This is a genomic window from Halomonas sp. KG2, from assembly GCA_030440445.1.
Lineage (GTDB): Bacteria > Pseudomonadota > Gammaproteobacteria > Pseudomonadales > Halomonadaceae > Vreelandella.
This window is the reverse complement of record CP098528.1, coordinates 3,675,314-4,136,686: the sequence shown is the minus strand read 5'-3', so window position 1 is coordinate 4,136,686 and position 461,373 is coordinate 3,675,314. Positions and strand designations below refer to the sequence as shown.

The following is a 461,373-nucleotide window of genomic DNA, read 5'->3' as shown; positions in this document are numbered from 1 at the left end:
TACTCGGTCATAGCGTTGGCGCATGGAAGGAGAGAGCCTTTCAGGGAGTACGGTGATCGCGATGTGGCCATTAGTGCGCGCTAGCTCCGGTATGCTCAGGGATACCGCGATGCAAAGGAAATAAGCGACAAGGGAGCTTGACCATAGTGTCGGGGCATTAAAAAAGTAACGAGCGACCACTTCGATCCAGAAGCATAAGACGATGCCACATAAAGTGGCACCGCCAAGGTAGAACCCGAATCGCGTGATACGGTCATGGAGTCTAGCTATCGGGTGGGACATAGTGATACCTACTCGACCGTCGCAGTCATGTTGTTCTGCTCAGCGATTGCACGCATGTTGCTGACCGCCTCTGGAGACTTGTCGATCCCTAACTGCCAGATTCCTTCATTGACCAGGACATCAAGCCGCTCGGCATCAGATTGTTGAAAGTATGTTTCCTCCATTCCCTTTTCTTTCAATGATGCCCACTCTTGCTGTGCTAGCTCATCAAGAATGGCGGCTGTTTCGTTTTCTAGCGCGTTGCCTTGCTCGAGAAGTAACGTTTGACTGTCCTCATCGAGCGCGTTGAAGGAAGCTAGATTCATGAATAAGTAGGTATAGGTTTGACCGAAGGTAGGTTTGGTAAAGTACCCTGCGACTTCGTTCCACCCAAAATCTTCGACGCCGTTGAGTCCCCAAGCGGCTCCATCGATCACACCACGGTCAAGCGAAGAGTAAACATCCCCACCTGACATTAGCACTGGAGTTCCCCCTAATCCTTGAGTGATGCTGGTATAAGTCGCGCTACCGCGAATCCGGCGACCCTCTAGGCCAGGAGTGCTCTCGATGGGTTCCTTGAGTACATATTGAAAGCCGCTGCTACCTAAAGGCGGAATTGCAATTAATTTGAGACCGAGCTCGTTATAGTGTTCATCGATAAAGTCCCAGAGGCCTGATTCGTGGGTAGCGTCAGGATCGACAAAGACCGCATCCATAGCAGCACCGACACCGGTAGTATTGGTATGGTAGGCTCCATGAGTGTAAAGCAGATCGAAAACACCAGATGATACAGGCTCAAGTTGCTCGAAGGGTGATACAACATCTGGTCCGTTCAAGCCGATTTTTAGAGCACCTTGGCTAGCTTCCTCGACTTTTGTTATATATCGCTGGGCAACTTCGCGTGTATAAGCACTCGTTTGGTCGTAGCTGGTGAGCATTCTCAACTCAGTAGCCATAGCATGTGATGCGCTCAATGTAAGAATGACTAATGCAAGGGAACGTTTCATTGTCTGCCTCTTTGTGTTTGTACTGACGAATTAAATGTTTTGCATGGGGCTATTGAATCTAGTCATGACAATGACTAACGGTCAATAGAATATAAAAAACTAGAGTTTTTTATTTTTTATGGATAAGATTAATAGAATTTATACAAAAGATTTTTATTTGGTATGTTATCAATTTTTCACTAAATAATTTTTGGTTGTTAATTGACTTTTTCTTTAGCACTTGATTAGTACAAAAAAACCATAAAAAAAGTGCTAGGGGCACTGTTTTGGTGCAATATTTTTCTATGCTGTATGTGATAAAATCAATTTTAAATAAGTTCAGTGGGCCACTTTTAGTATAAAAATTAGCTCTATTGTTAGAGGTTAAGAAGAGGCTTTATGAGACCCGTTCACGATACATTGGATTGGAATCTTCTTAGAACTTTTATTGTTATTGTTCAAGAAGAGAGTGTCAGTAAGGCTGCCAATAGGCTTTACCTTTCACAGCCAGCAGTCAGCCTCTCATTGAAACGATTGGAAGAGAGGTTAGGTCAGCGGCTAATCGAGCGCGATAGTCACAGCTTTAATGTGACAAAAGCTGGGCATCTCGTCTATCGAGAAGCCATCGATATCTACGCTAACGTAGCACGGCTGGCTGCTTCAGTAGGAGACTTTGACCCTGAAGTAGTCGGTCATGTTTCGCTACTTTTCATAACGGGAATTCAATGCCGATTCCTTGACAGTGTGTTCGAACGCTTTCATAAAAAGTTTCCCCAGATCACATTTAGTATTGAGGATATGTCTAGTCAGGAGGTGCAGAATGCGTTGGCCCAAAGGCAGGGAGCCATGGGTATCTGTCTCGCATTGCAATGTCCGAGTAATCTGAATAGCCAGACATTAGCGAGACAACGGTATCGGCTCTACTGCGGAAAAAGCCATGCACTCTTTGGCCGCCATAACTTGCCGATGGATAGCCTAATGAGTGAGAACTATGTCTCGTTTGGCAGCGAGCAACTTGATGGTGTGCTCTCTTCACTTGCAGTGTTTCGTGCCCACCATGGTCTTAAGGGCAATGTGGTCGGCCAATCGAGTAGCCTCCAAGAAATTCAACGAATGGTAATTGCCGGATGGGGTATTGGTTGTTTACCCGAGCATTTAGTGCTGAGAGATGTTGCGGAAGGTCGGCTCTGGCCCCTTCCGCCCTATGATGGCGTCGCTGAAATCGATCTTCACGTGATGTGGCACCAAGATGCCCGTTTCAGTGATGCTGAGACCATCTTTATGGAGTTTTTCCTTAATGCTATGGGTAAGGTGCCGCTCGAGGAGCGGCTCACCACTGGACTTGAAGTGTTCGACGAAACGCCTGATGTCGAAATGGCTAAATAATAGCTAATGGTATTATTTTTTGTAGGTCAAATTGAACCAGGTCGTCTTCAGATCTGAATACTTGTCCAGTGCATGAAGTGATTTATCACGACCAAAACCGGACTGCTTCATTCCACCAAAGGGGACACTAATATCACCATCGGCATAGCAGTTGACCCAGACCAAGCCAGCCTGAAGGCGCTTTGATACGCGATGCGCACGGCCAAGGTCACCGGTCCAGAGTCCAGCTCCAAGTCCATAGATCGAGTCGTTAGCCAAGGCGATGGCCTCGGCTTCGTCGGCGAAGCGACTTAGACTTAACACTGGTCCGAAGATCTCCTCACGCATCACCGTGGTGGTTTGGGCTCCTTCCAGGATTGTTGGTTCAACGTACCATCCTCCCTCTACAGGCGTCGCATGCTTTCCTCCGTGGTGGAGAGTCATGCCCTCGCTGAGTCCTTGTTCGATAAAGTTTAATACCTTGGCATGATGGTCGGCGCTGACTAACGCTCCCATACGCGTAGAGGGATCCAGCGGATCGCCAGCTGGCATGTTTTTTGCGGCAGAAACCAGTCGTGGCAAGAAATCATCAAAAATAGACGCTTCCACATACAGCCTAGAGCCTGCAATACACACCTCCCCCTGGTTGGTAAAGATACCTGCGGCAGCGGCATGTGCGGCGGCATCTAGGTCTGGGCAGTCAGCAAAGACTATGTGCGGAGATTTGCCTCCGCATTCGAGCCACACCCGCTTTAGATTGGACTCGCTGGAGTAGCGCATAAATCGCTTGCCTGTGGCGGTGGATCCTGTGAAAGCGAGTGCATCGACCTGTGGATGCATTCCCAGCGCTTCGCCAGCGGTAGCACCGTGGCCAGGGGTGACATTGAATACGCCATCCGGCAGGCCCGCTTCCTTGGCTAGTGCAGCTAACCTGAGAGCACTAAGGCTAGAAGCCTCGGCGGGCTTGAGTATGACGCTATTACCGACTGCCAGTGCTGGGGCGAATTTCCAGGCGGCGATCATCAGTGGAAAATTCCATGGCACCACAGCAGCGACCACACCGAGAGGCTGGCGGGTGATGGTGGCATGAACGTCTTCGCTAGTGGGAGCTATCTCATCGTACTGTTTATCGATCGCCTCGGCATACCAAGCCACACAGCGTGCTGTTTCGGGCAAGTCAAAGGCCAAGCTATCAGCGATTGGCTTTCCCATTTCGAGTGTTTGTAGAAGCGCTAGCTCTTCTGCGTGCGTTTCGATAAGCGAGGCGAAGCGGAGCAAAACCCGTTTGCGCTCTAGTGGAGGACAGCGAGACCAGTCACCCGATTCGAAGACTCGACGTGCGGCAAGTACAGCACGATCGATATCCACACCACAGCAGGCAGTCACGTTGGCTATCATCTGGCCTGTCGCTGGGTTGTAAGCCTTTAGAGTTGAGCCGTCATGGCTGTTGACAAATTCACCGTCGATGAAGGCTTGAGTGGTCAGCTGTAGTCGGCTGGCTAGCGTTTGCCAGTAAGCTTTATCGTGCATTGTCATATCCTTATTTTAAGATGCTGCGATACCGGCCTTGCGCAGCATGGTGTGCAGCAGCACGTTGGCGCCAGCCTCAAGATCCTCCGGTGTAGCATTTTCGCTTTCGTTGTGACTGATACCATCTTCGCAGGGAACGAAAATCATAGCCGTAGGTGCAACACGACTTACGAAGACAGCATCGTGACCGGCCCCGGTCTCGATATCGCGGTAGGGTATGCCAAGTCCATCGCTGCTAGCGCGAATGAGATCTACTAGGTCGCTGTTGAATGGTGTCGGTGGCACCCGCTGAACGTCCTGGAGTTCTACGGTTACTTTTCCAGGCTCATGGTGCTTTGAGCAGATATCTCGGAGAGCATGCTCCATCTGTTCAAGCGTCTCGTTCTCCAAATGGCGAATATCAACGCTGAAGGTTACTCGCCCAGGAATGACATTGCGTGAGTTTGGATAAAGGTCGAACTCCCCGCAGGTGACGCGACCATGCGGCTGATGCGGATCGGCTAGCGCTAGGATATCGCCGATGAGCTCGGCGGCCCGTTTAAGCGCATCACGACGATAGGGCATGGGTGTCGGCCCAGCATGGGCTTCTTGACCGGTAACCACAACATCGAACCAGCGCAAGCCTAGAGAGCCGGTTACCGCGCCAACCGCTATTCCTTCCGCTTCAAGTACTGGACCTTGCTCGATATGGGATTCGATATAGGCACCGAAGGTTTTGCTACCCATAGGAATGTCACCGCTGTAACCGATACGTTCCAACGAAGCAGCTACAGTGTCTCCATTGCGATCTTTGGCAGCTAGCGCGGTCTCAAGCGGGATTACGCCAGCATGCACCCCAGATCCCATCATGACGGGAACGAAGCGGCAGCCCTCTTCGTTAGTCCATATCACTACCTCTAGTGGTGCTTCAGTAGTAATAGAGTGATCATTGAGAACCCGCATAACTTCTAGTCCGGCTAGTACACCGTAACAGCCATCGAAACGGCCGCCGGTGGGCTGGGTGTCGAGGTGACTTCCGGTGGCCACTGGGGGTAGGTCATTACGGTTTCCGGCACGACGAGCAAAGATGTTGCCCATTTGATCGACACCTATAGTCAAGCCAGCGTCTCGCAACCAGCTAGATACAAGCTCACGACCAAGTCGATCCTCTTCCGTCAACGCCAAGCGACAATTGCCCCCCTTCGGTGTGGCACCAATGTCAGCAAGGTTCATTAATGAGTGCCATAGGCGCTGTCCATCAATGCGAAGTGTCGAGAAAGTAGACTCAGTCATCAGAGCTCTCCTGTGTCATTACTATATGTTGGCTTTCAAGAGCTGCAGCACGGATTGCACTTAGACGCTCTCCTGGTGCAATACCATCAGCGTCATAACGCAGCTCAATCAAAGCGGGCAAGTGTTCTTGCTCAGTAAAGGCTAGGGCACGATTAAAGGCTGCTTCGAACGAAGCATCGTCCTCGACGATCTCTCCATGTCCGCCATAGGCCTTGATCAGGGAGTCAAACTTAGGGTTGGTGAATGTCAGCGCAATCTCGCGGCCAGGAAAGTCATGTTCCTGATGGGCGCGGATGGTGCCCCACATTCCATTGTTGAAGACGAGTATGACGATGCCAAGTCGGTACTGCAGGGCCACGCCGAGCTCCTGCAAGTTCATCTGGAAGCAGCCGTCACCGGCAAAACAGATGGCTGGCCGTTGAGGGTGCTCGAGCTTACTGCTGATGGCTGCGGGAAGGCCATAACCCATTGCACCAACCGTGGGAGCTAACGAGCTGCCAAGTCCACTAAACTGGATATAACGATGAGCATAAAGTGCGTAATTGCCAGCGCCGACAGTGATACAGCCTTTGCCGTTCAGTAGCCGATCTACCGTTCGGGTGACTTTATCTAGGCTAAGCCGCCCAGGCGCCTCTAAAGGTATGAGAGTATCAAGATAGGCTCGTCGAGCAGTGGCCGTCGCCTGTTTCCATGCTGGTGTTACCTCAGGAGTTAGCTCTCCTAGGCTTGCCGAAAAACCAACTACGTCGGCATTAATAGCGAGGTCAGGACGATAAACATGCCCCAGTTCTTCGGGGTCGGGATAGATATGGACTAATGTCTGGCTTGGCACGGGCGACTCGATCCAGCTGTAGCCCTCTGTTGTAGGTTCGCCCAGTCGCGCCCCAAGCGTAATAATCAGATCGCAAGACTTTAGCTGCTCACGCAAAGCTTGATGCATGCCGCTACCAACGTGACCAACGAAATTCTCATGGTGTTGGTTAAAACACTCTAGGCGTCGCCAAGCAACGCCAACGGGAAGAGCGTAGCGCTCGGCAAACGCAGCAATATCTATTTGGGCCTGCTCGGTCCACCCGCTACCACCCAGTAATAGGAATGGCTTTTTGGCCCGCTCTAGATGCTGTTGCAACTCGCGCAATTGCTGTTGGCTAGGGTAACTGTGTAGGCGCTGCCGAGGCTCCACATCAGCAACGCAGGCCTCGCCCCACAACGTATCTTCTGGCAAGGCCAAAACTACTGGGCCAGGGCGGCCACTGGTTGCGACAGAGTAGGCTCTGGCGATGAGCTCAGGTATCCGTGCAGTGTCGTCAATCTGGGCTACCCATTTGGCCATTGGTCCGAACATGCGGCGATAGTCGATCTCCTGAAAGGCCTCGCGTTCGATGAAATCGTTGCCGACTTGTCCGATGAAAAGGATCATCGGCGTCGAGTCTTGATAAGCCGTATGGACGGCAATTGATGCATTGGTGGCGCCAGGGCCACGGGTGACAAAACAGATTCCAGGCTCGTTGGTTAGCTTGCCATAGGCCTCGGCCATGTAGCCAGCACCGCTCTCTTGGCGGCAGACAATAGGCTCGATAGCATCACGATGCTCATTAAGTGCATCAATACAGGGCAGATAGCTCTCGCCGGGGACCAGAAAAACGCGCCGAGCACCATGCTGGCGTAATTGTTGAATCAGGATTTGGCCCCCGTTACGAGTAGGGGTGACGGCGTTGCTCATGGGAAAGATCTCTTTGAACGAATGGTTAGGTAGACGGGACAGATAACAGCTGATGCAAGGGCTTGATCTGACGAGAATCGACAACACAACGAGCTCTAAAGCCGCACTGATAAGACCAAGACTGGTCTGCTTCGAACCCTTGTTTTTCTGGCCACGGGCCGTCAATTGCCAACATGTCGGCATCATCGCAAGCCCTGAGAAATAACTGTCGGAAGGGGGCTAGTGAGGCGCTACGCTCTTCTGGAGACAGCTTTAGGTCACGTGCTAAATCACCAGTGCCGAGCAGAGCGGCTAAAACGCGGGGGCTAGAATGTAGTAATTCGCTGATCCGCTTGATCCCCAAGCGACTCTCTATAGTCGGTATAATGGCGGTAGTTTCTGGTGCTATACCCCAGTGTTTTTCTTCGCGACCAAGTGCTGACGAAAGTGCCGTCAGTTGTGTTACTTCCTCGACTTTGGGCAGGAAGACGGCATCCGGAGAGGCATCCATTAGTAGCTTCAGTTCTTCTCGGCCTCCCCAATCTAAGGCGTTGATGCGCACCATGGGAGAGATGCCTCTTTGCCGACAGCTTTCGGCCATACTGGCGAACGCTTGGCAGGCAGTATGGCGTGATGCTGCCGGGGTGAATTCCTCCAGATCAATAACGATGGCATCGGCCTCGGAATGCAACGCGTCAGCCAAACAATCGGCGTCATGCCCTGGTACGAAAAGCCAGCTTCGACAGCCTGTTAGTTTGCTATGAAGCATGAAAGTCACTCCATTAGGTTGGGTAAGAACAGCACGATGTCAGGCACGAATGTGATGAGCATTAGGACAGCAAGCATGGACATCAGCATTAGCGAAAGTGGGCGTAACGTTTCCATAACGCTGATGCCCGAGATACGACAGGCCGCCATTAGATCTATACCCAGAGGGGGAGTATTGGCGCCGATAGCGAGGTTGACGGTGAGCAGCACGCCGAAATGCACTGGATCAATACCGTACTGGGAAAGCAGAGGCATAACGATTGGCGTGATGATGATAATGATGGCAATGCTCTCCATGAAGGTTCCGAGCACCAGTAGTACCGCCGTCAGTAAAAGCAAAACGCTGTGCGTGCTATCAGTCCAGTTGCCAATTGTTCCAGCGATGGCTTGTGGTACCTGCTCATAAGTCAGCCCCCAGGCGAAGAGACCAGCAGCGCCGATAATTACTAAGATGGCGGCGCTCGTTTCTGCTGTGGCGATGACGCAGTTGAGAATGTCTCGTAGTGAGAGGCATCGATAGAGCACCACACCAAGTACAAGGGCATAGAGAATGGCCGAGGCGGCTGCTTCGGTCGGTGTGAATACGCCGAAGCGAATTCCACCAATGATTAGCACCGGCACCATGAGTGCAGGCAGTGCATCGATGACCGCTCGGCGACGTTCGGCGGGGTCGGAAGACTTGACCCCGGCCCAGCCATGTTTCCGCGAAATATAAAGTGCTACACCTATTAATGAGAGGGTCAACAACAGACCAGGAATTACGCCGCCCATGAAGAGCTTACCCACCGATGTATTAGAAGTGGTGCCATAGACAATCATGACGATACTAGGGGGGATCACTGTTCCGAAGGAGCTTGCACACCCAACGAGTGCGCTGCTAAAACCCTTGTGGTAGCCATTCTTATGCATTGCAGGTAACAACATGCTGCCGATCGCAATAACATCGGCTACTCCCGATCCCGACAAGGCGCCAAATAACATACAGGCCATGACCGCTACGACGGCTAAACCACCCCGAATATCTCCGACTAGGGACATGCAAAGATGTACGATACGTTTGGTGAGACCGGCGCTGTTCATCAATTGCGCCGCCAGTATGAAAAGGGGAATCGCTAGGAGAGTGAAACTGTCCATCCCACCAACGAACTGTTGCGCGGAAACCATCATCGGGGCTGCGCCGAACACGAGCAGATAAACAAGTGCGGCGAGGATTAGGCTGAAAGCAATTGGAATATTAATTAAAATAGCGAGACCAAAAACACCCAGCAAAGTAAGTGCACCAGCGGTCATAGCGAATCTCCTGAAGACAACACGTGCTGCACTTGCATTAGTGCCATTCCTACGCAGCCCACTGGTACCGAGAGATAAATGATTCCAACAGGCATTTTTAACGCTGTGGTGGTCATGCTCATGGTCAGTATTGTTAGATCCCAGCCAGCCTTGGCCAGTACCAACAGCATTATCAGGAGCACAATGTCTGTTGCCTTTCCGATGATTCGGCGAGCGCCGATAGAGCGCACAATTAGCGGCAGTAGTCCGGCATTAAGATGAGAGCGTTGATAGGTACAAGTAACTGAGCCCAATAGGGCTGTCCAAATCAGCACTAGTCGCGGCAACTCTTCTGCCCAATTAGGCGTTTGTCCCACGACCCAGCGCATAAAAACCGTATAGATAACCAGGGCCGCCAACGCGGCGGCTCCGCAGGCGGCTACGGCCAAGCTTAGATGGGATACACGCATTACAAGTCTGGAAAAGGTCATATCATTCAGCCGTTCGGTACTGTCTGACGGTCTCCATCAATTCCTCACCGAACACATCGGAATAATCGTTCCATACTCCTTGAACCAGCTCGTTGAAGGCCGTCGTGTCGACTTCATTTATCTGCATACCTTCTGCAGCCAGCATTTCGAGCATGTTTTTGTCATCCTCCTGGGTCATAGCACGTTGCTTATCGCGCCACTCGTCTGCTAGCGATTGGATAACTGCCTGATCATCCGCATTGATCTTGTTCCAAGTAAGGTCAGCAATTGTTAAGCAAGCAGGAGCCCAAACATGGCCCGTTAAAGAGATGTAATCTTGAACTTCGTAAAAAGAAGAGGAGTGAATAATGGAAAGGGGGTTTTCCTGAGCGTCGAAGACACCTTGCTGTAATGCCGAGTAGAGTTCACCAAAGGAAAGTGGGGCGGGGTTTGCACCGAGTGCTTCAAAAGTATTTAGACGCATCCTGTCAGGAGTGACCCTGATTTTTAGACCTTCTAGATCATTCGGAGACTCAACTGGCCCGCGGTTGTTAGTAACGTGACGGAAACCATTCTCCCACCAACTGAGAATTTTAATATTCTTATTTTCCGCTAGTTCTTCGAGGATACTGCCTAGCTCACCATCATAAGCTGCGTAGGCTGCTTCTCGGTTCTCCCAAGAGTAAGGCAGCTCAACAATTCCAAACTTGGGTTCTAAGGATTGAAAGGATCCGCATCCAATAACGCCGGCATCCATACTGCCAATTTGCATGCCCTCTAACATCCGGGTTTCATTGCCAAGCTGGCCGCTAGGAAAAACCTGAAAATTTACACGCTGATCGGTAGCTTCTCGTACGTCATGAGCAAAACCTTCCGCAGAGACATGCCAGTTATGAGTTGGTGCCAAGACATGACCAAGCTTGATATCCAATGCATGAACATTGCTGCAAAAAGCACTTATTCCGATAAGGCTGAAGAGCGCAAGAGGGGTTGGTTTCATTGTGATACCTGTTGTCATTAATTTTGGTGTTTTGAAATCAATCGCACAGGTAATAGACTCGTCGGATAAAAACGTTGTAGCAATTTTATAATTCTTATTTTTAATATTTACGTGCTTTATATGACGTTTTTTATTGGAAGGTTTTTTTATTGATAATAGAGGGGCGAAGATTTTTAATGATTTATAGAAAGGTAGTTTTCAGGGTGTCAGCATAAAATATTTAATTTTTGGTTAAGGTTTTAGATATCCCGAAAACTAAATAACGCTACACTTTAGAGTCCGATTTTAGGAGTAAGGGGGGGCATGAAGGGGCATTTCAGCGAAACACAGGTTATTGGTTTCCTGGGCGATGTAAGGCTGAACTACTATTAAGCAGCTATGCCGTCAGCATGGTTTCCCGAGTGCTATTGATAGTGCAGTAAGTTTGGCGGACTGAGCGTGTTAGGTGCCAAGCAACTGCCCTACAGTCACTTCTGACGCTAAACACAGCTGCATGCTGGGTGTGAGTTTAACCTCTATATTGCTATCGATAAGCCCTGAAAAGCCCTGTTGGGCTCCCCCCATGAGATAGACCCCATTCCATCAGCCTCGCCATTTTTGAGCAGCGAGTCACATTTTTGGGCGTGGTATAAACTAAAGTCGGGGTTTCTGGCATGAGTTCGATGGCAGTAACCTATGGGTATAAAAATGCGAATAGTTGTTCGTCTTGCGAACTTAAAATATAAGTACTCTAACCCATGAAGAGTCCACTATGAAAAAAATTCTAAACGCTCTTTGCACTGCCACTTGCGGTGGTGCCGTTGCTCTATCTCTCTCTGTGTCCACTGCTCAAGCACAGGATTGGCCTACTGATGATGTGCGCTTGGTGGTTCCCTATGCACCCGGTGGCACTACGGATGTGTTGTCGCGTCGTGTGGCCGACTTGCTACAGGAAGAACTCGATACCAATGTGGTGGTAGAAAACCGCCCAGGGGCTGGCTCTACTGTTGCTACTGGCCGTTTGGCTCGCGGTGGCCGTGATATCGATCACACCATATTAATGGCGTCACCTGGGCATACCATTGGCGCTGCTATTTATCCTGGTCTCACCTACGATCCGGTCGAGGACTTCGTATTCATTCAGAATATGATTGATATTCCTAACGTGATGGTGGTGCCTGCTGACAGTCCTTACAACAGCGTGCTTGAGTTTATTGAGGCAGCGAAAGAACAGAATATGACCTTTAGCCACAGTGGTGTGGGTAGTTCTATCCACATGTCTGGTGAGCTGTTTAAGACGCTGACTGAAACCAATATGACAGCGGTACCTTTTGCTGGCAGTGGTGCAGCCCTACCAGCCTTACTGGGAGGTGATGTCGATGTCTCTTTCGAGAACATGCCGACTGTGTTCTCGCATATTCAATCCGGCGATTTGAGAGCGTTGGCGGTTACTTCAGCTGAGCGTTCTGAATTCCTACCAGATGTACCAACCCTCAATGAGATTGGCGAGCATAACCTCGACCAGTTTGTCACCACCGCTTGGTTTGGCCTGATTGCCCATCACTCTTTCCCCGAAGAAGCGACAGCTGCCATGCAAAAAGCGTTGCAAGAGGTGATGGAGCGCGAGGAGTTCACTAGCTTTGTCGAGCAGCTGGGTGCAGAGAAAGGCACTATCGCTGGTGATGATTTCAAAGCCTTCATCGCTGATGAAGTTGCTCGCTGGGACGAAGTAGCGACTGAAGCCGGTATTCGTCAAGAGTAAGTAATTGGCTACTACCTAGCATGGCGAGGCGAGGGTTACGACCCTCGCCTCAATTGGTTTCCTTGTAGAGCTTTTTTACGTCTTTACGTCGAGAGAGTACCCCGATGACGAAGTTTCACTCTACCGGTGGCACGCTGATCAAGGATCCGTGGGATGTAGTCGCCGGGGTTATGCTGCTGGGCTTCTCCCTGCTGCTGCTTTTCTATCTGGTTCCCAATTACATTGGTCAACCTCCCATCATGCAGAATCCGATGATGTCGCCGCGCTGGTTGCCGAACATTGTGGGCTGGTTGCTGCTGGTGTTCTCGGTACTGATGATTATTCAAGGTGTGCTAATTGCTGACGATGCCGAAGATAGCGGACGTCGTTTTGAGCGTGGTCCGTTATTGCGCTTTTCGCTGATGGCATTATCTCTGGTTGTCTACGCTGGCCTGTTTGAGATGTTAGGTGCGGTAATCAGTGGCATCCTCGCCACTTTGATACTTTTCATCGCCCACCCAGTGCGTACTTGGTGGGTTTATGGTCTAGCTATCGTTTTCCCGGCGGGCGTGACGCTACTGTTTACGGGGGTTATGAACGTGCCGCTGCCGATGTGGCCGTTCTGAGCTCACTGGCACCTTTGAGATCTGGTGATTTATGGAAAACATTACAGAAGTACTGCAGCTGTTTCTAGCCACAGAGAACTTTGTGGCAATAGCTGTAGGGGTGGTGGTTGGCGTTACTGTCGGCTCTATCCCAGGTCTTACTGCCACTATGGCGGTGGCCTTGGCGCTACCGTTTACTTTTTCTATGGAGCCGGTCGCGGCCATACTGTTGTTGGTAGGTATTTATAAGGGTGGTATGTATGGTGGCTCAATCACCGCTATTTTGATTCGTACGCCGGGCTCGCCAGCTTCGGCCTGTACGTTACTAGATGGCTATCCAATGGCGCAGCAAGGAGAAGCAAAAAAGGCGCTCAAGATGGCGCTCTATGCGTCGGTGATTGCGGATTTCATTTCTAATATTGCATTGATCTTTTTTGCTGCTTATTTAGCCAAGATTGCACTGAACTTCGGCGCGCCGGAATTCTTTTGGCTGATCTGTTTTTCTTTGACTATTATCATCTCGCTTGCCAGTGGCTCAATGATCAAAGGGTTGATTGCGGCTCTTTTGGGTATCCTGCTCTCGCTGGTAGGGCTCGATTCAGTGTTTGGCTCGCAGCGCCTGACCTTTGGCAACTACAACCTGATGGACAGTATCTCGTTTATTCCGCTATTGATCGGTCTGTTTGCGATACCTGAAATTATCGAGTTTTATCGCAAGAAGGTGATACCTCACCTCCGTGCCAAGGCGAGTGGTGCTGGTGTGTCTTTCAGCGAGCTCAAGGGCAGCCTCAAAAGCATCGTTCGAGGTAGTTTGATCGGTGTCATTATCGGCGCTATCCCAGGCACTGGGGCAACTGCAGCGGCTTTCATCTCGTACAGTGATGCCAAGCGTCGTTCACCCCACCCAGAGCGTTTTGGAAAGGGAGAAGTAGAAGGGGTCGCTGCTTCCGAAGCAGGTAACAACGGCGTCGCTGGAGCCACGCTGATCCCACTGCTGTCATTAGGAATTCCCGGTGATGTGATCACCGCTATTATCCTGGGAGCCTTCATGGTCCATGGGTTGACCCCGGGCCCACTGCTGTTTCAGGAAAACCTGCCGCTCATCTATGCACTTTTCCTCGGTATCATGCTCAGTTCCGTGATCTTGTTATTTGTGGGGAATGCAGCAATCCGTTACTTCTCCCTGATCGCAGATATTCCTAAATCGATTCTTTTTCCGATTGTGTTGATGTTCTGCGTATATGGGGCTTATGCGGTCAATAATGATACTTTCGATGTGTGGTTGATGTTGGCTTTTGGGGTTCTGGGTTATGTGTTTAATCGTACCGGTATCCCGGCTGCCCCCTTCCTAATAGGCTTCATTTTGGGGCCTATGTTCGAGGATAACCTGCGTCGCTCGCTGTTAATCGGTTCCAACGATCTGTCGATTTTCGTACGTGGTCCGATCACCTGGTTCTTCATCGCTCTAACCTTAGGCTCCATATTGCTGGCCCTTTATCGTTTTATTACCTCGCGGCAAAAAGCGAAACAGAGTGCGAGTGAGCCTGGGGCGGGAGCGTGATGCTGTCGACCTTACGCTAAGTGGTGTTTTGCCTTAAGCCCGCGAAGTGGGCTTAAGGCGCAAGGAAATCGAGCCGGCCACCGTAGGGTGCCGGCTTTTTTTTACTAGTGAGGTGGAGCCAACCATGAGTTCCAGCATAAAGATGCCAGTTACAAACGTATGGTCTAGCCGTTTGCTAGCGGGTGTGGCAGTGCTAACTGTGGTGCATTTATTGAGTGGTGCAACGTGGGCCGCAAGCGTGGCTCAACTACTACTGGCAGGTTTTCTAGTGCTAGGTTGGACCCGTTTTAGCTCGATGGCTCGTATGCTTGCGTTGGCCTGTGTTGCAGTGTCATTTTTTGCACTGTGGCGACTTCCTTCTCCTTGGATAGTGCTTTATGAGGCGGCTAATGGCTTTGTCTTTCTGGCAGCGTTCATGGCGGCACTTGCAGTGCTGCGCTTGCCAGCTTATCGGTCGAGACTCATTCGTCGCTGTGGACAGAGCCTACTGTTGCAGCCTCCCACATGGCGTTATCCGATGCTCTCGTTGGGTTCTACCCTATTCGGTATTGTGCTCAACTTTGGCGTGTTGAACTTGTTCATGTCGATGATCGATAAGGCTAATACGCTCGGCTCGGCACAGGGACGAGTGTGGCTGCAGGAGGTGCGTCGCCGACGCATGCTCTTGGCGACCTTGCGCGGCTTTACCCTGGCACCTCTGGTTTCCCCGTTAGGTATCGGCGTTGCGGTGGTTTTGGGTAATTTGGAACCGCTGACTTGGGGGCAGCTCTTTCCTTATGTGCTGGCATCAGCAGTCGTGCTATTTCTGATGGGGTGGGCTTGCGATCAGGTTGCTGGTCCTCGTCCGAGCGCCAGCGCAGCGGGGAGCGAGAGGCCCTCATTGATGCCGCTAGTAGCTTTTAGCCTGCTGCTGCTGGCTCTGGTCCTGCTTGTTTTTGCACTTGCCACCATACTATCGCTGCGATTGCCTCAGGCTGTTGTGATCGGTGTACCACTGGGAGCCTGGGTATGGTTGGCTTGGCAGTGCCGTGATATTGGGCATGCTGGCGTGTGGTCAGCCACTGCCTTGCTCACCCGTCGTCTGCCTGATGTGCTGGGTGGGATTGGTAATGAGGTCGTCGCGCTGGGTTCAGGTGCTTATCTTGGATATCTCAGCGTGGCGCTGCTTAATCCGGCCCAGCTCGATGGGATGGCATCACTCCTTATCGCTGCTGGCAACTGGTTGCCAGCACTAGCGCTCTTACTGATCGTGGTGCTTGCCCAGATAGGCGTCAATCCCATTATCAGCGTGACCTTCTTGACCAGCATGGTCGCCCAGGTCGGGCTAGAGGGTGTGTCATTGCCGTTGTTGGCGGCGGCGATGCTGGTGGGGTGGTCATTGACGATGGTGTCGTCGCCGTTCACGGCGGCAATGATGATTATGTCGCGCTTCACAGGTATAACGGCGGGTCAAATTGGCCTGCGCTGGAACGGAGCATTTCTGGCGGCCTCGTTGATGATGGCCGCCGTACTTTTTCGATTAGCAAGCTGAGTTATTGCCTCACCCTACCGTGACACCACCACAAACGAATAATGTTTGTCCCGTGATGAAACTGCTGCGTGGGTCGCAGAAGAAACTAACTGCTTGAGCAACATCATCAGGTTGCCCCATACGCTGGACAGGGATGTTCTCAATGATACGGCGCGCACGCTCTGAGTCGGGTGGGTTGTTCTCCCAGAACGCTGTCGTGGCAATAGGTCCTGGTGCCACACAGTTAACCGTAATGCCATCAGCAGCTAGTTCTAGCGCCCAAGTGCGGGCCATCGACTGTAATGCTCCTTTCGTCGCGCTATAAAGGGTACGAGCCTCTTTGCCGAGCACCACGCGGCTGGCATTCATGACAATACGTCCCTGGCCATGCTGCCGCATATAGGGAAGAAGAGACTGGGTACATACCAACGCGGAGCGCACGTTGAGGTGCATCAAAGAATCGAAGTCCTCAATACGGGTGTCGTCGAGAAGCGCAGGGCGCACTATGCCAACATTATTGACAAGACACGTCACCGGGTGGGCGTCAGCGATTTTTTCGAGCACTTGGCGGGTCGCATCGATATCACTCAGGTCGACTAGGTGTGCATCGGCCTTTAATGATTCTGCCTCTGGCGCCTCAATGTCGAGGACAATGGTGCGATAGCCATCTTGTTGCAAGCGCAACGCAATGGCTTGGCCGATGTTGCGGGCGCCGCCGGTGACGATAGCAAAGGGTTGTGACATGGGTTACATCCTTCTAGTTAAAGGCGCGTAGGGCAGAATAGCGGACGAGGGGGATGAATGACCCGACGGCAACGGGGAGGCCTACGGTCATCAGGAAACACCCGCTATTGAGCGTCGCGAATCATGTTGCGCGAGATGATTACCTGTTGGATTTGGGTGGTGCCTTCATAGAGCCTGAATAGGCGTACATCGCGATAGAATCGCTCAACGGCGTATTCGCTTATATAGCCAGCGCCGCCATGAATTTGCACACCGCGATCGGCGACCCTGCTGCACATTTCGGTAGCGAACATCTTTGCGCAGGAGGCCTCGGTGCTAACGTTCTGGCCCTCATCACGCTTGCGTGCGGCATCTAGAACCATGCAGCGAGCGGCATAAATCTCGGCCTTGGAGTCGGCCAGCATGCCCTGGATAAGCTGGAATTCGGCAATAGGCTTGCCAAATTGTTGGCGTTCCATTGCAAAGCGTAGAGAGTCATCTAAAACGCGCTCAGCGGCCCCCACGGCAATGGCGGCAATATGCAGGCGTCCCTTATCCAAAACCTTCATGGCGGTTTTAAACCCGACGCCTTCTTGTTCGCCAATCAGTGCACTGACCGGTACGCGTACATTATCGAAGATTACATCAGCGGTGTGAGCGCCTTTTTGGCCCATTTTCTTATCGCGTTTACCAATGGTAATGCCGGGGGTGTCGGCTTCAACGATAAAGGCGCTAATGCTCTTGGCGCCTTTGACCTCTAGGTTAGTGCGTGCCATTACGGTGAAAATACCGGCATGCGGGGCGTTGGTGATGTAGCGTTTGGTACCGTTAATCAAGTAGTCGTCGCCATCTTTTATAGCGGTAGTGCGCAGCGAAGCGGCGTCAGAACCGGAGTCGGGCTCCGTTAAGCAGAATGCACTCAGAATCTCGCCGCTGGCCAATCGGGGCAAGTAGTTAGCTTTCTGCTCGTTGGTGCCGTCTAGCAGGATGCCGATTGAACCGATGCCGTTGTTAGTACCGATGAAGGAGCGGAAGGCGGGAGATGTCCTACCCAGCTCGAAAGCAATATTGACTTCTTCCTCCATGGTCACACCAAGACCACCATATTCTTCGGGAATAGTGAGCCCAAAGAGACCCATATCACGCATCTGTGAGGCAATGTCATCGGGGATTTCATCGCTTTCAGCTATTTCTTCCTCACGCGGAATTAACGCTTCTTTAACAAAGCTACGTATGGAGTCGAGCAGGAGCTGCATGGTTTCCTGGTCACGAATCATGTGTGCCTCTTAATGTAAGGTAAGTAGATCGTTGGAGTAGTGGGTTTTACGAGATCTGGGTCTTTATATCGTTGACCAACTGGACTAACTGAGGCCCGATTGACTCTTCCAGCTTTTCCCGTGATATCTGGAACTCAGGGCCACCACAGTTGAACGACAGAATTCCCAACTGCGGGTGATGGAGGGGCACCGCAACGGCATTCACTTTTCGTTGCCATTCTCCAATCGACAAACAGTAGCCGTAATCGGCGTAGTCTCGAAAAGCACGTTCTAATGCTTTGCGAATAACAGGCCAGTCGGAGGGATAAGACTCCCGTAGGTGGTCCATTAGCGTGTCTGCCTCTTGTGGAGGTAGAGCAGCCAAATAGGCGCGTCCCGCCGAGCTTTGGTGAAGGGGAAGACGCGTACCGGTTTGGCGACGGATGGTGGAACGTAGAGAACTCTGAACCACATCTAGATAAACCATGTCTAGGCGGTCTCGGGCAGACATGGCCACTGTCGCACCGACTTCGTCGGCGAGATTTACCATCAAAGGTTGGGCAATCGCGCGAATCGGCAGGTTGGATAGCATGGAATAGCCAAAGGCCATAACGCCCACATCCAATTGATACTTCCCTCGTGATAGAGGGCGCAGATAGCCCAGCCGGGCGAGAGTATGCGTGAGCCGACTAACGGTGGGGCGTGGCAGCCCCGACTTCCTAGCCAGATCGAGGTTGCTTAGGGCACTCTCGCTTGGAGTGAAGCAGCGTAGTAGTTCAAGCCCTCTCGCCAACGCGGTTACGAACTGCCGGTCTTTCTCCTGCTCGCCCGCCGCATTCATCGGGTCTATTACGATCTGAAAATCGCCCTGATTGTCTGTTGTCTTCACCGATTTCTGCCTCGTTCGAGGTTTTTGGACAGGTTGATTTTGCAGCTTGCTATCAATAAATGTCAATCATGCAGTCTTAATGACCGCATTGCGGACATTTTGATATTGCAATATGGAGCGTTTTAGAAATTGCGTATTGATTATAATTATTTGATAAATATGTATTATTTTTGTTGTTGTTTTTTGACGGATTGACAGTCATTCGAATAACTGTGTAAGTTTTATCTTTAAGCAAAACATTTGTCCGCATTGCGGACATTATTGGTGGCGAAATCTTGCATGATAAACAAACAGCGGTCTTCCGAGGTCTATCTTGCCTCGCTTGATAATGGGGTGGCGGTGATTCGTATTGATCGGCCGCATGCCAAGAATGCTCTCAATGGAACGGTGAGGTGCCAGTTAGCCGAGCTTTTTTCGTCTCTAACTCGGCAGGATGAGGTGAGAGTCATTGTACTGACCGGGGGCGAGCAGGTGTTTGTTGCAGGTGCTGATGTAAAGGAGTTTGCTGAGGCTTCTCCGACTGAAATGCATCTACGCCACAATGAGCGTTTCTGGGAGCCGGTGGCACGCTGCCCTAAGCCAGTGATCGCCGCAGTTAATGGGTTTGCTCTGGGAGGTGGCTGTGAGCTTGCCATGCACTGCGACATCATCATCGCGGGGGAGTCGGCACGGTTTGGGCAGCCAGAGGTCAAGCTGGGTCTAATGCCTGGTGCGGGTGGGACGCAACGGCTAGTACGAGCAGTAGGGAAATTTCAGGCCATGCGCATGCTGATGACCGGCTGCATAGTGCCAGCGGCAGAGGCGTTGGCCATGGGACTGGTTAGCGAAGTGGTGAGTGATGATCGGACACTAGAACGCGCCACGGTGCTGGCACAAGAAATCGCGCATTTGCCTGCTCTAGCGCTAGAGCACATCAAAGAAACGGTGCTCATGGGGGCTGATCTGCCCCTCGAAAGCGCTTTGGTTCTTGAACGTAAAGCTTTCCAGTTGCTTTTTGACACTGTGGATCAGAAAGAGGGGGCTGCTGCCTTTATCGAGAAGCGCAAACCGAGCTACCGAGGAGAACCCTAATGGCGAGAAAAGTGAACCGGCTGGGGATTGTCGGCACAGGAGTGATGGGGGCTGGAATAGCCCAGATCGCTGCGCAGGCAGGGCTGGAGGTCGTGCTGTTTGATAGCCGCGATGGGGCAGCCCGTGCTGCACGTGACGGTCTGCAAGTAACGTTCGATAAATTGGTTAGTAAGGGCAAGGTATCTCGGGAGTCTGCTGGAGCCGCTTTGTCGCTTCTTTCCATCGCCGAATCGATGACGGCTTTTGCGGATTGCGATGTGGTTATTGAGGCAATCATCGAGGATCTGGGAATCAAGCAACGCTTATTTGGCGACCTCGAAGCGGTCGTTTCGCGAGATTGTATCCTCGCGACCAATACCTCTTCACTCTCGGTCACCGCTATTGCTGCGGAGCTAACTTATCCTGGTCGAATGGCCGGTTTTCACTTCTTCAATCCTGTTCCGCTGATGAAGGTCGTTGAGGTGATCGGGGGAGTCAATACCGATGAAGCTGTCGTTAATACACTGCTAGAGCTGGCAAGCCAACTTGGACATGCTGGTGTGCGTGCCCAGGACTCCCCTGGCTTTATTGTCAATCATGCTGGACGTGCCTACAGCACGGAAGGCCTGAAGATTTTAGAAGAGCAGGTGGCGCCGCCTGACGATATCGACCGGATTCTTCGCGAGGAGGCTGGTTTCCGAATGGGGCCACTCGAACTTTTTGATTTGACTGGCCTCGATGTTTCGCATCCTGCAATGGAGTCGATTTTCACGCAGTTCTATCACGACCCGCGTTATAGGCCTTCTTATATATCCCGGCAAATGCTGAAAGGGAATCGCCTGGGCCGCAAGACGGGGGTGGGCTTTTATCGCTATGAAGGTGGACAAAAAATCGCCGCGCTGACGCCACAGCCTGTGCCCACGATCAGTGATTTTCCGCCGTTCTGGGTGGGATGTGAGGATATCGACCTACGTGAGCAGGTCGTGTCACTGCTGGTGTCGCTTGGCGGGCGAGTGGAAAGGACAGATTCACCATCGGAAGAAGCGCTCTGTTTACTACTGCCCTTTGGTGATGATGCGGTGAGTGCGAGTGCGTATTTCGGTGTCGACCCTGAACGCACACTCTGCCTCGACGCATTGATGGGGCTGGAGCGGCATCGCACACTGATGAGGACACCCGTCACGCGACAGCAGATGTGCGACGCTGCTCATGCATTATTGGCCTCTGATGGAACCGGAGTGACCGTGATTCGTGACAGCGTGGGGTTTGTCTCTCAACGTGTGCTGGCCGCAGTGGTTAATCTAGCCTGTGATATTGCTCAGCGTGGGATTGCCACGCCTACCGATATCGATAATGCCGTTAGATTGGGACTTAATTATCCCTATGGACCGTTGGCATGGGGAGATGCGTTAGGCCCGAAGAGGTTGCTTGCCATTCTTGAGCGCATCACTGCCTTAACGGGAGATCCTCGCTATAGGCCAAGCCCGTGGCTGCGGCGTCGCGCAACGCTTGGCGTATCACTGTTACATGAAGCACCGAGTGTTCGGTGATGTTGAGGTTGATTATGTTAGTTGAAACGAGGTGGGTGTCATGGGAGCACTGACGGGAATTCGTGTGCTTGACCTAAGCCGAGTACTGGCTGGCCCCTGGTGTAGCCAAGTATTGGCCGATCTTGGCGCGGATGTCGTCAAGGTAGAGCGCGTAGGGCGGGGCGATGACACGCGTGCTTGGGGCCCGCCATACATGAAAGATGCTCAGGGTAACGAGACTCCAGAAACCTCGTATTACCAATCCTCCAATCGCAATAAGCGCTCGGTGGCTGTCGATATTACCACCGCAAAAGGGCAGGAAGTTGTTCGTGCACTGGCGGCTGAGAGTGACGTGCTGGTCGAGAACTTCAAAGCGGGCTCCCTAAAGAAGTATGGGTTGGATTATGAATCACTCTCCAATCTCAATCCGAGATTAATCTACTGCTCCATTACGGGGTTTGGCCAGACAGGGCCTCGCGCGCAGGAACCTGGCTATGATTTCATTATCCAGGGAATGGGTGGGCTCATGAGCATCACCGGGGAGCGTGATGGCGTTCAGGGTGGCGGTGCGCAGAAAGTGGGGGTGGCTGTCACCGATGTGATGACAGGGCTTTACTCGGTTATTGCCATTCAGGCTGCGCTACTGGCACGTGAAAAATCTGGTCGCGGCCAGCATTGCGACATGGCGCTGCTGGATGTTCAAGTGGCGGCATTAGGCAACCAGAGCCAGAACTATCTAAGCACAGGCGTTTCACCTGGGCGCTATGGTAATGCGCATGCCAACATTGTGCCTTACAACTCCTTTCGTGCCAGTGATAAGGACTTCATTATTGCGTGTGGCAACGATTCTCAGTTTGCCGCGCTGTCCAGCGCTATTGGGTTGCCAGAGCTTTCTGCTGATCCTCGGTTTTCAAAGAATGAAAGTCGGGTCAGAAATAGAGATGCAATCACCCAGATTCTCTCAGAGCATTTTAAACGCGATACAGCGGAAGCGTGGGTAAAAAAAATCAGCAACGTCAGGGTACCTGTAGGGCTAATTAACGATATTGCCGACGCACTAGCAGAGCCCCAGGTGGATGCCCGTGGCATGCTGGTTAATATTCCCCATTCTCTGAATCCTGACTTCAAGATGGTGGGGAGCCCAATTCATCTTTCCGACACGCCCGTAGAGTACCGAAGACCAGCACCACTGCTGGGGCAAGATACTAACGATGTACTCACCGAGTATCTTGGTCTTTCGCCAGAACAGTTATCGCAGCTGAAGAATGACGGCGTACTGGGGTAACCCATGCTTCCAAGTTGCCGGCTACAGCTTGGGGGGTGACCTTTGCGAGGTTCTGCCAGTGCTCTAGGGTAGGCTGTAATGTTGAACACCAATTAAATATTATTATATGGGCGTGCATAATGAACGACACGATTAAACTATTGAAATCTCATCGCTCAATTAGAAAGTTTGAAGAGCGGGAAATTCCGCCGGCGTTATTGATCGAACTGATTCGTACCGGGCAAGCAGCAGCAACCTCCAGCCATATACAGGCATATAGCATAATACATGTCACCGATAAGCATTTACGCGACCAGTTAGTCGAGCTGACAGGTGGGCAAAAATACGTAGCGAGCAGCAGTGATTTCCTAGTCTTTTGTGCCGATATGAAGCGTCCACTTGAAGCGGCGAGAAGCACAGGAGAAAACGTCGTTAGTGGTATGACCGAGCAGCTTTTGGTTGCTACGGTAGACGTTTCATTGGTAGCACAAAACATCGCGATTGCGGCGGAGTCAGAAGGGCTAGGAATTTGCTACATAGGAGGTATACGCAATAATCCACAAGCCGTGAGCGAACTGCTAAGTTTGCCACACCATGTATACCCTGTCTTTGGTATGTGTATTGGTTATCCTGCACAAGATCCGGATATTAAGCCGCGGTTACCCGTTGAAGCTATCGTTAAAAAGAACAGATACAGTGATGATTCAGAGCATGTGAATGCTTTTAATCTCACCATGCATCACTATTACCAGACCCGCAAAGGGGGAAATAAAGTTTCAGACTGGTCTCAGAGTTTAGCCCCACTTTTTAATCAAAAGCTACGTTCGCATATGCAAGAGTTTCTTATTGATAAAGGTTTTGAGATGAAGTGAGGAATAGTTTTCAGATCTAATAGACCAGCTGTCGTCACTCTTTTGAGTGGCTGACTGGTTGATACAAGCTTATATCCAGCTGTTTATGGTGAGCCGTCTAGTTGAAGTATTTGATACAGGCGGCTTGCTTGGCTGGTTTGACGGATGCTCGCCGTTACGAAGCCTCGGTCATCAGGTTTTAACCTTTCATTTTAGCCTTTTTCCTCCATCAGTGCCCCTCGTTGAAATAACCTTACTAGCACATAGCCAATATAGTATGTTGTTCGAATAGCGTTCAATTAAGCGATTTTTAGACATTATGAAGACAGATTAAGCACTCAATGACACGTTATTATAGACATAACGACTTCAGACGATGACGTAATGCCATGAAAGGAGATAAGCAGTGGGACAACCAAAAGTAACGGTCCTTCACGGACCTAATTTAAATCTTTTAGGCGTTCGCCAACCAGACGTTTACGGCCATGAGACGCTGGACGATGTTAATAACGCTTTGGCTGAAACAGCTGGGAGACAGGGCTGGGATATAAGCTGTTTTCAAAGCAATCACGAGGGCGAATTAATTGATGCCATTCATGCGGCGCGTCTCGATGGCACGCTCGCTATCATCATCAACCCGGCCGCCTATACCCATACGTCTGTCGCTATCCTGGATGCGCTCAATGCCTTTGAAGGTAGGGTCATTGAGGTGCATATCTCAAATGTCCATAAACGCGAAAGCTTCCGTCACCACTCCTATGTCTCGCAGCGGGCAGATGGGGTCATTGCGGGGCTTGGGACAGAGGGGTACCAGGCTGCTTTAAACGCCATCATAAAATCCTGCGTTTAAACGGTACGCGAAGCCTTACGAGGGCAAAAAGCAGTACAAAGACCTAAAGATACCTCCTTCATGAAGAGCTGCGTAACGCCTGTGATCCGACGCTATACCTTGGTAGTAGCTTACGCCAAGTAGTGCGTGCACCTGCCTGGCTGAAGAATGAATAATTAACTGAAATTATAGAGTTTTTACCGATACATACAAAAGGGGAGGCTTAGCCTCCCCTTTTGTATGCGTGCTTGGTGGGGTTTGACGAGTGAATATGACGGGAGTAAATTGTTCGCACTACAAATCAAAGTTCGTTATTCGAACTTGTCGAGAGTCACTGCCAGGAGGAGACCTATGGCTGAGTTCTTGAGCTTGCATGACGCGGTAGCGCGCTACGTCGAAGACGGCGCCACCGTTGCCATGGAAGGCTTTACCCACCTGATTCCGTTTGCCGCGGGTCACGAAGTGATCCGTCAGAAAAAACGCGACCTGACGCTGATCCGCATGACCCCCGACATCATCTACGACCAGATGATTGGCGCGGGATGCGCAAAAAAAGTGATCTTCTCCTGGGGCGGTAACCCCGGTGTTGGCTCGCTGCACCGCCTGCGCGATGCGGTTGAGAAAGGCTGGCCGCGCAAGATCGAGATTCTTGAACATAGCCACGCGGCCATGGCCTGCGCCTTTGAAGCGGGCGCCGCGGGGTTGCCGCTGGCGGTTTTTCGCGGCTATATCGGCAGCGAATTGCCCAGTGTTAACGATCAAATCAAATTCATTGAGTGCCCCTTTACTGGGGAGCGCTTAGCCGCTGTGCCCTCAGTGCGCCCAGATGTCTCGATCATTCACGCCCAGCGGGCGGATCGCCAGGGCAATGTATTGGTAGAAGGCATTGTTGGCGTACAGAAGGAAGCCGTACTCGCCGCCAAGCACAGCATCGTCACGGTGGAAGAGATTGTTGATGACCTGGGGGCTACCCCCAACGCCTGCGTGATTCCCAGCTGGGCAATTAGTGCCGTTGCCGTGGCAGAAAAGGGCGCGCTGCCTTCGTATACCCATGGCTACTACGGCCGCAGCAACCGCTTCTATAAAGAGTGGGATGCCATCGCTCGTGACCGCGATACCTTTACGCAATGGATCGACAAGAATATCTACGGTGCAGAGGAGCAAGCCAAATGAGTCAGGAATACACCTCTTCTGAAATGATGACTGTGACCGCTGCCCGTGCGTTAGAAAATGGCATGACCTGCTTTGTGGGTATTGGTCTACCTTCTGAAGCCGCCAACCTGGCACGGCTAACCCATGCGCCTGAGGTAGTGCTGATTTATGAGTCCGGTACTCTGCAAACCAAGCCTGAGATTCTGCCGCTCTCTATTGGTGACGGTGAGCTGTGCGAATCAGCGCTGACCACGGTGGCCGTGCCAGAGATGTTCCGCTATTGGCTGCAGGGTGGAAAAGTGAACGTGGGCTTTTTGGGCACTGCGCAAATCGACCGTTTTGCTAACCTTAACACCACGCTTATTGGTGATTACAAAGCACCCAAGGTTCGTTTGCCGGGCGGCGGCGGTGCGCCGGAAATAGCCACCAACGCGGGTGAAGTCTTTATCACTCTGAAGCACTCCAAGCGCGCCTTTGTGAAAGATGTCGATTTCGTCACCACGCTAGGCTTTGGCCGCGACGGCAAAGGCCGCGACAACGTACCCAATATCGGCAAGGGCCCCACCCGGGTAATCACCGACCTGTGCGTGATGAAGCCCGATCCTGAGACCAAAGAGCTGGTGGTCGTCTCGCTGCACCCTGGCGTTAGCCGTGAAGACGTCATTGATGCCACCGGCTGGGAAATCCGCTTTGCCGAGCAGCTTGAGAGCACCCCTGAGCCCAGCGAAAACGAGCTAACGATTTTGCGTGAACTCAAAGCGCGCACTGAGCGGGCCCACGCGGACGCATAAAGGAGCTATTTATGAGCGATGTTGTTATGCAAGACGTCTTTCTATGTCATCCCCGCCGCACCGCCGTGGGACGTTTTGGTGGCACCCTGGCCAGCGTACGCCCCGATGATTTCGCCGCGACGATCTTTAAAGCCGTGTTGGCAGAAGCGCCGGATCTCGATCCTGCCGCCATTGATGAAGTGTTTATGGGCTGTGCCAATCAGGCGGGGGAAGACAACCGCAACGTGGCGCGCATGTCGTCGCTGCTGGCGGGCGTCCCGACCTCGGTACCCGGCACAACCATGAACCGCCTGTGTGGCTCGGGAATGGACGCAGTGGGCACGGCATTTCGTGCGATTAAAGCAGGCGAAATGGAGTTGGCACTAGCCGGTGGCGTGGAGTCCATGTCGCGAGCGCCCTACGTGATGGGCAAGGCCGATAGCGCCTTTGCCCGCACTCAAAAAATCGAAGACACCACCATTGGCTGGCGCTTGGTCAACCCGCTGATGAAGAAAACCTACGGCATTGATTCGATGCCGGAAACGGCAGAAAACGTCGCCGAGCAGTTCGCTATCTCTCGTGAAGACCAGGACGCTTTTGCCTTGCGCTCCCAGCAGAAAGCCGCTGCCGCTCAAAAAGCGGGGCGCTTTGCCCAAGAGATCACCGCCATCGAGATTCCCCGCCGCAAGCAGGCGCCGCTGATCTTTGATCAGGATGAGCACCTGCGCGAAACCTCCCTGGAAAAACTGGCCGGTTTGCCTACGCCGTTTCGTGAAGGCGGTAGCGTTACCGCAGGTAATGCGTCGGGCGTTAACGATGGCGCCGCAGCCATGCTGGTAGCCAGTGGGGCGGCAGTTAAGCAGCACGGTCTTAAACCGATGGCGAAAATTATCGGCATGGCCACCGCTGGCGTTGAGCCACGTATTATGGGCTATGGTCCGGTACCGGCGGTGCAGAAACTGCTCAAGCGCACCGGCATCTCGATGGATGAGATTGATGTATTTGAGTTCAACGAAGCGTTTGCCGCCCAGGCGCTGGCCTGTATGCGCGACTTGGGCCTTAAAGACGACGACCCCCGCGTGAACCCCAACGGCGGCGCGATTGCTCTGGGCCACCCGCTGGGTATGTCCGGTGCGCGTCTGTTAATGACCGCTGCCCATGAGCTGCAAAACAGCGGCAAGCGCTACGCGCTATGTACCATGTGCGTGGGTGTGGGCCAGGGCATTGCCACGCTGATTGAACGCGTTTAACGGAGACCGTCATGGCATTTCATACCATTAACGGCCGCAGTGTGGCTTATCGGCTGCTCGGCGCAGAAGTGAACCCGCTGGTCGTACTGGCGCATCCTTTGGGCATGAGCCAGGCAGTATGGGATGACGTGATTCCCGCACTGCTGGCTCGCTATCGGGTGCTGACCTGGGATCTCCCCGGCCACGGTGCCAGCCAAGCGGTCAGCGGTGCACAAATCACCCCTGCTGACCTAGCGGCGGAGGCATTGGCGCTGGTAGAACTTGCGGGCGCGCAGCGCTTTCACTTTGCCGGTACGTCCATTGGGGGTGTGGTTGGCCAGCAGTTGATTGCTGAGCATAGCGATCGGCTGCTCTCTGCCACGTTGACCAATACCGGCGCAGTGATCGGCAATCCTGATCTCTGGAGCACCCGCGCAGGCCGAGTGCGCCAGGAAGGCCTGGCAGCGATGTCTGAAGAGATCGTGCCGCGCTGGTTTGCACCAAAGGCCTTTGAGGAAAGTCCAGCGCTGAAAGCAGGATGGTGCGTACAAATGGGCCGTGGCGACGATGAGTCCTACGCCCAGCTATGCGAAATGCTTGGTCGTGATACGTTCACTGGAAAGCTTTCAGGTAAGAACGTTTCTCATAAGGTCAGGGTACAGCTGTTTGGTGGCAGTGAAGATATGGCCACGCCGCCCGCAACGTTGGAAGCCTTGGCTGCGGAACTCGACGGCGCGCCGTTGGAGATATTTGACGGTGTGGGTCATGTGCCGTCGGTAGAGGCTCCGGTGCTGTTTGCGCAAAAGCTTATTGCTGTGCTTTCAACCGGTTCGAACAACGGTGTGGCGTAAGCCTCCGGACTGGAGGCTCGCAAATAGGTATAGGCAGAGAGAAGCACTCCTATAACCGCATACCCGTCATGCCCACTAAGCGCTAGAGACACACTACGATACTCTAGCGTTTGGTGGGCATGACGTTAGCGCTTCTATAGATTCGACGATCTGCCGCGCTCGTTAGCTATTAAGAGCCTGCGAGAAAACGCGGCGGAGTCGATAGAGCAGAGCTGTTATGCGTCACCTTGGTGTATAGAGGAAGGATGGCCGCATAATGGCTTCACATGGATATCCATATAAGGAAACAGCGGCAAACCGCTAATAAGATCGTGGAGTTCAGCATTGTCACTGACGTCGAAGATGCTGACGTTGGCGTAGCTGCCAACGATCCGCCATAGGTGGCGCCATTTGCCTTGCCGTTGTAGCTCCTGAGAGTAGGCTTTCTCCTTTGCTTTGATGTCAGCTACTTGCTCGGCGGGCATATCCGACGGCAGTTTTACGACCATTTCTACATGAAACAGCATTGCACTTCTCCATGGGTAGTTGTGCTGCAGGTATTCGCGCTACAGAGTGTTTTTTCGATTTAAATAGGCTTGTCGCCAGCGCACGATTTTAACCTCGGCGAATAGCCCCGCCTGGTGGAATGGGTCGGACTCGATGAAGTGCTCGGCCTCCTCACGGCTATCCAAGTCGACTAGGTAGATACCGCCAGACGCCGTTTCGCCATCATCGGAAAGCTTGGCGCCACAGGCCAGCAAGGTCACTACGTTGGCATCCAGATACTCCAGGTGGGCTTGGCGTACCTCCAGGCGTAGGGCCTGACAGTCGGGCTTGTCGAAGGTTTCGATCAAAAAAGGCATGGGGCAGTCCCGTAAGTCAAGAGTCGTTAAGAGTGGATAAGAATGGTTAGGCGCCGAGGTAGCCCCAGATCAGCATCGCGCTGGCATAGATGACCCCGAGGTAGATTAGGATCAGCACCATGTAGCCCATCACATCACGTAACTTCAAGCCGGAGATGGCTAACACTGGGAGGATCCAGAACGGCTGAACCATGTTGCTCCACTGGTCACCAATTTGGACGGCCAGCGCCGTGGCTGTCTGGGAAGCACCAAGTTCTGTGGCGGCTTGAACCATAACGGGACCTTGGACAGCCCATTGGCCGCCACCGGATGGTGCCAGCAGGTTGATGATGGCGCCGCTGATGAATGACCAAATAGGCAAGGTTTGCGCACTGGATATATCAACGAAGGTATTGGCGAACGAAACCACCAGCCCTGACCCCACGAGAATTCCCATGATCCCAGCGTAGAAAGGGTACTGCACGATGATGCCAGAGACGATACGAATCCCATCCGCCAAGGCGGCTAGGTAGTTGGCAGGCGAGGCAAATAGCAATATACCCAAGAACAGGAAGGCGAAATTGATGGTATTAAGGTTCAGCGAACCGCCATCGAATGCATACAGTGCAATATACAGCATGCCTAGCGCGCCGATGCCAATGCCCACCACTTTGCTGCGATTCAAACGTTCGGCGATGGTGGTTTTTGTGTCGTCGGGCAGCGGGGCTGCTGAGGGCTTGGCTACCGTGGCTGGATCGATTTCGACGATATCTTCGGCTTGCTTGGGATGCAGCCAGGCATTGAAGAAAGGAAGAGTGAGAAGAATGAGGGCGCTGGTGATCAAAAGAATGGGCGAGAAAATTGTTTCGCTCAGCGGGATTAATCCAATCGTATCCTGAAGAAAGTGCCCTTCGGTGGCGATCAGTAGCGGCACGCTGCCAGACAGGCCGATACCATAAAGAGCAAAGCCAGAATACGCCGCAGCGATCACTAGAGGGTAATGTAAGCCTTTCACGTTAAGCGCCAACTTCTGGGCGACTATACCGCCGATGACCAAGCCGAAACCCCAGTTTAGCCAGCTACCGATACCTCCCACCAGAGTGGCAACAATAATCGCGACGAAGGGCGTTGTGACGCGTGCCGCGACGCGGTTGAGTATGCCGTCAACCAAGGGCGTTTTGGCCAGGATATAGCCCGCTAGGAGGATGACCGTCATTTGCATGCTGAAGGCCAGCAAGTCCCAGAAACCATCGCCCCAATAACGCACTGCATTCAAGGGGCTGGTGCCCTGCATTAGCACTGCCAGGAGCATTGTGAGCATGGTTAGAAGGATAGCGATGACGAGAGGATCGGGCATGTAGCGGTTAACGAGCCGGGTGAAGAAATTTGCCAGCGCATTCATAGGAAGCCCTCTTATTGTCGGCGTGTCTGTCATTGGCTATTATGTACGCATAGCGCACATAAGTTCGTTTTTCGTGGGTGATCTTTGACCTACGACCAACTTTATTCAATGCGACATTTGTCTAGCACTTGAATGGTCTCAAGCTAGGCGAAGGAGGAAATACTGATGCAGGACGGTTCATTGCAAGCTGCTGTGGTAGGTGCGGGAACCATGGGCACTACGCTGGCCAAGTTAATGGCGGCGCATGGAGTCAAGGTTACTGTGGTTGATACCAACCCGAAGGTATTGGAAGCCAGTCGCTTGAATGTGGGGGAGAGTGCCGAGATCATTCGCTTTACCACGAATTTGGAGGTGGCGAAGAGTGCTGATTTTGTCATCGAGAGCGTGACAGAAAACGTCGCGATTAAGCGGAAGGTCGTGGCGCAAATCGAGTCTGAAGTGGCCGATACTTGTATCATCGTGACCAATACATCGGGTATTCCGATTGATGACATCGGAAGTGCCATGCGGGTGCCGCAACGGTTCCTGGGGACGCACTTCTTTAACCCGGCGGATATCATACCCGCCGTGGAAGTGGTGCCAGGCAGCCATACCGAGGCGGCAGTAGTGGAAAAGGTGTGCGGTTGGCTAAAACGTTGGGGGAAACGCCCTGCGGTACTGAATACCTGTGTACCTGGCTTCGTCGCTAACCGGATCCAGCATGCGGTGATGCGTGAATGCCTTTCCTTGTTGGAAAAAGGGGTAGTGGAGGCCGAAGCGCTGGATGATATCGTGCAGTACTCCATTGGCGTGCGTATGGCGTTGAATGGCCCCTTATGTCAGCGCGACCTTAACGGGTTGGACACCCATCTGAATATCGCCCATTACCTCTATGCGGATCTCGAAGCACGTCAGCAACCTGCCGCTCTGCTTGAAGAGTATGTGGCTCAAGGTCGCCTAGGTGCCAAGGCTGGACGAGGTTTCTACCAGTGGAGTGATGAGACGCGGGCCCAGCACCAGGCCCGGGAGCGGGAAAACCTGCAACGTATCATTGAAATCGCTACCCAACATGCCGGTGGAGACAAGCCATGAATCAGCCTCGCTGGAAGAAACGTCCTGAAGGTAGCAACTGGGGCGAGTTTGGCCCTGACGATCAACTGGGGCGAGTCAACCTGATCGGTACCGAGCAGGTGCTCAAAGGTGTTAAGGAAGTCCACGAAGGGGTGACATTCTGTTTGTCGCTACCTCTGGATATCCCCGGTGGAAAGGTATTGAACCCCCGTCGTTCGCCTCCGAAGCTAACCCCGACAGCCTTGGGTGATGACCAGTACATCAACTTTCCCCTGGCGACTCATAGCCCCGCGCTGCATGACGTTATCAGTGATGATCAAGTTCAGCTATCGTTGCAGTACTCTACGCAGTGGGACTCCCTGGCTCATGTGGGCGCTCTGTTCGATGGCGATGGCGATGGCACGCCGGAACGCCGCTACTACAACGGCTACCTGGCCGAGCAGGATGTGCTCGATCTGAGCGGAGAATCGGCCCAATGGCACGACTCCTATGCTAGACGCCTGGGGATCGAGACACTGGCGACACATGGCATGCAGGGCCGGGCCGTATTGGTCGATCTGGTGAGAGTTTTCGGTGCAGGAAGAACGCTGGTAGGGCACCTGGAGTTGATGGATGCGCTGAAACAGCTAAACGTGGTGGTGGAGCGCGGCGATATGCTGGTATTGCGCACCGGGTTCGCCGAGGCGTTGTTGGATATGCAGGGTACGCCGCAGCCAGAGGTGCTGAAAAACACCGGGGCAGTGCTTGATGGCAGTGATTCAGCCTTGCTGGAGTGGATCACTGACAGCGGCATTGCGGCGATCTGTGCGGATAATTATGCGGTGGAAAACTTAGACCGTGAGTTGGCGCAGAGCTGTTGCTCTAAACTTCCATTGCACCACCACTGCCTGTTCAAACTCGGATTGCCGCTGGCGGAGTTATGGTATCTGAAAGATTTAGCGGAATGGTTGCATAGCCGCCAGCGCAACCGGTTCTTGCTGACGGCGCCACCGCTTCGGCTGCCAGGCGCCATTGGCTCGCCGGTGACGCCTGTGGCAACCGTATAGTGATGAGTTTGCCGCGGCGCTAGAGAGCGTTAGAGGCACCTTCGACAATGGGAGTGCTTACGCCTGGGTGATAAGCTCGTAGGTCTGATCAACTCGACCGTTAAGGCAAACTCACAGTGAGCAGAAAGATTTGGCTGTATGCGCTGGTTCTGGCCTCTTTAATCGTGCTGAGCCTTTTAGGGTTATGGTGGTTATGGCATTGGCAATACAGCCACGCTGAAGCGGATGCCCAGCGTCACGCGAATACGCGTCTAGCGCTCTACACCAGCAGCCTGCAAGGTGCGCTTGAGCGCTTTACCTACCTGCCTGACTTACTGGCCCAGCAGCCTTTAGTCCAGGCTGCCCTGCGCGAACCTAGTGAGCTATTGCTGTCGCCTGTTAATCAGCATTTGGCAGAGGTCGCTGAGCGTTCGGGCGCTGACGCCATCTTTCTGATGAATGAGCAAGGCGTCACCCTGGCCAGCAGCAACTATGCACTCGAGCAAAGTTTCATTGGCCATGATTATCACTTTCGCCCCTATTTTTACGATGCCATGCAGAGCGGTAGCGGTGAATTCTTTGCGATAGGTGATACAACCGGACAGCCGGGTTATTTCACCTCTTATGTCGTTACGCTTGGCGACGACACTGCCTCTGCGGGTGTCTTGGTGGTTAAGGTCTCACTGGAAGCGCTTCAAGAGGATTGGCGTCGAGCACAAGAGCACGTCATTTTGTCGGACGCTAATGGCGTTGTGATACTTTCTAGCCGCGAGCAGTGGCGGTTTCAGCACATAGATGGGCTTTCTGATGATGCTTTGGCGCAGATTAGCGCCCAACGTCAATTTCTCGATAAACCGCTTTCCCCACTCGGTCAGCGCCTGCATGACGATACGCTGGTAATAGGCAACCAAGCACAAGGAGGAGGCGAGCGTTTTCTGGTCGCTTCCCTGCCGCTTGCGACACTGGGTTGGTCGATGCATTATCTCAGCCCGGTGCGCCCACTTTATATCAGTGCTCGCAATGTACTCCTGGCGGGCTTAGTCACGCTTTCCGCTCTTTTGTTGTTTGGCTTGTGGTTGCGTGAACGCCAAAAACGCCAACACATGCGCGATGCTCAGGCGAAAATCATCCAGCAAACCAATATTCGCTTGGAAGAACGTGTCCAGGAACGCACCCAGGCCTTAGAGGATGCGCAAGCTGAACTGGTCCAAGCGGGTAAATTGGCCGCTTTGGGGACCATGGCGGCAGGCATTGCCCATGAGCTTAATCAACCTCTTTCAGGCATCCGCACTTATGCTGCCAACGGTGAGCGATTGCTGGCGCTTGGCCGTCAGGAAATGGCAGCCGACAACTTCCAACGTATACAGGTATTGAGCAAACGTCTCGCTCGGTTAATCGAGCAGCTAAAACTGTTTGCTCGCAAGGGCGAGAGCCGGGAGAGTGTGGACCTTCCCACCAGCCTGAACTTCGTACTAGAGCTACTCGAGGAGCGTTTCCAGCAGCAAAAAGTGCGTTTGGAGCGTGACGGCGATTGGCCGCAGTCACTCTGGGTACGCGGCGATGACGTTCGCCTTGAGCAGTTGCTCACCAACCTGCTGCGTAATGCGCTGGATGCGTTGAACGACATACCCAATGGCGTCATTCGTCTGCATGTTGAGGTAACTACGGAGCAAGTGCGGTTGACGATCCATGACAATGGCCCTGGCTTGCCTCAAGAAGTGATCGAGCAGATGTTCGACCCATTCTTTACAACTAAACCGGTTGGGGAAGGCTTAGGATTGGGGCTGTTTATTAGTTACGGCATTGCTCAGGATCTTGGCGGTAAACTCAGCGCTGGTAATCACCCCGCTGGGGGCGCTTGGTTTCGTCTGACATTACCGCATGGTGAGGAGACACCTTCATGACGCAAGCATCTTCTAGCACCTTAGCTCGACTATCGGCTGCTTCTCTGCCCGTCTGGCTAGTGGACGATGAAGCTGATGTCCGTGACTCTCTTAGCCAATGGTTGGAGGTGTCGGGATTAGAGGTTCGCACGTTTTCACGTGCCGGTAAGGCGCTGAATGCACTTCAAAACGGTCAGCCGTGTGGTGTCGTCGTCAGTGATATCAAGATGCCCGAGATGGATGGCTTGGCCTTGTTTGCCGCCGTGCAAGCACTCGATACGCCGCCCCCGGTGATTCTTATCACGGGCCACGGCGATGTCCCCATGGCGGTTGCGGCGATTCAGCAGGGGGCCTGGGATTTTGTGCAAAAGCCCTTCGACCCTGAACGCCTTGAAGAGTGTGTACGACGAGCACTAGAGCATCGGGCCCTGGCGCTGGAAAACCTGCAGTTACAGCAGGCATTACGGCATAACTATTTAAGCACGCGCCTGCTCGGCGATTCTGCGCTGATGCAACTACTACGGCGCCAAGTGGAAAACTTAGCTGCTAGCCGCGCCAACGTGGTTATCAATGGTGAAACGGGCAGCGGCAAGGAAGTTGTGGCTCGCGCCTTGCACGACTTTGGCAGCGGTAGCCAAGGCGCTTTTGTGGCGTTGAACTGTGGCGCCATGAACAGTGAATTAATTGAATCAGAGCTGTTCGGGCATGAAAAAGGCGCCTTTACCGGGGCGGGAGAGCGGCGTATAGGCCTGCTGGAAACCGCTAGCCACGGCACCCTCTTTTTGGATGAAATAGAATCACTGCCACTGTCTGCTCAGGTTAAGCTGTTGCGCGCACTGCAGGAAGGTGAAATTACTCGGCTAGGCAGCAATCAAGTTATCCACCTCCATCTTCGGGTCGTGGCGGCCAGTAAAGAGAACTTGCTGGAAATGGTCTCGCAAGGAGATTTTCGCGAGGATCTTTATTATCGCTTGGCGATTGCTGAGCTGGCGATTCCCCCCTTGCGTGAGCGCCGCGAAGATATTCCCTTGCTGTTTCGTCACTTCTGCCATCAAGCTGCTGATGTTCACGAAAGGCCGCTACGCGAACCCACCACAGAACTGCTGACTGCCCTCGGTAATCATCGGTGGCCTGGAAACCTCCGCGAACTGCGTAATATTGCCACGCGCTTTATTCTTGGGCTGGATCTGCCCTGGCAGCGCTCGTCTATGCCGTCACACCAAGCGTCTGCACTCTCTGTGCGTATGGAAGTATTTGAGGCTACCGTCTTGAAAGAAGCGCTACAGCGCCATCATGGCAATATTCAAGCGGTACTCGACGAACTCGATCTGCCTCGCCGTACACTCAATCAGAAAATGCAGCGTCACCAGTTACGCCGCGAAGACTTTCTCGCGACCTAAACGATTGATTCAAGCGTCAATGTGCCAGGACTGATTCATCGGCCATTTTTTGCCGATGAGGGCAAAAGTCATCGGCAAAAAATGGCCGATGTTTGTTCAGGCGTCTTCGCCTTTTGTCGTAGAAGTAAAATTATAATATATTGATTTTTATATCTTTGTTTAAAGTTGGCTAGCTTCTCGCTCTATTGGGGAAGGAGTAGTGATTACTCCAACAATTCCAATAAGCTGGGAGCAACACCATGCTGAAACGCCAATTTCTTAAAACCGCTCTTTGTCTCGCTACCGCCGCTGCATTCGGCGTCAGTGCCTCCGCTGTTACCGCTCAGGAACCTACCGAGGGCGGACAATACATCATGGGCACTGCCACCACCGGTGGCACGTTCTATCCAGTAGGCGTCGCGCTTTCTACACTGATACGTGTCAAGCTCGAGCCTACCCACGGCATCTCCGTTTCTGCCATCAGCTCGGCGGGTTCAGCGGAAAACTTGCGCTTGATGGATGATGACCAGGCTCAATTCGGCATTCTGCAAGCGCTCTACGGCGCCTGGGCATGGTCCGGTGAGGGGCCAGTGCCCAAAGCCTATGACAACGTACGCTCAGTTTCTATGCTGTGGCAGAACGTCGAACACTTTGTGATGCGTGACGCACTGGTCGATACTGGCACCATCGATGACTTGGCCCAGCTATACGGGCGCGGTTTCTCTATTGGTGCGCGCAATTCCGGTACCGAAGGCTCTGGTCGGCAAATTCTTGCCGGTCTGGAGATTGATCCAGAGCAGATGGATATTGCCTACCTGGGCTACAGTGCCAGCGCCGATTCCATGCAGAACGGCAATATAGACGGTATGAACATACCGGCAGGCGTTCCGGCCTCTGCCGTGACCAGCGCCTATGCCAATATGGGCGATGACATTACCACGCTGAACGTGACCGCTGAGCAACTTGAGCGCATTAACAGCCAGTACCCAGTGTGGAGCGCTTTCGAAATTCCCGCCGACACTTACCCTGGTCAGGATGCCCCGATCAATACCATTTCCCAGCCCAATATTTTGGTGGTTAACGCCGATGTTCCTGAAGAGCATGTGTACCAGATCACCAAAGCCATGTTCGAGAACCTGCCGTTTCTAAACAACATTCACCCGGCAACGCGTGATATGGCTCTGGAAAAAGCGCTCGACGGCCTGCCGATACCACTGCATGCCGGTGCCGCGCGCTATTTCCGTGAACAAGGAATTGAAATTCCCGAGCATCTTCTCGAAGGCTGAAGGCCTATCGCCCTGCATCTGCCTGGCATAAGCCGGGCGGATGGCCTCCCTATGCCTTACTTAGTGTTATGAGGTACACCATGAGTCATTCGACACCTGATACGGTGCGCGATGAATCCGCAAGCAGCGCTTCAGAGCGCCTTGAGCACCCCTGGCTTGGGCGGATTCTAAGCTTGCTCGCCATCGTCGTTGCTTTCTCACATATCTATTTCAATACCCTGGGCACTGTCTCAGAAATTTGGGTTAGTGCATTACACTTCGGTATGTTCGGCCTGTTGTGCGCGCTTTCCGTGCCGATGTTCAAAGCGCGCTCGGCTAGCGGTCAGCGCCTATTACTCGCCGTTGATGTGTGTCTTGGTCTAGCCGCCCTAGGGTGTGCGTTCTATTTAATCGGCTTTGAGGATGCGCTTTATGCCCGTGGGGTACGCTTTTCCCTGGCTGACTGGATCGTGTCGATTACCGCTTTGGCGTTGGTACTAGAATTTGCCCGCCGGACTACCGGCTGGTTTATTCCGCTGCTATGTATCATTGCACTGACGTACGTTGCCTGGTGGGGGCGCTATGTAGGTGGGGTGTTCAATTTCCCTGGGCTGAATTGGGAAACCGTTCTGTTTCGCAGCTTCCTCGGCGGTGACGGCATGCTGGGCTCGATTGCCCGGATTTCCTGGTCTTACGTTTTCATGTTCATTCTCTTTGGTGCCTTCCTGGTACGTTCGGGCGCTGGAGAGTTCATCATCGAGCTAGCACGTTGTGCCGCGGGTCGCTTTGTTGGTGGCCCGGGATTTGTAGCGGTATTCGCTTCAGGGCTTATGGGGTCGGTGTCTGGCTCCAGCGTAGCCAATACGGTCTCTACCGGTGTGATCACTATTCCCTTAATGCGTAAGGCAGGCTTTCCACCGCGTTTTGCGGCCGGCGTTGAAGCCGCTGCTTCAACCGGAGGCCAGCTTATGCCTCCCGTTATGGGGGCAGGGGCTTTTATCATGGCCTCTTACACCCAGGTGTCATATCTCACCATCATTGGGGTCGCTGCGCTTCCTGCTCTGCTGTACTTCCTCTCGGTGGCCATGTTCGTGCGCATCGAAGCCAAGCGTAGCGGTACTCATCAGGTAGAAACGGAGCAAGCTCCAAAACTGATTGATGTATTGAAGGGCGGTTGGCACTACCTGCTGCCACTCGTGGTGCTGGTCGTCGCCCTTATCAATGGCTTCACCCCCACCTATGCTGCCGGTATCGCTATCGTGTCGGTGGTCGTTGCTTCCTGGTTATCACGTTCACCCATGAAGCTTCAGGCAATTATCGACGCTTTGGTACTGGGCACCCGCAACATGGTTTCCACTGCCATTCTACTGCTGACAGTTGGCTTGATCGTCAATGTGGTGTCGACGACCGGCATTGGTAACATCTTTTCGTTGATGATCTCAGACTGGGCGGGCGGCAGCCTGTTAATCACCATTGTGTTGATCGCGCTGGCCTCTCTGGTACTGGGGATGGGGTTGCCGGTGACGGCCGCTTACATCGTATTGGGCACGCTATCGGCACCGGCGTTGTATGGTCTGATGGCACACAGTCAGCTGTTAGAACTGATTATGGCCGGTGATTTGCCCGAGCAGGCACGGGCGATCTTTATGCTTGCCGCGCCAGATGCTTTAGAAGCGCTGAATGCTCCGATGGACGCTGCCAGTGCTCAACAGCTACTGGCCTTGGTACCGGACGATTTCCGTTCACAACTTTACGAACAAGCGCTTTCGCCGCACACGATATCAATGATGTTAGTGGCAGCGCACATGGTGATTTTCTGGCTATCTCAGGACTCCAACGTGACTCCGCCAGTATGCCTTACCGCCTTCGCTGCGGCGGCGATCGCCAAAACGCCACCTATGCGTACCGGTTTTACCGCTTGGAAAATCGCCAAGGGCCTCTACATCATTCCCTTGCTGTTTGTGTGGTCGCCAATGATCACCGGGACGCCGACCGAAATGTTGGTGGTGTTTGCCTTCGCGTTGTTCGGCATTTACGCCATTATCGCCGGGCTGGAAGGCTATCTGGAAAGCGAGTTGCCCTGGTGGCTGCGCCTAGCCATGTTCCCCGTTGGTGCTTTAATGCTGTGGCCTCACGGAAACTTGCTGCTGGATTTCTTGGGATTGGCACTGTTTCTGATGACGCTGGTGTGGAGTGCCAGACGTGACCGCCAGGTGGTACATACAATGGCCTGACACTAGACGAGCATAAAGGGGGCAGCCCTCTTATAAATAGCGCTCAAATAAATGCCGCCATCAAAAGATGGCGGCATTTCAATGTAACGTCTTAATCAAGGTGGGTGATGGGCTGTCGGTCAGGGTCAATATGCCAAGGTAGGCCGAGGCGCGTGTTGCGCTCTAACTCAGCAATGACCTGCGCGCCCAGCAGTAAAATGATGGCACCGACTTCTAGGCTGAGCAGCACAATGATCAGCGTTGCTAGGGATCCGTAAACGGCGTTGACGAACGAGAGGTGGGTGAAATAGTAGACCAGTAGCAGCCGCACGCCTTCCCACAGCAGTGCCGCGACAAAGCCGCCGATTACCGCTCGGCGTAACGCGATACGCACCACCGGTAGCACCTTGTAGATAGCGCTAAACAATAAGAAAACCCCAACAAAGCTGAATAAGTTAAGGACTGGTTCGGAGAAGCCCGCAAACGGCAGTTGCCGCTCAAAGAGCGCCATCATCAGCGTATTGAGCGAGCTAGCCAGGGTGACGACCAGTGTTAAGGCCAGCAACCCCGCCCCTAGCACCAACATGAAAGCGTAAGGCAGCATCACCGACACCCACACACTACGCTTGATGTGGGGGCTTTCTGGCGCATGGAAGATAATCGCCAAGGCATCTTCGAGCATGCGAAAGGCGAAGGAGCTGAAGAGCAGCAGAATGGGTAAGCTAAGAATGCCGATGACGCCGCGAGACTCCAGTAGACTGCGGACGGCATCCATCAACACTTCGGCATGGGCCGGTGCTAGGTGGCGCGCTTGTACAGCAAGAACGCTGAGTAAATGCTGTTGATCCACCACTTTGGTCAACAGTACAACCAATACTGCAAAGAGCGGCACGATGGAGAGCAAAATATTGTAGCCCACCCCACCGGCAAGCAGGATGCCGCGGTTCTTCAAGAAGTGACACACGACACGCCAGGCAAAATGAGCCAGCCGTGGCAGCAGTAGAAGTAAGGCATTGAGTGCTGTTTGGTTGCGCCCCATCGTTTGCCATTCTCCTTGTGTGCCAACACTATGCCTTGGCGGTGTGACTGTTCAGCGACAACAAGCGTCAGTGGATAGACTGACGCACTGACCGGCAAAATGATAGGCAATGATTGGCGTTGCCCGGCGGAACCCATTGCCCCACACCCGCTTTATCGCGTGAAAATGGTTGTGTCTCATTTAGTGAGATGAACTCGTGAATTTGTCTTGCTATGTTCTAGCTCACCTAGACAGATAACGATAAACATAATGCCGGTAAATGAAAACATCACCTCATCAGGCCCCACCACGCTCGTTCACGCCATGCAGATACTGCAAGTTACCGCACGTGGTGGCCACCGCGGTGCGAGTGTCGACGATTATCTGAATGAGTTGAGCTTCAGCCGTCCTACGCTCTATCGGTTGTTAAAAGGTCTCAAGCAGCAAGGGTTTTTACGCTCTTCTCCCATCCGTGGGCGTTACTTGCTGGGCTATGAGTTGCTAGTGCTTGGTGCTCAGGCGGGCAATGGCGCTGGATTGCGAGATTTGGCCCGGCCGAGATTGCTGGCGTTGGCACAACGCTGGGGAGACAGTTTCTATCTGTTCGCCCGCGATGGTATCTACGCGGTCTGCCTGGAAGTACAGAACGGTGCTTATCCGGTGGGCAGTTTCGTTAGGGCGACGGGAGGGCGCTTGCCGCTGGGTGTCGGCCAAGCGTCGATTGCCTTGCTCGCGTATCTCGGTGCGGATGAACGAGGCGAGATTCTCGACCACAACGCGACACGACTGCGGGATGATTACGCGATCGCCACCGCCGATGTCGAAGCCGAAATTAACCATCTACTAACACATGGCTACGCCCGTGGCGTTGAAGGCTCTCTGCTCCCGGAATACTGCGGCTTAGCCATTCCCATTCTCGACCATAGTGGTCACCCCTTGGGGGCCATGAGCTGCTCAATGCTCAAGTCTCGCATGACACCGGCCCATAAACAGGAGGTGCTCCAAGGCATGCAAGACGAAGTCGCCGCTATGGTTAACCAGGCCCACGGCCTACTGTATCTGGATTAAATCGTCATGCCACAACCCACGCATCCATCCCACCAGCGCCTGTGCGGCTGGAACGCCTGGCTCCCAGAGCGCCAGCCGAGCCCCGCCTTGCGTGGCCAAACTGAGGCGGATGTCGTCATCATCGGGGCTGGTTACACCGGCTTCGCGGCAGCTACGGCCTGGCAGCAGGCGCGGCCGGAAGCCCGCATCAAAATTCTTGAAGCCGACCAAGTAGGTGAAGGTAGCCCAGGGCGTAACTCTGGTTTCATGCTGGAAATCGCTTTAGCCAATGATGCTCGTCCCGAAGAACTTGAGCGCATGGAGACACTGAACGCGTTAAGCCGACAAACCATGGCGCTACTGCGCGAGCGGGTCGAACGGCTGGGAATTGACTGCCAACTTGAACGTAGCGGCACTTACCGCGCTGCCCGTAGTGCGATAGGTCAGCGCGCCTTGGTCCAGTATGAAGCTTTTCTTAACGCTGCAGGCCTTTCTTACCAGACCTTGAGCGCTAGCCAACTGGCTGAGCGAATTGGCACGCGCTACTACACACAGGGTATTTATTCACCGGACTGTTATCTGGTGCAGCCTGCAGCATTGATTGTTGGTTTAGCGGATTCATTAGAAGCCGGAATCGAACTGCATGAGCACTCGCCCGCGACTCAAATCAAGCCTGATGGCAAAAAGTGGCGTGTCACTACACCCGAAGGCGAAGTAACGGCTGGGCAGGTAATCCTAGCCAATAACGCGTTTTCTAGAGCCTTGGGTGCAGACCCTTCGCGGCTAACCGCTATTTATACCTACGCCGCGATTACCGAGCCGTTGCCGGAGCTGGAACGACAACGCATTGCTGCGACGACCTGGGGGCTGTTACCCGCGCATCGTTTGGGTTGCACGCTGCGCACCACCGCCGATGGGCGCTTGATGATTCGTTCGCGTTACAGCTATGAGCGCGAAGCCGATAACGCCCGTATTGAGGCTGAACTGAAAGCGAGCCTTGAGGCGCGCTATCCCGAACTCACCCCAGTGCGCTTCGATAAGGTCTGGGGAGGGACCACCGGGCTGACCTATAACGGCGCGCCACTCTGGGGGGAGATCCAGCCCGGTTTGTATGTGTCAGCGGGGTGCAATGGCGGCGGTATCGTCAAGGGTACCTTCCTTGGCGATGCCTTGGCGCGCCATGCCATGGGTCAGCCGGTCGAAAATATTGCGTCGTTATTCGGCAAGGCGAGTTGGATGCCGCCCGATCCCGTGCGTCGGTTGGGTTTCTACCTGACCAGTGAAATGGAGCGCCGTAAGGCAAAACAAGAAACTTGATCCCCACTCACCATTATAAAAAAGAGAGATGACAATGGATCCTCAAGATCATATTGGGCTGCTTTCCATCATGCCGGCGGCGTTAGCCATTGTGCTGGCATTTATTACCCGCAACACCGTTTTCTCGCTGGCAGTCGCCTGTTTCGTTGGAGTGATTACCCTAGGCAATGGCTTGATGGGCTTTCCCACGCTATTAAAGGAAACCCTGGGCACCACCAGTTTCTCCTGGATACTGCTGTTGGAGCTTTTCATTGGCACAGTGATCGCGTTCTTCCAACGCACAGGGGCGATTCAGAACTTTACCGCCTGGGTGGAACGCCGTGCTTTATCGCGAGTGCGGGTTCAGTTGATCGCCTGGGTGATGGGCATGTTCGTTTTCTTCAGCGACTATTTCAGCCCCTTGTTTGTCGGTAGCACCATGCGCGGCCTGACGGATCGCTATCGGGTATCGCGGGAAAAGCTGGCGTATATCGCGGACTCCACTTCCGCCCCGGTGAGTGTGATGGTTCCGATCACTGGCTGGGCAGTGTTTATTTCTGGTTTACTGATTGGCATGGGACCCATCGAAAATGCTGCACAGGCGATGGGCGTGTTTCTACATGCGGTTCCCTTTAACCTCTATGCATGGCTCTCGGTGCTGGTCGTGGGGCTGGTCATTGTCGGTGTTATTCCACTTTTTGGACCGATGCGAGAAGCCGAGCGTCGCGCTCAGGAAGAGGGCAAAGTGCTGCGTGATGGGGCTGAACCGCTGGTGGGCGAGGAGCTGACAGAAATTCCGCCTTATGATGGTGCGCGTACCAACCTATTCTGGAATTTTTTCGCCCCGGTGCTGGTGGTGATCGGCGTTGCTGTCGGCACCTTTATCGTGATGGATTCGGCCAAAACCATGGAAGCGTTTCTGGCGGCTTCTGTGTTTCTCGGTATCGTTATGCGCCTTCAGGGCATTCCCTTCAACGACATTATGAAAACCTCGATGGCCGGGATGAAGGGAGTAATGCCAGCCATTATTATTCTGGCGTTAGCCTATTCGTTGAATCAGCTTTCCAAAGACATGGGCACGGCGAGCTATATTGTTGAAGCCACCGGTGGATGGCTGACACCGGCATTACTACCAGCGATGACATTTCTGATCGCTGCCGTTATCGCCTTTTCAACCGGTACCTCTTGGGGCACCTTCGCTATCATGATGCCGCTGGCTGTGCCGCTCGCATTCAACTTCAGCAGCGATATGCTGACACCGCTGGTATATGCCACGGTGGCAGCCGTAGCGGGTGGCGGTGTGTTCGGGGACCACTGTTCGCCGTTGTCGGATACCTCAGTGCTTGCCTCAACAGGGGCTGCTTCTGACCATATCGACCATATCAAGACGCAAATTCCCTTTGCGCTTACCGTTGCCACACTCTCCTTGGCTGCTTACCTTTTGCTCGGTCTCACGCTATAAGCGATAAGCCCTGCGGTAGGCCGCCTGAGGCCATTATCGCAGGGCTTAATCTAGCATCAGCCAATGCATACATTTCTTTCTTGGTCTTCAAACACCGGTATTGCGTCAAGTTTATCGAAGGAGCCCGTTAAACAGTTGCCTGTTTTAATATCAAACGCTGCGCCATGGGCACTGCATAGCAAACGGCTTCTATCTGACGAAATAACACTGTCCGACCGGTAATTTAAAGGTAAGTATTGATGGGGGCAGGCATTGACGTAGCAATAAATTGCACCCTCTATGCGCGTTACAATGACGGGGAAAGAACCATCGTTACTAATAACTTCCATGCAGTGTGCATTGCCTTCTTCTATAAGGTTAGAAGGGCAAACAATCGCCCCCTCTTGGGGGGCATTTGCATAGTTACGCCACGCGTCGTACACAGTGCTTCCTTTTACCATTTAGCAGCACTAGTCATAAGTACTAGTCAGCAGTGCTTTGCAACACTCCGCGGTTAATTTGATCTTCTTCGATGGATTCGAACAGTGCTTTAAAATTGCCCTCTCCAAAACCATCATCGCCTTTACGCTGGATAAACTCGAAGAAGATCGGGCCAATCACCGTTTTTGAGAAAATCTGTAGCAAAATTCTGGTTTCGCCACCGCCTACAACGCCTTCACCATCAATCAAAATGCCACGGTTACGGAGTTTATCGAGGGGCTCTTGGTGATCTTTTACGCGCTCAAGCGATTTTTCATAATAGATGTTCGGTGGGCCAGGCATAAACTCAAGCCCCGCATCAGCAATTAAGTCAGTGCCGGTATAGATATCGTTCGTTGCAATGGCAATGTGCTGAATACCTTCGCCATTATACTCGCGCAAGTACTCTTCAATTTGGCTGTGATCGTCGGCACTCTCGTTAATCGGGATACGAATTTTGCCATCGGGAGAAGTTAAAGCGCGGCTAGTAAGGCCGGTGACTTTACCGGTGATATCGAAGTAGCGTATTTCACGGAAGTTAAAGGTGTCGTGATAAAACTTATACCACGTGTCCATATTGCCGCGAATAACGTTATGAGTGAGGTGGTCAAGATAGTAAAAGCCAAACCCTTTAGGCTTAGGGTTTACCTCATCTAACCAGTCAAACTCATTTGAATAACAGCTGCCTTTTTCGCCATACGTATCAATAAAGTAAAGCAGCGAGCCGCCAATACCAACAACGGCAGGCGCGTCGATGGATTTATTGCCAGTGAACTCTTCAGCCCCTAACTCAACGGCACGTTTTAGGGCGTGCTGAGCATCAACAACGCGCCAAGCCATGGCCGGTGCACAAGGGCCGTGCGCCTCAATAAACGCTGACGCGTGGGAGTTAGGCTCGCTGTTAAGCAGATAGTTAATATCACCCTGACGATAAACGGTGATTGACTTATCACGGTGCTTGGCAACGGGGACGAAACCCATTTGCCGAAACAGGCTGTCTAACTTTTCCGGCTCAGGATGGGCAAATTCAACAAATTCAAAACCATCGGTGCCCGCTGGGTTTGCATCGCTTATGGTTACGTTTGGCGCGTCATGAGGAAAAGGTCCCATCGCTGTCTCTCCTATTATTGTCTTGTAAGTGAACAAGCTCAGTATAGGGAAGAGGCGGTGCAATTAGGTTGCAAACTAACCTAAGATATCGCCAAATAGCGCACAGCTTGTGCGCAACTGGAGTGTTCTATGCACGGGATTTCTTTGGATCGATATGATCTTGCAATTTTATCAGTATTGCAGAAGAACTCAGCCCTCACCAATTCAGAGTTGGGAGAACGTGTCAGCCTGTCTCCCTCTCAGTGCTCCCGGCGTAAAGCGCGGCTAGAAGCCGAAGGAGTGATTAAGGGATATTCGGCGAGGCTTGATGCCTCCAGTCTGGGGTTTGGCTTGCGTGCGATCACCCGCGTTAATCTCAAAGCGCATGGTGAGAGCATGGATGATGATTTTGTAACGTTACTGACGAAGCACGCCATGGTGCGTGAGGCTTATTCTGTGTCGGGGGATGCGGACTATGTACTGCACGTTATCGCCAAGGACCTCACCGAGTTTTCAGACTTTATTCATCATCATCTACTCCCTCATCCTAATGTCACCCAGGTTCGCTCTGAAATCATACTGCGGAGTATGAAAGAGGAGCAGGGGCTGCCGGTGAGTGGTGGCTAGGCGATGTTCTAAATCACTGACTTTTCAGGCAAAGCCTAAGTAGCTACGTTAGTTTTGTGCCGTGAGGGTTCTATGCGTCTTAAATTTAACTGTCAGAATCGTATCGGTATTCTTCGCGATATAGTGGCCCAGTTTGCTGACTACCGAGTTAATGTCGCGCGGGGCGAAGTTGGCGGCGAGCAGGGCAATACCATCTATTTGCATGTCCCGAAGTTGCTTAATGCTCAATTGAGCACGCTTAAACCGGCACTGGAAGCTATTCCAGGGGTGTTTGGCGTCAAGCGCGCGAGCTTGATGCCCAGCGAGCGTCGTCATTTGGAGTTGGATGCATTGCTGTCTTCGCTGTCTGACCCCGTTATGTCGATAGATATGCAGGGGCGCATTGTAGCGGCCAACCGTATCGCCGTTCAGGTATTGGGGGTACGCGTTCAAGAAGTACCAGGGCTATCGCTGGATCGCTACCTTGACGAAGTCGACCTTCCCGAGGTGATTCGCCGCAACAACTCACGTATCAATGGGCTGCGGATCAAACTGAAAGGTGATACCTATCTCGCCGATATTGCGCCACTGCACACCGAAGACACCAAGGTGGATTCATTAGCCGGGGCGGTGGTGACATTGCACCGTGCCGACCGTATCGGGGCACGGATTTATCAGGTGCAGCGCCAGGAGCTGCGTGGCTTTGAGGCTATCTTTCAGTCGAGTTCTCGATTGGCTGCCGTGATCAATGAGGCGCGGCGCATGGCGCCACTGGATGCCCCGTTGCTGATTGTAGGGGAAACGGGGACTGGGAAAGAACTGGTCGCCAGAGCCTGCCATTTGGCAAGCCATCGCGGGCAAGCGCCGTTTGTGGTGCTCAACTGTGCCGGGCTGCCAGAATCAATGGCCGAGACAGAGCTTTTCGGTTACGCGCCGGGGGCTTTTGAAGGCGCCCGGCCAGAAGGAAAGCTTGGCCTTCTGGAGCTTAACGAAGGCGGCACCGTGTTTCTCGATGAAGTCGGTGAAATGAGCCCACGGCTGCAGACAAAACTGTTGCGTTTTCTTCAGGATGGCGGCTTCCGGCGTGTGGGTAGCGACGAGGAAACCTTCCTGGATGTCCGGGTGATCTGTGCCACTCAACAGAACCTGCCGCAGCTGTGTAGTGAAGGGCTGTTTCGGCTGGATCTTTATCACCGGCTTAATGTGCTGTTGCTACAGGTCCCTCCCTTACGTGAATGTTTGGACGGCATCGAAGAGCTGGCGACCTATGTGCTTGATCGTGCGGCGCGCCAGATAGGTTGCCCTTTGCCTGAACTTTCACCTGCTGCGTTGGAAAAAATCACCCGCTACGACTGGCCGGGCAATGTGCGTCAGTTGGAAAATGTGTTGTTCCAGGCGGTGTCGCTATGTGAAGAGAAAGCCATTCAGCCGGTGCATTTGCGTCTTCCTCACAGTGAAGTATCGCCTGAGCTTGCTGGTATTCCATTAGAGGGAAGCTTGAGCGACATGTTAGGCGAGGTGGAAAGAAATATCTTAAGTACGCTGTACCAGCAGTACCCCTCCAGCCGCCAGTTAGGCAAGCGGTTGGGTGTTTCCCACACAACCATTGCCAATAAACTCAAGCGTTACGGTATTGGTGCTCAAGACGGCACTTGAAACCGTACTCAAGACACTACTTAAGCAAAATCATAAAAAAGTTCGTATAGCAGGTGAATTAACTGTCACGATTTATTTACAGTTTGTCAGAAAAATACAACAGCAGGACACCAAGCTTCGGCATTTTTTTCTGAGTGTAACGATTGCTTTACAGTTTCATGCCGCTTATACGGGCAGCGCCTCGCCGAATGTGATTTAACCCCATTCCTGCCCTATGGCTATCTCCATAGACTCTTTATAGATTGCTCTTTATGACTGATTGACCGCAGTTGGTTGGCTTTTATAGGCAGTTAATCGCTCTTAAGTAGCTGTTCTAGCTGCTCATAATAAATAGCCTAAAAACAATATAAATTTATAAGGTTTCCCAATGACAACGACAAATACGCCCCCCAAAACATTGTGGCTGGGCCGCTGGGGGTTTGTGCTAGCAGCCACTGGTTCGGCAGTGGGCCTGGGTAATATCTGGAAGTTTCCTTACATCACTGGCGAGTTCGGAGGTGGCGCTTTTGTGCTGGTCTATTTGGCCTGCATATTGGCGGTAGGTGTGCCTATCATGATGGCTGAAATCAGCTTCGGGCGTCGTGGCAGGGGCAGCCCGATTGATGCTATCCGTCGAGTGGTGCATGAATCGGGGCGCGGCAGTTTCTGGTCGATCTTTGGCTGGATGGCCATGCTGTGTGGTTTCATGATTCTGTCGTTCTACGTGGTGGTCGCTGGCTGGTCATTTTCCTATCTGTGGAAACTGCTGAGCGGCGGGCTAGCCGGTAATAGTGTTGATGATATGGCGGCAATTTTTGCCGCTAATAATGCCAACCCTTTCACGTTAGGTGCCTGGAGCACGCTAGTGACGGTGCTGACCATGTTCATCGTCGGTAAGGGCGTACAAGCAGGTATTGAAAAGAGTGTCAGTTGGATGATGCCAGGCATGGTGATCATGCTGGGCATACTGATTGGCTACGGTGCTTTTTCTGGTGGCTTTGCCGAAGCTTGGTCTTTTCTGTTTTCTTTCAATGCCGAAGGGTTAAGCAGTGAAGGGCTCTTAGCAGCACTGGGGCATGCCTTCTTTACCTTGTCGCTCGCGTCTGGTGCCATTCTTACCTACGGCTCTTACCTGCCAGAAGGGCACTCCATTGCACGCACGACATTCAGTGTGGCCATTGCTGATACCGTTGTCGCGCTGATGGCTGGCTTGGCTATTTTCCCGATTATTTTCGCTAACGGAATGAATCCCGGCCAAGGGCCAGGGTTGATTTTCATGAGCTTACCGCTGGCCTTCCAAGCAATGCCGTTTGGTACCTTGTTTGGTGTGCTGTTCTTCGTGATGCTATCAATGGCCGCGCTTACGTCGTCGATCTCAATGATCGAAGCGACAGTGGCTTGGCTCGTTGCCAGCAAAGGGCTGACGCGCAAGCAAGCATCCTGGGGTGTGGGTATCGTACTGTGGTTGGTAAGCACCTTGGCAATGCTGTCGTTCAATGTGGGCGCGGATTGGACGGTGGCAGGCCGTACTTTCTTCGATTGGCTGGATTACCTGACCTCCCGCTGGATGATGCCGCTAGGCGGTTTAGGTACGGCACTGATGGCAGGCTTCCTGCTGCGTACTGAACTATTCAGGGAAGAGCTAGGGCTCTCCCGTACCCAGCACACGCTGTGGCTGTTTATGGTGCGTTACGTCAGCCCGTTAGGCATCGTGTTAATTTTCATCGATGCGCTTGGCCTTGCCACCCTTCAAGTAGGCACTCAGTGGCCGTGGCTGCTAGCCCTGCTGGTGGTTATTACCGTGGTGGGAGAGTTAGCTAGCCCGCGGCTGCGGCATCAGGCTTCCTGAAGCAACTCATTCGAATAAGACATTAAGAAGAGTCATCAAAGCGCTCTCATCGATAGTCGATGGGAGCGCTTTGCGATAGAGGGATACGTTGCTGGGATGTTAATCAACACGCTTCACTGTGCCGCTAAGGCATCAAAGGCATTGGCGTTAGGGCATAAGCGACGGCACTCATCAAGCTCGGCATTGGCCCGCATCGCTTTCCAACAATCGCCAACGGCTGCACAAGCGTTGCAGGTGTCACACAGTGCACGATAGTCGGCATGATTTATCAGAACATTTCTACGAAGCTCATTCTCTTTAAGACCAAAGCGCTGCAGCATAACTGGCATTAAGGTTTTGGCTGGGCTGAAATGAGCGGGGTGGCCTGCTGCTAGCTGCCTTGCCACTGCCTGCTCAAAGCGTGGTTCTAGCGGTCTTTCCAGGTCATTGATCAGTGCATCATAGCTAGCCCCTGCTTGCTGCTTTATGTTGCGGGCTAACGTCGCGGTTGATGCTGTATAGCAGCGCTCAGTGAGGCGTCCCCACCAAGAGGTGGTATCGGTGTGCTGAGCAGTATCCATGGTCAATCTCCCTCGGCGGTTCTTGATGATGACATCAGTATCAACCGACGAGAGATAAACTATCTTGACGCGGATCAAGTTGGTTTCAAGTGAAACAGAAGGTGAGTAGAGGTGAAAGTGGGGGGATATGATAGAAAAGTAGCTGCTTATAGGGCGTCATCAGCATGTGAGTGCTGCTCTCGCCGCCTATTATACGGCAGCGGCGAGAGCACCTAATCTAGCGGCTCAGTGACTAACAACACTCGCTTCAATACGCTCTTCGGCCGCTGCATTGACTAACTGTTCATGAAAGAAGGCAAGTGCGGCAGGTGCGTCAACACCGCGACTCTTTATCGACTCACTCCAGGCATCCTGTAAGTTGCTCGCAACGCCCCTCAGGTAATCAATGTCTTGTTCCGATGCTTGGGTAAAGGTTGCGCCATTCTCTTCACCAAATTCAACGCCGCGCTGGTCGGAAACATCCATCATGTAGCCAAACAAGCGTGAAAGCCGCTCACCCGATACGCTTTCAATCGCCGCGCGGTCTTCGTCCGACACTTGGTCCCAGAACATCGGGTTCATAACAATCGCAAAGCTGCCGCGGTAGAAACCGCCGTCTACGGTAAGGGTGTGCGGGGCCACTTCAGCCACGCGGAAGCTGCGCAAGCTCTCAAGCGTTAGCATTGCGCCGTCGACAACGCCCTGGGAGGCCGCTTCGTAGGTGCCTGTGGGCGGAATGGAGACACCGGTTACCGACATTGCCTCGGCTAAGCCACTCATCACCCCGCCGCCCACGCGCAGCCGTTTGCCAGCAAGCTCATCAATTGAACTTATTTGATCACGGGTAAATATTTGCCCTGGCCCGTGCACGCCCATCGCAACGACATCAACACCACGGTGCTCATTGGCCTGCTGCAAATACTCTTGGTGGGTATGCCAATAGGCCGCAGAAGCATCTTCTGAAGAGAATTCCTCAAAGGTGGGGAACTCAGGTAGCTGCGTGGCTAGAAAACGGCCCGCCATATGGGCGTGAAAAATCCAACTGGCGTCCGCAATACCATCAGCAACGATCTCCATTTGTGCGGGAGGAGGCCCCATGTCATGCACCACTTCTACCGTGACACGGTCATCCGTGGCTTCCTCTATCCACGCCTTCCAAGTCGGCCAAACAATGGTATTAATACCGTGATTCGGCCCACCCCACGTGCTCACGGTGATCGTTGCCTGGGCAAATGAAGACATGCTGAACGCCATGCTTGAAAGCGCGATAGCACCCACGAGTAAGCGAGCTGGTTGTTTCATGCGGAAACTCCAAAACGACGTTATTAACGTCGGTGTTGTTATTGGTAACGCCTAACACCGAGCAAGTGGCGCCTTCTCAGGTGGCGTAAGTCACAACGCTTACCTTGCCTTTGGATAGTTTCAATAGCAACTAATTTAAGCTTGGTTTGATTAATACTTAAGTCTATTTCTCAGATGCTATGTTTGGTTCTCGAAATCTCAGCAGCTCTTCGCAGTTAATGGTGTGACAGTCATCGGCGGCGATTATGCTTAGGGCATCTACTATGCAAGCCGACCCAAGCCAGTTCCATGATTCCTAGGAAGACTCATGAACTGCCTAACCAGCGACATACAAGCATTTGAAGCCCACGCAACTGACGCGGACCGACGCATCATCGGCCCTCATTTACTTAGAGGCTCCCGAGTATTTCATCAAGGACCTGCAAGAAGGTCTCGCGGCAGTGTTGGGCGCTAATTGGTGATGCCGTCAGCCTTGAGAGCCTAGGCTTTGTGCTGGCTCTTATCATTGCTCCCTGTGCTCCCTGTCAATCACGATCAAGACGATTCTCGGACAAGAAGAAGGGGCGAGAGAAGTCGGATGCGTCGCTCAGGCGGTGGGCGAGCTCATCAAACAGTTGAATACGTACTCCACCATGGTACAGCGCGTAGTAACCGATCGTAGGCAGAGGAGGGGTGGTCTCGAGGATCTCCAGCCCCTGCTCGCGGGCAAAACGCTGGACACAGAGTTTGGGTAATACGCTAATGCCACACCCTGCTGCCACTAGGCCAACCAGCGCCAGTAAATTATCGGCAGTCAGGTTGGCGGCGGCCACACCCTGGTGGGAGAGCCAACGGTTTACGTCCTGTGCGAATCCGGAGCGCTTGCCCTGGCTGATCAGGGTGTAGCGTTCGAGCGCTCCTATGGTAATGGGGCGGGGGGAGCCGTCCACCAGGCTCTCTTTGGCCATGAAGGCCATCTCCACTTCCTCCAACAGCCGGGCTTCCACACCCGGCTGGGCGAAGGCCTCAGGGACCTGGGGAATCACCACCAGATCCAACTCGCCATCCTGAAACTGCTGGTAAAGGGTACGGCTCATATCGATGGTGACATCTAACCGTATATCGGGTCGCTCGATCGTGTAATCCCGAATAAAGCCTGGGAGCCAAGTAAGGGCGGCCAGATCGGTGAAGCCGATACGCACACGATGCAGCGTGCGCTCGGGTTGCTCATTGAGCTCGAGGATGTGCTTTGCACCGTCGAGCGTCGTGTAGGCCAGTTCCAGCAGCCGTTCACCCTCCTCGGTCAGCCGTGCGTTGCGGCGGGACCGGTCGAAGAGACGCAGGCCGGTGGCCTGCTCTAGCTCGGATATGCGCTTGGATACGGTGGACTGCGTCGCGTTGAGTCGCAGAGAGGCGCGCTCGAACGTGCCGAGCTCGACCACTTGGACGAAAGTTTCGAGCTGCTTGAGGGTCAACATGGCATCACCGAATAATGAAAATTACGACTCTTAATATATGCAATTTATTCGCTTTTTTGAAAGTGTGGAGTGCTTTTAATGTAGTGGGTGAGTGCTCAGCAGCATCAGGCTGGGGGTAGTACCAGGGTGAACAACCTGCATGGCTCTCAAAACATAATACTAACAAGGAGTAAGACGATGAAGACTCATCCTATGTCGGTACGGAAGGCGGTTCTAGGCTCGATGGCGACACTGCTAGTGAGTGGTCTGAGTACGTCGGCCTTGGCGGCGGACTATCCCAGCAAGCCGATCCAAATGATTGTTGCGTTCGGTGCTGGAGGTAGCACCGATACCATGGCGCGCATCTTCGCCAAGTACGCCGAGGAGGAGATTGGCGAGCGTCTGGTAGTAGTCAACCGTCCCGGTGCTGGAGGCGAGCTGGGCTGGGTGCACTTAGCAAATGCTGCCCCGGATGGCTATACGATCGGTCTGATCAATTCACCGGTGGTGGAAGTCTACCCGTTCACGCGTGGGGAGACCGTTGGCTACTCCCTCGAAGATATCCGCCCGTTGGCCAACGTGGTCACTGATCCAGGCATGCTAGTGGTCGCCACAAACAGCCCCTACCAAACCCTGGATGACTTCGTCGCAGCGGTGAAGGACGATCCTAAGTCAATTATTGTCTCCCACGAGGGTGTCGGTGGTGACGATCACCTTGCGGCCCTCAATTTCGCCGCCGAAGCGGATATCGACCTCAACTTCGTCGCCTACAGCGGCAATGCCGAGGCAACCGCCTCGCTGTTGGGGGGCCATATCACAGCCTTCGCAGGAAATATGTCGGAAGCAGTTACCCAGATTCAGGAAGGCAAGGCGCGCGGCCTGGCGATATGGTCTGAAGAGCGGGGCGAGCCGATTCCTGATGTGCCCACTGGGCATGAGCAGGGATATGACGTTTTGGCCGCGGCATCACGCGGATTTGCTGTTCCGGCGGACGTGCCTCAGGAGATCTATGACACCTTGCTGGACGTGACTCGCAAAGTCGTTGAGAACCCCGAGTTCCGCGCTGAGATGAACCGCCTCAACATGTCGGTCAATCCCATCTACGGGCAGGAGTACGTCGACTTTATCCACGACAGCCATGACCGACTGAAGATGCTCTGGGAACAAGATCCCTGGAGCGAGCAGTAAACGGACGCCTGGAGGGCTAGCCCCATGACTCTCGACACTATCGATCGTGCTGTAGCTTTGCTGATGGGGGCGGTCTGTGCCGCTGCGGTGATCACGGGTCTGGGTATGCGCGGCGACGCAGGAGTCTTTCCCGTGATCGCTGGTACGCTGGGATGGGTGGTCTGTATAGGGATTGCTCTTTGCACCCTTTGCCGTCGAGCTCCTGACGAGCTGCCTCCGCCGCTGGCATGGCCGCGCTTCGCCGTGTTGTGCCTGTGCCTGCTGGGACTGCTTGGCCTGATGGTGACCGCCGGTACCTTCGCCGCGCTGCCACTGTTCTTGCTGGCCAGCCTGCGGTTATTGGGCCACTTGCGTTGGCTGACGGCCTTGATAATCGCTATGACATTCTCAGCCGTGATCTTCGTGGTCTTCATGTACCTACTGTCCGTGCCTCTGCCCGTTGGCTGGCTGGCAAGCTAGCGACGGTCAGCGAATTTACTCAAGAGACTCTCTATGGATGTATTGCTTCCTGCCCTTGGTAATGTGCTGACGCCAATGGCCCTGCTGACGCTGTTTCTCGGCACCCTAGCCGGCATGACGATCGGCTCGCTGCCGGGGCTCTCCTCGACGATGGGCGTGGCGCTATGTATCCCCATCACTTTCGGCATGCCGCCGGACCTAGCGCTGATTCTACTCGGTGCAGTCTACGTTAGCTCTGTCTATGGTGGGTCGGTGACGGCAATCCTGTTGCGCACTCCAGGCACGGATGCCTCCATCGCCACCGCGCTCGACGGCTACCCATTGGCAGAGGCTGGACGAGGCGGCGAGGCGCTGGGCATGGCGACGCTCGCCTCTCTGTTCGGCGGGCTGTTCAGTGTGGTCGTACTGATCGCCATCGCCCCGCCGCTGTCTACGGTCGCACTGGCCTTCGGCCCCCAGGAATACACCGTGCTGGCGATCTTCGGGTTGGTGACTATCGTTGGCGTGGCGTCAGACCGCCCTCTCAAGGGCGTTCTCTCGGCGGCGGTGGGACTGGTTCTGGCCTGCGTGGGGTTAGACGCCTTCACCGGAATGCAGCGTTTCACCTTCGGCTACAGCGAACTATTCGATGGGGTGCCGCTGCTGCCGGTATTGATCGGGTTGTTCTCTGTCTCTCAGGCTTTCAACCTCTGTGTACCTGAAGGCGGTGGCGTGCTGACGGGTAAGGGACAGCAACTCAAAGGGCGCCGCCTCCCTCTGTGGCTCGACATTCGGCGCTGTCTGCGTACCTTATTGCGCTCCTCGGTGATCGGCTCGGTAGTGGGTATTCTTCCCGGTGCCGGTACCAGCATCGCTTCCTTTATCTCCTACAACGAGGCGCGTCGTCATTCCCCGACGCCCGAACGTTTCGGTAAGGGGGAGCTGGAAGGGGTAGCGGCCTCAGAGTCGGCCAATAACGCCGTGACCGGTGGCACGCTGATTCCCACCCTGACGCTGGGCATTCCCGGCAATGCGGTGACAGCCGTCTTTGTCGGCGGGCTGACCATCCACGGCATGATCCCGGGGCCAAGCCTATTTACCGACCACGCCGAGACGACCTACACCCTAATCCTCTCACTGCTGCTGGCTAATGTGCTGTTCGCGGTGCTGGGACTATGGCTATGCCGCTACCTAGTGGTAGTGACCAAGGTGCCGGGCTCAGTTTTGGGGCCGATGATCCTGGTATTCAGCGTGATCGGTACCTATGCGCTGCGCAATGAGATCTTTGATGTCTGGCTCGCGGTGACCTTCGGTGTGGTGGGCTTCTTTATGGAACGCTGGCGCTACCCCGCTGCTCCTCTGGTGATAGCCCTGATCCTCGGGCCCATCCTAGAGGTCAACTTTAGGCGCTCAATGCAGATTTCTCACTGGGATTTGACCACCTTCTTCACCCGACCACTGTCGTTGACGCTATGCCTACTCGTGGTTCTGGCGCTGGCGTATCCGGTCTGGAGTCAGTGGCGTCGACGTCGCGGCATCCAGCACTAATTCCCACAGCCTTTTTTATGAAGGTCAGACTTGTGCCTGACCGATGGAGATATCAACCATGACGACAACGCCAACTCCCACTGTGACTTTGCGCCAGCCCCTCGCGGCGGATGGTACCTTCCTTCCTGATGAGCTGCTAAACCAGGTGCGGGAGCGCTTCCTGCACGTCGATACTTGTCCTTTTAGCGGCAAGCGGGTCTTTTTTGAGAATGCAGGTGGGTCATTAACGCTCGAATCGGTGGTAACGCGAAGCGCCGAAGTTGCCGGCATTCCCGACAACGAACATCGCGACAATCCAGCCTCCCATGCCGTGTCCCAAATCGTTTCTTCTGGGCGCGACGACCTAGCCACCTTCTTTGGCGCCAGCGGTGGAGTCATCTTTGGCGGTGAGACCGGTACCGAATGCCTGTTTCGTGTGATCCGCGCAGCAGCGCTAGCTGCTGAGGCGGGCGGCAGTATCCTCGCGAGCTCGGTGGAACATCCTGCGACCTATGACGCTACTGCACAGTGGGCACGCCGCACCGGCCGAGACTGGATTGAGGTACCCTTCGATGTCGCTACAGGCCGTGTGACGGCGGCGCTCTACGCCGACTGCGTGCGTCCGGACACCCGCATCGCGACCATCCTGCATACCAGCCCGGTCACTGGTATGAGCATGGACGTTGCCGAGATTGCGCGCACAATCCGCGCCGTGGCCCCGGAATGTATGATCATCGTCGATGGTATTCAGCATGCGCCGCACGGGTTCTTGGCCGTCGATGACTACGGTGTCGATGCCTATGTCGTCTCGCCCTACAAGGCGTACTGCCGTTTCAATAACGGTTACACTTGGCTCTCCGATCGCATGAGCGTGGTTGATCATGACCGGCTCTCGGGCAAGCCTGCCGATGCCTGGGAGTTGGGCAGTCGTGACCCCTCGGCGCTTGCCGGGGTTAGCGAGATGGTCAACTACCTCGCCTGGCTGGGCGGCCACTTCACCGATGATTCGTCGCGCCGCGCTTGCCTGGTCGCCGCTGGCCAGGCGATGCGCGCCCATGAGCGTGCCCTGGTGCATCGGCTGCTGTTCGGCGATGCGGACCTGCCGGGGTTGTGTAGCTATCCCAGACTGCATTTGATTGGCCCCGAGGATTCTCCGTACCGTGAGGGGGTGGTGTCGTTCGCCGTCGAGGAAATCGAAGCCAAGCATGTGGTCGCCGAACTTGGGGCTCGGGGAATACGCGTCCATGCGCGAAGCGACGACGTATTTTCCGGCAATATCCTGCGCCCGCTCGGGCTGAGGGCGGTCACCCGAGTCTCACTGGCGCACTATAACAGTGCCGTCGAGGTCGACGCCTGCCTGGCGGCGCTGGCCGAGGTGCTGCCACGGGCGTAAAGCCCCGAGCCGCCCACCACCACCTTGCTTTGCCACCTTGGCCTTCCGCAAGCCTGGAACTGAATGCCCAGGGGGCTGGACTCCGAACAGGTTTTGGTGGAACTCATGAAGGGTTAGCATCTCCAACAAGGCTTTCTTACTCTCAACTCCGCCGCTAAGGTTCCCGCGCTGATCAATGAAAGCCGCGCGATAATCGAATCACTGGCGATCCAGCTCTATCTGGCCGAAAAATATCCACAGGCGAGTTGCAATCTCGGAGGTCGGTGGAGAAGAGAGCCCAGGTGTACCGCTGGAGGTACCCGAGAGTTTCGTCAAGGACCTGCAAGCAGGTTTTCCGACAGTGTTGGTCGTTAATCTGTGAAGGTGGCTTAAGAACGCACCGGCACCCTCAACGGTGAAGAGCCATGTTAAGCGGTGGGTCTTCAGAGTTGCGGCAGTCGGCTGATTCAACGAATCGGGATAGCGGTCTCTTCTTTGATATTACGCAGCACGAAATTGGAGCTGACCTGGGAAATGCCCTCCAAGGTGAAGAGTTTTTCATTCAGAAATCGGTCATAAGCCGCCATGTCCTCGATCACTACCCGCAATACGAAATCGGCGTTGCCGGTGGTGGCATAGCACTGCAGCACTTCTGGATATTGCAGAATGCGATTTTCGAACTCGACGGTATTGTCGATGTGGTGGCGAACCAACGTCACCATGACCAGTGCTGATAGTGGTTGGCCCACTAGGCTGGGTTCCACCAACGCCGCAAAGCGGCGGATAACGCCACTCTCTTCCAGGGCTTTTACGCGTCGCCAGCAGGCAGCAGGGGAGAGCCCGATCTGTTCGGCGAGCTCATTGTTGGTAATACGCCCCTGTTGCTGAAGCAGGGTAAGAATGCGCTGATCATGCCTGTCTAAAGTGATTTCTTTAGTTGCTTCTTTCATGGTGTCATTTCATTTATTTGTGGTTTGTTGAATATCATTGCGTCAAAGCTAAAAAAATGAAAGTAATGATTAATAACCAGACGTTTGAAGAGCTAATTAGCAAGCACCTTTAGTGCGCTCTTGGCTAGACTCAGATGTATTACAACCATAATTTTTCAACCGTACTGGTGAACTCTCATGACAACCCCCTCAATTGCTGAGCAGGCGGGTTCTATTACCCAGCCTCTCGAGATCGCACTCGATAATTATCAGTTGGCCGACCGCTATAGCCGCGGCGAAGGCCGTATTTTTCTTACTGGCACCCAGGCATTGGTACGCATCGCCTTACGCCAAGCCGAGCTTGATCGCCACAATGGCCGCCAAACGGCAGGGCTTATCAGTGGCTATCGTGGCTCGCCCTTGGGCGGTGTAGACCAAGAAATTTGGCGGGCGAAAGCCGCTATGGAAGCGCATCACATCGATTTTGTCCCTGCGATCAACGAAGACCTGGCCGCTACCATGATGCTTGGTTGCCAACAGGTAGAGACAGATCCTGAGCGGCAAGTCGAAGGCGTCTTCGGCATGTGGTACGGCAAAGGGCCAGGCGTTGACCGTGCGGGCGATGCGTTAAAGCACGGTAATGCCTATGGTAGCTCACCGACTGGCGGTGTGCTGGTGGTCGCGGGCGATGACCATGGGTGTGTGTCGTCCTCCATGCCACACCAGTCGGATGTCGCCTTTATGGCCTGGTTTATGCCGGTCGTAAGCCCTGCCTCATTGGCGGAATATGAGCGCTTTGGGTTATGGGGCTATGCACTTTCACGCTTCTCGGGTTGCTGGGTGGGGTTCAAAGCCGTTTCCGAAACCGTAGAGAGTGGCGCATCGGTGGACGTGCCGCCCTTGCCGGAATATGTCACGCCGGATTTCGAAATGCCGGAAGGCGGGCTGCACTATCGCTGGCCGGACCTACCGGGGCCGCAGCTTGAGACTCGCCTTGAGCACAAGCTGGCCGCCGTTCAGGCGTTTGCCACCGCTAACCCGATTGATCAGTATTTATTTCGCCAAGAACAGGCGACGTTTGGGCTGGTTACCACAGGCAAGGGCCACCTGGATTTACTTGAGGCGCTGCGTTTGTTGGGGCTGGATGAGGCGAAGCTGCGTGAATTGGGGGTGGAAATATACAAAGTCGGGATGGTGTGGCCGCTCCATCGCCCCGGCATTCTTGAGTTTATTCATGGCAAGCGCGAAGTGCTGGTCATTGAAGAGAAGCGCGGCATTATTGAAAGTCAGCTTAAAGAGTACATGTCCGAACCCGACCATCCTGGCGAGGTCATCGTGACCGGCAAGCAGGATGAAACTGGCAAACCGCTGATTCCCTTTGTTGGAGAGCTGGGCCCGCGCCTCTTAGCAGGCTTTGTCGCCGAGCGTTTAGCGCGCTTTTTCGACATTGATTTTAGCGACAAGCTGGCAACCGTTGATGCTTGCCAAGCCGGTGTTAAGGAGCTTGGTGGTGTGCGCCGCATGCCGTATTTCTGCTCCGGTTGCCCACACAATAGCTCGACCAAGGTGCCAGAGGGCAGTAAAGCCTTAGCGGGCATCGGCTGTCATTTTATGGCGTCGTGGATGGGCCGCAACACCGAATCGTTAATTCAGATGGGCGGCGAAGGCGTTAACTGGGTGGGCAAGAGCCGCTTTACCGGCAATGGGCATATTTTCCAGAACTTAGGCGAAGGCACCTGGTTTCACTCGGGCTCGATGGCGGTGCGTCAGGCAGTGGCTGCCAACGTCAATATTACCTATAAAATCCTGTTCAACGATGCGGTTGCCATGACGGGCGGTCAACCCGTGGATGGGCAAATTAACGTGCCGATGATCGCCCAGCAGTCGCTGGATGAAGGTGTTCGTCGGGTAGTGGTGGTCAGTGATGAGCCCGAAAAATACCGCGGGCATGAAAAGGAGTTTCCTAAGCAGGTAACCTTCCACGGGCGTGAAGAGATGGATACGCTGCAACGTGAACTGCGCGAAATTCCTGGCTGCACCGTGTTGATTTATGACCAAGCATGCGCGGCTGAAAAGCGCCGTCGGCGCAAGCGTGGTTTGATGGAAGACCCCGCCCGCCGGGTGTTCATTAACCATCATGTTTGCGAAGGTTGTGGTGATTGTTCTGTACAGTCCAACTGTTTATCGGTGGTGCCTCGCGAGACCGAACTAGGCCGCAAGCGCAAAATCGATCAGTCGTCCTGCAATAAAGATATGTCCTGCGTCAGTGGCTTTTGCCCCAGTTTTGTCACGGTTGAAGGTGGCGGGCTGCGTAAAGGCCAGGGCGTCACCGCAGATAATGCCTTTTGGCAACGCATAGCGCATTTGCCAACCCCTGCGATTGCCACTTTAACGGCCCCTTATGACTTGCTGGTGGGAGGCGTTGGTGGCACGGGCGTGGTGACCGTTGGGCAACTGATTACCATGGCCGCACACCTGGAAGGTAAGGGCAGCAGCGTGCTCGACTTTATGGGGTTTGCGCAAAAAGGCGGGGCAGTCCTTAGCTATGTGCGTCTGGCATCACAGCCCAGTGAGCTGAATCAGGTACGTATCGAAGCTGGCCAGGCCGATGCGATGATCGCTTGCGATATGGTCGTGGCGAGTTCGCAGAAAGCGCTAAATGTGCTGCAGCCGACCACGCGTATCGTGGCGAATCTGGCGGAGCTAGCCACGGCGGATTATGTCCTTTATCGCGATGCGGATATGCAGCCCAGTAAGCACCTTAACATGCTGTGTGAAGCGGTTGGCGAGGAACGCTTTGCTTCCCTGGATGCCAATCGCCTAGCCGAACAGCTGCTGGGCGATACGGTGTTTTCCAATATGATGATGCTCGGGTTTGCCTGGCAGCAGGGGCTGGTGCCGCTTTCTGAACCTGCGCTGCAGCGTGCTCTGGAGCTTAACGGCGTCGCTGTGGAGAAGAACCGTCAGGCATTTGCCTGGGGTCGCTTGGCTGCGGTGGAACCCGACTATCTTCAGCAGCATCTGGACACGCTTCCCCTATCCGCGAATGCCACACTGGACGATGTAGTGGCGCGTAACAGTCGCCACCTGGAGCGCTATCAGAACCGTGCCTGGGCTGAGCGTTACGTTACTCAAGTAACGAAAGTGCGTGAGGCCGAAGCAGCGCTAAACGGTGGCCAATCGTTGAGTGAAGCCGTCGCCCATCAGCTCTATCGCTTGATGGCGTATAAAGATGAGTATGAAGTGGCGCGCCTTTACACCCAGAGCGATTTTCTGGATGAGGTCAAAGCCACGTTCTCGGGTGATTACCAGCTAACCTTCCATTTGGCACCGCCACTGTTGGGTGGCCGTAAAGATGCGCAAGGGCGTCCGGTGAAGCGCCGCTTCGGCCCTTGGGTGCTGAAGGCAATGGGCACGTTGGCCAAGCTGCGCGGTTTGCGCAACACCGCGCTTGACCCTTTCCGCTTCAGCGCTGATCGTAAACTCGACCGCGCTTTATTGGCTGACTATGAGCAGTTGATTGATGAGTTAGTGGCCCGTCTTGATGGCACGAATCACGCCACGGCCTTAACGCTTGCTAAGTTGCCAGAAGAAATTCGTGGTTTTGGACCCGTCCGCGAAGCTGCCGCTGAGAAAGCCAACGAGCGCCGTGAGACGTTGCTGAAGGAGCTACGTGAAGGTCGCTCGAAGACCATCGCTGTCGAAGCTGCTTAAGGCAACTCAATATAGGTAAAAAAGGCCACGCAATGCGTGGCCTTTTGCTAGGTAGCGATACAGTTGATTCAACTATGCCTCTTTGTGGCGGCGTACCAGCAGCCAGTGGCTTAGCAAGGCGAGTAGCCCCATCAGCCCAATCGTTAAGGCCATGGTGCGCGAGCTGCCGTCGTGGAATTGCCCGACTAACCCACCTACCACAGCGGCAATCGTCATTTGCAGGAAACCAAACAAAGAAGACGCTGCGCCCGCACATTGAGGGTTGGGCGCCAGTGCCCCGGCCATTGTTTGTGGCATCAAAATGCCGACCCCCAGCATAAACACCATATGCGGCCCCACCACCGCCCACGGATGATGAACGCCAACGGTGGCCAAGCCCGCCATGACGACGCCCCCAGTTGCGCAGATTACGCTGCCCAGGGTAACGAGGCGATCACGACCTAGGCGGTGGCTGTAGCGACCGCTGACCAGAGTGCCGAAGAAGAAGCCCGCGACGATCAGTGTGAACAGCACGCCATACAACGTAGGTGCGACGCCCAGGTACTCGATGAGTACAAAAGATGAGCCCGAAAGGTACGCGAATAGCCCGGAGAACGCGGCCGCATTCACCAAGGTGTAGCCGATAAAGGCACGCTGAGTCAGTAGTAAGCGGAAATTAGCCAGTACTGTTTTCGGGTGAATCGATTGCCGTCGCTCCTTCGCCAACGGCTCGGGCAGCATAAATATCAGTACCGCCAGCATCACTGCCGCGTAGAGCGCCAGCAATACGAACACCGATTCCCAGCCAAAAAACAGCAGTAACCCCGCGCCCACCACAGGGGCCAGAGCAGGGGCGAGGGCCATCGTGCTTGCCATATAGGAGAGAATGCGCCCAGCCTCGATCGGACCATGAATATCACGCACCGATGCCCGTGCTAATACCGGTCCAGCAGCACCGCCGAAGGCCTGTAGAAAGCGACCTACCAGCAACCACTCGACGCTAGGCGCCCAGGCACACAGTAGGCTCGCCGCGAGAAACAGCGATAACCCTGCGATCATCACCGGGCGGCGGCCAAAGCGATCAGAGATTGGCCCGCACAGTAGTTGGGCCAGCGCGAATCCAGCCATATAGAGGCTAAGGGTCAGCTGTATTCGGTCTGGGCCAGTATTCAGCGCTTCTGCCATCGCGGGCATGGCTGGCAAGTACATATCTGTGGCCAGTGGGCCAAGTGCAGTCACCGCGGCCAGTGCCACGACGGTGGCGGTAGAGGGCAGCTTTAGCACCCCTTAACTCCTTTTGGTTGGATGTGATGCCCCTTCGGACACGAGACGGGCGCCTTCCCGAGTGGAAAGACGCCCGCTTATGTTAGCCTGCTTAGTATAACTTAATCGTATCGCTTTATTTGGCTTGGCTTCAGCTTAGTTGGCGTCAGTCTGTGCCTCGGGTGCGGCTTTTTCGAAGGCTGGCAGCGCACGACAATTGGCAGCGATGCGCTGGATCGTCGGGTAGGCTGACAAATCGCACTCGAAGCGCTCTGCGTTATACACCTGGGGAATCAGGCAGATATCCGCAAGCGTTGGGGTGTCGCCATGGCAAAAGTCGCCGCTGTTGGAATCAGACGCTAGCGTTGCTTCCAGGGCTGCAAAGCCCTCGGTAATCCAGTGGCGATACCAGGCTAACTTGGCCGCCTCATCCACCCCTAGTTCACCGACGAGATACTTGAGCACCCGCAGGTTATTGAGCGGATGAATCTCGCAAGCCACCGACTGGGCAAGCGCACGAACTCTTGCGCGCGCTAAGGCATCAGCCGGTAGCAGCGCGGGCTTGGGGTGTACCTCATCGAGATACTCACAGATCGCCAGTGACTGGTTGACCACTGAGTTATCATCCAGCACTAAGCTAGGCACCATCCCCTGAGGGTTGCGCGCCAGATGGTCGCCACCCCGCTGCTCGCCTTTCACCAAGTTGATCGGAACCTGATCGTAGTCCAGGCCTTTCAGGTTTAAGGCGATCCGCACCCGGTAAGCAGCCGACGAGCGGAAATAGCCGTAAAGCGTCGTCATGTTACCTTCCTTGTGTTGGCTTTATTTTGGTTGGTACTTCACGACTTGCTGATCGATGGTGCCAAATATGTTGTTGCCATCGCGGTCAAACATCTCGATGCGCACCCGGTCGCCAAAGCGCATAAAGGGGGTTTTCACCTGGCCGTACAGTATCTGCTCGACCATGCGTACTTCGGCCAAGCAGCTATAGCCTACGCCGCCGTCAGCTACCGGCTTTCCAGGGCCGCCATCGGGATCTGGGTTGGAAACAGTACCCGAACCAATCACAGCACCCGCGCCGAGGTAGCGGGTCTTGGCCGCATGGGCAACCAGCTGTGGAAAGCTGAAAATCATATCGGGACCCGCTTCTGGCTCGCCAAACTTCTCGTCATTCAGGTGCACGGTCAGCGGCAGGTGCACTTTGCCTTCTTGCCAAGCATCGCCGAGTTCATCTGGGGTCACCGCGATGGGCGAGAAAGAAGAGGCGGGCTTGGCTTGGAAAAAGCCAAAGCCTTTAGCGAGTTCGCCTGGAATGAGGCCGCGCAGGCTGACATCGTTAACCAGCATTACTAGTTTAATGTGCTTGGCGGCTTCTTCGGGGGTGACGGCCATCGGCACGTCATCGGTAATGACCGCAACCTCACCTTCAAAGTCGATGCCATGCTCTTCACTCACCGCTTCGATATCTTCGGTGGGCGCCAGGAAGCAGTCGCTACCGCCCTGGTACATAAGCGGATCGGTCCAGAAGGTTTCGGGCATCTCAGCATTACGCGCCTGACGTACCAGTTGGACATGGTTTAGGTAGGCAGAGCCGTCGGCCCACTGATAGGCACGCGGTAACGGAGAGTGCAGCGCACGCTGATCAAGCTCAAAAGCACCGTCGGCATTGCCATTGTTTAGCTGCGCATAGCGTTCTTCAAGCTGAGGGCTAACGGCTTCCCAGCTTTCAAGGGCCGCTTGAAGCGTGGGAGTAATATCAACAGCGCTTACGGCACGGGCGAGGTCGCGAGAGACGATGATAAGTTCGCCGTCGCGGCCTTTGTTAAGTGTTGCAAGTTTCATGGGCATTCAATCCTTGTCGTCAGGGGGCGATAAGTTTTACGGCTGGTTTGGGTTGAAGTGCGAACGCAGCGTTGACCAAACATCCACATAGTCACGTTGGCGGAAGTCAGCCTCCAGAGCCGCAGGGGTTGGGTGGAAGAAGTAGCGGCTTTCAAACATGAAGGCCAGGGTATCCCCCAAGAACTGTGGCTTCAGCTCAGCGTTGGAAGCTTTCTCAAATGTTTCAGCATCGGGGCCATGGGGCGACATTGAATTGTGCAGGCTGGCACCGCCTGGAGTGAAGCCTTCTGCTTTCGCATCGTACTCGCCATGAATAAGCCCCATAAACTCGCTCATCAGGTTGCGATGGAACCAGGGCGGTCTGAAAGTGTTCTCGGCAACCATCCAGCGCGGCGGGAAGATCACAAAATCAAGATTGGCCATTCCCGGCGTATCGGAGGGGGACGTTAATACGGTGAAGATTGACGGATCCGGGTGGTCGAAGCTCACCGTATTGATGGTGTTGAAGTTGGCGAGATTATATTTATACGGCGCGCAGTTGCCGTGCCACGCCACCACATCTAACGGCGAATGGTTGAGCTTTGTTTCCCAGAAACGACCAGAGAACTTAGCGACTAAGCGGTAATCACCTTCCAGATCTTCATAGGCTGCCACCGGGCTTTGGAAGTCACGCGGGTTGGCTAAGCCGTTGGCGCCGATGGGGCCGAGACCGGGTAGTTCTAGAGGGCTGCCGTAGTTCTCACAAATATACCCCCGCGCAGCGTCAACACCCTGTGCTTTACGCACTTGGAACTTCACACCGCGAGGAATAACGGCAATCTCGCCGTTATCAATCTCGAGTTCACCAAATTCGGTGCGTAGACGAATAGCCCCCATCTGCGGAACGAAGAGCAGTTCGCCATCTGCGTTGTAGAAAAAACGTTCGGTCATGTCTTCATTGAACGTATAAACATGCACACCCACACCGGCCTGGGTGGCCGCATCCCCGTTCACTGCAATGGTAAACAGGCCATCGATAAAGTCAGTCGGTGCATCCGGTATCGCAACCGGGTCCCAGCGCATTTGGTTGGGGTCCGCGGCGGGCTTCTCTAACGGGGCCGTGTGTACGTTGTTATTTTCCAGTGGCTGATACGCGCTCTGAACAACTGAAGGGCGAATGCGATAAAGCCAGCTACGAAAGTTTTGATGCCGAGGCGCAGTGAAGGCGGAACCAGTGAGTTGTTCAGCATATAAGCCGTAAGCACACTTTTGCGGTGAGTTTTGCCCAATTGGCAGTGCACCCGGCAGCGCTTCGCTTGAAAAGTGATTATGGAAACCGTTCTGATATTGCAATTGTTCAGTCATTGTTAAGACCTGCTGTGTTTGGACGTTACTTAAATAAATCTATCTTTTAGAGATCTAAGACGCGGCGATTAATCGCCATCACCAACCGCATGGGAAATGGCTGCTTCGAGCACGGTTTGGTCGCCGATATGATTAGCCAGTAACAGGATCAGGCGCGCATTGATGCGCTCGCTCTCTGCCTCGCTGCGGTCGCGATGTAGCGCGGTGAGTGCCGCGTAAAAAGCATCCGGGTCAGTAAAGTTGGGATTTAATTCAAGCCTTGGCATGGCAACGCTCCTGAAAGGTCGTGTCAGCGGTACCCGCAAGATAAACGCCCAGCGCGCGGTCTAATGCGTCTTCAACCTGGTGGGCAGTGACGGTGTGCCAGCGAGCAGTAACGTGCTGATCAGGACGGATAAGGTATCCGCCACCCGCTTTCAGGCCGTAGCGTTGTGTCACTAGCCCTTCGGTATCGTCTATCACGGTGGTGCGCGGTAGAGCGCCAAACTCATCCGGAGCTGGGCCAACCACCACAAGGCGTAAGTCAGTGTGGCGATCTAACAGCTCGCTCAGCTCTCTTAACGGCGCAGTGGCGTGACCGTCATCAATACGGCCATCGAGTAGCAGTACAAAACCATTACCCAACTGATTGAGTAGCCAAGCGTTCTGCTCACCCAGGCGAATGGGGGCGTCCTTAGCCGAGCTACCAGGACGCAGTTCGCTTGGGCCACCATCAACATCAGGCGTATTGAGCGGTGAGCTATCGTAGCGACACGGCATGGAAAGACGGCCGCTGTTGACTAGGCTACGTGCGAAGGCATGTTTCTCCGCCAGCTCCAGCGTCACATCGCGAAATACCTGGCTGATATGGCTCTTCGGGGTAATAAAGTCAGTGGCGCGGGTAGAGTTAAGCAGGTTTTCTGTCGCACCGTGCTGGCGCTCGGTGTTATACGTGGACAGCAGTGTTTTTGGCGCCTGGGCTTTGAGAACACGCGCCAGTTTCCAGGCTAAGTTCTCCACACCCTGAAGGGCGCCATTGGCACCTCTGGCACCAAAGGGGGATACCTGATGAGCTGCGTCGCCCATAAATATCACGCTGTGATGAATGAAGTTATCCATCTTGCGGCAGCGGAAGGTGTAGACACTGGCCCACTCAAGCTCAAACTCCACGTCCGGGCCAAGCATCGCCTGCACGCGCGGGCGAATGTTCTCTTCTTTCTTTTCTTCTTCCGGATCAGCGTCCCAGCCTAGCTGGAAGTCGATACGCCACACATTGTCGGGTTCTTTGTGCAGCAGCACCGATTGATTGGGATGGAAGGGCGGATCAAACCAAAACCAGCGCTCTGTCGGGAAATCAGCCTTCATCACCACATCCGCAATCAGGAAGCGGTCTTGAAATACCTGGCCTTTGCAGTCAAGGCCTAGCATGTCGCGGATGCGGCTGTTGGCACCATCCGAAACAAGCAAATAGTCACAGGTCAGTGAGTAGTCACCATCCTGGGTCGACACCTGAATGGCGGTGCTATCAGGCTGAGCATCAACATCAATGACCTTATGTTTCCAGCGCAGATCAATTTGCTCAGCAAAGTCGTGAGCGCGATTGACCAGAAACTCTTCAAAGTAATACTGCTGCAAGTTAATAAAAGCGGGAATGCGGTGGCCATCTTCTGGCAGCAGGTTGAAGTCATAGACTTCGCGGTCTTGGAAAAAGACGCGGCCATGTTGCCAAGTGACGCCTTTTTCAAGCATCGGCTCGACGCAGCCTAAACGGTCAATAATTTCCAGTGAACGCTTGGCAAAGCACAATGCCCGCGACCCCACGCTAACGGTGTTGTTGTCGTCCAGGACAATCGAATGAATGCCTTGCTGAGCCAAATCGATAGCGGCGGCGAGGCCGCTAGGTCCGGCACCGACAATCACCACCGGATAATGGCGAACATCTTGAACATCAAGCTCAGGCGGGCGTCGGTAAGGATAGACAGGATTTTTATAGGTTGTTGGCATCTATTGCTCCCCTGCAGCTGTCGGGTGAATGACACCCGACAGCTGGGCATGATCAGTGGGTGTCTCTAGTTAGCACTTACTGATTTTCGACGGCGTCCTGCAGGGAGTGCCACATGGCGGTATCGCGCTCTGCCGTCCAGATACGTGGATCTGGATATTCGCCGCCTGCTTCGTCGTAGCAGCGAGTGATATCGAAAGGCACGCAGTGATCAAAGATGACCCAGTGGCCATACTTAGGCTTCAGAACCGCGTAGGTCTCGGCGTAGCACTCGGAGAGTGATTTACCCGCTGCTTTGCCTGCTTTGACGCTGCCATACATATCGCTCAAGAAGTCACGGGTGCCCTGAATGGCTTCCTGGCACTGTTCGGCAGTTTGCAACGCATCGCCACGGCCGGGTACCAGCTTCTGGGGCTGCATGGCCTGTAGGCGATCAAGCGTAGCAGGCCAGTCCTCGTGGTAAGCATCACCGGTATAAGGGGTGGCGCCATACTCAACTAGGTCACCGGAAAACATGATTTTTTCTTTCGGTAACCAGACGACGGTGTCGCCCTTGGTGTGTCCGCGGCCAAGGTGAATGATCTGCACCTCACGCTCACCCATAAACACCGTCAGCTTTTCCTGGAAGACGATGGTTGGCCAAGTCAGGCCAGGCACAGAATCGACTCCTTTGAACAGACGCGGGAAGCGGCCAACCTCGGATTCATAATCTTGCTGACCACGCTCAACAATCAGGTCATAGGTGCTCTGGCTCGCGTAGATATTCTCGGCATCGTATGCGGATGCGCCGAGAACACGCACGGCATGGTAATGGGTCATGACCACATGCTTAATCGGTAGGTCAGTCACCTCGCGGATACGGCGGATAACATCCTGGGCCATGATCGGCGTTGCCTGGGTGTCGATGACCATCACGCTGTCATCGCCAATCACTATGCCCGTATTGGGGTCACCTTCAGCCGTGTAAGCATAGAGCCCCTCTGCCAGCTTAGTGAAACTGATCTGTTTCTCTTCGGTATCGGCATGGGACGCGAATTTCTTACTCATGGTATCTCCGGTGCTAACAGGGTGGTTCAGCTGTTTATTGGATTGTTGTATGTCAGGAGGATAGTTTCTAATGAAACTAAATGTCCAGCGCTCCATAGGCGAGCCAGCCGTCCTTATGCATGAAATCGACAATAAATCCCAATAAATCAGATGATTATTGCAAACTAATACCTAAGTATAATAATTAAAATCGGCAAATTAGTTGCATGAGAGAGTATCTGTCGGCACTGTTCTGGCTAATGCTGGCAGGGCTTGCCCTGAGCATTGGCAACCTAACGCTGATGACATTTTTGTTTGATAAAGGCCAGTAAACGGTGAGTCGTTTTATTTGAAATAGCGTTATTGGATGGAGCCAAGAGGACTCTCTTCCTCAAGGTGGTCAGTATGATGGGCGCGTTGCTGGTGTCTATATTCCCAGCTATGGTGCTGATTTTTATCATCACCACCCCTGACAAACGGTGGCTCTAGGAGAAACACAATGACGATGGATAAAGCAGCAAGCGATGCTCCTCTGGAGTCTTCAGCCAGGGCAGAGCTAGATCTCAACCAGTTTTTACCCTATCAGCTTAACCGTTTAGCTGACCGCATCAGCCAGGCGTTAGAGAAGCTATATGCCGAGTCTTATGATCTCAACATCGCCCAGTGGCGCGTGCTTGCGTGGTTAAGCCACTGTGATGACTTAACCGCTAAGAAGGTGTGTGCCTACACCAATATGGATAAGGCGCGCGTGTCTCGGGCTATTCAGTCGCTGGAAGAGCGTGGGCTGATAAGTCGCACGCCATCCCAGCAAGATCAGCGACTGCATGATTTACATCTGACAGAGGTAGGGCAAGCGCTACTTAATAAACTAGTGCCCGAAGCTCAGGCGTGGGAAGCCGACCTAGTGTCTACCCTCAGCGTTGGCGAATATCGTGACTTGCTCAATACCATGCGCAAGCTTGAGCGGCAGTTGGAGAGAATTGGTTAACAGCGAGACATCCTACAGACAAGCCAAGATGGCAGAAGGTACCTTTATGTCGATATCCCTATGTCGATATCCCTATGTCGTCACTGGTGTGTCATTGATATCAAAGAAAATGTGATTTGTGTAACAAAAGCTGGATTCTAAATTATTCCCCAAGAGCCATTGATAGTGACTCGGAGAGGTGGCTTTTTTCCATATAAATATTTGTAAATTAAACCCTATTTTGGGATTCATACTTAAGTATTAGTATCTATTGGTCGATGGGTTGTTGCATGGCCCAGGTATCTGTAGGCATTGTGATAAATAACGTGATTCGCTAGATTTTAAAAAGATAAAAATAAAGTATCATGTTTTGCGCTTCGACTTCGTGACGACCAGAGGAAAGAAAAGTGAATAAAACAACAAACCTGATGATTGGCGCTATCGCCGCCGCAACGCTGAGCACCACCGCCTTAGCGCAAACGACCATCACCGTGAGTACCTGGGCAGGCCCCAATCACGGCATTAACACCATCGTCTGGCCAACCTGGAAAGCGTGGATTGAAGAAGCCACAGAAGGCCGCGTAACAGTCGACGTGATACATGATATGGGACCCCCGGCGTCACAAATGGAAATGGTCGCTGATGGTATCGCTGATGCTACCTGGGTTTTTCATGGCTATAACACTGGTCGCTTCCAGTTAACTAAATTGCCGGAGTTTCCCACCTTTCAAGAGTTCTCATCAGAAAATGCCTCAAGTGCCTATTGGCACACACACCAAGAGTACCTGGCAGCCGCGGGTGAACATCGTGGCGTAGATGTTGTGGCTGCTGGTGTCCACGGGCCTGGCTGGATCTTCAGCAGCGAGCAGTATGAAACCTTAGAAGACCTTAAAGGTAAGCGTATTCGCGTTGGCGGTGGCGTGATGGGGGATCTCTCCAATGCCCTGGAGCTGACCGGTGTCGCCTTGCCGCCCACAGGCGTTTATGAAGCGGGTTCTCAGGGCGTCATCGATGGGGCCATGCTTGTTCCAGAAGGTCTGCGCAGCTTCCGTGTCGCAGAGATTTTCCCCTATACCCTCACGGTAGACGGCGGTTTCTACCGCGGTAGCTTCACCATCGTCGTCAACCCGATGATCTGGGATGAAATGTCGCCCGAAGATCGTGAAGCTGTTGAATCTGTCTCTGGTGAGCGCCTGTCTCGTTTGTTTGGTTACATGATGGATGTTGTGGATGTCCGAGGCGTCGACTTTGCCGAAGAGCTTGGCCATACCTTTACCGAACTCGGTGACGAAGATCTCAATACGCTGAAAAGCATGAGTGACAGCATGATTGCCGAGTGGGCTGAATCTGTTTCAGAAAACCGCAACGTTGATGCGATGGCCGCTATCGAGTTCTATCGCGAGCAGCTTATCGCTGCAGCGGAAGAAGAGAGCGTCAGTAGCCTAGTACCAGATGAATTAGTGTCTGGCGAATCAGTACCAGACGACACACAGTAACCCCCACTGGCGCTAGATGGAGAGTGACCATGCAAACCCAAATGGCACGTGCTACGCGCGTTAGTCGGGTGCTGCAGTTGATGTTAGAGGGGGTGGCTGGCGCTACCCTCTTTGGCATGATGCTGTTGACCACTGCTGACGTAGGCGGCCGCTACTTTTTTAATTCCCCCATTCTAGGTGCTATTGAATTAACCCAACTGATGTTGGCGGCATTGGTATTCCTGTCGCTGCCAGTCGTTTGTTGGCGTCAAGAGCATGTCAGCGTTGATCTGCTCGATGCGGTGTTTCCTGCAAAACTTATCTGGCTACGTGAGGTGATCGTCAATCTGATCGTAACGGCGGCTCTCTGGGTGATGGCGCAGCGTGTATGGGCACTGGCAGAACGCGCTTTTTCATGGGGAGATGTGACGGAATTTTTGCGTATTCCCTATGGCTATCTGATCGGTCTGATCGCCATCATGCTCGCGCTTTCAGCACTACTGACCCTTATACGAGCCGGTTTCTACCTGCTTGAGGGGCTTAAGGTAATCGAAAAAGGTGGCCCATTAAGTATAGGAGAGCCCCATGACTGAAGCGTTGTACGGTTTCGCAGTATTGTTGATACTCGTATTCCTGCGTGTGCCACTGGCGTTCGCGATGGGAATCGTTGGTTTCGCTGGGTTCTATCTATTAACGGGTAACTGGAATGCTGCCGAAGCAATGGCGGCGCGCCGAGTAGTCGATACCGCCATGGATTATGGCCTGTCGGTGATTCCATTGTTCATTCTAATGGGTAACTTTGTTTCTCATGCAGGCCTATCCGATGCCTTGTTTCGAGCCTCAAATGGTTTTCTAGGTCACCGCAAGGGTGGTCAGGCAATGGCGACCATCGTCGCTTGCGGTGGTTTTAGCGCGATATGCGGATCGAGCTTAGCGACGTGTGCCACCATGGGTCGAGTCGCCATGCCGCAAATGCGTAAATATGGCTATAAGGATTCACTGGCTGCCGCTTCCATCGCGGCGGGTGGCACCTTGGGTATCTTGATACCGCCCAGCGTCATGCTGGTGATTTATGGGATCCTGACCGAAACCAGTATCCGCGAGCTTTTTGCCGCTGGCTTTATCCCCGGCATTCTTGGCATCTTTCTTTATATTGGTGCCATCAAGTGGGTGCTTTGGCGTGATCCCTCCGCTGGCCCTGCGGCAGAGAAAGTGCCATGGCCAGAACGGATCAAAGCACTAAAAAGCGTCGGCAGTACGTTAGCACTGTTTGTACTCGTGATTGGCGGTATTTACCTCGGGGTGTTTACGCCTACGGAAGCAGCCGGTATCGGTGCAATGGGCGCTTTCTTAATCGCGCTAATGCGTCGGGCGCTGACCCCACAAGTGTTAATGAACGTGTTAATGGACACCGTGCGCACCACCGCGATGCTGTTTGCTGTGGTGCTAACGGCGCTGATTTTCGCCAACTTCATCAACCGTGCGGGGCTGCCTGGCGACCTGCTGGCACTGGTGAATGGCCTGAATGTTGCGCCTTTTGTGGTCATTCTGGTGATTATCGCGATCTATGTCGTACTGGGCTGTGTGTTCGAAAGTATGTCGATGCTGCTGCTCACCGTGCCGGTATTTTTCCCGGTTGTGGCGGGGCTGGGTTACGACTTGGTGTGGTTTGGCATTCTGGTCGTTATCGTCATTGAGATTAGCCTGATAACACCTCCCGTTGGGATGAACGTGTTCGTACTTAGGGCCGTCTTACCGGACGTATCTACTGGCACGATCTTCCGCGGTGTCACCCCGTTCTGGGTCGCGGGTACCCTACGCGCACTGTTGGTGCTTATCTTCCCTGCGATCGTGCTTTTCCTACCGCGACTGATGTATTAAAACGGCACGGTTCTCTTAACTTTCTCGCTAAACCAACGGATGACAGAGCGTATGCCCTGTCATCCGTTTTTGTTGCTTACTTCTTTATCAGGCTCTGTCGGCTGAGCCGTTACTGCCGCTTGGCGACCAAAGTTAGGATGTCGTAGCTGGCGACTAGTTCATCATGTTGATTGGTCACCGCCACGTCCCACATCACCACGCCTTGCGGGTGGCCGTCGGGAGATGCCCGACCCTGGTCAATCTTACGCTTACAGGTGAGGCGGGCGCGGATGGTGTCGCCAACCAGCACAGGCGTAATAAAGCGCAGCGTATCCAGGCCGTAGTTCGCCAGTACGGGACCTTCGCCTGGGTAAACGAACAAACCAGCAGCTGCCGACAGCACAAAGTAGCCGTGGGCAATGCGTTGGCCAAATTGGGTCTCTTTAGCGGCAATGTCGTCGAAGTGCATGTAGAAGTGGTCGCCGGACAGGCAGCCAAAATTGACGATGTCGGCTTCAGTGACGGTGCGGCGGTGGGTTAGCAGCGACTCGCCAACCTGCAGGTCATCGAAATGGCGGCGGAACGGATGGATATCGTTCTCGATCACCTTCGCGCCACGCACATATTCCCCTGTGACTGCCGCGAGCATGGTCGGAGAGCCCTGGATCGCGGTGCGTTGTAGATAGTGGTGAACAGCACGAATGCCACCAAGCTCCTCGCCACCGCCTGCGCGGCCGGGCCCGCCATGCTTGAGCATCGGTAGCGGAGAGCCGTGACCCGTGGACTCCTTGGCTGCCTGGGCATCCAAAATCTGCAGGCGGCCATGCTGGGCGGCCAGCACAGGGATCATTTCAGCAGCAATAGCGGGGTCTTTGGTGGTCAGCGTGGTTACCAAGCTGCCCTTGCCCTTGGCGGCGATGGTCAAGGCTTCGTCAATGCCGCGATAAGGCATTAGCGTGGCGACGGGGCCAAAGGCTTCGATGTCGTGGGCGCCGCCGTCGTTCAGTGGCTGGCGGTTGATCAGTAAGTGGGGAGAGATGAATGCGCCGTTTTCCACCTCCTGGCCAACAGGCTTGAAGCTGCCGTCTCTGCCAAAGACGCACTCACTGGTTTCTAGCAGCTGTTCGATTGCATGATTAACGTCTCTCAACTGGTCACGGGAAGAGAGTGCGCCCATGCGCACGCCTTCTTGATGAGGATCGCCGACGACGATGTTGGCAAGGCGCGCTGTGATTGTGTCTGCCAATGCATCGAGATGCTCGGCGGGCACTAAAATTCGGCGGATCGCGGTGCATTTCTGGCCTGACTTAGCGGTCATCTCTTTGACTACTTCTTTAGCAAAGATCTCGAACTCTTCGTCTTGCGGGCTAATATCTGGCGCCATAATCGCGCTGTTGAGCGAGTCTGCTTCGGCGTTGAACGGAATGCTCTTGGCCATGATATTCGGGTGGCTTTTCAGCATTAGGGCAGTGCTTGCCGAGCCGGTAAAGGTGACAAAGTCCTGCTCATCCAGGTGGTCTAGCAGGTCACCGGCTCCACCAATCACCAGTTGCAGCGCACCTTCCGGTAGCAGGCCAGAATCATTGATGACGCGTACGGCTGCTTCGGTCAGGTAGCTCGTCGCAGTGGCCGGTTTAAAGATACACGGCATGCCTGCCAGAAAGGCGGGCGCGAACTTCTCCAGCATACCCCAGATAGGGAAGTTGAACGCATTGATATGCACCGAGACGCCGCGACGGGGTACCAGAATATGGGTGCCGTTGAAGTGGTTCTCTTTGCCTAATTGCGTCACTGGGCCTTCATGGGCCACATTGCCGGAGGGCAGTTCCTTACGACCAGTGGAAGCGTAAGTGAATAGGGTGCCAAAACCACCGTCGATGTCGATCCAGGAGTCGGCCTTGGTGCAACCGGTATGGTGAGAGATGGCATAGAGCTCACGCTTACGCTCTTGGATATAGGCGGCCAGCGCCTTAAGAATGGCGGCACGCTGCTGGAAATCCAGTGCCAGAATGTTCTTCACACCGGTGTTTCGGGCGTACGCCACTGCTTCGCGGAAATTGATCTCTTCTTGATGGGTATGCGCAACGGTGGTGCCGTTAATAGCGCTGACAAGGGCTTTGGACTCGGTTTGTCCGAACCACTGGCCTGCGATGTAACTTTGCAAAACTGGCATTGTGTGTTCTCCCGCCTGTCTTGTGGGTATAAGGATAAACAAAGCCGACGCAGTCGCCGGCTTGGAAGTAGGTGGGCTAAGGGTTATACCTCGTCAAAATCGAGCACGACCTTGCTGCTGATCGGGTAGCACTGGCAGGACAGTACGTAGCCGGCATCTATTTCGTAATCTTCCAGGGCGTAGTTGGCGTCCATTTCCACCTCACCTTCAATCACTTTTGACTTACAGGTGGAGCACACGCCCGCCTTGCATGAGAACGGCAGGTCGGCGCCGTGTTCGTTACCCGCATCCAGAATATTCTGGGTATTGCGTGGCAGGTTATATTCGATAGTGCGGCCGTCGATAATTACCTTGATATGTGAAGTTTCAGCCTCAAGCTGATCGGCTCTGGCCGCCTGGCGGCGTTTGGCACCTGCTGTTGGCAAGCCAGTAGTGAACAGCTCAAAGTGCACCTTCTCCTTTGGCATTCCATGTTGGCTCAGGACGTCGCGCACGATCTCGGTCATCTCGTGCGGGCCACAAATAAACGCGGCGTCGAGCTTGGGCACGTCTACCCAGCGGTCAAACAGAGCGTTGCACTTATCGGCGTCGATACGACCGTTGTAAAGATCGATTTCATGCTGCTCGCGGCTAAATACATAGATGATATTGAGGCTTTCGAGATAGCGATCTTTGAGATCCTGCAAGCGTTCGCGAAACAGTGTGCCCGTGGTGGAGCGGTTGCCATAAATCACCGTAAAACGGCTTTTTGGCTCGCTTTCCAACGTAGTGGAAACAATCGACATGATGGGGGTGACGCCACTGCCTGCGGTCACCGCCAGATAGTGCCCTTCACGACTGGGGTCGAGAGGCACGAAGAACTTGCCCTGAGGCGGCATTACTTCCAACTGCTCCCCAGGCTGCAGTTGCTGGTTGGCAAAGGTTGAGAAGCTACCGCCTGGGACCAGCTTGACGGCGACTCTTAGCTCATGTTCGTGAACGCCAGTGCAGATTGAATAAGAGCGGCGGACATCCTCACCTTCGATGTCGCGGCGCAGTGTCAGGTACTGCCCTTGGGTAAAGCGGAAGGCGTCCAACAGATCGTCGGGAATATCGAAAGCAATGGAAACGGCATCATGGGTTTCCTTGCGTACATCCTTGACGGTCAGGGCGTGAAATCGGCTCATGGGAAATGGTCTCGTCGTTTTACAGACACTTGAAATAATCAAAAGGCTCCAGGCAATCGCGGCAGCGGTAGAGCGCCTTGCAAGCCGTAGAGCCGAATTCGCTGACGCGTTCGGTTGTGTTGCTGCCACATAACGGGCAGGGCACTACCGGGTCAGACTGGCCCGTCAGGCTGCGCTTGCTGGCGCTCCCTACCGGCGGCGCGATGCCGTAAGCGCGCAATTTTTCGCGCCCGGCGTTGGTCAGCCAATCGGTGGTCCAGGCAGGTGAAAGGCGGCGCTGAATCAGCGGGTCTGAGTAGCCAGCGGCCACCAGCGCTTCATGAATATGCTGTTCGATAACTTCCGTCGCCGGACAGCCGGAGTAAGTTGGCGTCACGTTGACCGCCAACCGACCGTCCACCCAATCGATATCGCGCACAATTCCCAGCTCAACCACGCTGACGACCGGCACTTCTGGGTCTAGCACTTGCTGTAAAACCGCCAGTACGGCGTCGACATCGCCTTTTTCACCGGCGGGTGGCAGTCCGCGTCGGTCGCTGCCAATCAAGTCACTTGAAGGCCAGTCATCAGGCCTGTTATCGATAGGCCCATCACTGATAGGAGCCGGCGGTGGGTTACCAGACGGTTGCATCGGGATATGCCCTCGGCAGGTATTGCATTTCCGCCAATAGAAAGCCCAGGTGCTCGGTGTGATGGCCGACTTTGCCGCCGGTATACATCCAGGCGTCGTAGGAAGGCCGCTCAAGCGTGGCTTCCTCAAGCACCTCTTCCACCGTCGCTTTCCAGCGAGCGGCAATGGTGTCAGGGTCAGGCGCGATACCAGCCTCAATCATGGCCTGATCAATCTCGTCGACCTGCAATAGCTCGCCGGTGAACTGCCAGAGGTTGTCGAGTGCGCGCTGCATACGGGTGTGGCTTTCTTCGGTGCCATCGCCTAGGCGAATCACCCATTCAGAGGAGCGGCGTAGGTGGTACGTTGCTTCTTTGAGTGATTTGGCAGCCACTTCGGCAATTCGCGGGTCGCTGGACTCGGCCAAGCCATCCAGTAGATGAACGTGCCAAGCATCGAACAAAAACTGACGTCCCATGATATCGGCGAAGTCACCGTTGGGCTGCTCGGTGATCAACAGATTACGAAAGTCCTGGGCATCGCGGCGAAAGGCCAGATGATCGGCATCGATCTTGTCGGCCGCCATCAGTTCAGAAGCATAGTCAAGCCAGTTGCGTGCTTGCCCGAAGAGGTCGAGCCCTACATTCATTAAGGCCAGCTCTTCTTCCAACGCAGGCGCCTTGCCGCATAGCTGTGCGTGGCGCTGGCCAAGCACCAAGGCGTTGTCGCCAAGGCGTAGCAGGTAATCGGTCAACGGGGTTTGTGTTTTTTGAGCAGTGTTCTTTTGAGCCATGTTTTGCATCACAGCCTCCCTTACATGTGGCCGACTTCTTTCGGCAGTTTGTAGAAGGATGCGTGGCGATAGACCTTGTCGTTAGACGGGTCAAACAGCGGTTCTTTCTCATCGGGAGAAGACGCGGTGATTTCGCTGGCCGGAACCACCCAGATGCTCACCCCTTCATTACGACGGGTGTAAAGCTCACGGGCATTTTCGATTGCCATGCTGCGATCAGCGGCGTGTACGCTGCCGACGTGCTTGTGGTTAAGGCCGTGCTTGCTGCGTATAAAAACTTCGAAGAGGGGCCAGTCAGCCATGAGAGATGCCTCAGTGGTCAGAGGAGCCCCGTAATGCGGGGCTTCCGATTGTTTTAAAAGTCAGGCGGCTTTGCGTTGACGTTTGGCGGCATAAGCCACGGCGGCTTCACGCACCCAGGCACCGTTATCGATGGCACTGCGACGTGCTTCGATGCGCTCGCGGTTGCAGGGGCCGTTGCCTTTCACGACGTCGAAAAATTCCTGCCAGTCGATTTCACCGAACTCGTAGTGACCGGTCTCTTGGTTATATTTGAGATCCGGGTCTGGGGCGGTGCAGCCCAGCAGCTCTAGCTGCGGTACGGTTTGGTCGAGGAAGCGCTGGCGCAGCTCATCGTTGCTGTGGCGCTTGATCTTCCAGGCCATCGATTGGGCGCTGTTGGGTGAGTTCTCGTCAGATGGCCCGAACATCATTAGCGATGGCCACCAGAAGCGATTGATGGAGTCCTGCACCATGGCTTTCTGGTCGTCAGTGCCCTCTTGCATCATGGTCAACAGAATTTGATAACCCTGGCGCTGATGGAAGCTCTCTTCCTTGCACACGCGAACCATGGCGCGCGCGTAGGGGCCGTAAGAGGTGCGCTGTAGCGGTACCTGATTGACGATGGCTGCGCCGTCGACCAGCCAGCCGATGGTGCCCATGTCCGCCCAGTTGAGCGTTGGGTAGTTGAAGATACTGGAGTACTTGGCGCGGCCATCGTGAAGCTTGTCGATCTCTTCGTCGCGGTCGGCACCCAGAGTTTCCATGGCGCTATAGAGGTACAGGCCATGACCCGCCTCATCCTGAATCTTGGCCATTAGCTGCAGCTTGCGCTTAAGGGTCGGCGCACGTGTCAGCCAGTTACCTTCCGGAAGCATACCGACGATCTCGGAGTGCGCGTGTTGAGAGATCTGACGGATCAACGTCTTGCGATAGTCGTCCGGCATCCAATTCTTGGGTTCTATTTTAATTTCATCATTGATGCGCTCCTGGAACTGGCGTTCCTCAGGGCCCATCTCATCAAGCGTTTTGAGTTTGTTAGAACCGGTTTCAACGAGCTGCGCGTACATAAGACCTCCGCGGCATCGGACTATCAGGGAGTGTGATTTATCTTGCTTGAAGTATAGTGACACAAAATATTTTATCAATAACTATTTTTGTGTGTCACTTTAAGACTTTGTGATTACGGATAAATTTAATATTGTTGATTTGTAAATAAAAAATGATTCTTGATAAGTGATTCTTAATGTTCTGTGTTTTTTAATAAAAGCTGGTTATTTAAAATGAAAAAGCCCTTGCAGGGGAGCTGCAAGGGCGTGGCTCTAGTACCTCTTTCTATGACAATACTAGCGAAGATCCTTGACGCGTCTGGCCTTGCCCAGCGAACGCATCACGGTCTCTACCTGGCACACTTCAACCTGGGTGCTAATGCCGATGTACGTCTTGATAGCATGCTGAAGCTGTTTCGCTGCTTGTTCACAAGCTACTGGATCGCGGGCGATGTCATGATGAGTTGCCTCTACCCGCACAAGCACCATATCCATATTGCCTTGGCGACTAACTTCGATCTCATAGTGGGGTGAAAGCGACGCAATCTTGAGCAGTTGCTCTTCGATCTGGGTGGGGAACACGTTTACACCGCGAATGATCAGCATGTCGTCGCTACGGCCAGTGATTTTGTCGATACGGCGCATGGGGCGCGCGGTGCCCGGCAGCAGACGAGTCAGGTCGCGGGTGCGGTAACGAATCACCGGCAGGCCTTCTTTGGTCAAGGTGGTGAACACCAGCTCGCCGTATTCGCCGTCTGGCAGCACATCACCACTGACCGGATCGATGATCTCGGGGTAGAAATGATCTTCCCAGATGGTCGGGCCATCTTTGGTCTCCAGGCACTCCATGCCCACGCCCGGGCCCATTACTTCAGAGAGGCCGTAAATATCGAGGGCGTCGATGCCCAAGCGCTGCTCCAAGGCCGTGCGCATGCTATCGGTCCAGGGTTCGGCACCGAAAATGCCGGTGCGCAAGGGTAGCGTGCGTGGATCGAGGCCTTGGCGCTCCATCTCGTCAGCGATGTTGAGCATATAAGACGGCGTGACCATGATGATGTCCGGCTGGAAATCACGAATTAACTGAACCTGTTTCTCAGTTTGGCCCCCCGACATGGGGATGACCGCGCAGCCCAGCCGCTCGGCACCGTAATGGGCACCCAGCCCGCCGGTAAACAGCCCGTAGCCATAGGCCACATGTACCTTGTCATTACGGCTGCCACCAGCAGCGCGGATCGAACGCGCCACCACATCGGACCACACATCAATATCCTTCTGGGTGTAGCCCACCACCGTGGGTTGCCCGGTGGTGCCGCTGGAAGCGTGAATGCGAATGATCTCACTCATCGGCGTGGCCAACATGCCAAACGGATAGTTGTCGCGCAAATCGGCCTTGGTGGTGAACGGCAGTTTGGCGAGATCGTCAAGCGACTGAATATCGTCAGGATGTACGCCGGCCTTGTCGAAAGACTGGCGGTAGAACGGCACATTGTCGTAAGCGTGCTGCAAACTCCACTTCAGGCGCTTGACCTGAGTGGCGCGCAGCTCGTCGACGCTGGCGGTTTCCAAAGGGTCGAGAGTAGCAGTGTCGATACGCGTAGCGGGCTGATTCATCAGGGTCTCCGGTCAAGCAAGTTGTTATTGGGCTACGTTTTATGAACTTTGCTCAGGGTGAGGGGCTTATAAGCGCTCAATGATCAGAGCAATGCCCTGTCCGACACCAATACACATGGTGCATAGCGCAAAGCGCCCTTGCCGACGTTCGAGTTCATGCAGGGCGGTGGTCACCAATCGAGCGCCGCTCATGCCCAGCGGGTGGCCGAGTGCAATGGCTCCTCCGTTGGGGTTGACGTGTTCGGCATCGTCGCTCAGTCCCAAGTCACGCATGACCGCCAAGGCTTGAGCAGCAAAGGCTTCATTAAGTTCGATAACGTCCATTTGGTCGAGGGTAAGCCCGGTCTGGGCGAGTACCTTACGGGTAGCGGGAGAGGGCCCGAACCCCATAATGCGTGGCTCCACGCCAGCAGTGGCCATACCTACCACTCGAGCGCGAGGCGTGAGGCTGAAACGTTCAGCCTGCTCGGCAGATGCCATCAGCAGCGCACAGGCGCCATCGTTAACCCCTGAGGCATTTCCCGCTGTCACACTACCGCCGTCGCGGAAGGGAGTGGGAAGCTTGGCAAGCTGCTCGGCGGTCGTAGTGGCGCGCGGGTGCTCATCGGTATCCACGATCAGCGGGTCTTGTTTGCGGCGGGGTATTGCGACGGGAACGATCTCTTCAGCAAGGCGGCCAGCCTCTATGGCGGCGGCAGTGCGTTGCTGGCTGCGCAGGGCGAAGGCGTCCTGGTCTTGCCGGGAAATGCCAAACTGCTCCGCCACGTTTTCAGCGGTTTCGGGCATGGAGTCCACGCCGAATTGGGCTTTCATGGCGCGATTGATAAAACGCCAGCCGATGGTGGTGTCGAAAATATCAGCTTGGCGTGAGAAGGCTTGCTCGGCCTTGCCCATCACAAAGGGCGCCCGCGACATCGACTCTACCCCACCAGCGATCATCAATCCCGCTTCGCCGGTTTTAATGGTGCGGGCGGCATTGCCTATCGCATCCATGCCTGAGCCGCACAGCCGGTTAATGGTGGTGCCGGGCACCTCGACCGGCAGCCCTGCCAGCAGCGCGGACATGCGCGCCACGTTGCGGTTATCTTCACCCGCCTGGTTGGCGCAGCCATAAAAGATATCGTCAATCAATGACCAGTCGACGCTTGGGTTGCGTTCCATCAGGGTGCGCATCGGAATGGCGCCCAGGTCATCGGCACGCATGCTGGAAAGTGCGCCGCCGTAGCGGCCTATCGGGGTGCGAATGGCATCAATGATCAGCGCGTCTTTCATAGGTTATCTCCAGCAGCGGTATTTTCTGCGTCAGTATCTTCCAGGCGGCGTACGCTGCCGCGAATTTTGTAGGAACGCCCGCGGAACAGGGCAACGGTATCGCCGTGCTGATTGCGCAACGTAATGTCGTAAATGCCGGTGCGCCCACGGCGGCTGCGCTCTTCGGCGGTGGCGGTAATCTCGTCGCCTAGCTGGCCAGGGCCGAGGTAGTCGATACTGCAGCCAGCGGCGACGGTGGCTTCATCGTAGCTGTTGCAGGCAAACGCAAAGGCGGAATCGGCCAGGGTAAATAGAAATCCGCCATGGCAGTTACCGTGCCCCTGCACCATGTCTTGACGCACGGTCATGGTCAGTTCGGCGAAGCCGGGGGCCACGTGGGTAATCCGCATGCCCAGCCCTTGGCTGGCATGGTCACGGGAAAACATTGCGTCGGCACAGGCTTCCGCCAGCTGTTGCGGGGTCAGTTGGGAATCACTCATGAAAGCTTTCCTCGCTCAAGGCGTTGCGCCGCAGCAGAAACGAGCTGCGATAGCGCTGTTCGCCATAGCTCTGCTGTAGATGCGTAAGGGTGCGGTGAACGAAGGGCAGACCCAGAGAATCAGCCCAGGCCAAGGGGCCGCGGGGGTAGTTGACGCCAGCCTGCATGGCCAAGTCGCCATCCTGGGCGCTGCAGACACCCTGCAGTACGGCGTCGGCAGCTTCATTGGCGAGCATGGTCACGCTGCGCAGTACCACCAGCCCAGGGGTGTCGGTTAGCCAAGCCACGTCTATCCCCAAGCGTTGGAAGAACGCCGTTGCCAGTTGGCGAGCTTCGGAGGATGTGGTGTGGTTGGCAGCAAGTGCGATGGCGCTGGCGTTGCGGTAGTCCAGGCAGAGGTCGAACAGTATCAGGGCGTCGAGCCCTTCATTGACCGCGCGCTCGGCGGCGCACCGCCCATCGCTAAGGGCCAGCGCCAGATCGCCCAGATATAAGCGAGGCGCGCCGTCTGGCTGGAGCGATTCGCGACGAATTACGTCGAGCCCAGCTTCCTGGGCGCGCTCCAGCAGTGGAGCGATCACGCCAGGGTCGCCCTGTACGACAAGTGCGGGTAGTTCCGCGTTTGCTGGTGCCGCAAACTTAGGTTGTGGCTTCGCAGCGTTTTCACCCGCATAGTCAAAAAAGCCTTGGCCGGACTTACGCCCCAGGCGTCCGGCTTCCACCAGCGCTTGCTGTACTAAGGAAGGCTCGAAACGGGTATCGCCGTAGTAGGCATCGAACACCGAGCGGGTCACGGCGTAGTTAACGTCATGACCGATTAGGTCCATCAGCTCGAAAGGCCCCATGCGAAACCCGCCCGCCTGGCGCAGCAGCGCATCGATGGTAGCGGCATCGCTGGCACCTTCCTGCAGCAGGCGCAGCCCTTCGGCATAGAACGGCCGTGCCACGCGGTTAACGATAAACCCTGGGGTGGAGCTGGCGTGCACCGCGACCTTGCCCCAGGCAACGGCAGTGGCGTACAGGGTTTCAGCAACCTCGCTGGTGGTCGCCAAGCCCGACACCACTTCCACCAGCTTCATGATGGGGGCGGGATTGAAGAAGTGCATTCCCGCCATGCGCTCTGGGTGTTCAAGGTTCGCGGCAATGGAGGTAATCGATAACGACGAGGTATTGCTAGCGAGCAGGGTATCCGCTGAGCATAGCGCTTCCAATTGGGCGAATACCTGACGCTTGATCTCAAGATTTTCGACGATAGCTTCGATAACCAAACGGCTGTCGGCTAAGGCATCGATAGCATCGGCGGGCTGCAGGCGAGCAATAATGTTACCCACATCCCCTTGGCTCATCTTGCCCTTGGCAACACGCTTTTCCAACTGACGACGAATGTTATCAATGCCCGCTTTGGCAGCGCCGGGTTGTTTGTCATGCAGAATGACCGGGTGGCCAGCCTGGGCGGCAACCTGAGCGATACCGGCACCCATGGCGCCTGCGCCGATCACGCCAATAACGGCGGACGTGGGGAGGGCTGACATCTCACTCTCCCTTGAAGGTCGGACGACGTTTCTCGATAAAGGCGCTGACGCCTTCGCGGTAATCTTCCGTGCGTCCGGCTAGGCGCTGCAGATCACGTTCCAGGTCGAGCTGTTCGTTGAAGCTGTTATCGCTGCTGGCGTGCAGGGCGCGCTTGATCAGTGCCAAGCCGCGCGTCGGTTGAGTGGCCAAATGGCGAGCCATGTTCATGGCTTCTTCCTGTAGCGCCTCATCCTCGACGCAGCGCCAGATCATGCCCCACTGCTCGGCGGTCTCGGCGGGGAGTTTGTCACCCAGCATTGCCAGCCCCTTGGCGCGCGCCATGCCGACCAAGTTAGGCAGTGTCCAAGTACCGCCGGAGTCTGGAATCAAGCCGATCTTACAGAAGGCCTGAATAAAGCTTGCTGAACGCGCGGCCAATACGATATCGCAAGCCAGGGCGATGTTAGCACCGGCTCCGGCGGCCACGCCGTTTACCGCACAAATAGTCGGGAACGGCATATCTTTAAGGGCGCGCAGCATAGGGTTGTAGCGCTTCTCAAGCGACTCACCGAGGTCAGGCGCTTGCTCGCCGGGCGCGACGCTGCGGTCGGAAAGGTCCTGACCGGCGCAGAAGCCTCGGCCGTTGCCGGTCAGTAACAAAGCGCGAACGCTGGCGTCCTGACGCACGGCTTTTAACGCCTTACGCATTTCGGCATGCATGTCAGTATTGAAGCTGTTCAGACTGTCGGGGCGGTTCAGCGTGATACGGGCGACGCCGTCTTCCACGCTGTAAAGCAGGGGCGCTTGGCTCATGGGGAGTATCCTTGTGTCAGTGCCCTTGAAAAGTGGCAGGTCGTTTTTCTTGGAAGGCGCGAATGCCCTCTTCGCGGTCAGCGGTGCCCGCCAGCAAGGTGAACGCATGGCGTTCAAAGCGCAGGCCGGTGGCTAGGTCAGTATCCATCGCCTTGTGTAACGATTCCCGCGCCAAGCGCACTGCCAGCGGAGCCTTGGAAGCAATGCGTGTTGCAATGGCCATGGCGCGCTCTAGGGTTAATTCGGGCTGGGTAATTTCGCTAATCAGGCCAGCTTCGAGGGCGCGGCGAGCGGAAATGGGCTCGCCAGTCAGCACCATCTGGGTCGCCAGTGATTTGCCCACCGCCCTAAGCAGGAGCTGTGTGCCACCAGCGCCGGGCATGATGCCCAGGTTGATTTCTGGCTGGCCGAACAGGGCGTTTTCGCCGGCAATGATGATGTCGGCATGCATGGCTAGTTCGCAGCCGCCGCCCAAGGCATAGCCGTTGACCGCGGCAATAATCGGTTTGCGAAAACGCGTAATGGTGGCCCAGTGGTGCTGGCGAGGATCTTCCAGCATGCCCACCAAGTCACGTTCAGCCATTTCGTTAATATCCGCACCGGCGGCAAATGCTTTTGCATTGCCGGTAATCACCACGGCGCGCACGTTGTTGTTACTATCCGCGTCGCTCAAGGTGTTGGCGAGCTCGCCGAGCAGTTGCGTATTAAGCGCATTCAGTGCTTCAGGGCGATTCAGCGTGATGCATAGAACGCCTTCCAGGGGTGGGGTTATTTTGAGCGTAGTGGGCATTGTTACCTCAGTTCGGCCTGTGGCGCACAGGATGAATATCTGCCGAGTATAGATTTATTTTGATACGCATCAATGCTGATTATTCTTTAATAACGTGTCGCTTATTGGCGGTTTTGATGATTTGTGTATTTTTAACAATGGTTTGTGTTTGTTTTTGCGAATAAAAAATCAATGCTAGACCATGGTATTAAATGCCTGGAAGTAACTAATGAAAGTCACTATAAGCCAGTTTTTATCGCGTTTTTTGATAGTGGCAAGCTACTTCTTAAGTAAGCAGTGACAGGCAAAGCGTTTGATGTTTTGTTACGGTAAAGATAGCCTTCGTTGATATAGCGTATCAAAAAAATGAGTGCAGGAGCGCCCCATGACGCAATCAGCGCAGCAGATGTTTGACCTTCACCGTGAGACTCTTAACCAGGCTGTCGGCGCCATCTCTAGGCGTGATTTTTGGACACCCTACCCAGAAAGCATGCGCAAATACCCGGAAGATGCCGTTAAAGCGGCACCATCGAGATTTGAGTCACTGCTCAATCAACCATTCACGCTTAATAGTGTGGGCAGCACCCAGCAGGTGGGGGGCGAAGTGTCACCCTATGGGTTTGAACTTGGCATTACTTATGACCAGCCAAACCCCGACGAGCTGATAGCGGCCATGCAAGTCGCAATGCGTGACTGGCGGGATGCCGGGGCTGAGGCGCGTGTAGGGGTATGTCTGGAAATCCTGTCACGGCTAAATACCATGAGCCCGGAGATCGCCCAGGCGGTGATGCATACTAGCGGCCAGGGGCCGTTAATGGCGTTTCAGGCGGGTGGGCCGCATGCCCAAGATCGCGGACTTGAAGCCGTGGCCCATGCCTGGCAGGCGATGGCGCAGATTCCCGCTACCGCAAAATGGGTTAAGCCTCAGGGCAAGCATGAACCTATCGTGATGGATAAGCGTTTTCACATCGTGCCGCGCGGTATCTCGCTGGTAGTGGCTTGTTCTACTTTCCCCACCTGGAACACTTATCCCGGCTTGTTTGCCAGTCTGGCGACAGGCAACCCGGTCATTGTTAAACCGCATCCTGGCGCTATTCTGCCAGTGGCGATAACCACACGGGTTGCTCAGCAGGTGCTTGAAGAAGCGGGCTTTGATCCCTGTCTAGTGAGTTTAGCTCCCGACACTGTGGATGCACCGCTGACGAAAACGCTGGCGCTTGATCCTGCGGTCAAGTTGATCGATTTCACCGGCTCCAATGCTTTTGGCGATTGGCTGATAGAGAACGCCACTCAGGCTCAGGTGTTCGCTGAGAAAGCCGGTGTCAACACGGTCATTATCGACAGCGTGGAAAACCTCAAAGCGGTCACAGCGAACCTAGCTTTCTCGCTGAGCCTCTATTCCGGACAGATGTGTACGACCCCTCAGGCTATTTATGTACCCAGAAACGGTATTGCAACAGCAGATGGCCCGTTAAGTTTTGACGACGTGGCGGCAGCACTTGCCAAAGCTGTCCAAGCGTTTCTGAGCGACAACGACCGCGCCTGCACGGTGCTGGGTGCCCTCCAGTCGCGGGAGACGCAAGCACGCATTGATGCGTGCCGTGACTTGGGCGACATAGCGTTGGATAGCGAGCCGCGAGCGCACGCTCAGTTCCCTGACGCCCGCATTCATACGCCGCTTATCCTCAAGGTAGATGCAGAACAGAAGGCTACTTATAGTGAGGAACGCTTCGGCCCCATCAGCTTTGTTATCGCGACTGAGAATACCGCGCATAGCATTAAGCTGGCGCGTGAGGTGATTCGAGAAAAAGGCGCGATAACCCTCGGTGCCTATACCACCGATGAGACAGTGGCCAACCAGCTCGAAGAGCTGGCGATGGAAGTGGCAACCCCGCTCTCGTTGAACCTGGATGGGGGGATATTCGTCAATCAGTCGGCTGCTTTCAGTGACTTTCACGCCACCGGCGGTAATCCGGCGGCTAATGCCTCGCTATGTAATCAAGCCTTTGTCGCCAACCGCTTTGTGGTGGTGCAAAGCCGTCGCCACGGCCAACAGAACTAACGGAGAACGTGATGCCTTTCTATCGACTTGAAGGGGTGACGCCAGTCGTGCACCCGACAGCTTATGTCCACCCGACCGCAGTGCTCATCGGGGATGTGATTGTTGGCCCCAATTGTTACGTTGGCCCCGGCGCGGTGATGCGCGGTGACTTCGGCCGTTTGGTGCTGGAAGAGGGGGCGAACCTGCAGGATACCTGCGTCATGCACGGCTTTCCTGGCTGCGTCACTAAGGTTGAGAAAGATGGCCATATTGGCCACGGCGCAGTTTTGCATGGCTGCGTGATTGGGCGTGATGCCATGGTCGGCATGAACGCTGTAGTGATGGACGGTGCCCACATAGCGGAGCGCTCTATTGTCGCGGCGGCCGCGTTTGTTAAGGCGGGCTTTGAGTGTGAGCCGCAGTCGTTAGTGATGGGAGCGCCAGCAAAGGTGAAGCGCGCGCTGAGCGACGAAGAGTTTGCTTGGAAGCAGCAGGGCACTCAAGAGTACCAGCGCTTAGTGACCCGCTGCCGAGACAGCTTGGAGCCGTGTGAACCGCTGACAGAGCTTGATGCTGACCGGCCAACCTTGCTGGCTGGTGATACACAGCCCAAGCAGCAGAGTTGTAGAGCTTAGATAAGGAATAGAGCTTAGATAAGCAGCAAGTCTTGGATCAGTCGTCACAATCATTAACTTTATACGATGTGACGACTGATAGAGCGCTCTCACTAGCGTTCATTCCAACCCGCCGAAGCGTTGGTAGAAGCTGGGGCCAGGGGCTGGTAATGGGCCCTCGGCGGTTTCTAGGTGCCGGTCTAGCCAGCGTTCTGCGCGTTCGTAGAGCAACCGATAGAGGTTGCGGCAGAGCTGATGGGCGTAGCGACCTTCCCACGCGGTGGGGAGTAGTTCATCAGGCAGAAGAGGGTCGCGTAGTTGAACCTTACGATACTCATGAATCAGTAAGGTACGGGCAATGAAACACTCTTCCTGTCCTAAATGGTTCTCTGCGTTGAGTGCATTCCATAGTGGGCGAAACTTAACCAGAAAACGCTGATACAGCTCGGCGAGTTCGTCGAGGTTCCAGCTATCTCTGACCTGCAGGCGCAGCGGCTTACTGGTCATGGGCTCCATGGCCTGTGTCTGCATCACGATCGTGTCGTCTGCCGCATCAAGCTCCTGCAAGGCCACCATGGTTTCCGCGCATGACAGCGTGGGATGTGCCAGCACGCCCTGAGCAAAACTACCAAAACCGAGCCATTCAAGTTCATCACGAATCTGCTGGCGTCGATCTGCAGGTAGCTGTGTCAGAAGCGCCAGTGTCCACTGGCCCGACCAGGGGGGCTGGGCACCGTGATAGACGCGCTTAAAGGCTTGTTCAAAGCGGCGTCGCCCGGGGCCGCTCAGGCGGTAGTAGCTGCGACGACCGACCTTCTCGCCACGTAGCCAGGTTTCATGGGTCAGCCGATAAACCGATGTGCGCACCAGCCGCTCGTTGATACCGATGGGCTCCACTAGTTTCGAGAGACTGCCGAGCCATACAGTACCACCCCGTGGAACGATAGAGTCGCCATAGACGGTAATAATTAGCGAGCCGGCGCGAATAGGCCGACGCTTCTGGAAGTCATCAATAAGCGTAGCGACGCAGTCTGTAGCTGACGACATGGTGAGTATTGATTCCCTTGACGATGAAGTTGCCGCAAAACGACAGAAAATATAGCTTTTATAGAAGATTATCGTATCACGTTTTTTTGTGACTTGGCCTGTGTCGCTGTCAGTGATTTATGAATAGTTCTTTGGTGTCGTGAAGGTTGTTGGATTAAATGTCTTGATAGAGCGCTGCATGCTTTTTTTGCAAAGATAAAAAATAGTTTAAATAGTTCACTAAGATTTAAAAAGATAAGGTGACTGTCTTGTTGTTTTTAAAGTGAGCGGCAGGGCGGTTTTAATATATTTTAATTATTAGTTTTTTATTTTTCTTAAGTGTTGGTTTGTTGTGTGGCTTTTGGCGATTGATTGATTCGAGGGTTTAGTTTGGCGTGATCGTTAGTGTCTGTTTTTATTGATAAATTTAACTTTTTTTAATAATTATAAAGTGTATGATTCCATCGCTTGTCTCGAAGCAGGAAAGGTATGTGATCAGTGTGGCTAATTAGAATCACTATTTAACATTTCTCTGATTCTGTTTGGTGCACCAACATATCACCTCTTTCCTAGAGAGGTTTTTTGTTTTCTGGCGGGTATTGTTTTTGTTTCTTATATGGCTTTTCAGCTATTGATGAGTAAAAAAACATTAACGCATGAGTAAAATTGTAAACACTCAACACTTGTTTGGCGGCGGCGTGGATATGGATGATCTAGCGGGGAAAAAAATTCTGGTAGTTGACGATGCCGAGGCAGATCGTATGCTTATTTCTTCGTATCTTTTGCACCAGGGTTGTCGAGTCTTTCATGCGCAAGACGGCATCGATGGTATTCACAAAGCGCGTCTTGTATTGCCGGATTTAATCCTGATGGACGTAGAAATGCCAGAGTGTGATGGTTATGCGGCATGTAAAGTACTAGCAAATGATCCTTTCACCGAAAACGTTCCGGTTATTTTCCTTTCAGCCTACTCAGAACCCGAGAAGCGTGTTCAAGGGTTGCTAGTAGGTGCTGTAGATTACATTCATAAACCTTATTTATTTGATGAGGTTAAATTGCGCATGGCGATTCATCTACGTAATCGGGTGCCGCAAAAAGCGTCTGCTTATAATGATCTTGATGAAGTGCGTCTAGATAGCGAACAGGCTAACCCTATTAACAATATTCTTTATCACAGTGCTCGGATTCATTTGCTGAATTCTCTATCTGATGCTCCGAGCCTACAGGAGCTGGCGCGCTTAGTGGGTACTAATGCAAAACGTCTTAATGCCGCTTTTAAAGATATGGTAGGTATGACTGTATATGAGTACCTTCGCGAAATACGTATGAATGAAGCGCGTGAACTTTTGTCTAATACCCATCTTTCTGTTAGTGCTATAGCTGCTCACGTAGGGTTTAGTAGCAGTGCGAACTTTTCAACGGCATTTAAAGAAAGGTTTGGAACATCGCCTATGAAGTTTAAGAATCAGTATCCTTCGCCAGTTAAGAGGCCAATTAAAGAGTGCCGGTGAGAAGTGAATGGCTTTATTTATAGCTTAATATTTTCAGATTTTTACTTCCTCTAAAATGAATGATAAGGAACAAAGTTAATTGTTCTAAAACCTCCGCATTAAGCAAATGCCACGTATTTTTAGTTCGGTCTGCTTGACGGCCGCAGGCAATATAAATGTCAATTAAATCAGTGATTTGTTCAAGCGATAGCTGGGCGTTAATTTCGGGGAAAGGTCGCGGGTCAATCAGCCATGCATCTGTTGTGCTTGAATGCCTCTCTAGCCACCTTACCATTGAGTGGCTGTCGGTATTGCTCAACGTTGTATGTAGCCAAAGGGTTGAGTGTTGACAGGGTGCTTCAAGTAGATGTTGGTTTTCTTTACTGTTCCTCCATTGCCCCGTTTCTAGCGTTGTGTAAGTCGGTAGCGGCGGCTAAGTGATTTTTTCATTAATAGAATTTCATGCTTTATCTGTGTTCATCGTTGATAGAGTTTAACTTGAAAAAAAACTGGCTCTGTGAGTTTGGGTGCTTCAGTAACTTAAAGCCTTGTTTTTTAATTTTTATTTTATTTAAATGGGTTTAATTTATTGTCAGTGTTAACAGTTTTTTATATTTTAAATTAATGATAATTCATTCCTGCAAATGTTATTGCCTTCCATCAAAAAAATTATTGATTAGTTAGTGATAAGGTTCGCTGAATTTAAATTAGCGAATACTTTATTTGCATTGGCTATATTACTGATTTCTCACTAATTTTTGCAGGAGTAAGGGAATGTTTCAGCGTGCGTCAACCTTCAAGCTCAAGCCCATGTCGCTTATCTTAGCAAAACAGGGGCTGGTAACCATTGCGCTTTCACTCATGGTGAGCGGTGTATGTGCGCAAGAATTACCAGCCTCTTCACGGCAATCTGCTATTGCAGGCAATGTAGCTGACGTTGTCAAAACTGCTATTGAGTACAACCCCCAGGTCAAAGCAGCATGGAATGAGCTGCAGGCGGCTGAGCATGATGTTGATGTAGCACGTGGAAACTACCTGCCCTCTATTGATGCGACCGCTGGTGTGGGGCGGGCTGACCGTGAAGTAGATGGAGTCGGTAGCTATTCAACCAGTTTTGCTGAATTAACGCTTAACCAGATGATTTGGGACGGATTTGCGACTCGTAATGAAGTTGAACGGCTAGATCGCGCAAAGCTGGTTAGTTATTACGAATTGTTAGGTGCCAGTGAGAACGTCGCATTAGAGGCAGTGCAAGCCTATCTAGATGTGGAACGTTATCGCGAACTGGTTCGCTTGGCTCAGGAAAACTACCGTCAGCATCAGCGTGTTTATCAGCAAATCGAAGAGAGGGTTCAGAATGGAGCAGGCAGAGGCGTTGATTTAGAGCAAATTACAGGTCGCTTAGCATTGGCTGAGTCGAACCTAATGACGGAAGCATCTAATTTGCATGATGTTTCTGCACGGTATTTGCGAGTTGTCGGCCAATTACCAACAGACAGTTTAGCGCCTATGCCAGGGTTTGAGGATGACTTGCCTCCATCGGTGACTGAGGCAGTTAATTTGGCTTTTGAAGGTAATCCTGAATTCCACGCTGCCATTGAAAATATTGAAGCCAGCCGAGCGCAACAAGAGGCTACTCGCGCTGCCTTCCAGCCTCGCCTAGATCTGCAAGGACGCACAGGCACTTACGATAATACTGACAATACTCCTAATCCTCGCGGTAGTCAGGATCGCCACAGTATAGAACTAGTAGCCAGCATGAATTTATATCGTGGTGGAAGCGATATGGCGTCATTCCGCGCTGCAGGTGATCGAATTGAGCAGGCGGTTAATCAGCGTGAGAATGTTTGCCATAATATTCGTCAAACAACGCAAATCGCTTTTAATGATTCTCGCCAATTGCGTGAACAGCTGAATTATATTAATCAGCATCGGTTATCCAGTGACCGTGTTCGAGGTGCTTACCAGCAGCAGTTCGATATTGGTGAACGTACGCTGTTAGATGTTCTTGACAGTGAAAATGAGTACTTTGAAGCAAGTCGTGCCTACGTAAATGCTAAGCAGAATGTGCTAGAGGCGGATGCCCGCACGCTGGCGTCTATGGGGCAACTGATGTTGACCCTCGACGTTGTACGTGAAGGAACCCCTACGCTTAACGAACTTGATAGTGATGGTGTCAGTATCAACCCAGATGCCATCTGCCCTGTCACTCATCCTGCTACTCCCTCATTAGCAGAGCTAACTAATAGCTACGGGAACACACAAGCCCCGGTAGCTACACCCGATATGGTGCTGTCAGCCGATGCACTGTTTACAACGGGTAGTGCCGAACTTAACTCAGGGGCGCATGCTGAGTTGTCCTCATTTGCTCAAAAAATTCGTCAAATGTCTTCAGTAAATCATGTGGTTGTTACTGGCCATACTGATAGCAGCGGTACTAATGCATTAAATGCCTCCCTCTCTGAGCAGCGTGCTCGTAACGTCGCTGACTACCTCATCGAACAGGGGATTGATCCAAATATTGTGCAAGTGCGTGGTTATGGCTCCCGCCAACCGGTTGCTTCGAATGCGACTGTTGATGGCCGCCGAGAAAATCGGCGCGTTGAGATAACGCTAGATATTTCAAACAGCTAAGCACTTGTTCAAAAGGCTCCTTCGAATGTTGGAGCCTTCATAGGATCTTTGGGGGGAAACGATGGAAACCGTCATCATTGAAGCAATCTCAGGCAACGCGTGGGTTCGTGATAGCAATGGAAATATAAGAGAGTTACGTGAAGGTGATACCGTTCAACCCGGCGAGACAATCATTACGGATGCCAATGCAAGCGTAATTGTCTCTACGCCTCAAGGTATGACACTTCAGTTACCATCTGGTAGTGAGCTTTCTCATTCAAACATTGTTCTGCGTAGCGCAGAGCCTGATGAAGACATGCGTTTTTCTGAAGCAGAGAAGGCATTAAAAGCCGAAGAACAGCTCATTGCACAGTTTGATAACGATCCCCCATCGCAGGGCTCGTCTTCCGCGCCCATTATTAGTAAAGACGGGTTAACGTTTGTAATGCTTGAGCGCATTGAGCTGCCGTTACCACCTCTTGCGTACGCTTATAACTACGAGCGGGGTGACGAACCTCTTTATCGCCTTAACGGTTGGGAAGGGACTAGCGAAAGTTTTGAACCTAGAGCCTCAGCTTTGGCGGTGAGTGTTGAGTTAGAAGGCGCTAATGATGACGGCATCTATAGTCAGGATGAGATTGGTAGTGATGGCACTGTGCTTGCCAATATTACTCTGGGTGGCGGAACTCAGGTAGGCGACACTCTGGTTGTCACCGACAAAGACGGTAATGAACTGCTGAATCGTCCGGTCACCCAGGACGACCTGGATAATGGCGTTAGCGTCGAAGTTCCGGTATCGCCGGGCGACACTGACGTTAGCGTGACCGCCACAGTGACTGATCCTGCAGGTAACTCGTCTAGCGATAGTGACACAAAACCAGTGGCTAACGATGAGCCGCCACAGGACAACGAAGCCCCAGCGGTATCTGTTGAGCTAATTGGTAGCGGCGACGACGGCACCTACAGCCAGGATGAGATTGGTGAAGACGGCACCGTTACCGCCCAGATCACTCTGGAAGACGGCACCCAGGTAGGCGATACCTTGGTGGTTACCGACAAAGACGGCAATGAACTGCTGAATCGTCCGATTACACAAGACGACTTGGACAACGGCGTTACGGTGGAAGTACCGGTTGCCGAAGGCGACACCGACGTCAGCGTGACCGCCACGGTCACCGACCCGGCCGGTAATTCCAGCAGCGACGACGACAGCAAACCAATCGAGCCGGTTGATAACACATCGCCCGCAGTCTCGGTGGAGCTGACCGGCAGCGGCGGTGACGGCACCTACAGCCAGGACGAGATTGGTGACGATGGCACCGTTACCGCCCAGGTCACTCTGGATGACGGCACCGAAGTGGGCGACACCCTGACGATCACCGACAAGGACGGCAATGTCCTCTTTGACGGAGAAGTAACTCAAGACGATTTGGACAACGGCGTTACGGTGGAAGTCCCGGTATCGCCGGGCGACACTGACGTTAGCGTGACCGCCACAGTGACTGATCCTGCAGGTAATTCGTCTAGCGATAGTGACACAAAACCGGTGGCTAACGATGAGCCGCCAGAGGACAATGAAGCCCCTGCGGTATCTGTCGAGCTGATAGGCAGCGGCGATGACGGCACCTACAGCCAGGACGAGATTGGTGAAGATGGCACCGTTACCGCTGAAGTTACCCTGGAAGACGGCACCCAGGTAGGCGATACCTTGGTGGTTACCGACAAAGGCGGTAATGAACTGCTGAATCGTCCGATTACACAAGACGACTTGGACAACGGCGTTACGGTGGAAGTACCGGTTGCCGAAGGCGACACCGACGTCAGCGTGACCGCCACAGTCACCGACCCGGCCGGTAATTCCAGCAGCGATGACGATAGCAAACCAATCGAGCCGATCGATGATGTACCGCCGACTGTCTCGGTCGAGCTGACCGGCAGCGGTGACGACGGCACCTACAGCCAGGATGAGATCGGCGACGACGGCACCGTTACCGCCCAGGTCACTCTGGAAGACGGTACCGAAGTGGGCGACACCCTGACGGTGACCGACAAGGATGGCAACGTCCTCTTTGACGGAGAAGTCACCCAGGACGATCTGGACAACGGCGTCACGGTGGAAGTACCGGTTGCCGAAGGCGACACCGACGTCAGCGTGACCGCCACAGTCACCGATCCGGCCGGTAATTCCAGCAGCGATGACGATAGCAAACCAATCGAGCCGATCGATGATGTACCGCCGACTGTCTCGGTCGAGCTGACCGGCAGCGGTGACGACGGCACCTACAGTCAGGATGAGATCGGCGACGACGGCACGGTCACCGCTGACGTCACCTTGAAAGAGGGCACCCAGGTAGGCGATACCTTGGTGGTCACCGACAAGGACGGCAACGTCCTCGACGAGCGCACGGTGACCCAGGACGATCTGGACAACGGCGTTACGGTGGAAGTACCGGTTGCCGAAGGCGACACCGATGTCAGCGTCACCGCCACGGTTACCGATCCGGTCGGCAATACCAGCAGCGATGACGACAGCAAGCCAATCGAGCCGATCGATGATGTACCGCCGACTGTCTCGGTCGAGCTGACCGGCAGCGGTGACGACGGCATCTATAGTCAGGACGAGATCGGCGACGACGGCACCGTTACCGCCCAGGTCACCCTGGAAGACGGCACCGAAATAGGTGACACCTTGGTGGTCACCGACAAGGATGGCAACGTCCTCGACGAGCGCACGGTGACCCAGGGTGACCTGGACAACGGCGTTACGGTGGAAGTACCGGTTGCCGAAGGCGACACCGATGTCAGCGTCACCGCCACGGTTACCGATCCGGTCGGCAATACCAGCAGCGATGACGATAGCAAACCAATCGAGCCGATCGATGATGTACCGCCGACTGTCTCGGTCGAGCTGACCGGCAGCGGTGACGACGGCACCTACAGCCAGGATGAGATCGGCGACGACGGCACCGTTACCGCCCAGGTCACTCTGGAAGACGGCACCGAAGTGGGCGACACCCTGACGGTGACCGACAAGGATGGCAACGTCCTCTTTGACGGAGAAGTCACCCAGGACGATCTAGACAACGGCGTCACGGTGGAAGTACCGGTTGCCGAAGGCGACACCGACGTCAGCGTGACCGCCACAGTCACCGATCCGGCCGGTAATTCCAGCAGCGATGACGATAGCAAACCAATCGAGCCGATCGATGATGTACCGCCGACTGTCTCGGTCGAGCTGACCGGCAGCGGTGACGACGGCACTTACAGCCAGGATGAGATCGGCAACGATGGCACCGTCACCGCTCAGGTTACCCTGGAAGACGGCACCGAGGTCGGCGACACTCTGGTCGTGACCGACAAGGACGGCAGCGTCCTCGACGAGCGCACGGTGACCCAGGATGACCTGAACAACGGCGTTACGGTGGAAGTACCGGTTGCCGAAGGTGACACCGACGTCAGCGTGACCGCCACGGTCACCGACCCGACGGGCAATACCGCCAGCGATGACGATAGCAAGCCAATCGAGCCGACCGATGATGTACCGCCGACTGTCTCGGTCGAGCTGACCGGCAGCGGCGACGACGGCACCTACAGTCAGGATGAGATTGGTGACGATGGCACGGTCACCGCCCAAGTCACTCTGCAAGACGGCACCGAAGTCGGCGATACCTTGGTGGTCACCGACAAGGACGGTAATGAACTGCTGAATCGTCCGGTCACCCAGGACGATTTGGACAACGGCGTAACCGTCGAAGTCCCAGTCTCGCCTGGCGACACCGATGTCAGCGTCACCGCCACGGTCACCGACCCGACCGGTAATACCGCCAGCGACGATGATAAGAAGCCGGTAGACAACGTACCGCCCGCGGTCACGGTTGAACTGACCGGCAGCGGCGACGACGGTACCTACAGCCAGGATGAGATCGGCGATGACGGCACGGTCACCGCCCAGGTCACCCTGCAAGACGGCACCGAAGTAGGCGACACCCTGGTCGTGACCGACAAGGATGGCAACGTCCTCGACGAGCGCACGGTGACCCAGGACGATTTGGACAGCGGCGTTACGGTGGAAGTGCCGGTTGCCGAAGGCGACACCGATGTGAGCGTGACCGCCACGGTCACCGACCCGACGGGCAATACCGCCAGCGACGATGACAGCAAGCCGATCGAGCCGATCGATGACGTACCGCCCGCAGTCTCGGTCGAGTTGACCGGCAGCGGTGGCGACGGCACTTACAGCCAGGATGAGATCGGCGACGACGGTACCGTTACCGCCCAGATCACCCTGGAAGACGGCACCGAGGTCGGCGACACCCTGACGGTGACCGACAAGGATGGCAACGTCCTCGACGAGCGCGAAGTCACCCAGGACGATCTGGACAACGGCGTTACGGTGGAAGTACCGGTTGCCGAGGGCGACACCGATGTCAGCGTCACCGCCACGGTCACCGACCCAGCGGGTAATACCGCCAGCGACGACGATCAGAAGCCGGTAGACAACGTGCCGCCTGCGGTCACGGTTGAGCTGACCGGCAGCGGCGATGACGGCACCTACAGCCAGGACGAGATCGGCGACGACGGCACCGTCACCGCCCAGGTCACCCTGCAAGACGGCACCGAGGTAGGTGATACCCTGATTGTTACCGACAAAGACGGTAATGAACTGCTGAATCGTCCGGTCACCCAAGACGACCTGGACAACGGCGTTACGGTGGAAGTGCCGGTTGCCGATGGCGACACCGACGTCAGCGTCACCGCCACGGTCACCGATCCAGCGGGCAATACCGCCAGCGACGACGATAAGAAGCCGGTAGACAACGTACCGCCCGCGGTCACGGTTGAGCTGACCGGCAGCGGCGACGACGGCACCTACAGCCAGGACGAGATCGGCGACGACGGCACGGTCACCGCCCAGGTCACCCTGCAAGACGGCACCGAAGTTGGCGATACCTTGGTGGTCACCGACAAGGACGGTAATGAACTGCTGAATCGTCCGATTACACAAGACGACTTGGACAACGGCGTTACGGTGGAAGTGCCTGTTGCCGAAGGCGACACCGACGTCAGCGTCACCGCCACGGTCACCGACCCGGCGGGCAATACCGCCAGCGACGACGATAAGAAGCCAGTAGACAACGTACCGCCCGCAGTCACGGTTGAGCTGACCGGCAGCGGCGACGACGGCACCTACAGCCAGGATGAGATCGGCGACGACGGCACCGTTACCGCCCAGGTCACCCTGGAAGACGGCACCGAGGTCGGCGATACCCTGGTCGTGACCGACAAGGATGGCAACGTCCTAGACGAGCGCGAGGTCACCCAGGACGATCTGGACAACGGCGTTACGGTGGAAGTGCCGGTTGCCGAAGGCGACACCGATGTCAGCGTCACCGCCACGATCACCGATCCTGCGGGCAATACCGCCAGCGACGATGATAAGAAGCCGGTAGACAACGTACCGCCCGCGGTCACGGTTGAACTGACCGGTAGCGGTGACGACGGCACCTACAGCCAGGATGAGATCGGCGACGACGGCACGGTCACCGCTCAGGTCACCCTGGAAGACGGCACCGAAGTCGGCGATACCCTGGTCGTGACCGACAAGGACGGCAATGTCCTCGACGAGCGCACGGTCACCCAGGACGACCTGGACAACGGCGTTAGCGTCGAAGTCCCGGTGGCACTGGGCGACACCGATGTCAGCGTCACCGCCACGGTCACCGATCCAGCGGGCAATACCGCCAGCGACGATGATAAGAAGCCGGTAGACAACGTGCCGCCTGCAGTCTCGGTGGAGCTGACCGGCAGCGGCGGTGACGGCACCTACAGTCAGGACGAGATCGGCAACGACGGTACCGTTACCGCCCAGGTCACCCTGGAAGACGGCACCGAGGTCGGCGACACCCTGACGGTCACCGACAAGGACGGCAATGTCCTCTTTGACGGAGAAGTCACCCAGGACAACCTGGATAATGGCGTCACGGTGGAAGTACCTGTTGCCGAAGGCGACACCGACGTCAGCGTGACCGCTACGGTCACCGACCCGGCCGGTAATTCCAACAGCGATGACGACAGCAAGCCAATTGAGCTGATTGATGACGTACCGCCGACTGTCTCGGTCGAGCTGACCGGCAGCGGTGACGACGGCATCTATAGTCAGGATGAGATCGGCGACGACGGCACCGTTACCGCCCAGGTTACCTTGGAAGAGGGCACCGAAGTAGGCGATACCTTGGTGGTCACCGACAAGGACGGCAACGTCCTCGACGAGCGCACGGTGACCCAGGACGATTTGGACAGCGGCGTTACGGTGGAAGTGCCGGTTGCCGAAGGCGACACCGATGTGAGCGTGACCGCCACGGTCACCGACCCGACGGGCAATACCGCCAGCGACGATGACAGCAAGCCGATCGAGCCGATCGATGACGTACCGCCCGCAGTCTCGGTCGAGTTGACCGGCAGCGGTGACGACGGCACTTACAGCCAGGATGAGATCGGCGACGACGGTACCGTTACCGCCCAGATCACCCTGGAAGACGGCACCGAGGTCGGCGATACCTTGGTGGTCACCGACAAGGACGGCAACGTCCTCGACGAGCGCACGGTGACCCAGGATGACCTGAACAACGGCGTTACGGTGGAAGTACCGGTTGCCGAAGGCGACACCGACGTCAGCGTGACCGCCACGGTCACCGACCCAGCGGGCAATTCCAGCAACGATGACGATAGCAAGCCAATTGAGCCGATTGATGATGTACCGCCGACTGTCTCGGTCGAGCTGACCGGCAGCGGTGACGACGGCACTTACAGCCAGGATGAGATCGGCGACGATGGCACCGTCACCGCTCAGGTTACCCTGGAAGACGGCACCGAGGTCGGCGACACTCTGGTCGTGACCGACAAGGATGGCAACGTCCTCGACGAGCGCACGGTGACCCAGGATGACCTGAACAACGGCGTTACGGTGGAAGTACCGGTTGCCGAAGGCGACACCGACGTCAGCGTGACCGCCACGGTCACCGACCCAGCGGGCAATTCCAGCAACGATGACGATAGCAAGCCAATTGAGCCGATTGATGATGTACCGCCGACTGTCTCGGTCGAGCTGACCGGCAGCGGTGACGACGGCACCTACAGCCAGGACGAGATCGGCGACGACGGCACCGTCACCGCCCAAGTCACCCTGCAAGACGGCACCGAGGTAGGTGATACCCTGATTGTTACCGACAAAGACGGTAATGAACTGCTGAATCGTCCGGTCACCCAAGACGACCTGGACAACGGCGTTACGGTTGAAGTGCCGGTTGCCGAAGGCGACACCGACGTCAGCGTGACCGCCACGGTCACTGATCCAGCGGGCAATACCGCCAGCGACGACGATGAGAAGCCGGTAGACAACGTGCCGCCCGCGGTCACGGTTGAGCTGACCGGCAGCGGCGATGACGGCACCTACAGCCAGGACGAGATCGGCGATGACGGCACGGTCACCGCCCAGGTCACCCTGCAAGACGGCACCGAAGTCGGCGACACCCTGGTCGTGACTGACAAGGACGGCAACGTCCTCGACGAGCGCGAGGTCACCCAGGACGACCTGGACAACGGCGTTAGCGTCGAAGTCCCGGTCTCCCCGGGCGCCACCGATGTCAGCGTCACCGCCACGATCACCGATCCTGCGGGCAATACCGCCAGCGACGACGATGAGAAGCCGGTAGACAACGTGCCGCCCGCGGTCACGGTCGAGCTGACCGGCAGCGGCGATGACGGCACCTACAGCCAGGATGAGATCGGCGACGACGGTACCGTCACCGCTGACGTCACCCTGCAAGACGGCACCGAAGTCGGCGATACCTTGGTGGTCACCGACAAGGACGGTAATGAACTGCTGAATCGTCCGGTGACCCAGGACGATCTGGACAACGGCGTTAGCGTCGAAGTCCCAGTCTCGCCTGGCGACACCGACGTCAGCGTGACCGCCACGGTCACTGATCCAGCGGGCAATACCGCCAGCGACGACGATGAGAAGCCGGTAGACAACGTGCCGCCCGCGGTCACGGTTGAGCTGACCGGCAGCGGCGATGACGGCACCTACAGCCAGGACGAGATCGGCGACGACGGCACGGTCACCGCCCAGATCACCCTGGAAGACGGCACCGAAGTGGGCGATACCCTGATTGTTACCGACAAAGACGGTAATGAACTGCTGAATCGTCCGGTCACCCAGGACGATCTGGACAACGGCGTTAGCGTCGAAGTCCCTGTCTCGCCGGGCGACACCGATGTCAGCGTCACCGCCACGGTCACCGATCCTGCGGGCAATACCGCCAGCGACGACGATGAGAAGCCGGTAGACAACGTGCCGCCCGCGGTCACGGTCGAGCTGACCGGCAGCGGCGATGACGGCACCTACAGCCAGGATGAGATCGGCGACGACGGTACGGTCACCGCCCAGGTCACCCTGGAAGACGGCACCGAAGTGGGCGATACCCTGATTGTTACCGACAAAGACGGTAATGAACTGCTGAATCGTCCGGTCACCCAGGACGACCTGGACAACGGCGTCAGCGTCGAGGTCCCGGTGTCGCCGGGCGACACCGACGTCAGCGTCACCGCCACGGTCACTGATCCAGCGGGCAATACCGCCAGCGACGATGATAAGAAGCCGGTAGACAACGTGCCGCCCGCGGTCTCGGTCGAGCTGACCGGCAGCGGCGATGACGGCACCTACAGCCAGGATGAGATCGGCGACGACGGCACCGTTACCGCCCAGGTCACCCTGCAAGATGGCACCGAAGTCGGTGATACCTTGGTGGTCACCGACAAGAACGGCAACGTCCTCGACGAGCGCGAAGTCACCCAGGACGATCTGGACAACGGCGTTAGCGTCGAAGTCCCGGTGGCACCGGGCGACACCGATGTCAGCGTCACCGCCACGGTCACCGATCCAGCGGGCAATACCGCCAGCGACGACGATCAGAAGCCGGTAGACAACGTGCCGCCCGCGGTCACGGTTGAACTGACCGGCAGCGGCGACGACGGCACCTACAGCCAGGATGAAATCGGCGACGACGGCACGGTCACCGCCCAGGTCACCCTGCAAGACGGCACCGAAGTCGGCGATACCTTGGTCGTGACTGACAAGGACGGCAACGTCCTCGACGAGCGCGAGGTCACCCAGGACGACCTGGAAAACGGCGTTACGGTGGAAGTGCCGGTTGCCGAAGGCGACACCGACGTCAGCGTCACCGCCACGGTCACTGATCCAGCGGGCAATACCGCCAGCGACGACGATAAAAAGCCGGTAGACAACGTACCGCCTGCGGTCTCGGTCGAGCTGACCGGCAGCGGCGATGACGGCACCTACAGCCAGGATGAGATCGGCGACGACGGCACCGTCACCGCTGACGTCACCCTGCAAGACGGCACCGAAGTCGGCGATACCTTGGTGGTCACCGACAAGGACGGCAACGTCCTCGACGAGCGCACGGTGACCCAGGACGATCTGGACAACGGCGTTAGCGTCGAAGTCCCAGTCTCGCCTGGCGACACCGACGTCAGCGTGACCGCCACGGTCACTGATCCAGCGGGCAATACCGCCAGCGACGACGATGAGAAGCCGGTAGACAACGTACCGCCCGCGGTCATGGTTGAGCTGACCGGCAGCGGCGATGACGGCACCTACAGCCAGGATGAGATCGGCGACGACGGCACCGTTACCGCTGACGTCACCCTGCAAGACGGCACCGAAGTGGGCGACACCCTGGTCGTGACTGACAAGGACGGCAACGTCCTCGACGAGCGCACGGTCACCCAGGACGACCTGGACAACGGCGTTAGCGTCGAAGTCCCGGTGGCACTGGGCGACACCGATGTCAGCGTCACCGCCACGGTCACCGATCCAGCGGGCAATACCGCCAGCGACGACGATAAGAAGCCGGTGGACAACGTGCCGCCCGCGGTCACGGTTGAGCTGACCGGCAGCGGCGACGACGGCACCTACAGCCAGGACGAGATCGGTGACGACGGCACGGTCACCGCCCAGGTCACCCTGCAAGACGGCACCGAAGTCGGCGATACCTTGGTGGTCACCGACAAGGACGGCAACGTCCTCGACGAGCGCGAGGTCACCCAGGACGACCTGGAAAACGGCGTTACGGTGGAAGTGCCGGTTGCCGAAGGCGACACCGACGTCAGCGTCACCGCCACGGTCACTGATCCAGCGGGCAATACCGCCAGCGACGACGATCAGAAGCCGGTGGACAACGTGCCGCCCGCGGTCACGGTTGAGCTGACCGGTAGCGGCGATGACGGCACCTACAGCCAGGATGAGATCGGCGACGACGGCACGGTCACCGCCCAGGTCACCCTGCAAGACGGCACCGAAGTGGGCGACACCCTGGTCGTGACTGACAAGGATGGCAACGTCCTCGACGAGCGCACGGTCACCCAGGACGATCTGGACAACGGCGTTAGCGTCGAAGTCCCGGTCTCGCCGGGCGACACCGACGTCAGCGTCACTGCCACGGTCACCGACCCGGCAGGCAATACCGCCAGCGACGATGATAAGAAGCTGGTGGACAGCGTGCCGCCTGCGGTCACAGTGGAGCTGACCGGTAGCGGCGATGACGGCACCTACAGCCAGGACGAGATCGGCGACGACGGCACCGTCACCGCCCAAGTCACCCTGCAAGACGGCACCGAAGTGGGCGACACCCTGGTCGTGACTGACAAGGACGGCAACGTCCTCGACGAGCGCGAGGTCACCCAGGACGATCTGGACAACGGCGTTAGCGTCGAAGTCCCAGTCTCGCCGGGCGACACCGATGTCAGCGTCACCGCCACGGTCACCGACCCGGCCGGCAATACCAGCAGCGACGACGATCAGAAGCCGGTGGATTGGGATGTCTCCGTCGACGTGCCGATCGACCATGACGCCATCACGCCGGATGGCGACATCACTGACCAAGTGGTGTTCGAAAGCGGCCTGGCGGACGGCTCCGCGCCGGACGCTGATGACACCCGCGTCGAATCCAGCCTGACGCTCACTGCCTCGGATGGCCTGCGGGACACGGGCGCGGTGACGCTGGCGTATACCGACGAGAACGGTGATCCGGCGAATCTCGAGCTGAGCAAGGCGCAGGTGGAAGCGCTGGGCAGCGATCCGCAAATACTGACCACTCAGTACGGCGAGCTAACCCTTAACGGCTACAGCCAGGCCGCTGACGGTACTATTACTCTCGACTACAGCTATGAGCTGACCACGGCACCGAGCGAGAACGTCGATGACCTGATGGACAGCATCACCGTGACCGCCACCGACCGTGATGGTCAGACCGACAGCGGCGATCTCAACATCAAGATCGTCGACGACGCGCCAGTGGCCGAAGACGACACCAACGCAGTGACGGAAGACAGCGCTCTCACCACGACTGGCAATGTGCTGGGCGATAGTGGTGCCTCGCTGGGCGATGTGGCCGATACCCAGGGCGCCGACGGTGCCACGGTGACCGGCGTGGCCAGCGACAACGTACCGGGCAACGACGCCACCGACAGCGGCGGCACCTTGGTGATCGACGGCGAGTACGGCACCCTGACGCTTAATCCTGATGGCAGCTATACCTACACGCTCGACAACGCCAACCTCACGGTGCAAGGCCTAAGCGACGGTGAGCAGTTGGAGGAAGTGTTCAGCTATACGCTGACCGACGGCGACAGTGATGCGGACGATGCCACGTTGACCATTACGGTCAACGGCAGCGATGACGGCGTGACCGTCGAGGTGCCCAACGACCACGACGCCACCACGCCGAACGGCAACATCACTGATCAGGTGGTGTTCGAGAGCGGCTTGGCGGACGGCTCCGCGCCGGACGCTGATGACATCCGCGTCGAATCCAGCCTGACGCTGACCGCCCTGGACGGCCTGCGGGACACGGGCGCGGTGACGCTGGCGTATACCGACGAGAACGGCGATCCGGCGACTCTCGAACTGAGCAAGGCGCAGGTGGAAGCGCTGGGCGATACGCCGCAAAGCCTGACCACCCAGTACGGCGAGCTGACCCTCAACGGCTACAGCCAGACCGCTGACGGCACTATCACTCTCGACTACAGCTATGAGCTGACCACGGCACCGAGCGAGAACGTTGATGACCTGATGGACAGCATCACCGTGACGGCCACCGACGAGGATGGCTCGACAGATAGCGGCGATCTCAATATCAAGATCGTCGATGACGCGCCGACCGCCAAAGACGATACCAACGCCGTGACTGAAGGTGCTGATACGAGTGGCAACGTGATCGGCGGCGATGGTGTCTCGCCGGGCGATGTCGCCGACACCGAAGGCGCCGACGGCGTCACAGTCTTCGCGGTGACCAGCAATAATGTGCCAAGCAATACGGCCGATGAGACTAATGGCACGCTGGTAATCGAGGGTGAATACGGCACGCTGATGCTCAACGCTGACGGCAGTTACACCTACGTAGCCGATCCGGACAGTACGAATGCCGACGTTCAGGACGTCTTCACCTACACGGTGCGTGACGGCGATGGTGACGAAAGCACCGCGACCCTGACCATCGACGTTGCCGATGTCGCAGGTACCCCGACCGACACCACGGGCAGCGTAGATGAGGCGGGCCTGGCGGATGGCACCGATGCGTCCGCCGACAGCGAGATCATCAGCGGTGGAAGCCTCGACTTGCAGTCGGGCTGGACGGTGGAGACTCAGCAGAGCGGCTCGACGTCATTGGGTAGCTGGACGGTCAATACCGATGGCACTTTCGATTACACCCTGAACAGTGACGCGGACCACTCCGGCACGCCGCCGACCGATAGCTTCGAGTACACCGCGGTCGATCAGCATGGCAATACCGTCACCAATACCGTGACCATCAATATCCTTGATGATCAGCCGGTGATAAATGTCGACAGTGGCCAACTGGGCAGTGTTGAAGTCGATGAGAGCGACTTCTCCGCTGGGGAAGTCAGCGCCACCGATGCCGACTTTATCGACGGCGTATTCGATATCGACCATGGGGCAGATGGCGAAGACAGCACGAGCTATCGCCTGCAGGTCACCGAAGGTGCGGTATCCGGTGTAATGGATACCGCCACGGGCGAAGCCGTTCACCTCTTTATGGACGGTGACGACGTGGTCGGTCGTGTGGGTAATAATCCCACTGGCGAGATCGCCTTCCGGATCGCTATCGATGGTGACAGCGGTGCCGTGACGCTGACGCAGACTCGTCCGTTGGAGCACCCGGATAGCACTGACCACGATGATGCCATCACCCTGAACGACGGTGCCCTCCAACTGGTGGCAACCGCCGTTGATGGCGATGGCGATAGCGTCGATAGCGAAGCCGTCGATGTCGGCGGTCGGTTCACCTTCCGTGACGATGGTCCTTCCATAACAATGCCGCCTTCTGACGCCTCGGTAGACGAAGCCAACCTGGCCTTGGGCAGTGATCCTGATGTGCCCGCTACTAGTGTATCCGATACCTTTGCAGTGGATTTTGGTACCGATGGTGCAGGGGATGTCCAGTTCAGTGAAGGGGGTGTCGATTCGACAGTATCGGCTCTTGAAGCTGCCGAGCTGACGTCGGATGGACAAGATCTGGAATATGTCGTTAGTAACGATGGCCACACCCTGACGGGCTATCGCGGCGCTGATCGTAGTGAAAGCGGCAAGGTCTTCACGGTCGAGATACTCAACCCGACCGCGGCAACACCTGGCTATGAGTTCACGCTGCATCGGCCGCTGGATCATGACGGCGGGGCCGAGACCCTCGATATCAACTTGCAGCATCTGACAGTCACCGACGGTGATAATGATAAAGTTGAAACCGACTTCACCATCACCGTTGTCGATGATGATCCCAGCGTTGAGCCTAAAGCCATCACGGTGGAGGAGGATTCAGATGTCGGGTCGACCGAGAATACCTTCAATACCAATGCCGATGCGACGGGCACTAATACCGGCATTGATGGTGGAACACCGGACGCAGATGGTTGGGTAGAAACGACATACGGTAAGGCCAAGGTAAACGACGATGGCACTATTACCTACGAGCCAAACGAACACTACAGCGGTGAGGATTCCTTTACCTATACCACGACGACCGACAATGAAACCAAGACCTTTACGGTTAACGTGACGGTCAATCCGGTTGCCGATGCGCCGGATCTGCAAGGTGGCAATGTCCAGACCGATGAAGATACTGCGGTCGCGCTGAATCTGACGGCGCCGAGCCCTGTCGATACCACGGATCAGAACGGTGCCGGCACCGCTGGCGACAACCCCGAACTGCTGGGCGAGATTACCCTGAGTGGTATTCCCGAAGGCACGGAATTGCTGGATGGCAGCGGCAACGTGCTGTGGACGAGCGATAGCAGCAATGGCGGATCGCTGACCATTGTGCTCTCTGATGGTGCCCACATCGACGGCGCTGCTGGTGATCTGACCATGACCACGGCCCAGTACCAGACGCTGCAGGTCAATCCGATCGCCCAGAGCCACGAGAACTTTACCGTCGATGTCAGCGTGACCAGCTATGAGGTCGACGACAGCGGCACCCCGTTGGGCGGAGTGGACGGTGCGACCAGCAACGCCTCGGTAGATGTCGGTGTGCAGGCGGTGACGGACGATGTCGATCTGAGCATCAACGGCGGGGATACCCATACCGCCTCCATCGACGAGGACGGCGCGCTGGACCTTGGCGACCTGCTCGGCGCCAGCTTCGAGGATCTCGACGGCAGCGAGGAGCGCTGGCTTGAAATTAGCGATGTTCCAGAGGGAACGTCGGTTACGGTGAATGGCAGCACCATCACGGCGGGAAGTGATGGCATCATCGTTATTCCAGCGACCGATCTCGGCAGCTTCGGCGCTGGTGAGTCGACGCAGATTCCATCATCCCTGACACTGACGCCGCCGGCCGATTTCAGTGGCGATCTCGACGACATCACCGTCACCCTCAAGGCTCAGGATCGCGATAGCGATGCCGGCGATCCCGATGGCGCGGTGAAGGACGATTCGGTCACGCTGAATATCGACACCCTGCCGGTCGCCGATAAGCCGGCCGATATCAGCGCCGAGGGGCCGGAGGATAGCGATATCGCCTTCCTGGCGGATCTCGATGTCAGTGATACCGATGGCAGTGAGACGATCACGGCGATCAGTATCGACAGCGTGCCGGACGGCTGGGTGATCAAGGATGGCGACGGCACTGTCTTGCATACCGGTGACGGCAGCGGTGGCTTCACGATCGATCCGAGCGATGTGGCCGACGGCAGCTATACCGGCTACACCATCACGCCACCGGCCCATAGCAGTGAGGACGCAAGCCTGTCGCTGCAGGTGGAGGTGGTGGACACCGCCTCGACCGGTTCGGATACCCAGACCCACAACGTCACGGCGGATGTCGCAGTGACACCGGTCGCCGAAGAGGTCGGTGGCGATAGCGATGGCGACGGCCAGCCCGATCTGACCATGAACGGTAACCATGCCTATGGCACGGGCGTGGACGGTGTCGAAGACGAGTGGTTCGCGCTCAACGCCGATGGTTTCAATCCGGCGAGCGGCTGGGCCAACCAGGACGCCGATGGCTCGGAGCAGACCTTCGCTCTATTGACGCCAGAACTAGTCTCAGGCCTGGGTGGTAGCGCCGACGGCTCCAGCTTCCGCTATTCCACGGATGGTGGCACCACCTGGGTCGAGCAGACCTATACCGGCTCGCCCATCGAAGTGCCGGTGGAATACCTGGACACCCTGGAGTTCCGTGCGGCGCCAAACCAGAAGGGCGAGTTCCGGATTCGCGTTGAGGCCAAAACGGTGGATACCGATGCCGAGGGTAATACGGATACCGCCATCTCCGGCGAAGCCATTCTCGATGGTATCTTGATCGACACACCGGTCGCCGATCTTGCTTCGCTGAACGTCGCCTCGCCGGCCGAGGGCAACGAGGATGAGCCGATTGCGCTGGATATTCGACCACAGAGTTCAGATCCCAACGAGAGCTTCACGGTCACGCTTTCCGGAGCGCCAGCCGGTGCCGTGATCACCTATGGGCCAGAAGGTAGTGAACAAACCTGGACCTCTACGGGCGAGAGTGACACCTTCGAGATCGAGGACTTCGACCGCAATGCGCCTTTGACCGTCACGCCACCCCAGGATAGCAACGAGGACTTTACGCTTACCGCAAGTGTGGTCACCGTTGATGAGTATGGTGGTGAGACTGACACCCTGGCGACGCCGGTCGAGAAGTCGATCAACGTCCATGTGGATGGGGTCGCCGATGCGCCGGATGTCACCACCGATACGCCGGTCTACGCCGAAGAGGATCTGGATGATGGTAGTGCCAGCGTCACGCTGAGCGATATCATCACCGCCACTTCGGGCGAACAAACCGACGATGGCTCGGAGATGCTGACCTATCGCATCACCGGCCTCGACGAGCAGTTCGATGTCGAGGGCGCGACGCTGATTCGCGGCGAGGGCGCCGAGCGTGTTTGGGTTGCCACCGATCCGAATGCCGTCACCATCACCGCGCCGGAGAACTTCAGCGGCCAGGTGGACTTCTCGGTCACACCCATCGTCACCGAAGATGACGGCGATACTCTGGAGAGCGCCGAGCAGCAGGTATCCTTCCAGGTCACGCCGTCGCCGGAGGCAGGGTTCAGCATCCAGTCCAGTCTGGCCGAGGATCAACTGGGGCAGCTTAACCTGAGCTTCGAGCCGCAGAACGGCGATACCAACGAGTCGTTGAATTCGGTATGGATCGAGGTTGCCAGCGTCACGGGCAATCAGTTCGAACTCTACTACGGCAGCGATGGCAGCACGACGCTGGCGGATGCCGCAGCGAACGGTGAGCCGGGTGTGGTCGAGGAGGGCGGCTACTATAAGCTGACCGACGGTGCCTGGAACAATATCTATGCCCAGGGTGACGAGCACTTCTCCGGTAGTGCCGGCACTCTCGAGGTGCAGTACGAGATCACCGATACCCCCAACCCTGGCTATGAAGGCACTGTTGGCGACACCACGGTGGTCAAGAACGAGACCCATGAGGTCATCATCGAGGCGGTAACCGACATGCCAACGGTGACCATCACTGGTATCGAAAATGTCGAAGGCAGCGGCAGCGACGCCACCATCGATGACAAAGATGTCACCGCCGACGGTAATGATCGTGTCGAGGTGACCGTCGATATCACCCAGCCGGATACCGACGGTAGTGAGTCACTCAAGTATCTGTTGATCGACAATGTCCCCGCCGGGGTCAGCGTCGTGGGTGGCGAGTTCGTCGGCCAGGTCGCCGGCGGTACCGGCAGCCAGTGGCGTATCGAGATCGATCCCGATGTTGCCTTCAATGGCACCGATACCTTGACCCAGACCGTCGAGTTCACCATGGGCGATGGTACCCAGGTGGATGCTATCGAAAATCATGAAATCACCATCACCGCAGTGACTCAGGATAATGGCGCGACTAGCCAGGAGGAGCGCGGCAGCGATAGCTGGACGCTGACCGGCGAGGGTGACTTTGGCGACGGCGAGGATCCCAACGAGATCATCAACTGGGAAGATGCCGGTGCCACCATGACCGAGGATGCCCCCTGGTCGCTGTCCGACCTGGTCAATGCCCAGATCGGGGATACCTCGGATGGTCGCAGCGCGGTGACCATCTCCGATTTGCCGCCAGGCGCCGTGGTTAACGGTATGCAGCAGACCACCATCGACGGCGAGTTGGTGTGGTACGCCAGCACCGAGGATGGCAGCAATGCTGGCCTGCAGGCGCTGCTGGACGGTATCACCGTGACGCCGCCGGCCAACTGGAACGATACCGACGGAGAATTCTCCTTCGATACCACCCTGACCACCCAGGCGCCGAGCGGCGAGGAGAACTCGGAGACGATCAGTGTGACGCCGCCGGTGACACCGGTGACCGACGAACCAACCGTCAATGTCTCCGCAGGCGATGCTGTTAGCGGCGAGGATATCGACTTCACCATCGACGTCTCCAGCCCGGCGGACAATCCCGATGTCAGTCTGGTGGATGGGCAGTTGGTGATCACGCTCGATGAGACCGGTATGAGCAGCGGTGAAGGTGCCACAGGCACCCTGTGGTACAACGGCGAAGAGATCACGCCGGATGGCGACGGCAACTACGTGATTGATGGTGTTTCCGTGGGCGACTCGGTCACGGTGAGCTATCGTCCGGGGGACAATACCTGGGGCAACGTTTCGCTTATCGCTGAGGCGACGACCCAGGAGACTGGTGCGGCCAATGTCGAAACCTCTACAGGGTCGAGTGCTTCCGAGATCGCGCCACCGCCGCCGGAGATCACTGTCGATGATGTCAGCGGCTCTGAAGATCCGGAGAATCCGATCGCACTGCAGGGGCTGGACGTCACGTTGCCGGATGCCTCCCAGAGCCTCGACGCCTTGCTGCTCGAAGGGGTGCCGGATGGCTGGCTGGTCAAGACCGGCAGCGATGCCGGTTCGGCGACGCTGGCTGATAACGTTGGTGGAGGAGGCTGGTCGATCCTCAACGCCGACGGCAGCATGCCGGACTTCGTGGGCCTGGTGCCGCCGCGCAACTGGAGCGGTACCCTTGAGGGGACGGATGCCCTGACCTTGACGGCGCGGACCAGCCGCAATGGTGAGAGCGAGACCACCTCTACTGACTTGGAAGTGGACGTTCAAGCCGTGGCCGATGGCATCACGCTGTCGCCCGAGCTGAGCTTCGGCGAGGAAGGCGACAAGATCCCGCTCAACCTCAGCGCGGCTATGCCCGATATGGACGGCTCGGAAACCGCTACGATCGAGCTAACAGGGCTTGGCGAACATGCCAGCTTCTTCACCGGCGGTGGCGATACGCTGCTGGATAGCGTCAGTTATGACAGCGGCAGTGACACCTACACCCTGAGCGGTATCACGCCGGATCAGATCAACGACCTGTATCTGGTGCAGGGGGCAATGCAAGGCTCTGTGGCTATCGAGGCCTGGACCACCGACGGCAGCGATGAATCGGCGCATGTTTCGGATAGCTTCGAGGTCAATATCGCAGCCGTCGAACCGACGGGGGGGGACGATACGCTGTTGTATAGCGGCTCACCGATTGACGCCCTGGGCGGCGATGACACTATCGTGATGCGCTTCAGCGAGGACCTGGAACAGGACGACTACGCTAACTTCGATAATATCGAGCGCCTCGACCTAACGGAGAGCGGCAGCAATACGCTGGATGCCCTGCGTCCAGAAGACGTGCTGGAAATGACCGATGACCGAAATACGCTGAGTATTTTAGGTGATGAGAATGACACCGTTGACCTCGGGGCAGGCTGGACCGAGGGTGGCAATCTCATAGAAGATGGCGTTACTTTCCGAGTCTACAATAACGCTGATGAAGACATCTCGTTGAAAGTGCAGAGCGGTATACTCGTGGAGTAACTCAGCAATAGAGGCAGTAACAAGCGTGCAGCGCCAGGGTTGTAAAATACCCTGGCGTTTTTTTTAATTATGGCATCCGTTTATTATGAGGTTATAGCACTAATTTCAATGGTGGGGCGCGCAACCCCTGCTATACTCCCCCGGTTTTTAAAAATAGCCTTTCTTGGTGCCATTTCGGGCTTTCTTAGCCCGCATGATGTGCTGCCAAGCCTTGCCTGTCGTTTGAAGGAAAGTGAAGTGTTTCATGAAAATAAAATAAAAATAAGCGGTTATAGGTTTACACGTCGACGCTCAAGCTAATTGGAAGTTACTTCCACTTTTAAAGCGTGGATGTGTCTGGAGAGGAGGGTGGATATTTATTAAATATGCAGTAGAGCAGTAGAAAAAACTAAAAAACGCCAGAAAAAATTAAAATATAACTACAGGAATAGTTGTGATGATTTTAGGGCTTACCTTGCTATATGTCGGAGCAGTTCTTTTTGTGAACGGAATATGGCTGCTAGGCAAAATTGGTGACAAAGAGGTATCTGTCATCAACATAATGGTTGGTGTGTTGAGCTTCATGATTGCTGTCTATTTGATTTTTCGAGAGCCGGATAATTCTGCTGCTATTAGCGCTGGGGCATTTACCTTGCTATTTTCTTTTACTTATCTTTGGGTTGGGGCTAACCAGTTTTTAAAGGCGGATGGAATCGGACTTGGATGGTTCTGCTTCTTTGTTAGTATTACAGCAGCGTTTGTTGGAGCGAGCTCTATCACCGATATAGGACTCAACTTCGAGCTGTGGAATACGCTTAGCTGGTTTGCATGGTCTGCTTTGTGGTTCAGTTTTTTTTGCCTGTTAGCGTTGGCAAAAAAAATACAGCGCTCAGTGGCGATTTACACACTCTTCTGTGCGGTTTTTACGGGGTGGGTTCCTGGCATTATGATATTGCTAGGCATCGTCAATGCATAGCCACTCGTTGCTGAATGTAAATAATATTTAAAATTTATTGAGAACGCCCACATTACGAAATTACGCGGTATATAATCGCTAAATGGCCGCGCTTGTTCATGAGCACGCCTGCCATACTGAAGTAGCGCTCTTAACATGTTTTACTGTGCAGTCAGTATATGGCAAAGCAATTAGCAAATTATGGAGATGAAAACATGGCATCAGTACTGAGCGACTACATCAAGAAAGAACAGATGTTAAAGCAGTTGCAGGAAGAGCTGCAAGCGCTTGAAAGTAATAGCGAGCTGAAGAAAGAGCTGGAGTTTAAGGAAAAATTACAGACGCTAATGACAGAGCATGGCAAGCTAGCCCGCGATGTATGCGAAATGCTTGACCCATCATATCTGTCTTCATCAGTTAAAGTCACCAAGACCAGTAGTACCGATGGTCGCAAGAAGCGTCCTTTAAAGGTGTTTAAGAATCCTCACACAGGGGAAGTCGTTGAAACGCGTGGTGGCAACCACAACGTCATTAAAGAGTGGAAAGCTAAATTTGGCAACGAAGAAGTGGTTAGCTGGATCGTAGAAGAGCGCGCTTAATATGTTCATCCGCCGCTCGTCTGGGGTGCTCCACGGGCGGCGAAGATTGGCAGCCTGGCTATTTGACCTATAGTTTTATAAAGCTGTAATGCTTCTCTATGTTTACCTTGTAAGGCTCGTAGAGTGCTAGGAGCGAATAATGAACAGAAAATGGCTGGGTTGTTTAAGTTTAGCGGTAACCGCTGGGGTTTTATCTTTGCCAGCAGCGCACGCAGCAGACAGGTTGTGCGAAGACAAAATGACCGTCTTACGTCAACAGCTGGAGCACGCCCAAGCACACGATAATCAACATCGTGTTCGAGGATTGCAGCGTGCGTTGCACTCCATCGAAGAGCATTGCACGAATGAGCAAATCCTTGCTGAGGCTGCCGAAGAGATTAGAGAGAGCCAGGAAGAAGTGCGTGAGCTTGAAGAGCACACCGAGGAGTTGGACTCACTGCAGCACCGTCTTAACGAATAATCTGCACCAGGCCGCAGCACCTAGCTGCAAGACTTACGCTTATTCCACTCAGCCTCTTTTAATACCGATGAAATACTAGCAACGCCCAGCAGAGATAAAAAAACAAGCCATAATGAGGGGGAGTACCGCAATGCAGTCACTCCAGCAACGTATTAGCCTTACGGCCATCATACTAGCGATGGTAACTCTCATCAGCGGATGTCGCGGGCAACTAACTGTAACGGTGCCATTGCCCATGCTGGTGAACAATCCAGCAGCCTTTGATGACAGGCACATCGTTACCCAGGGCGTCGTGCGGCATTTCAACGACCCCCTTCATTATTGGATCGAAGACGAACAGCTTAATCGGGTTGAGATATTTCCCCACCAGGAAATAGCGCCCTATTTAGATGAAAGTGTGGAGGTAGAAGGCCAGTTTCACTTCTCTCCGCATGAGGGGCGGCGGCTTACCCTCACGCGGGTCGATCAGTTGCCAGGCGAATAACCCCTGCAGTTAAGCGACGCTATTAGCAACCTAACGTAGCAAGAGCGAACGATCTATCGCTATAAACTCACTGGCTTCATTTATTAATGAGGCTGCCGTAAGTTGGGGAACACCATAAACCTCAACTTTTTTACCGTACTTAACACGTATTTTGTTGACTAAAAGATCAAAGTCTCCATCGCCGGAGACTAATACAATAATATCTGCTTGTTCAGCGTACTCCATTGCATCGAGAGCAATGCCAACATCCCAGTCGCCTTTTGCAGAGCCATCTGAACGTTGGATAAAAGGTTTCAGTTTTACATTAAAACCAATTGCTTTGAGTATGTTTTGAAACTCCCGTTGCTTTTGGTCACCTCTGTCGATGGCATAACAAAAAGCAGCCACAACGTCTCTGCCAGCGGTTACTTGTGCCCAAAATTTGTTGTAATCAAAGTTCTTACCATACGCTTCCCGCACGGTGTAATAGACGTTTTGGATATCAACAAATATCGCAACTTTTGTCATTAGATATAATCTTTTTTGTCGTTAATGATGAAATCAATGTGATTCTTCGGCGAGCTGGCATAGTGTTTTTACTGCCGCTGGCTGGCGGCCCTTTTGCCAGGCAAGCATGAGATCCGTGGCTATTGGCAAGTCGTTTAATTCATAGGCGACAATGTCTTCGTCCCCGAGTGCCATGATGCTGGGCATAATCGCATACCCCATTCCCGTGGCGACCAAACTGCGAATAGTGATGTCATCGCGACATTCCTGAACAGTATTGGGTACGAAGCCTACCTTCTGAAAGCACCTATCTAGCCGGTCAAAGCTGCCAGGCGTTGAGGTTCGGCTAAACCGAATGAATGGCGCGTCGTGAAAATCCTTAAGCGAGGTCGGGGTAGTCGCTATGAGAGGGTGGCATCGACTGGTGAAGACCGCCATACGAAAGCTGGCTAACGGATAGTAGTCTAGCCTGGGCTCATCTTCTCGTTCAATGAAGAGAATGCCGGCATCGAGCCGACCCGCCAGAATCGCCTCTGCCTGGGGGCCTGACAACATTGATTCTAGCGTTAACTGTGTTGAGGGGTAGCGTGAGCGAAATCTGCTGATGAGTGCTGTGATGCTGGGAATATAGGGATGTATGGTGCTAATCCCGAGCGAGAGACTTTCGCGGTAACCATTGGCAATATCGCGTGTTTTCTTCGCGACACTTTCGAGTTCTGACAGTAGGCGCTGCCCATTGGCATATAGGTAATGCCCCGCTTGGGTCAGAGATACCCCTTTGCGGTCACGATAAAACAGGACTGCCCCGATATCGGCTTCAAGCTGATGTATCTGTCGCGTCAAGGCGGGCTGAGCGATCGGTATCTGCTTGGCTGCAGATGATATCGAACCCGCTTCGACCACCGCCAGGAAGTACCTTAGTTTTTTTGTGTCCATGTCCGCTCCCGGAGACGTCACGATGCGCGTCTCATTTCATACAGAAAATACAACTAAAGTCTCATCTCATAAAGGTATGACGCTATCGGGAAGAAGTATTTTATTCGCACTAAGCGTTACAACATACTCAAAACCAATCTGGTTAAGCGCATAACGGCGTACGCGACTCTTGTTGCACAAGTATGCGTTCCTGCGGACGCCAGATGGCGCACTTCTCCCAGGCTTACCACTTTACAACAAGGTTTTACCTCTCATGACGTTATCAGCCATTGAGCTTGAGAAAATGATCACGTTTCGTCGGGAACTCCACCAGCACCCAGAGTTATCTGGCCAGGAGTCTATAACCGCTGAGCGTATTGCAATGATGCTACGTGGCTTGGGGGTAGATGAGGTGCATGAGAAGATAGGCGGCCACGGTGTGGTCGGCGTCATTAAAGGCGCCAGCACGGGGGCAACCGTTGGGCTTCGAGCCGATTTCGATGCTTTGCCACTCGAGGAGGCTAATCAGTTTTCGCATCGTTCCAGCCAGTCAAATGTAATGCATGCATGTGGACATGACGGCCATACGGCAATGTTGATGGCTGCTGCTGCACAGTTGGTTAACCAGCGCCCGGCGCGGGGAAATGTCGTGTTGATTTTTCAACCCGCCGAGGAAATTGGTACCGGTGCTGAAGCGATGCTTGCTGAGGGGTTTCAGGAAAAATTCTCGCTTGATGCGATATTTGGACTACACAATTGGCCAGGTGTAGAGGCCGGGCGTTTTGTTATCCATGACGTCCCTCATATGGCATCAAGCGACGACTTTGAGGTGACGTTCCACTCCACCGGTGGGCATGGGGCGATGCCTCATCTCACAACAGACCCCATCGTCGCGGCCAGCCTATTTACAACCGCTATTCAACAGATTGTCAGTCGTAATATTGACCCCCAAGACATCGCTGTTATCAGTCTGGGTAGCCTGCAAAGTGGCCATGCTAGCAATATTATTCCGGCGACTGCTCGGCTGACGGGTACCGCGCGCTGCTTTAAACCTGAGCTACGCAAACGTCTTGAGAGGCGGATTAGCGATGTGGCGGAAGGGGTTTCCAAGGCAACAGGATGCGACGTCACACTTGATTACGTTCCTTCAACACCAGCGGTTGCCAATGACCGCGGTTGTGCCCAGCTGTGCCGCGATGTGGTGGTGCAGCGTTGGGGGCATGAACAGCTGGTAGAGCACCCCGTCAGCATGGGAGCTGATGATATGGGGGCTTTTCTTACCGATATTCCTGGTACCTATGCATGGATTGGCAATGGTTCAGGGCCACAAACACCGAAACTTCACCAGCCTGACTATGACTTTAACGATGCCATTCTGTCGATTGGAAGCGACTTCCTGACAAGTGTGGCAATGCAGTTTCTCGATAACCATCAATAAACTGGGGATACCCCATGACGTCTCTCGAAAAAACAATGACACACGAGAAGAGTTCACGACCAACATTTCGCTTCCCGCATATTTTTGTCGTGTTATTTAGCTTTATCTGTCTCGCTGCTTTATCAACCCACTTTCTTCAGGCGGGTAGTTATGAGCGTATAGCCAATGAGCAAGGGCGTACGGTTGTAGTGCCAGACAGTTATGCGGCGGTGGAAGCGCAAGAAGCTGGCTGGTTAAGTCCGTTCATGGCGGTCTTTGAAGGGATGGGTGAAGGCAGTAGCATTATCTTCTTTATTTTTATCTCAGGCGGCGCGTTTGGCGTGCTGAAAGCAACCGGGGTACTACAAAAAGTCGTTGCCAGTATCAGTAATGCGCTTACTGGGCGTGATCTCATTCTTATCCCTTTACTGATGCTTTTATTTGCGATGGGAGGAGCAACCTTCGGGCTCGCAGAGGAAACGATTGCTTTTATCATTATCCTTGCACCGCTGCTGCGTATGCTGGGGTATGACTCTATTACGGCCGCAGCGGTACCTTTGGTAGGTGCTGGTGCCGGTTTCTCTGCAGCGTTTATGAATCCTTTTACCGTTGGCGTTGCCCAGGATATCGCTGAGCTCCCGATGTTTTCTGGAATGACTCTGCGGGCCTGTTACTGGCTAATATTCGTCAGTATCAGTATTGCTTTCGTCACTCGCTATGCGGCCAAAGTGAAAGCTCATCCCGAAGCGAGCCTTGTCTTTAATAGTGACCGCCGTCAATTTGGTAAACCACAAGCCAATGAAGACCCAGGTGCGTTATCAGTTGCCGATAAACTCGTCCTCGCTGCTTTCGTAGGCACCATTCTTGTTATTGCCTATGGCGTGATACGTCACGGCTGGTATATCGGTGAGATGTCTGGCGCCTTTCTCTTGATGGCTATTTTAATCGGTGCATTTGCGCGCATGAACCCGAATAAAATTGCCGACCACTTTGTTGAAGGCATTCAGGAAATTGCGATGGGGGCACTGGTAGTGGGCTTTGCCTTTGGCATCCTGGTGATTCTGAGAAATGGGGAAATCCTGGATACCATTCTTTATCATCTCGAAGGGCTGCTGAGCGGAATGCCCGCGGTGGTTACTGCGGTATGTATGTTTTTTGTTCAACTTGTCCTGAACTTCTTAGTCCCTTCTGGCAGTGGTCAAGCAGCACTGACCATGCCTTTGATGGTGCCTCTTGCGGATCTTGTGGGAGTCACCCGTCAGACGGCTGTCCTCGCGTTTCAGTTTGGTGATGGCATTTCCAATATTCTTACCCCAACGTCGGGATATTTCATGGCAGGGCTTGCGGTGGCAGGTGTGTCGTGGAGTAAGTGGATCAAATGGATACTTCCATTAGCGATTCTTCAACTGGGTATGGCAAGTCTCATGATTGCGCTGGCTCAGATCTTTTCCTGGACATAAATAAGGCATCAATAATGCGTATTAACAAAATCACGGTCTATGGTGTGCGTCTTCCGCTTAAACAACCATTTAAGATTGCCTATGACACTTATCACGATATCGCCAGCCTGATTGTCAGCATCGAGACTGCTTCTGGCCAGATTGGCTGGGGTGAAGCCGTGGTAGATCAGCATGTGTCGGGAGAAACGTATCTTGGCGCACGAGAAATCATAACCAGTGAACTAGCGCCACTACTAATGGGCACCGACGCTAGTGATATTGCGCAATTCCATCATGCTGCCAACCGTAAAATTCGCCATAACCCCTCGGCGAAAGCAGCTCTCGATATTGCGCTTCACGACCTGGTGGCGCGTGAGTGCGGAAAGCCGCTTTATGCGCTGCTAGGTGGGCGTAGCCATACTAGATTGGAACTTCCATACGTTATCAGCATGTTAGCGCCGGAGGAGATGGCGCGTCAGGCGAAAGAGGCTGCTCGGCGCGGTTATCAGTCGATCAAAATCAAACTGGGAGATACGCCGGAACATGATGTTGAGCGGATTGCGCGGGTTAGAGAAGCACTAGATCGATCGATTGCGTTGCGCGTGGATGCCAATCAAGGGTGGAGTGCAAAGCAAGCACTTCAGGTCATTCGGCAGGCAGCGCCCTATCAAGTGGATTGGTTTGAGCAACCCGTCGCTATGGAGAATCTCACCGCCATGGCCCGTGTAACTCAGTCAACTGATGCCATGATTATGGCTGATGAACCTATTCATGGTGTTAAAGAAATGCTGGAGGTGATTCAACTAAACGCTGCCGACATGGTTAACATCAAGTTAATGAAATCCTCCGGCTTACGTCCTGCCATGGCGATGGCAGAGGTCGGAATGGCGGCGGATATACCCTGCCAGATCGGCTCTATGGTGGAGTCCTCGATCGCGACGCTCGCGGGTGCCCACCTAGCGCTGGCGCATCCCAATATTATTGCGAATGACTTGGTAGGGCCCGCCATGATTGGCGAAGATGTTGCCCAGATGCCGGGAGATGAAACGCATATTGTGTTGGACGACTCACCTGGACTTGGCGTGACTATCGATAGGAGTCGAGTGCGGGATCTCAGCGAATTTGTCGACACCATTGACTGAACCAAGATGTACTCTCGGGTGGGAGTGACGTAAGAAGATGTTCTCTTCTTTGGTGCTTTTGCCCGATAGTTATCAATGCTGTTATAAAATCTCAAGCGTATGAATATATAAACATATTAATAGCGTTAAGCTTTTAATAGGGGTTAAATGAGGTAATTGTTTAGCACAAAGCAATGGCTAGTTGTTTAGCTATCACATAGCCGTGCGTGGCATTGTGTCAGTATCAATCACTGAACTGGGTAATATGCTCTACAAAGCGTCGCACTTTGGCGAGTTCCCCCAAGTGTTCAGGGTAAACAAGGTAATAAGCACTCTCACTGAGCAACCGGTATGGCCAAGCGACGGTCAATCGGCCACCTTCCAACTCTTCATCGACGGTAAAGTGAGGAACCAGTGCAACCCCACCGCCTGCCATTGCCGTTCGCACCAGCATAGGAAAGGTCTCGAAGCGGGTGCCGTGATAGCTACGGTCAGTAATGATCTCTTGGTTTGCAAACCAGTGGTGCCACGCATCAGGGCGTGTTGAGAGATGCAGCAGCGGCAGTTGGGTTAAGTCATCGACTGACTGAATGGGGTGCCGAGCGAGCAACTCTGGGGAAGCAACCGCGACCATATCCTCATCAATAAGCTTATGGCAAGCAAGGCTTGGCCAACTGCCATGGCCATAAAACAGAGCAATATCGATATCTTGCTGCTCAAGATCGAAATCTTTTACGCGGTCATGAAACTCCAAACTAATGCCTGGATTGGCGGCTAGAAAGGAGGGCAACTTATTGGCCAGCCAGCGGCTACCAAAGCTAGGTAAGGTGGCGATTTTAAGAACCTCGCTATTACCGCTGTAGGTCATTATCGCTTGCGTCGACATCTCAATTTGAGTGAGCACTTTGCGTACGTCACTTAAAAAAATGGCCCCTTCTGGGGTTAGCAGCAGGCTGCGTCGCACGCGACGAAATAGCTTGTGTTGCAAGGTGGCTTCAAGGTGCGCGACTTGTTTGCTGACAGCACTTTGGGTGAGGTTTAGCTCATCTGCTGCTCGAGTAAAACTCATATGGCGTGCGGCTGCTTCAAAGCATTGCATAGCCGCCGTAGAAGGAAGATTGCGTGATGCCAAACCTGGCGCTCCTGATGACCTGAAAGCCGCCCCGGCGACTAAGCGCCGGGGGGAAGCTAGGTTTTTATAGTGGCTCATTGGGCGAGCGTTGCAGCCTCCTGGGATTTATCAGGTCGGCGCGACTGAAGCCAGCCCACTGTCACCATGGCAAGTAAGCCTAAGCCGCTGGTTAGCAGCTCGGGAACCACCATGGCAAGCCCTGCGACTAACAGTACCAGACGCTCCCCGAAGAAGGAATCACGCACAAAGTAACCGAGTAGTGCGCTGCTGACGCCCATAATCCCTACGAGTGAAAAGAACAACGCGCTTAACAGTCCCAACAGCGTCGGTTCGACTAATACCAGCATAGGATTATAAATGAAGGCATAAGGAATAATAAACGCACCAATCGCCAATTTAACCGCCGTAAAGCCGGTCTTCATGGGGTTGGCTTGTGCAATGCCCGCACCCGCAAACGCGGCTAAACAAACGGGAGGTGTAATATCGGCGATGATGCCGAAATAAAAGACAAACAAATGTACTGCCATTGGCGGAAGACCGAACTCATTAATCAGTGCTGGTGCGGCAATCGTAGCAGTAACCACATAGTTTGCTGTTGTGGGTAATCCCATGCCCAAGACAATACAGGCAATCATCGTGAACAACAGCGCAAGTATCAAAACGCCATCCGCTAAGCTAATAATGCCAGCAGCAAATTTTGACCCCATGCCTGTCATGCCTACCACGCCAGCGATAATGCCTGCGCAAGCGACCGCTGCGATGACTGGCAGTGCCACGCGCGCCCCTTTTTCAAAAATAACCAATATATCTTTTAACGAGGGGCGTGTTTCTTTGCGCGCCAAACTGACAGCAAACGCACATGCGATACCCAGTAGCGCTGCTCGTTGAGCGGTAAAGCCAACGCTAATAGTCGTAATAATGACGAGCAAAGGCAGCAACATGTAGCCTTTTGACAGTATCAGCTTACGCTTGCTGGGCAATTGATCTTTAGGAAGGCCGAGAATGCGATGACGCTTGGCTTCGAAATGCACCCCGATAAAAATACCCGCAAAATAGAGAATGGCGGGAATCAGCGCCGAAAACATGATTTCGCGGTAAGAGACGCCCACGTACTCCACCATGATAAAAGCCGCAGCCCCCATTAAGGGCGGCATAATCTGCCCGCCGGTAGAGGCTGACGCTTCGACTGCTCCTGCTACTTCGGGCTTGAAGCGGGCATTTTTCATCATAGGAATGGTGAAAGAGCCAGAAGCCACGGTGTTGCCGATAGAGCTTCCCGAAATCATACCCTGAAGCGAACTTGCTATAACGGCGGCTTTACCAGCCCCACCCGTAAAGCGCCCGGTTAACGCAAAGGCTAAGTCATTAAAGAATCGGCCGACGCCGGTATGCATCAGAACAACGCCGAAAAACAGGAATAAGAAGATAAAGCGCGCCGATATTTGCAGGGGCGTACCAAAAACGCCGCTTTCCCTAAACCATAAGTAGGGAGACACTTGCTCAAGAGAGAAGCCCGGATGAGAAAGCAAAGGGCTGGGGATCAAGTTGCCAAACAGCGCATAGAGAATTGCCAACGTAGCCATGACAACAATTGGCATTCCTACAGTACGGCGAGTTGCTTCTAGTACAAACAGCACGCCGAGTGCGGCAATCGTTAGGTCAACGGCTGAATAGCCCGTAACCCTGGCACGCAGGACTTCTTCATAAAACAGGATTTTATAGTAGGCAGCAAAGGTGGCTACGAAGGCGAGTATTACGTCGTACCACGGCACGCCATTACGCCTGCCCGCACCGCGCGTTGCAGGGAATAAGATAAAGATCATCCCCAAGGCAAGCCCTAAGTGGACGGCGCCTTGCTGCTGTGACGGTAGCGTACCAAAATAACCGGTATAGAGATGAAAGCACGTCAGTGATACACCCATGAGGGTGATCAGCCAGCCCCACTTGCCTAGCTGTAGTGCAGAGCGTACTTGTGACTCACGGTCATACTTTTCTAAAAGCGCCGCTTCGTCAGGAGTTTTTTTTTATCCACGATTAAACCTCATACATATAACGCCGCTGGCTAAGCCAGCGGCGAAAAGGGAACATCAATCAGTTAGATCACTTAGGCTGTCAATATTGGAGCGTTCACGGGTGATAATCTGAATGACTTCAGGGTAGATGTGCCCGATAAAGGCGACGTTATCAATCGCGCCACTTTCGAACTCTCCGCGTCCGGCAACGGCATCTTGTGCCGGTGCGTGTACGGTCATCCCGAGATCCATACCGTTATCACGAATGCTCACTAAGTTTTCGATTGAAGCGCCAGTTTCAATATTGGTGAAGTTATAGTTTTCCAGGTAACGGTTCCAAATGGTGGCCATCTCACCGCCGAGTGGGTAGTAAGTGCCGCCTTGGCTACCGGTACCTAAAATAAACTCTTCTTTGGCTTCAGTTTCGCCAAGCTCCGCAACCGGGTTATTTACGGTGAGGCCTTGCTCTTCGTAATATTTTTTAGCACCGGGGTGAATGGGGAGGCCTTCCGAACCATTGAGCGCATTTTCAAGGGTAATGAACGCAGATTGAGAGTGCGTGTTTTCTTCAGCATGTTCATGCATTAAACGCGCTAATTCATAACCCAGCTCTTCATCAATAGTATTTGTGTTGCCAACTAAAATGGCATAAGCCGTAATAGTATTTACATCTTCGTTTTGGAACGCATAACTATTAGCGGGAATCGTAAAGCGCTTATAGGCACTGTTCTCTTCAATATAGTCAATAGCGTCATCGCTTAAGCTAATTAGGCGTGCATCACCACTTGAGGCTTGTAAGTTCTCGATGCTGCCAGAAGGTAAACCAAGAATACCGATAGAAATATCGATGTTGCCATCTTGCACACCATCGAGTGCAGCACCAAAGCCTTCTTGATAGGTATTGTACTTATCGCTACCAATACCGTAGGCATCAAAAAGTAGTTGGGAAACGCCTTGAGTGGTGCTGGCAGGAGGGCCAATAGCAATATTAGGTTTGCTGTCGCCACCACAACCCGCCAACAGAAGAGTCGCGCCAACGCCGCATAGCACTTTTGGTGATAGCACTTTTGATGAAAGCACTTTAGAGGTAATGTTTTTCATGTTAACTCCTGCTAATTAAATTATTTATAATAAAATTCTGCTTAGCAATTCTCGTAAGCCGACCGTCTGGGGATCGGTCAGCGAAAAGAGCGCGAAAAAGTAGCTGGCTATTGTTCACGTATGCCGCCCGACAGACAAAAGAAATTAAGTTGCGTACGTATTCCATTTTGTCATGCGATTTGGTTTTAATAAATGCTTTTCATAATCAATTATTTGCGATTTATAGCAGTCTGCCCGATGCCCAGATTTTTTTAATATTTTTTGATCTTTTTTAGTGTCATAGGTGTCAGGCAAGGAGCGCCTGTGCTAGGTGGCCACCGCTGCTACTTTCAAATCAACCGGCTATTTTCTATGTATTCCTATTGGGCATGCATTTAGCGTTTTTTTTCGTTTGTGATCTGCTACTTGAACCTGTTTGATAAGCGAACACTTGGTAATTTCAGGAGCGTTTACGACGATGGACCTTCCCAACGTCAGCAGTGCATTAGGCATCCTCCACCCCGTTTGCATTACTAAAGGGCGTAATGCAGAGGTGTGGGACGAATCAGGGCGGCGTTATATCGACTTTATTGGCGGTATTGGTGTGCTTAACCTGGGGCATGGCCATCCAGCGGTGGTCGAGGCCGTCAAGGCTCAGGTCGATACCCTCATGCATTCAGCGTTTAATGCCTTGCCGCACCGTGGCTACCTCTCTGTCGTAGAGCGACTTGACCAGTTTGTGCCGGTTTCTTATCCGCTGGGATGTATGTTGACGAACAGCGGTGCGGAAGCGACCGAAAATGCTCTGAAAGTGGCCCGTGGTGTCACGGGTCGCCAGGGCGTGATTGCCTTTGACGATGCTTTCCATGGCCGCACGTTGGCCGCACTCAATTTGAACGGCAAAGTTAAGCCCTACAAAGCCGGTTTAGGCGCGCTGCCTGGCCCGGTTTATCACCTGCCGTTCCCCAGCCAGGATAGTGGGATATCCGCCGAGCAGTCGCTGGCGGCCCTAGAGCGTGTATTTGACGTAGAAATTGCCCCCAGTGAAGTGGCGTGTGTCGTCGTTGAACCCATTCAAGGGGAAGGCGGTTTTCGCTTACTTTGCCCCCAGTTTGCGAAAGCGCTGCGGGAAATCTGCGATCAGCACGGTATTTTATTGATTTGTGACGAAATCCAATCAGGCTTCGGACGAACCGGTAAACGCTTTGGTTTCAGTCACCTCGGCATCGAACCCGACTTGCTTCTGTTAGGAAAAAGCATTGCCTCAGGCCTTCCTCTGGCCGCCTTGGTAGGGCGTAAAGAGTTAATGGATGCTTTACCCAAAGGCGCGTTGGGAGGCACTTATTCAGGCAATGCGGTCGCGTGTGCAGCTGCATTGGCAGTGATGGATATCATGCAAGACGAGGCGCTAAGCGCATGGGGTAATGCCCAAGAAGCGGCGATTGTGAGTGCTTACCAGCGCTGGAAAGCAAGCGAGCGTTTTCCCATGCTAGGAGCCATGACCGGTGTTGGCGCGATGCGCGGTATCGTCTTTGAAGATACCGACAATGCCACGGGGGGAGAGCACTTAGCTAATCTATTGGCCGCGGGGCGCGATGCTGGCGTTTTGCTAATGCCCAGTGGCCGCAAGCGTAATGTCTTACGCTTATTGCCGCCATTGACCACTGAACCAGACGTCATGGCAGAAGGGCTAGGGCTCATCGAGCAGGCGCTGGAGACGCTCAAGGCATGATCGCAATGGTCAGCGAAGTGGCAGTGCGAAGTGGCTATATTGCGTTCCTCGACGCCTTGCGCGCCCGAGGCTTCGAAGGCGAGATAGCCCCTGACTATGCCAACCGCACGGTGCTGGCAACGGATAACTCGATTTACCAGCGCCTGCCCCAGGCGGCGGTGTTTCCTAAGCACGCGGAAGACCTGGAGCGCCTTGCCAAGCTAGCTGCTGAGCTGCCCCACCGCGATGTCGTGCTCACGCCTCGCGGCGGCGGCACCGGTACCAACGGCCAGTCGTTGACCGATGGTATCGTGGTGGACGTTTCCCGCCATATGAACCAGATCCTCGAGATCGATGTAGAGGCACGGCGGGTACGCGTTCAGGCAGGCGTGGTGAAAGATCAGCTCAACGCGGCGCTGAAGCCCCATGGGCTGTTTTTTGCCCCAGAGCTGTCGACCTCTAACCGCGCCACCATCGGCGGCATGATCTCCACCGATGCCAGCGGCCAGGGCAGCTGCGAATACGGTAAAACCCGCGACCATGTGTTGGCGTTGGATACGGTTCTGCTGGGAGGCCAGCATCTGCATAGCCGCCCGCTTAGCGCTGACGAGGAGCAGCAGGCCGTTGCCCAACCCGGCATGCTCGGCCAGGTGCATACCACCGCGGCCGAAATTATCGACCAACAGCGCGGGCTGATTGAGGCCAAATTTCCGCCGCTCAACCGCTGCTTAACCGGCTACGATCTGGCGCATCTGCGGGAAGCAGAAGGCCAGCTGAACCTGAACAGCCTGCTGTGTGGCTCGGAAGGCACGCTGGGCTTTTTGAATGAAGCGGTACTCAATGTGCTGCCGATTCCCAAACACGCCACTTTGGTCAATGTGCGTTACGCCAGCTTTATGGACGCGCTGCGCGATGCCAAAGCATTGATGACGACCAGCGCGCGCCCCACCTCGATTGAAACCATCGACGACACCGTGCTGCAGCTGGCCATGGAGGACTTTGTCTGGGACAGCGTGGCGACGTTTTTCCCCGCCACCGGCAGCACGCCGATTCGTGGCATTAACCTGATCGAGTTTAATGACGATGATCCTGAGCGCTTGGCTGAGCGGGTGCGGGCGTTCACGGAACACTTGAGCCAAGACCCCACGGTAGCGCGCTTAGGCTACACCCTGGCGGAAGGCCGTCCGCAAATCCAAAAAGTTTACGCCATGCGCAAACGCTCGGTGGGTTTGCTGGGCAATGTGCAGGGCGAAAAGCGCCCACTTGCGTTTGTCGAAGATACCGCTGTACCACCAGAGCACTTGGCTGACTTTATTAGTGAGTTTCGCGCCGCACTGGATGCCCGCAAGCTCTCCTACGGTATGTTTGGCCATGTCGATGCGGGGGTACTGCACGTGCGCCCGGCGCTGGATATGAAAGATCCCGAGCAGGAAAAACTGATTCGTGAGATTTCTGATCAAGTGGCAGACCTGACCCAGAAGTACGGCGGGCTGTTATGGGGCGAGCATGGCAAGGGCGTGCGCTCGGAGTACGGCCCCAAATTCTTTGGCGAGCTGTATCCCAGCCTACAGCGCGTTAAAGCCGCGTTTGACCCGCATAACCAGCTAAACCCAGGCAAAATTGCGTCGCCGTTGTCTAGCCCGCCCGAAGCCGCGGGTAGGTCCGAAAACCATGAACTAATCGCCAAAGACAGCGACCCTGAACTGTTAACGATTGATGGCGTTACCCTGCGCGGTCAGTTGGATCGCACCATTGATGAGCGGACGTGGCAGGCCTATGACGCGGCGGTGTACTGCAATGGCAATGGCGCCTGCTATAACTATGATGTTGATGACCCCATGTGCCCTTCCTGGAAGGCTACCCGCGACCGTGTGCATTCGCCTAAAGGCCGTGCCAGCTTGATGCGTGAGTGGCTGCGTCTGCAGTCCCAGGCAGGGATTGATGTGGTGGAAGAGTCGCGCAAAAAGAAAGCCGAAAACGGCTGGGGCTTTATTAAAAGCTTTCCGCTGCGCGTCGCCAATACGCTCAGCCGTAAGCAACACCACGACTATTCTCACCAAGTTTACGACGCCATGGCGGGCTGCTTGGCGTGTAAATCTTGTGCCGGCCAGTGCCCGATTAAGGTCAACGTGCCGCAGTTCCGCTCGCAGTTTTTAGAGGTCTACCACGGCCGCTATTTACGCCCGCTGCGCGATTACCTGATCGGTGGCACCGAGTTTATGCTGCCCACGCTTGCCAAGGTGGCGCCACTGTATAACGCCCTACTCAACCAGCGCTGGGTCGATAGCCTAATGCGCAAAGGGCTGGGAATGAGCGACTCTCCCCAGCTTTCCCGCGCCAGCGTGAAAAAACAGCTGCGTGCCTGGGGCGTTGCCGAAGCTACGCCCACCTCGCTTGCGCTGCTGACTGAACAGCAGCGTGCCAACAGCGTGATCATTGTCCAGGATGCCTTCACCAGCCACTTTGAAGCCAAGCTGGTGATAGACGTGGTGGAACTGCTGTCGCGGTTGAATCTGCGGGTGTTCGTGATGCCATTTTCTGCCAACGGCAAGCCGCTGCAAGTGCAGGGCTTTTTAGGCGCCTTTGAGCGCACGGCGGAAAAACAGGCCAAGCGCCTGCGGGCGTTGGCAGAGTTCGACGTACCCATGGTGGGAATCGACCCCGCCATGACGCTGACCTACCGCCAAGAGTACGTCAAAGCCCTGGGGGCCGAGCAAGTGCCCAACGTACTAATGCTGCAAGAGTGGCTAGCCACGCGTATGAACACGCTAGTGCCTCGCCCACTGAACCTAACCGACCCTGGCTTTAAGCTGCTGTCTCACTGCACCGAAAAGACCAACGCCCCAGGCAGCCCAAAGGCTTGGCAGCAGGTGTTTGCGGCATTTGGTTTAGAGCTGGAGTTAGCCACCACAGGGTGTTGCGGCATGTCGGGCACTTACGGGCATGAAACCCGTAATGTCGCAACCTCCAAAACCATTTATGCCCAATCCTGGCAGCCCCAGGTGGAAGCCGACGAAAACACAGGCAAGCTGCTCGCCACCGGCTACTCCTGCCGCAGCCAGGTGAAACGCTACTCAGCGCAAACATTACACCACCCGCTTCAGGCGCTGTTGGCGCTATTGACGCCGGTGTCTCATCCTTATCCCAACAATATGCAAGAGAGAGCAACGAAATGACTCAGCCGAGCCTTCTTTCAACCAATGAAGTGCGTGACCGTTTCTCTAAGGCAATGTCGGCCATGTATCAAGCCGAAGTGCCGCAGTACGGCACGCTGCTTGAACTTGTCGAGCGCGTTAACCAAGAAACACTTAGTCAACAGCCTGAACTGCATCGCCGCCTGGAAGCGCAGGGCGAATTGGCCCGTTTGAGCGTAGAACGCCACGGGGCTATTCGCGTGGGAACTGCTGCAGAGCTTTCCATGCTGCGCCGCCTGTTTGCTGTGATGGGCATGTATCCGGTCGGTTATTACGACCTTTCAGAAGCGGGCGTGCCGGTTCACTCAACCGCCTTCCGGCCCATCGACGATGACGCGCTGGCGATGAATCCTTTCCGCGTTTTTACCTCGCTGCTGCGTTTAGAGCTGATTGAAAACGAGGCGCTGCGCCAGCGTTCGGAAGAGATTCTAGCCAAGCGCGATATCTTCACCTCAGGGGCGCGCGAACTTATCGAGCGTCATGAAACCCAGGGTGGCTTAACCAGCGAAGAGGCCGACCAATTCGTCAAAGAAGCGCTGGAGACCTTCCGTTGGCACCAGGATGCGACGGTCGACCTGGAAACTTATCAGGCTCTTCATGATGAGCACCGTTTGATTGCTGATGTGGTGTGCTTCCGTGGGCCGCATATCAATCACCTGACGCCGCGTACCCTGGATATCGACGAAGCACAGCGCCGCATGCCGGAGATGGGCATGAATCCTAAAGCCGTCATTGAAGGGCCGCCGCGTCGTGATTGCCCCATTCTGCTGCGCCAGACCAGCTTTAAAGCGTTGGAAGAGTCAATCTGCTTTGCCGGTAACGCGCAAGGTACTCACACCGCTCGCTTTGGTGAAATTGAGCAGCGAGGAGTAGCGCTAACACCAAAAGGCCGTGCGCTTTATGACCAGTTGCTTACTGAAGGCCGCAAGCAAACCGCAGGGTTAGATAACGACGCACACCAAACGGTTATGCAAAACGTCTTTGCCAAGTTCCCTGATAACGACGAGGCCATGCGCCGTGAGGGGTTAGCGTATTTTCAGTATCATCTGACCGAGAAAGGTCAGGCCGCTAAAGACGTTGGCAATACCGATATTGAGGCGTTAATCGCCCAGGGACTGGTGGAAGCACAGCCGATTACCTATGAAGATTTTCTGCCGGTCAGCGCGGCGGGTATTTTCCAGTCGAACCTGGGTGGTGCAGAGAGCGAAGCCTATGCCGGGAATGCCAATCGCGATGCCTTTGAGGAGGCGCTGGGTGCCCAGGTGACAGATGAGTTGTCGCTCTATGCAGAGCGCGAAAATGCCTCTAAAGCGAAGGTGTTGGCAAGTTTGAAAAGCTAATCAGTCGTTTATAAAGAACGGCAGCACAGGAATGTGCTGCCGTTTTGTTAAGTAGTAACGTCCCTATCAGATAAGCACCCGTAGACACTGGCCCGCATGATACAGCGAGAAACCACCCTCATAGGCGCAGCTCCACAGCGGGCGGGCTTTGATGGGTTTGGGCTGTGACAACGGCAGCGGCAGCAGGCTGTCATCCTCGTTTGCAATGTAATGAGCAAAACCTTGCCCGACCACTGTGCCGGTAGTGATGCCGCGTCCGTTATAGCCAGTGGCTGACAATATCCCTGGGGCCAGTTCAAAAATACGCAAGGTGTGGTCCGGTGTGAACGCGACCTTGCCGGTCCAGGTGTATTCCCAGCGAGCGTTGCCGAGCCTAGGGAAGTAATGATCTTTTATGATATTGGCCCAACGGGTTAAGTAAGCCTGCGGTTTGCCTTCACCTTTCCCCAGGCTGCCCAATAGTAAGCGGCCTGCCTTGTCCCGACGAATGCTGCTAAGTACCGTGCGAGTGTCCCAAGCGCCTTGTTTCTCTGGAAGAATCGCATCGGCGGCTTCGCCAGTTAGAGGTTCTGACGCCAGTTGATAATAATGGCCGGTAAAGAAGTGTTGTCGAACTTGGTTCCAGTCGTCTTCGGTATATGCATTGGTCGCCATGACGACTTTGTTCGCGGTTACGCTGCCATTTTGAGTTAACACCCGCCAGCGGTCTTCCTGTCGCTCGATGCCTGTTACGGGGCTTTGGCAATAGAGAGTGGCCCCTAGGTTTGCAGTAGCGCGGGCGAGCCCTCGTGTATAGGCGCACGGGTTGATAGTGCCCGCGCGCTTATCAAGCAGCGCGGTATGTATCTGAGCGGTTCCCGTCATCCGCTCGCATGCTTCGCCTTCCAATAGGGTCACCGGGGCTCCACGGTTTTGTAACTGCTCGTGGCGGCGTGTGAGCTCTTGGCAGCCTTTGGTGTTATGGCCAAGGTGCAGGGTGCCTGTACGCGTTGCATCGCACTCAATGGCATAGCGCTCAATAATGTCGAAGACTTTTGCTGGCGCGCCGCCCAAAATAGTATTAACGCGCTCACCTTTCTCTTCACCTAGTGCGGCCGCGATGTCATCGGGTGGAATCCAAAGCCCAGCATTAACCAAGCCAACGTTGCGGCCTGAACCACCCGTGGGGATATCTCCCGCCTCCAGCAACATTACCTTGATGCCTTTTTCGGCCAAATGTAACGCGGTGGACAAGCCCGTAATACCGCCACCAACAACACAGACCTCGGTCTCTTCCTGGTTCGCTAACGCAGGATAGTGCAATGGGGCTTCCGCGCTCGTTTGCAGCCAAAGGCAGCGCTCGGAGAGGGTCGTTTGCATCTTATAGTACCTCCTGAAAAGAAGCGCAGGTCGGCCATAGGTCCTGGTACTTTTAATAAGGGCCCAGCAGGGAAGGGCCCTTATAGAGGGGAAGGGTTAGTCGAACTTAATGCCTTGAGCTAGTGGGAGTTCACGAGAGTAGTTCACGGTGTTAGTTTGGCGACGCATATAGCTCTTCCAAACGTCAGAGCCGGATTCGCGACCGCCGCCGGTTTCCTTCTCGCCCCCAAACGCACCGCCAATTTCAGCACCGCTAGGGCCGATATTGACGTTGGCGATGCCGCAGTCACTACCAACCGCAGAGATGAAGGTTTCGGCTTCGCGAACATCGGTGGTGAAAATGCACGATGACAGACCCTGGGGGACGTCATTATTGGTAGCAATAGCCTCATCCAGCTCTTTGTAGGTGAGGACATAAAGAATCGGCGCAAAGGTTTCGTGCTTGACCAGCTCGTTTTGCTCGGTCACTTCAACAATGGCGGGCTCGACGTAGTAGCCTTCACCATTGTTGGCGAACTCTACACGGTTGCCACCGAACACTTTCGCACCTTGCTCACGCGCTTTAGCCAGCACACTTTGCATCGCATCAAAGGCTTGGTGATCAATCAGTGGGCCAACCAAATTACCTTCAAGCGGGTTTCCGATAGATACTGCGCTATACGACTTCTTCAGACGCGCTAAGATTTCGTCTTTAATGGATTCATGAACAACTAAGCGACGCAGTGTCGTGCAGCGTTGCCCAGCCGTACCTACCGCAGAGAACAGGATGGCGCGAGTCGCCATATCAAGGTCGGCACTGGGCGCTAAGATCATGGCGTTGTTGCCACCCAGCTCAAGAATGCTGCGGCCGAAGCGTGCTGCGACTTGTGGGCCTACTTCGCGACCCATGCGGGTGCTGCCGGTAGCGCTGATCAGCGCAACGCGAGTGTCATTGACCAACTGCTCGCCAGCAGCACGCTCACCAATAATCACCTGGCTCAGGTGCTCGGGAGCTTCATCACCGAACTCTTCAATGGCACGCTCCAACAGTGCTTGGCATGCCAGTGCCGTTAACGGTGTTTTTTCGGACGGTTTCCACAGCAAGCTATTGCCGCATACCAGCGCTAAGGCTGAATTCCATGCCCAAGGGGCGACGGGAAAGTTAAACGCCGTAATTAGGCCAATCGGGCCTAACGGATGCCAGCTTTCGCGCATATGGTGACCGGGGCGCTCGGAAGCGATGGTCAGCCCAAACAGTTGGCGAGATTGACCAACGGCGAGGTCACAAATGTCGATCATTTCCTGAACTTCGCCAAGCCCTTCCTGGAGAATCTTGCCGCACTCCCAGGTAACCAGCTCGCCAAGTGCTTCCTTGTGCTGGCGCAGTTGATCGCCAAACAGGCGAACCAATTCACCACGACGAGGAGCTGGCACGCTTTTCCAAGCCTGAAAGGCTTTTTCTGCGTTCGCGATAGCGGTTTCAACGTCGCTGCTAGAAGCCGTTGTAAGACGGCCAATTTCGCTACCATCAATCGGTGTGGTAACAATCAGGTCGCCGCCTTGATACTGCTCTTTTGCGACACCCATTTTTTCCATCAGGGAATGAATCATTGCTTCACCAAATATTGAATTGTGAGTAAATTGGTTACAGGGGCAGTATTGCCAAGCATGAGGCAGCTCATCAAACGATGTTTGTGAAAAACATCATTCCTTAATTTCACCAAGTAGGAATGCTATGCGTCGTCGAAACTTACCTTCTTTGACCAGCCTGAACTGTTTCGAGGCCGCGGCAAGGCATCTCAGTTTTACGCGGGCTGCAGATGAGCTGAGCCTGACGCAAAGTGCGGTGAGCAAGCAGGTGTCACAACTGGAAGTTACCCTGCAACATCCGTTATTCAGGCGGGTGAGAAAGCGTCTGCACCTGACGCCAGAGGGGGCGGTCTATCTTGGCGAAGCGCGTAAAATATTAGCCCAAGTCGAAATGTCGACGCGTTATATGCAGTCTTATGGCGTAGAGGCAGATGTGCTGAATATCGCCACGTTGCCCACCTTTGGGGCGCGGTGGCTTATCCCCAGACTCAACGGGTTTCGCTTTAAATATCCCAATATTAATCTCAATATTGCTAACCGTACCGAACCGTTTGATATGCAAAAAGAGCGTATAGAGGCGGCGTTCTTTTTTGGTCATGGCGTATGGCCGCGGGCTGAGTGTATTAAGTTGCTGGATGAAGAGGTGGTGCCTGTCTGCGCGCCTTCCGCCATGGAGCAGACAACCGTTCGTGACCCATTAGACTTAACAGACATGGTGCTGTTACAGGTTTCTACTCGGCCTGAGGGGTGGCATGACTGGTTTGAAGCACAAGATCTCTATACGGAGCACAGCTACCATGGCCCAAGATTTGATACGTTCTATATGGCGTTAAGAGCGGCCCGCGCGGGCTGTGGCGTCGCCCTAGTACCAAAATTTCTTGCTCAGGAAGAGCTTGATGAGGGGAAGTTAGTCATTCCTTGGCAGTTCTCACTTAAGAGTCAAGATGCTTATTATATGGCGTACCCAGAGCATATGGTTGAAGTTTATAAACTGCGCGCTTTTATTGAATGGATTCGTGCGCATTTAGATTGATAACGATCAATCTAAATGCTTTGTTGGCGGTAATTTAAGAATGGCTGCTGTTTTATAGAGTCATCTAAAAATAATATGCTAAGTTATTAACCGCTATCTTATAAGGAGGGCTAAAATGTCAGGCTTAGCCTAAGCATATCTTTGTGCTGAATTCCATTTTCAATGATAGGCTCGGGATAGTTCTTCAAGAAAAAGTCTTTATCAATGCAATCAACCCTAAAGCCCTGGCGTTGGTAGAAGGTCAGTTGATAGCCGAATGTACCCGTTCCCACCTCTAGGCGCTGTGCGCCTGATTCCTTCACTTTTTCGATAACATACCTAAGCAGCTGGGTACCAACACCGTGCTGTTGAACCGATGGTGAAACAGCAATGTTCATCAATTCCAGTGCTCCCTCATAAATGGGCTTGATAACACAAGCGCCGACTATCGACCCTTTGTCGTGGGCTGCGAAGCACCTTGATTGATGTAGGTACCTTTTAATGGCCTCCTCGGACGGGTCTGCTAAAAGAAGTAGCTCCATTGGTACTTCAGAGGGTGTTATCTCAGCGATTTGCAACGATACCTGCTCCTATAGCATTCAAAATAATTTCCATTCAATTTTTTGTATTGATGTCTTTATGTGAGCGTTTGGGTGATTTTTTGACGTTAGGACACGTGTTCTGATTTGGATAGGCACACGTGGCCTGTCACTATAAAATTAAAGTATTTATGTAACATAAAAAGCCTGGGTGCAAGCTGCCTTAGGTAGGGGGCATTTTGTTGCTGTTGGTTTGAAAAAGCTGATGTGCGAGTTCATCGGCGCGAAGTTCTTCACACGAGATCATCATGACCCTACTGGATAAACGTGCATTGTACTTATTTGAGGTAAGCAGCTGCGGAGGCATTCGTGCGGCGGCGGAGCATCTGCATACCAATCCTTCCGTAGTAAGCCGCCAAGTACGGGGGTTGGAGCGGGAATTGGGCATGGCCTTGCTGGAGCGTCAAGGGCGGCATGTGACGTTGACCGAAGCAGGCCAATTGGTAGTGGAAGGGTTTCTTGCTCAGCGACGGTTGAATTCAGAGCTGGGAGATACGCTGTCTCGGTTACGCAATTTACAGTCGGGGAAAGTGGTCGTCTCGGTAGGTGATGGCTTTGTGGATAGTTTTATCAACCATGTGATGCGCCGTGTTTCCGAGCAGTACCCCGATGTGCTGATCGAGATTAAAACAGGGATTTATTATCCCCGAGAACCCCATGAGATGGTGGCCAACGACGAGGTGGATATCGCGATTACCTACGGCCCCATTTCAGACCCACGGTTAGTGGTGCACTCCTTTGAACGAGGGCCGTTGTGCGCGCTGGTAGCACCGTCCCACCGGCTTGCTCGCCAAGATAGCGTGTCGATCACGGAATTATTACAGCACAAGTTGATTTTTTTACCGGATGTCTCGGGCTCGCAGCAGTTCGTCAATGCGCTATTTGGTGCTGCCGGGCAGTTGGCTACGCCTGCCTATCGTTGCAACCTGCATTCGGTGTCTCGAAGGATGGCATGTGCCGGGATTGGCGTGTCGTTTATGACGGCTGCTGCTGCACGCAGTGAAATAAAAGCGGGTTTGCTGAAGGCGATTCCCATTGATCACCCTATGGCTGCTAGCAGCCAGGGCAATTTGGTGCGTAGAGTCGGCAGAAGGCTTTCGCCCGCTGCCGACTGTTTATGGAAGTTAATGATGGCGATGCAGTGATGTGCTGATGTATCAGTTAGCCATCATGTACACGCCTGGGCCAATTGGCCAGCCCATGGCCAGCCAGAACATCAAAAACGCTGACCAGGCGAGCAAAAAGCCTATGGCTAACGGCAGCATGGTGGCTATCAACGTGCCTAGTCCCATATCTGGCTTATAACGCTGCATATACACCAGTGCTACCGAAAAATACGGGCTCATGGGGGAGATAATGTTCGTGCTGGAATCGCCTATGCGGAACATTGCCAACACAAAGGCTGGGTCGAAGTCGATCATCATCAGCATCGGTACGAATACCGGAGCCATTAATGCCCACTGAGCGGAGCCACTGGTCATAAAGACATTCAGTACTGCGCTCATCGCAATAAACGCGCCTACCAGCGGCAGCCCGGTAAACCCGGTGCTTTGTAGAATGTTGGAGCCTTCAATAGCAATAAATTGCCCCAGTTCTGACCAGCGGAAATAAGCAATAAACTGCGAAATGGCAAAGAACAGTACTAGGGTAGGTGCTAAGTCACTGGCAGACTCCGCCATGCGTTGTGGTACATCGCGGCTGCTGGTGATCTTGCCGGTGGTGATGCCATAGACCAAGCCAATAGTGACAAAGTAGCCAAACATCAGTGGCACGAGCGAGCGCAAAAAGGGCGAGGGGATCAAGCCGCCCTCTTCATTGCGCAGTGGTGATGTCTCGGGCACCACGGCAATTAAGATCAGCGCTAGGTAAACCAATGTGGCAACGCCTACCCGCTTTAGGCCGCGCTTTTCTGCGTCGGTTAATGCCGGTTTTATGATGTCAGTTTTAAAGTCTTTGCTCATCGGTAGGGTGCGTTGCAGCCTCGGCTCTACGATCTTATCGATGACTAACGTGCCAATAATTGCCAGCACAAACACTGAGCAGGCCACAAAGTAGTAGTTATCCACAGGTGAAACGTAGGCGTCTGGGTCTACCAAGCGTGCGGCCTCCGTGGTTATGCCAGCAAACAACGCATCCCCGACGGTAATGAACAGGCTGGCATCAAACCCGGCGCCTGCTGCTGCGTAGGCGGCGGCTGCACCGGCGATTGGGTGGCGGCCCACCGAGTAGTACACCATGGCGGCTAGCGGGATCAGGATCAGGTAGTTGGCATCGGAGGCAATACTGCCGCAAATACCCGCCATAAAAACGCAGAAAGTGAGCAGCGCGGGTGGCGCTTTTGCCACGCTCACCTGCATCAACGTCGACATCAAGCCCACCTTGTCGGCCAAACCAATGCCAAACATCACCACCAAAATAAGGCCGAGGGGCGGGAAATTAACGAAGTTACTGACCACGCTGGTCAGCATAAACTCAATGCCATCAGCTGAGAGTAGACTGCGTACCTGCACAACGGCATCGGTTTGCGGGTTAACCGCTGAAACGCCGAGTGAAGAAAGCAGGGCTGAGACGACCACAACTACGCCAGCCAAAATGACAAATAGAATAAACGGGTGTGGGAGCTTATTACCCACACGCTCAATAGATGAAAGAACACCTTGCATCGTATTAATCCTTTTTTCTTAACGTTATTTTTTTAATCGTAATGAGAGGCTTGCAGAGAATTAAGTGCGTGATAGCAACTCTTTTGCTAACGCCACAAACATCCCGCCTGCGACCGGCAGAACAGCATCGTTAAAGTCGTAGTGCTCGTTGTGCAGATAGGCGCTATCGCCATTACCGACAAAAAAGAAACACCCCGGTACCTCTTGCAGGTAGAACGCGAAATCTTCCGCACCCATGGTGGGCATATAGTCCAGCTGCTGAATGTCGTGACTTACTGCGTGTCTGTTGGCAATCGTTAGCACGCGTTCTGACCACTTAGGGTCGTTAACCAGGGGGGGCACTTGGTGTAGGTGTTCCAGATGAAACTGCGCACTGTGGGCTGCGCATACACCAGCGGTTACCTGCTCAAGCTTGCCTGCGAGTGCTTCGCGTGAAGAGGGGCGGTCGCTGCGGATATTCACTAGCAGTTCGGCTTGGCCAGGAATCACATTGGCGGCGTCGCCCGCATGAAAAGCGGCTACAGTGATGACGCCTGCTTCCAGCGGTGATTTGTGGCGGCCCACTAACCCTTGCAACTGCTGTATCAGTGACGCCCCGACATAAATAGGATCGACCGCTAAGTGCGGCATGGCGGCATGGCCGGAAATACCTTCGATAGTGATTTTATAAGTGTCGTTACCGCCCATGGCCGGCCCGGGTTTAACAAACAGTTGGCCAGCTGGGAAACCAGGGCGGTTGTGGTAGCCAAATATTGCGTCCACCTTGGGGTTTTCCAATACCCCTGCCTTGACCATGATGTCGGCGCCATTGCCACCTTCCTCGCCAGGCTGAAATAGCAGCTTAATGTGTCCACATAGCTCGTCACGCAGGGCCATGATGGCCTCGGCAGCCAATAACAGCGTGGCGGTATGTCCATCGTGACCACAGGCATGCATCAAACCTTGCCGTTGGGAGCGGTGCTCAAACGTGTTGGCTTCCTCGATGGGTAACGCATCCATGTCGGCGCGAAAGGCAATCACTGGGCCTTCGCGACCGGTCGCTAGCTCAGCCATAACGCCTGTAGTGGCAATGCCTTCGGTAACGCGATAGCCAAGCGCTCTTAGCCGCTCCGCGACCAGCGCGGCGGTGTTATTTTCCTGGAATTTAAGCTCAGGCTGTTGGTGCAACCGATGCCGCAAAGCGGTGGCTTCACCAACTTGTTTATCTGAAAACATTTCCTATCCCTACTGTTGTCGGTGCCTTTATTCGGCTTTTTGTAAGCTAAGCGACTTGGCGGGTAGAAAGGAGTCGTTTTAATGGCGAATTTGTTGCTTTCAAAGCAACGATAGTGGGGTGATACAACCGAAGTTGCTTCTTAGCGATGTTATCAACGCCCTTGGCAGCGAGCGGTGAGATTGTCAGTGTCGCCTTCTTCAATGCTTATTTTTAACTTAAGCATTCTGTATATCGACTAGATCATACCTCTTTGCGGCAGCCGCACAGCAGGAGATTGCAATCACCCAGCGAAGTAGGCTATTGGTGGCGCAGTTGATAGATCAGCTTGATGCACAAGACACAAACGGCCGTGGAGTGCTCGGTATGAAGACCTTGTCGAACATGGGGTTTGCCCTATTTGGTGCAGCGCTGGTAGCGATTAGTTATGGACTTGCGCGCTTTGCATTTGGTTTGTTTGTGCCTTCCATTAGCGCCGAGCTAGAACTGACTGCGTACTTGATTGGCATTATCGGGGCACTGCCGTTTATTAGTTTTGTCTTGGCTACGTTGTTTGCACCGCTTGCAGCCGATCGGCTCGGTGCGCGTAATTTGGCGGTATTGTCGGGTGGGTTCGGTGTGGCCGGCCTTGTCTTTATCAGCCAGTCGTCTGGTGCCTTATCGCTCGGTGCAGGTGTGTTTGTCTGCGGCATTTGTACTGGCTTGATGATGCCCGCTCTGACGGCTGCTATGCAGGCGTTGGTGAGCCGAACAATGCATGGCCGCGTTAGCTCTATCATGAATGCTGGCACCAGTATTGGCATTATCGTAGCAGTGCCGACGGTCGTGTTCTTGGCCGATGCGTGGCGCTTTACTTACACTAGCTTTGCTGTTTTGGCGGGTTTAGGGGTGATTGCTGCCTGGTACTTTATTCCTTCGGTCTCTCGGGTTGTGCCAGCGAATGCGGCACCGCCACCGCCAATCACGCGGCTACAGTGGTCGCGCCTTACCCGGCTATCGCTCTTTGCTTTCGCGATGGGGTTTGTGTCTTCGCCGTTCTGGCTTTTTGCGCCTGATTTGGCCGTTACCCTTGGCGGATTGCCTGCTCATCAAGTCGGTTGGCTTTGGTTTGCCGTAGGAATTGCTGGGCTTGGAGGCGCCGTAGTGAGTGATTTGGCTGACCGTAATAACCCTCCTATTACGCAGGCATTAATGCTAATGATGCTGTCTTCAAGCTTGGCGTTGCTTGCTGCCAGTCCCAGCCAGTTAGCATTGGCGATATTTTCCGCCATGGTATTTGGACTTGCTTACATGAGCTTAACGGGACTGTATCTGATGACGGGCATTCGGCTATTGCCGGGGCGGCTTTCCATGGGGCCAGTCTTGCCTTTCATGGCCTGTGCGCTTGGGCAGGCAGTAGGGTCGCCGGTTGTTGGTATGCTGGTGGACGGTTTTGGGTATGCCTATGCATTTTCGCTATTTTCGGTTGTCGGCATTGTGGTGGCGATTATATCGCCAGCTTATCCCGGCCACATTGATTACTGGGCAGACTTGGTGGAAGAATCCGCGGAAGAAGAACCACCGCAAGAGGAACAGCCTGCTGCTGAAGAAACGGGTCTTCAAGCAGCCTATGACCACCAACTGTTGGATGAGAATGGCGAACCCATCGAAGAGCCCGTTACGAAAGAAGATAACGTAGCCTAATGTGTTTCTGATTGGCGTTATACGGTCGAAAGCCATGGAGGAGTTGGAGATGCCTGGGGGTTTGCCATCACTGGTAGCAGAGGGGCGGCTAGAGGCAACGGATACCTAGCGGCATCGGCGACAAAAACGACAACGCCAGCTGAATCCAGAGGCTGGCGTTGTCGGACGAACAGCGATCAGGCGAAGGCGTTCAGGCACCAAGTAATGGCGGGGATGGCGACAATATCGATCAGCACGGCGCCGCACAGCGGGACGATGATGAAGGCCTTGTGCGACACCACACGATAGTGCTCGCACACCGCACTCATATTTGCCACCGCATTGGGAGTCGCGCCTAGACCGTGGCCAATAAAGCCCGCGGTAAGCACTGCGGCGTCGTAGTTGCGGCCTAGCAGACGGAACATCACCACCACGGCCAGGAAGACGATGGCCAGGGTTTGCACCAGCAGGATCAACAGCAGTGAGCCGCCCATCTCCTGGAGCTGCCAGATCTTGAGATTCATCATTGCCATGGTCAGGAACACACCCAAGGCCACGTCGCCCAGGGTGGCGAGGGCGTTGTCCGGCATGCTGACCCAGTGGAAGCGATCATTAAGATTGCGTAGCAGGATGGCGACAAACATGGCGCCCACATAGCTCGGTAGGATGATCCCCAGGTGGGTCGACAGAGCCCCTTTGAACCACACGCCCAGCACCATGATCGGTACTATGACGGCCAGCACGCGCAGCAGGGTGCGGCTGTCGATGGGCGCTTGAGTGGGGCGCTCCTCGGCTTGCAGCTTCTCCAGATCATGTACGTCTTCGGCGACAACCGGAATCTGCTGACGGTCGATGATCCAGCGGGCGATAGGCGCACCGATCACACCGCCGACAATCATGCCGAAGGTGGCAGAGGCAATGGCGGCAGTAGTGGCACCCTGGGCGCCTAGGGCTTCCGCCTCGGGGCCAAAGGCCGCTGCTGCGCCGAAGCCGCCCTCTAAGGAGGTGGCTCCGGCCATCAGGCCGATCAGCGGGTCGAGGCCTAGCAGGCTGGCCATGCCAATGCCCACGCCGTTCTGCATCAGCGCCAACAGCCAGCAGGCCACTAGATAGATACCCAGCGCCTTGCCGCCTTTTTTGAGCAGCGCCAGGCTTCCGCCCAGGCCCACGGTGGTGAAGAAGGCGATCATCAGCGGACTCTGCATCGCCGTGTCAAGCTCGAAGGTAACCAAGCCAAGATCGCGCAGCAGCCAGGCCAGCAGAGCGAAGCCGAAACCGCCGATCACTGGGGTGGGGACGCAGAAGTGTTCCAGCCAGTTGAGCCGGCGCTTAAGCCCGGCGCCAAATGCAAGCAATATCAGCGCCAGTGCCGTGGTGGACACGGCATCCAGAGTAAAGTGCATGTTGATGCTCCATGAGTTGTTATGCGCCGCTCAGGGCGGTCGGGTAGGGGTGGCCGTTGACGACCGGTTAATCGTTGGTTAGCGCGCCAGTCGCTCGACCAGACGGGCCGCCACACGGGCCGTTCGCGCGTCTATATCCAGGCTTGGATTGAACTCGGCTACGTCCACTACTGGCAGCGCAACGCGTGCGGCTAAGTGATCAATGACATCCTCAACCAGGGACAACTCGATGCCCCGGGCGGAAGGCGCGCTGACGCCCGGGGCAATCCAGGCGGGTAGGGCGTCTAAGCAGATAGTGAGGTAGAGCCAGTCAACCCGTGCCAGCAGCCGCTCCAGAGCCGCTTTTAGCGCGGGGCTATCCAGCGAGCGACACTGCTCGTCGAGCACCCACTCCACTCCCAGCGACTCGGCGCGGGCGAAAAGCGCTGGTGTATTGCCGCCACGACTCACGCCAAGGCAGGTGTAGTGGAAGTCGATGCCTGCCTCTTGGCACAGCTCGGCGCACTGCCGAAAGGGCGTGCCGGAGCTGGCACGCTCGGCTTGGCGTAGGTCAAGATGGGCATCCAGGTTGAGAATGCCTAAGCGCGGCATCGTCTTCTGGCGCTGGGCGTGAGCCAGCAGCCCCGAAAAGCTAGCGAAGGCGATTTCGTGGCCGCCGCCTAAGCCGATAACCCGATGCCCCTGTTCGAGCAGTTCGGACACCTGCCCGGCGAAGGCTTGCTGGGCACTCTCTAGGTTGTCGCCTTGGCAGACCACATCGCCGGCATCATACAGCGGTGCCGTCAGGTGATACGCCTGGTTAGCTAGCTGGCGACGCAGCGCCAGGGGGCCTTCATTGGCCCCCGTCCGTCCTTGGTTGCGGGCGACGCCGGCATCAGAGCAAAACCCTAATAAAGCGCGCCCCGGCGCCTCGGCCCGAAAGGCCGGACGCATCACCTGATGCCAGCGCCGTGCGTCACCTGTCTCCATGTTATCGACCCGGCCTTGCCAGGGCGCCATCAGCGCCGCCTCATTATCTGCTTGTGTCACTGCAGGAGTTCTCCTAATCGTTGTGCACTGAGGCGCGTGGCTTCGCTAAGAGTCTCGGCTCGGTCTTGAGCCCGAGCGCTGGGGGCCATCACACTGATCACCGCCTTGAGACGACCGCGGCCGTTGAACACTGGCGCGCTGGCGCCCCACACCCCTTGATCGATTTCGCCCAGACTGACCGCTACGCCCTGATGGCGAATAGCTTCAAGGCCAATCAGGGCATCGTCCCGCTCCGCCTCCGAGCGAAGCATCAGTGCCATCTGGCGCTCTTCTTCGCTCATCCAGGCCAGCAGCGCCCGAGCGCTGGCACCCTTGAGTAACGGTTGCACTTGGCCCCGGTGGTAGCAGCAGCGCAGCGGCTGTGGACTATCGATCATCTCTACGCAGAGGGCGTGGTCACGCGCTGCCACCAGCAGCGCCGAGCTCTCCTGAGTGGTCTCGGTCAACTCGGTCAACACTGGGCGAGCCCAGCGAAGCAGTTCGTTGTGGTGTTCGAAGCCCTGGTGCAGACGCACCGCCTGAGGGCCCGGCGCATAGGTACCGCCCTCGCGCTCGCTGACTAGGCCCCAGGCCAAAAGTTGGCGCAGGTGGCGGTATGCGGTCGAGACTGGCTGAGCGGTCAGCTCGGCCAGCGACTTCACCGTCATTGCTTCCCCTTGATTGGCTATGCAGCACAGTAGCGCTAGCATGCGGTCGGATGGCCCCATCGCAATTACCTCAAATTTTGATAAACGATACGCAGCAAAATAGATAAAAGGAAAAAAAGTTATCAATTTTTGATAATTATAATTCTTATACTTTGGTCTTGGTGTAGGCAGATGGGGAGTTGTAGGCGTGAAATAGTAAGGGAGCTGTGTGATTTTTTGGCGGCATCAGCAACGTCGGGTTTTGTAGAGCGGTGAACATTGTTCAGTGGCAGGCACGTTGCCATAGAGCATTCATAATCTATGGCCCCATGCCTAATACGTTGACCAGACAAAGTCAGTCGTTTAGCTGGTTAAGCCCACTAGCCCCATCATGAGCTTAATTCCCAGTGAGAGCAGTAACAGAACACCAACACTCGACAACCAAAGGGTCATTAACCAGCCTAAACGCTTAGCGAGTGATTTCATTGCATTGCTCCTGTACGTTCCTTAGTGCCAGTACGTTGATCAACGTCAGCTTGCTCAATGGTAGGCATCACCTGGCTTCACTTTGCCGCGGAAGACGTAGTAGCTCCATGCGGTGTACATCAAAATAATTGGTAAAATAAACAGTGTTCCCACTAGGGCAAAGCCTTGGCTTTGGGGCGGAGCGGCAACCTGCCAGATAGACGCATTTGGCGGAATAATGGTTGGCCACAAGCTAATTCCCAAACCGCTATAGCCCAGAAAAACCAGCCCCAGTACCAGAACAAACGGAAGCGCGTTGTGTTGATTAGTAATGGCACGCCACAGCCACCAGCCGGTGATTGCCACTAATAGCGGCACCGGTAAGAACCACAGTAGGTTGGGTAACGAAAACCAGCGTGACGCAATGTTTGGATAGGCCAGCGGCGTCCAGGCACTTGTCAGGGCGATCATTATGAGTAGCCCGATGATTAACGGTTTGGTGATCTGGTACATCCGTTGTTGCAAGGGGCCTTCAGTTTTCATAATCAGCCAGGTGCTGCCAAGCAGTGCATAAGCAAACAGCAAGCCGATACCGCAAAACAGCGAGAATGGCGTTAGCCAATCTAGCGCACCTCCGCTGTAGTGAACGCCATCGAAAGCGATACCTTGAATATAAGCACCTAATGCAATGCCCTGGGCCGCCGTTGCCAGCAGCGAGCCGCCAATAAAAGCTTTATCCCATACATGCCGTCGCTCGGGGGAGGCCTTGAAGCGAAACTCAAAGGCGACGCCGCGAAAAATCAGCCCTAGCAGCATCACGATCAGCGGAATAGCGAGCGCTTCCAACACGACTGCATAGGCGAGGGGAAATGCAGCAAACAACCCTGCTCCGCCTAGTACCAACCACGTTTCGTTACCATCCCACACCGGCGCAACGGTGTTCATCATAATGTCTCGGTCTTGCTCGTTATGAACATGCAGAAAGAGCAAGCCAATGCCCAAGTCAAATCCATCCATGACCACATACATCATCAACCCAAACAGAATGATAATGGCCCAGGCGAGTGATAGATCAATTCCCATAGTGCACCCCGTTCTAATTAGTGAGTCGAGCTCAGCGTTTCATTGGCCGCCGAGAGAGGGCGAGCAGGCGTGCGATGATGGCCCGGGCCGCCTAGTGCAGGTGTGGAGGGCTCGCTTGGACCTTTGTTTACTAGGTGCATCATGTACACAACGCCGGTGCCAAAAACCGCCAGATACACCACCACAAAAATAGTTAAGCTAATGCTGAGGTGAACAGCACTGTGCGCTGACGCTGCATCGGTGGTTCTTAATAATCCGTAAACTACCCAGGGTTGTCGGCCTACTTCTGTGGTAAACCAGCCCGCTAGCAGTGCCACCAGACCTGCTGGCCCCATGCATAGGGTGCAGATAAGAAATTTACGGGACCTATAAAGTCGGCCTTTGGCGCGCAGGATGTTGCCGACGATGGCAAGCAAAATCATTAACACCCCCAACCCCACCATCAAGCGAAAGCTCCAAAATACGATGGTCGAATTGGGTCTGTCTTGTGGGGCGAACTCTTTAAGGGCGGGCACCTGCTCGGTCAAACTATGTTGTAACAGCAGGCTTCCCAGCACGGGGATCTCCAGCTTGAAGCGGGTTTCTTCGCGCGCCATATCGGGCCAGCCGAATAGAATGAGTGGGGTGGGCTCGCCGCTGTTGTTATCCCAATGTCCTTCGATGGCGGCGATTTTGGCAGGCTGATGCTTAAGCGTATTGAGGCCATGAAAGTCACCCACCACAGCCTGAAGCGGAGCGGTGATCGCCAGCATAATGAGTGCCATGGAAAGCATCGTCCGTACCTCGGCAGACTGCTTACCCCGTAGCAGCAGCCAAGCGCCAGAGGCGGCGACGAATAAGGCTGTACTCAAAAAGGCGGCTAGCGCCATATGGGCAAGTCGGTAGGGGAACGAGGGGTTAAAGACAATCTTCATCCAGTCAACTGGAATCACCGCGCCATTAACAATTTCGTGCCCTTGAGGTGTCTGCATCCAACTATTGGAAGAGAGAATCCAAAACATCGATACGATGGTGCCGAGTGCAACCATACAGGTAGCGAAAAAGTGTAAGCCTCGGCCGACACGTTCCCAGCCAAATAGCATTACGCCTAAAAACCCGGCTTCAAGGAAGAAGGCGGTAAGCACTTCATAGGTGAGCAAGGGCCCTGTGATGCTGCCTGCAAAGGCGGAAAAGCCGCTCCAGTGGGTCCCAAACTGGTACGCCATCACAATGCCGGATACCACACCCATCGCAAAATTAACGGCGAATATTTTTGACCAGAAATGGTAAAGAAGGCGATAGGTATCCCGTTGGGTTTTAAGCCAGAGACCCTCTAATACCGCTAAGTAGCTGGCTAGCCCGATGGTGATGGCGGGAAAGATAATATGAAAGGAGATCGTAAAGGCAAACTGAATTCTGGCCAGGTCAATGGCCTCAATTCCGAGCATGGTGCTTCCTCCGGTGACAGCCACCCTCTTTAACTCAATAGTGGGCCGGTATAGCCGCTGTGTGGCTTCATCGGAATAGTCTATTGCCTGCTGTATTTCATAACAGACTCAGTTTTTTATTAAAAAACCATATCAGTTGGTTGGGAGGTGTCACGAGGCAAGCAACATAACAGCAATGAGTTATGGCCGGTCTACTAGAACCAAACTGTTAAGACATAGTTATTAAAGAAGAGTTATTAAAAAATAGTTATTAAAACAGGGCTATTAAAAAAGGGCTATTAAAACAGAGGGTATTAAAACAGAGTTAATAGCTGCCCCAGGGTTTCCATGCCCCGCTCGCTGCGTGCTGTCCACGGATGGCCATAGCTTAAGCGTATGCAGTGTCGGAACTGCTGAGTTGCGGAAAAAATGGGGCCTGGCGCTAAGCTAACACCATGGTCGAGCGCCATGTTAAATAAGCGCAGTGAGTCAACTTTTTCAGGAAACTCTACCCACAAAAAGTAGCCGCCATCAGGGCGGGTAATACGCGTTTGGGTGGGAAAGTAGCGGTCTGCAGACGCCAGCATACTACCTTGTTGGGCTTCTAGAGCGTGGCGTAGCTTACGTAAGTGACGGTCATAGCCGCCGTGCTGTAAATAGTCGGCAATGGCTGCCTGTGCGGGAATGGAAGGCGAAATAGTCGTCATTAATTTCAGCCGTGAAATAGCTTCGGCGTAGCGTCCCCCGGCTACCCAGCCAACGCGATAGCCAGGTGCCAAACATTTCGAGAAAGAGCTGCAGTGAATGACTAACCCCTCATCATCAAACGCTTTCACTGGGGTAGGCGGCGTGCTGCCAAAGTACAGCTCGGCATACACATCATCCTCTAGCATAGGGACTTGGTGCTGCTTTAATAGTTGGTAAAGGGTCTGCTTGCGCTCATTGCTTAGGCTGGCGCCGAGCGGGTTTTGCAGATGACTCATAAACCAGCAGGCTTTGATAGGTAGTGATGCTAGCCGCTCCGCTAACACATCAAGGTCGATACCCTCGCGCGGATGCACTGGAATCTCTACTGCACGCAGTTTTAGCCGCTCCAATACTTGCAAGCTGGCATAAAACGCTGGGGACTCAACGGCCACCAAATCGCCAGGTTGGGTCACGCACTGCAGGGCTAAGTTGAGCGCTTCCATCGCACCATTGGTAATCACCAGCTCTTCCATTGGAAGCTGAATTCCCCCCAGCATGTAGCGCAGGGCGATTTGTCGGCACAGGTCGACATGCCCGGTGGTCATGTCGGCCACTACCTGCTGAGGAGAAAGCTCGCGCAGACCACGTGTCATGCTGGTGCTCAGCCGCGAAAGTGGGAAAAGCTCAGGGCTTGGGAAGGCCGACCCAAAAGGCACCGTTCGATCATCTTGTAGTGAATCGAGCACCGAGAACACTAGCTCACTGACTTCTACTTCCGCGGGGTCGGTGGGCTGCAGCGTCACACGTGGCTCACCCAGCAAGCGCCGAGCATGTTCACGCACAAAATAGCCTGAACGTGCTCGTGCGGTGATGAGACCGCGGTTTTCGAGTAGGTAGTACGCCTGAAACACTGTGGATGGGCTGATCCCATGGTGGCGACTGGCCTGGCGAACCGACGGAATTCGCTCCCCAGGACCCAGCACGCCCTGACGAATCAACGTGGCGATCTCATCGGCAAATTGTTCGTAACGTTTCATGGGATAAACCGTCGGTGCGTTGAGGATAGCCCCAGGATACTCCATCACAGTTTTAAGTGGCACAAGTGAAACTCTCTGCTAGAGGGAAATGCCACTGTGATGGATGTGGGAAATTTAAAACAGGATCAAATCGATTAATAAAAAGCATATCAGAAGGTGAATTAATAAACTGTTTCGACGCAACTGATATGCAATATTTCTCTAAAACTGCGCCTGTTTGTTAGTCAGCGTAGTGGGGATAGTGGTGGTTAATAATCGGCGACGCCCCTCGACCGTATGGCCTCCACTCCCTCTATTCTGGATATCGGTATGACGCAACGCATTCCACTGCAAAATTTAACCACTGAGGCAGCGGTTGAATACCACTCGCCTTCTGCTAATGATTCCCGTCACCAGCCTGCTAGTAACAAGCCACCTAATAGTAAGCCATCCAAGCTTGGGCATATTTATGTGCGAGAAATTGGCGGTTTCTTTCAACGCATCCGGCGTTACTCAAACTGGTTGTTAATGGCGCTGTATTTTGGCTTGCCATGGGTTAATTGGGGGGACCGGCCGCTGGTATGGTTTGATCTTGCTGCCCAAGAGTTTCATATTTTTGCGGCGACGTTTTATCCACAAGACTTTATCTTGCTCACCTGGATCTTGGTGCTGTGCGCCTTTGGGCTGTTTTTAATTACGGTGGCGGCGGGGCGCGTGTGGTGTGGCTATAGCTGCCCGCAAAGCGTTTGGACTTTGCTGTTTATCTGGTTTGAGCATCGCTTGGAAGGGCCTCGGCACCGTCGTATACGTCGTGATAACGCATCACGCACTTTTGACACGCTGTGGCGCAAAACCGCTAAACATACGGCTTGGTTGCTAATCGCGCTGGCAACGGGGATCGCCTTTGTCGGTTACTTCACGCCGATTAGGGCGTTGGTGGTGGATTTTGTCAGCTTGAGTGCGCACCCCTGGGCGCTATTTTGGATCAGCTTCTTCACGGTTTTTACGTACCTGAATGCGGGTTGGCTACGCCACCAAGTCTGCCTCCATATGTGTCCTTACGCGCGTTTTCAGTCGGCAATGTTCGATGCTAATACACTGATTGTTTCTTATGATGCTGCGCGTGGTGAGCCTCGCCGTAACCATCATCAAAAAGCTGCTAAGGCATCCAGTGTTGGTGACTGCATCGATTGTGAGCTGTGTGTTCAAGTATGCCCAACAGGAATCGATATTCGTGATGGACTGCAGTACGAATGCATTGGCTGTGCCGCGTGTATTGATGCTTGTGACAGCGTCATGGCCCGGCTTAATAAACCGCTTGGCCTCGTACGCTATACCACGGAGCGCGCGCTGGAGGGAAAAGGCACCCGTTTCTGGCGCCCTCAACTGATCGCCTATGCTGTGGCGTTGCTTTCTATGGTGGCGCTACTCGTTGGCTTCTTGAATACCCGGGTGCCCATTGATGTTGATATTGCGCGAGATCGCCAAGCGTTGTTTGAAGGCACCGAAAGTGGACGCATCGTCAACTACTACAACGTAACGCTGCGCAATCAAGATACCGATCCTCACCGCTATGTATTAACGGCATCCGGCTTGCCAGGGCTGCGCTTACAAGGCATGGAAACCATAGACGTAGAGGCTAACGAGACCCGTCACTTACGGGTTGCTCTCAGCGCCGATGAGGGTGTTTTGACTCACCCCAGCCACCCCATTGAGTTGCGCTTTACATCGCTGGAAGAACCCTCGGTAACGCGTGTTAGTGAAACGCGTTTCTTGGGGCCATCGAGTTAGTCGCCTTTCTCGTAGCCACACGCTAGTCAGCAGTCGGCAAGCCCTCCCAGACATCCAGAGGCGAGGACTTGCCGTTTGACCATAGCCTGAACCATCTTAAGCATTCATCTTGGTTACACACTCACCGTTTGGCGAATGAGCTGTGCTTTTTCCATCAATAACGGCCGGTAAGTTTCTAGCAACGTAGGCATATCCACGCGGGCGGCATTGGTACTGATATTCATCGCGCCGATCAGTTTTTCATGGGTATCAAACACGGGGACAGCAATCGAGCGCAGGCCAGAATCCAACTCTTGATCGGTAATCGCATAACCCTGTTCCCGCGCTTGCTGAATCGCCGCTTTTAGTGATGCGCTATCGGTAATGGTTTTGTCGGTATAGCGCGTCAAGGTGAGCTGGCTCAGGTAGTTATCCAGCTCGCTATCCGGCAACTGGGCAAGTAGCACTCGACCCATGGATGTGTATGCCGCTGGTAGGCGGGTGCCGACGGAAAGCGTGATTGCCATCAAGCGGTGCGGGGCAGCTGAGCGGGCCAGATAGATAACATCGTCACCATCGAGCACTCCAAGCGATGAAGACTCACCACACTGGCGGGTAATCTCCTCCAGATACTGCTGAATGACGCCTCGGTAATTATTAGACGCTAAATAGGAGTAGCCGAGCTGCAGTACTTTGGGGGTTAGCTCGAAGTAGCGTTGCTGTTTGCGGACATAGCCAAGGGCGTGGAGCGTCAGTAAAAATCGCCGTGCTTTCGCGCGATTCATGCCTGTGCGCTCGGCGACTTCGCTGAGTGTCATCCGCGTGTGCGTCTCATCAAACGCCATCACGACTTCTAGTCCGCTGGCCAGCGCGGCAACAAAATCACGATCCGTCGGTTTTAAAGCATCTTCTGGTAGGGCATTACTCATGAGTGTCTCGGCTGCGTCGATGTGGGTACGAGGCGAGAAAATAACATTTTGTTCGAATGGCGAACAACAAGAGACGTTGCTCAGTGGTAAATCGGAGTTGACTTGTGGGGGCTTCATAAAGGGCTAGAAGCGAGTCTCAAGAGATCGCTAGCGAGTGCTTTCGTCTATGGAGGGGGCATCAGCGCTCATATACCGCTCTTTCCATCTATGAAAAAGGGTGGGCCAAAAGGCCCACCCATTAGCAAATTCCTGATTTAGGAAGGTTGCTGATTACTTCGAATTTCTAATCGGTAACTCAGAAGCACTGAACGTGCTCGCGTCGGTTTGGTGTTGCGCTGATGAATCTGGGTAGGCGATCTTATTGGCTTCACCAGAGCCGCGCTCGGCAAGTGCTGCACCAGAGAATAAAATAAGAGCGGCGGCTGCTACTGTATTGATTAACTTCATAACTTTTAACCTCACGTTAAATAAAACGTCTCTACATTTGCGATAACTGTTCATCGCTATGTGGACGACGAGAGATATTGTAAGCAGGCTAACATAATTATAAAATTGATTAAAAATACTCGAACCATTCTATTATTTAGAATGTTTTTTTTGAGGGGCTAGGATTGGTCACTCACGCAAAAAACGAGGTGCGACGGGCGAAACGTCACGTGGTTCCCGTGAGGTCAAACGACTGCTTTGTGTTAGGTAGCGGGTGGTAGGGGGAAAATGGTCGCGAACAGGGCAATGCGTTTGCCAAGCAAGGCCGAGAGGCGCTTACTTGGCAAGGCAATGAAGTAGTGAACGGTGAAGTAATACGTGGTGAAGCAGTACGCTGCGCTTAGTTTAGCGTAGCTTCAAGGCGCTCGGCTCGTTCACCCGGGGCGGGGTGGCTGGAGAAAAAGCTGCTATTGTTGCCGTATGCAGCTTCCAATTTGCGTAGCGCAGTCAAAGAGGCTTCTGTATTCAAGTTGTACTGCTGCATCAGCTCAACAGCGTAGTCATCAGCTTCATTTTCCTGACGTTGGGAGAACTGGGCATTCACCAGTTTTTCGCCCAGCTCACCAAGTTGAGAACTTGACAGTGCCGCTGCAGTAGCACTTCCGCTGGCGGCGGCGGCTTCACGCGCAGCCGATGCTGCGTAAGCAACTTGGAAAGCACGTTTGGAGTGTCCTAGCGCCACGTGGCCAATCTCATGAGCGATAACGTAACGCACTTCGTCGTCTGTCATTGCGTCCATTAGGCCGGTATGCAGCCGGATAGAGCCGTTGGGTACCGCAAAAGCGTTGATGTCATCCAACTGATAGACATTGTACTCAAGGTCGTTTCCGTCGATGTTTTCCCAACCCTGGGTCAGGCTTGCCAGCCGCTCGGCATATTGACTGTTGCTGGCGACAAGCTGGTTTTCGGCATCAAGCTGGGCAATTGTCTGGTCGCCTAGTTGTTGCATCTGTTCGTCGCTCATCGTGGCAGCGCCTGCTAAGCCGGTGCCAGCAGAGATCATGCCGCCTATATCCGCGCCTGATTGACAGCCGCTGAGGGTGAGTACGGCAGCTAAACCTAAGGTGTAGGATGTTTTACGTACTAGGGGCGTTGTTTGCATCGCCAGTTCCTTTGTCGATAGGTGTGAATAAATGATGGAAGTCGAGAGTCTAACATGACGCTTATTTTAACAGGCTAATTATACTGTATGTCGATGGGTGACTCTATACTCCTAGCAACGTATGGGGATAGATAAGTGCAATATCTGACATATCAGGCTGATTACCTCGACTAAACGACGTTGGCCTTCAGAGTGGCGCTTGTTTAGGATCAAGAGTGATCCTTCATTAATCAGCGAGCTGTTCTTATGAAACCTGAAACTATTGCCCTCCACCATGGCTATGCGCCTGATTCACAAAACGCAGTTGCCGTGCCGATCCACCAGACCACGTCGTTTTCATTTGATAGCGCCCAGCACGCGGCGGATCTGTTTGATCTGAAAGTGGAAGGGAATATTTACTCGCGCATTATGAACCCAACCTGTGCGGTGCTGGAGCAACGGGTGGCCGCGCTAGAAGGTGGCATTGCAGGGTTGGCAGTGGCGTCTGGCATGGCGGCGATTACCTATGCGATCCAAACCATCGCTGAAGCAGGCGATAATATCGTCTCGATTAGTGAGCTGTATGGCGGCACTTACAACTTGTTTGCCCACACCTTGCCACGCCAAGGCATCCAAGTACGGTTTGCCGATAAAGATGATATCGATGGCCTTGAAGCGTTGATTGATGAGCGTACTAAAGCAGTTTTTTGCGAGAGTATCGGTAACCCATCCGGTGGCGTGGTGGACTTACAAAAGCTAGCTGATGCGGCTCATCGCCATGGGGTGCCGGTGATTGTTGATAACACCACCGCCACGCCGTTTTTATGTCGTCCCATCGAGCACGGAGCGGATATTGTCGTTCACTCGGCCACGAAATATATCGGTGGCCACGGCACCACGGTGGGCGGTGTGATTGTCGATTCAGGCACATTCCCCTGGGCGGAAAATGCCAGCCGTTTCCCGCTCCTTAACGAGCCAGACATCTCCTATCACGGCGTTAGCTATACCCGCGATGTGGGTGACGCCGCCTTTATTGCCCGTGCCCGTGTGGTGCCGCTGCGCAACATGGGTGCGGCGCTTTCTGCCCAAGCGGCCTGGAACCTGCTTCAGGGGCTGGAAACGCTATCACTGCGTATTGAGCGCATTTGTGCCAATGCGTTAGCCGTTGCCAAGCATTTGGAAAACCATCCGCTGGTGAAGTGGGTGCACTACGCGGGCTTGGAAAACCACCCTGACCATGCGCTGGCCAAGCATTATATGAACGGCCATGCCTCGGGAATTCTTAGCTTTGGTATTGAGGGGGGGCAGGCTGCCGGTGAGCGTTTCTACGATGCCCTGGCACTGATTCTGCGTTTGGTTAATATCGGCGATGCTAAAAGCTGCTCTTCCATTCCTGCCTCCACCACACACCGTCAGTTAAATGAGCAGGAGTTAAAGGCCGCAGGCGTAACGCCGGATATGGTGCGTTTGTCGATTGGCATTGAGCATATCGACGACCTGCTAGCAGATATTGATCAAGCGCTAGCGGCTTCTCAGGGGTAAAGTACCTCTGATTCTGTCTTTAACGCTAGGTGCTTAAGTTCTTAAGTTCCTGGCGTTATTACGTTGGCATTAGCTCTGAATAGATAAACTCATTGAGCCGGCTAGAATCACCGCGATCAATTCCGCCTGCCGCCGAGTGTCGGTTTTTTGGAACAGGTTGCGTAAGTGAAAGGCCACCGTTGTTGCAGAAACGCCCAACAGCTCGGCAATATCTTCCTTGCGTTGTCCCTCGGCCAAGTGTGTGGCAATCGTTGCTTCGGTGGGGGTGAATCCGAATAGCTCGGCAAGCAGTGGCTCCGGTAGTTGGACGCGCTGATTCGGGTCGATCAGCATCACGGCCACGGCGGGGCTATCGGCGTTGGGCGCACCGTTGGCGAGTGAGCAGATAAACAACATCAGGTCACTGCGCGCTCCCAAGCGGGAAAGGCGTAGGCAATCAGTGTTTTCAGCACTAAGCCGATTGGCTACTAGGCTTCTGCGTACGGCTTGATGTAGTTGTTGGCTGGACGTGTCGCTAATGCCTTCCAGGCTAGGAATGCCGCTTAATGGCGGCTTGTCGAGGTTTAGCCTTAAGGCCGCTCGGTTGGTCAAAAGTGGCTGGCCGCGGTTATCCAACAGCACCACACCGGCGGCCATCAGGTCGAGTGCGCTCTTGGCTGCAGCAAAGGCGTGTTCACTGATTTCACTACGTAAATGGTGGATACCTTGGCGCAAATGGTTGAGCTCTCGCGTGCTTTTGGCGCGCATACGGCTTACCTGTCGCAGTCGCGCTTCTAGCGTGGCTAGCAGCAGATCGTAGTCAATCGGTTTAACCAGATAATCGTCGGCACCCAGGCGTTTGCCTTCGATAATGTCAAAGCGGTCTGAAAGCGCGGTCAAAAAGATAAACGGTGTATCCGCAAGTTCTGGGAATTCATTTCGCACCTGCTTTAGCAGGTTATAGCCGTTCAGGCGCGGCATGGTGATATCGCACAGAATTACATCGGGCATCGCCTTCAAATGTGCCAGCGCTTCCTCTCCGTCGCTAGCTTCCACCACGCGGTAGCCCGCCTCACGCAGCTCGTCGCACAAATCGCGACGTAGCTCTTCGTGATCTTCAGCACACAGCACCAACGGCGCACGTTCATTCATCGTGCTAACTCCTTACCACCTTGAGTACCGCATTGATCTGCCTGTGTCTGTACTTGGGGCAGGGTGAGTTGGAAGGTAGTCGTCTCAGATGTTGAACGGAGCAATGTCAGCTCGCCCTGTTGAATATGTGCCAGTGTGCGGGCAATGTTGAGTCCTAGCCCAAGTCCTTGCTGGCCGGTGCTATTGGCACCACGATAGAAACGTTCAAAGATATGCGACTGCTCGACATCAGGAATGGCATCTCCCTGATTACTGACACGACAGTAAGCTCCGTATGCATCACGTGATAGTTCGACATTGATGGGGCTTCCCTGGCGTGAATATTTGCAGGCGTTGGTCAGCAAGTTATCAATAATGTGTTCGGTTAGCGCTTTGTCACAGCTTACCTGCAACGTTTTTAATCCTGACGGAATCTCCACGTTAATGAGTAGTCGAGTAGTGCCGAGCGCTTCCTGATGTAAGTGGCATGCCTTTCTAATCAACTTAATCAGGTCGTGGGGTTGCTGATGGCTACTTACCTGCCCGGCGTCTAGCTGTGCAGTCAGCAGCGAGGCATCAACCAATTCAGTCATATGGGCGACGGTATCGCGCAGGCGCTGATAGCGGGCAGCCCGCGCTTCTGCCGAGTAGCCCGAGTGGCGGCGCATCAAGCGCTGCAGGCCTGAATCAATCACCGCCAGTGAGGTGCGGAACTGATGGGACACCATGGCGGCGAAGCTACGGTAGAAATCACTTATGCCTCGTTCACGCTCCAGGGCGTTTTCCAAGGCAATCGCCGTTGTTTTATAAGAGGTAATGTCAGCAAGGCGCATGACGTGTCCACCGGATGGCGTTCTGCGCAACGTCAACTGTCGCCACTCGCCGCCAGCAAGTTCGATATCGCATTGTGCGCTGGCTTGGTGAAGAGGCAGTACTGCCGACGTGCTAACGCAGGTTTGGCAGAGTTTCGTCACAACATCATGCAAGGGAGTGCCAGGAGAGAAGATGCATTCTGTCTTAGGGAGTAACTGCGCTAAACGTGCGTTGATTAACTGTAACCGCCCGGTGGCATCAAAGGCCGCAAAGCCATCAGGCGCTGTGTTTATTGAATCTGCCAGCCTGCGACGCTGATCTTCCAGATCCTGAGTGCGAGCGCTGACGACGTCTTCCAAGTGATCAAGGTGCTGGGTAAGCGCTTCTTGTGCCTGCCGGCGTTTGCTAAGCGCCCATAGCAATAACAGGGCTAACAGTAGGCCAGTGACCAGTATGCCCACGGCCGAGTAAATCACCTGCATTAGGCTATCGCGATAGTCGTCCAGCCGCTCACCGGTAGCTTCCCACTCTTCCATCATGACCGCATTAGCCATGCGGTTTAATGTGGTAAGCAGTGGCTGAATATTGCGGTACATGTCGTCCGAGGGTATCTCGTCCAGCAAGAACAGCGGTAGCAGGCTGTCAATGTGCGCTAACTGCTCAAGGGTGTCATCCAGTAGCGGTTCAAAGCCTAAGGCTTGAATATAACGACGCTGTGGGCCTTGACCCATAAGGATTAGGCGGCTGTAGAGCACATCTAGGCGTTGTTCTGGCTGAGCATCAGTATGCCCCATGGCATGGCGATGTACCGCTTCCTGCAGGCGATGGCTTGCTAACTGGGACTGAGTGATAACCCACAGCATGTTCTCATCAACGTTGCTGCGCATATCTTTCTCGACCCCAGAAAGGCGTAGCAGAGAGAAAAATAAAAGAATAATAAACAGGCCAATGGCTACTAGCGGCAACCAGTAAATACGTGCACGAGCCGGAAAACGGATCATTCCACGGTCAGCCCGTTAAGTTGCCACACCCAGCGGTAGTCGTAGCGGATATCTTGCAGCTCTGGATGATCGTTGCGCGGATAGACAATCCATAGCGGTCCCTTATCGCGGGGGGTTAGTGCTTCGCCATTCATATGGGTGGCAGCCAGCACATCATATTGATAGAAGTCGTTTAGTGGAATTTCAACAATATAGTCATTCAGCGCGGTAGCAATGACCTGTTCACCGTCGGCGCCCACCCATTTCAGCAGGTCGCGCAATAGAAAGCCTTCAAAGTAGCTAACGCCGTCGGAGACCGACGTCTCTGTGGCGAGCGTATAGGAATTTAGCGAGCTAAGCATTAATGCGTCGAACTGGGCGCTATTGTCGATATTGGTGTGGCTGATTGCTCCGTCAATGGTCAGCAGCACCGGCCCAGAGGGGGGAGGCAGCAGGCGTTCTATCGCTACTGAATGATGGCTATCGGCGTACAGCATTGAAGGAGCGAGTATGGCAGCCAGCAAACTTGATAAAAAATAGAGTAGGGGCATGGGAGCATTCGCCATCGCTTGGTTAATGTTTCTTATTAGAGAGCTGCTTTATTCATTCACCTTAGCAAAGTGTTGACGCAATAACATGTCGTCAACACGTTAACCCTCTTCAAACGAAGGGGGCGCCACTGCTGTGCATGTTTTAACGTTATTGATGACGACACGTTATTTAACGTCTTCACTAATAGAGATACATGCTTATGTGGGATTTTCGGCTTGGTCAGGCCATTGGCCTGATGCTCAGAACATTGCCTTTTATTATCTTTCGCTTAGTGGTCTATTTTGGCGTTGCGCTGGCCTATGTACTGATGACGGGCATTGGCGCTGGTGTCGGCTGGGGCGTTGGCGGCTTTGGTGACGAAGGCTTTCGCGCGGCTTCAACTTTTTGGGGTGGTGCCATTGGTTTTGGGATTGTTGGTGCGGTGATGTATGTGCTGCGTGAGTACCTCTTGTATGTCGTTAAAGCAGGGCATATTGCGGTATTGGTCGAGTTGCTGGCGGGGCAGTCGCTACCCGAAGGACGTGGACAAATTCAGCATGCCAGCCAGGTGGTTAAGCAGCGGTTCGGCCAGGCTAGTGCCCTGTTTGTGGTGGATCAATTGATTAAGGGAGTACTCAGGTCACTGGTTGGCATCGTCAGGACAGTGTTTCGGATTCTGCCGATTCCAGGGGCGCAGCAGTTTTTACGCATTGTGCAGGCCTTTTTACGTGTTGCCATAGGCTTTATCGATGAAGTGATTCTGGCGTATTGCATTCGGACGCGGTCAACCAATACATGGGCAAGCTCGCGAGATGCGTTAGTACTTTATGGGCAGAACCTAAAGCCAATGATGAAGAATGCTGCCTGGCTAACATTAATCATCTATCTGCTGTCGTTCTTGGTCTTTCTGGTAATGCTGGCACCGGCTGCGCTGGTAGCGTATCTGATTCCTGGAGGCTGGTCAGCGACGGGCCTATTGATTGCTCTGTTGTTTGCCTGGAGCGTTAAAGCGGCGGTATTCGAGCCGCTGGCCGTCACCTGCATGACGCAGGTCTACTTCAACGTCATCGAAGGCCAAACCCCAGACCCTGAATGGGAAGCTAAACTGGATGGCATGTCAAAAAAATTCCGTGAGTTAAAACAGAAAGTGGCCTCTGAGCAAATAACACAAACAAATGAAGCGAGCGCATTCGATAGGGGGCAGGCATAAGAAAGTAGCATCAGATAAATCGTAAAACCGCTTCGAAATAACCAACAATATCTACTAAGAGGGAAGAGGCATGAAATCTAGTATTATCTTGTCGACACATCGTCTCAAGGCTGTTGCACTGGCTAGCGTCCTAATGCTTCCAGCCGCACAAAGCGTATTAGCGGATGAGGTCGTTGAACAGATTGAGCTAGGTCTTGAGCTCTATCAAGAGCAAGAGTACGGCGCGGCAATTACCGAGTTGGAATTTGCCATTGAAGACATGCGCAAGATGATGTCAGGCCTGATTGCCCAAACGTTCCCTGATGCCCCCGAGGGTTGGACGGCACATGAAGCGTCCTCCGGTAGCGCAGGAGGGGGAGCCGCTGCCATGTTTGGCGCTGGTGGTACGTCGCTTGAGCGCACTTATCAACAAGATGACGGCGATGGTCAGATAACCGCGAGCATGATGCTTGATAGTCCGCTGATACAAAGCATGGGGGCAATGTTTAATAATCCGGCAATGATCGCCGCGCAGCCTAATATGGAGCGTGTTCGTTTGGGGCGTGAAGCGGCAGTGGTGAAGTGGGAACCTGAGCGCTCCCGTGCAGAAGTAACGTTATTACTCGATGGTCGAATTATGATGCAGGTGAAGGGGGAAAACCTGGAATCCCAGGATGTCGCTGTCGACCTAATGCGTGACTGGGATCTTGCTGCTGTGCGTGAGCAAAGCGCGCGTTAACATCGCCGCTCTGGGCGATTGAGTGAGGAGAGTTGAATGTTGAGCCTGCGTCCTTTGGCTTTTTGTGCTGCGTTGGGTGCCTGTGGTGTTGTCTTTGGCGGTGAAATGGCTGCGGAGCAACGACCGGAAGCAGCCGCTTCGCTGGAGGACGTCGCGACGGTTTTTATTCCAGAAGACATATGGCAGCGCCAGCAGGCGACGGCGCTAGAGCAGCAGCTGCGTGAGGCGCTAACCGATAATGACAGTATCTTCTTGGCCGACACTGGTATTGGTCCATTGAGCAAGGCGCTGCTGCTAGTGCTCAACGAAGAGCCTGTGATTCCACACGCTCGCTACCGGCTACGCTATGCTCAGGCCAATGTGACCCCCGAGTTGAGCTCGCCACTGATAGTTGAACTAGTCGAGATTTCGCGTTTTAACCTTGGGCCGTCGCGGCGCGCCGAGCTTATCGAGATATATGGCGAGAAGCAGGTGGCGCCTGCTACAGCGTTTGGTCAGGCGCCGGATGTTGCTTGGCGGTTAGTTACTCGACCTATTATGGGGCAGGTTGCAGGTCTCACTCATGCGGCTCGACGTGAGCTGTCACAACTGCGTGCTGATGACTGCTTCGGGATTTCTTGTCGTGACGTTGAGTCGCTCAACGAAGTAGTACGTGATTGGCCAGAATTCGAGCCGGTCGAGCCTCTGTTCGACCAGGGGCCGTTGGAGCTATCGGTGCTACAGGTAGGCCTAGAGAAGCTGGGCCTACGCGATGAGCAGGGTCACGCTGGCTGGCGTATCCCCGAGTGGCCGGAAAGTGTTGCAGCGGGGGAGCCCTTTATTGAGGTTTCTATAGAAAGGGGGCTGGGGCAGGACGACGCGTTAGACCTCGTCATTCACCACGACCAGTTGATGGATGACCATACCCGTGCGCTCTGGGAGCGGCTGATTATCCTCGGTGCAGGCAATACTGCGCTAATGCTCTCCACCAGTGATCAACAGCCCTGGCCGAGGCAGGGTCAGTAATCTGCTGAATTTTTTAATAAAAGAAGCAGTGCGCTAGCTATGCACTAAAGCGAACTCACCCCGTTTCAGCCAGCATAATAACCAGCAATAAAATCAGTGGCGCCGAATTAGGCAAGTGATTAAACAGGAGAAAAATAAATGATAAACCCACAACGATACGTGAGCGGCGCACTCCTACTGGGTGGGCTTATATGGGGTGCCGGGCACGCCGTTGCCGATGAGATCAGCGGCACGCTAGATGGAGAGTCTAAGGAGTGGCATGTCGTTACTCACTCGGAAGGTTCTACGGCTAATTTTTCTGAGCTGATGCCGGGCATGATGAATGTCACTGTCCAAGGGCATAGAGAACCACGATTTGAAACCCAGGGCACGCTTAGCATTAGCTTTATAGTGATGAATGGTGGCGCGGGTGATGCCTCAGTGAGCTATTTTCCTGAAAGTGGAATGTTGCCCCATTACGGCACAGAACAAGATGTGCCCATTGATATAGAGCTGCTGGATATCGATGGTGACACTGGCCGAGTAAAAGGGCGTGTTGCAACGTCGCTTGCCTATTTGGCGTCTATGTCAGACGACTATGATCACAGCAATACCATGGATATTGACGTGTCTTTTGATGCGACGTTGGTGCGTGAAGAGCATTAGCCTGCACTCACGTTATGAATGGTGTCATTGGCGGCTTCGACTAAGCCTACGTTAGCGTGGGCTTAGTGGCGTCTGGGTGCTCAATGGATACGTCGATCACGGATTAAATAGCTTAAAGGGTGAAGCACAATTAGCGCCACGATAAAGGCCGCGATTGCGGCGCCTGTCAAAGCCACCCAGTCAAAAACTGTCGCTACGTAATCCAGCTTAGAGTGAGTTAACCAGGGTACCCAAATGTAAGCTGTTAGCCCGACTAACACGGCTAATAATAGAGCAATCACACTATGGTGACGGGTGATTTGGTAACCACGTAGATAGGCAGAAAGATGGAGCACAACAATAATAACAATGCCCGCAACGATGAACCAAATATAAGGGGCTAGAGCGAACATTAAAATAGTAACGATGCCGGTAATCGTCATAGCGATGCTCCTTAGGCTTGTCCTGCTAGTACTGCGTAGTAGGCGGGCTGTAGCATGCGATCTTTCATTACCCATGTAACCCAAGATTCATCGGTAGGATCAATAAACGGGAAAGATGGCATAAAGGCGAAGTTGTCTTCATAGCCAAACTCCACCAGCATGGCCTTGCCAATGCCAGTAATCATTGGACACGAGGTGTAACCAGTATGGCGGGCGGGGAGAGGATTTCCTTGCATGACAGCAAGCAGGTTGGCTTCTACGACGGGTGCTTGGGCCTTAACGCTGGCGGCCGTTTTATTAATCGGTGCGCCGATCACATCGCCAATACCGAACACTTCGGGATAGCGGTTGTGCTGCATGGTGTAAATATCCACATCCAACCACTCCCCTCTGAAAGGACCCTCCTGTGCAATAAGTGCACTCTGTTTGATGAAGTCGTGGGCACTCATTGGTGGCACTACGTGAATAAAATCGTAATCCGCAACCACCGTTGGCTGACCTTCGCGCCTGAATTCAGCTTCGCGAAGCTGGTGATGCGAGGTAAATTCGCTCTCAGGGCCAATAAAGGTAAATTCAGCCTGCTTAGCCTGAGGGTCAATGGCAGAAAGGCGATAGTGATGACGACGGGTGACACCTTGTTCATCAAAACGCTGTTTAACAAATTCGTTGACCCAGGGCTGGGAAAAGAGACTGGTGCCAGGCGCCATATATTCCACATCGAAGGCGTCTCGTCGCCCAGATGCTTCTAGCCGACTTAATGTAGTAAACGTCATTTTCAACGGAGCGCCAGCGCACTTTACTGGTGTTGGGGCGGCCGTGAATATCCCTTTTCCCTGGCCGTGATCCAGCCATGTTTGAATGGCTTGGTTCGTTCGTATTGCGCCATCGAGGCTAGCATACACACTGCCAATCCCGTGCTGCCCTACCAATGTGGGTGACATACCTTCGATCAGGTGATAGTTGAGTTGAATGCCTGTGGCCACCACCAGGTAGTCGTAGACAAGCGTTGCACCATTGGCAAGAGCTACTCGCTTGTTGTCAGCATCAATACTAGCGGCGTATTCACGCACCCACTCTACTCCCCGTGGCACAAACTGAGCGTTAGGGCGCATGGTTTTATCGGGCTGCCAAACGCCTGATGCCACTAATGTCCAGCCTGGCTGATAATGATGCGTTTCGCGTGGTTCCACTAATGTGATCGTTCCGCCCTGCAGGCGTTTTGCCAAACGATTGGCCATTGCCATACCTGCGGCGCCACCACCCAGAATGACAATATGAGCCTGGGTTCTGAGCGGGGCAGCAGAGACGGTGCTGAGTGCAAAAAGGCTACTAACACCAAGACCCGTACCTACTTTTAGCAGCTCCCTGCGGCTGAACAACAAAGACTTATACATGGCGAACTCCAAGAGCAAAGACGGGTATGATTTTTAGTTATATTTTTATTACTGATAGTAGTCTTGTGCTCGGGAAGCGCCATTGACACTTCGTCGTAAGGCGCAACAAAGTAGCGATAACCCGTCACGATGGTTACGTTTTACCGCGTTTTTTTACTCGTTATCAGCTGCCATTTGCAGGGTTAAAAACGTTATTTATACGCGGCCAGCGTATATAAAAATTCTAGCCCCAACGTGGCTGCGGCGAGTGATGTGATATCGCCATGGTCGTAAGCAGGGTTTACTTCAACAACATCCATGCCTATTAACTGCATGCCTGCCATGCCGCGGATCACTTTTAGCATCAGGTCGGTAGACATGCCGCCACATACCGGTGTCCCAGTGCCTGGCGCGTAGGCAGGGTCTAAGCCATCAATGTCCAGGCTGATATAAGCCGGATGATGGCCAACACGGGCACGAATGCGTTCCAGTACGGCGGCAGGGCCGTGATCATTTACCCAGTCTGCATCCAGCACTTCATAAGGGTGGTTATGGCGGTCATAGCTGGTGCGAATGCCAATTTGCAGCGAGTGTTCCGGCACTACCAAGCCCTCTTTTAAGGCATGGTGGAAAATAGTGCCATGGTCAAAACGCGTGCCTTGCTCGTAGGTGTCGGTGTGGGCATCAAAATGAATCAGTGCCAGTGGGCCATGCACCCGAGCATAAGCGCGTAGCAGGGGCAGGCTGATATAGTGGTCACCGCCCAGTGTCAGCATTTTTTTATCGGCTTTTAGCCACCGCAATGCGTGGGTCTCAAGGTTGTCGACTAGGCTTTCCGGCTCACCGTAGGCGTAGTCCAGATTGCCCGCGTCGCATACCCGCAGCCGCTCTTCCAGGGCGAAGTTCCAAGGCCAGCGTTTGCCTTCCCAGATCAGGTTAGCAGTGCTTTGACGAATGGCGTTTGGCCCCATGCGGGTGCCTGATCGTCCTGAGCATGCTAGATCAAAGGGCACACCACTCACCACGACCTCAGCATCGGTCGTTTTAGGATCGCTGGCCTTCGGCACGCCCATAAAGGTAGAAATAACATCACCAAACAGGCTTGGCATGATCTGAGATGGGGTCACCGAGCGGGTACTCCTATGGTGTGCAGTAGCAATAAAACCGGGGGATAGGGCTTGAAGTAGCGCGACGATAAGGAATTTTTAGCGATGAATGAAATGAATGTTTAGAATGAAACCATTCGTTGGATAAATAGTGAGGCGCTATGCGTTCGCTTCGTCATTTTGATTTGAATCTTCTGCTGGTATTTGAAGCGCTAATGCGTGAGCGTCACGTGACACGAGCAGCGGAAAAGCTGCATTTAAGCCAGCCCGCCCTGAGTCATGCGTTAAAACGGCTGCGGGACGCATTGGACGACCCATTATTAATACGTACCAACAATGGTCTGCAGCCAACGCCTCGTGCGCTGGCGCTGTTGCCAGTCGTGCAGCAGGCACTGGCCATGTTGCAGGAAGGCCTCGCCCCGCCGATCAACTTCTTACCCGCCACCAGCGAGCGGCATTTTACCCTGGCCACCACGGATTATTTTGAAGAGGTGATGTATCCGGCGTTTGTTAGCCAATTGCTGGCTTACGCGCCGGATATCAGCTTTTCCATTGAGCTGATCACTCCCAACGTACTGAGTGAAGGGCTGGAACAGCGCCAAGTGGATATGGTGGTCGGGTTGGATAGCCAAAGTGTGCTGCCCAGTGGTGTCATTCAGCATCTGTGGATGGATGAGGAGTTGGTTTGTTTGGCAGCAACTGACAATGATCGCGTAGGTGATGCACTGAATATTCAGCAGTTTGCCTGTGAGTCCCATGTGGCACTGTCTGATATCAGTGGGTTAAGACCCAGTAACATCGATAACTGTTTAGTGCAGCACGGCTTAAACCGCCGGGTGATTTCAAAGAATTTAAATTATATTGCGGCAGCGCGGGTCGTGGCGCTCACTGATGCGATCATGACGTTGCCACGCCAAATGGCCGAGCGATTTATCACCATGCTGCCAGTGCGGATCGTCGCGCCACCTAAAGAGTTACCTGCACTTAATATGACGCTGATTCAGCATGGGCTGTATGCTAACGACCCAGCCCTCATTTGGTTGACGCAATCGCTGATCGAATTCGCTAGCACCTTTAAGCAGAGCGCCGCTAAACAGTAGCCTCACCCCGCTTGGTGGTGGGAAATTGCTTTACTAAAGGCGGATGACTTGATCGAGATGACTTAGTAGAGTGTTATAAAAGACACCGTAAGCGGGATTTAGCTAAACCACAGGCAACCATAATAATGACAGCGACATATAAACTCCTGATTGCCGACGATCATCCCCTGGTACGCGATGCCATGGCGCGAGTGATCCGTGAAGCTTACGCAGATGCTGAGGTTATCGAGGTAGAAGACTTTGATGCAGCTCTCGCCCATGCCCAGCAAGATCCTGATCTTGATTTGATATTGCTAGATTTAAATATGCCCGGCATGAACGGGTTAACAGGGCTTTTGCAACTGCGTAATGAGCAGCCTACGATTCCAGTGGTGATCGTATCTGCGGAAGAGGATAAGCAGATTATTCTCCAGGCAGTCTCCTGTGGAGCGGCGGGGTTTATCACCAAATCACTGCCCCGTGATCAGATGCGCCACGCGATTGCCCAGGTGTTGGAAGGCAATATCTTTCTACCGGCTGATGCCATGCGCGCACCGGACAGTATCCGCAAGCGTCGCCATCAGGATCAGGGTTTTACCGCGGAACAACTGCGCCTGCTGACCCGCAAGCAGCTACAAGTGTTGGAGCATATGACACGCGGTGAATCTAACAAGATGATTGCCTACCACCTTAATATTGCGGAAACCACGGTGAAAGCCCACGTGTCAGCGATCTTGCGCAAGCTGGGGGTGACCAGCCGAGTACAGGCGATTTTATCCGCCAACGATATCGATTTTTCCCAGTTTCTCAATCGTTGACAAAATAATGGCCAGCGCTATCCAGCCAATGGGTTTGCCAGTGGCTCAAGGTGTTTATCTGGGAGAGTAAATTGGTAAGGGCCTGTGAATCGATGCGTTGTTCTCCGAGGCGATGCAGTGGCTGATGGGTACCTGCCAAGAGACTTTGCCACTGAAGAACCAGCGCCGCGAGTGGCGTTTCAGGCGGTGTTAGCGCTGGCAGTTGTGCCTGCAGAACGCTATCAGACTCTTGCCAGAGGGCGTCGGTGATCGACCGTAGCTTTTCCGCTATCCGTTTTTCCTCTCTCAGCTTCCTCCCTGCCGAGTCCGCGTTTTTGCTGACTTGCCCTGCATGACTAGCTTGCACGACATAGCCAAGTGAACAAGGCGCGCCGTCACCCCTGCGAACCGCCGCTACATAGCCCAAGTGATGGTCATAACGCGCCTGCTGAAAAAATGCTGCGCTGTGGTGCTGCTCCGCAAGTGCCAATAGTAATCGCTGGCTGGGAGTGCCCGGCAGGCTCAGTGTCCGCATGATGGCGGTACTGGTCGCTGGGCTAGCAGGGGGAGGCTGCTCAGCGCGTATTGCGACGCGGCTCGCCAGGTTTGCTAGCGCGTGGCAAACGGCAGCGGCGCCTGTGTTATGGGAAACCCATACCACAGGCTCGGCAGGCAGTGGTGTTAAGCGCTGTATCAACTGCTGAGCCAGCAGCCCTTGTTGAGCCTTAGAGGCAGCTAACACGGCGTCTTCCAACAGCGCCACCATAGCGTGGTTGGCTTGACTACCCATCGCTATCACCCAACTGCCGTGGGGCGAGTTCTCTTGCTTGAAGACAATCGCCTGAAGCGCCAGCCGCTGAGCGGTAAGCGGGCTGGGTACAATCACTGCGCCGGGCACAAAGCAGGCCGCCCAGGCGGTGGTGGCAAGTGCCGCGAAATCATCACTAACACCGTACTGACCGCACCAGCGCTGCACGGCAGGGCAAGGCGCTGGTTGTCTATCAAAAGCATCAAAAGCGGGTGATGAGGGCGATGGAGACGCGTTACCTAATAGCCAACGGGCATTGTTAGCGGCAAACGGGCTTGCGCCTGGCTGATGCTCAGGGGGCTGCGCAGTAAAGCGACGAGCTAGCGCTTGGTGGCGGGCGTGTGCAAACCAAGCCGGGGCTAACTGCACCGTATCAGCGGGTGGCTGCCAGTAGTTGCCATGATCGTTAGGTGTTGTTCCGGACAGGGTTGCGAAGAAGGCTGCTAAACGCTCACTTAGGTCAGCCGCAAGGGCTTTCATCTGCTCCTGCGTCGCAGTGCCGCTTAACATTAAGCTAAAGGCGTCTGTCGCTCCACTCGGGGACAGCGCTGCGTGGTAGTCGGTAATCGAGTCAGGTAACTGCTCCACTAGGAAGCCTTGATTTAACCGATCAGCAGTGTCGCCAAGGGCGGTAAGTTGATGACGAGCGACGGCCGAGGGCAGTGGCCACAGTAGCTCAACGGCGTTGCCCGTCCTGGCTATCTTCGCGTGGGGCAGGCGGTTCCAACGGGGCGTAATGGCAAGCGAAGGAGCGCTGGGGGTTGGTGGGCTAAACAGCGTTGCCATGCGTTTAATCAGCCGAGCCATCGTTTCCGTGTCCCAAGGGCTAATCAGGGCGATGCTAACGCGGCCGCTGTGGTAGTAGTCGCGATGAAACGCGGTGAGCGCCTCAAATAATAGCGCCATGTCGCTGCCTAGGGTTTGCGCGTTACCGTGACGGCAGCTAGCGCCGATATGTTGAGGGTCGCTGAGCGTGGCGATGGCCAACAGCCGTTGCATCGCCGAACTGTTCTGGCGGGCCTGCCACTCGGCATCGATGGCGGCGACTTCGGCACCAATGACGGATGGCGAAAACGCAGGCCTGGCGAGCTGGCTGGCAACCGTGAGCGCCGCGACTTCTAGTTTGTTTGCGGGTATCGAGAAATGTACATCGGTGACGTAGTCATCGGTATGGGCGTTCAGGCTGCCTTGGTGTTGGGCAAACCAAGTAAGCAGGCTGATGTTAGAAGATGCTTCCAGCGGCGCGGTAGTGAGCACGTGCTCGAGCAAATGAGCCAGCCCTGGCAGGGTGCGCGACTCATCCAGATAGCCCGCCGCAATGGCGATGCTAACGTGAGCGCGGGTTAAGTGGGGCGCCTGGGCCAGCGCTCCCTGTGCTCCGTTAGGCAGGGAAATAAAGGTTGGCTGGAAACGAAGCTTAGCCATTGAGCAGGCTGCGCAGCAGCGCGCGCAGTTTGCCGGGACGAACGGGTTTGTTTAACTGCGGCACGCCAGCATGGCGTAGTCGCCTTTGCCAGTGGTCAGAGCGGTCGGCGCTGAGAATAGCGGCTGGCAGGTGCGGGTCGTGCCAGTGCTGGCGAAGTTGGCGAATAGCCTCCAGGCCGGTCATATTGTCATCTAAGTGCAGGTCGACCAGCAGCATATCCGGTGCTTCCTGACAGGCTTTAGCGGTATCGACATCCAGGGCCGTATCGCAACTGATCTGCCATTCACTTAACAGCAGCGCCATGCCTTGCAAAATCGTTGGTTCATTATCCAGGATCAGCACGCGAAGCCCTTCAAACTCATCGCCAGCGGAGAGCGGCGCGCTGGGAGCGGGGGCTTGGCTAAAGGAAATAGCGCCGGCACGCGGCACCGTAACAGCAAAGCAGGAGCCTTGGCCGGGGGCAGAATGCACAGAGAGCGGATGTTCAAGGCGCTGGCTAATCCGTTCGACAATGGCAAGCCCCAGGCCAACGCCCTGGCGGTCCCGTGCACGGGTAGCGTTAAGTTGGTGAAATTCGCGAAAAATAAGCTGGTAGTCACTTTCGGGAATACCAATACCGCTATCGACAACCTGCACAGCCAGGCTGTCGTCGTTATGACGGCGGACACCAAGGCAGATGCCGCCGCGGTGGGTATAGCGGCAGGCGTTAGCAAGAAAGTTGCGCACAATGCGGCTGAGTAGATAAGGGTCGCTGGTTACCGCTTGATGAGAAGGCACGTAGCGCAGCGTTAGCCCCTTACGTTGCGCCACCGGGGAAAATTCATCCGCCAGACTGCTGAGGATATCGTCGATTTTAAAGTGGCGAAGTTGTGGCTGTACTTGGCCGTGATCCAGCCGTGAAATATCCAACAGATCGGAAAGAATTGCTTCGGCGCCTTCCAATGAGTTTTGCACACTCTCAATCAAAGACAGGTTCTCGCTGTCGGTCAGCCGTTCCTGTAGCGAGGCTACCAATAAGCGTGCAGCGTTCATGGGCTGTAGCAGGTCATGGCTAGCGGCGGCTAGGTAGCGGTCTTTACTTTGGTTAGCAAACTCTGCGGCATCGCGAGCGCTTCTAAGCTCCTCGTTGAGCCGTTCAAGCGCTTGGGTGCGGTCAACTACCCGGGCTTCCAAATGGGCGTTGAGGGTTTCTAAATGCTGGCGAGCGCGTTCACGCTCGGTAATATCCGCCACAAAGCCTTCGATCAGGTCTTCGTCCCCGGCAAGCTCGGCGGGCTTACGTATTAGGGTAATTGCCACGGGTACCTGATGCCCGGATGCGCCCTGCAGCCAGGTGGTTTGGCCGGTTACGTGGCCTTGCGCGAGCAGCAGGTCGCGCAGCTGTTGCCCTGTAGATGCGTTAACAAACAGCGCGTCAAAGCGCGCGCAGCGCTCAAGTGTATGCGCCACGCTACTGTCATCAAGCATGGCGGCAAGCGCCGGGTTAGCGGCGCGCAGTTTGCCGGATAGCGATGCCTGAAAAATACCGTGTAGCGCGTTTTCGAACAGCCATTTATAGCGGTTGCGCTCCACCTCAAGCTCTTCTAAGCGTACGGAAAGCTCGCGATAGTAGCTTTTACGCGCCGACTGCTGGCCAAGCCCAAGCAGGTCACTGACCGAAAAGCCCGAGGGATCGCTGGCTTTTTTCATAGTGCCTCTTCGTAAACCACCGCCACGTCTCTTGAGCTGGAACGGCGTGGATTAGTCAAGATGCAGGGATCACCCAGCGCATGGTTAGTGAGAAAAGGCACGTCGCTACGCGAGACGCCCATCACACCAAGGGTTCCGCCTAGGCCAACGGCATGTTTTAAGTCGACTAAGTACTGAAACAGGGCTTTTTTGATCTGCTGCTGCGACAACCCCCGACAGTCGATACCTACGGCCTCGGCAACCCGCTTAAAGCGGTCAGGGGCGGCTTCGTAGTTATAAGCCACCACGTGCTCTAGCAGCATGGCATTGCATAAGCCGTGGGGTAAATCCAGGAAGCCACCTAAACTATGGGACATCGCATGTACCGCGCCCAAAATGGCGTTTGAAAACGCCAGCCCTGCTTGCATACTGCCCAGCATTACCTGGGCACGCAGCTCGCCGTCGGCCGGGTTCGCCACCAGTGCTTCAAGATGGCTGCTGATTAAGCGCATGGCTTCTAAGGCATGGGCATCGGTGAGCGGGCCACTACCGGTTGAAACAAACGCTTCGATGGCATGCACTAGCGCATCGACCCCGGTACACGCGGTGAGATAGGGCGACATGGTCATGGTGACTTCTGGGTCGATCAGCGACACATCCGGCACCACGGCTTTGCTGATGATTGAGAATTTCATGCGTCGCTGTTGGTCGGAAATAATCGCAAACTGGGAAATATCCGCCGACGTGCCCGCAGTTGAGGGAATGAAAATTAGCGGCGGAATGGGCACGCTAATCGTATCCACACCTTCAAAATCAAGAATGTGGCCACCGTGGGCGGTGACGATGCCAATCCCTTTGGCGCAGTCCATGGGGCTGCCGCCGCCCACCGCCACAATTGCTTTGCAGCCGGTTTCACGGTAGACCTCGGCACCGGCCATAATCTCATCGACCCGCGGGTTAGGTGATACGGCGGTAAAGCGCTCAACGGCAATATTGGCTTCCAGCAGCTTGGCTTCAATATCGGCGACCCAACCCGCCAGCAGCACGCCGGGGTCGGAGACCAGGAGTACCTTTTCTGCCCCGAATGTCGTGGCGTAGTTACCCGCAGCGTGGCGCGCCCCGTCGCCAAAAATAATTTCAGGAGCGACAAACTTACGAAGTTGTGTGAGCGGCGAAGTCATGGGGCGGTCTCGTTTATCGTTGTTAACCATTATCTTAAGCACCTTCAGGGATTGTTGCGCTACGACCTTGGTGCTGTCGTTAGGTGGCTAGATTGATAAAAGGCTAGCTCGCGGGCCAGCATGGTTTGGCGAGCTTTGGGGTGGCGAATGCCGTGATACTCGTTATCAAACAGCAGTGTTTGTGCCTCGCCACCGTGGAGTTCGATATGCCGCGCCATGGCATGAGTTTGTTCTGGCACCACGACGGCGTCTTTGCCACCCTGGATAAACAGTGCCCGTAATGGGCGCTGACAACGGGTGACGTGGTAGCTAGGGCTGCGCTGGGCGAGCTGGGTCTCGTCTCCGATTAGCCAGCCCAGGTAACCGGATTCAAAGCGGTGTGTTTGTGCCGCTAACGTTAATGCATCGGTTACCCCGTATAGGCTAGTGGCCGCAGCAAATAGCGGCGTGGCCGCCAAGGCATTAAGAGCAGTCAACCCGCCAGCGCTTTGGCCGCGAATAAAACAGCGTGCTGTATCAATCGCGAAGCGTGTGCTGGCGGCGTTAACCAGGGCGATGACATCGTTGGTATCGCTGATGCCCCACTGGCCGGCTAAGCATTCGCGATAGCGGCGGCCAAAGTTGCCGCTGCCACGGGGGTTGATATCCAATACGTGAAAGCCCTGCTGTTGCCAATAGGCTACCAGCGGGTCGTAAACAGGGTAGGCGGCGGCGGTGGGCCCGCCATGAACGCGTACAATCAGCGGCGCAGCGCGGTTAGCTAAGGCTGAGTAGAAAAAGCCGTGAACCGTTTCGCCTTCGTTGCCAACAGGGGTTTCCAGCCATTCTGCGATGGAGGAGTTTGCAGTCACTAGGCTTTTCGTTGCGTTACCCTCGACCTTACCTACTAGGCAGTTGCGTGAGCCATTGTCGTTGAAGCGTATCAGCTGAGCGCCGCTGGTGGCGCTTTGCACAATGGCATAGTCACCGTGCTTGGCTAGCGTGATGCTTGCCACGCGGCCGGGGGCTGGTAACAGTGCTTCCACCTGCTCGCCGCAACGGCGATAAAGCTGAGCTGCCCCCTGGTGCAGTTGGCAGTATACCTGCCGATTATCTCGCCATAGGTGCTGGCGCTCACCCAGTTGCCACGGTGTGGTGATGTGGTCAACCGGGGCACTGCTCAGGCACACAGGGGTGGCCAAATTTACCTGCCAGGGTTGCCACCAGCCAGCGTGATCGCTCATACAGATCAGCGTGTTGTGAGGGCCAAACTGTGGCTGGCTAATTGCTGCGCCAAAATCCCAATGCTCCAGTATTTCAAGCTGGCCTGTGGTGGTCACCCGCGCGAGATGTAGCTGGCTGCGTTGCCAAGGCATGTGCGGCAACGACCAGCTGACCCAGGCGAGGTAGTTGCCGTCATCGCTTAATACCGCTGCGCCATAGAAGTCAGCGCCTTCAGCCAACACTTGCCTGTTGTTGTCAGTGCTGTTTTTGCCAGCTCTGTTGTCGCCATTAATGGCGACCAGCCGTTGACCTTGATGATCCTCTTCTACCGCAATCACTCGCTGACGCTTAGGGTCGGCGCATAGCCCGCCGTAGGCTGTTTGCGGGCGCTGTTGCCAGCAGTGGCTTACACCGTGGCGGTCGAGCTGCATGATGGCTTGATCGTGCTGGCGCACCCACACGACGCCCTCTAGTAGGGGCGTGTAGCTGCCACCGCCGTACTGATTCACGCGGCTACCCACGGCATCTTCTACTACACAGCGCGGCGTCTCGTTGCTGTCGGCGCGCCACTGCCAAAGTTGCATGCCGCCCGTTTGCGGGCAACGAGCGAGCCAGTAAACAGCTTGGGCATCGCTGTGTAACTCGGCCAAGGTGTCAGTGGGTTCGGCGGCATCTGCCAGGGTAAGCAGCATAGGCGTGCTCCTTAGTGTGGGGTGCCCCACAGCAACCGTGCTTCGTAGCGTGGGTAAAGCTGCATTACGCTGCGGGTGAACTCATATTCGCTGAGTGCCATGGTGCTAAACATGTCGGGAATTTCAACGGCCAAGGCATGATTGGCACCTAGCCCTTCGCTAGCCACATCACTGAGACGTTGGTCCAGCCATTCCAGGTAATGCGTGGTTTGGCCAATGATCGTTTCGGGCGGCGCACTGGGGCCGTGACCCGGTACTGCGGTGCTGGCGTTGAGCGCGCGCAGATCATTCAGTTCTTCCTGCCACTGTTGCAGGCTTGGGCTGTGGGCAGTGGCGGCAGCACGTTGGTAGAAGCCCATGTCGCCTAAAAAAAGCACGTCGGTGGCATGGTCCATAATCACCAGGTCACCACCGCTATGGCCGCTCAATGCGAACAGCGTGAGCGGATAGCTTCCCAGAGTTATCTTGCCAGCCTCAATCACGTCGGGCAGAGCAATAGACGAGTGATCCAGACTCAATCCGGTCAGCCGCGCTACATTATCGATCAGTGCGTCCCGGTCGCGAGCCATCAACGCACGAGTGCTGGCTAGGGTGAGGTGCTGTGCCTCGCCGAAGGCAGCATTACCAAAAGAGTGGTCAGGGTGGTGATGGGTATTCAACACCCAGCGTACGGGTTGAGCGGTGTGCTGAGCAATCAGTGTTTTGAGTGCGTCGCCAAAGTGTGGGCTGCTGCCGCTGTCGATGAGGATGACACCACTGGGCGTAGCAATAAACGCTTGGTTGCCAATATGGCCGCAGTTGCTGGTGGAGAGCTCTTCTCTTACGCCTTCCACCATCCAGGTGTTTTCCGCGATCGGTTGGGCGGTTAGCGGACGTTCGCAGAACATCACCGGTTCGCTGGCTGCCAGCGGCGTGATCAGCAGTGTACTGAAGGCGGCCAGAAAACAGGTTTTCATGGCTGCAGACCAATAGAAAAGCGGTTGCCATTGTTGTCCCGCGCGCCAATCACATAACCGCCCGGTGAGGGGCGCATATGCAGCCCTAAGGTGGGATTGGCGCTCACCGATGCGTCGATATCCAAGGCGGCCACTTGCTGGCCCTGCTGATCCAACAGTTCAAACGACTGCACATAAAAGGCAGGCTGGCTGGGGATTAAGCCGCTGTCCATGGGGTGAGAAAGGCGCACCCGCAGGCGCTGCTCGTCCTCATTGGCAAATAGCCGACCCTGCAGCTCGCCGAAGGTGGTTTCCCAATCGGTGTCGGCGCTGGCAATGCCGGGTGTGGTGCAGCCGCCACCTTCCGCTTCAATGTAGGTGCCGCCCACATGCCAGGTATCGCCCTGTTTCACTGCTACGCGCACCGCGGAGGCTTGTTCCAAGCGAATATTTAACGATAGCTTGGCTAATCCATGGCTCATCGGGGAGTAGCGGAACAGGCGGGGAATCGGGTTGAGATCCACCCAGGCAATAATGTCCGTGATTGGCTCGCCGCTGGCTTCTAAGGCGCTGGCATCTAGTTCAAGGGGCACTTGTCCTGAGTCTTCGGCGAACCCCGGCGCGTTAACGATGACGCGTTCATCAAACACCACGGGGGCATCGCCCAGAAAGCGCTCGCGGTACACAGGCCACATAAAGGAGTTAAACGGATCCTGTTCAGCCGTACTCGCTGTGGCTGTGGCTAGCGCGGTGGTCGGCAGTGCGAGCAGTAGCCAGCAAAGCGCCGCGAGTGGAAGGGCAAGGGGGGCGGCGAACGTCGCGGCGAGCCGTTGTAACGTGATGATGGCGGTTAGGGTTGCCATGGTGCCTCCCAGCGTTGGGATTATTGTTCGATAGTTTCCATGCTGACCGTTTCCAACCACGTGCGAATGGCCCACAGCCCTTCTTGGCTAACGTAATCGGACATGCGCGGCATTAGCACACGGCCGTTGCGTTCGGAACCATTGGTGACCAACTCTTTGAACCACTCATCGCCCCATGCGCCATTTTCCAGCTCGCGCAGGTCGGGAGCGATGCCGCCGGATTTCGCTTCTAGCCCGTGGCAAGCGGCGCAGTTGCTATTGTAAGCGCGGGCACCAATATCGATGGCAAGTTCTTGCTGGGGGTGATCACGGTAGGGGTTCTCTTCCCGCCATTCGTCACCTAAGCGTTCGAGGTCTTTAATATCAACGGCTTGAGGAGTCACGCTGCCGTGAGACCAGGCCAGCGGTGAGGCCAGCAACGCGGCAACAGCGATAGCGCCCACTTGGCTGCTGAGGCGTACGGGCAATGTTGCGGAGATTGTTTTTGCCAGTACGGGTTCTTTAAGTACGGTTTTTGTAATGGTCATGGGAAATGCTCCTCAGGGGATCAATGTATCGTCACTTGAGTGAGCTTAGGCAGGCAGGCCTTCCGAACCTATAGCACCTTAGGCATCGCTAGGCTCCTCCTTTGGAAGTAGTGCTAAATCAGGATGAGAACGCGACTGGAGGGGTAGATTGGTTTGTTATCCGAGCTTCTAAGCTGGACTTAGTCTTGCTGGCACCACGCAAGCAGCAGCTTGGCCGCTTTGCAGCCATTGCATTGTGATCATTACTCGGATGGAAAACCCATGACAGACGCTATCAATAACAACACGTCAGCCCGCAAAATTTCGTGGCCCTTTCGCCTGCGTACACTCACCGCCGCCGTTGCTTACGCTTCTGCCTTAGGCGTCGGGGGCATTGCGCTGACAGCCCACGCCAGCGAGGTGACCTGGGACGATATTCTCAATGACCATAACAACACTGAAACGGTGTTGATGTACGGCATGGGCGTGAAAGCACAGCGCTATAGCCCGCTTAATCAAATTAACGCCGATAACGTCGAGATGCTGACCCCCGCGTGGTCTCACTCGTTTGGCGATGAAATGCAGCGTGGCCAGGAGTCTCAGGCGCTGATTCATGAAGGCGTTATTTATGTCACCGGCTCCTATTCACGTATTTTTGCAATTGATGCGCGCACCGGCCAGCGGCTGTGGTCCTACAACCATCGCCTGCCCAGCGATATTCGCCCCTGCTGTGACGTGGTGAACCGCGGTGCGGCCATTTACGGCGATAAGGTATTCTTCGGCACGCTGGATGCTGGCATCGTGGCGCTGAATAAAGATACCGGTGAGGTGGTGTGGCGTGAGCGCTTTGGTGACCACCGCGCGGGCTACACCATGACCGGTGCACCAACCATTGTCGAAGATAGCGAAACAGGTCGCGTATTGCTGATTCATGGCTCTTCGGGAGATGAGTTCGGCATTGTGGGTAAGCTGTATGCCCGTGACCCTGATACCGGCGAAGAGATTTGGATGCGGCCCTTTGTTGAAGGCCATATGGGACGTTTGAACGGCGAAGAGAGCACGCCGACAGGCGATGCCAACGCACCTTCATGGCCCGATGACCCAGATAGCGACACCGGCAAAGTACAAGCCTGGAGCCAAGGTGGCGGTGCGCCGTGGCAGAGCGCCAGTTTCGACCCTGATACCAATACCATCATCATTGGTGCCGGTAACCCCGCTCCCTGGAATGGCTGGGCACGCACCTCGGAAGACGGCGACCCGTCTGACTACGACAGCCTTTACACCTCTGGCCAACTGGGTATCGACCCTTCGACTGGCGAAGTGAAGTGGTTCTATCAGCATACCCCCAATGATACCTGGGACTTCTCAGGCAATAACGAAATCGTTTTGTTTGAGTACGAAGATGAGAATGGCCAAACGGTGAATGCAGGTGCCCACGCCGACCGTAACGGCTTCTTCTATGTTACTGATCGCACCAACGGCGAGCTTATCAACGCCTTCCCATTTGTCGATAACATTACCTGGGCCACCCATATTGACCTGGAAACCGGCCGTCCGGTTGAGGCTGAAGGCCAGCGCCCACCGCGCTTGGAAGAGGGACAAACCCGTTCTGAGCCGGTTGAAGTTTCACCACCGTTCCTGGGTGGTAAAAACTGGAACCCAATGGCTTACAGCGAAGACACCGGGCTGTTCTACGTGCCGGGTAACCACTGGAAAGAAGATTATTGGACCGAGGAAGTTGAGTACGTGGAAGGCGCGGCTTACCTGGGTATGGGCTTCCGCATTAAACGTATGTACGACGACCACGTCGGTATTCTGCGTGCCGTTGATCCGGTTACCGGTGAGTACGCCTGGGAGCATAAAGAGCCTATGCCGCTGTGGGCAGGCGTGCTAGCGACCCACGGTGACTTGGTGTTTACCGGTACTGGCGATGGCTACTTAAAAGCATTCCATGCAGAAACCGGTGAAGAGCTTTGGAAGTTCCAGGTAGGCACCGGCATCATTTCACCACCGGTTACTTGGGAGATGGACGGTGAGCAGTACATTGGTGTTACTGCAGGTTATGGCGGTGCAGTGCCGCTATGGGGCGGTGATATGGCTGAACTGACCCGGCCGATTGCTCAGGGCGGCTCGTTCTGGGTCTTCAAATTGCCTTCCTTCGTTCAGGATCTGGCTAACCGTTAAGTTATTGGCACCTCTTGGGCGGCTTTTGCCGCCCTTTTTTGAATGGAGATAACGGTAATGGAGAGAATAACAATGATAACTCGCGATGCTCTGCCTTTATGGAGCCGCCAAGCATCGGCGGTTTTTCTCTGTTTTAGCGCGATAGGCAGCGTTGTCGCCGACGATTATGTTGAAGCGTATCAACCGCCAGTGCATAACGGCTGTGAGTTGGTGCCAGGTACTCAGTGCGCCAATATGGATTTATCCGGCGGCGACTTTTCTAATCTTGACCTACAGGGCGCTAACTTTGCGGGCAGTAACCTAGAAGGCTCGGATTTCCGCCATAGCAACCTACGCAGCGTTGATTTTGAAGGCGCATCACTGAGAAATGCCAACCTCAATCGTGCGCGCATGCCCAACACGCATTTACGCGGTGCCGATCTTTCCCATGCCAGTTTGGTTGGGCTGGATAGCTGGAGTATTTATGCCCAGGGAGCGACATTTGATTATGCCGATTTGACCGGTGCTAACCTTGAGTTTGCCCGGCTTTCAGGGGCCAGCATGCAAGGAGCAACGTTGATGGGCAGCAATCTGGAGATGGCCTGGATGAATAAGGTCAACCTGATCGGTGCGGACCTGCGCGATGCTAATCTGCAAGAAGCCAAAATGAACATCACGCGCCTCAATGATGCTGATATGACCGGTGCACGCATCCACTACGGCAACTTCCAAATGGCCCAAATGGAGGGCTGTACCGGCTGTCCGTTTGATTGGGAGTAATGTCACCATGACGACACAACCTTCGGCGCACTTTGTGTGCCGCTACCTCCTCTGTTTGGTGTGGGGAAGTGGCGTGTTCAGTGGGGTGGCAGGCGCTGAAGCGCCCGCCGCGGCATTTAACCAAGAAGGCTACCGCCTGCCGCCTTTTAAAGCGCCGGTTACCGCGCCGCTACCAGGGGTGACCACGTTAGATGAGCATGCTTTTCAAGCGCTGCTGGCGTCACCGCCAGTGATCCTGGTGGATGTCTATGCGCTGCCCTGGCATAACGGTCTTTTTCTGCAAGACAGTGCGCACTTAACGATTCCAGGCAGTATTTGGCTGCCTAATGTGGGCGCGGCTAGTTTGGAAGAGCAGTGGGTGGATTATTTCACCACGGCACTGGATGCGCAGCGTGAGCGTGCTGACGCCGCGCCGCTAGTGTTCTTCTGCCGTGCTGACTGCTGGCTTTCCTGGAATGCTGCACGGCGCGCTGAGGCACTGGGCTATGAAGAGCTCTATTGGTACCCAAATGGGGTGGATGGCTGGCAAGCGAGTGGACAGTCGTTAGCAGCCGTTTGCCCGCAGTTGCCCGCTCATGCTGAGCGAGCCACCTGCGAGCCTTAATCATTTTATTACTGATAAACAGATTTATTGTCGATAAATCAGCTCAAGTGGTTGGCGGGACAACGTCTCTGCTGAGCTATTTTGGCTTTGACGTTCAGCCTGACTTTGTAACTTCTTTGATTGCAACTGCTTTGATTGGCGGGCATTGCGGGGAATCAGCGTCGCTTGATCGGGCGTGTTGTGGCTGTTTTCTGCGATTAGGCTGTCTAACAACCCATGCTGGGGAGAGTGCTGGCACACAGGGTCGGTGGCGTTCATATCGCCGGTTAATAAATAGGCTTGGCAGCGGCAGCCGCCATGGTCTTTATCGCGGTCGTCGCACTGTTGGCAAAGCGTAGGCATCCACTGGGTGCCACGAAAACGGTTGAATGCATCGCTTTGGTACCAAATGTCCTGTAGCGACGTCTCTTTGACGTTCGGAAATGCCATCGGTAGTTCCCTGGCGCTGTGACAGGGCAACACGGCGCCATCTGGGGCTACGGTCATAAAGATACTGCCCCAACCACCCATGCACGCTTTAGGCGCTTGCTCAAAGTAGTCCGGCACCACAAATAGTAATGACATATCGCGGCCACGTGCCGCCAGTGTTTCACGCCAGCGATTGGTTTCCGCCTCGGCGCGTACCAGCTGTTCACGGGTAGGCATCAACGCCTGGCGGTTCAAAAACGCCCAGCCGTAATACTGGCAGTTGGCCAGTTCAACTGCATCCGCACCTAGCTCATCGCAGAGGGCAATCAGATCGCCAATTTGATCGATATTGTGCCGATGCAAGACCACGTTTAATACCATGGGATAGCCAGCGGCCTTGACCGCTTTGGCCATGGCCAGCTTGTTGGCGTGGGCCTTGGCAGAACCTGCCAGCGCCTGGGCTAGTTCGGGGTCGGCGGCTTGCAGGCTAATCTGGATATGATCCAGGCCTGCTTCTGCCAAGGCGTCTACCCGCTGGGCAGTGAGGCCTACACCGGAGGTCAGCAGGTTGGTGTAAAAGCCTAGCCGGCGTGCTTCGCCTACCAGCGCTTCCAGGTCTTGACGAATCAACGGTTCGCCGCCGGAAAAGCCAAGCTGTGCTGCCCCCATCGCCCTGGCTTGGCGCAGCACGCTAAACCACGCGTCGGTATCCAGCTCGTTTTGGTAACGGGTAAATTCCAACGGGTTGGAGCAGTAAGCGCACTGCAGTGGGCAGCGGTAGGTGAGTTCCGCCAGCAGCCATAAGGGCGGTGAGGTCGTTTTATTAATCACAATGAACCTCCTTCACGGCTAGCCAGCCGTTGCCGCGGGCTTCATCGATAAACTGCATGACATCGTCTGCTAAGGACTCCGCGCCCGGGTAGCGCTGCTGTAGGGTGGCGATAATATCGGCGATGGAGTGATGGCCATCGACCTGCTCAAGAATCGCACCGGCAGTCGCGCTGAGCTTGACCATACCTTCGGGGTAGAGAATAACGTGGCAGCCCTGAATGGCCTCCCACTGTAAGCGCCAACCGCGTCGCAGCTGGTAAATATCTTGATGTGATATGACGAGTTGCTGTGACATGGTGAATTCCCCAACGCTAGTCGATCATTGCCTAGTAATGTGAGTGCTCAAGCCCACGGTGATACACCGCTTTACGGGTGACGGTGTGGTAAGGCGGGCGGTCTAACTGATAGGCCATGGTCATGGCATCCAACATGCTCCACAGCACATCGAGCTTAAATTGCAGAATATCCAGCGCGCGCTGCTGCAGCGCCACCGTGGTACATACGCCTAAAGCGATTTCCAGACCGTGCTCGACGTCTCGGCGTGCTTCGCTGAGCCGCTTCCGAAAATAGCGATAGCCTTGCTCGTTAATCCACGGATAGTGCTGGGGCCAGGTGTCCAGGCGGTTTTGGTGGGCAAGTGGCGCAAACAGCTCGGTAAGCGATGAGATCGCCGCTTCCTGCCAGGGGGCACGGGCGACAAAGTGGCGGTAGGCATCCACCGCAAAGCGCACGCCGGGTAGCACACGTTCCTGGGAAAGCAACGTATGACGCGGTAAACCTACGGCTTCACCTAGGGCTAACCAAGCTTCAATCCCGCCTTCATCTCCGGCGTGGCCGTCGTGGTCAAGCAGGCGCTGCACCCATCGCCTGCGGGTGGCGGCATCTGGGCAGTTGGCCAGTAGTGCGGCATCTTTTTGGGGAATCATCAACTGGTAGTAAAAGCGATTAGCCACCCAGCCTTGTAGTTGTTCCTGGGTAAGCTCGCCGTTGGCCATCGCCTGCTGAAAGGGGTGATTAAGATGGTAGTACTGCCCTTTACCCATTAGCGCTTCACGGAACGCCTCCCGGCTGAGCGGGGTGGCAGAAGCACTGGGCGTTATCGCTGTCATCGCCATAGTCGAGTTCCTGGTTATTTTTGTAATATCTAATGTATATATTGCTGATTTAAATGGTTTTTATTTTTAGCCATTTTTTATGCATAGGGTTTGTTTAATGAAACAGGTTTTTTGGTTATAGCTCGCTCTGTTTGAATTATTTTATAAAGTTATATGCTTATTTTGGTTTAATTTTATCAGGGTCTTTTTTATCGCCTTTTACCGCCCTGCTGTTTTTTAAATTCTACTAACCTAGTGCTTTTTTAATCTAAGGTTTAGGTCTGGATGTTAATAGATTAATACTCAATAATTCTAAGATAAGAGAGTGTTTAAGGTCTGTGGAAGTCGACCTAAAACGTCAGTTTCATTCCGTCGTAAGCGGTTTCGATGCCTGCGGCCTGCAATGTTTTCGCTGCATCGCTAGCGCCGTCCAAAATCGGGTTGGTGTTGTTGATATGAATCAAAATACGCCGCGTGCTGCTGGGTAGCTCGTTCAATAGCGCACACATACCGCTGCTGCCATTAAGCGCGAGGTGACCCATCTGTTGGCCTGTGGAGGTGCCAACGCCAAGTGCCTGCATTTCGTCGTCTTCCCACAGGGTGCCATCCACCATCACCACATCTGCGGCGTTTAAGAAACGCATGGCCAGTGGTGTCGGGTTGCCAAGCCCAGGGGCGTAGCACAGCGACTTGCCGCTACGACGATCAACAATATACAGCCCTAAATTATCGCCACAGGAGGGCGCGCCGCGCCGTGGTGAGTAGGGCGGTGCATTGCTGTGCAGCGCAAAGGCGGTCAGCGCGATATCTGGCAGAAAGGGAATCGAAAACTCGACAACTTCCTGATGACCTTCCAGCTCAATCGGCTTCCAGTGCAGTCCGCCCCAGTGTTCCAGCATCGGAAATAGCGGAAAACCTGTCGATAAATCGCGATGTACATTAGGTGTGCACCAGACCTCTAACGGGCAGCCTTCCCTTAAGGAGAGCAGCCCGGTGACATGGTCGATTTGGGCATCTACCAGTAGCACACCACGAATACCACTGCCACGCAGGTCGCTTGGCCATAATTCCGGGTTGGCATTGAGCTGAGCGCGAATATCTGGGGACGCATTGCATAGCAACCACTGCTTGCCATCCACGCTTAACGCAATCGATGATTGAGTGCGAGGTTGATGATCTGCACTGCCCAGGCGAGCGTGGTAGCAGTTAGGGCAGTTGCAATTCCATTGGGGAAAGCCGCCACCTGCGGCAGCCCCAAGAACTAAAATCTGCATAGACTGGCCTCCGACGAGAGTGCTGTGGTTGTGCTATGAATCCTGGGTAAAAGCCCCTACCTGATATAAACCCAATAAGGCAGGCAGGGACCGCGGTTCAGTCGCTAGCGATTAGCGGGTAGAGATATACAGCGTTACTTCAAAGCCAAGGCGCATGTCCTGATACGTCGGTTTGGTCCACATAAGTGACTCTCCTGCGTTGTTAAGCATGTTGTTGTGAGTGTCGTTACAAACGTCGTGACAAATGTCGTTATAAGTACTGTTGTGGGCGTTTTTGGAGGTTAATCATTATTGCCATACCCACTACTTCAGTTAATCATTGGTGGGGTGAATTGAATGCGGTACTTTGGAAGTAGTTTTCTCTAACTTTTGGTGGGGAATCGTTGTTAAAAAGGGTAGTGTTGTAGTTAAACAACCCAATTGAATCGAAGGTTGAATAGTAACTGGCGGTCGCCGCGTTAGATCCTAAACTGCTATCTGGCGCGACGACGCATGTCAGTAATAATGCCCAGCGTCCAATAACCAAGGGTAAAAATGTGACTGTTTTGGTCATGACGCTGGAAATGGGCTAACCAAGGGAGAAAGCGTGTGAAAATAGGCGCACCGAAAGAGACAGCTCAAGGAGAAGCGCGTGTAGCGCTTACTCCTGAGAGCGCAAAACAGCTTCAAAAGCTAGGCCATGAGTGCTTGGTGGAAGCCGGCGCAGGGGCCGCCGCGGGCTTTAATGACGACACGTATCGCGACGCGGGTGTCAGCGTTGTGGAAAGCGCGGAAGCGCTGTGGCGTGATGCGGACGTGGTGATTAAAGTCCGTGAACCTTCGGAAACTGAGGCTCACTATTTGCGCGAAGGCCAGACGCTGATTGCGTTCTTCTGGCCCGCACAAAACGAAGCGCTGTTAGAAACCTGTAAAGCTCAGGGCGCGTCTGTTATTGCGATGGACATGGTGCCACGTATTTCCAGGGCGCAGAAAATGGATGCGCTCTCCTCAATGGCCAATATCGCGGGCTACCGTGCGGTGATTGAGGCGGGTAATAATTTTGGCCGCTTCTTTACTGGCCAGGTAACCGCTGCCGGTAAAGTTCCCCCTGCCAAAGTATTGGTGATCGGCGCAGGTGTGGCGGGTTTGTCGGCGATTGGTACCGCGGCTAGCCTTGGTGCTGTGGTGCGTGCGTTTGATGTGCGCCCAGAGGTGTCCGAGCAGATTGAATCCATGGGCGCTGAATTCCTGTTTCTCGATTTTGAAGATAGCCAGGACGGTTCAGAAAGCGGTGGCTATGCCTCACCCTCCAGCCCAGAGTTTCGCGAGAAGCAGCTGGAGTGTTTCCGCGAACAAGCACCTGATGTCGATATTGTCATCACCACGGCGCTGATTCCTGGCAGGCCCGCGCCAAAGCTGTGGCTGGAAGATATGGTTGCAGCCATGAAGCCAGGCTCGGTGATTGTCGACTTAGCCGCTGAAAAAGGCGGTAACTGCGATTTAACCAAGCCGGACGAACGTGTGGTATCTGATAACGGCGTCGTGGTGGTCGGCTATACCGACTTCCCCTCACGCATGGCCACCCAAGCGTCGCTGCTTTACGCCACCAATATTCGCCACATGCTAACCGACCTCACGCCTGAGAAAGACGGCGTCATCCATCACAATATGGAAGATGATGTCATTCGCGGTGCTACGGTCACGCACCAGGGCGAAATCACCTTCCCGCCGCCGCCACCCAAAGTAAAAGCTATCGCTGCGGCGAAGCCAAAGAAAAAAGAGAAAGAACCAACGCCTGAAGAGAAGAAGGCTACTGAACACGCGGCGTTTAAAGCGCAAACCAAGCGACAAGCTGGCTTACTCGCCGTTGGTGGCGCGCTAATGTTGCTGTTGGGCCAAATAGCCCCAGCCTCATTTATGCAGCACTTCATTGTGTTTGTGTTGGCGTGCTTCATTGGCTTCCAAGTGATTTGGAAGGTGAGTCATTCGCTGCACACGCCGCTAATGGCGGTCACTAACGCTATCTCCGGCATCATTGTTTTAGGGGCAATTTTGCAAATCGGTTCAGGCAGTGGCGTCGTTATCGTGCTGGCGGCCATTTCAGTACTGATTGCATCGATTAATATCGTGGGTGGCTTCCTGGTGACACGCCGGATGCTTGCCATGTTCCAAAAATCTTAAGCGGCGGAGAAACGAGATGTTAGGACAAGGATTCGTATCTGCCGCGGCAATTGCGGCAAGTGTGCTATTTATTTTATCGCTAGGCGGCCTGAGTAATCAGGAGAAAGCTAAGCGTGCCGTATGGTACGGCATTGTGGGCATGGCCGTAGCGGTGTTCTTTACCTCCCTCGGGCCAGGTATTGGCGGCTACTGGTGGCTGGTTCCGGCGATGTTGATCGGTGCTGGGATTGGTGCCTATGTCGCAGGCAAGGTCGAAATGACCGAAATGCCTCAGTTGGTAGCGGCACTACATAGTTTTGTGGGTTTGGCAGCGGTCTTTGTTGCCTGGAGCGCAGATTTAGAGCGCCGCCGGGTGCTGGCAGCACAAGCCGCCGATGGCGCGATGCAAGAGTTTTCTGCGTTTGCCGCATTGGTGGCTACGAAGGCACCTGCTGAGCTGACCTTTTTGCAGATTGAGGTGGTGTTCGCGATTTTCATCGGTGCGGTGACCTTTACCGGCTCGGTGATTGCGTTCGGTAAGCTGGCAGGCAAAGTGGATGGCAAGCCTCGCCAACTGCCGGGTGGGCATATGCTCAACGCCGGTGCTGCGGCGCTTTCGCTGCTGCTCGCGATTATGTACCTCAACGGTGCAGGCTTCTGGACATTGCTCGTGCTGGCGGCGCTGTCATTCTTTATTGGCTATCACCTGATTATGGGCATTGGCGGTGCGGATATGCCAGTGGTGGTGTCGATGTTGAACAGCTACTCCGGCTGGGCAGCGGCGGCGATTGGTTTCACGCTTTCTAATGATCTGTTGATTGTTACCGGCGCACTGGTGGGGTCCTCAGGGGCGATCCTGTCTTACATTATGTGTAAGGCGATGAACCGCAACTTCGTTAACGTGATTTTGGGCGGCTTCGGTGGTGCTCAGGGGCCAGCGGCTGAAATTGAAGGCGAGCAGGTCGCGATTGATGCGAGTGGCGTAGCGAGTGCCTTAAACGATGCCGATAGCGTGATTATCGTGCCGGGGTATGGCATGGCGGTGGCTCAAGCGCAAAGTGCGGTGAGCGATCTAGTACGCAAGCTGCGGGCATCGGGTAAGACTGTACGTTTTGGTATTCATCCGGTGGCAGGACGTCTGCCTGGACACATGAACGTGCTGCTGGCTGAAGCCAAAGTGCCTTACGATATCGTGCTGGAAATGGACGAGATCAACGACGATTTCTCAAGTACGGATGTGGTGATCGTGATCGGCTCCAACGACATCGTAAACCCAGCGGCCGAGGAAGATCCCAATAGCCCTATCGCCGGTATGCCGGTATTGAAGGTTTGGGAAGCTAAGCAGGTGTTTGTCAGCAAGCGCGGTCAGGGCACGGGCTACTCTGGCATTGAAAACCCGCTATTCTTCAAAGAGAACACGCGCATGTTCTACGGCGATGCGCGGGATAGCTTGAACGCACTGTTGCCAATGGTGGAGTAAAGGTAAGAAAACGCTACTATCCTGATAGTGGTATGGGCAGGGCGTCTGACGTCCTGCCTTTTTTATTGGCTAAGAAATAGCTAGTTTAATAATAAATAACTATCGAGCTATTGGTTTATTACAAATTGTGACTATCGGTGAGGTGCTTTAAAACAGTACATATCAACGCAACGCTTGCTGATTACCTACACTGTAGACAGCAATATGAGATGTCGATCATCTGTTTCCTTGGCGAGTCCAAGGCAAAGAGCAAGAAGGGGAGAGAAACATGAGTGGCAAATGTCCTGTAATGCATGGTGGTAATACGTCTACTGGCACCTCCAACAAAGATTGGTGGCCAGAGGCGTTGAACCTAGACATTCTGCACCAGCATGATCGTAAAACTAACCCGATGGATCCTGACTTTGACTATCGGGAAGAGGTCAAAAAACTCGATTTTGACGCCCTCAAGCAAGATGTTCATGCCTTGATGACTGACAGCCAAGCATGGTGGCCAGCCGACTGGGGCCACTACGGCGGCCTGATGATCCGCATGGCATGGCACTCTGCCGGAACTTACCGCATTGCCGATGGACGTGGTGGCGGTGGTACCGGTAATCAGCGTTTTGCACCGCTCAACTCCTGGCCGGATAACGTAAGCCTTGATAAGGCGCGCCGTTTGCTGTGGCCAGTGAAGAAAAAATATGGCAATAAAATCAGCTGGGCCGACCTAATCATTCTTGCGGGTACGGTTGCCTACGAATCTATGGGGCTGCCCGCTTACGGTTTCTCGTTTGGCCGCGAAGACATCTGGCACCCAGAGAAAGACATTTATTGGGGGGCTGAAAAAGAGTGGTTAGCGCCTTCTGATGAGCGCTACGCTGATGTCAATAAGCCAGACACCATGGAAAACCCACTGGCAGCGGTACAAATGGGGCTTATTTACGTTAACCCAGAAGGGGTAAATGGCCAGCCAGATCCGTTGAAAACGGCAGAGCACGTGCGACTGACGTTCGCCCGTATGGCGATGAACGATGAAGAAACAGCCGCACTAACAGCGGGCGGCCATACCGTGGGTAAATGCCATGGTAATGGTGATGCCGCTGCGTTGAGCGCTGAGCCTGAAGCGTCTGACGTTGAAAACCAGGGCTTTGGCTGGGGCAACCCGACCATGGATGGCAAAGCGAGCAATGCCGTGACGTCGGGTATTGAAGGCGCTTGGACCACCAACCCAACCAAGTTCGATATGGGCTACTTTGACCTGCTGTTTGGCTATGAGTGGGAGCTGAAGAAAAGTCCAGCGGGTGCTCATCAGTGGGAGCCTATCGACATTAAGGAAGAGGATAAGCCGGTTGATGCAACCGACCCCTCTGTACGCCACAATCCGATCATGACCGATGCGGATATGGCGATGAAGATGGATCCGACGTACCGTGCTATTTGCGAAAAGTTCATGGCCGATCCGGAGTACTTCAAGCAAACCTTCGCTAAAGCGTGGTTTAAGCTAACCCACCGTGATCTAGGCCCGAAAGCACGCTATATCGGCCCAGAAGCACCGGCTGAAGACCTTATCTGGCAAGATCCGGTGCCCGCAGGCAGTACCGATTACTGCGAAGAAGTGGTTAAGCAGAAAATTGCTGAGAGCGGCTTAAGCATTAGCGACATGGTCAGCACCGCGTGGGATAGCGCGCGCACTTACCGTGCCTCCGACATGCGCGGTGGCGCCAACGGTGCGCGCATTCGCTTGGCTCCCCAGAAAGATTGGCAGGGCAATGAGCCAGCGCGTCTTGCCGATGTGCTAAAAGTATACGAGCAGATCTCTGCTGATACGGGGGCCAGCATTGCCGATGTGATTGTCTTGGCGGGTAGCGTGGCTATCGAAAAAGCCGCCAAAGCAGCGGGCTATGAAGTGCGTGTGCCGTTCCTCAAAGGCCGTGGTGATGCCACTGATGAGATGACTGACGTAGATTCTTTTGAGCCTTTAGAGCCACTTGCCGATGGCTTCCGTAACTGGCAGAAGAAAGACTACATCGTCAAGCCCGAAGAAATGCTGCTGGATCGTGCCCAGTTGATGGGGCTCACCGCACCGGAGATGACCGTGCTGTTAGGTGGAATGCGTGTGCTGGGAACCAACTATGGTGGTACCAAGCACGGTGTGTTCACTCACCGTGAAGGCCAGTTGACCAACGACTTCTTTGCCAACCTGACCGATATGGGCAACAGCTGGAAGCCGGTGGGCAACAATGTTTACGAGATTCGCGACCGTCAAACGGACGCCGTTAAGTGGACAGCCTCTCGCGTTGATCTAGTGTTTGGTTCTAACTCACTGCTACGCTCCTACGCAGAGGTGTATGCCCAGGACGATAATGGCGAGAAGTTTGTTAAAGACTTCGTCGCTGCCTGGGCAAAAGTGATGAACGCGGACCGCTTCGACGTTGTGTAAACGTCAAAGCAACGCTTGCTCTAAGTAACTTCCCTGTCCGAACCCGCATCGAGAGATGCGGGTTTTTTTAATGCCAGTGGCTTAATTGCTTCCGATAGGCAATTTGCGCTTGGCTGGCACTGACAGGGCTCAAACGCACTTCGGTTCCCGGCACGCATTGAGCAAGCAGCGCACAGGCCATCGGGGTGAGCGCACCTAGGCGTGGGTAGCCGCCAATGGTTTGGCGGTCATTCATTAACACAATCGGCTGGCCGTCGGGTGGGATTTGCACGGCGCCAAGGGGAATGCCTTCAGAAATAATGCCGCCGAGCGTGCAATGCAGATGCTGGCCAGTGAGACGGATGCCCATACGATCAGCGCGGTTATCTACTGTCCAAGGCTGGTTAAAAGCGCTGTACAGACTACGTCCGGCGAAATGTGAAGCCTGCGAGCCAAGCACCATGCTGAGTTGGCAGCTTTTTTCCGGCATGGCGGGGACTGTTCCTTCAGGCAGCCTGCGCTCGCCGGATGAGCTACCTTGCCAGGTGAGCTGGTCGCCGGTTTTTAGCGGTCTGCCGTCGTCACGGAGCCCGCCAATCTGCTCGCGGGCAGTGCAGGCACGGCTGCCCAGAATCGTTGGTACATCTAATCCGCCAGGAAACGCCAGATAGGCTCGTAGGCCACGCCGAGGCTGGCTGAAAATGAGTGTTTGACCGGAACGCAGCAGAAAGCTTGTGTTGGTTGCTAATGGCTGTCCATCGATGGTAGCGCCAAGATCGGCCCCGGTGAGCGCTAAGCGCACCTCGGCATTGGCAACCAAGCTGAGGTTGCCACCCATAACAATCTCCAGTGCCGCGCTATCAGGTGCGTTACCGAGGAGCCAGTTTGCCCAGCGAAATGAAATCCAGTCGGCGGCACCGCCCTGAGTGACACCCAAATGACCCACGCCGAACCGCCCTAAGTCTTGAATCAGAGCCAGTGGTCCAGCCTGCTTAACCGTTAGCATTGCCTGGCTCATGGCCGCTCCTCCATCGGCGTTGTATCGCCTCCTGCTGCTTCAAATTCTGCTTTGCCAATCGCTTTAAAGCGTACCTTATCGCCGGGTCGCAGCAGCGGCTCGCCCCGCTTAGCGTATTCAAATAGCGGCACGGCGGTGCGACCTAAAATATTCCACCCCCCTGGAGAAAGGAGCGGGTAGATAGCCGTTTGTCGATCGGCAATCCCCACACTGCCTGCCGCGACTTTGCGGCGGGGTGTTTTCAAGCGAGGCGTGGCGATGCCTTCGTCTACCAACCCCATAAAACCGTAGCCGGGGGCGAAGCCCAGCGCGAAGACGCAGTAATCATGGTCGCAGTGACGCTCGATCAGAGAGTCAACGCTGAGCCCTGCGCGTTTTGCCACCAGTGGAAGCTCAGGGCCAACGCTTTCGTCATACCACACGGGGACCTCATGTAGCTGACCGTTCTGCGATTCGGCAGGCGTTAAGTGGCGCAAGGCATTGCGAATCAGCGTAGCGACTTGGCCAAAGGTGAGTTGCTGGCTGTCGTAGTGCACCAGCAGCGTGGTGTAGGAGGGAATCAGGTCAATGAGTGCCTCGCCCAGCGCATCGCGCAGGGTTTGATCGGCAGCGATGATCCACGCCATATTGGCTTCATCAATAGTGTCAAACAGGCGTACCGTTACGGCGTCCATGGCCGCTGTTTCTAAACGCAGTTTCACGCAGACTCCAGCGCCGTAAAGGCATCACGAATCGCGCGCACGGCAGCCACCGACTCAGGATTGTCGCCGTGCACGCACAGGGTGTCGCAGGGTAGGTGCAGCGCGCTACCGTCGCGGGCGGTCAGCGCCTCGCCTTTGGCGAGCGCAACAGCTTGCGCAACGATAGTGGCTTGGTCGTGGTGGACAGCGCCTGCCAGGCGGCGAGAGGCGAGATGGCCGGTTGCTTCATAAGCGCGGTCAGCGAATGTTTCAAACCACAGGGTAACGCCCATTTTTTTCGCCAACTGACGATGAGGTTCCGGATCGGCAGTTGCCATGACCATTAGCGGAAGGTTGGCATCATAAGCACGTACCGCACGCATGGCACCTTCCAATAGTTCAAGATTCGCCGCCATGTCGTTATACATCGCTCCATGGGGCTTTATGTAGCTCAGCGTCGCGCCTTCAGCTTGGCAAATTCCGGCCAGCGCACCGACCTGGTACAGCATCATATCCTCTACTTCTGCGGGCGAGCAGGCCATAGAACGACGACCAAACCCCATTAAGTCAGGGTAGCCGGGATGGGCGCCAATACGCACGCCATGTTGACTGGCCAAGGCGACCGTGCGGCGCATCACATGGGGGTCTGAGGCATGATAGCCACAGGCGATATTGGCACAATCGACGTAAGGCATTACGTCAGCATCTAAGCCGATTGACCAATTACCGAAGCTTTCGCCCATGTCGCAGTTGAGCAGTGGGATTGCCATATCGTCTCCTAGCCTGTTTTGAATTTATTAGCGTCACTTGTTGGTTAACAGCGAATTGTTAGTTAGCAGCGTTGGCCAAGAACGCTTATTTTTAATAACGGAGTGCTAATGTTGAAGAATTTGTTGTTAAAGCTGCGGCTGTCAGTGTTTGTTATGACTACCTGTTGTAAATAGTTAGCTTGATTATCACTATGATGTCTTAAAACCAATATATGAACCTATCCTGTTAAGTTCCAATCGTTTTTAGCGATACTTAGTATCGGTGCTTCCTATCGTGCTGTTATTTATTGGAAAAATGGTTGACGCTAGGGGGGAGTACGATTATCAAATAAATAAAGCGACTCGATAAAAGATTATAAAAAAACGCTCACGCCAGCCCTAACGAATACCCGCAGCACTAATAATAATTGGCGGCCAGTGAGTCGTTTTGAGGAGTGAAACATGCAAACGTCGGCCATGAGCCAGCTTGTCGCTGTTCAGCTAGACACTGTTCAGCGAAAAACAGTGGGTAATCCCACCATGCTGGCCCTAAGATTGCATTACACAGCAATGCGACCATTTCACCCAGTGACACATGGCGCTAGGGGGCGGCACTGCGCGCGACGTTACCTGCGCTGTGTAGGCATCCCTGCCGATGTTACTGCAACCGTTGGTTAGGCAAATGTATGCTTGATTTCAAGGAGCTAGACGCTTTTGTATGGGCGGTAAAGCTTGGCTCTTTTCGTAAGGCGGCGGTACGCCTACATATCACACAGCCTTCTGTTTCTGAGCGTATTTCACGCTTGGAAAGCACCGTAGGTGTGCTATTGCTTGAGCGCTCGGCGCGTCCGGTTCAGCCGACCATGCGTGGCCGCGAGTTCTTTCTGCATGCTGAGCGCATACTGCATCAGCGTGATGAAGCGCTAAAACTATTTGATAGTGCCGAGACATTTTCAGCACCCCTAAGGCTTGGCACCATTGAAACCATTGCACATAGCTGGTTTCCCGCTTTTATTCAGCAGCTTACTGAGCGCTTTCCAGAACTCATTATCGAGTTAACAGTTGATTACTCGCCGGCTCTTAATGATCGGCTTATGCGCAACGAGATTGATATTTTGCTGGCAATGAATGGTTACTTGGCTCCGGAGCAAATTGAGTGCGAGACGTTAAGTCCTTATGAGATGGGCATGTTTGTTTCACCTCGTCATGCCGCGCTGCTAAGCGAACACCCCAACGCTTGGTGCCAGTCGTTGCCGTTTATTTCCTTTGGCAGGCAGGCTCGCCCCTACGAAGAACTGGTTCGTTACCTTTCTGATGTCGGCGTTCAGCAGCCTCGTATCCATAGCGTTAGCACATTGATGACCATTGCACGAATGACGATGGAGGGGCTGGGAATCGGTGCGCTTCCGGTCGCCACTGTATTAGATGAGTGGCGGCGGGGTGATCTATACCGTCTAGCGCTACCCGTGCCGTTGCCGCCTATGAACTATGATGTGATATGGCGCAGTGCGAATCATCCTCGCTTTTGTCGCAGTGTGGGGCGGATCGCCCAAGAATGTGCAGCTAACTATGCCAGAGAGCGGTGCGCTGACATGGCAAACACATGTTTTACCGGCCGCTGGGTTCGCCCTAGCGCAACCCCTACCACTCCCGAAGCAACACCTCGATCAACCTGAACTTCCATCAATATGAATGAGAGGACGTCCCCATGCATAAACGTATAACAACGCCGTTACTGTTAGTGACCGCTTGCAGCCTTGCCGCTGTGGCGACTGCCCATGCGGCTGAATGGACCATGGCAACGCCTTATGGTGATGCAAGTTTCCATACCCAAAACAATAAACAGTTTGCAGAGGATGTGGCTGAGGCTACAAACGGTGACTTAACCATTACGGTGCACAGCGGTGGTTCTCTGGTCTCACATGGTGAAATTAAGCCGTCGGTGCGCCGCGGCACGATTGATGCTGGCGAAGTGTTCCTCTCCATTCTTTCCAATGATGATCCTATTTTCGAAGTGGATACGCTGCCAGGGGTAGCCGGTAGCTATGAAGATGCCTATGCCTTGTGGGAAGCCACTAAGCCGATGATTACTGAGCTATTTGCCTATGAAGGAATGGTGCCTTTGTATGCTGTCGCTTGGCCAGCGCAGGGCATTTACACCTCGGCACCGTTAACGGATCCCGGTCAGTTCGACGGCTTGCGGGTGCGTGCGCCAAATATTAATACTCAGCGTTTCGTCGATAACTTAGGTGGCAGCCCGACAGAAACCGAAGAGTCTGATATTCCTACCGCTTTTAGCACCGGACGTGTGGATGCCATGATTACGTCCAGTTCTACCGGCAACTCCATGGCAGCCTGGGACTATGTGACCGACTACACCGATGCCAACTTGTGGCTGCCTAAGAATATTGTGTTTATGAGTCAGCGCAGCTTTGATCGTTTAGATGAAGCTACCCAAGACGCGCTGATGGAAGCGGCTGCTCGGGCTGAAGAGCGTGGCTGGCAAATGAGCCGCGAGAACAATGAAACTAGCCTGGAGGCGCTGAAGGAGAATGGCATTTCAGTTTCTCAGCCTAACGAGGCGGTCTCAGCCGCTCTGCAAGCGGCGGGCGATGAGCTGTTTGCCGACTGGGAATCTCGTGCTGACGATGACGCAAAACAAGCCTTAGAGAGCTATCGCGAACAACGCGGTAACTGAGTCTTAACAACTAATGCTGGCTTTAAGGGCGGCTAATTGTGCCGCCCTTACCACCCACGCGCTCAATGAGACTGCGAACATGATGTTTAAATTCGACAAACTCTACCGCCTCGGTGCTTGGGGTGCTGCCGCGTGTATGGTGGCTATTTGTGCACTTATCGCACTGCAGGTCACGTTCCGGTTAGTAGATGCGTTGCTTGTTTTGGTTGGCCTTAGTCGGCTCGGCGTGAGTATCACCGGCGTTTCTGAGATGGCGTCTTATCTATTAGTCGGGGCAACGTTTCTCGGGCTTGCTTACACCTTTGTTCACCATGCGCATATTCGGGTGACGCTGCTTATCTCGCGTCTACCCTCTGCCATACGCGTCTGGTTTGAGGTGTTTGGGTTACTCATTGCGGTCGTGATCAGCCTTTTGCTGGCTTATGGCTTGATTGGGCTAGCAAGAGAGAGCCTTCAATATAACGATGTATCGTCAGGCTTTTTATCGATTCCCTTGTGGATACCGCAATCGGTATTAGTCGTTGGAGTAGGGCTCTTGGCATTGGCACTTCTGGAAGCCTTGTGGATAGCGCTGCGTATCGCTATCCACGATCCTGCGAGCTTCCGTGAAGCAACCGCCATCGACGACAACGAAGCGCATTAAGACGCTACCCAGGAGACACCTTCGTGCTATTACTTAGTTTGGCTACCATCTTCACCCTTGTGGTGCTGTTAGGCAGTGGCGTCTGGATTGCCTTTGCTCTGATTGGCACTGCTTGGGTTGCCCTTCAGTTTTTTAGTCCCTTCGACCCCGGCCCTATTCTTGCCTCGGATTTTTGGGGAGCAAGCTATGGTTGGGATTTAACGGCATTGCCGATGTTTATCTGGATGGGTGAGATTCTGTTTCGCTCAGGTCTTGCCGACAATATGTTTCGTGGCTTGTCGCCCTGGTTAAATCGCCTGCCAGGACGCTTGCTCCACACCAATATCATTGGCAGCGGCATGTTTGCTGCCGTATGTGGCTCTTCAGCGGCGACCTGTGCCACGGTGGGGAAAATGACCCTGCCGGAGCTAGAGCGACGCGGCTATGACAGCAACATGGCGATTGGTACATTGGCCAGCGCATCAACGCTAGGCTTGCTGATTCCGCCTTCCATCGTGCTGATTGTTTATGGCGTCGTGACTGAGCAGTCCATTACTCGGCTATTCATGGCAGGTATTGGGCCGGGGCTGATGATCTTAGCCATGTTTATGACCTATCTGGTGCTGTGGGCACTGCTGAAAGGTAACCGAAACGGGCTAACCGGTGCTGATGAATCGGGCATGAGCTTTGTTGAGAAGCTGCGCAATACCTGGTCGCTGGTGCCAATTCTGTTGCTGATTGGCGGTATTATCGTATCGATTTATGGTGGCCTAGCATCACCAACAGAAGCTGCCGCGGTAGGCGTTGTGCTGTCGATGGTCATTGCGCATTTTAATGGCCACTTTAATCGAGACATTTTTACCAGCTCGTTATTTGCCGCCGTACGTACCGCATGCATGATCGCTTTTATTATTGCTGGCGCGTCATTTCTGACCTCTGCGATGGGCTTTACTCAGGTGCCAATGCAGTTAGCTCGCACGATCGGTGAAATGGGGCTATCCCCCACGATGCTGCTAGTGGCCTTAACGGTGCTGCTGTTGATCATGGGCTGTTTTTTGGATGGTATTTCACTGATTCTGCTAGTCACAGCCATTATTATGCCCGTGGTTAGCGCCGCTGGATTTGATCTGATCTGGTTTGGTATCTATCTGGTGATTGTGGTTGAGATGTCGCAAATTACACCGCCAGTGGGTTTTAACCTATTTGTCATTCAAGGACTCACCGGTAAAGATATTGTCACCATCACGAAAGCCACACTGCCATTCTTCCTGCTGATGCTGCTGGCGATTGCTTTTATGCATCTCTTCCCTGAAATCGCCTTGTACCTGCCCCAGGCACTGAACAGATAGTAGACGACTAACGGTCAATCTTGGCCATGAATGGAGATGCCCCGGCGGCCAGAGCGTTTGATGAAATACATGCTCTGGTCGGCGGCATCTATCAGCTCTCGTTCATTACTGAAGTTGCCATCGCTTAAACACGCAATGCCCATAGAGGCAGTGATATACAGTGCTTCTTGGTCAATTTCCAACATCGGTTGCTCATTTAAATGCAGCGCAATGCGTTCGGCTAACTGTCTCGCGGTTTGGGCGGTCTCATCGGGCAATATAATTAAAAACTCTTCACCGCCATAGCGCCCAGCCAAGTCGCCTGAGCGAGTTAATGACGCGAGCGTTTTACCAAAACGTTCCAGAATTAAGTCGCCTGCCTGGTGGCCATATTGATCGTTAAGCACTTTGAAATGATCTAAATCGATAAACACCACTGACATTGTGCGGCCTTGCTCATTGCAAAGCGCAAAACGTTCCTGGAGTTGCTGCTCTAACCACGCACGGTTAGCCAATTGAGTGAGTGGGTCAATACGGCTGCGTTCTTCTAATGCAGAATTATGCAACTGTAGTGTGTCCAGCTGTTGTTGCTGAGCATCTAATCGTGCGGTGAGCGTCAAAGAGTGTTGATAGAGCAACTGTTGTGCGTCCGCCAGCAGTGTTTGGCTATCCACAGGCGCGGGTACGGTGAGATCCAAAATATCTGTTAATAAATCAATTTGTTCTGACAAGCGATGGAAAAGCGCTTCAATGACATTCGTAGGCAGTGTTTCTGTGACCGCTAACTGCCTAAGCAACATTGCTAAGGTGGTGCTTGGTTCAGGGCTGAGCCAAGCATCGGCAATTGGGCCGGATAAACGCAGGCAGAGTGTCGCCATGTCATCGGTTAAAAAACCGTCATGGCTTTGGTCAATAGCATGCACGATCGAGGGCGGTAGCCCCCACTTGGCGGCTAACCAAGCGCCAATCAGTGTATGGTCACTGCCAAAGTGGCGGCGTTCAGCGTTGACCAACTGTGCGTGAGACATTCTGCGTTCAGCGTATAGTGCCTCGGCCTCGTCTGGGTAGGTGGAGAGGATCGCCAAAATGCCTATATCTTGCAGTAGGGCAAGCGTGAATGCGCTGCCAACCTGTGTGGGGCAGAGTTGGTGAGCCAGCTTGCTTGCTACCACGGCGGCAACAATGGCGCGTCGCCATGTTTGCAGAGCCGCGTTCTCTGTGGGTGGCCAGGGAAACAGAGTGAAGCTCAATACAGTGGCGAGCGTTGCGTCTAATCCCAGTCGCTGGGTAGCTTCCAAACTGGTTTGTGCAGGATGAGCTGAACGCAGGTAGTGCACGCTATTCGCGGCCGCAATAAGGCGCGCCGTTAACCCAGGGTCGCGTTCAATAACGCGCGCATAGTCACTCAGAGAAGCTCGGGAGGAGCGCGCGATATCAAGCACTTGCATGGCAATACCAGGAAGCGAAGGTAGGCTAGCCGAGCGTAATAACGCATTACCAAGAAAACTGGGAAGCTCGCTAGTAAGCGAAGTATAAAGTGTTTCGTCTTCCGCTGAACGGCTCGTCATATTATCCCTCAACGTGCTGTCCAGCATAGCGAGCAGCCACTAAGTTATGTGCTAAATAATCAATTATAGCGTCTGCGTGTGTTAGCAGAGTCATAGATAGGCATGGTAAATCAGTAAAATAACTGTTTATGCTGTAGCCCGCTGCATTTTATTGCAACAGCTTATTACAACAGTGCTCTGTGGGCAGCTGCTCTACGATGACAAAAGTGAGTGCGCCAATGCACACCAGAAACGAAGCGTCGGAGATTTTCCGTCAGTTGGCGGAAGGTTTAGGGCGTAGCGGAAGACCTGACTTTTATACGACGCTTGTCGAGCAACTTGCCCAACTGCTTGGGATTGATCATGCGTTGATCGCTGTGGTCACCGAGGCGCATATGGCTACAACATTGGCCGTTTGGTCAAATAACGATCATCAGGAAAATATCGCTTATCCTCTCATGGGAACGCCTTGTGAAACGGTTGTAGGTAGAGAGCCTTGCTTGTATGCCTGCGATGTTCAGGCGCGCTTTCCTAAAGACGAGCTGCTCAGCCAACTGGGTGCAGAGAGTTACATGGGACTGCCTCTGTTTTCATCCGATGGCTCGGCCATTGGCATCTTGGCGGTGTTAAGTAATAAACCGATGCAGCTCGATGGGCTTGAAAACGAAATCTTGCGCATTGTGGCTGCTCAAGCGGGAGCCGAGCTTGGCCGCTGCCAAGCCGAGCAAGCACTTCGTCAAAGTGAAGAATTGGCCCGAGAGAGTGAGCGGCGTTTAAACACATTGCTTAATCACCTTCCTGGCATGGCCTACCGTTGCCTAAATGATCAACACTGGACGATGCAGTTGGTCAGCCAAGGGGCTGAGGCGCTCACGGGCTATCATCCGGACGAATTACAAGATAATCGACTCATCAGTTTTGCCTCCCTCATACACGAAGCCGATCAAAATCGCGTTCATCTAGCCGCACAACAGGCAATCCAGCAGCGTCAGCCGTATCGTGTGGTGTACCGATTGCGCCATCGGGACGGCAGTTACCGTTGGATGTGGGAGCAAGGGCAAGCTGTTATCGATGATGATGGCCATGTGGCTTATCTCGAGGGCTTTATCTCAGATGTGACCGACCAGCACGAATCACAACGCGTGCAGGATGCGGTGGTACAAGTAGCCTCTACAGTTACCTCACGCGTAGGAGACGATTACTTCCACCAGTTGATCATCACGTTAGCCACGTTATTAGAAGCAGATGCTGGATTTATCGCGTTACTGGATCAACCCGTTCCACAGCCTTTGGGAACATCTAATAAGATAAACGCTGTGCTACCCGCAACGGCAGCCCAGACCGTGAGTTTAGTCGCGAATGGTCAGTTAATAGATAACCAAACGTTTATGCTGCAGGGAACGCCTGCTGAAAGAGTCGTGTTTGAAGGCGAAAGCGTTGTTCAAAGTGGCCATGCGTTTACGCTGCCGGGAACCTCGTTAAGCACCCAGGCGTGGATAGGCCGCCGCTTGGATAATGCTAAGGGTGATGCCATTGGAGTGATGATGGTGTTTTATCAAACACCACTGACGACCAATGCGTTTGCAACTTCCGTGTTGAAAATTCTCTCTACGGGTGCTGCCGGTGAGCTAGAACGTCGCCGTGATCATCGTCACATGCAACGTCTTGCCTATACAGACAGCACAACAGGATTGCCTAATCGTGCGCGCTTTATGGAGCTATTGGCCAGTATGGGAAAAGAGGCATCTAGTCAGGGTGGCTCTCTTTCACTGCTGCTGCTGGATATCCGACGCTTTAAAGAGGTAAATGATTTACATGGCCACGAGGTAGGAGATCAGTTACTCGCAACCGTGGCCGAGCGCTTGCGGCAAGCTAGCCTATCTAAAAGCGCTGTTGCAAGACTTTCCGGTGATGAATTTACCGTACTGTTGCCCGGCATTGAGGATGTTCGCCTTCAAGAAGTGGTGTTTCAGTTATGCGAAATTATCAAACGCCCTATCCAGCTGGGGCATCGTCTTTTTAATCTCGATATCAGTATCGGGATTGCTAGTTATCCAAGCGATGTATCGGAGGCCGGTGAGCTGTTTAACGCAGCCAGTATCGCACTCCATCACGCAAAACGCCGTGAGAATAGCGTATGCCCCTATACACAAGCGATGCGTCAGACGCTGGAGCGTCGCCAATGGATGACCGAGCGCCTGCATCAAGCCATTACTGAGCGGCGCTTACAGCTTTATTTTCAACCGCAGTTCAGTCTTACGAGCAAAACATTGACGGGGGCTGAAGCGCTGTGCCGCTGGTTTGACCCTGAGTGGGGCTGGGTAAGCCCTAGCGAGTTTATTGCTTTGGCGGAAGAGCGTGGCTTGATTCGCATGCTGGGAGACTGGGTGCTAGAAGAAGCGGCACGTCAGTTAAGTGTTTGGCAGGCCGGTAATACGCCACTGCCAGGTAGGCTCTCCATCAATATTTCAGCGCAACAGTTTGCCGACCCACAGCTAACCGCACATGTGGCTAAGCTAACCGCCTGTGTCCCTCCAGGCACCATTGCGCTTGAACTCACTGAAAGTGACTTTATGCGTGATCCCGATCAGGCAGTCTCAATTACTCAGGCGATGCGTCAGGCTGGCTACGCGCTGTTTATTGATGACTTCGGTACGGGTTACTCATCGCTCTCGTATTTACGGCGCTTTGCTGCGGACGCGTTAAAAATAGACATTTCGTTTGTGCGTGACATGCTCGATAACCACCATGATCGGGCGATTGTGCAAACCATTATCGCTATGGCTGACACGCTTGATATGAAAACCCTTGCAGAAGGCGTTGAAAGCCCTGCCCAGGCTGATTTGCTCGCCAAAATGGGCTGCAGCGAAGCTCAGGGATACTGGTTTGGTCGTCCGCTACCCGCCGATGAGTTTGCCTCAATGTGGTTAACCCCTTAAGCCATTTTATTGACAGGTAGGGCGAGCAATTTCCATTCTCATCAATGGCGTCATCGTCCTGTCATCATCGTTGGCATACCCTACGCGCCGCCGAACTCGCGAAAAAAGGAGTGCCACATGCGCCTCGCTCTGTTTGATCTTGATGACACCCTCCTGGATGGAGACTGCAGCGACCGCTGGAATTTATGGATGATTGAGCAGGGGTGGATCAGTGATGCCGAGACCTTTATAGCCCGTGCCGAACAGATGCAGCAGGCTTATCACGCCGGTAAGTTAAAGCTAGAGGAGTACTTGGCAATGACCTTGGCGCCGCTGCGGGGCCGCCGAGTAATCGATGTACAAAAAGAAGTTGAGCGCTTTGTCGCTACCCATTTGCAGCCACGTATTTTTGATCAAGCATGGCGCTGCCTGGACGCGCACCGTCATTCAGGCGATACCCTCGTCCTCATTTCTGCGTCATCGCATCACTTGGTCGCGCCGATTGCGACGATGTTAGGGATTGAGCATGTGCTGGCGGTAGAGCTAAGTGTCGAACAAGCGGCAAGCGGGGCAAGCTACACCGGTCATAGCAAAGGCGTACTATCGTACCGTGGGGGGAAAGTAGTGCGTTTTCAGCAGTGGTTAACCGAGCAAAAAATTGCCCCTAGCCATACAACGTTCTACTCAGATTCCCGCAACGATATCCCGCTGCTGCAGTATGTCGACTGCCCAGTGGCGGTTAACCCTGATCCCGTGCTGGCGGAGGTGGCTAGTGTAGAAGGCTGGCAGCGCTTAGACTGGCGGATGGCAGCGTCGACAGACGCTTCATCGGTCAATGATTTGTCAGGAAAATCGGCGCATGCCTGATGCCTACTATTTACAGTTAACGGAACAGCTTCGTTATTTAATTACCCAGCATGCCACGCAGTGGGAAGGCAAATTGCCCGCTGAGCGAGCGTTGGCAGAGCGCTTCTCTACGACCCGGGTGACGTTGCGCCAAGCCTTAGCACAACTGGAAGGGGAAGGGCTTATTCATCGCAGCAATCGGCGTGGTTGGTTCATTTCACCCGCCCGGCTGATGTATGACCCCACCCGGGACGCAGGCTTTAACGACTATGTAGGCGCTCAGGGGCGGCAACCACGCACGGCGGTTCTCAAGCTGGAAACCCGCTCACATCCGGTGGCTGCCCGTGCCTTGGGGCTGCCCGATGACCAGCCGTTTCACCATATTCGCCGTCGCCGCTACGTGGATGATCGCGCTGTGCTGGTGGAGTCGCTTTGGGTGGTGCCAGAGCGTGCGCCAGAGTTGCTAGATATCTACAGCGGGCAATCACTTTGGGGGTTGTTAAGAGGGCGGTGGGGGCATCACTTGGCCAATCGCTCGATACGCATGGTGTCCGAAGCGCTGTCGCCATTAGATGCAGAAGAATTACTCGTTACCCCAGGCGCGGCAGGACTCAACATTTGCCGTGCCATTTTTGATGATCAACAGCGCCCCATCGAATATGACGAAGAGCACTGGTTGCACGATTCGTTATGCATCCGTGTTGAGCTGTCGGGCCAGCAGTAACAGGGTGACGGAGACAAGGGCGCTCACGAGATCCCATCCATACGCGTACATAACAACTTAAAAAATCAGTCAAACAAGCGTCATCGCACTGTCATCTAACGACGGCAAACTTCTGGTCTATACCAAAACGCTGGGAGCTTACCATGTTGAAACCTCGCCGTTTGTTCCAACCGACTCAGATTGCAGCTGCTCTGCTTGCAACGGCTGCTGTTGCCTTCACTTCTGCGGCTAGCGCCACTGAGCTAACGGTGTACACCGCCGTTGAGTCAGATGACCTGCAAAAATATGCCGAACGCTTCAATGCCGCCCATCCCGATATCACTATTAACTGGGTGCGAGATTCTACGGGGGTGATCACTGCGCGCTTGCTGGCGGAGAAAGATAACCCTCAGGCAGACGTCGTCTGGGGCTTAGCAGCCACCAGTCTGCTGGTGCTTGAAGAAGAGGGCATGTTGGAACGCTATGCGCCCGCAGGCGTTGAAAACCTTGATCCAAAATTTATTGATGCCGCTTACCGGGATGGTGAAGACCCAGCGTGGGTAGGCATGGATGCCTGGGTCGCGGCCATTTGCTACAACACTATTGAAGGCGAGCGTCAGGGCGTGCCCATGCCGACCTCCTGGGAAGACCTGACCCAGCCTGAGTTTGAGGGGCATGTGATTATGCCTAACCCTAACTCCTCCGGTACCGGCTATCTGGATGTAGCCAGCTGGATGCAGCTATGGGGCGAAGAGCAGGGCTGGGACTATATGGACCGTCTGCATAACAATATTTCCCGTTACACCCACTCCGGCTCTGCTCCTTGCAGCCTGGCGGCCACCGGTGAAGCAGCAGTCGGTGTATCGTTTGCCTTCCGTGGTGCACGGTTAAAATCTCAAGGCGCACCAATTGAAGTGATCTTCCCAGAAGAGGGGCTTGGCTGGGATATGGAAGCTGCCGCCATCGTTGCGGGTACCGCCAAACAAGAAGCTGCACAAACGCTGATGGATTGGGCCGTTTCCCGCGAGGCTAACGAACTCTATAACGAAGGCTACGCCGTGGTGGCCTATCCCGGTGTGGCACAGCCGATTGAAAACTATCCCGCTGACATTGCCGATCGCATGATTGATGCCGACTTCCAGTGGGCCGCGGTTAACCGCGAACGCGTGCTGGCTGAGTGGCAGCGCCGCTTCGACGGCAAAACCGAACAGTAAGCACGAACAGCTGCCCCGGCCAAGGCTGGGGCTTGGAGATGTTATGCAGACCACACTGACATCGCCGCTGACGGCTCACTCGGCGGCGAAACCCCTCTCATCCTCTGAGCACCTAAGCATAGATGGTGTCACCAAGCGCTTCGGTAGCTTTACCGCGCTGGACAACATTGCACTACAGATTCAGGAGGGCGAGTTTGTATGCTTTTTAGGGCCTTCTGGCTGTGGCAAAACAACCCTGTTGCGCACTATTGCAGGCCTAGCTCAGCAAACAGCAGGTAGCTTAATTCAGCGCGGCAAGGATATTTCCACGCTGCCCCCGCAGGCGCGGGATTTTGGCATCGTGTTCCAATCTTATGCGCTGTTTCCCAATCTGACGGTGTTCGACAACGTTGCCTACGGGTTACGCAACCGTCGCAGTGATCGAGCGATGATTGATGCCCGCGTGGCGGAGTTACTTGCGCTGGTTGATCTTAGCGGTAGCGAGCATAAATATCCTGCCGCGCTTTCTGGTGGGCAGCAGCAGCGGGTTGCGTTGGCGCGGGCGCTGGCTACTGAGCCCGGCCTGTTACTACTTGATGAACCGCTCTCAGCGCTGGATGCGAGGGTGCGCGGCCATTTGCGGCATCAGATCAAAGCCCTACAGGCGCGCCTTGGCGTGACCACCATTATGGTGACCCACGATCAAGAAGAAGCACTCACCATGGCTGATCGTATCGTAGTGATGAACCACGGGGTGATCGAACAAGTGGGCACGCCTGCCGAGATCTACCACCAGCCCGCTAGCGCTTTTGTGGCGTCATTTATCGGCACCATGAACTTTCTAGAGGTGACCGCACAGGCGAATAACCACGCGTTGCTGGGCACTATTTCATGCCCTTGTCTGCCGCACGCCTACGTGAAAGACCAAGCAGCTCAACTGGCCATTCGCCCCGAGGCGGTAGCGCTTAGTGCCAGCACCACCGGGCTGAGCGGTGATGTCATGGGCATTGAGTTTTTAGGTGCGTTTCAGCGGGTATCGCTGCGTCTTAACAATACCGAACAATGGTTGCTGGCTGATGTTCCCAGCCGTGATAGCGCCACACTAGGATTACAGCTAGGACAAACTTTAGGTGTCCATTTGCCTGCCGATGCTGCCCGCTTATATCCGGCAGGGAGCAACCAGTCATGAGGGCGAGTATATTTTCAGCGACGGCATCAACGCCTTCGCTGGAAGCATTGATACGCCTGATCGTGCTGCTAGCGGCTGTAGCGCTGTTAGTGTTCGGCCTGCTGTTTCCGCTATTTGCGATGCTGGTGAAAAGCCTGCAAGACCGCAGCGGCGACTTTATTGGGCTAGCTAACTTTGTGCAGTATTTTCAAACGCCAGCACTGGTCAACTCGATCGCCAATTCATTGCGCGTTGCGTTCACTACGACGGTGGTCGTCGCAGGGCTCGCCTTTTTATGCGCCTACGGCATTACCCGTACCTGCATGCCAGGCAAACGGCTGTTTCGCATGTTGGCGATTTTGCCCATTTTGGCACCCTCGTTGCTACCCGCCATTAGCTTGGTTTATCTGTTTGGTAACCAGGGGTTTTTGAGCGACGTGCTGGCAGGTCATTCGATTTATGGGCCGATTGGCATTGTGATGGGGATGAGTTTCTGGATTTTTCCCCATGCGCTAATGCTGCTAACCACTGCATTGACCAATAGCGATGCACGCCTCTATGAAGCAGCAGAAGCACTGGGCACGCCGAAGTGGCGTACATTTTTGACGATTACACTGCCCGGGGTGCGTTACGGGCTGATTTCATGTCTGTTCGTGGTCTTTACGCTGGCGATTACCGACTTTGGTGTGCCGAAAATTATTGGCGGCCAATTCAGTGTGCTCGCCACCGATGTGTATCGCCAAGTGGTGGGGCAGCAGAACTTTCAAATGGGCGCGGTGGTTAGCGTTATTCTTCTGATGCCTGCAGTGCTATCGTTCATCGTCGACCGCTGGATACAGAAACGCCAAGTGGCTCAGCTCTCGGCTCGGGCAGTACCCTGGCAGCCAACGCCTAGCCCGCTGCGAGACTGGACGTTTGCGCTGCTGTGCTATTCGGTCGCGGGCATTATTCTGCTGGTCATTGGTACCGCAGTGTATGCCTCGCTCATACAGTTTTGGCCCTATAACCTGTCGTTCACGCTGCAGCATTACACCTTTCAGGGCTTAGCCGGCGGTGGCTGGGGGGCGTGGTTTAACTCCCTCAAACTGGCCTTTAGCGTCGCGTTAGTGGGTACGCTGGTGATTTTCTTCAATGCGTGGCTGATTGAAAAGAGCGAAGGCTATCGCCCGCTGCGCCAAGGCCTGCATTTTATGGCCATGCTACCCATGGCGGTGCCGGGTATGGTGCTGGGCCTGGCTTATATCTTCTTTTTCAACCAGGCAGGTAACCCCCTTAACTGGCTTTACGGCACCATGGCGATTCTGGTGCTCAACACGCTTGTGCACTTTTATACGGTGTGTCACCTCACCTCTGTCACTGCGCTGAAACAGCTCGATCCGGAGTTTGAAGCCGTGGGGGCCTCGTTAAAAGTACCGTTCTGGACCACGTTTAGCCGCGTGACATTGCCGGTATCGCTGCCTGCCGTGCTGGATATTTCTGTCTACCTGTTCGTCAATGCGATGACGACAGTGTCTGCGGTAGTGTTCCTCTATAACAGCGATACGCGGCTTGCTTCAGTGGCGGTGCTGCATCTGGACGAGGCGGGCTATTTTGCTAGCGCCGCGGCCATGGCTGTGCTGATTTTCCTGACCTCGCTGGTGGTTAAACTGCTCCACACTGCGCTTACCCACGTTCTCTTAAACAACGCTCAGCGTTGGCGTCAGGCGGGCTAAACAGCCCGCTACGCCAGCGGCTAATGTGTGCTTATAATCTGGTATAGACCAAAATGATGAATCATTCACAAGTGCCTTATCTCTTAACCCCAGGGCCACTAACCACCTCCCACGCGACCAAAGCAGCCATGTTGCAGGACTGGGGCTCCTGGGATGACGACTTTAATCGCGTCACTGCCGATGTGCGTGCGCAACTGCTTGCCATGGCCGAGGCGACAAGCGACGTCTATGCCTGCGTGCCGATGCAAGGCAGCGGCACGTTCGCCGTTGAAAGTGCGCTGGCCTGCGCAACCGACCCCGACGGCAAGGTGTTGGTGTTAATGAACGGCGCTTACGGCAAGCGGGCTGCTCAACTGCTCGATATGATGGGCCGCCGTTATGTGACGCTGGACAAAGGTGACTACCTACCACCGCAACCCGACGAAGTGGCGGCACTGCTACAGCAAGATGCTGAAATTACCGCAGTGTTCCTAGTTCACTGCGAAACCAGCTCCGGCATTTTGAACCCGCTGGAAGCCATCGCTGAGGTGGTACGCGCTCACGGAAAAACGTTGATCGTGGACGCCATGAGCTCGTTTGGAGGCATACCGATCAGTCTGACAACAACGCCTATTGATGTGCTGATTTCCTCAGCCAATAAGTGCATCGAAGGCGTACCGGGTTTTGGTTTTGTGATCATTCGCCAGACGCTACTTGCTGCTGGTAAGGGGCGCGCCCACTCGCTGAGCCTAGATTTACACGGCCAGTGGGACTACATGGAACGCACCGGCCAGTGGCGATTTACCCCGCCCACGCATACGGTGGTGGCCTTTCAAGCGGCGCTTGCCCAGCATCGGGAAGAGGGTGGTGTGACGGGGCGCTGCGCACGCTATACCCATAACCGTAATGTGCTGGTAAAAGGCATGCGGGCGTTAGGTTTCAGCACGCTTTTAGAAGATGAGTGGCTATCGCCGATCATCACCACCTTTTTGAGCCCTAGCGACCCTGCGTTTGAATTTAAGACGTTCTATGCAGCGCTGAAGGCGCGTGGCTTTTTGATCTATCCGGGCAAGTTAACTGACGTCGACAGTTTTCGCATCGGCTGTATTGGCCAATTGGATGTGGCGGTAATTGAGCAGTTACTCAGCGTTATTCAAGACGCCCTAACGGATATGAATGTTTCTCTCTTCACTGAATCAAGGAGTGCCTGATGCACTATCAATCTCCTCAATGCCTACAGGCGGTGATTTGTGACTGGGCGGGTACGCTGGTCGATTTTGGCTCCTTCGCCCCGACCCAGATATTTGTCGAAGCCTTTGCCGAACTGGGTGTGGCGATCAGCCTAGAAGAAGCACGCGGCCCGATGGGCATGGGCAAATGGGATCATATCCACACGCTGTGCAATCAGCCTGAGATAGCCGAGCGCTTTCTCCAAGCAGTCGGCCACCTGCCGACTGATGCCGATGTGACGGCGCTTTATGAACGCTTTATGCCGCTGCAGATCGCCAAAATTGCCGATCATTCGGCGGTGATTCCTGGGGCGCTGGATACGCTCACTTGGTTGCGAGGGCAGGGGCTAAAGATCGGTTCGTGCTCCGGCTATCCGGCCGTGGTGATGGAAAAGGTGGTGGCGCTAGCCGCCGATAATGGCCTGAAGGTGGATCATGTGGTGGCCACCGATGAGGTACCCAACGGTCGCCCACACCCCGCCCAGGCGCTGGCCAATGTCATTGCGTTAGGCATCAGTGATGTTGCTGCCTGTATTAAGGTGGACGATACCGCCCCCGGACTACTTGAAGGGCGCAGTGCAGGAATGTGGACGGTCGCACTCACTTGCTCAGGCAACGCCTTGGGGCTGAGTTATGATCAGTATCAAGCGCTAAGCGATAACGAGCGTCATGCCGCCCACGAACGAGTAGCCGCACAGTTTGCTCCCTCAAAACCGCACTACAGCATTGCCACTATCGCCGAACTGCCAAGCGTTGTGGATGCCATTAATGTCCGTTTACAGCGAGGAGAGCGGCCTTGAGTCCAGCCGCACTGGCGTTAGTACTGTTTTCGGTGTGTATGCATGCTGGGTGGAACGTGCTGGGTAAGCGCAATGCGCCGTCGCTGGCCTTTTTTGCCTTGGCTTACGGGTCAGGCGGTGCGTTGTTGCTGCCGCTAGTGTGGCTTGGGCCATCATTAGCGGCGCTACCCAATGCATTTTGGGGATGGCTGGCGCTGTCAGGGCTGTGCCAAATGCTCTATATGGGTGGCTTAGCCTGGGCTTATGCACGTGGGGAAGTCAGCGTTCTCTATCCCATCGCTCGGGCGCTGCCGGTGGTGCTTGTGCCGCTCGTATCCATTGCGCTGCTCGGCAACCGTGCGTTGGATGTGGCGGATGGCATTGGCATGGCCTTGGTGGTGGCGGGGGCACTCTGCCTGCCGCTAAGCCACCCAGAGGCGCGCAGGCTATCGACCTATTTAACACCAGCCATGGGGTTTGCACTGTTGGCAGCCGCAGGCACGGTGGGCTATTCGCTGATAGATAAGCAGGCACTGGCGTTGATGCAGCTAGCCGGTCATAGCAGTTTAACCGCCGGCGCGGTGTTTATGGTGTTACAAGCAGTGATGACCTTAACCTGGGCGATTCCTCTGCTGATGCTGCTACCCACGGAGCGTCGCCGGTTGCCCGCCATCCGCCAGCAAGGCCTGGTGATGCTGGTCGTCACAGGGCTGATGATGACCTGCACGTATGGCTTGGTACTCATGGCCCTGGCACTAACCGACGAAGTGAGTTACGTCGTGGCGCTGCGCCAGCTCTCTATTCCGGTGGGGGTATTAATGGGTGTGCTGTGGCTAAAAGAGCCTGCATCGACGGCAAAAGCTGCTGGTACATTGATCATGTTAAGTGGGCTGCTGCTGGTGGCACTTTAAGCACGCGCTAGCTGACCGCTTGCCAGACTAGGTTGATTCCCACCAGGAACATGGCCAGGATCACGAGGCGGTAAAATAGCGCTTCGTTGACGCGGCTTTGCAGCCACAGCCCGTTGCGCACGCCGATCCAAGCGACGGGTACCAACAGCAACGACGCCCAGGCGCTGGTGACATTGATTTCACCCAGCCACATATACGGCGCTAGTTTGATCGCGTTGACTACGGCAAAGGTCACCGCGCAAGTGGCAATAAAGCTCTCTTTCGATAGTTTGCGCGGCAGGAGATAAACGTTTAGCGGCGGCGCGCCCGCATGGGCCATAAAGCTAGTAAAGCCGCAGACACTTGCCGCTGGCAGTGCCCAGCGGGTGGAGATCGGTTGCTTGGCAACGGGCTTAAGCAGCATGTAAGCGGCGAACAGCAAGGTGATAACGCCGAGCGTCAGACGTAAGCTCTGTTCGCTCAAGCTGCCAAACAGTAGCGTGCCCACCGTCACGCCGATAAACAGGCCCGGCACAAAGCGCCAGACTTCAGTGGCGTCCTGCTTGCCCCACCACGCCTTCACCGCAAACACGTCCATCACCAGCAGCAGCGGTAGCAGCAGACCTGCCGCTTGGGTGGGGCTGATGGCCAGCGCCATGAGTGGCACCGAGAGCGTGCCGAAACCACCCGCAAAACCGCCTTTTGAAACGCCGGTTAGGTAAACGGAAAATGCGATCAGCAGCCAGGCGATCACGGAGTAGTCGGGGAGCATACGCCTCTCTTGGTTATCAGTTCTCGGATGTCAGTGGTCAATAAAAAGCCCCGCAGAAGCGGGGCAAGATAGCATAGCATCCAATAAACGTTAGCGGGCGAAGTGTCGGCCTATCACACGTTCATTAACCACTCATGGTCGGGGTCGTTGTGAAATTTCCATGCCCGCTTGGGCCCCGCCATGACATTTAAGTAGTAGAGCGAGTAGCCATGAGAAGCGCCCACAGGGTGGTAGCCCTTGGGTACCAACACGCAGCAACCGTTCTCTACTGCCATGGTTTCGTCAAGGCTTCTGTCATCTGTGTAAACGCGCTGAAAGGCGAACCCTTGTTCAGGGTTAATCCGGTGGTAGTAGGTTTCTTCCAGGTAGGATTCGTGGGGTAAGTTATCCACATCGTGTTTATGTGGCGGGTAGCTAGACCAGTTACCCGCAGGTGTGAATACCTCAACCACTAGTAGGCTATCGGCGGGCTCGCTTTCCGGCAGAATATCGTGTACGTGGCGGGTATTAGTGCCCTGGCCACGGGTGCTCTGCTTGATGTTATCGGGGGAAATCAGCCTTGGGGCGTGATTGCCATGCCCAGGGGCAGCGCACACCGCTAGCTCTAAGTCTGTGGTCGCTTCCACCGCGTAGCTAACATGGTCAGGCAGATAAACCGCGTAGGGAGGGATCTGCTCAAAGATATCCATGCGCTTGCCGATGTCTTCAAAGCGGTGCTCGCCGCAGGTCACTGTGGCCCGCCCGGTGAGCAGCACCAGGCAGACTTCCTGGTTATCGCTGCTGGCCTCCAGGCGCTGGCCCTTGGTGAGTTTATGCACCCGAAAGCCAACGTGCGTCCAGCCAGCCGATTCAGGGGTAACGTCAATCACGGTGCCTTGGGCATCTGGGGCGGTGGGGCGTACCAGTAGTGAAGCCATATATCGCTCCTTCTGATGGCTAGCTGCTCGGTTGGCAGCTAGTCGTTGTCGATATGAAAGGTCTACACAGACCCGTTTGCGTCTGTTTAGGCCGAGGCGTCGAGCACAATTTTGCGACCTTCACGCAATGAAAGCTCCGCTGCATCGGCTAAGCGCAACGCCTCTAGGCCATCTTGGGCACCGGCGAGTGGCGCACGCTTCTCTTGCCAGGCGGCGACAAAGTCGCCAATTTCAAGTTGGTAGGCTTGGGCGTAGCGCTCCAGGAAGAACCACTTGGGTTTGTCTTCCACTTGGCCTGCTTCACCCGTAAAACGCAGCCGGGTATCGCTCTCGTTCTGGGCTTGCAGCATGCCTTGGCTGCCAAAGGCTTCGATACGCTGATCATAGCCGTAGCAGGCGCGCCGTGAGTTGCTGATTTGGCAAAGCTTGCCACTGGCGGTGGTCAGGGTGACCATGGCGGTATCCACATCACCTGCTTCACCAATCGCTGGGTCAATGATGCTACTACCGACGGCAAAGACACTTTCAATAGGCTCATCAAGCAACCAGCGAGCCATATCAAGATCATGAATCATCATGTCGCGGAACAGACCGCCGGATTCAGCCACATACTCAGCAGGCGGGGGAGAGGGGTCGCGGCTAATAATCGTCAGCGTTTCAAGTGCGCCAATACGCCCTTCGGTAATCGCTTTTTTCAATGCTGCAAACTGTGGGTCGTGGCGACGGTTAAAGCCTAACGCACAGGTCACCGGGTGTTCGCTAAGTACCTGTAGGGCATCGCGCGTGCGCGCTAAATCCAGGGCGATAGGTTTCTCGCACAGAACCGCCTTGCCTGCACGGGCGGCACGCTCCAGATACTCCGCATGAGTAGGTGTGCTTGAGGCGATCAGCACGGCATCAATCTCATCATCTGCGAAGATTTCATCCACAGAGGCTGCTCGGCTAGCGTACTGCTTGGCCAGAGCTTCTGCGGCAGGCTGATGAAAATCAGCCACGGCAACCAGCGTCACGTTGGGGTGTGAATAAATGGCCTGGGCATGCACTTTGCCGATGCGCCCAGCGCCGATAAGCGCGAGTTTCATAAGCACTCCTGTTTTGTTGTTGCTGTTGGCTTGGTGTTTATGTCTTACGTTTTTTAGTTGAGGCTTTTTCCTGGGCTTTGTCTCGGGATTTGTCTTGTCGCACGCCCAGTGCAATTGCCAAGGCTTGGGTTAAGCAGAGCGATGCGGTCAAGCCGCGAAAACTTTTCACTTCAGCTTCGTTAACCACGAAAGTAACATCCGCGAAACGCGCCAGTGGGCTGAGGCTTGAATCAGTAATCACCACAATGGGTAAACCGCGCTGATGGGCGTCTTCGCAGGCTTTTTGGCTCTCTTCGGCATAGGGAGAGAAGCTGATGGTCAGTAGGGCGTCATGTTGGCTCATCGCGCGCAGTTGCTCGCCGTACATTCCCCCCAAACCACTGACCAGCAGCGCAGGTTTATCCACATGCGCCAGGGCATAGGTCATGTAGCTGGCGACCATGAAGCTACGTCGTGCGCCCATCACATGAATCGCATGGGCCTTTTCAAAAATGTCTAGCGCCTTCTCTAGGCTCTCTGGATCAATACGGCTGGGTAACTGCTCAAGCACGGCGCGGTTGGCGTCAGCGAACTCCCATAATAGTTGGGTGCTATCAGGTGTTTCTCCGGTGGCGCTGCGTACTGCACGAATTCGCTCGGTGTAGTTAGGCAACTCATCGACCAGGCGGCTGCGAAACAGCTGCTGCATTTCGGAAAAGCCTTTAAAGCCCAAGCTATTGGCCAAGCGAATTAAGGTGGATGGCGTGACATCCGCCTGTTCGGCAATTTTGGCCACGGTCGCTAAAGCAACTTCCTGAGGGTGATCAAGCATAAAGCGCGCGGTTTGCTGTAAGCGTTTGCTCAGTGTGGCGTACTCGGCGGTGATCAGCGTTTCCAACTCACGGTAGCTCTGTGGTGGTTGTGGCATACAAATTCCTTCGCGTTGGCCCATCTAGCACCCTTCTGCTTATGTACTAGTGGATATGCAGTACTGAGCAAAGTGACTCGTTGCTGTGCAGTCTAGTTGATTGGAATAAATATTCCATTTATACCAAAGTATAGAATAAATAATTTGCTATAACCGATGTTTGGAATCTATATTTCATAACGCCAAGGCATTTAATGCCACTTCCCTACCAACAACGATAACGTTATGAGGAATTATTTATGGCACGTCTATCTCAATGGCTTCTAGCCTCTGCCGCCGCCACGGCATTAATGGCAGGTGCCGTACAAGCACAAGAAACAGAGCAAGAAGAGAGCCGTTTCGTCATGGTGACCCATGGCGTTCCCTCTGATCCTTTCTGGTCGGTAGTGAAAAACGGCGCAGAAGCCGCCGCCGAAACCGTCGGGGCTAGCCTGGAGTATCGCGCGCCTTCCACCTTTGACATGGCCAAAATGCAGCAGCTTGTTCAAGCGGCGGTGGCGTCGAACCCTGATGGTCTGATCCTTTCTTTCACTGACGAAAATGCCCTGGGTGGCGCTGTCCAAAATGCTGTCGATAACGGCATACCCGTCATCACCATTAACTCCGGTGGCGATGTGGCAAGGGATTATGGTGCCCGGCTGCACGTTGGGCAAAGTGAGTATGAAGCAGGTAAGCAGGCTGCTGAGCGCATGCAGGAAATGGGCGTTGAGAAAGGCGTCTGCGTTAACCATGAACAAGGCAACCAAGGACTGGACCAGCGCTGTGATGGTTTTGTCGACGGCTTCGATGGCAATGCTGAGCAGCTAGCGACCACTTACGACCCCACCAATATTCGCAATGCCATTGTCGCTTACCTTAATGAGAACAGTGATGTACGTGGTGTGCTGACTTTGGGTGCATTGGCCGCTGATCCGATGATTCGGGCCATGCGTGAGCAGGGGGCAACCGATATGTTCACCCTTGGTACTTTTGATCTTTCACCCGGTATTTTGGAAGCCTTGGATGCGGGTGAACTGGACTTTGCGATCGACCAACAGCAGTACATGCAGGGCTATTTACCTGTCATGTTCCTAGATCAGTTCGTCAAGAACGGTCTGCTGCCCGCAGGGGATGTTGCCACCGGCCCTGGATTTGTTACTCAAGAAAACGCTGCTCAGGTCATTGAGCTGAGTAGTCAGGGCATCCGCTGATAACTACCTAATCGGAAAAGGCTCGGCGGTGTCGAGCCTTGGGAGTCGATCGCTATGAATTCCACTGAAACGAAACCATCGGTTGCGCCAGCAGCGGCTGATCAAGATGAGCGTATCCAGAGAGTCTCTTTCTGGAAGAAAGCGCTTAATCGCCCGGAGTTGGGGGCGCTGGCCGGTGCCGTGTTGGTGCTTGCCTTCTTTATCGCTGCCTCCAGCGGCACCGGAATGTTTACCCCAGCGGGTATTATTAATTTTCTTGAAGTCGCCGCTCAGCTCGGCATTATCGCCACGGCGGCCGCGTTGCTGATGATCGGCGGAGAGTTTGATCTTTCGATTGGCTCGATGATTGGCCTGGCAGGCATTCTGATTGCCATCCCCGCGGTGGAGTATGGCTGGCCGCTATGGGCCGCAATTCTATTGGCGTTCGCCTGTGCGGGTCTGGTGGGCTGGATTAACGGTAATCTGGTCAATAAAACAGGCTTGCCGTCATTTATCGTTACCCTGGGCTTCCTGTTCATTCTGCGCGGCCTGGCTATCGGTACTAGCCGGTTGTTGACGGGGCGTACTCAGGTAGGAGGAGTGCAGGATCATATCCCCGGAGATTGGTTTGCGGCGCTTTTCTCTGGAGAAGTCGCGACGGGCCTATTTAGCTGGATGGCAGCAAATGGCTGGATGGCGACCAACTTTGCGGGCAACCCCACGGTCACCGGTATTCCCGTCTCGATTGTCTGGTGGCTGGGCTTAACCGCTGTAGCGACTTGGGTACTGCTGTGCACGCCTTACGGCAACTGGATATTCGCTAGCGGTGGCGATGCCAATGCGGCGCGCAATTCAGGCGTCCCCGTCCAGCGCGTCAAGATTTCACTGTTTATGTTTACCGCTTTCTCCGCCACCATCTTTGCCTGCATACAGGTGATGGATACCGGCTCGGCGGACACCATCCGCGGCCTACTAAAAGAACTTGAAGCCATTATTGCGGTGGTAATTGGTGGCGCTTTGCTGACCGGTGGTTATGGCTCCGCTATCGGCGCAGCTCTAGGCGCACTGATCTTTGGCATGGTGCAAATGGGCATTTTTTACACCGGCGTTAATACCGACTGGTTCCAGGTTTTCCTGGGCGTGATGTTGCTGGTGGCGGTGCTATTCAACAATTACATGCGCAAAAAGGCGATGGAGGCCAAATAACATGACCACACGTACGCCAATGATTGAAATGCGCAGTGTCAGCAAACACTTCGGCAGTGTTATCGCCTTAAGTGATATCTCGATGCAGGTCTACTCCGGTGAGGTTATGTGCCTGCTAGGGGATAACGGTGCTGGCAAGTCAACGTTGATTAAAACCCTTTCCGGTGTTCACCAGCCCACCCACGGCGAAATGCTACTGGATGGCAAACCCGCTCGTTTCAAGTCCCCAGCTTATGCATTAGACGCTGGTATCGCGACCGTTTTCCAGGATCTGGCAATGGTGCCGTTGATGTCGATTACCCGTAACTTTTTTATGGGGCGCGAACCGACGGTGGGCTGGGGGCCTTTAAAGCGGATTGATTGGAAATATGCCGACCGGGTTGCCAAAGAGGAAATGGCTAAAATCGGTATTGATGTACGCGACCCAAGCCAGCCGGTGGGCACGCTTTCTGGTGGGGAGCGCCAGTGTGTGGCGATTGCTCGTGCCGTCTACTTTGGTGCCAAAGTGCTGATTCTGGATGAGCCCACGTCCGCGCTTGGGGTCAAGCAGGCGTCTGTTGTACTGCGCTACATTGCCAAAGCCCGCGCCGATGGCCTGGCGGTTATCTTTATTACCCACAACGTCCACCATGCTTACCCAGTGGCGGATGCGTTCACCCTATTGTCACGCGGCGGTAGTTTGGGCTCCTTCCGCAAAGAAGAAGTCAGCCGCGAAGAAGTGCTCAACATGATGGCGGGTGGCGCTGAGCTTGAAAGCCTGGATGCAGAGCTTGCGGAATTCCAGCGGGAAGATAAAGCCAAGAAGGCCAGCTTAGCCGACCAAGACACTCAGCCTGCCGATGCAAGCAGTGCAGAGCAATCTTCACCGCGAGCGGCAAGCGGTTATTAAGGAAGCATGATGAATAAGTTGTCCCCATCATCGCCGTTCACGCTGGCTGTCTGTGCTGAAATGATCTTCTGCGATTTGCCGATGCTGGAACGCGTTAAGCATATTTCTGAACTGGGCTTTCAAGTCGAAATCTGGGACTGGACGAAGCACGACATTGACGCGCTGGCCAATAGCGGGGCGACGTTTTCGTCCATGACCGGCTATGTCACCGGCACCCTGGCAGATGCCCCCGGGGCAGATGAATTGCTACGCACCGCCGCTGAGTCGGTTGAGGTAGCAAAGCGCCTTGGCATTCCGCGCCTTAACCTTCACGGCACCGGGCTAGATGGTAATGGGTTGCCCGTTCAGCCTTGCCAGCAGATGACGGGCGCTATGTGGCTAAAAGCCCGCGAAACGCTCAATCGGCTGGCAGATCTCGGCGAGCAGCACGGTGTCACCTTCGTGCTTGAAAACCTTAATACCGAGGTTGATCACCCCGGCGTGCCGTTTGCTCGCCTGGAAGATGTGCTTGCGCTGGTGGAGAGTATCGACCGGCCTAGCTTGCGCATCATGCTAGACGTTTATCACGCCCAAATTGGCGAAGGTAATCTGATTGAATTGATTCGCCGCTGCGGGCCGTACATTGGTGAAGTGCAGGTAGCCGATGTGCCTGGGCGCTGCGAACCGGGGACTGGCGAGATTAACTACCCGGCCATTGCTCAAGCGCTGAACGACATAGGCTATCGCGGCACGGTGGGGTTAGAAGGTTGGGCCTCTGGCGATGACGGCCTCGCCCTTGATCGATTCCGTGCTGCCTTCTCCTTTTAGGCAAGCCTCATCGATAGCCACCCAAGACGCTTTTATGCCCAGCGCCCTCTTTTGCCCGATACCACGAATTTGTGACGTGGGGAGACATTTATGCTGAATAACAATAGTCAACACCGGCCGCTAGACCTGATTTGCCTGGGACGTGTGGCGGTCGACCTGTACGCCGAGCAGATTGGCAGCCGTTTAGAAGACGTGGCGAGCTTTGCCAAGTACCTAGGTGGCAGCTCGGGCAATATGGCTTACGGCACCGCTCGTTTAGGATTGAAGTCTGCCATGCTCTCGCGGGTCGGCGATGAACAAATGGGCAACTTTGTTCGCGAGGAATTAGCACGAGTGGGGGTGGATACCTCTGCGCTACAAACCGACCCTGAGCGCCACACCGGCTTGGTGCTGCTGGCGTTAAAAGATCGCGAAAGCTTCCCGCTGCTATTTTACCGCCGCGACTGTGCCGATATGGCCATCGATGCCGACGCCATCGACCCTGAATTTATCGCTCGGGCCAAGGCGCTGGCGATTACCGGCACCCACCTTTCTACCGATACCACTCGCCGGGCGTGCCGCAAAGCACTGGACGCTGCCGCCCAGCATGACGTGAAGCGGGTGTTGGATATCGACTACCGCCCCGTGCTGTGGGGGCTGACCAACCCCGGCGATGGCGAAACCCGCTTTATCGCCGATGATGAAGTGACCACCGGCCTGCAGCGCTGGCTGCCAGATTTTGACCTGATTGTGGGCACCGAAGAGGAGTTTCATATTGCCGGTGGCAGCACCGACACCTTAACGGCCCTGCGCGCGGTGCGTGAGGTTAGCCAGGCGACCCTGGTATGCAAGCTGGGCCCCATGGGCTGTGTCGTGTTTGAAGGGGCGATTCCTGACCGCATTGAAGATGGCATTCTGGTCAAGGGCGTTCAGGTCGAAGTACTCAATGTACTGGGCGCTGGCGATGCCTTTATGAGTGGGCTGCTACGTGGCTGGCTACGCAATGAATCCTGGCAAACCAGTGCCAGCTATGCCAATGCCTGCGGCGCGCTGGTGGTCTCCCGCCACGGCTGTGCCCCCGCCATGCCCACCGAAGACGAGTTATTTGATTACTTGGCGCGCCGGGATGAGGTACCCCGTCCGGATATCGATCAACGCCTGAATCATCTGCACCGCGTCACTACCCGGGTGCCCGTTCAATGGCCCGAAGTGCTGGGGTTAGCATTTGATCATCGTCGCCAGCTTACCGATATGGCCCGCGAAGAGCATGCCAACAGCGCGCGGCTGCCAGCACTCAAAAAACTCTTGGTCAGCGCCGCTGAAGAGGGCGCCAAGCTGGGCGGTATCTCCACTCCCGCGATCCTGGTTGATGACGTGCTGGGTCAGGACGCGCTCAATCATGCCAGTGGAAAAGGCTGGTGGATTGGTCGACCGGTAGAGCTGCCAGGCTCACGCCCGCTGCGTTTCCAGCATGGCGATGACTTAGGTGCCTGCCTACGCAACTGGCCTAGAGAACAGATCATTAAATGCTTGGTGTTTTACCACCCTGACGATGAACTCTCACTGCGCCTGGAGCAGGAAGAGCGTCTGCGCCAGCTCTATCAGGCGGCCTGTGCTTATGGGCTGGAGTTGCTGATTGAGATAATCCCTCCCGCTGATATGCCAAGCGATAACACGACGCTACCGCGCAGCCTTCAGCGGCTCTACAACCTAGGCATTCGCCCAGACTGGTGGAAGCTACCCTCAATGACGGATGTTGCCTGGCAGGCGGTGGGCGAGACGATTGAGCGCGAGGATGCTTACTGCCGTGGGGTTGTACTGCTCGGACTCGACGCCCCTATGGACGACATGAAACGCGGCTTTGAAGCAGCCGCCAATCATGCCTGCTGTAAGGGTTTCACCGTTGGCCGCACGCTATTTGCCAGTGCGAGTCGTGATTGGCTGGCCGGGCGTATCGACGACGCTAGTTTGGTAGAGCGCGTCGCCCAGAACTATGCCGAACTGATAACGGCGTGGCGGCAATTAAGGCAGGCGCAGCCGCAAACGCTGGCCCACACCGAGGAGGCGTAAGATGAGCACCATTCGACTCACCATGGCTCAAGCACTGGTCAAGTATCTCTCCGCTCAGCGTATTGAGATCAATGGCCAAGAAGTGGCGCTTTTTGAGGGGGTGTTTGCGATTTTTGGTCATGGCAATGTGGCGGGGTTAGGCGAAGCGCTTTACCACGTGCAAGACGAATTGCCGACCTTTCGCGCCCATAACGAGCAGTCCATGGCCCACGCGGCGATTGCCTTTGCCAAAGCCAATGGCCGCCAGCGCCTAATGGCGGCGACCAGCTCCATCGGCCCAGGGGCGACCAATATGGTCACCGCCGCGGCGCTCGCTCACGCCAACCGCTTGCCGATCCTGCTGCTGCCGGGGGACACCTTTGCCACCCGCGAACCGGATCCGGTACTGCAACAAGTGGAACATTTCGGTGACCCGACGATTAGCGTCAACGACTGTTTTCGCCCGGTATCGCGCTACTTCGACCGCATTAACCGCCCCGAGCAGTTGCTGACCAGCCTGCCTCAGGCGATTGCCACTCTGCTTGACCCTGAACACTGCGGCCCCGCGACCCTGGCGCTGCCCCAGGATGTGCAAACCTTTGCCTACGATTATCCTGCGGCATTTTTTGCCCCCAAAGTGCACCGCATTCGCCGCTCGCCACCGGATGCTTACGAGCTTCGCCAAGCCATCGCCGCACTGCAACAGGCCAAGCGCCCGCTGATCATTGCTGGCGGCGGCGTGCATTACGCGGCTGCCTGCGATGCCTTAGCCGAGTTTGCCAAAAAGCGCGCTATTCCGGTGGCTGAAACCCAGGCGGGGAAGGGCGCGCTGGCCGATAGCCACCCTTGCGCTGTGGGTGCCATTGGGGTGACCGGTAGTGCAGCTGCCAACCAGTTGGCGGAGCAGGCGGATGTCATTCTGGCGGTGGGCACACGACTGCAGGACTTTACCACTGGCTCTCGGGCGCTGTTTGAAGACAACGATAAAACACTGATCACCCTTAACGTTGGCCGTTTCGATAGCTTGAAGCATCAAGCGTTGCCGCTTAGCTGCGATGCTTTGATCGGGATGGGGCAACTCGACGCAGCGCTGGGCGAGTGGCGCGGTAGCGATGAATGGCGCGAACAAACCGGCACGCTCAAACGCGAATGGGCCGAAATAGTGCGCCGTGTAACCGCAGATCAAGGGCTAGCGCTGCCCACCGATGCTCAGGTAATAGGGGCCGTCAATCGCCAGGCTGGCAGCGATACAACCGTGGTCTGCGCTGCCGGTGGTTTACCCGGCGAGCTGCACAAACTCTGGCAATGTTCGGGCCCTGGCAACTACCACGTTGAGTACGGTTTCTCCTGCATGGGCTATGAAATTGCCGGTGGGCTGGGCGTCAAGATGGCCAAGCCCGACAACGAGGTAGTGGTGATGGTCGGCGATGGCAGCTACCTGATGCACAACTCAGAGCTGGCGACATCGGTGATGCTGGGCCACAAGCTGATTGTGGTGGTGTTGGATAACCGCGGTTATGGCTGTATCAACCGCTTGCAGCACGCCACCGGCGGCGCGGGGTTTAACAACCTGCTGCAAGATTGCCGCACTGTCGAGGCGGGCGCACCGAAAACCGATTTTGCCGCCCACGCTAAAGCGTTGGGCTGTGAGTCTGAATCAGTGAGCGGCATTGCGGAACTAGAGCAGGCATTGGTGCGCGCTCGCAGCGCCTCTTCGACCTACGTGATTGCCCTGGATACTGATCCACTGCCCAGCACCCAAGAAGGCGGTGCCTGGTGGGAAGTAGCCGTGCCCGAGGTCTCCAAGCGTGAAGCCGTCAATAAAGCCTATCAAGGTTACCGCGAAGCCAAGCAGCGCCAGGCCCGCTAATCGAATGCAGAACATCAGAGAGTCGGCGATAGGGTAAAGCGCCCTAACGCCAAAAATACTCAGACAAAAATGACAAGGAATACGCTATGCCAACGGTTACTTTAGGCATCAATCCGCTCACCTGGACCAACGATGACTTACCCAGCCTGGGTGGCGCAACACCGCTGGAAACCTGTTTGAAAGAGGGGCGTGAGGCAGGCTTCAGTGGTTTTGAATTAGGTAACAAGTTTCCCCGCACGCCTGACGCCTTGAATCAGGTGCTTAGCGCCCACGACTTGGCGCTTGTGTCGGGCTGGTACTCCGCGCAGCTGTTGGAACGCACGCCTGAAGAAGAGATTGGCGCTATTCAGGATCACATGAACCTGCTCAAGCAGTGCGGCGCTAAGGTGATGGTGCTATGTGAAGTTACCCACTGTGTACACGGTGATCAGGAGCGTCCGCTTTCACAGCGTCCGCATCTTTCCGAGCAACAGTGGCAGCGCCTGCTGCATGGCCTTGAGGTGGTGGGTGACTACCTGAAATCCCAGGGCATTCAACTGGTGTATCACCACCACCTGGGCACGGTGATCGAAAGCCAGGCCGACGTTGAACGCTTAATGGATTACACCGGCGAAGGCGTAGGGCTACTGCTTGATTTTGGTCATCTGCGCGGTGCAGGCGGCGACCCGCTCGCCATCGCCAAACGCTACAGCCAACGTATCCACCATGTGCACTGCAAAGACTTGCGCTTCCCTGTGCTGGACGCAGTGCGCAACCGCGACAAAAGCTTTTTAAACGGCGTGTTAGACGGCCTGTTTACGGTGCCGGGGGATGGCAATGTGGATTTTCTGCCCGCCTTAACCCACCTGTGCGAACAGGGCTACCAGGGTTGGTTAGTGGTTGAAGCCGAACAAGACCCTGAAGTCGCCCATCCGTTGACCTATGCCCGCCTGGGGTATCGCAACTTGCGCCAACTTGCCGAGCAGGCAGGTTTCGACATTGCCAGCTAAACAGTGCCAGTCGCCGCCTTTTAATCAGGAGCTTTTATGAAGATGTTATCCCATTATCTTAATGGTGAGTTCTCCACTGGTCAGAGCCAGCGCACTTCGCCGGTTTATAATCCGGCCACCGGCGAACAAAGCGCCCAGGTAGCGCTAGCCACCGTTGATGAAACTCGTGAAGCCGTGCGCATCGCCGACGAAGCCTTTGCCGGCTGGTCAAAAGTCTCGCCGCTAAAGCGCGCGCGTATTCTGTTTAAGTTTAAAGCGCTGGTTGAAGAGCACACCGATGAGCTGGCGCGACTCATCTCCAGCGAACACGGCAAGGTGTTTTCTGACGCCAAAGGCGAAGTGACCCGCGGCCTGGAAGTGGTTGAGTTTGCCTGCGGCATTCCCCACCTGCAGAAGGGCGAGCACTCCATGAACGTCGGCAGCGGCGTTGATAGCTATTCGATGATGCAGCCGCTGGGCGTGTGCGCCGGTATCTCGCCGTTCAACTTCCCCGCTATGGTGCCCATGTGGATGTTCCCCATTGCACTGGCCTGCGGCAACACCTTCGTCATGAAGCCTTCGGAAAAAGACCCCTCCACGCCGCTGCGCTTAGCCGAGCTGTTAAGCGAAGCGGGCCTGCCGGATGGTGTCTTTAACGTCGTCAATGGCGATAAAGAAGCGGTCGATGTGCTGCTCACTGATGAGCGTGTTCAAGCGGTAAGTTTTGTGGGTTCCACACCCATCGCCGAGTACATCTACGCTACCGCATCAGCGCATGGCAAGCGTGTTCAGGCGCTGGGCGGGGCTAAAAACCATATGGTGATTATGCCCGATGCGGATCTCGATCAAGCCGTGGGCGCCCTGATGGGCGCGGCCTATGGCTCAGCAGGCGAGCGCTGTATGGCAATTTCCGTTGCTGTACCCGTGGGCGAAGATACCGCCAACCGCCTGCGTGAAAAGCTGGTGGCTGAACTGGATAATTTGACGGTCGGGCCTGGCCTGGTTGATGGCCCTGATAACGATATGGGGCCGCTCATCACCCGCGAGCATCGCGACAAGGTAGCTGACTATATTCAGGTTGGTGTGGATGAAGGCGCAGAACTCGTGGTCGACGGTCGCCAGACAACGGTTGATGGCGCAGGCGATGGCTACTTTATTGGCGGCACTCTGTTCGATCATGTGACGCCAAAAATGCGTATTCACTCCGAGGAGATCTTTGGCCCGGTGTTGGCGATTGCTCGTGTGACCAGCTTCGACGAAGCGGTCAGCATGATCAACGCTCATGAATACGGCAACGGCACGGCAATCTTTACCCGCGATGGCGATGCGGCGCGCCAATACTGCGAGCAGATCCAGGTCGGTATGGTCGGCGTTAACGTACCGATTCCGGTACCCATGGCGTTCCACAGCTTTGGCGGTTGGAAGCGCTCGCTGTTTGGCCCGCTGCATATGCACGGCCCCGACGGCGTGCGTTTCTACACCCGTATGAAAACCATCACCCAACGCTGGCCCAGCGGCATTCGTGAAGAGACTAACCACTTCACCATGCCGACCATGTAAACAGTCTACGGGGCACGACACCATTCAACGCCGGGCCCAGCCCGGCGTTGTTGTTTTAGAACAGGGATAACCATAATGAAAACCCTCAAGATTGGCTTAATCGGCACCGGTTTTATGGGCAAAGCCCACGCCATTGCCTTTAATGCAGCATCCAGCGTTTTTGAACTGCCCGCTAAACCCGTTTGCGAACTGCTGGCGGACGTTAACCTTGCCACTGCGGAGAGCCGAGCACGTGCCTGGGGATTTGCCCGCGCCACCGATGATTGGCGCGCCTTGGTAGAAGATAGTGAGGTGGATGTGGTGGATATCTGCGCGCCTAACTTTCTGCATAAAGAGATGGCCCTGGCTGCCATTGCCGCTGGCAAGCATGTTTACGCTGAAAAACCGCTGGCGCTGAGCACGGCAGACGCCGACGAAATGGTCGTTGCGGCTGAAAAGGCGGGCGTCAAAACCCTGGTGGGCTTTAACTACATTCGCAATTCCGCCACCCAGTTGGCTCGTCAGATTGTCGCCAGTGGTGAAATTGGTGAGCTGATTCACTTTCGTGGGCGGCACAACGAGGATTACCTGCTCGACCCGCACAAGCCCCACGACTGGCATACCAAGCGCGCCACCGCAGGCGCCGGTGCGTTAGGTGATGTGGGGTCGCATATTCTCAATATGGCCGAATTTTTAACCGGACAGCGGATTAGCGAGGTTTGCGGTCAGCTACAGACTGTCATTCCCACTCGGCCCAGTGCCGACGGCAGCGGTATGGCCGCGGTGGAAAACGATGATCAGGCCCAGGCCATGCTGCGGTTTGATAAAGGGTTAATCGGCAATATCGAAACGTCTCGGGTGGCGGCTGGTCGCAAAATGGGCTTGGCCTACACGCTAACGGGCACCAAAGGCGCCATTGTGTTTGATCAGGAGTGCATGAGCGAGCTGCAGTTATATCGCCACGGTGATGCCCACGGCAGGCGTGGGTTCACTACGCTGTTGGCAGGCCCGGAACACCCCGACTACGCGGCCTTTAGCCCCGCACCGGGCCATGGTTTGGGCTATAACGACCAGAAAATTATCGAGGTGCGTGATCTGGTCGAAGGTATCATTAACGCTCGTCCCCTCTATCCAGATTTCCGCGAAGCCGCGCGGGTGAATCGTTTGATAGATGCCATCGAAACGTCAGATCAGACGGGGCGGTGGGTTCAAGTCTAATATCAGCAGCCCTGTGCCTGATGATGCCGATGGATAAAGGCGTACTTCGCTTTAGGCATTTTGCAAAGTACACCGCGGCGGCCCCCTCCAGTTGCAACGCTACAAACAACAACCAACAGGACCAGGCCGCCAAGGATGGCGAGAAGGGGAGCCTTTATGTCAGGAAAACGGCGCCAGCATCGCGCTAATATCTTTGTCCTTGTAGGGCGGATAGACATCGACGGTCTTGTCGGCGGGCGAGATCAGCAGCGACTTGGTGTTGCTGAGTGCATCGAACCCCGTCTTGCCGTAATACTTCCCTATCCCTGAATTGCCGACCCCGCCGAAGGGCAGCGAGCCGACCCAGCAATGCAGATTGGTCAGGTTTACGCAGCCGCCGCCGAAGGACACTGACTGAAGAAAGTGCTCGATCGTCGCCTCGTCGCGGCTGAAGATATAGGCGGCCAGCGGTTTGTCTCTTGTCTTCAGCTTTTCGATCAGCGTGCCCATGTCGCCGTAGCGCAGGATCGGCAGCACCGGACCAAACACCTCCTGCTGCATCGCTGGGTCCAACCAGTCGGAAGGATAAAGCAGGGTGGGCTCGACGTAGCGGGCAGGCACATCGAAGCGCCCCCCGAGTACGGTCTTGTCCGGCAGGATGTAGGAAGCAACGCGTTGCGCATCTTTCTCGCTGATCATGCGCGCAAAGTCAGGGCTTTGCGAGGGATCGGCCCCGTACATGCGCGTGACCGCAGCTTTCAGTTTCTCGACAAAAATGTCTGCGACACTATCATGTACGCAGACGAAACCGGGCGCGATGCACCATTGACCCGAAATCGCGTTATGCCCCCAGGCGATGGCGTCGGCGGCACGATCAAGGTCTGCGGTTTCGTCGACGATGGTCGGGTTCTGCCCACCCAGTTCCAGGATCACTGGCGTCAGGTGCTCGGCAGCGGCACGCATGACGACTTTGCCCACCGCCGAACTGCCGGTGAAGAAAATGAAGTCGAAGGGCAATTCCAGCAGCGCTGAGATCTCCTCGCGTCCGCCAGTGACCACGGAAACGTCTTCGGGCTCGAAATATTGCGGCACCAGTTCCGCGAAGAGCGCAGCAGTTGCGGGCGTGGTGTTGGCCGGTTTCAGGATCACGGGATTACCCGCTGCCAGCGCCGCAATGGCCGGATCGAGCAACAGGAGGATTGGCGCATTGAAAGGCCCGATCACCAGTGTCACGCCGAAGGGTTCGCGTCGGATCACACCGCGCTGGCCGAGCTTTGCCAGCCCTTCGGGGATTTCGACCTCTTCCGGTGCCATCAGCCGGTCCAGATTGTCGCGATAATAGGCGATATTTCCCATCGGTACCGTGATCTCGAACTGTTGTTCGAACGGCGGCTTGCCGAAATCTTGATGAAGTGCCGCACACCAGCGTTCGCGATGTTCGAGCAGCATGCGCTCCATTCTCGCGAGTTGATCTAGCCGCCAGTCGCGTGATTTCGTGCGGTCGCTGAGAAAAGCTGTTTTCTGGCGGTGGAATATCGTCTCATACGGATTGTTCATATGTCCGGTTCCCCATTAGCGTGCAGGTGTTAACGGTCATTCACTCGACTTCATCCAATGCCGAGGACCCGTTCAGCTGTCAGACCGTTGCTGTACTGTTGTTGTCCGGTGAAGCTGGTCTATTTCTTTCTCTCGTTCTTTCCCTCGGCCAGCAGCTTTCCGTTCGACAGCTTTGTCATGAGCATTGGCATCTTGTGTAGAAGATGACTCACTCATCAGAATCGCCCTATTGCCTGATTCCCTGCGTTATCCGGAGCCGTGCCGCACATAGCAGAAATATATGGACGCCTCCCCCAAGTCAAGCGGTGCTTAGCGATTTCTCCTTTCAGATGTTGCAGTGCCCGCCAGGGGCACGTGGTCATAGGATAATCAAAGTAGCTAACCCCAAGAACGACATAAAGCCGACTACATCGGTAACGGTGGTTAAAATGACGGCACCTGATAACGCGGGGTCTATTTGCAACCTTTTCAACACTAAGGGAATCAGCACGCCTGATAAGTTCGCTAGGCTCATATTCACAAAGATGGCCAGCGTAATCACCAGCGTAATCAGCGGATCGCCGAACCACAGGTAGGAAATACCACCAACGACCAGTGCCCACACCAAGCCGTTACTCATCCCCACCCACAGCTCTTTGTTATAAAGCCACTGTTTGTTATTACCGGCGAGCTGGCCGAGCGCTAAGCCGCGTATCACCACAGTGAGGGTTTGGCTGCCCGCAATTCCGCCCATACTCGCGACCACCGGCATCAGGATGGCTAGCGCTACAATTTGATCCAGTACCTCTTCAAACTGCCCAATTACGAAGGCCGCTAAAAAGGCAGTGAGCAGGTTAATACCCAGCCAAATGCCGCGGCTCTTTGCGCTGCGGAGTATCGGAGTGAAGACTTCTTCTTCATCGCTGACGCCCGACATGTGTTTTAACGTCATGTCAGCATCATCTTGAGTGATTTCTAATACATCAGCGGCGTTCAACTGGCCCACTAACAGCCCGTCGCTATCGCAAACCGGGACAAAAGGCAGCTCTTTAGAGCGGAGCAGTGCGGCAGCCTCGCTTACCTTCATCTGGTCATTGAGTGTGAAGGGGGCAACCATGTACTCATCAACGACGCTCTCCTGTGGTTGTTTGACTAGATCAATAAGCGTCAGCGTGCCCAACAGACGCTTATTCTTGTCGGTAATCATGATCTGTTGCGATTCATCATCCAATAGCTGATGAATACGGATATAGCGCTGTACGGCTTCCAGCGATACGCCCTGTTTTACATTAACCGTTTCTGGGTCCATGTAACGACCAACCACGTCATCTTCATAAGAATGAAGATTCTCAACTTGGGCGCGGATCTCTTGATCTAAGCTGGCATAGACGGTCGTTTTGATCTCTTCGTCGGCGACGTCGAGAACTTCAGCCACTTCCTGGGCATCTAGGCCTTTAACGATTTGTTCTACATCGCTGGCAGAAAGGTCTTCAATGTAGTCGGCACGAATATCTTCATCGACTTCGGCGAGCACTTCACCGAGCAGTGCTTCAGGAATGTACTCCCACAATCGGTCGCGAGTTTTGGTTGGGAAAGACTCAAGCGTGCGCGCAATCGATAAAATATCGAGTTCAGCAAACAGCTCGCTTAGGGCGGCGGTATCTTCCTCATCTAACCGTTTTTGAAGATAGAGCAGTTGCTCCTCTGAATTTGTGTATTTTTCCTCATCGCGCATAGAGCCCGTCCTTATTGGAAGCTTAGTGTTAAAAGCTTAGTGTTAAAGAAGTGCAAACTCCTGGCGGCTCGCTTTATGAATGTTATAGACAGGTAGGGTTGAAAGCCACGACGGTATTGTGATGCAAGCGCACGATATACCAGCCCATATCGAGCCCAAGCAGCTCTACAGCTGGAAGTGGCGATCACCTCACTAAACGATGAACTATCCAGTCATACTTAACTATGAGAAGAAGGCTCTGGCCGGGTAGCCAGCCAAAGTGCAATAAGCATTAGTAGGGCCACCACTGCTCCGCTTAACCAGCCAGGCCCGAGTGACCAGACGGTGATCATTGCACTCAACGCTATCGTGCAAACAGCAAAAATCTTAGCGCGCTTGGGTATGGCGCGCTCTTGTTCCCAGTTAACCAGTAGGGGGCCGACATAGTGGCGGGAGCGGATCCAAACCTCGAAGCGCGGCGAGCCTCTGGAGGCGCAGTAAACCGCCATTAGCATAAACACGGTGGTAGGCAGCAGGGGTAGAAAAATGCCTAATACGCCGATGCTAAAACTCAACCCTGCCAAACCCACCCAAAGAATACGTATCAGCGTCATCTAGTCACATTCCTATGAGCCTTATCTCTGCACTTAAGTTATAAACGGCTGTGAATGGAAATTACCTCATCCTCATTATGATAGTGAATTTTAGATTACTACTAAAAATAGCCAGCAACTTGGGAAATGTCCTCATCATTTAATACCCCCGCTTGCCAGCGCAGTGTTAGCCAAGCTAATAAATAGTCATAACGGGCACGGGACAGATCGCGTAACGCCTCGAAACGTTCGCGCTCGGCGTTTAGCACGTCTAAATTGGTTCGTTCGCCGCCCAGAATGCTTCGCCGTGTGGCTTCAAGGCGTTCTGTTGCGGCGACTACCGTCTGCTGGTAGGCCTCAATGCGCTGCTGGCTGCTACGGGTTAAACGGTACTGGCGCTCGACATCGTTCAGCATTTCTATTGTGGCGGCATCCAGTTCATGGCGCGTCTGTGCATAGGTACTGTCTGCCTGACGGCTAGCCGCCACGACTCGGCCGCCGGAATAGAGCGGTAAGTTGACCTCCACGCCAATGCTGTCGGTGTCGTAACGCTGACCAATGACGTTTTCAGAGTTGGAGTCGGATATCTGACTGCGTGCGTATAAGCGTATATTTGGCAGGTGTCCGGCGCGTTGCTGGTTCAGTTGGTGACGCGCGGCTTCCAGTAGGCTGCGCTGGGCGGCCAGCTCAGGATTATGGGCCAGCGTGTGCTCTTGCCACTGCTCCAGTGATGACACGGGGCTTTCCTGGGTAGTTTGCACATTGCGGGCTAGCTGGTCGGCCTGCAGTGGGGCGAGTGCACTGGATGGGACACCTGTGCCAGTCAGGGTGCGCAGTGCATTGTGGGCATCGCTCAAGCGGTCTTCGGCTTCAATCAGTTGGGCTTCCACCAAGCGTGCCTGGGCAGCAATCTCTAACTGGTCAGTACGGGTGCCCTCGCCATACTCGATAAAGCGCTGGCTGCGCTCGTGTTCTTCTTGCAGAGCGCGTAGGTGGGCTGTCGTCAGTTCGATATCGTCGTGGGCGTAAAGCACTCCCGTGTAGGCCTGGAGAACCTGAACGGCTAGCGCCTGACGGGCGCGCTCAAGCGTCAGCTCAGCGGCTTGGGCCTGTGCTTTACCAGCTTGATACTGGGCGAAAGCCGCTGCATCCAGCAAGGGCTGCGTTAGCGTGAAAGAAGAGGAATAACTGGTGTAATCCATATCGCTTGTGGTCGAGCCGAGCGGTGTTTCCTGCCGCACTTCCGACCAGTTTTTAGCCCGTGAGTAGCGATAGTTGAGCGAGGGCAGTAATGCTGATCGCCCCAGCGCTCGTTCCTGTTGACCGGCTGCACTTTCGCTCTGTGCGGCCAGCCAGCCTGGATCATGCTGTTTGGCCAGCTCGTAGGCCTCACGGAAGTCCAGTGCGAACGCATTGAAAGAGCAGCAGAGGCAAGCAAGCAACAACCAAGTGCGATATCGCCGTGATGCAACACGAATCATGCATCCCCCCAAGCCGTGCGGGCGCGGTCAAGCAGTGGCTTAAACAGGTAGTTGAGCAGCGTGCGTTCGCCAGTGCGCACAAAGGCTTCGACCGGCATACCCGCTTTGAGTGGTTGGCTGCCCAAGGGTGAGAGGTCATCGGCGGCTACTTCGACATACATCCGGTAATAAGGCAGCCCTGTCTGTTCATTGGTTAGCCGGTCGGCGGAAACCTGGCTGACAACCCCGGGTATGCGTGGTGTGCTGCTACGCTCGAAAGCGGTAAAGGCAAGCTCAACTGGCAGGCCCGCGTGCACTCGGTCAATCTGTTCAACGGGCAACTGGCCCTCCACCAATAAGGGTTCGCCTTGGGGGACAATTTCCATCAGTAAGGCACCGGGCTGGGCCACACCTCCTTCGGTATGCTGGGTTAGCCCCACCACCGTTCCTGAGCGAGGAGCGCGTATCTCGGCATGGGCCAAGTCAAACTCGGTGCTTGCCAGCTGGCTAGTTAGCTCCTGTGCACGTAAGCGTGCCTGGGACAGTAGCTCCTGCACGTCACGCTGGTACTCTTCATTGCGTTGGGTCAGGCGAAGCTGTAACTCATCAATCTGGCGTCGGGTCTGCTGCAACGTGCCGGTCTCTGTGGCAATGTTAGCCTGCAGCTGGGCATAGCTGTTTTCGATTTCCAGCAGCCGGTTGCGGGGAATATAACCGTCGGCAGCCAGCTCACGCAGGTTGTTGCGCTGCTCACCCAAGGCTGACAGGCGCCGCCGCTGTTGGGTCATCGAGGACTCTAGCCCCGCCACCCGGGCACGCTGACCATCAAGGTTGGCCTCGATCCCTGATATTTCAGCGGCCAGGGCATTACGCCGGCTGGTAAATAACTGGCGTTGCAATGCCAGCATGGTGCCGACGTCTACATCGGCACTGCTCATCAGGTCAGAAGGCATGCTAATAGTGCTTAGTTGGTCACGCTCGGCCTCCAAGCGTGCTGTTTCTGCCAGTGATGATGCCCGCTGTAAGCGCAGTGCACGGGCTTGATGTTCCAACCGCGTGGTGTCCAGGCTGATCAGTGTCTGGCCTTCTGTCACTTGGTCTCCTTCACGTACCCACAGCCGCCCAATAACACCGCCGGTTGGATGCTCAACCGCCTGTCGATTGCCGGAGACAACCACTGTTGCGGGTACCGCGATACCATTATCCAACGGTGCCCAGGCTGCCCAAGCCACAAACAGTGCTAAGCCTCCCAGTAGTAGCCAACTCCCTATGCGTATCGGTCGTCGCTTGCGACGCATGGCGAGTGCTTGCCAGTCGGGTGTGGCTGAGGAGGTGTGTTGTTTTGCAGCAGGCGGTGCCTGCGAGATATCGCGAAGGGTCATGCGCGCTGCTCCTGACGATTGATGGAAACATTGCCGTAGGTATAAGCGCTTTGCGCATACGGGCTGGCCATCGCGCCATTGGCAGGTGCTGCCGCTGGGCGGGCAGCGCTCAGGGTTTGCAATATCTCTTCAGTGGGGCCGAACTTCTGCAGGCGGCCTTCACGTAGTACTAGCAAGTGAGAGGTGGCCTTGAGTACCTGAGGGCGGTGGGTGATCAGCACCACCGTAACGTGGCGTTCGCGCAGTCGCTGTAACGCTTCCAAGAGTGCTTTTTCTCCGGCGTCATCAAGGCTTGCATTGGGTTCGTCCAGCACAACGAGCGCCGGGGGGCCGTAGAGCGCCCTGGCCAGGGCAATACGCTGGCGCTGCCCGCCCGAAAGGCCGACTCCACTGTCTCCCAAATAGGTGTCGTAGCCATTGGGGAGTGCCAGAATCAGTTCGTGTACGCCAGCCGTTTTAGCGGCCTCGACGACCTTCATGGGGTCTGGTTCGCTGAAGCGGGCGATATTCTCCGCCACACTACCTGCAAACAGCTCGACATCCTGAGGCAGGTAGCCGATATGTGGCCCCAGTAGCACTTTGTTCCAGCTCTTGATATCGGCACCATCAAGACGCACGGTGCCGATCTTCGGCTTCCAAACACCCACCAGCAGTTTGGCCAGAGTAGATTTGCCTGACCCCGAAGGCCCGATAACACCGAGCACGCTGCCTGCTTCCAATTGGAAGCCCACTTGAACCAGCGTGGGTACTTTTCCGCTGGGCGGCGTGGCGCTCACCGGCTCCACATTAAGCTTGCCCAGCGGGGCAGGGAGATCCATGCCTGGCTGGCGGGCCGGGTGTGCTGTTAGCAGGTTACCCAAGCGTTGGTAAGCCAGCCGTGTCGATGACCACTGCCGCCAGGCATTGATGACCTGATCAATGGGGCTGAGCGCACGGCCCATCAGGATAGAGCCCGCGATCATCGTGCCAGGGCTGATCTGCCCGCCAATCGCTAACCAAGCGCCCAACCCTAGCACCAGTGACTGCAATGCGACGCGCAGACTCTTGGAGATAGCGGTAACCAGAGCGGTACGCTCGCTGGCCAGCCCCTGCAGCGCGACAAAGCCCTCGTGCAGGTGCGACCAGCGGCGGGTAAAGGCCGACAGCATACCCATCGACTCGATGGCATCGGCATGGCGCAATTGTGCTTCCGCCATGGCATTGGCCTGTAAAGAAAGCGAACCCGCTTCACGCAGCGGCGGCTGGGAAAGCCGTTCATTCAGCCACGCTAAGCCCACCAGTACCACGGCGCCCCCCAGTGCCAGGCAACCAATCCAGGGGTGGAACATAAACATCACCAGCAAATACAACGGGAACCAGGGGGCATCGAAGAACGCAAATACCGCGTTGCCGGTGATAAATTGGCGCAGCGAATCAAGATCCCGAGTGGCTTGCCCCGCCTGGGCTGCCTGGCCGCTTAGCCCGCGCTCGAAGGCCGCCGCGTAAACCCGCTCCCCCAGTTGTTCATCGAACCGTTCGCCAATATGAATGACTGCCAGGCTACGTATGTACTCCAAGGCACCCATTAACGCCAGCAGCCCCAGCGCCATGCCCGTTAGCATCATGAGCGTGGTGGTATTGCCGGAAGCCAGTACGCGATCATAGACCTGCAGCATATACAGCGGCGGCACTAGCATCAGTAGATTGATAACCGCACTGAACAGCCCTACCGAGCGCAGTGTGCCGCGATAGCGGCCGAGTGCTTGGTAGAGTTCGTTTCCGGGCTGGCGTTGGGAGGGGGTCATTAGCTATGTCCCTGAAAATAGACGTAACAAATCAACGAATCGCCATAGCCATTCGTCTCGAATTCGTTCTCTCATTAGTGCTTTGGTCACGTCTCTGCTTGACTTCTCGTCTCATCGGGCGAGAATGCCGAGGCACCGCGCCAAGGCATAACGCCCTTGACGCGGTGTTTGAACGTTGCGGCAAGGGGCTTCCCCTTGCCTTTTTTATTAGCTGTTTATAGCGATGGCGTTGCTCACGCAGCCAGAGCGAAATCGAATTCGCTGGTAGAGACACCAGTGACGGATGCTGGGATGGCATCGTCGAGAATACCGGCATCGTCCAGTACCGCCAGCAGGCCGCCGTCATTCGTAGTGCCAGCGCTGTCCTCAGCACCTTCCACTTTACCGTTCATCAGGCCCCAGATGATGTCGTGGACGGTGTTGTCGCGGCCGCTGTTCTCGGACACAATCGGGTCGTCGAAGGTAAAGGTGATGAAGTCGTTAGTCACCGTTCCGTCGCTGTTGAGGAAGGAACCCAGCGTGATGCTTTCCAGGGTGCCTGTCAGTGCATGGGCGGCGAAGTTATAGGAGATATCTCCGGTGGCTGAGAAGGCAAAAGCACCATCGCTATTGGCCATGGCGTAAGTATCGCCCGCAAGGCCCGAGCCCACCCCATTGGTATAGAAACCACCGGTGTTGATACCGCCCGGGTTACTATTATCGTGCTCTCCTTCCGCCCCGTTTGTCTGAAAATCGAGCAGTAGACTCTCCAGTGTCCCGGAAGTGAAATCGCTGGGGAACCAAGTTTCATCGTAAGTATAGCTAATAGACATTTTCAGTCTCCTTGATCTACTAATATTGGCCCGTTAGGCCGTGATTGCCAGGTAACGTGGGTTACCTGCCCTGTATGCCCGCTGGGCGGGCATATTCGTTAGCAACACAATCGCGCTGCCATTAAATTAAAAACGCAGTTCTGCCCCGGCCATTAGGGTGCGGCCCGCCCCGTAACTCTTGGAGAAAATATCCGAGTAGCCGGTAACGTAGTTGCGATCGCGCACGTTAAGCATGGTGGCACGCAGTAGCAGGTTAGGGTTGACTTGGTAGCTAGCGTAGAGGTCCCAGGTGACGTAGCTGGGCCACAAATCAAAGTCAAAATCTTCTGGGCCGCCTGCGGCGCTGTAGTTAAGGCGGGTGCCCACATCCAGGCGCTGATCTAACCAGCGGGTGCCGAATACCAGACTGCCGCGATCCATCGGCAATTGCCGGGCGCTGTTCATACCGATGACATCGATGCCGCAATAGGTCAGGTCATCTCTCATGGCTTCATAAGAGTCGTAGCCTGCCTCGATGGCTTCGTAGTGGGCGTCAGAGTAGTTGCCGTTCTCATCTGGCATATCCTCGCGGATATTGCCGCTGCCTAGTGGGTAGACCTTTTGGCAGAATTGATTATCGCTACCCAGAACATGGGTGTAGTTAGCTTGGGTATACCAATTTTCAGCGTCGTAATCGATCTCCAGCTCTAAACCACGGAAGTTCATCGGTAGCAGGTTGGGCACGAACATGGTGTGGCCTAATCCCCCTACCTGTCCTGGCATCACGTTAACCATGGAAGTGATCAGGTAGTTGTCCACGCGGGTATCGTAGTAGGAGAGCTTGCTGAAAAAGCGGTCTCCATCGCGAAACAGGTTCTGGGCAGTAAAGTTGGCGCCTACATCCCAACTGCGCGAGGTTTCCGGCTGTGCATGGGGGTTAGGGAACAGAACCGCAAAGGGGTCGCCGGGGTGGCTGCCCTGCATGAGTGTTTCGGTAAGTGAGGGTGGCCGCCAGCCGCGGCCCCAGTTGGCAAACAGCTCAATGTTCTCATTGGGGCGATAGGCTGCGGATAGCGTTGGCAGAAGTTTGTCCATGCTGTTATCGACGTCATAGTCATGTGGCACGGTTTCTGAGAGCCACATTGGATTGAAATGGCCGCTTGTCTCATAGCCGGGGAAAGTGGTTGGGTCGTTGGCGTAGCCTTCATAAGCAGCAATGCTATCGCAAGCCCTCTGTATCGAGCGCTCACTTGAACCGGGGGAGGGGTTATGACAATTTCTGGTTCGATTTGCCAACTGATTCTCTGCGTGCCGCGAAGCCATGGCATAGCGGTCACGATAAGTCCATTCCGCTCCAGGCAACTTGGTGGAGCCATCAAGCTTGTAGTAGTCGTAACGAAGCCCTGCCGCCAGGGTAAAGGTCTCGTTTTCCCACTGCAGATTGCCAAAGGCGCTGGCAATACTGCGCTCTCCGCTGGGCTGCATGGTGTTGTCGGTCGAGGCCAACTGGCGTCCGCCACGCTCCTGTGTGGTGGTGGACTCGCCCTTATCAATAAAATACTCAATACCGTGGTTAGAGGAGAAACCGTCCATGCCACTTAGTGAAAAGCGCGCGGTATTCTCCAATGTAAAGCCGTAGGTATCGATTTGAGTGCGGTTATTGTTGTCAAGCCCCGCCCGGCAGGCGTTGTAGTACATATCCTGAACCGGATTGGTCTCGCAGACGCCTATCATCCAGGCCAGCTCGGTCATGTTGGTGCCACCCTGAACCACAGGCCGGCCAGCTTCGGTATAACGCTGCCCTTCTGTTGAAACGAAGTAGGCGTTAGCCTCCAGGTTAATCAGAGGGGAGGAGGGGTTAAGGTTATAGCGCAGGCTGACCGAGTCGGAGGTTGTACTGGCGTCGCCAAAGCGGCGCCAGGCATCATCGCCGTCGCGCACGCTACCATCGACGGGGTCGAGTACCTGACGATCGGAAACGTTGTTATAGGAGAGCTCGGTACCCAAGTAAGAGAACGTTAGCGATTGGTCGTCATCGATATGAAAGCGTGCCTTGAACAGGTTGGAGTCCTGTTCGTTATCTGTAAATCTGACCCGTTCGACGTCTTGCTCTATCTGCTGGTGAAACTCATCCTGAACACCTACCGTCAGGAAGTCATAGTTGGGGCGCCGACGCCCAGGCGCATATTCGCCGAAATTACGGTTGCTGCGCGCCGCCAGTAGTTCCCAGCGGTCGCCAAGGCGCCCAGCCACAGCCGCGCTACCAATAAAGTTAACTCCATTACCTTCGCCACCTACGCCGGTCATGCCGCGTAAGCGCACGCCTATATCTTTACCCGGTAAAAGAACATCGTCCACATCGATGGTGCGGAAGTTGGCGCTACCGGCGATGGCGCCCGCGCCATGTACCCCCGTACTGGCGCCTTTCTCAATGACAACGTCCGACAATAACTCGGAGTCGACATACATGGTGCCGTTGCGTTGCTGGTGACCGTTATCGTTAAAGTTCTGGCGCATGCCATCAACCATCATGTTGACGCGCCCAAAGTCTTGCATGCCACGGATGTTGACCGACAGCCCTGGGTCTTGCGCATTGACCGCACTATAAACGCCGGGCGTTTCCTGGAGCATATCGGCGGCATGACGGGGTGGCGTACGATCGATCTGTTCGCGGCTGATAACACTCACTGCGCGCGGTTCGTGATATACCCAATCGTCACCTATACGCTCAGCCGATACGGTCAGGGTGCTAAAGGCCGTTTGGTTGCCCACGGTAAGCGAGGTTGCTGGCTCCAGCAGCTCGGCGGTTCTGCCATTACGGTATGAAATAGTTAGTGAGGAGTCGGCTAGCAGTGTGCGAAGTGCTTCATCGGCTGTCATTTCGCCGCGTAAGGCAGGTGCGGTACCGTCGATAGGTTGACCATCCTGGCGAACGACGGAAATCTGGGTAGTCGCTGTGAACTCGCCCAACGAGTAGAGCAGATGCTGCTCGGGAAGGTCGAACGTATAGAGCTGCTGAAAGGGAGTCTGCTGTGGCGCATCGACTGAGTTTTGCGCAGAGGGCTGGGCCTGTACCTGAGTTTGAGTGGCAAGCAGGCCCAGCATCACAGCGGCGGTGATTGACGATCGGGGGAAAACCTTTAAGTGCATTGAGATAACGCTCCTTTTTTCGCTAATAAGAATCATTTTTATAATCATTAACGTTTGTGGGGGCGGTTTCCATCATGAAAAAACAGTTTTTAGATAAATATTTCTAAAACTTAGTGGTGTGTATGGCTCACGTTAGGTGGTTCGGCTATTACGCAAATGGTCAATGCGAGTATTATCACCACACTATGCAATAGGGCACCCGCTCCTATCGCGAGGAGCAGTGAAAGCCAAACCTCGAATGTTTCTTGGAAAAGTCCATAAAGAGTGCCCAAGCATCCACTGAGTAATGTGACGATACACAGGCTGGCTGCCCACCAGTTGAGCAGTAGAGACGCGATGGGAAGGCTGCGATTAAGCAAGCTGAATGGTTGCCCTTCTATGGTTTGAGTCATTGAAACTCCCTGTGGTGTCATTTGCATAAAAGCTGCTTGCGGCGCTATTTTTCTAGTGGTTATTTAGCGCTATTTTTCTAGTGGTTATTTAGCGCTATTGAGGCCAGCGACCTGACGAACTGAAATGCTTCTCGCGCGCCGTTTAGTGCCTGAATAGATTGTTCGTCTGATAGTGATATAGCATCCAACTGAGCAGTAAAACGACGCCAATGTAGCCCTCGCCCTGAATCGCTGGGAGCAAGGTGCCGGGCGCCAAAATTAGCGGAGAGTCCTAGTTGGCTGGCGTAATTGAGCAAAAAAGCGGCACCTAGGTTAGAGCCTTCATTCACATAGAGCCAGCCAAGTGCGGCTGCTTGGGAATCGATAGCTGGCTCTGGGAGGGAGAGCTCCTTTAAATCGTTTAGGTTTAGGGCTAGGTCTTGGCAATCACTAATCACGGCGCTGTAACGGCAACGCTGGGGTAATCCTTCCAGCCAGGCGCATAGGTTCTGTTGATGATAGAGAGGTGCTGTACGGCGTTGAAACTGGTACTGAACCACAAGAAAGCGCTGGTAACCTTTTAGGCTGGCAAATGGAGATAGCGCCATAATGGCTTCATCAACACGCTCATGCGTTGAGTGTGTATCAAGTTTTAACCGTTTACTTAACGGGAGAGTGTTTGCCCCTTTGGGCGGGGAGAAAAGTGCTTCCATGATGAACTCGCTGCTGTGGGTGGATAAAAACGGCAAGGTAAGTGATTTGTACTCGGTAACTAACACTGCAGTGGCTGCTCTTAGCGTTCTTAACTGGTATGGGTGGGGCGTAGCCAAAGCAGGTTGCCAGGCAGGTTATGCACTGTGATGCCAAACACATCGGTTAATGTTTCAATTAACGCGGCTGGTTGGTTGGCATGAAAACTGCCAGAGACGCGAAGCTCGGAAAATGCTTGCTTATCAATAAGTACACGCCCTGGTAGCATGCGTTCAAGCTGTGCCACGACCTCGCTGATTTCAGCATCGTCAAAAATTATTCTTCCCTCCTTCCAGGCGCGCGTCAGGGGGATTGCCACTGTTGAGACTGGGCCAAGTGCACCACCTTGCAAGGCAATTTGCTGGCCTCCCACTAGCATGGCTTGGTGGTCCAGGTTGTCGCTGACCGCTACTTGCCCCTCTTCCACCGTGACGGTGACACGATCGCCGCTACGCATTACCGAAAAGTGAGTGCCTATAACGCGCACCGACGCCTCTCCGGCGGTAATAATTAGCGGATGCTGGGGGTCTTTGGCGGCATCAATCCACAGGCGGCCGCGGCGTAATGTTAAGCCCCGCTGCATCTCGGTGAGGTTAATATCCAGGGCACTATTGCCATCAAGTAGCAGCGATGAGCCATCTGCCAGTTGAAGGTGCTGGGGTTGTCCTGGTGCTGTGGTGGCGTCAGCCATCAATCAGCGAAGTTATAGGAGAGATCCCCGGTGGCTGAGAAGGCAAACGCACCTTCGTTATTGGCCATGGCATAGGTATCACCCGCTAGGCCCGAGCCTACTCCGTTGGTGAAGAATCCACCTTCATTGATACCGCCCGGGTTATCGTCACTATGCTCGCCGGGTGCGCCTGATTCCTCAAATTCAAGTAGTAGGCTTTCCAATGATGAGCCAGGGATGAAAAGCTCTGGGAAGTTGTTTTCATCGTAGGTATAGCTAATAGACATTTTCAATCTCCTTTATATAACAATGTTGGCCTTGAGGCCGTGAGTTGGCAGGCAAGGTGAGTTACCTGCCCTGTATGCCCGCTTGGCGGGCATATTCGTTAACAGCACAATAGCGCTGTCATGAAATTAAAAACGCAGTTCTGCCCCGGCCATTAGGGTGCGGCCCGCACCGTAACTCTTGGAGAAAATATCCGAGTAGCCGGTAACGTAGTTGCGGTCACGCACGTTGAGCATGCTGGCGCGTAGCAGTAGATTAGGGCTGACCTGATAGCTGGCGTAGAGGTCCCACGTGACGTAGGTGGGCCAGAGGTCGAAATCGAAATCCTCTGGGCCACCGCCTGCGCTGTAGTTAAGGCGCGTGCCTACATCTAGGCGCTGGTCGAACCAGCGGGTACCAAAGGTGAGGCTGCCGCGATCCATGGGCAATTGCCGAGCGCTGTTCATGCCGATGACGTCAATGCCGCAATAGGTTTGATTATCGAGCTGATCCTCGCGGGACTCGTAGCCCGCTTCGATTGCTTCATAGTGAGCGTCAGGGTAGCTGCCATCTTCATTGGGTATGTCTTGTTGAATCCATCCGCTGCCAAGAGGGTAAATGCGTTGGCAGAACTGGTTATCGCTGCCTAAAACGTGGGTGTAGTTGGCCTGGGTATACCAAGTATCAGCGTCGTAATCGATTTCCAGCTCTAAGCCACGGAAGTTCATAGGCAGCAAGTTGGGGACGAACATGGTGTGACCTAGCCCGGTGCCTGGCTGCCCCGGCATGACGTTTACCATGGACGTGATCAGGTAGTTATCCACACGGGTGTCGTAGTAAGAAAGCTTGCTGAAAAAGCGATCTCCTCTTTTAAACAGATCCTGGGCAGTAAAGTTGGCGCCTAGATCCCAGCTGCGCGAGGTTTCCGGTTGTGCATGGGGGTTAGGGAATAGCACTGCAAAAGGGTCACCAGGGTGGCTGCCTTGCATCAGAGTTTCGGTGAGTGCCGGTGGTCGCCAGCCTCGGCCCCAGTTGGCAAATAGCTCGATGTTCTCATTAGGACGGTAGGCTGCGGATAGCGTTGGCAGAAGCTTGTCCATGCTGTTATCGACGTCATAGTCATGCAGCACGGTTTCTGATTGCCACATTGGATTGAAGTTGTTGCTGGTCTGATAGTTAGGAAAAGTGGTTGGATCATTGACGAATGCCTGCTCTTGGGGAATTCGATCACACGCTCTTTGGCGTTTCGCCTCTGAAAGATACGGACTGCGACACTGACTTTCTGCGCTATTTAATCTGGACTGCGCGTATCTCAGCGCCATTGCATAGCGATCATTATATGTCCACTCCGCCCCCGGCAGTTGAGTTGAGCCCTTGAGCTTGTAGTAGTCATAGCGCAGCCCCGCTGCCAGAGTAAACGTCTCATCTTCCCACTGTAAGTTGCCAAAGGCGCTGGCAATACTGCGTTCACCGTTGGGTTGCATGGTGTTTAGGCTGCCGCCAAACTGTCGTCCTCCGCGCTCTTGTGTCGTCGTCGATTTGCCCTTGTCGATGAAGTACTCGATACCATGGTTGGACGAAAACCCATCGATTCCGCCTAGTGAAAAGCGCGCGGTATTTTCCAGCGTAAAGCCGTAGGTATCTATTTCGGTGCGGTTATTGTTATCTAGACCAGCGCGACAAGCATTGTAGTGCCTATCTTGTACGGGATTTTGTTCGCAGGAGCCCATCATCCAGTAGAGGTCGGTCATGTTGGTGCCGCCCTCAATCACCGGCCTGCCCGCTTCGATATAGCGGTTTCCCTCGGTAGAGACGAAATAGGCATTGGCTTCGAAATTGATCAAAGGCGATTCGGGGTTGAGGTTATAGCGCAGGCTGACCGAATCGGAGGTGGTATTGGCATCGCCAAAGCGGCGCCAGGCATTATCGCCGTCGACTACCTCTCCGGCTCGTAAGACCTGCCGGTCAGAGACGTTGTTGTAAGAAAGTTCGGTGCCTAAGTAGGAAAACGTTAGCGACTGATCGTCATCGATATGAAAACGCGCTTTGAACAGGTTCGAGTCTTGCTCGTTGTCGGTAAACCGAACGCGCTCTACATCTTGCTGGAGTTCTTGGTGAAATTGGTCCTGCACGCCGACTGTCAAGAAATCGTAATTAGGGCGCCGACGGCCAGGCGCATATTCGCCGAAATTACGGTTGCTGCGTGCCGCCAGTAGTTCCCAGCGATCGCCAAGGCGCCCGGCCACAGCCGCGCTACCAATAAAGTTGACTCCATTGCCTTCGCCACCTACGCCGGTCATGCCGCGTAAGCGCACGCCGATATCTTTACCCGGTAAAAGAACATCATCTACATCGATGGTGCGGAAGTTGGCGCTACCGGCGATGGCGCCCGCGCCATGTACCCCCGTACTGGCGCCTTTCTCAATGACAACGTCCGACAATAACTCGGAGTCGACATACATGGTGCCGTTGCGTTGCTGGTGACCGTTATCGTTAAAGTTCTGGCGCATGCCATCAACCATCATGTTGACGCGCCCAAAGTCTTGCATGCCACGGATGTTGACCGACAGCCCTGGGTCTTGCGCATTGACCGCACTATAAACGCCGGGCGTTTCCTGGAGCATATCGGCGGCATGACGGGGTGGCGTACGATCGATCTGTTCGCGGCTGATAACACTCACTGCGCGCGGTTCGTGATATACCCAATCGTCACCTATACGCTCAGCCGATACGGTCAGGGTGCTAAAGGCCGTTTGGTTGCCCACGGTAAGCGAGGTTGCTGGCTCCAGCAGCTCGGCGGTTCTGCCATTACGGTATGAAATAGTTAGTGAGGAGTCGGCTAGCAGTGTGCGAAGTGCTTCATCGGCTGTCATTTCGCCGCGTAAGGCAGGTGCGGTGCCGTCGATGGGCTGGCCATCCTGGCGAACGACGGAAATCTGGGTGATGCTGGTGAACTCACCGAGCGAGTAGAGCAGGTGCTGCTCGGGCAGGTCGAACGTGTAGCGCTGTTGTAACGGGGTTTGCTGCGTCGCCTTGGATGAGTTCGGTACAGAGGGCTGGGCCTGTGCCAGTGCCAGTACCTGAGTTTGCGCGGCAAGCAGGCCCAGTATCACAGCGGCAGTGATTGGGGATCGGGAAAAAACCTTAAAATGCATTGAAATAACGCTCCATTGTTACGCTAATAATAATCGTTTGTATAATCATTAACGTTTGCAGGGACGGTTTCCATCATGAAAAAACAGTTTTTTAGACAACTATTTCTAAAAACCAAGGCTTACGTTAGGTGGTTGGTTCGGCTATTACGCAAATGGTTAATGCGAGTACGATCACCACACTATGCAATAGAGCACCCGCTCCTACCGCGAGGAGCAGTGAAAGCCAAACCTCCAGGGTCTCCTGGAAGAGCCCATAAAGAGTGCCTAAGCATCCACTGAATAATGTGACGATACACAGGCTGGCTGCCCACCAGTTGAGTAGCAAAGATGCGATGGGAAGACTGCGAGTAAGTAAGTTGAATGGTTGTCCTTGTATAGTTTGAGTCATTGAAATTCCCTGTGGTGCCATGTTAATGAAAGCGTCTTACAGCGCTATTTTTCTATTGGTTATTTAGTGCTATTGAGGCCAGCGATTTGACGAACTGAAATGCTTCTCTCGCGCCGCTTAGTGCCTGGTTTGTTTGTTCGTCTGACAGTGATATGGCATCCAATTGGGCGGTAAAGCTCCGCCAATGGAGGCCTCGCCCTGAATCGCTGGGTGCAAGGTGCCGGGCGCCAAAGCTAGCAGAGAGTCCTAGTTGGCTGGCGTACTTGAGCAAAAAGGCGGCTCCCAGGTTCGAGCCTTCATTCACATAGAGCCAACCAAGCGCTGCTGCCTGGGAATCGATAGTCGGTTCGGGGGAGAGAGTCTTTAAATCGTTTAGGCTAAGGGCTAGGTCTTGGCAATCGCTAATCACTGCGTCGTAACGGCAACGCTCGGGCAGCCCTTCCAACCAAGCCCCCAGATTTTGCTGATGATAAAGAGGTGCTGTGCGGCGTTGAAATTGGTACTGAACTATAAGAAAACGCTGGTAACCTTTTAGGCTGGAAAATGGGGATAGCGCCATAATGGCTTCATCAACACGCTCATGTGCCGCATGTGTATCAAGTTTTAGCCGTTTGCTTAACGGGAGAGTGTTTGCCCCTTTGGTCGGGGAGAAAAGTGCTTCCATGATGAACTCGCTGCTGTGGGTGGATAAAAACGGCAAGGTTAGTAATTTGTATCCGGCAACTAACACTGCATTGGCTACTCTTAGCGTTATCAACTGGTATGGGTGGGGCGTAGCCAAAGCAGATTGCCAGGCAGGTGATGCACCGTGATGCCAAACACATCGGTTAATGTTTCAATTAGTGCAGCTGGTTGGTTGGCATGAAAACTGCCAGAGAGACGAAGCTCGGAAAATGCTTGATTATCAAGAAGTACACGCCCTGGTAGCATGCGTTCAAGCTGTGCCACGACCTCGCCGATTTCAGCATCGTCAAAAATTATTCTTCCCTCCTTCCAGGCGCGTGTCAGGGGGATTGCCACTGTTGAGACTGGGCCGAGTGCACCATCTTGCAAGGCAATTTGCTGGCCGCCCACTAGCATGGCTTGGTGGTCCAGGTTGTCGCTGACCGCCACTTGCCCCTCTGACACCGTGACGGTGACTCGATCGCCGCTACGCATTACCGAAAAGTGAGTGCCTATAACGCGCACCGACGCCTCTCCGGCGGTAATAATTAGCGGACGCTGGGGGTCCTTGGCGGCGTCAATCCACAGGCGCCCACGGCGTAATGTTAATCTCCGCTGCATCTCGGTGAGGTCAATATCCAGGGCACTATTGCCATCAAGTAGCAGCGATGAGCCATCTGCCAGTTGAAGGTGCTGGGATTGCCCTGGTGCGGTGGTGGTGTCAGCTATTAAGTGGTCTAAATGAGCAGGCTCACGCCATAGTTCAAAGCTCAGCAAAACTCCCAGTAGACACGTGGCAGCTAGTGCCCAACCCCAGTGCCGAGGTTGTTTAAACCGGCGTTTGAGGACTGTTTGTGTTGCCTTTTGAAGGGCATAAAGACGCGCAGGTGCACCAATTTCCTGCCATAGCTGTTCGGCTTCTTGGTAGGCGAGTTGGTGGCAGGGATCGCGGCTTAACCAGGTTTCAAACGCTTGGCGGTCGTGTGGTGTGGCGCTGCTGTCCTTGAGCCGTAAGTACCAGCCAATGGCTTCGTCTACAGTGTTGTCTTCCAACAATGGTGTATGAAGAGACTGAGTGTTTGGTCTGTGCGGTATAGTCACGGTGCTACCCTTTCTGGGAATGCGACGTATTGTTATAGATAGAACGTTTGGCGCGTCGATCTTCCTCACTTTGTGTTTGGCGCTGCCATTCGCGACACAAGCGCATGGCACGCATCATGTCCTTTTCGACGGTGCTAATTGAAATGCCAAGTCGCTCGGAGATAGCGGTGTAGGTCTCACCTTCAACACGGTTTAGAAGAAAGACGTGCTTGGCTCGTTCAGGAAGGGTATCTAGTTGCTCTAGCAGGCTCTGCCATTGCTGTAAGGTCGTGGCTAACTGCTCTGGGCTGGGCGCTTGAAGTGGTTCGTCAGCAGAGATATTTGACGCCTCTGAATGATGACGTCTGCGCACCTCCTGGGCGCGTAAATAGTCTAGCGCTAGGTTATGCGCGGTCCGGTGCAATAAGCCGGGGGTATCGGTTGCGTTTGGCGGCCGTTGCCATAATTTTATGAAGGTATCCTGGGCTAAATCTTCGGCCACACTGGTGCTGCCAACCACTTGCTTTATGCGCTTGATCAGGCGGTGTCGCTCTTTTTGAAACATGCGAAGCAGGGCGGAAGAGGGCTTATTAGTCATGATTCATGAAAAGCGTTAGGGCGTTAGGGCGAGAAGAGGGGCAGCAGCGTTACGGCTACTGATAGGCAGCAGCTCTACGTCATAAACCTTGGCGATGGTGGCGGGGTCAAGCACTAGGGCGGGCGAGCCGTGAGCAATACGCTGGCCTTCATGCAACAGCCATACCCGGTCGGCGTAGGTGCTGGCGAGATTGAGGTCGTGCAGCACGCAGGCAATCGCCATATGGTGCCGTTCTGCCCAGGCGCGTAGTTGACGCATTAAGCGCTGCTGCTGGCCGATGTCGAGTGCGCTAGTAGGTTCATCCAGCAGTAAAAGCCCGCCATCTTTAGCGCTAGGAGAGCGCCGTGAGAGTAGCTGGCAGGCACCTCGTGCAATCATTACCCGTTGGCGTTCGCCGCCAGAGAGTGAAAGCACGCTGCGTTTGGCTAAATGCGTCAGATCTAGGTCATGTAGCAGTTCCGCAATCAGTGCACGGCTGGGGTTGCTGCCTAAGCTCACCAGTTCAAAGGTTTGCCAATCAAAGCCGGGTAACTCCTGTTGGGCGACCAGCGCCCGGCGATTGGCAAGCTCGCTGATTGGCCACTCACTCAGGCGTTTTCCGTCCAGATGTAGCTCGCCCTGTTCACAGGGGCGAAATCCCGACAGCATGCTGAGTAGTGTGCTTTTGCCCGCGCCATTGGGGCCAACAATGGCGAGTAGCTCACCAGGGCGAAGAGTGCCGTCCAGCGGCGCGATTGAGGGCGTGGTGGTAAAACCCGCCTGATGTAGGGTTAGCATGCCCGGTTCCGACGCATTAGCAGGTAAAGAAAATAGGGGCCGCCCAGTAGGCTGGTTAATAGCCCGACGGGAATTTCGGCAGGGGCGCCGAGGGTGCGCGCCAGGGTATCGGCCACGACTAGCAGCAATGCACCGCCTAGCATAGAGGCGGGTAGCAGCAAGCGATGGCCAGGCCCGAGCCACAGTCGCAGGCAGTGGGGGACGAGCAGACCAAGAAAGCCAATCACGCCGGTAAGCGCGACGCACAGCCCTACACCCAGCGAGGTAGCAACGACCACGCGGCGTTTTAAACGCGTTGCATCCAGGCCTGCTGCATGGGCGGTAGATTCGCCTAACTGAAGTAGGTCAAGCTCACGAGCGCTGCGTATTAACAGCCATAGGGCAAACGCAATCAGGGCAAGGGCTACGGCTGTGGTGCGCCACAGAGCGTTGGTAAGCGTGCCCATTCCCCATAAGCTGAGCTGACGAAGTTGCTCGTCGCTGGCAATAAACGCCAGTACGCCGCCTCCAGCGCCTGCTAACGTGTTGATTGCCAAACCTGCTAGTAGCAGTGACATGACGGCGGCACTGCCACCCCCTTGGCGCTTGGCAATGCCAAACACTACTAAGCAAACACTAAGCGCACCGAGAAAGCCCGCTGCAAACTGACCGTAAAGGCTACCGGCAGCGCTGCCCTGAAATAGCACAATCCAAAGTGCTACAAATAGCCCTGCACCACTGGCAAGGCCTAATAGCGTTGGGTCGGCCAATGGGTTTCTAAATAACCCCTGCATAGCGGCGCCACTGCCCGCCAGCATCGCTCCCACGGCAACCCCCAGGAGCAGGCGCGGTAGGCGTAGCTGCCACCACACTTGGACACTGAGTTCATCTGCGCTGCTATTGATGAGTGCCCAGGGCGACACACCTAACGCGCCTGAAGCAGCACTCCAGCCAAGGGTGATCAATAACGCTAGGGTAAGGCCACTTAACACCCGTGCTGTTCGACTAAGCGGTAACAAGGGGCGATAACGATCATGGGAAGCGCTGGTGATCATCGGCTAGCCTGCTCTGTGCCAAGCAGCGCTTCAATGTCCTGGCGTAAGGTGAGTAGCTGGTCAGGCGTGCGGGGGCCAAAGCCGAGCAATGCCTGATCATCAATCACAATAAGCCGCTGTTCGCGTCCTGCGGGGGTTAAACGCATACCCGGTAACTGCCATAGCGCATTTTCACCGCCCAGCGCGTCTAACCCCCGTTGGGACATAATCACTAGCGCGGGTGCTTCCTTGGCCAGGGCTTCGGCACCCACGCTGTGGTAGCCCTGCATCTCGGCAAAGGCATTTTCCAGCCCCACCGCTTCAAGCGCGGTGTGCGCCGCTGTATTGCTCCCCGCTGCACGTGGGGTTAAGCCGCTATGCTGCATGATAAACATCGCACGGATCGAAGGTAGGGCGGGTAGGTTGGCCAGCCGCTCAAGCTTTCCCGTTAAGTCGGCTGCTAGGCGTTCACCTGCGTCGTCACGCTCTGTTAATCGCGCGACAGATTGGACTTTTTCAGGAATCGCTTTAAGCGAGGTGGGCGCGTCAATGACATTAACCGTTACGCCTACGGCCTCTAGCTGTTCCAACACTTCCTTAGGACCGGAATGTCCCGCGGCTAACACACGGTCCGGCGCCACTGAGAGGACGCTTTCTGCCGACAGCTGGCGCAGGTAGCCGACCGAAGGCAGTGCGGCCATTGCTGGTGGATGGAGCACCGTATCATCGCGGGCGACGACCTCGATATCCGCGTCAAGCGCGGCGATGGTTTCAGCGATATCGCCGCCCAAAATGACCCAGCGTTCGTTGGCTAGCGCCCCGCCAGTGGTTAACCAGCCAATCAGTAGCGCGATAAGCGAATGGCGTGCGAAGCGTGTGACGCTCATGCCACGGCCTCTTGGCTGCCGAGCTCATTCAGCAACTGTCGCCACTCGGGCCGCTCCACGCGACCTTCCTGGCGCTCGGCGTAAATTTGCAGCACCAAAGAACCCTCGGCATCGAAGGCTTCTACACTGGTGACGCCACCGTCGCGGTTAGGCTTGCTGACCTGCCACACTTGCTCAATGGCAGTGTCATTAAGGTGCAGCGTGAACTGCTCGCCAAACAAGTTCAGCCAGCCGCGGGCGCGCTGAGGTTCAGGTAGCGTGCCCGTGCGAATTTGCACGCAGCCTGGACTGGCTACGAACAGCATCAGTGGCAGTGCGCGTTGACTTGCTTTGGTTAACAGGTTTTCGAGGGCATCGACAGGCAGCGCACGAGTATAACGGCCTTCCATTAGTTGGTTAGCTTCAAAGCGCTCTAGATGGTGGCGCTGGAGAAGGGCAAAGAATTGGTGCACATCACGCATCGCCGCCCATTCGCTGGCGAGTGTCGGTGCTTCAGGAAGAGCACGCTTTAAGCGAGGCACGCTTTGGGTAAACGCGGGGGTATCTAGGGTGCCTAGAGCGGCTAATGCGCCCCATGGGCGGGGCAGTGGATTTTCCAGCGCAAAGCTTTTGTGAATGGCACAGCCATGCTGATTGAAGATTTGCAGGCTCCAACGCCAATGGCCTTGCTCGTTCTCCGTGGGCATGGGGTCACGAATCAGGCAAGCCCAATGCCAATGGGAATATAGTAACCGCAAATCTAGACCGCCTGGGTCAAGCAGCAAACCGGTTTGCGGTCCGCCGTCTAGGTCAGGGTAATCACCCGTTTGCTCAAGCACGGCTAAACGGGAGCGGGTGAGCGCTTTGACTCGGCCTAATAGGGGGAAGCGAGCCGCAAGGTCTTTCGGCGCAAGGGGCAGCGTCCATACGTCACGGCCTAAGCGCGCGGCCTGAAGTTCGCCTTCACTGATTGATAAGCGCTCGGCAATATCAATCGCGGGCAGGCGAGGCTGTGCTGCTCGTGCTGCGTCAAAGGCTTCAAGAATTGCGATCTGCTGGGACTCAATCATACGTCACCTCTAGGCTTAACATTGCAAGGAGTTACCACTGCCAGTTGAGGGTGGCGAACAGGCTACGTCCGTCGCCCAGACTGCCATCGGGCCGATACCACACTTTGTCTCCGAGGTTGGCGAGGCGCAGCGCGGTATCAATAGCGGGAGTGATTTGCCAAGCAAGGTGGATATCGTGCAGCCCATAGCCTGGCAGGCGTTCATCGCCGCCCTGTTTGTCGAACGCCTGAGCAAAGCGGCCCTGCCAGCCGATCCGTACAGCGCTGTTATAAAGCGCGACGTCACTGCCCAGCGTCATTTCCAGCGGTGTTTGGCTACCCAGAGCCTCACCGCTGTCGCGATCTTTGCCGGATACCTCGGAAAGACCTACAAAGCTGGTCAGCAGCGGGAATGCGCTAGGTTGCCAAGTAAGTCGGGCGTCATAGCCCCATAGCTGAGCACGCTGCACGTTTACGGCCTGAGTTGTGCCCGCCATGATATCGACCTGAGTGTCGATGAAGTCGTCTGCACGGGTGTCGAAGTAGCTGGCGCGCGCCTGCCAGTCACCGTGGTGCCATACCACACCGCTTTCCCAGGTGCGGCTGGTTTCAGGCGACAGGCTAGGGTTAGGAATCCAGTAGTTGTCGGGCGTACAAAAAGATGGCCCTGAGCAGAAACCGGCAAAGTGACGCTCGTTGGCGTAAAGCTCGGAAAGGCTGGGGGCGCGGAAGGCTTCGGCGTAGCCCGAGAACAGCATCAAGGCATCGTCGGGTCGCCAGGCAAGACGGAAGCGCGGCGACACTTGGTCGTGCACGCTGTCGGCATCGTTTTGACCACTGGCATCATAGCGGTCATAGCGCGCGCCAATGCCGACGTCAAACTGCCCCGCGCCGCTCTCTGCTAAATAGCGGCCCGCAGTAAGCGTGGTGTCAAGATAGGCCGATTGGGTATCGATATCAGCCTTAGGGAAACCATTCGCTTCACCGTTAGGCCGTTGGCGAGCTTGCTCCAGCTCTGCGCCAAACACCAGCGTTTGTGAAATCCAGCCATGGTCGATGCTGTGATAGCCATCGCTTTGCAGGCCGACCCGCTCCAGGGTGCGGCTAGCCTGTGGCTCGTCGATATCCTGTTGGCTAAAGGTAAGCTGAGAGGTGATTTCAGTGGCCCCACTCGGTTGCCAGCGGTGGCCAAGTTGTACGTTATTGCTCTCAACGTCACGGTCGCGTAATGGGTTGCTAGCGCTGGTTGATAGCTGCTGCGGATTAGCGGGTTGGGTGGCGCGCTCATCATAGTGCTGCCAGCTAATAAACACCCGCTGGTCGTCGTTTGGTTCCCAGCCGCCTTTCAAAAGCAGGCTATTGAGGCTGGCATCTTCTACTGCTTCATCACCGCCCGCGCGACGAATATCGCCGGACTCGCTACGGCCCACAGAAAATAGTCCATCCACTTGCCCATTAGCCGTGTCGCGGCGGCCAAACGCCGTCAGGCTGCCGCGTAGTTCGTCGTTAGCCGTCGACCCGCCTAGGGAAAGACGTGCACCGCTATCTTCACCTGGGGCTAATAGGTCGCTGGCCTCTACACTGGTAAAGCTAACAACGCCGCCCATGGCATTGCTACCGTACAGGCTGGAAAGCGAGCCACGGGCAATCTGCACTTCTTGAATCAGCGCTGGGTCGAGGAAGAAGTTGCCCACATGGCCGGTGGAAATATCCTGGCGAACGCCGTCCAAGCGCACCAGTACGCCATTGCTGCCGAAGCCACGCATACTCAGCGTTTGGCCGTTACGGCGTCCTTGGCCAGCCACATGCAGGCCAGGCTGGCGGCTCAGCACGTCTTCAACGCGACTCGCGGTGGCGAGCGTTGCATCTTGGCGGTCGATGATGTCGATAATCAGCGGTGCGCGGGACAGATCCGTCGGTGCTCGGGTGCCTGTGACTGTTAGGGGGTCTAAGCCTGAGTCGTTGGCGTTGGCAGGCAGAAGAGGGAGTAAGGTAAGGCAAAAGCCTAACGTGTGAGTTGGTTTCATGGGCCAGGCAGTTCCAGCAGAAAGTGATGGATAATGTTGCTGGCTGGGTGCGATGGGCTACCTGGCTGGCTAAAAGGGTTAGTAGTAGGTAAGTGATTATTTTAAAAAGGCTTACGCCGTTAAGATCAGCTTGCCGCTTTTCGTGCGGCGCAGCACATAGCGTCGCTGTTCATGGTGAATAACCAACTGACCGTCTTGATCAAGCAGCGCCTGACTTGTCACTTCGCGACATGCGCTAGGCGAGCCTTCTGGCGGAATGTCTTTTTTTCTGGGCTGCATGAGAGATTGTTTCCCGTGGTAATGATAACTATTAGCATTAATTTAGCAGATTTGACTACCTCTCACAACCATCACTCCCAACCTTACCTAACCACCGTGCAGATGCTTAACCAACAGTTTTTAAGGTGGGGAATAGCTTGCTAATGAACGTTCACCTAACCGTAGAGTGCTCGTCATTACCCTGTCATTTAAATTGATTAGTGTCCTCTTAACATAAAACTAGCGCGTGTTAACCGTGACGAGAGGACCGTTGTTATGAGCAAGGAAATTGAAGATCATCGCCTGTTTAATCAGAGCAGCAACCAGCCGTTTGCGGATGTGTTAGCGCAGCATGTTTCGCGACGAGCGGTAATGCGGGGCGGCTTGGGTTTGGCCGCCGCTTCAATGCTTGGCTTTGGCGGTGCCGCCCAAGCACTGGCTTCAAACGGGGCGCAAAAAACGCCGTTGACGCTGGCGTTTGAGGCAGTTCAAGGATCGCTAACGGATGCTGTCGTAGTGCCTGAAGGCTATGTTGCCCAAGTGCTGGTGCCGTGGGGCACGCCGTTGAGGGCTGGTGACAGCTGGCAATCCGACCAGCCAATGACTGCCGAGCGTCAAGCCGCTAGCGTGGGTATGAACCACGATGGAATGGCTGGTTTTGCCCTGGATGCCGATAACGCCTCACGGCGCTTTGTGCTGGTGCTCAACAACGAATATATCGATCAAGCAGCGCTGTGGGCACCTCAAGGTGGCCCCACTGATGCTGAAGGCAAGCGCCCCGCCGAAGAGTCGCGTACTGAAATCAACGCTCACGGTGTCACTATTGTGGAAGTTGAGAAAGGCGCTGACGGAGACTGGTCGCATGTGCCTGGCTCCCGCTATAACCGCCGCCTTACCAGCGCGACGGTGATGGAAATTGCTGGCCCAGTGGCAGGCAGTGACTATGTGAAAACGCGTTTCTCTCCAGCGGGTACGCAAACCCGTGGCACCAATAACAATTGTGGTAATGGGTTAACGCCCTGGGGCACTTATATCGCTTGCGAAGAGAACTGGCCCAATGTGTTTGTTAATCACGGCCAACTCTTCCAGGACGACGCGCGGATTGGTATTCCTACCGATAAAAGCCGCTATGGTTGGGATACCTCGGCGGGTGATGCCTCTGAAGACAACGATGAGTTTGCTCGTTTCAATATCACACCACGGGGCGAGCGTGCCGAAGACGATTACCGCAACGAAGCGCGCACTTTTGGCTACCAAGTAGAAGTCGACCCCTATAGTGATGCGCACGCGGTAAAACGCACGGCACTTGGCCGTTTCCGCCATGAAGGGTGCTGGCTGGGTAAGTTGGAAGCAGGGCAGCCCGTGGTGTACTACTCTGGCCACGATTCCCGCAACGAGTACGTCTATAAGTATGTTTCTGACGCTGCCTGGGACCCCGCCGATGCCAATCGCCCGGGTGAAGCGTATGACCGCCTCGCCATTGGTAGTAAGTATCTGGATAACGGCACCCTCTATGTGGCTCGCTTCAACGCTGATGGCAGCGGTGAGTGGTTGCCGCTAATACCTAGCGCGCAAACACGCGATGGCCGTTCGTTGGCAACGGCTTTGGGCTTGGCAGAGGATGACTTGGCTGGGGTGATTATTAACACCTGTGATGCAGCGGATCTACTGGGAGCGACACCGATGGACCGCCCGGAGTGGGCAACCGTGGATCCTTCCTCTGGCGAGGTGTATCTAACGCTGACCAATAATTCGAAGCGTAGCGAAGAAGCCGCAGCGGCTACTTTCACCAATCAAGGCGATGACATTGCTCAGCTAGGGGTAGGCTATGAGACAGCCCCGGCCAACGCCGTTAATCCACGCGCTAATAACGAAGCAGGTCACATTATCCGCTGGCGTGAAAGCCGCTTGCCGAATGCCTTTCGCTGGGAAGTGTTTGTGTTTGGTGCCGCCACTAATGATGAAGGCAATCATTCCGGCCTGACTGAAATGAACCAGTTTGCCAGCCCCGATGGTCTGTGGTTTGACCAGCGTGATGATGGTCAGGGCATTCTCTGGATACAGACCGATAATGGTTACGAAGGCATTACCGAGTACACCAACGACCAGCTATTAGCCGTGGTGCCTAACAGCCTGGACGAGATTCAAGGTACCGGCCCGGTGATTAACAATAGCAACCAGCAGCAACTGAAACGCTTCGCCGTAGGGCCTAACGGTTGTGAAGTGACCGGCATTTTTGCGACGCCGGACAAAACGGCGTTGTTTATTAATATTCAGCACCCCGGCAACTGGCCCGCGGATGGTGGCGCACTGACCCAAGATGCCACCACTGAGACCAGTGGCCAAGTACGCCCTCGGGCATCTACCGTTGTTATTCAGAAGCGCGATGGTGGACCGATAGGGGTGTGAAAATAGCGGTTGAGTCCTAGTCACCATTGTGGGTGCTTAAAACGCTATTGAGAGCTTCCATTAAAAGCTTCGAACCTGTGAAAGGTTCGGAGCTTTTTTTGATCCTGGGCCTTTTGGGCTTACCGCTTTTTCTGCCGGACTTCTAACGCGTGGATGGCGTCGATCTTCAATGGGAGCTTGTTGGCCCAGAGAATATCTTCGCGGCAATGGCCGATATCTATCAGCACCTGATCATCGTAGGCCAATAGCGGCAGTATATGGCGGCGGAAAAGACAGCGCCGCCGAAAACGCCACCAGCCCATATCTAGCGCGCGAATTAGCCTCATTGACGGCATGGCCGGCATGTAAAAATCTACTTGTGGTGGCTTTGGGGGCGGCGCCAATTGGCTGGCTTTTATCCATGCATTTTGGGCATGTTGGGCTGAACATTCACACTTCATCGCGCACCTCTTTTTTCACAACGACTGTGCAGGCAGCGGTGTCTGGGCACTGACTGGACAGGTATGGTTTGTGGTCAATAAGTGAGAGGGTCGCGACCTCTTGTGAACAGCTTGGAACTTCGCCTTGGATCAATCAAACGAAAAGATCTACACTGATCGTTAAGTTTTTCTGAAGAGTGGGCGTGATGAATCAACTATCGACCATAGCTCCCAGCCGAGCTGCCTTGCCGCTACTGGATAGCGAGGTGCTACGCACCTTTGTGACGATTGCGGAGAGCGGCAGCTTCACCCGCGCCGCCCAGCAGCTATTTCGTACCCCATCTGCGTTGAGCATGCAGATCAAACGGCTAGAAGAAACGCTTGGGCAAACGCTATTTGTGCGCGAGGCGCGCTATGTGCGCCTGACTACCGAGGGGGAAGTACTCCTGGGCTATGGTCGACGGCTGCTTAAGCTCAATGCTGAAGCTGTTACTCAGTTTTTAGCTCCCACCATAGAAGGGCGCGTGGGGCTGGGGATCACTGACGACGTCGTTGGGCGTATTTTACCCAATGTGCTTGCGCAGTTTGCTCGCTCGCATCCAGCCGTGCAGGTCGATGTCGTCGTTGGGCGCAGTCAAGATTTGCTCGCTAGGCTGGATGAGGGAGAACTCGACTTAGCATTGGTGATGGGGGGAGAGCCTGGTCAGGCGGCGCGCGGTGATGTGGTGCATAGCGAACCGTTAGTGTGGGCGGGTCGTGAGGATGGCGTTGCCGTGGAGCGAACACCACTGCCGGTGACTTTGGCTCAACAGGGGTGTACGTGGCGGAGGATCGCGCTAAACGCCCTTGACCATGCTGGGGTTAATTACCGGATCGCTTACTCCTGTGACCATTGTGCTGGTCAGGAAGCGGCTATGCTGGCTGATCTGGCTGTGACGGCTTTTCCGAAAAGCTTGATTCGCCCACCGCTCAAACGGTTAAACAACGATTCTCTACCGCCGTTGGGCGATTATCAGGTATTTCTTGTCAAGCGTGCGGGCAGTCGCGATGCCTGCGAGGTATTAGCTGAACGTGTTGTAGAGGCGTTTCGTAAGGGATGAGTTCATAAGGAAGTCTTTGACCGGCGTAGCCCTGATAGTCGACCCGACACTATGCCGGGTCGAGAAAGCGTTCCTGGCCACTCAATACGCGACGCAGAAGCGCTGATTGGTATGTCGTGGGTTTTCCAGTTCATCGATCATGGCGATGGCGTAATCCTGCACGGAAATACGGCTGTTGCCTTCGCTGTCGGTCAGTAGCGTATCGCCGCCCAGCCGGAAGTTGCCTGTGCGTTCGCCGAGGAAAATCTCAGCAGCAGGGGAGAGAAACATCCATGCTTGGGCTGTTTGTGCGCGTAAGGTTTCAAGAGCTGTTTGCGCCCCTTCCGCCGTGGCCCGGTACTCTGCTGGAAAACCAGGTGCATCTAACAAAAGCTGACCCGGCGCTACCTCGAGTGTTGCTGCGCCACCCACTATCAGTAGCCTAGGTACTGAAGCTTGTTGAGTGGCTGACAAAATCGAGCGAAAGCCTTTGAGGTAATACTCGTAAACATCCTCCTGGGCGTGGCCACTAAAGGCGCTGATAACGGCCTCGGAACCGCGTAGCTGCTCGGCAAGCGCATCGGTATTTAACACGTCACTTTTAACGGTAGTGAGATTCTCCTGTGGCGCTACCTGCTCGGGCCGGGTCACTAACGCCGTCACGTGATGGCCGCGGGATAGCGCTTCGGTTAATAGGGCAGATCCAATGAATCCGCTAGCGCCAATCAGTGCAATCTTCATAACAGTTCTCCTTAAGTAGGTTGTCGCTGCATTGTCTGACGCTTTATTGATTTGAAAAATAGCGATTAACGTAATTTACTGTTATTGATTTCATAACAGTAGGGTGATGAATGACCACCGCCAATGAGTTCGATTTAAACGGTTTGCCGATCTTTGTCGCGCTGGTGGAAGCCGGTAGCTTTACCAAGGCAGCTGAGCGGCTAGGCTGTACAAAAACCCGCGTGAGTCTACAAATTCGCCAGCTGGAAACGCGCCTGGGTGTCACGCTGTTCCATCGCACAACGCGGCGGGTGCAACTTACCCAAGCTGGGGAAGCACTCTACCATCAGTGCCACCCGCTGTTAGCAAGTTTACAGGGCGCGCTTGAGAGCACCGTGAGCGATACTCAGCAGCTACATGGTGAACTGCGTATAACGGCTCCAGAAGATTACTCCTCCGGGGTGCTGAGCGACGTGGTGGTAGCGTTCAGCCGTTTGCACCCAGCGTTGCATATCGAACTGCGTAGCGGCGACCAAGTCAGCGATATGGTGCAAGAGGGAATCGATTTAGCGTTTCGTTTAGGCTGGTTAAAAGATTCCACTCTGCGTGCCCGTCGGTTAGGCACATTTCAACAGTATGTAGTGGCTGCTCCCAGCTACCTAAAACGCCACGGCGTGCCAGCGCACCCGAAAGCCCTGGAAACACACGACTGGATTGCCTTCACGCCATTAAAAGCACCTTTAACGTGGGCGTTTAAGCAACAAGAAACCTTGGTCAATGTGCAAATGAACGCAAGGTTAGCAGCCAATTCGACGGTGAGTTTAGTGGCTTTGACCGCTGCCGGAGGCGGGTTTTCAGTGCTGCCCGATATTACCGCCGAACCGGAAATAGCGGCCGGACGCTTGGCTCGCGTTTTGGCCGAATGGTCTCTGTCCGAGGGGGGTGTTTATGCGGTTTACCCGCCTGGACGGCATGTGCCCGCCAAAGTACGTGCGTTTATGACATTTTTTGAATCGCAAATGCAGCACTAAAAGTGACAGCCGCGATTGCCGTTCTCATTATGCTTGTTTCCCATACGCCGCCAAAAACACATCCACTGCGCTGCTGATCTGACGATGAATCTCTTCATTGCTGGGGAGCTGACGAACCCCCATACGCACCTCCATAACCAACATGCCTTGCCACATGCTACAGAGTTGGTCGGCGGCTGGTGTGGGTGCGTTAAGGGTTAAATGCCCGGCGCGGGCTAGCCCCTCAAGCTTTTCCTGCAGCCACTTTTTAGTGGCCCAGGGGCCTGATTCGAAAAAGGCCAGTAGCAGTTCGGGGTACTGACTTCCCTGTGTACTCATAACGCGCTCAACGGCTAACACGTGGGGCTCCAACAAAAAGCGCACGAGGCTTGTGCCGACTTCAATCAGCGATTGACGCACGGCTTCGTGAGTGTCGGGAAGCTGTTCTAGACCATGACGAATGAGGGCGGTTTCACGCTGAATGACGTTGCCAAATAGCGCTTCTTTAGTTGCAAAATGGCCGTACACAGTCACTTTGGAAACACCCGCTTCACGGGCAACGGCTTCCATGGTCACCCCTTCGAGACCAAAGCGAAAAAATAGGCAGGCCGCCGCGTCTAGCATCGCGTTGTGCTTAGCCATGTCTTTGGGGCGACCGGCGCTGCGTTTTTTGTCAGGCGGTAAAGGTTGCGAGTCCGTCATTGCGAAAAATCCGTGCCTATCGAATAAATAAATATTGAACGCTGGCGTACACATATTGTAGTGAACCGTATCGTTCAAGAATAAACCATTTCGAGGCCATAATGGACACTTCCTTCAATACTTCCTGGCGCCACCGGAGTCGTGGCACGTTGGCGGCCTTAATTATGATGAGTATCACGGCAGTTGCGGTGGTTGTGCTTACTAGCCAGCACAGTCGTGCCCAGTTGGCTAACCAGCAAGAAACTGATAACGCTTTATTGCAAGTGGTGACGCAGTCTCTTGCCCACTCCGAACAGCTGGAGCGGGACGTGCGCTTAACGGGGCGAGTGGTTGCACGCCAGTCAGTGTCGCTTGCTTTTGAACCCGCTGGCCGTGTTAGCGAAGTGTTGGCTGATAGGGGGAGTGCGGTTGAGCAGGGCGATGTGCTGGCGATACTGGATACCCGCCGTCTTGAAAGCCGTTTGGCAGAAGTGGCCGCACGTAGTGAGGAAGCCCGCGCCGGGCTGGCTTTTGCTCAGCGCCAAGAAGAGCGTGAAGCGCAGCTTAATCAAAGTAATTTTGCCAGCCGTACGACGTTGGACCAAGCCCGAACGGATCGGCTAACGCTTCAAGCCCGCCTTGCGGCACTGGCGGCTGAACGAGACAGCCTTACTGCTGATCTTGAGGACAGCACGTTAAAAGCGCCTTTCGCTGGACGCGTTATTGAACGTCATGTCAGCGTTGGTAGTTTAGTGACTAGCGGTACCGCCGCGTTTGAGCTTATCGATGTTGAGCAACTTGAAGCGCATCTAGGATTGCCTGCTCGGTTAGCGTCGACGTTTACACCAGGCGAGATGGTCACACTCAACGTTAATCACCACGCTATTGGCGGTGTGGTGCGTGCTCGATTACCCCATATTGACAGCGACAGCCGCACGCAGACGCTGGTTGTCTCGCTTGACGCCTCAAACAGCGCGGTGCCAGGTGATCTCGTTGAACTTAGCTACGCAGTGGTAGAGCCTGCCAGTGGCTATTGGGTGCCGCTAGATGCCTTACGTGCTGCCGAGCGAGGATTGTGGAACGTGCTGGTGGCAGAGCCGCTGGAAGAGGGGCATTTCCGTGTGGCTCGGGCGAGCGTGGAGTTGCTGCACACTGAAGGCGATCAAGCCTTTGTGCGCGGAACCCTTGAGCCAGGAATAAGGTTAATTACTAGCGGCATTCACCGCATCACCCCAGGGCAGCAGGTCACCCTCAGCGAGGATATGGCTTATGCAGCGCATTGAGTGGTTATTTAATCGACGTTTAGTGGCATTAACCTTGGGGTTGCTGGTTGTGGCTGGGCTATCGGCTATTCAAACGCTTCCTCGGGCGGAAGACCCCCATCTGATTGCGCGTATGGCTACCGTGCTTGCGCCGTTTCCTGGTGCTACGCCTGAACAGGTTGAAGCGCTGGTAGCGCGGCCTATTGAAAACGAGCTGCGCACTATTTCAGAAATCCAAGTGCTTGAATCTACGTCGCGCCAGGGCATCGCTGTTATCAGTCTTGAATTAGAAGACGCGGTTATTGATGTCGCCCCCGTGTGGAGCCGAGTACGAGATAAATTAGGCGATATTGCGCCAACCTTGCCAGCCGGTGTGCAGACACCAGAACTGCTGGATGACCGCGGTTACGCCTTTAGCATGGTGGCCGCCCTGCGCTGGACATTGGATTCTCCGCCCAACCCGCAGTTGATGGAGCGCTACGCTGAACGCCTGGAAGACCAGTTTAGGCGTGTTGCAGGCACGGAATACACCCATCTGTTTGGTGTTGCAGGGGAGCAGGTCGAGGTCATGGTCGACCCCTTAGAGCTAAATGCGCTGGGGCTTTCCGTAGGCCAGCTGGCCGCCGCCATTGAAGCAAGTGATGGCCGCCGCACGGCAGGCGAAGTGGTTACTCGAGGCCATCGGCTAACGGTCGGGCTGAGCGGTGAATTTGATACGTTGGACAGGTTGCGCGATGTCGACGTGGCTATCCGGCAAGGTCAAACGGTTAGGCTAGGTGAGATTGCCGAGCTGCGCCGCGGCGTGCAGGATCCGCCCGCCGCCATGGCGCTGCTTAACGGTGAACGAGCTGTGTTTGTGGGTGCCCGTATGGCTCCCGGCCAGCGTATTGATGTTTGGGTTGAACGGGCTCAGCAACAACTAATGGCGTTTGCTGACGAGCTGCCCGTGGGGCTTGATGTTGAAGTGGTGTTTGAGCAAGCCAGTTACACCAATCAGCGCTTAAGCGATGTCGCTAGCAGCCTGCTGATAGGGTTAGTGCTGGTAGTGGCTATTCTGTTTTTAAGCATGGGCTGGCGCTCGGCGATCACGGTGGGACTCGCGATTCCCGCTACGGCACTGCTCACGTTGGCGTTTTTCAAGCCACTGGGTATTGATATCCACCAAATGAGCATTACCGGCATTATTGTGGCACTGGGGTTAATGGTGGATAACGCCATTGTCATGACCAACGCCCTTCGTGAGCGCTTCTTGCAAGGGGACTCAGTGATTGCAGCGACCCGAGATGCCTTGCGCCATTTAGCCGTGCCGTTACTCGCCAGCACCCTGACGACCATTCTGGCGTTTATGCCAATTGTGCTAATGCCGGGGCCCGCCGGAGAGTTCGTAGGACCGCTAGCCCTGGCCGTTATTGTAGCGCTAGTGAGTTCTTACTTGGTATCGCTGCTGCTAGTGCCAGCGCTCTCTCCGATGCTGCTGGCCAGCGTGGCGAAGAAACCGTCAGGCTCACAAGATAACGTGGTCAAGCGTGGTTTTAGGCGTGCCGTACGTAGCTCGCTGCGTCATCCGGTGGCTGCCATGATCATTACCTTATGCGTGCCTGTGAGTGGCATCGCGCTAATGTCAACGTTAGACGTCGCGTTTTTTCCACCGGCAGACCGTGACCAATTCCACATTGAAGTACGCTTGCCACCGGCTAGCAGCGTCGCCAATACCGCTGCGTTGGCCGATGAAGCCGTCACCCTTATCCGAGAGCTGCCGGGCATCAAGCGGGTGTCGGCATTTGTCGGCGAAAGTGCCCCCATGATGTACTACAACGTATTGACCAATGAAGATAACAACCCCGCGTTTTTACACTTGATTGTCGATGCCGAGTCGTTAGCGGTGACTAATCAGCGGGTGCCAATGTTGCAGCAAGTGCTTGATCAGCACTTTCCGCAGGCGCAAAGCGTGGTGCGTAAGTATGAGCAGGGGCCTCCGTTTAAAGCACCGATTGAGCTACGAGTCTATGGCGATGACTTGGACATACTGTCATCGCTGGGACTCGAGCTAGCGAATCTAATGCATCAGTTGCCTCAGGTAACCCATGTGCGCGCAGGCATGCAGCGCGACCTGCCTAGGCTAACGCTGGATATCGACCAAACGGCGCTTCACGATGCAGGCCTCACGCCACAACACCTAGCGGAACAGGTTGGTGCTGCACTGTCGGGCCAGTCTGCAGGCATGCTGCTGGAAGATACTCAGCAGCTCCCTGTCCGAGTGCGTTATGTTGGTGAATGGCGCACTGATGCTGAACAGCTTGCCGCACTGCGCTTAGTCAGTGATCGCGTTGCAGAGGGGTTGCCGCTAGCGGCAGTGGCGGAAGTATCGCTAACGCCAGCCTGGAGCGTGATTACTCGCCGTAATGCTGAACGGGTGCAGTTGGTGCAAGGCTACTTGGTAGCCGATGCGTTGCCTGCCGTTTCCATGGCACAGCTAGAGGACGCGTTGCAGAGCGCGCTAAAAGCAGGAGAGATTCACCTCCCTTCTGGCTATCGCATTGAAACCGGTGGGGAGGCCGCCGAACGTAGCGAAGCCGTGGGTAACCTGCTGGCCTCGGTGATACTGCTGGTGATTGCCATGGTGGCAACGGTCGTGCTGGCGTTTAATTCCTTTCGCCGCGCTGCCATTGTGTTTATTGCTGGTGCCCAGGCAATGGGCATGGGTATTGTGGCGCTGTTATTAAGCGGCCATGCATTCGGTTTTGTCATTATTGTCGGCATTATGGGGCTGGTGGGTGTGGCGATTAATGCCACTATTATCATCATTGCTGCGTTTGATGACGATGAAGCGGCACGCCAAGGCGATATTGATGCCATGTTAGCGGTCATTAGCGGCCCCACCAGTCGTCATATTATCTCAACGACGATCACCACTTTCGCTGGATTAATTCCATTGATGGTGGCGGCAGGTGGATTGTGGCCACCTTTCGCGCAAACCGTCGGGTTTGGGCTGCTTTTGGCAACGCTGGTGTCATTTTTCTTTACCCCAGCGCTTTATCGGCTTTGGGTAGCAAGAGCAAACTCGCCTATCGATAGCAAGTATGCGGTAGCAGGAAACGCTATCTGAGCATCCTAGATAAGGGGAGATGCTAGGCGGCGATGCCCTTTACCTGGAGTGGCATCGTGCCTAGTCAACTACAGCTGTCGGCGCCAGCGATTTTCAATGGTGTCCAGCTCTATCGGGCCGTAATGCGCTTGCTGATGTGACCCGTAGTAGGCCCATAATTGATCGCCGTAGTCGAAGTGCCACCACTCGCTAGGCAGGTTAGTGAAGCCTTGCTGTTGCATGGTGTGATACAGCAGGCGGCGATGGTCTCGGGCGTTAACTTGCTGGGGCGTTAGCGTCTCCATATGCTCGAAATAGTCGCTATGAGAGGCGGGTATCGCTTCATCAAACAGCGTCCCCATATCCAGCGGTAGGCCATCGGCGTCGCATAGCGTGACATCGACGGCGCCGCCGGTGAGATGTGGGCTGGGTTCTAATGGGTCGCGGCTGGGAACCGAGACAAACTCCCTTGTGCGCTCCAGTAGCTCCGCTTCGCTGAGGCCGGGCTGATGCTGCTGGATAGCTTCGTGCAGGGTATCAAATAAGTACTGCTGCACCCGCCATGGACGCCAGCCGTCCAGCACGATTAAACCGACCCCTTCGGGTAGGCTGCGTGCTGCGGCGAGTAGCGCCCGATAAACGCTTTCCCGAACGAAACACTCCGGTACCGCGCCGGGAATGCCCAGCCGAGCATAGGCGGGGAATACGCTAATCGGTGCCGGAGCGAGGCTCATTGGCACCAAGCGCTCACCGTTATCTTCAATAGATGTTCGGCGCAGCTGTTCCCAGTTTGGAGCTAGGTGGCTGGGTAGAGGCGGCAAGGCCTTCAATAGTGTGTTCAAAGGCATCATGTTGTCCAAGCAGAGTGTTATCAAAACAGGTTCTTAATACGGTTCTTAAAACAGGTTCTTAAAACTGAGCAGGTAGCCACAGCGTCAGCGATGGAAACAGGATGAGTAGAATAAGCACCGCAATCGCCGTCAGTACAAAGGGCCAAATGGTTCTGAACAGCGACACTATCTCAAGCCGACTGACCGCGGCGGCGACAAACACGCAGGCACCCAGCGGCGGGGTGATTAACGCGATGGTAATGTTAAGCGTGATGATGACACCCAGATGAATGGGGTCGATACCCGACATCATCGCCACTGGCGCAAAGATGGGCGTGAGGAGCATCAGCGCTGACACTTCCTCCATAAACATTCCCGTGACGAAGGTGATTGCGCTGAGTAGCAATAAAATAACCACGCTATTGTCTACGTAGGGCGATAGCAGCGAGACAAATTGCGCGGGCACTTGCGCATAGGAGAGCAGCCAGCTAATCGTCGCTGAGGCGGCCATAATCAGAAAAATCGCCGAGGTTAAGCGTGCCGTATCGACGATAGCTTTCCAGCACTCTTTGAAACGCAATCCTCCCAACACGACTCCGCACAACGCGACATACAGCGCTGTTAATGCGCCTGACTCGGTCGGCGTTACAAAGCCCAGCACGATGCCAGCAACAATAATAAAAGGGGCAATAAGTGCCGGCAGAGCGGCCACAAAGGCTATGCCAAGTTGGCTGAGTGAGGGCAACTGACCACTTTTGGGTAATCGATGGCGCCAGGCATACCAGGCGTTCATGCCCATAAAGGCAACGCCCAGCAGCAACCCCGGCACAACGCCTGCCAAAAATAGGTCGCCGACCGAGGTGTTGGTCAGTGAGGCGTAGAGAATCATAAAGATGCTGGGTGGAATAATCGGGCCGATCAGCGAACTACCAGCGGTCAACCCAGCGGCAAAGGCCCGTGAGTAGCCCTCTTTCTCCATGGCAGGCACTAACAGTGACCCAAGTGCCGAGGTGTCCGCCACCGCTGAGCCATTAACACCCGCGAAGAATACGCTCGACACCACATTGACGTGGCCCATGCCGCCCCGCAAATGCCCTACCATCAGGCGGGCGAGCCCCATCAAGCGTTCGGTTAAGCCGCTGACGTTCATCAGGTTGCCAGCGAAGATAAATAACGGAATCGCCATCAAGGAGAATACATTGATACCACCAAAGAATTGCTGGGGCAGCATACGCGGAATCATCGAGGGATCGACAAACAAAAAGCCGACTATCGCGGTGGTAAGCAGGGCGATAAACAGAGGCAGCCCAAGCAGGACGTGGCCCAGGAAAACAACCAGCATAGTGACAATCATAGGTCGTCCTCAATGGTCTTAAGTGGCGCAGGGCCATAAAGAAGCACATGCCAAGCTAGTAGCAAAAAACCAATCGGTAGCGAGAGCAGTGGCACTGTGCGGCTAATGCCGAGCCCAGAAGTGGTAAACATGCTGACCGATAGCGCATAGCGATAGCTAACCCATGCACCCCCCGCTGCAATGAGCAGAGTGAGTAGCCATTGGTACACGTTTAGCAAGCGAGCAAAGGGGGCGGGCAGCCGTTTCTCTAACAGGCCAACGCGCATATGTCCTCCTTCAGACCAGACAGCGCCAGCCGCGAGCATCACGGTGGCGATGATCAAGAAACGTGATAGCTCATCTGTCCAGATAGGCGCGCCACCAGCGATGTAGCGTGCAAACACCCCAAACAGAATGGCCGCAACATTGAGCGATAACAGTGCGCCCGCCAGGGTTAAGGTAACAGGGCGGCTGATCGCTAAAAGACGGGATCGAAGCGTATTAAACATGGCAGCCTTCCATGAAGCACAGAAACGTTAAGCACTAGAACATTAAGTACTAGGGTCTTAAGTACTAGGATATTAAGTACTGGAAATAGGGGGCCGGTAAGGTGCCAGCCCCTGTTGTTAACAGCCGTTAGTCGAGCAGTTCGCTCATGCCTGCATCTTCCAACGCCATATCGATCCAACGCTGCTCGATATCACGCTCACCGAGCCACTCAAGGTAGGCAGGCTGGCCGATTTCGCGGAAAGCGGCTAGCTCTTCTTCAGAGGGGCGAATGACTTCCATACCTTGCTCTTCCAGATAGGCGATACGCGCTTCTACCTGCTCCTCATTGTGCTCACGGGCATTGTGATTAGCTTCGGAGACGGCCTCCATAAAGGCGCTGCGAAGCTCATCATCCCAACCTGCGATCATGTCGCTGTTGCCTACCAGGAACTGGTCGGAGTACTGGATATTGGCGAGGGTCAGGTAGTCCTGCACTTCGTAAAGGCTGCCTAAGATGATATACATCGGCGGGTTCATTTGCCCGTTAGCCACCCCAGTGCGCAGTGCCATATAGGTCTCTGTCCAGGGGATGGGAGTACCGGAGGCGCCGAAGGCCTCATAAAGAGCGACCTGGCTAGGGTCCATGGCGCGGAAGCGGAGTCCTTCGAAGTCGTCAGGGTGGCTGATCGGCCTTTCGTTATTGGTGAACGCCAAAAAGCCGCCCTCTTCCACAACGGCTAGCATATCGATACCGGCACGCTCCTGCAGAGCGTTGCTGACTTCCTGCCAATACTCACCCTCATCGAAGAAAGTGTGGGCTGCAGAAAAATCGTCGAACAGAAACGGAATAGCGCTAACGAAGATTTCATCAACAAGAGGAGAAACACCCGCAAATGACGCCACATTGAGCATGGGCGTATTCATGGTTTGTTCCATGCGCTCCTCTTCTTCGCCGAGCATGCTATTTGGATAGAGCGTAAGCTGGATCTCACCGTCAGTTTTTTCGTCTACCAGCGCTTTAAGGTTCTCTGCAAAAACGTGGACAGCGTTCTTTTCTGGGTCTGGGGCACCGTTGTAACTTAGATTAATCGTAGTCGCTGCAAGCGCGTTCCCTGCCATCAAAGCAGAGCCTACTAGGCAAGCGGACATAAGCTGTTTAAGCGAAAAGTGTTGGCTCAATTTTGCTGGGTACATAGTCAGTCTCCTGGTTTATTGTCGTGAGCTACGGGGCGCTATGGGCGCGTTATTGGATTTATAAGGAGTGCCTACTAGCAGAATATGTAGTTAGGTGCAGACTATGCAATACCTAAAGGCGCACGTGAGGGGACTCCTGGGGAGGTTCCCTCACGTACTGATGGTGTGGTTGAGGTTAAGTAAGCGGTTGGGTTACTGTCTCGCGGAGGATATTTTTCTCCTCCACCGCGTCCGCCAGCATTTCGGCGGTAATGGCTGACAGTGTCCAGCCTAGGTGGCCGTGGCCGGTGTTATAGAAAACAGTGGGCAAACGGCCAGGTCCAACTTTGGGCAGCATATTAGGTAACATTGGACGCAGGCCCGCCCAGGGCACTACGCGTTGGGTACTCACGCCAGGGAAGCACTCTTCTACCCAGCGAACCAGCGGTTCAATGCGATCGTTGCGTATATCGCGATTCGCGCCGTTAAATTCAGCGGTGCCAGCCACGCGGAAGCGGTTTAGCCCCAAACGGCTGGTCACCAACTTGGTTTCATCGTCTAGCAGGCTGACGGTTGGTGCGGCTTGCTGAGAGGCCTCGTCATCGAGCTGTACGGTAATGGAGTAGCCTTTTACGGGATAGATGTTAACGCGATCGCCTAATTTGGCGGCAATGGCTCGGCTGCCGGTCCCCGCACAAACGACCACGCTGTCAAAACGTTGGCTCATGCTGTTGTTATCGACTGTGGCGCTTACCCAAGCCCCATTCTCGTCAGCGCCAATATCGTCAATATGGTGGCCATAGTTAAGCTGCACGCCACGCTTGGCGGCTGCCTGAGCGAGGCCGTTGGTGTATTTATGGATATCGCCAGTGGCGTCGCTTTCGGTATAGAAACCGCCATAGTAACTACCTGCCAAGGTTGGCTCGATGGCGCGCATTTCATCCGGCGTGACCGATCTGCGTTCAAGGCCGCCTTTCGCTAGCAACTGCGACACGCGTGCTGCGTGATCAAAGCCAGCTTTGTCACGATAGATATGCAAAATGCCTTGCTGTTTAAGATCGAAATCAATCTGCTCGTCTTTCGCCCACTGGAATAAGTGTTCCCGGGCAGCAATGGCTAACCGAGTGGTTTCCGTGGTGTTGTCGGCATAACGGGGAATGGCGGCGATGAACGCTGCAAACCAACTGAGTTTGTGCCAACTAGGGCGAGGGTTGACCAGGAGCGGCGCGTCGTTTTTTAGCATCCAGCGCAGGCCTTTAAGCACCGTCGGCCAGTGGTTCCACACTTCAGCATTCGATGCCGAGAGCTGCCCGCCGTTGGCAAATGACGTTTCCATTGCCGCATAGCGGTGTTTTTCAAAAACAGTCACATCAAAGCCGCGCTTGGCCAGCGCATAAGCACTTGTAATACCAGTGATCCCACCGCCAATAATAGCAATGCGTTGCATAAGTCTCTCCAGATTGTATGAGCGTCAAGCGATACCCCTAGCAACATTGGCTAGGCGTACCCCTTCCGTCATGGAACCTGAGAGATTCACGCATCTATTGAGGCTGAGGCGCTTGCTCCTTCGGTGGGCTGAGTGACGCAGTCATCAACCGCTCTTCGGAAAATGTTAGTAATTACTGTTTTAGTAAGTACCGTAGCGATAGCGGTCCGGTGGCCTGAGAGTTTCCGGGGTCGTTGCTCCTTCGGCGCTGGTGGCTAGCACCAGTCTCTCCCGCTATTGCGTTCACAACGTTGTAACGCGTCAGTCGAAAAAGTGAAATAGGGTAAACGTCTTAAGGGTGGGACGCAAAAGGGAGGGGCACGCTGCTTAATGGGCATGCTATGCAATAGCGTGGTTTTAACTGACAATATCGAAAACCTTTTAGCGATGGAAATAACGCATGCAGGCAAACGGATTTTTTGATGGTGTAGGCGAAGCGATTGGCGATGCTATTCGTGTGGTGGTGGAATTTTTATTGGGCTTCTTCACCAACTTTTTCGGCGCGTTTGATGACTTTATTGATGGCCTTACCCGCTCCCTGGGTATCAATGCGTCGTTCTTTAGCATTCTGGTGTTGGTAATTGGCTTGTGGCTGTTATGGCGCGGCTTTCGAGCGCTGCTGCGAGGCTCCTTACTAGGAGCCATCGTGCGTATTGTGCTGGCGCTGTTTATCCTGTCGTGGCTAATGATGTAGAGAGGGCGAGCGCCCTTGAGTCAGTTTCATTAGATAAGTGATCAATTGTCATTTGCTTATTTGGTGCATTTTGCCATCATCTGCACTCTTTTTGTGCAGAGAGGGAGCGATGAAAGCTTATCTTGGCAAGATGCGAGGAGAGCCAACGGCGCGCCGCCCCGTCGGCTGGCAAGATGCCTGCTGGTCATGGCTGGGCGCTTTTACTGGTATGGCCGTTATATGCTGGCTAAGCGCCGCTTGGCTCTCGCAGCAGTTATTAATCGTAGGCTCCTTTGGGGCAACGTCGGTGTTGGTTTATGCAGCGCCTGAAAGCCCGTTCGCCCAGCCAAGCCATGTGCTGTTTGGTAGTGTTTTGTCGGCGCTGGTGGGGGTGGGGTGCTACCAACTGCTGGGCGCGACGCCTATCTCGATGGCACTAGCGGTGTCGCTTTCCATACTGGTGATGCAGCTAACACACACCGTACATCCACCGGGGGCTGCCGCTGCGCTGATTGCGGTAGCGGGTGGGGCGAGTGTCCACAAACTAGGCTGGTGGTATCCGCTGATCCCCATTGGCGCTGGGTGCGTGGTCATGCTGGTAGTAGCCATTTTGGTGAATAATTTAGCGCGCCATCGCCGTTACCCACGTTATTGGTAGCGGTGTAGCTGCTCCTCAATGGCGAAAACATGCGCATCGTCTGTGCCTAATTCGCGTAACGCCTGGGCTAAGTTCAGTAAGTAAGCTTTATTCGAGCCGCTCGGGCCATGGGAATGGGCAATTTGGTGTGCAATATCATCCAACGATGCCTCGCCCAGAAAGGCTGGGTTATCTTCAGTAGCTAAGTAAATTAGCCCTTCCGTTGTTGCCTTTGCCGCCTGCACATTGCCATGCTGCGCTAGAAAAGTGAGCGGCACTTTTTCACGCAGGTAGCCGTTCTTTTCACGTACATCCAGCGGTGCCAGCACATCGGGTGTAATGCGGTATGCCATGCCGTGACATACTTCCCCTTGGGCACGAATCAGCGTAGCGACGCGACCCGGTGCGTCCGGCGTGCCACGGTGGTCGTGGGAGCCTTGCCAAAAACGCCGCGCCCAGCCGGTAATGTAGGCGGGCTGGCGTTCCAAGTAGGCGAAGTCGGCCTTCCAGATCAGCGAGCCATAACCAAAAAGCCAGATATCGGTATGGCCATCGAAGAAGTTTCTTTGCTGGTTCAGGGCGGTAGTATCAAACATCGCTATCAAGCATCATGAGTACGGTACATCGGTTAAAGCGCTCATCTTATCATGCCTTTAGTGATTACTTACTTGACCATCTCCGGAGACCGACATGCGCGCTATTTTTCTCGTCGATAACGGCTCATTACGGCCTCAGGCAACCCATAATCTGCGCCGCGTAGCGTTTGCACTCAGCCAGCAGCTAGGCGAAACCGTGCAGGCGGCTTCCTTGCTGCACTCCAATAAAATCCCTCCCGACGAGGTCGACGACATCCCTGCGATGACTCTGGGCCCAGCTGCTGAGCGCAGTGCCGAGAATGGGGCGACAGAGATCATTGTGCTGCCGTTTTTCTTTGGCCCAAGTAAAGCACTGACGGGCTACTTGCCAGAGCGCATGGCCGCACTGCAGGCGCGTTTTCCCCAGGTGAGCGTTCGTGTGGCTCAGCCGCTGGTGGATGAGCGGGGCAATAATGACCTGCGCTTAGCCAAGCTGCTGGCCGACAACGTTCGCGACAAGCACCAGGCGGGAACGACGCCGCATGTAGCGCTGGTCGATCACGGTAGTCCGATTCCTGAAGTGACCGCCGTGCGCAACCGCTTGGCGGGACAGCTTAGTGTACTGCTTGGTGATGACGTGGCCTGTGTGGCGGCAGCCTCCATGGAGCGTCGTGAAGGTGATGAATATCGCTTTAACGAGCCGCTGTTAGAGCATTTATTGGATACACCGGAGTTCCAAGCAGGCCCGGTCATCCTAGCGATGCTGTTTCTCTCGCCTGGGCGTCATGCGGGGGAAGGTGGCGATATCGCCGAGATTTGCGCTGCCGCTGAACAGCGCCACCCAGGTTTGAGTGTGACGACCACCGCGCTGGTTGGTGAGCATCCAGGTATTGTTGAGATAATGCACACCCGGCTGCGCCAAGCGCTTGATGGTGAACGTTTTCTACTCGAACTTCCGGCGACGCTAGACAACGCGCACTAGGTGGGAGGTGTAACGCTGCTCAAAGGCGCGTAGAATCGCGAGCCTTTGAATGCGCAATTACACTGTTAACCAGGGCTCACATCTTGATCGCAACCGCCAATATCACCATGCAGTTTGGGGCCAAGCCCCTGTTTGAAAATGTCTCCGTCAAATTTAATAACGGCAATCGCTACGGTTTGATTGGCGCCAATGGTTGCGGTAAGTCCACCTTTATGAAAATTTTGGGTGGCGAGCTTGAGCCTTCTTCCGGGCAGGTCATGCTGGATAGCAGCACTCGGCTGGGTAAGCTACGCCAGGATCAGTTTGCCTATGAGAACGAACGAGTCATTGACACCGTCATCATGGGGAACGCTGAGCTGTGGAAAGTGGCCGCCGAACGCGAACGGATCTACTCCCTAGCAGAAATGAGTGAAGCGGATGGCATGGCGGTGGCCGACTTGGAAGTACGCTTTGCTGAGCTTGACGGCTATACCGCCGAGTCTCGCGCCGGAGAGCTACTGTTGGGGCTAGGTATTCCCATTGAACAGCACACCGGTCCGATGAGTGAAGTTGCTCCCGGCTGGAAACTGCGTGTTCTGCTGGCTCAAGCACTGTTTTCCGACCCGGATGTTCTGCTGCTCGATGAGCCGACTAACCACCTGGATATCAATACTATCCGCTGGCTGGAAGATATTCTCAAAGCGCGCAGCAGTACCATGATTATCATCTCTCACGACCGCCACTTCCTGAACAGTGTGTGCACGCACATGGCGGATCTGGATTACGGGGAAATTACCCTGTTCCCCGGCAACTACGACGACTACATGACAGCGGCCACCGCTGCCCGCGAGCGCCAGCACTCGGATAACGCCAAGAAAAAAGCCCAAATTGCCGAGCTTCAGCAGTTTGTTAGCCGCTTCTCGGCCAACGCCTCCAAAGCCAAACAGGCCACTTCACGGGCGCGCCAGATCGACAAAATCAAGCTGGAAGATATCAAGCCTTCGAGCCGGGTTAGCCCGTTTATCCGCTTTGAGCAGAATAAAAAGATCCACCGTAATGCCGTGAATGTTGATGCCATTACCAAAGGCTACGACGATGAGAAGCCGCTCTTCGAGCGTTTCTCGATGACCGTAGAAGCGGGTGAGCGCATTGCTATTATCGGCCCCAACGGCATTGGTAAAACCACCCTGCTGAAAACCCTGGCGGGTGATTTACACCCCGATGCCGGTGAAGTGAAGTGGACCGATGCAGCAGAAGTTGGCATGTTTGGCCAAGACCACACCGACGACTTTCCTGTTGATGCCACGCTCTTCGAGTGGATGAGCCAGTGGACCAAAGGCGGCGAGCAAGTGGTGCGCGGCGCGTTGGGCCGGATGCTGTTTTCCAGCGACGATATTGGTAAATCGGTGAAGGTCATTTCCGGTGGCGAGCAGGGGCGCATGCTGTTTGGCAAGCTAACGCTCACCAACCCGAACGTGCTGCTAATGGATGAGCCGACCAACCACCTGGATATGGAATCGATTGAGGCGCTGAACTTAGCGCTGGAGAACTACCCAGGCACGCTGATCTTTGTCAGCCACGACCGCGAGTTTGTTTCCTCGCTGGCCACGCGCATTATTGATATGCAGCCGGAAGGTATTGTCGACTTTAGCGGCAGCTACGACGACTACCTACGTAGCCAGGGCGTTGTTTGATCGCTAACCGATCAACCAATAATCTGTGTGTAAGTCGACTCTGAGGCGGGCTGCTGCTCGGCATCGAGTAAGTTGCCGCTAAAGGTTTCGTTTAACTCTTTGGCAAGCTCTACATAAACGTACATTTGCTGATTGCGACGTTTATGTAGCGGCGGCTTAACCAGCAAGCTAATCCCACGAATGGGTTCGTGGGTCTCGCCTTGCAGTAGGTCAGGCATTTCTCCAGGTGGAAAGGCGTTGGCGATCGTGATCGGGTTCGAGGGTTGTTTGCCTTTGATAAAGAAAACCTTTTTGATCGCATCATAGCTGGCTTCTTTTCCCCGTAGCCACTCGGTTAGACGTTCATCTGTTGTCGCATCGGGGTGAGAAAAAATCACAAACAGAGAGTGTTGTTTTACTTTCGCTGCGCGCTTGGCGGGCACCGGTTCTTCTGGTTCAGGCGAGGGAGGCTGTGGTTCTGCTTTGGGTGCTGGCGGCGGCGTGGCGGCCTTTGCTTTGGCGCGGCGTTGTTTGGGAAGAACCACGTAAACGAAAATAGCCGCAGCCACGACCCCCAGCACTAATGAAGCAACAGCGAGCAAGAACGGAAGTGAAGTGGTATCCATCTCATTGAGTCCTATCTGTCGGCGCTTAGGCCCTATTATTTAGTTAGTCGTAAATAGCGGCATTCAGTGTTAACGCAAGCGCCACCCAAAGCCAATGAGGAATACCAGTAGAGTGAACCGCGAACTGAGCATGACTCACCAGTATATTAAAACTAAAGAATCAATAGCCTAGCAGCGTTTTGACGCATTCAGACATAAAAAAGCACCACCTAAGTGATGCTTTTCATTCATAAGGGTTCTGGCTTGGCAAGAAATCTAGCCAATACGATCGTAGCCGTTAGCCATAAACGGGTAATCGGTGTAGCCCTTTTCATCACCGCCGTAGAACGTTTCATGGTTCGGTTCGGTAAGAGGGGCATTCACTCGGAAGCGTTCCGGCAGGTCGGGGTTGGCAATATAAGGGCGGCCAAAGGCTACGGCATCGGCGGTGTTTTGATTAATGCGCGACTCCGCGCGTTCTGCGTCGTAGTTGCCGCAGTAAATCAGGCTGCCGTTAAAGCGCTCGCGCATTTGTTCGCGAAAGCCGTCAGGGAAAGTGATATCACCGCCGATCCAGTTCGGCTCGTTTAAATGCAGATAGGCTAAGCCGCGTTTGGACAGTTGTTCCGCCAGATAGAAAGCCATGGCTTCAGGCTCATCATCGGTCAGACCGAACAGTTCGATAAAGGGCGTTAGGCGAATGCCCACACGCTGTGCACCGAAAACTTCAATCACCGCATCGACCACCTCTAGCGGGAAGCGCGCGCGGTTTTCCAACGAGCCGCCGTACTGGTCGGTGCGCTGGTTGGTACCGGTGGCCAGGAACTGGTTAAGCAGGTAAGCGTTAGCCGCGTGGACTTCCACCATGTCGAAGCCTGCGCGTTTAGCGCGAACAGCGGCTTGGCGGTAGTCATCAACAATGCCGGGAATCTCATCGGTTTCCAGTGCCCGGGGCGTGCTAGTAGGGTGCTGACCAGCCGTCCCGTCTTCAAATTCAACAAAGCACTGAGCGCCTTCGCCTTTTAGCGCGCTAGGGGCAACAGGCTGTTGTCCATCCGGTTGCACCATTTCATGGGACACACGCCCAACGTGCCACAGCTGTAGCGCGATACGGCCACCTTTGGCATGCACCGCATCCACCACGCCTTTCCAGCCCGCTTCTTGCTCATCCGTCCAGATGCCAGGTGTATACACATAGCCCTTGGCAGTCGGGGAGATATTGGTTGCTTCACTAATAATCAGCCCTGCGCCTGCCCGCTGGCCGTAATAGGCTTCCTGCAGGGTGCCTGGCACGCTGTCTGGAGTGCGCGAGCGTGTCAGCGGCGCCATGATGACTCGGTTTGGAATCGACAAACTACCTAGCTGAAGAGGGGCGAAAAGCGCTTCATACGCCATGAGCAAGCTCCTTTTGGAAACGGTCAATTACATCGTGGCGAACAGAATAGACCAGTTTACTAGTAAATGCTAACTCAGTAATTGCCAGCCGCTACGGCGCAGTCATGGGATAAGGTTTTTGATGGAAAAATACCCCCCGCTAACGTAATAACCGGCGTATAGGTAAAGGGGGGTTTAGGCTCTTTGCCAAGGCCAGCGGCGCTTGGCTGGTGTGTTGATCTGTTCAATAGCGTTGGTTAGCGCCAGCATGATGGCGCTTAACTGGCGGTGGCAAACGGCGCTGCTCAGCACGCCGGGACACTGCTTGAGGAGTAAGTCACACTGCTGTGAGGCAATGAATATTTGCTCGGTGACGAGAGGGGCGAAGAGCGGCTTTGCTTGCTGGCTGCAGCGGGTTAGTTCTCGTGATAGTAGGGTGAGCATGCTGGTGTCTAGCCAGCAGGGCAGCGGGTCGTCTAACCGACCGGCAATCGAGTGTTGCACTGCTTCGAAAGAGGTGCGTAAAAAAATCAACGTTTGGCGAAGCTGGCGCTGTTCACTAGTCATGGTACTTATCCATAGAACTGACTCTTAGTACTTACTAATCGAACTTACTCATAGAGCTCATTCATAGTACTTATCGTTACCTCAACTGATCGTCACCTCAGATAAATGAGATCATGAAAAGATAGTGTTTCTCATTTGCATCTTTTGTGACGATAGCGCTGGTTAATCGCACTGTCAATCTTAGGCTATTAGCGCAGTTACCTCTTCGCTACTTATCCATTGCCTGATAGAGCTGCCAGTCGTTGTTAGTGAGTGGCTTGGCGCCGTGTTGAGTGACCACTACGGTATCACTGATGCCTACGCCCCACTGGCCAGGAACGCGTAGGCAGAGCGGTAAGTGGAAGACCATATTCTCTTCGAAAGAACGATGCAGGCCTTGGGCAATATAGCCGGTGCCTTCAACCCAGCTAGGAGGAAACTGTGCCCCCACAGCGTAGCCAAACACCCCCGAGAAGAACAGTTGATCACGGGTAGGTGCCAGCAGGGCATCCGCTGCCTTCGCGGCATCATCAAAGGTGTTGCCTGGTTTCATATGACTGCACAGGGTCTCGAACAGCGAGCGGCACAGGTCGCGGGTGGCGGTTAATTCAGCGCTAGGTTTTCCTGTCACCGCTGTGCGCATCATCGGGGCGGTATAGCGCTGATAAGCGGCACCAAACTCTAAAAATATCGGTTCATTGGGCTGTATGACGCGGCGCTTATGGTTAACGTGAATCACGCCGATGCGGTGCCCGCTGGTCACGATAGGCTGCAAACTCATGAACTCGCTGCCGTTCTCTAGCAGCGCTTTAGCACCGGTGGCGGCAATATCGTTATCAGTCATGCCAGGGCGAATAGCGGCCATCGCAGCCTCTAAACCTGCCGCAGTGATTCGTGCACTTTCGCTGAGCATCTCAAGTTCGGCGCTACTTTTAACAATGCGAATCGTATCGAGCAGGTCGCCTGCTTCACAGAAGCGCTCTTTACCCACTGAGCGGGCCAGCGCGTCCATCACGCCCACTCGCAAACCGCTGCTCCAGCCATCAATGCCAATTTGCTCGCAAGCAGTGAGTAAGTCCGCGAGCGGCGTGATGATCTCATCCAGGTTTTCCCATCGGTAACCAATGATTTCATCGACACGAGCGGTGACCATTGCTGCCCCTGTTTCAATGGAGGCCACCTGCAGCACCAGCTGTGTAGGTGTGCACACTAAGCAGGCGTGAACCGATACCTCGAAGGTGTGATAGCCGGTTAAGTAGTTAATGTCGGCAGGGTCGGTGAGCAGTAATGCATCCAGCCCGCGTTGTGTCATTGCATGGCGCACTTTATCTAGGCGCGTTTGGTATTCGGCAGGCGCAAAGGGCAACTCACTTTGGGCGAGCGTCTCGGCAAGGGCGGTGCGGTAGTGTTGATAATCCATAGCGGTCTCCGGTGGGGGCTATGGTGAGTATAGGCAGCTGCTTTAGCGTTACGCCGCTGTGGTTATCAACGCTAGCAATAGTAGCGAGTTGTACCTCAATCGTACCCGGTAATAAGGCACAAACAGGAAGCACGTGGCCTCTCCCTCAATGGGAGCGGTGCATAAAAACGTGCGGTGATTATTTTCAGCGTGATGGACGTGTGTTTTATGTCCGAGTGTTGCTTTTTTAATAACATTTGTCTTATGGAAAAAGGTGTTGTTCGCCTCTGTAAGCCCATTGGCTGCTGTTGCTTGCGCATTCGTACATCGGTCTATATGATCGAGTTGGTTAAAATAATCAACAAAAGGAAGGTGGCAAATGCAACCTCAAGCGTCTTCTGGTCATGTCGCGTCTTACTACGCGGCATCGTCAAACTCCACATCCCAAAGGCCCATGCTAGAGGGGGATGTTGAATGTGATGTCTGTGTCGTGGGGGCTGGGTTTACGGGCATCTCTGCAGCACTACATTTGGCGGAGCGTGGTCATCGGGTCGTGGTGCTGGAAAGCGTGGCGATTGGCTTTGGGGCATCCGGGCGCAACGGTGGCCAGATCGTTAATAGCTATAGCCGTGATATGGATGTTATCGAGAAACAAAACGGCGCTGAAACCGCTCGGGCATTGGGTGCGATGGCATTTGAGGGTAACCAGATTATCCGTCAGCGCATTGAAAAGTATCAGATCGACTGCGATCTAAAAGAAGGCAATTTGTTTGCCGCTTGTAACAAGAAGCAGTGGGAAGGCTTAAAGGAGCAAAAAGCCTTATGGGAGCGCTACGGCCATCAGAAACTTGAGCTGTTGGAAGGTGAAGAAGTCAAACGAGAAATAGGCAGCGATCGTTATGTGGGTGCGTTGGTGGATCACTCTGGTGGGCATCTTCATCCTCTCAATTTAGTGTTGGGGCAGGCGGCGGCGTTGGAGTCGTTAGGTGGCAAGATTTTTGAGCACTCCCCCGTGACACGCGTAGAGCACGGTGAGCCGGTGACACTGCATACTCCCAAGGGGCGCGTGATCGCTCAGCGGGTTGTTATGGCTGGCAATGCCTATTTGCAAGGGTTGCTACCCAAGCTGGAAAGCAAGGCAATGCCGTGCGGCACCCAGATTATTACCACTGAGCCGCTGTCTGCAGAGTTAGCTGCACGATTACTACCTAACGATAAAGCCGTAGAGGATTGTAATTATCTCTTGGATTACTACCGACTGACCGCCGATAACCGCTTGTTGTATGGCGGCGGGGTGAACTATGGCGGCCAGGAGTCCGCTAGTATTGAGGCAGCTATTCGGCCAAAGATGCTGGCTACCTTCCCAGAGCTTGGCGATGTCCGCGTCGATTACGCCTGGAGCGGTAACTTTTTACTGACACTCAACCGCCTGCCGCAGTTTGGCCGCATTAATAGCAACGTTTACTACGCCCAGGGGTACTCTGGCCACGGAGTAACGTGCTCTCATTTGGCTGGCAAGTTAGTGGCAGAAACGATTAGCGGTGAAGAGACGCGTTTTGAAGCGTTTGCACAGATTTCTCACCTGCCAATGCCCGGCGGACGGTTGTTACGTGTTCCGCTTTCCGCCATGGGAGCGTGGTTCTACGCCATGCGTGACCGGTTGGCTGTTTAGCGCTGATTAGTTTGAGGATTGCTTGGAAGCGGGCTGGCGAATACGTTCGTCAGCCCGTTTTTATTTGCCACGGATGCTCACAGATAACACGGCATAAAAAGCTAATAGAAGGACGGGGATAGCAGCATACGACAGGCAGACGCAATAAGAGAGAGACGCCGAGCAGCGCCTCTCTCTATTCTAGTGGTGGGTTCTATTGATGGTTGATCAACTTATACGTGGCGCAGGTACCAGTCATACTCCATGGCGCTAACTTCGCGCATGGTTTCGGCGCGCTCTGCTTGGCGGTTGGCAATGAACACTTCAATAAAGTCTTCGCCAAGTTGCTCGCCAAGTACACGGTTGTTGTTCAGCAGGTGCAGCGCTTGGGTCCAGCTGTTAGTTAGCTGGGGTGCGATTTGATCATAGGCGTTGCCGACGATTGGCTCCGCAGGTGTAGTCTGCTGAGTTAGGCCATGGTGGATAGAGGCCAGTACGGTGGCCAGTAACAGGTAGGGATTAACATCGGCACCCGCTACGCGGTGTTCTATGCGCCGCGCTTCTTTTGGCCCGGCGGGAACGCGTATGGCCACAGAGCGGTTATCGTATCCCCAGGTAGGTGCCAAGGGCACATAGAGTCCTTCCTGAAAACGGCGGAACGAGTTGAGGTTGGGAGCCAGCAGTGCCATAGAGTCTGGCATCAGCTCCAGCAGTCCTCCTACGGCGTGTTGCAGTGCGGTGCTCTCCAGCGGATCGTCGCCGTTTTCGGCAAAGATATTGTGTCCGTTGCTATCTACCAAGCTGACGTGAACATGGGTGCCGCTACCCGCTTCTAAGCCGTAAGGCTTGGCCATAAAGGTAGCTTCAAAGCCGTGCTTTAATGCAACGCCCTTGATCAATCGCTTGAGTAGTACCGAGTGGTCGCAGGCACTTAACGCATCATCCGTGTGAATCAGATTGGCTTCAAACTGGCCGGGTGCACACTCTTTCAATACCGTATCCAGCGGCAAGCCTTGCGCCTGGGCGGCACTCTGCAAGTCATTGATAAACTCAGCGTACTCGTCTAGCTCAAGGACCGAATACAGCTGACTTTGAGTGGCCCGCTCGCCGCTGCAGGGAGACTGCGGTGGCTGAATCAAGTTTTCTTCGTCGCGTAAACGATCAACCAGATAAAACTCTAACTCAAGGGCAACGACAGGGGTTAAACCACGCTCGGAGAACTGCTTAAGAATGCGCCGCAGAATCTGGCGAGGATCGGCAAAAAATGGCGCGCCGTCCATCTCCTCCATGGTCATCAATAGCTGGCCATACTGGTTGTTATTCATCCAGGTGACCGGATTGAGCGTGCCGGGAATGGCGCGACATACACGGTCGCCGTCGCCACTGGAAAGCCCCAGCCCCGTCTCTTCAACGGTGTTGCCATTGATGTCCAACGCAAATACCGAAGCAGGCAAATAGATGCCTTTTTCAAACACTTTGCCAAGGTTATCGCTAGGGATGCGTTTACCACGAATGACGCCGTTAAGATCACTGATTAACAGGTCAATGCTGGTGATCTCTGGGTGACTGTCAAGAAAGTCCGAGGCTACGTTTTGAGCGTCTGTGTTATTGGCAGAGGACATACGTTGTACCTTATTTTTATGCCGTTTTAGTTGTGTTTCTGCTAACAGTATCCTTGCTTCGGCAGCCTCCTGTGTCAAATATTTAATAACAAAAATAGTGTCATTATTTTTTGTCGGTAACGGGTATGTTTTTTAATTCTTTATTTATCAATGATTTAATATGTTTTTTCATAAAAATACTATTTTGCTATTGGAAAATAAAACAAGCCACGCTATGTTGAAGTGACTGTTGAATAAAACATAACAACTGACAAAGTGGTTTGACTATGCAAGCAACGCATTCCCCACGCCCACTGGTGGGTGTTATCGCCTGCTGCCGAGAAGTGGAAGGCCATCCCGCGCAGATAGTGACCGATAAATTCCTGCAGGCGCTTTACCACTACGGCATCACGCCGGTGATTCTTCCTGTGTTAGCCGCCGATACGTTGACGCCCGAGCAGCATGCTGAACAGGCTATTGGTCTGTTGGGCAGCCTGGATGGCTTGCTGCTAACTGGCAGTTATACCAACGTCGCTCCTGACCGCTATGGTGCTGAACGCGCCCCAGAAAATACCCGTGCTGACGCACGGCGTGATGAGGCGGCGCTTTGCTGGGTGCACGAGGCATTACGTCAGGCATTGCCCTTGTTTGGCATTTGTCGCGGCTTTCAGGAAATGAATGTCGCCTTTGGAGGCACGCTTCATCAGGCAGTTCAAACGCTACCAGGCATGCTCGATCATCGTGAGCCGCCCGCTGATGACATGGCGGGCCATTATGTGCCCTCTCATACGGTAAAGATCCGCCCGGGTGGCGCCCTGGCTGCGCTCTATAGCAGCGAGCATGCTGAGGTGAATTCACTGCACCAGCAGGGGATTGACCAGCTAGCACCAGGCCTGGAGGCAGAAGCCTGGGCGCCTGATGGATTAGTTGAAGCGATTTCGGTGCGTGATGCGGCTGCGTTCGCCCTGGCAGTGCAGTGGCATCCGGAGTGGCGACCTAAAGAGCATCCTTTCTATGACGCGCTGTTTCAGGGGTTTGCGGCGGCCTGCCGTCAGCATCGTACCCAACGCGCCGCCCAGCCAGTTAATAGCTGAATGCTTGTTGCAACGACTTGATCAGGAACTGACCTATGCAGACCCAGGACTACCAGGCGTTGGATCGCCAACATCACCTTCATCCATTCACGGACTTTAAATCACTCGGCGAAGAGGGGAGTCGTATTATCACCCACGCCGATGGGGTATACATTTACGACAGCCAGGGCAATCGTATTCTTGATGGTATGGCGGGACTTTGGTGCGTCAATCTCGGTTACGGCCGACAGGAATTGGTGGATGCCGCCACCGAGCAGATGCAGCAGCTGCCGTATTACAACAACTTCTTTAAAACCACCCACCCTCCGGCAGTAAAGCTAGCCGCCAAGCTGAGTGAGCTGGCACCCGAGCATATCAATCATGTGTTCTTCACGGGTTCCGGGTCTGAAGCCAACGATACCGTGCTGCGCATGGTGCGGCGCTATTGGGCGATCAAAGGCAAGCCGGAGAAGCAATGGGTCATCTCGCGTGAAAATGGTTATCACGGCTCAACTGTCGCGGGCATGAGCCTTGGCGGTATGGCGCCGATGCATGATCAAGGTGGCCCGTGTGTGCCGGGGATTAGCCATATTTGCCAACCTTACTGGTTTGGTGAAGGGCGCGACATGAGCCAGGAAGCCTTTGGCAAGCAGTGTGCCCAAGCGTTAGAAGAGCAAATTCTGGCGTTAGGTGAAGACAAGGTGGCGGCGTTTATCGCTGAGCCGGTGCAGGGCGCAGGCGGTGCGATCATTCCGCCGGACAGCTATTGGCCTGCGGTGAAAGAGGTGTTGGCCAAGTACGATATTCTGTTGATTGCCGATGAAGTCATTTGCGGTTTTGGGCGTTTAGGCGAGTGGTTTGGCAGTACTCACTATGGCTTAAAACCTGACTTGATGCCGATTGCCAAGGGGCTATCGTCGGGCTATCTGCCCATTGGTGCGGTGCTGGTGGGAGATCGCGTGGCCGATACGCTGATCGAAGACGGCGGTGAGTTCTTCCACGGCTTTACTTACTCTGGCCACCCGGTCTGTGCAGCTGTTGCGCTTAAAAATCTCGAATTGCTGGAAAGTGAACGGGTCGTCGAGAAAGTCCGCGATGAATTAGGGCCCTATCTGGCTAAGCGTTGGCAGGAGCTGGCTGAGCATCCGCTGGTGGGTGAAGCCCGCTCGTTGGGCTTGATTGGGGCACTAGAACTGGTCGCCGACAAGCGCACCGGTGAACGCTTCGATAAATCGCTTTCCGCGGGCAATTTGTGTCGTGATTTGTGCTTTGAACATGGCCTAGTGATGCGCTCAGTAGGCGATACGATGGTGATGTCGCCGCCGCTAATTATCACCCGTGATGAAATCGATGAATTGGTCAGCAAGGCGCGTTTGGCGTTGGATAAAACCGCTGAAAAACTGGCGATAACACACCCTATGGAGAGTGCATAATGGCGGCAGATACACCGAAAACCTTCGCCGACTGGCAATCAAAGGCCGCATCACTGAGCTTTGAAACGCGCGCCTTCATTAATGGTGAGTTTGTCGCTGCCGCCGATGGCAGCACGCTGAGCAGTATCAACCCCGCCACCGGGCATGTGCTTGCTGAGGTAGCCAGCTGCGATGCGCAAGAGGCTGAGCTTGCGACGCAAGCAGCCCGTGCAACCTTTGAAAGTGGTGTCTGGTCACGCTGCCACCCGAGTAAGCGTAAGCGTGTGCTACTGCGTCTAGCCGAACTGGTAGAGACACACCGCGATGAACTGGCGCTGTTAGATACGTTGGATATGGGCAAGCCGATTTCCAGTTCGCTAGGGGATTTGGCAGGCACCGTCGCCTGTCTGCGCTATCAAGCGGAGTGTATCGACAAGCTTTACGGTGAAGTGGCACCTACTGGCGATCGTGCGCTAGGGTTGGTGCTGCGCGAGCCAATGGGCGTTATCGCTGCCATTGTGCCGTGGAATTTCCCACTAATGATGACGTCGTGGAAGATTGCTCCGGCACTGGCGGCGGGCAACAGCGTTATTCTCAAGCCGTCGGAAAAATCACCTTTGTCAGCGCTGCGCTTGGCCCACCTTGCCAAGGAAGCGGGTATTCCCGATGGCGTCTTTCAAGTGCTGCCAGGGTACGGCCATACGGTGGGCAAGGCTCTGGCACTTTCCATGCAGGTTGATGGTTTGGCGTTCACCGGCTCCACCGGCGTGGGTAAACAGCTGATGCAGTACGCGGGACAATCCAACTTGAAACGCGTGTTTCTGGAGTGCGGTGGCAAAAGCCCCAACATCGTTTTTGCCGACTGCCAGCACCTGGATGCCGTCGCCCAAAGCGCTGCGGAAGCTATTTTCCACAACCAAGGCGAAGTCTGTATTGCCGGTTCGCGCCTGCTGGTGGAAAACAGTATTCGCAAAGATTTTGTGGCCCGCGTAGTAAAAGCTGCTGAGCATATGCAGCCGGGAGATCCGCTTGATCCGGCTAGCTTTATGGGTGCCATGGTGGATGAAGCGCAGTACCAACGAGTACTTGAGTATATTCGCCAAGGCGAAAGCGAAGGTGCCACCCTGAAGCTGGGCGGCGAACCTAGCGATTCTAATGGGTATTTCCTGCCGCCTACGGTCTTCGATGATGTGACTCCCGACATGTGCATTGGCCGCGAAGAAATATTTGGCCCTGTGCTGAGTGTGTTTGGGTTCGACAGCGAAGAGCAAGCCATTGCTCTGGCCAATGACAGCGACTACGGCCTTGCTGCTGGCGTTTGGAGTCAAGATATTGACCGCATCATGCGGGTCTCTCGGCGGCTGCAATCCGGTCAGGTCTATGTGAATAACTGGGCCGGTATCGATCAGACCGTTCCTTTCGGCGGTGTTAAGCAGTCGGGCAATGGACGCGATAAATCGCTTCACGCGCAGGAAAAATACTGTGAAGTGAAGACGGTATGGATGTCGCTTAGCCCTTAAAACATCTTTACCACGTATTGATTTGAGTCATCCACAGCGCCAGACGTCGCCGTATAAGCGGTGGCTCTGGCCATGGATTCCCTGTGCCTGAGCGCCGTATCAGAAAGGTAATAACAATCTCTGCGACGGTCTCAGCGATGACCAGCACAACGGTTTCAAACGCGGTTACATCACTATCAACACCAACAACAAGCAAATGCTGAGTGAGGACATTATGTCGACCGACACCACTGCTAAGGAAGATCAGGAAACACCGCGGCCAAGTTTAAAAGCGACCATGATCCCCATTGTGTTTATGGCGGCATCATTGGGCGTATTTATTGGCTACTTTGAAACGGATCCGCACTTGCCGCTGTTTTTAAGTGCGATTGTGGCAACAGCGGTGGCCCTTGCGACGGGTAGCCGCTGGAAACAGCTTGAAGCGGGTATCATGCGCTCTATTGGCCTGACGACTCAGGCGATTGTCATTCTGATCATTATCGGCACCATTATTGGCTACTGGATTGCCGGTGGGATTGTGCCCACGATGATCTATTATGGTCTGAGCATTCTGGCACCGGATTACTTTTTGGTCGCGGCGTGCTTAATCTGCTGCTTAGTGTCGTTGGCTGGTGGTAATGCCTGGACGGCGGCCGGCACCATTGGTATCGCTTTGATGGGCGTTGGTGAAGGGCTAGGCCTTAACCCTGCAATGGTCGCGGGAGCCGTGATCTCCGGCGTGTATTTTGGCGACAAAATTTCTCCGCTTTCCGAAACCACCAATATGGCACCCGGTGTGGTTGGTGTTGATCTGTTTGAACACATTCGCTATATGCTCTACACCACGGTTCCTGCGCTAGCGGTTGCTCTGGTGCTTTACACCATTATCGGCCTGAACATGACGCCTTCCGGCGATGGCGCGGCACAGGTAAACGAGTTACAGCAAAGCCTCAATGAGCTGTTTATCATTAGCCCCTGGCTGCTACTGGTGCCAGCGGCCGTTATCGTGATGATGATCAAGAAAGTACCCGCCATTCCCGCGCTTTCTGTTGGCTCGCTGATGGGGATTGTCTGTGCGATTGTGGTTCAGGGTGTCCCGCTAGGCGATAGCTTTACTATTTTTGTGGAAGGCTACGCGGTAGACACTGGCAACGTTACGGTGGACGACCTACTGACCAACGGCGGCGTTAGCGCCATGATGTGGACGGTTTCTCTGATCATTATCGCGATGAGCTTTGGCGGGATTCTTGAGTCAGCAGGATTCTTTCGCACCATCGTGGAAAGTCTGCTCAAACTGGCCAAGACCACTGGCAGCCTGATTGCTACCACAGTGGCAACATCGATGGCCGCTAACGTTGTAGGTTGCGATCAGTATCTCAGTATTATTCTGCCTGCCCGTATGTATGCCAGCGAGTACAAGCGTCGCTCGCTCAAACTGAAAAACCTGTCTCGCACAGTGGAAGATGCAGGCACCATGACATCACCACTGGTGCCCTGGAATACCTGCGGTGCCTTTATGTTTGCCACGCTTGGGGTCAGTGCCTTTAGCTATGCGCCCTACGCCTTTCTGGCGCTGCTGAGCCCGATGTTCGCGATTATTTATGGCTTTACCGGCTTCCGTATCGCCTATGAAGATGGGGCGAAAACGGCAAGTGTCGACTCGGAGCTAGCGGGAGCTCGTAGCACCTGAACGGAACATAATGGCTGAAGCTGATTAAAACGATTATTTTTCAAAACGCCACGTTAATTGAGAGTTTACCCCACAGCCGTGGGGTTTTTTTTGCGCTATTATGTGCCCGTCAATAGACCGTCAACGTAATTTAATTTACTTATTGATAGGGAGTGAAAAAAGCATGTCGGATGACGTGGGTGCGAGCTTGCGCTCCTTGCGCAAGCAGCGAGGGATTTCGCAGCGTGAACTGGCAAAGTTGTGTGGGGTTACCCACTCAAGTCTTTCGCTAATAGAGCAAGGAAAAGTTAGCCCATCAGTCAGTTCCCTGAAGAAAATCCTAAACGCATTCTCTATGAGCGTCGGTGATTTTTTTACGATGGATCTTGATAGTCAGGAGCAGATTTTCTATTCGGCGGATGACTTGGTTGATATCGCATCCGGTGATATTTCCTTCAAGCTGGTCGGGGCAAATCGACCTAACCGTGCGCTGGCGTTTATGGTTGAGCGATATCTGCCGGGCGCTGACACTGGGCAAGCCATGATTACCCACTATGGTGAAGAGGCTGGCTTTGTCGTAGAAGGCGAGATCGAAATCATTGTTGGCAGCACCGCCAGGCGCCTAGGGCCGGGTGAGTCTTATTATTTCAAGACAAGCGTTCCACATCGTTTCCGAAATATTAGTGATGCCCCCTGCAAGATAATTAGCTGCGCTACGCCCGGTAAGGCGTTCTGATATGACTGGTTTGTATTGTGCGGCAATTGTCGCAGTAATGATGTCGTGCACATAATTTGGGCACTGCCCAACGTTAGCGGGTGAGTAGAAAGAGCCCTTGCAGGAAGTAGAAAATCCCAATGCCGGTCACGATCCAGCGCGTCCAGGTGCGGAAGTTGGCATCAGTGAGGCGCTGCAAAATACGGTTGCCGGTGTGGGTGCCAAAGATCGCAAGCGGCGCTGCTAGCAGCACAATACCCCATTCGCTGGCGCTAAGCGCCATGGCTGCGCCCAGATAAAAGAGAATCTTGATGCTATGAGCCACCACCTGAATCATCGCTTTGGTGGCTACCACTTGTCGTCGATCCATTTGGGAACGCACAAAGAAGATATCAATCAGTGGCCCAGAAACCCCCGCCGCAATGGTAAGGCCCCCAGCGGCAATGCCACAACCTAGCGCGTGGCTGGCGCGATTAGCATCTAAGTGAAACCAACGTTTGGGGATCCATACGAGTATTGGCATTAAGCCAATTAATAGGGAAACCGTCGCGGTATTGGGGCTATAGCTGAACAACAGCAGCAAAGCTGCGGCGATCAACACGCCCAATGTCATCAGCATAACAATCCGCCAGACGATAAAGCGTCTTGATAACCATGCTCGTGATCCGTTAGACGTGAGTTGAATGACCCCGTGTACGGCCATGGCAGTTCCTGCAGGAAATATGATCAGCAGAAACCACAGCAGTACCAAGCCGCCCGCCATGCCAAATACGCCAGACAGCATCGATGTCAAAAACACGACACTAATTAAGGCCAAGCCACTCATTAGAGACATGGGCGGCGCTTAACTACGACAAAACGGCCAGACTTGATAAAACTTGCGGCACTGAAACTCTGCTTCGCAGGCGTTGAGCTGCGCTTGATAACGGTTAGCGCGGGCTGCCACTTGGCTGCCTGCACGCAGCACGTGGGGTTTACTGCGGTAGGAGCCTCGCTGATAGCCACCTGCGCCTTCATGGTAAGCGTAGTAAAGGTGTTCGGGGTTACTCAGCGAGATACCTGCCTGCTGCTGAGAGCGGCGGTTATACCAGCCAATGAAATCCGTGGCGTGCTTCATATGGGTTCGGCGGGCAAACAGGCTACCCGCTTGATCCTCATACTCCTCCCAAACGGGGTCTTGGGCTTGAGCATAGCCTTTGGCGGAGGAGGGGCGTGGGCCGGGGATAAAGCCTAGGTAATATTTGCGGTCCGGGCGCACATGGCTGCGAAATGAAGATTCCTGCTGAATAAATGACATCTGTGTGGCAATCGGTGTGCCCCATTTCTCTTCGGATTCCCGGGCATAGTCATACCAGCTCGGCTGCTCGCGAAAGATTTCACAAATATTGCTCTGATCTTCAGGCGGGTTAGGAGCAAAGGTTGCGCAGCCTGAAACAGCCAGTACGGCGCACAGCGCTATCAAGAGGCGAAGCGTTGAGAGGGGCACTGAATTATCAACAGGGTGGCGCATGACAAAATCCTTGTGAATAAGTTTTTGTAACTAGGCATACAGTGTGATGCTCAACACATTCTAAGCCTACCCCGCCTAGCGAAGTAGTAACTCTAAACAGCGGCGCAGCCGTTGGGCTTCACGCACTAATGTCTCTCCCGATAGCATGCCCACGCCCATTACCAATCCTGTCCGTGAGTCCTTGTCAGCGCACACGGGGCTTAGCGGGCGAACAATCAAGTGTTCTTTGAGCAGTGCTTGGGCAAGTGCTACATCATTAACCCCGGGTTCAAACTCAACGCATAAGCTAATCGCGCTAGTCGGGGGGGACACATTGCGCACTTTGGGTAGTGAGCTAAGCTGGTCGTGCAGCACCTGCTGACGGCCTAGATAGTCGCGCTGGATGCGGCGGCACCAAGTGTCTAAGTCACCATCAAAAATAAACTGCGCCAATACCGCTTGATCAAGCATACGGCCTTCGCGAAACAACTCGCTGCGTAGGCGGTTCATTGGGCCTGCCAAATGGCGTGGCACCACTAAATAGCCAAGTCGCAGGCCGGGAAACATCATCTTAGAGAATGAGCCTACCAGTAAATGGCGTTCCGAGTTTGGATCAAACAGCAGGTTAGTGTGATCGTCTCGGGTGAATTCGTAGTCATCCTCAACCACATAGGTGGGCGATAAAGCGTCACAGAGCTGCTGCTTATGCGTAGCGCGAGTGGGCACGCTGAGCGGGTAGTGATGAGAGCCGGTCAAATATGCGAGCGCAATATTACCGGTCGTCTGCGGTAACACATGCCCACTATCGGAAAACCAAGGCAGCATCTCAATCGAAAGCCCTGTGGCAGTGAATACGTTGCGCGCCCCCCAATAACAGGGCGATTCCATCGCCACGGTATCGCCTACATCGGCCAATGCCATGGCGCATAGCTCAATACCGTTATGGGTACCATCGGTGATGATGATCTGCTCAATATCGCAATGAATATTGCGCCAGCGCGCCAGAAACTCACGGATTGCACGCTTAAGCGGCCCATAGCCACCGGTAGAGTAAGAAAGCAGTAAGGCATTTTGCGGCACGGTGACGCTGGCATACAGCTGACGCCACTTGCGCATTGGAAACTGGGCGATATCCGGTATGCCAGGCACAAAGGCACCGCTTTGAACGGTGCTGGCGCCAGGTCCTTGTAGTACTCGCTGGGCACGCCGAGAGAGCTGGATATCTGTTTTGACAACGCTGGGAGCCATTGGCTTCGACGTCCAGGTGCCTTGTCCATGGGCCGTTTTTAATAACTGCTCGTCAAGTAACGTCGCTATCGCCAGAGCCAGGGTTTGGCGCGCAACGCTGATCGACTCTGCCAGCGCCCGGTGGGAAGGGAGTCGAAATCCCGTGGGCCACTGGTGGGTGATGGCTTGGCGTAACGCCTGCTCAATTCGCACCTGTTTACTCAGCCGCTCAGGTTGGAGTGCATAAAGTTGTACAAACTGGTGCAGGACTTGCTTGCGATCCATGGCGGGCCTCTATCTTTTGCGCTAAGTCCGCAACTGCGGGGTGTCTGGACGAAAGTAGTATATAAAAATTGCACTTCATTGGTGCGTTTGAAAAGTGGTCTAGTCGAACATAAAAGTGGTGCATTCGTATTCTTAACGCCGCCTGCTAGCGTGTCGCCATTCCGTTAGCCGGGATCAGGATACTGCTCCTCAGAGCGTTAATGACAACATCCAATAACTTGCAGGACTCTGTGCTATGACCACACCCTCTTCTGAACAGGATAAGCTCGTCCGGGTGCTAGCCCGTGGCGACGTACTAGCCCTTGCCTTTGGTGCAATGATTGGTTGGGGCTGGATTGTACTCACCGGTACCGCGATTCAATCGGCTGGCAGTATCGGTGCTATTTTAGCGTTTATCATTGGTGGTTTAGCGATCGTTCTCGTCGGTCTTACCTATGCGGAGTTGGCGTCTGCGATGCCTAAGGTAGGCGGCGAGCATGTTTACAGCTATCGCGCCTTAGGCCATTTGCCCTCATTTCTGTGTACCTGGGCGATTATTTTAGGCTACTTGAGTGTCGTTGCTTTTGAAGCGGTAGCACTGCCCACAGTGATCGAGCACCTAGCACCAAATTATGCGGTAGGCCACTTATGGACCATCGCCGGGTGGGAAGTTAAGGCCACCTGGGTAGCCGTTGGCGTGGGCGGCTCGCTCGCTATGATGATTATCAATTACTTTGGCGTTACCACCGCCGCTTTGCTGCAAAAGGTGGTGACTAGCTTAATTCTGCTAGTCGGCGTTCTGTTTATCACCGGCGCGCTGTTTGAAGGTGAAACCATCAACATGATGCCGCTGTTCACTCAAGCGGACACCGGTGTTGTTGCAGGTATTGTTGCCGTGTTGGTGATGGTGCCGTTCCTGTTCGTAGGCTTCGATGTTATTCCCCAAGCCGCCGAAGAGATCAACTTGCCTTACAAGGCTATCGGCAAAGTGCTGATGATGTCCGTCATTCTGGCGGTAGTGTGGTATGCGCTGATTATTCTGGCCACTAGCCTCGCGCTAAACAACACGGAGCTGGCTGCTAGCACTCTCAGTGTGCCTGATGCGATGGGTAGCTTGTTTAATGCGCCGTGGGCCAGCAATTTAATGGTACTGGCCGGTATCGCGGGCATTATCACCAGTTGGAACGCCTTCTACATTGGTGGTTCTCGCGCTATTTATGCCTTGGCTAAAGCAGGCATGTTGCCAGCACTGTTCGCTAAGCTGCACCCACGCTACAAAACCCCCACTAACGCAATTTTCCTGATGGGTTTCCTGTCGAGTATAGCGCCATTCTTCGGCCGTCCGGCGCTGGTATGGATCGTTAATGCCGGTGGTCTAGGTATCGTGATTGCTTATCTGTTTGTTGCGATCTCCTTTGTGGTGTTACGCGTTCGTGAGCCGGAGATGCCGCGCCCATTCCGTATTCGTAACGGCAAATTGTGCGGCACGCTGGCGATCATACTTTCGTTCGGGATGGCGTGCCTTTATCTGCCGGGCAGCCCAGCGGCACTGAGTGGTGCTGAGTGGTCAATTTTTGCAGGCTGGTCATTGCTTGGCGTCGCTCTATATATCCATGCGCTGCGCACCTACGGCCGTGCCTACAGCGATCAACACATGATGGCTGACCTGTAAGCCATTCAAACCGTTTTAAGGAGCACGCGATGAGCTTTATCGAACAGTGGTTACACGATGCAGTACCCACCCTGGTGGGTGGCGAGTGGCGCAAGGGTCAACAGACCTTTGTCGTCGATAACCCCGCAACCGGCGAGACGATTGCCCGGGTTGCCGACTTAGGCGCTGATGACGCCCGCGATGCAGTGGCCGCAGCGTATGCCGCCGGGCCCGCGTGGCGCGCAACGCCAGTGAAACAGCGCTCGGCATTGCTGCGCCGCTGGTTTGAGTTGATCAATGAACACGCCGATGACTTAGCCCGCTTGATGACCCTGGAGCAGGGCAAGCCGCTAGCAGAAGCCAAGGGCGAAGTGACCTACGGCGCCTCATTTATTGAGTTTTTCGCTGAAGAAGCCAAGCGTATGGCCGGGGAAACCCTGCCTAGTCACGGCGCGGACAAGCGCCTCATGGTGCTGCGCGAGCCGGTCGGCGTGGTAGCAGCGATTACCCCGTGGAACTTCCCCCTGGCGATGATTACCCGCAAGTGCGCCCCGGCCTTGGCCGCAGGCTGCACCGTGGTGATTAAGCCCGCCGAAGCGACGCCGTTAACCGCGTTGGCAACGGCCTACTTGGCGCTTGAAGCAGGCCTGCCAGCCGGCACCATTAATGTGATTACCGCCTCAAAACCGGCAGCGGTGGGTGAAGTGCTCACCACCGACTCACGGGTGCGTAAAGTCTCGTTTACTGGCTCGACGCCGGTGGGTAAGCACCTGCTTGCTCAGTGCGCGAGCACGGTGAAGAAAACCGCTATGGAACTGGGCGGCAACGCGCCGTTTATCGTCTTTGATGACGCTGATGTGGATGCCGCCGTAGAGGGTGCGATTGCCTCAAAATTCCGTAACGCCGGGCAAACCTGCGTGTGTACCAACCGCTTCCTGGTGCAGGACGGTGTTTACGACGCGTTTGTCAGTAAGCTGACCGAGCGAGTTAGCGCGCTGAAGGTCGGCGATGGTTTAACGGAAGGCAGCACCATTGGCCCGCTGATTAACCAAGCGGCGGTGGAAAAAGTGCAGCGTCACGTAGACGACGCGGTGAATCATGGCGCACGACTGCTCTGCGGCGGCAAGCCCCACGCCGCAGGCTCGCGCTTCTTCACGCCCACGGTGCTTGCTGACGTAACCACCCAGATGGCGGTGGCCGATGAAGAAACCTTCGGGCCCGTCGCGCCAGTGTTCCGTTTCCAGCGTGATGAAGAAGCGATCGCCATGGCCAACGATACGCCGTTTGGCTTGGCGGCCTACTTCTACGCCACGGGTTACCGCCGTATCTGGCACACCATGGAGCAGTTGGAATACGGCATGGTTGGTGTCAATGAAGGGTTGATTTCTACCGAACTGGCGCCGTTTGGCGGCGTGAAAGAGTCCGGATTGGGGCGTGAAGGTTCCCACCACGGGTTAGATGAGTTTACTGAACTGAAATACGTCTGCGTTGGCGGTCTATAAGGAAAACGATGATGAATAACCAAGAATTGAACGAACTGAAAAATCGCTATGTGGCCAACGGTGCCGCCACGCCTACCACCCAGTTTGCCGAGCGTGCTGAAAACGCCGAACTGTGGGATGCCGATGGCAACCGTTGGATCGATTTTGCGGGGGGGATTGGCGTATTAAACCTGGGCCATCGCCATCCAAAAATTGTCGCGGCAGTAGAAGCGCAGCTTAAAAAAGTCATGCACACCAGCGCGGCGGTGATCTCCTACGCCCCTTACGTGCAGCTGTGCCAAAAACTTTGTGAACTGACGCCGGTACGTGGCCCCGAGCGTAAAGCAATGCTGGTTAATACCGGTGCTGAAGCGCTGGAAAACGCCGTGAAGATCGCCCGCGCGGCGACTGGCCGTACCGGCATTATCACGTTCGACGGTGCTTTCCACGGCCGTACCATGATGACGCTGGCCATGACCGGCAAGGTACTGCCCTATAAGAACGACTTCGGCCCTATGCCGGGCGATGTTTTCCGCGCGCCGTTCCCCAACCCGCTGCACGGCATCAGCGAAGAAGCGTCGTTAGACGCCATTCGCACGCTGTTCAAAACCGATATTGCCCCGCATCGCACGGCGGCTATCGTGATTGAGCCGGTACAGGGCGAAGGCGGTTTCTACATCGCCTCACCGGATTACCTGAAAGCGCTGCGTGCGCTGTGTGATGAGCACGGTATTCTGCTGATCGCCGACGAAGTGCAGTCTGGCTTTGCCCGCACCGGCAAGCTGTTTGCACTCGAACATAGCGGTATTGAAGCGGACATCCTCACCACCGCCAAGAGCTTGGCGAACGGCATGCCGCTATCAGCGGTTGTGGGTAGTGCCAGCGTGATGGACGCCTCTGGCCCCAACTCCCTGGGCGGCACCTACAGCGGTAACCCGCTCTCCTGCGCAGCGGCGTTAGCGGTCATCGAGGTAATCGAAGAAGAAGATATCCTGGCGCGCAGCGAACAGATGGGCAAAATGCTGGCCGAACGTTTCGCGGTATGGGAAGAACGCTTCCCTGCCGTTGCCCACGGCCGCCAGCTCGGCGCCATGGCGGCGTTTGAACTGCTCAACAGCGAAGGCAAGCCAGACCCGCAAATGACCGGTGCGCTGTGTGCCAAAGCTCGTGAGAAAGGTCTGATCCTGCTCTCCTGTGGCTTCTACGGCAACAGCATCCGCATTCTGGTGCCGCTGACGGTCTCTTCTGCAGTGTTGGAAGAAGGCTTGAGCATTATTGAGCAGTCGTTGGAAGCGCTTAGCTAAACCGTTCTTCTAAGCATCATCAAACCCGTCATCGCCAAACAGCGCGATTGACGGGTTTTGCTTTTTTAACGCGCTTATTCACAATGGCTTGCTGCCCAGGTTTCTGAGTGGCGGCGAAGCGACAGCGTTTACTTCCAACGGTACTGCCTTGGTTGAATTCATGTATATTAGAATTTTACGTCTACAATATATTCTCTATGAGTTTTCTTAAGTAAATTAGTGTCGACTAAGGAGGTGCATGGATGAAAGTTCCTCAATGGGTTGTTTGGGATCTTGGTGGCGTTGTCGTTGAATTGGATTTTCGTGGCATGATGGAAGATGCCACTACGAAATTTAATATCGATAAATCAGAATTGCTCCCGTTAATTCGAGAAGAATTTAAGGTGTCTCCATCAAGTTACAGCCTTACTGAAAAAGCAGTCGCAGGGTTGATAACAAAAGAGGATTATATTTCTGAAATAAAGAGTTCAATAAGTAACGATGTTTCCGAGTGCGAGATAGAGAGCTTGCTAAAAAGAATATTGGTCGGCGAAAAAAACGAAACAGTATTATTGATTAAGAGATTAACTCAGAGTGGTCTCCGCCAAGCTTGCATGTCAAACATCGATCAAACACATTGGGAGAAAATACAGTCCTTTCTGAATGTTGATAACTTGTTTGAGAAGAAGTTTTTATCTTTTGAACATAAGCTTGTCAAACCTAATGCCGATGCTTTTTTCAAAATGTTAGAGTTTTTAGGTTGCGATAGAGATGATGTTGTTTTCATCGATGATCGTGAAGATAATGTTAAAAGTGCTAGGGATAGCGGTATTGATGGGATTGTTTTTGAAAACCATGCTCAGCTCTTGAAAGATTTCTCAGCGCGTGGCCTGTTAACTTAATTGGCAAAGGAGGGAGGGCATGAGTGGAATAAAGAAAGGACAGTTTACTGTTACCTCAAGCAAAACAATTTATAAAAATCCCTGGATTGAAGTTACCGAAGACAGTGTTATCCGGCCTGAGGGTGATAGGGGAATATTTGGCACTGTTGATATGAAAGACGGTGTTGCAATTCTTCCTTTATTTTCTGATGGTACGGTGTTGCTTGCCCGTGAGTATAAATATGCTCAAGATGCTGAAATGATAGAAATCATTGGTGGAGGGATAGACGAGGGGGAAGCTCCTGAGCAAGCAGCTGCTCGGGAGCTTGCAGAGGAGGCTGGAATCGGTGCAGGCCACTTTAAATCTATCGGTGTAACGGATCCTTTTACAACTCTAGTTAGAACAAGAGATCATCTTATCATTGCAACAGAACTCTATGAGCTAGCTGCTAGGCCTCCTGCCGATGATATGGTTGAACCTTTCAATGTTTCTCTTAATACTGCTGTTGAATACGTTTTAAATGGAAGTATTACGCATACTACTTCATGCCTTTTGATTTTAAGAGCAGCATTCGAATATCCACAATACGTAAATGCAAAAGTAGCTGGTTTGTAGTGGGTGGTTGTCAGCTTTTTCGCGTTTGAACCAAACGACCTGGATGGGTGCCTTAGCCATGCCGTATCCTGATGGTTTACTCGGCATAACGCCTATTCGTCATAAAACCATGACGTTACCATCAAGTGATAGACGTCGTAAGCGGCAGGCCGCTACGCTAGCGTGTTAGACAAACTCAATAGGAGAGAGTGCATGTATATCGCCATGAACCGTTTTCGGATTGCCCCAGGCCGCGAAGAGGATTTTTTAGAGGTGTGGCGCAACCGCGATTCTCATTTGGATGAAGTACCAGGCTTTCAACAATTCCAAATGCTGCAGGGCGAAAGTCAGGAAGATCACACTGTGTTTATCTCCCACAGTGTGTGGGAATCGGAAGAAGCCTTCCGCGCCTGGACCAAGTCAGAAGCATTCCGCAAGGCTCATGCTAACGCCAAGGCGCCGGAAGGTATCTATCTTGGCCCACCTAAGTTTGAAGGGTATGACGTCGTGCTATAAGCGATATTTCATATCTGTTTAGGCAGTCGGGGGTGGCGTCAGCGGTGGCAAGTAGCGCTCAAGTAACTGGGCGGCATGCAGCACCTTGAGGTCTTGATATTTGCCCGCTACTAAATGAAGGCCTACTGGCAGCCCTTGATTATCCAAACCGCAAGGAAGGGATGCCGCGGGCTGCTGGGTGAGGTTGAAGGGGTAGCTGAACGGCGTCCAGCCCATCCAGTCTCGGTAGGTTCCGCCTGGTGGTACGTTGTGGCCCGCTGCAAAGGGGGAGATGGGCATCGTGGGTGTAACCAGTAAGTCATAGCGTTCATGAAAGGCTGCCATTTGGGCGGTCAATTCACTGCGCTGACGCCGAGCGGCGAGATAGTCGGAAAGCGATACATCCTGTCCGCGTCGGGCAATATCGAGAAACCCAGGGTCGAGTGATGCCTGCTGCTGTTCGTCCAGTTTTTCTAGCGCTTGGGTAGCACCTGCAAACCAGAGGGTGTTAAACGTCTTGATTGGATCGCTAAAGCCAGGGTCAACGCGTGTTACTGTGGCGCCCAGCTCTTCGAAATAGGCAATGGCTTCCTCTACCCTTTGAGCAATGTCTGAGGCTACTTCTACGTAGCCAAGATCTGCACTATAGGCGATGCGCCAGCCACGTAGGTTAGCAGGAGGCGGCGTTAGCCAGTCTGGCCCTTGGGGGTTGCCGGAGTAACCATCCCTGGCATCTGGCTGGGCCATCACGCTAAGCATTAGCGCACTGTCGGCCGCTGTGCGGGTCATTGGCCCTAAATGGGAAAGTGTACTCATGGCGCTAGCGGGCCATTGGGGAACCCAACCAAAGGTTGGCTTTATGCCAAAGGTGCCGGTGAAGCTGCATGGGATACGGATCGAGCCACCCGCGTCGCTGCCTTGGTGTAAGAGGCCTAGATTAAGTGCCGCTGCTGCCCCTGCGCCGCCGGATGATCCGCCGGGCGTTAGTGTGCTATTCCACGGGTTGCGGGTAATGCCGTGCAGGGGGTTATCAGTGACGCCTTTCCAACCAAACTCGGGCGAAGTCGTTTTGCCAATGACGATGGCTCCAGCATTGCGAAGGTGATGGCTGATCGGCGCATCCACCTCCCAAGGGCCGTCTGATGGGGTGGTGGTTGAACCCAGGCGTGTCGGTAGGCCCTTCGTTAAGGTTAAATCTTTAATAGTGACAGGAATGCCATCCAGCGGGCCGCTGGGTTTATCTGCCTGCCAGCGCCGGGCAGACGCTTCTGCCAAGCGCCGAGCCTCTACCTCGTTCACGCAAGTAAACGCATTGACCTTTGGGTTGTCGCGGGCAATCCGCTCCAAGCAGTCGTTTACCAGCGCCTCTGGGGAAAGAGTCCCCTTGCGGAAGCGGGCTAATGCTTCCACAGCCGTGAGTGTCTCAAATGTCTCCGTCATTGTTACTCCCCAGCTATGCTAACGCTGTCTTCAACACTGGCCGCATTCAACATGGCCTGTAGAAGAACGTTACAGCCAGCGTGAACATGCTCCGGAGTGGCGCTTTCAATTTCGTTGTGGCTAATGCCGTCCTTGCAGGGAACAAAGATCATTGCAGCCGGAGCTACACGACCGACGAACATCGCATCGTGACCAGCACCGCTGATGATATCCATGTGCGATAGGTTGAGTTGCTCGGCCCCTTCGCGCACGGCATCAATACAGGCTTTATTGAAGTGCTCCGGGGCAAAATCTGCGGTGGGCGTTAATTCATATTCCAGCCCATGACGTTGGCAAATTTCTTCGACGGCCGTCGCTAAGGATTGACCCATTGAGATGAGGGCTTCCGGCTCCCAGTGGCGCATATCCAAGGTCATTTTGACTTGGCCGGGAATAACGTTACGCGAGCCAGGATGTAGTGACATACAACCAACCGTACCGCGCCCGTGGGGCTGATGATCCAAGGCAATTTTGTTGAGTGCTTGGGTGACTTCCGCCGCGCCCATCATGGCGTCGCGACGCAGATTCATGGGCGTGGGACCCGCGTGGGCTTCAAGCCCGGTTAGGGTTAAATCAAACCACTTTTGACCAAGCCCACCGATAACCACGCCAATGGTGGTGTCGGTATCTTCTAAAATCGGCCCCTGTTCGATGTGTGGTTCAAAGTAAGCTTTTATCTCACTGGGTGAGACCTCGTCGCTACCACGGTAGTGAATGGCATCCAGTGCATCACTTACCGTGACGCCATCGGCGTCGGTGCGCGCCATCATGGCGTCAAATTCAAGCACGCCAGTAAATACCCCAGACCCCATCATGCAAGGTGGGAAGCGACAACCCTCTTCGTTAGTCCACGCAACGACTTCAATGGGCGACTTTGTGGTGATGTTGTGTTCATTAAGCGTTCGGATTACTTCTAGACCTGAAAGTACGCCAAAACAGCCGTCATACTTCCCTCCAGTGGGCTGGCTATCCAAGTGGCTGCCCGCCATGACGGTGTTGGCTGTTGGATCGCTGCCTTCCCGGCGGGCAAAAATATTACCGATATTATCAATGCGGATGGTGCAACCTTCTGCACGACACCATTGGATAAATAGGTCGCGCCCCTGGCGATCAAGATCCGTTAGCGCCTGTCGGTTAACACCGCCCTTAGCTGTCGCGCCCAGCTTCGCCATGTCCATTAGCGATTGCCAGAGACGGTCGCTGTCGGTGCGAAGGTTAGTGATCGCGTTTGTTGGCGTTATGTAGGTAGTCAATTTGGTATCCTCTTAAGATGAAAAGGGTGCTAAAGCACGCATTTTTCATTTATAAATCATATAGTTTTGAACGATTTGCTAGAGTGCCCAGTAGGTCGTTGCTGACTAGCATTTGTTCGGCCATTTCGGCTTCCAGCGCACTCATGTGGTGCTCTGCATCTAGCATATGCTCGGCCATCACTTGACGGACACGCGAGGTATCTTCGGCTCGGTAGGCATCTAGCAACAGTCGATGATAGTCCTGGTTAGCGTGATCGAACTGCTTACGTTCAGGCACGTAAGCTTTTTTGATCACGACTAGGTCGCGCAGCATGTCGTTTAAAAACTGGCATATAAACGCCAACAGTGGATTAGGGCAGGTGCGCGCCAGCAGTTGATGAAACTCCAGCTCTAAAAAGCGCTGGCGCTTATGGTCTTCCTCGCCGCTACAGCAAGTGCAGGCTGCTATATTCGCTTCAAGCTGTTGAAAGTCTTCTTCCGTGAGTCGGCCAACGACAGATGCCGCCAGCTCGACCTCTAACAGCTTGCGCAATTGATACACTTGCTTGCCATCTAACTGTTGGAAATGCAGAAAGTTACGTAGCATGCGGCTGGCGGGTTCCATGCCCGGCTGATTAATAACGGCTCCTCCTTGAGGCCCGGTTTTTAAAGTGATTAGCCCCTCAACCTCAAGAATCTTAAGCGCTTCGCGTATAGTGGCTTTGGCGCTGCCATAGAGCTCCATCAGAGCTCGCTCATTTGGCAGGCGATCACCTTCACCGAGCCCCTCTGATGCAATCCAGCGTTTGATATCATCACTGATAAGCTCGGCGAGTTTAGGACGACGCTTAACGGTTGAACTAGTAGTTGAACTAGCCGTTGAACTAGTAGTTGAAACAGGGGCTTTGGCCATCAATACACTCCTTTGTTGATTGTTAGCGATCAGCTACTGAGGGCTTAGTTTCTTGTGCATAAGCTGGTTTAGGGTCTTGTGCATAGCTAGGTAAACGCTCGGGGTGATACTCAGCATCATAGTCGTAGCGTGCCTGGGTAAAGCGTTCCACAACCGCTGTGTCGCGGCGATGCAATGCATGGCTTAGGCCAACAAACAGCGCAATGTTGAGCAGTAGCCCCCAAATGCCCGCATGGAAGCCAAGGGGAGCACTTAGCGGGCCAAAGGTCATCAGAAGTACGCAGCCAACGCCGCCCCACAAACCTGCTAGAGCAGCGGTCGGGTGGGCTTTTTTCCAAGTGATGGCACCGAGTGTAGGAATCACCAATTGTGCAGTACCTGCCAGAGCAGCAATACCGATGGTGACCAGAACACCGGGTACGGTAAGCGCCATGATATAAGCCACAAGTGAAAAGCCCACCAGTGATAAGCGACCGATATAAACAATACGGGCTTGGCTTGCGTCACGGTTCACATAGCGTTTGTAAATATCCATTGTCACTACCGTGGATACCGCGTGAATCTGTGAGTTTGCCGTTGACATGGCGGCTGATGCGCCCGCTGCCATAATCAGCGAGGCAAGTAGATACGGCGCATACTCCATGAGCATGATGGGCAGGATTTGGTCGGGATTTTCCACATTCGGCTCAAGCAGCACACCTGAGTAACCCGATAGAACAGATCCGACATAGGCAAAGGCTGCTAAGCCCAATAAGAAGGGCATTAAGTTAAACAGCTTGCCGTGTTTGACTGAGTACATGCGCAACCAGATTTGTGGGCCCATAAAGGCGCCAATAGCGGTTATCGCAAACAGCGAGAACCACATGGGATAGCCCATCGTGCCGTTCGGTCCCGGCATAGTGAGATGTTCAGGAGAGGTTTGCTGGAGTTGGCTGAACAGAGCGGATGGCCCACCCACTTGGGTGGAAATATAGTAGCCTGCGTACATCATGCCGAAGAACAAGAGAGCGCCGTAAATGACGTCGGTCCAGGCGATGGCACGAATGCCGCCAATCCATACATAGATAATAATAATGAAGTAAAACAGCAGCGCGGCGAGCCAGAAAGGAATCAAGCCACCAGAGGCAACTTCAATTAAATAGGCACCACCCGTTAATTGGATCTGTAAATAAGGTACGGTAAAAATCAGCGTAATAGCCGCAACGGTAATGCGCAGTGCTTCGCTGTTATAAAAGTCGCCAATTAAATCTGATGGCGTTAAATAATTGAATCGCTTTCCTAAAAACCAAACCCGCTTGCCGATCCAGTAATACATAAAACCAAACAGCAAGTTCCAGGCTAGCGCAGTCAGAAAGACCGGGCCATTGGTATAGAACGTGGCGTTAGAACCCAAGAAGGCAAACGCGCTCCACCAAGTGGCCGCTACGGTGAAAAATACCGCTATGCTGCCCATCGCGCGGCCTTGAACGAAGAAGTCTTCACTCGTTTCTTGCGATTGACGTGCCGATAAAACCCCTACCAGTAAGGGGATGATCATAAATGCGGCAATAATTAATAAGCTACCGGTCATGCGTTATCCCCCTTTTATGGCTGCTTAATGGTGTGGTTAGCCGTTGATGATGGGCTGCCCCAATTTGTCAAATACGCGACTAAAAACAGCGCCGTTAATGCAAACCACCAAAAGAGATTCCAGGCCAATAAAAAGGGGAGTCCCATCAGCATAGGTTCTATGCGATTGGCTAGCATGATGATGGGACTTTCTAACATGAAGAACCCAAGCAGCATGCCGCTATAAAGCGCTAGTTTAAGAGGAGGTAGATATTTCATAACACGTTTGCCCTTTGTTTATGGTTAGTGTGTGAGCTTGGTTTTTAGCGCAAAGCAATCCAGCAAAAGCTATCCAACAGCAGCGTTATTAAGCGCAGCTCGGTTGCCAAGCGTTAGTGGGGCGTGAACCATCTATTTGTTGTATTTATTCGTATAGATATAACAAATAGGTGTTTTTCAAAATATCGTCAAGCCAGAATGGATAGCGAAAGCCTGCTTATTACGTATAAATTTTCTAACGTGAACACAAGAAAAGCGTAATTTTATAAACATGTTCAGTGGCGCATGCTGAGGCTATGTCTCATAGCGATGGAGCTGGACACCATGTTTGACCTACAAAACAACACGACCCCTCAAGCGTTTATTGACGAACAAAACGCTTCTCCCAGTGCGCTTAATCAGCACTATTGGATGCCGTTTAGCGCTAACCGTGATTTTCGTGCCAATCCTCGCATGATTACTGGCGCGGAAGGGCGCTATTACATCGATGACCAGGGCCGTAAGCTGTTTGATTCACTCTCTGGCTTATGGACCTGCGGCGCAGGTCATAACCGTGAAGAGATCCAGAAAGCGGTGGCGTCGCAGCTCGGCTCTCTCGACTTTGCGCCAGGTTTTCAAATTGGCCATCCGCTGGCGTTTAAGCTGGCAGAAAAAGTGGCCAGCCTTACACCTGCTGGGCTGGATCATGTGTTTTTCACTAACTCTGGTTCAGAAGCCGCTGATACCTCTGTCAAAATGGCCAAGGCCTACTGGCGGCTAAAAGGTAAGCCCGAGAAGACGCGCATGATTGGCCGTGCCAAGGGTTATCACGGGGTAAATATTGGTGGCACCAGCCTGGGCGGCATCGGTGGCAATCGTAAGCACTACGGCCAATTGATGGACGTAACGCATCTGCCGCACACGCTGCAGGTAGGTCACGCCTTCACTCGGGGCCAAGCCGAAACCGGCGCCGAGCTTGCTGATGCGCTGCTTGATCAGATCGCCCTGCACGATGCATCTACCATTGCGGCGGTGATCGTTGAGCCGATGTCTGGCTCTGCTGGGGTGATTGTGCCACCTAAAGGCTATCTGGATCGGCTGCGCGAGATCTGTACCGCCCACGATATTCTGCTGATATTCGATGAAGTGATCACTGCTTTTGGTCGCAGCGGCGCAACCACCGGGGCAGAAGCATTTGGCGTGACGCCGGATATCATGAACGTTGCCAAACAGATCACCAACGGCGCTGTTCCTATGGGCGCGGTGATTGCTTCCAGCGAAATTTTCGACACTTTTATGCACGCTGGCGGCGCCCAACACGCCATTGAGTTTTCCCACGGTTATACCTACAGCGCCCACCCTGTCGCTTGTGCAGCTGGCTTAGCGGCGCTTGAAATGATGGAGCGTGACAACTTCCCTGCCCAGGTAAGTGCTATCGCGCCCGCTTTTGAACAAAAGCTGCACGCTCTAAAAGGTCGCAATCACATTGTTGATATTCGCAACTATGGCTTAGCGGGCGCACTTCAATTGGCACCCCGAGATGGCGACCCTACCATTCGCCCTAGGGACGCTCATTTAGCCTTATGGGAAGCTGGGTTCTACGTGCGTTACGGCGGTGACACGCTGCAGTTCGGCCCTCCGTTTGGCTCCACCGAGGCTGAACTAGAACGGTTGTTTGATGCCGTTGCCACCACCTTGGATTCGTTAGCATAACCGACTGATCTAAACTTCAGAGCGTTAACAAGAGAGTTAAAAAATGAGCGTTGTTTCCCATCTAATTAACGGTGAATTAATCGACAGCCAGCGCACGCTGGACGTGACCAACCCTTCAACGGGTCAAGTGATTCGCCAAGTGGCGGACGCCAGCGCCGCCGACGTAGAGCGGGCGATTGCCGCCGCTCAAGCTGCGTTTCCCGCTTGGCGAGACACGCCACCAGCTAAGCGCGCCCAAGTGATGTACCGCTTCAAGCAACTGCTAGAGGAGCACGCCGACCGCTTGGTGCAATTGGTCAGTGAAGAACACGGTAAAACTCCTGAAGATGCGATGGGCGAGCTGAAGCGCGGCATCGAAAATGTCGAGTATGCCTGCGGTGTGCCAGAGCTATTAAAAGGTGAGTATTCCCATAACGTTGGGCCGGGCATTGATGCGTGGTCCAATTTCCAGCCATTGGGCGTAGTAGCTGGTATTACTCCGTTTAACTTCCCTGCCATGGTGCCGCTGTGGATGTATCCGATGGCGATTGCTTGCGGCAACAGCTTTATTCTCAAGCCTTCGGAAAAAGACCCTTCGGCGGCGATGGCGGTAGCCGAGCTGTTGCAAGAAGCGGGGTTGCCAAAAGGCGTGATGAATGTGGTGCACGGTAGTCGCGAAGCGGTGGAAACGCTGCTAGATGCTAAGGCCGTTAAAGCCATCTCATTTGTAGGCTCAACGCCGGTAGCGGAAGCTATCTATTCCCGTGGTTCGGCCGCTGGCAAACGCGTTCAGGCTCTGGGTGGGGCGAAGAACCATGCCGTGGTGCTTCCCGACGCCGATTTGGAAAACGCTGCCAATACCCTGATGGGGGCGGCTTTCGGAAGTTGCGGCGAACGCTGCATGGCAATCTCGGTGGCGGTATGCGTGGGTGACGAGACGGCAGATCGATTAGTTGAAACGCTGCTGCCTAAAATTGCTGAGCTCAAGGTTGGCCCTGGTACCGATAAAGGCTTGGATATGGGCCCGCTGGTGACGGCAGAGCACCGTGACAAAGTATTGGGCTATATCGAAGACGGCATAAAGGCCGGCGCGTCACTAGTGGCCGATGGCCGTGAGCTGAAAATCGCGGGTCATGAAGATGGCTATTTCGTTGGTGGTTGCCTGTTCGATAACGTTACTACCGAGATGCGCATTTACCAGGAAGAGATTTTCGGGCCAGTGCTGTGCGTGGTGCGGGTCGGCAGCTTAGATGATGCTATGCAATTGATTAACGACCATGAATACGGCAATGGCACCTGCCTGTTTACTCGCGATGGCGAGGCTGCCCGACGCTTTACCGATGGCATCGAAGTGGGCATGGTGGGTGTTAACGTACCGCTTCCCGTACCGGTGGCCTACCATAGCTTTGGCGGCTGGAAGCGCTCGTTGTTTGGCGACCTTCATGCCTACGGCCCTGACTCTGTACGCTTCTACACCCGTCGAAAAGCGGTTTCCCAGCGCTGGCCTTCGGTGAGCGAAGCCACGCGTGCTGAGTTTTCGTTTCCCACTAACCAACGTTGACGCCGTAAGCTAACTGCGCCATCTTCTCTGCACCACTGCTAAGCGGTGGTGCACTTTTTTGGTGTGCGTATCTTAGTCGTAAAGGGACGAGCAGCGTGGCGAGAACACAGGACGAAATTCGGCAAACCAACGTAAAAAAGATTCTCCAGGCGGCGGAGCAATTGTTTGCTGAAAAAGGCTACGCCGGAGCATCGATGGGGGAAATTGCCCAGTTGGCCGATCTGCCCAAATCCAACGTGCACTACTATTTTTCCACTAAAAAGGCGCTCTACCAGGAAGTGCTGCTAGCGCTGCTGGAAATCTGGAAACAGGACGCGCTGTGCTTTGAACTCTACGACGACCCACGAGTCGTGCTTTCTAGCTATATCCGCGCCAAAATGAATCATTCTCGTTACCGCGCTCACGGCTCGAAAGTGTGGGCGGCGGAAGTAATGCAGGGCGCACCCATCCTGAAAGAGCGCCTGCGCGATAACTTATACGAATGGGCTAAATTGAAAGAGTCGAAAATTCGCGAGTGGGTTGAGTCGGGCCAAATTAACCCCGTTGAACCGTCCTACCTCCTTTATATGATTTGGGCCTCCACCCAGCACTACGCTGATTTCGACTACCAAATCTACCTGCTTAACGACGATAAACCCTTAGACGACCTGCAGTTTGAAAAAGCCGTGCAGTCGGTAACCTCGGTGATTTTGCGGGGGATTGGGTTGACGGCGTGAGCTGTACTCAACGACTGAGCTGCACAGACGTATCAAACTTATGGCGTTTTCGCGACAGTAATGTGCGGAACTTGCGCAGGTTGCCGTGGGAATAGAGCACGCTGTCGCAAAAGCGGTCGTACTCATCTAAATCAGCGACGGCCACGATCAACACAAAATCACACTCACCCGTTACTTGATAGCACTGCTTCACTTCAGGGGCGTTGACCGCTGATGTTAAGAACTGCTGGTAGAGTAATTTGTTATCCCGCTCTATGGTGACTTCCACCACCATGTGTAGGCGCTGGCCTAAGGCATCAGGGTTGAGTAGCGCCACTTCACGCTCAATGACGCCAGCATCGCGTAATCGATTAACCCGCTTTAAACAGGCCGAGGGGGAAAGTCCTATTTCATCCGCTAAGGCTTGATTGGTTTGGCTTGAATCACGTTGAAGCTGGTCAAGAATCCTTCGATCAATAGCGTCCATGCAATAAAATTCTCTTTTTGAGTTTATAAAAAACGAATAGTGATTGTGAGCGCCGTATTGAAAAGAAGATTCTGCGTCATCTCCATTATCATAACGTTTGTTAAAACGATGGCAATGAGGGTTTGATGCGGATCACAATTCACTATTTATTGGCGGTGGTAGGTCGTGTGCTGCAAGACGCGCTGCGCGTGTATGTGACACTACTCAAAATCCTGATACCTGCTTTGCTTATCGTCAAAGGGTTAGAGCTACTTGGTATGATCGAGTGGCTGGGGATGGTACTAGCTCCTTTAATGAGCACACTCGGTTTGCCCGAACAAATGGGCGTTGTGTGGGCGGCGGCGCTCTTCACCAATTTGTACACCGCCATTGCGGTGTTCTTCCAAGTCGTTGGTGAAACGCCTTTGAGTGTTGAACAGGTAACGGTACTAGGGGCATTGATGCTGGTAGGGCATTCACTTCCCGTTGAGGGAGCGGTTGCCAAGCGCGCTGGCGTACCTTGGTGGGGCACGCTGGTTCTGCGTGTCGGTGGGGCTTTACTGCTTGCTTGGCTGTTACACTGCTTCTATTCGTATTTTGGTTTGCTGCAAGCACCCGTTGAATTGGTATGGCAGCCAAGTTTTTCATCAGCACCAACGCTCAGCAGTTGGGCGTTGGCGCAGTTGGAAACGTTAGCGCTTATCTTTGTGATTATTTTAGCGCTGATTGTGCTCTTAAAACTGTTAAAAAGGCTGGGTCTAGAGCGTTGGATTCATCTTGGCTTGCTACCGTTGCTCAAGCTATTAGGTATTGGCCGTTCGGCAGCGAATGTGACGGTCATTGGTTTCACGCTGGGATTAAGCTATGGCGCAGGGCTGCTGATTCGTGACGTGCAAAACGGGGTGCTTAGCAAGCGCGACAGTACGTTAGCGCTGTGTTTTCTCGGCCTCTGCCATAGTGTTATAGAAGATACGCTGCTGATCTTAATGCTCGGAGCCGATATAACGGGCATTTTATGGGCACGGCTGTTGTTTGCCGTTATTGTCACCGCGGTGATTGCCCGCTGGCCCAACGCTACGGGGAATCAGCAATAGGCCGGTACGCTTTTAGAGATGCTTTGAGCTGGCCAATTCTCGGCAAGCCTCCAGTACCTCCTTGGACAGTGACTCATCGTTCAACGTGCGTGCGATAGCAAGCCCCCCCACCATGGTGACCACTTGTTGAATAATTTGGTGTCGAGTTAGTTGGTCTGCTGGTGTCATTTGACTCACCCTGTCGACAAACCCTTTGAAGAGCAAGGTGTAGGTTGACCGAATAGGGAGGTCTTGTTGAGCGACATCGCTAATCAGGCATGCCAATGGACAGGGGACTTGCTGGCTGAAAAGGTGCTCTTCACTTAGATATCGCTCTATGCCTTGTTCAGGTAAATGCTCTAGTGCTAACCGCTGGGCTGCTTGAGTTGCAGCATGCTTGAGCGCCTGAGCGTATAAATCACTTTTTGACTCAAAGTGAGCGTAGAACGCGCCGCGTGTCATTCCTGCTTCTTGCATAACCGTATCTATGCTCACGCCATTGAATCCATGGTGAGTGAAAAGGCGAGCAGCAGCGTGCAATATTTTTTCATGCGAGTGCATTTTGTGCGATTCATCCCACGGCATTATTAACCCCTCCTTGTATTGACATTGATCAGCTCATTTTTGCTTTAAGTAAAATATGTTGTTGAACATATTTTGCCTGTCGTTACTCTTCACTACTACCTATATAAAACGAGAGGAGCGTAATAATGAACGATTTGTCGCAAGAAAAAGGTGTACATATTCTGGGGCCACAATTTAGTACCTTTGTGCGAAGTGTGCAGCTGTGCTGCGAAGAGAAATCAATTCCTTATACGCTTGGTATGTCAATAAACGGCAATGCTATCGACTTACACAGCTCAGAGCACTTACGCTTAAACCCTTTTGGAAAAGTGCCTATATTACTTCATGGGGAGCATCAGCTTTGTGAAACGGCTAGCATTTGTCGCTATTTAGATGAGGCCTTTGAAGGCGATCAATTGCAGCCTGAAGCAGCTTGGGAGCGAGCCTTAGTGGATCAATTTTCTGCTTGGCTATCAGTATATGTAGATGAAGCAATTGTGCGGAGATATTTGTTAGAGTTCTATTTCCCAAAAGGGGAAAATGGGACAGTACGGAAAGATTATATCCGAGCAGCTGAGCCGGAGGTTGCTCGAATGTTATCACTGTTAGAGCTTCAGCTAACCAAGCAGCCTTATTTAGTGACTGAGTCCTTTAGTGTTGCAGATGCATTGGCCGCGCCGATGTTGGATTATTTAAGTAAGTTGCCGCCTGCTGCCCCTTTGTTGCAAAAAACGCCGCATTTATCCACCTACTTAAAGCGGATTCAGGATCGGCCCAGCGCGCGCAATGTATTTGTTGCGGCATAAGCAAAGGCGGGCGAGCCACTATGGCTTGCCCGCACTGATAGCGATTGGCTTGATATGTCGCGAAATCGATACTTTTATTGTTTTGTTTATAGTTTCAAACGTCCAAGTAAAGCTTACCTTCGCCAGCGATGATCGCTTGTCCAGCTACTGTTACAAACCCTTGCTCTATAGTGCCATTGGCGGTGGTGTGGATGACACTGGGTCGCCCCATTTCAACACCTTGGTGAATCTTACATCGCAGGGGATCGGGGTTGAGTGACGCTAAATAGCCGGTTAAAGCTGCTGCAGCGCTGCCAGTGGCGGGATCTTCGCAGAGACTGGCGTGCATGCAGAACATACGGCTCCGTACAATCGTCTCTTTGTTATCGCGTTGTTCCATCACATAAAGGTATATCTGTTCAGTGCCGCTGCGCGCAACGGCATCCGCCCATACTGCTCCGGCGATTTGAATCTGCTCAAGGGCTGCTCGGTCAGCTAGTTCAATAAGATGAAAGGGCAGCCCGAAAGAGGCAATGATGGGATTGCCAATGACTTGGTGGATGTCTAGCCCCAGTAGCTCTACGGCTGTGAGGCGATCAATCGTGCTGCCCGTGACCATGACGGGCTGGGCGGTTTTGAAGGTTGCTCCCTCTCGTTCATAATTAACCGCTAATGCACCGACAGGTGGCTGTAGCACCATGCCTTGCTCGCGGTTGACGAGGTTTAACTCCGCTAGTAGATGCGCGGTACCTACCGTGGGGTGGCCAGCAAACGGCAGCTCAGCCGTGGGTGTGAATATCCGCATAGGGTAGTGATTAGCCGTCGCCGCCGCGCCTAAAAATACCGTCTCTGCCAAGTTAAGCTCATTAGCAATTGCCTGCATGGTGCTGGTTGCAAGCTCATCGGCATTTAAAAAAACCGCCAACTGATTGCCCGAAAAAGGCTTATCGGTAAACACATCCAATAGGTAATACTCAGCAGTTTTCATAGGGGCCTCTTTTGCATGACGAGTGCTGCCAAAACGGTTTACCCCCCTCTTTTAGCGCCTGAGTGCGGGTGATGCCGATATCTTCCAGCAGTCGGTCATCAAGGGTTAATAACTGGCGGCGGCTACGACGGCGTTGATGATAGTGGCGTAACTGACAGCGAATCTGGGTGAGGCTGAAGCGTAGCATGGCAATTCTCCTTGATGGCGATATGCTCAACCAGATTACGCAGCCATGCTCAATCAATACAGATATAGGCTTTTCTATTTTTAAGATACAGATGGTGTGTGTTATATCTCTGTATGGTTGCTGGGCAGGGTATCTGTATTGTTTTTAAAAACGTCTTCAAGAACGTCTTGAAGAGCGATTTTAAAAGCGTTTCAAAGATAGAGGGCTGGAGTTATGACACGCTACGAAGAGGTTGCTTGTATTTTGCGGGAGCGAATTGAGCACGGTATTTACCGCGTGGGTGATCGCCTGCCTTCTATTCGAGCGGTATGTCAGGAGCTTGACGTCAGTATCTCGACTGCTCAGGAGGCTTACAGGCAGTTGATGGATGTGTCGCTGATCGAATCACGACCGAAATCGGGCTACTTTGTACTTCCAAGCCGGGTGCCTGCGGTGCTGCCTTCTGTCTCTCGTCCTGCGCAGTGCCCGCTGGATGTCTCCCAGTGGGATCAAGTATTAGAGCTGGTCGCTACCGAGCGTGACGATAGTCGGCTGCTGCTTGGGCGCGGTGTGCCGAACCTGGCTTATGAAACGCTTAAGCCGTTGTCGAAAATATTGGCGGGGCTTCACCGTAAGAACGATCTGAATGGCTTTAACTACGACAAACTGAGTGGTAGCCCCGAGCTGCGTCAGCAGGTAGCGCGGCTGGCCATTGCCTCCGGTTGTTTGCTGCACCCGGATGACATCATGGTCACCACCGGTTGCCAGGAGGCATTGTCGATAGCGCTGCGCACCCTCACTCAGCCTGGCGACGTGGTGGCCGTGGACTCGCCCAGCTTTTACGGCACCATGCATATCCTAAAAGCCAATGGTCTAAAAGCGTTGGAGATTCCCACTGATCCGCAAACTGGTATCAGTTTGGAAGCATTGGAGATGGCGTTGGAGCAGTGGCCGATCCGTGCCATCCAGGTCACTCCGACGTATAACAATCCACTGGGCTACACCATGAGCGAGGCGCGCAAACAGGCGCTGTTTCAACTCGCCCAACGCTTCGACGTGGCCATCATTGAAGACGATATCTACGGTGATCTCGCCTATACCCAGCCAAGGCCGTTGACGGTGAAGTCTTTCGATGACGATGGGCGGGTGCTGTTGTGCAGTGGCTTTTCGAAAACGGTGGGGCCAGGGCTACGAGTGGGGTGGCTGGCGCCGGGGCGTTATCGAGATAAGGCGCTGCATATGAAGTATGTCTCTACCGGTGCCTCGGCCACATTGCCGCAGTTGGCGGTGGCGGAATTTGTTGCCAAAGGCCACTACGAGCGTCACCTTCGCTATGTTGCTCGGCAATATCAGCGCCAACGGGACATCATGATCAACTGGGTGCAGCGCTATTTTCCAGAAGGTGCGGGCATCAGTTATCCGCAAGGCAGTTTTTTGCTATGGGTGGAGTTACCCGCCGCTGTGGACTGCGTACGTCTTAATGAGCGCTTGGCTCAGCGCGCCATCCATGTGGCACCTGGCTCGCTGTTTTCAGCCTCGGGCAAGTTTCGCCAGTGTTTGCGACTTAACTACGCATTTACGCTAACACCGGCCATCGAAGATGCCGTGCGCACCGTGGGGGAACTCGCCACCGAGATGGTGGAGGAGGCACAGCGGTATGAGGTAGCGCTGAAGTAGGCATTGTTTGCTATCGCTAAATCAAAACGCTTCTTGAGCGGTACGCCATATGCACATACCGATGAAGTAGATGGATGCAATGCCCCATCCCCACAGTGCCCAGGCGGCATGATCGGGGCTGGAGAGCACCAGCGACGTTGTACAGGCGCACCATAATAGCGTAACGGCGATATTGAGAGGCATGAACTGACGAACACGAAACGGATGTAGGAACTTCATCTTGGTCACGGTAAGAATGGCGAGAAAAACGATCGATGCAAAGGTGATGAAGGGCGGTAAATCGAGAATATAAAAATAGGCCGCAGCAATGTTCCAGGCAGCAGGAAAACCAACGAAATAATTATCCTGGCTTTTCATATTAGTGTTGCAGAAACAGAACATCGACGACAGCAGAATGATAAACACTGACAGCAATTCGAAATTGGGCGGCAACTCAATAAAGAAGTAGATAAACAGAGCGGGAATAAATGCCCAGGTTAGATAATCGATGACCATATCAAGCGTCGAACCATCGAAGTGGGGCAGGATGGTTTTTACTTCATACTTACGCGCCAGAGTGCCATCGAAACCATCGACCATCATCGCAGCACCAAGCCAAAGTAAGCAGGCGACTGGATTGTTATCGATCAGCGAGAGCAGCGCCATTGTGCCGAGCAGTACGCCGCTGGCCGTGAATATATGCACGCTCCAAGCTTTCCATATCGAAGCGCGGGATTCTGTGTGCGAAGAGAGCGTTTGGACCACGTTGACCCCATTGGGAACGTGATGTCCCCTAGCTGTTCGGTGTATAGGTGAGTGTGTAAAAACTATACCCTACTACAAGACGACACCCAGCGAATACGTAGGCCAGCCATCTGGGCATGCCACGGTTGTGCAAAAAGTATAGTGCCTTGCGCCTCGGTTGCTACTTTGGTCGTTGAAATTGCTGCCTTGCCTGTTCGACGTGCTCTCGAGTGATACACATCAGCGAGTGATCATTGAGTAGCCCCATGGCCTGCATAAACGCAAACGCAGTGGTTGGACCAACGAATTTCCAGCCGCGCTTTTTCAAATCTTTAGCAAGTGCGATGGATTCAGGCGAGGTGGTCTGAGTTTGTGGTGCGGTCAGTGAATCGAGGGTTGGCTCGAAACGCCAAAAATATGCGGCCAGTGAGCCTTCCTGCTTGACCATTTCCAGCGCCCGTTGGGCATTATTAATCACCGCCTCGATTTTGCCACGATGGCGAATAATGCCTGCGTCCTGCAACAAGCGCTGAACATCCTCTTCGCCAAAGCGGGCAACGTGATGGAAGTCGAAATGATGGAAGGCAGCGCGAAAGTTCTCGCGTTTGTTGAGAATGGTGCGCCAACTTAAGCCCGACTGAAAACTTTCCAGGCAGAGCTTTTCGAATAGCCGCTGGTCATCGACCACCGGAAATCCCCACTCGTTGTCATGGTAGGGCAGAAATTCGGGGGCACCGCCACACCACTGGCAGCGTGGAAGATTATCAGGGGCAATAAAGTCAGGCATTGGGCGCTCCTTAGCAATATCCTAAACGTCATAAGTTGAGTGTGTTGCCGCGCATAGGTATCAAACGTCCGTGGTCGATGATGGGGCCTGTGGGTTGACCGTCAGGCGCGCCACCTCGTGGTTCTATACTGACGGCAAGGTCGGCATTGAATAATTGCGCACGTAGCTCCGCACTAGGGTGTAGCCGTAGGTTACCTTGCTCAGGTAGTAAACCTAACGATATTGGGGTGCCTTCGGCGATTAACCACAGCTCACCAGTCTGATTGCTGCGGACTTGAGTAGGTTGAACGGCCTGCACGATCAGTTCGCCCCTAGTAGTCGCACTAATGATCCAGCCCGGTGTGCGCGATTCATCCTGAACCACAAATACTGCCTCGCCCTGAGGCAATGTAGAAAGTTCAGCTTGCTGCCAAAGAGTACTAAATACTATTGCGACTGCCCCAAATCCGGCAGCGACTGTTTGCCATACGCCTAAGCGTTGCCACCAGGGAGGGGGGAATGCCCCGGTTGCTTGGATAATACGCTGCCAAACCTCTTTGGGAGGCGTTCTAGGATCAAGTTGCTCGTTGAATAACTGCAAGTGCTCTCGCCAGCTATTCACATCATTTTGTAGATCATGACTGACGGCCAGCAGCGCTTCAAAGTGTGTTTTCTGTTTTTTATCCAATACGCCGAGTACATACTCACCAGCCGCTAGGTGGCGTTCATCGGGGTTGGTTAAATCCCATTGGTTAGACATGTTTTTAACCTCTCAAGCCCACGACGAATCCAGCTTTTAACGCTGCCCAGCGGTTGGGACAAAGAGTGAGCAAGCTCGCTATGCGTTAACCCCTGAAAATAAGCCATCTCCATTAACTGACGCTGTTGAAGGCTTAGTGTGTCCAGACAATCATTAAGTCTGTCTTTTTTCTGGCCGCTTATGCTGTCATCTTCAGGGTCTTCGGTACCTAACAGCGTTGCTAATGTAGGTTCATCGGTGGTTGCATCCTGAGGCTTCTGGCGGCGTAGCCAGTCGATGCCAGTATTGCGAGCAAGTGTTGATAGCCAAGTCATAGGTTTAGCACGAGTGGCATCGTACTGATTAGCAACGCGCCATATGTTGATAAAGACATGCTGCAGGCAATCCTGGGCAGCGTTTTCCTCTCTTACTATACGCAGCAGTTGGGCATATAGATGCGCACTAGTGGCACGATAAAGGCGCGCAAATGCTTGGCGGTCGCCTTGGGCGCAGCCACTGAGCTGATCAATAAGGTACTGTTGGCGTTGCGTGGCATCTTGCATTCAGACATCTCTGCGCATTAAACCGAACTATCAGTCTTGGGTAGCGTGGCGTTGAAGGCAATAGACTTCATATTAGTGGCCGATAAAAAATTTTGAAAAGTTTGCATCCACCAGGGCATTAGCCACGTAAGTGTTAATGAGCTTGCATTGTTGAGCCATTTTAATCACAAGTAGGAGATGCCCCAATGAAACTCAAACTTCTTACTGCTAGCCTTTGTGCCGCTGCTCTTTATGCTAGTGCTGCCGTTGCTGATCATGGCCCTACCATGGTGGGCGGAGCCAGCATGCTTCCCGAGCGTAATATTATCGAAAATGCCGTTAACTCAGGTGACCACGAAACGCTGGTGGCTGCAGTGCAGGCAGCTGAACTAGTGGATGTGTTGCAAGGTGATGGCCCTTTTACCGTCTTTGCACCCACGGATGAGGCCTTTGCGGACTTGCCCGACGGCACCGTTGATACGTTGCTACAGCCTGAGAACCTTGAGCAGTTGCAGACCGTTCTGACTTATCACGTGGTGCCAGGCAACCTGACGCGGGACGCGTTGTGGGAAGAGGTTATGGAGAACGACGGCACCGTGGCTTTTAAAACCGTACAAGGCGGGCATCTTTCCGTTATTCGTAACGGTAATAACCTGATGGTGATGGATGCGCAGGGCAATAGTGCCAATATAACGGTGATTGATGTTGCCCAAGCTAACGGCGTTATCCACGTGGTTGATCGTGTATTAATGCCTTAATCGATAGGATGCTGGCGGCTAATTAACACTCATTCGCCAAGTGACTGTCCCGCTGCCTTGAGTCTTAAGGCAGCGGTAGTTTTAATGTTTGACGATTGAAAGCTTCCTCTCACTGCCAACCAACGACAGCGCGGCCACTGAACGCCCTTAGCGAGTAGATATTAACCCTGGCGTAAGTTTAACCATGCGTTGCTAAGCCAAGCACCTGCGTTTATAAGTTCGCTTTCCATTGAACCTGCATAACCGAGCACTAAACCAGGGCGCTTATTCTCACCAAGGTAATAGCGGGAAAGAGGTGAAAGCGTAATACCCGTTTCATTGGCACGCCTTACGAGTATCTCTTCTTTTTCGAAACTATCGAGTTCAGCCAGAAGATGCATACCTGCATGGCCGTCAGAAAGCTGAAGCCCTGCGGCCACCGCAGGCGCTAATGCGGTGCGCAAACAGGCTTGGCGCTGGCGATAAACGGCCCTCATGCGGTTGATGTGACGAGTAAAATGTCCGTTGGCAATGAACTCAGCAAGTGCTGATTGGACAGGATAGTTACCCTCGCGGTGTAGACGCGCGTGAGCGCGCTTAAAGTCTTCGGCAAGCCTATCAGGCAATACCAAATAGCCTAGGCGTAAGCCGGGATAGAGCACCTTACTGAAGGTGCCGACATAAATAACCGATGCCTGTTCCGAAAGCCCCTGTAGCGACGGCGTCGGCGGCGTATCGTAACGAAATTCGCTGTCGTAATCGTCTTCAATGATCCAACTGCCAGTACGGGAAGCATATTCTAGCAATACTAATCGGCGTGGTACTGGCATGGTAACGCCGCTGGGGTATTGGTGGGAGGGTGTTACGTAAATTAGCCGAGGCGCTGGCGCATTCTTAGGGGCAAGCAACGGATTTAACCCTTCTTGATCGACAGGTATGGGCGTTACCGTTAAGCCTGCCGCCAGAAAACAGGCCTGGGCGCCGCGGTAACCGGGCTCTTCCATCCAAACCGAATCACCGTTATCGGTGAGCAGTTGGCTAGTCAGCTCAAATGCCTGTTGGGCACCTTGGGTAATCACAATCTGCTCTGGTTGGCAGCGCACTGCTCGGGAGAGTCTTAGATAGTCACACAGGGCAGCTTTGAGTTCGGGTAGCCCGCCGCTAGCCTGATAGTCCATCCACGATACCTCTGCGTGGTAATAGTGGCGACGCAAAAGGCGTTGCCATAGCTCGCGGGGAAACAGGTCAAGTGCCGGAACGCCAGGGGCAAACGCGCGATGGCCGTGGCTTAACGCTCCGCTTAGTGTCAACAGTGTTTTGCCTCGGTTTGAATAGCGAACAGGCAAAGGCGGTGGAAGCTCGGCCCTGATTAATAGCGTAGGGAGGTCCGCAACATAGAGTCCCGCTCCCTGGCGGGCAATTAGTAACCCTTCCGCCTGCAGCCGATCCATGGCGGCCAGTACTGTATTGCGGCTAATATTTAAAGCGCGGGATAAATAGCGGGAAGAAGGAAGAGTATCACCTGCCGTCAATTCACCGTGTTGAATCCAATCCTTAAGCGAGCGGTAGAGCTGTTGAACCAGCGTAGCTGCTTCATTCGCTGCTAGCCTTATCGCTAGCGCCTCCGTGATCCAATCACTAGCAGCGTTACGTTGTTTCACTGGTTCCCTCAATTTAGTGATAAGTGGCTCTTTGCTATAGACCACTATAGCGGCAAGCTGGGTTTATTCACCATCTTAATGGAGTAGTTGGCATGGTTAATATTCGTTCAGCGGTACTGTCTGACTTAGAGGCGCTTAGTGGATTACTCGACGGCTATCGGCAGTTCTATAATCAGCCGAGTGATATCGATGCGGCGCGTGATTTCTTGCGTCAGCGCTTTGGGCAGGCTGACTCGCGCATTTTAGTTAGTGAAAATAGTGACGGTAACCTCACTGGTTTCGTGCAACTTTATCCTGGGGTTTCCACGGTGGGCTTGAATGCGCGTTGGACGCTAAATGATCTTTTTGTGTTGCCGGAGTGTCGTGATAATGGGACGGGAAGGGCGTTAATGGAAGCCGCTACCCAACTGGCTCGCGAGCATGGTGTCGCGCGCTTAATCCTTATGACTCAGGTAGAAAATGAGCGCGCCCAGCACCTTTATGAGTCCTTGGACTGGCAGCGCAACACGGCGTTTTACGGCTATTTGTTGGATATCAAATAACGTAAATGATGACTAAGGAGCCGTCATCTTCTGAAGTAAGTGCCTGCACAAAATTAAGCGGGCACTGATCATAGGCAACCACTGATTCGATAGGGTCTAAATGCTCGTAAACGTATGCATAAGAACTTAGCTGCCTGGGTGTTGTGGGAGGGAGCTTTAGCTTTGGTTCGACACTTCGACGATGATTTAACTGATTTGCCTGGTTATAGTAGGGGCGGCTACGCCGCCATCGCCCGCTAGAAGCGGCCTCCTACAATAGACGATGAGCCTTGAGCGGCTGAAAAATGATCATAGGCAACCACTGATTTAATGGGGCCTGAATCCTCGCAAACTTATGTATAAGCACTTATTAGCACTCATATATCGACTAGGCGTGCCAAGCCCGGCGTTTAGCCGGGCTCAAACAGCTCAGGTTTTAACTGCACTATAGATTTTAACTGCACTATAGATTTACGCGTTGCTTAGCTTGCGCGCCCGGTGCAGGTTTTCCATCGTATTCAGACACGCCTGGGCGGCTTCTTGCCCTTTGGTAACAAAGTGCTGGGTGTAGAAATCGTGGTGAGTGGTGTGCTCATGGAAGTGGTGTGGCGTTAAGACGACCGAGATAATCGGTACTTGCGTATCTAACTGCACGCGCATTAAGCCATCAATGACCGCATGGGCGACAAAGTCGTGGCGATAAATGCCGCCGTCTACCACAAAGCCTGCCCCGACAATGGCGCCGTAGCGGCCACTTTCGGCGAGTATTTTTGCCTGGAGGGGGATTTCGTAAGCACCTGATACGGTGAAGATGTCCACTTGTTCGGCGTTAAGACCGCAGCGTTCTACTTCAGTGATAAATGCTTCATAGGCCTTCTCGACAATATCTTGATGCCAGTGGCCTTGAATAAACGCGATACGCTGAGCCGTGGTGTGTGTTGAAAGCGTTAGCGGAAATGTCTGATTCATGGTCATTCTCTTGGATAAGTTGTACCAGAATCAGGGCACGCGGGACCGGTCGTCAGGCAACCGCAAAAGGTGGCTGAAGCCACTTTTTAAGTTGCGTGTCTAAGGTACCGTTCTCTTTCATCCGGACTATCACCGTCGGCTTCGGCTTCTCACCGAATCTGCTGACCTCAAGAAATAAAAAACAACCGTCTTGAGCGCTCGCGGGCTTAGATGACAAAAGTTTATTCAGCCACCATCACCGCCGGTGGGGACTTTCACCCCGCCCTGAGAACTTTGCTGATTATCAGCCCGGCTATATTACGCTTTTTCTAAAGGCCAAGCCACGGGGGCGTGGTGATCTTTGCGGGGTCGCGCTGCATAATAATCTCACCGTGGCGAACGGAAAGTAGCACCTCGCCCTGATTGCGCAGCACGCTGTAGTCATCTTCGCCCTCGAGCAGGTTGAAGCTAGCGGGTTTGCCGACCTCAATGCCGTAACGCTCCTCAATATTGAGTGTGCGGGCGCTGTTATCAGTGATAAGCGATAGCGCCTGGCTGAAATCCTGGTAGCCCATCATTTGGCAGATATGCAAGCCAAAATCGAGCGTCCGCAACAGCTTGCCGTTACCCAGCGAGTACCAGGGGTCGAAGATGGAATCCTCGGCAAAGCAGACATTAATGCCCGCGGCGTTTAGTTCTTTTACGCGGGTAACACCGCGACGTTTTGGGTAACTATCAAAGCGTCCCTGCAGGTGGATGCTTTCGGTGGGGCAGGAGACAAAGTTGATGCCCGAACGCTTGAGCAGCAGAAACAGCTTGGAGCAGTAGGCGTTATCGTAAGAGTGCATCGCCGTCGTGTGGCTGGCAGTCACGCGGCTGCCTAAATCGTTAAACAGCGCTTCGCAGGCCAGCACCTCAAGAAAGCGCGAGTTAGGGTCGTCTATCTCATCGCAGTGCACATCCACCAAACGGTCATATTTGATCGCTAGCTCTATCACCCGCTTCATGGAAGCGACGCCTAGTTCTCGGGTGTACTCAAAGTGGGGAATGCCGCCGACAACGTCCGCGCCGATCTCCAGCGCCTCTTCCATCAGGCGGTCGCCGCCGGGGTAGGAAAGCAGGCCATCTTGCGGAAAGGCGACCACTTGGATATCAATTTTATCTTTCAATTCATCGCGCAAGGCGCATAGGGTTTTAATGCCGATTAAACTGGGGTCGCTGGTGTCGGCGTGTGTACGCACAAACTGAACGCCGTTGCCTATCAACAGATTCAGGGTGTTAAGCGCGCGTTCGCGAATATCCGCTTCGGTGAGCATGGGCTTACGCTCCCCCCAGCGCTCGATGCCTTCAAACAGCGTGCCGCTTTGATTCCAGCTTGGCTCGCCCGCCGTTAACGCGGCGTCCAAGTGAATATGCGGTTCAATGAACGGCGCGCAAAGCAGCTTGCCGCCTGCATCAATTTGCTCATCCCCCGCCGTTTGTGGCGCGTCTTGAGCGGTAATCGCTGTGAACGTACCGTTCTCAATCTCAAGCCGGTAAAGCTCAGGGCGCTGGCGTAGGCGGGCGTTAATGATCTGCATGCTCATATAATTAGGGGCTCACTTATTGTTTGGCAGTCGAAGGGGAAGTATCGCTTAGCGTAGCGTGGTTTAAACGAAGCAGTACAGCGTAGCTAACTGCTGCTACTACGACACCTACCAATGGGGGGAGCAACGGGGAGAGATAGGCGGCTCCAGCGCCTAATGCATAGGCGGCTAACCCTCGGCGATTAAAATTGGGTAGCTGAGTGGATTCCAGAGTAGGGTAGCGGCCTTTATGTTTGAGCCAGAAGTCCGCCATGATCACCCCGCCCATGGGAGGAATAAAGGTGCCTAGCAGTACTAGAAAGGGAATCAACAGGTTATACATACCGCCTGCCGCCAGCACGGTGCCAATCGCTGCGCCACAAACCGTGACTAAGCGGCGTTTCTCGGTGCGCAGCAAATTGCAGCCCGCGACGGCAAAGTTGTAGATGGTATTGTCCTGGGTGGTCCAGATATTTAGAAACAGCATCAGCACCGCGATGGTGACAAAGCCCTGCGCGATCAATACATCGACAATATCCGCCTGCTGGTAAATCATGGTACCCAGTGCGCCGGTTAGCACCATTAAGCCGTTGCCCACAAAAAAAGCCGCCAGAGTCGCGATCACGGCAATTTTCGGCGTCTTGGCGAAGCGGCTCCAGTTAGTCGCTTGGGTGCCTCCGCTAATAAAGGTGCCAATGATGACGGTAATCGCTGCCGCCACGCTCATGCTTTCCGTGGGCGTTTGCTGGCTTAGTCCGGCAAATCCATGTGCATCCACCAGCCCGGTGAACAGGCTAATCAATATAAACAGCATCATGGCGGGCACAGCAAAGCGTGAAAGCCAGTCCATACCTTTATAGCCAATCATGGCCGTTACGCAGAAACCAAACCCAAATAGCACCATTAAGGGGATTTCCAGCCATTCAGGCATCCCTGTGGTGCGTACTAACACTAGGGCAATGGTGGCAGTGCCCCAGGCGTACCAACCAATCTGGGTAAAGCCGAGAATAAAATCGGAAAGCTTGCTGCCTTTTTCACCGAAGCAGAAGCGTCCCATCAGCACGGAGTTAAGACCGCTTTTACAGGCAATGTAAGCGAGGGCTGCCGCGTAAGCGCCCAGCAACAAGTTACCCACCAATATGATCCAGAGCAGTTGGCCAATCGGGAACGATTGGCCAAGCGAGCCACCAGCCCACATGGTGGCAGTAAAAAAGGTAAAGCCGAGCAGCACAACGGAGGTGGAGAGCAAGCCCTTACGGGCGCTAGTGGGGACTTCACTTAGCGGATAGTCAGAGTGGTGCATGGGAGACTCCAGGTGAGTATTATTATCCTAGGAAACCTCCGATTAACTATTGCGCTTGGCCATACTGCGTTAAAAATCGCCTCGTGCGCGAGTCCGATCAAAATGCTCATTTACAACCCGTAAACTCCGCTTTTTCGTTGATTTTTTCCTTGTCTGGCCTGCGCTCATCACATTAATCAGAGGCTCCCTTATATAAGCAACCTGCGTGCCAAGCTTAGCTCCCCAAGGCGTTTAAAGCGTACTCTCCAACAACCCCCGCATTAACGTTTCGATCATACTCTCGTACTCGTCTGCTAATGAGAATTGCTGCGGATCTTGTAGCCATTCAAAACAGATGCCGATTAAAAAACTATCAAACTGAAGTCGAGCACTGGCAGGGCTAAGCCCCCGGCGTAATTGGCCGCCTTGCTGTACTTGTTCGAATAATTGTTCTATTCGTGCCTTCGAATATTCTGAAAGCTTAGTGATCATGCTAATACGCGGGTGGTCATCCTCTAGCTTTTCGCAGCGGTGCAGCACGATGGTGGCGGCGCGTTGAAAAGGTATGTTGTAGCAGATAGCGCTGAGCGCATCGTGGGCAATGGCATGCAAGCAGTGTATGGGGTCATGACCTAAGCGTCGCATTGCCTCATCAACAATTTCATCGAGCGGCACGCGAACACGCTCTAGCAGGGCATCGAATACCGCTGCTTTATCCTCAAAATGCCAGTAAATCGCACCGCGGGTAACGCCAGCCGCTGCGGCAATATGGGCCAATGTGGTGCGCGAAACCCCTTGAGTGAGAAACTGAGTTTCTGCAGCATCAAGAATGGCCTCACGGGTGCGTTCAGCCTCAGCTTTGCGGCGTGACATAGCGGCTCCTAACGAAAAAAGTGCACTTATATTGGCATTGCTGAATGGCAAAGTCGCCAGTAGGCGATTAGTATACACATTCACTGACATTCATGAATGTCAGTGAAATTTTTATGACTGCGTATTGATAACCCCACCGAGGAGTCCGCTGTGCGTAACACTGTGATTCGATTGCTTCCAGCGCTGCTGGCCCTGCTGCTGGCAGCAGGTGACGCTTATGCCGAGAGCCACAATGAACCTCTTCCTCGGCCGGTGAAGCTGGTGACATTAGAAGCGTCTGGTGCCGCGCTGCAGCGCCAGTTTCCTGCGCGCGTTGAAGCCACTACACGCAGCAATCTATCGTTTCGCATGGCGGGTGAGCTGTTAGAGCTTAACGTGAGTCCCGGTCAGCGGGTAACGGAAGGCACCCTCATCGCACGTATTGATGATCGTAATATGCGCAGTGAGTTGGATAGCGCCCGTTCGCGGCTAGAGCTGGCACGGGCCACTCACGAACGCATGCGCTATACCCTAGAGCGTGGAGCGATTAGCCAAGCGCGGTTTGATGAATCAACGGCGGAATTGCGTGCCGCTCGGGCGACCTTTGAGCAGGCCGAAGAGCAGTTGGAAAATACCCAACTGCGCGCACCTTACGATGGTGTGATTGCCCAGGTACCGGTAGATAATCGGCAGATTGTCCAGGTGCAGGAAACCGTGGCGGTGATTCAGCAGCCAGGGCAGCTTGATGTGATCTTTCATTTACCGCAGCAAATCGTTCAGCAAATACCCCACAGTGACGAGGTGACTCCGTTTGAAACGGCGATGGCCTTTGAAGTGCGGTTTGGCAATAGCGAAAAACCTTACCTTGCCCAGTTGGCGTCTTATACCACCCAGGCCAGCGCCCAAAGCTTGGCTTATGAGGTAACCCTTCGGCTACCGCAGCCCGACGATATCACGCTACTGGATGGCATGAGCGCCACCGTGCGACTTGATTTAGGCCAACTGTTACCCGCGTCTGAAGGTCTTGTTTGGCATCTGCCGCCTGACGCCATTAGCTATCAAGGTGAGAACTCAGAGCAGGCGGTGGTATGGCGTTTTCAGGCGCCGGACCGTTTAGAGGCGGTGCCGGTTGAAGTGGGGCGTTTAACCTCTAAGGGGTTAGAAGTGAGTGGTGAACTAGCCGCGAATGATCGAGTGGTGGCAGCGGGAGCCCATCGTGTCAGTGCTGATATGCGTGTAACACCATGGGAAAAGGAACAGGGGCTATAAGATGGTTGATTACTTCTTACGCCACCGGGCCGCTAGTTATTTAATGACCGTGGTACTGCTCTTCGGCGGGGCACTCGCTTTCACTGGCATGGGGCAGCTTGAGTTTCCTGAATTTACTATCCGTAATGCGCTGGTCACCACCCAGTACCCTGGTGCTACGCCAGAAGAGGTGGAGCAGGAAGTCACCTCGACACTGGAAGAAGCCATTCAGGAAATGCCCGCGATTAAGCGCATCAGCTCGGTAAGCTCTGATGGGCTTTCGCAGATTACCATCGAGCTGCAAAGCACGGTGCAAAACGATGAGCTGCAACAGCTGTGGGATTCATTACGCCGCAAAGTGGGCGATGCGCAGGCCGCCTTGCCGCCAGGCGCTAGCCAGTCACGAGTCAACGACGACTTTGGCGATGTGTTCGGCTTGATGATTAACCTGATCGGTGATGGCTATGCCATGCCCGATTTGAAAAGCCAAGCCGAGTTTCTTAAGCGTGAACTCGCCTTGGTCGACGGCGTTGAAAAGGTGTCGCTGGCGGGGGTAAGAGACGAGCGCATTTTTATTGAAGTCGACCGAGAGCGGCTACGTGCGTTGAACATTCCGCTAAGCTCACTCCAGCAGTTGCTGAATACGCAAAATGCCGTAGTGGACTCGGGGCACTTGAAGCAGGGGGGCCAGCGTTTCCGAGTAACGCCTTCGGGTAGTTCCGCCGATATTGATGATTTACGCGCGTTAATCGTTAGTGAAGGTAACGGTGAGCTGGTAAGGCTGAGCGATATCGCAGAGGTTTCCCGTGGCTTGACCGAGCAACCGCAGCAGCTTTACCGCGATATGGGGCGGCCGGCTATTTCCCTGGGCATCTCGTTTGAAAGCGGCGTCAACGTGGTCGAAGTAGGTGCCCGACTCGAACAGCGACTTGACGAACTGGAAGCACGCACCCCGTTGGGTATGGAACTCAATGTGGTCTATGACCAGCCGAGCGTGGTGGATGAAGCGGTATCCGGTTTCTTAATCAGCCTGATTCAGGCGGTTGCCATCGTCATTGTGGTGCTCATGCTGTTTATGGGCTGGCGCAGCGGCCTACTAATGGGCTTTATTCTGCTGATTACCATTATTGGCACCTTTATGCTGATGCGCATTCACGGTTTGCAATTGGAAAAAATCTCGCTGGGGGCACTGATTATCGCCCTAGGGATGCTGGTCGATAACGCCATTGTGGTCACGGAAGGCATGCTGGTCGGCCTAAAGCGTGGCCAAAGTATTCGTGAGTCAGCGCATCAGGTGGTTCGACAAAACGCATGGCCCCTGCTGGCAGCTACGCTGATCGCAGTTGCTGCATTTGCTCCAATTGGGTTGTCGCCAGATACCACCGGTGAATTTATCGGCTCGCTGTTCTATGTGTTGCTCTATTCACTGCTGCTAAGTTGGCTGACAGCGCTGACGCTCACACCTTTCTATTTCAAACTGCTGTTTCGCAATGTGGCGCCTAGCAGCACAGATGAAGATCCTTACAAAGGGGTGGTGTACCGTTTGTTTAGCCGCGTGATTGTGGCGGGTATCCGGCTGCGTTGGCTAACACTTGGTCTGGTGATGGTCATACTGGCAGGCGCGGTTGTCGGTTTTGGTTCCGTCAAGAATGCCTTTTTCCCTGCCTCGAATACGCCCATCTTCTTTGTTGATTACCGCACCCCAGAAGGCACCGATATTCTGGAAACCCAACGGCGGGTGGCAGAGCTGGAAGAGGTGGTGATGGAGATGGAGGGTGTCCGTCATCTCACCACCGTGGTAGGCGGCGGTGCCCAGCGCTTTACCCTGACCTATGCGCCGGAAGACCGCTATGCCAGTTATTCACAGCTAATTGTTGAAACCGATAACAAAGCGATACAGCAAGCGCGCATGGCGGATATCGAAGCGGTACTTGAGCGCGATCACAGCGATATCGACTATAAAATCGCCCCGCTGGAAGTCGGCCCTGCCCCGAAAGCCAAGATCGAAGCAAGGTTTTACGGCAGCGACCCCGCCGTATTACGCCAGCTAGGTGATCAAGTCGCGGCACTGTTTAGTGATACGTCCAATATGGTCAGTGTTCGCACTAGCTGGCGTAACCGTGTTCAGGCCGTGGTGCCAATTTTTGCCGAAGACACCGCACGACGGCTGGGCGTTACGCGCGAGAACCTGGCGGCCACATTGGCGTTGAGCACTAGCGGTAGTCAGGTGGGCATCTACCGTGACGGCAGCGACTTGATTCCGATTGTCGCTAGAGCGATACCAGAGCAGCGCAACGATATCGATAACGTCGGGTCGCTTAACGTATGGAGCGCCGAACAGGGGCGTTACATCACGGCTGATCAAGTGATGCGGGATGTGACGACCGAGGTCGCTGACCCACTGGTGATGCGGCGTGACCGCGAGCGCATGCTGGCGGTATATGGCGAACCCGACCCGCTAAGCGGAGTGACGGCGGCTAGCGTATTGGCTCAGGTTCGACCTCAAGTAGAAGCGCTTGAATTGCCACCCGGTTATCGGCTTGAGTGGGGCGGTGAATTTGAGACTGCCGGTGAAGCTCAGAGCGGCCTGTTTGCATCGTTGCCACTTGGCTTGGTGATGATGTTTATTATCACGGTGGTGTTGTTTAATAACTTCCGTCAGCCGCTGGCGATCTGGTTTTTGGTGCCGCTGACCATTGTCGGCGTAGTGGCCGCGTTACTGCTAACCGGGCTGCCTTTCTCGTTTATGGCGCTGCTGGGCACGCTGAGTTTGATCGGGATGGTGATCAAGAATGCCATTGTTCTGGTAGAAGAGATCAATGTGCAACTGCCGTTGCACAAAGATCGCTATCACGCCGTGGTGCGCGCCGCTATTAGCCGCGTGCGCCCCGTTTCAATGGCTGCGCTAACCACCATGCTGGGTCTGATTCCGTTGATTAGTGATGCATTCTTCGCCAGCATGGCGGTTGCGCTGATCGGTGGGCTTGGTGTTGCCACGCTGCTCACCCTTATCGTGCTACCGGTGATCTATTGCGTGCTTTACCAGATCAAGATTCATGAGGATTCACCGAGCACTTAATTCAGCGCAGCAGCGACCTCTTCAACTTGTAGCGCTAAGCTTTGTAGGCCGCCACCGGAGAGGTACCAAAGTGCCGGGGTTAGCATCACTAGCTGAGGGGTAGTACCTGCCTCGGCTAGTGTTTGGCGCAGTTGGTCGGCATCCGCAGGTTCATCGCCAATGGCGGCGCTGCGATCAATGACCAGCACCACGTCTGGTTTGATGTCGGCAATGGCATCAGCAGAAAGCGGTGTAAAGGTGCGTTCACCACGGGTTTCTGAGGTCACACTCTCCGGCATGCTGAGCGCTTCCACGCCTAGCACATCGTGAACGACGGGATGTTGGTTAAGCATCAGGTTGCCGCCGTTGTGAGTGACGACCAGTGTCCTGGGGGCATTGCTGAGTGCTTCGCGTAGCGCGTCAATCTCTGTGTGGAGCGTTGCAAGTGCCTCATCAGCGTCACTTTCCGCCTCAAATTGGCTGGCGAGCTCACGCACGTTGTCATCAAACGCTGCAAGGTAATTATCGCCTTGCAAACTGGTGTTAAGTAGCGGGGCAATATCACCAAGTGCTGCTTCCCAATCGCCTTGGCGGCCAGTGTAGAGAATCAGGCTAGGCTCGCTAGCGCTGATGGCCTCCATGTCCGGTGAGCGCAGGCCACCAATATCGCTATAACGGTCGCTAGCGTATTGCTCTAGGTAGGTGGGCAGGCTCTGCTTGGGGACGCCAACCACCTGCTCGCTTAAGCCCAGCGCGTCTAGCGTATCTAGGCTGCCTAAGTCGAAGGTGGCGATGCGCTGCTCGGCATGAGCGTTTACGCTGATGGCTGAAAACAGTACGGCTGTGGCGAATGTAGGAACGAATTTAGTGGCAAAAGAGGTAGGCTTCATCGTAGCTCCTTTTATGAGAAAATGTTTTATATGCGATAATTTCTCATATTCTCAAAAGAAGAGGCGCTATGTCGCCTTTTTATAACGGAACAAACTGTTGCGCAAAGCGTGACCGCCCTCACAGAGGAGGGCGGTGCCATTATCGAGGGTTAGGTCGTGATGCGTCGTTTATGAGATAAGCTTATGAGATGAGCTTATGAAGCGACACGGAAGGGGTTGCGAGGGTCGTTGTCCCAGGCTAAGAACGGTTTGCCAGTTTCTTGAGGCACCATGGTGATGCAATTTTCCACTGGACAGGTGATTTGGCATAAGTTGCAGCCAACGCACTCGTCTTCGATTACCTCGTAACGGCGTGCGCCATCTTGCTCGGTGAGCTTGGCAATCGACTGGTGGGAGGTATCCTCGCAAGCGATATAGCAGCGACCGCACTCAATGCACAGGTCCTGATCAATCTTGGCGATGGTTTTAAAGTTGATGTCCAGATGTTTCCAGTCGGTGGTTTGGGGCACGGCTTTGCGCGAGAACGATTCAATAGAGTCGTAGCCTTTTTCCGCCATCCAGCGTGAAAGGCCATCCTTCATCTCTTCTACAATGCGAAAACCGTTGAGCATTGCAGCGGTACATACCTGCACGCTACCTGCTCCCAGGGCGATAAATTCTGCCGCATCCCGCCAGGTGGAAATACCGCCGATGCCGGAAATCGGCAGCGTTGGCGTTGCCGGGTCGCGGGCAATCTCTGCCACCATATTCATCGCGATAGGCTTCACGGCGCTGCCGCAGTAGCCACCGTGGGTACTCTGGTGGCCTACCGTGGGTTTGGCGACCATATTGTCCAGGTCGATACTGGTGATCGAGTTGATGGTATTGATCAGCGATACCGCGTCGGCGCCACCCCGTAGCGCGGCTTGGGCACCCACGCGAATATCGGTGATGTTGGGGGTAAGCTTTACAATCACCGGCTTTGAGTAGTGCTTCTTACACCAGTAGGCAACTTTTTCGATCAGATCGGGATTTTGGCCGACCGCCGCCCCCATGCCGCGTTCCGGCATGCCATGAGGGCAGCCCAGGTTGAGCTCGATGCCATCTGCGCCCGTTGCTTCCACGAGTGGCAAAATATAGGCCCAAGCGTCTTCGTTACAGGGCACCATGATGGAGACAATCAGCGCTCGGTCGGGCCAGTCTTTTTTCACCTGGGTGATTTCTTGAAGATTGATCTCCAACGAGCGATCGGTAATCAGCTCGATATTGTTAAAGCCGATCACTTCGCGGTTTTTGCCATAGTGAGCGGAGTAACGTGAAGAGACATTCACCGCAGGTGGCTCTTCACCAAGGGTTTTCCAGACGACGCCGCCCCAACCCGCTTCATAGGCGCGTACTACGTTATAGGCTTTATCCGTGGGTGGGGCAGAGGCTAGCCAGAATGGGTTCGGGGCTTTAATGCCCGCAAAGTTCACCGACAGGTCAATGCCGTTTACCACGCTATCGCCGCTGTTTTTGTTACCCGGTGGTGTGAAAGGAAGTGTGTTCATGCGGCCTCCTGCTTGGCGGCGAGCGCCTGGTGAATGGCATGGGCAGCCAGTTTTCCGTGTTGAACGGCTTGAACGGTGAGATCTTGGCCGGAGTTGACGCAGTCGCCACCCGCGTAAACATTGGGCATTGAAGTGCGCAAGAAGGCATCAACTTGGATACGTTCGCCGTCGCGGGCAAGCTCTCTAGCGGTTTCATCCGTCAGGCTAGCGCTATCGAAGCCTTGGCCAATCGCCTTGAAGATGGCATCGGCGGCAAGGTCGAATGTTTCACCCGTGGGTGTTAACTGACCAGCCTGATCGTGGGTCTTGGCAAAACGCATACCCGCCACGCGCCCTTGGTCATCCAATAAAATGTCGTCTGGCTGGGCCCACGTCACCATACGTACGCCGTTCGCTTTGGCAATTTCTTGCTCATGATCGGTAGCAGACATCGCCTCTGTGCCGCGGCGGTAGACCAGCGTTACCTCTGTCGCGCCTAGCCGGGCCATTTGAGTCGCCATATCAATGGCGGTATTGCCTGCACCGATCACAATGCAGCGCTTGGCGACAGGTAAGCTTCCTAGGTCTTTGGTTTGGCGCAGGGTTTTAATGTAGTCAACGGCGGGCATCAAGCCGGGAGCATCATCCCCAGTGAGCCCTAGGGCACGGCTGGCACCAAGACCCAAACCGAGGAAAACGCTATCGAACTGCTGGTGCAGCGTCGCGAGAGACAAATTATCACCGAGGCGCTGGCCGTACTGAAGCTCAATGCCGCCTATTTCTAGTAGAAATTCCACTTCTTTACGGGCGAAGTCATCGGTCATCTTATAGCGGGCGATACCGTACTCATTCAGTCCGCCTGGTTTTTGTTCGGCCTCAAAAATGGTCACTTGATGGCCTAGCATCGCCAAGCGGTGAGCACAGGAAAGGCCGGCGGGCCCCGCGCCTACCACGGCGATATGGCGGCCGCTGTTAGCCGCTCGCTTGAACGGGTGGCTTTCGAACTGCATATGGTCAGTGGCGTGGCGTTGCAGCAGGCCAATTAACACTGGCTGGCACTCTGCATCATGGTTGCGCACACAGCTACGCTCGCAGAGGATTTCAGTGGGGCACACCCGGGCGCAGCTGCCGCCAAGAATGTTGGCTTCCAGAATGGTTTCTGCGGCGCCATTAATGTTGTTTTCGCTGATCTGACGAATAAAGCTGGGGATATCAATATCCGATGGACAGGCCTCAACGCAGGGGGCGTCGAAACAGTACAAGCAGCGCTGGCTTTCGATCATTGCTTGGCGGTGGGTTAACGGCGGATGGAGGTCGCTAAAGTTGCTTGCCAGTGTCGGTGGGTCGTAGGTGCCGACCTCTTGTGCGCTAGGCAGGTGGTCAAGTGAGTGGTTCACGGTCATCTCTCCTGTTGGCTTTTTTCTTTTCTTGAGGAGTTGTTCAGCGCGTTACGGCTACCGGTGCATTTAATTCGGCACGTTTAGCCAGTAGCTCAAACACACCTGGGTAGGCGGGACGTTTTAAGTAGCGCCCAGCACCCCGCTCGGCGTGCAGTTCACCGTCTCGCCATACCCATTTCCCTTGGCTAATCGTGTGGCGCGCGATGCCGCGCACCGTTTTGCCCTCGAAAATGTTGAAGTCGACATTTTGATGATGAGTTTTAGCAGAGATCGTACGTGTGCCATTAGGATCCCACACCACAATATCGGCATCGGCGCCCACTTGGATGGCACCTTTACGAGGGTATAGGTTGAAAATTTTGGCGGTATTGGTAGATGTCACCGCGACAAACTCCTGGGGCGAGAGCTTGCCGCTGTTAACGCCTGCGTCCCATATCACTGCAAGACGATCTTCTACCCCTGCAGTGCCGTTAGGGATCTTAGTGAAGTCATCTTTGCCTGCAGCTTTCTGTTCTTCGCAGAAGCAGCAGTGGTCAGTGGCAGTGGTTTGCAAATTGCCGGATTGCAGGCCATGCCAAAGCGCTTCCTGATGCCCTTTGGGGCGGAACGGTGGGCTCATTACGTGGGCCGCGGCGGTTGCCCAGTCGGGATGCTGGTAAACGCTGTCATCAATGAGTAAGTGTCCTGCCAGGCACTCGCCGAATACTGGGTGGCCTTGCTGGCGGGCATAGGCAATTTCATCGACGGCGTCTTTGGTGGATACATGTACCAGGTAAACCGGCGCGCCTAGCGTGCTGGCAATTCGAATCGCTCGGCTGGCGGCTTCACCTTCTACTTGTGGCGGGCGGGAAAGTGGGTGAGCTTCCGGCCCGGTAATGCCCTGGGCCAGTAGCTTCTGCTGCATGTGGTAAACCAGTTCACCGTTTTCGGCGTGTACCGTAGGTACCGCGCCCAGTTCAAGGCAGCGTGAAAAGCTTTCCACCAATATGTCATCAGTGGCCATAATCGCGCCCTTGTAGGCCATAAAGTGCTTGAAGCTATTCACGCCGTGTTCGCGCACCAGGGTACCCATTTCCTCTTTGACGCTCTCATCCCACCAGGTGATTGCCACGTGGAAAGCGAAATCGGTAGCCGCTTTTTCCGCCCACCCTTGCCACGTCTCAAAGGCTTCTAAGAGTGATTGGCCTGGGCTTGGAATGACAAAGTCGATAATCGTCGTGGTACCACCCGCCATCGCGGCGGCGGTGCCGGTGTAAAAATCTTCACTGGCCACTGCGCCCATAAACGGCATTTGCATATGGGTATGAGGGTCAATGCCGCCGGGCATTACCAACTGATTGCTGGCATCAATGATGTCGCAGTTGTCGGGGAGGTCTAAATCGGTGCCGATGGCGTGGATTTTTCCGTCGACGCACAGAACGTCGGCGCGGTAAGTGTCGGCATGGGTGACGACGGTGCCGCCTTTGATCAATAAGCTCATCATGAAGTCCTCGTATGATTCATCAACAGGGCTACTCACCATCAGTGAGGCGGGTGTAGGCATCGGGGCGACGATCACGGAAGAACTGCCAGTTATTGCGCACCTCGCGCACCATGTCTAAATCAATTTCATGCACCAGCAGCTCGTCTTCCGTTTCGCTGGCCTGGGCTTCGATTTTGCCGCGGGGGTTGACGATATAGCTGGAGCCGTAGAAGTCACCGATATTCCAGGGCGCTTCTGTGCCCACGCGGTTGATAGCGGCAATGAAGCAGCCGTTAGCCGCGGCGGAAGCAGGCTGCTCAAGCTCCCATAGGTACTGGGAAAGCCCAGCCACGGTAGCGGAAGGATTGAAGATCACCTCAGCACCGTTGAGTGCCAGCGCACGCCAGCCCTCAGGGAAATGGCGGTCATAGCAGATATACACACCAATTTTGCCGTAGGCAGTGTCGAAGACTGGCCAGTTTGATTTGCCTGGTTTGAAGAAGAATTTCTCCCAAAAACCGGCCACTTGAGGAATATGAGTTTTATGATATTTGCCGAGGTAGCTACCGTCGGCATCAAACACAGCGGCGGTGTTGTAGTAAACGCCGGTCTCTGTTTCTTCATACACGGGCACGATAATGACCATGCGGTGTTGGGCAGCCAGTTTTTGCATCATCTGACAGGTGGGACCTTCTGGAACCCGCTCTGCGGCGGCATACCATTTGCCATCTTGGCTTGGGCAGAAGTACGGCTGGTTAAAGACTTCTTGAAAACACAGTACTTGTACACCCTGTTCGGCGGCCTGCTGAATCATCGGTAGGTGCGCTTCGTTCATCGCATCGCGGATCGCCGCGGGGTCTAAATCGGTGCTGGCTTTGAGACCCATTTGAATTAAGCCAATTTTCATTTTCTGCATGTAACAGCCCTCTCAAGTCATGCGCGCCAACCGCATGCGTACGCATGTCGGTACGTTACTGGTCAAGTAACAAGTGTGTGATTACGTGGCGTGCAGCGGCGTCTTACGGTGCCTTTTTCGCTTAGCCTTGCTTGTGAAGCGTGCTTTGAAAATAGCGTAATGCAAGCGAGGCTAAGCGAGCGTTTTATTGTTGTTTGTAAAGTTGTCTTTATTGACAGCTTTTTGAACATAGTCCTTTGTGAGGTGTTGTTTCAAGTGTTTTTAATAATTTTTATTTACTGATTTAACTCTTTGATTTTTTAATGTTTTTATTATTTTTAGTGCTGTTTTTGCTAAGTTGGTGAAGTGCTGGTCGATGTTGGTGATATTTTATTTTGTCTTTTAAAACATAAGTTTATGTTGTTTTATTTTGGGTGTTGATATTTTTTACGCATCTTTTTGGTGCGTATTTTATTTAAATGGCTACGCTTATTAATGGCTTTTAAGACCTGTAAGGCGAATAACAACAATCACGCTATAAGTATGTGTATGCCTGCCTGGTAAGTCAGCTTTTTGATCAATGGGTTAGTGTTTGTGCTTTTGTTTTAGGCACGCTTATTGCTCTTAAAAGACTGAAACCGTGAACTTACTGGGCTACAGCACTGCTGAGGAGACTATATGACTGGCTCAACATCCCGAATGGTGGACAGAGAGGGGTTAATTGAACTCGATGTAGGCAAAGACGTAGGTGATAGTCCTCGTTTCAATAAAGATATTGCGCCCACTCAGGCGAGTGAGCGCACTTGGAGCAAATGGAACATTGCGGCACTTTGGGTGGGGATGTCGATTTGTGTACCGACCTACACCTTGGGTGGTGTGTTAACCGCCTACTTTGGCCTGAGTGTGGGCGAAGCGCTTTTTGCCATTTTTCTAGCCAACGTGATCGTCCTGATTCCGCTCACTCTAAATGCTTTTCCGGGCACTAAATTTGGTATTCCTTTTCCAGTTGTGCTGCGATCATCGTTCGGTATTTTAGGTTCTAATGTGCCTTGTTTGGTGCGGGCTCTCGTAGGCTGCGGCTGGTTTGGCATTCAAACGATGTTTGGTGGTTTGGCTATTCATCTTCTGTTATCCGAACTAGTCCCCGCTTGGGCTGCGCTGGGTGGGATAGGTGAAGTGATTGGCTTTTTTGTCTTCGGCGCAATGAATCTGCTTGTGGTCATTCGTGGGGCTGAGTCGATCAAGTGGCTGGAAACTCTAGCGGCGCCATTGCTGCTTGCTGTGGGGATCGGGTTAATGATGTGGGCATGGCCGCACATGTCGATGACTGAGTTATTAGCGCAACCGCCCTCGCGCCCAGAAGGAGCATCGGTATATGGCTACTTCTTTGCAGGGTTAACTGCGATGGTGGGGTTTTGGGCGACGTTGTCGCTGAACATTCCTGATTTTAGCCGGTTTGCCAAAAGCCAAAAAGATCAAATTGTTGGTCAAGTGATTGGGTTGCCGCTGACAATGTTCTTCTTTGCAGCGTTGGGCGTTGTATTAACGGCGGCGTCTGAGTCGCTAGTGGGCCAGACGGTTGCTGACCCAGTACGTTTGATTGGCTATATCGAAAGCCCTTTCTGGGTAGTGCTTGCCATGTTGCTAATCATTATTGCCACGATTTCCACTAATACCGCTTCGAATATTGTTTCTCCCACGAATGACTTCCAGAATATTGCCCCAAAACTGATTAACCAAACCCGCGGTGTACTTATGACCGGAGCGGTGGGTGTTTTATTGATGGGCTACGACCTTTTGCAGAAAGCGGGTCTCATTGCTCAAGGGGTGTCTCTTGAGCAGATGTATTCAAACTGGCTGCTGGGATACTCCAGCCTGCTTGGCCCCATCGCAGGCATCATGGCAGTGGACTATTTCCTAATTAAAAAGCAGCGTTTAGACGTGCCTAGCTTATATATGGATAACCGTGCTTATCCTGCGGTCAATGTGGCGGGTTTTATCGCGTTCGGCGTGCCGGTGGCACTGACGCTAATCTCGCTGTTAACCGGCACCATGAACTGGTTCTATGACTATGGCTGGTTTACCGGCTCTGCGCTTGGCGCGATTGTTTATTACGCCGCAAGCCACGTTTTAACATCATCTTCTCAGGTTGGGCCCGCGCCACACATGGCCAGCGAGACGGCAAAACTGCCATAAACTCGTTATCAGTAAACGTCGTTAATAATCAAAGCTCGGCTAAGTGCCGAGCTTTGATTATTTTGTGCTTGGCATAACCAAGTGAGCTATTTTGCGCCTTTCACAAATTCTAAAAATGCATCGACCACCCGGTTGGGGCGGCGATCATGGCGAGTGATTAAAACAAACGGAATCTGATAATGCTGGGTACCCGGCTGAATGGCGCGCATCTTATTGGCATTAACCCATTGGGCGGCAACATGTTCGGGAAGAAAACCGATAAACCGTCCAGTGAGAATCAAAAACGCAGCGCCCTCCCGATCAGAGGCAGACGCTTGTAAATTTAACGCATCATGTGCTTTACGCGCATCGCTAGGGAGTGGGTAGCGAGGCGTTATCGCTGGATAAGCGGCAATCTGTTCAGTTGTGAATGCTTCATCAGTTTCATCAAACAAGGGGTGGTCAGCTGCGCAGTAAAGAAACGAAGGCTCCTCGTACAGCAGCTGTGTTTCCAAGCTAGAGGGTAAGTTAACCGCAGGCACAACGCCGACATGCAAGTGGCCATCCATTACGCTTCGAATAACGGCATCTGAAGGCTCCATATGAATATTGACCGTGACTTCATGGTTTGGCGCTGTCAGCTCGGCGAGCGCGTGGGTAACATGCATGGCAGGCAAGGTGACCAAGTTGTCGGTGATACCGATATTCAGTTCGCCCTTGATGGTATGATGTAATGCGTTTACATCGCTTTTAAAGGCTTCGAGCGCGGTCAGTAGCGTCAAACCTGCTTGGTAAATTTCTTTGCCTTCTTCGGTTAAACTAAAGCCGCCTCGGCCACGCTGGCATAGCGAAAAGCCTAGCCTGCCTTCTAAATCATTCATGTGCTGGCTAATGGCTGAGCGACTGATGCCTAAAGCGGTTTCCGCAGCGGTGAAACCACCGCATTCCACGACCGTTTTAAAAATACGCACCAAGCGTACTTCGTAGTCACTCATTTGGCCTAACGATGCCATGGCAGCCTCTTATTAAGTAAAATAACGACTTTTATGAGCTTTTTTGCTGAAAATAGATATACATCAAAAACAAGCCGCGCCACTATTTAGAACCGCTTACGAGGAGCCGCTGTGGTCTATCTTTCACCGTTCTTTTTATACTGTATCAGGTGTGCTCTGGGATATTTGAATAAGGCCTACATATAATGCTGCTACCTCGCAGTGATCGGGTAACTGACAAAAGCCAGGCAATGCCTGGCTTTCGGCGCCAAAAGCAGCGCGTTATTGCGCTCTATATTTTGTCGTTATGTATGATGATTGCGCTGTTTGGCTGGTTGCTCAAAGGCCAATATCACCAAGAAGTCAATGCGGCTGAGTCCCGTGTGATTGCTCGTGCGAATGTGGTGTCAGAATGGGTAACAGGCATGTTTGGGCAGAGCAGCCAAGGTTTGTTTAGTCTGGCCGAGCTGCTAAAAGTTCATCAAGAAAATTCTTTGGGGTTGGATGATTTAGAGGCGGAAAGTGCAACTGCCGTCCAGCGAGCGCTAGACAATCTTACCGAGTACGTGCCACTGATCGATAGTGTTAGTGTCTTAGGCCCTCAGGGGCGCCTACGTTTAAGCAGTAACGCTAATCGACATGTTGGGGAGGGGCTTGGCGACAGCGCCTTTTTCCGCACCTTTCAACAAGGTGGCCAAGACGAAATGATGACGCCGCTTATTTGGTCGGCAAGCAAGCAGCGTTTCTTTCTCTATCATGGCAGGCGTCTAGTGAATGATCAGGGCGACTTCGCCGGTGTGATTATGTCTCGTATCATGCCGCATATCCTCAATAGTGCGCTGCAGCAAATGCGACTGTACGACGGTGAGAGTATGGCGCTGATAGATGAGAGTCTAAAAGTGGTTGCTCGGCACCCGGATCCCCATGAAGGAATGCTCATTGGTAGCCAGCTTGATGCACCTGAGACACAGCAGTGGTTAAACAGCGATAGTGTTACTCGGACATTAACCGCAATCTCGCCCCTTGACGGAAGTAAACGCTTATTTCACATGCAGCGCATTAGTGACTATCCGGTATTTGTTGCAGTGGGCGTTGACCTTCATACGCTGATGGCAGGATGGCGCCAGCGTTTACTGGTGTTGTTGCTGGTCGTTGGTTTGATTACGCTGTTGGGGGCTTGGGGTGTTCGCCACTACTTAAACCGCCTTGCGTTAGCTTATCAACTACATGAACGAATAAAAGAGCGAGAGCTAGCAAGAGCCGAAGCGCAAGCGCGTGGCGCGCGCATGGATGCCTTAGTCCACTCGATTCAGGATTTGATTTTTGTATTTGATGTAGAAGGGCGCTTTAACTATATCCATGCGGCCTCTCCTGAGCAGCTACTTGTTAAAAGCCAAGATGCACTGGGAAAACACTTTTCACATGTCTTGCCTATTCCCTTAGCTCGTGCATTTGCCGCCGTTTTTGAGCGAGTCCAGCAGTTGCATAAAGTAGAAAGATTTGAATATCCGCTGACCATTGATGCACAGCCACACCATTTTCATGCCACCGTGAGCCCGCTAATCAGTAGTGCTGGACAATTTGAGGGAGTGTTATCGGTGAACCGTGATATTACCGAAGCGAAGCGCGCAGAAGTTGAGCTGCAGATTGCAGCGGCTGCTTTTCAAGCACATTTGGGCATCATAGTGGCGGATGCACGGGGAGATATTTTAAAAGTTAATGAGACCTTTAAGCGCATAACCGGCTATAGCGATGCTGAGGTGATCGGTAAGAACCCACGCATGTTTAGCTCTGGCCACCATAACGCAGCGTTTTATCGTCGTTTGTGGAAGCGGGTGATAACCACAGGAAGTTGGGAGGGCGAAATCTGGAATCAGCGCAAAAATGGTGAGCTGTTCCCTGAGTGGCTGACGATCAGTGCTGTTTACGATGCAGACGGTGTGCTGACTAACTACGTTGCCACCATGAGTGATATCAGTGAGCGCAAAGCCGCTGAGCAAGAGATCCACCAGCTTGCGTTTTATGATCCATTAACGGGCTTCGCAAATCGACGCTTGTTTATGGACAGAATGGAGACAGCACTAAAAGAGCTAAACCGCCATCAGCGTTGTGGGGCGTTGTTGGTGATCGATATCGACCGTTTCAACCATATTAACGATACCCTGGGGCATCTCGCCGGCGATCAGTTGCTTCAGCGGGTTGCCCAGCGGTTTGGCCAAATGTTGCGTGATACCGATACGTTGGCTCGTCTGGGTAGTGATGAATTTGCGGTGCTTATTGAAGACGTCGATGGAAGCCCACGCCAGACACGCCGCTTAGCAGAACATATTGCCCAGAAACTACTGGTGGCGCTTGATGAGCCGGTTAATCTCTCTGAAGAGCAAGTCATGGTCACCGCATGCGTTGGGATTACGGTTGTGTCCGATAGCCAGCGAAGCGCCGAAGACTATCTTCAGCAGGTCGATATGGCCTTGTTACAGGCGAAAGCGAGCGGGCGTCGTGTCATACGCTTTTTTGATCCTTCGATGCAGGCTACGCTACTGGCGCGGGTTAAGCTTGAAGCCGACTTGCGGCAGGCATTGGAGAGTCACCAATGGCGCCTCTATTACCAGCCTCAGGTGAATCGCTTTGGCCACTGCACGGGAGTTGAGGCACTGCTGCGCTGGCAGCATCCAGAGCGTGGCATGGTGTCACCTGGCGAGTTTATTCCACTCTTAGAGAGTACCGGGCTGATTAATGAGGTTGGTGAGTGGGTCATTGAAGATGCATGTCATCAGTTAGCTTGCTGGGCAGCAACGCCACACCTGCGTGAACTGACGATTTCTGTGAATATCAGCCCACTACAGTTTCGCGATAGTGAGTTCTTATCTCGCTTACAGCAGGTTTTTGTGCGTACAAAGGCACCGCTTGAGCGCCTCAAGCTTGAAGTTACCGAGTCGTTGTTTGTGGAAGCGCGCGACGATGCTCGTGACAAAATGTTGAGCCTGAAAGCCCAAGGTGTGCGTTTTTCTCTGGATGATTTTGGAACCGGTTATTCATCGCTGGCGTATCTTGCGCAGTTGCCACTTGATCAGCTTAAGATCGATCAGTCGTTTGTCCATCAAGTGTTAGAAAGCAGTGCTAATGCGGCCATTGTGGAGAGTACGATTGCCCTGGCAAAAAGCTTAAATCTTGATGTCATTGCCGAAGGCGTCGAATCAGAGAGCCAGAAAGCGTGGCTGCTGGCTCATGGCTGCCAAGCTTTTCAAGGTTATTTGTTTGGGCGCCCTATGCCGGTAGACGCCATCGAGAAAACGTTTTTAGCTCAACAGCGCTCCTGATGATTGCAGTTCTGTCAGTAAATTGGTGTGAGTATCAGCGTCATTGTCGGGGGTAATCACCTCAAGCCGCGAATCTTGCCGCCAGGCGCTATTGCCGAGACTAAGTGTTCCATCGGCTCGATTGAGCTGCTTCCAGCCCTGCTTGGTATGAAAGACGCCTTTTACTCGCGCAGATGAGGGAAACTCAGCTACGTGGGCGGCCAAACGATCAAGATCAAAGCGTTCACTGGGGTGCCAACGAAGGCCTGTGCTGGTGTATCCAAGGGCGCTAGCCGTCTTGTGCTGAGGTTGGCCCAGCGCAGGAGCCGTATCAAAAAAAGCGCCTTCCAGCGTGGGAGTTGCCATCATTTGACGATGCGTATCAGGGACAGCGGTATCTTGTTGGGCACGGGTCTGGGCGCTGTTCAACAGCAGCGATAGCGGCATCGTGCCATGCTCACTGCGATGAACCCACTTGCGTGGTGGCCAGAGCTCCGTCACAAAGCGCTGCGCATGTTCGTGTTGTTCGGTACTGGCCTGCTCGCCCATCGTAATGGCGATGGCATCGGCCATGGCCAACTGGTCCTGAAAGGTCTCGTGTTCACGGACCCGAGATTCATCTAACCGGCGCGGATCTAGGGTAGCAATAATATCGTGCACGGCCACAACATCTTGAAAGGCTTCGCCGCGCAGCAAATCGAGTAAGCCGGCTGGATGGCCAAGCCCCGAAGGCTCAATAATGACGCGGTCTGGTTTGTTGCGGGCGAGCAAATTGACCAGTGCAGCCTGCAGCACAAAGGCCAGCTGGCAACATAGGCAGCCTCCGGGGAGCCCCTTGACGACGACATCATCGCGCTGCTCAAACATCGCTTGATCAATGCCAATCTGGCCAAACTCATTGACTAAAATGGCCCACTTCTCATCCACAGGCTTTTGCTCGATTAGGCTGTGGATAAGCGTGGTTTTGCCGCTGCCGAGAAAGCCTGTAATGATATGCACGGGCACGCGAGTGGCTGACAACGTTTAACCCCCTGTCATATTCATAAAGCGCACCACCTGAACATCGCCATCGGTCGTAAAGTGATGGCGTTCGGGCTTGAGCGGCAAAGCATTAATAATGGCGGTTTTCAACGCCTGCATATTGCCAGGATGCCGGCGCAGTACGGCACGCAAATCGACCGAGTGTTCATTGCCGAGGCAGAGCAGTAGACGGCCTTCAACGGTTACCCGAACGCGGTTGCAGCTATCGCAAAAGTTGTGACTATGGGGCGAAATAAAGCCAACCCGACTGCTGCTATCGGCCATTTTAAAATAGCGCGAAGGCCCAGGTGTGGTTTCCGTTGACGGCATGAGCGGGTAGCGAGTCTCGATCAGTGCTTGAACGTCGTCACTAGAGTAAAAGGTCTCGGCTCGCGAGTGATCAGACACATCGCCCAGCGGCATCTCTTCGATAAAGCTGATATCGAGTCCTTCTTGGCGAGCGAACGTGACAAGGTCCAGCACTTCATCATCATTGCGCCCCTTGAGAATCACAGCGTTAAGCTTGATGCGTGAAAAGCCAGCTTCTTTAGCGGCGTGAATGCCGTCAATCACCTTCGCTAACTCACCTGTACGGGTTAGCTGTTTGAAGCGCTCGGGGTCAAGAGAGTCGAGGCTGATATTGAGCCTGCGCAGCCCCCCTTGATAGAGCCGTTTGGCGTGTTTACGCAGACTGGCCCCGTTCGTGGTCATGGTGAAGTCGTTGAGCCCTGGCAGCGCCCCAATGTCGTCCACGAGCTGCTCAATGCCTTTACGCACTAGCGGTTCGCCCCCGGTTAAGCGGATTTTCTCAACGCCTAGTTCGGTAAACGCCTGGGCCACCATGGCGAGTTCTTCCAGCGTAAGCACCTGAGCTCTTGGCAGGAAGGTCATCTCTTCGCTCATGCAGTAAACGCAGCGAAAGTCGCAGCGATCCGTTACGGAAATGCGTACATAACTAACACGGCGGCCGAAATCATCAATGAGTTTTTCGGCAATTGGTTGTTTGGTCATTGCCACCTCGTCAGTGGTTGGATGCAGACTGCGTCGCCTGGCTGGGCGCCTGCTTGATCATCACCCAGTTCAATCAGGCAGTTAGCAGCTACCATCGAGGTTAAAATCCCAGACCCCTGCGCTCCGGTACTACGTACCTGCAGCACACCGTGAGCATCGCTTGAATAAATGCCACGTATAAAATCGGTGCGCTTTAGGCGACTTTTTAGCGGAGTTTGGGTAATGGCTGTTAAACGCCTCGGTGGAACGGGGGTTTGTTTTTGTAAACGTTCCAATAATGGCACCACGAATTGGCTAAAGGTTACCATGACCGCAACGGGGTTGCCGGGTAAGCCGACAAATGGTTTGCGCGATTCACCCAGCCAGCCGCAGGCCATGGGGCGTCCGGGGCGCAGCGCCACGCGCCAAAAAGCTAATTGGCCTAATGTTTCCAACGCTTCCCTGGTGTAATCGGCGTGGCCGACAGAAACGCCCCCACTGGTAATGACTAAATCACACTGCTTGGCTGCGCGAGCCAGGGCATTTTGAATGGTGGTGGGGTCATCAGGCAAAATGCCTAGATCCATCACATCAGCACCCTGTTCGTTGAGCAAGCCCATCAATGTAAAACGATTGGTGTCGTAAATGCCTGCGCTGGGCAGCGCTTCGCCAGGGGGAGTGACCTCATTTCCAGTAGAGAAGATAGCCACCTTTGGGCGCCTGAAAATGCAAACCTCACCATAGCCCAGTGAGGCTATTAACCCCAAGCAGGCGGCATCTAGTCGTGTGCCCGCTACCAGTGCTACCTCGCCTAGGGCAATATCTTCCCCTGCTTGGCGCACATGCTGACCATGGCTAACTCGGTCGGGGGAATCAATGGTGACACTGCCGTCATGCTCGCTAAGCTGCTCGCGCATGATAATGGTGTCGGTGCCTGCCGGTAAGGGAGCGCCTGTGGTAATGCGTACGCACTGGCCGAGAGGTACGCTGCCTTCAAACGCTTGTCCGGCAAAAGCATCGCCTGCAATCGGCCATTGGGTTTGATGAGGTTGCTCTCCTGGCCACGCCAGGGCGATACCATCCATGGCTGCATTGGTATTCTGTGGCACGTTAATTGGCGCGGTGATATCGGTGGCTAAGCGCCTGCCATAAGCTTGGCTAAGCGCTACCGATTCGACCGCAACGGGCTGTTCAGCCAGGGACAGTAGTGCCTCTCGCGCTGCGTCAACGCTGAGCATTTGCTCACCGAGTTCGAAGCACGACAGGCTCATGGTGTTTCCCTCGAGGCAGCGTTCTTAGCGACAGAATCTAGCGTTAGCTCCAAACGAGCCTTTTCCTCTTCGGTATTGAGGTTGGCAAATGTTTCTGGGCAGTCCGACATATCGACCTTGCACCATGAGTGGCGAGCGTACCAGCGGTCGATTTTACGTTCGCCCTCAGCCAGCGCATTCGCTAAGTCATCGGCAAGCGAGGTGCGCAGCAGTGCGACGACTGGGTGCAGGCGCTCGCCGTCAAACGCAACGGCGATATCGTGTTCACTACTCTCTGAGGTGATGCCCGCCACCATACGCGCCACTAGGTCATTAGGTAGGGCAGGTGAGTCGCAAGGGGCAACCAATAGCCAGGGCGTTTTAGCAGCGCGTAGGCCACTATAAATGCCCATCAAGGGGCCTTTAAAGCCGCCTTCCGCGTCCTCAATAACCCGGCTTGCAAACAGTGCATAGGCATCTGTGTTGCGATTGGCGTTGATCAATAGTTCAGAGACATGGCCATCAAAGCGTTGAGCCACATGGGCCACGAGCGGTAGCCCCGCGAAGGGTTCAAGGCCTTTGTCACGCCCACCCATACGGCGGCCTTCGCCGCCCGCGAGAATCATGCCAGTGAGGGTTTGTGGGGTGATCATATACCGGCCTCCTTAGACGTGCGCGCACTGGGTGGTTTGGCTGGAATGGCATCTAACGTTAGGCGGTTAGCGGTATTAATCGCCTGAAAATTTTTGCCTTTAGCCCGAGCAATCAGCATCACGCCGAAGCGTTCCGCCAGCTCCACACCTTTTTGGGTCACCCCAGAACGTGAAACCAGCACGCTGATCCCCATTTGCGCCACTTTCAACACCATTTCGGAAGTTAGGCGGCCAGTAGTATAGAAAATATCAGCACTACTGCTTTCGGCCTGGTTGAGCCACTGGTGGCCTGCCAGGGTATCCACCGCGTTGTGACGTCCGACATCTTCAACGAAATCGAGCACGCGGCTTTGCTGGCACAGCGCGCAACCGTGTACTGCTCCCGCGCTGCGATAGGTCTCGTTGTAGGTATTCAAATTGGTTAGCAACTGATAAAGCGTTGATTGCGCCAGCGCTGTCTCAGGTAACGCAGAGAGCGATGTTTGTTCCAGTAATTTGCCGAACACGGTCCCCTGACCACAACCCGTGGTGACGGTACGAGTACTCAGCCGGTTGTCTAAATCGTCAGGTAAATAATCGGTGACGACGGCGGCGGACTCCACCTCCCAATCCACCTGTACCGCCGATAAATCTTCCGCACGGCGCAGTAATCCCTGGTTGCGTAGATAGCCCACCACCAAGGCTTCAGGGTCATCGCCCAGCGTCATTAGCGTGACAATTTCACGCTTATTGAGATAAACCGTCAGCGCGCGCTCTGCGGCGATGGCTTGTTGGCGGGAGTCGCCGTAAGCATCCAGCACATCGATTGTCGTCGTGGCCGGTAAGCGGGCTCGGCTTAACTGAAGGGCGGGCATCCGCAATCCTCGTTGGAACCTAGTGAAGAATCATGTAACGCATACATGTAAATTATAATAGTTGAGTAAAACACTCTGAGTTGACGATGATGGCGCTCAAAAGGCTTACTTGTCTACCCATTCAAGGTCTAAGGTGGTCTATCCGTATGAGTGATAATCTGCGCTCTTTGAGCATTACCTTGGTGGCAGAGCCCAAGCAGGTGAGGGGCTTTACCTTAACGCAATGGCGTATCGCTGAGCTCACGCCAGGTGAGCAAGGTGACTATGTGCTTAGCCTTCAACTGTCGATGACCGAGCGTGCGGCCTACCGCTTTAACCTTACGTCAGCAACTCCGCGTCTTTTTGTTCGCGCTGGTTTTACCGGACAAGCGCCCAAGCCTGATGCTATTACCGCAAGCCAAGATGTCGCGGCGGGCTGGCTTGATGGTGAACAGCAGGTACTCGAAGCATCGATGCCGATGGCGATTCAGGTATGGCTGGAAAGCTATTTAGCGCGTCATGGAGAAGCACCACCAGAAAAGCGCAAAAAGAAGCATAAGGGAGCCGGTCGGGCTAAAGAAACCCCGACCAAGGAGCAGCCCCAGTGAGCAGACTTGAACGCTGGTCACGTAAAAAGCGTGGCGTTGAAAGCGACGAAGCAGACGCAGCATTAGATAACCCTCCCAACGGCAGCACAGAGCCGAAGTCAGAGCTAGGGCTAGAGGCCGATGCGCTAAGTGCTACTGCCAGCGATACTGAGTCGTTGGATGCAGAGGCTAGCGTTGATGACGCGCGCCCGCTTCCTGGCAGCTTGGATCACACCTTACCCGACCCTGATAATTTACCGGCAGGTAGTGATTTCAGCGCGTTCATGGCACCTGGTGTCAGCGCTGCACTGCGCCGCCGTGCCCTAAAAAGGCTATGGGCCACCGGTAACTACAACGTACGCGATGGGTTGGATGACTACGATGCTGATTATCGTCAGCAGCTTAAGCCTATGGCCACTGAACTGGCAGGCAAGCTTCGCCGCTGGGCAAACAAAGCGGAAGAGGCATTAGATAGGCCAGCAGAAGCAGATGATAAGAACATCGCGGATGACGGCACTCCTATTCCACCTGAAGACGTTAATGCCTGTACAAGCGATAGTGGTTTTGTACAAAAACAGCAACTAGACGACCAGTCTGATTTGTCTGATGATGAAGTAGACGAATGTATAAATAGGAAATGACTGCTTTATAAACAATGGGTTGCTGTAGTTATGACGATGAAGCGTTGAGACGCCAATGCGCTTTAAAGTGGCAAAAAACGCCTAGGCACCTACGCTCAAGGTAGAGAAAGCATTAAGATATGCCATTAAAGTAAAAAAACATGACTTTTAATTATAAAAAAAACGACTTTCTGACCGTGAGAATGCATGAACCAACGAATCCAACTGGCATCGGTAGATGACCAGGTTAACGTCACCGCCCGCGAAGCGGTACGCCAGCGTATCTCGTGGCCGGTTAATTTAACGCCTGCTAATGTGACTTATCACAGCCGCGGCCATGCGCTGTTGATGGGTAATTCACACGAGGTTAGCCAAGCTACCCGAGTGTTACAGGGCCGTGGCTTGGCATCGTTGACGCTGCTGACAACTGATTCTGCCGTCGATTTAGTCGCTGCCAGCGAGCCTCTCATCTGCCAAACGCTAACCGATACCCAGCAATCTCAACTGCGAATTACTGGTTATCTGGGTGCCTTTCGCGTTGAAGTGGCGCCCGCGAATAGCGACACGCTCAATCTGGCTCAAGCGCTTATTGAGCGTGACGTGTTTGACGTGGTGCTCGACTTAACGGCAGCAGGCATATCGAACGCTACGCATTCATGGGAAATCCCACCGCCAGGCTATGTGTGTCTGGATTGGTTGGCTCAAGAAGCTCAGCGCGGCGAGGTTCTGGAAAGCGTTATTGAGCTCGTCGGTGAATTCGGTAAACCGCGTTATTTCCAGGTTAATAGTGATCTCTGTGCGCATTCCGCGAGTGGCAACGTTGGCTGTACTCGCTGTTTGGATGTTTGCCCCGCAGATGCTATTTCCAGCATTCAGGGGCGCATTGAATCGCGTATTGAGATTGACCCGTTCCTTTGCCAAGGGGTGGGCAGTTGTACCAGTGCTTGCCCAACCGGTGCGATTGAATTTCGCCTGCCGGAAACCCGTCGTCAGCAAGACACCTTAGCGACGTGGCTGGCCGCCTATCGCGAGGCGGGCGGTCAAGCGCCTGTGATGCGCTTTGTCACCCATGACTTTCTTGATGCTGAACGCCAAGCAGGTGCTGTTACGCCAGGCCACCTACTTGATGTCCCGCTTGAAGAACTGGGTGCTGCTGGCCACGATCAGTGGCTTACCGCGCTGGTGAACGGAGCTGCCGAGGTGCGTATTCAGTTGCACGATGAGATGCCGCCTCGTTTAACCACGTTTATCACTCATCAAGTCGCCCAAGCCCACGGCCTGCTAGAAGCGCTGGGGCATGACACTACGCGAATTAAGCTGCTGCAGCCGGAGCCGACTGAAGAGCGCGATGCACTTCCCACGCTTACGCCCTTAACTGCCGCTGCGCTGACCTTTACCGACCCCCAGAAGCGCGCCCGCTTTAATCAGGTGCTAGCAACACTGGCGGCACTTGGAGCGCCTAGCAATGACCGGCATAGCATGCCTGACGGGGCCGCTTATGGCGGTATTCAAGTAGATCGTGAAGCCTGCACGCTTTGCCATGCCTGCGTTAGTAATTGCCCGACACCTGCATTGAAAGCAGGGGGCGATACACCCGCGCTAAGTTTCTTGGAGTCTGACTGTGTGCAGTGCGGGCTATGTGAACAGGCGTGCCCTGAAAGCGCGATTACGCTGCTTCCTGGTTTTTTGGCTGCACCAGAACGCGACACACGGCAAATTTGCCACGAAGAGGCGGCTTTTGAGTGCATTGGCTGCGGCAAGCCTTTTGCGACTGCCAGTACGGTAGCGACCATCAAAGCGAAGCTGGCTAACCACCCCTATTTCGCGGGCGATGCACTAGCGCGGCTAGAAATGTGCGAGGACTGCCGGGTCAAAGATGTGTGGAAAACCATGATCCGTGACCCTGATGCGCAACTAAAGGTGTAAAGCAATGAGTGATGCAATGCCCACACTTAGCGATACAGACGCACTGCGGGCCGATATTTATCAGCTCTTAGCCAGTTTGCTACGCCAGGCGCCCGACGGTGAGTTATTAGCGTGGCTAGCCAGTCTAGATATTGAGCAAGACGGCAGCCGATTGGCGGAGTGTTGGTCAGCGCTCTCAAATGCTGCTGGCCAAAGCAGTGTAGAAAGCCTGCAGCGTGCCCACTTTCGTCTTCTGGTTGGCGTCATTCAGGGCGAGATAGTGCCTTATGCGTCTTGGTACCGAAATGGGGAATTAATGGAGGCAGCATTAGTTGCATTACGCCAGGACCTTCGCGCGCTGGGGTTTGAGCGTAGCGAGCATACCCGCGAGCCAGAAGATCATTTGGCTGCTATATGTGAGGTGATGGCAATGCTGATTACGTCCCAGAGCAGCGAGCAGAGCTACTTCTTCCAGCAACACATGGCTCCCTGGTCAACGCGCTGCTTTGACGACCTCACTAGAGTCGACACTGTTTTTTACGCATCGCTTGGCCAGTTAGGCGGCGCGTTTATGGAAAGCGAGCAGGCAACGTTGAGCGAAAGAGCGGCCTATCAAGCGGTGCGGATTGTGGAGCCAACGACAACCGCAACCGGCGCGGCGCGCGACGTCACACCGTGAGTGGCAGTGCGCAGTGGTAAGCGAATAATAGGGCCAGCAGGCCATGCAGAAGAATAAGGGCATGATAGAGGAGAAACCCATGCACACGTCACACAATCCTGAGCGCCGTCGGTTTATGAAAACCGTTGGGCTAGGTACCGCCGCTGCCGGTGCGGCCGCTGCAGTAGGTCACGTCACGCTAGCTCAAGCCGATAGCACCACATCGATTGAGCCTAAAAAACAAACAACGAATTACCACGAAACTGACCATATTCGCGCGTACTATGCGTCGCTGCGTGATTGACGGCAAAATGCCAGGAGAACTGCCATGCGTCTAACTCGCAAAACCAATACTGCCAACGCTTCAGGGCTTGGAATCTCCCGTCGTCAATTTTTAAAGCGTAGTGGCGTCGCCACCGGTGGCGTAGCAGCTGCGGGCTTTATGGGCGCGCCGATGATGCAGCGCGCCGAGTCGGCGAATAAAACCCCTGTACTAGACTCACCCGTTGAGACCAAACGCACCATTTGTTCCCACTGTTCGGTGGGCTGTGGTGTCTATGCAGAAGTTCAAGAAGGCATTTGGACAAAACAAGAGCCCGCGTTTGACCACCCGATTAACCGTGGTGCTCACTGTGCCAAAGGAGCCTCGCTACGCCAGCATGGTCACTCTACCCGTCGCCTAAAATACCCCATGAAGCTAGTGGCGGGTGAATGGCAGCGGCTGAGCTGGGACGATGCGGTTAATGAAATAGGCGATAAGCTGCTTGAACTGCGTGACGCCTATGGCCCAGACAGTGTTTACTGGCTTGGCTCGGCCAAGTTTAATAACGAGCAGGCGTACTTGATGCGCAAGCTGGCCTCCATGTGGGGCACCAATAATACCGATCACCAAGCGCGAATTTGTCACTCCACCACCGTGGCAGGTGTTGCTAACACCTGGGGTTACGGTGCGATGACCAACTCGCTCAATGATATGCAGAACAGCAAGGCGATTCTGTTCATCGGCTCCAACCCGAGTGAAGCTCACCCGGTCGCGATGCAGCATATTCTCATTGCTAAAGAGCGTAATAACTGCGACATCATCGTCGCGGATCCGCGCTTTACGCGTACCGCAGCAAAAGCCAATAAATACGTACGCCTGCGCCCTGGCTCGGACGTTGCCTATATCTGGGGCTTGTTGTGGCACATCTTTGAGAATGGCTGGGAAGACAGCGAATATATCAGCCAGCGTGTTTACGGTATGGATGAAGTGCGCGCAGAGGTGGCTCAGTTCACGCCGAGTGTCGTGGAAGACATTACTGGCGTACCGGAAGCGGACATGTTCGATGTGGCCAAGCGGCTTGCTAACAATCGTCCGGGCTGCGTGGTCTGGTGTATGGGCGGTACCCAGCACACCACCGGTAACAACAATACTCGCGCGTACTGCATTCTAGAGCTGGCGCTGGGCAATATTGGTAAGTCCGGTGGTGGTGCCAACATTTTGCGGGGCCACGATAACGTACAGGGTGCTACCGACCTTGGTCTAGGCTGTGACTCGCTTCCAGGTTATTACGGTTTGGCTGAAGGCGCATGGCAGCACTGGTCCCAGGTGTGGGATGTCGATTATGAGTGGCTAAAAGGTCGCTTTGACGATACCGAGTACGCTGATGGAAAACCGATGTACTCCAGCGGTATTACCGTATCCCGCTGGGTAGATGGTGTACTGGAAGAGGATGAAAATATCTCCCAGCGCACCGCGCTAAAAGCGATGTTCTACTGGGGGCACGCGGTCAACTCGCAAACCCGCGGCGTGGAAATGCAAAAAGCCATGCAGAAGCTTGAGATGATGGTCATTGTTGACCCTTATCCCACGGTTGCCTCGGTGATGCATGACCGCTCTGATGGTGTTTATCTGCTGCCTGCAGCGACCCAGTTTGAAACTACCGGCAGCGTGACGGCCACCAACCGCTCTATTCAGTGGCGCGATAAAGTTATTGAGCCGCTATTTGAATCAAAGCCTGATCACGAAATTATGTACCTATTTGCCAACAAGCTTGGCTTTGGTAATGAGTTCGTGAAGAACTTTGAGATGAACGGCAGCGAGCCGCTGATTGATGACGTGTTGCGTGAAATCAACCGTGGCATGTGGACTGTTGGCTACACCGGCCAAAGCCCCGAGCGCCTCAAAGAGCACCAGAAAAACTGGCATACCTTCAGCTTTCAGAACTTGCGTGCCCAAGGTGGCCCTGCCGACGGTGATTACTACGGGCTGCCGTGGCCGTGCTGGGGCACACCAGAGTTTAATCACCCTGGCTCACCCAACCTCTATGACACCAGCGTACCGGTAATGGAAGGCGGTATGGGTTTCCGTGCCCGTTTTGGTATTGAGCGCGACGGCGTTAACTTGCTGGCGGAGGGCTCTGCGCCAGTAGGTGGCGAGATTGATGATGGCTACCCCGAGTTTACCGACCAACTGCTTAAAGACCTCGGTTGGTGGGATGACCTGACTGACGTTGAGAAAACGGCCGCAGAAGGTAAAAACTGGAAAACCGACCTCTCAGGCGGTATCCAGCGGGTGGCGATTGATCGTGGTTGCGCGCCTTATGGCAACGCGAAAGCGCGCGCCGTGGTATGGACTTTCCCAGATGCAGTGCCGAAACACCGCGAGCCGCTATACACCACCCGCCGCGATCTGGTCGAACGCTATCCCACCTGGGACGACTTTGACTCAATTATGCGTCTGCCCACGATGTACAAAACCATCCAGGACCGCGATAACAGCGCTGATTATCCGATTATTCTCACGTCGGGTCGATTGGTCGAATACGAGGGAGGCGGTGAAGAAACGCGCTCTATGTCGTGGCTAGCCGAGCTACAGCAAGAGATGTTTGTCGAGATGAACCCCGCGGATGCTAATGACATTGGCGTACGTGATGGCGACGACGTATGGGTTGAGGGTGCAGAAGGCGGCAGAGTGAAGGTGAAAGCCTTGGTCACGCCTCGGGTTGATCGCAAGGTTGCCTTTATGCCGTTCCACTTTGGCGGCATGTTCCAAGGCGAGAGCTTGCGGGATCGTTATCCGGACGGGTCTGCCCCGTACGTCATTGGTGAAGCGGCTAACACCGCCACCACCTATGGCTATGATCCGGTGACACTGATGCAGGAAACGAAGTGCACCATCTGCCGAATTGAGCGGGCTTAAGCCAATAACGTCTCGACCGACCTGATAGAGCCCAGCGTGGGTCAATGCCCGCGCTGGTGAGAGGAGAACACCATGGCTCAAATGAAATTTATGTGTGACGCCGAGCGCTGCATCGAGTGCAACGGCTGTGTCACCGCCTGTAAAAATGCCAATGATGTGGAGTGGGGTATCCAGCGTCGCCGGGTGGTCACACTCAACGACGGCGAAGCGGATGAGATGTCGATTTCAGTGGCTTGTATGCACTGTGACGATGCGCCATGCATGGCGGTATGTCCGACGGACTGCTTCTATAAAACCGACGATGGCATCGTGCTACACGATAAAGACCTGTGCATTGGTTGTGGCTACTGCCTATATGCGTGCCCCTTTGGCGCACCGCAGTTCCCACAACAAAATGCATTTGGCGAACGCGGAAAAATGGACAAGTGCACATTCTGTGCAGGCGGCCCAGCAGAGAGCAAAGAGGAGGAGTACGAGAAGTACGGCTCCAATCGCATCGCGGAAGGCAAGCTGCCGCTATGTGCGGAAATGTGCTCTACCAAGGCCCTCCTAGCGGGTGATGCGCAAGATGTTGCCGATATCTTCCGTCAGCGTGTCGTTCATCGTGGCCATAAAGATGGTGCTTGGTCGAATAACCCCCAGGCCAGTACTGACAACCTTGCCTACGATGCTGCCCGTAAAGGGTAAGGAGGCGTGTCATGACAACGATGACCACGGCCACAATGACACCAGAGGCGCCTGCGCTAGCCCTCTGGGTAAGGGCGTTTTTCCAGCGCTGTTGGCGTATCGGCATCCTGTTACTGCTGCTGGCTGCCAGTCTCGGCATGTCCCAGCTAGCGGTTGCCCAGGCTGACACAGACCGCGAGATGGTGACCGCTGCTCCAGGTATCAGTGCAGATCAGTGGCGTCAGGTGCGCAGTGGCGAAACAGGGCCTAACTATCGCGATTCGCGCTTTGACAGTAACTACAGTCTGATCAATTCGAGTGGCGAAACTTGGCGGCAGATCCGTAACCGTTGGGTGTCGCCGTTTGGTTTGATTGCGATTGGCGGGATGATCGTGGTGATTGCGCTGTTCTACTTTATGGTTGGGCGCAAACATCTCGATGAGCCGCGCACAGGGCGCAAGCTTTTGCGCTGGTCGTTGCTAATGCGTTCGCTACACTGGACCGTCGCCACCCTGTTTATCACCTTGGCGTTAACAGGGTTGAATCTGTTGTTTGGTAAGTTCGTGTTCCGCACGCTGTTTGGCGACGCCGTTTGGGCATGGATGACCTCAGCTTCCAAAGTGCTGCATAACTATCTTGGCCCGATATTCGGTGTGCTACTCGTTGTACTGTTAATTAGCTTGCTGAAAGACAATATTCCTAAGAAGCATGACTGGGTATGGTTTAAAAAGGCAGGTGGATTAACAGGCAAGCACCATCCTGACGCGGGTTTTGCCAACGGTGGCGAAAAAGCGTGGTACTGGCTATTAGCCACTGCTGGCTTGGTGGTGATCGCGAGTGGTTTTGTGCTCGACTTCCCCAACTATGGTCAAGGCCGCGATACCATGCAGTGGGCCAACATCATCCATGCGGTGGGTGCGCTTGGGTTGACGGCTGTCGCGCTAGGCCATATCTATATTGGGACTGTCGGTACGGAAGGCTCATTGGAAGGTATGACCACTGGCTATGTCGATGAAACCTGGGCCAAAGAGCACCACAACTTGTGGTACGAGGAGGTCAAAGATACAGCTATGAGCGAAGAGGAAATCGCGGCACAAAAAACGGACAGCAGTAGTGGCGATGTTTCCGCTACCAAACCTAGCTAGCCGGTTCGCTTAATTGCCACTCGACACCGCCTTCGGGCGGTGTCTTTTGTTATGCTGCTCTAAAGTTACTTGATAAGAGGATCGCCAATGTCAGCGTTTAATGAATTTGACCAAACGACGCGTACAGAGCTAGAAGCCGCCGCGTTTCGGCGTTTGTTACAGCATTTAGACGACAATAAGGATGTGCAGAACATCGATCTGATGATTCTGGCGGATTTTTGCCGCAACTGTTTATCGAAATGGTTGGTGTCTGCCGCTGAATCGCGGAATGAAACTCTCAGCTACGAAGAAGCCCGAGAGTATGTATACGGCATGCCCTATAGTGAATGGAAAGAGCTCTATCAGCCGCCTGCGACTGCCGAGCAGAAGGCTGCCTGGGAAGCGCACCATGCTAAAAAGAAAGCAGCCAAATAGAGATAACGCTAATGAGTGAGCCAATGGTACCTCTTAACGTCGCCGTGCTTACGGTCTCTGATACACGCACGGATGAGACTGACCGCTCCGGCCAGGCGCTGGTGCAGCGTTTAACCGAAGCTGGGCACACCCTGGCAGAGAAACGCATCGTGCCGGATGACGTTTACCAAATTCGTGCGGTAGTCGCCCAGTGGATTGCCGACGCAAACGTACAGGTGGTGATTACCACGGGCGGTACAGGTTTTACCGGGCGAGACTCAACGCCGGAGGCTGTATCGGTACTGCTGGATAAGCGTATCGAAGGCTTTGGCGAGCGCTTTCGCCAACTAAGCGGCGATGAGATTGGTAGCTCGACCATTCAAAGCCGTTGCCTCGGCGGCTTAGCCAACGCTACGGTGGTCTTCTGCCTACCGGGTTCAACCGGCGCCTGTCGTACTGGTTGGGACGGCATTCTGGCCGAGCAGTTGGATAGCCGTCATAAGCCTTGTAATTTCGCCAACCTGGTTATCCCAGGCCGGGGGCAGCATGGCTGAGCTACAGCCGATAAGTGCCGCGCTTGAAGCGCTACTGGCCGACGTAAGCCTTGTTGGCACCGAGAGCGTTCCGCTTGAGGCCGCTGCTGGGCGTGTGCTGGCCGAAGCCGTTACCGCTCAGTTGGACGTCCCGCCGTTTGATAATAGCGCAATGGATGGCTATGCACTGCGTGCCAGTGATGCGGGCAAGTGGTTGCCTATCAGCCAGCGTATTGCGGCAGGCAGCCCTGCAGCGCCGCTGGCGGAAGGCAGTTGCGCACGGATTTTTACCGGCGGTGAAATCCCCCCAGGGGCCGACTGCGTGGTCATGCAAGAGCGCGTCGAAGTTGCGGATAATCAAGCTCTGATGCCTACCGACATACCCAGTGGAGACAACATTCGCCTTCAAGGGCGCGATGTGCGCCGAGGTCAACCACTGTTGGCGGCGGGCGAGCGGCTCGAAGCGGCGGCGTTGGGCCACTTGGCAGGCCAGGGCGTTACTGTGGTAAGTGTACGTCGCCGTCCTCGCGTTGCGCTGCTCTCTACGGGTGATGAGATTATTGATCCAGGCACGCCGTTAAAGCCAGGTCAGCTGTATAACTCCAACCGGCCGATGCTGAAGAGACTGTTAGAGACGTTTGGCGCGGAGGTGGTCCAGCTAGTGAGTGTGCCGGACGATTTCGACCAGACCGTTGCGCTGCTCACAAACGCAGCGGCGGACGCCGATGTGGTGGTAAGTACGGGTGGGGTTAGCGTGGGTGAGGAAGACCATGTAAAAGCCGCGCTTGAGTCGCTGGGCCAGTTGGATATGTGGAAGCTGGCGATTCGCCCAGGAAAGCCGCTGGCGCTGGGCCGTTTGCCACGCGAAGACGGCAGTGAGGCGCGCTTTGTAGGACTGCCGGGTAACCCTGTTTCTGGGTTTGTGGGCGCGTGGTTGTTTTTACGACCGTTGATGGGTGCGTTACTGGGGTGTTCGGCGTTGAACGCCTTACCTACGCTGACAGCCTCCGCTAACTTCACGACTCAGACTGGCCCGCGCCAGCACTATATGCGTGTTGCGCTACGTTTTAGCGAAGCGGGCATCATCGCCGATGCGTTTGAAGACCAAAACTCTGGCGTGCTGTCATCCTGTATTAGTGTAGATGCGTTAGCGGTGATTGATCCGCACCAGCAGGTAGAAAAAGGCACGTTGGTTCGCTGTTTATGGTTGCAGCGTTAGCGCTGCGCCATCAAATAACAAACGTACCGTTTGGTTGGCCATCGTTAAGCCTCGTAGGGCGGGGCTGACGTGGCGTGCGGCAATTAAAGAAGGTAATGGAAACAGCTCCGTTATCGGTGTGTGTGCTAAGACGACGTCACCAGTAACGCCTAACTGCCAAGCGCCGTTGGCATCCTGGAGGGTGAGCCATTGGGTAGGCGCTACGCTCAACAATGGCGCGTTAAGCAACAGGCACTCGGCATTCGCGCAACGCGGTAGGTGGGCCGATTTCGCTAACCCCGCGACGTGGCGTGCTTCGATGGCGGCGAGCGTATGACCAGCACTAAATAACACTAAAGCAACATGGGTCGCTGCGTCTAAGGAGAGATTCGGCGCGCCAATTGTCATGGGTTTACCCAAGGCCTTGTTGATAGGCGTTGAATAAAGCATCTGGATCCAACAGGGCAATGGCCGAGCTGCCTGCTGCTACAGAATCGTCGTTAGCCTCTTCTTTGCCGCTCTCTGCTGGCGTTACATCAGGTTGCCAGAGGGCGCTCACATAAGGCATTAGTTGGCTGGCGAGGGTGTCCGGTGCCGGTTTCAGTGCGCTGATCGGGATGTCGCAAACATCCTCTAAATAATCGATACGAACGGCACTGCGAATGCCCGCAGCGGTCACGACTAACAGCATGCCCGTTTGTTCCGAAGGGGGGAGACCGAGAAGTGCCTGTAGGGTCACCACCGATTCAATGTTGCCGCGCAAGTGAATCACACCTTCCGTAGAAGCAGGCAAGCCAGGCACGAAATAAACCGGTTGATCACCATTCAAAATTTCATTGACCGCACTGCCGGGCAAAGCGAACCGTTGCTCCGCCAGGCGAAATAACACCAACTGCTGGCAAGGTTCGTCCACGTCAATAATCGTGTCATCGTTACTCTGACGTGCTAGTGCCTCTTCGAGCGAAAGAGACTGGTTGTCACGCTGTTGATGGGTGTTGGTCATTGTTTTTTCACACCGGGTTGCTTCGGTTGTGCTTTTCCTTTTGCGCCGTTCTCGTTATTAATGACTACTTGATTACGCCCCTGCCGTTTCGCTAGGTAAAGTGCTTGGTCCGCGCTTAGGCGTAACGCTTCAGTGGAAGGCTGGCTGGGGAAACTGCTAATGCCGGCACTGAAGGTACAGCGAAAGCGCTCTCCGCCAGCATGAAAATCTACCTGTTCGAAATCGTGGCGCAGTTCGTCAATAAGTTCGGCTGCGCGCTTTGCGGTGACCCCTTTTAGCAATACGACAAACTCTTCACCGCCATAACGCCCGATGATATCGGATATGCGCAAGCGGGTTTTTAGCAGCCGTGCTAGCGTGATAATGACCTGGTCACCCGCTAGGTGGCCGTAGGTATCATTGACCGTTTTAAAATGGTCAATGTCGAGCATGGCCATCGCATGTTGGCTACCTTCACGATATGCCTGAGCAAGTGTTTTACCGATAAGATCCGTCGTGGTGCTGTGGTTATAAAGCCCTGTCATGCTGTCCTGGGTCATCAGCGAGCGCAGTAGATGCAGGCGTTCGGCACGAAGCCGTACCGCAGACACGAGCTCGTCAGGGGTAACCGGCTTGGTAATGAAGGCTTCTACGCCTGCCGTCATGGCCAATAGCTGCTTTTGGCTGTCTGTTTCACTAGATAGATAAATAATGGGCAGGCCAATATGCGCGGATTGCTGGCGGATAATTGTCGCTAGCTCTTCACCAGAACATACCGGCATATACATATCAATTAACAGTAAGTCAGGGCTAAAGCGGTCCAAAGCGCTTAGCGCGTCAGCAGGGTGATGCACCTGCTGAACAATCATACCGGCTTCTTCAAGCATCAATGAGTGGTAGCTGGCAGCGTCGGGTTCATCATCGACTACCAACACGCGCAACGGTTCTTCATCCAAGGGGCTAGTGAGTTCGTCGATAGCTAACATTAGATCCAGTGGCTTAATGGGCTTGGTAAAGTACCCATTACAACCAGCTCGAACAGCACTCAGTCGTGAATAAAAGTCACCATAGGACGACAGTACAATGGAGGGCAGCCGCTCTCCGATTAATTTATTCAGGCTGGTCAGCGTTTCAGTACCTGCGGTGTTACCTTGCGGAAACTGAACATCCATGATGACCGCGTCGGGGCGGCGGGTAATGACCGCATTAAAAAATGACTCTGTGTCTTCAAAATGGACCACTTCATGCCCAAAACAGCGAAGATGATGTAGCAACTGGTCGACTTGGTCGGGCTCATCGTCACATAGATAAATAAGCCGCTGACGTTTATTGCGTGTCTGTGGCGCTACTGATGAGAATTCGACGCTGTTGAGTGATGCCAGTACGGTTTGCTGGCCATGCAGTGACTGTAAGTACTCTATCTCTTCACTGAGCTGCTGGAAAAGCTCTGAAATCAGGCTGTTAATGTCATTAATAGCCTGGTCATCAAAAGCATGGCTGGCAGAAGGCGGCGTCGCCTTGAGTAGTTCTTCGCCTTGATCTGCCAACATGGCAATTCGTTCAAAGCCCAATGAGCGGCCGGTCCCTTTTAAGCTATGGAAAAAGCGGTGAAGCTCCGGGGCTAGGCGTGACTCTGCCTCCGCTGAAAGCCGGCTTTGTTGCCACTTTGTTGCGGTTTTCTGTAAACGTGCTGGTAGCTGTTCAATAAAGCGTTGGCGCAGCTGGTTCAGCTTTTGTTGCAATGTCGGGGCAGATGGTGACATCAGACTACCTGTTCATGTGGGCGAACGGTGCGCTGTAATACAAATGGCAAACGTTCAACCGTTGAGCGCTTGAGTCACGGCATTGCCTAACGTGGATTCTAGCTCCGCATCTTTTTGCAGGCAGGCGTTTAAACCAGGCGTCTGCATAAGGGTTGAACTAGGTGAGTCGCCGGTGAGCAGAATAAAAGGCAAGGTAACGTCTTGTTCACGCAACATTTCCAAGAATTCTATCCCATTGATGAGCGGCATATGCATGTCGCTAACAATAAGCGCGATATTGTCCAAGCTATCCAACAGCTGTGTGGCCTCCATGGCATCATTGGCCATGACCGTTGTATAGCCCTGGAACTCTAGCAGCGTTGCTGTCATTTCACAGGCCAACGGGTCGTCATCTACGATCAATATTTGCATGATTAACCTCCGTCATGGCGCGTGCTTAGCCGAGTAGCGCTTTTAGCGTATCCACCAAATTGTTCTGATCAAAGCTGCCTTTGACAATATACGCGTCGGCGCCTACTTCAATGCCGCGCCGACGGTCTGCTTCTTTTTCTCGTGAGGTGATAATGATAATCGGCTTATAACGATAAATCTCATTTTCTCGCAGACTTGCAGTGAGCGCAAAGCCATCCATGACCGGCATTTCAACGTCGGTGAGTACTGCATCAAACGAGTCAGCCAGGGCCTTGTTCAGACCATCACGGCCATTTTCTGCCAGGGTGACCTGATATCCCCAAGCTTCTAAGACATCTTTTTCAATTTCTCGGGTGTTCAGAGAGTCATCGACGACGAGTATACGATGTGTCTGGGGCGCTTGATCCGTTTTAGCTAGTGCTTTCGGGGCATAGCGGCGCGAGTGTTCCAGCAGCGTCGGCACGTGTAATAGGCTAACCAGCGTATTGCGCCCTAGCGTGACCATGCCAGAAACCAGTGGTAAATGGCGCAAATGCGTGGGCAACGGCTTAATTACCATATCGCGTTCATCCACCAAGGCATCAATAATTAGCGCCAGTTTTTGATGACGTTGATGTACGACAAGTAACAGTAAGTTGTCAGCATCAGTGGGCGCATAGGGTAGGTCTAACAATTCCGCAAGTGAAACGACCGGCACGAACTCGTTGCGCAGGATCAGTGTTTTTTGCCCGGCAGCATCAATAAAGTCCGTTGATGCATGCTCTACAAGCTCTGACACATAAGGTGCTGTTACACCTAGCGTGACAGCGCCCACGTTGATCAGGAGAACGCGCATCATGGCTAGCGATAAAGGCAGGCGCAGGGTAAAACAGGTGCCTTTGCCTGGATGGCTGGTTAGACGTAAATCACCGTTGAGCTCGTCAATCACTGTTCGCTTGACGACATCCATCCCCACGCCACGACCTGAAAAGTCGGTAATCAGGGGTTTGGTTGAGAAGCCGGGTAAGAAAATAAGCTCTAAGGTTTCCTGCTCGGTTAGGGTAAGCAGCAACTCTTCACTGAGTAGTTGCTTGGAGAGTGCCTTTTGCCGTACCGCATCTAGGGAAATGCCCGCGCCGTCATCACGCATTTCAATCACTACCCAACTGCCGTCTTGCCATGCCTCTAGCGATAACTGCCCCCGTGTAGGCTTGCCTGTTGCCTGTCGCTCACCGGGAGTTTCCAGGCCATGGTCTAACGCATTCCGCAGTAGATGAATTAGCGGGTCCGAGAGGCGATCTATCATCTGTCGGTCCAGCTCAATCTCACTGCCGTGAACACGGCAATTGACTTGTTTGCCTAGCGAATGGGCAAGGTCTCTGGCCATTTGCGATAAAGGGTCAAACACCACGCTCAGCGGTAGCATGCGCATTTGCAGAGCTCGGTCATGGAGATCGCTCATTAGACCGTCGTGGGAAAGCACGCTGTCCTTCAGCTCGCGGCTAAAAGCGTTAAAGGGGGCCTGCTGATCTTTGGGTAACGAGGCGCCAAGGCTGCGTGCCTGTTCTACGAGTGAGTGTAGATGGTGGTGCCCTGATAACACTTCCCCCATCAGGCGAATAACGTCATCTAGGCGGTCAAGACGCACGCGTACCGTGTCTGTTAAGCGTAGCTCTTGAGCCGGAAGAGCAGGGCTTTTCATTGCCGGTGGTGCCGCGTTGGGGGCTGCTTTCTCGGCTTTATCGTCCCCGGATACGGTTGTTTTAGGAGAGGGAGCGGGGGACGACTTCCCCGCCGCGGCGTTTTCCAGGGCTTGGCAAAGCTGATTATCGGCTTCCGCTAGCTCTGCTGGAGAAACACCTTGGGCAAGTTGGCTAACTAGGTCAGACAGCGCGTCCGTGGCTTGATTAAGGAGGCACGTGACATCAGGTGAAGCGGTTTGTGCCCCATCGCGTAGTGCGCTTAGCAGCTCCTCTGTACTGTGAGCGATCGCCGTAATGGGCGTCAGCTTTAGCATGCGCGATGAGCCTTTTAGCGTATGTGCCGCACGAAATAGCTCATTGATACGTTCTTGATGGGAATCGCCTTGCTCTAGCGCCTCAATGCCCTCCCTTAAACGAGGTAAGTGGTCTGATGCTTCTTCAATAAAGCGCTGAATAAAGCGTTTAATATCCAGTGCCATTAACCCACTCCCTGTGTCGTTGTCTGTGCACTAAGGTGGCAAGTTGCCAAAAAGTAGGCATCCCCCGGAGGAATAGGCGGCGCAATGACGCTCAATCCACCATCCGCCTGTTTTGACGCATCCAGTAGGCGAATAACCGCTGCATAGCCACGCTCTCGTTGTCCGGGAGCATCACTAAGCTCGCCTAGTCGGAAAAGCTCAGCTTGAAAAAAGTGAGCTGGCCAGCACTCAGGAGCAACGTAAATGGCTCGCTTAAAGTAGTCGTAAGCGTCAGCAAAGTTCTGCTGCCAGCGAGCCACTAAACCTGCCAGCAGTAACGCATCGACACTCCAAGGTTGTTGCACTAGAAGGTCAGAAAGTAGCGCGGCTGCTTCTGAAAATGCGTTCTGGTTCAGTAAATGATGAGCTTGCTGCAAAGCCGCGTTAAACGATGTCATCGGCTGTTTGTGCTCAGGTTCTTTCTCAGATTCTTTCTCAGGTTCATTCTCAGGTGGTTGAGGAGGCATCTCTGACAACACCGGTGGGGCTGGCAACACATCGTCGCGATAGGGTGGCTCATCATTGGCAGGTAAGGCGTGGGGCAGGGTGCTCTCTTGGAAAAAGAACACTCCTTGAGCCTGATTCAGTTCCAAAATGCCCAGGTCGTTGCCTAATGTTTCCGTGACGCCGCACATCAAAACGCCATGAGGTTCCAGTAGCTGCTTCAGGTGGCGCTGTATATCGCGCCGGGTCGATTCATCAAAATAGATCGATACGTTGCGAAATAAGATGACGTCGAAGGGGCCAAGCTTGTCTGCGTTTGGCTGCAATACATTGAATGAACAAAAGGTGACCCAGTGGCGAAGCGCATCATCTATTTTGAAGCGTCGGCCCTCTGGGTGAAAGTAGCGATGTTTTAGCGCAGGGCTCAGCGCCCGAAACGACATGCCGCTGTAAATGCCTTTTTGGGCTTTACTAAGAACCTGCTGATCAACATCTCCCCCTGTGATATGAAAGAGTTGCTTGGCGCGCTCTCCGTAGCGCTCAAACAGTGCAATAGCAACACTGTAAGGCTCTTCACCCGAAGAACATCCGGCGCTGAAAATAGCCAATGGCTTACCTTTTTCAGCCAGCCGCCGCGGGAGGTAGGTATCGGCTAACCAGTGAAGCGCTTCTGGCTCCCGGTAGAAGTAGGTTTCGTTCACCGTTAACTGACTAACGAAGCGATCAAACATCGCTTCGTTTTGCTCTAGTTGCGCAATGAGCATCGAGGTGTCGTTAATATCGGTGTCTGTTCGCAGTGCCTCCACTGCCTTAACGAGACGAGCTTCAGCGAGGCCCTCTAAGTGCAAACCGCAGCGGCGATGCACCAGATCCTTGAATGGCGTCAGCGAACTCATAGCGATTTTGTCCAGGTAGACAACCGTTGCCCACGGGTCTCGCGAATGAGCCTGGCAGGGAGTTCATCAAGGGAAACAACATGCTGGATAACGCCGGCACTAACCGCTTCTTGGTTCATGCCATAAATAACCGAGCTGGCTTCGTTTTGGGCAAAGGTACAGCCTCCCGATAAATGAATAGCGCGCATGCCGCTAACGCCATCACGTCCCATGCCCGTTAAAATCACTCCAATAGCCTCTGGGCCATAAACATTAGCGACGCTCGTTAACAGTGCATCGCAGTTGGGATGATAAAGCGAATTATCGGGACTCTGCTGTAGTTGAAGGCGGTGGGAGGGCGTGACACGCAAGTTGCGTTCCGATGGCGATAGATAAACAAAGCCTGGCTTTAGCGGTTCACCATGCTGAGCAACGCAAACTGGCATTGAACAGAGCGATGTCAGCCAGTGCGCCATGCCTTCAATAAAGCCATGGCTGATATGCTGGGCAATCACCACCGGTGCAGGAAAGTTGGTCGGCAGCTTGCTAAGTAAATGGGCGAGTGCCTGCGGCCCACCGGTTGAGCAAGCAATGGCGATAATACGCTGGAAAGCTTTCGGCCTATTATGGCGATCAACAGGCGGTGTGCTTACCGGTGCAACGGGCATGGCAGAGGTTGATCGGCGCCGTAGGCGAGTAATAACGGCCACTCCCGAAAGAAGCCGGACACGCGCGAGTAGTCGTTGTGCGTCTTCATCATCAAGAGTTGGCTTCTGCATCACTTCTAGCGCGCCAACATCGAGCGCCCGGTAGGCCGTTTCGGCATCAGAGCGATCGCTTACCACCAGGATAGGAACCCCTTTGGTATGCATAATTTCTTCAATGGCGCTGAGACCGTCCATGACCGGCATATTCAGATCCATTGTGATCAACTGCGGCGATAAACGGTGGGCAAGTTCTACTGCTTCACGCCCGTTGGTGGCTTCACCAACAACCTCAATGTCGCCATCGCGGGTGAGGATGTCGCGCAGCACGTCACGTGCCAGTTGGCTGTCGTCCGCCATCACTACCCGAATTACACTCATCGCAGCGTCCTCACGAAGGGCGTTGGTGGTTTGCATCCTGTTGAGCCAATGTAAACTCCTGCACCAGCGCATTTAACTCTGCCGACATGTCGATCATATCTTGGCTGATCTCGGTAATGCTGCGTACTGACTGTGCATTACGTGAGCTGGCTGTATCAATATCGCGCAAAGCAATAACCACCTGGTTGCTAGCAGTTTTCTGCTGCTGGGTTGACAGTGATATTTGCTGCGCTGCGCTACTGGTTTGGCTCGCCGCTTTGAGTAGTGCATCCAGGTCTTGAGCGGTATTAATACTGACCTCAACGCCTTTCTCTATCGAAGACGCTCCCTTTTCAGAGGCGACAACTAAACGATTGATCGCATTTTGAATTTCTTCGGTGTGGCCTTCTATCTCTTGGGTTGAGTCAGTAACACTATCCGCCAAACGACGTATTTCGTTTGCAACAACAGAGAAACGGCGACCTGACTCGCCCGCACTTGATGCCTCTAGTGCGGCATTAAACGCAATCAGTTTAGTTTGCGCAGCAAGGGTATTGATCAGCTCCATGACCTTGCTGATTTGTTTAGACTTAGCGCCCAGTGCCATGATTTCTGTCAAGCTCTGTTCGCTGTCGCTGCGAATATCCTGCATTTTTGACTGCAGCAGTTGCATCGCTGTGCTGCCCTTACGGCTGCGTTCAAGCGTTTGATTGGCTACTTCTACCACAGATTGCGAATGATCAGCGATTTGTGTGGATGAGGTTGAAAGCTCCTCCATGGTCGAGGTTATCTCAGCCACTGACGAGGCCATTTCTTCTACAGCGGCGGCCATCGTCTGGTTCGCTTCATGACTAATGTCCCCGCCTTGAATGCCCGACAGGCCCGCCGTTTGGGCTAAGCGATCGGCCACTTGAGTGAGTGCCAGTGCGTTGTTGGAAACCGCCATAATGGTTCGAGATAAGCGTGCTAGCAGCTCATTAGTCTGATTCGCTAAATCGCCAATTTCAGCCTGATCATCGGTGTCTACGCGGCGGGATAAATCGAGGCTGTTGGTAATCTCTTTAAGTTGGCGTTGAAGGCGAGTTAAGGGGCGGATCAAGCTGCCGGTAAGTGGGTATAAAATAATTAACCCGCCTAAAAGGATCACAAGCCCGAAGCCCGTCGATGCAAAAAATCGTTCTCTGATGGAGCTTAAATACTCCTCTTTAGAAACTTCAATCATCAAGTAGCGCTGCAGCTCGGGTAGCCAGCGGGTGGAGACTAAAAAGGTATGATTATCACGTTGGATTTCGTGTACACGAAGTTCTTTCTCATCTTGCAATAGGCTGGCTGATTCCTGGCTTTGAAGAGCAGCCAGTGACGTTTCGTCACTGCGAATAAGTAGCTCCCCTTCCGCATTGAGTAACGCGGCGCGTCCGGTTTCGCCGAGTCGAAAGTCTTCAATTAGCTGCGCCAATCGAGAAAGATCTAGCCCCGCACCAGCAACAATAAGAGGGCGGCCATTGAGTGCCTGTTCACGACTACGGAAATTTAAAAAGACGAACGCTTCTTCAGGTGAAAAAGTATCGCTGTCTAGGTTTAGATTATAAGCAGTACCGCTATCGGTAAACTGATAGTACCAGTCATCATCGCCGCCTGGCGCTTGTAGCGTCCGCTCTAGAAACTCTCCATCGCGGTACTGGAAGTAGTAGCCGCGTCCTTGATATTGAGCCGCGATAAACAACAGTTCGGTGTCGAGCTGTTCCATCAAACGTGACAAATAGCGCATGACGTCCGGCTGGTCGGTGTCTGGCATCCCGTTGCGCACCCACTGCTCAATGAAGTAGCTGTCGGCTAGGCTTTCTGACAACGCTAGCGCTGGGCTCAACCTAAGCGTTAGCCGGGTGGCAAGGCTCTCTACCTGAGTAGGCAGCTCTTCGTTTAGCAAGTTTTCCAAGCGCGCCTGGCTATGCGAGCGGGCCTGTAGATAAAGCGCTAGCAACATAGCCAGTGCCAATACCGTTCCAAATGAGATAAACAGTCGTAACCGTAATGGCAAGGATTTCCAACGCGCTGTCATTATCGCTTCTGCTCCAAGTTAACTGGTGACGCTAGTAAGTAGGAAAGTGCTAACACTGATTGCTTAGCGTTAAATAACGTTACAAGAAGCCTATCATATGACGATTTCAGCGGCTTTTATGAAAGCTGTCCAGTTTTCTCATTAACGCTACGTCACGCGACAGAAAAATGCTGTGGTAAAGGTGCTGCACTTTGCGATGAAATTAAGCGTGATGAGTGGTCGCCAGGGCAACAGCATTGTGACATGGACTGTGCAGCTTGATCCGTATGACTTAGCTCTTATGACTTAGCCCTTATGGCTTAGCCCCTCCTTCCATAGTGACCAACCACCGTAGCGACTTGTAAAAAGAGTGCCAAGGTAGTAAAAAACCGTCTTATTTATTCTTTGTTGCTACTAAAGAATAATAGTTGAATCGTTTCATCTCCTTAGAATGCCAGCGCATATTGGTAATTTTACCTACATTCACTGCGTCGCCTGCCGATAAGCGACTACTCCCAAGGACCTTCCCATGCATGCCCTAACGCTGGCATCGTTTCTCTTTTTTACTGGCCTGGTGGCCTTTGTTACGTGGCGCATTACGCGCAGAGATGACCACCGAAGTACGAGTGGCTATTTCTTAGCCGGAAGGACACTAACCTTTCCACTAATAGCCGCCTCGATGCTGATGACCAATCTCTCAACCGAGCAGATGGTTGGGTTAAACGGTTCCGCGTTTACCGATGGTCTGAGTGTTATGGCCTGGGAAGTGATTGCGGTGATCGCTTTGGTAGCACTGGCACTGTTTTTCCTACCGCGCTTTCTTAAAAGTGGAATTGCAACGCTTCCACAGCTGTTAGCAATCCGTTTTGATAACGGTACTCAGCTGATTGCCAACGTAATTTTCTTGATTGCTTACGCTGTTGTGCTGTTGCCTATCATTCTCTATTCAGGGGCTATTGGTTTACAGGGCATGCTTGATCTTCAAGGGCTTACCGGCATTCAGTCGAGTACGGTGCTGCTGTGGGCCACTGTCTGGACGGTTGGCATCATCGGCGCGGTCTATGCGCTGTTTGGTGGCCTGCGTACGGTAGCGGTCTCAGATACCTTGAATGGCGTCGGTCTATTGATCGGGGGCTTTGTCATCGTTTATTTCGGCCTTCAGGCAGTGAGCAATGGCAGTGGCATCATGGAAGGCTGGAGCATTCTGAAAGAGAGCGATCCGAGTAAATTTAACTCGGTAGGTGGTCCTGAACAGCAGGTGCCGTTCTCAACGATTTTTACCGGCGTCCTGTTGCTACACCTGTTTTACTGGACGACGAACCAGCAAATTATTCAGCGCACCTTTGCGGCAAAAAACCTCGCAGAAGGCCAAAAAGGCGTGTTGCTGACCGGCTTCTTTAAACTGTTAGGCCCGCTCTATCTGGTGCTGCCGGGGATCATTGCTTACCACCTTTACGCCGACCAAGGCGTTCGCGCGGACGAAGCGTATGGCCACTTGGTGTTTAACGTGTTGCCGCCTTATCTCACAGGTTTTTTTGCGGCGGTGATGGTTGGGGCGATTCTCTCCTCGTTTAACTCGGCGCTAAACAGTACCACCACGATTTTCAGCCTGGGTATCTATAAAGGTGTGCTGAAAAAAGATGCCACTGAAGAAGAGGTCGTGAAATCAGGCAAGGTATTTGGTTGGATTATGGCCGTAACGACCATGATTATTGCGCCGCTGTTGGCAGGCCAGGATAGCCTATTTGGCTACCTGCAGAAGATGAACGCGATTTACTTTATCCCTATTTTAGCGGTTGTTCTGGTGGGGCTTCTGACCAAACGCGTGCCTCCCATGGCGGCTAAAGTAGCGTTGGTTGGGGGCTGTTTGCTGATCGCTGCAGGCTATTTTGTTCCGCCGTTTAACAAGCTGCCGATGGTGATGCATGAGTTCCACTTTGTCGCCGCTGTGTTCGTGCTGTTGGTTGGCGTGATGCTGATCATTGGTAAGCTGCGTCCTCGCGCCACCGCCTGGGTGCAAGAAGATTCGGGCGATGTCGATCTCACTCCTTGGAAGGGCGCTGTGCCAACCGGCATTGTGCTTGTGGTATTAGTGGTGATTATGTACGCCTCGTTTGCAGGCTGACCACCGCTAACACAACGCAGATATTGTCACTGACGCCCCGCCTATGCGGGGCGTCAGTGTTTATAGAGCTAGGTCGCTCGGTAGGTATCTCCAAAGCGCTTACGCAGCTCGTTTTTTTGCACCTTACCCATCGTATTGCGCGGCAGTTCATCAACAAAGAAGACCCGCTTGGGCTGCTTATACTTAGCGAGTCGTCCATCTAAATGGGTGATGACTTGCTCCTCTTCAAGCTGGTTTTCTCCAAGATCAGCACCTTGCTGGCGAACGACCACTGCGGTAACGCCTTCGCCAAAGTCAGGATGCGGTAGGCCGATGACTGCGGATTCGGCGACTTGCTCAAGCTCATCGATCACCTGCTCCACCTCTTTGGGGTAGACATTGTAGCCGCCGGAAATCACTAGATCCTTGTCACGGCCAACAATATGCACATAGCCCTGTTCGTCGACCATGGCGAGATCGCCGGTAATGAAAAAGCCATCGTCTAATAGCTCTTCACGCGTCTTTTCGGGCATTCGCCAGTAGCCGATAAACACATTCGGGCCGCGAATCTGCAGCATGCCAATCTCGCCAAAAGGCACCTCATCACCGGTTTCACGATTGGTAATGCGCATCTCCACACCGGGTAGCGGCATACCCACGGTGCCTGCTCGGCGGGCGCCTTCATAGGGGTTGGAGAGATTCATATTGGTTTCGGTCATGCCGTAGCGTTCAAGAATCGCATGCCCCGTCTTGGCTTCAAATGCCTCGTGGGTCTCGGCGGTGAGCGGAGCAGAACCGGAAACGAACAGCCGCATATGGGCGGTCGCTTCTGGGGTCAGTCGTTCGTCCTGAACTAGCCGAGTATAGAAAGTGGGAACGCCCATCATCACGCTGCCATGGGGCAGCTCATCAAAAATCACATCCGCATCGAACTTGGGCAGAAAGAGCATGCTGGCGCCCGCTATCAAGGTGACGTTACAAGCGACGAATAAGCCGTGGGTGTGGAAGATTGGCAGCGCATGAATCAGCCGATCATCAGCGCTGAAGTGCCATGCTTTGGCCAGGGTCTCGGCGTTAGAGGCGAGGTTTGTGTGCGTTAGCATGGCGCCTTTGGAGCGCCCTGTGGTGCCCGATGTATAGAGAATAGCAGCCAAGTCACGCTGACCAATCGCCACTATGTCTTGCCTTGGGGTTGCCGCTTGGGCGGTTTCCATCAGGCTGCCATCGGCAGCGCTGCCTAGGGTTGCCACCGCAGGGCAGCCGGTTTCAGCAGCAAGCGACCGTGCTTGCTCTTCTATCTTGGGGCGACAAACGAACAGCGCGGGCTCAGCGTCATTTAAAAAATAGCGAATCTCATCGCCGGTATAGCCCGTATTGAGGGGCAGATAGACGCCGCCGATGCGCAGGCAGGCCAAGTAAAGCAGTATCGCCTCAGGACTTTTATCCACCTGTACCGCGACACGGTCACCTTGCTTAACGCCTAACTCGGTGAGTGCACCCGCAAGCTGCGCACTGATGGTTAGCGCATCGGCGTAGCGATAGCGGCGGCCGTCGCGGGTGGTAATAAAATCGGCCTCTGCGCGCTCGCGCATTTTGGCAGCAAAGGTTTCAAATAGGTTGTGGCTCATTTGGTGGTCTCTCCCTTGGCCAGCTTGCGGGCGCGTTTGGTGAGGTCACGCACCTCATTTGAGCAAGCAACGGTCGCCTTGGCGGTATAGTTTTCGTGATTGCGCTCGATATCGTCCAGCACATACAGGTAGTTAACCATCAGTCCTGCGGCTTGTTTAAAGCCCTTCTCGGAGGTATCGCCCAACCAGTTAATGCGGTGCAGTTCGGCGCCATTGCCGAGATGAAAGCGGGCCACCGGATTGATCGGCAAGCCGTGGCGGTTTTTCTCTTCGACCAGATAACGGGCGGCCAGTGGGCGAATCGCGGCTTTCAGCTGCTCTTCAAGCGCTTGGTCCTGATGCCATCCTGGGGTTTCAAGCCCTTTGAGTGATTGACGCAGCGACGAGGGAAGTTGCTCATCGTCCCGCTGCTCCTGAAGCCACTGAGCGAAGCCAGGTACCGGCGAGAGGGTGACGAAGTACTTAAGCTGCGGCAGCTCCTGGGACAGCTCTTGCACCACCTGTTTGATCAAAAAATTACCGAAGGAGATCCCGCGCAGCCCGTTCTGGCAGTTGCTGATGCCAAAGAATGCCGCAGTATCGGCATCCTCGGCCTCATCAATACCTTTTTTGCTATAGCTGCTTTCGCCAGAGAGGATGGGCTGGATGCGGCTTGGCAGGCCCTTGTGGAGGGCTACTTCCACAAAGATCAACGGCTCGTCGCCAATAGCGGGGTGGAAGAAGGCGAAACAGCGGCGATCACGAGCATCTAGACGTCGGCGCAGGTCGTCCCAGTCCTGAATCTCGTGTACCGCTTCGTAGCGGATGATCTTCTCTAGAATTGAGGCAGGGGTGTTCCAGTCAATGCGCTTGAGCATCAAAAAGCCACGGTTAAACCAGGAACCGAACAGGTGAGCGAAATCGTTATTGATAGCTGCTAATTCCGGCTGCTCGCGTAGCAATCCCAGCAGGTCTTCACGCATTTTAACCAGCTCATAGGTACCGTCGCTGGCGAGATTTAGGCGCCGGAAAAGCTCTTGGCGACGGGGCTCACAGGCTTCAAACAAGCGCTGTAGCGATTGATTGTCGCGAGCGTCTTGATACGCCAGATAGGCCGCGTCAATGGGGCCGGGCTCGGCCGCAAAGTCAGTCGTTAGGCGGGCAAAGAAGCTGCTTTTTTCAGCTGCCGAAAGGCGCTGATAAATCGCCAAGGCGCGGCTTGCCAGCGCGATGCTGGAAGCTTCGCCATCGCTTTCCAAGAGCTTGTGGCAGGCGTTAACCAACTGCCCATGGTCGGGCGTTAAGGTCTCGGGATGACGGCGCCGCAACAGGGCATCACGCTGGGTGATGTTGTTGAACAGCTCCTGCAAAAACAGCATGTTCATGGTCAAACTCCTTAACCCATGATCAAGTTAGGTAGCCAAAGCGCGATGCCCGGGAAGAGGCACAGCAGCAAGATACCCAGCACCATACACAGCGCGTAGGGCAAGCTTCCCATCAGAATGTCGCGCAGCGAAATATCCGGCGCGATGCCTTTAATAATGAACAGGTTGAGGCCCACTGGTGGTGTGATCAGGCCGATCTCCAGGTTGATGGTCAAAATCACCGCAAACCAGTAGGGGTCGAAATTAGCCGCCAGGATGATAGGTAACAGAATCGGCGCGGTCATGACGATCACGGCCACAGGCGGTAGGAAGAAACCGGCCACTAGCAGGAAGAGGTTAATCACCCCCATCAGCGCCCAGCGGTTGATCTCCAGGTCAGCAATCGCAGCGGCTACTGTTTGGGTGATAAACATGGAAGAGAGTGCGTAGGCAAACACTTCGGCGGTGGCGATCACCAGCATGATCATCACGCTTTCACGCAGCGAGTCGCGCATAATCAGCTTGATTGGGCCCAGCTGCCACATGCGGTAGATCAGAATAGCCAGCGCCAAACACAGAAATGCACCCACGCCCGCCGCCTCTGAAGGTGTTGCCACACCGCCATACAAGGCAAATAGGATACCCGCGACCACGCCCAGGAAAGGCAGAACGCGGACGAGCGCTTTCAGATTGGTATCAACATTTTGTTTAACGTTCTGCTTTAGCCGTTCGACGGACTCCGCCACGGGGTTGTTCATGGAATTGTTATAGCCACCGGCCAACTTGCAGGCGATCATCGTCCAGATCATAAACAGGCCCGCGAGCATAAAGCCTGGCACCACCCCGGCAATAAATAGTCGACCAATCGAGGTTTCGGTGGAGATGCCATAGATAATCATGGTGACCGACGGCGGAATTAGAATGCCCAGGGTGCCACCTGCGGCAATGCAACCTGCTGCCACGCCATCGGGATAGCCGCGCATGCGCATTTCGGGAATGCCCATTTTACCAATCGCTGCGCAGGTGGCCGGTGATGATCCCGAGAGCGCAGCAAAGATTGAGCAGGCGCCGATATTGGAAACCGCCAAGCCGCCGGGCAGCTTGCCCATCCATAGATCCAGCGAGCGATACAGATCGCGCCCGGTGGGGGAGGAGGCCACTGCGGCGCCCATCAGAATAAACATTGGAATGGCGACAAAACCAAATTCGGCGATGCGGTCAAAAAAGGTTTCACCGAAGTAGGTGAGCTCGGAAAGGCCGCGGTCGTAGAGCAGTGCTAGCAGCGATACACCGCCGAGGGCAAAAGCGATAGGGGTGCCAATGGCCATTAGCCCAATCAGTGCGATGGCGACAATAATGCCTAAGGTAATGGGATCCATGCTTAACTCTCCCCACGCAGAATTTCAGCCACATACTGCAACGACAGCAGGGTGGCGCCGATGGCCATGGGTAGTAAGGCTGGCCACAGTGGTGGATTCCAGACGGAGCCCGTTGTCCACCCGCCGTGGAGTGCCTCAAAAACATACACCCAGCTGGCATACGCCAGGGCGGCACAGAAACCTAATCCAAACAGGGAAGCGATCAAACGCATGATGGTGCGGGTAATACCGCCCAGAGCATCGGGCACAATGGTGATCGCGACGTGGCCGCCGGTCATCAGTACATAAGGGCTGCCCATCAGCATCGCCGCCGTTACTGAGAAAATGGTGAATTCGGTCTGCCAACTGGTGCTCATTCCGAGTAAGTAGCGAATAAAAACCATCTGGCAAATCACTAATACGCCAGCGATAAACATGGCGCAGGCTAAATAGGCGGAAAGCCGCGAAAGCTTATCCATGACGCGAATGTAGCCGCCAATGATGCCCCCGCGGGCAAGGGCATTGTGAGTCGTTGCAGGTGCCATATGTCCCTCGTCAAGCTGGTTGTTTCGCCAAGCTAAGCAAGCATCCGTTGAAAACGGCCACCCCGAAGGGCAGCCGAGCCATTAGGCGTTCGTGGGTTGCTTATTCGACGGCCAGCGCTGCATCGATAATGGCTTGGCCATTGGGAACATTGTCGGCAAAGTTTTTGTAGGAAGTTTCCTTGGCGATATCGAGCCAGGCGTTGTAGTCCTCTTCGCTCATACTGACCACCTCGACGCCATTCTCCTGGTAAAGATCGACCATCTCCTGATCAATGGCGGCGGCCTCTTCAGCGAAGAAAGCCTCTGCGGCTTCTCCGGCTTCCATCAGCGCCGCCTGCTGCTCTTCGTTAAGCCCTTGCCATATCTGCTCGGAAATAAGAATCGGCTCGTACATATACCAGAGCGCGAAGTCACCCGGTTCGGTCAAGCATTCAACCTGTTCATAAAGCCGGAAAGAGATAAACGACATCGACGAGGTGTTGGCGGCATCCAACACACCGGTTTGCATGGCGGTATACACCTCAGAAGAGGGCATGGAGGCAATGGAGGCGCCAGCGGCCTCAAGCATTTGTTCAAACGCAGGTCCGGCAGCACGGAAATTTTGGCCCTCGACGGTATCCGGGGAGGTAACGCACTGTTCGCTAGAGGCAAAACCGCCCGATAGCCACGCATCCGAGAGCACTCGAGCGCCGCCATCTAGAATCACCGCTTTGATCATCTCCATATATTCGGAGTCATTCAAACGCTGAGCGTGTGCTTGGTTGCGCACTAAGCCAGGCATCAGCGTGGCAGAGAACTCCGGGTGCCGTCCGCTGGCATAATCCAGCGGTAGCGAGGTGATATCGAGGCGACCACGAGCGATAGCGCCCCACTGTTCACGCGCTTTAAACAGCGATTGACCCGGGTAGACTTCTATCGTCAGGCCAACATCTGCCTCGGCGACATGGCGGGCCATCATTTGTACCATTTCGTCGCGGACATCCCCTTGCCCTCCAGGGAATTGATGCGACGCGCGTAGCACAGTATCGGCAGAGGCATGGGAAGAAGCCGCAATGGCGAGACCAAGGGCGGCAGCAGTTGAGATCAAATAGCGTTGCATGTGGCGTCTCCAACAGTTGTTGTTGTGTGTTTGGATTGGCTGTATATATCTATCAGTTGTCCTGATATATATATCAATAGGCGCTACGTATGCTAATGTCAACTATATGACAGCATTAAAATGGCTAACATGAGTCGTGATCCAAGGAGGTGAAACATGGCGGGCAGCAAGCTTTCCAACGCTCAGCGATTAAGAGATTCTCTTGAAGATGACATCATCAATGGCCGTCGTTTACCGGGAGAGCGCCTGGATCCAGAAGCCTTAGGGCGGGAGTTTCAGGTCTCGCGTACCCCGGTGCGCGAAGCCTTCCAGCAGTTGGTCGCCAGTGGCTTGGTCACCGTTTCGCCGAAGAAGGGCACCTTCGTTGCGAAAGTGGGGATTGATCAACTGATCGAGATGTTCGAGGTGATGGCGGAGTTAGAGGGCATGTGCGGCCGCTTGGCAGCACGGCGGATTACCGAGCTTGAACTGGCCGCGTTACGCGAAGCCCATCAGCGCTGCGAGGCAGCAGCGCTGGCAGGTGACAGCGACGAGTATTACTACGAAAACGAAGGTTTTCATGACTGTATCTACACCGCTAGCCACAACGCTTTTTTGGCCAGCGAAGCGCGTCAACTGAAGCAGCGCTTAAAGCCTTACCGACGGCTACAGTTGCAGGTGCGTCAACGGGTAAATAGCTCTCTCAGCGAGCACCAAGCCATCGTCGAGGCTATTGAGCGGGGCGACTCTGTGGCTGCTCAGCAAGCACTGACCGACCATGTATTGATTCAGGGCGAGCGCTTTAGTGATTTCGTTTCCAGCGTACGCAGGATGGAGTCGCCATTAGAGATAGAGAAAACGGGCTAATATATCGCTTTTAATAAAAATGTCCGAATCGGTGGGGTAATGGTCCTTGCCGACATCGGGCGTAGCGCTGACACTCTCTCATGCTTCTATATCCCGTTAGCGGAGAGAGACTGTGACTCGCCATGTTGTCCTATTTGCTTATCCTGACTGCCAACTGCTGGATGTCAGTGGCCCTTGGCAGGTGTTTGCCAGCGCCAATGCGTTAAGCCCTCAACCGCTCTATCAGTTGACGCTGGTCTCCGATGCCGTTGGCCCAGTAGCCACCAACGGTGGCTTAGCCGTGCATGCGACGCACAGCTACCACCAGCTTAAGCATTTACTGCCCCTAGATACGCTGTTGGTGGCGGGCGGCAGTGGCGTGATGCAGCAGCGTGACATAGCCGCTGTGAAACAGGTGCTGTGTGAGGTCGCCCCTGAGGTGAGACGGTTTGGGTCTATCTGCTCTGGGGCATTTTTGCTAGCTGCTGCAGGGCTGCTGGATGGCTGCCGCGTCACCACTCACTGGCGCCATGCAGCTCAATTGGCCGAGGAGTATCCCGCGCTAAGCGTTGAGCCTGATGCACTGTATATCGAAAGTAACGGCCGCTACACCAGCGCCGGTGTAACGGCGGGAATTGATTTGGCGCTGTCGCTGGTAGAGGCAGACCACGGCGCTGACCTAGCCGGACGAGTGGCGCGCGAGTTAGTGGTGTTTTTGCAGCGCCCAGGTGGGCAGTCACAGTTCAGCGAAATACTGCGCCACCAGCAAGAGGCGGGGCCGCTGCGCCGCCTGCTGGATCAACTCCACGCCGACCCCAGCGTAGATCACGGGCTTGAGAGTATGGCCGACCTAATGGCGGTCTCCCCGCGTCATTTAACCCGGCTGTTCAGGCGTTATCTGAATACTACGCCGGGTACCTACCTGACCCAACTACGCCTTGAGCAAGCGCGCCTGGCGCTGCTCAACGAGCGCGAGCAGCTCTCCCTTGAGCGCCTAGCGCAACGCTGGCGGCTGGGCGGCGCAGAGCAGTTGCGCCGCCAGTTTCAGCGCTACTACGGTGTATCGCCCTCGGTCTATCGTCAACGTTTTGCCTCCTCCCATGCTGGTGCCACCCAGGAGAATCTCTCATGCCTTTAACCGTCACTCTATTATCGCTCTGTCAGGCGCTGCTGGTCACTGGCAATGTCTTGTTGATCGCCGTATCACCGCTGATAGGGGCGTCTTTGGCCCCTAGCGCGTCATGGTCGACAGCGCCTGTCGCTACCCAGTGGCTGGGGCTAATGTGTGCCACCATACCTGCCTCGCTTATCATGGCCAGGCTGGGTCGAAAGCGTGGCTTTATTCTGGGCAATATAGTGGGATTCGTAGGCGCATTGGTTGCCGTCCAGGCGCTGATGGGTGAGCACTTTGGGCTGTTCTTACTGGCCACCTGGCTGATTGGTATCGGCATTGGCTTTGGACAACTGTATCGCTTTGCCGCAGTAGAGGCCGCCCCGGCATTGATGCGTGACCGGGCGATTGGCCTAGTGATGGGCGGCGGTGTGCTGGCGGCGTTTGCAGGACCGTGGTTGGCCAGAGTGAGCCGTGAGCTGGGCGAGGTGCCGTTTCTGGGTAGTTTTGTTGGTTTAGCGGTGCTCTATGCGTTGGCATTAGCGGTATTGATGCTGACACGGTTACCGCCCGCTTCTCGCACCCACTGCGAAGGCAGCGCACTGCCGCTAGGGAAGATACTCCGCCAGCCCGGATTTATTGTCGCGGTGAGCGCGGCGATGGTCGGCTACGGTGTGATGAATCTGGCGATGACCGCCACACCGCTCGCCATGGAGGGAGCCGGGCACCACTTTAACCACGTTTCAATGACTATTCAGTGGCACGTGGTAGCGATGTTTTTGCCTTCCTTCTTTACTGGCCATTTAGCCACCCGCTTCGGCGCCAAACAAGTCATTGTGGCAGGTTGCCTGCTGCTGGTAGCCAGTGCTTTGGTTGCTCAGTGGGGAATCGGTTTAGTTGGTTTCAACGTGGCGCTGATTTTGTTGGGCTTGGGCTGGAACTTTACCTTCCTACCCGCCACCGGACTGCTCACCGAGAGCTACCGCCCAGTGGATAAAGCGCGCACCCAGGCCGCCAACGAGTTTCTAGTGTTTGGCACTGCGGCGGTGACCGCCTTGTTTGCTGGGCCTTTGGTTAGCGGCTTGGGCTGGGCGATGCTTAACCTACTATTAATCCCCGTCGCGCTGGTGCCCTTAGTGGTGCTGGTGTGGCAGCACCGAATCCGCCTGGCAAGCGCTTAAAAATCTCCCGGTGCGCACTGCAGGCAAGTCAGTCCGAGTGCGCGCCATTGGGCGACGACCGCATCACGGTCATCCAGCACCAGCCAAGGCGCAAAGCCGTCGCTACGCATTTGATTGAGTAGCGCGGCTTTCACCTCTTCATCATCTACATGGTCATCGCCTTGCGGGCGTAGGTACATCGCATCAAAGGGAATGGTGTGGCGCTCTAACCAGCGCTGAGTATGCTCCCGGTGGCTATCCGGACGGCCGCTGCAAATCACGATCTGCTGACCTTGGGCCTTCAGGATCTTAACCAGTTTGGCCACCGCGTCGATCACCGGCGCTTCAGCCATATGGGCAAAAAAAGGATCCCACTGCTTGGCGGGGCCAAGAACCCACTCGTGTACGTCGGTGGGGTGGAATTCGGCAAGCGTGCCGTCAACATCAACAATCACTGCGGACATTATTAATTTCCTAAACGGTTAAATGGGCGGTAGGGCGCGTGGCCGTATGCGGTTGAATCTCTAAGGTGCGATGGATGCATAGTCGCTGTCCCAAGCGTTGACGCCATTCGCTTAAGCAGTGTCCAGTGAGCGTGGTAAATAGCGGCACTACCTGAGTGGCAGCTAGCTGATCGGCAAGCGCTACCAGATGGGAGGCGCGCAGATGAACATTCCAGCGTTGCCAGCTTATCTCGCCTGCGGCAAGCTGAGCTTGGCGTTCAGGTGTTAAGTAACCGGTGTGCAGTAGCTGGTAATTGGGCCATTGGTCAGGCGTATCATTGCGGTCACTAACCAGCTGCAACGCTGGCTGTGGAGCATCCTGCCGTTCTAGCAGTGCGCTAATCGCACCGTCGAGGCCTGGGCGGCGTAAGTCGCTTGGTAGTGCTAGCAGTGCGGCGAGGTTATCGCGAATAATCGGGTCAATGGCGAAAGGGAGCTGACGACGGTCGGCCTCTTCCGACAGCCACAGGGCCATTTCCAGGGCGCGCCCTGTTTCAGGCACCGGTAAGACTAACGGCTGGTCAAGTTGCAGACGAATAGCCTGCACGCAGCTTTCCTGGGGGTGGTCGTAGGTGCCATAGGAAGCGTCCAGCAGCGCCGTGCGTGCAGGTGGCGGTGTATCGAAAGGAAACAAACGGGATTCAAAACAGGCATCGCCGCTGTAGAAAATGCCGCCATCCACGTCCAGGTGCAGCCAAACGCCACCCAGCGAGTGTCCTGCTTGGCCGGTGGTCACCTTGATACCTTCAACCATAAGGCTTCCGCGTGCTGGCAAAGGCTGCCAAGCGCGATGTTTAGGCAATGTGTTGGCGACTAAGGGGGTGCAGTAGAGCGGAATGGTATCGGGCAGTTCGGTAACGCCACCGATATGGTCAATATGGTCGTGGCTAATCAGAATAGCGTCTACGTCCAAGCCATCTGCCCAGGTGATAGGCTCCCCAGGGTGCAGCGCACCACCTGCGTCCAGCAGCAGCCGTTTGCCGTTGGTTTCGACCACGATAGCAGCAGGGCCTTTATCACCCAGCCCGCTTAATAGATGAATACGAGTGCTCATTGGTCAGGCTCCAGACACCAGCCTTCCAATAGCCGCAGCGCGACTTGTTGGCCCTCTTCAAGCGCGTGGTGATGGTAAGCCAGCAAGGCTTCGCCGCTGGGCAGGCGCAGGTGCAACTCGTAGCGTTCACCACGAAATGTCAGCCGCTCGACGCGCCCAGTGAGGTCATGTTCATTGGGAGCCTGAGCGTCTACGCGAATATGCTCGGGGCGAACCAGGACGGGTTGACGTGCAGCTTGGGCGCGGGGGTTGTGTGCCGCAGCCAGCCCTTGCATTAGGGCACTTTCCGTTAGCCGCTGCCCTGGTACGCCGTTGGCAATGGCCAACTGGCTACCTTGGCCGATAAAGCTGGCCACCCATTCGCTGCGCGGTTGGCGATAAAGCGTTTCGGGTGTTGCCCACTGTACTAGCTTACCGTCGCGCATTACGGCAATACGGTCCGCCATCGCCATGGCTTCGCTTTGATCGTGAGTGACGTACACCATCGTCGCACGGGTGCGGCGGTGGAAATCCACAAAGCTGTGCTCCATGGAGGCACGCAGATTACGGTCGAGATTGGCCAGCGGTTCATCCAGCAATACAACCGCAGGGTCGGTCACTAGACAGCGGGCGAGCGCGACCCGCTGGCGCTGGCCACCGCTAAGCTCCTGTGGCGAACGCTGTGCATAGGGTTCCAAGGCTACCTGGGCCAGTGCATGAGCAACTCGGCGTTGATACTCACTGCCCTGAATGCGGCGCAGTTTGAGTGGGTAGCCGACGTTGTCGGCCACGCTCATATGCGGCCAGAGCGCGTAGGACTGAAACACCATCGCCATGTTGCGCTGTTCTGGTGGTACATGGTGATGGCGGCTGGCGAGCAGCGTATCGTTCAGGCGTATTTCGCCGCCAGTGACATTTTCGAACCCCGCCAGCATACGCAGCATGGTGGTTTTACCGCAGCCGCTGGGACCCAGCAGTGCCACAAATTCCCCTGGTGCAATCTCTAGCGAGAGGTCATTGACCGCGCGATGGTCGCCAAACTGTTTGGTGACCTGTTGAATTGCTAGCCCTGCCATGGCACGACTCCTTTGGGTAAACGAGGGGCGAGCAGGCTGAGCGATAGCATCAGCGTGGCGACCATTAGGACCACCAGTACCGATACCGCCGATGCCAGCACGCTTTCACCGCCCTCATCAAGGTTAAAAATCAATACGCCCAGCGTTTCGTTGCCGGCGCTCCAAAGCAGTGCCGATACCGTCAGCTCGTTCACCGCCAACAGGAAGACCAACAGCCCCCCGGCAAATAGCGATGGTGCAATCAGCGGCAGTACGATCGTGGTTAGCCGCCGCCAGGGGCTTGCCCCCGCCAGTTGTGCGGCTTCTTCCAAGGAGGGATCAAGTTGGGCCAAGCTGGCGCTAACCGGTTTGAGGCATACCACTAAGAAACGCGCTAGATAGGCCACGAAGATCAGCCCGAGCGTGCCGTAGAGCGCTACATTGATTAGCGGCAGTGGGCGTACGAACAGCAAAATGCAGGCGATCGCCAGCACCACACCAGGCAGTGCGTAGGGCAGTTCGATAGCGCTGAGCGTCAGCTGCTGGAGGCGAGGTGGCAGCCGCTGCAGGCGATATGCTAGCGGCAGACTGCACAGCATAAGTACCAGCGCGGCACCACCTGCTAGCCATAGGCTGTTGTGCACAGCGCGCCAAGTGGCGCCTTGGCGGCCAATCACTTCGTGATAGGCGTTTAATGTCACGCTATCGAAGCTAAGGGGAACGCCCATGGCGGGCACTAATGAGCTGACCACCAGCGCCGCGAGTGGTGCGACGAGAATCACCAATAAAACGCCGACGAGTACCGTCGTCACCGCTGGCCGAAAGCGGCCCAACGTAAAGTCATGAGAGCGACCACTATGGCCGCCTAAGCCAAAGCGGCTGCGATTCATCCAGTATTGCTGCAAGGCAACGCCTGCCAGTGCCAGCACACCTATCAATAACGATAGCGCTGCCATTTCCGCTAGCACGCCAGTACCAAAGCTAGCCATACGCTGGTAGATCAGCGTTGGTAACACGTAGTAGCCCGCTGGAATCCCCAGCATGGCAGGGATGCCGAAGTTGCCCAGGCTAGAAATAAACGCCATCGCCGCCCCGGCAATTAAACCGTGCCGAGTGACTGGCAAAATAATCTGCCCCCAGACTTGGGTCTGGCGCGCGCCGCTGATGCGGGCCGCTTCAATAAGCTCGCGGGGGAGTGAGATCAGTGAGGTGCGCAGCGCTAAAAAGACCAGCGGTGCGCTTTGAATCCCCAGCAACAGCGCAATGCCTTCCGCTGAGTAGAGCGGCTGGGGGCTGCCCAGCGGCGGTGCCATACCAATGCTTTTCAGCAACGGGCTGGCGGGGCCGAACAGCTGTAGCCAGCTCAGCGCCGTCACCTGGGGTGGAATCATCATCGGCAGCATAAAGCAGAACACGAGCCACGCTTTGCCACGGATGTCGGTCAGCGTAATCACGAAGGCGAATAGGCTACCCAGCACCAGAGCAATTAACATGCCAAGACCCGAGGTATACACACTGTGCCACAGCGCTCGCCAAGTACTCGCTGCGTTAAGCACCTTCCATAGCGGTGATTCGCTGCCCTGGCCAAGGTCACTAAGTGCCTCAGCCAGTAGCCGCAGGCTAGGCGCTAGGCTTAATAGCACCACCGTGAGTGTGATTAGGCTGAGCAGCCAGCGGTGCTGGCTGCCAACGTTAAGCGACGGTGTCATGGTTAGCCGCCAAACAGGTCGCTAAAGCGCTGCTTCAACGTCTCTTCCTGCTCCAATGCTTGCTCAATATTGATCGGCATTAGCTGGATAGCGTCACGAGCGGGAAAACCTTCAGGCGGTGCAACCGTCGGGTGGGCAGGCAAGTAGCCCTGCTGGCTGACGAGTTCTTGGCCTTGTTGGGAAAGCACGAAATCGACAAATTTCTGCGCGGCGTCCGGGTTGTTAGCACCCTGCATGATTGCGACAGGCTCGGTGACCGCACTAACACCCTCGGTGGGGAAGACAAACTCAACCGGTGACCCCTTGGCGGCCTCGCGAATCGGCAGAAAATCTACCACGATGCCGTAGGGCTTCGTGCCCGACGCAACGGCATTGAACACGCCGCCGTTCCCGCCCTGGGCTTCTGCACGATTAGCTTGCAGCGCCTCGTAGTAGCCCATTCCAAGGTCGGGGTGGTCGCTCAGCGCTGCCATATGAATCAGCGCTGCGCCGGAATAGAGCGGGCTTGGCATTGTGACAAGGCCTTCATAGTCAGGCCCCGTCAGGTCTTGCCAACGCTGCGGCTGATGTTCGGCAGCGGTGTTATACACAATCCCGGTGGTGATCAGTTTGGTGCCGTAGAAGTAGCCTTCCGGATCGTATAGCGCCTCATCATAAGCCTCCCGCTCTGGGCTGAGGTAAGCCTGCAAATGGCCCTCTTGCTTAAGTGAGGTCATGGTCATGCTGTCAGCGATTAATAGTACGTCTGGATTGCTGACACCCGCGGAAAGCTCTGAGCGTAGGCGAGTCATCAGGCGAGTGGTGCCATCGCGTACCCACTCCACCTCAATATCAGGATAGGCGGCCTGAAAGGCATCCACGGTTTGCTGGGCATCGCTATTCGGTTGGCTGGTATAGAGCACCAATTTGTCATCAGCGAGCAGTGACGACGATAGAGCAAAGCTTGCAAGCGTAACGGCAGTACACAGTGAGCGCTTCAACATCGTAAAACCTCCAGTAGGTGAACACTGATCACACTACTGTCATCGCCTTACAACATCGTGACACTACGCTTTCGTTTGATGGCGGCAGGCTTTCGCCTGCTAAAAAAAGGCTTTCGTTCCTAAGGTGGTCGCCAACGTGAAGAAAATAATGGGCTTAAACGAGCGCCGCCGTGCCGTGTTGGCACAGGTGCGCCAGCAAGGTCGCCAGCCCCTGGAATCGCTAGCTAGCCAGTTTGATGTGTCGATACAAACACTGCGTGGGGATGTTCGTGTCTTGGCTGAGCAAGGGCTGGTGTTACGTCGCCATGGGGAAGTGTTGCCGTTTCCCGATCAGGAGAATATTGGCTACGATCAGCGCCAAATCGTTAATCAAGCGGGTAAGCGTCAGATTGCCCGCCAGGCCGCTTCGCTGGTTCAGCATCACCAATCGCTATTTTTAGGTACTGGCACCACGGTAGAGCAACTGGCTGACGCCTTACGCGATAAGCAAGGTCTGCAGATTATGACCAATAACCTGCACGCACTCATCAAGCTGTGCACCATGGAGTGCGAGCTGGTGGTAGCGGGTGGGCGGGTACGGCGCCGTGATCAAGATGTGATTGGCGGCGATGCCTGGCGCTTCTTTCAACGCTATCGGGTGGATGTCGGCATTGTCTCCGTGGGCGGCATGGACAGTGATGGCCATTTATATGACTACAATGATGACGAAGTTATGGCCCGCGAAGCGCTGCTATCCCATGCCGCCTATCGCATTCTGGTGCTGGATAAAACCAAATTCGACCTGCCGCTGCGCTGTGCCGCTGGCCAGCTTGCTGACTATCATGCAGTGATTACTGATAGCCCGCTACCGGATAGGCTGCGCAGCCCTCTGGCCGCGAGAGGAGTGCGATTTTTAAGCTAACGATGAGACACCTTAAGCATCGTGATCAGTATCGGGTAACTGCTTGAAATAGACGTAGCGATGTAAACGAATCGCTGGGCGTATCAAGAGCTGTACACTACCAAGCACAAATAACCATACGCCGACGGTCAGTATCGTGCCGCTGTAGAAAAAGCAGATGCTGCCGATAGTAAACCAAATGCCAATCATGAAGTCGTTCATTATGCTTAGTACTTCATAACGACGGTGAACGATTAGCTCGCGATGACCAATAGTAAATGTCCAATCGTTTGTTGATGGGTCTTGCTGACGTTGCATCGTGCTCTCCTTGTCGTCGGTTGCTGGGCTAATCGTGTTATGACGGTTTCACTGCGCTTGCGTATGAAGGTGTTTGACAACTATTCCCCAGTGTGACAAATAAAAACGCATTTTCGCGAGGAATAACATGGTGGCACACGAACAGACCTATCAAGCGTTAGAGGTAGATACTCTGGCCCAACGGTTGGGGAGTGTTGAGGCAGTGGCAAGCCGAGTGGGCGCCAACCCTGAGCAGTGGCAGATCCGCGAAGTAGGGGATGGCAACCTAAACCTAGTGTTTATTGTGTCGGGAAGTGCGGGAAGCGTGGTGGTGAAACAAGCGCTACCCTATGTGCGTATGGTCGGTGAAAGCTGGCCGCTGCCACTTTATCGCGCCCACTTTGAATATTATGCCCTGGTACGCCAAGCCCAGCGTGCGCCTGGCATCGCCCCTGAGGTGTTCTATTTCGACAAACCCCAAGCGCTGATTGTCATGGAGTACCTTTACCCGCACACGATTCTGCGTCGCAAACTGATCAGCGGTGAGTGGGTTGCTCAGCTTGGCGAAACCATCGGTGAATTCTGTGCGCGCATGGCGTTTCGTGGCTCAGAGCTCTCCTTAAGCAGCCCTGAGAAGAAAGCTGATGTTGGGTTGTTTTCGGGCAACGTGGCAATTCCTGCGATTACCGAATCCCTAGTGTTTACCGACCCCTATTACGGCGCCGAAATGAACCGCCATACGCCGGAGCTTTCGCCGGTAGTGGATGAGCTGCGCCGTAATACACGCTTAAAAGCTAAGGTGCAGCGGCTGTTGATGAAGTTCACCGCGAATACTGAAACCATGCTGCACGGTGATTTGCACTCCGGGTCAATTATGGCCACCGAGTCGGATGTGCGGGTGATTGATCCCGAGTTTTCCCAGTATGGCCCAATGGCCTTTGATCTAGGCATGGCCGTTGCTAACTTCCTGATGGCCTACTTCAGCCAGCCTGCTCACCGCCAAGCCGATGAACTTGATGCCTACCAAGCGTGGATTCTTGACGTGATTGAAGCGTGCTTTACCCGCTTTGACGCTGAATTCCGCCACCTATGGCAAACCGAACGCACCGGCATTCTGTTCCCCAAGGCGCTGTTTGAAGCGCAGGGAAACAGCGCCGATGACGCCTGCGATGCACTGCTTGATGAGATTCGCCTTGATGCACTGGCTTATTGCGGTATTGAAATGCACCGTCGCGTTTTATCGTTGGCCCATAACGCTGACTTTGAAGAGATCGAAGACACCGCGCTACGCGCTAAGCTTGAAGCACGTAATGTGTTGATGGGCCAAGCGTTAATTATGGAGCCTGAGGCTTACTGTGATTTTGCCGCGCTGGCGGAGCTTGCCAAGACGTATAACCAGCAAGAGGTGTTATAAACGCTTACCCCTCTCGATATAATGGACTTCTCGATAATGGCACTGTGGCTGATCCCGCCTCGGTGCCAACCTCGGCAACGCTGGCGCATTGCTTCGCGGGTGCGCTGACGCTTACGCCGCGCTACATAATGAGCCCAACTCAACTATTGTTAAGCCCCGTAGCGCGGTGTAACGAATCTCGCGAGGGACGAGCGTATGAGGCACCCGCGACGGCGGCGCCAGCCGCCTGGATAATGCCTCCGCGCCTGATCCGGCCTCGGCGTCACCTTCGGCATCGCTAGCGCGCTGCTTCCACGGGTGCGCTGACGCTTACGCCGCGCTACATAATGAGCCCAACTCAACTATTGTTAAGCCCAGTAGCGCGGTGTAACGAATCTCGCGAGGGACGAGCGTATGAGGCACCCGCGACGGCGGCGCCAGCCGCCTGGATAATGCCTCCGCGCCTGATCCGGCCTCGGTACCACCTTCGGCACCGCTAGCGCGCTGCTTCCGCGGGTGCGCTGACGCTTACGCCGCGCTACATAATGAGCCCAACTCAACTATTGTTAAGCCCCGTAGCGCGGTGTAACGAATCTCGCGAGGGACGAGCGTATGAGGCACCCGCGACGGCGGCGCCAGCCGCCTGGATAATGCCTCCGCGCCTGATCCGGCCTCGGTGCCAACCTCGGCAACGCTGGCGCGTTGCTTCGCGGGTGCGCTGACGCTTACGCCGCGCTACAACTGCCTCCCACCATTACAACTTACGATTCACCATTCACCATTCACCATTCACTATTCACTAATCAAAGCTGATCCAAACGATCAAACTTCCCGGCGATATCGCTCTCTGTCCAGTGGGGCACCCAGCCTTCCACGTTATCGAAGAAGCGCAGCGCAGTGAATTCTGGCGCTGGGCCCATATCGAACCAATGGGGCGTGTTAGCAGGTACGCTGATCAGGTCATTGCGGGTACACAGTACCTGATACACCTTGTCTTCAATATGCAGGCAGAAAAGCCCCTGGCCTTTGACGAAGAAGCGCACTTCGTCTTCGTGATGGCGGTGCTCGTTTAAGAACTTTTGGCGCATGGCGTCTTTGTCTGGGTGCGTGGGCACCATGTGCAGCACATCAACGGTTTGATAGCCGCCGATGGTTTTTACCCGGTCGATGTCGTCTTGATAAAGCGCCAAAATATCGTCCTGGGTGGCGTCGTCGGCAATCTCACCCGGCGTTGCCCAGCGCTCGAACAGCACACCCACCTTGTTCAGCTCAGCAGTTATCTGCTCGCCGTCAGTGATGTCTAGCAGGGCGTCATTAGGATTCTGATCAGCAAATACTTTCAGTTGCGACATTCTAGGCTCTCCTAAAGCTCAATTTCATCAAAGCGGGAAACGCACGCGTGGGTGTTACCCGCCTGGGTGCCTTCGCGAACTAACTGTAGGGTTTGCATGCCCGCCTGCTTGGCGGCGTCCAGCTCTTCGACCACGTCCGACAAGAACAGCACCGCTTCCGGCGATAGGTCAAGCTCAGCGATAATTCGCTGATAGGCTGTGGCTTCGCGTTTATGGCCAATATGGGTGTCGAAGTAGCCGCTAAACAGGGGTGTTAAGTCGCCTTCATCGCTGTAGCCAAACAGCAGCTTCTGCGCCTGCACGGAACCTGACGAATACACGTACAGCGCTTTGCCTGCCTGCTGCCACTGGCGCAGCGCTGGGGCTACATCGCTATACAAATGCCCTTTAAAATCGCCGCGCTGGTAGCCATCGGCCCACACCATACCTTGCAGTGCTTTCAGCGGCGTGACTTTTTGGTCAGTCTCGATCCAATGTAGCAACTGCGCAATGACTGCTTCCAGCGTGGCATCAGCGTCGCCCATTTCGCGGCGCACGGCGCTAATTTGCTCGGCAACCTCTGGAGAGTCAGCATTTGCCCGCAAAAAATCGGGTAGCTTGGCTTGAGCGTAGGGAAACAGCACCTTATGCACGAAGTTAATATCCGTGGTGGTGCCTTCGATATCGGTGACAACGGCGCGAACAGCTGGGTTACTCATTTAGACCACCGGCTCTCTTCAAGTACACAGGACAGTAAAAATTCAATGGCTTCCAAGTGCCGACGGCAACTAGCGATGCTATCGCCCACGGCATAAATACCGTGCCCCGCCACCAAAAAGCCCCAGGGCATCGGCCAGCCGAGGCGTACATGATCCGCTAGCTCGTCCATATCTTGGGGATTTGGTACCACCGGTAAAAGAACCGAGGCATCATGAGTCACGTTGCCCTGCAGGGCTTTTTGCATCTCGAAGCCACTTAGCTCAATACCGTTTGGAAAGCGCCGCGACAGCACAGTGCTGGCTAGGGTATGGGTATGTAGCACGCAGTTAATCGATGCGTCTAAGCGATAGAGCGCAGCGTGAAGATCACTTTCCGCACTCGGTTTACCGTCGCCTGATAGTACTCGGCCATCCAGATCGCATAGTAGTAGGTCATTGGCCTGAATGCGGGTTTTATCGCGCCCAGAGGCGGTGACCCAATACCCCGCCTCGGTACGGGCGGAAAAGTTACCGCCAGTGGCTGGCGTCCAGCCTTGCTGCGCCGCCCATGAAATGGCGGCCAGCAGTTCAGTTTGTAGCGTCATCATAGGATCTGCGTCGCCTCATCTAGTAGCAGCCATTCTATATGATAAGCTTCGCGGCTGATAAGCCGCGCCGTTGTTCTGCTAGTCAAGTTAGAGTGCTTAAGGAGTCCAGCAATGCCACACCTACAGTCACGCAGTTTACGGGTCTATGCCGACCACCTTGAGTATTTGGATCAAACCCAACTGCCCCAGAAGGAGCAGTGGGTGCGCTGTGGTTCACCAGAAGAGTGGCAGCATGCGGTGAAAAACCTGGCGATTCGCGGCGCGCCGCTGATTGGCTTGAGCGCTGCTTTCGTGCTGGCTCAATACGCCGCACGTCATCCGCAAGGTGACTGGCAGTTGGTAAGTGATCGCTTACGCGCCACGCGACCCACCGCAGTGAACCTGATGTATTGCCTGGATGCTATGGAAGCCTGCTTTGAGCAAGGGGCTGCCACCCTGGCTGAGCGCGCCGCTGAATTGTTTGCAGAAGACCGCGCACTTTGCCAGCGTATGGCCGAGCGGGGAGCCGACCTTTTGCAATCAGGCGACCGCATATTGACCCACTGCAATACCGGGGCGCTTGCTACCGCAGGTGTTGGCACCGCCATTGGCGCACTCGCAGTTGCCAAGCAGCGCGGTGTGACGCTGCATGTGTATGTGGATGAAACCCGCCCGCTGCTGCAAGGCGGCCGTTTAACCGCTTGGGAAATGGCCGACTTAGCCATTCCCTATCAATTGATTGCTGACAGCATGGCCGCGAGCTTAATGGCCGCAGGGAAAGTCGATAAAGTCATGGTCGGTGCCGACCGCATTTGCGCCAACGGTGACTTCGCCAACAAAGTGGGTACTTACATGCTGGCGGTGATTGCTCACTATCATCAGGTGCCGTTCTATGTAGTGGCCCCTTACACCACGGTAGATCCCGCCTGCGCAACCGGCGCGGATATTCCTATTGAACAGCGTGATGCGGCAGAAATCCATGGTGTTTCAGGCGCTTTTGGTGATGTTGTCTGGGCTCCCGAAAATGCCCCCGTGTGGAACCCTGCCTTTGATGTGACACCCGCCAAACTGGTTACCGCCTGGATTTTGGATACTGGCGTGTTTGATGCCGCCGCCATTGCCCAGGGCGAGCATTGCCGATAACGCCGCCGCGCTAACGTGGTGCCGCCAGAGACGCCTGTACGCAGTGTAGGATGGGATAATCGATACGCCCTTCCAATGCCTCGAAAACCACTTTCAGCCCTTGGTCTGGATAGTGCGCAAAGGTGGTGCGGATCTGCTCCAGGGTTACGGGGTTCAAGTCGACGACCTCTTCCAGCGCCAGCCCACCGCTTTGAATCACATCACTTAGGTGGCGATAAATGGTGTTGGCGGCCAAGCCGCGCTGCTCGGCGACTTCCTCAGGTGTTAACCCCTTGCGCAGCAAGGCGGCGGATTCCAAGGCACTGCTGCCCACGGACGGGGTGTCTTGATGGATTCCCTGATGCGCCAGAATAACGGCCAGAAAACCGTCGCCGTAATCCGCCAGCTTGCGCGCACCGATACCCGAAATCGCGCCCAGTGCCTCTAGGCTTTGGGGTTTCTGTTCGACCAGTTCGGCCAGAGTGGCATCGTGGAAAATCACATAGGCAGGCACGCCCTGGGCTTCGGCCAGTGCCTTGCGGTGCTGGCGCAGAGCTTCCCACAGCGGGCCGTGGCCCTGGGGCGCAGAGGCGCCTTTGCTTCCCCGTCGGGCGGTTTTGGCTTTGCTGGGTTTGTTGCTTGGCTTGCGCAGAGTGAGGGTTTGCTCGCCACGCAGCACCGGCCTAGCGTTGGCGGTGAGCTGAATACCGCCGTGGCCCGCCATATCGACACTTAAATAGCCGCTGGCAATCAGCTGGCGAAAGAGCGCTTTCCACTCGTTAGCCGCAAGCTCTTTACCAATGCCGAAGGTACTAAGGCGGTCGTGGCCAAAGCGGGTGATACGCTCGTTGCTTTTGCCCAGCAACACGTCCACGAGATAGGTCACGCCGAAGCGCTGCTCGGTGCGGTAGACGCAGGACAGCGCCTTTTGCGCCGCCACGGTGGCTTCCCAAGTCTCGGGTGGCGTCAGGCAGTTGTCGCAGTTGCCACAGGGGGATTCCAGGTGATCGCCAAAGTAGTGCAAAAGCGCTTGGCGACGGCAACTGGTGATCTCACATAGCCCCAGCATGGCATCGAGCTTCTGCTGCTCAATGCGCTTTTGCTGGTCGGCGGCGCTGGAGTCCTGCTGCATTTGGCGCAGCGTGATCACGTCCTGTAGCCCGTAGGCCATCCAAGCGTTGGCGGGCAGACCGTCGCGGCCGGCGCGACCGGTCTCCTGGTAGTAAGCTTCGATGCTCTTGGGCAGGTTGAGGTGGGCCACAAAACGCACATCAGGTTTGTCGATTCCCATACCGAAGGCGATGGTGGCCACCACAATCACACCATCTTCACGCAGAAAGCGGGTCTGGTGGTGCTGGCGCTGCTCGGCGGGAAGCCCCGCGTGGTAGGGCAGTGCCGTCACCCCCTGGCGTTCCAGCCAGGCGGCGGTCTCCTCCACCTTGCGCCGGGAGAGGCAGTAGACGATGCCCGCCTCGCCATCGTGGTGCTCACCGATAAAGCGCAGCAGCTGTTCCTTGGCGTTGCCCTGATTTTCGGCGATATGGTAGCGGATATTGGGCCGGTCAAAGCCGCTGTTATACAGCGCCGCTTCTTGGAGCTGCAGATGCTCCATAATATCGCCCCGGGTGGGCACGTCGGCGGTGGCGGTCAGGGCGATGCGCGGCACTTGGGGAAAGCGCTGATGCAAATGTGAGAGCTGGCGATACTCAGGGCGAAAATCATGGCCCCACTGGGAGACGCAGTGGGCTTCATCAATGGCGAACAGCGCAATCCGAGTCTGTTCCAGCAGCATCTGCATACGCGCCGTGGCCAGCCGCTCGGGCGCGACATACAAAAGATCCAGTTCCCCCGCCCGCAGACGGTTCTCCACCTCGACCGCCTCGTGATAATCGAGGCTGGAGTTGAGGTAAGCCGCCCTGACCCCGTTCTGCTGAAGTGCTGCGACCTGATCCTGCATCAGTGCGATTAGCGGCGAGACCACAATGGCGGTGCCTTCGCGCAGCAGCGCAGGGATCTGATAGCACAGCGACTTGCCGCCGCCGGTGGGCATCAGCACCAGCGCATCGCCGCCGGCCATCACATGCTCGATGATGGCCTGCTGCGGGCCGCGAAAGCTGTCGTAGCCAAATACCTGCTGCAGCACCTTGAGGGCTGCCGGGTGAGGGGCGCCGTGCATCAATGCTCTCCTTGTCTCGTGCTTGAGGGAGAATTGTCGCACGAAAATTCAAGGGAGTTTTTGCCTAGCGAATCCCCGCTCTTAAAAACGACTGCACGAACTGGCGTTGGAAGAGTAAAAAGGCAATTAGCAGCGGGGCGATGCTTAACAGCGTCGCAGCGCTAACGGTGGCCCAGTTAACGCCGGTTTCGGGGGCGGAAAATACCCCTAACCCTACCGTTAGCGGGCGGCTCTCTACCGAATTGGTCACCACTAATGGCCAGATGAAGTTGTTCCAGTGGTGACTAATCGAGACCAGCCCGTAAGCAAGGTAGGTGGGCTTGGCGAGCGGTACGTAGACCTTCCACAAAATTTCCAGCCAGTTGCAGCCTTCGATGCGGGCGGCGTCTTCAAGCTCCCTTGGGATGGTTTTAAACGTTTGGCGGAGCAGAAAAATCCCCAGGGCGCTGGCCACGTAAGGTAAGCCAATCCCGGTGATGGTATTGATCAGCCCCAGCTCGCTGGCGATGCGGTAGTTCTCGACAATCAACACTTCGGGAAACACAAAGAGTTGAATCAGCACCAGCATAAATAAAACGTTCTTGCCGGGAATCGGAAAGCGCGCAAAGGCAAACGCCGCCAGGGTGCAGACCACAAACTGACCGACCACCACTCCTGTCACCAGCGCAAAGGTGTTTAGGTAGTAGCGGGCAAAGGGCGCTTGAGACCAAGCGTTAGCGAAGTTCTCCAACGTCAGCGGAGCGAAGAGCGCAAAGTTGACCATAAACTCGCTGGGGTGGAAGGCCGCCCAAAAGGCGTACAGTAGTGGGAATATCCAAATAATCGCTAGTAGCCACGCGGCCACTGTTTCCAGCGCTGGAATTGAGAAGATGCGTGAGCGGGGCGCAGTGGTCGTATTCATTGATAGTGCGTCCTGCGATCTAAAATCGTGAACTTAAGCGTCGCCACTACCGCGAGCACCAACAAAATCACCACCGTAATGGTGGCTGCCGTGGTGCGGTCAAAGAACGAGAACGCATTCTCGTAAACGTAGTAGAGCAGCAGGTTGGTGGCGTTGTTGGGCCCACCCTTGGTCAAGATAAATAGGTGATCCACGACCCGCACCGAGTTAATCAGCGCATTGATGAGCACAAACAGCGTGGTGGGCATCAACAGTGGAAATGTCACCCGCCAGAAAAAGCTCCAACGGCTAGTGCCTTCTAAATCAGCCGCCTCTTTTAACTCGGGGGGCATACTCTGGAGCGCCGCCAAGTAGAAGATCATAAAAAAGCCGGCTTCTTTCCACACCGACATCACGATCACCGAGCTTAAAGCAATGCTTGGATCACCCAGCCAGTTCACTCCGGATAAGCCCAGCATACCGAGCAGTTTATTGAATAGGCCGATCTGCGGCGCGTAGAAAAACATCCAGATATTGGCCGCGGCGATCATGGGAAGAATCGTCGGCGTAAAGTAGGCCATGCGCACAAAGCCCCGCCCGCGAAGCTTGCCATTGACGAATAGCGCCATACCCAAGGCCAGCGCGATAGACGTAGGAATCGTACCGACGGCGTAGATTAAGTTGTTACGCGCTACTTTCCAAAACGTCGGGTCATCGAACAACACCTGATAATTTTCAAGGCCGACGAATTCAGTGGGTGCACCGCGAAAGCCGGGTAAAAATAGACTGTTAATGACCGTTGTTATGGTCGGTAAATAAGCAAACGTCGTTAGCAGTACCGCAGCGGGCAGTAGCAGAAGCGCACCGTAGAGCTGCATTTTGCGGTGGTTGGTGAATGACATAGAGACGTACCGCACGTTGGAAAAGCCGGGGCATGCCCCGGCGAACAGTAAAATGGCTAACGATTAACGGGCGTAGCGGCGTAACACGCTATCGGCCTCTTGCTGCGCTTGGCTAAGCGCTTCTTGCGCTGTCATTTGGCCGGTCAGCGCTGCTTGCACGGCGTTATCCAAGGCGCGGCGAATACGGCCACCCTGGTAAGTGGAAAGCTCTGCCGTGCCGTGTTCAAGCTGGTCGCGGGCGACCGCGGCAGGTGGGAACTCTTCTACATAGCCTTGTAGCGCGTCGGTTTCGTAGGCAGCGGGGCTAACGCCCATATAGCCAGTCTCAATCGACCAGGCGGCAGCTCGCTCGGGAGCGGTCATCCAGCGAATAAAGGTCATCGCCGCGCGTTGCTCTTCTTCAGTCGTATCTTCAAAAATGTAGAAGTTACCGCCACCGGTGGGGCTGCCGCGCTGGGTTTTCATCGGCAGCATGGCGACGCCAAAATCAAAATTGGCTTCGCTACGTACGGCGGTCAGATTGCCCGTAGTGTGCCACATCATTGCCGTGGACTGTTCAAGGAAGTTCTGGCGCAGGGTGCCCCACTCAATGGTGCCGTCAGGCATGGCATTGTGCTCGGTGGCTAGCGATACCCAGTACTCCAGCGCTTCAACCGCTGCGGGGTCGTCGAAGTAGACCTCGGTGCCATCTTCGCTCATTAGCCGGTGGCCGTTCTGAAAGGCAAAGGCCTGGAACATCCAGTAGGGGTAGCCGGTCGATGGCACCATCACGCCCCACTGCTCGCCATTGGAGGCTTCGCGCACGGTGGCAGCCATCTCGGCCATCTCTTGCCAGTTTTCTGGGGGTGTTTCGGGGTCTAGGCCAGCGGCTTCAAAGGCGTCTTTGTTCCAGAACAGTACGATGGTGGAGCGCTGGAAGGGGATGCCGTAGGTTTTGCCATCCAACTGGCCATTTTCCATCAGCCCTGGGTAGAAGCCATTGAGCCATTCGCGCTCTTCATCGGTTTCGACCAGGTCATCAAAGGCGACGATGGCGTTCTGCTCAATCAGCTCGTAAAGATCGATGGAGAACATGACCGATAGCTGCGGCGTTTCGCCCGCTTCCATCGCCGACATGGCGCGCACGCGGGTGTCGTCGTAGTTACCGGCGTAGATCGCTTCCACATTGATATCGGGGTATTCGCTTTCAAACTCTTCCACCAGCGTATCAACGACGTCAGTGAGTGCACCGCCCACTGCGACCGGGTAGTACATGGTCAGATCGACGCTATCCGCGTTTACCTGGGCGGCGCTTAACAAGCTCGCTGCCAGGGCGGTCATTGCAAAAGGGGTACGCAAACGCATAAGAGACTCCGCAAGTGTCAATACTGCTGTCAGTGTTGGAAAGAGCCCACCGCCGGTGGGCGAGGAACGCTTCGCGATGAGCTAGGTAAGGGGAGCGGCGCCAGGTCATCCCGCCGCAGACCTCCAGCATCGAAAAGGTGTGTATTCTCTGGCGTCCAGTAGAGGCTGCATGGCTGACCTGTCAGTGCCTGCTTGCCGCTAAGCCGCACGCGTAGGGTGTGCGACCCCACTGCCACATAAGCAATAGTGTCCGCTCCCAGATACTCTTCACTTAATACGTTAGCGGGTACGCCGGAACCGGGTGCGATACGCAGTTCGATATCTTCCGGGCGGATGCCCAAGTGTCCGCCAGCGGCGTCCAAGGGAGCTACGGGAGTACTTGGTTCGCCTTCGATAACGGCGCCATGTTTACCGGCCACTAGGGGCAGCAGGTTCATGGCAGGGCTGCCAATGAAACTGGCGGCAAAAGCGCTAGCGGGGCGGTTATAAAGCTCGTCCGGGGTGCCGTCCTGAACGATTTTGCCGTGCTGCATCAGAATCACACGATCACCCATGCTCATGGCTTCCACCTGGTCGTGGGTGACGTAAATCACCGTCATAGTCAGGCGACTTTGTAGTGCTTTAATTTCCCTACGCATGTCGCTGCGCAGCCGAGCGTCCAGGTTGGATAGCGGTTCATCCATCAGGCAGATCGGGTGTTCGGAAATGATTGAGCGCGCCAAAGCAACCCGCTGGCGTTGGCCGCCGGAAAGTTGCGCAGGTTTGCGGTCTAGGTAATCGGTTAAATCAACCAGTTCGGCGACCTTGGCTAGTCGCTGGCGCTGCTCATCTTTGGGTACCTTGCGGCTGCGCAGGCCAAAAACGATGTTGTCGGCAACGCTCAAATGCGGAAACAGCGCGTAGGACTGAAACACCATGCTCAGCCCACGATCGCCGGGCGGCAGGCGGGTAACGTCGCGCTCGCCGATATGAATACGCCCGTCGCTGGCCTCTTCCAGGCCCGCGATCATACGCAGCGTGGTGGATTTACCACAGCCTGAAGGGCCGAGCAGAATGACAAATTGCCCAGGCGTGACGTCGAAGGAGATGTCATCGACGGCAGTGGCCGCGTCCCAACGTTTAGTGACGCGTTCCAAGCGAATACGCGATTGGTTTGACATAGCACACACATCACCGGCTGTTGGTTGTTATTGGTTCAGCTTGTGTTGAAGGTGTTGCCGTTGTATGACACTTACATGGATGGTTGATGACAGCCGTTGTGTCAAGCGGAAAATTCACTTGGTGACTTTGATGCCATAACGCTGAAGCCTGCGCACCACGCTGGATTGACTAATCCCCAGCCGTTCAGCGATGGCGTACGTGCTGGGAAGCGTTTTGCTCAACGCTTCCAATGTTTCGCACTCTAGTCTGGCGAGATACTGCTTTAGGGTTTCTTCGGGGGCTAAGGCGGCTCTTGGCGAAGAGGTTGAAGTTTGCGGCAGATTAGCAGGGGGCTGCTCTGTAGGAAGGCTAGGTGCTTCAATTTGATCCGTTGGGCTGGAGAGCCAAGCTCTTTCCAACCAGTTTTCAAGCTCGCGGACGTTACCTGGCCAGTCGCTTCCCATTAACGTTGACCATACTGGGTTGCCCAGGATTTTTTGCCGCCCATAGCGTTGATTAAGGCGTTTCAAACAGGCTTCCACGAGATCCGGAATATCTTCTCGGCGGTCGCGTAAAGGAGGAAGCGTGACCGGTATGACGTTGAGACGGTAGTAAAGGTCCAGGCGAAATAGGCCCGCTTCTACTTGTTTAGCTAAATTCTGATTCGTGGCGACGACTAAGCGAAAGTCCACTTTGCGCGGCCGTGTATCGCCTAACCGGGTAAGGCTGCCGTCCTGGATGACTTTTAGCAGTTTGGTTTGCATTAATAAGGGAAGCTCACCGATTTCATCGAGAAACAGCGTGCCTCCTTCCGCTTGCTCTAGTAAGCCTGCTTTTCCTTGGCGAGCCGCGCCGCTGAACGCACCGGGCTGATAGCCAAACATCTCAGACTCAAATAAGTTTTCGGGAATGGCCGCACAGTTAACCTCAATAAAGGGATGGTTATGGCGCTGGCTCCAACGATGGAGTTGTTTGGCAAACGCGGTTTTCCCCACGCCCGACTCTCCCAGCATCAATACATTAGCGTCCGAGGGGGCGACCCGTTTGAGAAGCAGGGCGACTTCACGCATAACGTGGCTTCTCGCCTGCAAGTTATCCAGCGCGTCGTCCAGCGCTTGTTCCTCGGCACCGTGGGCTGCTTGGCTACGTTTTAAGTGCTCACTAAAGCGCTTTTGGAGTAGTGCATATTCGTCTTGTAGGAGCTGTAAGTCGGTTAAGTCTCTGGAGCGGCTGATAACACGCTCTAACTTTCCATTCACAAAGACGGGGTAGGCCTGAGCTATCACACGGCGCCCGGTGCCTGTTACCTGCATCAGCTGGGCCGGCTGGTGGGTGCGCATCACTTCTAAGGTGATGGATGGCTTCAAAATGCCTGCTTGCTGAAGCTGGTAAACGCTACTACCTAGCAACTCTTCCCGGGGCGCGCCATAAACAGCCTCAGCGCCGGGGCTGATATCAAGCACTTGACCCTCCCCGCTGACGATAAAGAAATGATCGTTGGCGGTTTCGACAATGGTTTTTAGCACGCACTTATCGATTTCACTCACAGCGCTTGTCTCTTGAGTAACTTGCGATTCATTTTTGCATCAATGATGCATAGATGACTTGAGTGTACGTGATTTTGATTCATTACTGCATCGATAATGGCTGAAAGCCCTATTATTAGGGCGTTTAGAGACTTGGCATGTTCTGTGCAATGTAGTTGTTATTCAGCGCTACAACATGAACAACGCCAAGGAGATCTGTATGTCTGATTTTAACCAGCCGCTTGGGGGCAATAGTATGCCGCGCTTTGGTGGGCCAGCCACTATGATGCGTTTACCCACTCAGGAAAGTGCTGCTGGCTTAGATGCTGCTTTTATCGGTATTCCAATGGATATTGGTACGTCTAACCGGCCTGGTACACGTCTTGGCCCACGTCAGATTCGTGATGAATCTCGCATGCTGCGACCCTATAACATGGCGACCCGCGCCGCCCCGTTTGAAAGTTTACAAGTGGCCGATATCGGTGACGTGCCCATCAACACGTTTCACCTGCCCAAAAGCGTCGACATCATCACGGCCTTTTATGATGACGTGCTTAAACACAACTGCATTCCGCTAACACTGGGTGGCGAACACACCCTGACACTGCCCATTTTACGTGCCATTGCCAAAAAGCATGGGCCAGTGGGGCTGATCCATATTGATGCCCATGCCGATGTGAACGAGCACATGTTCGGTGAGCCGATTGCCCATGGCACGCCGTTTCGCCGTGCCCAGGAAGAAGGCCTGCTAGCCCACGGCAAAGTGGTGCAAATCGGCCTTCGTGGTACCGGTTACGCGGCCGAAGATTTTGATTGGTGCCGCAGCCAGGGTTTCCGCGTTGTTCCCGCTGAAGAGTGCTGGCATCGCTCGCTTGCTCCCTTGATGGAAGAGGTGCGCGAGCAGATGGGGGATGTGCCTGTCTATATCAGCTTCGATATCGATGGCTTGGATCCATCCGTTGCACCAGGGACGGGGACGGTAGAGATGGGCGGGCTGACCTCAGCCCAGGGGCTGGAAATTGTGCGCGGGGCGGCAGGCTTGAACATCGTCGGCTGTGATCTAGTGGAAGTGTCGCCTCCTTATGATCTCAGCGGTAATACCGCATTGATGGGCGCCACACTGCTGTACGAAATGCTCTGTGTGCTGCCGGGCGTGAAACACAGTGATTAAGCTGTCCTGAAATAGCTAATAAATAAAAGCGCTTACCTGACAAAGCGCTAATGGTCAGAGAAATGGCAGGCTACTTATTGCCTGCCAGGACGCCACCAGCCCACCTCCAATAATCACTTCCAATAGGTGAACCGTATGTCTTTCTCTCAAGTAAAATTGGATGACGCCGAGCCGTCGGCTCCAATCCATCGTGCTCATTTGCTGAAGTTTTTGATTCCCTCCTTAATTGGCGTCCTCTTGTTTTTGGTGCCTTTTCAAGTGGGAGGAACGATTAATATTGGCATGGGCCTAATGGCTGATGGGTTGCAGTCGCTGCTTGGCTCTGCACTACCTGCCATTGCCATGCTAGTCCTATGTCTGTCCGTAGTGATAACGCTGTACGTTAAAGTGGCAAAACCTAACTGGGCGCAACATGGTCACTTTCAAGAGATGTTTGACGTAGACACTATTTGGGTAGTGATGCGCATCTTAGGTGCCATCTTTGTCGTCATGACCTTTTTCCAAGTCGGCCCAGAATTTGTGACGGCATCGTTTACTGGCGGCGTAATGCTCAATGATTTGGCGCCGGTGCTACTGACGTTCTTCTTCTTTGCGGCGATTCTGCTACCGTTTTTGGTCGAATTTGGCTTTATGGAATTTATCGGCACCATGGTGCGTAAGCCGTTTCGGGTGATTTTTAATCTTCCTGGACGCAGTGCTATCGATGCAACGGCTTCTTGGATGGGGTCAGGCACCGTGGGTGTGTTGATCACTGCCCAACAGTATGAGCAGGGTTATTACAATGCTCGCGAGGCATCGGTCATTGCGACTAACTTTTCAGTGGCTTCCATCGCGTTTAGTCTACTGGTGACGAACTTTGTTGATATCAATCATCTCTTCGTGCAGTTCTACTTTACGGTAGTCGTGTCAGGATTGATTGCTGCCATCATCGTGGCGCGAATCCCCCCTCTATCGCTAAAATCTAACGACTACTACGAGCCTGTTGGCTGCCAGTTAAGCGAGAAGCGCACAGAAAATGTAGGGCTGTTTCGTTACAGCTTGCTCCAGGCAACTCGCCGGGCAGCGGATGCGCCAGGGCCAAAAGAGTTGGTGCGTTTAGCACTACTCAACGTGGTTGATATCTTTTTGACACTGCTGCCTTTGGTATTTGCCATCGGCACCGTCGCGCTGATTTTAGCCGAGTTTACTCCGCTGTTTACCTGGCTCTCTTACCCCATGGTGCCGGTGCTTGAGTTGCTGCGTATCCCCGAAGCACAAGCGGCTGCGCCAGCGACGTTGGTCGGGTTTGCCGATATGTTCTTGCCAGCGGTGCTAGCGACGAATATTGAAAGCGAGCTGACCCGTTTCGTTATCGCCTGTCTCTCTATGACGCAACTGGTGTACATGTCTGAAATCGGTGCGCTGCTACTCAAATCGAAAATTCCCATCAAGTTCTGGGAACTGGCAGTGGTTTTCTTGCTGCGTACCGCGATTACACTGCCGATTATTGCCTTTATGGCCCATACATTTTTCTTCTGAGAGGGCCTGTCATGAACGCTGACGCAATGCGCAATCACTCAACGATGACCTGTGCCGAGCTGTTGATCCGCCTACTGCGCGAAACCTATGGGGTTCGAGCTCTGTTCGGTATTCCGAGTGTGCATACGGTAGAGCTTTATCGTGGGCTGGAAGGTAGCGACGTGCAACATATAACCCCGCGCCACGAGCAGGGAGCGGGTTTCATGGCCGACGGCTATGCCCGCGCCAGCGGCCAGCCTGGGGTATGTCTGATTATCACTGGTCCGGGAATGACCAATATTGCCACTGCGATGGGCCAAGCATTAGCAGACTCCATTCCCATGCTGGTGATCTCCAGCGTTAACCGTCGGGATACGCTGGGGCTAGGCCAAGGTCGGCTGCACGAGTTGCCCAGTCAGCAGCAGATGATCAGCGGCGTGGCACGCTTTAGCCACACGCTATTAGATGCCAATACGTTGCCTGATGTGCTGGCCCGCGCCTTTGCGATCTTCAATGGTGCGCGCCCTGGTCCGGTGCATATTGAAATTCCGATTGATCTGTTCAATGCGCCGGTGAAGGCTCCGGCCAGTTGGCCAGCGCCATCGCTTTACCGAGCAGCACCTGACCCGGATGGGCTTGCCGAAGCTGCCCGCTTGTTAAAGGCCGCGAAGCAACCCTTGCTGCTGTTAGGAGGTGGCTGCGTGGCAGCGCCAGAGGCAGCGCGGGCACTGGTAGAGAGGCTTGATGCCCCAGCGGTGACGACTATCAACGCTAAAGGGCTGCTGGGTCGCGACCACCCGTTAGATTTGGGGGCTAACGCAGCGCTGCCAGCAGTGCGCGAGCTAGCGGCCAACGCCGATGTGATTTTGGCGGTGGGTACCGAGCTTGGCGAGACCGACTACGATGTCGTGTTTGATGGCGGCTTTCACCTCAACGGTAAGCTGATTCGTATTGATCTCGACCCTGAACAACTGGTGCGTAACCAGCATACAACGCTTGGTTTAGTAGGCGATGCCGGACGTAGCCTAGCGCTTCTACTCGCTCATTTCCCAGAACCTTTGCAGCGCCACGGTGTTGAACGCGGTGTTGAACGTACTGCCACTACGTTGAGCGCACTTAACCTGGTTAACGATCCGGCTTTTAGCGACTTCGTGCCGCTTTATAAGACCCTGGCTGACCATCTGCCTGAGGCGATTTTGGTGGGTGATTCCACTGCACCGGTGTATGCGGGCAACCACCTAGTCAGCCAGCCAGCGCCAAGGCGTTATTTCAATGCTTCTACCGGCTACGGCACCTTGGGCTATGGGCTGCCGGCAGCGCTAGGGGCGCAGTTAGCTCGCGCTGATCTACCCGTGGTGGCGCTTGTCGGTGATGGTGGGGTGATGTTCACCCTTGCTGAGCTTGCTACCGCGGTGGAGGAACGCCTGCCGGTGGTGATTGTGCTGTGGCACAACGCAGGCTACGAAGAAATTCGCCGCTATATGGATGCCAACGGTGTGGCCCGTTTGGGCGTGGACATTCAAGCCCCTAACTTTCTTACTTTGGCCGAAGGGTTTGGTTGCCCAGGCGTGCGGGTAGAAAGTCCTGAGGAGCTTGCAAACTCACTCGCTAAGCGCGTTTCAAGTGGCCCGTTACTCATTGAAATAGATGCAGCTGCTTGGCAGCGTGCGTGCCGAATTTCCGACCAGGATACCTAGATGCCGTTACTCGACCAGCAAGTTATCAATCAGCAGTTCATCAACAACCAATGGGTTGCCTCAGCAGGCACGCGTATGCTCGATGTGATGAACCCTTATCGCGAAGCGCGTATTGCTCAGGTCACGGCGGGGGACGCGGCAGATGTCGACGCTGCCGTTAAAGCCGCTCAGCAAGCACAACCTGCTTGGCAAGCGCTGGGTGGCGCTGCACGTGCAAAGTACCTAGATAGCTTTGCCGATGCGTTGGAGGCCCGTCGAGAAGCGCTAATCACTCTGTCAGCCACTAATAACGGCAAACCGCTTGCAGAAGCAGGCATTGACCTGGACGACGCGATTGCCTGTTATCGCTATTACGCCAAGCAGGCCAGGGCGTTAGATGCTCGCCAGGGCGAACTGGTCAGTATGGAAATGGAGGGCGTTGAGGCGCGTACGTATCATGACCCGGTGGGCGTTGTGGGGTTGATTGCCCCCTGGAACTTCCCGCTGGTGACAAGCGCCTGGAAGCTGGCGCCCGCGTTGGCAGCCGGTTGTACCGCAGTACTCAAACCGTCAGAGGTAACGCCGCTCCCCGAGTTGGCACTGGCAGAAATTGCCCTGGAGATTGGCCTGCCAGCCGGTGTGCTAAACCTGCTCAATGGCGACGGCGAGGGCATAGGTGCACCGCTAACCAATCACCCAGGTGTAGATAAAATCTCCTTTACGGGCAGTAACCGAGTCGGCGAAACGGTTATGCAAGCTGCTGCCGTTCGCACCGCCAGTGTCTCTTTAGAGCTAGGTGGAAAATCGCCGATTCTGGTAATGGAAGACGCCGACCCCGCCCAAGCCGCCGACTGGGTAATGGCGGGTATCTACTTTAATGCCGGGCAAATCTGTTCGGCGACTTCGCGTTTACTGGTACATGAAAACGTGGCAGAAGCACTCTACATCGCCCTAGCTGAGCGGATGGATGCGCTAACCCTGGGCGACCCACTGGCTGAAGGCACTGACTTAGGGCCGCTGACCAGCGCTAAGCAGCGCGATGCCGTGCAACGCTATTTAGACTTGGCTGAACAAGAAGGCCTAACGGTAGTGCGCGATATTACCCATCGCACGTTACCCACGCAGGGCTACTTTTTAGCGCCGACGCTTTACCGTGATGTGCCGCTGGAAAGCCGCTTGTGGCAAGAGGAGATTTTTGGCCCAGTGCTCTGCGCACGCAGCGTTACCAGCGAAGAAGAGGCGATTAAACTCGCCAACGATAGCGCTTATGGATTAGCTGCGACGGTGATTAGCGGTGATCCTGAGCGGGCAAAGCGCATTGGTCGCCAGCTAAAAGCCGGTAGTATTTGGTACAACAGTGAGCAGCTGGTGCTGCCTGAAACCGCCTGGGGCGGCTTCAAGCGCAGCGGCATTGGGCGTGAACTCGGCCCCTGGGGGCTAAGTGCCTACCTGGAAGTGAAACATGTGATAGGGCCAGCGTAAGACTAACGCTCGGGCATCGCATAACGCCGGGATGACTTCCCGGCTTTTACCACTTGCCCGGGCACGTCGTGGCCGATAAGTGTCGGCAGGGTGGCGGCAACGTCAAGCAGCGCATCTAGATCGACGCCCGTATCGACCCCCATCGCTGTAAACATATGCACTAAGTCTTCTGTGCATACATTACCGCTAGCGCCTGGGGCAAAGGGGCAGCCCCCCAGCCCGCCTAACGACGCATCAAAGCGGCTAATGCCCGCCTGCCACGCCGCCAGCGCGTTGGCTAAGCCCATGCCACGCGTGTTGTGAAAGTGCAGGGTGAACGGCGTTTCCGGCCATCGCTCAAGCACGGCGTCGCACAGGCGCCTCACCTGAGCTGGGTTGGCCATACCCGTGGTGTCGCATAGCGTGACGCCCTGAATGCCCAGCGCGATCAGCTTTTCCACCAGCGTGAGCACCCGCGTTTCAGGCACCTCGCCTTCAAACGGGCAGCCAAAGGTGGTCGAAAGCGAGGCGTTGATAAATACGCCGCTGCCTTGGCAGGCCTCCACAATCGCGGCAAATTGCTCAAGCGACTGCTCTGGTGTCATGCGCAGGTTCGCAAGGCCATGGCTATCGCTTGCCGACATCACCAAATTAATCTCATCCACCTGACAGGCAAGCACGCGCTCCATGCCCTTAAGGTTAGGCACTAATACACTGATATCGACGCCTGCCCGACGCTGAATACCTGTGACAACATCCGCAGCATCGCGCAGGTTAGGAATCGCTTTGGGGGACGTAAACGAGGTGGCCTCGATGCGCCGCAGGCCGGTGGTGGAGAGTGCGTCGATCCAGCGGATTTTATCGTCTGTGGGGACAAAGCGCGCTTCAATCTGCAGGCCGTCACGCGGGGCGACTTCATTAATTTCTATTTTTTTAGGACAGGGTGCTGTCGGGAAGGGCATGGGTTGACTCGTGGACTTGTGCATAGCGCTCTCCTTAAATAATGCCCGCTTGACGCAGTTTGGCGCGGGTTGCCTGGTCAATGCCCAGCTCATCCAGCACGTCATCGGTATGCTGGCCAAGCGCCGGGCCGCCATCGCCGAGTCGCCCTGGGGTCGCGCTAAGTTTGGGCAGTACACCGGGCACTTTTAATGGTTTGCCGTTGGGGCGGGTGAAGGTTTGAATCATTTCCCGCGCCAAGTAATGGGGGTCAAAGGCAATATCTTCGGCGGTGTACGGATAGCCTGCTGGCACACGTGCCTCATCCAGCGCTTTAAGAATCGCCTCTCTTGGGCGCTCTTCAGACCACGCTTGAATCGCTGCGTCGATCATTTCAGCCTGCTGGCTGCGGCCATCGTTGTGGGCTAGCGCGGGGTCGTTGGCCAGATCATCACGGCCAATCACGCCCATCAAGCGTTTAAAAATGCTGTCGCCGTTACCGGCAATCAGTACGTAATCGCCGCCCTGGCAGCGGTAAGCGTTAGAAGGCGTAATGCCGGGGAGGGCACTGCCGCTAGGTTCGCGCACCTGGCCGCTGGCATCGAATTCCGGAAGCAGGCTTTCCATCATGGCAAATACCGACTCATACAGCGCCACGTCGATCTCTTGTCCCAGGCCGCTGCGGTTGCGCTCTTGCAGTGCCAGCAAGGTGCCAATGACAGCGTAAAGCGCGGACAGCGAATCACCAATGCTCACGCCTACGCGCACAGAGGGCTCTCCCGGCTGGCCGGTGAGGTAACGCAGTCCGCCCATGGCTTCACCCACCACACCAAAGCCGGGCTTGTCGCGGTAAGGCCCCGTTTGCCCGTAGCCGGAAATATGCACCATGATTAACCGTGGGTTGAGTTTTGAGAGCGCTTCCCAGCCCAGCCCCCAGTTATCTAATGTGCCTGGGCGGAAGTTTTCCACCACCACATCAGCCTCGGTAGCGAGTTCACGCACCAGCGCTTGACCCTCTTCACTGCGCAAGTCCAGCGCCACCGAGCGCTTGTTACGGCTCTGTACGTGCCACCAAAGCGAGGTGCCTTCCTCAAGCATTCGCCATTTGCGAAGGGGATCGCCGGTGCCGGGCGGCTCAATTTTAATCACATCGGCACCAAATTCGCCTAACAGCTTGGTCGCAAATGGGCCTGCAATGAGCTGCCCAAGTTCAAGAACTTTCAGGCGTTCTAAGGGAAGCTGGCGAGCTTCGGGAGCGTGCATTAAGGCTCTCCTGGTCGTGTCGTTAATATTGTTGCCTACCAGCATGCGTGAGCCGCTGAGGGGCGACAATTAGGCAATGGGTAACAAAGGTTTCGTGACTGGCGAAGGTATGCGCTAGCATAGTCAGGTTACTTTTCAGGAGTTTGTCGAGTTGCGCCGCTTTGATTTTTTTACGCTCAAGCTGTTTATCTCTGTTGCAGACGAAGGCCGCTTGACCGCGGCTGCCGAACGCGAACACCTAGCCCTTGCCGCCGTTAGCAAGCGAATGAGCGATCTTGAAAGCTTGGTCGGGACAACGTTACTTTACCGTAAGCCCCGTGGCGTGGAGCTAACCCCGGCAGGGCAGGCATTTTTGCATCATGCGCGGCGCATACTCGACAACGTTGAACGCTTACAGGCAGAGCTTAGCGAATATGGTGAAGGCGTGCGTGGGCATGTGCGTATTCATTCCAACACCTCGGCAATCATCGCGTTCCTTCCCCAAGATCTCAGCGCGTTCTCTCGCCACTACCCTGAAATTAAAATCGACCTGCAAGAGCGGGTCAGCAGTGAAATTATTGCCGCCGTGAGAGACGGCTTAACCGATATCGGCATTTTTGCTGGGCATGTAGCTGCGCCAGACTTACAGATAATTCCGTATCGGCGTGATCGCTTAGTGCTAGTCACGCCTGACAAACACCCACTAGCGGAGCGAAGTAGCATTGCCTTCAATGAAGCGCTTGCTTTCGACTTCATCGGCTTGCAGCAAGATGCTTCACTGCAAGCGCTATTGTTTGAGCAGGCTAACCTATCGGGAAAAGCGCTGCGAATGCGCATTCAAGTACGTAGCTTTGATGCTATTTGCCGCATGATTCACCATGGCATGGGGGTCGGCGTGCTGCCAGAACAAACGATCTACCGCGAGCTAGGTGATCTGCAGCTTAAAAGCATCCCGTTGAACGACGCCTGGGCCCAGCGGGAGCTTGTGATTGGCGTGCGCCGCTACGCGACACTTCCTGTCACGGCAAGGCACATGGTGGACCTTCTGACCGCAGAAAAGCATTCAGCGTTATAAGGTTGATCAAGTCGGCGCTTAATCCCGCAGTATCGTGGGGGCCGACCACTGCTGGCAAAGCGGCATCACTTCTAAGCGCGTGATATTGATATGCGACGGAAGTGAGGCTATATGGAACGCTTGGTCGGCGATATCCTCAGGCTGGAGCGGTTGCGCTCCTGCGTAGTAGCTATCGGCTACCTGGTGGTCACCTTTCATGCGAACCAACGTAAACTCACTCGCTGTCATTCCAGGAGCGAGGTCGGTCACTCTAACGCCCTGGGGGCCAACGTCGCAGCGCAGGTTATAGCTAAACTGTTCTACAAAGGCTTTGGTAGCGCCATACACATGCCCACCTGGATAAGGCGTATGAGCGGCGATAGAGCCCAGGTTAATTACCGTTGAACCAGGGCCAGCGGCGATGAGTTTGGGCAATAGGTGGCGCGTAACGGTTACTAACCCTTTTACGTTGGTATCAATCATGCGATGCCAATCATCCAGCTCTGCGTTTTGTGCTGGTCCCTTACCCAGCGCTAGCCCTGCATTATTGATCAGGGTATGCACCTGCTGAAAGCGTTCTGGCAACGCTGCAACTACGTTTTCAACGTCTTGTGGGTTGCTGACATCCAGTTGAGCGGTGTGCACAGCTACTTTGTTTTTCAGTGAGTTATAGAGCTCCTCTAAGCGGGTTTGACGCCGCCCTGTTAACACCAGTGACCAGCCTGCTTGGGCAAAACGGTGGGCACAAGCAAGGCCGATTCCAGAAGTGGCGCCGGTAATAAATACGACGGGTGTGACTTCGTGCATGATGAAAGCTCCTGGCGAACATAGCGGTTAAAGCCGCTGCTAAAAAGCAGCAGACAAGCGCCATTGAGATAGCCTAAGGGTGCAGTAGATATTCATCTTTGGTCGTACACTAATAATAAGGTGCGTAGTTAAGCGCGCTATAAGCGGCGTTTCTAGCCATCGTATTTGACGAAGTCAGCCTTCATGAACGTCGATTTGAGCCGCTTGGCTGCTTGTTTCAAGATCAATCAAACAGCAAAAATGCTGTGATAGGTATCACGCTTAATAACCATAACCACATCCAATAACGACAACCGTAGAGAGTCATCCTATGCGGACAACATTGCTTACCACGCTGGCCACCCTGGGTATGCTAACGGCGGCCCCCTTTGCCTTGGCAAACCCGATCGAAATTCAAGTTAACAACACCATGAGCGAAGGCGGCTCCGAAAGCGCAGCAGTCGAGCGCTTTGCCGAGTACCTAGAAGAGCAGGCACCGGGCCGTTTTGAGGTGCGTCCTTTTCTAGCAGGCTCACTCGGTGGTGAAAACGCGGTGCTGGAACTGCTCAATTTAGGTCAAACCCAGATTTCTATCACTGGCGGCAACTGGCGCCAGCAGTATGCGCCAGAGTATGACGCTATTACCGTGCCGTTTGTTTTTTCAACCTGGGACGAAGTCGACGCCTATATGGAAAGCCCTTCTGGCCAGGCATTGATTGAGCAGGCTGAGAACCAAGGCGGGCTTAAGTATTTTGGTTTGCAGCACCGTGGCCCACGCCATATGACCGCCAACAAGGCAATCAATAGCCCTGAAGACTTAGACGGCTTCCGTTTGCGTCTGCCATCGCTCCCCGTGTGGCTTGAGGTGTGGGAAGAGATCGGCGCCCAGGTAGTGAACGTTCCCGCGCCGGAAATTTACTTGGCCATGCAAACAGGTCAAGTCGATGGCCATGAAAACTCGCTCTCCTCGCCCTATACCCGCCGCCTGTGGGAAGTGCAGGATCACATCATTATGACCAGCCACGTGCAGTTTCCGTGGAGCTGGGTAGCCAGTTCACGCTGGTGGGATGGCTTAGAAGCCGATGATCAGGCATTGATTGAAGAGGCGATCGACGTAGCTCGTCAATACGGTTCAGAGCAAGAGCGTGAACTTGACGAGTTCTATCTAGAAGCGCTGCAGGATGAAGGGATGACCATCATTGAGCCGGATGTGACACCTTTCCGCGAAGCGGCGTTGCCTGCGATTGATCGTGTCATGGCCGATATGGCTGATGGTGTGCGTGAAGATGCGTTAGGTAATGAAAGCCAGTAATTGCTTGTGCTAAATGAACAACGGCGGCCTATCGGGCCGTCGTTGTAGTTTTAAAAGATACCTATTTAAGCCTCAGGAGCGTTCCCGTGGATTCAGCTATGCCGCCCAGAAACGGGCCGGATAGAGTCGCTTTTTATGTGTTGCGTTACACCACCCGTCTTTGCGATGGGATAGGTGTTGCGTTAATGGCCGCGATATTACTGCTCATTGTGTCTGCAGTGGTGGCCCGTGACGTACTTGGGCTGGGGATGCCCTGGACAGAAGAAGTTGCATCACTGCTGGCCATCTATGCCATTGGTTTTGGGTCTATCTCTGCGTGGGTACGTAGTGAGCATTTAGTGGTTGACCTGTTCAGCCACAAGCTCTCTAGCTTGGGTAGAAATATGCAGTATCGCCTTACTTCGCTGATCTCTTGCGGCTTTTTTGTACTCGCGGCATGGGGCGCGTGGATTATGTCGGATATGAGCGCCAACAATAAAACCGTTTCGTTAAGTATCAGTTTCAGCTACCTCTACTACGGTATCTTCTTTAGCTTCGCAAGCATGGCGGTTATCGCCCTTTGGAAAACGCTGCGCGGCCCGGTTTTTTGGCTTGAAGCACCCCGCGAAGAAGAGGTGACGGCACCATGACTGAATTACTAATTTTCGTTGGCGGCCTGTTGGTGCTAATGGCTATCGGGTTGCCTGTTGTGGTTGCCATCGGTGTTACTTCATTTATCGCTTTGGTATTCACCGGCACCGGAGGGTTGCCCGTTGAGCTACTGCCACTGCGAATGGTACAAACGCTCAACAACTTTACGTTGTTGGCCATTCCGCTGTTTATTCTGGCGGCCAATATTATGAATATTGGCTCAACAACCACGCGTATTTTTGACTTCGCCACGGCATTAGTCGGTTTTACCAAGGGCGGTCTTGGTCACGCTAACGTAGTGGCCAGCTCTATTTTTGCCACTATGTCGGGTACTGCCGTGGCCGACGCGGCGGGTCTTGGCAGCATTGAAATTAAAGCCATGAAAGAGCGTGGCTATGATGTGGGTTACGCCACTGGAATTACCGCCGCCTCTAGCGTGATTGGGCCGATTCTACCGCCCAGTATTGCGTTGGTCGTGTATGGCTGGTTGGCCAACGTGAGTATCGGCGGGCTGTTTATGGCGGGGTTGCTGCCCGGCATTCTGATGGCATTACTGTTGATGGGAATGACGGTAGTGCTCGGGGCAACAGGCAAAGTAGTAATGCCTAAGCCTACGCCGTTTGATGCCTGCGAGGTCGTCCGAACCGGCAAGCGCGCTATTCTACCTTTGATGATGCCCACTATTATTGTCGGTGGTATTTGGGGGGGCTTCTTTACGCCCACAGAAGCTGGCGCCATTGCCTCGCTCTATGCGGTTATTTTAGGCGGCCTGATCTACCGTGACTTAAGCCTGCGCGACTTGTTTAATGCTTTCCAACGTACCCTTATGTTCAGCGCCGTGATTCTGCTGATTATTGCGGTATCCAGTTTTTACGGCTGGATTTTGGTGCGTATGGGCATTCCACAAGCGTTGGCGGGACAAGTGGCCAGCATCGATATGCCGACGATTGCGTTGCTGCTCTGCTTTGCGCTGTTTTTCCTGCTTATCGGCTGTTTCATGTCGGTCATCGAGAGCATCCTGATCTTCACTCCCATTGTGGTGCCTGCTGCGCTAAGCGCGGGGCTAGACCCTGTCCATTTCGGCATTGTGATGGTTATTACGCTTTCAGTGGGTGTTATCACACCACCCTTTGGCACGGTGTTGTTTCTAATGGTGGGCATTACGCGACTACGCTATGGGCAGGTGGTCAAAGCGGTGTTGCCATTCCTATTACCGATTCTGGCCACCATTTTATTGTTGATCGCGATACCTGGCCTTGCCACGTGGCTGCCTCGAGTGATGGGGTATTAATTGTCTAACACTCAATTGACATGATGCAACAGGACCCATGTGCCAGCGGTAAACAATAAATCGCTAATTAAAGATAGATGCAGCCTTAGGTTGGCATGCACTATTTATATTCAAGATTCTGTATTTATTGTGTTTTTTATTTTATTGGCATGGCTTGGTATAGCGGCTGCAATGTATTGGGCAAGAACGAAGTGTTAGGAAGACATGACGTTCTTGCCACTAACCAAGGTTTTCAAATGATCGAATTTTTTGATTACTGAGAACCACAGTGAAAGCGAAGCCATACCAGGAGGCATGACTATGAAAAAGGAAGCTCTCAAGAAACTTGGCATTTTAGGCGTATCGTTTGGTTTAATCGCTAGCCCGCTGGCCTTTGCCGGCATGGAAGGCAGCGATGATTACGAGCCTGCTCCTCAGGAAGAAACGACCCAGGATGAGCAAGGCGCTTACAACTCTTTCGACTCTGAGCAAGAGCAAGGCGCTACCAATGAAGGCGTAACCACTGAGTACGAAGAGGAAGAAGAGGAGCAAGGCACATGGGAAACTGAAGAGGAAGACGATTCCGGTTGGTAAACCCTGCTTGCTAACGGATTAACTTCTACCCAGGTTCACGGATGAACCAGAAAATGCCCCGCCAGTTGCGGGGCATTTTTGCGTTAAAAGGTGCCTCATAGGTCGTCAGGATAGGGTGTAAGGATAGGGCGTAGGGATAGGGTGTCGGGAATGAATAGGCTATGGTTAGAGTTCTATTACTAACATCAGCCACAAGGACGTTGCCGACGTGTTGAACTGGAAGGAGGTTCCACAGCTTCCTAAAGCGCAAGGACGAATCGAGGCGATTGATCTCGCGCGAGGTATTGCCATTGGGCTGATGATTATCAGTCATGCCGTTAGCGGTTTAGTAGGTATGCGCCATGTGCCCGACTGGGGCATGGTGCCTATCCACTTCTTGACGAAGTTCTCGTCCTCGCTATTTATTTTAGTTTTCGGCATTGCGCTGGCGGTGGCCTTCCTTGCTTACACGCAAAGTGACGATTGGCCTCGGCGGCGATTAAAGCTATGGGTAAGGGCCGTTGAGGTTTGGTTTTGGTATAAAGCGCTGATTATTATCGAAATGCTACCCTTTAGCTCGCCTAGTGATATTGCTAATACGCTGCTCTACGGGCGATTTGCTATCTGGGTAGAGATCCTCGGTTTTTACGCCATTGCCTTGTTATGGGTACCGCTGATACTGCCGCTGTGGGCGCGAACGCCACTCTGGGGGCGTTTGGCGACCATCGCAGGATTAACGGCGCTTTCAGCGTGGTTACAAGGCTTTTCCTTTGGGGGCTACGAGCTCTTAAAAGCGTTTCTGGTGGACCATGAAGAGCACTATGCCTGGGGACAGCTTAGCCGCGCCCCACTCATATTGTCTGGCTTATTGATTGGCGAAGCGCTGTTACGCTGCTATTTCGATGCCGCTTTACGCCGCCGTTTAATTCTTTGGCTGGTAGGGGCGGGGGCGCTGATGGTCGCTGCTTTTTATGGCATCGCCATCGCCGGGGGCGATGTTCATGGTGCGATGATGGCGGTGGCTCGTAATGTGGGAAAACACCCGCCAGGGATAAACTTTATGCTGTTTAGCGTGGGTGGCGCGTTGGTACTGCTCGGGCTTGCCTTAGCGGGTGGCGCAGCCGCTGCGAAAGTACTGTTGCCGATCACGCTCGTCGGTAGTGATGCGCTCAAAGCCTTTATCTTCCATATCGTGATGATTTTTCTGGTACTGCGTTTCTTATTGGAAGGCGAGGGGGCCTACAGCTACCCGCAGGCGCTAGGCGTTGGTGGCTTGTTAATACTCGGCGCCGCGCTGTGGGTTTGGCTAACCCGCTGGATGGCGGCTCATCGCTAAACGCGAGCAAACTAACGGGAGTTGACGATTTGCGACACTGGATACAGCGTGGGCTGATGGTAGTCGCGCTGTTAATAGCGCTGCCTGTTCATGCAGATTGGTATTATGAAGTCGATAAACAGAGCCGCTGGCAGGGTGACTTAAATGCCCGCATGGCCGCCATCGAAGAGGTGTTTGGTGGGCAGCTGGGCGTGTATGTGCAGAATTTGGCCAGTGGCGAAGTCTATTCCTGGGAAGCCGATGAGCCATGGTATTTGGCCTCGCTGATAAAGGTACCGGTGGCTGCCCAAGTGCTGGCCGAGCGCCAAGCTGGCAGGCTAGCTCTTGATGAGCGGATTACCCTGGCAAGCAGCGACTATGTGGATGGCGCAGGCCCGGTTAACTGGCATGACCCAGGTACGCCTATTTCTATTGGTTATTTGTTGGAACAGATGATCACCGTTAGCGATAACACTGCGTCGGATATGCTGATTGATCGTGTAGGGCTTGAGGCAGTAAATACACGGGTAACGTCGATGGTGGCCGCAAGCGGAGGAAAGCCCGATCATATAGGGCCGATTAGCAAGCTCGTTGGCGTACGCCAAGGTGTGTATGGCCAGCTTCATCCAGATGCCCAAGGCTTAGGTGGTTTAGATTTTATGGCGCTGCGCAAGCACAGTGTTAGCCAGCGGCCGGTAGCGTTAGCCCGTGCCCTTAGCGTGCGCCAAGATGCCTTCGAGCAACCTGACTACGACCGCGCCTTTGATGCCTATGAAGCTACGGGTGAGAACGTAGGCACGCTGCGCGCCTTCGGAGATATGCTAGCCTCGCTTCACCATGGGGGTATGGCGGATTTGAATAGCGAGCAGCGCCAAACGCTGCTGGCGGTAATGAGCCGTACTTCCTCTGGCGAGCGCCGCTTGAAACAAGGCTTGGGCAGCGACATTCATTTTGCCCATAAGACCGGCACTCAGCACCGTCGCAGTTGCGATGCGGGGATTGCCTCACGCACTTCTTCAGCCCAGGGGCCTTGGGTAATTGTCGCTTGTAGCCGAGGCCCGCTTTCGGTAAGCGCCCACGAACGCGCCTTGGCAAGTGTTGGGGAGGCGCTACGTTTTAGCGGAGCGCTCGCTGGGCCTTAATCAAGCTAACGCTAGCGCCTAACCCTGTACCAGCATGATAAACTGATACGCCGCTTTGGGGCTTTTTAATAAGGAGTTTGTTATGGCAAGTGCCAGCGCCCGTCATATTTTGGTAAGCAGTGAAGAGCAGTGCAACACACTGAAACAAGAGATCGAAAACGGTCGTGATTTCGCAGAAGTGGCCAAGCAGCACTCTAGCTGCCCTTCTGGCCGTCAAGGCGGTGACCTGGGTAGCTTTGGCCCCGGCCAAATGGTACCGGAATTCGACAAAGTCGTTTTCAGCGGTGAGCTGAACAAGGTACACGGCCCGGTCAAAACCCAGTTTGGTTACCACCTGTTGGAAATCACTAGCCGCAGTTAATGGCGCCGAACGTCCGTCAAGCACCGCGGCAATGCTGTCGCGGTGTGAGGAGCACGCCTTGAACGATCCCATTATTACTATTGAAGGCTTGAACAAAACCTACGAAGGTGGCTTTCAAGCTCTTAGCCGTGTGGATTTAACCATTCAGCGCGGTGAAATTTTTGCCCTGCTTGGCCCCAACGGGGCGGGCAAAACAACGTTAATCAGCGTGGTGTGCGGGCTGGTGAATCCAACCCAAGGTCACGTCGTTGTCGATGGCTATGATAGCGTTAGCCACTATCGTCAGGCCCGCGAACGTATTGGTCTTGTGCCTCAAGAACTGACTAACGAAGCCTTTGAAACGGTATGGAACACGGTCAGTTTTAGCCGAGGCTTGTTTGGTAAGCCGCCCAATCCAGCGCATATCGAGAAAGTGCTTAAGTCGCTGGCCTTGTGGGACAAACGCAACAATCGCTTGATGACCCTTTCCGGTGGCATGAAGCGCCGCGTATTGATTGCCAAAGCGCTCTCCCATGAACCACGCATTCTATTTCTAGATGAACCCACCGCCGGGGTAGACGTCGAGCTACGCCGTGATATGTGGGAAGTGGTCCGCGGGCTGCGGGATAATGGTGTCACGATCATTCTCACCACCCATTACATTGAAGAAGCCGAAGAAATGGCCGACCGCATTGGCGTTATTAATCGCGGTGAGATTGTATTGGTGGAAGAGAAAGCAGCGCTGATGAAAAAGCTTGGCAGCAAGCAGCTAACACTGCAGCTACACACGCCGCTCTCCGCACTGCCTGCATCCCTTGATCAAGACGAGCTGAGCCTGGCAGCCGATGGCTATGAGTTGGTGTACACCTACGATGGCCGTCAGGAAGAGGATGGACGCGGTATTTCTGCTCTGCTCACCCAGTTGGAACGGGCGGGCATTGGCTTTAAAGACCTGCACACCCGGCAAAGCTCGTTGGAAGATATTTTCGTCGACTTGGTAAAGGAGCGCCCATGAATCTCTACCCCGTTCGTGCCATTTATATGGCGGAAATGGCGCGTACCCGCCGTACCTTGCTGCAAAGCATTGTGTCGCCAGTGATTTCAACCTCGCTTTACTTTGTGGTGTTTGGCGCGGCGATTGGTTCACGCATCAGCGAGATTAACGGGGTCAGCTACGGGGCCTTTATTGTGCCCGGTCTGATTATGCTGATGCTACTTACCCAGAGTGTCTCTAATGCCTCGTTTGGGATTTTCTTCCCGAAGTTCTCCGGCAGCATTTATGAAATTCTCTCAGCGCCCATCTCTTATTTAGAAGTGGTGGTGGGCTATGTAGGCGCGGCTGCCTCGAAATCGATCATTCTGGGGCTGATCATCCTGGCAACGTCCAGCTTATTTGTGCCGCTGGAAATTGCTCATCCGATTTGGATGCTCACCTTCCTGGTGCTGACCGCCGTCACCTTCAGCCTGCTGGGCTTTATTATCGGCATTTGGGCAGATGGTTTCGACAAGCTGCAGTTGGTGCCTTTGCTGGTGATTACCCCGCTGACGTTTTTAGGCGGCAGCTTCTATTCCATTGATATGCTGCCGCCGTTTTGGCAAACCGTGACACTGGCCAACCCTGTGGTCTACCTGGTCAGTGGGTTCCGTTGGAGCTTCTACGGCATTAGCGATGTCAGCTTAGCGGCCAGTGTGGCGATGATCATGCTCTTCCTTGCGGCCAGCCTTGCCACCATTGCTTGGATTTTCCGCACCGGTTATCGCTTAAAGCCTTGAGTGCGCCGATGTCTTATTTAGCTATTCTTTTGATAAAAAGGTAACTCCCGCTTATGCCGCTACTGCAAAGTATTGTGCACCGCCTTGATCCATCACTAGATGGTGAACGTTTGACCGTCACGGCGGCACCTGCGTCAACGCCTGCGGCCAACGACGACCCAGTGATGGCAAGCTTGGTGAATTCGCTAAATGACACCTACAACACCAAAGCCAAAGGGTGGGGGCGATTTGCTGAGCAGGGCGAGCAGGCTGGTCCGCTGGTCGCTTGGCTGCGGGCGTATATGGCAGAAGAGCAGGATTTCACCCAGCTTTCTATTGCGATTGCCGAACGCTTGGCGCAAACACTGCAAGAGCAACTCTCCGTTAGCGGCTACTTAGTGTTCGCACATCTGCGCCAGGGCGATACCGAGACGCTGTTTTTAGGCTTAGTTCATCAGCGGGAAGGTATTGGCATTAACGCAGAGCACCAAGCAGTGCCCGCCGCGCAGCTTAATACCAGCCAGCTCACCTTGGCAGCACGGGTAAACCTTACCCAGTGGCAGAGCGATTCTGAAAGCGCCCAATATGTATCGTTTTTAAAAGACCGCGGCGGCAAAAAGCTAGCCGATGGCTTGATAGCGCTGTTGGGAATGGAAGAGGGCATTGATGCTCCTGCCGAAACCCGCACGCTGTTGAAAGCCTTCAGTGATTACGTCGAAAAAGAGGACTACGACGACGAAGCCAGCCGAGAAAAAACCGACACCCTGGTCGACTACGCCAACGAGCAACTGCGCCGTGGCGAGCCAATGACATTAGAAGAGCTTTCGGGGCTGGTGGACGAAAAGCAGCCCAAAGCGTTTTACGACCATATCCGTAATGCTGACTACGGCCTTTCTCCAGAGATTCCGCCGGACAAGCGTACTATCAGTCAGTTCCGCCGTTTTACCGGACGCGCTGGGGGCGTATCGATCAGCTTTGACTCCCACCTGCTCGGGTCCAGCATTGAGTACGATGAAAACCAGGATCGCCTGATTATCAAGCAAGTGCCCAAGCAGCTAAAAGAGCAGTTGGCGAAGCGTAAGGAGTGATTGGTGATTGGTGAATAGTGAGGAGTGAGGAGTTGGTATGTGGTATGCCCCCATTTTTGTAGACACTTGGGCTTAACTGTTCGCAGCATAGGCGCTGGGAGTGAGACCTCCTAGCGCCATGTGCCTTCTCATTTTTGGATAGAACTCATCAATATAGTATCGGACCTCATCGCCCATATCGCTTCGTTCTATAGTGCCTAGCGGCTTTGTCCATTCCTTCTTGAGCAAGGCAAAAAAGCTTTCTGCACAGGCATTATCCCAACAATTTCCTCGGCGAGACATGCTTATTGTGACCTCACGGCCGTTAAGCCACGCCATCACCTCTTCGCTGCGATACTGTGTGCCTTGGTCAGAATGAAAAAGCAATTCCTTTCCGACCGGCTGAGAATGCTTCCAGGCTGACTCCAGCGCGTTTAACACCAGCTGTGAACTGTTGACTGCCCCCTGCGCATAACCAACGATTTGACGGGTACCAAGGTCCATGACCGCCACCAGATAGAGCCATCCTTCCTTACAGCGAATCTGGGTAATATCCGAGACCCAAACCTTGTTCGGCTCGCCAACTGAAAATCGCCGATTCAGTAAGTTAGGCAAAACGGGTAATGTCGACACAGCGCGCCGATACCCGGGTTTCAAGGCGGTACAGGAACGATAGCCTGCTTCTTGAAGGAGGCGTTGAACCTGATTCTTCCCGCAGCGGTACCCTTCATCTTGAGCTTCAATCCATAGCTTCCGATAACCGGGCACACTGTTCATTTTCTTGGCACGCTCTAGCAAAAAAGACGTGATGCTTTGATGGCGCTTTTGCATTTTTCCAGGACACCGTTGGCGACCTTTCCATCGGTAGTAACCTGAGCGAGAGACACCGAGTACTTCACAAGTTATTGAGAGCGGCCACCGCAACTGGCGATGGATCTCAATAAAAGCAAATTTTACTTGCCGTGCTTGATAAAGTACTCGTCCGCCTTTTTTAAAATTTCAGTCTCCAGCTGGGATCTTCTTAGCTGCTTTTTTAATCTCTTGATTTCATTTTCAAGCTCCTGAACGCTTTTTTCAGGGCCATCATTGGCAATTTTCTTGTCAGACGATGTGTGATCCATGGTCAACTCCTTGCGCCAACGACTTAATGTATTTGGATGTATACATAGTTTGGCAGCAAGCGTTGTCTGCGTCTGCGGTGAAGAGAGTGACGTTTGCACGGCTTCACGTTTAAACTCATCGGAATACCTGGGGCTACGCTTATATTTCATAACACCTTCTCTCTGAAAAAGGTGTCTACTTTTTCAGGGGCATTCCAAGTGAGTAGTGAGTAGTGAGTAGTGAGGTGAGGGTGGGCGCTTAGGCGTAAAGGGCACTAAGTGCCATATCGCCAGTCGAAGTGGCAGGTTTATTAACAGGAGAGAAACCGTGCTGGATGCCATTAGCAATTTCTTCCAACGCGCGCTGGCAGAACCTGAGCAGCGTGATAATCAAACCCTGACGCTAGAACTCGCAACGGCGGCGCTGCTTTGTGAGGTAATGCGTGCCGATTACGAGAAAAGCGATGCTGAACGCGCCGCACTGAAGCAGATGTTAATCAATCGCTACCATTTAAGTGAGAGCGACGTTAACGAGTTAATGACGTTGGCGGAAGCAGAAGTGGATGATGCCGTCGATCATTACCAGTTTGTTAGCCTGATAAAAGAGCACTACGGTTATGAGCAGCGCTGCGAGTTGGTAGCGTTAATGTGGCAGCTTGCTTGGGCAGACGGCAGTATCGACCCGCTCGAAGAGCACCGTATCCGGCGGCTGGCAGATCTTTTACACGTTAGCCATAGCGACTTTATTCGCAGCAAGCTTGCCAGCACGCCTCAGGTTTAGCGGCTCCCTCCCGGCTCAGCAGAAAACCCCAGCCGTCGACATAGCCATTGATAAAGGACTCGGAGCGCCGAAACGCCAATGAGTGATATGCAGGATGCATCGAACTTAACCGAACTGATTAACACCATGGAGCGAATGGAGCGTGAAAAAGCCAAGGTAAGCGTAGACGACGTGGTTCACGCGGTGGGCAGGCGTTCATTTGGGCCACTCTTGTTGCTTGCTGGGCTAATCACACTTGCACCCATTATTGGTGATATCCCCGGCATGCCAACGCTTATGGCGGCGTTGGTGTTGCTCACGTCGGTACAATTATTGCTGGGAAGAGAGACGTTCTGGCTACCCAAATGGTTATTAAGCCGTTCGCTTTCCCGCAACAAATTCGATAAAGCTATTCACTACATGAAGAAGCCTGCCAGGTGGGTGGATAGCTTACTAGGTGTGCGCCTAGCGTGGATGACCGGCTATATCGGGATACGCGTCACCGCCGTGATGTGCTTGCTTATCGCGTTAGCCATGCCGCCGATGGAGTTTATTCCGTTTAGCGCCAACGGTGCGGGCTTAGCGCTTACCCTGTTTGGTTTAGGCTTAGTCGCTAGAGACGGCATTATGCTCTCGCTGGGTTTTCTACTCACCGGGGTGACGTTTACGGTTGTGCTGATCAACGTGCTATAAATTCGCGTACGATCATCCTAATGTCGCCTAAGCTGGTGGCTGTTTAAAGGAGCAAGCACGCACCATGTCTGATCCAGCACCGTCTGAGTCATCATCGAATTCACCATCGCCACATTCAGCACTGCCGCCTGCGCCCAAAACGCCCCGTGAGCAATCCCCCTGGGAGCGGCGAATTGAAACGGTGCTGTGGAATTCTCGCTTTCTAGTAATGCTGGCGGTAGTGCCGAGCCTGTTTCACTGATGCTGTTTATTGTGGGTACGCTGGATATCTTAACCGTGGTGGGCGACGTACTGCGTTACTATCTGGTGGATAGTTCTCAAGATATCCACGATACCCTGGTGCCGGACATCATCATCGCCGTTGATGTTTATTTAATAGCGATTGTGCTGCTGATCTTTGGGCTAGGGATCTATCGGCTGTTTGTTTCCCGTATCGATCAGGCGGAAGTGCGTTATCCCAAACATCCGTTTAACGTAGGCTCGCTGGATCAGCTCAAGGACAAGATTGCCCGCGTGGTGATTTTGGCGGTGATTATTGAGTTTTTCCGCGCCGTGGTGGATATCCGTTTCACAACGCCACTGGAAGCTATCTACCTCGCGCTTTCGGTGCTGGCGCTGGCCGCAGCGCTTTATCTGATGAGCCTAGGGCATAAGGGGGAGTGAGACGAATCGTCGTATTTTCTCTTAAGAGAGCAATTTAATACCCACCGAGGGTAAATTACGCAAACCTAACCAATCACTGCTAGGCTAGAGGTGTTATTTCACGGTGTTGCTTTCTTTCCTGAATTCAAGCAATAAGTGCAGCACCTGCTGTGTCCAGGGCTCCTGAGTACTCCCCCAGAAACACCTGTGCCGGTGTCCGGTAACCGAGTCGCTTTCGAGGGCGGTCGTTTAGTTTCTCGACCACCTTGCGCAGCTCGGCATCGGTGACCTGGCGGAAGTCTGTTCCCTTGGGGAAGTACTGCCGTATCAAGCCATTGGTATTCTCGTTGCTCCCACGCTGGCCAGAGCAGTAGGGATCGCAAAAGTAGGTCTTTGCGGTCACCGCCTTGCCTACGGCTATGTGGCCGGCGAACTCCGAGCCGTTGTCTAGGGTGATGGTCTTCACAGCACCCCGGCGAGGCTTCAACAGCCGGATCATGGCCGCTTGCGTCAGCTCCGCTGAGACCCTGGGCAACCTCGCCGCCAGCAGATAGCCGCTACGGCGCTCTACCAGCGTCACCAGCCCCGATTGCTTATGCCCCTGAATGACGGTGTCGCCTTCCCAGTGCCCGATGACGAGCCTGGCATCGACCTCTGCCGGGCGATGCTCAATGCCCACGCGGCTGGGGATCTTGCCAAGCCCAGCGCTCTTGGCCTGAGCCCGATGCTTGCTGCGACGCTTCGGTTGGCGGAGGTGCCGCCATAGATCGCCACCTTGCGCTCTGTCATCCCAGATCAAGGAGTAGATCCACTGGTGACTGACGCCTATGCCGGCCAACGGTGCCATGAAGCCGCTGATCTGCTCCGGACTCCACTCCTCTCGCAGCCGGTCGGCAACGGCGGTGATCAGGCTGGGCAAGCGCTTCGTCCACTTCCAGGCGGTGCGGCGGCGGTGATCACTGAGGGACTGGGCCTGCTCGGGGTCGTAGCCACCAGAAGTGGCGTTACGACGCAGCTCACGGCTGACCGTGCTGCTGTGGATTCCTAGCTCTCTGCCGATTTGACGCTGGCTCACGCCCAAGTCATAGCGGGCGTGGATCTGGTATCGTTGGGTCTGGGTCAGCTGTCGGTATCCCATGCTCTGCTTCACTTTGGTCGGTGAGCCGAGAAGGGTACCGGCGCTGACCCTCCTGCCTCCACCGTGGTGTCCAAAGTGCTGCGGTTATTCTATGAATCCAGGTTTGAAGCAAGCCTATAAACGCAAAAGCAAGGAGTGCCGTTATGCGTAACATTATCTATATTATTGGTCTAATCGTTGTTGTGCTGTTTATTCTATCGCTACTTGGACTGCGTTAAGCACACCGCGCCAATAGAAAAACGCCCGCAGCCTTTTTTCAAGGGGCTGCGGGCGCTTTGTATTTAGAGCGTCGTAGTTAGAACGTGCAAAGCAAAACAAAGCAAACGCGATTACGCGCAGTCAGCAGCGCCCTGGCCAAACATATCAAACATTAGCTCCCGTCCCATAGACGTCAGTACGAAACGGTCGTAATCATTAAATTCAGCGGCACCGCTCTCTTCGAGCACCCGTTGGCATGTTTTCCAACTAGGGCAATGCCCCTTCAAATGAGCCAGCTCACGCCGGGCAAGACCGCGTTGCGGCAAGGTAATGGTTTCGAGCACATGGCCGTTATCGTAAAGCAGCTCGGCAACGCTAGAAAGGCAGTGGCGTAGGCTGCGCTGCACATGATAAGCGGCAGACGCTACGCTGGATGCGGGTTGTGACACCTCGGAAGGCATAAGTCGTTCTCCTGCAAATAGCCCCAAAATGGGCTTGTTGCAGCGCATTATAAAGCAATGCGGGTATTAGACCAAGGTCTATGGTGGGTTGGTGTCAAAGAAACCACCGACCTTTTTCTGACATATTTCTGTCATCTAGATAATTCAGCATGTGGGCGCTAGGAGAAAAGCAAAAAGTATTAATTAAAATTGATGGTGTTATGCCTTTTTAGTGTTATGTAAGCGTCATCTTTTACAATTCATTACTTTTTAGTACGTAAAAAAAGCCAAATAGGCTCAAGTCTAAGCTTTAATGGTCGATAGTATTAAATATAAATCACATTCTTACGTATGAGCAGCGCCAGCGTGTTGGGCGTTATTTAAAAAAAGGGCAGTAACTTATGGCTTCCATTTCATCACTCGGAATTGGCTCAGGGCTCGACCTCAATGGCTTGCTGGATCAACTGCAAGACGCTGAGAGAGGGAAGCTGAAGCCTATAGAGCGTCAACTGGAAACCCAGCAGACCAAGATTTCTGCTTATGGTCAGCTGCAAAGTGCGCTCTCCCAATTTCAAACTGCATCAGCTGAGCTAAACGACAGTGCGCTGTATGAAAGCCTTTCCACGAATGTGGGGGGCGATGCCATTACTGCCACGGCAGATGACGAAGCGCAGCCCGGTAGTTATAACGTCACCGTTGATACACTCGCTACCCGTGGCACGCTGGCCTCTGAAGGCGTTGCTGAACTGGACGCGCCGCTAACGACCGCTGAGCAAACGTTAACCTTCACATTCGGTGATGGGGCCAGTAAAGAGGTCACTATCGGTGCGAATAGCAGCCTGGAAGATATTCGTGACGCGATTAACGCCAATGAAGATTCAGGCGTTAACGCCACCATTGTGAACGACGGCACCAACTACCGGCTGGCGCTTAGTTCCAGCGAAACCGGTGCGGATGCCTCTATTACCGGCTTTAGCTTTTCAGGCACCGAGCCCTTCGCTGCGGATACCGATAACACCCTGCAAGCAGGCACCGATGCCGCGTTGACGGTGAATGGCATTGCCATTACCAGCCCTACCAATCAGGTTGAAGGGGCGATTCAAGGCGTGACGCTTAATCTTCAAGAAGAGGGTGATAGCACCGTGGCAGTCGAGCAGAATACACGCGCTGTTCGTGAAGCGATTACGGGCTTTGTCGATGCCTATAACGAGCTTAAGGGCACCATCGGCGAGCTGACCAGTTTCAATGCGGAAACCGGCGTGGCAGGCGAGCTGAACGGCGACAATACGGTGCGCACTGTGGAGTCACGCATGCGCAGCATATTAAGTGGCGGTATCGAAGGTGAGTTCTCGATGCTTAGTGATATTGGTATTTCGCTACAGCGGGACGGCACGCTTTCTATTGATGAAAGCGAGCTGGATAACGCCATTGTCAATAACCAGGATGCGCTGTCGACGTTCTTCGCCGGTGACGCCGACGATTCAGGTATGGCTGGCCAGTTAAATCAAGGCCTAGACCAGTTATTGGGTACTAACGGAGCAGTGAAGGGAGCCATTACCGGGGCGGAAAATCGTGTGGAGTCCCTAGTGGAGCGCTACACCCGAACAGAACAAACCATTGAGCAGACCATTTCACGCTACCGTACCCAGTTCGGCCAGTTAGATAGCATGATTGCCCAGATGAACCAAACCAGCAGCTATCTAACCCAGCAGTTTGATGCCCTCGATGCTCAGCTTGGGCGTAAATAACCGCTAAAGTGATTGGGTGGTTACTGAACGCCTACGCTAACGCCTGCTTCCTGCAGGCGTTTTCATTAGAACATTCTCATTTCTAGTAAAAAAGTATGAAAAGCGGCGAAAGCGCGAAAAGGCGCTAAAGTTGTGCGCTTTTCTGCCGATAGCAGTGCTATTAAATAAACGGGCGTGCGCATGCGCGCCTGGGTCTTGTGGTTTAGCCTTTTGCACTGAGGAATACCCCCGCATGGCGACGATAACCTCTCTTGGCGTTGGTTCCGGCCTTGATCTCACTGGTTTGCTTGATCAGCTTCAAGCGGCTGAGCGGGGCAAACTCGCGCCAATTACGCTTCAAAAGAAACAGCAGCAGGCGAAAATTTCTGCTTTCGGTCAACTTCAAACGTCGCTGAACTCGTTTCAAGATGCGGTCGCCAAAATCAATGACCCCAAGCTCTACCAAAGCCTTTCCGCCAATGTGCGTGGCGATGCCATTAAAGCGACTGCCGCCGCTGATGCGCTGCCGGGCAGCTACCGGGTAGAGGTCAGCCAATTGGCCACTTCTGGCACGCTGGCCTCGAATCGCGTGGGAGAGCGGGACGCAGCCATGGATCTACAAGGGGCAACTGTGCTGCAGCTAACCTTTGGCGATGGCGAGAGCGTCGCTATCAACATCGCAGAAGGCAGTAGCCTTGCGGATATTCGTGATGCCATTAACGCTGATAAAGATGCAGGTGTTAACGCCACGATTATCAACGATGGCACGGGCTACCGGCTGGCACTGAGTTCTAAAACGACCGGCGCAGACGCTTCTGTTGAAAATTTTAGTTTTGTTGATGCCGGTGGCACCGTAGTGCCTGGCCCCTTTGCCGAAGATGCGGCAACGAAGCGCTCAGGGGAGAATGCCGCGCTTACGGTTAATGGCATTGCGATTAGCAGTGCGGAAAACAGTATTGAAGGTGCGATTCAGGGGGTAACGCTTAACCTTACTGAGCTTGATATCGTGGACGGAGAAACGGCTTCCAGTACCATTAATATTGAGCGCGACACGCTAAAGCAGCGCGAAGCGATTAATGGCTTTGTAAAAGCGTTTAATGACTTAAAAGGCACTATTGGCAAACTCACCAGCTTTACCGGCGATAGCGAAACCGCTGGCGAGCTATTGGGCGATAACACCGTGCGCACCATCGAATCCCGGCTGCGCAGTGTATTAACCGGTGGCGTAGAAGGCGGTGAGTTATCGACGCTTAATCAGCTAGGCATCACTCTGCAACGAGATGGCAAGCTCAAGGTCGATGAGGAGACGTTAGATGACTTGGTTGCCAATAACCCCCAGGCCCTCAATGACTTTTTTGCCGGTGAAAACGAGGGCGACGGCATGGCGGGTAGGCTAAACACCACTATCGAACAGATGCTGGGCAACAACGGCGTGGTCAAACTGGCGATTAGTGGTGCGGAAAACCGTGTTAAAAGCTTGGATGACCGTTTCGAACGTATGGAAAAAACCATTGAAGGCACCATCTCCCGCTACCGCACCCAGTTCGGCCAGCTAGATGCGATGATTGCCCAGATGAATAGTATGAGTTCCTACCTCACCCAGCAATTCGACGCCCTGGATAATCAGCTAGGTCGTAAGAAATAACCAGCGAAGCGAGGCACCCGCAATGGGCGGCGCAAGCCGCCCTTTTGTTGCCCGCGGAAAAGTAAGCCTCTCACCCTACAGTTACCAAACATTACATCTTTTTTTACTAACCGCCCTAAAGATTCCTCTCGCCGTGCCGTTAATTCTAATAACGGCGCACAAAGTGGCCGAATAGCAGGCCTTCCGGCCAGTGTTCATGCAAGGAGAATCACACCATGTCAGTGATCAATACCAACATTACTTCCATGATTGGCCAGTCCAACCTGTCCAAATCACAAAATGCCCTGACCACGTCTATGGAGCGTCTGAGCTCTGGTCTGCGTATCAACAGCGCTAAAGACGACGCAGCTGGCCAAGCCATCGCCAACCGTATGAGCAGCCAGATTACTGGTTTATCACAGGCTCAGCGTAATGCCAACGACGGTATCTCGATTTCACAAACAGCTGAAGGTGCTCTGAATCAGGTCAATGACAACTTACAGCGTGTTCGTGAACTGACAGTTCAGGCGCAAAACGGAACTAATAGTCAAGAAGATTTAAACTCAATTCAAGCTGAGATAGACCAGCGTTTGACAGAAGTAAATCGTATCGCTGAGGAAACTGACTTCAACGGCACGAAAGTACTGGAAAAAGATCAAAAGATCTCTATTCAGGTTGGTGCTGATGATGGTCAAACCATCGAAGTAGATTTGAAAGAAATTAATGCTGCTACGCTCGGGTTAGATAGTTTTAATGTTAATGGTGCGCAAGGAACTGTAGCTGCAGCAGCAACTGCTAACTTCGAAACTGCTTATGGCGATTCCACTTCAATCGCAGACTCAGATGTTAATGATTTTGGTGACGATTTGGCAACTAGTTTAGGTATTGCTACTGGTTCAGTTACCGCTGATACAGCTAATGCCTATGTCGATGAAAATGGTAACTGGTATGCTCAAGTCCAGGTGAGTGCTGCGACTGAAGCTGAGTCAAGAACGTTGGCGGCTCAAGGTATCAATATTGCTAGTGGCTCATCTGTAACTTTCAATGTTGCGCTTGATCCTCAAGATGCCGACGTTACAACAGACACTACAGCAAGCTTTACTGTAGATGGGGCTGACCTAACCGCAGCCAGCCTTTTGACTGGAGCTAGTAATAACCCCTTGGAGCAGCTTGATGCTGCTTTGTCAGATGTTGATGTATTGAGGTCTGACCTTGGTGCTATTCAAAACCGCTTTGAATCTGCTATTACTAATTTGAATACGAATGAAACAAATCTTTCAGCTGCGCGTTCGCGTATCGAAGATGCTGATTATGCGACTGAAGTTGCTGATATGACTCGTGCTCAAATTCTTCAGCAGGCTGGAACCTCGGTATTAGCGCAGGCTAACCAAATCCCTCAGAACGTTCTCTCACTGTTAGGCTAATATTAATTAGCGATTAGTGAGATTTTGTACTACATAAGGCTGCCATATGGCAGCCTTTTTATTTTAGAGTGAGAGATAGCCGTGATGAAAAAATCTCAGGTGCATAGCGCTAATAAGCAGCTGAAAAATGTTGAAAAAATGGCTAGAAAAAATCCAAATAATGCTAGTTATAGACTGAAACTTGGTGTTTTACTCACGGACCAAAGATTGTTTGAAAGTGCGAAAAAAGAGCTTGAAGAAGCAATTGAGTTAAAAGAAGATAATTATGAGGCCTATTCTGTATTGGGTAAGGTGTTATACAACTTAGGCGACTATGTTGGGGCAATAAATAAATTACAAAAATCGCTAGAGATAAAGCCTGGTTTTCATAAATCAGAACATTACCTTTCTTATCTTCTTTATAAAAGTAATAATCCGAAAGAAGCTCTGTGTCATATTGAAGAAGCATGTAGGCAACAGCCACGTCATGCAGGTTATCTGATAACCTATGGTAATATTTTAGAAGCATTACACCGCTACGAAGAGGCTGTAGAGAAGTTAAGTGCTTCCTTAGCTATCGAGCCTGACAAATATTATGCCTGGAATAATTTGGGAAATCTTTTTAAGCAGCTAGGTAAAATGGAAGATTCACTATACTATTATGATCAAGCATTTAAGGTGAATCCGAAGTCGGATGTTTCTTTTTCAAATAAAATAACGGCACTTCACTATATTCCTAATATCTCTCTCGATAAAATTGTAGAAGAGTGCAAAGTTTGGGATGATTATTTCAGTAGTGAAAGATTTGAGTGCCCAAAAATTAGTGAAACTGAAAAAGATAGAAAATTAAGAATTGGTATGATATCTGACGGTTTTCGTCGACATCCCGTTGGATACATGATCACATCTACCATTGAAGAGTTAAAAAAATATAATTTTGAGCTTTTCTTTTATACGACAAACTACGACTCTGATTCGATAACAGAGCGACTAAAAAAAACAGCGAAAAAATGGCAAGTGATATCACAGTTAGGTATAGAGCAAACAGCAAATTTGATTAAAAGTGATAAAGTTGATATTTTGATTGACTTGGCTGGACATAATTCTGGGAATCGCATGATGGCGATTGCTAAAAAACCATCTCCTATTGTAGTGAAGTGGGTTGGTGGTTTGATTAATACAACAGGTGTTAAAGCTATTGATTATTTGATTAGTGATTCAGTTGAAACCCCTTGCTTGGTTGATGACTACTATACAGAAAAACTTATTCGAATGCCTGATGATTACATTTGTTATGATCCACCAGTTTATGCGCCTAATATTGCATCATTACCTGCTTTAGGAAATGGGTATATAACATTTGGGTGTTTTAATAATCCAACGAAGATAAACTCAGAAATAGTGGCTTGTTGGTCTAAAATACTGCTAGCGATTCCAAATTCGCGCTTTTTTTTAAAAGGAATGCAGTTTAGTAGCGAAAGCTTACAAATTCGTGTGCAAACACTTTTTGAAGGAAATGGTGTAGATAAGGAAAGGATTATAATTGAAGGGCCTTCTGCCCATCAACAATTATTGGAAAGCTATAACAAAGTAGATATTGCTTTAGATCCATGGCCTTACTCAGGTGGGTTAACTACTTGTGAAGCGTTACTGATGGGAGTGCCAGTTATTAGCTTGCCTGGGCCAACCTTTGCTGGACGGCACTCGGCAACTCATCTAGTCAATGTTGGCATGCCTGAGTTAGTCGTTAATAATTGGCGTGAGTATCACGAACGTGTCATTGAGCTTGCCAGCGACTTAGATAGCCTGAGTGCTATTCGTTCCCAGCTGCGGGATGTACTGCTACAGTCACCAGTTTGTGACGCCCCGCGTTTTGCCAATCACTTTACCTTGGCGATGCGTGCCATTTGGCAACGCCATTGTGAAGGAAAGCAGCCTGCCGCTTTAACGTTCGGTAAAACTGGGCAGGCACAGTTTGTGGATGAAGAAACACCTGTTGATATTGTCTATGCAGAAAGTATGGACTCTGAGGCGGCTGTGTTTAACTGGTCGCTATCTAGCAAGATTATAGCGCTGGATAATGGTTCAAAATTAGTTGTTGATAAAGGCATTGATACCCTTAGGCAACTAAATTCATTTGGCATAGTGACCTTCGATCCAGCAAGCCAAGTAACAAATCCCGAGCGGTTTGAAGGCAGCAATGATGTGCAAGTTTTTACCCATGCTGTTTTAGGCGATGGCAATCAAGCAACGCTTTATTCGTGCTTAGATCCAACAATGAGCAGCATCTTGGAACCGCTGCCCATCGGAGAGCAACACGGTGTTAGCCCGGCGGGTACTAAGGTGCTTGCCAAGCTGCCGATCAATACTATTGCGTTAGATGCCATCGAAGGGCCCCCTCTGTCAGCCTAGTTGTCCGGTTGGCGATATCGCCTAAACTCAGTCCAGAGGGAGCGGTATGGAATTCATGTGCCACGTTATTCTGAAGAGCGTAAAGCCGCCATCCTGAAAAAGTTATTGCCGCCCCACAATCGCAGTGTGGCGTCGGTAGCAACGGAAGAAGGCATCTCCAACGCGACGCTGTATAGTTGGTTAAAACAGTGTCGAGAAAAAGGAGTGCCTGTGCCGGGTTACACCCAAGGCGACAACGAATGGTCACCTGACGCCAAGCTAGCCGTTGTCATCGAAACCGCGACGATGTCAGAAACAGAGCTTGGCGCTTACTGTCGTGAAAAAGGCCTTTATCCCGAGCAAATCCAGCAATGGAAAGCCGCTTGTCTCGAAGGAGCTGGTCGGCAAGAAGAGCAGGCAAAAGCAGCGCAGAAACAGCGCAAAGAAGACCGAAAGACCATCAAGCAGCTCAAAGCGGAAGTACGGCGCAAAGACAAGGTGCTGGCAGAAACAACGTCGTTGCTGGTGCTTTCAAAAAAGCTCGAAGCCTTGTACGGCGAGGATCCGGACAGCGGCGAGGACGACTAACGCCTCTAAAGGAACGTGCAAGGCTCATCGCGCTATTTGACGAAGCGGTTATGGGTGGCGCGTCCCGTTATCAAGCGGCTGCCGTGATCGGCATAAGCGAACGCACACTGAAGCGGTGGCGATCTGAGCGCGGCGCTATTGTCGAGGATCAGCGTCCACATGCAGGGCAACACAGGCAGCCGCATCAGCTGACGCATGAGGAAGAGCAAGCCATTTTGAACACGTGCCATCGCCCCGAGTATCAGAGCTTGCCGCCGTCTCAAATCGTTCCTTTATTGGCCGACGAAGGCGTCTATCTGGCCTCCGAATCGTCGTTTTATCGGGTCTTGAAAAAGCATCATCAGCAGCACCATCGTGGCCGTATGAAACCACGTCGTTCAGTCCCCGAGCCGACTAGCTTTACGGCTACAGGGCCAAACCAGGTCTGGAGCTGGGACATCAGTTATTGTGCCTCCGTTGTGCGAGGTCAGCACTGGTATCTTTACCTGATCATGGATATCTACAGCCGCAAAATCATTGCTTGGGAAGTCCACGACACGGAATCGGGCGAGTTGGCTAAACAGCTTTTGGAACGTGCCTTGCTGCGAGAAGGTTGCTGGCATCAGCCGCCAGTACTGCACTCTGATAACGGAGCACCGATGACCTCCTATACGCTCAAAGCGAGGCTAACAGAGCTGGGCATGTTGATGTCTTACAGTCGGCCGAGAGTAAGCAATGATAACCCTTACTCGGAAGCGCTGTTCCGTACCGTCAAATACTGTCCAGCGTGGCCCACCAAGGGCTTCGCATCGCTGGGCGCGGTACGAGAATGGATGCTAGCGTTCGAGCGGGCTTACAACGAACAGCACCTGCACAGTGGCATCCAGTATGTCACGCCAGCGGACCGTCATCGCGGCGTAGACCAAGAGCGCCTGGAACGCCGGAACGCGGTATACCAACGTGCGAAGCAGCGACATCCGCAACGCTGGTCGGGCCACACTCGAAACTGGGAAGTCACCGGCCCAGTCTCGCTTAACCCGGGAAAAATGCACGAAATCGAGCGTAATCAACAGGCTGCTTAAGCGCAGCCATTTGGACAACTGGGTTGAAAATCACCGAGGGCTTGAAAGCTTGGATTGGTTAATTCTTGATCATCTAAGCGATTCCACTGCAATTCTTGAAAATGGCGAAAAAGCCCTTAAGGATACGCTTATTATTCAAGTGCGTATTGCCTTTCAGCCGACGCACCAACGCCAATCTAACCTCGCGGAAGTGCAGCATTGGATGAGTCGCCACGGCTTCCGTTTCTACCGCTTTAACAATGAGCAACACCGCAGCCATCTGCCAGAAAGCGTACCTGACAAGCAGCGCCAAGCCACTGAACTAACAAGTGCTGATGCGGTTTTCCTGCCCAGCCATGAACGTATGGCTAACTTAAGTAATAATCAGCGCATCAAGCTTGCTTTTCTGTTACATACTATTTACGGCATCCGCGATATGAGTTACGAACTCTTGGTCGGTGTAGATAAAGAAGAGGCGGAAGAGTATTTAATTTCAGAAGGAATGGTGAAAGCCCTGGTAAATGAGTTTGATAATGATAACGTGGTAACGCCTAAGCAAGCATCTGAGTTGCCCGTAGTTAATCAAGCAGTAGCAGACAATATTTCTCAAGATATTGACGCATTATTAAAGCGTCATATTGAATTACAGAGCGATAATACTACCCAAGATGCGGCTAGTAGTAATGTTGCATCTCAGTCCTCCGAGTTTGAAAAGCCACGTACAAAGAATAAGTCTACAAGCTTGTGGGAACTCGACGAGCCAATCAGCGTGGTAGATGTTGGTGCCAATCCTATCGATGGGACGCCTCCTTATGCAGAAATGCTCAAACAGGGGCTAGTAACGTTGGTTGGTTTCGAGCCACAGAAAGAAGCATTGCAAAAATTGCAAACTATGAAAGGGGCTAATGAGACATATTTACCACATGCTGTCGGTACTGGCGAGCATGCCAAGCTTTACATTTGTCAAGCCTCGGGCATGACCTCAACGTTAAAGCCGAACACCCTTGTGCTTAACCACTTTCAAGGGTATCCGATCTGGGGCAAAGTGAAGTCGATCGAGGAAATTGAGACCGTACGATTAGATGATATTGACCAAATAGAAAAAATAGACTGGTTGAAAATTGATATCCAAGGCGGTGAGCTTAACGTTTTCAGAAACGGCGAAAAAAAGCTGAAAGATACCTTGGTGATTCAGACAGAGGTTAACTTTATTCAGCTCTATGAAAATCAACCGCTCTTTGCTGAGATTGATCAATGGATGAGGGCGCATGGATTTATGCTGCATACGCTTTTGGAGCAAAGAAAACGAATTTACGCACCGATGAAAATCAATGGCGGGATTCATCAGGGTATAAATCAGCTAACTACTGCTGACGCAGTATATGTCAGAGATATTAATGCTTTGCAGGAGACTTCTGTAGAGCAGCGTAAAAAATTGGCGATTATTTTGAGCAAAGCATACGGAAGCTTCGATTTAGCTTACCGCTTATTGATGAATGAAGAGGGTTGTAGTGAAAAGAGCTTTTTCAATAAAGTTGTCGGAAAAAAAATTAACGCTATTTCAGTGGATTAAAAAATGACACAGGAAACGCAGTTCCTGAGCTTGCTAAGAACCGCAAGTAAAAGTGATTTGCAGATTTTGGCAAAACTTTTAAGCCCATATTTGGCCGAAATAGAGCTTCGCCAGACAAAAGTATGGGGAGATCGTAGTCGTCTGCACCTAGATAATATTACGATTCCTTTGAATGACCTTTTGCTTAATACACGTTCAGGTCATATTACAATCGAAAAAGATTGCTTTTTTGGTCATCGTTGCATGTTGCTGACGGGAACGCATGATTACGAAAAAACCGGCTTAGAAAGATTAACAGCTGTCCCTGATAGCGGCCGAGATATTCACATCAAACAGGGGGTGTGGCTAGGTTCTGGTGTCACTGTGCTTGGGCCTGCCGTGATAGGGGAAAATGCTGTTGTCGCAGCGGGCAGTTTAGTTGTTGGTGATGTTCCGCCTAACACTATTATGTCGGGTCATCCTGCTAAAATTATTAAAAAAATTGATGGAAGTGATGCCTAATGAAAGCATGGGCTTCCTCATTTTTTTAAACGTTGAATGGTAGTAGTCGAGCAATGTTTACAATCAATTTGGGAGACCGGAGCCTTTTAATAGCGCGAACACGCCATCATCACTATAGCACCACCAGTTGCCCCTAAATTCCAAAAAGAACTAAAGAATAGGTTTATTATTTCTTTTTTGCTGGTATCTTGGCCTCATTGCACTGGTAGATGTTCGACTAACGTCGCAACCAGTGCCCACGTTTAAAGTAGGGCGCTTAGGTGCCCTAGAGGGGAAAATGAATATGGCGAATGTGAGCCGTTGGAAAAAAGCCGTTGCCGTTCTTTCGCTTAGCGTTGTGGGTGGTGTGCTGTCTGCCGCTGCTTACGCGGATACGCTGCGCGTCGGCATGTCTGGGGGGTATTTCCCCTTTACATACGTTGAGCGTGATGAGCTTAAAGGCTTTGAAGTGGATGTCATGAACGCCGTTGGTGATGTGACTGGCGATGAGATTGAATTCGTGACAGCGAGTTTCTCTGGCTTGGCGGGCATGTTGGAATCGGGGCGCATTGATACCATTGCTAACCAAATTACCATCACCGATGAGCGCAAAGCGAAGTACGCCTTCACCGCACCGTATGTTTACGATGGTGCCCAGGTCGTTGTGCGGGCAGGTAATGACACTATTCAAGGTGTTGAAGATTTATCCGGCAAAAGCGTTGCGGTCAATCTAGGCTCTAACTATGAGCAGCTGCTGCGTGAACAGCCTAATGCTGATGAGATCGATATCCGTACCTACGAATCCAACGTCGAGCAGGATGTGGCGCTTGGCCGTATCGATGCATTTGTGATGGATCGCGTTAGCGCCAGCCAAGTGATCAGCGAGCGCGGCTTGCCGCTTGCATTGGCCGGCCAGCCGTTCACCATCATAGAAAACGCGCTGCCGTTTCGTGATGATGAAGAGGGCCGTGCGCAGCGTGACCGCGTAGATGCCGCCCTGGAAGAGCTGCGTGAAAACGGTACATTAGGTGAAATATCGCAAAAATGGTTCGATACTGATATCACCCAGCCATAATCGCGGCGTTTACCTTTAGACGACCAGCAACTGATTGCGGCCGTGGCACTGCCACGGCCGTTTCGCTTATAGCGACGTTGCGAAACTGACCTTGGAATAACCATGCTGAATGTGGAGTATATGTGGGACCTGTTGCCGGTCCTACTGAGCTATTTACCGTTAACGCTGCAAATGGCGAGCATCGCCATGCTGTTTGCGCTGATCATTGCCTGCCTGTTGGCGGTCATTCGGGTATCGCGAGTGCCGGTGTTGAACGGCGCGGCGCTGCTGTTTATCTCGTTTTTTCGCGGAACGCCGCTGTTAGTACAGCTATTTTTGTTTTATTACGGCTTGCCTCAGTTGATTAACGCGCTGATTTCCATCAACGGAGTGACTGCTGCGGTGCTTGGCTTAACGCTGCACTTTTCGGCCTACATGGCGGAATCCATTCGCGCGGCAATTGTCGGTATTGACCGTAGCCAAACTGAAGCGGCGCTGTCCATCGGCATGACCCAGTCTCAATTGATGCGGCGGATTATTCTGCCTCAAGCCACCCGCGTGGCAACGCCAACGCTGATGAACTACTTCATCGATATGATTAAAGCGACTTCCCTGGCGTTTACCCTGGGTGTCACCGAAATGATGGGCGCTACCCAAAAAGAGGCTTCTGGAAGCTTTCTCTATCTGGAAGCATTTCTGCTGGTGGCGATTATTTACTGGGTGGTGGTGGAAGCGCTTTCCTGGGGCCAGCGCCGTCTGGAAACGTATCTGAATAAGGCGTACCAGCGATGATCACCCTCGAATCTGTCAGTAAGCGTTTTGGCCAGCAGCCAGTATTTACCGACGTTGATTTGCACCTGGAACAGGGTGAAATCATCGTCATTATTGGCCCCTCGGGTACTGGTAAATCAACCCTGCTGCGCTGTATTAACTTTCTAGAACGCCCAGAAGCGGGACACATCACGGTAGGCGATTTAAGAGTCGATGCCCGGCGTGCTAGTCGTGCCGATATTCTGGCGCTACGCCGACGAACCGCTTTCGTATTTCAGAACTATGGGCTGTTTGCTAACAAGACGGCGTTAGAAAATATCAGCGAAGGCATGATTGTCGTAGATAAGCTGCCTAAGGCTCAGGCGCACGCTCGGGCAAGGGAGATTTTAGAGCGCATTGGCTTGGCCGATAAGGCAGATGCTTATCCAGCATCACTTTCCGGTGGCCAACAGCAGCGGGTAGGCATTGGGCGTGCGATGGCCGCGAATGCCGATGTGATCCTATTTGACGAGCCAACCTCATCGCTGGATCCGCAATGGGTGGAAGAGGTGCTGAGCTTAATGAAACAGCTCGCCGCCGAGCAGCAAACCATGATTGTGGTGACCCACGAAATGCAGTTCGCCAGAGACGTCGCCGACCGGGTGGTGTTTATGGATGAAGGGCAAATTGTCGAGCAAGGGCCGCCCGAAGCGCTGTTCACCAATCCTCAAGATGAGCGGACGCGGCGTTTTCTGCGCAAAATTCTGGCGCCAACGGGGCAGGTATTGCCATAACGGGTCAGTGGCAATCCGTGCGGGAAAAGCATTGACAAGCGCTAGCAAGCCCGCTTAACGCGTGATAGACTATGCCATCCTCTCAGACAAGACCCGTGGACGGGCAGATTTTGAACTGCTCGTTACATCATTTGGCAGTATTTTAATTGCTTCCAAATCAATTGGTTATTGTGGAAAGATTCTGACGGAAATGTCGTGGTGAAAGCCGACCGACAAACACATAGTTAATCCGTTGCCGTTTATTGGCAACCTTTATTCTCCAAGGAGATACCTGTGGCGAACAGCAAGCAAGCACGCAAGCGCGCCCGCCAGGCCGAGACTCGTCGCGTCCTGAAAGCCAGCCAGCGCAGCATGGTCCGCACCTACATCAAGCGTGTGATCAAAGCGATCAGCACCGGCGATCATGGCAAAGCGATGGAAGAGTTCCGGGCAATGCAGCCGGTTGTCGACCGCATCGCTGATAAAGACGTTCTTTCTAAGAAGAAAGCTGCACGTCTGAAAAGCCGCTTGAACAAGCGCATTAAGGCTCTGGCGGCGTAAGCCGGCAGGCGCCATAAAAAAAACCGGCTGCGGCCGGTTTTTTTGTGTCTATACGTCGCGTTGCCCGCGGCGACTTTGGGTCTCTTGTTTTAGTCGCTATGGATTGAGTGATGACCGCCAACACGCCACCGCAAGCAAATATGTCGCCCCCGCGCCGCGGGTTGATGCGCTCTGGGTTAGTGGTCAGTGCCATGACCATGTTGTCGCGTGTGATGGGGTTGGTGCGCGATGTGGTGGTTGCCACCTTCTTGGGGGCAGGCAACGGCTCGGATGCGTTCTTCGTTGCGTTTAAAATCCCTAACTTTCTGCGCCGTTTGTTTGCCGAAGGGGCGTTTAACCAAGCCTTTGTGCCGGTGCTTTCAGAGTACTCAACCCAGCGCAGTAAGCAGGAAATTCGCGAGCTACTGAATGCGGTAGCGGGCAGTCTGACGGCTATTTTGGCGCTAATAACAGCGTTGGCGATGCTGGGCGCTCCGTGGTTGGTGTGGGTATTTGCCCCCGGCTTTGGGCGCGACCCCGAAAAGCTGGCCATGACAGCCGACATGCTACGTCTGACGTTTCCCTATTTGCTACTGATTTCGTTAACCGCTTTTTCGGGAAGCGTGCTGAATACCTGGAACCGCTTTGCGGTGCCCGCGTTCACCCCCGTGCTGCTGAATATTTCGCTGATTGGCGCGGCGCTACTGTTAATGCCGTTAATGGAAGAACCCGCCATGGCGCTGGCCTGGGGAGTGTTGATTGCGGGTGCTGCCCAGTTAGCATTTCAGGTGCCGTTTTTGCTGCGCCTTGGGTTGTTGCCGACCCCGTGGCCAAATTTTGCCCACGAAGGCGTGAAGCGCATCCTGAAGCTCATGGCTCCCGCGCTGTTTGGCGTATCGGTATCGCAAATTAACTTGCTGCTGGATACGGTACTGGCCTCGTTGTTAACGGCGGGCAGTGTGTCTTGGCTGTACTATTCGGATAGGTTGGTCGAACTTCCGCTTGGGGTCTTCGGTGTGGCGATTGGCACGATTATTCTGCCGGCGCTTTCGAAGCGTCATGCGGAGCAGTCCACCGAACACTTTTCAGCGATGCTAGACTGGGCCATTCGCGTCGTGCTGCTGTTGGGAGTGCCCGCTGCGCTGGCACTGGCCGTGCTGGCAGAACCGTTTTTGATTACCTTGTTCCACTACGGGGCAATGACCGATACCGATATTCAAATGGCCGCCATGAGCCTACGCGCTTACGCCTTTGGATTGGTGGCGTTTATGCTGATCAAGGTGTTAGCACCGGGCTTCTTTGCCCGCCAGGATACGAAAACACCGGTCAAAGTGGGCATTATCGCCATGGTGGCTAACATGGTGTTTAACCTGCTGTTAATTTGGCCGCTTGCTCACGCAGGCTTGGCATTGGCAACCGCGCTGTCGGCATTTTTAAACGCTGGGCTGCTGGGGTATCTGCTCTATCGCCAGAAGGTGTTGATCTTTCAGCCGGGGTGGGGGCGCTACGCAGTCCAACTGGTGGGCGGTAGCGCGTTGATGAGTATTGCGCTTTACCTGGCTGCCCCCGACTGGCAGGAGTGGCTTGATTTTGAACTGTGGCAGCGTATTCGCTGGGTAGCAGGGTTAGTGGTGCTGGGTGGTGGGCTTTATTTTGCCTGGCTGACCGCGTTTGGCCTGCGGCTGCGTCACTTTAAGATGAATAGCTAATGCGCAAACAGGCAGCGTTAGGGTGATAAAGAAGGTGATGCCAGGGCGAACGTAATCTTCCCCTGCACCTGATCAACGCGTTGGTTATAATCAAACGCTTTTAGACGGCAAACGCTTTTAAAAAAGGCTTTTAAAAAAGAGGTGCCATGCACGTCATTCGAGGTCTGCACAATCTGACAGCGGCTCATCGGGGCTGCGTTGCTACCATCGGTAATTTTGATGGTGTGCATCGCGGCCATCAGGCGATCCTGCAGCAGTGCCGTGAGCATGCGGCGCGCTTGAAGGTGCCGTTGACCGTGGTGGTGTTTGAGCCTCAGCCGCGGGAGTTTTTTGCCGGTGATCAAGCGCCGCCGCGGCTTACCCGTCTGCGTGAAAAAGTTCGCTTGCTGCGTGATCATGGTGCCGAACAGGTGCTGTGCCTGCCTTTCAATGATGCCTTGCGCAGCCTGACCGGGCGCGAGTTTATCGATCAAGTGCTCATTGAGGGCTTGGGGGTGAAGCATCTGGTGGTGGGCGACGACTTCCGCTTTGGTTGCGACCGCCGTGGCGATTTCACCTTGCTTGAAACTGTCGGGCAGGTGGAAGGATTTGGTGTCGAACACACGCGTACCTTTAAAGTTGATGACGAACGGGTATCCAGTTCGCGCGTACGTACCTTGCTGGCCAGCGGTAACTTTGAGGTCGCTGCACGCCTGCTTGGCAGGTCGTATTCGCTGCATGGCCGTGTGGTACGCGACCAGCAGCTAGGGCGCACCATTGGTGTGCCCACCGCTAACCTGCCGCTGTTGCCTCAGCCATTAACGCTGCGCGGCGTGTTTGCTGTGGTGGCCGAGCTGGCTAATGGTCAGCGTTATCCCGCCGTGGCGAATGTTGGCTTTCGGCCAACGGTGGGATCTAAACGCCCCACGCTGGAAGTTCATCTGTTGGATTTTTCAGGCGACCTCTATGGTCAGCGACTGACGGTTTACCCCTGCGCGCGTTTGCGTGGGGAAGTGAAGTTTGATGACTTTGATGCGCTAAAAACGCAAATTGAACACGATCAAGCCAGAGCGCGCCGCTACTTTGCAGCAGCGGGTGCTGGCTGCATGAATTCTCTTCCGCTGGCCTCGGCCCCGCTTGGGCGTGAGACCGCTTCTTCTGATTTCTCTTCGGCGGATAACGCCGCCGATGCTAACGACGGCTGACCGGACTATGGATTATAAGCACACGCTAAACTTGCCAGAAACCGACTTTCCTATGCGCGGCATGCTGCCGAAGCAGGAGCCAGGGCGCGTTTCTAAATGGCAGGATATGAACCTATACCAGCGCCTGCGCGATGCCCGCGCGGGTGCGCCGCTGTTTGTTCTGCACGATGGCCCTCCCTACGCCAACGGCAGCATCCATATTGGTCACGCTCTCAATAAAATCCTTAAAGACATTATTGTTAAGTCGAAGAATCTGGCGGGTTTTGATGCCCCTTACGTGCCAGGCTGGGATTGCCACGGTCTGCCTATTGAGCACAAGGTAGAAACCACCCACGGCAAACATTTGGCCGCGGATAAAGCCCGCGAGCTGTGCCGTGAATATGCCGGTGCGCAGATTGAAACGCAGCTAGCTGACTTTGTTCGCCTGGGCATCATCGGTGACTGGGACCACCCCTACCGCACGATGGATTACGCTAATGAAGCAGGCGAAATCCGTGCCTTGGCGGAAATGGTGGATGCGGGCTATGTGTTCAAAGGCTTAAAGCCGGTTAACTGGTGCTTTGATTGTGGTTCGGCCTTGGCTGAAGCGGAAGTTGAATATGCCGATAAAAAATCCGACGCTATCGATGTCGCTTTCCCGGTAGAAGATGCCGACAAGCTAGCGGCGGCCTTTGGTCTAAGCGAATTGCCCAAGCCGGCGGCGGTGGTGATCTGGACCACCACGCCTTGGACAATCCCCGCTAACCAGGCGCTGAACGTTCACCCTGAGTTTACCTATGCGCTTGTGGATACCGGCGAACGCCTGCTGCTGCTCGCAGAAGAGCTGGTAGAAAGCTGTTTAGAGCGTTTTGAGCTGACGGGCAGCGTAATCGCTACCGCACAAGGTGCTGCGCTGGATCTGATCAATTTCCGTCATCCGTTCTATGACCGTCTCTCGCCGGTTTACCTAGCGGATTACGTTGAGTCCGACGTGGGTAGCACAGGCATCGTTCACTCAGCGCCTTCTTACGGTATGGATGACTTTATCACCTGCCGTGAGCATGGCATGAGCTTTGACGACATGCTTAACCCAGTGCAGGGGAACGGTGTCTACGCCGATGATCTGCCGTTCTTCGGCGGCCAGATGATCTGGAAAGCCAACCCGCATATCGTTGAGAAGCTGCGCGAGGTTAATGCGCTAATGGCGCACATGACTATCAAGCACAGCTATATGCACTGCTGGCGCCATAAGTCCCCGGTGATTTATCGTGCCACTGCCCAGTGGTTTGTGGGCATGGATATCAAAGGTAAAGACGGTAAAACGCTGCGTGAGCGGGCGTTGGAGGGCATCGAAGCCACCGAATTTACTCCCGCGTGGGGCAAGGCGCGTTTGCATAGCATGATCGCTAATCGTCCGGATTGGTGTATCTCTCGCCAGCGTAACTGGGGCGTGCCGATTCCGTTCTTCTTGCATAAGCAAACCGGCGAGCTGCACCCCAAAACGGTTGAGTTGATGGGAGAGGCGGCTAAGCGCGTCGAGCAAGAGGGTATCGAGGCGTGGTTTAAACTCGACCCCGCTGAGCTACTCGGTGCCGAAGCTGCTGAGTACGACAAAGTCACCGATACATTGGATGTCTGGTTTGACTCCGGCTCCACGCACCGTCATGTGCTGCGTGGCTCGCATCCTCATGGCCATGAAAGCGGCCCGCGTGCTGATTTGTACCTGGAAGGCTCGGACCAGCACCGTGGCTGGTTCCACTCGTCGCTGTTAACCGGTTCGGCGATTGATGGTCATGCGCCCTATCGTCAACTGCTAACCCATGGCTTTACCGTCGATTCACAGGGCCGTAAGCAGTCCAAATCGCTGGGCAATGTGGTCGCGCCGCAAAGTGTGATGGATAAGTTGGGCGCTGATATTTTGCGCCTTTGGGTCGCATCTACCGACTACTCCGGTGAAATGGCGGTGTCCGACGAAATCTTGAAGCGTACCGCCGATGTGTATCGTCGTATCCGCAACACTGCACGCTTTTTGCTTTCTAACTTGAACGGTTTTGATCCGGCTAACGATCAGGTGGCCTTTGGCGATATGCTGGCACTGGATCAGTGGGTGGTTGACCGTGCGGCACAGCTGCAAGGGCGTATCGAAAAAGCCTATGAAGAGTACCGTTTCCTGGATGTGTATCAGCAGGTACACGGTTTCTGCGCACGGGAATTAGGCGGCTTCTACCTGGATGTCATCAAAGATCGCCAGTACACCACTCAAACGGATTCACTCGCCCGCCGTAGCGCGCAAACCGCGCTTTATCATGTGGTTGAAGCGCTGAGCCGCTGGATTGCACCGATCTTGTCGTTTACCGCCGAGGAGATCTACGAGCATATTCCTGGCAAGCGTGGCGACAGCGTACTGCTGGAAACTTACTACACCAGGCTTGGCACCTTAGAGGATGGCGCTGAGCTGGGCCGTGCCTTCTGGGAGCAAGTGCTGGAAGTGAAGCATTCGGTGAATAAGTGCCTGGAAGACGCCCGTAATGCCAAAGTCATCAAAGGCAGCTTGGCGGCGGAAGTTACGCTTTACGTGAGCGATGAACTGAACGCTACGCTGTCCAAATTGGGCGACGAGCTGCGCTTCGTGATGCTCACCAGTGAAGTCCATCTAGCACCGCTAGCGGATGCTGCTAACGCAGAAAGCACCGAGCTTGAAGGCTTGAAAGTGGCGGTTAGCGGAAGCGAGCACCAGAAGTGCGAGCGCTGCTGGCACCATCGTGCTGATGTAGGCACCCATGCTGAGCATGCCGACCTGTGTGGTCGCTGTATCAGCAATCTTCCAGAGGGCAGCGGCGAGATTCGTTACTATGCCTAGCACTGCGTCAACCACCAATGATCCACACCAGCGGCCGCCGATGCGGCGGCCGCTACGCTGGCTGTGGCTAGCGGTGGCGATCATCGTGTTAGATTTGCTGACCAAATATACCGCCAGCCATTTGTTGAATTATGCCCAGCCCGTTGAGGTGCTGCCGTTTTTCAACCTAACGCTACTGCACAATACTGGCGCTGCGTTCAGCTTTTTAGCGGACCATCCCGGCTGGCAGCGCTGGTTTTTTGCGCTGATTGCCATTGGTGCCAGCATTGGCTTAACCGTCTGGCTTTCCCGCGTTAAGGCTGACGAAAAACTGCTGGCCGTGGCGTTGCCACTGATTATTGGCGGTGCCCTGGGTAATCTGTATGACCGTTTAGTACATGGCTATGTGGTGGACTTTTTATCGTTCCATGCCGCTGGTTGGTACTATCCTGCCTTTAATGTGGCGGATATCGGTATTACGCTGGGGGCGGTGGGGTTAATTTGGGAGTCGATAATGGGTGATCGACGTCGTAAGAAAGCCGCGCTACAGCAGCGTGATTGAAAGCCATAGAGTGACGAGTGAGGAACCATGGACTACCTAATTGACGATGGTATGGAAATTACCCTGCACTTCACGCTGAAGCTGGAGGATGGCACGGTAGTCGATTCCACCAAAGAGAAAGCCCCGGCGACGTTCCAGTATGGCGACGGTAACTTGCCCCCTGGTTTCGAACACCCGATTAAAGGCATGGCCGCAGGCCAGAGCGGGTCGTTTCAAATCACGCCTGAGCACTCCTTTGGGCAGCATAACCCGCAAAATATTCAAACGCTGAAGCGCGCCGATTTCGGTGATGAAGCGCCAGAAATCGGTATGGTGATGTCATTTGCCGATAAAGCGGGAACGGAACTGCCCGGCGTGGTCAAAACCATAGACGGCGACCGTGTGGAAGTGGATTTTAACCATCCGCTAGCAGGTCGCACGTTGACGTTTGAAGTCGATGTGCTGAACGTAACGCCCATCACCAAACACTGATTTTAAGCACTCGTTTTCATTTAACCGGCGATGCAAGTTGCATCAAGGCGCTTTTATGCAGTCATCAGAGTCCTCTCAGCCAATACAGATCAAGCTGGCGAACCCGCGCGGTTTTTGTGCTGGCGTGGATCGCGCGATCGACATCGTCAACCGCGCGCTAGATGTCTTCGGCCCGCCCATTTACGTGCGCCACGAGGTGGTACATAACCGCTTTGTGGTGGAGACATTGCGTGAACGTGGCGCGGTGTTTGTTGAAGAGCTGCATGAAGTGCCTGACGACGTGATCGTGATTTTCTCGGCTCACGGTGTCTCCCGTGCCGTGCAACAAGAAGCCGAGCAGCGCGGTCTCAAAGTCTTCGATGCGACCTGCCCATTGGTCACCAAAGTGCATTTGGAAGTGTTGCGTTATGCTAAGCGCGGCCAAGAGTGCATTTTGATTGGTCACGAAGGCCATCCGGAAGTCGAAGGCACCATGGGGCGTTATGACACTTCCCATGGTGGCCAGATTTACCTGGTCGAAGATGAGCAGGACGTGGCCAAGTTAGCCGTCAACGACCCGTCAGCGCTGGCATTTGTGACCCAAACCACGCTTTCGATGGATGACACCGCTAAGGTAATTGATGCGCTGCGTGAGAAGTTCCCAGAGATTCAGGGGCCACGCAAAGATGATATCTGTTATGCCACTCAAAACCGCCAGGATGCGGTGCGTGAGCTAGCGGCAGATAGCGACTTGGTATTGGTCGTCGGCAGCCCCAATAGTTCCAACTCTAATCGCCTGCGCGAACTTTCCGAGCGGATGGGCACGCCTGCCTATTTGATCGATAATGCCGACCAAATTGCGCCAACGTGGCTGGAAGGTGTCAGCCGCATTGGTGTCACTGCCGGAGCCAGTGCGCCAGAAGTGCTGGTGAAAGGTGTTATCGACAAGCTGCAGACCTTTGGCGCAGAGGTGCCTGTTGAACTGCAGGGCCGCGAAGAGAATATTACCTTTTCTATGCCGAAAGAACTGCGTGAGCAAGTGATTGTAAGCGACTGATGCAAAGCATATCGGTTTGCGACATACTCAGGGTATGGGCTAACTGATACAGGAGCGCGTTCAGTGCCTTTGCCTTTTGCTAACCGTGCTGGGCGCCAGGAAGCTCGTCAGCACGGTTTTACGCTCATTGAAATGCTGATTGTCGTCGCTATCATCGGCATAGTGGCGGGCATTGCCTACCCCAGTTACACCCGCTATGTTGAGCGTTCACTACGCACAGATGCCCATGCTGGCCTGTTGCAGGCCGCCGCCGAGCTTGAGCGCTGTTACTCTCGCCAATACACGTATGCCGACTGCTCCTTTACTCCCTCTTCTCCCGATGGTAATTACACGATTACAGCCGATGACGGCAGTGAAGACAATGGCGGGTTTTTACTGACGGCGGCAACATCACAAACTGACGGTTGTCACAGCGATATTCAATTTAATGCGCGAGGTGAGCGCCTGCCTGAGGCGTGCTGGTAAATGGTTAGGCAAAATGGCTTTTCGCTAATTGAAGCGCTTATCGCGCTGGTGATTTTAGCGTTTGGGCTGATAGGTGTCGCCGCGATGCAGGTAACAGCACTGCAAAGCGCTAGTGCAGGCTACACGCAGTCGCTAGCGAACGTCGCAGCGGTAGATGCCCAAGAGCGGATATGGGCAGCGCTTTCCTCGTACCAAGACTGTGGCACGATTCCGTTAACCACTATTGAGTCCGCATGGCATAGCCATTGGTTTGCAGGCCAGCAAGCGGCGCTAGGCTATGCCCAGGGGCAACAGAGTCGTATTGAGCGCCAAGGCTGCCGGTTTGATGTGGTGGTGCGCCTGCGGACTGAGCCTAATGAGTCCGACGATATCTTCAACTACGTGTTCCAACTTCCCAATCAGCCGTAAAGGTAGGCCTGCCATGGATGTGCAGCGCGGTTTTACGTTAACAGAGCTACTGGTCGCCATGGTCATTGGGACGGTGGTGATTCTGGGTGCTGGACAGCTTTTCTTGAGCACCTTTCATACGTTTAAGCAGGTAGATCAATTGGGGCGTCATCAGGAAGCGCTTCTTTACGCGGCGACATCGATTACCGACACCCTACGCAGACACGGCGCTACCGACTCAAACGGAGCGCCTTTTTTTCGCCTGCAGTGCGTGGTGATTGAAGCTGACTGTCGCTGCACGGTTCAGGATATGCAGGAGGCTCAACCGCTGGTCACCTTTGATTATGACGCTGGCGCTAGCTGTGAGCGGGACGAACCGCTTGGAGCGCCCGCCAGCAATGGGGTTAGCGTAGTGTCACTGCCATTAGGTCGGCAAGGGGCCAATATCGATTTCCACGTTACCCATCGAGAGGCTGCTCTGCAGTCTGCGTTTTCGGCTAGTCCATGAACGGTGTGGAGTGTGCACAAGGAGGCGATATGCAGCTTAGACCGCAGGAGCAGGGCGCTGCGCTCGTTGTGGTGATGGCGCTACTAGCTAGCGCGTTGATTATTGGCGTTATCTGCGTTCAATCTGCGTTTGTGGATGAACGCTTAGCGAGTAATTACCGGGCATCGACGTTAGCGCAAATGCGCGCTGAAATAGCCGCCTCGCAAGCAGTGGCATCATTTAGTGAATTGGAGTGGGAAGGCAACGTGCTCACCATCAATAGCGATCAAACTCTCCGCTGGGAAGATGTCGTAGCGCACCCATTAACCACGCTGCTGGGCGATGACTGCGAACACAATAGTTGTTTATTTACGCCCGTTGAACGTGATAGCCAACCTTGGGTAGTGGCGTTAGGTGCGGTTGTTAGCGATGCCGATAGTGAAACATTACTAGCACAGAGCCTACCTGTGTTTATCAAAGTAGAAGAAGGAGAGGAAAGCCATCAGACACAGGCGACGGTGGTTTGGCATTAAGTGTACAATGACTTACCTTTTTTGACCTTTATCCAGCTGGATCCACACTATGAGTCAGACAGCCAAAACCCGCGTGCTGACCGGGATTACCACGACCGGAACGCCACACCTTGGTAACTATGTCGGGGCTATTAAGCCTGCCATTGAGGCAAGCCAAGACCCCAACGTACAGTCGTTTTACTTTCTTGCTGACTATCACGCGCTGATCAAATGCCAAGATCCGAAGCGTGTGCAAGAGTCGCGTCTGGAAATTGCCGCCACGTGGCTTGCGCTAGGGTTAGATACCGATAACGCCATTTTTTATCGTCAGTCGGATATCGCTGAAATTCCCGAATTAATGTGGATGCTGTCTTGTGTATGCGCCAAGGGGCTGATGAACCGCGCCCACGCATACAAAGCAGCGGTCGCTGAAAATGAAGAGGCCGGTGACCAAGACCCTGATAAAGGCGTCACCATGGGCTTGTTCGGTTACCCGGTGTTAATGGCCGCCGACATCTTAATGTTTAATGCCAATAAAGTGCCGGTAGGGCGCGACCAAATTCAGCACATTGAAATGGCGCGTGATATCGCCGGACGTTTCAATCACATGTTTAAAGGCCAGTATTTCACTCAGCCTGAAGCCGTTGTGGATGAAAAAGGCGAAGTGTTGAAGGGCTTAGACGGTCGTAAAATGTCTAAAAGCTATAACAATACGATCCCGCTTTTCTCCAGCGAGAAAAAGCTGCAGAAGCTGGTGCGCAAAATCAAAACCAACTCACTGGAACCCGGTGAGTCCAAAGATCCAGACACCTGCACGCTGTTCCAGATATTCTCAGCGTTTGCCAGCAATGAGGAAGCCGCTGCACTACGCGAGCAGTACGTGGCAGGCATTGGCTGGGGCGACGCTAAGAACCACGTGTTTGATTACTTGAATGCGCACTTAACCGCGCCCCGCGAGCGTTACATCGCGCTTATGGAAGACCCCGCGCATATTGAAGCGGTGCTGCAAAAAGGTGCCGATCGCGCCAGAGAAGAAGCCGCCGTCACCATGGATCGCTTACGTTCTGCGGTAGGTTTAGGACGCTTTGTTTAATATTCTTTAAAAGCATATGCACTGCTGGATAAAGAATTTTCAGCGTTCTACAGCTATCGTTAGTCTTATCTGTATTGTCCAACTCAGCCAAGCGCCTGTTTCTAACAGGCGCTTTTGGCGTTGTTAGAAGGTGAGCTATGTCGACGATTTCTGCAGTGGCACCTAGTCAGAACCGGGTGCCATTACTCTCAGCGGCAGCCATTGTGCTGGGCGCGGTGATTATCGGTGTCGTGTTTGGCGCCAATATTGGTCTATTAATGATTGTTGGCGGCTTGCTTGGGCTGGTGCTGTATCACGCGGCATTTGGCTTTACTGCTGCTTGGCGGGTATTTATCAACGAGCGGCGGGGGCGTGGTTTGCGCGCCCAAATGGTGATGCTGGCGATTGCGGTGGTGCTGTTTTTTCCGGCGTTAAGCGCTGGTTCACTGTTTGGCACCAGCGTGAGTGGTTTTGTTGCGCCGATTGGTATTTCGGTTGTGGTGGGGGCGTTTATCTTTGGTGTGGGCATGCAGTTAGGTGGCGGATGTGCCTCGGGCACGCTGTTTACTGCAGGTGGTGGTAATGCACGAATGTTAATTACGCTGCTGTTCTTTATTGTCGGGTCGGTGATTGGTTCGGCGCATTTTAGCTGGTGGCAGAGCCTGCCCGCGTTTCAGCCTGTGTCGCTGGTGAATGTGGCAGGTGCTGGCGGTGGTATCGCGATTAGCTTGGTGCTGTTTGCAGCGATTACTGCGTTTACTGTGATTATGGAAAAGCGTCGTCATGGCCACTTGGAGCAGGCGCCGCTGGTCGATAAGCCGGGCAGTCAGCGCTGGTTAACGGGGCCGTGGCCGTTGATTGCTGGCGCAGTAGCGCTAGCGCTACTTAATTTCGCAACATTGGCCCTTGCTGGTCGCCCTTGGGGCATTACCTCTGCGTTCGCGCTGTGGGGGGCGAAAGGGTTTGAGCTCGTTGGTGGTGATGTCAGTCAGTGGGGCTATTGGCAAGCGCCGGGTAATGCGGCGGCATTAGAGGCGAGTGTATGGAGTGACATTACGACGGTAATGAATGTTGGCATCATGTTGGGTGCGCTTGCCGCCGCGAGCCTAGCTGGGCGCTTTGCTCCCAACTTCCGCATCCCGTTTAAATCCCTATTAGCAGCTGTCATTGGTGGCGTCATGCTGGGGTATGGCGCGCGGCTGGCATTTGGTTGCAATATTGGCGCTTACTTCAGCGGCATTGCCTCTGGCAGCTTGCATGGCTGGCTATGGATGGTTGCGGCGTTCGCCGGCAACATGGTGGGCGTTAAGCTGCGGCCGTTCTTTTTTAGCGGTGTTGAAGGTCGCAAACCTGTTGCTAAAAGCTGCTAGTGGTTGACCAGCTTTAATGCTTTTTGAGAACGCCTTGGTAGCCACCAAGGCGTTTTTTTATTGCCATTATTTATGTCCCTCCCACCTTTGTCGTACTAGCATGTTACATTATGCGAAACGCCGCCAACGCCCAGCGTTGCTGCATTGCAATAGCAATCGACATAAAAAGAGAGTGCCTATGTCTACGAAGAGTAAACGCCCCCTGTACATTCCTTACGCCGGTCCTTCTTTGCTTGAAATGCCGCTATTGAACAAAGGCAGCGCGTTTACTCAAGAGGAGCGGCTAGCGTTTAACTTGATTGGTTTGTTGCCGCAAAAAGTGGAGACCATTGACGAGCAGTTGTCGAGGGCATATCGCCAGTATCAACAGTGTCATAGTGATTTAGAGAAGCATATTCATCTGCGTGCCATCCAAGACGACAATGAAACGCTTTACTTTCGCTTGGTCTCTCAGCATCTAGAAGAGATGCTACCGATTATTTATACCCCTACGGTTGGGCAGGCATGTCAGGAGTTCTCTAATATTTATCGCAATCACCGGGGGCTGTTCATCAGCTATCCGGATCGCGAGCATATGGACGATATCCTGCGCAGTGCCACCAAAGATAACGTTAAGGTGATTGTTGTCACCGATGGCGAGCGGATTTTAGGGCTGGGTGATCAGGGGATTGGTGGGATGGGTATTCCCATCGGTAAGCTGGCACTTTATACCGCTTGTGGTGGTATTAGCCCCGCCTACACGTTGCCGATTATGATTGATGTGGGCACTAATAATCAGGCATTGCTGGAAGACCCTATGTACATGGGCTGGCGTCATGAGCGGGTTAGCCAGGAAGAGTACGATGCGTTTATGGGGGAATTTATTGCCGCTGTAAAACGTCGCTGGCCGAACGTTCTGCTGCAGTTCGAAGACTTTGCCCAGGCCAATGCGGTGCCACTCTTAGAGCGCTACCGTGACGATTTGTGCTGCTTTAATGACGATGTGCAAGGTACCGCATCAGTGGTGGTTGGCACCTTAATGGCGGCGTGCCAGGCTCGCGATGAAACGATTGCCCAGCAGCGCGTAGTGTTTGTTGGTGGCGGTTCGGCAGGCTGTGGTATTGCTGAGCAGGTGGTCGTGGCCATGCAGGCAGAGGGTCTGACTGAGAGCGAAGCACGGGCGCGAATATTCATTGTCGACCGAGATGGGCTGATGACCACGGATCAGCCTTGGCAGCGGGATTTCCAGCGCCGTTTGGCCCACGATTCTGAGCTGGTGGCTAACTGGAATGGTCAGGGGCTTGAAGAGACCATTGCCCAAATGAAACCAACGATATTGATTGGTGTGTGCGGCAAGCGCGGTATTTTCACCGAACAAGTGGTGCGCACCATGCACGCGGGCTGCGAGCATCCGGTGATTATGCCGCTATCTAACCCTACTTCTCAGGCAGAAGCGATACCTGAAGATATGATTCGCTGGACCGACGGCCAAGCGCTAGTCGCGACTGGTAGCCCCTTTGCACCGGTGGTGTATAACGGCCGCACCTATCCAATTGCCCAGTGCAACAATGCCTATATTTTCCCCGGTATTGGGTTAGGCGTGATAGCCGCGAACGCTAATCGCGTGACAGATGAAATGTTGATGAGCGCCTCTCGGGCACTGGCGCGTGAAGCGCCGCTGGTTAAGGAGGGCAAGGGCGCACTGCTACCGCCGTTATCGCGGATTCGCGATATTAGTAAATCGATTGCCTTTGAAGTAGCTGCCCAGGCGCAACAAAACGGCGTGGCGCTTAAAACAAGCGGTACCGAACTACGTGAGCGTATTGAGAGAGCGTGCTGGTCGCCTGAGTATCGTGCTTATCGCCGCAGAGCTTTCTAAGCTTAATCACGAGAAACCAAACCAGAACGTAAAAAAAGCCCCCACCATGGTGGGGGCTATGCAAGCATTGGTAGGTTTTACCTCTAGGCTGCGCCGATCATTTTGCGCAACACGTAGTGAAGGATACCACCGTGGCGGTAGTAAGCCAGCTCATTGACGGTATCAATTCGGCACTTGGCATCAACGGTGCGCTCGCCATCGTCATTTTTGATGACAATTTTCACGCTGCCGCCTGGGCTTAAATCGCTTAAGCCAGCAATTGATATCTCTTCATCGCCAGTCAAACCCAGCGTTGCACGGCTTTCGCCTTCAGGGAACTGCAGCGGTACCACGCCCATGCCAATTAGGTTTGAGCGGTGTATACGTTCATAGGACTCGGCAATAACCGCGCGCACACCTAATAAGCGGGTGCCTTTTGCGGCCCAGTCCCGTGAAGAGCCGGTGCCATACTCTTTACCAGCAATCACCACTAGGGGAGTGCCTTCCTCCTTATATTTCATGGCGGCATCGTAAATCGCCATTTGCTCGCCGCTGGGAACGTGGCGGGTCTCACCCCCAACAACCCCATCCAGCATTTCATTTTTAATGCGCACGTTGGCAAAGGTGCCGCGCATCATCACTTCATGGTTACCTCGACGTGAGCCGTAGGAGTTGAAGTCGACGGGCTTAACGCCGTGCTCTTGCAGGTAACGACCCGCAGGGCTGTCGGGCTTGATAGAGCCCGCTGGGGAGATATGGTCGGTCGTCACCGAGTCGCCTAGCAGGGCTAACACACGAGCGTTTTCAACATCTTCAATGGCGTCCGGCTCACGCTCCATGCCTTCGAAAAACGGTGGGTGCTGAATGTAGGTCGATTCAGGCCACTGGTAAACTTTGCTTTCAGGAACGTTGATGGCTTTCCAGGTATCGTCGCCTTCAAATACCGCACCATACTCTTTGCGGAACATCTCAGTGTTGACCTGTTCAACGGCAGTGGCGATATCTGCTTGAGAAGGCCAGATGTCTTTGAGATAAACCGGGTTGCCTTCATCGTCCTGGCCAAGTGGATCGGACGTTAAGTTGCACTGCACGTTACCGGCTAACGCATAGGCGACCACCAAGGGCGGGGAGGCGAGCCAGTTTGTTTTGACTAGCGGATGAACGCGGCCTTCAAAGTTGCGGTTGCCTGAAAGCACCGATGCCACGGCAAGGTCGCCGCTGTTGATCGCTTTTTCGATCTCATCGGGCAGCGGGCCGGAGTTACCGATACACGTCGTGCAGCCATAACCCACCAAGTTAAAGCCTAGTGCATTCAGGTCATCGCTTAAGTTCGCGGCTGCTAAGTAATCGGTCACCACTTTTGAACCGGGAGCAAGCGAGGTTTTAACCCAAGGTTTCGTGGCGAGTCCCTTTTGGCGTGCATTACGTGCCAGCAGTCCGGCGGCCATCATGACGCTGGGGTTGGAGGTGTTGGTACATGAGGTGATAGCGGCAATTACCACGGCACCTGGATCGAGGCTGAAATCCTTGTCGTTAAGTTTAACGGCTTGGCTGGTGTCATGTTTAAAGCTACGCTCAGCCCCCACCGCTGTTTGGCCGCCTTCCGAGGAGAGCTTTCCTTTTGCGGTTGTGTCTGCGCTAGTGTCCTCTTGCATGAACTTGTCAAAGGCGGCGGCCATGTCTTTTAGCGCCACGCGGTCTTGGGGGCGTTTCGGGCCGGCAAGACTCGCTTCTACCTCGTCCATATTGAGGCTGAGAGAGTCGGTAAAGATCGGTTCATCGCCCGGTTCGCGCCATAACCCCTGTGCCTTGCTATAGGCCTCTACCAACGCAATTTGGCCATCTTCACGGCCGGTAAGACGCATGTAGTTGAGCGTTTCGTCGTCGACTGGGAAAAAGCCACAGGTCGCGCCATATTCCGGTGCCATATTGGCAATAGTGGCACGGTCAGCCAACGGCAAGTCTTTAAGGCCGTCACCGTAGAATTCAACAAACTTACCTACCACGCCTTTTTTACGCAGCATTTCAGTAACAGTAAGTACTAAATCGGTGGCGGTAATGCCTTCGCGTAGCTTGCCGCTAAGCTTGAAGCCAACGACTTCCGGAATCAGCATCGAGACCGGCTGGCCAAGCATGGCGGCTTCGGCTTCGATACCGCCGACGCCCCAGCCAAGTACGCCCAGGCCGTTGATCATAGTAGTGTGGGAGTCGGTACCGACTAAGGTGTCGGGGTAGGCAAACGTCTGGCCATCTTGCTCTTTTGTCCACACTGCGCGCCCCAGGTACTCTAAGTTAACCTGGTGGCAAATGCCGGTGCCGGGGGGTACAACGCTAAAGTTATCGAACGCTTGCTGGCCCCAACGCAGAAACTCGTAGCGCTCACGGTTGCGCTGCATTTCGATATCGACGTTTTCTTGAAACGCGGCAGCATTGCCGAATTTGTCGACCATCACCGAGTGGTCAATAACCAGATCAACAGGAGAAAGCGGGTTAATACGGGCGGGATCTTCGCCGAGCCTCTCAACGGCAGCGCGCATAGAGGCAAGATCTACAACCCCGGGCACGCCGGTGAAATCTTGCATGAGCACACGGGCGGGGCGGTAGCCTATTTCACGGCTTGATTTGCCCTCTTTTTGCCAGTCCACTAGCGCCTGAATGTCCTCTTGATCAACACTTTCGTCATCGCCAAAGCGCAGTTGGTTTTCGAGCAGAATTTTGAGCGTTTTGGGTAGCCGGTCAATGTTGCCGAGCGCGTCGGCGGCTTTTGGCAGGCTATAGTAATGATACTGCTGGTTGCCTACTTCTAGCGTGGTGAGCGTATCGGGTATCTTGCCCATTGGTCTCTCCTTTGATTGCTTGGCCTTAAACGAATGCTGATCACAATTTGCTGATCGCAATGCTTAGGCGCGACGGTCACTGCTTTGCTTTAATGTGGCTTATCCCCAGTATGGCTTATCTTGTTAATAGCACATGGGTGTTTCACCCCCGGCTTTCAAGGCGTCTTCGCCTAATAGCGAAGGCTAACCCTTGTAATTGCTTGTACTTGACGCCATTTCAGGCAGACTCTCTTGCAAACGATATCTGCTCAATTGTGACAAAGGTGGTGTCATGGAAACGCGTCATGAACGTTTAATTATTCTTGGTTCCGGCCCTGCAGGGTATACGGCAGCGGTGTACGCCGCCCGTGCTAACTTAAAACCGCTGCTGATTACCGGCTTGCAGGCAGGTGGCCAATTGACCACCACAACTGATGTCGATAACTGGCCCGGCGACGCACAAGGTGTTCAGGGGCCAGAGTTGATGGAGCGCATGAAGCAGCACGCTGAGCGTTTTAATACGGAAGTGTTGTTCGACCATATCAATGAGGTCAGCTTAGGTGAGAAGCCGTATACCTTAAAAGGGGACAGCGGAATTTACACCTGTGATGCGCTGATTATTGCCACCGGTGCTAGCGCACGCTATCTCGGCTTGCCAACCGAGCAGCAATTTATGGGGCAAGGGGTATCTGCGTGCGCTACCTGCGATGGCTTCTTTTATCGCAATCAAGAAGTGATCGTGGTGGGGGGCGGCAACACCGCTGTTGAGGAAGCGCTGTACCTCTCAAACATCGCCTCTAAGGTTACGTTGGTGCATCGTCGCGACACGCTGCGCGCCGAGAAAATCCTCCAGGACAAGCTGTTCGAGAAAGTCGAAGCAGGCAAAATTGCCCTTGAGTGGTTCTATGAAGTGGACGAGGTGCTGGGCGATAACTCCGGTGTAACTGGCGTGCGTGTTAAGTCGACTAAAGATGGTTCTACCAAAGAGATTCACGCGCCTGGCTTGTTCATCGCTATCGGTCATAGCCCTAATACGGGGATTTTTGAGGGCCAGTTGGCAATGAATGGCGGCTACATCAAGGTGACATCGGGCCTTGAAGGCAATGCTACCGCTACCAGCGTGCCAGGCGTCTTTGCCTGTGGTGATGTGATGGATCATATTTATCGTCAGGCGATTACTTCTGCAGGCAGTGGTTGCATGGCCGCGCTAGATGCTGAACGCTATCTGGATGGCATCGCCTGAGTTAGTCGTGGTTAAACGCCTGTCGCGATCAACAATCGGCGGGCGTTTCATCGATGCGCAGGCGACCCAGTCGGCTGAGCACGAGCACTTTTCCTGGAGCGCTTGCCGCACATATATAAAAACGCCCGTTGAAGCCGTTTGCGTGGCCAAGCGTGTTATAGCTCACACGCCGCCTGTTACGATTATAAGTGACGGTAGTTGCCTGCTCCTTAGGAAAGACACGAACGACATCGCTGCTGGTTATTTGATTTATCGCGTCCCCCTTGATGACCAGTAGCGCGTTACTCCAGTCACTGGTGCAGGTGTTTCTTTGCTGATTGGTTGGGCAAACCGTGGCCGTTTTACGCTGCGTAATCGCTGTGTTACGAGCCAGCGAAAAGGCAGACTGCAATCTGTTAATATCGGCGGTAACGGCAGTGCTTCGGCCAAGTGCTTGAAAATTTGGCACTCCCCAGGCGGCTAAGGCTGAAATAAGCAGAAGAGCAATAATAAGTTCGATCAGGGTAAAGCCTTGGATACGCGTGTGTGGAACGCCGTTATTGTTAGCTGGCATGGTGGCTCCAGGCGTGTGTTTTTCTACAGCCTACCTCGCGGTGATCGTTTTTTATGTAAGCCAAAGCGGACAAACGTTGTGAGCAATTTCTTAATTATTGGCGGTGGCGTGATCGGTATGATGACGGCACTGCAGCTAGCAGATGCTGGCCAGCAGGTTACTGTAGTGGAGCGCGGCATTTGCGGGCAGGAGTCTTCTTGGGCGGGTGGCGGCATTGTCTCGCCGCTTTACCCGTGGCGGTATGCGCCGCCAATCTCGCAGCTTTCGCGCTGGTCAGAGGGCGTGTATCCCACGCTGTCGCTACGCTTGTTGGAAGAAACCGGCATTGATCCTGAATATCGCCAAAAAGGGCTGCTCTATCTCAACGTTGACGATGCAGACACCGCGCTTGGTTGGGCGAGAGGTTTAGCCAAGCCGCTGGAGCGTGTTAGCGCTGAGTTTGTGCGTCAGAAGGAGCCCATGGTGGCATCCGCGCAGGAGAGTGCGTTGTGGATGCCGACACTTGGCAGTGTGCGCAACCCACGCCTTGGGCAGGCGTTGCGCGCTCGGCTGCTGGCAATGCCGAACGTTGTGCTTAATGAAGGCTGTGAGGTAAATAGTTTTATAACGCACGACCAACAGGTGTTGGGTGTTGCGACCGCGCAAGGGGAGCTGCGCGCTGAAAGGGTGGTGGTATGCGGTGGCGCCTGGACAGCCAAGCTGTTAGAAAGCTTAACGATTCGCCTGCCGGTACGCCCCGTCAAAGGCCAAATGATTGCTTATCAAGCGCCGCCAGGATTGGTGCAGCGCGTGGTATTGAAGGATGGTCGCTATATTATCCCGCGTAGTGATGGGTTGCTGTTGGTAGGCTCAACCTTAGAAGAAGCGGGTTTTGATAAAACGACCGATAGTGAAGCACTGGCGTCACTCAAACGGACCGCTGAAAGCATTGTGCCTGCGCTGTCAGATCAACCGGTTGCTTATCATTGGGCAGGGTTACGCCCAGGCTCGCCGGACGGTATTCCATTTATTGGGGCGCTGCCAGGGTGGTCTGATGTGTACGTCAATGCGGGCCATTACCGCAATGGGTTAGTGCTTGCACCGGCGTCTACCCATGTATTGGTTGATCAGCTATTAGGGCGTGAGCCACTTATCGACCCAGCACCCTTTCAGCCGACAGTAGATCGATTAATCACGGATTTGGCATAGCTGATGGCTGACACTGTCTATCGGTAGCGGCTTTAATCGCGGTTCTGCTTATCTTGTTGCTCTTGCAAAAAACGATCCCGATGAGCGCTTGAGCAAAACCACTGTTCGCTATCGCGTAGGGCTTCCTCTTCCGGAACATGGACATCGCACCAGCGGCAGCGCACCATTTGTCCGCCTTCATGGCGTTCGGGTTCACTCTGTTGGTGGGAAAGTTTGCGCTCTCGGTAGAGACCATAAAGTTTCAGGCCCACATAGAACAGCACGGCAAAAATAATCAGCCGAATGATCAAAAGGTTCATCCTCTATGACTCCCATGGTGGGATGTAATAATAGCTAGAGTAACATGAGCGCCGGCTAACCTTTGCCAGTTGGCAGCCCTTGCGGGACAATGTACTTAGGTGAGCGGCAACGTGTTCTAAAGATTCTCAAGAGATTTTAACGCCCATGCAAGACTTAACGCTGGTAATGGCCCAACTCGACCCTTTAGTGGGAGATATTCCCGGCAATGCTGCACGCGCCATTGAAGCGGTGCGCGAAGCAAGGATCGAGCATGGGGCGGATATTGTTGTCTTCCCAGAGCTTTTCTTGTCTGGTTATCCACCAGAAGATCTGCTACTTCGCCCATCGATGGAAGCTCGCTTGCGTGAAGCGCGGGCGAAGATGGCAGAAAAAATCGCCCGCGATGTGCTGGTGATTATTGGCTATCCGGGCGTTCGTGAAGGGAAGCGGTATAACCTGGCGGGTGTGCTGTATAACGGCCAATGGGAAGCGGAGTATGCCAAGCAGGCACTGCCGAACTATCAGGTGTTTGATGAGCAGCGCTACTTTACGCCGGGCACCAAACCGCTGGTTTACGAACACAAAGGCGCCAAGCTAGGGCTGCTGATTTGTGAAGACCTTTGGGAAGGCACTCCGGTCAATGCTGCCCGTGAAGCGGGCGCAGAAGTGCTGATCAGCTTAAACGCCTCGCCCTATCATCAGGATAAGCCCAGCGAGCGCTTGCGCCTGTTAGAGCAGCGTGCCCAGGATGTAAATCGCCCGATTGTGTATGTGAACACGATCGGTGGGCAGGACGAGCTGGTTTTCGACGGTGGCTCTAGCTGTGTAGACGCCCAAGGCGAACTCAAAGTGCTGGCGCCTTCTTGGCAAGCAGGCTTAATGCCCGTTCAACTGCTGCAAACGAGCGCTGATACGTGGGAACCCCAAGTAGGTGAAATTGAGCCAGAGGTTGAGCCTGAAGAGAGCCTTTACTGTGCCTTGGTGACAGGACTGCGCGACTACGTCAACAAAAGTGGTTTTCAAGGCGTTGTTCTGGGGCTTTCCGGTGGTATCGATTCTGCTCTTTCCTTAGCGATTGCCGTCGATGCGTTGGGCCCTCAGCGTGTGCAAGCAGTGATGATGCCTTATCACTATACGGCGGATATCTCGAAACAGGACGCTGCCGAACAGGCTGACATGCTGGGCGTTCATTATGACGTAATGCCTATCGAGCCGATGGTCGAAGCGTTTATGGGCACGTTGGCAGAAAGTTTCGCGGGCACCGAGCGGGATACTACGGAAGAGAACCTGCAGTCGCGCTGTCGCGGCGTTCTGCTGATGGCGATCTCCAATAAGAAAGGCCTGATGGTGCTTACGACCGGCAATAAAAGCGAAATGGCCGTGGGTTACGCCACGCTTTATGGCGACATGGTGGGTGGCTATAACGCCATCAAAGACGTCTATAAAACCTGGGTGTATCGCTTAGCCCGCTGGCGCAATACCCAATCGCCCGCTATTCCAGAGCGAGTGATTGAGCGTCCGCCCAGTGCGGAGCTGGCGCCCGACCAGCAAGATAGTGACTCATTGCCTGATTACGATGTGCTAGACGCCATTCTGGTGAGCTACATTGAAGGCGATATGAGTGCTGAGGCAATTATCGCCGCTGGGTTTGATGAGGAAGATGTTTATAAAGTAGTGAAGCTTGTTGATCGCTGCGAATATAAGCGCCGCCAAGCCCCGGTCGGAGTGCGGGTGACGCCCCGAGGGTTTGGGCGCGACCGGCGCTACCCGATTGTTAATGGTTGGCAGCCTGGCGATTAAGCATCAAAAACGCCCTAAATCGTGCTTCTGCATGATTTAGGGCGGTGTACACCTAGCTAATCCTGTGAGGCCATTGGACCAACCTGTTATTTTACAGGCGCTTATTCACAGGTGCTGGTTCATAAGTGCCTATTCATAAGTGCCTATTCATAAGTGCTTAGGCTTGAAACGACCATTGCTAAGCTGCTCATGGTTTGGCGCATTTTCGCGCAGCACGGTAAGCACTTCGTTGGCGCGATCGTCCATGCCAAGTCCTTGATAGCCTTCTACCATGGTTGCCAGCGCGTCACGCGTTGCGTTGGACTCCGGATAGTTTTCAATCACCCAGCGACCTCGTTCAACGGCGGCCAGGAAGGCACCGCGACGCAAGTAGTAATCGGCAACGTGCAGTTCATGACGTGCCAGCAACTCACGTAGATACACAATGCGTTGCTGGGCATCCGGGGCATATTCGCTTTGAGGGAAGCGCTGAATTAATTCGCGGAAGTCGTTGTAAGCATCCCGTGAAGCACCCAAGTCACGCTTAGAAATATCAATCAGGCGCAAGCGTTCAAGGCTAAATCGCCCTGCCTGCCAAGCGGAAAGGCCGCGCAGGTAGTAGGCGTAATCCACTTGAGGGTGATCTGGGTGCAAGCGAATAAAGCGGCTGGCAGCGGCGCGTGCCTCTTCCCAGTTGCTGTTTTCGTAGTAAGCGTAAATTAGCTCAAGCTGAGCTTGTTCGGCATGGGGGCCAAATGGGTAGCGGGTATCAAGCGCTTCCAGTCGCTCAATGGCAATTGGGAAACGGTTGCTATCCAGCGCTGTGCGGGCAAGTTCATAGAGCTCGCGTTCTTGCACACCTGAGAATTCATCCTCTTCTTCAGGTGTGGTGTCGTTACTGGCACAGCCTGCCAAAAGGGCAAGGCTTAAGGCTAGAACGCCAAAGCGGTTGGCAGCGGAAAAAGCGCGCATCATCATCCTCGTTGCAAACAAGCCTCAATCACCGAAAAGCGACGATGGCCATAAGTAGAAATGGTAGAATAGGTCGCAGTTCGCCCACTATAAATCACCTAGACGCAAAACGCAGGCTTAGCGACACTCTAATGCCGTGTGAAGAGTTAAAAAGCATTATAGGGTAGCCGCGGAGTTTGCGTCTTAAAGAGGTTGTTCATGTCTCGTATTGTTGAAGCCACGCAGCGAGTACCCGCGACATTAGCTGGCGCGCGTTTAGACCAAGCCGCCGCTGAGTTGTTCAGCGATTATTCCCGCGAGCGTTTGAAAGCGTGGATCAACGCCGGTGAGCTCACCGTCGACGGCGCTAAAGTAAAACCGAAGGCCAAGCTTCACGGCCACGAAACATTAGCGCTAAAAGCGACTATTGAAGACGATACTCGTTTTGAGCCCCAAGATATTCCGCTTGATATCGTTTATGAAGACGACGCGGTGATAGTCATCAACAAGGCCGCGGGCATGGTGGTTCATCCCGCCGCGGGCAACCCTGATGGCACGTTGTTGAATGCGTTGCTCCATCATCATCCTGCCCTGGCAGAAGTGCCCCGGGCGGGCATAGTCCATCGCCTGGATAAAGACACCACTGGTCTAATGATGGTGGCGAAAACATTGCCCGCTCAAACGACGCTGGTTGAGCAGTTGCAGGCGCGCAGCGTTTCTCGTCAATATGATGCAGTGGTGATTGGCAAGCCCGTGTCGGGCAGCACTATCGATGCGCCCATTGGTCGACACCCAAAAGACCGCAAGCGCCAAGCGGTCACGGCTTCCGGAAAACCGGCAGTGACTCACTTTCGGGTAGTTGAGCGCTTTCGCGCGCATACCCATGTGCGTTGCCAGTTGGAAACCGGGCGTACCCATCAAATTCGCGTTCATATGGCTCATGCCCGCTACCCATTGATTGGCGATCCGCTCTATAGTGGCCGTGCTAAGCTGCCGCCGGGTGCTGCCGCGCCGTTAAAAGAGATTTTGCGTGAATTTCCGCGTCAGGCACTGCATGCTCGGAAGCTCAGCTTTGTGCATCCGGTGAGTGGTGAAACGCTTACTTTTCATGCTGACTTGCCCGATGATCTACTGATGTTGTTGGATTACCTGCGCGAAGATAGTGAGACCATGAGATGAGCGATGCGATTGATCTAAAGCCCACGCTGCTGTTACCTGATTGGCCAGCTCCCGCAAATGTGCGGGCGTTTGTGACCACTCGGGAAACAGGGCCGAGCCAGGATGATTTTGCCGCTTTCAATCCAGCGAGCCACGTCGGCGATAATGCTGATCATGTCGCGCTATGTCGGCGTTTGTTGCACAAAGAAATCGGCGATGATCGACCGCTGCTGTGGCTTAACCAAACCCACGGCGCACGCGTTCAGCAGGCGTATCAAGACGATACACCGGAAGCAGACGCCTCGGTTGCCAACAGCAACGACTATGCCTGTGTGGTGCTAACCGCAGACTGCTTGCCGGTGATGTTCTGCAATCGCCAAGGGACACAGGTAGCCGTTGCCCATGCTGGCTGGCGCGGGCTGGCGGGTGGCGTGTTGGAAGCGACCGTCGCCGCGATGAACTGCGATTCTGACGACATTTTGGTGTGGTTAGGCCCGGCTATTTCGAATGCCCAGTTTGAAGTAGGGCCCGAAGTCTATGGTGCCTTTGTTGCGGTACACCCGGAGACCGCCGAAGCGTTTGATCACAGCCCTTATCGTCTTGGTCACTATATGGCGGATCTTTATCGCTTGGCGCGCTTTCGTTTAGAAGCGCTGGGGATCCATCACATCAGTGGCGGCCACTTCTGCACTGCCTGCGAGTCGCGTTTTTACTCCTACCGCCGAGACAATGGCAACACTGGACGCATGGCAAGTGTGATCTGGATCAATTAAGTAGTGTTATTCCTTCGCGCTTGTTATGCACAGCTCTTGAAATATGTGGAACTGACTCCATTAAACTTGTCAAGCTAAACGTTTTTAGTACGTCAACGTTTCTAGCATATTAAAGACAAGTTATTGGGAAACACCGTGGGTCCAAACGCACGGCACCCCCAGGAGGAACTCCATGCGATTCGATAAATTTACTGCCAAATTACAGGCCGCTATTTCTGAGGCGCAATCCCTTGCGGTTGGGCACGGCCATAATCAGCTTGATCCCGCGCACTTATTGCTTGCGTTACTCGATACCAAAGACACTGGCATCAAAGCCCTGGTTGAAAAAGCTGGGGGCAGCAGCTCGCGCCTGCGCGACGGTTTGCAGAAGCAGCTAGATGACTTACCTAAGGTAAGCCAATTCGACGGTGACGTTCAGCCATCCCGCGACTTCATTAAATTATTCAATCTAACTGACCGGGAAGCGCAGAAGCGTGGCGACCAGTTCATTGCCAGTGAATTAGTACTTCTGGCTGCACTGGAAATGAACAGTGCGATCACCAAACTGATGAAAGAGGCAGGGCTCAGCCGCAAAGCCTTGGAAGCCGCAATCAATAGTTTACGCGGTGGTGCTAAGGTCGACGACCCGAATGCCGAAGATCAGCGTGAAGCACTTAGCAAATACACCATGGACCTAACCCAGCGTGCCTTAGACGGCAAGCTGGACCCCGTAATTGGCCGTGATGATGAAATTCGCCGCACGATTCAGGTGCTGCAGCGTCGTACCAAAAATAATCCGGTACTGATCGGTGAGCCAGGGGTGGGTAAAACCGCCATTGTCGAAGGGCTGGCCCAGCGCATTGTGAATGGCGAAGTGCCTGAAGGCTTGAAAGAGAAGCGTGTCCTTTCCTTGGATATGGGCTCGCTGCTGGCGGGTGCCAAATTCCGTGGTGAATTTGAAGAGCGTCTGAAAGCGGTGCTCAAAGAGCTTTCCCAGGAAGAAGGCCGGGTCATCCTGTTTATTGATGAGCTGCACACCATGGTGGGCGCAGGTAAGGCTGAAGGCGCGATGGATGCAGGCAACATGCTTAAGCCTGCGCTGGCGCGTGGCGAGCTGCACTGTGTGGGCGCGACCACCCTGGATGAGTACCGCAAATACATTGAAAAAGACGCCGCGCTGGAACGTCGCTTCCAGAAGGTGTTGGTCGATGAGCCCTCTGAAGAGGACACGGTGGCTATTCTGCGTGGCTTAAAAGAGCGCTATGAAGTCCACCACGGCGTGGATATTACCGACTCGGCGATTATCGCCGCGGCTAAGCTCTCTACCCGCTATATCACTGATAGGCAGTTGCCCGACAAAGCCATTGACCTGATTGATGAGGCAGCGTCACGTATCCGCATGGAGCTGGACTCTAAGCCTGAAGAGATGGATAGGCTGGATCGTCGCCTAATCCAGCTGAAAATGGAGCGCGAAGCGCTTAAGAAAGAGACCGATGAGGCCACTAAGAAACGCCTTGAGGCGCTGAACAACCAGATTCATGAGCTGGAGCGCGAATACGCTGACTTGGATGAAATCTGGAAAGCTGAAAAAGCCAGTATTCAAGGCGCAGCCCAATTTAAAGCAGAGCTTGAGCAGGCGCGCATTGACCTTGAACAAGCGCGTCGCCAGGGCGACCTAGGTCGTATGTCCGAGATTCAGTACGGCAAAATTCCGGCGCTTGAGAAGAAAATCAGCGAAGCGGGTGAAGGCGAAGCTGATATTGCCAGCCACCAGCTGCTGCGCTCAAACGTTACCGAAGAAGAGATTGCCGAGGTGGTTTCTCGCTGGACAGGCATACCGGTCTCCAAAATGCTGGAAGGCGAGCGAGACAAGCTGCTGCGTATGGAAGAAGCGCTACATGAGCGAGTGATTGGCCAGCATGAAGCGGTAGAGGCCGTGGCTAACGCCGTTCGCCGCTCGCGGGCAGGGCTGTCTGACCCCAATCGACCCAACGGCTCGTTCCTGTTCCTCGGCCCAACCGGGGTGGGTAAAACAGAGCTATGTAAGTCGCTGGCTAACTTCTTGTTCGATACTGAAGAGGCGATGGTGCGTATCGACATGTCGGAGTTTATGGAGAAGCACTCCGTGGCTCGCTTGATTGGTGCGCCTCCTGGCTATGTAGGTTATGAAGAGGGTGGTTACTTAACTGAGGCGGTGCGTCGTAAGCCCTACTCGGTGCTGTTACTAGACGAAGTGGAAAAGGCGCATCCGGATGTGTTCAATATCCTGCTGCAAGTGCTGGAGGATGGTCGTCTAACTGATGGGCAAGGTCGCACAGTCGATTTCCGTAACACGGTAATCGTGATGACTTCTAACATGGGCTCGGACATCATCCAGCGCATGGGGGGAGATGATAGCGACTACGAAGTCATGAAAAATGCAGTGATGGAAGTGGTGGGTAACCATTTCCGCCCTGAATTGATTAACCGCATTGATGAGGTGGTGGTGTTCCACGCCCTTGGCCAAGAGCAAATTCAGGCGATTGCCGGTATTCAGTTAGCGCGTTTGAAAGCTCGCTTGGCTGAGCATGACCTGAGCCTGGAAATTAGCGATGACGCCATGGCTCAGCTGGCGGTGGTCGGTTTCGACCCGGTGTATGGCGCAAGGCCGCTGAAGCGGGCGATCCAAAGCCGCATCGAGAACCCATTGGCTCAAGACCTGCTGGCGGGCAAGTACGCCCCTGGCGACACTATTCATATCAGTGCGAGTGAAGGCAAGCTGGTATTTGAGTAAGGTGGGTAATTAAAACGCCTACGTTCTCAACGCGTCTGCGCAGTGATCCTCAGCAAGCCTGCGCAATGAAATATGGCAAAAGCCTCGTTAGCTCTGCTAGCGGGGCTTTTTTAATGGCTAACTGCGACGTTTGTTGCGTTTGTCCTGATCGGAGGTTGACAGGCTGAGGGCGCTAATGGAATCTTGTGTGTTCCTGATTTGCGGGCGCGGAACCAACGGGCAACCCCTAATCCCCGCGCGAAGGGTAGGCGAAAGCCTTTACCCGCCGAAGGACTTCCGGGCTTGGGCTAACCGTCCGACCTGGCCAACGCCCCGACACGGCAAACCGTCGTGTAAGGTAGCTACTGGCGTATTTGATGATATACCGGTGCTTCCGATGAGAGTGCAGGCCCTAACCGGGCCATATGCCAGGGTTTGGCATCAGGTGCCGGCATGGGCCGGCAGCGGCATACCGCCGCACTCGACACCGCAGGATGTCCTGCGGATCGCACTCGAGACCTCCAGGGGAGAAACACAGTGGAACTGCTTTCCGGCGCAGATATGATCGCCCGCTTCTTGCAGGATGAGGGCGTTGAGTACATTTATGGTTATCCCGGCGGCGCGGCGCTGCACATTTACGATGCGCTGTTCCGCCAGGACAAGGTGAAGCACATTCTCGTGCGTCACGAACAGGCTGCAACTCACGCAGCAGATGGCTATGCCCGTGCGGCGGGTAAGCCAGGCGTGGTGCTAGTCACCTCCGGTCCTGGTGCTACCAATGCGGTTACCGGCATTGCGACTGCCTATATGGATTCGATTCCAATGGTCGTGCTGTGCGGTCAGGTCATGAGCCACCTGATTGGTGACGATGCCTTCCAGGAAACCGATATTGTGGGTGTGACTCGCCCCATCGTGAAGCACAGCTTCTCAATTCGGCATCCGTCTGAGATTCCAGAAGTGCTGAAAAAAGCCTTCTATCTCGCGGCGACTGGTCGCCCGGGTCCGGTCGTGGTCGATATTCCTAAAGATATGACGGCACCGACCGAGCGCTATGAGTACGTCTACCCGAAAAAGGTCAAGATGCGCTCCTATAACCCGGTTACCCGGGGGCATACGGGTCAAATTAAAAAAGCCGTTGAGATGATGCTGAAAGCCAAACGTCCGGTGTTCTATACCGGCGGTGGCGTGGTAACTGGCAAGGCAAGCGAAGGGTTGACCGATTTGGTCAAACAGCTCGGCTTCCCCATTACCACAACGCTGATGGGCATTGGCGCCTATCCGCAAAGTGATCGGCAGTGCCTGGGCTGGTTAGGGATGCACGGCTCGTATGAGTCCAATATGGCCATGCACCATGCGGATTTGATTATCGCTATTGGCGCGCGTTTTGATGACCGAGTGACCAACAACACATCGAAGTTCTGCCCCACGGCAAAAATCATTCACGTGGATGTGGACCCAAGTTCGGTATCTAAAACCGTACGCGCAGATGTGCCCATCGTTGGACCAGCGTCTAGCGTTATTAATGAAATGATCAGCCTGGTTCAAGGTCAGTCAATTTCGCAGCCTGAAGCGCTAACCGAGTGGTGGCAAAAGATTGACGGCTGGCGCGCCGAGCGTGAAGGCAAGCTATATGAGCCTTCTAAGCCAGGCGAAGTGTTGAAGCCGCAGGAAGTTATCGAAGCGCTATGCCGTGTTACTCGCGGTGAAGCCTACGTGACGACGGATGTTGGCCAGCACCAGATGTTTGCTGCTCAGTACTACAAGTTTGATAAGCCTAACCGTCTGATCACCTCGGGTGGCTTGGGCACCATGGGCTTTGGCTTCCCGGCTGCCATGGGTATCAAACAGAACTTCCCTGACGACGACGTCGTGTGTGTGACTGGGGAAGGCAGCTTCCAGATGATGATGCAGGAGCTCTCTACCTGTAAGCAGTACGGCGTGGGCGTCAAAATTGTAAACCTCAACAATGCATCGCTGGGCATGGTTAGGCAGTGGCAGGATTTGAACTACAAGTCCCGTCATGCGCACTCCTATATGGAGTCGCTGCCAGACTTTCACATGCTAATTGAGGCTTACGGATTTACCGCAATCACCGTGAATACCCTTGATGAGTTGGAACCGGCGCTAGAGCGCGCCTTTGCCGACAAGCATGAGCTGGTGTTCCTGGATGTGAAGGTTGATC

385 protein-coding genes, 1 pseudogene and 3 riboswitches (2 of these 389 only partly in view) are annotated in these 461,373 nt (G+C 54.2%); of the genes and pseudogenes, 192 read left to right on the top strand and 194 right to left on the bottom strand.

Annotation, left to right across the window (positions count from 1 at the left end):
• On the bottom strand, window positions 1-282 hold the 5' portion of the coding sequence (locus NDQ72_18900) for a TRAP transporter small permease (protein ID WKD28081.1). The gene continues 228 nt to the left of window position 1, outside the view; the window shows 282 of its 510 coding nt (coding positions 1-282); its start codon is at window positions 280-282; its stop codon lies off the left edge, out of view.
• Between the two features lie 8 nt (window positions 283-290).
• Complete coding sequence (gene dctP / locus NDQ72_18895; GenBank protein ID WKD28080.1) at window positions 291-1,268, bottom strand: TRAP transporter substrate-binding protein DctP; 978 nt, start codon at window positions 1,266-1,268, stop codon at window positions 291-293.
• 378 nt (window positions 1,269-1,646) lie between these two features.
• On the opposite strand from dctP (NDQ72_18895), the gene NDQ72_18890 reads away from it, so the two are divergent.
• The gene (locus tag NDQ72_18890; protein ID WKD28079.1) at window positions 1,647-2,633 is read left to right on the top strand and encodes a LysR family transcriptional regulator; all 987 of its coding nucleotides are present in this window, start codon (window positions 1,647-1,649) and stop codon (window positions 2,631-2,633) included.
• Window positions 2,634-2,645: 12 nt separating this feature from the next.
• On the opposite strand, the gene NDQ72_18885 is transcribed toward NDQ72_18890, so the two are convergent.
• Genes NDQ72_18885 through NDQ72_18855 form a run of 7 tightly spaced genes read right to left on the bottom strand, consistent with a single transcriptional unit; the run spans window position 2,646 to window position 10,623 of the window.
• Window positions 2,646-4,148: an aldehyde dehydrogenase gene (locus NDQ72_18885; protein WKD28078.1), complete on the bottom strand. Its 1,503-nt coding sequence runs from the start codon at window positions 4,146-4,148 to the stop codon at window positions 2,646-2,648.
• Window positions 4,149-4,157: 9 nt separating this feature from the next.
• The gene (locus NDQ72_18880; protein WKD28077.1) at window positions 4,158-5,414 is read right to left on the bottom strand and encodes a Zn-dependent hydrolase; all 1,257 of its coding nucleotides are present in this window, start codon (window positions 5,412-5,414) and stop codon (window positions 4,158-4,160) included.
• Entirely contained in the window at window positions 5,407-7,137 is a 1,731-nt protein-coding gene (locus NDQ72_18875) for a thiamine pyrophosphate-binding protein (GenBank protein ID WKD28076.1), read from the bottom strand. The genes NDQ72_18880 and NDQ72_18875 overlap by 8 nt, the downstream gene beginning before the upstream one ends.
• A 25-nt stretch (window positions 7,138-7,162) precedes the next feature.
• The gene (locus tag NDQ72_18870; GenBank protein ID WKD28075.1) at window positions 7,163-7,885 is read right to left on the bottom strand and encodes an aldolase/citrate lyase family protein; all 723 of its coding nucleotides are present in this window, start codon (window positions 7,883-7,885) and stop codon (window positions 7,163-7,165) included.
• Between the two features lie 5 nt (window positions 7,886-7,890).
• On the bottom strand, window positions 7,891-9,174 hold the full coding sequence (locus NDQ72_18865) for a TRAP transporter large permease (GenBank protein ID WKD28074.1): 1,284 nt from the start codon (window positions 9,172-9,174) through the stop codon (window positions 7,891-7,893).
• On the bottom strand, window positions 9,171-9,623 hold the full coding sequence (locus NDQ72_18860; GenBank protein WKD28073.1) for a TRAP transporter small permease: 453 nt from the start codon (window positions 9,621-9,623) through the stop codon (window positions 9,171-9,173). The genes NDQ72_18865 and NDQ72_18860 overlap by 4 nt, the downstream gene beginning before the upstream one ends.
• Before the next feature lie 22 nt (window positions 9,624-9,645).
• Window positions 9,646-10,623: a DctP family TRAP transporter solute-binding subunit gene (locus NDQ72_18855; protein ID WKD28072.1), complete on the bottom strand. Its 978-nt coding sequence runs from the start codon at window positions 10,621-10,623 to the stop codon at window positions 9,646-9,648.
• Between the two features lie 751 nt (window positions 10,624-11,374).
• On the opposite strand from NDQ72_18855, the gene NDQ72_18850 reads away from it, so the two are divergent.
• The 4 genes from NDQ72_18850 (at window position 11,375) to NDQ72_18835 (ending at window position 16,040) form a co-directional block, all read left to right on the top strand.
• Window positions 11,375-12,364, top strand: coding sequence for a tripartite tricarboxylate transporter substrate binding protein (locus NDQ72_18850; GenBank protein ID WKD28071.1), 990 nt, complete (start codon window positions 11,375-11,377; stop codon window positions 12,362-12,364).
• 104 nt (window positions 12,365-12,468) lie between these two features.
• Window positions 12,469-12,969 (top strand): tripartite tricarboxylate transporter TctB family protein, encoded by a 501-nt coding sequence (locus NDQ72_18845; protein ID WKD28070.1) that lies wholly within the window; start codon window positions 12,469-12,471, stop codon window positions 12,967-12,969.
• 31 nt (window positions 12,970-13,000) lie between these two features.
• Window positions 13,001-14,509 (top strand): tripartite tricarboxylate transporter permease, encoded by a 1,509-nt coding sequence (locus NDQ72_18840; protein WKD28069.1) that lies wholly within the window; start codon window positions 13,001-13,003, stop codon window positions 14,507-14,509.
• Window positions 14,510-14,633: 124 nt separating this feature from the next.
• Window positions 14,634-16,040 carry a hypothetical protein gene (locus NDQ72_18835; GenBank protein ID WKD28068.1) on the top strand — a complete coding sequence of 469 codons (1,407 nt, stop codon included), beginning with the start codon at window positions 14,634-14,636 and terminating at the stop codon, window positions 16,038-16,040.
• Window positions 16,041-16,049: 9 nt separating this feature from the next.
• On the opposite strand, the gene NDQ72_18830 is transcribed toward NDQ72_18835, so the two are convergent.
• The 3 genes from NDQ72_18830 to NDQ72_18820 form a co-directional block, all read right to left on the bottom strand.
• Window positions 16,050-16,763, bottom strand: a complete 714-nt coding sequence (locus NDQ72_18830; GenBank protein ID WKD28067.1) for an SDR family oxidoreductase — start codon at window positions 16,761-16,763, stop codon at window positions 16,050-16,052.
• A gap of 104 nt (window positions 16,764-16,867) precedes the next feature.
• Window positions 16,868-18,019 (bottom strand): acyl-CoA dehydrogenase family protein, encoded by a 1,152-nt coding sequence (locus NDQ72_18825; protein WKD28066.1) that lies wholly within the window; start codon window positions 18,017-18,019, stop codon window positions 16,868-16,870.
• Between the two features lie 46 nt (window positions 18,020-18,065).
• Window positions 18,066-18,887, bottom strand: coding sequence for an IclR family transcriptional regulator (locus NDQ72_18820; GenBank protein ID WKD28065.1), 822 nt, complete (start codon window positions 18,885-18,887; stop codon window positions 18,066-18,068).
• A 279-nt stretch (window positions 18,888-19,166) separates the two neighbouring features.
• On the opposite strand from NDQ72_18820, the gene NDQ72_18815 reads away from it, so the two are divergent.
• The 9 genes from NDQ72_18815 to NDQ72_18775 all read left to right on the top strand — a co-directional run bounded on the left by NDQ72_18815 (window position 19,167) and on the right by NDQ72_18775 (window position 28,412).
• Window positions 19,167-19,958 (top strand): enoyl-CoA hydratase, encoded by a 792-nt coding sequence (locus NDQ72_18815; protein WKD28064.1) that lies wholly within the window; start codon window positions 19,167-19,169, stop codon window positions 19,956-19,958.
• Window positions 19,958-21,487 (top strand): 3-hydroxyacyl-CoA dehydrogenase, encoded by a 1,530-nt coding sequence (locus tag NDQ72_18810; protein WKD28063.1) that lies wholly within the window; start codon window positions 19,958-19,960, stop codon window positions 21,485-21,487. The genes NDQ72_18815 and NDQ72_18810 overlap by 1 nt, the downstream gene beginning before the upstream one ends.
• Window positions 21,488-21,527: 40 nt before the next feature.
• Window positions 21,528-22,751, top strand: coding sequence for a CoA transferase (locus NDQ72_18805; GenBank protein WKD28062.1), 1,224 nt, complete (start codon window positions 21,528-21,530; stop codon window positions 22,749-22,751).
• 119 nt (window positions 22,752-22,870) lie between these two features.
• Window positions 22,871-23,602, top strand: coding sequence for an oxygen-insensitive NADPH nitroreductase (gene nfsA, locus NDQ72_18800; protein ID WKD28061.1), 732 nt, complete (start codon window positions 22,871-22,873; stop codon window positions 23,600-23,602).
• 385 nt (window positions 23,603-23,987) lie between these two features.
• Complete coding sequence (gene aroQ, locus NDQ72_18795) at window positions 23,988-24,431, top strand: type II 3-dehydroquinate dehydratase (protein WKD28060.1); 444 nt, start codon at window positions 23,988-23,990, stop codon at window positions 24,429-24,431.
• Window positions 24,432-24,761: 330 nt separating this feature from the next.
• Window positions 24,762-25,583, top strand: coding sequence for a CoA transferase subunit A (locus tag NDQ72_18790; GenBank protein ID WKD28059.1), 822 nt, complete (start codon window positions 24,762-24,764; stop codon window positions 25,581-25,583).
• Complete coding sequence (locus NDQ72_18785; protein WKD28058.1) at window positions 25,580-26,353, top strand: CoA-transferase subunit beta; 774 nt, start codon at window positions 25,580-25,582, stop codon at window positions 26,351-26,353. Before NDQ72_18790 ends, NDQ72_18785 begins: the two co-directional genes overlap by 4 nt.
• Before the next feature lie 26 nt (window positions 26,354-26,379).
• On the top strand, window positions 26,380-27,582 hold the full coding sequence (pcaF, locus tag NDQ72_18780; GenBank protein WKD30444.1) for a 3-oxoadipyl-CoA thiolase: 1,203 nt from the start codon (window positions 26,380-26,382) through the stop codon (window positions 27,580-27,582).
• Between the two features lie 11 nt (window positions 27,583-27,593).
• The gene (locus NDQ72_18775) at window positions 27,594-28,412 is read left to right on the top strand and encodes an alpha/beta fold hydrolase (GenBank protein ID WKD28057.1); all 819 of its coding nucleotides are present in this window, start codon (window positions 27,594-27,596) and stop codon (window positions 28,410-28,412) included.
• A 215-nt stretch (window positions 28,413-28,627) separates the two neighbouring features.
• Here NDQ72_18775 and catC read toward each other — a convergent pair whose 3' ends face one another.
• From catC to NDQ72_18760, 3 genes are read right to left on the bottom strand one after another with little or no spacing between them, the layout of a single operon-like run.
• Window positions 28,628-28,918 (bottom strand): muconolactone Delta-isomerase, encoded by a 291-nt coding sequence (gene catC, locus NDQ72_18770; protein ID WKD28056.1) that lies wholly within the window; start codon window positions 28,916-28,918, stop codon window positions 28,628-28,630.
• A gap of 39 nt (window positions 28,919-28,957) precedes the next feature.
• Window positions 28,958-29,254: a YciI family protein gene (locus NDQ72_18765; protein WKD28055.1), complete on the bottom strand. Its 297-nt coding sequence runs from the start codon at window positions 29,252-29,254 to the stop codon at window positions 28,958-28,960.
• A 46-nt stretch (window positions 29,255-29,300) separates the two neighbouring features.
• A complete protein-coding gene (locus tag NDQ72_18760) occupies window positions 29,301-30,635 on the bottom strand; it encodes a TIGR00366 family protein (protein ID WKD28054.1) in 1,335 nt (444 codons plus the stop codon).
• A 165-nt stretch (window positions 30,636-30,800) separates the two neighbouring features.
• Between NDQ72_18760 and NDQ72_18755 the strand changes: the two genes are divergently transcribed.
• The 6 genes from NDQ72_18755 to NDQ72_18730 all read left to right on the top strand — a co-directional run bounded on the left by NDQ72_18755 (window position 30,801) and on the right by NDQ72_18730 (window position 39,471).
• A complete protein-coding gene (locus tag NDQ72_18755) occupies window positions 30,801-31,706 on the top strand; it encodes a 3-hydroxyacyl-CoA dehydrogenase NAD-binding domain-containing protein (protein WKD28053.1) in 906 nt (301 codons plus the stop codon).
• Window positions 31,703-32,731: a cyclase family protein gene (locus NDQ72_18750; GenBank protein ID WKD28052.1), complete on the top strand. Its 1,029-nt coding sequence runs from the start codon at window positions 31,703-31,705 to the stop codon at window positions 32,729-32,731. The genes NDQ72_18755 and NDQ72_18750 overlap by 4 nt, the downstream gene beginning before the upstream one ends.
• A 116-nt stretch (window positions 32,732-32,847) precedes the next feature.
• Complete coding sequence (locus tag NDQ72_18745) at window positions 32,848-34,614, top strand: ATP-binding protein (GenBank protein ID WKD28051.1); 1,767 nt, start codon at window positions 32,848-32,850, stop codon at window positions 34,612-34,614.
• A complete protein-coding gene (locus NDQ72_18740) occupies window positions 34,611-35,993 on the top strand; it encodes a sigma-54 dependent transcriptional regulator (GenBank protein ID WKD28050.1) in 1,383 nt (460 codons plus the stop codon). Before NDQ72_18745 ends, NDQ72_18740 begins: the two co-directional genes overlap by 4 nt.
• 239 nt (window positions 35,994-36,232) lie before the next feature.
• Entirely contained in the window at window positions 36,233-37,258 is a 1,026-nt protein-coding gene (locus NDQ72_18735) for a TAXI family TRAP transporter solute-binding subunit (GenBank protein ID WKD28049.1), read from the top strand.
• A gap of 80 nt (window positions 37,259-37,338) precedes the next feature.
• Complete coding sequence (locus NDQ72_18730) at window positions 37,339-39,471, top strand: TRAP transporter permease (protein WKD28048.1); 2,133 nt, start codon at window positions 37,339-37,341, stop codon at window positions 39,469-39,471.
• Between the two features lie 91 nt (window positions 39,472-39,562).
• Here NDQ72_18730 and NDQ72_18725 read toward each other — a convergent pair whose 3' ends face one another.
• Complete coding sequence (locus NDQ72_18725) at window positions 39,563-40,489, bottom strand: YihY/virulence factor BrkB family protein (GenBank protein ID WKD28047.1); 927 nt, start codon at window positions 40,487-40,489, stop codon at window positions 39,563-39,565.
• A 249-nt stretch (window positions 40,490-40,738) separates the two neighbouring features.
• Between NDQ72_18725 and NDQ72_18720 the strand changes: the two genes are divergently transcribed.
• Genes NDQ72_18720 through NDQ72_18710 form a run of 3 tightly spaced genes read left to right on the top strand, consistent with a single transcriptional unit; the run spans window position 40,739 to window position 44,273 of the window.
• Window positions 40,739-41,536, top strand: coding sequence for an IclR family transcriptional regulator (locus NDQ72_18720; protein ID WKD28046.1), 798 nt, complete (start codon window positions 40,739-40,741; stop codon window positions 41,534-41,536).
• Between the two features lie 6 nt (window positions 41,537-41,542).
• Complete coding sequence (locus tag NDQ72_18715) at window positions 41,543-42,832, top strand: FAD-binding oxidoreductase (GenBank protein ID WKD28045.1); 1,290 nt, start codon at window positions 41,543-41,545, stop codon at window positions 42,830-42,832.
• A 34-nt stretch (window positions 42,833-42,866) separates the two neighbouring features.
• Window positions 42,867-44,273 carry a transporter gene (locus NDQ72_18710; GenBank protein WKD28044.1) on the top strand — a complete coding sequence of 469 codons (1,407 nt, stop codon included), beginning with the start codon at window positions 42,867-42,869 and terminating at the stop codon, window positions 44,271-44,273.
• A gap of 56 nt (window positions 44,274-44,329) precedes the next feature.
• On the opposite strand, the gene NDQ72_18705 is transcribed toward NDQ72_18710, so the two are convergent.
• On the bottom strand, window positions 44,330-44,695 hold the full coding sequence (locus NDQ72_18705) for a Rieske 2Fe-2S domain-containing protein (GenBank protein ID WKD28043.1): 366 nt from the start codon (window positions 44,693-44,695) through the stop codon (window positions 44,330-44,332).
• Between the two features lie 40 nt (window positions 44,696-44,735).
• Window positions 44,736-45,842 carry a 4-hydroxyphenylpyruvate dioxygenase gene (gene hppD, locus NDQ72_18700; protein ID WKD28042.1) on the bottom strand — a complete coding sequence of 369 codons (1,107 nt, stop codon included), beginning with the start codon at window positions 45,840-45,842 and terminating at the stop codon, window positions 44,736-44,738.
• Between the two features lie 129 nt (window positions 45,843-45,971).
• Between hppD and NDQ72_18695 the strand changes: the two genes are divergently transcribed.
• The 3 genes from NDQ72_18695 (at window position 45,972) to NDQ72_18685 (ending at window position 49,911) form a co-directional block, all read left to right on the top strand.
• Window positions 45,972-46,448 (top strand): Lrp/AsnC family transcriptional regulator, encoded by a 477-nt coding sequence (locus tag NDQ72_18695; protein ID WKD28041.1) that lies wholly within the window; start codon window positions 45,972-45,974, stop codon window positions 46,446-46,448.
• A 72-nt stretch (window positions 46,449-46,520) separates the two neighbouring features.
• Window positions 46,521-48,083, top strand: coding sequence for a sigma-54-dependent transcriptional regulator (locus NDQ72_18690; GenBank protein ID WKD28040.1), 1,563 nt, complete (start codon window positions 46,521-46,523; stop codon window positions 48,081-48,083).
• Window positions 48,084-48,450: 367 nt separating this feature from the next.
• Window positions 48,451-49,911: a sodium-dependent transporter gene (locus tag NDQ72_18685; protein WKD28039.1), complete on the top strand. Its 1,461-nt coding sequence runs from the start codon at window positions 48,451-48,453 to the stop codon at window positions 49,909-49,911.
• Between the two features lie 113 nt (window positions 49,912-50,024).
• Here the strand turns inward: NDQ72_18685 and NDQ72_18680 are convergent, their stop codons facing one another.
• From NDQ72_18680 to NDQ72_18670, 3 genes are all read right to left on the bottom strand, one after another.
• Window positions 50,025-50,471, bottom strand: a complete 447-nt coding sequence (locus NDQ72_18680; protein ID WKD28038.1) for a DUF6455 family protein — start codon at window positions 50,469-50,471, stop codon at window positions 50,025-50,027.
• A 225-nt stretch (window positions 50,472-50,696) separates the two neighbouring features.
• Window positions 50,697-51,752: a TRAP transporter substrate-binding protein gene (locus NDQ72_18675; protein ID WKD28037.1), complete on the bottom strand. Its 1,056-nt coding sequence runs from the start codon at window positions 51,750-51,752 to the stop codon at window positions 50,697-50,699.
• 524 nt (window positions 51,753-52,276) lie between these two features.
• The gene (locus NDQ72_18670) at window positions 52,277-53,209 is read right to left on the bottom strand and encodes a LysR family transcriptional regulator (protein ID WKD28036.1); all 933 of its coding nucleotides are present in this window, start codon (window positions 53,207-53,209) and stop codon (window positions 52,277-52,279) included.
• 177 nt (window positions 53,210-53,386) lie between these two features.
• Between NDQ72_18670 and NDQ72_18665 the strand changes: the two genes are divergently transcribed.
• The 4 genes from NDQ72_18665 to NDQ72_18650 all read left to right on the top strand — a co-directional run bounded on the left by NDQ72_18665 (window position 53,387) and on the right by NDQ72_18650 (window position 57,734).
• Window positions 53,387-54,376 (top strand): tripartite tricarboxylate transporter substrate binding protein, encoded by a 990-nt coding sequence (locus NDQ72_18665; protein WKD28035.1) that lies wholly within the window; start codon window positions 53,387-53,389, stop codon window positions 54,374-54,376.
• A gap of 227 nt (window positions 54,377-54,603) precedes the next feature.
• Complete coding sequence (locus NDQ72_18660) at window positions 54,604-54,897, top strand: hypothetical protein (protein ID WKD28034.1); 294 nt, start codon at window positions 54,604-54,606, stop codon at window positions 54,895-54,897.
• Window positions 54,869-56,362: a tripartite tricarboxylate transporter permease gene (locus tag NDQ72_18655; protein ID WKD28033.1), complete on the top strand. Its 1,494-nt coding sequence runs from the start codon at window positions 54,869-54,871 to the stop codon at window positions 56,360-56,362. The genes NDQ72_18660 and NDQ72_18655 overlap by 29 nt, the downstream gene beginning before the upstream one ends.
• A 58-nt stretch (window positions 56,363-56,420) precedes the next feature.
• Window positions 56,421-57,734 carry an aminotransferase class V-fold PLP-dependent enzyme gene (locus tag NDQ72_18650; GenBank protein WKD28032.1) on the top strand — a complete coding sequence of 438 codons (1,314 nt, stop codon included), beginning with the start codon at window positions 56,421-56,423 and terminating at the stop codon, window positions 57,732-57,734.
• A gap of 446 nt (window positions 57,735-58,180) precedes the next feature.
• Here NDQ72_18650 and NDQ72_18645 read toward each other — a convergent pair whose 3' ends face one another.
• Window positions 58,181-58,663, bottom strand: coding sequence for an Lrp/AsnC family transcriptional regulator (locus NDQ72_18645; protein WKD28031.1), 483 nt, complete (start codon window positions 58,661-58,663; stop codon window positions 58,181-58,183).
• A gap of 177 nt (window positions 58,664-58,840) precedes the next feature.
• Here NDQ72_18645 and NDQ72_18640 point away from each other — a divergent pair, with 177 nt between their 5' ends.
• Complete coding sequence (locus NDQ72_18640; protein ID WKD28030.1) at window positions 58,841-62,356, top strand: indolepyruvate ferredoxin oxidoreductase family protein; 3,516 nt, start codon at window positions 58,841-58,843, stop codon at window positions 62,354-62,356.
• A gap of 72 nt (window positions 62,357-62,428) precedes the next feature.
• Here the strand turns inward: NDQ72_18640 and NDQ72_18635 are convergent, their stop codons facing one another.
• The 7 genes from NDQ72_18635 to NDQ72_18605 form a co-directional block, all read right to left on the bottom strand.
• Window positions 62,429-63,619: a multidrug effflux MFS transporter gene (locus NDQ72_18635; protein WKD28029.1), complete on the bottom strand. Its 1,191-nt coding sequence runs from the start codon at window positions 63,617-63,619 to the stop codon at window positions 62,429-62,431.
• 135 nt (window positions 63,620-63,754) lie between these two features.
• Window positions 63,755-64,399 carry a maleylacetoacetate isomerase gene (gene maiA, locus NDQ72_18630; GenBank protein ID WKD28028.1) on the bottom strand — a complete coding sequence of 215 codons (645 nt, stop codon included), beginning with the start codon at window positions 64,397-64,399 and terminating at the stop codon, window positions 63,755-63,757.
• A 21-nt stretch (window positions 64,400-64,420) separates the two neighbouring features.
• A complete protein-coding gene (locus tag NDQ72_18625) occupies window positions 64,421-65,440 on the bottom strand; it encodes a fumarylacetoacetate hydrolase family protein (GenBank protein ID WKD28027.1) in 1,020 nt (339 codons plus the stop codon).
• A 36-nt stretch (window positions 65,441-65,476) separates the two neighbouring features.
• Window positions 65,477-66,784: a homogentisate 1,2-dioxygenase gene (hmgA, locus tag NDQ72_18620; protein WKD28026.1), complete on the bottom strand. Its 1,308-nt coding sequence runs from the start codon at window positions 66,782-66,784 to the stop codon at window positions 65,477-65,479.
• A 68-nt stretch (window positions 66,785-66,852) separates the two neighbouring features.
• The gene (locus NDQ72_18615; protein WKD28025.1) at window positions 66,853-67,050 is read right to left on the bottom strand and encodes a DUF2783 domain-containing protein; all 198 of its coding nucleotides are present in this window, start codon (window positions 67,048-67,050) and stop codon (window positions 66,853-66,855) included.
• Window positions 67,037-68,767, bottom strand: a complete 1,731-nt coding sequence (locus tag NDQ72_18610; protein WKD28024.1) for an FAD-dependent oxidoreductase — start codon at window positions 68,765-68,767, stop codon at window positions 67,037-67,039. The genes NDQ72_18615 and NDQ72_18610 overlap by 14 nt, the downstream gene beginning before the upstream one ends.
• Window positions 68,768-68,843: 76 nt before the next feature.
• A complete protein-coding gene (locus tag NDQ72_18605; protein ID WKD28023.1) occupies window positions 68,844-69,812 on the bottom strand; it encodes an MBL fold metallo-hydrolase in 969 nt (322 codons plus the stop codon).
• Between the two features lie 478 nt (window positions 69,813-70,290).
• Between NDQ72_18605 and NDQ72_18600 the strand changes: the two genes are divergently transcribed.
• The 4 genes from NDQ72_18600 (at window position 70,291) to NDQ72_18585 (ending at window position 74,114) form a co-directional block, all read left to right on the top strand.
• Window positions 70,291-70,779 (top strand): MarR family winged helix-turn-helix transcriptional regulator, encoded by a 489-nt coding sequence (locus NDQ72_18600; GenBank protein ID WKD28022.1) that lies wholly within the window; start codon window positions 70,291-70,293, stop codon window positions 70,777-70,779.
• A 386-nt stretch (window positions 70,780-71,165) separates the two neighbouring features.
• On the top strand, window positions 71,166-72,254 hold the full coding sequence (locus NDQ72_18595; protein ID WKD28021.1) for a TRAP transporter substrate-binding protein: 1,089 nt from the start codon (window positions 71,166-71,168) through the stop codon (window positions 72,252-72,254).
• Window positions 72,255-72,283: 29 nt separating this feature from the next.
• Window positions 72,284-72,826, top strand: coding sequence for a TRAP transporter small permease (locus tag NDQ72_18590; protein ID WKD28020.1), 543 nt, complete (start codon window positions 72,284-72,286; stop codon window positions 72,824-72,826).
• The gene (locus NDQ72_18585) at window positions 72,819-74,114 is read left to right on the top strand and encodes a TRAP transporter large permease (GenBank protein WKD28019.1); all 1,296 of its coding nucleotides are present in this window, start codon (window positions 72,819-72,821) and stop codon (window positions 74,112-74,114) included. Before NDQ72_18590 ends, NDQ72_18585 begins: the two co-directional genes overlap by 8 nt.
• 109 nt (window positions 74,115-74,223) lie before the next feature.
• Here the strand turns inward: NDQ72_18585 and paaZ are convergent, their stop codons facing one another.
• The 12 genes from paaZ to NDQ72_18525 all read right to left on the bottom strand — a co-directional run bounded on the left by paaZ (window position 74,224) and on the right by NDQ72_18525 (window position 86,639).
• On the bottom strand, window positions 74,224-76,266 hold the full coding sequence (gene paaZ, locus NDQ72_18580) for a phenylacetic acid degradation bifunctional protein PaaZ (protein WKD28018.1): 2,043 nt from the start codon (window positions 76,264-76,266) through the stop codon (window positions 74,224-74,226).
• An 83-nt stretch (window positions 76,267-76,349) separates the two neighbouring features.
• Entirely contained in the window at window positions 76,350-77,432 is a 1,083-nt protein-coding gene (gene paaK / locus NDQ72_18575) for a phenylacetate-CoA oxygenase/reductase subunit PaaK (protein ID WKD28017.1), read from the bottom strand.
• Between the two features lie 19 nt (window positions 77,433-77,451).
• Window positions 77,452-78,063 (bottom strand): phenylacetate-CoA oxygenase subunit PaaJ, encoded by a 612-nt coding sequence (gene paaJ / locus NDQ72_18570; protein ID WKD28016.1) that lies wholly within the window; start codon window positions 78,061-78,063, stop codon window positions 77,452-77,454.
• A complete protein-coding gene (gene paaC, locus NDQ72_18565; GenBank protein WKD28015.1) occupies window positions 78,047-78,844 on the bottom strand; it encodes a phenylacetate-CoA oxygenase subunit PaaC in 798 nt (265 codons plus the stop codon). The genes paaJ and paaC (NDQ72_18565) overlap by 17 nt, the downstream gene beginning before the upstream one ends.
• A gap of 11 nt (window positions 78,845-78,855) precedes the next feature.
• Window positions 78,856-79,137, bottom strand: coding sequence for a 1,2-phenylacetyl-CoA epoxidase subunit B (gene paaB, locus NDQ72_18560; protein WKD28014.1), 282 nt, complete (start codon window positions 79,135-79,137; stop codon window positions 78,856-78,858).
• A gap of 60 nt (window positions 79,138-79,197) precedes the next feature.
• Entirely contained in the window at window positions 79,198-80,184 is a 987-nt protein-coding gene (paaA, locus tag NDQ72_18555; protein WKD28013.1) for a 1,2-phenylacetyl-CoA epoxidase subunit A, read from the bottom strand.
• A gap of 276 nt (window positions 80,185-80,460) precedes the next feature.
• A complete protein-coding gene (paaF, locus tag NDQ72_18550; GenBank protein WKD28012.1) occupies window positions 80,461-81,774 on the bottom strand; it encodes a phenylacetate--CoA ligase in 1,314 nt (437 codons plus the stop codon).
• Window positions 81,775-81,840: 66 nt separating this feature from the next.
• A complete protein-coding gene (pcaF, locus tag NDQ72_18545) occupies window positions 81,841-83,046 on the bottom strand; it encodes a 3-oxoadipyl-CoA thiolase (protein WKD28011.1) in 1,206 nt (401 codons plus the stop codon).
• The gene (gene paaI, locus NDQ72_18540) at window positions 83,043-83,525 is read right to left on the bottom strand and encodes a hydroxyphenylacetyl-CoA thioesterase PaaI (protein WKD28010.1); all 483 of its coding nucleotides are present in this window, start codon (window positions 83,523-83,525) and stop codon (window positions 83,043-83,045) included. Before paaI ends, pcaF (NDQ72_18545) begins: the two co-directional genes overlap by 4 nt.
• Window positions 83,518-85,056 (bottom strand): 3-hydroxyacyl-CoA dehydrogenase PaaC, encoded by a 1,539-nt coding sequence (gene paaC / locus NDQ72_18535; protein ID WKD28009.1) that lies wholly within the window; start codon window positions 85,054-85,056, stop codon window positions 83,518-83,520. The genes paaI and paaC (NDQ72_18535) overlap by 8 nt, the downstream gene beginning before the upstream one ends.
• A gap of 1 nt (window position 85,057) precedes the next feature.
• Window positions 85,058-85,849 (bottom strand): 2-(1,2-epoxy-1,2-dihydrophenyl)acetyl-CoA isomerase PaaG, encoded by a 792-nt coding sequence (gene paaG, locus NDQ72_18530; GenBank protein ID WKD28008.1) that lies wholly within the window; start codon window positions 85,847-85,849, stop codon window positions 85,058-85,060.
• Window positions 85,850-85,865: 16 nt separating this feature from the next.
• Window positions 85,866-86,639 (bottom strand): 2,3-dehydroadipyl-CoA hydratase, encoded by a 774-nt coding sequence (locus NDQ72_18525; GenBank protein ID WKD28007.1) that lies wholly within the window; start codon window positions 86,637-86,639, stop codon window positions 85,866-85,868.
• Between the two features lie 364 nt (window positions 86,640-87,003).
• Here NDQ72_18525 and paaN point away from each other — a divergent pair, with 364 nt between their 5' ends.
• Window positions 87,004-88,680 carry a phenylacetic acid degradation protein PaaN gene (paaN, locus tag NDQ72_18520; GenBank protein ID WKD28006.1) on the top strand — a complete coding sequence of 559 codons (1,677 nt, stop codon included), beginning with the start codon at window positions 87,004-87,006 and terminating at the stop codon, window positions 88,678-88,680.
• An 11-nt stretch (window positions 88,681-88,691) separates the two neighbouring features.
• Window positions 88,692-89,294 (top strand): phenylacetic acid degradation protein PaaY, encoded by a 603-nt coding sequence (paaY, locus tag NDQ72_18515; protein ID WKD28005.1) that lies wholly within the window; start codon window positions 88,692-88,694, stop codon window positions 89,292-89,294.
• Window positions 89,295-89,393: 99 nt separating this feature from the next.
• Here paaY and paaX read toward each other — a convergent pair whose 3' ends face one another.
• Window positions 89,394-90,320 carry a phenylacetic acid degradation operon negative regulatory protein PaaX gene (paaX, locus tag NDQ72_18510; GenBank protein ID WKD28004.1) on the bottom strand — a complete coding sequence of 309 codons (927 nt, stop codon included), beginning with the start codon at window positions 90,318-90,320 and terminating at the stop codon, window positions 89,394-89,396.
• Between the two features lie 635 nt (window positions 90,321-90,955).
• Between paaX and NDQ72_18505 the strand changes: the two genes are divergently transcribed.
• The 7 genes from NDQ72_18505 (at window position 90,956) to NDQ72_18475 (ending at window position 116,323) form a co-directional block, all read left to right on the top strand.
• Window positions 90,956-91,810: a helix-turn-helix domain-containing protein gene (locus tag NDQ72_18505; protein ID WKD28003.1), complete on the top strand. Its 855-nt coding sequence runs from the start codon at window positions 90,956-90,958 to the stop codon at window positions 91,808-91,810.
• A gap of 753 nt (window positions 91,811-92,563) precedes the next feature.
• On the top strand, window positions 92,564-94,423 hold the full coding sequence (locus tag NDQ72_18500; GenBank protein ID WKD28002.1) for a TolC family outer membrane protein: 1,860 nt from the start codon (window positions 92,564-92,566) through the stop codon (window positions 94,421-94,423).
• 61 nt (window positions 94,424-94,484) lie between these two features.
• Window positions 94,485-113,846, top strand: a complete 19,362-nt coding sequence (locus NDQ72_18495; protein WKD28001.1) for an Ig-like domain-containing protein — start codon at window positions 94,485-94,487, stop codon at window positions 113,844-113,846.
• Window positions 113,847-114,282: 436 nt separating this feature from the next.
• On the top strand, window positions 114,283-114,801 hold the full coding sequence (locus tag NDQ72_18490) for an AmiS/UreI family transporter (protein WKD28000.1): 519 nt from the start codon (window positions 114,283-114,285) through the stop codon (window positions 114,799-114,801).
• A gap of 194 nt (window positions 114,802-114,995) precedes the next feature.
• The gene (locus tag NDQ72_18485; protein WKD27999.1) at window positions 114,996-115,379 is read left to right on the top strand and encodes an H-NS histone family protein; all 384 of its coding nucleotides are present in this window, start codon (window positions 114,996-114,998) and stop codon (window positions 115,377-115,379) included.
• 238 nt (window positions 115,380-115,617) lie between these two features.
• Complete coding sequence (locus NDQ72_18480) at window positions 115,618-115,839, top strand: DUF1090 domain-containing protein (protein ID WKD27998.1); 222 nt, start codon at window positions 115,618-115,620, stop codon at window positions 115,837-115,839.
• A gap of 130 nt (window positions 115,840-115,969) precedes the next feature.
• Window positions 115,970-116,323, top strand: a complete 354-nt coding sequence (locus tag NDQ72_18475; GenBank protein ID WKD27997.1) for a glucose-inhibited division protein B — start codon at window positions 115,970-115,972, stop codon at window positions 116,321-116,323.
• A gap of 30 nt (window positions 116,324-116,353) precedes the next feature.
• Here the strand turns inward: NDQ72_18475 and NDQ72_18470 are convergent, their stop codons facing one another.
• On the bottom strand, window positions 116,354-116,830 hold the full coding sequence (locus tag NDQ72_18470; GenBank protein ID WKD27996.1) for an NYN domain-containing protein: 477 nt from the start codon (window positions 116,828-116,830) through the stop codon (window positions 116,354-116,356).
• A 33-nt stretch (window positions 116,831-116,863) separates the two neighbouring features.
• On the bottom strand, window positions 116,864-117,745 hold the full coding sequence (locus NDQ72_18465; GenBank protein ID WKD27995.1) for a LysR family transcriptional regulator: 882 nt from the start codon (window positions 117,743-117,745) through the stop codon (window positions 116,864-116,866).
• A 253-nt stretch (window positions 117,746-117,998) separates the two neighbouring features.
• Between NDQ72_18465 and NDQ72_18460 the strand changes: the two genes are divergently transcribed.
• From NDQ72_18460 to NDQ72_18450, 3 genes are read left to right on the top strand one after another with little or no spacing between them, the layout of a single operon-like run.
• Window positions 117,999-119,162, top strand: coding sequence for an amidohydrolase (locus tag NDQ72_18460; GenBank protein WKD27994.1), 1,164 nt, complete (start codon window positions 117,999-118,001; stop codon window positions 119,160-119,162).
• Between the two features lie 14 nt (window positions 119,163-119,176).
• A complete protein-coding gene (locus NDQ72_18455) occupies window positions 119,177-120,601 on the top strand; it encodes an AbgT family transporter (protein ID WKD27993.1) in 1,425 nt (474 codons plus the stop codon).
• Between the two features lie 14 nt (window positions 120,602-120,615).
• Entirely contained in the window at window positions 120,616-121,722 is a 1,107-nt protein-coding gene (locus NDQ72_18450) for a dipeptide epimerase (GenBank protein WKD27992.1), read from the top strand.
• A 223-nt stretch (window positions 121,723-121,945) separates the two neighbouring features.
• On the opposite strand, the gene NDQ72_18445 is transcribed toward NDQ72_18450, so the two are convergent.
• The 3 genes from NDQ72_18445 to NDQ72_18435 all read right to left on the bottom strand — a co-directional run bounded on the left by NDQ72_18445 (window position 121,946) and on the right by NDQ72_18435 (window position 125,946).
• Window positions 121,946-122,833 (bottom strand): LysR substrate-binding domain-containing protein, encoded by an 888-nt coding sequence (locus tag NDQ72_18445; protein ID WKD27991.1) that lies wholly within the window; start codon window positions 122,831-122,833, stop codon window positions 121,946-121,948.
• Between the two features lie 74 nt (window positions 122,834-122,907).
• Window positions 122,908-124,755 (bottom strand): TRAP transporter permease, encoded by a 1,848-nt coding sequence (locus NDQ72_18440; protein WKD27990.1) that lies wholly within the window; start codon window positions 124,753-124,755, stop codon window positions 122,908-122,910.
• Window positions 124,756-124,920: 165 nt separating this feature from the next.
• Window positions 124,921-125,946: a TAXI family TRAP transporter solute-binding subunit gene (locus NDQ72_18435; GenBank protein WKD27989.1), complete on the bottom strand. Its 1,026-nt coding sequence runs from the start codon at window positions 125,944-125,946 to the stop codon at window positions 124,921-124,923.
• A 457-nt stretch (window positions 125,947-126,403) separates the two neighbouring features.
• On the opposite strand from NDQ72_18435, the gene NDQ72_18430 reads away from it, so the two are divergent.
• Genes NDQ72_18430 through NDQ72_18420 form a run of 3 tightly spaced genes read left to right on the top strand, consistent with a single transcriptional unit; the run spans window position 126,404 to window position 132,170 of the window.
• A complete protein-coding gene (locus NDQ72_18430) occupies window positions 126,404-127,657 on the top strand; it encodes an aspartate aminotransferase family protein (protein ID WKD27988.1) in 1,254 nt (417 codons plus the stop codon).
• Window positions 127,654-130,812: an FAD-binding oxidoreductase gene (locus tag NDQ72_18425; GenBank protein ID WKD27987.1), complete on the top strand. Its 3,159-nt coding sequence runs from the start codon at window positions 127,654-127,656 to the stop codon at window positions 130,810-130,812. Before NDQ72_18430 ends, NDQ72_18425 begins: the two co-directional genes overlap by 4 nt.
• The gene (locus tag NDQ72_18420; GenBank protein ID WKD27986.1) at window positions 130,809-132,170 is read left to right on the top strand and encodes a VOC family protein; all 1,362 of its coding nucleotides are present in this window, start codon (window positions 130,809-130,811) and stop codon (window positions 132,168-132,170) included. The genes NDQ72_18425 and NDQ72_18420 overlap by 4 nt, the downstream gene beginning before the upstream one ends.
• Before the next feature lie 66 nt (window positions 132,171-132,236).
• On the opposite strand, the gene NDQ72_18415 is transcribed toward NDQ72_18420, so the two are convergent.
• Window positions 132,237-133,529 carry an FAD-binding oxidoreductase gene (locus NDQ72_18415; GenBank protein WKD27985.1) on the bottom strand — a complete coding sequence of 431 codons (1,293 nt, stop codon included), beginning with the start codon at window positions 133,527-133,529 and terminating at the stop codon, window positions 132,237-132,239.
• Window positions 133,530-133,625: 96 nt separating this feature from the next.
• Window positions 133,626-135,119: an aldehyde dehydrogenase family protein gene (locus NDQ72_18410; protein WKD27984.1), complete on the bottom strand. Its 1,494-nt coding sequence runs from the start codon at window positions 135,117-135,119 to the stop codon at window positions 133,626-133,628.
• Window positions 135,120-135,243: 124 nt separating this feature from the next.
• Here NDQ72_18410 and NDQ72_18405 point away from each other — a divergent pair, with 124 nt between their 5' ends.
• The gene (locus NDQ72_18405) at window positions 135,244-136,131 is read left to right on the top strand and encodes a LysR family transcriptional regulator (protein WKD27983.1); all 888 of its coding nucleotides are present in this window, start codon (window positions 135,244-135,246) and stop codon (window positions 136,129-136,131) included.
• A 110-nt stretch (window positions 136,132-136,241) separates the two neighbouring features.
• Here the strand turns inward: NDQ72_18405 and NDQ72_18400 are convergent, their stop codons facing one another.
• A complete protein-coding gene (locus NDQ72_18400; protein WKD30443.1) occupies window positions 136,242-136,652 on the bottom strand; it encodes a GNAT family N-acetyltransferase in 411 nt (136 codons plus the stop codon).
• 305 nt (window positions 136,653-136,957) lie between these two features.
• Here NDQ72_18400 and NDQ72_18395 point away from each other — a divergent pair, with 305 nt between their 5' ends.
• A complete protein-coding gene (locus NDQ72_18395; GenBank protein WKD27982.1) occupies window positions 136,958-137,854 on the top strand; it encodes a LysR family transcriptional regulator in 897 nt (298 codons plus the stop codon).
• A 12-nt stretch (window positions 137,855-137,866) separates the two neighbouring features.
• Here the strand turns inward: NDQ72_18395 and NDQ72_18390 are convergent, their stop codons facing one another.
• A complete protein-coding gene (locus NDQ72_18390; GenBank protein WKD27981.1) occupies window positions 137,867-139,372 on the bottom strand; it encodes an AbgT family transporter in 1,506 nt (501 codons plus the stop codon).
• A 60-nt stretch (window positions 139,373-139,432) separates the two neighbouring features.
• On the bottom strand, window positions 139,433-140,587 hold the full coding sequence (locus tag NDQ72_18385) for an amidohydrolase (GenBank protein ID WKD27980.1): 1,155 nt from the start codon (window positions 140,585-140,587) through the stop codon (window positions 139,433-139,435).
• 364 nt (window positions 140,588-140,951) lie between these two features.
• Here NDQ72_18385 and NDQ72_18380 point away from each other — a divergent pair, with 364 nt between their 5' ends.
• Entirely contained in the window at window positions 140,952-142,268 is a 1,317-nt protein-coding gene (locus NDQ72_18380) for an MFS transporter (GenBank protein ID WKD27979.1), read from the top strand.
• A 176-nt stretch (window positions 142,269-142,444) separates the two neighbouring features.
• Here the strand turns inward: NDQ72_18380 and gltS are convergent, their stop codons facing one another.
• The 7 genes from gltS to mapR all read right to left on the bottom strand — a co-directional run bounded on the left by gltS (window position 142,445) and on the right by mapR (window position 149,983).
• Window positions 142,445-143,650, bottom strand: coding sequence for a sodium/glutamate symporter (gene gltS / locus NDQ72_18375; protein WKD27978.1), 1,206 nt, complete (start codon window positions 143,648-143,650; stop codon window positions 142,445-142,447).
• Window positions 143,651-143,728: 78 nt separating this feature from the next.
• On the bottom strand, window positions 143,729-144,679 hold the full coding sequence (gene hutG / locus NDQ72_18370; protein WKD27977.1) for a formimidoylglutamase: 951 nt from the start codon (window positions 144,677-144,679) through the stop codon (window positions 143,729-143,731).
• Window positions 144,676-145,386, bottom strand: coding sequence for an IclR family transcriptional regulator (locus tag NDQ72_18365; protein WKD27976.1), 711 nt, complete (start codon window positions 145,384-145,386; stop codon window positions 144,676-144,678). The genes hutG and NDQ72_18365 overlap by 4 nt, the downstream gene beginning before the upstream one ends.
• A gap of 282 nt (window positions 145,387-145,668) precedes the next feature.
• A complete protein-coding gene (locus NDQ72_18360) occupies window positions 145,669-145,791 on the bottom strand; it encodes a DUF2474 family protein (GenBank protein ID WKD27975.1) in 123 nt (40 codons plus the stop codon).
• Between the two features lie 54 nt (window positions 145,792-145,845).
• Complete coding sequence (gene cydB / locus NDQ72_18355) at window positions 145,846-146,853, bottom strand: cytochrome d ubiquinol oxidase subunit II (GenBank protein ID WKD27974.1); 1,008 nt, start codon at window positions 146,851-146,853, stop codon at window positions 145,846-145,848.
• A 17-nt stretch (window positions 146,854-146,870) separates the two neighbouring features.
• Window positions 146,871-148,280: a cytochrome ubiquinol oxidase subunit I gene (locus NDQ72_18350; protein WKD27973.1), complete on the bottom strand. Its 1,410-nt coding sequence runs from the start codon at window positions 148,278-148,280 to the stop codon at window positions 146,871-146,873.
• Window positions 148,281-148,573: 293 nt separating this feature from the next.
• Window positions 148,574-149,983, bottom strand: coding sequence for a GntR family transcriptional regulator MpaR (gene mapR / locus NDQ72_18345; protein ID WKD30442.1), 1,410 nt, complete (start codon window positions 149,981-149,983; stop codon window positions 148,574-148,576).
• 309 nt (window positions 149,984-150,292) lie between these two features.
• Between mapR and ccoG the strand changes: the two genes are divergently transcribed.
• Window positions 150,293-151,753 (top strand): cytochrome c oxidase accessory protein CcoG, encoded by a 1,461-nt coding sequence (gene ccoG, locus NDQ72_18340; protein ID WKD27972.1) that lies wholly within the window; start codon window positions 150,293-150,295, stop codon window positions 151,751-151,753.
• 113 nt (window positions 151,754-151,866) lie between these two features.
• Here the strand turns inward: ccoG and NDQ72_18335 are convergent, their stop codons facing one another.
• From NDQ72_18335 to NDQ72_18325, 3 genes are all read right to left on the bottom strand, one after another.
• Window positions 151,867-152,661 (bottom strand): helix-turn-helix domain-containing protein, encoded by a 795-nt coding sequence (locus NDQ72_18335; protein WKD27971.1) that lies wholly within the window; start codon window positions 152,659-152,661, stop codon window positions 151,867-151,869.
• 270 nt (window positions 152,662-152,931) lie between these two features.
• Entirely contained in the window at window positions 152,932-153,108 is a 177-nt protein-coding gene (locus NDQ72_18330; GenBank protein WKD27970.1) for a hypothetical protein, read from the bottom strand.
• A 379-nt stretch (window positions 153,109-153,487) separates the two neighbouring features.
• Window positions 153,488-154,249: a M48 family metalloprotease gene (locus tag NDQ72_18325; protein ID WKD27969.1), complete on the bottom strand. Its 762-nt coding sequence runs from the start codon at window positions 154,247-154,249 to the stop codon at window positions 153,488-153,490.
• 246 nt (window positions 154,250-154,495) lie between these two features.
• On the opposite strand from NDQ72_18325, the gene NDQ72_18320 reads away from it, so the two are divergent.
• Entirely contained in the window at window positions 154,496-155,770 is a 1,275-nt protein-coding gene (locus NDQ72_18320) for an aminotransferase class I/II-fold pyridoxal phosphate-dependent enzyme (GenBank protein WKD27968.1), read from the top strand.
• A 69-nt stretch (window positions 155,771-155,839) separates the two neighbouring features.
• On the opposite strand, the gene NDQ72_18315 is transcribed toward NDQ72_18320, so the two are convergent.
• The 3 genes from NDQ72_18315 to NDQ72_18305 are packed head-to-tail and all read right to left on the bottom strand — an operon-like array spanning window position 155,840 to window position 159,224.
• On the bottom strand, window positions 155,840-156,901 hold the full coding sequence (locus tag NDQ72_18315; protein ID WKD27967.1) for a response regulator: 1,062 nt from the start codon (window positions 156,899-156,901) through the stop codon (window positions 155,840-155,842).
• On the bottom strand, window positions 156,898-158,694 hold the full coding sequence (locus NDQ72_18310; GenBank protein ID WKD27966.1) for an ATP-binding protein: 1,797 nt from the start codon (window positions 158,692-158,694) through the stop codon (window positions 156,898-156,900). Before NDQ72_18310 ends, NDQ72_18315 begins: the two co-directional genes overlap by 4 nt.
• Window positions 158,691-159,224, bottom strand: a complete 534-nt coding sequence (locus tag NDQ72_18305; protein WKD27965.1) for a molybdopterin-dependent oxidoreductase — start codon at window positions 159,222-159,224, stop codon at window positions 158,691-158,693. The genes NDQ72_18310 and NDQ72_18305 overlap by 4 nt, the downstream gene beginning before the upstream one ends.
• 194 nt (window positions 159,225-159,418) lie before the next feature.
• Here NDQ72_18305 and NDQ72_18300 point away from each other — a divergent pair, with 194 nt between their 5' ends.
• From NDQ72_18300 to NDQ72_18285, 4 genes are all read left to right on the top strand, one after another.
• On the top strand, window positions 159,419-160,414 hold the full coding sequence (locus NDQ72_18300) for a hypothetical protein (protein ID WKD27964.1): 996 nt from the start codon (window positions 159,419-159,421) through the stop codon (window positions 160,412-160,414).
• Window positions 160,415-160,484: 70 nt separating this feature from the next.
• Window positions 160,485-161,132 (top strand): hypothetical protein, encoded by a 648-nt coding sequence (locus NDQ72_18295; GenBank protein ID WKD27963.1) that lies wholly within the window; start codon window positions 160,485-160,487, stop codon window positions 161,130-161,132.
• Window positions 161,133-161,168: 36 nt separating this feature from the next.
• The gene (locus tag NDQ72_18290; protein ID WKD27962.1) at window positions 161,169-162,137 is read left to right on the top strand and encodes a hypothetical protein; all 969 of its coding nucleotides are present in this window, start codon (window positions 161,169-161,171) and stop codon (window positions 162,135-162,137) included.
• 138 nt (window positions 162,138-162,275) lie between these two features.
• Entirely contained in the window at window positions 162,276-162,782 is a 507-nt protein-coding gene (locus NDQ72_18285) for a hypothetical protein (protein WKD27961.1), read from the top strand.
• A gap of 80 nt (window positions 162,783-162,862) precedes the next feature.
• On the opposite strand, the gene NDQ72_18280 is transcribed toward NDQ72_18285, so the two are convergent.
• The 3 genes from NDQ72_18280 to speB (NDQ72_18270) form a co-directional block, all read right to left on the bottom strand.
• Window positions 162,863-163,204 (bottom strand): hypothetical protein, encoded by a 342-nt coding sequence (locus tag NDQ72_18280; GenBank protein WKD27960.1) that lies wholly within the window; start codon window positions 163,202-163,204, stop codon window positions 162,863-162,865.
• A gap of 11 nt (window positions 163,205-163,215) precedes the next feature.
• Window positions 163,216-164,598, bottom strand: coding sequence for an NAD(P)/FAD-dependent oxidoreductase (locus tag NDQ72_18275; GenBank protein WKD27959.1), 1,383 nt, complete (start codon window positions 164,596-164,598; stop codon window positions 163,216-163,218).
• Window positions 164,599-164,789: 191 nt separating this feature from the next.
• Window positions 164,790-165,686 carry an agmatinase gene (gene speB / locus NDQ72_18270; protein ID WKD30441.1) on the bottom strand — a complete coding sequence of 299 codons (897 nt, stop codon included), beginning with the start codon at window positions 165,684-165,686 and terminating at the stop codon, window positions 164,790-164,792.
• A gap of 158 nt (window positions 165,687-165,844) precedes the next feature.
• Here speB (NDQ72_18270) and NDQ72_18265 point away from each other — a divergent pair, with 158 nt between their 5' ends.
• Window positions 165,845-166,783, top strand: a complete 939-nt coding sequence (locus NDQ72_18265; GenBank protein ID WKD27958.1) for a LysR family transcriptional regulator — start codon at window positions 165,845-165,847, stop codon at window positions 166,781-166,783.
• Between the two features lie 125 nt (window positions 166,784-166,908).
• The gene (locus tag NDQ72_18260; protein ID WKD27957.1) at window positions 166,909-167,580 is read left to right on the top strand and encodes a response regulator transcription factor; all 672 of its coding nucleotides are present in this window, start codon (window positions 166,909-166,911) and stop codon (window positions 167,578-167,580) included.
• On the opposite strand, the gene NDQ72_18255 is transcribed toward NDQ72_18260, so the two are convergent.
• The 7 genes from NDQ72_18255 to pedF are packed head-to-tail and all read right to left on the bottom strand — an operon-like array spanning window position 167,570 to window position 176,769.
• Entirely contained in the window at window positions 167,570-169,792 is a 2,223-nt protein-coding gene (locus NDQ72_18255; protein ID WKD27956.1) for an insulinase family protein, read from the bottom strand. The two genes, NDQ72_18260 and NDQ72_18255, sit on opposite strands and share 11 nt — an antisense overlap.
• Window positions 169,785-171,482 (bottom strand): ATP-binding protein, encoded by a 1,698-nt coding sequence (locus NDQ72_18250; protein WKD27955.1) that lies wholly within the window; start codon window positions 171,480-171,482, stop codon window positions 169,785-169,787. The genes NDQ72_18255 and NDQ72_18250 overlap by 8 nt, the downstream gene beginning before the upstream one ends.
• A complete protein-coding gene (locus NDQ72_18245) occupies window positions 171,479-172,642 on the bottom strand; it encodes an iron-containing alcohol dehydrogenase (GenBank protein ID WKD27954.1) in 1,164 nt (387 codons plus the stop codon). The genes NDQ72_18250 and NDQ72_18245 overlap by 4 nt, the downstream gene beginning before the upstream one ends.
• Window positions 172,643-172,701: 59 nt before the next feature.
• Window positions 172,702-174,537 (bottom strand): prolyl oligopeptidase family serine peptidase, encoded by a 1,836-nt coding sequence (locus tag NDQ72_18240; protein ID WKD27953.1) that lies wholly within the window; start codon window positions 174,535-174,537, stop codon window positions 172,702-172,704.
• A gap of 11 nt (window positions 174,538-174,548) precedes the next feature.
• The gene (locus tag NDQ72_18235; protein WKD27952.1) at window positions 174,549-175,493 is read right to left on the bottom strand and encodes a quinoprotein relay system zinc metallohydrolase 1; all 945 of its coding nucleotides are present in this window, start codon (window positions 175,491-175,493) and stop codon (window positions 174,549-174,551) included.
• Window positions 175,490-176,335, bottom strand: a complete 846-nt coding sequence (locus NDQ72_18230) for a quinoprotein dehydrogenase-associated SoxYZ-like carrier (protein WKD27951.1) — start codon at window positions 176,333-176,335, stop codon at window positions 175,490-175,492. Before NDQ72_18230 ends, NDQ72_18235 begins: the two co-directional genes overlap by 4 nt.
• A 20-nt stretch (window positions 176,336-176,355) precedes the next feature.
• Window positions 176,356-176,769, bottom strand: coding sequence for a cytochrome c-550 PedF (gene pedF / locus NDQ72_18225; GenBank protein WKD30440.1), 414 nt, complete (start codon window positions 176,767-176,769; stop codon window positions 176,356-176,358).
• A 354-nt stretch (window positions 176,770-177,123) separates the two neighbouring features.
• On the opposite strand from pedF, the gene NDQ72_18220 reads away from it, so the two are divergent.
• The 3 genes from NDQ72_18220 to NDQ72_18210 all read left to right on the top strand — a co-directional run bounded on the left by NDQ72_18220 (window position 177,124) and on the right by NDQ72_18210 (window position 180,388).
• Window positions 177,124-179,025 carry a methanol/ethanol family PQQ-dependent dehydrogenase gene (locus NDQ72_18220; GenBank protein ID WKD27950.1) on the top strand — a complete coding sequence of 634 codons (1,902 nt, stop codon included), beginning with the start codon at window positions 177,124-177,126 and terminating at the stop codon, window positions 179,023-179,025.
• 72 nt (window positions 179,026-179,097) lie between these two features.
• Window positions 179,098-179,784, top strand: coding sequence for a pentapeptide repeat-containing protein (locus tag NDQ72_18215; GenBank protein WKD27949.1), 687 nt, complete (start codon window positions 179,098-179,100; stop codon window positions 179,782-179,784).
• 7 nt (window positions 179,785-179,791) lie between these two features.
• On the top strand, window positions 179,792-180,388 hold the full coding sequence (locus NDQ72_18210; protein ID WKD27948.1) for a rhodanese-like domain-containing protein: 597 nt from the start codon (window positions 179,792-179,794) through the stop codon (window positions 180,386-180,388).
• Window positions 180,389-180,412: 24 nt separating this feature from the next.
• Here NDQ72_18210 and pqqE read toward each other — a convergent pair whose 3' ends face one another.
• From pqqE to pqqA, 5 genes are all read right to left on the bottom strand, one after another.
• Window positions 180,413-181,624: a pyrroloquinoline quinone biosynthesis protein PqqE gene (gene pqqE, locus NDQ72_18205; GenBank protein WKD30439.1), complete on the bottom strand. Its 1,212-nt coding sequence runs from the start codon at window positions 181,622-181,624 to the stop codon at window positions 180,413-180,415.
• Window positions 181,620-181,922, bottom strand: a complete 303-nt coding sequence (pqqD, locus tag NDQ72_18200; protein WKD27947.1) for a pyrroloquinoline quinone biosynthesis peptide chaperone PqqD — start codon at window positions 181,920-181,922, stop codon at window positions 181,620-181,622. Before pqqD ends, pqqE begins: the two co-directional genes overlap by 5 nt.
• A gap of 31 nt (window positions 181,923-181,953) precedes the next feature.
• Complete coding sequence (gene pqqC, locus NDQ72_18195; protein WKD27946.1) at window positions 181,954-182,742, bottom strand: pyrroloquinoline-quinone synthase PqqC; 789 nt, start codon at window positions 182,740-182,742, stop codon at window positions 181,954-181,956.
• Window positions 182,743-183,071: 329 nt separating this feature from the next.
• Window positions 183,072-183,995 carry a pyrroloquinoline quinone biosynthesis protein PqqB gene (gene pqqB / locus NDQ72_18190; GenBank protein ID WKD27945.1) on the bottom strand — a complete coding sequence of 308 codons (924 nt, stop codon included), beginning with the start codon at window positions 183,993-183,995 and terminating at the stop codon, window positions 183,072-183,074.
• 111 nt (window positions 183,996-184,106) lie between these two features.
• The gene (gene pqqA, locus NDQ72_18185; protein ID WKD30438.1) at window positions 184,107-184,178 is read right to left on the bottom strand and encodes a pyrroloquinoline quinone precursor peptide PqqA; all 72 of its coding nucleotides are present in this window, start codon (window positions 184,176-184,178) and stop codon (window positions 184,107-184,109) included.
• Window positions 184,179-184,583: 405 nt separating this feature from the next.
• Between pqqA and NDQ72_18180 the strand changes: the two genes are divergently transcribed.
• From NDQ72_18180 to katG, 3 genes are all read left to right on the top strand, one after another.
• Window positions 184,584-186,155, top strand: a complete 1,572-nt coding sequence (locus NDQ72_18180) for a Re/Si-specific NAD(P)(+) transhydrogenase subunit alpha (GenBank protein WKD27944.1) — start codon at window positions 184,584-184,586, stop codon at window positions 186,153-186,155.
• 16 nt (window positions 186,156-186,171) lie between these two features.
• The gene (locus NDQ72_18175) at window positions 186,172-187,614 is read left to right on the top strand and encodes an NAD(P)(+) transhydrogenase (Re/Si-specific) subunit beta (protein ID WKD27943.1); all 1,443 of its coding nucleotides are present in this window, start codon (window positions 186,172-186,174) and stop codon (window positions 187,612-187,614) included.
• A 268-nt stretch (window positions 187,615-187,882) separates the two neighbouring features.
• Window positions 187,883-190,036 carry a catalase/peroxidase HPI gene (gene katG / locus NDQ72_18170; GenBank protein WKD27942.1) on the top strand — a complete coding sequence of 718 codons (2,154 nt, stop codon included), beginning with the start codon at window positions 187,883-187,885 and terminating at the stop codon, window positions 190,034-190,036.
• A 67-nt stretch (window positions 190,037-190,103) separates the two neighbouring features.
• Here katG and NDQ72_18165 read toward each other — a convergent pair whose 3' ends face one another.
• The 3 genes from NDQ72_18165 to NDQ72_18155 are packed head-to-tail and all read right to left on the bottom strand — an operon-like array spanning window position 190,104 to window position 192,483.
• Window positions 190,104-191,033, bottom strand: a complete 930-nt coding sequence (locus NDQ72_18165; protein WKD27941.1) for a biotin-dependent carboxyltransferase family protein — start codon at window positions 191,031-191,033, stop codon at window positions 190,104-190,106.
• Window positions 191,030-191,734 (bottom strand): 5-oxoprolinase subunit PxpB, encoded by a 705-nt coding sequence (gene pxpB / locus NDQ72_18160; protein WKD27940.1) that lies wholly within the window; start codon window positions 191,732-191,734, stop codon window positions 191,030-191,032. Before pxpB ends, NDQ72_18165 begins: the two co-directional genes overlap by 4 nt.
• Entirely contained in the window at window positions 191,731-192,483 is a 753-nt protein-coding gene (locus NDQ72_18155) for a LamB/YcsF family protein (protein WKD27939.1), read from the bottom strand. Before NDQ72_18155 ends, pxpB begins: the two co-directional genes overlap by 4 nt.
• 441 nt (window positions 192,484-192,924) lie before the next feature.
• Here NDQ72_18155 and NDQ72_18150 point away from each other — a divergent pair, with 441 nt between their 5' ends.
• The 5 genes from NDQ72_18150 (at window position 192,925) to NDQ72_18130 (ending at window position 197,131) form a co-directional block, all read left to right on the top strand.
• Window positions 192,925-193,140 carry a hypothetical protein gene (locus NDQ72_18150; GenBank protein ID WKD27938.1) on the top strand — a complete coding sequence of 72 codons (216 nt, stop codon included), beginning with the start codon at window positions 192,925-192,927 and terminating at the stop codon, window positions 193,138-193,140.
• Between the two features lie 8 nt (window positions 193,141-193,148).
• On the top strand, window positions 193,149-194,138 hold the full coding sequence (locus NDQ72_18145; protein WKD27937.1) for a LysR family transcriptional regulator: 990 nt from the start codon (window positions 193,149-193,151) through the stop codon (window positions 194,136-194,138).
• 32 nt (window positions 194,139-194,170) lie between these two features.
• A complete protein-coding gene (locus NDQ72_18140) occupies window positions 194,171-195,160 on the top strand; it encodes a TRAP transporter substrate-binding protein (protein ID WKD27936.1) in 990 nt (329 codons plus the stop codon).
• 79 nt (window positions 195,161-195,239) lie between these two features.
• Window positions 195,240-195,803 carry a TRAP transporter small permease gene (locus NDQ72_18135; protein WKD27935.1) on the top strand — a complete coding sequence of 188 codons (564 nt, stop codon included), beginning with the start codon at window positions 195,240-195,242 and terminating at the stop codon, window positions 195,801-195,803.
• 23 nt (window positions 195,804-195,826) lie between these two features.
• Window positions 195,827-197,131 (top strand): TRAP transporter large permease subunit, encoded by a 1,305-nt coding sequence (locus tag NDQ72_18130; GenBank protein ID WKD27934.1) that lies wholly within the window; start codon window positions 195,827-195,829, stop codon window positions 197,129-197,131.
• Window positions 197,132-197,145: 14 nt separating this feature from the next.
• Here the strand turns inward: NDQ72_18130 and NDQ72_18125 are convergent, their stop codons facing one another.
• Window positions 197,146-198,678 (bottom strand): GGDEF domain-containing protein, encoded by a 1,533-nt coding sequence (locus NDQ72_18125; protein ID WKD27933.1) that lies wholly within the window; start codon window positions 198,676-198,678, stop codon window positions 197,146-197,148.
• A gap of 218 nt (window positions 198,679-198,896) precedes the next feature.
• Between NDQ72_18125 and NDQ72_18120 the strand changes: the two genes are divergently transcribed.
• The 9 genes from NDQ72_18120 to NDQ72_18080 all read left to right on the top strand — a co-directional run bounded on the left by NDQ72_18120 (window position 198,897) and on the right by NDQ72_18080 (window position 210,095).
• Complete coding sequence (locus NDQ72_18120; protein WKD27932.1) at window positions 198,897-201,596, top strand: EAL domain-containing protein; 2,700 nt, start codon at window positions 198,897-198,899, stop codon at window positions 201,594-201,596.
• 117 nt (window positions 201,597-201,713) lie between these two features.
• Window positions 201,714-202,442, top strand: coding sequence for an HAD-IB family hydrolase (locus tag NDQ72_18115; GenBank protein ID WKD27931.1), 729 nt, complete (start codon window positions 201,714-201,716; stop codon window positions 202,440-202,442).
• Window positions 202,435-203,145: a GntR family transcriptional regulator gene (locus NDQ72_18110; protein ID WKD27930.1), complete on the top strand. Its 711-nt coding sequence runs from the start codon at window positions 202,435-202,437 to the stop codon at window positions 203,143-203,145. The genes NDQ72_18115 and NDQ72_18110 overlap by 8 nt, the downstream gene beginning before the upstream one ends.
• A gap of 143 nt (window positions 203,146-203,288) precedes the next feature.
• Window positions 203,289-204,338 (top strand): putative 2-aminoethylphosphonate ABC transporter substrate-binding protein, encoded by a 1,050-nt coding sequence (locus NDQ72_18105; protein WKD27929.1) that lies wholly within the window; start codon window positions 203,289-203,291, stop codon window positions 204,336-204,338.
• A gap of 43 nt (window positions 204,339-204,381) precedes the next feature.
• On the top strand, window positions 204,382-205,506 hold the full coding sequence (locus NDQ72_18100) for a putative 2-aminoethylphosphonate ABC transporter ATP-binding protein (protein WKD27928.1): 1,125 nt from the start codon (window positions 204,382-204,384) through the stop codon (window positions 205,504-205,506).
• The gene (locus NDQ72_18095; GenBank protein WKD27927.1) at window positions 205,503-207,197 is read left to right on the top strand and encodes a putative 2-aminoethylphosphonate ABC transporter permease subunit; all 1,695 of its coding nucleotides are present in this window, start codon (window positions 205,503-205,505) and stop codon (window positions 207,195-207,197) included. Before NDQ72_18100 ends, NDQ72_18095 begins: the two co-directional genes overlap by 4 nt.
• A gap of 53 nt (window positions 207,198-207,250) precedes the next feature.
• Window positions 207,251-208,387 (top strand): 2-aminoethylphosphonate--pyruvate transaminase, encoded by a 1,137-nt coding sequence (locus tag NDQ72_18090; protein ID WKD27926.1) that lies wholly within the window; start codon window positions 207,251-207,253, stop codon window positions 208,385-208,387.
• Window positions 208,387-209,205: a phosphonoacetaldehyde hydrolase gene (locus tag NDQ72_18085; protein WKD27925.1), complete on the top strand. Its 819-nt coding sequence runs from the start codon at window positions 208,387-208,389 to the stop codon at window positions 209,203-209,205. The genes NDQ72_18090 and NDQ72_18085 overlap by 1 nt, the downstream gene beginning before the upstream one ends.
• The gene (locus NDQ72_18080; protein WKD27924.1) at window positions 209,202-210,095 is read left to right on the top strand and encodes a drug/metabolite transporter; all 894 of its coding nucleotides are present in this window, start codon (window positions 209,202-209,204) and stop codon (window positions 210,093-210,095) included. Before NDQ72_18085 ends, NDQ72_18080 begins: the two co-directional genes overlap by 4 nt.
• A 7-nt stretch (window positions 210,096-210,102) precedes the next feature.
• On the opposite strand, the gene NDQ72_18075 is transcribed toward NDQ72_18080, so the two are convergent.
• The 4 genes from NDQ72_18075 to NDQ72_18060 form a co-directional block, all read right to left on the bottom strand.
• A complete protein-coding gene (locus NDQ72_18075; protein WKD27923.1) occupies window positions 210,103-210,846 on the bottom strand; it encodes a sulfite exporter TauE/SafE family protein in 744 nt (247 codons plus the stop codon).
• A 113-nt stretch (window positions 210,847-210,959) separates the two neighbouring features.
• On the bottom strand, window positions 210,960-211,763 hold the full coding sequence (gene iolB / locus NDQ72_18070; protein WKD27922.1) for a 5-deoxy-glucuronate isomerase: 804 nt from the start codon (window positions 211,761-211,763) through the stop codon (window positions 210,960-210,962).
• An 86-nt stretch (window positions 211,764-211,849) separates the two neighbouring features.
• Entirely contained in the window at window positions 211,850-212,845 is a 996-nt protein-coding gene (gene iolG, locus NDQ72_18065) for an inositol 2-dehydrogenase (protein ID WKD27921.1), read from the bottom strand.
• 37 nt (window positions 212,846-212,882) lie between these two features.
• Window positions 212,883-213,752, bottom strand: a complete 870-nt coding sequence (locus NDQ72_18060) for a MurR/RpiR family transcriptional regulator (protein WKD27920.1) — start codon at window positions 213,750-213,752, stop codon at window positions 212,883-212,885.
• Between the two features lie 239 nt (window positions 213,753-213,991).
• Between NDQ72_18060 and NDQ72_18055 the strand changes: the two genes are divergently transcribed.
• The 9 genes from NDQ72_18055 to NDQ72_18015 all read left to right on the top strand — a co-directional run bounded on the left by NDQ72_18055 (window position 213,992) and on the right by NDQ72_18015 (window position 225,446).
• The gene (locus NDQ72_18055) at window positions 213,992-214,942 is read left to right on the top strand and encodes a sugar ABC transporter substrate-binding protein (protein WKD27919.1); all 951 of its coding nucleotides are present in this window, start codon (window positions 213,992-213,994) and stop codon (window positions 214,940-214,942) included.
• A gap of 54 nt (window positions 214,943-214,996) precedes the next feature.
• Window positions 214,997-216,127: an ABC transporter permease gene (locus NDQ72_18050; GenBank protein ID WKD27918.1), complete on the top strand. Its 1,131-nt coding sequence runs from the start codon at window positions 214,997-214,999 to the stop codon at window positions 216,125-216,127.
• A 1-nt stretch (window position 216,128) separates the two neighbouring features.
• Window positions 216,129-217,016, top strand: a complete 888-nt coding sequence (locus NDQ72_18045) for an ATP-binding cassette domain-containing protein (GenBank protein WKD27917.1) — start codon at window positions 216,129-216,131, stop codon at window positions 217,014-217,016.
• 6 nt (window positions 217,017-217,022) lie between these two features.
• Window positions 217,023-217,823, top strand: coding sequence for a TIM barrel protein (locus NDQ72_18040; protein WKD27916.1), 801 nt, complete (start codon window positions 217,023-217,025; stop codon window positions 217,821-217,823).
• 90 nt (window positions 217,824-217,913) lie between these two features.
• Window positions 217,914-219,872 carry a 5-dehydro-2-deoxygluconokinase gene (gene iolC / locus NDQ72_18035; GenBank protein ID WKD27915.1) on the top strand — a complete coding sequence of 653 codons (1,959 nt, stop codon included), beginning with the start codon at window positions 217,914-217,916 and terminating at the stop codon, window positions 219,870-219,872.
• Window position 219,873: 1 nt separating this feature from the next.
• Window positions 219,874-221,721 (top strand): 3D-(3,5/4)-trihydroxycyclohexane-1,2-dione acylhydrolase (decyclizing), encoded by a 1,848-nt coding sequence (iolD, locus tag NDQ72_18030; GenBank protein ID WKD27914.1) that lies wholly within the window; start codon window positions 219,874-219,876, stop codon window positions 221,719-221,721.
• An 86-nt stretch (window positions 221,722-221,807) separates the two neighbouring features.
• On the top strand, window positions 221,808-222,710 hold the full coding sequence (gene iolE / locus NDQ72_18025) for a myo-inosose-2 dehydratase (GenBank protein ID WKD27913.1): 903 nt from the start codon (window positions 221,808-221,810) through the stop codon (window positions 222,708-222,710).
• Between the two features lie 36 nt (window positions 222,711-222,746).
• Window positions 222,747-224,249, top strand: coding sequence for a CoA-acylating methylmalonate-semialdehyde dehydrogenase (locus NDQ72_18020; GenBank protein WKD27912.1), 1,503 nt, complete (start codon window positions 222,747-222,749; stop codon window positions 224,247-224,249).
• Between the two features lie 75 nt (window positions 224,250-224,324).
• Window positions 224,325-225,446 (top strand): Gfo/Idh/MocA family oxidoreductase, encoded by a 1,122-nt coding sequence (locus tag NDQ72_18015; protein ID WKD27911.1) that lies wholly within the window; start codon window positions 224,325-224,327, stop codon window positions 225,444-225,446.
• A 159-nt stretch (window positions 225,447-225,605) separates the two neighbouring features.
• Here NDQ72_18015 and NDQ72_18010 read toward each other — a convergent pair whose 3' ends face one another.
• The 22 genes from NDQ72_18010 to hemP form a co-directional block, all read right to left on the bottom strand.
• Complete coding sequence (locus NDQ72_18010) at window positions 225,606-226,982, bottom strand: aldehyde dehydrogenase family protein (protein WKD27910.1); 1,377 nt, start codon at window positions 226,980-226,982, stop codon at window positions 225,606-225,608.
• A 358-nt stretch (window positions 226,983-227,340) separates the two neighbouring features.
• Window positions 227,341-228,696: a magnesium transporter gene (gene mgtE / locus NDQ72_18005; protein WKD27909.1), complete on the bottom strand. Its 1,356-nt coding sequence runs from the start codon at window positions 228,694-228,696 to the stop codon at window positions 227,341-227,343.
• 218 nt (window positions 228,697-228,914) lie between these two features.
• A complete protein-coding gene (locus NDQ72_18000; protein WKD27908.1) occupies window positions 228,915-229,289 on the bottom strand; it encodes a YbaN family protein in 375 nt (124 codons plus the stop codon).
• A gap of 101 nt (window positions 229,290-229,390) precedes the next feature.
• Window positions 229,391-230,749: a TolC family outer membrane protein gene (locus NDQ72_17995; GenBank protein ID WKD27907.1), complete on the bottom strand. Its 1,359-nt coding sequence runs from the start codon at window positions 230,747-230,749 to the stop codon at window positions 229,391-229,393.
• Complete coding sequence (locus tag NDQ72_17990; protein WKD27906.1) at window positions 230,746-232,110, bottom strand: HlyD family type I secretion periplasmic adaptor subunit; 1,365 nt, start codon at window positions 232,108-232,110, stop codon at window positions 230,746-230,748. The genes NDQ72_17995 and NDQ72_17990 overlap by 4 nt, the downstream gene beginning before the upstream one ends.
• Window positions 232,107-233,894 (bottom strand): type I secretion system permease/ATPase, encoded by a 1,788-nt coding sequence (locus NDQ72_17985; protein WKD27905.1) that lies wholly within the window; start codon window positions 233,892-233,894, stop codon window positions 232,107-232,109. The genes NDQ72_17990 and NDQ72_17985 overlap by 4 nt, the downstream gene beginning before the upstream one ends.
• 233 nt (window positions 233,895-234,127) lie before the next feature.
• Window positions 234,128-234,706, bottom strand: a complete 579-nt coding sequence (locus NDQ72_17980; protein ID WKD27904.1) for a heme acquisition protein HasA — start codon at window positions 234,704-234,706, stop codon at window positions 234,128-234,130.
• Window positions 234,707-234,832: 126 nt separating this feature from the next.
• Window positions 234,833-237,835 (bottom strand): TonB-dependent hemoglobin/transferrin/lactoferrin family receptor, encoded by a 3,003-nt coding sequence (locus NDQ72_17975; protein WKD27903.1) that lies wholly within the window; start codon window positions 237,833-237,835, stop codon window positions 234,833-234,835.
• A gap of 469 nt (window positions 237,836-238,304) precedes the next feature.
• On the bottom strand, window positions 238,305-238,919 hold the full coding sequence (locus NDQ72_17970) for a biliverdin-producing heme oxygenase (protein ID WKD27902.1): 615 nt from the start codon (window positions 238,917-238,919) through the stop codon (window positions 238,305-238,307).
• 89 nt (window positions 238,920-239,008) lie between these two features.
• Complete coding sequence (locus tag NDQ72_17965; GenBank protein WKD27901.1) at window positions 239,009-239,647, bottom strand: FecR domain-containing protein; 639 nt, start codon at window positions 239,645-239,647, stop codon at window positions 239,009-239,011.
• Entirely contained in the window at window positions 239,647-239,913 is a 267-nt protein-coding gene (locus NDQ72_17960) for a hypothetical protein (GenBank protein WKD27900.1), read from the bottom strand. The genes NDQ72_17965 and NDQ72_17960 overlap by 1 nt, the downstream gene beginning before the upstream one ends.
• Window positions 239,914-240,039: 126 nt before the next feature.
• On the bottom strand, window positions 240,040-243,045 hold the full coding sequence (locus NDQ72_17955; GenBank protein ID WKD27899.1) for a TonB-dependent hemoglobin/transferrin/lactoferrin family receptor: 3,006 nt from the start codon (window positions 243,043-243,045) through the stop codon (window positions 240,040-240,042).
• Window positions 243,046-243,169: 124 nt separating this feature from the next.
• Window positions 243,170-243,433: a hypothetical protein gene (locus tag NDQ72_17950; protein ID WKD27898.1), complete on the bottom strand. Its 264-nt coding sequence runs from the start codon at window positions 243,431-243,433 to the stop codon at window positions 243,170-243,172.
• Window positions 243,434-243,485: 52 nt separating this feature from the next.
• Complete coding sequence (locus tag NDQ72_17945; GenBank protein WKD27897.1) at window positions 243,486-244,097, bottom strand: biliverdin-producing heme oxygenase; 612 nt, start codon at window positions 244,095-244,097, stop codon at window positions 243,486-243,488.
• A gap of 89 nt (window positions 244,098-244,186) precedes the next feature.
• Window positions 244,187-245,197, bottom strand: coding sequence for a FecR family protein (locus NDQ72_17940; protein ID WKD27896.1), 1,011 nt, complete (start codon window positions 245,195-245,197; stop codon window positions 244,187-244,189).
• A gap of 4 nt (window positions 245,198-245,201) precedes the next feature.
• The gene (locus NDQ72_17935) at window positions 245,202-245,774 is read right to left on the bottom strand and encodes an RNA polymerase sigma factor (GenBank protein WKD27895.1); all 573 of its coding nucleotides are present in this window, start codon (window positions 245,772-245,774) and stop codon (window positions 245,202-245,204) included.
• Between the two features lie 15 nt (window positions 245,775-245,789).
• Complete coding sequence (locus NDQ72_17930; GenBank protein WKD27894.1) at window positions 245,790-246,551, bottom strand: ATP-binding cassette domain-containing protein; 762 nt, start codon at window positions 246,549-246,551, stop codon at window positions 245,790-245,792.
• A complete protein-coding gene (locus tag NDQ72_17925; GenBank protein ID WKD27893.1) occupies window positions 246,545-247,585 on the bottom strand; it encodes an iron ABC transporter permease in 1,041 nt (346 codons plus the stop codon). The genes NDQ72_17930 and NDQ72_17925 overlap by 7 nt, the downstream gene beginning before the upstream one ends.
• Window positions 247,582-248,451: an ABC transporter substrate-binding protein gene (locus tag NDQ72_17920; protein WKD27892.1), complete on the bottom strand. Its 870-nt coding sequence runs from the start codon at window positions 248,449-248,451 to the stop codon at window positions 247,582-247,584. The genes NDQ72_17925 and NDQ72_17920 overlap by 4 nt, the downstream gene beginning before the upstream one ends.
• Window positions 248,448-249,500, bottom strand: coding sequence for a heme degradation protein (locus NDQ72_17915; GenBank protein ID WKD27891.1), 1,053 nt, complete (start codon window positions 249,498-249,500; stop codon window positions 248,448-248,450). The genes NDQ72_17920 and NDQ72_17915 overlap by 4 nt, the downstream gene beginning before the upstream one ends.
• A 31-nt stretch (window positions 249,501-249,531) precedes the next feature.
• Entirely contained in the window at window positions 249,532-251,505 is a 1,974-nt protein-coding gene (locus tag NDQ72_17910) for a TonB-dependent receptor (protein WKD27890.1), read from the bottom strand.
• Window positions 251,506-251,616: 111 nt separating this feature from the next.
• Complete coding sequence (hemP, locus tag NDQ72_17905; protein WKD27889.1) at window positions 251,617-251,784, bottom strand: hemin uptake protein HemP; 168 nt, start codon at window positions 251,782-251,784, stop codon at window positions 251,617-251,619.
• A 255-nt stretch (window positions 251,785-252,039) separates the two neighbouring features.
• On the opposite strand from hemP, the gene NDQ72_17900 reads away from it, so the two are divergent.
• A complete protein-coding gene (locus tag NDQ72_17900; GenBank protein ID WKD27888.1) occupies window positions 252,040-254,172 on the top strand; it encodes a PhoX family phosphatase in 2,133 nt (710 codons plus the stop codon).
• Window positions 254,173-254,291: 119 nt separating this feature from the next.
• On the opposite strand, the gene NDQ72_17895 is transcribed toward NDQ72_17900, so the two are convergent.
• Window positions 254,292-254,612, bottom strand: a complete 321-nt coding sequence (locus NDQ72_17895; GenBank protein WKD27887.1) for a hypothetical protein — start codon at window positions 254,610-254,612, stop codon at window positions 254,292-254,294.
• 185 nt (window positions 254,613-254,797) lie between these two features.
• Between NDQ72_17895 and NDQ72_17890 the strand changes: the two genes are divergently transcribed.
• The gene (locus NDQ72_17890) at window positions 254,798-255,691 is read left to right on the top strand and encodes a LysR substrate-binding domain-containing protein (GenBank protein ID WKD27886.1); all 894 of its coding nucleotides are present in this window, start codon (window positions 254,798-254,800) and stop codon (window positions 255,689-255,691) included.
• A gap of 81 nt (window positions 255,692-255,772) precedes the next feature.
• Here the strand turns inward: NDQ72_17890 and NDQ72_17885 are convergent, their stop codons facing one another.
• On the bottom strand, window positions 255,773-256,411 hold the full coding sequence (locus NDQ72_17885) for an NAD(P)-dependent oxidoreductase (protein WKD27885.1): 639 nt from the start codon (window positions 256,409-256,411) through the stop codon (window positions 255,773-255,775).
• A 110-nt stretch (window positions 256,412-256,521) separates the two neighbouring features.
• On the opposite strand from NDQ72_17885, the gene NDQ72_17880 reads away from it, so the two are divergent.
• Window positions 256,522-257,421 (top strand): LysR family transcriptional regulator, encoded by a 900-nt coding sequence (locus tag NDQ72_17880; GenBank protein ID WKD27884.1) that lies wholly within the window; start codon window positions 256,522-256,524, stop codon window positions 257,419-257,421.
• 27 nt (window positions 257,422-257,448) lie between these two features.
• Here the strand turns inward: NDQ72_17880 and NDQ72_17875 are convergent, their stop codons facing one another.
• Window positions 257,449-258,102, bottom strand: a complete 654-nt coding sequence (locus NDQ72_17875; GenBank protein ID WKD27883.1) for a TetR/AcrR family transcriptional regulator — start codon at window positions 258,100-258,102, stop codon at window positions 257,449-257,451.
• Window positions 258,103-258,203: 101 nt separating this feature from the next.
• Here NDQ72_17875 and NDQ72_17870 point away from each other — a divergent pair, with 101 nt between their 5' ends.
• Both NDQ72_17870 and NDQ72_17865 read left to right on the top strand, forming a co-directional pair.
• Entirely contained in the window at window positions 258,204-259,364 is a 1,161-nt protein-coding gene (locus NDQ72_17870; GenBank protein ID WKD27882.1) for an efflux RND transporter periplasmic adaptor subunit, read from the top strand.
• On the top strand, window positions 259,351-262,449 hold the full coding sequence (locus NDQ72_17865) for an efflux RND transporter permease subunit (protein WKD27881.1): 3,099 nt from the start codon (window positions 259,351-259,353) through the stop codon (window positions 262,447-262,449). The genes NDQ72_17870 and NDQ72_17865 overlap by 14 nt, the downstream gene beginning before the upstream one ends.
• Before the next feature lie 68 nt (window positions 262,450-262,517).
• Here NDQ72_17865 and NDQ72_17860 read toward each other — a convergent pair whose 3' ends face one another.
• The 5 genes from NDQ72_17860 to NDQ72_17840 all read right to left on the bottom strand — a co-directional run bounded on the left by NDQ72_17860 (window position 262,518) and on the right by NDQ72_17840 (window position 267,700).
• On the bottom strand, window positions 262,518-263,279 hold the full coding sequence (locus NDQ72_17860; GenBank protein ID WKD27880.1) for a M15 family metallopeptidase: 762 nt from the start codon (window positions 263,277-263,279) through the stop codon (window positions 262,518-262,520).
• A 58-nt stretch (window positions 263,280-263,337) separates the two neighbouring features.
• Window positions 263,338-264,612, bottom strand: a complete 1,275-nt coding sequence (locus NDQ72_17855; protein WKD27879.1) for a TRAP transporter large permease — start codon at window positions 264,610-264,612, stop codon at window positions 263,338-263,340.
• Window positions 264,609-265,100: a TRAP transporter small permease gene (locus tag NDQ72_17850; GenBank protein ID WKD27878.1), complete on the bottom strand. Its 492-nt coding sequence runs from the start codon at window positions 265,098-265,100 to the stop codon at window positions 264,609-264,611. Before NDQ72_17850 ends, NDQ72_17855 begins: the two co-directional genes overlap by 4 nt.
• Before the next feature lie 127 nt (window positions 265,101-265,227).
• Window positions 265,228-266,274 (bottom strand): TRAP transporter substrate-binding protein DctP, encoded by a 1,047-nt coding sequence (dctP, locus tag NDQ72_17845; GenBank protein WKD27877.1) that lies wholly within the window; start codon window positions 266,272-266,274, stop codon window positions 265,228-265,230.
• 175 nt (window positions 266,275-266,449) lie between these two features.
• Window positions 266,450-267,700: a D-amino acid dehydrogenase gene (locus tag NDQ72_17840; protein WKD27876.1), complete on the bottom strand. Its 1,251-nt coding sequence runs from the start codon at window positions 267,698-267,700 to the stop codon at window positions 266,450-266,452.
• A 55-nt stretch (window positions 267,701-267,755) separates the two neighbouring features.
• A riboswitch (glycine riboswitch) is annotated at window positions 267,756-267,869 on the bottom strand.
• 23 nt (window positions 267,870-267,892) lie between these two features.
• A riboswitch (glycine riboswitch) is annotated at window positions 267,893-267,983 on the bottom strand.
• A 156-nt stretch (window positions 267,984-268,139) separates the two neighbouring features.
• Between NDQ72_17840 and NDQ72_17835 the strand changes: the two genes are divergently transcribed.
• Both NDQ72_17835 and NDQ72_17830 read left to right on the top strand, forming a co-directional pair.
• Window positions 268,140-268,433 (top strand): hypothetical protein, encoded by a 294-nt coding sequence (locus NDQ72_17835; protein WKD27875.1) that lies wholly within the window; start codon window positions 268,140-268,142, stop codon window positions 268,431-268,433.
• Between the two features lie 109 nt (window positions 268,434-268,542).
• Window positions 268,543-269,070, top strand: a complete 528-nt coding sequence (locus NDQ72_17830; protein ID WKD27874.1) for an HPP family protein — start codon at window positions 268,543-268,545, stop codon at window positions 269,068-269,070.
• Here the strand turns inward: NDQ72_17830 and NDQ72_17825 are convergent.
• Window positions 269,061-269,645 carry a gamma-glutamylcyclotransferase gene (locus NDQ72_17825; protein WKD27873.1) on the bottom strand — a complete coding sequence of 195 codons (585 nt, stop codon included), beginning with the start codon at window positions 269,643-269,645 and terminating at the stop codon, window positions 269,061-269,063. The genes NDQ72_17830 and NDQ72_17825 overlap by 10 nt on opposite strands.
• Window positions 269,646-269,739: 94 nt before the next feature.
• On the opposite strand from NDQ72_17825, the gene NDQ72_17820 reads away from it, so the two are divergent.
• Window positions 269,740-270,606 (top strand): cobalamin biosynthesis protein CbiX, encoded by an 867-nt coding sequence (locus NDQ72_17820; GenBank protein WKD27872.1) that lies wholly within the window; start codon window positions 269,740-269,742, stop codon window positions 270,604-270,606.
• An 83-nt stretch (window positions 270,607-270,689) separates the two neighbouring features.
• Complete coding sequence (locus NDQ72_17815; protein ID WKD27871.1) at window positions 270,690-272,279, top strand: ABC-F family ATPase; 1,590 nt, start codon at window positions 270,690-270,692, stop codon at window positions 272,277-272,279.
• A gap of 11 nt (window positions 272,280-272,290) precedes the next feature.
• On the opposite strand, the gene NDQ72_17810 is transcribed toward NDQ72_17815, so the two are convergent.
• The 4 genes from NDQ72_17810 to NDQ72_17795 form a co-directional block, all read right to left on the bottom strand.
• Window positions 272,291-272,884, bottom strand: a complete 594-nt coding sequence (locus NDQ72_17810; GenBank protein ID WKD27870.1) for a hypothetical protein — start codon at window positions 272,882-272,884, stop codon at window positions 272,291-272,293.
• Between the two features lie 255 nt (window positions 272,885-273,139).
• Window positions 273,140-274,258: an alkene reductase gene (locus NDQ72_17805; protein ID WKD27869.1), complete on the bottom strand. Its 1,119-nt coding sequence runs from the start codon at window positions 274,256-274,258 to the stop codon at window positions 273,140-273,142.
• Window positions 274,259-274,432: 174 nt separating this feature from the next.
• Window positions 274,433-274,804, bottom strand: a complete 372-nt coding sequence (locus tag NDQ72_17800; protein ID WKD27868.1) for a hypothetical protein — start codon at window positions 274,802-274,804, stop codon at window positions 274,433-274,435.
• A gap of 208 nt (window positions 274,805-275,012) precedes the next feature.
• Window positions 275,013-276,203, bottom strand: a complete 1,191-nt coding sequence (locus NDQ72_17795; protein ID WKD27867.1) for a Xaa-Pro peptidase family protein — start codon at window positions 276,201-276,203, stop codon at window positions 275,013-275,015.
• 358 nt (window positions 276,204-276,561) lie between these two features.
• Between NDQ72_17795 and NDQ72_17790 the strand changes: the two genes are divergently transcribed.
• Window positions 276,562-277,854: an FAD-binding oxidoreductase gene (locus NDQ72_17790; protein WKD27866.1), complete on the top strand. Its 1,293-nt coding sequence runs from the start codon at window positions 276,562-276,564 to the stop codon at window positions 277,852-277,854.
• A gap of 212 nt (window positions 277,855-278,066) precedes the next feature.
• Here the strand turns inward: NDQ72_17790 and NDQ72_17785 are convergent, their stop codons facing one another.
• Window positions 278,067-279,455 (bottom strand): glutamine synthetase family protein, encoded by a 1,389-nt coding sequence (locus tag NDQ72_17785; GenBank protein WKD27865.1) that lies wholly within the window; start codon window positions 279,453-279,455, stop codon window positions 278,067-278,069.
• Window positions 279,456-279,721: 266 nt separating this feature from the next.
• On the opposite strand from NDQ72_17785, the gene NDQ72_17780 reads away from it, so the two are divergent.
• The 5 genes from NDQ72_17780 (at window position 279,722) to NDQ72_17760 (ending at window position 285,823) form a co-directional block, all read left to right on the top strand.
• Entirely contained in the window at window positions 279,722-280,528 is an 807-nt protein-coding gene (locus NDQ72_17780; GenBank protein WKD27864.1) for a gamma-glutamyl-gamma-aminobutyrate hydrolase family protein, read from the top strand.
• Between the two features lie 35 nt (window positions 280,529-280,563).
• Complete coding sequence (locus NDQ72_17775; GenBank protein ID WKD27863.1) at window positions 280,564-281,940, top strand: aspartate aminotransferase family protein; 1,377 nt, start codon at window positions 280,564-280,566, stop codon at window positions 281,938-281,940.
• The gene (locus NDQ72_17770) at window positions 281,940-283,439 is read left to right on the top strand and encodes an aldehyde dehydrogenase (protein WKD27862.1); all 1,500 of its coding nucleotides are present in this window, start codon (window positions 281,940-281,942) and stop codon (window positions 283,437-283,439) included. The genes NDQ72_17775 and NDQ72_17770 overlap by 1 nt, the downstream gene beginning before the upstream one ends.
• Before the next feature lie 214 nt (window positions 283,440-283,653).
• Window positions 283,654-285,108: a Na+/H+ antiporter NhaC gene (nhaC, locus tag NDQ72_17765; GenBank protein ID WKD27861.1), complete on the top strand. Its 1,455-nt coding sequence runs from the start codon at window positions 283,654-283,656 to the stop codon at window positions 285,106-285,108.
• Window positions 285,109-285,271: 163 nt separating this feature from the next.
• Window positions 285,272-285,823, top strand: coding sequence for a cupin domain-containing protein (locus NDQ72_17760; protein WKD27860.1), 552 nt, complete (start codon window positions 285,272-285,274; stop codon window positions 285,821-285,823).
• Between the two features lie 73 nt (window positions 285,824-285,896).
• Here NDQ72_17760 and NDQ72_17755 read toward each other — a convergent pair whose 3' ends face one another.
• The 3 genes from NDQ72_17755 to NDQ72_17745 form a co-directional block, all read right to left on the bottom strand.
• Entirely contained in the window at window positions 285,897-286,637 is a 741-nt protein-coding gene (locus tag NDQ72_17755) for a sulfite exporter TauE/SafE family protein (protein WKD27859.1), read from the bottom strand.
• 9 nt (window positions 286,638-286,646) lie between these two features.
• Window positions 286,647-287,312 carry a lysozyme-like domain containing protein gene (locus NDQ72_17750; GenBank protein ID WKD27858.1) on the bottom strand — a complete coding sequence of 222 codons (666 nt, stop codon included), beginning with the start codon at window positions 287,310-287,312 and terminating at the stop codon, window positions 286,647-286,649.
• A gap of 75 nt (window positions 287,313-287,387) precedes the next feature.
• On the bottom strand, window positions 287,388-288,803 hold the full coding sequence (locus tag NDQ72_17745) for a PLP-dependent aminotransferase family protein (protein ID WKD27857.1): 1,416 nt from the start codon (window positions 288,801-288,803) through the stop codon (window positions 287,388-287,390).
• A gap of 235 nt (window positions 288,804-289,038) precedes the next feature.
• Between NDQ72_17745 and NDQ72_17740 the strand changes: the two genes are divergently transcribed.
• The 6 genes from NDQ72_17740 (at window position 289,039) to NDQ72_17715 (ending at window position 295,189) form a co-directional block, all read left to right on the top strand.
• On the top strand, window positions 289,039-290,454 hold the full coding sequence (locus tag NDQ72_17740) for an APC family permease (GenBank protein WKD27856.1): 1,416 nt from the start codon (window positions 289,039-289,041) through the stop codon (window positions 290,452-290,454).
• Between the two features lie 29 nt (window positions 290,455-290,483).
• Window positions 290,484-291,935: an NAD-dependent succinate-semialdehyde dehydrogenase gene (locus NDQ72_17735; protein WKD27855.1), complete on the top strand. Its 1,452-nt coding sequence runs from the start codon at window positions 290,484-290,486 to the stop codon at window positions 291,933-291,935.
• 11 nt (window positions 291,936-291,946) lie between these two features.
• Window positions 291,947-293,218, top strand: coding sequence for a 4-aminobutyrate--2-oxoglutarate transaminase (gene gabT / locus NDQ72_17730; GenBank protein WKD30437.1), 1,272 nt, complete (start codon window positions 291,947-291,949; stop codon window positions 293,216-293,218).
• A 242-nt stretch (window positions 293,219-293,460) separates the two neighbouring features.
• The gene (locus NDQ72_17725; protein ID WKD27854.1) at window positions 293,461-294,099 is read left to right on the top strand and encodes an HAD hydrolase-like protein; all 639 of its coding nucleotides are present in this window, start codon (window positions 293,461-293,463) and stop codon (window positions 294,097-294,099) included.
• A gap of 19 nt (window positions 294,100-294,118) precedes the next feature.
• Window positions 294,119-294,694 (top strand): NUDIX domain-containing protein, encoded by a 576-nt coding sequence (locus NDQ72_17720; protein WKD27853.1) that lies wholly within the window; start codon window positions 294,119-294,121, stop codon window positions 294,692-294,694.
• A 192-nt stretch (window positions 294,695-294,886) separates the two neighbouring features.
• Window positions 294,887-295,189 (top strand): antibiotic biosynthesis monooxygenase, encoded by a 303-nt coding sequence (locus NDQ72_17715; GenBank protein WKD27852.1) that lies wholly within the window; start codon window positions 294,887-294,889, stop codon window positions 295,187-295,189.
• 18 nt (window positions 295,190-295,207) lie between these two features.
• Here NDQ72_17715 and NDQ72_17710 read toward each other — a convergent pair whose 3' ends face one another.
• The 5 genes from NDQ72_17710 to NDQ72_17690 are packed head-to-tail and all read right to left on the bottom strand — an operon-like array spanning window position 295,208 to window position 300,619.
• On the bottom strand, window positions 295,208-296,608 hold the full coding sequence (locus NDQ72_17710; GenBank protein ID WKD27851.1) for an amidase: 1,401 nt from the start codon (window positions 296,606-296,608) through the stop codon (window positions 295,208-295,210).
• Between the two features lie 2 nt (window positions 296,609-296,610).
• Window positions 296,611-297,900, bottom strand: coding sequence for a Zn-dependent hydrolase (locus tag NDQ72_17705; protein ID WKD27850.1), 1,290 nt, complete (start codon window positions 297,898-297,900; stop codon window positions 296,611-296,613).
• A gap of 49 nt (window positions 297,901-297,949) precedes the next feature.
• On the bottom strand, window positions 297,950-298,792 hold the full coding sequence (locus tag NDQ72_17700) for an FCD domain-containing protein (protein ID WKD27849.1): 843 nt from the start codon (window positions 298,790-298,792) through the stop codon (window positions 297,950-297,952).
• 22 nt (window positions 298,793-298,814) lie between these two features.
• The gene (locus NDQ72_17695) at window positions 298,815-300,362 is read right to left on the bottom strand and encodes a sodium:solute symporter family protein (GenBank protein ID WKD27848.1); all 1,548 of its coding nucleotides are present in this window, start codon (window positions 300,360-300,362) and stop codon (window positions 298,815-298,817) included.
• A gap of 14 nt (window positions 300,363-300,376) precedes the next feature.
• Window positions 300,377-300,619, bottom strand: a complete 243-nt coding sequence (locus NDQ72_17690; protein WKD27847.1) for a hypothetical protein — start codon at window positions 300,617-300,619, stop codon at window positions 300,377-300,379.
• A gap of 411 nt (window positions 300,620-301,030) precedes the next feature.
• Here NDQ72_17690 and NDQ72_17685 point away from each other — a divergent pair, with 411 nt between their 5' ends.
• The 3 genes from NDQ72_17685 to NDQ72_17675 all read left to right on the top strand — a co-directional run bounded on the left by NDQ72_17685 (window position 301,031) and on the right by NDQ72_17675 (window position 304,567).
• On the top strand, window positions 301,031-302,311 hold the full coding sequence (locus NDQ72_17685; protein ID WKD30436.1) for an aspartate aminotransferase family protein: 1,281 nt from the start codon (window positions 301,031-301,033) through the stop codon (window positions 302,309-302,311).
• A 43-nt stretch (window positions 302,312-302,354) separates the two neighbouring features.
• The gene (locus tag NDQ72_17680; GenBank protein WKD27846.1) at window positions 302,355-303,851 is read left to right on the top strand and encodes a CoA-acylating methylmalonate-semialdehyde dehydrogenase; all 1,497 of its coding nucleotides are present in this window, start codon (window positions 302,355-302,357) and stop codon (window positions 303,849-303,851) included.
• A 95-nt stretch (window positions 303,852-303,946) separates the two neighbouring features.
• Window positions 303,947-304,567 (top strand): TetR/AcrR family transcriptional regulator, encoded by a 621-nt coding sequence (locus NDQ72_17675; GenBank protein ID WKD27845.1) that lies wholly within the window; start codon window positions 303,947-303,949, stop codon window positions 304,565-304,567.
• Between the two features lie 7 nt (window positions 304,568-304,574).
• Here NDQ72_17675 and NDQ72_17670 read toward each other — a convergent pair whose 3' ends face one another.
• A complete protein-coding gene (locus NDQ72_17670; GenBank protein ID WKD27844.1) occupies window positions 304,575-305,033 on the bottom strand; it encodes an Lrp/AsnC family transcriptional regulator in 459 nt (152 codons plus the stop codon).
• Window positions 305,034-305,158: 125 nt separating this feature from the next.
• Here NDQ72_17670 and NDQ72_17665 point away from each other — a divergent pair, with 125 nt between their 5' ends.
• Entirely contained in the window at window positions 305,159-306,106 is a 948-nt protein-coding gene (locus NDQ72_17665) for a hypothetical protein (protein WKD27843.1), read from the top strand.
• Window positions 306,107-306,118: 12 nt separating this feature from the next.
• Here NDQ72_17665 and NDQ72_17660 read toward each other — a convergent pair whose 3' ends face one another.
• Complete coding sequence (locus NDQ72_17660) at window positions 306,119-306,670, bottom strand: TetR/AcrR family transcriptional regulator (protein WKD27842.1); 552 nt, start codon at window positions 306,668-306,670, stop codon at window positions 306,119-306,121.
• Between the two features lie 125 nt (window positions 306,671-306,795).
• Here NDQ72_17660 and NDQ72_17655 point away from each other — a divergent pair, with 125 nt between their 5' ends.
• On the top strand, window positions 306,796-307,455 hold the full coding sequence (locus NDQ72_17655) for a glutathione S-transferase family protein (protein ID WKD27841.1): 660 nt from the start codon (window positions 306,796-306,798) through the stop codon (window positions 307,453-307,455).
• Between the two features lie 94 nt (window positions 307,456-307,549).
• Here NDQ72_17655 and NDQ72_17650 read toward each other — a convergent pair whose 3' ends face one another.
• A complete protein-coding gene (locus NDQ72_17650; protein WKD27840.1) occupies window positions 307,550-308,422 on the bottom strand; it encodes a PhzF family phenazine biosynthesis protein in 873 nt (290 codons plus the stop codon).
• A complete protein-coding gene (locus NDQ72_17645) occupies window positions 308,409-308,609 on the bottom strand; it encodes a DUF1127 domain-containing protein (GenBank protein ID WKD27839.1) in 201 nt (66 codons plus the stop codon). The genes NDQ72_17650 and NDQ72_17645 overlap by 14 nt, the downstream gene beginning before the upstream one ends.
• A 213-nt stretch (window positions 308,610-308,822) precedes the next feature.
• Between NDQ72_17645 and NDQ72_17640 the strand changes: the two genes are divergently transcribed.
• Entirely contained in the window at window positions 308,823-310,265 is a 1,443-nt protein-coding gene (locus NDQ72_17640; GenBank protein WKD27838.1) for a PLP-dependent aminotransferase family protein, read from the top strand.
• Between the two features lie 21 nt (window positions 310,266-310,286).
• Here NDQ72_17640 and NDQ72_17635 read toward each other — a convergent pair whose 3' ends face one another.
• From NDQ72_17635 to NDQ72_17620, 4 genes are all read right to left on the bottom strand, one after another.
• Window positions 310,287-310,949, bottom strand: coding sequence for a CDP-alcohol phosphatidyltransferase family protein (locus NDQ72_17635; GenBank protein ID WKD27837.1), 663 nt, complete (start codon window positions 310,947-310,949; stop codon window positions 310,287-310,289).
• A 220-nt stretch (window positions 310,950-311,169) separates the two neighbouring features.
• The gene (locus NDQ72_17630) at window positions 311,170-311,775 is read right to left on the bottom strand and encodes a DNA-3-methyladenine glycosylase I (GenBank protein WKD27836.1); all 606 of its coding nucleotides are present in this window, start codon (window positions 311,773-311,775) and stop codon (window positions 311,170-311,172) included.
• A 28-nt stretch (window positions 311,776-311,803) separates the two neighbouring features.
• Window positions 311,804-312,514: an anti-sigma factor gene (locus tag NDQ72_17625; GenBank protein WKD27835.1), complete on the bottom strand. Its 711-nt coding sequence runs from the start codon at window positions 312,512-312,514 to the stop codon at window positions 311,804-311,806.
• A complete protein-coding gene (locus NDQ72_17620) occupies window positions 312,493-313,056 on the bottom strand; it encodes a sigma-70 family RNA polymerase sigma factor (protein WKD27834.1) in 564 nt (187 codons plus the stop codon). The genes NDQ72_17625 and NDQ72_17620 overlap by 22 nt, the downstream gene beginning before the upstream one ends.
• Window positions 313,057-313,241: 185 nt before the next feature.
• Between NDQ72_17620 and NDQ72_17615 the strand changes: the two genes are divergently transcribed.
• Entirely contained in the window at window positions 313,242-313,793 is a 552-nt protein-coding gene (locus NDQ72_17615) for a fasciclin domain-containing protein (protein WKD27833.1), read from the top strand.
• 161 nt (window positions 313,794-313,954) lie between these two features.
• On the opposite strand, the gene NDQ72_17610 is transcribed toward NDQ72_17615, so the two are convergent.
• Entirely contained in the window at window positions 313,955-315,433 is a 1,479-nt protein-coding gene (locus tag NDQ72_17610) for a PLP-dependent aminotransferase family protein (GenBank protein WKD27832.1), read from the bottom strand.
• 92 nt (window positions 315,434-315,525) lie between these two features.
• On the opposite strand from NDQ72_17610, the gene NDQ72_17605 reads away from it, so the two are divergent.
• Entirely contained in the window at window positions 315,526-315,975 is a 450-nt protein-coding gene (locus NDQ72_17605) for a GNAT family N-acetyltransferase (protein ID WKD27831.1), read from the top strand.
• A 450-nt stretch (window positions 315,976-316,425) separates the two neighbouring features.
• Here NDQ72_17605 and NDQ72_17600 read toward each other — a convergent pair whose 3' ends face one another.
• The 4 genes from NDQ72_17600 to NDQ72_17585 form a co-directional block, all read right to left on the bottom strand.
• Window positions 316,426-316,923: a 6,7-dimethyl-8-ribityllumazine synthase gene (locus NDQ72_17600; protein WKD27830.1), complete on the bottom strand. Its 498-nt coding sequence runs from the start codon at window positions 316,921-316,923 to the stop codon at window positions 316,426-316,428.
• A 105-nt stretch (window positions 316,924-317,028) separates the two neighbouring features.
• A riboswitch (FMN riboswitch) is annotated at window positions 317,029-317,199 on the bottom strand.
• Window positions 317,200-317,231: 32 nt separating this feature from the next.
• Window positions 317,232-318,488: a cytosine deaminase gene (codA, locus tag NDQ72_17595; GenBank protein WKD27829.1), complete on the bottom strand. Its 1,257-nt coding sequence runs from the start codon at window positions 318,486-318,488 to the stop codon at window positions 317,232-317,234.
• Window positions 318,489-318,504: 16 nt separating this feature from the next.
• Window positions 318,505-319,770 (bottom strand): cytosine permease, encoded by a 1,266-nt coding sequence (codB, locus tag NDQ72_17590; protein ID WKD27828.1) that lies wholly within the window; start codon window positions 319,768-319,770, stop codon window positions 318,505-318,507.
• A 231-nt stretch (window positions 319,771-320,001) separates the two neighbouring features.
• Window positions 320,002-320,622 carry a TetR family transcriptional regulator gene (locus NDQ72_17585; GenBank protein WKD27827.1) on the bottom strand — a complete coding sequence of 207 codons (621 nt, stop codon included), beginning with the start codon at window positions 320,620-320,622 and terminating at the stop codon, window positions 320,002-320,004.
• Window positions 320,623-320,772: 150 nt separating this feature from the next.
• Here NDQ72_17585 and NDQ72_17580 point away from each other — a divergent pair, with 150 nt between their 5' ends.
• Both NDQ72_17580 and NDQ72_17575 read left to right on the top strand, forming a co-directional pair.
• On the top strand, window positions 320,773-321,870 hold the full coding sequence (locus NDQ72_17580) for an efflux RND transporter periplasmic adaptor subunit (protein WKD27826.1): 1,098 nt from the start codon (window positions 320,773-320,775) through the stop codon (window positions 321,868-321,870).
• A gap of 1 nt (window position 321,871) precedes the next feature.
• Window positions 321,872-324,928, top strand: a complete 3,057-nt coding sequence (locus tag NDQ72_17575) for an efflux RND transporter permease subunit (GenBank protein ID WKD27825.1) — start codon at window positions 321,872-321,874, stop codon at window positions 324,926-324,928.
• Here NDQ72_17575 and NDQ72_17570 read toward each other — a convergent pair.
• The 5 genes from NDQ72_17570 to NDQ72_17550 form a co-directional block, all read right to left on the bottom strand.
• Complete coding sequence (locus NDQ72_17570; GenBank protein WKD27824.1) at window positions 324,925-325,797, bottom strand: ABC transporter substrate-binding protein; 873 nt, start codon at window positions 325,795-325,797, stop codon at window positions 324,925-324,927. The genes NDQ72_17575 and NDQ72_17570 overlap by 4 nt on opposite strands.
• A gap of 194 nt (window positions 325,798-325,991) precedes the next feature.
• Window positions 325,992-327,326 (bottom strand): NAD-dependent dihydropyrimidine dehydrogenase subunit PreA, encoded by a 1,335-nt coding sequence (preA, locus tag NDQ72_17565; protein WKD27823.1) that lies wholly within the window; start codon window positions 327,324-327,326, stop codon window positions 325,992-325,994.
• Window positions 327,323-328,702, bottom strand: coding sequence for an NAD(P)-dependent oxidoreductase (locus NDQ72_17560; protein WKD27822.1), 1,380 nt, complete (start codon window positions 328,700-328,702; stop codon window positions 327,323-327,325). Before NDQ72_17560 ends, preA begins: the two co-directional genes overlap by 4 nt.
• Before the next feature lie 43 nt (window positions 328,703-328,745).
• A complete protein-coding gene (gene hydA, locus NDQ72_17555; protein ID WKD30435.1) occupies window positions 328,746-330,185 on the bottom strand; it encodes a dihydropyrimidinase in 1,440 nt (479 codons plus the stop codon).
• A 31-nt stretch (window positions 330,186-330,216) separates the two neighbouring features.
• Complete coding sequence (locus tag NDQ72_17550) at window positions 330,217-331,083, bottom strand: acyltransferase (protein WKD27821.1); 867 nt, start codon at window positions 331,081-331,083, stop codon at window positions 330,217-330,219.
• 657 nt (window positions 331,084-331,740) lie between these two features.
• Between NDQ72_17550 and NDQ72_17545 the strand changes: the two genes are divergently transcribed.
• The gene (locus NDQ72_17545) at window positions 331,741-333,258 is read left to right on the top strand and encodes an NCS1 family nucleobase:cation symporter-1 (protein ID WKD27820.1); all 1,518 of its coding nucleotides are present in this window, start codon (window positions 331,741-331,743) and stop codon (window positions 333,256-333,258) included.
• An 86-nt stretch (window positions 333,259-333,344) separates the two neighbouring features.
• On the opposite strand, the gene NDQ72_17540 is transcribed toward NDQ72_17545, so the two are convergent.
• Window positions 333,345-334,250 carry a LysR family transcriptional regulator gene (locus NDQ72_17540; GenBank protein WKD27819.1) on the bottom strand — a complete coding sequence of 302 codons (906 nt, stop codon included), beginning with the start codon at window positions 334,248-334,250 and terminating at the stop codon, window positions 333,345-333,347.
• A 185-nt stretch (window positions 334,251-334,435) separates the two neighbouring features.
• Between NDQ72_17540 and NDQ72_17535 the strand changes: the two genes are divergently transcribed.
• Window positions 334,436-337,549: an EAL domain-containing protein gene (locus tag NDQ72_17535; protein ID WKD27818.1), complete on the top strand. Its 3,114-nt coding sequence runs from the start codon at window positions 334,436-334,438 to the stop codon at window positions 337,547-337,549.
• On the opposite strand, the gene NDQ72_17530 is transcribed toward NDQ72_17535, so the two are convergent.
• The 5 genes from NDQ72_17530 to NDQ72_17510 are packed head-to-tail and all read right to left on the bottom strand — an operon-like array spanning window position 337,529 to window position 342,295.
• Window positions 337,529-338,548, bottom strand: a complete 1,020-nt coding sequence (locus NDQ72_17530) for a GTP-binding protein (GenBank protein ID WKD27817.1) — start codon at window positions 338,546-338,548, stop codon at window positions 337,529-337,531. The two genes, NDQ72_17535 and NDQ72_17530, sit on opposite strands and share 21 nt — an antisense overlap.
• 3 nt (window positions 338,549-338,551) lie before the next feature.
• Window positions 338,552-339,559: a GTP 3',8-cyclase MoaA gene (moaA, locus tag NDQ72_17525; protein WKD27816.1), complete on the bottom strand. Its 1,008-nt coding sequence runs from the start codon at window positions 339,557-339,559 to the stop codon at window positions 338,552-338,554.
• On the bottom strand, window positions 339,556-340,809 hold the full coding sequence (locus NDQ72_17520; protein ID WKD27815.1) for a molybdopterin-binding protein: 1,254 nt from the start codon (window positions 340,807-340,809) through the stop codon (window positions 339,556-339,558). The genes moaA and NDQ72_17520 overlap by 4 nt, the downstream gene beginning before the upstream one ends.
• Window positions 340,806-341,441 (bottom strand): molybdenum cofactor guanylyltransferase, encoded by a 636-nt coding sequence (mobA, locus tag NDQ72_17515; GenBank protein WKD27814.1) that lies wholly within the window; start codon window positions 341,439-341,441, stop codon window positions 340,806-340,808. Before mobA ends, NDQ72_17520 begins: the two co-directional genes overlap by 4 nt.
• Window positions 341,438-342,295: a formate dehydrogenase accessory sulfurtransferase FdhD gene (locus tag NDQ72_17510; protein WKD27813.1), complete on the bottom strand. Its 858-nt coding sequence runs from the start codon at window positions 342,293-342,295 to the stop codon at window positions 341,438-341,440. The genes mobA and NDQ72_17510 overlap by 4 nt, the downstream gene beginning before the upstream one ends.
• Before the next feature lie 146 nt (window positions 342,296-342,441).
• On the opposite strand from NDQ72_17510, the gene NDQ72_17505 reads away from it, so the two are divergent.
• From NDQ72_17505 to NDQ72_17455, 11 genes are all read left to right on the top strand, one after another.
• Window positions 342,442-342,882 (top strand): DUF3305 domain-containing protein, encoded by a 441-nt coding sequence (locus NDQ72_17505; protein ID WKD27812.1) that lies wholly within the window; start codon window positions 342,442-342,444, stop codon window positions 342,880-342,882.
• Window positions 342,879-343,502, top strand: a complete 624-nt coding sequence (locus NDQ72_17500; protein WKD27811.1) for a DUF3306 domain-containing protein — start codon at window positions 342,879-342,881, stop codon at window positions 343,500-343,502. The genes NDQ72_17505 and NDQ72_17500 overlap by 4 nt, the downstream gene beginning before the upstream one ends.
• Before the next feature lie 186 nt (window positions 343,503-343,688).
• Entirely contained in the window at window positions 343,689-345,407 is a 1,719-nt protein-coding gene (locus NDQ72_17495) for a 4Fe-4S binding protein (GenBank protein ID WKD27810.1), read from the top strand.
• A 4-nt stretch (window positions 345,408-345,411) separates the two neighbouring features.
• Entirely contained in the window at window positions 345,412-346,065 is a 654-nt protein-coding gene (locus tag NDQ72_17490; GenBank protein ID WKD27809.1) for a molecular chaperone TorD family protein, read from the top strand.
• Between the two features lie 79 nt (window positions 346,066-346,144).
• Window positions 346,145-346,348 carry a twin-arginine translocation signal domain-containing protein gene (locus tag NDQ72_17485; protein ID WKD27808.1) on the top strand — a complete coding sequence of 68 codons (204 nt, stop codon included), beginning with the start codon at window positions 346,145-346,147 and terminating at the stop codon, window positions 346,346-346,348.
• 24 nt (window positions 346,349-346,372) lie between these two features.
• Entirely contained in the window at window positions 346,373-349,225 is a 2,853-nt protein-coding gene (locus NDQ72_17480; protein WKD27807.1) for a molybdopterin-dependent oxidoreductase, read from the top strand.
• 72 nt (window positions 349,226-349,297) lie between these two features.
• Entirely contained in the window at window positions 349,298-349,912 is a 615-nt protein-coding gene (fdh3B, locus tag NDQ72_17475; GenBank protein ID WKD27806.1) for a formate dehydrogenase FDH3 subunit beta, read from the top strand.
• An 11-nt stretch (window positions 349,913-349,923) separates the two neighbouring features.
• Window positions 349,924-351,036, top strand: a complete 1,113-nt coding sequence (locus tag NDQ72_17470) for a formate dehydrogenase subunit gamma (protein ID WKD27805.1) — start codon at window positions 349,924-349,926, stop codon at window positions 351,034-351,036.
• 87 nt (window positions 351,037-351,123) lie between these two features.
• Complete coding sequence (locus NDQ72_17465; GenBank protein ID WKD27804.1) at window positions 351,124-351,450, top strand: DUF1244 domain-containing protein; 327 nt, start codon at window positions 351,124-351,126, stop codon at window positions 351,448-351,450.
• A gap of 11 nt (window positions 351,451-351,461) precedes the next feature.
• On the top strand, window positions 351,462-351,983 hold the full coding sequence (moaB, locus tag NDQ72_17460; GenBank protein WKD27803.1) for a molybdenum cofactor biosynthesis protein B: 522 nt from the start codon (window positions 351,462-351,464) through the stop codon (window positions 351,981-351,983).
• Complete coding sequence (locus tag NDQ72_17455; protein ID WKD27802.1) at window positions 351,976-353,181, top strand: molybdopterin molybdotransferase MoeA; 1,206 nt, start codon at window positions 351,976-351,978, stop codon at window positions 353,179-353,181. The genes moaB and NDQ72_17455 overlap by 8 nt, the downstream gene beginning before the upstream one ends.
• On the opposite strand, the gene NDQ72_17450 is transcribed toward NDQ72_17455, so the two are convergent.
• The 8 genes from NDQ72_17450 to NDQ72_17415 are packed head-to-tail and all read right to left on the bottom strand — an operon-like array spanning window position 353,164 to window position 362,958.
• Window positions 353,164-353,568, bottom strand: a complete 405-nt coding sequence (locus NDQ72_17450; GenBank protein WKD27801.1) for a hypothetical protein — start codon at window positions 353,566-353,568, stop codon at window positions 353,164-353,166. The two genes, NDQ72_17455 and NDQ72_17450, sit on opposite strands and share 18 nt — an antisense overlap.
• A gap of 4 nt (window positions 353,569-353,572) precedes the next feature.
• Complete coding sequence (locus NDQ72_17445) at window positions 353,573-354,163, bottom strand: chemotaxis protein CheW (protein ID WKD27800.1); 591 nt, start codon at window positions 354,161-354,163, stop codon at window positions 353,573-353,575.
• On the bottom strand, window positions 354,160-355,905 hold the full coding sequence (locus NDQ72_17440; protein ID WKD27799.1) for a diguanylate cyclase: 1,746 nt from the start codon (window positions 355,903-355,905) through the stop codon (window positions 354,160-354,162). The genes NDQ72_17445 and NDQ72_17440 overlap by 4 nt, the downstream gene beginning before the upstream one ends.
• Window positions 355,906-355,959: 54 nt before the next feature.
• On the bottom strand, window positions 355,960-356,316 hold the full coding sequence (locus tag NDQ72_17435) for a response regulator (protein ID WKD27798.1): 357 nt from the start codon (window positions 356,314-356,316) through the stop codon (window positions 355,960-355,962).
• A gap of 25 nt (window positions 356,317-356,341) precedes the next feature.
• Window positions 356,342-358,477, bottom strand: coding sequence for a response regulator (locus NDQ72_17430; GenBank protein ID WKD27797.1), 2,136 nt, complete (start codon window positions 358,475-358,477; stop codon window positions 356,342-356,344).
• A complete protein-coding gene (locus NDQ72_17425; GenBank protein ID WKD27796.1) occupies window positions 358,477-359,856 on the bottom strand; it encodes a protein-glutamate O-methyltransferase CheR in 1,380 nt (459 codons plus the stop codon). The genes NDQ72_17430 and NDQ72_17425 overlap by 1 nt, the downstream gene beginning before the upstream one ends.
• Window positions 359,853-360,920, bottom strand: a complete 1,068-nt coding sequence (gene cheB / locus NDQ72_17420; GenBank protein ID WKD27795.1) for a chemotaxis-specific protein-glutamate methyltransferase CheB — start codon at window positions 360,918-360,920, stop codon at window positions 359,853-359,855. Before cheB ends, NDQ72_17425 begins: the two co-directional genes overlap by 4 nt.
• A gap of 10 nt (window positions 360,921-360,930) precedes the next feature.
• Window positions 360,931-362,958: a methyl-accepting chemotaxis protein gene (locus NDQ72_17415; GenBank protein WKD27794.1), complete on the bottom strand. Its 2,028-nt coding sequence runs from the start codon at window positions 362,956-362,958 to the stop codon at window positions 360,931-360,933.
• A gap of 508 nt (window positions 362,959-363,466) precedes the next feature.
• On the opposite strand from NDQ72_17415, the gene NDQ72_17410 reads away from it, so the two are divergent.
• Window positions 363,467-365,062 (top strand): solute:sodium symporter family transporter, encoded by a 1,596-nt coding sequence (locus NDQ72_17410; GenBank protein WKD27793.1) that lies wholly within the window; start codon window positions 363,467-363,469, stop codon window positions 365,060-365,062.
• A gap of 68 nt (window positions 365,063-365,130) precedes the next feature.
• Here NDQ72_17410 and NDQ72_17405 read toward each other — a convergent pair whose 3' ends face one another.
• The 5 genes from NDQ72_17405 to dctP (NDQ72_17385) form a co-directional block, all read right to left on the bottom strand.
• Window positions 365,131-366,669 carry a malonyl-CoA synthase gene (locus tag NDQ72_17405; GenBank protein WKD27792.1) on the bottom strand — a complete coding sequence of 513 codons (1,539 nt, stop codon included), beginning with the start codon at window positions 366,667-366,669 and terminating at the stop codon, window positions 365,131-365,133.
• The gene (locus NDQ72_17400) at window positions 366,666-368,033 is read right to left on the bottom strand and encodes a malonyl-CoA decarboxylase (GenBank protein ID WKD27791.1); all 1,368 of its coding nucleotides are present in this window, start codon (window positions 368,031-368,033) and stop codon (window positions 366,666-366,668) included. The genes NDQ72_17405 and NDQ72_17400 overlap by 4 nt, the downstream gene beginning before the upstream one ends.
• Window positions 368,034-368,044: 11 nt before the next feature.
• A complete protein-coding gene (locus tag NDQ72_17395) occupies window positions 368,045-369,391 on the bottom strand; it encodes a TRAP transporter large permease (protein WKD27790.1) in 1,347 nt (448 codons plus the stop codon).
• A 2-nt stretch (window positions 369,392-369,393) separates the two neighbouring features.
• Complete coding sequence (locus tag NDQ72_17390) at window positions 369,394-369,915, bottom strand: TRAP transporter small permease (GenBank protein WKD27789.1); 522 nt, start codon at window positions 369,913-369,915, stop codon at window positions 369,394-369,396.
• Between the two features lie 100 nt (window positions 369,916-370,015).
• Window positions 370,016-371,014: a TRAP transporter substrate-binding protein DctP gene (gene dctP / locus NDQ72_17385; GenBank protein ID WKD27788.1), complete on the bottom strand. Its 999-nt coding sequence runs from the start codon at window positions 371,012-371,014 to the stop codon at window positions 370,016-370,018.
• 156 nt (window positions 371,015-371,170) lie between these two features.
• Here dctP (NDQ72_17385) and NDQ72_17380 point away from each other — a divergent pair, with 156 nt between their 5' ends.
• The 3 genes from NDQ72_17380 (at window position 371,171) to NDQ72_17370 (ending at window position 374,131) form a co-directional block, all read left to right on the top strand.
• Window positions 371,171-371,860, top strand: a complete 690-nt coding sequence (locus tag NDQ72_17380) for a GntR family transcriptional regulator (GenBank protein WKD27787.1) — start codon at window positions 371,171-371,173, stop codon at window positions 371,858-371,860.
• 112 nt (window positions 371,861-371,972) lie between these two features.
• Window positions 371,973-372,977, top strand: a complete 1,005-nt coding sequence (locus tag NDQ72_17375) for a DJ-1/PfpI family protein (GenBank protein ID WKD27786.1) — start codon at window positions 371,973-371,975, stop codon at window positions 372,975-372,977.
• The gene (locus NDQ72_17370; GenBank protein WKD27785.1) at window positions 372,968-374,131 is read left to right on the top strand and encodes an MFS transporter; all 1,164 of its coding nucleotides are present in this window, start codon (window positions 372,968-372,970) and stop codon (window positions 374,129-374,131) included. Before NDQ72_17375 ends, NDQ72_17370 begins: the two co-directional genes overlap by 10 nt.
• Here NDQ72_17370 and NDQ72_17365 read toward each other — a convergent pair.
• Genes NDQ72_17365 through NDQ72_17345 form a run of 5 tightly spaced genes read right to left on the bottom strand, consistent with a single transcriptional unit; the run spans window position 374,128 to window position 379,393 of the window.
• Window positions 374,128-374,574: a polynucleotide kinase gene (locus NDQ72_17365; protein WKD27784.1), complete on the bottom strand. Its 447-nt coding sequence runs from the start codon at window positions 374,572-374,574 to the stop codon at window positions 374,128-374,130. The genes NDQ72_17370 and NDQ72_17365 overlap by 4 nt on opposite strands.
• A gap of 10 nt (window positions 374,575-374,584) precedes the next feature.
• Window positions 374,585-375,667 (bottom strand): MBL fold metallo-hydrolase, encoded by a 1,083-nt coding sequence (locus tag NDQ72_17360; GenBank protein WKD27783.1) that lies wholly within the window; start codon window positions 375,665-375,667, stop codon window positions 374,585-374,587.
• Window positions 375,664-376,722, bottom strand: a complete 1,059-nt coding sequence (locus tag NDQ72_17355; GenBank protein WKD27782.1) for an ABC transporter ATP-binding protein — start codon at window positions 376,720-376,722, stop codon at window positions 375,664-375,666. Before NDQ72_17355 ends, NDQ72_17360 begins: the two co-directional genes overlap by 4 nt.
• Window positions 376,710-378,410, bottom strand: coding sequence for an iron ABC transporter permease (locus tag NDQ72_17350; GenBank protein ID WKD27781.1), 1,701 nt, complete (start codon window positions 378,408-378,410; stop codon window positions 376,710-376,712). The genes NDQ72_17355 and NDQ72_17350 overlap by 13 nt, the downstream gene beginning before the upstream one ends.
• A gap of 2 nt (window positions 378,411-378,412) precedes the next feature.
• Window positions 378,413-379,393: an ABC transporter substrate-binding protein gene (locus NDQ72_17345; GenBank protein WKD27780.1), complete on the bottom strand. Its 981-nt coding sequence runs from the start codon at window positions 379,391-379,393 to the stop codon at window positions 378,413-378,415.
• A 148-nt stretch (window positions 379,394-379,541) separates the two neighbouring features.
• Between NDQ72_17345 and NDQ72_17340 the strand changes: the two genes are divergently transcribed.
• Window positions 379,542-380,294, top strand: a complete 753-nt coding sequence (locus NDQ72_17340; GenBank protein ID WKD30434.1) for a DeoR/GlpR family DNA-binding transcription regulator — start codon at window positions 379,542-379,544, stop codon at window positions 380,292-380,294.
• Window positions 380,295-380,306: 12 nt separating this feature from the next.
• On the opposite strand, the gene NDQ72_17335 is transcribed toward NDQ72_17340, so the two are convergent.
• Window positions 380,307-380,591 (bottom strand): YrhK family protein, encoded by a 285-nt coding sequence (locus tag NDQ72_17335; GenBank protein WKD27779.1) that lies wholly within the window; start codon window positions 380,589-380,591, stop codon window positions 380,307-380,309.
• 127 nt (window positions 380,592-380,718) lie between these two features.
• On the opposite strand from NDQ72_17335, the gene mtnK reads away from it, so the two are divergent.
• On the top strand, window positions 380,719-381,984 hold the full coding sequence (gene mtnK, locus NDQ72_17330) for an S-methyl-5-thioribose kinase (GenBank protein WKD27778.1): 1,266 nt from the start codon (window positions 380,719-380,721) through the stop codon (window positions 381,982-381,984).
• A gap of 782 nt (window positions 381,985-382,766) precedes the next feature.
• Here the strand turns inward: mtnK and NDQ72_17325 are convergent.
• Genes NDQ72_17325 through mtnB form a run of 3 tightly spaced genes read right to left on the bottom strand, consistent with a single transcriptional unit; the run spans window position 382,767 to window position 384,600 of the window.
• Entirely contained in the window at window positions 382,767-383,315 is a 549-nt protein-coding gene (locus NDQ72_17325; protein ID WKD27777.1) for a cupin, read from the bottom strand.
• 11 nt (window positions 383,316-383,326) lie between these two features.
• The gene (mtnC, locus tag NDQ72_17320; GenBank protein WKD27776.1) at window positions 383,327-384,013 is read right to left on the bottom strand and encodes an acireductone synthase; all 687 of its coding nucleotides are present in this window, start codon (window positions 384,011-384,013) and stop codon (window positions 383,327-383,329) included.
• A complete protein-coding gene (gene mtnB, locus NDQ72_17315) occupies window positions 384,010-384,600 on the bottom strand; it encodes a methylthioribulose 1-phosphate dehydratase (protein ID WKD27775.1) in 591 nt (196 codons plus the stop codon). The genes mtnC and mtnB overlap by 4 nt, the downstream gene beginning before the upstream one ends.
• A 111-nt stretch (window positions 384,601-384,711) precedes the next feature.
• Between mtnB and mtnA the strand changes: the two genes are divergently transcribed.
• Complete coding sequence (gene mtnA / locus NDQ72_17310) at window positions 384,712-385,722, top strand: S-methyl-5-thioribose-1-phosphate isomerase (protein ID WKD27774.1); 1,011 nt, start codon at window positions 384,712-384,714, stop codon at window positions 385,720-385,722.
• Window positions 385,723-385,732: 10 nt separating this feature from the next.
• Here the strand turns inward: mtnA and recQ are convergent, their stop codons facing one another.
• The 6 genes from recQ to NDQ72_17280 form a co-directional block, all read right to left on the bottom strand.
• Entirely contained in the window at window positions 385,733-387,877 is a 2,145-nt protein-coding gene (recQ, locus tag NDQ72_17305) for a DNA helicase RecQ (GenBank protein WKD27773.1), read from the bottom strand.
• Between the two features lie 64 nt (window positions 387,878-387,941).
• Complete coding sequence (locus NDQ72_17300; GenBank protein ID WKD27772.1) at window positions 387,942-388,778, bottom strand: carbohydrate ABC transporter permease; 837 nt, start codon at window positions 388,776-388,778, stop codon at window positions 387,942-387,944.
• On the bottom strand, window positions 388,775-389,659 hold the full coding sequence (locus NDQ72_17295) for a sugar ABC transporter permease (protein ID WKD27771.1): 885 nt from the start codon (window positions 389,657-389,659) through the stop codon (window positions 388,775-388,777). The genes NDQ72_17300 and NDQ72_17295 overlap by 4 nt, the downstream gene beginning before the upstream one ends.
• A 63-nt stretch (window positions 389,660-389,722) precedes the next feature.
• Window positions 389,723-391,003, bottom strand: a complete 1,281-nt coding sequence (locus tag NDQ72_17290; protein ID WKD27770.1) for an ABC transporter substrate-binding protein — start codon at window positions 391,001-391,003, stop codon at window positions 389,723-389,725.
• A gap of 29 nt (window positions 391,004-391,032) precedes the next feature.
• The gene (locus NDQ72_17285) at window positions 391,033-392,163 is read right to left on the bottom strand and encodes an ABC transporter ATP-binding protein (GenBank protein WKD27769.1); all 1,131 of its coding nucleotides are present in this window, start codon (window positions 392,161-392,163) and stop codon (window positions 391,033-391,035) included.
• A gap of 114 nt (window positions 392,164-392,277) precedes the next feature.
• Complete coding sequence (locus NDQ72_17280; GenBank protein WKD27768.1) at window positions 392,278-393,690, bottom strand: sigma 54-interacting transcriptional regulator; 1,413 nt, start codon at window positions 393,688-393,690, stop codon at window positions 392,278-392,280.
• Window positions 393,691-393,889: 199 nt separating this feature from the next.
• Between NDQ72_17280 and speB (NDQ72_17275) the strand changes: the two genes are divergently transcribed.
• The 4 genes from speB (NDQ72_17275) to NDQ72_17260 all read left to right on the top strand — a co-directional run bounded on the left by speB (NDQ72_17275) (window position 393,890) and on the right by NDQ72_17260 (window position 399,495).
• Window positions 393,890-394,840 (top strand): agmatinase, encoded by a 951-nt coding sequence (gene speB / locus NDQ72_17275; GenBank protein WKD27767.1) that lies wholly within the window; start codon window positions 393,890-393,892, stop codon window positions 394,838-394,840.
• 135 nt (window positions 394,841-394,975) lie between these two features.
• Complete coding sequence (locus NDQ72_17270) at window positions 394,976-396,358, top strand: YjiH family protein (GenBank protein WKD27766.1); 1,383 nt, start codon at window positions 394,976-394,978, stop codon at window positions 396,356-396,358.
• 11 nt (window positions 396,359-396,369) lie between these two features.
• Window positions 396,370-398,034 (top strand): 5-guanidino-2-oxopentanoate decarboxylase, encoded by a 1,665-nt coding sequence (locus NDQ72_17265; protein WKD27765.1) that lies wholly within the window; start codon window positions 396,370-396,372, stop codon window positions 398,032-398,034.
• Window positions 398,035-399,495 carry an aldehyde dehydrogenase family protein gene (locus NDQ72_17260; protein ID WKD27764.1) on the top strand — a complete coding sequence of 487 codons (1,461 nt, stop codon included), beginning with the start codon at window positions 398,035-398,037 and terminating at the stop codon, window positions 399,493-399,495. It abuts the gene before it with no gap.
• A gap of 2 nt (window positions 399,496-399,497) precedes the next feature.
• Here the strand turns inward: NDQ72_17260 and NDQ72_17255 are convergent, their stop codons facing one another.
• Together NDQ72_17255 and NDQ72_17250 are read right to left on the bottom strand one after the other, a co-directional pair.
• The gene (locus NDQ72_17255; protein WKD27763.1) at window positions 399,498-400,460 is read right to left on the bottom strand and encodes a hydroxymethylglutaryl-CoA lyase; all 963 of its coding nucleotides are present in this window, start codon (window positions 400,458-400,460) and stop codon (window positions 399,498-399,500) included.
• Window positions 400,461-400,470: 10 nt separating this feature from the next.
• A complete protein-coding gene (locus NDQ72_17250; GenBank protein ID WKD27762.1) occupies window positions 400,471-401,676 on the bottom strand; it encodes a CoA transferase in 1,206 nt (401 codons plus the stop codon).
• A 151-nt stretch (window positions 401,677-401,827) separates the two neighbouring features.
• On the opposite strand from NDQ72_17250, the gene NDQ72_17245 reads away from it, so the two are divergent.
• Window positions 401,828-402,730 (top strand): LysR substrate-binding domain-containing protein, encoded by a 903-nt coding sequence (locus NDQ72_17245; protein WKD27761.1) that lies wholly within the window; start codon window positions 401,828-401,830, stop codon window positions 402,728-402,730.
• Window positions 402,731-402,748: 18 nt separating this feature from the next.
• On the opposite strand, the gene NDQ72_17240 is transcribed toward NDQ72_17245, so the two are convergent.
• Window positions 402,749-403,516, bottom strand: coding sequence for an SDR family NAD(P)-dependent oxidoreductase (locus NDQ72_17240; GenBank protein WKD27760.1), 768 nt, complete (start codon window positions 403,514-403,516; stop codon window positions 402,749-402,751).
• A 310-nt stretch (window positions 403,517-403,826) separates the two neighbouring features.
• Here NDQ72_17240 and NDQ72_17235 point away from each other — a divergent pair, with 310 nt between their 5' ends.
• The 10 genes from NDQ72_17235 (at window position 403,827) to yejK (ending at window position 412,917) form a co-directional block, all read left to right on the top strand.
• On the top strand, window positions 403,827-404,807 hold the full coding sequence (locus NDQ72_17235; GenBank protein ID WKD27759.1) for a TRAP transporter substrate-binding protein: 981 nt from the start codon (window positions 403,827-403,829) through the stop codon (window positions 404,805-404,807).
• An 86-nt stretch (window positions 404,808-404,893) separates the two neighbouring features.
• Window positions 404,894-405,436, top strand: coding sequence for a TRAP transporter small permease (locus NDQ72_17230; GenBank protein ID WKD27758.1), 543 nt, complete (start codon window positions 404,894-404,896; stop codon window positions 405,434-405,436).
• Window positions 405,433-406,728, top strand: a complete 1,296-nt coding sequence (locus NDQ72_17225) for a TRAP transporter large permease (GenBank protein ID WKD27757.1) — start codon at window positions 405,433-405,435, stop codon at window positions 406,726-406,728. Before NDQ72_17230 ends, NDQ72_17225 begins: the two co-directional genes overlap by 4 nt.
• Before the next feature lie 300 nt (window positions 406,729-407,028).
• Entirely contained in the window at window positions 407,029-407,301 is a 273-nt protein-coding gene (locus tag NDQ72_17220) for a hypothetical protein (GenBank protein ID WKD27756.1), read from the top strand.
• Between the two features lie 208 nt (window positions 407,302-407,509).
• On the top strand, window positions 407,510-408,616 hold the full coding sequence (locus NDQ72_17215) for a DUF1624 domain-containing protein (protein ID WKD27755.1): 1,107 nt from the start codon (window positions 407,510-407,512) through the stop codon (window positions 408,614-408,616).
• A 29-nt stretch (window positions 408,617-408,645) separates the two neighbouring features.
• Complete coding sequence (locus NDQ72_17210; protein WKD27754.1) at window positions 408,646-409,737, top strand: class A beta-lactamase-related serine hydrolase; 1,092 nt, start codon at window positions 408,646-408,648, stop codon at window positions 409,735-409,737.
• Between the two features lie 82 nt (window positions 409,738-409,819).
• A complete protein-coding gene (locus NDQ72_17205; protein ID WKD27753.1) occupies window positions 409,820-410,098 on the top strand; it encodes a peptidylprolyl isomerase in 279 nt (92 codons plus the stop codon).
• Window positions 410,099-410,156: 58 nt separating this feature from the next.
• Complete coding sequence (locus NDQ72_17200; protein ID WKD27752.1) at window positions 410,157-411,092, top strand: ABC transporter ATP-binding protein; 936 nt, start codon at window positions 410,157-410,159, stop codon at window positions 411,090-411,092.
• Window positions 411,089-411,850: an ABC transporter permease gene (locus tag NDQ72_17195; protein ID WKD27751.1), complete on the top strand. Its 762-nt coding sequence runs from the start codon at window positions 411,089-411,091 to the stop codon at window positions 411,848-411,850. The genes NDQ72_17200 and NDQ72_17195 overlap by 4 nt, the downstream gene beginning before the upstream one ends.
• Window positions 411,851-411,903: 53 nt before the next feature.
• On the top strand, window positions 411,904-412,917 hold the full coding sequence (gene yejK, locus NDQ72_17190; GenBank protein ID WKD27750.1) for a nucleoid-associated protein YejK: 1,014 nt from the start codon (window positions 411,904-411,906) through the stop codon (window positions 412,915-412,917).
• 72 nt (window positions 412,918-412,989) lie between these two features.
• Here yejK and NDQ72_17185 read toward each other — a convergent pair.
• Window positions 412,990-414,167, bottom strand: a protein-coding gene (locus NDQ72_17185) for an IS3 family transposase (protein WKD27749.1) whose coding sequence is annotated in 2 segments (ribosomal slippage) — window positions 412,990-413,876 and window positions 413,876-414,167 — 1,179 coding nt in all. Because the reading frame shifts where the segments join, the coding sequence is not laid out codon by codon here.
• 157 nt (window positions 414,168-414,324) lie between these two features.
• Between NDQ72_17185 and NDQ72_17180 the strand changes: the two genes are divergently transcribed.
• From NDQ72_17180 to NDQ72_17165, 4 genes are all read left to right on the top strand, one after another.
• Window positions 414,325-414,777, top strand: coding sequence for a TerB family tellurite resistance protein (locus tag NDQ72_17180; GenBank protein ID WKD27748.1), 453 nt, complete (start codon window positions 414,325-414,327; stop codon window positions 414,775-414,777).
• A gap of 78 nt (window positions 414,778-414,855) precedes the next feature.
• Window positions 414,856-415,449 (top strand): exopolysaccharide biosynthesis protein, encoded by a 594-nt coding sequence (locus NDQ72_17175; protein ID WKD27747.1) that lies wholly within the window; start codon window positions 414,856-414,858, stop codon window positions 415,447-415,449.
• A gap of 64 nt (window positions 415,450-415,513) precedes the next feature.
• Window positions 415,514-415,690 (top strand): hypothetical protein, encoded by a 177-nt coding sequence (locus tag NDQ72_17170; protein WKD27746.1) that lies wholly within the window; start codon window positions 415,514-415,516, stop codon window positions 415,688-415,690.
• A complete protein-coding gene (locus tag NDQ72_17165) occupies window positions 415,636-416,112 on the top strand; it encodes a YqhA family protein (GenBank protein WKD27745.1) in 477 nt (158 codons plus the stop codon). Before NDQ72_17170 ends, NDQ72_17165 begins: the two co-directional genes overlap by 55 nt.
• A gap of 124 nt (window positions 416,113-416,236) precedes the next feature.
• Here the strand turns inward: NDQ72_17165 and NDQ72_17160 are convergent, their stop codons facing one another.
• Together NDQ72_17160 and NDQ72_17155 are read right to left on the bottom strand one after the other, a co-directional pair.
• On the bottom strand, window positions 416,237-417,229 hold the full coding sequence (locus NDQ72_17160; GenBank protein WKD27744.1) for an IS30 family transposase: 993 nt from the start codon (window positions 417,227-417,229) through the stop codon (window positions 416,237-416,239).
• A 329-nt stretch (window positions 417,230-417,558) separates the two neighbouring features.
• The gene (locus NDQ72_17155) at window positions 417,559-417,888 is read right to left on the bottom strand and encodes a hypothetical protein (GenBank protein WKD27743.1); all 330 of its coding nucleotides are present in this window, start codon (window positions 417,886-417,888) and stop codon (window positions 417,559-417,561) included.
• 380 nt (window positions 417,889-418,268) lie between these two features.
• On the opposite strand from NDQ72_17155, the gene fliD (NDQ72_17150) reads away from it, so the two are divergent.
• The 25 genes and pseudogenes from fliD (NDQ72_17150) to NDQ72_17030 all read left to right on the top strand — a co-directional run bounded on the left by fliD (NDQ72_17150) (window position 418,269) and on the right by NDQ72_17030 (window position 445,741).
• Window positions 418,269-419,615, top strand: a complete 1,347-nt coding sequence (gene fliD, locus NDQ72_17150) for a flagellar filament capping protein FliD (GenBank protein ID WKD27742.1) — start codon at window positions 418,269-418,271, stop codon at window positions 419,613-419,615.
• Between the two features lie 232 nt (window positions 419,616-419,847).
• Window positions 419,848-421,239, top strand: coding sequence for a flagellar filament capping protein FliD (gene fliD, locus NDQ72_17145; GenBank protein ID WKD27741.1), 1,392 nt, complete (start codon window positions 419,848-419,850; stop codon window positions 421,237-421,239).
• A gap of 215 nt (window positions 421,240-421,454) precedes the next feature.
• Complete coding sequence (locus tag NDQ72_17140) at window positions 421,455-422,642, top strand: FliC/FljB family flagellin (GenBank protein WKD27740.1); 1,188 nt, start codon at window positions 421,455-421,457, stop codon at window positions 422,640-422,642.
• A gap of 84 nt (window positions 422,643-422,726) precedes the next feature.
• On the top strand, window positions 422,727-425,033 hold the full coding sequence (locus tag NDQ72_17135) for a tetratricopeptide repeat protein (GenBank protein ID WKD27739.1): 2,307 nt from the start codon (window positions 422,727-422,729) through the stop codon (window positions 425,031-425,033).
• Window positions 425,034-425,090: 57 nt separating this feature from the next.
• Window positions 425,091-425,174, top strand: a pseudogene (locus NDQ72_17130) (hypothetical protein).
• 209 nt (window positions 425,175-425,383) lie between these two features.
• Window positions 425,384-426,661: an IS3 family transposase gene (locus tag NDQ72_17125; protein WKD27738.1), complete on the top strand. Its 1,278-nt coding sequence runs from the start codon at window positions 425,384-425,386 to the stop codon at window positions 426,659-426,661.
• Window positions 426,662-426,671: 10 nt separating this feature from the next.
• The gene (locus NDQ72_17120) at window positions 426,672-428,213 is read left to right on the top strand and encodes an FkbM family methyltransferase (protein ID WKD27737.1); all 1,542 of its coding nucleotides are present in this window, start codon (window positions 426,672-426,674) and stop codon (window positions 428,211-428,213) included.
• A gap of 3 nt (window positions 428,214-428,216) precedes the next feature.
• Window positions 428,217-428,714: an acyltransferase gene (locus NDQ72_17115; GenBank protein WKD27736.1), complete on the top strand. Its 498-nt coding sequence runs from the start codon at window positions 428,217-428,219 to the stop codon at window positions 428,712-428,714.
• Between the two features lie 283 nt (window positions 428,715-428,997).
• Entirely contained in the window at window positions 428,998-429,768 is a 771-nt protein-coding gene (locus NDQ72_17110) for an amino acid ABC transporter substrate-binding protein (GenBank protein WKD27735.1), read from the top strand.
• Between the two features lie 102 nt (window positions 429,769-429,870).
• On the top strand, window positions 429,871-430,539 hold the full coding sequence (locus tag NDQ72_17105) for an amino acid ABC transporter permease (GenBank protein ID WKD27734.1): 669 nt from the start codon (window positions 429,871-429,873) through the stop codon (window positions 430,537-430,539).
• Window positions 430,536-431,291: an amino acid ABC transporter ATP-binding protein gene (locus tag NDQ72_17100; GenBank protein WKD27733.1), complete on the top strand. Its 756-nt coding sequence runs from the start codon at window positions 430,536-430,538 to the stop codon at window positions 431,289-431,291. Before NDQ72_17105 ends, NDQ72_17100 begins: the two co-directional genes overlap by 4 nt.
• Window positions 431,292-431,564: 273 nt before the next feature.
• Window positions 431,565-431,831 carry a 30S ribosomal protein S20 gene (gene rpsT / locus NDQ72_17095; GenBank protein ID WKD27732.1) on the top strand — a complete coding sequence of 89 codons (267 nt, stop codon included), beginning with the start codon at window positions 431,565-431,567 and terminating at the stop codon, window positions 431,829-431,831.
• A 110-nt stretch (window positions 431,832-431,941) separates the two neighbouring features.
• Entirely contained in the window at window positions 431,942-433,519 is a 1,578-nt protein-coding gene (murJ, locus tag NDQ72_17090; GenBank protein WKD27731.1) for a murein biosynthesis integral membrane protein MurJ, read from the top strand.
• 146 nt (window positions 433,520-433,665) lie between these two features.
• A complete protein-coding gene (ribF, locus tag NDQ72_17085; protein WKD27730.1) occupies window positions 433,666-434,703 on the top strand; it encodes a bifunctional riboflavin kinase/FAD synthetase in 1,038 nt (345 codons plus the stop codon).
• 7 nt (window positions 434,704-434,710) lie between these two features.
• Entirely contained in the window at window positions 434,711-437,542 is a 2,832-nt protein-coding gene (ileS, locus tag NDQ72_17080; GenBank protein WKD27729.1) for an isoleucine--tRNA ligase, read from the top strand.
• Entirely contained in the window at window positions 437,535-438,083 is a 549-nt protein-coding gene (gene lspA, locus NDQ72_17075; protein WKD27728.1) for a signal peptidase II, read from the top strand. Before ileS ends, lspA begins: the two co-directional genes overlap by 8 nt.
• Before the next feature lie 27 nt (window positions 438,084-438,110).
• Window positions 438,111-438,554 (top strand): FKBP-type peptidyl-prolyl cis-trans isomerase, encoded by a 444-nt coding sequence (gene fkpB, locus NDQ72_17070; GenBank protein ID WKD27727.1) that lies wholly within the window; start codon window positions 438,111-438,113, stop codon window positions 438,552-438,554.
• 55 nt (window positions 438,555-438,609) lie between these two features.
• Window positions 438,610-439,590: a 4-hydroxy-3-methylbut-2-enyl diphosphate reductase gene (ispH, locus tag NDQ72_17065; protein ID WKD27726.1), complete on the top strand. Its 981-nt coding sequence runs from the start codon at window positions 438,610-438,612 to the stop codon at window positions 439,588-439,590.
• A 132-nt stretch (window positions 439,591-439,722) separates the two neighbouring features.
• Complete coding sequence (locus NDQ72_17060; GenBank protein ID WKD30433.1) at window positions 439,723-440,055, top strand: type IV pilin; 333 nt, start codon at window positions 439,723-439,725, stop codon at window positions 440,053-440,055.
• Window positions 440,056-440,463 (top strand): prepilin-type N-terminal cleavage/methylation domain-containing protein, encoded by a 408-nt coding sequence (locus NDQ72_17055; GenBank protein ID WKD27725.1) that lies wholly within the window; start codon window positions 440,056-440,058, stop codon window positions 440,461-440,463.
• Between the two features lie 13 nt (window positions 440,464-440,476).
• Window positions 440,477-440,950, top strand: coding sequence for a prepilin-type N-terminal cleavage/methylation domain-containing protein (locus NDQ72_17050; protein WKD27724.1), 474 nt, complete (start codon window positions 440,477-440,479; stop codon window positions 440,948-440,950).
• Between the two features lie 29 nt (window positions 440,951-440,979).
• Window positions 440,980-441,462, top strand: coding sequence for a hypothetical protein (locus NDQ72_17045; protein ID WKD27723.1), 483 nt, complete (start codon window positions 440,980-440,982; stop codon window positions 441,460-441,462).
• Between the two features lie 49 nt (window positions 441,463-441,511).
• Window positions 441,512-442,534: a tryptophan--tRNA ligase gene (locus tag NDQ72_17040; GenBank protein WKD27722.1), complete on the top strand. Its 1,023-nt coding sequence runs from the start codon at window positions 441,512-441,514 to the stop codon at window positions 442,532-442,534.
• 137 nt (window positions 442,535-442,671) lie between these two features.
• A complete protein-coding gene (locus tag NDQ72_17035; protein ID WKD27721.1) occupies window positions 442,672-443,883 on the top strand; it encodes a YeeE/YedE family protein in 1,212 nt (403 codons plus the stop codon).
• 172 nt (window positions 443,884-444,055) lie between these two features.
• Entirely contained in the window at window positions 444,056-445,741 is a 1,686-nt protein-coding gene (locus NDQ72_17030) for an NAD-dependent malic enzyme (protein WKD27720.1), read from the top strand.
• Between the two features lie 83 nt (window positions 445,742-445,824).
• On the opposite strand, the gene acnA is transcribed toward NDQ72_17030, so the two are convergent.
• Window positions 445,825-448,557 (bottom strand): aconitate hydratase AcnA, encoded by a 2,733-nt coding sequence (gene acnA, locus NDQ72_17025; GenBank protein ID WKD27719.1) that lies wholly within the window; start codon window positions 448,555-448,557, stop codon window positions 445,825-445,827.
• Window positions 448,558-448,828: 271 nt separating this feature from the next.
• On the opposite strand from acnA, the gene trxB reads away from it, so the two are divergent.
• Complete coding sequence (gene trxB, locus NDQ72_17020) at window positions 448,829-449,779, top strand: thioredoxin-disulfide reductase (protein ID WKD27718.1); 951 nt, start codon at window positions 448,829-448,831, stop codon at window positions 449,777-449,779.
• 28 nt (window positions 449,780-449,807) lie between these two features.
• On the opposite strand, the gene NDQ72_17015 is transcribed toward trxB, so the two are convergent.
• The gene (locus NDQ72_17015) at window positions 449,808-450,332 is read right to left on the bottom strand and encodes a GspH/FimT family pseudopilin (protein ID WKD27717.1); all 525 of its coding nucleotides are present in this window, start codon (window positions 450,330-450,332) and stop codon (window positions 449,808-449,810) included.
• A 78-nt stretch (window positions 450,333-450,410) separates the two neighbouring features.
• Between NDQ72_17015 and thiO the strand changes: the two genes are divergently transcribed.
• Entirely contained in the window at window positions 450,411-451,520 is a 1,110-nt protein-coding gene (thiO, locus tag NDQ72_17010; protein ID WKD27716.1) for a glycine oxidase ThiO, read from the top strand.
• Window positions 451,521-451,552: 32 nt separating this feature from the next.
• Here the strand turns inward: thiO and NDQ72_17005 are convergent, their stop codons facing one another.
• A complete protein-coding gene (locus NDQ72_17005; GenBank protein WKD27715.1) occupies window positions 451,553-451,819 on the bottom strand; it encodes a hypothetical protein in 267 nt (88 codons plus the stop codon).
• A gap of 145 nt (window positions 451,820-451,964) precedes the next feature.
• Here NDQ72_17005 and NDQ72_17000 point away from each other — a divergent pair, with 145 nt between their 5' ends.
• The gene (locus NDQ72_17000; protein WKD27714.1) at window positions 451,965-453,599 is read left to right on the top strand and encodes an NAD+ synthase; all 1,635 of its coding nucleotides are present in this window, start codon (window positions 451,965-451,967) and stop codon (window positions 453,597-453,599) included.
• 147 nt (window positions 453,600-453,746) lie between these two features.
• Here the strand turns inward: NDQ72_17000 and NDQ72_16995 are convergent, their stop codons facing one another.
• Window positions 453,747-454,550, bottom strand: coding sequence for an outer membrane protein assembly factor BamD (locus tag NDQ72_16995; GenBank protein WKD27713.1), 804 nt, complete (start codon window positions 454,548-454,550; stop codon window positions 453,747-453,749).
• 198 nt (window positions 454,551-454,748) lie between these two features.
• On the opposite strand from NDQ72_16995, the gene rluD reads away from it, so the two are divergent.
• The 4 genes from rluD to NDQ72_16975 all read left to right on the top strand — a co-directional run.
• On the top strand, window positions 454,749-455,708 hold the full coding sequence (gene rluD / locus NDQ72_16990) for a 23S rRNA pseudouridine(1911/1915/1917) synthase RluD (GenBank protein ID WKD27712.1): 960 nt from the start codon (window positions 454,749-454,751) through the stop codon (window positions 455,706-455,708).
• Entirely contained in the window at window positions 455,705-456,460 is a 756-nt protein-coding gene (gene pgeF / locus NDQ72_16985) for a peptidoglycan editing factor PgeF (protein ID WKD27711.1), read from the top strand. Before rluD ends, pgeF begins: the two co-directional genes overlap by 4 nt.
• A 172-nt stretch (window positions 456,461-456,632) precedes the next feature.
• Window positions 456,633-459,212 carry an ATP-dependent chaperone ClpB gene (gene clpB, locus NDQ72_16980; GenBank protein ID WKD27710.1) on the top strand — a complete coding sequence of 860 codons (2,580 nt, stop codon included), beginning with the start codon at window positions 456,633-456,635 and terminating at the stop codon, window positions 459,210-459,212.
• A gap of 516 nt (window positions 459,213-459,728) precedes the next feature.
• On the top strand, window positions 459,729-461,373 hold the 5' portion of the coding sequence (locus tag NDQ72_16975; GenBank protein ID WKD30432.1) for an acetolactate synthase 3 large subunit. It continues 80 nt past the right edge of the window; the window shows 1,645 of its 1,725 coding nt (coding positions 1-1,645); it begins with the start codon at window positions 459,729-459,731; its stop codon lies beyond the right edge, outside the window.

Coding starts and splice junctions, on each gene's coding strand:
- NDQ72_17405 (WKD27792.1), bottom strand. CDS start 366,669: ATGAGCCACAACCTATTTGAAACCTTTGCTGCCAAAATGCGCGAGCGC.
- NDQ72_17695 (WKD27848.1), bottom strand. CDS start 300,362: ATGACCGGTAGCTTATTAATTATTGCCGCATTTATGATCATCCCCTTA.
- pgeF (WKD27711.1), top strand. CDS start 455,705: ATGAGCGATGCGATTGATCTAAAGCCCACGCTGCTGTTACCTGATTGG.
- katG (WKD27942.1), top strand. CDS start 187,883: ATGAGTGGCAAATGTCCTGTAATGCATGGTGGTAATACGTCTACTGGC.
- NDQ72_17780 (WKD27864.1), top strand. CDS start 279,722: ATGCAAGCAACGCATTCCCCACGCCCACTGGTGGGTGTTATCGCCTGC.
- NDQ72_18395 (WKD27982.1), top strand. CDS start 136,958: ATGACCCTACTGGATAAACGTGCATTGTACTTATTTGAGGTAAGCAGC.
- NDQ72_17115 (WKD27736.1), top strand. CDS start 428,217: ATGACACAGGAAACGCAGTTCCTGAGCTTGCTAAGAACCGCAAGTAAA.
- NDQ72_17345 (WKD27780.1), bottom strand. CDS start 379,393: ATGTTGAAGCGCTCACTGTGTACTGCCGTTACGCTTGCAAGCTTTGCT.
- fdh3B (WKD27806.1), top strand. CDS start 349,298: ATGGCTCAAATGAAATTTATGTGTGACGCCGAGCGCTGCATCGAGTGC.
- NDQ72_17640 (WKD27838.1), top strand. CDS start 308,823: ATGACACGCTACGAAGAGGTTGCTTGTATTTTGCGGGAGCGAATTGAG.
- NDQ72_18105 (WKD27929.1), top strand. CDS start 203,289: ATGTTGAAACCTCGCCGTTTGTTCCAACCGACTCAGATTGCAGCTGCT.
- NDQ72_17990 (WKD27906.1), bottom strand. CDS start 232,110: ATGACCCTTCGCGATATCTCGCAGGCACCGCCTGCTGCAAAACAACAC.
- mapR (WKD30442.1), bottom strand. CDS start 149,983: ATGAAACGTTACGAACAATTTGCCGATGAGATCGCCACGTTGATTCGT.
- dctP (WKD27788.1), bottom strand. CDS start 371,014: ATGCAACGCTATTTGATCTCAACTGCTGCCGCCCTTGGTCTCGCCATT.
- NDQ72_18880 (WKD28077.1), bottom strand. CDS start 5,414: ATGACTGAGTCTACTTTCTCGACACTTCGCATTGATGGACAGCGCCTA.
- NDQ72_18425 (WKD27987.1), top strand. CDS start 127,654: ATGATCGCAATGGTCAGCGAAGTGGCAGTGCGAAGTGGCTATATTGCG.
- NDQ72_18015 (WKD27911.1), top strand. CDS start 224,325: ATGAAAACCCTCAAGATTGGCTTAATCGGCACCGGTTTTATGGGCAAA.
- paaJ (WKD28016.1), bottom strand. CDS start 78,063: ATGCAACCGTCTGGTAACCCACCGCCGGCTCCTATCAGTGATGGGCCT.
- NDQ72_17415 (WKD27794.1), bottom strand. CDS start 362,958: ATGACAGCGCGTTGGAAATCCTTGCCATTACGGTTACGACTGTTTATC.
- NDQ72_17885 (WKD27885.1), bottom strand. CDS start 256,411: ATGAAGATTGCACTGATTGGCGCTAGCGGATTCATTGGATCTGCCCTA.
- NDQ72_17660 (WKD27842.1), bottom strand. CDS start 306,670: ATGCCGTGGGATGAATCGCACAAAATGCACTCGCATGAAAAAATATTG.
- NDQ72_17005 (WKD27715.1), bottom strand. CDS start 451,819: ATGAACCTTTTGATCATTCGGCTGATTATTTTTGCCGTGCTGTTCTAT.
- NDQ72_17830 (WKD27874.1), top strand. CDS start 268,543: ATGAAAGCTTATCTTGGCAAGATGCGAGGAGAGCCAACGGCGCGCCGC.
- NDQ72_17785 (WKD27865.1), bottom strand. CDS start 279,455: ATGTCCTCTGCCAATAACACAGACGCTCAAAACGTAGCCTCGGACTTT.
- NDQ72_17965 (WKD27901.1), bottom strand. CDS start 239,647: ATGGCTGACGCCACCACAGCACCAGGACAACCCCAGCACCTTCAACTG.
- NDQ72_17045 (WKD27723.1), top strand. CDS start 440,980: ATGCAGCTTAGACCGCAGGAGCAGGGCGCTGCGCTCGTTGTGGTGATG.
- mtnA (WKD27774.1), top strand. CDS start 384,712: ATGCCACACCTACAGTCACGCAGTTTACGGGTCTATGCCGACCACCTT.
- NDQ72_17795 (WKD27867.1), bottom strand. CDS start 276,203: ATGGATTATCAACACTACCGCACCGCCCTTGCCGAGACGCTCGCCCAA.
- NDQ72_17335 (WKD27779.1), bottom strand. CDS start 380,591: ATGCAACGTCAGCAAGACCCATCAACAAACGATTGGACATTTACTATT.
- NDQ72_18365 (WKD27976.1), bottom strand. CDS start 145,386: ATGGGGCCATCCGACCGCATGCTAGCGCTACTGTGCTGCATAGCCAAT.
- NDQ72_18410 (WKD27984.1), bottom strand. CDS start 135,119: ATGATTCATTCCCTGATGGAAAAAATGGGTGTCGCAAAAGAGCAGTAT.
- NDQ72_17395 (WKD27790.1), bottom strand. CDS start 369,391: ATGGATCCCATTACCTTAGGCATTATTGTCGCCATCGCACTGATTGGG.
- NDQ72_18140 (WKD27936.1), top strand. CDS start 194,171: ATGCATAAACGTATAACAACGCCGTTACTGTTAGTGACCGCTTGCAGC.
- NDQ72_18650 (WKD28032.1), top strand. CDS start 56,421: ATGACGACAACGCCAACTCCCACTGTGACTTTGCGCCAGCCCCTCGCG.
- NDQ72_17800 (WKD27868.1), bottom strand. CDS start 274,804: ATGACTAGTGAACAGCGCCAGCTTCGCCAAACGTTGATTTTTTTACGC.
- NDQ72_18465 (WKD27995.1), bottom strand. CDS start 117,745: ATGGACACAAAAAAACTAAGGTACTTCCTGGCGGTGGTCGAAGCGGGT.
- NDQ72_18855 (WKD28072.1), bottom strand. CDS start 10,623: ATGAAACCAACCCCTCTTGCGCTCTTCAGCCTTATCGGAATAAGTGCT.
- NDQ72_18640 (WKD28030.1), top strand. CDS start 58,841: ATGACAACCCCCTCAATTGCTGAGCAGGCGGGTTCTATTACCCAGCCT.
- NDQ72_18725 (WKD28047.1), bottom strand. CDS start 40,489: ATGGGGCGCAACCAAACAGCACTCAATGCCTTACTTCTACTGCTGCCA.
- NDQ72_18870 (WKD28075.1), bottom strand. CDS start 7,885: ATGCTTCATAGCAAACTAACAGGCTGTCGAAGCTGGCTTTTCGTACCA.
- dctP (WKD27877.1), bottom strand. CDS start 266,274: ATGTACCCAGCAAAATTGAGCCAACACTTTTCGCTTAAACAGCTTATG.
- NDQ72_17970 (WKD27902.1), bottom strand. CDS start 238,919: ATGGAAGCACTTTTCTCCCCGCCCAAAGGGGCAAACACTCTCCCGTTA.
- NDQ72_18610 (WKD28024.1), bottom strand. CDS start 68,767: ATGCCAACAACCTATAAAAATCCTGTCTATCCTTACCGACGCCCGCCT.
- NDQ72_18300 (WKD27964.1), top strand. CDS start 159,419: ATGCTTATGTGGGATTTTCGGCTTGGTCAGGCCATTGGCCTGATGCTC.
- paaI (WKD28010.1), bottom strand. CDS start 83,525: ATGAGTGATTCCCAACTGACCCCGCAACAGCTGGCGGAAGCCTGTGCC.
- NDQ72_18470 (WKD27996.1), bottom strand. CDS start 116,830: ATGACAAAAGTTGCGATATTTGTTGATATCCAAAACGTCTATTACACC.
- NDQ72_18335 (WKD27971.1), bottom strand. CDS start 152,661: ATGAGTAATGCCCTACCAGAAGATGCTTTAAAACCGACGGATCGTGAT.
- NDQ72_18135 (WKD27935.1), top strand. CDS start 195,240: ATGATGTTTAAATTCGACAAACTCTACCGCCTCGGTGCTTGGGGTGCT.
- hmgA (WKD28026.1), bottom strand. CDS start 66,784: ATGACTGAACAATTGCAATATCAGAACGGTTTCCATAATCACTTTTCA.
- NDQ72_17935 (WKD27895.1), bottom strand. CDS start 245,774: ATGACTAATAAGCCCTCTTCCGCCCTGCTTCGCATGTTTCAAAAAGAG.
- NDQ72_18315 (WKD27967.1), bottom strand. CDS start 156,901: ATGAATGAACGTGCGCCGTTGGTGCTGTGTGCTGAAGATCACGAAGAG.
- NDQ72_18010 (WKD27910.1), bottom strand. CDS start 226,982: ATGAACAATCCGTATGAGACGATATTCCACCGCCAGAAAACAGCTTTT.
- NDQ72_18235 (WKD27952.1), bottom strand. CDS start 175,493: ATGAAAACCTGTTTTCTGGCCGCCTTCAGTACACTGCTGATCACGCCG.
- NDQ72_17985 (WKD27905.1), bottom strand. CDS start 233,894: ATGACCCCCTCCCAACGCCAGCCCGGAAACGAACTCTACCAAGCACTC.
- NDQ72_18380 (WKD27979.1), top strand. CDS start 140,952: ATGAAGACCTTGTCGAACATGGGGTTTGCCCTATTTGGTGCAGCGCTG.
- cydB (WKD27974.1), bottom strand. CDS start 146,853: ATGGGAATTGATCTATCACTCGCCTGGGCCATTATCATTCTGTTTGGG.
- NDQ72_18245 (WKD27954.1), bottom strand. CDS start 172,642: ATGACTTCGCCGCTCACACAACTTCGTAAGTTTGTCGCTCCTGAAATT.
- NDQ72_17100 (WKD27733.1), top strand. CDS start 430,536: ATGATCACCCTCGAATCTGTCAGTAAGCGTTTTGGCCAGCAGCCAGTA.
- NDQ72_18350 (WKD27973.1), bottom strand. CDS start 148,280: ATGCTCGGAATTGAGGCCATTGACCTGGCCAGAATTCAGTTTGCCTTT.
- NDQ72_18765 (WKD28055.1), bottom strand. CDS start 29,254: ATGCCTTTTTTGATCGAAACCTTCGACAAGCCCGACTGTCAGGCCCTA.
- NDQ72_17620 (WKD27834.1), bottom strand. CDS start 313,056: ATGCAAGATGCCACGCAACGCCAACAGTACCTTATTGATCAGCTCAGT.
- speB (WKD27767.1), top strand. CDS start 393,890: ATGTCTGATTTTAACCAGCCGCTTGGGGGCAATAGTATGCCGCGCTTT.
- NDQ72_17155 (WKD27743.1), bottom strand. CDS start 417,888: ATGCCTTCCGAGGTGTCACAACCCGCATCCAGCGTAGCGTCTGCCGCT.
- NDQ72_17470 (WKD27805.1), top strand. CDS start 349,924: ATGACAACGATGACCACGGCCACAATGACACCAGAGGCGCCTGCGCTA.
- NDQ72_17105 (WKD27734.1), top strand. CDS start 429,871: ATGCTGAATGTGGAGTATATGTGGGACCTGTTGCCGGTCCTACTGAGC.
- speB (WKD30441.1), bottom strand. CDS start 165,686: ATGCCAAGCCTGTTTGGTGATGTTATTTCTACCTTTATGGGCGTGCCG.
- NDQ72_17570 (WKD27824.1), bottom strand. CDS start 325,797: ATGAAGCCTACCTCTTTTGCCACTAAATTCGTTCCTACATTCGCCACA.
- NDQ72_17170 (WKD27746.1), top strand. CDS start 415,514: ATGTCTGATCCAGCACCGTCTGAGTCATCATCGAATTCACCATCGCCA.
- NDQ72_18730 (WKD28048.1), top strand. CDS start 37,339: ATGAGTCATTCGACACCTGATACGGTGCGCGATGAATCCGCAAGCAGC.
- pqqD (WKD27947.1), bottom strand. CDS start 181,922: ATGTCACAGCAACTCGTCATATCACATCAAGATATTTACCAGCTGCGA.
- NDQ72_18840 (WKD28069.1), top strand. CDS start 13,001: ATGGAAAACATTACAGAAGTACTGCAGCTGTTTCTAGCCACAGAGAAC.
- NDQ72_17000 (WKD27714.1), top strand. CDS start 451,965: ATGCAAGACTTAACGCTGGTAATGGCCCAACTCGACCCTTTAGTGGGA.
- NDQ72_17490 (WKD27809.1), top strand. CDS start 345,412: ATGAGTGATGCAATGCCCACACTTAGCGATACAGACGCACTGCGGGCC.
- NDQ72_17690 (WKD27847.1), bottom strand. CDS start 300,619: ATGAAATATCTACCTCCTCTTAAACTAGCGCTTTATAGCGGCATGCTG.
- NDQ72_18055 (WKD27919.1), top strand. CDS start 213,992: ATGGCACGTCTATCTCAATGGCTTCTAGCCTCTGCCGCCGCCACGGCA.
- NDQ72_18845 (WKD28070.1), top strand. CDS start 12,469: ATGACGAAGTTTCACTCTACCGGTGGCACGCTGATCAAGGATCCGTGG.
- trxB (WKD27718.1), top strand. CDS start 448,829: ATGGAAACGCGTCATGAACGTTTAATTATTCTTGGTTCCGGCCCTGCA.
- NDQ72_17860 (WKD27880.1), bottom strand. CDS start 263,279: ATGATGCCTTTGAACACACTATTGAAGGCCTTGCCGCCTCTACCCAGC.
- paaX (WKD28004.1), bottom strand. CDS start 90,320: ATGTCGTCAGCTACAGACTGCGTCGCTACGCTTATTGATGACTTCCAG.
- NDQ72_18760 (WKD28054.1), bottom strand. CDS start 30,635: ATGAATGCGCTGGCAAATTTCTTCACCCGGCTCGTTAACCGCTACATG.
- pcaF (WKD30444.1), top strand. CDS start 26,380: ATGCAAGACGTCTTTCTATGTCATCCCCGCCGCACCGCCGTGGGACGT.
- paaG (WKD28008.1), bottom strand. CDS start 85,849: ATGAGCCAAGCGCCCCTGCTTTACAGCGTGGAAGACGGCGTCGCCCGT.
- NDQ72_18625 (WKD28027.1), bottom strand. CDS start 65,440: ATGAAACTTGCAACACTTAACAAAGGCCGCGACGGCGAACTTATCATC.
- yejK (WKD27750.1), top strand. CDS start 411,904: ATGCCGCTACTGCAAAGTATTGTGCACCGCCTTGATCCATCACTAGAT.
- NDQ72_17865 (WKD27881.1), top strand. CDS start 259,351: ATGCAGCGCATTGAGTGGTTATTTAATCGACGTTTAGTGGCATTAACC.
- NDQ72_17880 (WKD27884.1), top strand. CDS start 256,522: ATGACCACCGCCAATGAGTTCGATTTAAACGGTTTGCCGATCTTTGTC.
- NDQ72_17240 (WKD27760.1), bottom strand. CDS start 403,516: ATGCACGAAGTCACACCCGTCGTATTTATTACCGGCGCCACTTCTGGA.
- NDQ72_17445 (WKD27800.1), bottom strand. CDS start 354,163: ATGACCAACACCCATCAACAGCGTGACAACCAGTCTCTTTCGCTCGAA.
- hydA (WKD30435.1), bottom strand. CDS start 330,185: ATGAGCTTATTGATCAAAGGCGGCACCGTCGTCACCCATGCCGACACT.
- NDQ72_18735 (WKD28049.1), top strand. CDS start 36,233: ATGCTGAAACGCCAATTTCTTAAAACCGCTCTTTGTCTCGCTACCGCC.
- moaB (WKD27803.1), top strand. CDS start 351,462: ATGAGTGAGCCAATGGTACCTCTTAACGTCGCCGTGCTTACGGTCTCT.
- NDQ72_18125 (WKD27933.1), bottom strand. CDS start 198,678: ATGACGAGCCGTTCAGCGGAAGACGAAACACTTTATACTTCGCTTACT.
- NDQ72_17755 (WKD27859.1), bottom strand. CDS start 286,637: ATGTCTCTAATGAGTGGCTTGGCCTTAATTAGTGTCGTGTTTTTGACA.
- mtnC (WKD27776.1), bottom strand. CDS start 384,013: ATGAGTAACCCAGCTGTTCGCGCCGTTGTCACCGATATCGAAGGCACC.
- NDQ72_17455 (WKD27802.1), top strand. CDS start 351,976: ATGGCTGAGCTACAGCCGATAAGTGCCGCGCTTGAAGCGCTACTGGCC.
- NDQ72_17615 (WKD27833.1), top strand. CDS start 313,242: ATGAAACTCAAACTTCTTACTGCTAGCCTTTGTGCCGCTGCTCTTTAT.
- NDQ72_18615 (WKD28025.1), bottom strand. CDS start 67,050: ATGCCAAGGCTTGAATTAAATCCCAACTTTACTGACCCGGATGCTTTT.
- NDQ72_17140 (WKD27740.1), top strand. CDS start 421,455: ATGTCAGTGATCAATACCAACATTACTTCCATGATTGGCCAGTCCAAC.
- mgtE (WKD27909.1), bottom strand. CDS start 228,696: ATGCGCGATGAGGAAAAATACACAAATTCAGAGGAGCAACTGCTCTAT.
- NDQ72_17710 (WKD27851.1), bottom strand. CDS start 296,608: ATGACGGAGACATTTGAGACACTCACGGCTGTGGAAGCATTAGCCCGC.
- NDQ72_17600 (WKD27830.1), bottom strand. CDS start 316,923: ATGAATCAGACATTTCCGCTAACGCTTTCAACACACACCACGGCTCAG.
- NDQ72_18265 (WKD27958.1), top strand. CDS start 165,845: ATGCGTTCGCTTCGTCATTTTGATTTGAATCTTCTGCTGGTATTTGAA.
- NDQ72_18690 (WKD28040.1), top strand. CDS start 46,521: ATGCGTCTTAAATTTAACTGTCAGAATCGTATCGGTATTCTTCGCGAT.
- NDQ72_17840 (WKD27876.1), bottom strand. CDS start 267,700: ATGCAACGCATTGCTATTATTGGCGGTGGGATCACTGGTATTACAAGT.
- hppD (WKD28042.1), bottom strand. CDS start 45,842: ATGGGACCTTTTCCTCATGACGCGCCAAACGTAACCATAAGCGATGCA.
- NDQ72_18670 (WKD28036.1), bottom strand. CDS start 53,209: ATGTTGACCCTCAAGCAGCTCGAAACTTTCGTCCAAGTGGTCGAGCTC.
- NDQ72_18750 (WKD28052.1), top strand. CDS start 31,703: ATGAATCAGCCTCGCTGGAAGAAACGTCCTGAAGGTAGCAACTGGGGC.
- NDQ72_18590 (WKD28020.1), top strand. CDS start 72,284: ATGCAAACCCAAATGGCACGTGCTACGCGCGTTAGTCGGGTGCTGCAG.
- ribF (WKD27730.1), top strand. CDS start 433,666: ATGCACGTCATTCGAGGTCTGCACAATCTGACAGCGGCTCATCGGGGC.
- NDQ72_17205 (WKD27753.1), top strand. CDS start 409,820: ATGGCAAGTGCCAGCGCCCGTCATATTTTGGTAAGCAGTGAAGAGCAG.
- NDQ72_18155 (WKD27939.1), bottom strand. CDS start 192,483: ATGGCAATCCCACTGCTCAACTGCGACATGGGCGAAAGCTTCGGTAAT.
- ccoG (WKD27972.1), top strand. CDS start 150,293: ATGACGCAACGCATTCCACTGCAAAATTTAACCACTGAGGCAGCGGTT.
- maiA (WKD28028.1), bottom strand. CDS start 64,399: ATGACGACGCTTTACGGCTATTTCCGCTCGTCGGCTGCTTACCGGGTG.
- fkpB (WKD27727.1), top strand. CDS start 438,111: ATGGACTACCTAATTGACGATGGTATGGAAATTACCCTGCACTTCACG.
- paaC (WKD28009.1), bottom strand. CDS start 85,056: ATGTCAGCCCTCCCCACGTCCGCCGTTATTGGCGTGATCGGCGCAGGC.
- NDQ72_17950 (WKD27898.1), bottom strand. CDS start 243,433: ATGACTCAAACTATACAAGGACAACCATTCAACTTACTTACTCGCAGT.
- NDQ72_18495 (WKD28001.1), top strand. CDS start 94,485: ATGGAAACCGTCATCATTGAAGCAATCTCAGGCAACGCGTGGGTTCGT.
- cheB (WKD27795.1), bottom strand. CDS start 360,920: ATGAGTGTAATTCGGGTAGTGATGGCGGACGACAGCCAACTGGCACGT.
- iolD (WKD27914.1), top strand. CDS start 219,874: ATGAGCACCATTCGACTCACCATGGCTCAAGCACTGGTCAAGTATCTC.
- NDQ72_18415 (WKD27985.1), bottom strand. CDS start 133,529: ATGCAAACGACCCTCTCCGAGCGCTGCCTTTGGCTGCAAACGAGCGCG.
- NDQ72_18875 (WKD28076.1), bottom strand. CDS start 7,137: ATGAGCAACGCCGTCACCCCTACTCGTAACGGGGGCCAAATCCTGATT.
- NDQ72_18810 (WKD28063.1), top strand. CDS start 19,958: ATGGCGAGAAAAGTGAACCGGCTGGGGATTGTCGGCACAGGAGTGATG.
- NDQ72_17365 (WKD27784.1), bottom strand. CDS start 374,574: ATGTCCGCAGTGATTGTTGATGTTGACGGCACGCTTGCCGAATTCCAC.
- NDQ72_18600 (WKD28022.1), top strand. CDS start 70,291: ATGACGATGGATAAAGCAGCAAGCGATGCTCCTCTGGAGTCTTCAGCC.
- NDQ72_17980 (WKD27904.1), bottom strand. CDS start 234,706: ATGTCTATTAGCTATACTTACGATGAAACTTGGTTCCCCAGCGATTTC.
- NDQ72_17550 (WKD27821.1), bottom strand. CDS start 331,083: ATGCAGAAAATGAAAATTGGCTTAATTCAAATGGGTCTCAAAGCCAGC.
- dctP (WKD28080.1), bottom strand. CDS start 1,268: ATGAAACGTTCCCTTGCATTAGTCATTCTTACATTGAGCGCATCACAT.
- NDQ72_18740 (WKD28050.1), top strand. CDS start 34,611: ATGACGCAAGCATCTTCTAGCACCTTAGCTCGACTATCGGCTGCTTCT.
- NDQ72_18860 (WKD28073.1), bottom strand. CDS start 9,623: ATGCGTGTATCCCATCTAAGCTTGGCCGTAGCCGCCTGCGGAGCCGCC.
- NDQ72_18505 (WKD28003.1), top strand. CDS start 90,956: ATGAGTAAAATTGTAAACACTCAACACTTGTTTGGCGGCGGCGTGGAT.
- NDQ72_18020 (WKD27912.1), top strand. CDS start 222,747: ATGAAGATGTTATCCCATTATCTTAATGGTGAGTTCTCCACTGGTCAG.
- NDQ72_17520 (WKD27815.1), bottom strand. CDS start 340,809: ATGAGCCTGTCGTGCTTCGAACTCGGTGAGCAAATGCTCAGCGTTGAC.
- NDQ72_17235 (WKD27759.1), top strand. CDS start 403,827: ATGCGGACAACATTGCTTACCACGCTGGCCACCCTGGGTATGCTAACG.
- NDQ72_17790 (WKD27866.1), top strand. CDS start 276,562: ATGCAACCTCAAGCGTCTTCTGGTCATGTCGCGTCTTACTACGCGGCA.
- NDQ72_17735 (WKD27855.1), top strand. CDS start 290,484: ATGAGCTTTATCGAACAGTGGTTACACGATGCAGTACCCACCCTGGTG.
- ispH (WKD27726.1), top strand. CDS start 438,610: ATGCAGTCATCAGAGTCCTCTCAGCCAATACAGATCAAGCTGGCGAAC.
- pqqB (WKD27945.1), bottom strand. CDS start 183,995: ATGCAGATTTTAGTTCTTGGGGCTGCCGCAGGTGGCGGCTTTCCCCAA.
- NDQ72_17850 (WKD27878.1), bottom strand. CDS start 265,100: ATGTTTAATACGCTTCGATCCCGTCTTTTAGCGATCAGCCGCCCTGTT.
- hemP (WKD27889.1), bottom strand. CDS start 251,784: ATGCAGCCCAGAAAAAAAGACATTCCGCCAGAAGGCTCGCCTAGCGCA.
- paaF (WKD28012.1), bottom strand. CDS start 81,774: ATGAATCAGCCCGCTACGCGTATCGACACTGCTACTCTCGACCCTTTG.
- NDQ72_18825 (WKD28066.1), bottom strand. CDS start 18,019: ATGATTCGTGACCAGGAAACCATGCAGCTCCTGCTCGACTCCATACGT.
- NDQ72_18120 (WKD27932.1), top strand. CDS start 198,897: ATGCACACCAGAAACGAAGCGTCGGAGATTTTCCGTCAGTTGGCGGAA.
- NDQ72_18330 (WKD27970.1), bottom strand. CDS start 153,108: ATGAAGTTAATCAATACAGTAGCAGCCGCCGCTCTTATTTTATTCTCT.
- NDQ72_18685 (WKD28039.1), top strand. CDS start 48,451: ATGACAACGACAAATACGCCCCCCAAAACATTGTGGCTGGGCCGCTGG.
- NDQ72_18665 (WKD28035.1), top strand. CDS start 53,387: ATGAAGACTCATCCTATGTCGGTACGGAAGGCGGTTCTAGGCTCGATG.
- NDQ72_17665 (WKD27843.1), top strand. CDS start 305,159: ATGCGGATCACAATTCACTATTTATTGGCGGTGGTAGGTCGTGTGCTG.
- NDQ72_17260 (WKD27764.1), top strand. CDS start 398,035: ATGCCGTTACTCGACCAGCAAGTTATCAATCAGCAGTTCATCAACAAC.
- NDQ72_18500 (WKD28002.1), top strand. CDS start 92,564: ATGTTTCAGCGTGCGTCAACCTTCAAGCTCAAGCCCATGTCGCTTATC.
- mtnK (WKD27778.1), top strand. CDS start 380,719: ATGGTGGCACACGAACAGACCTATCAAGCGTTAGAGGTAGATACTCTG.
- NDQ72_18360 (WKD27975.1), bottom strand. CDS start 145,791: ATGAAATCACTCGCTAAGCGTTTAGGCTGGTTAATGACCCTTTGGTTG.
- NDQ72_18100 (WKD27928.1), top strand. CDS start 204,382: ATGCAGACCACACTGACATCGCCGCTGACGGCTCACTCGGCGGCGAAA.
- NDQ72_17955 (WKD27899.1), bottom strand. CDS start 243,045: ATGCATTTTAAGGTTTTTTCCCGATCCCCAATCACTGCCGCTGTGATA.
- NDQ72_18215 (WKD27949.1), top strand. CDS start 179,098: ATGATAACTCGCGATGCTCTGCCTTTATGGAGCCGCCAAGCATCGGCG.
- NDQ72_17300 (WKD27772.1), bottom strand. CDS start 388,778: ATGAATACGACCACTGCGCCCCGCTCACGCATCTTCTCAATTCCAGCG.
- NDQ72_17810 (WKD27870.1), bottom strand. CDS start 272,884: ATGGATACCACTTCACTTCCGTTCTTGCTCGCTGTTGCTTCATTAGTG.
- iolC (WKD27915.1), top strand. CDS start 217,914: ATGCTGAATAACAATAGTCAACACCGGCCGCTAGACCTGATTTGCCTG.
- NDQ72_18400 (WKD30443.1), bottom strand. CDS start 136,652: ATGGAGCTACTTCTTTTAGCAGACCCGTCCGAGGAGGCCATTAAAAGG.
- preA (WKD27823.1), bottom strand. CDS start 327,326: ATGAACACACTTCCTTTCACACCACCGGGTAACAAAAACAGCGGCGAT.
- NDQ72_17290 (WKD27770.1), bottom strand. CDS start 391,003: ATGCGTTTGCGTACCCCTTTTGCAATGACCGCCCTGGCAGCGAGCTTG.
- NDQ72_18095 (WKD27927.1), top strand. CDS start 205,503: ATGAGGGCGAGTATATTTTCAGCGACGGCATCAACGCCTTCGCTGGAA.
- gltS (WKD27978.1), bottom strand. CDS start 143,650: ATGCACTTTACTCTGGATGCCGTGTCCACCACGGCACTGGCGCTGATA.
- nhaC (WKD27861.1), top strand. CDS start 283,654: ATGTCGACCGACACCACTGCTAAGGAAGATCAGGAAACACCGCGGCCA.
- NDQ72_17285 (WKD27769.1), bottom strand. CDS start 392,163: ATGTCAAACCAATCGCGTATTCGCTTGGAACGCGTCACTAAACGTTGG.
- NDQ72_18295 (WKD27963.1), top strand. CDS start 160,485: ATGAAATCTAGTATTATCTTGTCGACACATCGTCTCAAGGCTGTTGCA.
- NDQ72_18525 (WKD28007.1), bottom strand. CDS start 86,639: ATGCCCACTACGCTCAAAATAACCCCACCCCTGGAAGGCGTTCTATGC.
- NDQ72_17485 (WKD27808.1), top strand. CDS start 346,145: ATGCACACGTCACACAATCCTGAGCGCCGTCGGTTTATGAAAACCGTT.
- fliD (WKD27742.1), top strand. CDS start 418,269: ATGGCTTCCATTTCATCACTCGGAATTGGCTCAGGGCTCGACCTCAAT.
- NDQ72_18290 (WKD27962.1), top strand. CDS start 161,169: ATGTTGAGCCTGCGTCCTTTGGCTTTTTGTGCTGCGTTGGGTGCCTGT.
- NDQ72_17350 (WKD27781.1), bottom strand. CDS start 378,410: ATGACACCGTCGCTTAACGTTGGCAGCCAGCACCGCTGGCTGCTCAGC.
- NDQ72_18255 (WKD27956.1), bottom strand. CDS start 169,792: ATGGCTAAGCTTCGTTTCCAGCCAACCTTTATTTCCCTGCCTAACGGA.
- codB (WKD27828.1), bottom strand. CDS start 319,770: ATGCACCACTCTGACTATCCGCTAAGTGAAGTCCCCACTAGCGCCCGT.
- NDQ72_18605 (WKD28023.1), bottom strand. CDS start 69,812: ATGAGTAAGAAATTCGCGTCCCATGCCGATACCGAAGAGAAACAGATC.
- NDQ72_17015 (WKD27717.1), bottom strand. CDS start 450,332: ATGCCAGCTAACAATAACGGCGTTCCACACACGCGTATCCAAGGCTTT.
- NDQ72_18050 (WKD27918.1), top strand. CDS start 214,997: ATGAATTCCACTGAAACGAAACCATCGGTTGCGCCAGCAGCGGCTGAT.
- NDQ72_17450 (WKD27801.1), bottom strand. CDS start 353,568: ATGACAATTGGCGCGCCGAATCTCTCCTTAGACGCAGCGACCCATGTT.
- NDQ72_17720 (WKD27853.1), top strand. CDS start 294,119: ATGAGTGGAATAAAGAAAGGACAGTTTACTGTTACCTCAAGCAAAACA.
- NDQ72_17655 (WKD27841.1), top strand. CDS start 306,796: ATGAACGATTTGTCGCAAGAAAAAGGTGTACATATTCTGGGGCCACAA.
- NDQ72_18085 (WKD27925.1), top strand. CDS start 208,387: ATGCACTATCAATCTCCTCAATGCCTACAGGCGGTGATTTGTGACTGG.
- NDQ72_18680 (WKD28038.1), bottom strand. CDS start 50,471: ATGGATACTGCTCAGCACACCGATACCACCTCTTGGTGGGGACGCCTC.
- NDQ72_18480 (WKD27998.1), top strand. CDS start 115,618: ATGACCGTCTTACGTCAACAGCTGGAGCACGCCCAAGCACACGATAAT.
- NDQ72_17505 (WKD27812.1), top strand. CDS start 342,442: ATGAGTGATAATCTGCGCTCTTTGAGCATTACCTTGGTGGCAGAGCCC.
- NDQ72_18850 (WKD28071.1), top strand. CDS start 11,375: ATGAAAAAAATTCTAAACGCTCTTTGCACTGCCACTTGCGGTGGTGCC.
- NDQ72_17750 (WKD27858.1), bottom strand. CDS start 287,312: ATGCGCCACCCTGTTGATAATTCAGTGCCCCTCTCAACGCTTCGCCTC.
- NDQ72_18285 (WKD27961.1), top strand. CDS start 162,276: ATGATAAACCCACAACGATACGTGAGCGGCGCACTCCTACTGGGTGGG.
- NDQ72_17820 (WKD27872.1), top strand. CDS start 269,740: ATGCGCGCTATTTTTCTCGTCGATAACGGCTCATTACGGCCTCAGGCA.
- NDQ72_17670 (WKD27844.1), bottom strand. CDS start 305,033: ATGGACGCTATTGATCGAAGGATTCTTGACCAGCTTCAACGTGATTCA.
- NDQ72_17270 (WKD27766.1), top strand. CDS start 394,976: ATGTCTTTCTCTCAAGTAAAATTGGATGACGCCGAGCCGTCGGCTCCA.
- NDQ72_17435 (WKD27798.1), bottom strand. CDS start 356,316: ATGCAAATATTGATCGTAGATGACGACCCGTTGGCCTGTGAAATGACA.
- NDQ72_17060 (WKD30433.1), top strand. CDS start 439,723: ATGCTGATTGTCGTCGCTATCATCGGCATAGTGGCGGGCATTGCCTAC.
- pcaF (WKD28011.1), bottom strand. CDS start 83,046: ATGAAAGACGCGCTGATCATTGATGCCATTCGCACCCCGATAGGCCGC.
- NDQ72_18675 (WKD28037.1), bottom strand. CDS start 51,752: ATGAAACAACCAGCTCGCTTACTCGTGGGTGCTATCGCGCTTTCAAGC.
- paaY (WKD28005.1), top strand. CDS start 88,692: ATGCCTTTCTATCGACTTGAAGGGGTGACGCCAGTCGTGCACCCGACA.
- NDQ72_17700 (WKD27849.1), bottom strand. CDS start 298,792: ATGGCCAAAGCCCCTGTTTCAACTACTAGTTCAACGGCTAGTTCAACT.
- NDQ72_18060 (WKD27920.1), bottom strand. CDS start 213,752: ATGCCACAACCACCACAGAGCTACCGTGAGTTGGAAACGCTGATCACC.
- murJ (WKD27731.1), top strand. CDS start 431,942: ATGACCGCCAACACGCCACCGCAAGCAAATATGTCGCCCCCGCGCCGC.
- NDQ72_17920 (WKD27892.1), bottom strand. CDS start 248,451: ATGAGCGTCACACGCTTCGCACGCCATTCGCTTATCGCGCTACTGATT.
- NDQ72_17125 (WKD27738.1), top strand. CDS start 425,384: ATGGAAAGCCGCTTGTCTCGAAGGAGCTGGTCGGCAAGAAGAGCAGGC.
- NDQ72_17925 (WKD27893.1), bottom strand. CDS start 247,585: ATGATCACCAGCGCTTCCCATGATCGTTATCGCCCCTTGTTACCGCTT.
- NDQ72_17910 (WKD27890.1), bottom strand. CDS start 251,505: ATGAAACCAACTCACACGTTAGGCTTTTGCCTTACCTTACTCCCTCTT.
- NDQ72_17900 (WKD27888.1), top strand. CDS start 252,040: ATGAGCAAGGAAATTGAAGATCATCGCCTGTTTAATCAGAGCAGCAAC.
- NDQ72_18220 (WKD27950.1), top strand. CDS start 177,124: ATGACAGACGCTATCAATAACAACACGTCAGCCCGCAAAATTTCGTGG.
- NDQ72_18110 (WKD27930.1), top strand. CDS start 202,435: ATGCCTGATGCCTACTATTTACAGTTAACGGAACAGCTTCGTTATTTA.
- NDQ72_18885 (WKD28078.1), bottom strand. CDS start 4,148: ATGACAATGCACGATAAAGCTTACTGGCAAACGCTAGCCAGCCGACTA.
- NDQ72_18715 (WKD28045.1), top strand. CDS start 41,543: ATGCCACAACCCACGCATCCATCCCACCAGCGCCTGTGCGGCTGGAAC.
- NDQ72_17160 (WKD27744.1), bottom strand. CDS start 417,229: ATGGGATACCGACAGCTGACCCAGACCCAACGATACCAGATCCACGCC.
- NDQ72_18260 (WKD27957.1), top strand. CDS start 166,909: ATGACAGCGACATATAAACTCCTGATTGCCGACGATCATCCCCTGGTA.
- NDQ72_18865 (WKD28074.1), bottom strand. CDS start 9,174: ATGACCGCTGGTGCACTTACTTTGCTGGGTGTTTTTGGTCTCGCTATT.
- NDQ72_18175 (WKD27943.1), top strand. CDS start 186,172: ATGTTAGGACAAGGATTCGTATCTGCCGCGGCAATTGCGGCAAGTGTG.
- NDQ72_17775 (WKD27863.1), top strand. CDS start 280,564: ATGCAGACCCAGGACTACCAGGCGTTGGATCGCCAACATCACCTTCAT.
- NDQ72_17110 (WKD27735.1), top strand. CDS start 428,998: ATGGCGAATGTGAGCCGTTGGAAAAAAGCCGTTGCCGTTCTTTCGCTT.
- NDQ72_18660 (WKD28034.1), top strand. CDS start 54,604: ATGGCCGCGCTTCGCCGTGTTGTGCCTGTGCCTGCTGGGACTGCTTGG.
- NDQ72_18230 (WKD27951.1), bottom strand. CDS start 176,335: ATGGCAACCCTAACCGCCATCATCACGTTACAACGGCTCGCCGCGACG.
- NDQ72_17220 (WKD27756.1), top strand. CDS start 407,029: ATGAAAAAGGAAGCTCTCAAGAAACTTGGCATTTTAGGCGTATCGTTT.
- NDQ72_18310 (WKD27966.1), bottom strand. CDS start 158,694: ATGATCCGTTTTCCGGCTCGTGCACGTATTTACTGGTTGCCGCTAGTA.
- gabT (WKD30437.1), top strand. CDS start 291,947: ATGAATAACCAAGAATTGAACGAACTGAAAAATCGCTATGTGGCCAAC.
- recQ (WKD27773.1), bottom strand. CDS start 387,877: ATGCACGGCGCCCCTCACCCGGCAGCCCTCAAGGTGCTGCAGCAGGTA.
- NDQ72_18455 (WKD27993.1), top strand. CDS start 119,177: ATGACGTCTCTCGAAAAAACAATGACACACGAGAAGAGTTCACGACCA.
- NDQ72_17745 (WKD27857.1), bottom strand. CDS start 288,803: ATGGATCGCAAGCAAGTCCTGCACCAGTTTGTACAACTTTATGCACTC.
- NDQ72_17630 (WKD27836.1), bottom strand. CDS start 311,775: ATGCCTGACTTTATTGCCCCTGATAATCTTCCACGCTGCCAGTGGTGT.
- NDQ72_17725 (WKD27854.1), top strand. CDS start 293,461: ATGAAAGTTCCTCAATGGGTTGTTTGGGATCTTGGTGGCGTTGTCGTT.
- NDQ72_18815 (WKD28064.1), top strand. CDS start 19,167: ATGATAAACAAACAGCGGTCTTCCGAGGTCTATCTTGCCTCGCTTGAT.
- NDQ72_17325 (WKD27777.1), bottom strand. CDS start 383,315: ATGTCGCAACTGAAAGTATTTGCTGATCAGAATCCTAATGACGCCCTG.
- paaA (WKD28013.1), bottom strand. CDS start 80,184: ATGTACGCGCAGCTCGTTGAAACCGGTTCTAACAAACTCAAAACGCTT.
- NDQ72_18430 (WKD27988.1), top strand. CDS start 126,404: ATGGACCTTCCCAACGTCAGCAGTGCATTAGGCATCCTCCACCCCGTT.
- NDQ72_18835 (WKD28068.1), top strand. CDS start 14,634: ATGAGTTCCAGCATAAAGATGCCAGTTACAAACGTATGGTCTAGCCGT.
- NDQ72_17370 (WKD27785.1), top strand. CDS start 372,968: ATGCCTTTAACCGTCACTCTATTATCGCTCTGTCAGGCGCTGCTGGTC.
- NDQ72_17625 (WKD27835.1), bottom strand. CDS start 312,514: ATGTCTAACCAATGGGATTTAACCAACCCCGATGAACGCCACCTAGCG.
- NDQ72_18655 (WKD28033.1), top strand. CDS start 54,869: ATGGATGTATTGCTTCCTGCCCTTGGTAATGTGCTGACGCCAATGGCC.
- NDQ72_17770 (WKD27862.1), top strand. CDS start 281,940: ATGGCGGCAGATACACCGAAAACCTTCGCCGACTGGCAATCAAAGGCC.
- NDQ72_17135 (WKD27739.1), top strand. CDS start 422,727: ATGAAAAAATCTCAGGTGCATAGCGCTAATAAGCAGCTGAAAAATGTT.
- paaB (WKD28014.1), bottom strand. CDS start 79,137: ATGGCTGACTGGCCCCTCTTCGAAGTTTTTATACGCAGCAAGCACGGC.
- NDQ72_16995 (WKD27713.1), bottom strand. CDS start 454,550: ATGCGCGCTTTTTCCGCTGCCAACCGCTTTGGCGTTCTAGCCTTAAGC.
- NDQ72_18405 (WKD27983.1), top strand. CDS start 135,244: ATGCGTCGTCGAAACTTACCTTCTTTGACCAGCCTGAACTGTTTCGAG.
- NDQ72_17535 (WKD27818.1), top strand. CDS start 334,436: ATGCTGCTACCTCGCAGTGATCGGGTAACTGACAAAAGCCAGGCAATG.
- pqqC (WKD27946.1), bottom strand. CDS start 182,742: ATGGCGATGACAGCGATAACGCCCAGTGCTTCTGCCACCCCGCTCAGC.
- NDQ72_17975 (WKD27903.1), bottom strand. CDS start 237,835: ATGCACTTAAAGGTTTTCCCCCGATCGTCAATCACCGCCGCTGTGATG.
- NDQ72_18645 (WKD28031.1), bottom strand. CDS start 58,663: ATGAAAGAAGCAACTAAAGAAATCACTTTAGACAGGCATGATCAGCGC.
- NDQ72_18790 (WKD28059.1), top strand. CDS start 24,762: ATGGCTGAGTTCTTGAGCTTGCATGACGCGGTAGCGCGCTACGTCGAA.
- NDQ72_17645 (WKD27839.1), bottom strand. CDS start 308,609: ATGCTACGCTTCAGCCTCACCCAGATTCGCTGTCAGTTACGCCACTAT.
- NDQ72_17805 (WKD27869.1), bottom strand. CDS start 274,258: ATGGCGTATGAAGCGCTTTTCGCCCCTCTTCAGCTAGGTAGTTTGTCG.
- NDQ72_17360 (WKD27783.1), bottom strand. CDS start 375,667: ATGAGCACTCGTATTCATCTATTAAGCGGGCTGGGTGATAAAGGCCCT.
- NDQ72_17835 (WKD27875.1), top strand. CDS start 268,140: ATGCAGGCAAACGGATTTTTTGATGGTGTAGGCGAAGCGATTGGCGAT.
- NDQ72_17960 (WKD27900.1), bottom strand. CDS start 239,913: ATGTCTATTAGCTATACCTACGATGAAAACAACTTCCCAGAGCTTTTC.
- NDQ72_18460 (WKD27994.1), top strand. CDS start 117,999: ATGACGTTATCAGCCATTGAGCTTGAGAAAATGATCACGTTTCGTCGG.
- NDQ72_17480 (WKD27807.1), top strand. CDS start 346,373: ATGCGTCTAACTCGCAAAACCAATACTGCCAACGCTTCAGGGCTTGGA.
- NDQ72_17410 (WKD27793.1), top strand. CDS start 363,467: ATGCATGCCCTAACGCTGGCATCGTTTCTCTTTTTTACTGGCCTGGTG.
- NDQ72_18890 (WKD28079.1), top strand. CDS start 1,647: ATGAGACCCGTTCACGATACATTGGATTGGAATCTTCTTAGAACTTTT.
- NDQ72_17685 (WKD30436.1), top strand. CDS start 301,031: ATGCCGTTTAGCGCTAACCGTGATTTTCGTGCCAATCCTCGCATGATT.
- moaA (WKD27816.1), bottom strand. CDS start 339,559: ATGACCAAACAACCAATTGCCGAAAAACTCATTGATGATTTCGGCCGC.
- NDQ72_17545 (WKD27820.1), top strand. CDS start 331,741: ATGACTGGCTCAACATCCCGAATGGTGGACAGAGAGGGGTTAATTGAA.
- NDQ72_17425 (WKD27796.1), bottom strand. CDS start 359,856: ATGAGTTCGCTGACGCCATTCAAGGATCTGGTGCATCGCCGCTGCGGT.
- NDQ72_17825 (WKD27873.1), bottom strand. CDS start 269,645: ATGTTTGATACTACCGCCCTGAACCAGCAAAGAAACTTCTTCGATGGC.
- mtnB (WKD27775.1), bottom strand. CDS start 384,600: ATGATGACGCTACAAACTGAACTGCTGGCCGCCATTTCATGGGCGGCG.
- NDQ72_17680 (WKD27846.1), top strand. CDS start 302,355: ATGAGCGTTGTTTCCCATCTAATTAACGGTGAATTAATCGACAGCCAG.
- NDQ72_18280 (WKD27960.1), bottom strand. CDS start 163,204: ATGACGATTACCGGCATCGTTACTATTTTAATGTTCGCTCTAGCCCCT.
- NDQ72_17390 (WKD27789.1), bottom strand. CDS start 369,915: ATGGCACCTGCAACGACTCACAATGCCCTTGCCCGCGGGGGCATCATT.
- NDQ72_18775 (WKD28057.1), top strand. CDS start 27,594: ATGGCATTTCATACCATTAACGGCCGCAGTGTGGCTTATCGGCTGCTC.
- paaC (WKD28015.1), bottom strand. CDS start 78,844: ATGCAAAACATGGCTCAAAAGAACACTGCTCAAAAAACACAAACCCCG.
- NDQ72_18490 (WKD28000.1), top strand. CDS start 114,283: ATGATTTTAGGGCTTACCTTGCTATATGTCGGAGCAGTTCTTTTTGTG.
- NDQ72_17440 (WKD27799.1), bottom strand. CDS start 355,905: ATGTCACCATCTGCCCCGACATTGCAACAAAAGCTGAACCAGCTGCGC.
- NDQ72_17760 (WKD27860.1), top strand. CDS start 285,272: ATGTCGGATGACGTGGGTGCGAGCTTGCGCTCCTTGCGCAAGCAGCGA.
- NDQ72_17890 (WKD27886.1), top strand. CDS start 254,798: ATGAATCAACTATCGACCATAGCTCCCAGCCGAGCTGCCTTGCCGCTA.
- NDQ72_17895 (WKD27887.1), bottom strand. CDS start 254,612: ATGAAGTGTGAATGTTCAGCCCAACATGCCCAAAATGCATGGATAAAA.
- NDQ72_17605 (WKD27831.1), top strand. CDS start 315,526: ATGGTTAATATTCGTTCAGCGGTACTGTCTGACTTAGAGGCGCTTAGT.
- NDQ72_17915 (WKD27891.1), bottom strand. CDS start 249,500: ATGATTGAGTCCCAGCAGATCGCAATTCTTGAAGCCTTTGACGCAGCA.
- NDQ72_17995 (WKD27907.1), bottom strand. CDS start 230,749: ATGATTCGTGTTGCATCACGGCGATATCGCACTTGGTTGTTGCTTGCT.
- NDQ72_17035 (WKD27721.1), top strand. CDS start 442,672: ATGTCGACGATTTCTGCAGTGGCACCTAGTCAGAACCGGGTGCCATTA.
- lspA (WKD27728.1), top strand. CDS start 437,535: ATGCCTAGCACTGCGTCAACCACCAATGATCCACACCAGCGGCCGCCG.
- NDQ72_18305 (WKD27965.1), bottom strand. CDS start 159,224: ATGCCCCTACTCTATTTTTTATCAAGTTTGCTGGCTGCCATACTCGCT.
- NDQ72_17250 (WKD27762.1), bottom strand. CDS start 401,676: ATGCACGCTCCCGAAGCTCGCCAGCTTCCCTTAGAACGCCTGAAAGTT.
- NDQ72_18075 (WKD27923.1), bottom strand. CDS start 210,846: ATGCTCCCCGACTACTCCGTGATCGCCTGGCTGCTGATCGCATTTTCC.
- NDQ72_17195 (WKD27751.1), top strand. CDS start 411,089: ATGAATCTCTACCCCGTTCGTGCCATTTATATGGCGGAAATGGCGCGT.
- NDQ72_17355 (WKD27782.1), bottom strand. CDS start 376,722: ATGGCAGGGCTAGCAATTCAACAGGTCACCAAACAGTTTGGCGACCAT.
- NDQ72_18045 (WKD27917.1), top strand. CDS start 216,129: ATGACCACACGTACGCCAATGATTGAAATGCGCAGTGTCAGCAAACAC.
- NDQ72_18710 (WKD28044.1), top strand. CDS start 42,867: ATGGATCCTCAAGATCATATTGGGCTGCTTTCCATCATGCCGGCGGCG.
- NDQ72_18585 (WKD28019.1), top strand. CDS start 72,819: ATGACTGAAGCGTTGTACGGTTTCGCAGTATTGTTGATACTCGTATTC.
- NDQ72_17040 (WKD27722.1), top strand. CDS start 441,512: ATGAGTCAGACAGCCAAAACCCGCGTGCTGACCGGGATTACCACGACC.
- iolG (WKD27921.1), bottom strand. CDS start 212,845: ATGAAACTCGCGCTTATCGGCGCTGGGCGCATCGGCAAAGTGCATGCC.
- NDQ72_18385 (WKD27980.1), bottom strand. CDS start 140,587: ATGTTTTCAGATAAACAAGTTGGTGAAGCCACCGCTTTGCGGCATCGG.
- NDQ72_17400 (WKD27791.1), bottom strand. CDS start 368,033: ATGAACATGCTGTTTTTGCAGGAGCTGTTCAACAACATCACCCAGCGT.
- NDQ72_18450 (WKD27992.1), top strand. CDS start 120,616: ATGCGTATTAACAAAATCACGGTCTATGGTGTGCGTCTTCCGCTTAAA.
- NDQ72_17340 (WKD30434.1), top strand. CDS start 379,542: ATGGGCTTAAACGAGCGCCGCCGTGCCGTGTTGGCACAGGTGCGCCAG.
- NDQ72_18320 (WKD27968.1), top strand. CDS start 154,496: ATGAAACCTGAAACTATTGCCCTCCACCATGGCTATGCGCCTGATTCA.
- NDQ72_17225 (WKD27757.1), top strand. CDS start 405,433: ATGACTGAATTACTAATTTTCGTTGGCGGCCTGTTGGTGCTAATGGCT.
- nfsA (WKD28061.1), top strand. CDS start 22,871: ATGAACGACACGATTAAACTATTGAAATCTCATCGCTCAATTAGAAAG.
- NDQ72_18830 (WKD28067.1), bottom strand. CDS start 16,763: ATGTCACAACCCTTTGCTATCGTCACCGGCGGCGCCCGCAACATCGGC.
- NDQ72_18785 (WKD28058.1), top strand. CDS start 25,580: ATGAGTCAGGAATACACCTCTTCTGAAATGATGACTGTGACCGCTGCC.
- NDQ72_18720 (WKD28046.1), top strand. CDS start 40,739: ATGCCGGTAAATGAAAACATCACCTCATCAGGCCCCACCACGCTCGTT.
- NDQ72_17585 (WKD27827.1), bottom strand. CDS start 320,622: ATGTCACGCCGCAAAGCTGAGGCTGAACGCACCCGTGAGGCCATTCTT.
- ileS (WKD27729.1), top strand. CDS start 434,711: ATGGATTATAAGCACACGCTAAACTTGCCAGAAACCGACTTTCCTATG.
- paaN (WKD28006.1), top strand. CDS start 87,004: ATGACGCAATCAGCGCAGCAGATGTTTGACCTTCACCGTGAGACTCTT.
- NDQ72_18325 (WKD27969.1), bottom strand. CDS start 154,249: ATGCAAACAACGCCCCTAGTACGTAAAACATCCTACACCTTAGGTTTA.
- NDQ72_17265 (WKD27765.1), top strand. CDS start 396,370: ATGAACGCTGACGCAATGCGCAATCACTCAACGATGACCTGTGCCGAG.
- acnA (WKD27719.1), bottom strand. CDS start 448,557: ATGGGCAAGATACCCGATACGCTCACCACGCTAGAAGTAGGCAACCAG.
- NDQ72_18435 (WKD27989.1), bottom strand. CDS start 125,946: ATGAAAAACATTACCTCTAAAGTGCTTTCATCAAAAGTGCTATCACCA.
- NDQ72_18090 (WKD27926.1), top strand. CDS start 207,251: ATGATGAATCATTCACAAGTGCCTTATCTCTTAACCCCAGGGCCACTA.
- NDQ72_18485 (WKD27999.1), top strand. CDS start 114,996: ATGGCATCAGTACTGAGCGACTACATCAAGAAAGAACAGATGTTAAAG.
- catC (WKD28056.1), bottom strand. CDS start 28,918: ATGCTGTTTCATGTAGAAATGGTCGTAAAACTGCCGTCGGATATGCCC.
- NDQ72_17870 (WKD27882.1), top strand. CDS start 258,204: ATGGACACTTCCTTCAATACTTCCTGGCGCCACCGGAGTCGTGGCACG.
- NDQ72_17715 (WKD27852.1), top strand. CDS start 294,887: ATGTATATCGCCATGAACCGTTTTCGGATTGCCCCAGGCCGCGAAGAG.
- paaZ (WKD28018.1), bottom strand. CDS start 76,266: ATGCCAGTTTTGCAAAGTTACATCGCAGGCCAGTGGTTCGGACAAACC.
- NDQ72_18755 (WKD28053.1), top strand. CDS start 30,801: ATGCAGGACGGTTCATTGCAAGCTGCTGTGGTAGGTGCGGGAACCATG.
- NDQ72_18000 (WKD27908.1), bottom strand. CDS start 229,289: ATGACGCTGATACGTATTCTTTGGGTGGGTTTGGCAGGGTTGAGTTTT.
- NDQ72_17050 (WKD27724.1), top strand. CDS start 440,477: ATGGATGTGCAGCGCGGTTTTACGTTAACAGAGCTACTGGTCGCCATG.
- NDQ72_18390 (WKD27981.1), bottom strand. CDS start 139,372: ATGCAAGGTGTTCTTTCATCTATTGAGCGTGTGGGTAATAAGCTCCCA.
- clpB (WKD27710.1), top strand. CDS start 456,633: ATGCGATTCGATAAATTTACTGCCAAATTACAGGCCGCTATTTCTGAG.
- NDQ72_18150 (WKD27938.1), top strand. CDS start 192,925: ATGCAAACGTCGGCCATGAGCCAGCTTGTCGCTGTTCAGCTAGACACT.
- NDQ72_18440 (WKD27990.1), bottom strand. CDS start 124,755: ATGGGTGTATCACTGACGTGCTTTCATCTCTATACCGGTTATTTTGGT.
- NDQ72_17575 (WKD27825.1), top strand. CDS start 321,872: ATGGTTGATTACTTCTTACGCCACCGGGCCGCTAGTTATTTAATGACC.
- NDQ72_17740 (WKD27856.1), top strand. CDS start 289,039: ATGACCACACCCTCTTCTGAACAGGATAAGCTCGTCCGGGTGCTAGCC.
- NDQ72_18420 (WKD27986.1), top strand. CDS start 130,809: ATGACTCAGCCGAGCCTTCTTTCAACCAATGAAGTGCGTGACCGTTTC.
- NDQ72_18165 (WKD27941.1), bottom strand. CDS start 191,033: ATGAGCCAGGCAATGCTAACGGTTAAGCAGGCTGGACCACTGGCTCTG.
- NDQ72_18475 (WKD27997.1), top strand. CDS start 115,970: ATGCAGTCACTCCAGCAACGTATTAGCCTTACGGCCATCATACTAGCG.
- NDQ72_17255 (WKD27763.1), bottom strand. CDS start 400,460: ATGCACAAGTCCACGAGTCAACCCATGCCCTTCCCGACAGCACCCTGT.
- iolE (WKD27913.1), top strand. CDS start 221,808: ATGCCAACGGTTACTTTAGGCATCAATCCGCTCACCTGGACCAACGAT.
- NDQ72_17855 (WKD27879.1), bottom strand. CDS start 264,612: ATGATTGTCACTATGCTGGTTGTTTTCCTGGGCCACGTCCTGCTTGGG.
- NDQ72_17295 (WKD27771.1), bottom strand. CDS start 389,659: ATGTCATTCACCAACCACCGCAAAATGCAGCTCTACGGTGCGCTTCTG.
- NDQ72_17930 (WKD27894.1), bottom strand. CDS start 246,551: ATGCTAACCCTACATCAGGCGGGTTTTACCACCACGCCCTCAATCGCG.
- NDQ72_17430 (WKD27797.1), bottom strand. CDS start 358,477: ATGGCACTGGATATTAAACGCTTTATTCAGCGCTTTATTGAAGAAGCA.
- NDQ72_18275 (WKD27959.1), bottom strand. CDS start 164,598: ATGTATAAGTCTTTGTTGTTCAGCCGCAGGGAGCTGCTAAAAGTAGGT.
- NDQ72_18250 (WKD27955.1), bottom strand. CDS start 171,482: ATGAAAAAAGCCAGCGATCCCTCGGGCTTTTCGGTCAGTGACCTGCTT.
- NDQ72_17465 (WKD27804.1), top strand. CDS start 351,124: ATGTCAGCGTTTAATGAATTTGACCAAACGACGCGTACAGAGCTAGAA.
- fliD (WKD27741.1), top strand. CDS start 419,848: ATGGCGACGATAACCTCTCTTGGCGTTGGTTCCGGCCTTGATCTCACT.
- paaK (WKD28017.1), bottom strand. CDS start 77,432: ATGAGCCGATTTCACGCCCTGACCGTCAAGGATGTACGCAAGGAAACC.
- NDQ72_17540 (WKD27819.1), bottom strand. CDS start 334,250: ATGGCATCGTTAGGCCAAATGAGTGACTACGAAGTACGCTTGGTGCGT.
- NDQ72_18115 (WKD27931.1), top strand. CDS start 201,714: ATGCGCCTCGCTCTGTTTGATCTTGATGACACCCTCCTGGATGGAGAC.
- NDQ72_17175 (WKD27747.1), top strand. CDS start 414,856: ATGAGTGATATGCAGGATGCATCGAACTTAACCGAACTGATTAACACC.
- NDQ72_18240 (WKD27953.1), bottom strand. CDS start 174,537: ATGCTGCTTACCCTGGCAGATGCCGCCGAACCCACTGACACCTTGGCC.
- iolB (WKD27922.1), bottom strand. CDS start 211,763: ATGGCTTCACTACTGGTACGCCCCACCGCCCCAGATGCCCAAGGCACC.
- NDQ72_17945 (WKD27897.1), bottom strand. CDS start 244,097: ATGGAAGCACTTTTCTCCCCGACCAAAGGGGCAAACACTCTCCCGTTA.
- NDQ72_18145 (WKD27937.1), top strand. CDS start 193,149: ATGCTTGATTTCAAGGAGCTAGACGCTTTTGTATGGGCGGTAAAGCTT.
- rluD (WKD27712.1), top strand. CDS start 454,749: ATGTCTCGTATTGTTGAAGCCACGCAGCGAGTACCCGCGACATTAGCT.
- mobA (WKD27814.1), bottom strand. CDS start 341,441: ATGATCACCCCACAAACCCTCACTGGCATGATTCTCGCGGGCGGCGAA.
- codA (WKD27829.1), bottom strand. CDS start 318,488: ATGAGCATGCAGATCATTAACGCCCGCCTACGCCAGCGCCCTGAGCTT.
- NDQ72_18695 (WKD28041.1), top strand. CDS start 45,972: ATGCACGGGATTTCTTTGGATCGATATGATCTTGCAATTTTATCAGTA.
- NDQ72_17875 (WKD27883.1), bottom strand. CDS start 258,102: ATGACGGACTCGCAACCTTTACCGCCTGACAAAAAACGCAGCGCCGGT.
- NDQ72_17650 (WKD27840.1), bottom strand. CDS start 308,422: ATGAAAACTGCTGAGTATTACCTATTGGATGTGTTTACCGATAAGCCT.
- NDQ72_17380 (WKD27787.1), top strand. CDS start 371,171: ATGGCGGGCAGCAAGCTTTCCAACGCTCAGCGATTAAGAGATTCTCTT.
- NDQ72_18805 (WKD28062.1), top strand. CDS start 21,528: ATGGGAGCACTGACGGGAATTCGTGTGCTTGACCTAAGCCGAGTACTG.
- NDQ72_17495 (WKD27810.1), top strand. CDS start 343,689: ATGAACCAACGAATCCAACTGGCATCGGTAGATGACCAGGTTAACGTC.
- NDQ72_17510 (WKD27813.1), bottom strand. CDS start 342,295: ATGCCCGCCCTTCAGTTAAGCCGAGCCCGCTTACCGGCCACGACGACA.
- NDQ72_18210 (WKD27948.1), top strand. CDS start 179,792: ATGACGACACAACCTTCGGCGCACTTTGTGTGCCGCTACCTCCTCTGT.
- NDQ72_18040 (WKD27916.1), top strand. CDS start 217,023: ATGATGAATAAGTTGTCCCCATCATCGCCGTTCACGCTGGCTGTCTGT.
- NDQ72_17055 (WKD27725.1), top strand. CDS start 440,056: ATGGTTAGGCAAAATGGCTTTTCGCTAATTGAAGCGCTTATCGCGCTG.